At 66.1% G+C, this 450,216-nt stretch carries 413 protein-coding genes and 5 pseudogenes (1 of these 418 only partly in view); 199 read left to right on the top strand and 219 right to left on the bottom strand.

The features are described from left to right. Window positions 1-33: 33 nt before the first annotated feature. Both AC3FKG_RS03340 and AC3FKG_RS03345 read right to left on the bottom strand, forming a co-directional pair. A protein-coding gene (locus AC3FKG_RS03340; protein WP_488742417.1) for an IS3 family transposase occupies window positions 34-1,583 on the bottom strand; the annotation gives its coding sequence in 2 pieces (ribosomal slippage) (window positions 34-1,097 and window positions 1,097-1,583; 1,551 coding nt in all). A 96-nt stretch (window positions 1,584-1,679) separates the two neighbouring features. Continuing rightward, entirely contained in the window at window positions 1,680-2,147 is a 468-nt protein-coding gene (locus tag AC3FKG_RS03345) for a hypothetical protein (protein WP_488742418.1), read from the bottom strand. Here AC3FKG_RS03345 and AC3FKG_RS03350 point away from each other — a divergent pair. Further along, window positions 2,138-2,452 (top strand): H-NS histone family protein, encoded by a 315-nt coding sequence (locus AC3FKG_RS03350; protein WP_483713255.1) that lies wholly within the window; start codon window positions 2,138-2,140, stop codon window positions 2,450-2,452. The genes AC3FKG_RS03345 and AC3FKG_RS03350 overlap by 10 nt on opposite strands. Before the next feature lie 45 nt (window positions 2,453-2,497). On the opposite strand, the gene AC3FKG_RS03355 is transcribed toward AC3FKG_RS03350, so the two are convergent. After that, window positions 2,498-3,070 (bottom strand): hypothetical protein, encoded by a 573-nt coding sequence (locus tag AC3FKG_RS03355; protein WP_483713254.1) that lies wholly within the window; start codon window positions 3,068-3,070, stop codon window positions 2,498-2,500. 247 nt (window positions 3,071-3,317) lie between these two features. After that, complete coding sequence (locus AC3FKG_RS03360) at window positions 3,318-4,232, bottom strand: LysR family transcriptional regulator (protein ID WP_483714448.1); 915 nt, start codon at window positions 4,230-4,232, stop codon at window positions 3,318-3,320. 114 nt (window positions 4,233-4,346) lie between these two features. Here AC3FKG_RS03360 and AC3FKG_RS03365 point away from each other — a divergent pair, with 114 nt between their 5' ends. After that, on the top strand, window positions 4,347-5,558 hold the full coding sequence (locus AC3FKG_RS03365) for an MFS transporter (RefSeq protein ID WP_488742419.1): 1,212 nt from the start codon (window positions 4,347-4,349) through the stop codon (window positions 5,556-5,558). Between the two features lie 107 nt (window positions 5,559-5,665). On the opposite strand, the gene AC3FKG_RS03370 is transcribed toward AC3FKG_RS03365, so the two are convergent. Continuing rightward, entirely contained in the window at window positions 5,666-6,880 is a 1,215-nt protein-coding gene (locus AC3FKG_RS03370) for an NnrS family protein (protein WP_488742420.1), read from the bottom strand. A gap of 224 nt (window positions 6,881-7,104) precedes the next feature. Between AC3FKG_RS03370 and AC3FKG_RS03375 the strand changes: the two genes are divergently transcribed. From AC3FKG_RS03375 to cobA, 20 genes and pseudogenes are all read left to right on the top strand, one after another. Further along, a complete protein-coding gene (locus AC3FKG_RS03375; RefSeq protein ID WP_488742421.1) occupies window positions 7,105-8,394 on the top strand; it encodes an MFS transporter in 1,290 nt (429 codons plus the stop codon). 39 nt (window positions 8,395-8,433) lie between these two features. Beyond that, on the top strand, window positions 8,434-9,819 hold the full coding sequence (locus AC3FKG_RS03380) for a NarK family nitrate/nitrite MFS transporter (RefSeq protein WP_483713250.1): 1,386 nt from the start codon (window positions 8,434-8,436) through the stop codon (window positions 9,817-9,819). A 174-nt stretch (window positions 9,820-9,993) separates the two neighbouring features. After that, entirely contained in the window at window positions 9,994-13,728 is a 3,735-nt protein-coding gene (locus AC3FKG_RS03385) for a nitrate reductase subunit alpha (protein WP_488742422.1), read from the top strand. 2 nt (window positions 13,729-13,730) lie between these two features. Beyond that, window positions 13,731-15,278, top strand: coding sequence for a nitrate reductase subunit beta (gene narH, locus AC3FKG_RS03390; protein ID WP_488742423.1), 1,548 nt, complete (start codon window positions 13,731-13,733; stop codon window positions 15,276-15,278). A 27-nt stretch (window positions 15,279-15,305) separates the two neighbouring features. Beyond that, the gene (narJ, locus tag AC3FKG_RS03395) at window positions 15,306-15,980 is read left to right on the top strand and encodes a nitrate reductase molybdenum cofactor assembly chaperone (RefSeq protein WP_488742424.1); all 675 of its coding nucleotides are present in this window, start codon (window positions 15,306-15,308) and stop codon (window positions 15,978-15,980) included. Between the two features lie 19 nt (window positions 15,981-15,999). After that, complete coding sequence (narI, locus tag AC3FKG_RS03400; protein ID WP_483713246.1) at window positions 16,000-16,683, top strand: respiratory nitrate reductase subunit gamma; 684 nt, start codon at window positions 16,000-16,002, stop codon at window positions 16,681-16,683. Window positions 16,684-16,711: 28 nt separating this feature from the next. Next, the gene (locus AC3FKG_RS03405; protein ID WP_488742425.1) at window positions 16,712-17,464 is read left to right on the top strand and encodes a peptidylprolyl isomerase; all 753 of its coding nucleotides are present in this window, start codon (window positions 16,712-16,714) and stop codon (window positions 17,462-17,464) included. A 37-nt stretch (window positions 17,465-17,501) separates the two neighbouring features. Beyond that, window positions 17,502-18,194: a carbonic anhydrase gene (locus AC3FKG_RS03410; protein ID WP_488742426.1), complete on the top strand. Its 693-nt coding sequence runs from the start codon at window positions 17,502-17,504 to the stop codon at window positions 18,192-18,194. Window positions 18,195-18,199: 5 nt separating this feature from the next. Further along, window positions 18,200-18,751: a molybdopterin-guanine dinucleotide biosynthesis protein B gene (mobB, locus tag AC3FKG_RS03415; RefSeq protein ID WP_483713241.1), complete on the top strand. Its 552-nt coding sequence runs from the start codon at window positions 18,200-18,202 to the stop codon at window positions 18,749-18,751. Window positions 18,752-18,775: 24 nt separating this feature from the next. Beyond that, window positions 18,776-19,160, top strand: a pseudogene (locus tag AC3FKG_RS03420) (putative zinc-binding protein). Between the two features lie 211 nt (window positions 19,161-19,371). Continuing rightward, complete coding sequence (locus AC3FKG_RS03425) at window positions 19,372-21,039, top strand: cytochrome D1 domain-containing protein (protein ID WP_483713239.1); 1,668 nt, start codon at window positions 19,372-19,374, stop codon at window positions 21,037-21,039. 55 nt (window positions 21,040-21,094) lie between these two features. Continuing rightward, the gene (locus AC3FKG_RS03430; RefSeq protein ID WP_488742427.1) at window positions 21,095-21,400 is read left to right on the top strand and encodes a c-type cytochrome; all 306 of its coding nucleotides are present in this window, start codon (window positions 21,095-21,097) and stop codon (window positions 21,398-21,400) included. A 29-nt stretch (window positions 21,401-21,429) separates the two neighbouring features. Beyond that, the gene (locus AC3FKG_RS03435; protein WP_483714447.1) at window positions 21,430-21,735 is read left to right on the top strand and encodes a c-type cytochrome; all 306 of its coding nucleotides are present in this window, start codon (window positions 21,430-21,432) and stop codon (window positions 21,733-21,735) included. Next, complete coding sequence (locus tag AC3FKG_RS03440; RefSeq protein ID WP_488742428.1) at window positions 21,681-22,922, top strand: cytochrome D1 domain-containing protein; 1,242 nt, start codon at window positions 21,681-21,683, stop codon at window positions 22,920-22,922. Before AC3FKG_RS03435 ends, AC3FKG_RS03440 begins: the two co-directional genes overlap by 55 nt. A gap of 17 nt (window positions 22,923-22,939) precedes the next feature. Continuing rightward, the gene (ahbB, locus tag AC3FKG_RS03445) at window positions 22,940-23,923 is read left to right on the top strand and encodes a siroheme decarboxylase subunit beta (RefSeq protein ID WP_488742429.1); all 984 of its coding nucleotides are present in this window, start codon (window positions 22,940-22,942) and stop codon (window positions 23,921-23,923) included. Then, window positions 23,920-24,375, top strand: a complete 456-nt coding sequence (locus tag AC3FKG_RS03450; RefSeq protein WP_483713234.1) for an Lrp/AsnC family transcriptional regulator — start codon at window positions 23,920-23,922, stop codon at window positions 24,373-24,375. The genes ahbB (AC3FKG_RS03445) and AC3FKG_RS03450 overlap by 4 nt, the downstream gene beginning before the upstream one ends. 6 nt (window positions 24,376-24,381) lie before the next feature. Beyond that, the gene (gene ahbB, locus AC3FKG_RS03455) at window positions 24,382-24,885 is read left to right on the top strand and encodes a siroheme decarboxylase subunit beta (protein WP_483713233.1); all 504 of its coding nucleotides are present in this window, start codon (window positions 24,382-24,384) and stop codon (window positions 24,883-24,885) included. Between the two features lie 9 nt (window positions 24,886-24,894). Further along, window positions 24,895-26,058: a heme d1 biosynthesis radical SAM protein NirJ gene (nirJ, locus tag AC3FKG_RS03460; protein WP_488742430.1), complete on the top strand. Its 1,164-nt coding sequence runs from the start codon at window positions 24,895-24,897 to the stop codon at window positions 26,056-26,058. Further along, window positions 26,055-27,563, top strand: coding sequence for a cytochrome D1 domain-containing protein (locus AC3FKG_RS03465; RefSeq protein ID WP_488742431.1), 1,509 nt, complete (start codon window positions 26,055-26,057; stop codon window positions 27,561-27,563). The genes nirJ and AC3FKG_RS03465 overlap by 4 nt, the downstream gene beginning before the upstream one ends. 32 nt (window positions 27,564-27,595) lie before the next feature. Further along, on the top strand, window positions 27,596-28,372 hold the full coding sequence (gene cobA, locus AC3FKG_RS03470) for a uroporphyrinogen-III C-methyltransferase (RefSeq protein WP_488742432.1): 777 nt from the start codon (window positions 27,596-27,598) through the stop codon (window positions 28,370-28,372). Here the strand turns inward: cobA and pobA are convergent. Beyond that, window positions 28,351-29,520: a 4-hydroxybenzoate 3-monooxygenase gene (gene pobA / locus AC3FKG_RS03475; RefSeq protein WP_483713228.1), complete on the bottom strand. Its 1,170-nt coding sequence runs from the start codon at window positions 29,518-29,520 to the stop codon at window positions 28,351-28,353. The two genes, cobA and pobA, sit on opposite strands and share 22 nt — an antisense overlap. A gap of 124 nt (window positions 29,521-29,644) precedes the next feature. Between pobA and AC3FKG_RS03480 the strand changes: the two genes are divergently transcribed. Then, window positions 29,645-30,532 (top strand): helix-turn-helix domain-containing protein, encoded by an 888-nt coding sequence (locus AC3FKG_RS03480; RefSeq protein WP_488742433.1) that lies wholly within the window; start codon window positions 29,645-29,647, stop codon window positions 30,530-30,532. Window position 30,533: 1 nt separating this feature from the next. On the opposite strand, the gene pcaDC is transcribed toward AC3FKG_RS03480, so the two are convergent. The 4 genes from pcaDC to pcaH are packed head-to-tail and all read right to left on the bottom strand — an operon-like array spanning window position 30,534 to window position 34,483. After that, complete coding sequence (gene pcaDC / locus AC3FKG_RS03485) at window positions 30,534-31,724, bottom strand: bifunctional 3-oxoadipate enol-lactonase/4-carboxymuconolactone decarboxylase PcaDC (protein ID WP_483713226.1); 1,191 nt, start codon at window positions 31,722-31,724, stop codon at window positions 30,534-30,536. A gap of 36 nt (window positions 31,725-31,760) precedes the next feature. Further along, a complete protein-coding gene (locus tag AC3FKG_RS03490) occupies window positions 31,761-33,149 on the bottom strand; it encodes a 3-carboxy-cis,cis-muconate cycloisomerase (RefSeq protein WP_488742434.1) in 1,389 nt (462 codons plus the stop codon). 58 nt (window positions 33,150-33,207) lie between these two features. Further along, window positions 33,208-33,777, bottom strand: a complete 570-nt coding sequence (pcaG, locus tag AC3FKG_RS03495; RefSeq protein WP_483713224.1) for a protocatechuate 3,4-dioxygenase subunit alpha — start codon at window positions 33,775-33,777, stop codon at window positions 33,208-33,210. Between the two features lie 4 nt (window positions 33,778-33,781). Next, entirely contained in the window at window positions 33,782-34,483 is a 702-nt protein-coding gene (pcaH, locus tag AC3FKG_RS03500) for a protocatechuate 3,4-dioxygenase subunit beta (RefSeq protein ID WP_483713223.1), read from the bottom strand. 93 nt (window positions 34,484-34,576) lie between these two features. Between pcaH and AC3FKG_RS03505 the strand changes: the two genes are divergently transcribed. Beyond that, the gene (locus tag AC3FKG_RS03505) at window positions 34,577-35,548 is read left to right on the top strand and encodes a LysR substrate-binding domain-containing protein (RefSeq protein WP_483713222.1); all 972 of its coding nucleotides are present in this window, start codon (window positions 34,577-34,579) and stop codon (window positions 35,546-35,548) included. On the opposite strand, the gene AC3FKG_RS03510 is transcribed toward AC3FKG_RS03505, so the two are convergent. The 6 genes from AC3FKG_RS03510 to AC3FKG_RS03535 all read right to left on the bottom strand — a co-directional run bounded on the left by AC3FKG_RS03510 (window position 35,542) and on the right by AC3FKG_RS03535 (window position 44,672). Beyond that, a complete protein-coding gene (locus AC3FKG_RS03510) occupies window positions 35,542-36,915 on the bottom strand; it encodes an MFS transporter (protein WP_483713221.1) in 1,374 nt (457 codons plus the stop codon). The genes AC3FKG_RS03505 and AC3FKG_RS03510 overlap by 7 nt on opposite strands. A gap of 1,245 nt (window positions 36,916-38,160) precedes the next feature. Next, window positions 38,161-39,723: an AMP-binding protein gene (locus AC3FKG_RS03515; RefSeq protein ID WP_488742435.1), complete on the bottom strand. Its 1,563-nt coding sequence runs from the start codon at window positions 39,721-39,723 to the stop codon at window positions 38,161-38,163. 379 nt (window positions 39,724-40,102) lie between these two features. Next, window positions 40,103-40,990, bottom strand: coding sequence for an alpha/beta fold hydrolase (locus AC3FKG_RS03520; protein ID WP_488742436.1), 888 nt, complete (start codon window positions 40,988-40,990; stop codon window positions 40,103-40,105). A 180-nt stretch (window positions 40,991-41,170) separates the two neighbouring features. Continuing rightward, entirely contained in the window at window positions 41,171-42,778 is a 1,608-nt protein-coding gene (locus AC3FKG_RS03525) for a rhodanese-related sulfurtransferase (RefSeq protein WP_488742437.1), read from the bottom strand. Continuing rightward, complete coding sequence (locus AC3FKG_RS03530; protein WP_488742438.1) at window positions 42,775-43,398, bottom strand: cysteine dioxygenase family protein; 624 nt, start codon at window positions 43,396-43,398, stop codon at window positions 42,775-42,777. The genes AC3FKG_RS03525 and AC3FKG_RS03530 overlap by 4 nt, the downstream gene beginning before the upstream one ends. 65 nt (window positions 43,399-43,463) lie before the next feature. Continuing rightward, window positions 43,464-44,672 carry an acyl-CoA dehydrogenase family protein gene (locus tag AC3FKG_RS03535; RefSeq protein WP_488742439.1) on the bottom strand — a complete coding sequence of 403 codons (1,209 nt, stop codon included), beginning with the start codon at window positions 44,670-44,672 and terminating at the stop codon, window positions 43,464-43,466. Window positions 44,673-44,931: 259 nt separating this feature from the next. Here AC3FKG_RS03535 and AC3FKG_RS03540 point away from each other — a divergent pair, with 259 nt between their 5' ends. Genes AC3FKG_RS03540 through AC3FKG_RS03560 form a run of 5 tightly spaced genes read left to right on the top strand, consistent with a single transcriptional unit; the run spans window position 44,932 to window position 50,171 of the window. Continuing rightward, the gene (locus AC3FKG_RS03540) at window positions 44,932-46,029 is read left to right on the top strand and encodes an LLM class flavin-dependent oxidoreductase (RefSeq protein ID WP_488742440.1); all 1,098 of its coding nucleotides are present in this window, start codon (window positions 44,932-44,934) and stop codon (window positions 46,027-46,029) included. 31 nt (window positions 46,030-46,060) lie between these two features. Next, complete coding sequence (locus tag AC3FKG_RS03545; RefSeq protein WP_483713213.1) at window positions 46,061-47,098, top strand: ABC transporter substrate-binding protein; 1,038 nt, start codon at window positions 46,061-46,063, stop codon at window positions 47,096-47,098. Between the two features lie 4 nt (window positions 47,099-47,102). Then, entirely contained in the window at window positions 47,103-48,146 is a 1,044-nt protein-coding gene (locus tag AC3FKG_RS03550; RefSeq protein ID WP_483713211.1) for an ABC transporter permease, read from the top strand. Continuing rightward, complete coding sequence (locus AC3FKG_RS03555) at window positions 48,140-48,952, top strand: ABC transporter ATP-binding protein (protein ID WP_488742441.1); 813 nt, start codon at window positions 48,140-48,142, stop codon at window positions 48,950-48,952. The genes AC3FKG_RS03550 and AC3FKG_RS03555 overlap by 7 nt, the downstream gene beginning before the upstream one ends. A gap of 31 nt (window positions 48,953-48,983) precedes the next feature. Continuing rightward, window positions 48,984-50,171 (top strand): c-type cytochrome, encoded by a 1,188-nt coding sequence (locus AC3FKG_RS03560; RefSeq protein ID WP_488742442.1) that lies wholly within the window; start codon window positions 48,984-48,986, stop codon window positions 50,169-50,171. 63 nt (window positions 50,172-50,234) lie between these two features. Here AC3FKG_RS03560 and AC3FKG_RS03565 read toward each other — a convergent pair whose 3' ends face one another. From AC3FKG_RS03565 to AC3FKG_RS03580, 4 genes are read right to left on the bottom strand one after another with little or no spacing between them, the layout of a single operon-like run. Next, the gene (locus tag AC3FKG_RS03565; RefSeq protein ID WP_483713206.1) at window positions 50,235-50,981 is read right to left on the bottom strand and encodes an SDR family NAD(P)-dependent oxidoreductase; all 747 of its coding nucleotides are present in this window, start codon (window positions 50,979-50,981) and stop codon (window positions 50,235-50,237) included. A gap of 15 nt (window positions 50,982-50,996) precedes the next feature. Next, window positions 50,997-52,085, bottom strand: coding sequence for an AraC family transcriptional regulator (locus AC3FKG_RS03570; protein WP_483714444.1), 1,089 nt, complete (start codon window positions 52,083-52,085; stop codon window positions 50,997-50,999). Window positions 52,086-52,116: 31 nt separating this feature from the next. Continuing rightward, window positions 52,117-53,052: a 3,5-dioxohexanoate:acetyl-CoA acetone transferase gene (gene kce, locus AC3FKG_RS03575; protein WP_483713204.1), complete on the bottom strand. Its 936-nt coding sequence runs from the start codon at window positions 53,050-53,052 to the stop codon at window positions 52,117-52,119. A 45-nt stretch (window positions 53,053-53,097) separates the two neighbouring features. Then, on the bottom strand, window positions 53,098-54,090 hold the full coding sequence (locus AC3FKG_RS03580; protein WP_483713202.1) for a Bug family tripartite tricarboxylate transporter substrate binding protein: 993 nt from the start codon (window positions 54,088-54,090) through the stop codon (window positions 53,098-53,100). Between the two features lie 391 nt (window positions 54,091-54,481). Between AC3FKG_RS03580 and AC3FKG_RS03585 the strand changes: the two genes are divergently transcribed. The 4 genes from AC3FKG_RS03585 (at window position 54,482) to AC3FKG_RS03600 (ending at window position 58,795) form a co-directional block, all read left to right on the top strand. Then, complete coding sequence (locus AC3FKG_RS03585) at window positions 54,482-55,540, top strand: beta-keto acid cleavage family enzyme (protein ID WP_483713200.1); 1,059 nt, start codon at window positions 54,482-54,484, stop codon at window positions 55,538-55,540. Window positions 55,541-55,803: 263 nt separating this feature from the next. After that, window positions 55,804-56,805, top strand: coding sequence for an AraC family transcriptional regulator (locus AC3FKG_RS03590; RefSeq protein WP_483713199.1), 1,002 nt, complete (start codon window positions 55,804-55,806; stop codon window positions 56,803-56,805). A gap of 161 nt (window positions 56,806-56,966) precedes the next feature. Beyond that, window positions 56,967-57,941, top strand: a complete 975-nt coding sequence (locus AC3FKG_RS03595; protein ID WP_483713197.1) for a quinone oxidoreductase family protein — start codon at window positions 56,967-56,969, stop codon at window positions 57,939-57,941. A gap of 11 nt (window positions 57,942-57,952) precedes the next feature. Continuing rightward, complete coding sequence (locus AC3FKG_RS03600; RefSeq protein ID WP_483713195.1) at window positions 57,953-58,795, top strand: TauD/TfdA dioxygenase family protein; 843 nt, start codon at window positions 57,953-57,955, stop codon at window positions 58,793-58,795. An 84-nt stretch (window positions 58,796-58,879) separates the two neighbouring features. Here AC3FKG_RS03600 and AC3FKG_RS03605 read toward each other — a convergent pair whose 3' ends face one another. After that, complete coding sequence (locus AC3FKG_RS03605) at window positions 58,880-61,165, bottom strand: nitric-oxide reductase large subunit (RefSeq protein WP_488742443.1); 2,286 nt, start codon at window positions 61,163-61,165, stop codon at window positions 58,880-58,882. Window positions 61,166-61,203: 38 nt separating this feature from the next. Then, window positions 61,204-61,881 carry an iron-sulfur cluster repair protein YtfE gene (gene ytfE / locus AC3FKG_RS03610; protein WP_488742444.1) on the bottom strand — a complete coding sequence of 226 codons (678 nt, stop codon included), beginning with the start codon at window positions 61,879-61,881 and terminating at the stop codon, window positions 61,204-61,206. A 143-nt stretch (window positions 61,882-62,024) separates the two neighbouring features. On the opposite strand from ytfE, the gene norR reads away from it, so the two are divergent. Next, on the top strand, window positions 62,025-63,590 hold the full coding sequence (gene norR / locus AC3FKG_RS03615) for a nitric oxide reductase transcriptional regulator NorR (RefSeq protein WP_483713190.1): 1,566 nt from the start codon (window positions 62,025-62,027) through the stop codon (window positions 63,588-63,590). Between the two features lie 38 nt (window positions 63,591-63,628). Here norR and ubiT read toward each other — a convergent pair whose 3' ends face one another. The 3 genes from ubiT to ubiU are packed head-to-tail and all read right to left on the bottom strand — an operon-like array spanning window position 63,629 to window position 66,062. After that, a complete protein-coding gene (gene ubiT, locus AC3FKG_RS03620) occupies window positions 63,629-64,093 on the bottom strand; it encodes a ubiquinone anaerobic biosynthesis accessory factor UbiT (protein WP_488742445.1) in 465 nt (154 codons plus the stop codon). Beyond that, window positions 64,090-65,004 carry a U32 family peptidase gene (locus AC3FKG_RS03625; RefSeq protein WP_488742446.1) on the bottom strand — a complete coding sequence of 305 codons (915 nt, stop codon included), beginning with the start codon at window positions 65,002-65,004 and terminating at the stop codon, window positions 64,090-64,092. Before AC3FKG_RS03625 ends, ubiT begins: the two co-directional genes overlap by 4 nt. 29 nt (window positions 65,005-65,033) lie before the next feature. Next, complete coding sequence (gene ubiU / locus AC3FKG_RS03630; RefSeq protein WP_483713184.1) at window positions 65,034-66,062, bottom strand: ubiquinone anaerobic biosynthesis protein UbiU; 1,029 nt, start codon at window positions 66,060-66,062, stop codon at window positions 65,034-65,036. 255 nt (window positions 66,063-66,317) lie between these two features. Here ubiU and AC3FKG_RS03635 point away from each other — a divergent pair, with 255 nt between their 5' ends. Next, entirely contained in the window at window positions 66,318-67,499 is a 1,182-nt protein-coding gene (locus AC3FKG_RS03635) for an NAD(P)H-dependent flavin oxidoreductase (protein WP_483713183.1), read from the top strand. Here the strand turns inward: AC3FKG_RS03635 and AC3FKG_RS03640 are convergent. Genes AC3FKG_RS03640 through AC3FKG_RS03650 form a run of 3 tightly spaced genes read right to left on the bottom strand, consistent with a single transcriptional unit; the run spans window position 67,430 to window position 69,958 of the window. Beyond that, entirely contained in the window at window positions 67,430-68,200 is a 771-nt protein-coding gene (locus tag AC3FKG_RS03640; protein ID WP_488742447.1) for a Crp/Fnr family transcriptional regulator, read from the bottom strand. The genes AC3FKG_RS03635 and AC3FKG_RS03640 overlap by 70 nt on opposite strands. Beyond that, window positions 68,193-69,515, bottom strand: a complete 1,323-nt coding sequence (locus tag AC3FKG_RS03645) for a hypothetical protein (protein ID WP_488742448.1) — start codon at window positions 69,513-69,515, stop codon at window positions 68,193-68,195. Before AC3FKG_RS03645 ends, AC3FKG_RS03640 begins: the two co-directional genes overlap by 8 nt. Window positions 69,516-69,538: 23 nt before the next feature. Next, complete coding sequence (locus tag AC3FKG_RS03650; protein ID WP_488742449.1) at window positions 69,539-69,958, bottom strand: hemerythrin domain-containing protein; 420 nt, start codon at window positions 69,956-69,958, stop codon at window positions 69,539-69,541. A gap of 345 nt (window positions 69,959-70,303) precedes the next feature. Between AC3FKG_RS03650 and AC3FKG_RS03655 the strand changes: the two genes are divergently transcribed. From AC3FKG_RS03655 to AC3FKG_RS03670, 4 genes are all read left to right on the top strand, one after another. Then, window positions 70,304-72,355, top strand: a complete 2,052-nt coding sequence (locus AC3FKG_RS03655) for a type IV pili methyl-accepting chemotaxis transducer N-terminal domain-containing protein (RefSeq protein WP_488742450.1) — start codon at window positions 70,304-70,306, stop codon at window positions 72,353-72,355. Further along, on the top strand, window positions 72,352-73,005 hold the full coding sequence (locus AC3FKG_RS03660) for a response regulator (RefSeq protein WP_483713175.1): 654 nt from the start codon (window positions 72,352-72,354) through the stop codon (window positions 73,003-73,005). Before AC3FKG_RS03655 ends, AC3FKG_RS03660 begins: the two co-directional genes overlap by 4 nt. A gap of 195 nt (window positions 73,006-73,200) precedes the next feature. Beyond that, window positions 73,201-73,359 carry a DUF3309 family protein gene (locus tag AC3FKG_RS03665; RefSeq protein ID WP_483713174.1) on the top strand — a complete coding sequence of 53 codons (159 nt, stop codon included), beginning with the start codon at window positions 73,201-73,203 and terminating at the stop codon, window positions 73,357-73,359. A gap of 83 nt (window positions 73,360-73,442) precedes the next feature. After that, the gene (locus tag AC3FKG_RS03670) at window positions 73,443-73,631 is read left to right on the top strand and encodes a DUF3008 family protein (protein WP_488742451.1); all 189 of its coding nucleotides are present in this window, start codon (window positions 73,443-73,445) and stop codon (window positions 73,629-73,631) included. Window positions 73,632-73,704: 73 nt separating this feature from the next. On the opposite strand, the gene AC3FKG_RS03675 is transcribed toward AC3FKG_RS03670, so the two are convergent. The 3 genes from AC3FKG_RS03675 to AC3FKG_RS03685 are packed head-to-tail and all read right to left on the bottom strand — an operon-like array spanning window position 73,705 to window position 76,178. Continuing rightward, window positions 73,705-74,535, bottom strand: a complete 831-nt coding sequence (locus AC3FKG_RS03675; RefSeq protein WP_488742452.1) for an alpha/beta hydrolase family protein — start codon at window positions 74,533-74,535, stop codon at window positions 73,705-73,707. Next, the gene (locus AC3FKG_RS03680) at window positions 74,522-75,664 is read right to left on the bottom strand and encodes a DUF3182 family protein (RefSeq protein ID WP_488742453.1); all 1,143 of its coding nucleotides are present in this window, start codon (window positions 75,662-75,664) and stop codon (window positions 74,522-74,524) included. Before AC3FKG_RS03680 ends, AC3FKG_RS03675 begins: the two co-directional genes overlap by 14 nt. A gap of 1 nt (window position 75,665) precedes the next feature. Next, window positions 75,666-76,178, bottom strand: a complete 513-nt coding sequence (locus tag AC3FKG_RS03685; RefSeq protein ID WP_483714443.1) for a low affinity iron permease family protein — start codon at window positions 76,176-76,178, stop codon at window positions 75,666-75,668. A gap of 263 nt (window positions 76,179-76,441) precedes the next feature. Between AC3FKG_RS03685 and AC3FKG_RS03690 the strand changes: the two genes are divergently transcribed. Further along, entirely contained in the window at window positions 76,442-76,753 is a 312-nt protein-coding gene (locus tag AC3FKG_RS03690) for a BON domain-containing protein (RefSeq protein ID WP_488742454.1), read from the top strand. A gap of 99 nt (window positions 76,754-76,852) precedes the next feature. On the opposite strand, the gene AC3FKG_RS03695 is transcribed toward AC3FKG_RS03690, so the two are convergent. The 5 genes from AC3FKG_RS03695 to AC3FKG_RS03715 all read right to left on the bottom strand — a co-directional run bounded on the left by AC3FKG_RS03695 (window position 76,853) and on the right by AC3FKG_RS03715 (window position 80,940). Further along, window positions 76,853-77,317, bottom strand: coding sequence for a PRC-barrel domain-containing protein (locus tag AC3FKG_RS03695; RefSeq protein ID WP_483713167.1), 465 nt, complete (start codon window positions 77,315-77,317; stop codon window positions 76,853-76,855). A 64-nt stretch (window positions 77,318-77,381) separates the two neighbouring features. Continuing rightward, window positions 77,382-77,975 carry a hypothetical protein gene (locus AC3FKG_RS03700; protein WP_483713165.1) on the bottom strand — a complete coding sequence of 198 codons (594 nt, stop codon included), beginning with the start codon at window positions 77,973-77,975 and terminating at the stop codon, window positions 77,382-77,384. Window positions 77,976-78,059: 84 nt separating this feature from the next. Then, a complete protein-coding gene (locus AC3FKG_RS03705) occupies window positions 78,060-78,461 on the bottom strand; it encodes a hypothetical protein (RefSeq protein WP_488742455.1) in 402 nt (133 codons plus the stop codon). Window positions 78,462-78,623: 162 nt separating this feature from the next. Then, window positions 78,624-79,442 carry a sensor histidine kinase gene (locus AC3FKG_RS03710; protein WP_483713162.1) on the bottom strand — a complete coding sequence of 273 codons (819 nt, stop codon included), beginning with the start codon at window positions 79,440-79,442 and terminating at the stop codon, window positions 78,624-78,626. Window positions 79,443-79,536: 94 nt separating this feature from the next. Next, window positions 79,537-80,940 carry a sigma-54-dependent transcriptional regulator gene (locus AC3FKG_RS03715; RefSeq protein WP_488742456.1) on the bottom strand — a complete coding sequence of 468 codons (1,404 nt, stop codon included), beginning with the start codon at window positions 80,938-80,940 and terminating at the stop codon, window positions 79,537-79,539. Between the two features lie 291 nt (window positions 80,941-81,231). On the opposite strand from AC3FKG_RS03715, the gene AC3FKG_RS03720 reads away from it, so the two are divergent. Further along, window positions 81,232-82,251 (top strand): sigma-54 interaction domain-containing protein, encoded by a 1,020-nt coding sequence (locus AC3FKG_RS03720; RefSeq protein WP_483713160.1) that lies wholly within the window; start codon window positions 81,232-81,234, stop codon window positions 82,249-82,251. A 31-nt stretch (window positions 82,252-82,282) separates the two neighbouring features. Here AC3FKG_RS03720 and AC3FKG_RS03725 read toward each other — a convergent pair whose 3' ends face one another. Further along, entirely contained in the window at window positions 82,283-83,296 is a 1,014-nt protein-coding gene (locus AC3FKG_RS03725; protein ID WP_483713158.1) for an SDR family oxidoreductase, read from the bottom strand. Window positions 83,297-83,612: 316 nt separating this feature from the next. Here AC3FKG_RS03725 and ligD point away from each other — a divergent pair, with 316 nt between their 5' ends. The 4 genes from ligD to ku all read left to right on the top strand — a co-directional run bounded on the left by ligD (window position 83,613) and on the right by ku (window position 90,129). After that, window positions 83,613-86,309 (top strand): DNA ligase D, encoded by a 2,697-nt coding sequence (gene ligD, locus AC3FKG_RS03730; RefSeq protein WP_488742457.1) that lies wholly within the window; start codon window positions 83,613-83,615, stop codon window positions 86,307-86,309. 2 nt (window positions 86,310-86,311) lie between these two features. Then, the gene (locus AC3FKG_RS03735; protein WP_483713156.1) at window positions 86,312-86,701 is read left to right on the top strand and encodes a hypothetical protein; all 390 of its coding nucleotides are present in this window, start codon (window positions 86,312-86,314) and stop codon (window positions 86,699-86,701) included. Window positions 86,702-86,912: 211 nt separating this feature from the next. Next, on the top strand, window positions 86,913-88,889 hold the full coding sequence (locus AC3FKG_RS03740) for a response regulator (protein ID WP_483713155.1): 1,977 nt from the start codon (window positions 86,913-86,915) through the stop codon (window positions 88,887-88,889). A 232-nt stretch (window positions 88,890-89,121) separates the two neighbouring features. After that, the gene (ku, locus tag AC3FKG_RS03745; RefSeq protein ID WP_488742458.1) at window positions 89,122-90,129 is read left to right on the top strand and encodes a non-homologous end joining protein Ku; all 1,008 of its coding nucleotides are present in this window, start codon (window positions 89,122-89,124) and stop codon (window positions 90,127-90,129) included. Between the two features lie 120 nt (window positions 90,130-90,249). On the opposite strand, the gene AC3FKG_RS03750 is transcribed toward ku, so the two are convergent. Then, window positions 90,250-90,708, bottom strand: coding sequence for a BON domain-containing protein (locus AC3FKG_RS03750; protein ID WP_483713151.1), 459 nt, complete (start codon window positions 90,706-90,708; stop codon window positions 90,250-90,252). Between the two features lie 304 nt (window positions 90,709-91,012). On the opposite strand from AC3FKG_RS03750, the gene AC3FKG_RS03755 reads away from it, so the two are divergent. Both AC3FKG_RS03755 and AC3FKG_RS03760 read left to right on the top strand, forming a co-directional pair. After that, window positions 91,013-91,291 (top strand): hypothetical protein, encoded by a 279-nt coding sequence (locus AC3FKG_RS03755; protein ID WP_483713150.1) that lies wholly within the window; start codon window positions 91,013-91,015, stop codon window positions 91,289-91,291. A 162-nt stretch (window positions 91,292-91,453) separates the two neighbouring features. After that, the gene (locus AC3FKG_RS03760; protein ID WP_483713149.1) at window positions 91,454-92,386 is read left to right on the top strand and encodes an oxygenase MpaB family protein; all 933 of its coding nucleotides are present in this window, start codon (window positions 91,454-91,456) and stop codon (window positions 92,384-92,386) included. Between the two features lie 12 nt (window positions 92,387-92,398). Here the strand turns inward: AC3FKG_RS03760 and AC3FKG_RS03765 are convergent, their stop codons facing one another. Continuing rightward, entirely contained in the window at window positions 92,399-93,883 is a 1,485-nt protein-coding gene (locus AC3FKG_RS03765; RefSeq protein ID WP_483713148.1) for an MDR family MFS transporter, read from the bottom strand. 271 nt (window positions 93,884-94,154) lie between these two features. Then, window positions 94,155-96,038 (bottom strand): methyl-accepting chemotaxis protein, encoded by a 1,884-nt coding sequence (locus tag AC3FKG_RS03770; protein WP_483713147.1) that lies wholly within the window; start codon window positions 96,036-96,038, stop codon window positions 94,155-94,157. Between the two features lie 856 nt (window positions 96,039-96,894). Here AC3FKG_RS03770 and AC3FKG_RS03775 point away from each other — a divergent pair. The 9 genes from AC3FKG_RS03775 to AC3FKG_RS03815 all read left to right on the top strand — a co-directional run bounded on the left by AC3FKG_RS03775 (window position 96,895) and on the right by AC3FKG_RS03815 (window position 103,968). Continuing rightward, the gene (locus tag AC3FKG_RS03775) at window positions 96,895-97,215 is read left to right on the top strand and encodes an RNA chaperone Hfq (RefSeq protein WP_483713146.1); all 321 of its coding nucleotides are present in this window, start codon (window positions 96,895-96,897) and stop codon (window positions 97,213-97,215) included. 247 nt (window positions 97,216-97,462) lie between these two features. Continuing rightward, window positions 97,463-98,701, top strand: coding sequence for a FliC/FljB family flagellin (locus tag AC3FKG_RS03780; RefSeq protein WP_483713145.1), 1,239 nt, complete (start codon window positions 97,463-97,465; stop codon window positions 98,699-98,701). Between the two features lie 114 nt (window positions 98,702-98,815). Continuing rightward, window positions 98,816-99,181 (top strand): flagellar protein FlaG, encoded by a 366-nt coding sequence (locus AC3FKG_RS03785; RefSeq protein ID WP_483713144.1) that lies wholly within the window; start codon window positions 98,816-98,818, stop codon window positions 99,179-99,181. 47 nt (window positions 99,182-99,228) lie between these two features. Beyond that, window positions 99,229-100,707: a flagellar filament capping protein FliD gene (gene fliD / locus AC3FKG_RS03790; protein ID WP_483713143.1), complete on the top strand. Its 1,479-nt coding sequence runs from the start codon at window positions 99,229-99,231 to the stop codon at window positions 100,705-100,707. Between the two features lie 30 nt (window positions 100,708-100,737). Beyond that, a complete protein-coding gene (fliS, locus tag AC3FKG_RS03795) occupies window positions 100,738-101,178 on the top strand; it encodes a flagellar export chaperone FliS (protein ID WP_483713141.1) in 441 nt (146 codons plus the stop codon). A 1-nt stretch (window position 101,179) separates the two neighbouring features. After that, window positions 101,180-101,527, top strand: coding sequence for a flagellar protein FliT (locus AC3FKG_RS03800; protein WP_483713139.1), 348 nt, complete (start codon window positions 101,180-101,182; stop codon window positions 101,525-101,527). A 130-nt stretch (window positions 101,528-101,657) separates the two neighbouring features. After that, window positions 101,658-102,983 (top strand): flagellar hook-length control protein FliK, encoded by a 1,326-nt coding sequence (gene fliK, locus AC3FKG_RS03805; RefSeq protein WP_483713138.1) that lies wholly within the window; start codon window positions 101,658-101,660, stop codon window positions 102,981-102,983. Next, window positions 102,980-103,276, top strand: a complete 297-nt coding sequence (locus tag AC3FKG_RS03810) for an EscU/YscU/HrcU family type III secretion system export apparatus switch protein (RefSeq protein ID WP_483713137.1) — start codon at window positions 102,980-102,982, stop codon at window positions 103,274-103,276. The genes fliK and AC3FKG_RS03810 overlap by 4 nt, the downstream gene beginning before the upstream one ends. Before the next feature lie 38 nt (window positions 103,277-103,314). Continuing rightward, the gene (locus AC3FKG_RS03815; protein ID WP_483713136.1) at window positions 103,315-103,968 is read left to right on the top strand and encodes a methyltransferase domain-containing protein; all 654 of its coding nucleotides are present in this window, start codon (window positions 103,315-103,317) and stop codon (window positions 103,966-103,968) included. 39 nt (window positions 103,969-104,007) lie between these two features. On the opposite strand, the gene AC3FKG_RS03820 is transcribed toward AC3FKG_RS03815, so the two are convergent. The 7 genes from AC3FKG_RS03820 to AC3FKG_RS03850 are packed head-to-tail and all read right to left on the bottom strand — an operon-like array spanning window position 104,008 to window position 111,821. Beyond that, window positions 104,008-105,168, bottom strand: coding sequence for a DegT/DnrJ/EryC1/StrS family aminotransferase (locus tag AC3FKG_RS03820; protein ID WP_483713134.1), 1,161 nt, complete (start codon window positions 105,166-105,168; stop codon window positions 104,008-104,010). Window positions 105,169-105,215: 47 nt separating this feature from the next. Continuing rightward, entirely contained in the window at window positions 105,216-105,980 is a 765-nt protein-coding gene (locus tag AC3FKG_RS03825) for a WbqC family protein (RefSeq protein WP_488742459.1), read from the bottom strand. After that, the gene (locus AC3FKG_RS03830) at window positions 105,967-107,205 is read right to left on the bottom strand and encodes a class I SAM-dependent methyltransferase (RefSeq protein WP_488742460.1); all 1,239 of its coding nucleotides are present in this window, start codon (window positions 107,203-107,205) and stop codon (window positions 105,967-105,969) included. The genes AC3FKG_RS03825 and AC3FKG_RS03830 overlap by 14 nt, the downstream gene beginning before the upstream one ends. Next, window positions 107,202-107,753 carry a dTDP-4-dehydrorhamnose 3,5-epimerase family protein gene (locus AC3FKG_RS03835; protein WP_483713130.1) on the bottom strand — a complete coding sequence of 184 codons (552 nt, stop codon included), beginning with the start codon at window positions 107,751-107,753 and terminating at the stop codon, window positions 107,202-107,204. Before AC3FKG_RS03835 ends, AC3FKG_RS03830 begins: the two co-directional genes overlap by 4 nt. After that, complete coding sequence (rfbG, locus tag AC3FKG_RS03840; RefSeq protein ID WP_488742461.1) at window positions 107,750-108,841, bottom strand: CDP-glucose 4,6-dehydratase; 1,092 nt, start codon at window positions 108,839-108,841, stop codon at window positions 107,750-107,752. The genes AC3FKG_RS03835 and rfbG overlap by 4 nt, the downstream gene beginning before the upstream one ends. Further along, on the bottom strand, window positions 108,823-109,593 hold the full coding sequence (gene rfbF / locus AC3FKG_RS03845) for a glucose-1-phosphate cytidylyltransferase (RefSeq protein ID WP_483713127.1): 771 nt from the start codon (window positions 109,591-109,593) through the stop codon (window positions 108,823-108,825). The genes rfbG and rfbF overlap by 19 nt, the downstream gene beginning before the upstream one ends. Then, window positions 109,590-111,821 carry an O-linked N-acetylglucosamine transferase, SPINDLY family protein gene (locus AC3FKG_RS03850; protein WP_488742462.1) on the bottom strand — a complete coding sequence of 744 codons (2,232 nt, stop codon included), beginning with the start codon at window positions 111,819-111,821 and terminating at the stop codon, window positions 109,590-109,592. The genes rfbF and AC3FKG_RS03850 overlap by 4 nt, the downstream gene beginning before the upstream one ends. A 232-nt stretch (window positions 111,822-112,053) precedes the next feature. Here AC3FKG_RS03850 and AC3FKG_RS03855 point away from each other — a divergent pair, with 232 nt between their 5' ends. Continuing rightward, the gene (locus AC3FKG_RS03855) at window positions 112,054-112,701 is read left to right on the top strand and encodes an LbetaH domain-containing protein (RefSeq protein ID WP_483713124.1); all 648 of its coding nucleotides are present in this window, start codon (window positions 112,054-112,056) and stop codon (window positions 112,699-112,701) included. A 70-nt stretch (window positions 112,702-112,771) separates the two neighbouring features. On the opposite strand, the gene fliE is transcribed toward AC3FKG_RS03855, so the two are convergent. Next, window positions 112,772-113,095 (bottom strand): flagellar hook-basal body complex protein FliE, encoded by a 324-nt coding sequence (gene fliE / locus AC3FKG_RS03860; RefSeq protein ID WP_483713122.1) that lies wholly within the window; start codon window positions 113,093-113,095, stop codon window positions 112,772-112,774. A 444-nt stretch (window positions 113,096-113,539) separates the two neighbouring features. Between fliE and fliF the strand changes: the two genes are divergently transcribed. The 6 genes from fliF to AC3FKG_RS03890 are packed head-to-tail and all read left to right on the top strand — an operon-like array spanning window position 113,540 to window position 120,340. After that, window positions 113,540-115,243: a flagellar basal-body MS-ring/collar protein FliF gene (gene fliF, locus AC3FKG_RS03865; RefSeq protein ID WP_483713121.1), complete on the top strand. Its 1,704-nt coding sequence runs from the start codon at window positions 113,540-113,542 to the stop codon at window positions 115,241-115,243. Then, window positions 115,230-116,243, top strand: coding sequence for a flagellar motor switch protein FliG (gene fliG / locus AC3FKG_RS03870; protein WP_483713119.1), 1,014 nt, complete (start codon window positions 115,230-115,232; stop codon window positions 116,241-116,243). The genes fliF and fliG overlap by 14 nt, the downstream gene beginning before the upstream one ends. Beyond that, the gene (gene fliH, locus AC3FKG_RS03875) at window positions 116,230-117,006 is read left to right on the top strand and encodes a flagellar assembly protein FliH (protein ID WP_483713118.1); all 777 of its coding nucleotides are present in this window, start codon (window positions 116,230-116,232) and stop codon (window positions 117,004-117,006) included. The genes fliG and fliH overlap by 14 nt, the downstream gene beginning before the upstream one ends. Continuing rightward, entirely contained in the window at window positions 116,999-118,450 is a 1,452-nt protein-coding gene (fliI, locus tag AC3FKG_RS03880; RefSeq protein WP_483713117.1) for a flagellar protein export ATPase FliI, read from the top strand. The genes fliH and fliI overlap by 8 nt, the downstream gene beginning before the upstream one ends. Further along, complete coding sequence (fliJ, locus tag AC3FKG_RS03885; protein ID WP_483713116.1) at window positions 118,443-118,895, top strand: flagellar export protein FliJ; 453 nt, start codon at window positions 118,443-118,445, stop codon at window positions 118,893-118,895. The genes fliI and fliJ overlap by 8 nt, the downstream gene beginning before the upstream one ends. A 23-nt stretch (window positions 118,896-118,918) precedes the next feature. Next, window positions 118,919-120,340, top strand: coding sequence for a flagellar hook-length control protein FliK (locus tag AC3FKG_RS03890; protein WP_488742463.1), 1,422 nt, complete (start codon window positions 118,919-118,921; stop codon window positions 120,338-120,340). A gap of 88 nt (window positions 120,341-120,428) precedes the next feature. Here AC3FKG_RS03890 and AC3FKG_RS03895 read toward each other — a convergent pair whose 3' ends face one another. Beyond that, on the bottom strand, window positions 120,429-120,563 hold the full coding sequence (locus tag AC3FKG_RS03895; RefSeq protein WP_483713112.1) for a hypothetical protein: 135 nt from the start codon (window positions 120,561-120,563) through the stop codon (window positions 120,429-120,431). A gap of 207 nt (window positions 120,564-120,770) precedes the next feature. Here AC3FKG_RS03895 and alkB point away from each other — a divergent pair, with 207 nt between their 5' ends. Both alkB and AC3FKG_RS03905 read left to right on the top strand, forming a co-directional pair. Beyond that, the gene (gene alkB, locus AC3FKG_RS03900; protein WP_483713111.1) at window positions 120,771-121,442 is read left to right on the top strand and encodes a DNA oxidative demethylase AlkB; all 672 of its coding nucleotides are present in this window, start codon (window positions 120,771-120,773) and stop codon (window positions 121,440-121,442) included. A gap of 97 nt (window positions 121,443-121,539) precedes the next feature. After that, entirely contained in the window at window positions 121,540-122,028 is a 489-nt protein-coding gene (locus AC3FKG_RS03905; protein WP_483713109.1) for a GFA family protein, read from the top strand. Window positions 122,029-122,290: 262 nt separating this feature from the next. Here the strand turns inward: AC3FKG_RS03905 and AC3FKG_RS03910 are convergent, their stop codons facing one another. From AC3FKG_RS03910 to andAc, 7 genes are all read right to left on the bottom strand, one after another. Further along, window positions 122,291-124,009, bottom strand: a complete 1,719-nt coding sequence (locus AC3FKG_RS03910; protein ID WP_488742464.1) for an amidohydrolase — start codon at window positions 124,007-124,009, stop codon at window positions 122,291-122,293. Between the two features lie 148 nt (window positions 124,010-124,157). Beyond that, entirely contained in the window at window positions 124,158-125,075 is a 918-nt protein-coding gene (locus AC3FKG_RS03915) for a dioxygenase family protein (RefSeq protein WP_488742465.1), read from the bottom strand. A gap of 14 nt (window positions 125,076-125,089) precedes the next feature. Then, window positions 125,090-126,475 (bottom strand): MFS transporter, encoded by a 1,386-nt coding sequence (locus AC3FKG_RS03920; RefSeq protein ID WP_488742466.1) that lies wholly within the window; start codon window positions 126,473-126,475, stop codon window positions 125,090-125,092. A 76-nt stretch (window positions 126,476-126,551) separates the two neighbouring features. Next, complete coding sequence (locus AC3FKG_RS03925; RefSeq protein WP_488742467.1) at window positions 126,552-127,775, bottom strand: NAD(P)/FAD-dependent oxidoreductase; 1,224 nt, start codon at window positions 127,773-127,775, stop codon at window positions 126,552-126,554. A gap of 15 nt (window positions 127,776-127,790) precedes the next feature. Continuing rightward, window positions 127,791-128,123 carry an anthranilate 1,2-dioxygenase ferredoxin subunit AndAb gene (andAb, locus tag AC3FKG_RS03930; protein WP_483713102.1) on the bottom strand — a complete coding sequence of 111 codons (333 nt, stop codon included), beginning with the start codon at window positions 128,121-128,123 and terminating at the stop codon, window positions 127,791-127,793. An 11-nt stretch (window positions 128,124-128,134) separates the two neighbouring features. After that, on the bottom strand, window positions 128,135-128,611 hold the full coding sequence (gene andAd / locus AC3FKG_RS03935; protein ID WP_483713101.1) for an anthranilate 1,2-dioxygenase small subunit AndAd: 477 nt from the start codon (window positions 128,609-128,611) through the stop codon (window positions 128,135-128,137). Window position 128,612: 1 nt separating this feature from the next. Further along, window positions 128,613-129,890, bottom strand: coding sequence for an anthranilate 1,2-dioxygenase large subunit AndAc (gene andAc, locus AC3FKG_RS03940; RefSeq protein WP_483713100.1), 1,278 nt, complete (start codon window positions 129,888-129,890; stop codon window positions 128,613-128,615). Window positions 129,891-130,238: 348 nt separating this feature from the next. On the opposite strand from andAc, the gene AC3FKG_RS03945 reads away from it, so the two are divergent. After that, the gene (locus tag AC3FKG_RS03945) at window positions 130,239-131,243 is read left to right on the top strand and encodes an AraC family transcriptional regulator (protein WP_483713099.1); all 1,005 of its coding nucleotides are present in this window, start codon (window positions 130,239-130,241) and stop codon (window positions 131,241-131,243) included. A gap of 113 nt (window positions 131,244-131,356) precedes the next feature. Here the strand turns inward: AC3FKG_RS03945 and AC3FKG_RS03950 are convergent, their stop codons facing one another. From AC3FKG_RS03950 to AC3FKG_RS03970, 5 genes are all read right to left on the bottom strand, one after another. Further along, window positions 131,357-133,648 (bottom strand): heavy metal translocating P-type ATPase, encoded by a 2,292-nt coding sequence (locus AC3FKG_RS03950; protein WP_483713097.1) that lies wholly within the window; start codon window positions 133,646-133,648, stop codon window positions 131,357-131,359. A gap of 9 nt (window positions 133,649-133,657) precedes the next feature. Further along, window positions 133,658-134,182, bottom strand: a complete 525-nt coding sequence (locus AC3FKG_RS03955; protein WP_483713096.1) for a cytochrome b — start codon at window positions 134,180-134,182, stop codon at window positions 133,658-133,660. A 107-nt stretch (window positions 134,183-134,289) separates the two neighbouring features. Beyond that, window positions 134,290-135,552 carry a TolC family protein gene (locus AC3FKG_RS03960; RefSeq protein ID WP_488742468.1) on the bottom strand — a complete coding sequence of 421 codons (1,263 nt, stop codon included), beginning with the start codon at window positions 135,550-135,552 and terminating at the stop codon, window positions 134,290-134,292. Beyond that, window positions 135,549-138,662: an efflux RND transporter permease subunit gene (locus AC3FKG_RS03965; RefSeq protein WP_488742469.1), complete on the bottom strand. Its 3,114-nt coding sequence runs from the start codon at window positions 138,660-138,662 to the stop codon at window positions 135,549-135,551. The genes AC3FKG_RS03960 and AC3FKG_RS03965 overlap by 4 nt, the downstream gene beginning before the upstream one ends. Continuing rightward, entirely contained in the window at window positions 138,662-139,747 is a 1,086-nt protein-coding gene (locus tag AC3FKG_RS03970) for an efflux RND transporter periplasmic adaptor subunit (RefSeq protein ID WP_488742470.1), read from the bottom strand. The genes AC3FKG_RS03965 and AC3FKG_RS03970 overlap by 1 nt, the downstream gene beginning before the upstream one ends. A 954-nt stretch (window positions 139,748-140,701) precedes the next feature. On the opposite strand from AC3FKG_RS03970, the gene AC3FKG_RS03975 reads away from it, so the two are divergent. Beyond that, window positions 140,702-140,998 (top strand): hypothetical protein, encoded by a 297-nt coding sequence (locus AC3FKG_RS03975; RefSeq protein ID WP_488742471.1) that lies wholly within the window; start codon window positions 140,702-140,704, stop codon window positions 140,996-140,998. Window positions 140,999-141,213: 215 nt separating this feature from the next. On the opposite strand, the gene AC3FKG_RS03980 is transcribed toward AC3FKG_RS03975, so the two are convergent. Together AC3FKG_RS03980 and AC3FKG_RS03985 are read right to left on the bottom strand one after the other, a co-directional pair. After that, entirely contained in the window at window positions 141,214-141,711 is a 498-nt protein-coding gene (locus tag AC3FKG_RS03980) for an aspartate carbamoyltransferase (RefSeq protein WP_488742472.1), read from the bottom strand. Window positions 141,712-141,756: 45 nt separating this feature from the next. Further along, window positions 141,757-141,915: pseudogene (locus tag AC3FKG_RS03985) on the bottom strand (MBL fold metallo-hydrolase); the annotation flags it as partial. Between the two features lie 392 nt (window positions 141,916-142,307). Between AC3FKG_RS03985 and AC3FKG_RS03990 the strand changes: the two are divergent. Further along, window positions 142,308-142,511 (top strand): YgaP family membrane protein, encoded by a 204-nt coding sequence (locus tag AC3FKG_RS03990; protein ID WP_483713087.1) that lies wholly within the window; start codon window positions 142,308-142,310, stop codon window positions 142,509-142,511. Window positions 142,512-142,859: 348 nt separating this feature from the next. On the opposite strand, the gene AC3FKG_RS03995 is transcribed toward AC3FKG_RS03990, so the two are convergent. Further along, window positions 142,860-143,357, bottom strand: coding sequence for a carboxypeptidase regulatory-like domain-containing protein (locus AC3FKG_RS03995; protein ID WP_483713086.1), 498 nt, complete (start codon window positions 143,355-143,357; stop codon window positions 142,860-142,862). A gap of 444 nt (window positions 143,358-143,801) precedes the next feature. Here AC3FKG_RS03995 and AC3FKG_RS04000 point away from each other — a divergent pair, with 444 nt between their 5' ends. Both AC3FKG_RS04000 and AC3FKG_RS04005 read left to right on the top strand, forming a co-directional pair. Next, a complete protein-coding gene (locus AC3FKG_RS04000; protein WP_483713085.1) occupies window positions 143,802-144,266 on the top strand; it encodes a lecithin retinol acyltransferase family protein in 465 nt (154 codons plus the stop codon). A 66-nt stretch (window positions 144,267-144,332) separates the two neighbouring features. Further along, window positions 144,333-145,847, top strand: a complete 1,515-nt coding sequence (locus AC3FKG_RS04005; protein WP_488742473.1) for a bifunctional aminoglycoside phosphotransferase/ATP-binding protein — start codon at window positions 144,333-144,335, stop codon at window positions 145,845-145,847. Window positions 145,848-145,900: 53 nt separating this feature from the next. On the opposite strand, the gene AC3FKG_RS04010 is transcribed toward AC3FKG_RS04005, so the two are convergent. Continuing rightward, entirely contained in the window at window positions 145,901-146,440 is a 540-nt protein-coding gene (locus AC3FKG_RS04010; protein ID WP_488742474.1) for a hypothetical protein, read from the bottom strand. Window positions 146,441-146,714: 274 nt separating this feature from the next. On the opposite strand from AC3FKG_RS04010, the gene AC3FKG_RS04015 reads away from it, so the two are divergent. The 3 genes from AC3FKG_RS04015 to AC3FKG_RS04025 all read left to right on the top strand — a co-directional run bounded on the left by AC3FKG_RS04015 (window position 146,715) and on the right by AC3FKG_RS04025 (window position 148,089). Further along, window positions 146,715-147,383 (top strand): SagB/ThcOx family dehydrogenase, encoded by a 669-nt coding sequence (locus AC3FKG_RS04015; RefSeq protein ID WP_483713082.1) that lies wholly within the window; start codon window positions 146,715-146,717, stop codon window positions 147,381-147,383. Window positions 147,384-147,423: 40 nt separating this feature from the next. Then, complete coding sequence (locus AC3FKG_RS04020) at window positions 147,424-147,666, top strand: hypothetical protein (RefSeq protein WP_488742475.1); 243 nt, start codon at window positions 147,424-147,426, stop codon at window positions 147,664-147,666. 198 nt (window positions 147,667-147,864) lie between these two features. Then, window positions 147,865-148,089, top strand: a complete 225-nt coding sequence (locus AC3FKG_RS04025) for a hypothetical protein (protein ID WP_488742476.1) — start codon at window positions 147,865-147,867, stop codon at window positions 148,087-148,089. Between the two features lie 71 nt (window positions 148,090-148,160). Here AC3FKG_RS04025 and AC3FKG_RS04030 read toward each other — a convergent pair whose 3' ends face one another. Beyond that, window positions 148,161-148,835, bottom strand: coding sequence for a dienelactone hydrolase family protein (locus AC3FKG_RS04030; RefSeq protein WP_483713079.1), 675 nt, complete (start codon window positions 148,833-148,835; stop codon window positions 148,161-148,163). Between the two features lie 329 nt (window positions 148,836-149,164). Between AC3FKG_RS04030 and groL the strand changes: the two genes are divergently transcribed. Further along, window positions 149,165-150,799, top strand: a complete 1,635-nt coding sequence (gene groL / locus AC3FKG_RS04035; protein ID WP_488742477.1) for a chaperonin GroEL — start codon at window positions 149,165-149,167, stop codon at window positions 150,797-150,799. A 33-nt stretch (window positions 150,800-150,832) separates the two neighbouring features. On the opposite strand, the gene AC3FKG_RS04040 is transcribed toward groL, so the two are convergent. From AC3FKG_RS04040 to AC3FKG_RS04080, 9 genes are all read right to left on the bottom strand, one after another. Further along, window positions 150,833-151,486, bottom strand: a complete 654-nt coding sequence (locus AC3FKG_RS04040) for a BON domain-containing protein (RefSeq protein WP_488742478.1) — start codon at window positions 151,484-151,486, stop codon at window positions 150,833-150,835. Window positions 151,487-151,603: 117 nt separating this feature from the next. Further along, complete coding sequence (locus tag AC3FKG_RS04045) at window positions 151,604-153,046, bottom strand: efflux transporter outer membrane subunit (protein ID WP_488742479.1); 1,443 nt, start codon at window positions 153,044-153,046, stop codon at window positions 151,604-151,606. A 14-nt stretch (window positions 153,047-153,060) separates the two neighbouring features. Next, complete coding sequence (locus AC3FKG_RS04050) at window positions 153,061-154,152, bottom strand: HlyD family secretion protein (RefSeq protein ID WP_483713074.1); 1,092 nt, start codon at window positions 154,150-154,152, stop codon at window positions 153,061-153,063. Continuing rightward, window positions 154,149-154,847 carry an ABC transporter ATP-binding protein gene (locus AC3FKG_RS04055; protein ID WP_488742480.1) on the bottom strand — a complete coding sequence of 233 codons (699 nt, stop codon included), beginning with the start codon at window positions 154,845-154,847 and terminating at the stop codon, window positions 154,149-154,151. Before AC3FKG_RS04055 ends, AC3FKG_RS04050 begins: the two co-directional genes overlap by 4 nt. Window positions 154,848-154,849: 2 nt before the next feature. Further along, window positions 154,850-155,986, bottom strand: a complete 1,137-nt coding sequence (locus AC3FKG_RS04060) for an ABC transporter permease (RefSeq protein WP_483714442.1) — start codon at window positions 155,984-155,986, stop codon at window positions 154,850-154,852. A gap of 214 nt (window positions 155,987-156,200) precedes the next feature. After that, window positions 156,201-156,413, bottom strand: a complete 213-nt coding sequence (locus AC3FKG_RS04065; protein WP_488742481.1) for a DUF2188 domain-containing protein — start codon at window positions 156,411-156,413, stop codon at window positions 156,201-156,203. A gap of 56 nt (window positions 156,414-156,469) precedes the next feature. Continuing rightward, window positions 156,470-157,114 carry a BON domain-containing protein gene (locus AC3FKG_RS04070; RefSeq protein WP_488742482.1) on the bottom strand — a complete coding sequence of 215 codons (645 nt, stop codon included), beginning with the start codon at window positions 157,112-157,114 and terminating at the stop codon, window positions 156,470-156,472. Between the two features lie 80 nt (window positions 157,115-157,194). Then, a complete protein-coding gene (locus AC3FKG_RS04075; protein WP_488742483.1) occupies window positions 157,195-157,659 on the bottom strand; it encodes a CBS domain-containing protein in 465 nt (154 codons plus the stop codon). 27 nt (window positions 157,660-157,686) lie between these two features. After that, on the bottom strand, window positions 157,687-158,109 hold the full coding sequence (locus AC3FKG_RS04080; RefSeq protein WP_483714441.1) for an Hsp20/alpha crystallin family protein: 423 nt from the start codon (window positions 158,107-158,109) through the stop codon (window positions 157,687-157,689). Window positions 158,110-158,358: 249 nt separating this feature from the next. Here AC3FKG_RS04080 and AC3FKG_RS04085 point away from each other — a divergent pair, with 249 nt between their 5' ends. The 3 genes from AC3FKG_RS04085 to AC3FKG_RS04095 all read left to right on the top strand — a co-directional run bounded on the left by AC3FKG_RS04085 (window position 158,359) and on the right by AC3FKG_RS04095 (window position 161,189). After that, complete coding sequence (locus AC3FKG_RS04085; protein WP_488742484.1) at window positions 158,359-158,763, top strand: response regulator; 405 nt, start codon at window positions 158,359-158,361, stop codon at window positions 158,761-158,763. A gap of 62 nt (window positions 158,764-158,825) precedes the next feature. Next, window positions 158,826-159,611, top strand: a complete 786-nt coding sequence (locus AC3FKG_RS04090) for a helix-turn-helix domain-containing protein (RefSeq protein ID WP_488742485.1) — start codon at window positions 158,826-158,828, stop codon at window positions 159,609-159,611. A 39-nt stretch (window positions 159,612-159,650) separates the two neighbouring features. Then, window positions 159,651-161,189: a thymidine phosphorylase family protein gene (locus tag AC3FKG_RS04095; protein ID WP_483713065.1), complete on the top strand. Its 1,539-nt coding sequence runs from the start codon at window positions 159,651-159,653 to the stop codon at window positions 161,187-161,189. 32 nt (window positions 161,190-161,221) lie between these two features. Here the strand turns inward: AC3FKG_RS04095 and AC3FKG_RS04100 are convergent, their stop codons facing one another. The 5 genes from AC3FKG_RS04100 to AC3FKG_RS04120 form a co-directional block, all read right to left on the bottom strand. Beyond that, window positions 161,222-161,869 (bottom strand): response regulator, encoded by a 648-nt coding sequence (locus AC3FKG_RS04100; RefSeq protein ID WP_483713064.1) that lies wholly within the window; start codon window positions 161,867-161,869, stop codon window positions 161,222-161,224. After that, window positions 161,866-163,419: a PAS domain-containing sensor histidine kinase gene (locus AC3FKG_RS04105; protein WP_483713063.1), complete on the bottom strand. Its 1,554-nt coding sequence runs from the start codon at window positions 163,417-163,419 to the stop codon at window positions 161,866-161,868. The genes AC3FKG_RS04100 and AC3FKG_RS04105 overlap by 4 nt, the downstream gene beginning before the upstream one ends. A 123-nt stretch (window positions 163,420-163,542) precedes the next feature. Then, complete coding sequence (gene mgtA, locus AC3FKG_RS04110) at window positions 163,543-166,203, bottom strand: magnesium-translocating P-type ATPase (RefSeq protein ID WP_488742486.1); 2,661 nt, start codon at window positions 166,201-166,203, stop codon at window positions 163,543-163,545. A 53-nt stretch (window positions 166,204-166,256) separates the two neighbouring features. After that, window positions 166,257-166,712 (bottom strand): universal stress protein, encoded by a 456-nt coding sequence (locus AC3FKG_RS04115; protein WP_483713061.1) that lies wholly within the window; start codon window positions 166,710-166,712, stop codon window positions 166,257-166,259. A 42-nt stretch (window positions 166,713-166,754) separates the two neighbouring features. Further along, window positions 166,755-167,294: a flavodoxin family protein gene (locus AC3FKG_RS04120; protein ID WP_483713060.1), complete on the bottom strand. Its 540-nt coding sequence runs from the start codon at window positions 167,292-167,294 to the stop codon at window positions 166,755-166,757. A gap of 220 nt (window positions 167,295-167,514) precedes the next feature. Between AC3FKG_RS04120 and AC3FKG_RS04125 the strand changes: the two genes are divergently transcribed. The 3 genes and pseudogenes from AC3FKG_RS04125 to AC3FKG_RS04135 all read left to right on the top strand — a co-directional run bounded on the left by AC3FKG_RS04125 (window position 167,515) and on the right by AC3FKG_RS04135 (window position 170,045). Continuing rightward, window positions 167,515-167,991: a hypothetical protein gene (locus tag AC3FKG_RS04125; RefSeq protein WP_483713059.1), complete on the top strand. Its 477-nt coding sequence runs from the start codon at window positions 167,515-167,517 to the stop codon at window positions 167,989-167,991. Window positions 167,992-168,087: 96 nt separating this feature from the next. Beyond that, window positions 168,088-168,273: pseudogene (locus AC3FKG_RS04130) on the top strand (SDR family oxidoreductase); the annotation flags it as partial. Continuing rightward, entirely contained in the window at window positions 168,270-170,045 is a 1,776-nt protein-coding gene (locus AC3FKG_RS04135) for a PHA/PHB synthase family protein (RefSeq protein ID WP_488742649.1), read from the top strand. The pseudogene AC3FKG_RS04130 and the gene AC3FKG_RS04135, both read left to right, overlap by 4 nt. Window positions 170,046-170,093: 48 nt before the next feature. Here AC3FKG_RS04135 and AC3FKG_RS04140 read toward each other — a convergent pair whose 3' ends face one another. From AC3FKG_RS04140 to AC3FKG_RS04150, 3 genes are all read right to left on the bottom strand, one after another. After that, complete coding sequence (locus AC3FKG_RS04140) at window positions 170,094-171,452, bottom strand: MBL fold metallo-hydrolase RNA specificity domain-containing protein (RefSeq protein WP_483713058.1); 1,359 nt, start codon at window positions 171,450-171,452, stop codon at window positions 170,094-170,096. 13 nt (window positions 171,453-171,465) lie between these two features. Beyond that, the gene (locus tag AC3FKG_RS04145; protein ID WP_488742487.1) at window positions 171,466-172,296 is read right to left on the bottom strand and encodes a universal stress protein; all 831 of its coding nucleotides are present in this window, start codon (window positions 172,294-172,296) and stop codon (window positions 171,466-171,468) included. 262 nt (window positions 172,297-172,558) lie between these two features. Next, entirely contained in the window at window positions 172,559-173,398 is an 840-nt protein-coding gene (locus AC3FKG_RS04150; protein ID WP_488742488.1) for a universal stress protein, read from the bottom strand. A 242-nt stretch (window positions 173,399-173,640) separates the two neighbouring features. Here AC3FKG_RS04150 and AC3FKG_RS04155 point away from each other — a divergent pair, with 242 nt between their 5' ends. The 5 genes from AC3FKG_RS04155 (at window position 173,641) to AC3FKG_RS04175 (ending at window position 178,577) form a co-directional block, all read left to right on the top strand. After that, a complete protein-coding gene (locus tag AC3FKG_RS04155; RefSeq protein ID WP_211957960.1) occupies window positions 173,641-173,919 on the top strand; it encodes a DUF1488 family protein in 279 nt (92 codons plus the stop codon). 25 nt (window positions 173,920-173,944) lie between these two features. Next, on the top strand, window positions 173,945-174,733 hold the full coding sequence (locus AC3FKG_RS04160; protein WP_488742489.1) for a hypothetical protein: 789 nt from the start codon (window positions 173,945-173,947) through the stop codon (window positions 174,731-174,733). Window positions 174,734-174,911: 178 nt separating this feature from the next. Beyond that, window positions 174,912-175,256, top strand: coding sequence for a hypothetical protein (locus AC3FKG_RS04165; RefSeq protein WP_483713054.1), 345 nt, complete (start codon window positions 174,912-174,914; stop codon window positions 175,254-175,256). A 45-nt stretch (window positions 175,257-175,301) separates the two neighbouring features. Next, window positions 175,302-177,065: a SulP family inorganic anion transporter gene (locus tag AC3FKG_RS04170; protein ID WP_488742490.1), complete on the top strand. Its 1,764-nt coding sequence runs from the start codon at window positions 175,302-175,304 to the stop codon at window positions 177,063-177,065. Between the two features lie 87 nt (window positions 177,066-177,152). Then, entirely contained in the window at window positions 177,153-178,577 is a 1,425-nt protein-coding gene (locus AC3FKG_RS04175) for a DUF2252 domain-containing protein (protein WP_483713052.1), read from the top strand. Between the two features lie 79 nt (window positions 178,578-178,656). Here the strand turns inward: AC3FKG_RS04175 and AC3FKG_RS04180 are convergent, their stop codons facing one another. The 9 genes from AC3FKG_RS04180 to AC3FKG_RS04220 form a co-directional block, all read right to left on the bottom strand. Continuing rightward, on the bottom strand, window positions 178,657-179,130 hold the full coding sequence (locus tag AC3FKG_RS04180) for a universal stress protein (RefSeq protein WP_483713051.1): 474 nt from the start codon (window positions 179,128-179,130) through the stop codon (window positions 178,657-178,659). Between the two features lie 78 nt (window positions 179,131-179,208). Then, on the bottom strand, window positions 179,209-179,559 hold the full coding sequence (locus AC3FKG_RS04185; protein ID WP_488742491.1) for a hypothetical protein: 351 nt from the start codon (window positions 179,557-179,559) through the stop codon (window positions 179,209-179,211). A gap of 303 nt (window positions 179,560-179,862) precedes the next feature. Beyond that, window positions 179,863-180,219, bottom strand: a complete 357-nt coding sequence (locus AC3FKG_RS04190) for a hypothetical protein (RefSeq protein WP_483713049.1) — start codon at window positions 180,217-180,219, stop codon at window positions 179,863-179,865. A gap of 139 nt (window positions 180,220-180,358) precedes the next feature. Next, entirely contained in the window at window positions 180,359-181,195 is an 837-nt protein-coding gene (locus AC3FKG_RS04195) for a bestrophin-like domain (RefSeq protein ID WP_483713048.1), read from the bottom strand. 60 nt (window positions 181,196-181,255) lie between these two features. Further along, window positions 181,256-182,395: a hypothetical protein gene (locus AC3FKG_RS04200; RefSeq protein WP_483713047.1), complete on the bottom strand. Its 1,140-nt coding sequence runs from the start codon at window positions 182,393-182,395 to the stop codon at window positions 181,256-181,258. Between the two features lie 98 nt (window positions 182,396-182,493). Then, window positions 182,494-183,045, bottom strand: a complete 552-nt coding sequence (locus AC3FKG_RS04205) for a hypothetical protein (RefSeq protein WP_488742492.1) — start codon at window positions 183,043-183,045, stop codon at window positions 182,494-182,496. Window positions 183,046-183,137: 92 nt separating this feature from the next. Further along, a complete protein-coding gene (locus tag AC3FKG_RS04210) occupies window positions 183,138-183,803 on the bottom strand; it encodes a hypothetical protein (RefSeq protein WP_488742650.1) in 666 nt (221 codons plus the stop codon). Window positions 183,804-183,930: 127 nt separating this feature from the next. Beyond that, window positions 183,931-184,374: a universal stress protein gene (locus AC3FKG_RS04215; RefSeq protein WP_483713045.1), complete on the bottom strand. Its 444-nt coding sequence runs from the start codon at window positions 184,372-184,374 to the stop codon at window positions 183,931-183,933. A 91-nt stretch (window positions 184,375-184,465) separates the two neighbouring features. After that, window positions 184,466-185,302, bottom strand: coding sequence for a universal stress protein (locus AC3FKG_RS04220; protein WP_488742493.1), 837 nt, complete (start codon window positions 185,300-185,302; stop codon window positions 184,466-184,468). A gap of 576 nt (window positions 185,303-185,878) precedes the next feature. Here AC3FKG_RS04220 and ftsH point away from each other — a divergent pair. The 7 genes from ftsH (at window position 185,879) to AC3FKG_RS04255 (ending at window position 196,329) form a co-directional block, all read left to right on the top strand. Beyond that, window positions 185,879-187,762 carry an ATP-dependent zinc metalloprotease FtsH gene (gene ftsH, locus AC3FKG_RS04225; RefSeq protein WP_488742494.1) on the top strand — a complete coding sequence of 628 codons (1,884 nt, stop codon included), beginning with the start codon at window positions 185,879-185,881 and terminating at the stop codon, window positions 187,760-187,762. 496 nt (window positions 187,763-188,258) lie between these two features. Further along, window positions 188,259-188,678 (top strand): DoxX family protein, encoded by a 420-nt coding sequence (locus tag AC3FKG_RS04230; protein ID WP_483713042.1) that lies wholly within the window; start codon window positions 188,259-188,261, stop codon window positions 188,676-188,678. Between the two features lie 12 nt (window positions 188,679-188,690). Then, the gene (locus tag AC3FKG_RS04235; protein WP_488742495.1) at window positions 188,691-189,932 is read left to right on the top strand and encodes a hypothetical protein; all 1,242 of its coding nucleotides are present in this window, start codon (window positions 188,691-188,693) and stop codon (window positions 189,930-189,932) included. Between the two features lie 22 nt (window positions 189,933-189,954). Continuing rightward, window positions 189,955-190,950, top strand: a complete 996-nt coding sequence (locus tag AC3FKG_RS04240) for a zinc-dependent alcohol dehydrogenase family protein (protein WP_488742496.1) — start codon at window positions 189,955-189,957, stop codon at window positions 190,948-190,950. A 103-nt stretch (window positions 190,951-191,053) separates the two neighbouring features. After that, on the top strand, window positions 191,054-192,856 hold the full coding sequence (locus AC3FKG_RS04245) for a sulfatase family protein (RefSeq protein WP_488742497.1): 1,803 nt from the start codon (window positions 191,054-191,056) through the stop codon (window positions 192,854-192,856). Window positions 192,857-193,114: 258 nt separating this feature from the next. Continuing rightward, entirely contained in the window at window positions 193,115-195,835 is a 2,721-nt protein-coding gene (locus tag AC3FKG_RS04250; protein WP_488742498.1) for a bifunctional acetate--CoA ligase family protein/GNAT family N-acetyltransferase, read from the top strand. Between the two features lie 38 nt (window positions 195,836-195,873). Further along, window positions 195,874-196,329 carry a universal stress protein gene (locus tag AC3FKG_RS04255; protein ID WP_483713035.1) on the top strand — a complete coding sequence of 152 codons (456 nt, stop codon included), beginning with the start codon at window positions 195,874-195,876 and terminating at the stop codon, window positions 196,327-196,329. Between the two features lie 169 nt (window positions 196,330-196,498). Here the strand turns inward: AC3FKG_RS04255 and AC3FKG_RS04260 are convergent, their stop codons facing one another. The 5 genes from AC3FKG_RS04260 to AC3FKG_RS04280 all read right to left on the bottom strand — a co-directional run bounded on the left by AC3FKG_RS04260 (window position 196,499) and on the right by AC3FKG_RS04280 (window position 201,973). Next, the gene (locus AC3FKG_RS04260) at window positions 196,499-197,323 is read right to left on the bottom strand and encodes a universal stress protein (RefSeq protein WP_483713034.1); all 825 of its coding nucleotides are present in this window, start codon (window positions 197,321-197,323) and stop codon (window positions 196,499-196,501) included. Between the two features lie 281 nt (window positions 197,324-197,604). Then, window positions 197,605-198,213 carry a DUF938 domain-containing protein gene (locus AC3FKG_RS04265; RefSeq protein ID WP_488742499.1) on the bottom strand — a complete coding sequence of 203 codons (609 nt, stop codon included), beginning with the start codon at window positions 198,211-198,213 and terminating at the stop codon, window positions 197,605-197,607. A gap of 68 nt (window positions 198,214-198,281) precedes the next feature. Next, window positions 198,282-198,599, bottom strand: coding sequence for a high-potential iron-sulfur protein (locus tag AC3FKG_RS04270; protein WP_483713032.1), 318 nt, complete (start codon window positions 198,597-198,599; stop codon window positions 198,282-198,284). A 113-nt stretch (window positions 198,600-198,712) separates the two neighbouring features. Further along, the gene (locus tag AC3FKG_RS04275; RefSeq protein ID WP_483713031.1) at window positions 198,713-199,810 is read right to left on the bottom strand and encodes a methyl-accepting chemotaxis protein; all 1,098 of its coding nucleotides are present in this window, start codon (window positions 199,808-199,810) and stop codon (window positions 198,713-198,715) included. 177 nt (window positions 199,811-199,987) lie between these two features. Then, on the bottom strand, window positions 199,988-201,973 hold the full coding sequence (locus AC3FKG_RS04280) for a PhoX family protein (protein WP_488742500.1): 1,986 nt from the start codon (window positions 201,971-201,973) through the stop codon (window positions 199,988-199,990). Between the two features lie 219 nt (window positions 201,974-202,192). On the opposite strand from AC3FKG_RS04280, the gene AC3FKG_RS04285 reads away from it, so the two are divergent. Both AC3FKG_RS04285 and AC3FKG_RS04290 read left to right on the top strand, forming a co-directional pair. After that, complete coding sequence (locus AC3FKG_RS04285; protein WP_483713027.1) at window positions 202,193-202,807, top strand: IMPACT family protein; 615 nt, start codon at window positions 202,193-202,195, stop codon at window positions 202,805-202,807. Continuing rightward, on the top strand, window positions 202,788-203,114 hold the full coding sequence (locus AC3FKG_RS04290) for a 2Fe-2S iron-sulfur cluster-binding protein (RefSeq protein ID WP_483713026.1): 327 nt from the start codon (window positions 202,788-202,790) through the stop codon (window positions 203,112-203,114). The genes AC3FKG_RS04285 and AC3FKG_RS04290 overlap by 20 nt, the downstream gene beginning before the upstream one ends. Before the next feature lie 30 nt (window positions 203,115-203,144). Here AC3FKG_RS04290 and AC3FKG_RS04295 read toward each other — a convergent pair whose 3' ends face one another. The 8 genes from AC3FKG_RS04295 to dkgB all read right to left on the bottom strand — a co-directional run bounded on the left by AC3FKG_RS04295 (window position 203,145) and on the right by dkgB (window position 210,161). Continuing rightward, window positions 203,145-204,257, bottom strand: coding sequence for an extracellular catalytic domain type 1 short-chain-length polyhydroxyalkanoate depolymerase (locus AC3FKG_RS04295; RefSeq protein WP_488742501.1), 1,113 nt, complete (start codon window positions 204,255-204,257; stop codon window positions 203,145-203,147). 81 nt (window positions 204,258-204,338) lie between these two features. Beyond that, complete coding sequence (locus AC3FKG_RS04300; protein WP_488742502.1) at window positions 204,339-205,091, bottom strand: sulfite exporter TauE/SafE family protein; 753 nt, start codon at window positions 205,089-205,091, stop codon at window positions 204,339-204,341. 13 nt (window positions 205,092-205,104) lie between these two features. Continuing rightward, on the bottom strand, window positions 205,105-205,461 hold the full coding sequence (locus AC3FKG_RS04305) for an antibiotic biosynthesis monooxygenase family protein (RefSeq protein ID WP_483713022.1): 357 nt from the start codon (window positions 205,459-205,461) through the stop codon (window positions 205,105-205,107). Between the two features lie 74 nt (window positions 205,462-205,535). Next, on the bottom strand, window positions 205,536-206,666 hold the full coding sequence (locus tag AC3FKG_RS04310) for a cytochrome P450 (RefSeq protein ID WP_488742503.1): 1,131 nt from the start codon (window positions 206,664-206,666) through the stop codon (window positions 205,536-205,538). A gap of 165 nt (window positions 206,667-206,831) precedes the next feature. Further along, entirely contained in the window at window positions 206,832-207,833 is a 1,002-nt protein-coding gene (locus AC3FKG_RS04315; protein ID WP_488742504.1) for an aldo/keto reductase, read from the bottom strand. A gap of 30 nt (window positions 207,834-207,863) precedes the next feature. After that, a complete protein-coding gene (locus tag AC3FKG_RS04320; protein WP_488742505.1) occupies window positions 207,864-208,208 on the bottom strand; it encodes a MoaF-related domain-containing protein in 345 nt (114 codons plus the stop codon). 1 nt (window position 208,209) lies between these two features. Further along, the gene (locus AC3FKG_RS04325; protein ID WP_488742506.1) at window positions 208,210-209,346 is read right to left on the bottom strand and encodes an alkene reductase; all 1,137 of its coding nucleotides are present in this window, start codon (window positions 209,344-209,346) and stop codon (window positions 208,210-208,212) included. A gap of 11 nt (window positions 209,347-209,357) precedes the next feature. After that, window positions 209,358-210,161, bottom strand: a complete 804-nt coding sequence (gene dkgB / locus AC3FKG_RS04330) for a 2,5-didehydrogluconate reductase DkgB (RefSeq protein ID WP_483713015.1) — start codon at window positions 210,159-210,161, stop codon at window positions 209,358-209,360. A gap of 114 nt (window positions 210,162-210,275) precedes the next feature. On the opposite strand from dkgB, the gene AC3FKG_RS04335 reads away from it, so the two are divergent. Beyond that, window positions 210,276-211,178, top strand: a complete 903-nt coding sequence (locus tag AC3FKG_RS04335) for a LysR substrate-binding domain-containing protein (RefSeq protein WP_483713014.1) — start codon at window positions 210,276-210,278, stop codon at window positions 211,176-211,178. 63 nt (window positions 211,179-211,241) lie between these two features. On the opposite strand, the gene AC3FKG_RS04340 is transcribed toward AC3FKG_RS04335, so the two are convergent. Further along, window positions 211,242-212,135 carry a LysR family transcriptional regulator gene (locus AC3FKG_RS04340; protein ID WP_488742507.1) on the bottom strand — a complete coding sequence of 298 codons (894 nt, stop codon included), beginning with the start codon at window positions 212,133-212,135 and terminating at the stop codon, window positions 211,242-211,244. A 100-nt stretch (window positions 212,136-212,235) separates the two neighbouring features. On the opposite strand from AC3FKG_RS04340, the gene AC3FKG_RS04345 reads away from it, so the two are divergent. Further along, the gene (locus tag AC3FKG_RS04345; protein WP_488742508.1) at window positions 212,236-213,246 is read left to right on the top strand and encodes an NAD-dependent epimerase/dehydratase family protein; all 1,011 of its coding nucleotides are present in this window, start codon (window positions 212,236-212,238) and stop codon (window positions 213,244-213,246) included. Window positions 213,247-213,325: 79 nt separating this feature from the next. On the opposite strand, the gene AC3FKG_RS04350 is transcribed toward AC3FKG_RS04345, so the two are convergent. From AC3FKG_RS04350 to AC3FKG_RS04360, 3 genes are all read right to left on the bottom strand, one after another. Further along, window positions 213,326-213,742: an organic hydroperoxide resistance protein gene (locus tag AC3FKG_RS04350; protein WP_488742509.1), complete on the bottom strand. Its 417-nt coding sequence runs from the start codon at window positions 213,740-213,742 to the stop codon at window positions 213,326-213,328. 80 nt (window positions 213,743-213,822) lie between these two features. Next, the gene (locus tag AC3FKG_RS04355; protein WP_488742510.1) at window positions 213,823-214,167 is read right to left on the bottom strand and encodes a hypothetical protein; all 345 of its coding nucleotides are present in this window, start codon (window positions 214,165-214,167) and stop codon (window positions 213,823-213,825) included. Window positions 214,168-214,335: 168 nt separating this feature from the next. Then, window positions 214,336-214,668, bottom strand: a complete 333-nt coding sequence (locus tag AC3FKG_RS04360) for a hydroxyquinol 1,2-dioxygenase (RefSeq protein WP_488742511.1) — start codon at window positions 214,666-214,668, stop codon at window positions 214,336-214,338. Window positions 214,669-214,976: 308 nt separating this feature from the next. On the opposite strand from AC3FKG_RS04360, the gene AC3FKG_RS04365 reads away from it, so the two are divergent. Together AC3FKG_RS04365 and AC3FKG_RS04370 are read left to right on the top strand one after the other, a co-directional pair. Continuing rightward, window positions 214,977-215,864, top strand: coding sequence for a LysR family transcriptional regulator (locus AC3FKG_RS04365; protein WP_488742512.1), 888 nt, complete (start codon window positions 214,977-214,979; stop codon window positions 215,862-215,864). A 64-nt stretch (window positions 215,865-215,928) separates the two neighbouring features. Further along, window positions 215,929-217,047, top strand: a complete 1,119-nt coding sequence (locus AC3FKG_RS04370) for an NAD(P)H-dependent flavin oxidoreductase (RefSeq protein ID WP_488742513.1) — start codon at window positions 215,929-215,931, stop codon at window positions 217,045-217,047. A gap of 105 nt (window positions 217,048-217,152) precedes the next feature. Here the strand turns inward: AC3FKG_RS04370 and AC3FKG_RS04375 are convergent, their stop codons facing one another. Beyond that, window positions 217,153-217,680, bottom strand: coding sequence for an N-acetyltransferase family protein (locus AC3FKG_RS04375; protein WP_483713000.1), 528 nt, complete (start codon window positions 217,678-217,680; stop codon window positions 217,153-217,155). 106 nt (window positions 217,681-217,786) lie between these two features. On the opposite strand from AC3FKG_RS04375, the gene AC3FKG_RS04380 reads away from it, so the two are divergent. Further along, on the top strand, window positions 217,787-218,359 hold the full coding sequence (locus AC3FKG_RS04380; protein WP_488742514.1) for a helix-turn-helix domain-containing protein: 573 nt from the start codon (window positions 217,787-217,789) through the stop codon (window positions 218,357-218,359). Between the two features lie 105 nt (window positions 218,360-218,464). Beyond that, a complete protein-coding gene (locus tag AC3FKG_RS04385) occupies window positions 218,465-218,752 on the top strand; it encodes a hypothetical protein (RefSeq protein WP_488742515.1) in 288 nt (95 codons plus the stop codon). A 51-nt stretch (window positions 218,753-218,803) separates the two neighbouring features. Here AC3FKG_RS04385 and AC3FKG_RS04390 read toward each other — a convergent pair whose 3' ends face one another. Further along, complete coding sequence (locus AC3FKG_RS04390) at window positions 218,804-219,037, bottom strand: DUF2188 domain-containing protein (RefSeq protein WP_488742516.1); 234 nt, start codon at window positions 219,035-219,037, stop codon at window positions 218,804-218,806. Window positions 219,038-219,369: 332 nt separating this feature from the next. On the opposite strand from AC3FKG_RS04390, the gene AC3FKG_RS04395 reads away from it, so the two are divergent. Together AC3FKG_RS04395 and AC3FKG_RS04400 are read left to right on the top strand one after the other, a co-directional pair. Continuing rightward, window positions 219,370-219,675, top strand: a complete 306-nt coding sequence (locus tag AC3FKG_RS04395; RefSeq protein ID WP_488742517.1) for a hypothetical protein — start codon at window positions 219,370-219,372, stop codon at window positions 219,673-219,675. Between the two features lie 73 nt (window positions 219,676-219,748). Continuing rightward, window positions 219,749-220,177, top strand: a complete 429-nt coding sequence (locus tag AC3FKG_RS04400) for a GNAT family N-acetyltransferase (RefSeq protein WP_488742518.1) — start codon at window positions 219,749-219,751, stop codon at window positions 220,175-220,177. Between the two features lie 53 nt (window positions 220,178-220,230). On the opposite strand, the gene AC3FKG_RS04405 is transcribed toward AC3FKG_RS04400, so the two are convergent. Continuing rightward, window positions 220,231-220,377 carry a hypothetical protein gene (locus AC3FKG_RS04405; RefSeq protein WP_483712991.1) on the bottom strand — a complete coding sequence of 49 codons (147 nt, stop codon included), beginning with the start codon at window positions 220,375-220,377 and terminating at the stop codon, window positions 220,231-220,233. Between the two features lie 278 nt (window positions 220,378-220,655). Between AC3FKG_RS04405 and AC3FKG_RS04410 the strand changes: the two genes are divergently transcribed. The 4 genes from AC3FKG_RS04410 to AC3FKG_RS04425 all read left to right on the top strand — a co-directional run bounded on the left by AC3FKG_RS04410 (window position 220,656) and on the right by AC3FKG_RS04425 (window position 223,731). After that, complete coding sequence (locus AC3FKG_RS04410) at window positions 220,656-221,345, top strand: ArsR/SmtB family transcription factor (RefSeq protein WP_488742519.1); 690 nt, start codon at window positions 220,656-220,658, stop codon at window positions 221,343-221,345. 29 nt (window positions 221,346-221,374) lie between these two features. Beyond that, complete coding sequence (locus AC3FKG_RS04415; RefSeq protein ID WP_483712988.1) at window positions 221,375-221,881, top strand: DUF6630 family protein; 507 nt, start codon at window positions 221,375-221,377, stop codon at window positions 221,879-221,881. Window positions 221,882-222,198: 317 nt separating this feature from the next. After that, window positions 222,199-222,594: an EF-hand domain-containing protein gene (locus AC3FKG_RS04420; protein WP_483712987.1), complete on the top strand. Its 396-nt coding sequence runs from the start codon at window positions 222,199-222,201 to the stop codon at window positions 222,592-222,594. 198 nt (window positions 222,595-222,792) lie between these two features. Further along, window positions 222,793-223,731: a LysR family transcriptional regulator gene (locus tag AC3FKG_RS04425; RefSeq protein ID WP_483712986.1), complete on the top strand. Its 939-nt coding sequence runs from the start codon at window positions 222,793-222,795 to the stop codon at window positions 223,729-223,731. Between the two features lie 23 nt (window positions 223,732-223,754). Here AC3FKG_RS04425 and AC3FKG_RS04430 read toward each other — a convergent pair whose 3' ends face one another. Together AC3FKG_RS04430 and AC3FKG_RS04435 are read right to left on the bottom strand one after the other, a co-directional pair. Further along, a complete protein-coding gene (locus AC3FKG_RS04430) occupies window positions 223,755-224,840 on the bottom strand; it encodes a Zn-dependent alcohol dehydrogenase (RefSeq protein WP_488742520.1) in 1,086 nt (361 codons plus the stop codon). Window positions 224,841-224,979: 139 nt separating this feature from the next. Continuing rightward, entirely contained in the window at window positions 224,980-226,659 is a 1,680-nt protein-coding gene (locus AC3FKG_RS04435) for a phospholipase D family protein (RefSeq protein WP_488742521.1), read from the bottom strand. Between the two features lie 320 nt (window positions 226,660-226,979). Here AC3FKG_RS04435 and AC3FKG_RS04440 point away from each other — a divergent pair, with 320 nt between their 5' ends. The 4 genes from AC3FKG_RS04440 to trhA all read left to right on the top strand — a co-directional run bounded on the left by AC3FKG_RS04440 (window position 226,980) and on the right by trhA (window position 231,040). Further along, window positions 226,980-229,145 carry a TonB-dependent siderophore receptor gene (locus AC3FKG_RS04440; protein WP_488742522.1) on the top strand — a complete coding sequence of 722 codons (2,166 nt, stop codon included), beginning with the start codon at window positions 226,980-226,982 and terminating at the stop codon, window positions 229,143-229,145. Between the two features lie 272 nt (window positions 229,146-229,417). Then, window positions 229,418-229,843 (top strand): cupin domain-containing protein, encoded by a 426-nt coding sequence (locus AC3FKG_RS04445; RefSeq protein ID WP_488742523.1) that lies wholly within the window; start codon window positions 229,418-229,420, stop codon window positions 229,841-229,843. 11 nt (window positions 229,844-229,854) lie between these two features. After that, the gene (locus AC3FKG_RS04450; RefSeq protein ID WP_483712978.1) at window positions 229,855-230,184 is read left to right on the top strand and encodes a hypothetical protein; all 330 of its coding nucleotides are present in this window, start codon (window positions 229,855-229,857) and stop codon (window positions 230,182-230,184) included. Window positions 230,185-230,422: 238 nt separating this feature from the next. Continuing rightward, on the top strand, window positions 230,423-231,040 hold the full coding sequence (trhA, locus tag AC3FKG_RS04455) for a PAQR family membrane homeostasis protein TrhA (RefSeq protein WP_483712976.1): 618 nt from the start codon (window positions 230,423-230,425) through the stop codon (window positions 231,038-231,040). 9 nt (window positions 231,041-231,049) lie between these two features. On the opposite strand, the gene AC3FKG_RS04460 is transcribed toward trhA, so the two are convergent. The 6 genes from AC3FKG_RS04460 to AC3FKG_RS04485 all read right to left on the bottom strand — a co-directional run bounded on the left by AC3FKG_RS04460 (window position 231,050) and on the right by AC3FKG_RS04485 (window position 236,622). After that, window positions 231,050-232,582 (bottom strand): sulfite reductase subunit alpha, encoded by a 1,533-nt coding sequence (locus tag AC3FKG_RS04460; protein ID WP_488742651.1) that lies wholly within the window; start codon window positions 232,580-232,582, stop codon window positions 231,050-231,052. 50 nt (window positions 232,583-232,632) lie between these two features. Then, the gene (locus AC3FKG_RS04465) at window positions 232,633-233,640 is read right to left on the bottom strand and encodes an FAD:protein FMN transferase (protein WP_488742524.1); all 1,008 of its coding nucleotides are present in this window, start codon (window positions 233,638-233,640) and stop codon (window positions 232,633-232,635) included. Window positions 233,641-233,662: 22 nt separating this feature from the next. Beyond that, window positions 233,663-234,487, bottom strand: coding sequence for a DUF4198 domain-containing protein (locus AC3FKG_RS04470; RefSeq protein WP_488742525.1), 825 nt, complete (start codon window positions 234,485-234,487; stop codon window positions 233,663-233,665). A 35-nt stretch (window positions 234,488-234,522) separates the two neighbouring features. Next, complete coding sequence (locus AC3FKG_RS04475; protein ID WP_483712973.1) at window positions 234,523-235,041, bottom strand: DUF2271 domain-containing protein; 519 nt, start codon at window positions 235,039-235,041, stop codon at window positions 234,523-234,525. A gap of 58 nt (window positions 235,042-235,099) precedes the next feature. Then, window positions 235,100-235,756: a PepSY-associated TM helix domain-containing protein gene (locus AC3FKG_RS04480; protein ID WP_483714436.1), complete on the bottom strand. Its 657-nt coding sequence runs from the start codon at window positions 235,754-235,756 to the stop codon at window positions 235,100-235,102. Between the two features lie 200 nt (window positions 235,757-235,956). Then, window positions 235,957-236,622 (bottom strand): alpha/beta hydrolase, encoded by a 666-nt coding sequence (locus AC3FKG_RS04485; protein WP_488742526.1) that lies wholly within the window; start codon window positions 236,620-236,622, stop codon window positions 235,957-235,959. Between the two features lie 213 nt (window positions 236,623-236,835). Here AC3FKG_RS04485 and AC3FKG_RS04490 point away from each other — a divergent pair, with 213 nt between their 5' ends. Next, window positions 236,836-237,726 (top strand): LysR substrate-binding domain-containing protein, encoded by an 891-nt coding sequence (locus AC3FKG_RS04490; RefSeq protein WP_483712970.1) that lies wholly within the window; start codon window positions 236,836-236,838, stop codon window positions 237,724-237,726. A 13-nt stretch (window positions 237,727-237,739) separates the two neighbouring features. On the opposite strand, the gene mhpD is transcribed toward AC3FKG_RS04490, so the two are convergent. The 9 genes from mhpD to chrA form a co-directional block, all read right to left on the bottom strand. Further along, a complete protein-coding gene (gene mhpD / locus AC3FKG_RS04495; RefSeq protein WP_488742527.1) occupies window positions 237,740-238,534 on the bottom strand; it encodes a 2-keto-4-pentenoate hydratase in 795 nt (264 codons plus the stop codon). Window positions 238,535-238,542: 8 nt separating this feature from the next. Continuing rightward, window positions 238,543-238,836, bottom strand: a complete 294-nt coding sequence (locus AC3FKG_RS04500; RefSeq protein WP_483712968.1) for a YciI family protein — start codon at window positions 238,834-238,836, stop codon at window positions 238,543-238,545. Window positions 238,837-238,843: 7 nt separating this feature from the next. Further along, window positions 238,844-240,736: a TRAP transporter large permease gene (locus AC3FKG_RS04505; protein ID WP_488742652.1), complete on the bottom strand. Its 1,893-nt coding sequence runs from the start codon at window positions 240,734-240,736 to the stop codon at window positions 238,844-238,846. Window positions 240,737-240,760: 24 nt separating this feature from the next. Next, entirely contained in the window at window positions 240,761-241,282 is a 522-nt protein-coding gene (locus AC3FKG_RS04510) for a PPC domain-containing DNA-binding protein (protein WP_488742528.1), read from the bottom strand. A gap of 90 nt (window positions 241,283-241,372) precedes the next feature. Continuing rightward, window positions 241,373-242,410: a TRAP transporter substrate-binding protein gene (locus AC3FKG_RS04515; protein WP_483712964.1), complete on the bottom strand. Its 1,038-nt coding sequence runs from the start codon at window positions 242,408-242,410 to the stop codon at window positions 241,373-241,375. Between the two features lie 92 nt (window positions 242,411-242,502). Further along, window positions 242,503-242,835 (bottom strand): hypothetical protein, encoded by a 333-nt coding sequence (locus AC3FKG_RS04520; RefSeq protein ID WP_483712962.1) that lies wholly within the window; start codon window positions 242,833-242,835, stop codon window positions 242,503-242,505. Between the two features lie 26 nt (window positions 242,836-242,861). Beyond that, window positions 242,862-243,179: a hypothetical protein gene (locus tag AC3FKG_RS04525; RefSeq protein ID WP_224080921.1), complete on the bottom strand. Its 318-nt coding sequence runs from the start codon at window positions 243,177-243,179 to the stop codon at window positions 242,862-242,864. A 238-nt stretch (window positions 243,180-243,417) separates the two neighbouring features. Further along, window positions 243,418-243,609, bottom strand: a complete 192-nt coding sequence (locus AC3FKG_RS04530) for a hypothetical protein (RefSeq protein ID WP_483712960.1) — start codon at window positions 243,607-243,609, stop codon at window positions 243,418-243,420. Between the two features lie 146 nt (window positions 243,610-243,755). Then, entirely contained in the window at window positions 243,756-245,009 is a 1,254-nt protein-coding gene (chrA, locus tag AC3FKG_RS04535) for a chromate efflux transporter (RefSeq protein ID WP_488742529.1), read from the bottom strand. A gap of 229 nt (window positions 245,010-245,238) precedes the next feature. Here chrA and AC3FKG_RS04540 point away from each other — a divergent pair, with 229 nt between their 5' ends. Together AC3FKG_RS04540 and AC3FKG_RS04545 are read left to right on the top strand one after the other, a co-directional pair. Next, window positions 245,239-246,795: a methyl-accepting chemotaxis protein gene (locus AC3FKG_RS04540; RefSeq protein ID WP_488742530.1), complete on the top strand. Its 1,557-nt coding sequence runs from the start codon at window positions 245,239-245,241 to the stop codon at window positions 246,793-246,795. A gap of 156 nt (window positions 246,796-246,951) precedes the next feature. Next, window positions 246,952-247,203 carry a GlsB/YeaQ/YmgE family stress response membrane protein gene (locus AC3FKG_RS04545; RefSeq protein WP_483712954.1) on the top strand — a complete coding sequence of 84 codons (252 nt, stop codon included), beginning with the start codon at window positions 246,952-246,954 and terminating at the stop codon, window positions 247,201-247,203. Here the strand turns inward: AC3FKG_RS04545 and AC3FKG_RS04550 are convergent. Together AC3FKG_RS04550 and AC3FKG_RS04555 are read right to left on the bottom strand one after the other, a co-directional pair. Further along, a complete protein-coding gene (locus AC3FKG_RS04550) occupies window positions 247,176-250,331 on the bottom strand; it encodes a transglycosylase domain-containing protein (RefSeq protein WP_488742531.1) in 3,156 nt (1,051 codons plus the stop codon). The two genes, AC3FKG_RS04545 and AC3FKG_RS04550, sit on opposite strands and share 28 nt — an antisense overlap. Before the next feature lie 214 nt (window positions 250,332-250,545). Further along, on the bottom strand, window positions 250,546-251,595 hold the full coding sequence (locus AC3FKG_RS04555) for an aldo/keto reductase (RefSeq protein ID WP_488742532.1): 1,050 nt from the start codon (window positions 251,593-251,595) through the stop codon (window positions 250,546-250,548). A 561-nt stretch (window positions 251,596-252,156) separates the two neighbouring features. Here AC3FKG_RS04555 and AC3FKG_RS04560 point away from each other — a divergent pair. The 4 genes from AC3FKG_RS04560 to AC3FKG_RS04575 all read left to right on the top strand — a co-directional run bounded on the left by AC3FKG_RS04560 (window position 252,157) and on the right by AC3FKG_RS04575 (window position 258,499). After that, on the top strand, window positions 252,157-253,509 hold the full coding sequence (locus tag AC3FKG_RS04560; RefSeq protein ID WP_483712948.1) for an HlyD family secretion protein: 1,353 nt from the start codon (window positions 252,157-252,159) through the stop codon (window positions 253,507-253,509). Window positions 253,510-253,643: 134 nt separating this feature from the next. After that, complete coding sequence (locus tag AC3FKG_RS04565; protein WP_483714433.1) at window positions 253,644-254,936, top strand: hypothetical protein; 1,293 nt, start codon at window positions 253,644-253,646, stop codon at window positions 254,934-254,936. Window positions 254,937-254,938: 2 nt separating this feature from the next. Continuing rightward, complete coding sequence (locus AC3FKG_RS04570) at window positions 254,939-256,918, top strand: glycosyltransferase (RefSeq protein WP_483712946.1); 1,980 nt, start codon at window positions 254,939-254,941, stop codon at window positions 256,916-256,918. Between the two features lie 15 nt (window positions 256,919-256,933). Next, entirely contained in the window at window positions 256,934-258,499 is a 1,566-nt protein-coding gene (locus AC3FKG_RS04575; protein ID WP_483712944.1) for an efflux transporter outer membrane subunit, read from the top strand. Between the two features lie 95 nt (window positions 258,500-258,594). Here the strand turns inward: AC3FKG_RS04575 and AC3FKG_RS04580 are convergent, their stop codons facing one another. Next, window positions 258,595-258,834 carry a hypothetical protein gene (locus AC3FKG_RS04580; RefSeq protein ID WP_483712942.1) on the bottom strand — a complete coding sequence of 80 codons (240 nt, stop codon included), beginning with the start codon at window positions 258,832-258,834 and terminating at the stop codon, window positions 258,595-258,597. Between the two features lie 386 nt (window positions 258,835-259,220). On the opposite strand from AC3FKG_RS04580, the gene AC3FKG_RS04585 reads away from it, so the two are divergent. After that, on the top strand, window positions 259,221-259,604 hold the full coding sequence (locus AC3FKG_RS04585) for a YybH family protein (RefSeq protein ID WP_488742653.1): 384 nt from the start codon (window positions 259,221-259,223) through the stop codon (window positions 259,602-259,604). A 150-nt stretch (window positions 259,605-259,754) separates the two neighbouring features. Here AC3FKG_RS04585 and AC3FKG_RS04590 read toward each other — a convergent pair whose 3' ends face one another. Next, on the bottom strand, window positions 259,755-260,447 hold the full coding sequence (locus AC3FKG_RS04590) for an intradiol ring-cleavage dioxygenase (protein ID WP_488742533.1): 693 nt from the start codon (window positions 260,445-260,447) through the stop codon (window positions 259,755-259,757). A 246-nt stretch (window positions 260,448-260,693) separates the two neighbouring features. On the opposite strand from AC3FKG_RS04590, the gene AC3FKG_RS04595 reads away from it, so the two are divergent. Further along, the gene (locus AC3FKG_RS04595) at window positions 260,694-261,146 is read left to right on the top strand and encodes a PA2169 family four-helix-bundle protein (protein WP_483712938.1); all 453 of its coding nucleotides are present in this window, start codon (window positions 260,694-260,696) and stop codon (window positions 261,144-261,146) included. Between the two features lie 12 nt (window positions 261,147-261,158). On the opposite strand, the gene AC3FKG_RS04600 is transcribed toward AC3FKG_RS04595, so the two are convergent. Then, on the bottom strand, window positions 261,159-262,823 hold the full coding sequence (locus tag AC3FKG_RS04600; RefSeq protein WP_483712936.1) for an ABC-F family ATP-binding cassette domain-containing protein: 1,665 nt from the start codon (window positions 262,821-262,823) through the stop codon (window positions 261,159-261,161). A gap of 218 nt (window positions 262,824-263,041) precedes the next feature. After that, the gene (gene argG / locus AC3FKG_RS04605; RefSeq protein ID WP_483712934.1) at window positions 263,042-264,367 is read right to left on the bottom strand and encodes an argininosuccinate synthase; all 1,326 of its coding nucleotides are present in this window, start codon (window positions 264,365-264,367) and stop codon (window positions 263,042-263,044) included. A 282-nt stretch (window positions 264,368-264,649) separates the two neighbouring features. Here argG and AC3FKG_RS04610 point away from each other — a divergent pair, with 282 nt between their 5' ends. From AC3FKG_RS04610 to AC3FKG_RS04620, 3 genes are read left to right on the top strand one after another with little or no spacing between them, the layout of a single operon-like run. Next, window positions 264,650-265,807 carry a CaiB/BaiF CoA transferase family protein gene (locus AC3FKG_RS04610; protein WP_483712932.1) on the top strand — a complete coding sequence of 386 codons (1,158 nt, stop codon included), beginning with the start codon at window positions 264,650-264,652 and terminating at the stop codon, window positions 265,805-265,807. Window positions 265,808-265,855: 48 nt separating this feature from the next. Beyond that, a complete protein-coding gene (locus AC3FKG_RS04615; RefSeq protein WP_483712930.1) occupies window positions 265,856-266,824 on the top strand; it encodes a Bug family tripartite tricarboxylate transporter substrate binding protein in 969 nt (322 codons plus the stop codon). A gap of 13 nt (window positions 266,825-266,837) precedes the next feature. Beyond that, entirely contained in the window at window positions 266,838-267,632 is a 795-nt protein-coding gene (locus tag AC3FKG_RS04620) for an enoyl-CoA hydratase (protein WP_483712928.1), read from the top strand. Window positions 267,633-267,644: 12 nt separating this feature from the next. Here AC3FKG_RS04620 and AC3FKG_RS04625 read toward each other — a convergent pair whose 3' ends face one another. Further along, complete coding sequence (locus tag AC3FKG_RS04625; RefSeq protein ID WP_483712926.1) at window positions 267,645-268,580, bottom strand: LysR family transcriptional regulator; 936 nt, start codon at window positions 268,578-268,580, stop codon at window positions 267,645-267,647. 266 nt (window positions 268,581-268,846) lie between these two features. Between AC3FKG_RS04625 and AC3FKG_RS04630 the strand changes: the two genes are divergently transcribed. From AC3FKG_RS04630 to AC3FKG_RS04640, 3 genes are all read left to right on the top strand, one after another. Then, entirely contained in the window at window positions 268,847-269,284 is a 438-nt protein-coding gene (locus AC3FKG_RS04630) for a VOC family protein (RefSeq protein ID WP_483712924.1), read from the top strand. A gap of 103 nt (window positions 269,285-269,387) precedes the next feature. Beyond that, window positions 269,388-269,591 carry a SlyX family protein gene (locus tag AC3FKG_RS04635; RefSeq protein WP_483712922.1) on the top strand — a complete coding sequence of 68 codons (204 nt, stop codon included), beginning with the start codon at window positions 269,388-269,390 and terminating at the stop codon, window positions 269,589-269,591. Window positions 269,592-269,705: 114 nt separating this feature from the next. Then, on the top strand, window positions 269,706-270,275 hold the full coding sequence (locus tag AC3FKG_RS04640; protein ID WP_483712920.1) for a DUF1439 domain-containing protein: 570 nt from the start codon (window positions 269,706-269,708) through the stop codon (window positions 270,273-270,275). Window positions 270,276-270,277: 2 nt separating this feature from the next. On the opposite strand, the gene AC3FKG_RS04645 is transcribed toward AC3FKG_RS04640, so the two are convergent. Then, complete coding sequence (locus AC3FKG_RS04645; protein WP_483712918.1) at window positions 270,278-271,219, bottom strand: LysR family transcriptional regulator; 942 nt, start codon at window positions 271,217-271,219, stop codon at window positions 270,278-270,280. Window positions 271,220-271,373: 154 nt separating this feature from the next. Here AC3FKG_RS04645 and AC3FKG_RS04650 point away from each other — a divergent pair, with 154 nt between their 5' ends. After that, on the top strand, window positions 271,374-272,387 hold the full coding sequence (locus AC3FKG_RS04650) for a Bug family tripartite tricarboxylate transporter substrate binding protein (RefSeq protein WP_483712916.1): 1,014 nt from the start codon (window positions 271,374-271,376) through the stop codon (window positions 272,385-272,387). A gap of 46 nt (window positions 272,388-272,433) precedes the next feature. Then, window positions 272,434-274,143: an N-acyl-D-amino-acid deacylase family protein gene (locus AC3FKG_RS04655; RefSeq protein ID WP_483712914.1), complete on the top strand. Its 1,710-nt coding sequence runs from the start codon at window positions 272,434-272,436 to the stop codon at window positions 274,141-274,143. A 10-nt stretch (window positions 274,144-274,153) separates the two neighbouring features. Here AC3FKG_RS04655 and AC3FKG_RS04660 read toward each other — a convergent pair whose 3' ends face one another. From AC3FKG_RS04660 to AC3FKG_RS04680, 5 genes are all read right to left on the bottom strand, one after another. Beyond that, complete coding sequence (locus AC3FKG_RS04660; RefSeq protein ID WP_483712912.1) at window positions 274,154-275,053, bottom strand: DMT family transporter; 900 nt, start codon at window positions 275,051-275,053, stop codon at window positions 274,154-274,156. 342 nt (window positions 275,054-275,395) lie between these two features. Continuing rightward, a complete protein-coding gene (locus tag AC3FKG_RS04665) occupies window positions 275,396-276,217 on the bottom strand; it encodes an NAD-dependent protein deacetylase (RefSeq protein ID WP_483712910.1) in 822 nt (273 codons plus the stop codon). Next, window positions 276,214-276,402, bottom strand: a complete 189-nt coding sequence (locus tag AC3FKG_RS04670; protein WP_483712908.1) for an oxidoreductase-like domain-containing protein — start codon at window positions 276,400-276,402, stop codon at window positions 276,214-276,216. Before AC3FKG_RS04670 ends, AC3FKG_RS04665 begins: the two co-directional genes overlap by 4 nt. A gap of 100 nt (window positions 276,403-276,502) precedes the next feature. Beyond that, the gene (locus AC3FKG_RS04675) at window positions 276,503-276,829 is read right to left on the bottom strand and encodes a hypothetical protein (RefSeq protein WP_483712906.1); all 327 of its coding nucleotides are present in this window, start codon (window positions 276,827-276,829) and stop codon (window positions 276,503-276,505) included. Between the two features lie 41 nt (window positions 276,830-276,870). Continuing rightward, window positions 276,871-277,107 carry a hypothetical protein gene (locus AC3FKG_RS04680; protein WP_483712904.1) on the bottom strand — a complete coding sequence of 79 codons (237 nt, stop codon included), beginning with the start codon at window positions 277,105-277,107 and terminating at the stop codon, window positions 276,871-276,873. 242 nt (window positions 277,108-277,349) lie between these two features. Between AC3FKG_RS04680 and AC3FKG_RS04685 the strand changes: the two genes are divergently transcribed. Continuing rightward, window positions 277,350-279,644, top strand: coding sequence for a patatin-like phospholipase family protein (locus AC3FKG_RS04685; RefSeq protein WP_483712901.1), 2,295 nt, complete (start codon window positions 277,350-277,352; stop codon window positions 279,642-279,644). Between the two features lie 190 nt (window positions 279,645-279,834). Here AC3FKG_RS04685 and AC3FKG_RS04690 read toward each other — a convergent pair whose 3' ends face one another. From AC3FKG_RS04690 to AC3FKG_RS04735, 10 genes are all read right to left on the bottom strand, one after another. Continuing rightward, complete coding sequence (locus AC3FKG_RS04690; protein ID WP_483712899.1) at window positions 279,835-280,896, bottom strand: phosphotransferase; 1,062 nt, start codon at window positions 280,894-280,896, stop codon at window positions 279,835-279,837. Next, window positions 280,889-282,085, bottom strand: a complete 1,197-nt coding sequence (locus tag AC3FKG_RS04695; RefSeq protein ID WP_483712897.1) for an acyl-CoA dehydrogenase family protein — start codon at window positions 282,083-282,085, stop codon at window positions 280,889-280,891. Before AC3FKG_RS04695 ends, AC3FKG_RS04690 begins: the two co-directional genes overlap by 8 nt. Window positions 282,086-282,107: 22 nt before the next feature. Next, window positions 282,108-282,899 (bottom strand): SDR family NAD(P)-dependent oxidoreductase, encoded by a 792-nt coding sequence (locus AC3FKG_RS04700; RefSeq protein WP_483712895.1) that lies wholly within the window; start codon window positions 282,897-282,899, stop codon window positions 282,108-282,110. Window positions 282,900-282,968: 69 nt separating this feature from the next. After that, window positions 282,969-284,429 carry an NAD(P)(+) transhydrogenase (Re/Si-specific) subunit beta gene (locus AC3FKG_RS04705; protein WP_488742534.1) on the bottom strand — a complete coding sequence of 487 codons (1,461 nt, stop codon included), beginning with the start codon at window positions 284,427-284,429 and terminating at the stop codon, window positions 282,969-282,971. After that, window positions 284,426-284,785 (bottom strand): NAD(P) transhydrogenase subunit alpha part 2, encoded by a 360-nt coding sequence (locus AC3FKG_RS04710; protein ID WP_011295852.1) that lies wholly within the window; start codon window positions 284,783-284,785, stop codon window positions 284,426-284,428. Before AC3FKG_RS04710 ends, AC3FKG_RS04705 begins: the two co-directional genes overlap by 4 nt. 10 nt (window positions 284,786-284,795) lie before the next feature. Further along, the gene (locus AC3FKG_RS04715) at window positions 284,796-285,914 is read right to left on the bottom strand and encodes a Re/Si-specific NAD(P)(+) transhydrogenase subunit alpha (protein ID WP_488742535.1); all 1,119 of its coding nucleotides are present in this window, start codon (window positions 285,912-285,914) and stop codon (window positions 284,796-284,798) included. Window positions 285,915-286,013: 99 nt separating this feature from the next. Then, window positions 286,014-286,808 carry a TauD/TfdA dioxygenase family protein gene (locus tag AC3FKG_RS04720; RefSeq protein WP_483714431.1) on the bottom strand — a complete coding sequence of 265 codons (795 nt, stop codon included), beginning with the start codon at window positions 286,806-286,808 and terminating at the stop codon, window positions 286,014-286,016. Window positions 286,809-286,832: 24 nt separating this feature from the next. Further along, on the bottom strand, window positions 286,833-287,804 hold the full coding sequence (locus AC3FKG_RS04725) for a zinc-binding dehydrogenase (RefSeq protein ID WP_488742536.1): 972 nt from the start codon (window positions 287,802-287,804) through the stop codon (window positions 286,833-286,835). Between the two features lie 64 nt (window positions 287,805-287,868). After that, window positions 287,869-288,234 (bottom strand): hypothetical protein, encoded by a 366-nt coding sequence (locus tag AC3FKG_RS04730; RefSeq protein ID WP_483712887.1) that lies wholly within the window; start codon window positions 288,232-288,234, stop codon window positions 287,869-287,871. Next, window positions 288,224-288,685, bottom strand: a complete 462-nt coding sequence (locus AC3FKG_RS04735) for a hypothetical protein (RefSeq protein WP_483712885.1) — start codon at window positions 288,683-288,685, stop codon at window positions 288,224-288,226. Before AC3FKG_RS04735 ends, AC3FKG_RS04730 begins: the two co-directional genes overlap by 11 nt. A gap of 207 nt (window positions 288,686-288,892) precedes the next feature. On the opposite strand from AC3FKG_RS04735, the gene AC3FKG_RS04740 reads away from it, so the two are divergent. From AC3FKG_RS04740 to AC3FKG_RS04775, 8 genes are all read left to right on the top strand, one after another. Next, window positions 288,893-289,183 (top strand): UxaA family hydrolase, encoded by a 291-nt coding sequence (locus AC3FKG_RS04740; protein ID WP_483712884.1) that lies wholly within the window; start codon window positions 288,893-288,895, stop codon window positions 289,181-289,183. Between the two features lie 5 nt (window positions 289,184-289,188). Next, window positions 289,189-290,343: a UxaA family hydrolase gene (locus tag AC3FKG_RS04745; protein WP_483712883.1), complete on the top strand. Its 1,155-nt coding sequence runs from the start codon at window positions 289,189-289,191 to the stop codon at window positions 290,341-290,343. 6 nt (window positions 290,344-290,349) lie between these two features. Beyond that, window positions 290,350-291,054, top strand: a complete 705-nt coding sequence (locus AC3FKG_RS04750; protein ID WP_483712881.1) for a GntR family transcriptional regulator — start codon at window positions 290,350-290,352, stop codon at window positions 291,052-291,054. Continuing rightward, on the top strand, window positions 291,051-292,085 hold the full coding sequence (locus AC3FKG_RS04755; RefSeq protein WP_483712879.1) for an Ldh family oxidoreductase: 1,035 nt from the start codon (window positions 291,051-291,053) through the stop codon (window positions 292,083-292,085). The genes AC3FKG_RS04750 and AC3FKG_RS04755 overlap by 4 nt, the downstream gene beginning before the upstream one ends. Before the next feature lie 87 nt (window positions 292,086-292,172). Beyond that, window positions 292,173-295,742: an indolepyruvate ferredoxin oxidoreductase family protein gene (locus tag AC3FKG_RS04760; protein ID WP_483712878.1), complete on the top strand. Its 3,570-nt coding sequence runs from the start codon at window positions 292,173-292,175 to the stop codon at window positions 295,740-295,742. Between the two features lie 74 nt (window positions 295,743-295,816). Further along, window positions 295,817-296,788 carry a tripartite tricarboxylate transporter substrate binding protein gene (locus tag AC3FKG_RS04765; RefSeq protein ID WP_483712877.1) on the top strand — a complete coding sequence of 324 codons (972 nt, stop codon included), beginning with the start codon at window positions 295,817-295,819 and terminating at the stop codon, window positions 296,786-296,788. A 55-nt stretch (window positions 296,789-296,843) separates the two neighbouring features. After that, a complete protein-coding gene (locus tag AC3FKG_RS04770; protein WP_483712875.1) occupies window positions 296,844-297,824 on the top strand; it encodes a Bug family tripartite tricarboxylate transporter substrate binding protein in 981 nt (326 codons plus the stop codon). Between the two features lie 121 nt (window positions 297,825-297,945). Continuing rightward, entirely contained in the window at window positions 297,946-299,274 is a 1,329-nt protein-coding gene (locus AC3FKG_RS04775) for an MFS transporter (protein WP_483712873.1), read from the top strand. Window positions 299,275-299,299: 25 nt separating this feature from the next. On the opposite strand, the pseudogene AC3FKG_RS04780 reads toward AC3FKG_RS04775, so the two are convergent. After that, window positions 299,300-299,401: pseudogene (locus AC3FKG_RS04780) on the bottom strand (type II toxin-antitoxin system ChpB family toxin); the annotation flags it as partial. Between the two features lie 173 nt (window positions 299,402-299,574). Between AC3FKG_RS04780 and hpnJ the strand changes: the two are divergent. Beyond that, window positions 299,575-300,996 (top strand): hopanoid biosynthesis associated radical SAM protein HpnJ, encoded by a 1,422-nt coding sequence (gene hpnJ / locus AC3FKG_RS04785; RefSeq protein WP_488742537.1) that lies wholly within the window; start codon window positions 299,575-299,577, stop codon window positions 300,994-300,996. 255 nt (window positions 300,997-301,251) lie between these two features. Continuing rightward, the gene (locus tag AC3FKG_RS04790; RefSeq protein ID WP_488742538.1) at window positions 301,252-301,719 is read left to right on the top strand and encodes a hypothetical protein; all 468 of its coding nucleotides are present in this window, start codon (window positions 301,252-301,254) and stop codon (window positions 301,717-301,719) included. A 35-nt stretch (window positions 301,720-301,754) separates the two neighbouring features. On the opposite strand, the gene AC3FKG_RS04795 is transcribed toward AC3FKG_RS04790, so the two are convergent. From AC3FKG_RS04795 to AC3FKG_RS04820, 6 genes are all read right to left on the bottom strand, one after another. Then, a complete protein-coding gene (locus tag AC3FKG_RS04795; protein WP_488742539.1) occupies window positions 301,755-301,973 on the bottom strand; it encodes a hypothetical protein in 219 nt (72 codons plus the stop codon). Window positions 301,974-302,139: 166 nt separating this feature from the next. Then, on the bottom strand, window positions 302,140-303,564 hold the full coding sequence (locus AC3FKG_RS04800) for a multidrug effflux MFS transporter (protein WP_488742540.1): 1,425 nt from the start codon (window positions 303,562-303,564) through the stop codon (window positions 302,140-302,142). 11 nt (window positions 303,565-303,575) lie between these two features. After that, on the bottom strand, window positions 303,576-304,673 hold the full coding sequence (locus tag AC3FKG_RS04805) for a CaiB/BaiF CoA transferase family protein (RefSeq protein WP_488742541.1): 1,098 nt from the start codon (window positions 304,671-304,673) through the stop codon (window positions 303,576-303,578). Window positions 304,674-304,689: 16 nt separating this feature from the next. Continuing rightward, window positions 304,690-305,685, bottom strand: a complete 996-nt coding sequence (locus tag AC3FKG_RS04810) for a tripartite tricarboxylate transporter substrate binding protein (RefSeq protein WP_483712862.1) — start codon at window positions 305,683-305,685, stop codon at window positions 304,690-304,692. An 80-nt stretch (window positions 305,686-305,765) separates the two neighbouring features. Next, a complete protein-coding gene (locus AC3FKG_RS04815; protein ID WP_488742542.1) occupies window positions 305,766-306,947 on the bottom strand; it encodes an acyl-CoA dehydrogenase family protein in 1,182 nt (393 codons plus the stop codon). A 13-nt stretch (window positions 306,948-306,960) separates the two neighbouring features. Further along, entirely contained in the window at window positions 306,961-308,514 is a 1,554-nt protein-coding gene (locus tag AC3FKG_RS04820) for an AMP-binding protein (RefSeq protein ID WP_488742543.1), read from the bottom strand. 113 nt (window positions 308,515-308,627) lie between these two features. Between AC3FKG_RS04820 and AC3FKG_RS04825 the strand changes: the two genes are divergently transcribed. Together AC3FKG_RS04825 and AC3FKG_RS04830 are read left to right on the top strand one after the other, a co-directional pair. Beyond that, window positions 308,628-309,518, top strand: a complete 891-nt coding sequence (locus AC3FKG_RS04825; protein WP_483712859.1) for a LysR family transcriptional regulator — start codon at window positions 308,628-308,630, stop codon at window positions 309,516-309,518. An 83-nt stretch (window positions 309,519-309,601) separates the two neighbouring features. Continuing rightward, complete coding sequence (locus tag AC3FKG_RS04830; RefSeq protein WP_483712857.1) at window positions 309,602-310,450, top strand: IclR family transcriptional regulator domain-containing protein; 849 nt, start codon at window positions 309,602-309,604, stop codon at window positions 310,448-310,450. Between the two features lie 77 nt (window positions 310,451-310,527). Here the strand turns inward: AC3FKG_RS04830 and AC3FKG_RS04835 are convergent, their stop codons facing one another. The 4 genes from AC3FKG_RS04835 to AC3FKG_RS04850 form a co-directional block, all read right to left on the bottom strand. Then, on the bottom strand, window positions 310,528-311,307 hold the full coding sequence (locus AC3FKG_RS04835) for a flagellar brake protein (RefSeq protein ID WP_483712856.1): 780 nt from the start codon (window positions 311,305-311,307) through the stop codon (window positions 310,528-310,530). Window positions 311,308-311,520: 213 nt separating this feature from the next. After that, window positions 311,521-312,102 (bottom strand): RNA 2',3'-cyclic phosphodiesterase, encoded by a 582-nt coding sequence (thpR, locus tag AC3FKG_RS04840; protein ID WP_488742544.1) that lies wholly within the window; start codon window positions 312,100-312,102, stop codon window positions 311,521-311,523. A 19-nt stretch (window positions 312,103-312,121) separates the two neighbouring features. Then, window positions 312,122-312,655 carry a methylated-DNA--[protein]-cysteine S-methyltransferase gene (locus AC3FKG_RS04845; RefSeq protein WP_488742545.1) on the bottom strand — a complete coding sequence of 178 codons (534 nt, stop codon included), beginning with the start codon at window positions 312,653-312,655 and terminating at the stop codon, window positions 312,122-312,124. Continuing rightward, a complete protein-coding gene (locus tag AC3FKG_RS04850) occupies window positions 312,652-314,181 on the bottom strand; it encodes a DNA-3-methyladenine glycosylase 2 family protein (RefSeq protein ID WP_488742546.1) in 1,530 nt (509 codons plus the stop codon). The genes AC3FKG_RS04845 and AC3FKG_RS04850 overlap by 4 nt, the downstream gene beginning before the upstream one ends. A 142-nt stretch (window positions 314,182-314,323) precedes the next feature. Here AC3FKG_RS04850 and AC3FKG_RS04855 point away from each other — a divergent pair, with 142 nt between their 5' ends. Together AC3FKG_RS04855 and AC3FKG_RS04860 are read left to right on the top strand one after the other, a co-directional pair. Next, a complete protein-coding gene (locus AC3FKG_RS04855; RefSeq protein WP_488742547.1) occupies window positions 314,324-317,155 on the top strand; it encodes a M16 family metallopeptidase in 2,832 nt (943 codons plus the stop codon). A gap of 144 nt (window positions 317,156-317,299) precedes the next feature. Then, complete coding sequence (locus AC3FKG_RS04860) at window positions 317,300-317,677, top strand: PHA-granule associated protein 4 (protein WP_483712850.1); 378 nt, start codon at window positions 317,300-317,302, stop codon at window positions 317,675-317,677. 115 nt (window positions 317,678-317,792) lie between these two features. Here AC3FKG_RS04860 and AC3FKG_RS04865 read toward each other — a convergent pair whose 3' ends face one another. The 3 genes from AC3FKG_RS04865 to AC3FKG_RS04875 all read right to left on the bottom strand — a co-directional run bounded on the left by AC3FKG_RS04865 (window position 317,793) and on the right by AC3FKG_RS04875 (window position 321,390). After that, on the bottom strand, window positions 317,793-318,341 hold the full coding sequence (locus AC3FKG_RS04865; RefSeq protein WP_483712848.1) for a hypothetical protein: 549 nt from the start codon (window positions 318,339-318,341) through the stop codon (window positions 317,793-317,795). Beyond that, on the bottom strand, window positions 318,341-319,498 hold the full coding sequence (locus tag AC3FKG_RS04870; RefSeq protein ID WP_483712847.1) for an acyl-CoA dehydrogenase family protein: 1,158 nt from the start codon (window positions 319,496-319,498) through the stop codon (window positions 318,341-318,343). The genes AC3FKG_RS04865 and AC3FKG_RS04870 overlap by 1 nt, the downstream gene beginning before the upstream one ends. A 110-nt stretch (window positions 319,499-319,608) precedes the next feature. Beyond that, window positions 319,609-321,390: an OPT/YSL family transporter gene (locus tag AC3FKG_RS04875; protein ID WP_488742548.1), complete on the bottom strand. Its 1,782-nt coding sequence runs from the start codon at window positions 321,388-321,390 to the stop codon at window positions 319,609-319,611. A gap of 138 nt (window positions 321,391-321,528) precedes the next feature. Here AC3FKG_RS04875 and AC3FKG_RS04880 point away from each other — a divergent pair, with 138 nt between their 5' ends. Genes AC3FKG_RS04880 through AC3FKG_RS04890 form a run of 3 tightly spaced genes read left to right on the top strand, consistent with a single transcriptional unit; the run spans window position 321,529 to window position 323,864 of the window. Then, window positions 321,529-323,193 carry an FAD-dependent oxidoreductase gene (locus tag AC3FKG_RS04880; protein ID WP_488742549.1) on the top strand — a complete coding sequence of 555 codons (1,665 nt, stop codon included), beginning with the start codon at window positions 321,529-321,531 and terminating at the stop codon, window positions 323,191-323,193. 11 nt (window positions 323,194-323,204) lie between these two features. Further along, on the top strand, window positions 323,205-323,378 hold the full coding sequence (locus AC3FKG_RS04885; protein WP_483712845.1) for a hypothetical protein: 174 nt from the start codon (window positions 323,205-323,207) through the stop codon (window positions 323,376-323,378). Window positions 323,379-323,405: 27 nt separating this feature from the next. Beyond that, complete coding sequence (locus AC3FKG_RS04890) at window positions 323,406-323,864, top strand: MarR family winged helix-turn-helix transcriptional regulator (RefSeq protein ID WP_483712844.1); 459 nt, start codon at window positions 323,406-323,408, stop codon at window positions 323,862-323,864. Here AC3FKG_RS04890 and AC3FKG_RS04895 read toward each other — a convergent pair. Next, window positions 323,861-324,316 carry a YccF domain-containing protein gene (locus AC3FKG_RS04895; RefSeq protein WP_483712843.1) on the bottom strand — a complete coding sequence of 152 codons (456 nt, stop codon included), beginning with the start codon at window positions 324,314-324,316 and terminating at the stop codon, window positions 323,861-323,863. The genes AC3FKG_RS04890 and AC3FKG_RS04895 overlap by 4 nt on opposite strands. 350 nt (window positions 324,317-324,666) lie before the next feature. Between AC3FKG_RS04895 and AC3FKG_RS04900 the strand changes: the two genes are divergently transcribed. After that, window positions 324,667-325,599: a 2-hydroxyacid dehydrogenase gene (locus AC3FKG_RS04900; protein WP_488742550.1), complete on the top strand. Its 933-nt coding sequence runs from the start codon at window positions 324,667-324,669 to the stop codon at window positions 325,597-325,599. 13 nt (window positions 325,600-325,612) lie between these two features. Here AC3FKG_RS04900 and AC3FKG_RS04905 read toward each other — a convergent pair whose 3' ends face one another. The 5 genes from AC3FKG_RS04905 to zwf are packed head-to-tail and all read right to left on the bottom strand — an operon-like array spanning window position 325,613 to window position 330,819. After that, window positions 325,613-326,944: a sensor histidine kinase gene (locus tag AC3FKG_RS04905; RefSeq protein ID WP_483712841.1), complete on the bottom strand. Its 1,332-nt coding sequence runs from the start codon at window positions 326,942-326,944 to the stop codon at window positions 325,613-325,615. Next, window positions 326,944-327,642: a response regulator gene (locus AC3FKG_RS04910; protein ID WP_488742551.1), complete on the bottom strand. Its 699-nt coding sequence runs from the start codon at window positions 327,640-327,642 to the stop codon at window positions 326,944-326,946. The genes AC3FKG_RS04905 and AC3FKG_RS04910 overlap by 1 nt, the downstream gene beginning before the upstream one ends. Window positions 327,643-327,645: 3 nt before the next feature. After that, window positions 327,646-328,665 carry a glucokinase gene (locus tag AC3FKG_RS04915; RefSeq protein ID WP_483712839.1) on the bottom strand — a complete coding sequence of 340 codons (1,020 nt, stop codon included), beginning with the start codon at window positions 328,663-328,665 and terminating at the stop codon, window positions 327,646-327,648. A gap of 8 nt (window positions 328,666-328,673) precedes the next feature. Next, window positions 328,674-329,354, bottom strand: coding sequence for a 6-phosphogluconolactonase (pgl, locus tag AC3FKG_RS04920; RefSeq protein WP_488742552.1), 681 nt, complete (start codon window positions 329,352-329,354; stop codon window positions 328,674-328,676). A 16-nt stretch (window positions 329,355-329,370) separates the two neighbouring features. Then, window positions 329,371-330,819, bottom strand: a complete 1,449-nt coding sequence (zwf, locus tag AC3FKG_RS04925) for a glucose-6-phosphate dehydrogenase (protein WP_483714429.1) — start codon at window positions 330,817-330,819, stop codon at window positions 329,371-329,373. 257 nt (window positions 330,820-331,076) lie between these two features. Between zwf and edd the strand changes: the two genes are divergently transcribed. Continuing rightward, a complete protein-coding gene (edd, locus tag AC3FKG_RS04930; protein WP_488742553.1) occupies window positions 331,077-332,912 on the top strand; it encodes a phosphogluconate dehydratase in 1,836 nt (611 codons plus the stop codon). Here the strand turns inward: edd and AC3FKG_RS04935 are convergent. Together AC3FKG_RS04935 and AC3FKG_RS04940 are read right to left on the bottom strand one after the other, a co-directional pair. Further along, a complete protein-coding gene (locus AC3FKG_RS04935; RefSeq protein WP_483712836.1) occupies window positions 332,909-333,817 on the bottom strand; it encodes a mechanosensitive ion channel family protein in 909 nt (302 codons plus the stop codon). The genes edd and AC3FKG_RS04935 overlap by 4 nt on opposite strands. Window positions 333,818-334,061: 244 nt before the next feature. Further along, a complete protein-coding gene (locus AC3FKG_RS04940) occupies window positions 334,062-335,321 on the bottom strand; it encodes an MFS transporter (RefSeq protein WP_488742554.1) in 1,260 nt (419 codons plus the stop codon). A gap of 366 nt (window positions 335,322-335,687) precedes the next feature. Between AC3FKG_RS04940 and AC3FKG_RS04945 the strand changes: the two genes are divergently transcribed. Continuing rightward, window positions 335,688-335,858, top strand: a complete 171-nt coding sequence (locus tag AC3FKG_RS04945) for a hypothetical protein (RefSeq protein ID WP_483714523.1) — start codon at window positions 335,688-335,690, stop codon at window positions 335,856-335,858. A 71-nt stretch (window positions 335,859-335,929) separates the two neighbouring features. Here the strand turns inward: AC3FKG_RS04945 and AC3FKG_RS04950 are convergent, their stop codons facing one another. Together AC3FKG_RS04950 and AC3FKG_RS04955 are read right to left on the bottom strand one after the other, a co-directional pair. After that, on the bottom strand, window positions 335,930-337,531 hold the full coding sequence (locus AC3FKG_RS04950; protein WP_488742555.1) for a peptide chain release factor 3: 1,602 nt from the start codon (window positions 337,529-337,531) through the stop codon (window positions 335,930-335,932). A gap of 120 nt (window positions 337,532-337,651) precedes the next feature. Next, the gene (locus AC3FKG_RS04955; RefSeq protein ID WP_483712833.1) at window positions 337,652-338,647 is read right to left on the bottom strand and encodes a YihY/virulence factor BrkB family protein; all 996 of its coding nucleotides are present in this window, start codon (window positions 338,645-338,647) and stop codon (window positions 337,652-337,654) included. Window positions 338,648-339,697: 1,050 nt separating this feature from the next. On the opposite strand from AC3FKG_RS04955, the gene AC3FKG_RS04960 reads away from it, so the two are divergent. Beyond that, window positions 339,698-340,093 (top strand): hypothetical protein, encoded by a 396-nt coding sequence (locus AC3FKG_RS04960; protein ID WP_483712831.1) that lies wholly within the window; start codon window positions 339,698-339,700, stop codon window positions 340,091-340,093. A gap of 115 nt (window positions 340,094-340,208) precedes the next feature. Here the strand turns inward: AC3FKG_RS04960 and AC3FKG_RS04965 are convergent, their stop codons facing one another. The 3 genes from AC3FKG_RS04965 to AC3FKG_RS04975 all read right to left on the bottom strand — a co-directional run bounded on the left by AC3FKG_RS04965 (window position 340,209) and on the right by AC3FKG_RS04975 (window position 344,033). Next, window positions 340,209-341,579 carry a sigma 54-interacting transcriptional regulator gene (locus AC3FKG_RS04965; protein ID WP_488742556.1) on the bottom strand — a complete coding sequence of 457 codons (1,371 nt, stop codon included), beginning with the start codon at window positions 341,577-341,579 and terminating at the stop codon, window positions 340,209-340,211. A gap of 101 nt (window positions 341,580-341,680) precedes the next feature. After that, entirely contained in the window at window positions 341,681-341,992 is a 312-nt protein-coding gene (locus AC3FKG_RS04970; protein WP_483712829.1) for a hypothetical protein, read from the bottom strand. 682 nt (window positions 341,993-342,674) lie between these two features. Then, the gene (locus tag AC3FKG_RS04975) at window positions 342,675-344,033 is read right to left on the bottom strand and encodes an NCS2 family permease (protein ID WP_488742557.1); all 1,359 of its coding nucleotides are present in this window, start codon (window positions 344,031-344,033) and stop codon (window positions 342,675-342,677) included. 415 nt (window positions 344,034-344,448) lie between these two features. Here AC3FKG_RS04975 and AC3FKG_RS04980 point away from each other — a divergent pair, with 415 nt between their 5' ends. Beyond that, window positions 344,449-344,652, top strand: coding sequence for a cold-shock protein (locus AC3FKG_RS04980; RefSeq protein ID WP_006159057.1), 204 nt, complete (start codon window positions 344,449-344,451; stop codon window positions 344,650-344,652). 1,525 nt (window positions 344,653-346,177) lie between these two features. Beyond that, a complete protein-coding gene (locus AC3FKG_RS04985; RefSeq protein ID WP_483712826.1) occupies window positions 346,178-347,272 on the top strand; it encodes a replication protein RepA in 1,095 nt (364 codons plus the stop codon). A gap of 92 nt (window positions 347,273-347,364) precedes the next feature. On the opposite strand, the gene AC3FKG_RS04990 is transcribed toward AC3FKG_RS04985, so the two are convergent. After that, the gene (locus tag AC3FKG_RS04990) at window positions 347,365-347,568 is read right to left on the bottom strand and encodes a cold-shock protein (protein ID WP_042880443.1); all 204 of its coding nucleotides are present in this window, start codon (window positions 347,566-347,568) and stop codon (window positions 347,365-347,367) included. A 381-nt stretch (window positions 347,569-347,949) separates the two neighbouring features. Between AC3FKG_RS04990 and AC3FKG_RS04995 the strand changes: the two genes are divergently transcribed. Both AC3FKG_RS04995 and AC3FKG_RS05000 read left to right on the top strand, forming a co-directional pair. Continuing rightward, window positions 347,950-348,609, top strand: coding sequence for an AAA family ATPase (locus AC3FKG_RS04995; RefSeq protein WP_483712825.1), 660 nt, complete (start codon window positions 347,950-347,952; stop codon window positions 348,607-348,609). 3 nt (window positions 348,610-348,612) lie between these two features. Continuing rightward, entirely contained in the window at window positions 348,613-349,623 is a 1,011-nt protein-coding gene (locus AC3FKG_RS05000; RefSeq protein WP_488742558.1) for a ParB/RepB/Spo0J family partition protein, read from the top strand. Window positions 349,624-349,682: 59 nt separating this feature from the next. On the opposite strand, the gene AC3FKG_RS05005 is transcribed toward AC3FKG_RS05000, so the two are convergent. Further along, window positions 349,683-351,248, bottom strand: a complete 1,566-nt coding sequence (locus tag AC3FKG_RS05005; protein WP_488742559.1) for a phage integrase family protein — start codon at window positions 351,246-351,248, stop codon at window positions 349,683-349,685. Window positions 351,249-352,056: 808 nt separating this feature from the next. On the opposite strand from AC3FKG_RS05005, the gene AC3FKG_RS05010 reads away from it, so the two are divergent. The 18 genes from AC3FKG_RS05010 (at window position 352,057) to AC3FKG_RS05095 (ending at window position 375,467) form a co-directional block, all read left to right on the top strand. Beyond that, window positions 352,057-352,350 (top strand): hypothetical protein, encoded by a 294-nt coding sequence (locus AC3FKG_RS05010; protein WP_488742560.1) that lies wholly within the window; start codon window positions 352,057-352,059, stop codon window positions 352,348-352,350. A gap of 13 nt (window positions 352,351-352,363) precedes the next feature. Beyond that, on the top strand, window positions 352,364-353,632 hold the full coding sequence (locus tag AC3FKG_RS05015; RefSeq protein ID WP_488742561.1) for a flippase: 1,269 nt from the start codon (window positions 352,364-352,366) through the stop codon (window positions 353,630-353,632). Continuing rightward, a complete protein-coding gene (locus AC3FKG_RS05020) occupies window positions 353,625-354,857 on the top strand; it encodes an O-antigen polymerase (protein WP_488742562.1) in 1,233 nt (410 codons plus the stop codon). Before AC3FKG_RS05015 ends, AC3FKG_RS05020 begins: the two co-directional genes overlap by 8 nt. Continuing rightward, window positions 354,850-355,794: a glycosyltransferase family 2 protein gene (locus tag AC3FKG_RS05025; RefSeq protein WP_488742563.1), complete on the top strand. Its 945-nt coding sequence runs from the start codon at window positions 354,850-354,852 to the stop codon at window positions 355,792-355,794. Before AC3FKG_RS05020 ends, AC3FKG_RS05025 begins: the two co-directional genes overlap by 8 nt. 271 nt (window positions 355,795-356,065) lie before the next feature. After that, complete coding sequence (locus AC3FKG_RS05030) at window positions 356,066-357,346, top strand: hypothetical protein (protein ID WP_488742564.1); 1,281 nt, start codon at window positions 356,066-356,068, stop codon at window positions 357,344-357,346. A 160-nt stretch (window positions 357,347-357,506) separates the two neighbouring features. Next, the gene (locus AC3FKG_RS05035; RefSeq protein WP_488742565.1) at window positions 357,507-358,613 is read left to right on the top strand and encodes a ligase-associated DNA damage response exonuclease; all 1,107 of its coding nucleotides are present in this window, start codon (window positions 357,507-357,509) and stop codon (window positions 358,611-358,613) included. Then, window positions 358,610-360,310: an ATP-dependent DNA ligase gene (locus AC3FKG_RS05040; protein WP_488742566.1), complete on the top strand. Its 1,701-nt coding sequence runs from the start codon at window positions 358,610-358,612 to the stop codon at window positions 360,308-360,310. The genes AC3FKG_RS05035 and AC3FKG_RS05040 overlap by 4 nt, the downstream gene beginning before the upstream one ends. 728 nt (window positions 360,311-361,038) lie before the next feature. Then, complete coding sequence (locus AC3FKG_RS05045; RefSeq protein WP_483712819.1) at window positions 361,039-361,896, top strand: response regulator transcription factor; 858 nt, start codon at window positions 361,039-361,041, stop codon at window positions 361,894-361,896. A gap of 198 nt (window positions 361,897-362,094) precedes the next feature. Beyond that, on the top strand, window positions 362,095-362,565 hold the full coding sequence (locus tag AC3FKG_RS05050; RefSeq protein WP_483712818.1) for a DNA-binding response regulator: 471 nt from the start codon (window positions 362,095-362,097) through the stop codon (window positions 362,563-362,565). 96 nt (window positions 362,566-362,661) lie between these two features. Further along, window positions 362,662-362,940: a hypothetical protein gene (locus AC3FKG_RS05055; protein WP_483714426.1), complete on the top strand. Its 279-nt coding sequence runs from the start codon at window positions 362,662-362,664 to the stop codon at window positions 362,938-362,940. Window positions 362,941-363,531: 591 nt separating this feature from the next. Beyond that, window positions 363,532-364,515: a DUF1839 family protein gene (locus AC3FKG_RS05060; RefSeq protein ID WP_483712817.1), complete on the top strand. Its 984-nt coding sequence runs from the start codon at window positions 363,532-363,534 to the stop codon at window positions 364,513-364,515. Continuing rightward, window positions 364,512-366,629, top strand: a complete 2,118-nt coding sequence (locus AC3FKG_RS05065; RefSeq protein WP_488742567.1) for a glycoside hydrolase family 2 protein — start codon at window positions 364,512-364,514, stop codon at window positions 366,627-366,629. The genes AC3FKG_RS05060 and AC3FKG_RS05065 overlap by 4 nt, the downstream gene beginning before the upstream one ends. A gap of 290 nt (window positions 366,630-366,919) precedes the next feature. Then, window positions 366,920-367,642 (top strand): Crp/Fnr family transcriptional regulator, encoded by a 723-nt coding sequence (locus AC3FKG_RS05070; RefSeq protein WP_483712814.1) that lies wholly within the window; start codon window positions 366,920-366,922, stop codon window positions 367,640-367,642. Window positions 367,643-367,735: 93 nt separating this feature from the next. Continuing rightward, window positions 367,736-370,147: a polysaccharide biosynthesis tyrosine autokinase gene (locus AC3FKG_RS05075; protein ID WP_488742568.1), complete on the top strand. Its 2,412-nt coding sequence runs from the start codon at window positions 367,736-367,738 to the stop codon at window positions 370,145-370,147. 278 nt (window positions 370,148-370,425) lie between these two features. Further along, window positions 370,426-370,677, top strand: coding sequence for an acyl carrier protein (locus tag AC3FKG_RS05080; protein ID WP_483712812.1), 252 nt, complete (start codon window positions 370,426-370,428; stop codon window positions 370,675-370,677). Then, window positions 370,674-371,873, top strand: coding sequence for an acyl-CoA dehydrogenase family protein (locus tag AC3FKG_RS05085; RefSeq protein ID WP_488742569.1), 1,200 nt, complete (start codon window positions 370,674-370,676; stop codon window positions 371,871-371,873). Before AC3FKG_RS05080 ends, AC3FKG_RS05085 begins: the two co-directional genes overlap by 4 nt. 10 nt (window positions 371,874-371,883) lie before the next feature. Beyond that, complete coding sequence (locus AC3FKG_RS05090; RefSeq protein WP_488742570.1) at window positions 371,884-372,888, top strand: amino acid--[acyl-carrier-protein] ligase; 1,005 nt, start codon at window positions 371,884-371,886, stop codon at window positions 372,886-372,888. A 20-nt stretch (window positions 372,889-372,908) separates the two neighbouring features. Continuing rightward, complete coding sequence (locus tag AC3FKG_RS05095; protein WP_488742571.1) at window positions 372,909-375,467, top strand: beta-mannosidase; 2,559 nt, start codon at window positions 372,909-372,911, stop codon at window positions 375,465-375,467. Between the two features lie 72 nt (window positions 375,468-375,539). Here the strand turns inward: AC3FKG_RS05095 and AC3FKG_RS05100 are convergent, their stop codons facing one another. Next, window positions 375,540-376,574: a DUF1839 family protein gene (locus tag AC3FKG_RS05100; RefSeq protein ID WP_488742572.1), complete on the bottom strand. Its 1,035-nt coding sequence runs from the start codon at window positions 376,572-376,574 to the stop codon at window positions 375,540-375,542. A gap of 257 nt (window positions 376,575-376,831) precedes the next feature. Here AC3FKG_RS05100 and AC3FKG_RS05105 point away from each other — a divergent pair, with 257 nt between their 5' ends. From AC3FKG_RS05105 to AC3FKG_RS05115, 3 genes are all read left to right on the top strand, one after another. Then, window positions 376,832-377,950, top strand: coding sequence for an acyltransferase family protein (locus tag AC3FKG_RS05105; RefSeq protein ID WP_488742573.1), 1,119 nt, complete (start codon window positions 376,832-376,834; stop codon window positions 377,948-377,950). Window positions 377,951-378,180: 230 nt separating this feature from the next. Then, the gene (locus AC3FKG_RS05110; protein WP_488742574.1) at window positions 378,181-378,798 is read left to right on the top strand and encodes a sugar transferase; all 618 of its coding nucleotides are present in this window, start codon (window positions 378,181-378,183) and stop codon (window positions 378,796-378,798) included. Window positions 378,799-378,861: 63 nt separating this feature from the next. Then, window positions 378,862-379,530, top strand: coding sequence for a hypothetical protein (locus AC3FKG_RS05115; RefSeq protein WP_488742575.1), 669 nt, complete (start codon window positions 378,862-378,864; stop codon window positions 379,528-379,530). Window positions 379,531-379,580: 50 nt separating this feature from the next. Here AC3FKG_RS05115 and AC3FKG_RS05120 read toward each other — a convergent pair whose 3' ends face one another. From AC3FKG_RS05120 to AC3FKG_RS05135, 4 genes are all read right to left on the bottom strand, one after another. Beyond that, window positions 379,581-380,249, bottom strand: a complete 669-nt coding sequence (locus AC3FKG_RS05120; RefSeq protein WP_488742576.1) for an acetyltransferase — start codon at window positions 380,247-380,249, stop codon at window positions 379,581-379,583. Between the two features lie 106 nt (window positions 380,250-380,355). Next, a complete protein-coding gene (locus AC3FKG_RS05125; RefSeq protein WP_488742577.1) occupies window positions 380,356-382,599 on the bottom strand; it encodes a polysaccharide biosynthesis tyrosine autokinase in 2,244 nt (747 codons plus the stop codon). Continuing rightward, window positions 382,596-383,063 (bottom strand): low molecular weight protein-tyrosine-phosphatase, encoded by a 468-nt coding sequence (locus tag AC3FKG_RS05130; protein WP_488742578.1) that lies wholly within the window; start codon window positions 383,061-383,063, stop codon window positions 382,596-382,598. The genes AC3FKG_RS05125 and AC3FKG_RS05130 overlap by 4 nt, the downstream gene beginning before the upstream one ends. Before the next feature lie 13 nt (window positions 383,064-383,076). Next, complete coding sequence (locus tag AC3FKG_RS05135; RefSeq protein ID WP_488742654.1) at window positions 383,077-384,156, bottom strand: polysaccharide biosynthesis/export family protein; 1,080 nt, start codon at window positions 384,154-384,156, stop codon at window positions 383,077-383,079. 427 nt (window positions 384,157-384,583) lie between these two features. On the opposite strand from AC3FKG_RS05135, the gene AC3FKG_RS05140 reads away from it, so the two are divergent. Continuing rightward, on the top strand, window positions 384,584-385,732 hold the full coding sequence (locus AC3FKG_RS05140) for a glycosyltransferase family 4 protein (protein WP_488742579.1): 1,149 nt from the start codon (window positions 384,584-384,586) through the stop codon (window positions 385,730-385,732). 153 nt (window positions 385,733-385,885) lie between these two features. Here the strand turns inward: AC3FKG_RS05140 and AC3FKG_RS05145 are convergent, their stop codons facing one another. The 5 genes from AC3FKG_RS05145 to AC3FKG_RS05165 all read right to left on the bottom strand — a co-directional run bounded on the left by AC3FKG_RS05145 (window position 385,886) and on the right by AC3FKG_RS05165 (window position 393,694). Then, window positions 385,886-387,004: a glycosyltransferase family 4 protein gene (locus tag AC3FKG_RS05145; RefSeq protein WP_488742580.1), complete on the bottom strand. Its 1,119-nt coding sequence runs from the start codon at window positions 387,002-387,004 to the stop codon at window positions 385,886-385,888. Beyond that, window positions 386,992-389,022, bottom strand: coding sequence for an asparagine synthase (glutamine-hydrolyzing) (gene asnB / locus AC3FKG_RS05150; RefSeq protein ID WP_488742581.1), 2,031 nt, complete (start codon window positions 389,020-389,022; stop codon window positions 386,992-386,994). Before asnB ends, AC3FKG_RS05145 begins: the two co-directional genes overlap by 13 nt. 30 nt (window positions 389,023-389,052) lie before the next feature. Continuing rightward, window positions 389,053-390,141: an NAD-dependent epimerase/dehydratase family protein gene (locus tag AC3FKG_RS05155; RefSeq protein ID WP_488742582.1), complete on the bottom strand. Its 1,089-nt coding sequence runs from the start codon at window positions 390,139-390,141 to the stop codon at window positions 389,053-389,055. Window positions 390,142-390,166: 25 nt separating this feature from the next. Beyond that, window positions 390,167-391,444 (bottom strand): Vi polysaccharide biosynthesis UDP-N-acetylglucosamine C-6 dehydrogenase TviB, encoded by a 1,278-nt coding sequence (tviB, locus tag AC3FKG_RS05160; RefSeq protein WP_488742583.1) that lies wholly within the window; start codon window positions 391,442-391,444, stop codon window positions 390,167-390,169. Window positions 391,445-391,699: 255 nt separating this feature from the next. Then, on the bottom strand, window positions 391,700-393,694 hold the full coding sequence (locus tag AC3FKG_RS05165; RefSeq protein ID WP_488742584.1) for a polysaccharide biosynthesis protein: 1,995 nt from the start codon (window positions 393,692-393,694) through the stop codon (window positions 391,700-391,702). A gap of 478 nt (window positions 393,695-394,172) precedes the next feature. Here AC3FKG_RS05165 and AC3FKG_RS05170 point away from each other — a divergent pair, with 478 nt between their 5' ends. After that, window positions 394,173-395,369, top strand: a complete 1,197-nt coding sequence (locus AC3FKG_RS05170; protein ID WP_488742585.1) for a DegT/DnrJ/EryC1/StrS family aminotransferase — start codon at window positions 394,173-394,175, stop codon at window positions 395,367-395,369. 204 nt (window positions 395,370-395,573) lie between these two features. Beyond that, the gene (locus tag AC3FKG_RS05175; RefSeq protein ID WP_488742586.1) at window positions 395,574-396,662 is read left to right on the top strand and encodes a GNAT family N-acetyltransferase; all 1,089 of its coding nucleotides are present in this window, start codon (window positions 395,574-395,576) and stop codon (window positions 396,660-396,662) included. An 8-nt stretch (window positions 396,663-396,670) separates the two neighbouring features. Here the strand turns inward: AC3FKG_RS05175 and AC3FKG_RS05180 are convergent, their stop codons facing one another. The 6 genes from AC3FKG_RS05180 to AC3FKG_RS05205 form a co-directional block, all read right to left on the bottom strand. Then, on the bottom strand, window positions 396,671-397,600 hold the full coding sequence (locus AC3FKG_RS05180) for a glycosyltransferase (RefSeq protein WP_488742587.1): 930 nt from the start codon (window positions 397,598-397,600) through the stop codon (window positions 396,671-396,673). A gap of 81 nt (window positions 397,601-397,681) precedes the next feature. After that, window positions 397,682-398,629, bottom strand: coding sequence for a response regulator transcription factor (locus tag AC3FKG_RS05185; RefSeq protein WP_483712779.1), 948 nt, complete (start codon window positions 398,627-398,629; stop codon window positions 397,682-397,684). A gap of 718 nt (window positions 398,630-399,347) precedes the next feature. Next, complete coding sequence (locus AC3FKG_RS05190) at window positions 399,348-399,659, bottom strand: hypothetical protein (RefSeq protein ID WP_483712778.1); 312 nt, start codon at window positions 399,657-399,659, stop codon at window positions 399,348-399,350. Between the two features lie 43 nt (window positions 399,660-399,702). Continuing rightward, window positions 399,703-399,828: a hypothetical protein gene (locus AC3FKG_RS05195; RefSeq protein ID WP_041680323.1), complete on the bottom strand. Its 126-nt coding sequence runs from the start codon at window positions 399,826-399,828 to the stop codon at window positions 399,703-399,705. 447 nt (window positions 399,829-400,275) lie between these two features. Next, entirely contained in the window at window positions 400,276-401,496 is a 1,221-nt protein-coding gene (locus AC3FKG_RS05200; protein ID WP_488742588.1) for a cyanate transporter, read from the bottom strand. A 4-nt stretch (window positions 401,497-401,500) separates the two neighbouring features. Beyond that, window positions 401,501-401,959, bottom strand: coding sequence for a nucleoside deaminase (locus AC3FKG_RS05205; RefSeq protein WP_488742589.1), 459 nt, complete (start codon window positions 401,957-401,959; stop codon window positions 401,501-401,503). 160 nt (window positions 401,960-402,119) lie between these two features. Between AC3FKG_RS05205 and AC3FKG_RS05210 the strand changes: the two genes are divergently transcribed. Next, window positions 402,120-403,004: a LysR family transcriptional regulator gene (locus AC3FKG_RS05210; protein ID WP_488742590.1), complete on the top strand. Its 885-nt coding sequence runs from the start codon at window positions 402,120-402,122 to the stop codon at window positions 403,002-403,004. Here AC3FKG_RS05210 and AC3FKG_RS05215 read toward each other — a convergent pair. After that, on the bottom strand, window positions 402,997-403,161 hold the full coding sequence (locus tag AC3FKG_RS05215) for a hypothetical protein (RefSeq protein ID WP_483712774.1): 165 nt from the start codon (window positions 403,159-403,161) through the stop codon (window positions 402,997-402,999). The two genes, AC3FKG_RS05210 and AC3FKG_RS05215, sit on opposite strands and share 8 nt — an antisense overlap. A gap of 270 nt (window positions 403,162-403,431) precedes the next feature. Here AC3FKG_RS05215 and AC3FKG_RS05220 point away from each other — a divergent pair, with 270 nt between their 5' ends. After that, window positions 403,432-404,145, top strand: coding sequence for a phosphoribosyltransferase (locus tag AC3FKG_RS05220; RefSeq protein ID WP_483712773.1), 714 nt, complete (start codon window positions 403,432-403,434; stop codon window positions 404,143-404,145). 15 nt (window positions 404,146-404,160) lie between these two features. On the opposite strand, the gene AC3FKG_RS05225 is transcribed toward AC3FKG_RS05220, so the two are convergent. From AC3FKG_RS05225 to AC3FKG_RS05240, 4 genes are all read right to left on the bottom strand, one after another. Continuing rightward, on the bottom strand, window positions 404,161-404,667 hold the full coding sequence (locus AC3FKG_RS05225) for a LeuD/DmdB family oxidoreductase small subunit (RefSeq protein WP_483712771.1): 507 nt from the start codon (window positions 404,665-404,667) through the stop codon (window positions 404,161-404,163). Window positions 404,668-404,680: 13 nt separating this feature from the next. Then, a complete protein-coding gene (locus AC3FKG_RS05230; protein WP_488742591.1) occupies window positions 404,681-405,985 on the bottom strand; it encodes a 3-isopropylmalate dehydratase large subunit in 1,305 nt (434 codons plus the stop codon). Continuing rightward, window positions 405,982-406,995, bottom strand: coding sequence for a tripartite tricarboxylate transporter substrate binding protein (locus tag AC3FKG_RS05235; protein ID WP_488742592.1), 1,014 nt, complete (start codon window positions 406,993-406,995; stop codon window positions 405,982-405,984). Before AC3FKG_RS05235 ends, AC3FKG_RS05230 begins: the two co-directional genes overlap by 4 nt. A gap of 131 nt (window positions 406,996-407,126) precedes the next feature. Then, window positions 407,127-407,909, bottom strand: a complete 783-nt coding sequence (locus AC3FKG_RS05240; RefSeq protein WP_483712766.1) for a GntR family transcriptional regulator — start codon at window positions 407,907-407,909, stop codon at window positions 407,127-407,129. A 673-nt stretch (window positions 407,910-408,582) separates the two neighbouring features. Between AC3FKG_RS05240 and AC3FKG_RS05245 the strand changes: the two genes are divergently transcribed. The 7 genes from AC3FKG_RS05245 to AC3FKG_RS05275 all read left to right on the top strand — a co-directional run bounded on the left by AC3FKG_RS05245 (window position 408,583) and on the right by AC3FKG_RS05275 (window position 415,926). Further along, entirely contained in the window at window positions 408,583-410,052 is a 1,470-nt protein-coding gene (locus AC3FKG_RS05245; protein ID WP_483712764.1) for a hypothetical protein, read from the top strand. A gap of 201 nt (window positions 410,053-410,253) precedes the next feature. Continuing rightward, window positions 410,254-410,697, top strand: a complete 444-nt coding sequence (locus AC3FKG_RS05250; protein WP_488742593.1) for a hypothetical protein — start codon at window positions 410,254-410,256, stop codon at window positions 410,695-410,697. Further along, window positions 410,697-411,398, top strand: coding sequence for a C39 family peptidase (locus AC3FKG_RS05255; protein WP_483712760.1), 702 nt, complete (start codon window positions 410,697-410,699; stop codon window positions 411,396-411,398). Before AC3FKG_RS05250 ends, AC3FKG_RS05255 begins: the two co-directional genes overlap by 1 nt. Before the next feature lie 10 nt (window positions 411,399-411,408). After that, window positions 411,409-412,314, top strand: coding sequence for a flagellin (locus AC3FKG_RS05260; RefSeq protein ID WP_483712759.1), 906 nt, complete (start codon window positions 411,409-411,411; stop codon window positions 412,312-412,314). Between the two features lie 77 nt (window positions 412,315-412,391). Then, window positions 412,392-413,843: an acetate kinase gene (locus tag AC3FKG_RS05265; protein WP_483712757.1), complete on the top strand. Its 1,452-nt coding sequence runs from the start codon at window positions 412,392-412,394 to the stop codon at window positions 413,841-413,843. A 166-nt stretch (window positions 413,844-414,009) separates the two neighbouring features. Then, a complete protein-coding gene (locus AC3FKG_RS05270; protein ID WP_488742594.1) occupies window positions 414,010-414,522 on the top strand; it encodes a DUF1269 domain-containing protein in 513 nt (170 codons plus the stop codon). A gap of 267 nt (window positions 414,523-414,789) precedes the next feature. Continuing rightward, a complete protein-coding gene (locus tag AC3FKG_RS05275; protein WP_483712754.1) occupies window positions 414,790-415,926 on the top strand; it encodes an ABC transporter substrate-binding protein in 1,137 nt (378 codons plus the stop codon). A 119-nt stretch (window positions 415,927-416,045) separates the two neighbouring features. Here the strand turns inward: AC3FKG_RS05275 and AC3FKG_RS05280 are convergent, their stop codons facing one another. Next, on the bottom strand, window positions 416,046-416,939 hold the full coding sequence (locus AC3FKG_RS05280) for a LysR family transcriptional regulator (RefSeq protein ID WP_483712753.1): 894 nt from the start codon (window positions 416,937-416,939) through the stop codon (window positions 416,046-416,048). A gap of 116 nt (window positions 416,940-417,055) precedes the next feature. Between AC3FKG_RS05280 and AC3FKG_RS05285 the strand changes: the two genes are divergently transcribed. The 5 genes and pseudogenes from AC3FKG_RS05285 to AC3FKG_RS05305 form a co-directional block, all read left to right on the top strand. Then, entirely contained in the window at window positions 417,056-418,417 is a 1,362-nt protein-coding gene (locus AC3FKG_RS05285; RefSeq protein ID WP_483712751.1) for an acyclic terpene utilization AtuA family protein, read from the top strand. A gap of 13 nt (window positions 418,418-418,430) precedes the next feature. Continuing rightward, window positions 418,431-418,772: an AtuA-related protein gene (locus tag AC3FKG_RS05290; RefSeq protein WP_483712750.1), complete on the top strand. Its 342-nt coding sequence runs from the start codon at window positions 418,431-418,433 to the stop codon at window positions 418,770-418,772. Between the two features lie 53 nt (window positions 418,773-418,825). Continuing rightward, entirely contained in the window at window positions 418,826-419,794 is a 969-nt protein-coding gene (locus AC3FKG_RS05295; RefSeq protein WP_488742595.1) for a Bug family tripartite tricarboxylate transporter substrate binding protein, read from the top strand. Window positions 419,795-420,010: 216 nt separating this feature from the next. After that, window positions 420,011-421,039: an MBL fold metallo-hydrolase gene (locus AC3FKG_RS05300; RefSeq protein WP_488742596.1), complete on the top strand. Its 1,029-nt coding sequence runs from the start codon at window positions 420,011-420,013 to the stop codon at window positions 421,037-421,039. A gap of 351 nt (window positions 421,040-421,390) precedes the next feature. After that, window positions 421,391-421,819 (top strand): annotated as a pseudogene (locus tag AC3FKG_RS05305) (sigma-54-dependent Fis family transcriptional regulator); the annotation flags it as partial. 15 nt (window positions 421,820-421,834) lie between these two features. Here the strand turns inward: AC3FKG_RS05305 and AC3FKG_RS05310 are convergent. After that, window positions 421,835-422,368 carry a c-type cytochrome gene (locus tag AC3FKG_RS05310; RefSeq protein ID WP_483714423.1) on the bottom strand — a complete coding sequence of 178 codons (534 nt, stop codon included), beginning with the start codon at window positions 422,366-422,368 and terminating at the stop codon, window positions 421,835-421,837. Window positions 422,369-422,465: 97 nt separating this feature from the next. Continuing rightward, window positions 422,466-424,145 carry an outer membrane protein assembly factor BamB family protein gene (locus tag AC3FKG_RS05315; RefSeq protein WP_483714421.1) on the bottom strand — a complete coding sequence of 560 codons (1,680 nt, stop codon included), beginning with the start codon at window positions 424,143-424,145 and terminating at the stop codon, window positions 422,466-422,468. Window positions 424,146-424,492: 347 nt separating this feature from the next. On the opposite strand from AC3FKG_RS05315, the gene AC3FKG_RS05320 reads away from it, so the two are divergent. Further along, the gene (locus tag AC3FKG_RS05320) at window positions 424,493-425,158 is read left to right on the top strand and encodes an ankyrin repeat domain-containing protein (RefSeq protein ID WP_483712745.1); all 666 of its coding nucleotides are present in this window, start codon (window positions 424,493-424,495) and stop codon (window positions 425,156-425,158) included. A gap of 8 nt (window positions 425,159-425,166) precedes the next feature. Here the strand turns inward: AC3FKG_RS05320 and AC3FKG_RS05325 are convergent, their stop codons facing one another. Beyond that, entirely contained in the window at window positions 425,167-426,240 is a 1,074-nt protein-coding gene (locus AC3FKG_RS05325) for a beta-propeller fold lactonase family protein (RefSeq protein WP_488742597.1), read from the bottom strand. A gap of 49 nt (window positions 426,241-426,289) precedes the next feature. Beyond that, entirely contained in the window at window positions 426,290-428,533 is a 2,244-nt protein-coding gene (locus AC3FKG_RS05330) for a TonB-dependent receptor (RefSeq protein WP_488742598.1), read from the bottom strand. A 299-nt stretch (window positions 428,534-428,832) separates the two neighbouring features. Between AC3FKG_RS05330 and AC3FKG_RS05335 the strand changes: the two genes are divergently transcribed. Next, window positions 428,833-429,579, top strand: coding sequence for an NADPH-dependent F420 reductase (locus AC3FKG_RS05335; protein WP_488742599.1), 747 nt, complete (start codon window positions 428,833-428,835; stop codon window positions 429,577-429,579). Between the two features lie 27 nt (window positions 429,580-429,606). Here the strand turns inward: AC3FKG_RS05335 and AC3FKG_RS05340 are convergent, their stop codons facing one another. Beyond that, on the bottom strand, window positions 429,607-429,996 hold the full coding sequence (locus AC3FKG_RS05340; protein WP_483712739.1) for a GNAT family N-acetyltransferase: 390 nt from the start codon (window positions 429,994-429,996) through the stop codon (window positions 429,607-429,609). 184 nt (window positions 429,997-430,180) lie between these two features. On the opposite strand from AC3FKG_RS05340, the gene AC3FKG_RS05345 reads away from it, so the two are divergent. Beyond that, complete coding sequence (locus AC3FKG_RS05345) at window positions 430,181-431,668, top strand: AMP nucleosidase (protein WP_483714420.1); 1,488 nt, start codon at window positions 430,181-430,183, stop codon at window positions 431,666-431,668. Between the two features lie 74 nt (window positions 431,669-431,742). On the opposite strand, the gene AC3FKG_RS05350 is transcribed toward AC3FKG_RS05345, so the two are convergent. Further along, entirely contained in the window at window positions 431,743-432,393 is a 651-nt protein-coding gene (locus tag AC3FKG_RS05350; RefSeq protein WP_483712738.1) for an OmpW/AlkL family protein, read from the bottom strand. Between the two features lie 628 nt (window positions 432,394-433,021). Here AC3FKG_RS05350 and AC3FKG_RS05355 point away from each other — a divergent pair. After that, window positions 433,022-434,362 (top strand): hypothetical protein, encoded by a 1,341-nt coding sequence (locus tag AC3FKG_RS05355; RefSeq protein ID WP_488742600.1) that lies wholly within the window; start codon window positions 433,022-433,024, stop codon window positions 434,360-434,362. Between the two features lie 402 nt (window positions 434,363-434,764). On the opposite strand, the gene AC3FKG_RS05360 is transcribed toward AC3FKG_RS05355, so the two are convergent. The 4 genes from AC3FKG_RS05360 to AC3FKG_RS05375 form a co-directional block, all read right to left on the bottom strand. After that, window positions 434,765-435,079 carry a DUF6587 family protein gene (locus tag AC3FKG_RS05360; protein ID WP_483712735.1) on the bottom strand — a complete coding sequence of 105 codons (315 nt, stop codon included), beginning with the start codon at window positions 435,077-435,079 and terminating at the stop codon, window positions 434,765-434,767. Between the two features lie 4 nt (window positions 435,080-435,083). Beyond that, complete coding sequence (gene feoB, locus AC3FKG_RS05365) at window positions 435,084-436,949, bottom strand: ferrous iron transport protein B (RefSeq protein ID WP_488742601.1); 1,866 nt, start codon at window positions 436,947-436,949, stop codon at window positions 435,084-435,086. Window positions 436,950-436,962: 13 nt separating this feature from the next. Beyond that, on the bottom strand, window positions 436,963-437,277 hold the full coding sequence (locus AC3FKG_RS05370) for a FeoA family protein (protein ID WP_488676802.1): 315 nt from the start codon (window positions 437,275-437,277) through the stop codon (window positions 436,963-436,965). 422 nt (window positions 437,278-437,699) lie between these two features. Next, complete coding sequence (locus tag AC3FKG_RS05375; RefSeq protein ID WP_488742602.1) at window positions 437,700-438,593, bottom strand: LysR family transcriptional regulator; 894 nt, start codon at window positions 438,591-438,593, stop codon at window positions 437,700-437,702. 142 nt (window positions 438,594-438,735) lie between these two features. On the opposite strand from AC3FKG_RS05375, the gene AC3FKG_RS05380 reads away from it, so the two are divergent. The 3 genes from AC3FKG_RS05380 (at window position 438,736) to AC3FKG_RS05390 (ending at window position 442,776) form a co-directional block, all read left to right on the top strand. Further along, on the top strand, window positions 438,736-440,532 hold the full coding sequence (locus tag AC3FKG_RS05380) for an acyl-CoA dehydrogenase family protein (RefSeq protein WP_488742603.1): 1,797 nt from the start codon (window positions 438,736-438,738) through the stop codon (window positions 440,530-440,532). 118 nt (window positions 440,533-440,650) lie between these two features. Continuing rightward, window positions 440,651-441,631 carry a Bug family tripartite tricarboxylate transporter substrate binding protein gene (locus AC3FKG_RS05385; protein WP_483712728.1) on the top strand — a complete coding sequence of 327 codons (981 nt, stop codon included), beginning with the start codon at window positions 440,651-440,653 and terminating at the stop codon, window positions 441,629-441,631. 14 nt (window positions 441,632-441,645) lie between these two features. Then, window positions 441,646-442,776: a CaiB/BaiF CoA transferase family protein gene (locus AC3FKG_RS05390; RefSeq protein ID WP_488742604.1), complete on the top strand. Its 1,131-nt coding sequence runs from the start codon at window positions 441,646-441,648 to the stop codon at window positions 442,774-442,776. A 69-nt stretch (window positions 442,777-442,845) separates the two neighbouring features. Here AC3FKG_RS05390 and AC3FKG_RS05395 read toward each other — a convergent pair whose 3' ends face one another. The 3 genes from AC3FKG_RS05395 to AC3FKG_RS05405 are packed head-to-tail and all read right to left on the bottom strand — an operon-like array spanning window position 442,846 to window position 445,440. Next, on the bottom strand, window positions 442,846-443,826 hold the full coding sequence (locus tag AC3FKG_RS05395; protein ID WP_488742605.1) for a Bug family tripartite tricarboxylate transporter substrate binding protein: 981 nt from the start codon (window positions 443,824-443,826) through the stop codon (window positions 442,846-442,848). 52 nt (window positions 443,827-443,878) lie between these two features. Next, window positions 443,879-444,883 carry a uroporphyrinogen decarboxylase family protein gene (locus tag AC3FKG_RS05400; protein ID WP_483712724.1) on the bottom strand — a complete coding sequence of 335 codons (1,005 nt, stop codon included), beginning with the start codon at window positions 444,881-444,883 and terminating at the stop codon, window positions 443,879-443,881. Between the two features lie 11 nt (window positions 444,884-444,894). Further along, window positions 444,895-445,440: a cysteine dioxygenase family protein gene (locus tag AC3FKG_RS05405; protein ID WP_483712723.1), complete on the bottom strand. Its 546-nt coding sequence runs from the start codon at window positions 445,438-445,440 to the stop codon at window positions 444,895-444,897. Between the two features lie 126 nt (window positions 445,441-445,566). Here AC3FKG_RS05405 and AC3FKG_RS05410 point away from each other — a divergent pair, with 126 nt between their 5' ends. Next, window positions 445,567-446,469 carry a LysR family transcriptional regulator gene (locus AC3FKG_RS05410; protein WP_488742606.1) on the top strand — a complete coding sequence of 301 codons (903 nt, stop codon included), beginning with the start codon at window positions 445,567-445,569 and terminating at the stop codon, window positions 446,467-446,469. Window positions 446,470-446,518: 49 nt separating this feature from the next. On the opposite strand, the gene AC3FKG_RS05415 is transcribed toward AC3FKG_RS05410, so the two are convergent. From AC3FKG_RS05415 to AC3FKG_RS05425, 3 genes are all read right to left on the bottom strand, one after another. Further along, window positions 446,519-447,289 carry an SDR family NAD(P)-dependent oxidoreductase gene (locus AC3FKG_RS05415; RefSeq protein WP_488742607.1) on the bottom strand — a complete coding sequence of 257 codons (771 nt, stop codon included), beginning with the start codon at window positions 447,287-447,289 and terminating at the stop codon, window positions 446,519-446,521. A 126-nt stretch (window positions 447,290-447,415) separates the two neighbouring features. After that, window positions 447,416-449,125 (bottom strand): lactate permease LctP family transporter, encoded by a 1,710-nt coding sequence (locus tag AC3FKG_RS05420; protein WP_488742608.1) that lies wholly within the window; start codon window positions 449,123-449,125, stop codon window positions 447,416-447,418. Between the two features lie 242 nt (window positions 449,126-449,367). Continuing rightward, window positions 449,368-450,216 carry the 3' portion of a LutB/LldF family L-lactate oxidation iron-sulfur protein gene (locus tag AC3FKG_RS05425; RefSeq protein ID WP_488742609.1) on the bottom strand. 597 nt of this gene lie beyond the right edge of the window, so only the last 849 of its 1,446 coding nucleotides appear in the window; its start codon lies beyond the right edge, outside the window; the stop codon is at window positions 449,368-449,370.

Here is a 450,216-nt window from a genome sequence, read left to right on the forward strand (position 1 = left end):
CGGCGTGTGTCAAGGTAGTTGTCGCGTCCGCCGCTATGCTGCTTTCCGGTACTCCTTAGGCTCCAGCTCAGCCCGCTCGGGGTTCAGGTAGACCACTGGATCCAGCTTCCAATTCCGGATTCCCCGCGACCAGCGCTGCGGGTGCCGGGCGCGCGCAGCCTGATACACCACCATTCGTCGCGCCAGCAGGGGTATCGCTTCCCCGCGGTGCCGCTGGTTCGGCGTGACATACTTCAGCCCGCTGTGACGGTGCTCCTCGTTGTACCAACGCACGAACCGATGCACCCATTCACGCGCCTGTTCCAGCGTATCGAATGGCCTCTCGGGCCACAGCGGGCAGTACTTGGCCGTACGGAACAACGCTTCGGCATAGGCGTTGTCGTTGCTCACGCGTGGGCGGCTGTATGACGGCACCACGCCCAGATCCTGCATCGCAGCGCGCATGCTCAGCCCCTTCATGACGCTGCCATTATCAGAGTGCAGCACCAGCGGCCGCCCAGCCGTTTGCTCGCGCAGACAGCCCAGTTCGAGCAGCCGGCGGGCATGCTCCACCGACTCGCTCTCGTGCACTTCATTGACCACCAGCTTGCGGCTGTAGATGTCCTGCATCATGTACCAGTAGAAGAAGCGACCCTTCACCGTAGTGGGCATCCACGTGATGTCCCAGCACCACACCTGATTGGCACCGTCTGCACGATGCGTGGTCGGCGCGCGGGGCTTGGCATTGTGACTGCGTCCACGTCGCCGGCTCTGCCCTGCAGCCCGAAGCACACGGTAGAACGTCGATTCCGACGCCAGGTAGCGGCCCTCGTCGGCCAACTTCGGCACGATCTGGTGCGGCGTCAGGCTCTCGTAGCCAGGCTGGTTGGCCGCTGCCAGCACGGCCTGCCGTTCTGCCTCGCTGAGCTTGTTCGCCGGCACCGGGCGCTGCGCTCCCGGGCGGCCATCCTCTGGCGCATGGCGCCAGCGCTGCAAGGTGCGCTCACTCAAGTCCAGTTCCTCGCAGGCCCTGGACTGGCGTGCACCGCTCTTTACCGCTTCATCGATCAACGCAATGGCATCGCGGCGATCCGAGACGTTGATCAGTCTTCCTCGTCCCTTCCCCAGATCGCCTCGGCTTTTTTTCTCAGCACCAGCAGCGCTGCTGTCTCAGCCAGCGCCGCATCCTTGCGCTTGAGTTCGCGCTCAAGATCCCGGATCCGCTTCTGAGCCGCCTGTTCCTCGCGGCGCTGCGCCAGGTCAGGCTTGTCTGGTGTCTTGGCATTGGCCTGCTCGCACGCGGCCCGCCACGCCCGGATCTGTTCCGGCTGAATACCCTTCCTGCGGCAGTATTCGGACAGCTCCGCCTCACTCAGGGGCGCCGTCTCCAGCACCACTCGGAACTTGTCCGCACTGGACCACTTATCACTTTGTTTGCCGTTGCCTGGCACAACCTTTCCTTGCTCTCGGGCCGCGTTGCGCCAGTTGCGCAGGCACACCGTTGTAATGCCTGTCTCCCTGGCCAACTCCGCCACCGACCGGTTCAAGGGCGGCTTCATCTGCTCGACCACCCATTCTTTGTACTCCGCCGGATAAGGCTTCATCTTCCAACCGTTACCGCCCCCCATTGTCCTTCATCGAAAGGCAGCGAGGCGACAACTATCCTGACATGGAGGGCTCGGACAAAAGTAGGTCGCCGGCTACGCCGGCGAAACAGCCACGCATGCCAAGAACGACGTCCCCGCAATCAGCGAAGAACCCTTCTTTATTGCACACTGCCCATACGCGCATCGTACCGCTGCAGCCGCCAATATCCATTGAATTCCGTCGCCCGCCGCGGGCGCATAGCGAATTTCCAATCCCCGATTGAAAAGCGGGAATGAAATCGCGCGTGTGCGACCTGCCCACCCATTCCGCATTGCTTTGACCGCAATCCATTCACTGCCATTGGCCAATGCCAAAATCCCGTGAACAAGGCAATGACAGGGACGCGCCAGCGCCGCCATTTCCGGCAACGCGCACCACTCTGTAACAATAGCTCGTGCATTCTGCGTTATATTTTGTAGAATATTTTCGTATCCGCCGCCGCACGACAATGCCATATCGGCAGGAAGTTCCAGTACCATGCAGCGGTCAATTGCAGAAAAGGGGAATATAAATGGCGACATACAAGCAACTGCTCGCAGAAAAAGAAGCACTCGAAGCCAAGCTCAATGAAGTCAGGCAAACCGAAGTCGCCGGCGTGATCGACCAGATCCGTTCGCTGATGGCCGAATACGGCCTGACCCCGGACGATATCGCCCCGCGCCGTGGCCGCGGCCGGCCGGCAGGTTCGGGCGCCCCCAAGAAGGCGGAGCACGCTCCGCTGCCCGCCAAGTACATGGACCCGAAGACCGGCAAGACCTGGTCGGGTCGCGGCCGTGCACCGGCATGGCTGGGCAAGCGCCCGGAACGTTTCCTGATCGAGTCGTAAGCCGCTGCGGCCGCCCCCGCCTGGGCCTGGCCCGTCCAGGCGTCGTCAGGACGCCTGGCAGACGTATTCTTTTTTCAGCGCGCGAAAGCCCTGCTGCGTCGGCTCTGCCATGGGCCGCGCGGCGCCTGACGAGAGCGGTTGCAAGCGCAAGACCTGGGCCGAGCACTGGCTCGCGGTCTCGTCCCGCTTATAGCGGATTTCATATTGCGCCCCCGCCGCCGGCACGAACGACACGCCCGCCGCGCAGCGCAGTTCCGGCAGCGGCGGTGCGGCTGTCGATATCACGCCCACGTAGATCCGCCGACCCGCCTCCACATGCCGCTCGCGCGTGCGTGCCGGCGACTCCGGCGAACTTCCGGCCATCTCCAGCCCGCGCTCCCGCCCGATCGCCGACAACTGCTTGCCCATTCCGGCCAGGACCAGCGGACGAGCCGGCTCCGGGCACTTGGCGGGATCGACCACCGTGAACGTGGTGTTGTCATCGGTATCCGTCATCAAGCGCACACTGGCCACGGCAGCGCCGGACGGCACGCGGTACTGCGCCACGCAGCCGGCCGCCATGACGGCGCCGGCCAGCATGGCCAGGATCGGTACTGCCGTCGGCCCGTGGTGTCGCATGGTGTCTCGAAGAAAGGGGGATGGCATGCCGGGGCGCCGAACGGCAAGCGGCAGGCCGGGGCGGATCGCTCAGCATACCCGCTGGCCGGGAGGCACGTCGATGGTAGAAACCCATGTTGAAATCCGGCGAGGATATCCACAGAATCTGTGGATATCCTCGCGCGTCTCCCCCGAAACGCCCAGTCTGTGCGCCAACGCACCGGACCGCCCAATTTTTAGGCATTCGGTTGCACCGTAGCGCAACCCGTCATGCCGGGCGCTCCCACGGCGGGTTTTCGCCGAAGTGTTCGGCCAGGAAATCCACAAACGCCCGCACCCTTGGCGGCACCAGCCGGCGCTGCGGCATGACTGCGTAGATCCCGGATTCCGCCACCGGATAGTCGGCCAGCACCGGCACCAGCTGTCCGGTGCGCAGGGCGGCGCTGACATGCCAAGTCGAATGCAAGGCAATGCCGAGCCCGGCCAGCGCGGCATCTGACAGTAATTCGCCGGAGTTGGCGTCGATTGGCCCGCGTACCCGCACGGCAATCTCCCCGCCCGCCCCGTCACCGAGGCGCCAGACATCCTGCCGACCCTGGCTGCCCACGAGCAGCAGGCAATCATGGCTGGCCAGGTCCTGCGGCGTGCGCGGCGTGCCGCGGCGGCGCAGGTATTCCGGCGATGCGCACAGCAGCCGCCGGTTGGTCGCCAGCTTGCGCGCGACCATCGCCGAATCGTCGAGCGCGCCGATACGGATCGCCAGGTCGAAGCCGGCGCTGACCAGGTCCAGCACGTTGTCCGTCATGGTGAAGCTGAGCTTCAAGCCGGGATGCCGCGCCATGAATTCCGGCAGCAGCGGCGAGATATAGAGGCGACCGAACGACGAGGAAGCGGTCACGCGCAGCGTTCCCGAAATACCGGTGCCCGCCTGCCGCAGAGAACTGCCCAGCGCATCGAGATCGTCGACCAGCGCACGTCCTTGCTCGGCAAGGATCACGCCCTCAGGCGTCGCATGCAGGCGTCGCGTAGTGCGATGCAACAGACGAACGCCGAGTTCGCGTTCCAGCCGCTGCAGGCGCTGGCTGGCCACCGCCACCGACAAATCCAGGCTGCGCGCGCCGGCACTGATCGAGCCCAGGTCCAGCACGCGCAGAAACAAGCCGATATCGCCAATGCGGTCCATGATTTTCAATATTTTCTTGAAACTGATTATGAATAATGCCCATTTATGAAGAAGATGAAAACACCGACACTTCAGCCTTCCTGCCGTCCCTCCCGCCATCCGCAAGCGCTCACCATGTCGAACCCAGCCTCACGTACCGGCCGCATGCCGGCTGCCCTCTACGCGCTGACCGCCGGCTCCTTCGGCATTGGCTGCGCCGAATTCGTCATCATGGGCCTGCTGCTGCAAGTGGCCACTGACTTGCATGTCAGCATTGCCGCCGCCGGCATGCTGGTTTCCGGCTATGCGCTCGGCGTGTTCGCCGGCGCGCCGGTGCTGACGCTGCTGACCCGGCGCATGCCGCGCAAGGCCGTACTGCTCGCGCTGATGGGGATCTACACCGTCGGCAACGCGGCCTGCGCGCTGGCGCCCGACTACACCACGCTGATGATCGCGCGCGTCCTCACCTCGCTGACGCACGGCACTTTCTTTGGCGTGGGCGCCGTGGTGGCGACCGGCCTGGTGCCGGCCGAGCGCCGTGCCTCGGCGATTTCGGTCATGTTCTCGGGCCTGACGCTGGCCACGCTGCTCGGCATGCCCGCCGGCGCCTGGCTGGGCCTGCACCTTGGCTGGCGCTCGACGTTCTGGGCCATGGCGCTGATCGGCCTGGTCTCGATCGTCGTGATTGCCGCGCTGGTGCAAAAGAGCCGCGACGACAGCGCGCCGGTCGCGCTGCGCGAGGAACTCGCCACCATCGTGCGGCCGCAGGTGCTGCTCGGCCTGCTGATGACCGTGCTGCAGTCTGCCGGCACCTTCGCGGTGATCACCTATGTACAGCCGCTGCTGACGCGCGTGACCGGCTTCAGCGAGGGGGCGGTGTCGCCGATCCTGCTGCTGTTCGGCGGCGGCATGATCGTCGGCAACATCCTGGGCGGCCGCTTCGCCGACCGCCAGCCCACGGCCGCGCTGCTGGGCTCGCTGAGCGCGCTCATCGCCGTGCTCGCGGCCATGACCTTGGCCGTCCACAGCCAGATCGCCATGGCCGGGTTCGTCGGCATCCTGGGCGTCGCCGCGTTCGCGACCGTGTCGCCACTGCAGCTGCGCGTGCTGCACCACGCCAGCGGCTCGGGCCAGAACCTGGCATCGAGCTTCAACATCGCCGCGTTCAATCTCGGCAACGGCATCGGCGCGTGGCTGGGCGGCATGGTGGTCGCCCATGGCCCGGGCCTGGATGCCCTGCCCTGGGTGGCCGCCCTGGCGCCATTGGCCGCACTGCTTGTGGCATGGGCCAGTGTGCGGAAGGAGCGCGGCAACGATCGCTTGGCCGTGGTGGCCGGGATGGGCTGATACAGGGCCTGCGCCAGCCGCCGGCAGGGCGGAATTCCCAACGCCGTTTAGTGAATTGGCCCGGCTCGGGTCCGAAGGGCGCGAGCCAGAGGGGCCTTGGGCAGGCCTCAGCCAGCCTTTCCGTCGATCCGGGGCCGCGCCAGCCGCGGCGCGTAGACCACCGCGTAGACCGCGAATGCTGCTACCCAGCAAGCGGCGGCGCCGTAGACCCAATGCAGGTATCCCGCCGGCCAAAGCAACGGCCCGATGACACGCAGCACCGCGGCCGCCGCCACCAGCCAGTAGGCAGCGGTCTCCGCGCGCCCGGCAGCCAGCGTCCGGCCCGTGTGCCCGAGCGCCGTGCGCGTGACCATGGCGATGATGGCGCCACCGAGCACGCCAACCGTGAACGCATGCGTGGCAATGCCCGGCATCACCAGCCCGAGCACCGCGGCGGCCTGCAGCAGCAAGGCCAGCGGCAGCCACCCATAGGCCAGGTGCAGCGACCACAGCAGCGGGCGGTTGCCCACCGCATAGCCGCGCCAGCCGACCACGCGGATGCCGAGCACCACGGCCGCCAGCAGCGACAACAGGGCCGCCAGCCACCCGGGCAGCGGAACCAGCCCGGCCAGCAGGCCCAGGACTGCCGCAGGCACGGCCACGCGGTCGACCTTCGGATACTGGCGCAGGCGAAAACCTGGAACGGCATTGGTCGTGAACATCGGAATCACGCGTCCGCCGATCACGATGACGAACAGCGTGATCAGCGCCACGCCGGCCTGGCAGGCGCGCAGCGCCGCATCGGCGTAGCCACCGGCATGCAGCGCAAGGCCAGACACATTGGCCAGGGCCAGCAGCCAGAGCGCAAACGCCAGCGGATAGTTGCGGCGACTGCCGCCTTTGACCAACGTGCGCGTGAACGCCAGCGCGGCCAGCGGCAGGAACGCGCCGTCGATCCACGCGGCCGGCACGCCAGGGCCGAACCACATGGCGCCACGCCCGGCCAGCCACAGCACGAACAGGCAAGCAAGCGGCGCGCCGGTCGGCGTGGGTTGCCCGGTCCACGCGCGCCCGGCCGTAAACAGGAAGCCGACCACGATCGCGGCGGCAAAGCCGAACACCATCTCATGGGCGTGCCACAGCATCGGCGGCATTGCAGGCGCCATGCCCCCCGCACCGCCGAACACAGCCGCCCATGCGGCCACGGCGATCGCTGCAAAGAGCGCGCCGCCCAGGTAGAAAGGGCGGAAGCCGAGCGCGAACAGCGCAAAGCCACGGGGCGGCGGACCCGCCTCCGGCGACTTGCGCGGACCGCGTGCAGGCAGGATTGGGATGGTTTCCATGATGGGCGCGTGCGAGAAATTTGATCCGTGTCACGGGTTGATACCGTGTCCAGACGGGGTGCAACCACGATAGCACCCTGATGCCGCCGTCGTCCTCCGCCGATGGAACTAGCTCCACCAGCAGGTTCCGGGACGTGGCGGCTTGTGCTCCCGGCGAATGGTCAGCCGTAACCCGCGTGCCTACTCTGGCGTCATCCCGTCATAGTTGACACAGGAGTATGGCCATGGCCACCCCAACACACGCGGCGCGAATGCCGGAGCCCGTCCCTTCCGGGGCATGGACGACGCTGGCATCCAGCACCTTTGCCTTCACCATCTGCTTCGCCGTCTGGATGCTGTTCGCCGTCCTCGGCATCCCGCTCAAGAAGGAACTCGGGCTCAATGAGACCGAGTTCGGCCTGCTGGCCGCCACGCCGGTGCTGAGCGGCTCGCTGATCCGAGTGCCGCTCGGCATCTGGACCGACCGCTACGGCGGCCGCGTCGTGTTCTTCGTGCTGATGCTGGCCACGGTCATCCCGATCTGGCTGATCTCGTATGCGCATACGCTGTGGCAACTGCTCGTGCTGGGCCTGTTCGTCGGCCTGGCCGGCGGCTCGTTCTCGGTCGGCACCCCGTACGTCGCGCGCTGGTTCCCGCGTGCGCGCCAGGGGCTGGCCATGGGTATCTTCGGCGCCGGCAACTCGGGCGCCGCGCTGACCAAGTTTGTCGCGCCGGCGCTCATCCTGGCCGCTGGCACCTGGGAAGTCGTGCCCCGGGTGTACTCGGTCGCGATGCTGGTGACGGCCGTCGTGTTCTGGCTCGGCTCGCGCAGCAACCCCGCGCACCGGGTGACGTCCAGCACCGGCTTTCGCGAGCAGCTGGCCATGTTGCGCGACCCGCGCGTGTGGCGCTACTCGCAGTACTACTCGGTGGTGTTCGGCGGCTACGTCGGCCTGTCGCTGTGGATGACCAAGTACTACATCGGCGAATACGGCTTCGACATGAAGGTGGCCGCGTTCCTCGCCGCATGCTTCTCGCTGCCGGGCGGCGTGCTGCGCGCGATCGGCGGCTGGATCTCCGACCGCTACGGCGCGCAGCGCACCACGTGGTGGGTGATGTGGGTGAGCTGGGTCGGCTTCTTCCTGCTGAGCTACCCGCAGACCGACTTCGTGATCCACACCACCACGGGTCCGCAGAGCTTCCGCATTGCGCTGACGCCGGCGGTATTCACGTTCCTGCTGTTCGTGGTCGGCATCGCCTTCGCCATCGGCAAGGCCTCGGTCTTCAAGTTCATCTCGAACGATTTCACGCACAACATCGGCGCCGTTTCCGGCGTGGTGGGCCTGGCGGGGGGCCTCGGCGGCTTTGTGCTGCCGATCCTGTTCGGCGCACTGGCCGACCTGACCGGCGTGCGCAGCAGCTGCTTCATGCTGATGTACGGCACCGTGTGCGTGAGCCTGGTCTGGATGCACTACAGCCACCGCGCCGAACGCCGGCGCAAGGAACAGGCCGTCGGCCTCACCCAGACGGCGTGACGCCGCCCCTGATCCCTCTTTCCACTCAAGCACACTGTCATGTCCACCTCTGTACTAACGCGCTGGGAGCCCGAGAACGCGGCGTTCTGGCAAAACACGGGCGAACGCATCGCCTACCGCAACCTGTGGATCTCGATTCCCGCGCTGATGCTGGCCTTCGTGATCTGGATGCTGTGGAGCGTGGTTGCCGTCAACCTCGACCGCGCCGGCTTCCAGTTCACCAAGAACCAGCTGTTCTGGCTGACCGCGCTGCCCGCGCTGTCCGGCGCCACGCTGCGCATCTTCTATTCGTTCCTGGTGCCGGTGTTCGGCGGGCGCCGCTTCACCGCCATCTCCACCGCGCTGCTGCTGATCCCGGCGCTCGGCATGGGCTTCGCGCTGCGCGACCCGACCACCAGCTACCCGACGCTGCTGGCGCTCGCGCTGCTGTGCGGCTTCGGCGGCGCCAACTTCAGCTCGTCGATGGCCAACATCAGCTTCTTCTTCCCGAAGGCGAAGAAGGGCCTGGCCACCGGACTGAACGCCGGCATCGGCAACCTCGGCGTGTCGGTGGTGCAGTTCGTCACCCCGCTGGTGGTATCGCTGGCGGTGTTCGGCACGCTCGGCGGCGATGCCCAGCAATACCAGGCCGGCGACGTCACCAGGAGCCTGTGGCTGCAGAACGCGGGCTTTATCTGGGTACCGTTCATCGTGGTGTCGTCGCTGGCGGCGTGGTTCGGCATGCATGACATCGCCGACGCCAAGGCTTCGTTCGCCGACCAGGCCATCATCTTCAAGCGCAAGCACAACTGGCTGATGTGCTGGCTGTACGTGGGCACGTTCGGTTCGTTCATCGGCTTCTCCGCCGGCCTGGCGCTGCTGACCAAGTCGCAGTTCCCGGGCGTGAATCCCACAGCTTATGCCTTCCTGGGGCCGCTGGTCGGCGCACTCACGCGTCCTGTGGGCGGCTGGATCTCCGACAAGCTAGGCGGCGCGCGCGTGACGCTGTGGACCTTCATCGGCATGATCATCGCCGTGTTCGGCGTGCTGGCCGCGTTGCCGCATGACGGCGCTGCGGGCAGCTTCCCGGCCTTCCTGGCAGCCTTCGTCGCGCTGTTCGCGCTGACCGGCATCGGCAACGGCTCGACCTTCCGCATGATTCCGGTCATCTTCCTCACGGAGCGCCAGCGCGCCGCTGCCGGCAAGGGCGACGTCGCGCAACGCCAGGCGCTGCAGGAAGCCGGCAAGGAATCGGCTGCCGTGCTCGGCTTCTCCGGCGCGATCGGCGCCTATGGCGGCTTCTTCATCCCCAAGAGCTTCGGCACCTCGCTGGAGCTGACCGGCTCGGCCGACGCCGCACTGTATTGCTTCATCGCCTTCTACGTGAGCTGCGTGCTCGTGACGTGGTGGTGCTACGCGCGCCGCAACGCCGACATGCCCTGCTGAGGCTGCCGGCCGGCCTAGTTCGACAGAACTAGGGCGGCCCCTGCCGACTAGCCCGAACGCACCGCGCGGCCTGTTCCACCAGCGAATTGGCGCGCACATTCCCTCCCCATAAGCTACGAGTGTCCCTGCAACGGCCGCGTGCCGCCAGCAGCTAGCATTCGCGGAGAACAAGAGATGAGTCACTTTCTGGATCGACTGAAGTTCATGTCGCGCGTCAAGTCCACCTATGCGGACGGGCACGGCGCGGTGGTGAACGAAGACCGCAAGTGGGAAGACGGCTACCGCAGCCGCTGGCAGCACGACAAGATCGTGCGCTCCACACACGGCGTGAACTGCACGGGCTCCTGCTCGTGGAAGGTGTATGTGAAGAACGGCCTGATCACCTGGGAAACCCAGCAGACCGATTACCCGCGCACCCGTCCCGACCTGCCCAACCATGAGCCGCGCGGCTGCCCTCGCGGCGCCTCCTACAGCTGGTACGTCTATTCCGCCCAGCGCGTGAAGTACCCGATGATCCGTGGCCGCCTGATGGAGATGTGGCGGGAGGCCCGCAAGACCATGGACCCGATCTCCGCGTGGGAATCGATCAGCCAGAACCCCGACAAGGCCGCGCGCTACAAGAGCGTGCGTGGCCTGGGCGGCTTCGTACGCGCCGACTGGAACACCGCGACCGAGATCATCGCGGCCGCCAATGCCTTCACCGTCAAGAAGTTCGGCCCCGACCGCGTGGTCGGCTTCTCGCCGATTCCCGCCATGTCGATGGTGTCCTACGCCGCGGGCGCGCGCTACCTGAGCCTGATCGGGGGCGCCTGCCTGTCGTTCTACGACTGGTACTGCGACCTGCCGCCGGCCAGCCCGCAGATCTGGGGCGAGCAGACCGACGTGCCCGAGTCCGCCGACTGGTACAACTCCACCTACCTGATGGTCTGGGGTTCCAACGTGCCGCAGACGCGCACGCCGGACGCCCACTTCTACACCGAGGTGCGCTACAAGGGCACCAAGACCGTGGCCGTGTCCTCGGACTTCGGCGAGATGGTCAAGTTCGGCGACATCTGGCTGGCCCCGAAGCAAGGCACCGATGCCGCGCTGGCCATGGCGATGGGCCACGTCGTGCTCAAGGAATTCCACGTCAGCCGCAAGTCGGCGTACTTCCGCGACTACATCAAGCAGTACACCGACATGCCGATGCTGGTGCTGCTGCGCGACAACGACGGCACGCTGGTCCCCGACCACTTCCTGCGCGCCTCGCACCTGGCCGACAACCTCGGCGAAGCCAACCATCCGGACTGGAAGACCCTGGTGGTCGACGACATGACCGGCGACATCGTCGCGCCCAACGGCTCCATCGGCTTCCGCTGGGGCGAGGGCGCGCACAACGGCGGCGAGAAGGTCGGCCGCTGGAACCTGGAAATGAAGGACGGCGGCAGCAGCCGCAATATCGATCCGCGCCTGTCGCAGCTGGGCAGCCACGATGAAGTGGCCGAAGTCGGCTTCGCGTATTTCGGTGGCGAGCATGACGCGCTGCTGCGCCGCCGCGTGCCGGCCCGCCGCGTGACGCTGGCCGACGGCACCACCGCGCTGGTCGCCACCGTGTATGACCTGCAGCTTGCCAACTATGGCGTCGACCAGGGCCTGGGCGGACCGAACGTGGCCACGTCCTATGACGACGACGTGCCCTACACCCCGGCCTGGCAGGAGAAGCACACCTCGGTGCCGCCGAAGCTCGTGATCCAGGTGGCGCGCGAGTTCGCCGACAACGCGGACCGCACCCAGGGCAAGAGCATGGTCATCGTCGGCGCGGCGCTGAACCACTGGTACCACAACGACATGATCTATCGCGGCATCATCAACCTGCTGATGATGTGCGGCTGTATCGGCAAGAGCGGCGGCGGCTGGGCCCACTACGTCGGCCAGGAAAAGCTGCGCCCGCAGTTCGGCTGGGCGCCGCTGGCCTTCGGCCTGGACTGGTCGCGCCCGCCGCGCCAGATGAACGGCACCTCGTTCTTCTACAACCACACCAGCCAGTGGCGCCATGAAAAGCTTGGCGTCGACGAGATCCTGTCGCCGACCGCCGACAAGAACAAGTACGGCAAGATGACGCTGCTGGACCTGAACGCCAAGTCCGAGCGCATGGGCTGGCTGCCCTCCGCACCGCAACTCGGCTCCAACCCGCTCGACGTCGTCGACGCGGCCGAGCGCGCCGGCAAGGATCCAGTCGCCTACACCGTCGAGCAACTGAAGTCGGGCAACCTGGAGTTCGCCTGCGACGACCCTGACAACCCCGCCAACTTCCCGCGCAATATGTTCGTCTGGCGATCGAACATCCTGGGCAGCTCGGGCAAGGGACATGAGTACTTCCTGAAGTACCTGCTCGGCACGCAGAACGCCGTGTTCGGCGACGAGGACGACGCGATCAAACCAAGCGAGGTCAAGGTGCGCCCGGCCGCCGAAGGCAAGCTCGACCTGCTGACCGTGCTCGATTTCCGCATGAGCACCACCTGCCTGTACGGCGACATCGTGCTGCCCACGGCCACGTGGTACGAGAAGGACGACCTCAACACGTCCGACATGCACCCGTTCATCCACCCGCTGTCCGAAGCCGTGCAGCCGCTGTGGGAAAGCAAGACCGACTGGGAAATCTACAAGGCCATCGCGAAGACATTCAGCGAGATCGCCGGCCCGTATCTGGGCACCCGAAAGGATCTCGTCTGCACGCCGCTGCTGCATGACACCCCGGGAGAACTCGGCCAGCCCTTCGAGCCGAAGGACTGGAAGCATGGCGAGTGCGACCTGATCCCGGGCAAGACCGCGCCGTCGATGGTCGTGGTCGAGCGCAGCTACGCCGACATCTACAAGAAGTTCACTTCGATCGGCCCGCTGCTCGACAAGATGGGCAACGGCGGCAAGGGCATCAACTGGGATACGAAGCACGAGGTCAAGGAGATTGGCGAACTCAGCAAGACCGTGGCCGACCATGGCGTGAGCCACGGCCGCCCGAAGCTGGAAAGCGCGATCGACGCGGCCGAGATGATCCTGACCTTCGCGCCCGAGACCAACGGCCATGTTGCCGTGAAGGCCTGGGACGCGCTGTCAAAGATCACCGGGCGCGACCACACCCACCTGGCCGAAGGCCGCGAGCACGACAAGATCCGTTTCCGGGATGTGCAAGCACAGCCGCGCAAGATCATCTCCGCGCCCACGTGGTCGGGGCTGGAGTCCGAGGAAGTCAGCTACAACGCCGGCTACACCAACGTGCATGAACTGATTCCCTGGCGCACGCTGACCGGCCGCCAGCAGTTCTGGCAGGACCACCGCTGGATGCTCGACTTTGGCGAAGGCTCGGCCGTGTACAAGCCGGCCATCGACACCAAGACGGTCGGCCCGATGCTCGGCAAGAAGCCGAACGGCAACCCCGAACTGGTGCTGAACTGGATCACGCCGCACCAGAAGTGGGGCATCCACTCCACCTACTCGGACAACCTGCGCATGCTGACGCTGTCGCGCGGCGGCCCGCACGTGTGGATCTCGGAAGCCGAGGCCAAGGCCAACGGCATCCGCGACAACGACTGGGTCGAAGTGTTCAACGTCAACGGCACGCTGACCGCGCGCGTGGTGGTGTCGCAGCGCGTGCCGCAAGGCATGTGTTTGATGTACCACGCCCAGGAAAAGATCGTGAACGTGCCGGGTGCCGAAACCAGCCGCATGCGCGGCGGCATCCATAACTCGGTGACGCGTGCGGTTACCAAGCCCACGCACATGATCGGCGGCTACGCGCAGCTCGCCTACGGCTTCAACTACTACGGCACCGTGGGCAGCAACCGCGACGAGTTCGTGATCCTGCGCAAGATGAAGAAGGTCGACTGGCTGGAAGGGCCGCTCGTGGAAAAGAACGTGAAGGAAGGAGCCTGAGAATGAAGATCCGTGCCCAGGTAGCCATGGTACTGAACCTCGACAAGTGCATCGGCTGCCATACCTGCTCCGTCACCTGCAAGAACGTGTGGACCAGCCGTGACGGCATCGAGTACGCGTGGTTCAACAATGTCGAAACCAAGCCCGGCATCGGCTACCCGAAAGAATGGGAGAACCAGGACAAATGGCAAGGCGGCTGGAAGCGCAATGCCAACGGCAACCTGGAGCCGCGCCAGGGCGGCAAGCTCAAGATCCTGGCGAACCTGTTCGCCAACCCGAACCTGCCGCAGATCGACGACTACTACGAGCCGTTCACCTACGACTACGAGCACCTGCAGAAAGCACCGCTCGTGCAGACCCCGCCGACCGCGCGCCCGGTGTCCGTGCTGACCGGCCGCAAGATGGAAAAGATCGAATGGGGTCCGAACTGGGAAGACGACCTCGGCGGCGAATTCGCCTCGCGTGGCCGCGACAAGCTGTTCGACGACGTGCAGAAGGAGATGTACTCGACCTTCGAGAACACCTTCATGATGTACCTGCCGCGCCTGTGCGAGCACTGCCTGAACCCGACCTGCGTGGCGTCTTGCCCGTCGGGCTCGATCTACAAGCGCGAGGACGACGGCATCGTGCTGGTCGACCAGGACAAGTGCCGCGGCTGGCGCATGTGCATCTCGGGCTGCCCGTACAAGAAGATCTACTTCAACTGGCAGAGCGGCAAGGCCGAGAAGTGCCTGTTCTGCTATCCGCGCATCGAGGCCGGCCAGCCCACGGTGTGCTCGGAAACCTGCGTCGGCCGCATCCGCTATCTGGGCGTGATGCTCTATGACGCGGACCGTATCGAACAAGCGGCGTCGGTCGCGGACGATCGCGACCTGTACCAGTCGCAGCTAGACGTGTTCCTGGACCCGCACGACCCGACCGTGCAGGCCGAGGCGCGCCGCCAGGGCATTCCGCAGAGCTGGCTCGATGCCGCGCGCAAGTCGCCGGTCTACAAGATGGCGTGCGAATGGAAGGTCGCCTTCCCGCTGCACCCCGAGTACCGCACGCTGCCGATGGTCTGGTACATCCCGCCGCTGTCGCCGATCCAGTCCGCCGCCGAGGCGGGCCACATGGGCATGAACGGCGTGATCCCGGACGTGAAGAGCCTGCGCATCCCGGTGAAGTACCTGGCCAACCTGCTGACCGCGGGCGACGTCATGCCGGTGCTGTCCGCACTCGACCGCATGCTGGCGATGCGCGCCTACAAGCGCTCGCAGGTCGTCGACGGCGAACAGGACCTGGCCGTGCTGGAGCAGGTCGGACTGACGCCGGCGCAGGTCGAGGACATGTACCAGACCATGGCCATCGCGAACTATGAAGACCGCTTCGTCATCCCGTCGTCGCACAAGGAAATGGTCGAGGACAGCTTCAGCGACAAGGCCAGCTGCGGCTTTACCTTCGGCAACGGCTGCTCCGGCGGCACCTCGGAAGGCACGCTGTTCGGCAAGAAGCCGAAGCCGGCCATCGCCTACGCCGCCCTGCCGCGTTCGCGCAAGGCCTTCGCCGGCTGAACCGGCAGAACAGACAGGAGAACCCACATGCCCCTCTACCCGATCCTTAGCGCACTGCTCTGCTACCCGGAGGAGGCCTTGCTCGAAAGCCTGCCCGAGATCGACCAGGCCCTGGCGGAATGGCCGCAGGCGCACGAGATGCTTGCGCCGCTGATGCACATGCTGCGCGGCGAAACACTGATCGCGCTGCAGGAAAACTATGTCGCCACGTTCGACCGCAATCCGGCGCATTCGCTGCACCTGTTCGAGCACGTCCACGGCGAAAGCCGCGACCGCGGCCAGGCCATGGTCGACCTGATCGCGGAATACCGGCGCGACGGCTTCGAGCCGACCGCGTCGGAACTGCCGGACTACGTGCCGCTGTTCCTCGAGTACCTGGGCGCGCTCGTCGCGGACAACAAGGAAGCACGCGCCGAGCAACTGCTTGGCGATGCCATCCATGTGCTGGCCGCCGTGGGCGACCGGCTCGCACGCAACGAAAGCCCGTATGGCGGCGTCTTCACCGTGCTGCGCACGCTGACCGACGTGCAGCCCGAGCCGCAGCAGGAGCCGCCTGTGCGCGACATGGATGAAGCGCTCGAAACCTTCGGCCCCGGCGCTGACGGCGTCGAGCCGCTGCTCGGGCCCGCTACCGGCGCGCACGCCGTGAAGTTCTACCCGCGTGGCACCGCGCAGCGCGCGCCGGTGGCATCCGTCTGCTGAGAACGCCAAGGTGACCACCATGAACCTGATCCATCAATTCCTTTTCGGCATCTACCCCTACATCGCGCTGGCCATCTTCCTGTTCGGCAGCCTGGCGCGCTTCGAGCGCGAGCAGTACACCTGGAAGACCGACAGCTCCCAGGTGCTCTACCGCGGCAACCTGCGCACGGGCAACATCCTGTTCCACGTCGGCATCCTGGGGCTGTTCTTCGGCCACCTGGTCGGGCTGCTCACGCCGGTCGCGGTGTGGGACACGCTGGGCGTCTCGCACGGCCTCAAGCAGGCCGTGGCCATGACCGCCGGCGGCGTGATGGGCACCATGTGCCTGGCCGGCCTGCTGATCCTGCTGCATCGCCGCCTGACCAATGCCCGCGTCTCGGCCGTGACCCGCGCCGGCGACAAGGTGCTGCTGCTGTGGCTGCTGGTCACGCTGCTGCTGGGCCTGTCCACCATCTTCGAATCCGCCAGCCATATGGACGGGCACATGATGGTGCTGCTGATGACCTGGGCCCAGCACATCGTCACGCTGCGCGGCGATGCCGCGAGCTTCGTGGCCGATGCTCCGCTGCTGTTCAAGGTGCACCTGTTCATGGGGATGTCGCTGTTCGTGATCTTCCCGTTCACGCGGCTGGTTCACGTCTGGAGCGGCTTCGCCTCGGTGGGCTATCTCGGCCGCGCCTGGCAACTCGTGCGCAGCCGCTGAGCCGCGCGCATCGAAACCGGAGAACACCATGCCAGTCACCGTCAACGGCGTAGAACTGACCGACGCCGACATCGAACGCGAATTGGACCACCACCACGACGCGGGCAATCCGGCGCACATGGCAACGGTATCCGCCATCCTGCGCCGCCTGATGCGCACCGAGGCCGAACGCCTCGGTATCGCCCGCGGCGACATGGACGACGACGCCGTGGCGCAAGCCCTTCTCATGCAGGAGGCACCCGTTCCCGATCCTGAGGAGAGCAGCTGCCGCCGCCATTACGACAGCCGTCCCGACCGCTTCCGCGAAGGCGAGTGGGTCGAGCTCGAGCACATCCTGTTCCAGGTCACGCCGCGCGTGCCGCTCGACGCGCTGCGCGAGATCGCGCAGCAGACGCTCGCGCTGATCAAGGGCGACCCGTCGACCTTTGCCAGCCACGCCAGCGCCTTGTCCAACTGCCCGAGCGGCGCCGGCGGCGGCCGCCTCGGCCGTGTGTTCCGCGGCGAGACGGCACCGGAGTTCGAACGCGCGGTCTTCGCCGCGCAGGCGCAGGGCTTGATGCCGCAGCTCGTCGAATCGCGGTTCGGCCTGCACATCGTTCGCGTGCTGGACCGCTGCGACGGCACGCGCCTGCCCTTCGACATGGTGCGCGCGGACATCGCCCGCGCGCTGTCGGATGCCGCCCGCGACCGCGCCTGGAAGCAGTACGCCAGCCTGCTGATCGGCCGCGCCAGCATCACCGGCATCGAACTCGACGGCGCCGACAGTCCGTTGGTCCAATAGCGCCATCTGGCGCCATCATTTCCGGGAGCCCGCTGGCATGCACGAGATTGAACGTCTGCTGAAAGGCTTCGAACGCTTCCAGCAGCATTACTTCGAGGACAAGCCCGAGCTGTTCGACACGCTGCGCGACGGGCAACGTCCGCCGACACTGCTGATCGGCTGCAGCGATTCACGCGTCGACCCGGCCCTGCTGCTGGGATGCGACCCCGGCGAACTGTTCACCGTGCGCAATATCGGCAACCTGGTGCCACCGTGCACCGGTAGCCAGGAAGGCAGCCTTCACGGGGTATCCGCCGCGATCCAGTTTGCTGTCGAGCAACTGCGCGTTGCCCGCATCATCGTGATGGGCCATGCCGGCTGCGGCGGTATCCGCGCCTTGCTGGCGCAGCCGGCCGATGCCGGCCACGATGAGGCACCAGCCGGCAAGGACTTCATCGGCCCGTGGGTGCGAATTGCCAGCCCCGCGCGCCGGCACGTCGATGAGACCCTCGCCAGCGCCAGCGCCGCGCAACGCCAGCGCACCTGCGAGCAGGCCGCCATCCTGGTGTCGCTGCGCAACCTTGAAACCTTTCCATTCGTGCGGCGCGAGCTGGAACGCGGCCAGCTCACGCTGCATGGCTGGTACTTCGACCTGGAAGCTGGCGCGCTGCTCGCGTACTCGCAGCGCGCCGACGGCTTCCTGCCACTCGTCTGCCCGCTCGGGCGCGAAAACTCACCTGCGAAGAATTAAGGATCATGCAAGGATTCGTTATCGGCATTGCCGGCTCATCGGGCAGCGGCAAGACCACGCTCATCACCGCCATGCTGCCCTGGTTCCGTTCTCACGGCCTGAGCGTCAACGTGGTCAAGCACAGCCACCATCCGCTCGAACTGGAGCCGCCCACCAAGGACAGCGCGCGCTTTCGCGCGGCGGGTGCGAACGAGGTCATGGTGGCCTCGCCCTATCGCTACGCCATCGTGCGCGAACTGCATGGAGAACAAGAGCCCACGCTGGCGGAACAGCTCGCGCGGCTGTCGCCAGCCGACCTGACGCTGGTCGAGGGCTTCCGCGGCGACGCCATACCACGCATCGAAGTCTTCCGTCCCGCCCACGGGCGCGAACCTTACTACCCGCGCGACCCGTCCATCATCGCGCTGGCCACCGATGCACCCACCGATGCCACGCTGCCCTGCCTGCCGCTGAATGATCCGACGGCGGTAGTGCTGTACATCCTCGCGCTGCGCGCAAGCCGCGGCGTCCGTCGCGAACCGCGCCAGACAGCTCAGCTTGTCAGCGTCGCAGCGTGACTGCGTAAACCGTCCTGCCCCACCATGTCCCACTCCACACCGGCCAGCCTGCCGCTGGTCTATGCCTGCTCGGGCTGCTCCAGCGTCGCGCAGCTCGCCAATGCCTTCGCCATCCGCCTGGACCGCAGTGGCCGCGCGGAGATGTCCTGCATCAGCGGCGTGGGCGGCGGTGTCGCTGCACTGACGCGGGTGGCGCGCTCCGGCCGACCGATCCTCGCATTGGACGGCTGCCCCCCTCGCATGCGTGAAGGCTTGCCTTGCCAGCGTCGATGTCGTGCCCGCAAGGCATCTCGTACTGAACCGGCTCGGTGCCACCAAGCGGCAGCATGGCGAATGCACCGCAGCCGAAGAGAGCGCCACGTGGGAGGTTGTCGAGCAAGCGCTCGCAGAAATTTCTGCCGCCATTTAGCGAATGCATGGCTGCATGAAGCGTCGATAGCGACGACGCGCACGACAGCAACCCCAAGGACAGTATGGCTATAGGCCGCAGCGCTCTTCCTCGTTGACGACAGTCAACCCGGTACTGCGCAATCTTCACGATGATCTCCCTGACAGCCGGTGCAGCAAGCCTCACAACAAGCCGGCATAACAGCTTTCCCCAACCGCTGAAGAGCAGCACTATGAAAGCGAAATCCTGGAGGTTCACCGCGCTCGCGGCCTTGCCGTTATCCCTCTGGCTGAGCCAGGCCAGCGCGGATACAACGGCAGCGGCGCCTGCCACGCCGCCGACCGCGTCGGCACCCAACCTGACTCCTGCCGAATTCGACCATGCCCGGCAGATCTACTTCGAACGCTGCGCGGGCTGCCACGGCGTGCTGCGCAAGGGCGCTACCGGCAAGCCGCTCACACCGGACATCACACGCGCACGTGGCAGCGAATACCTGAAGACCTTCATCAAGTACGGCAGCCCTGCCGGCATGCCGAACTGGGGCACGTCGGGCGACCTGTCCGATACCGAGGTCGACCTGATGGCCCGCTACATCCAGCTTGATCCCCCGACGCCGCCGGAGTTCTCGCTGGCGGACATGGAGAAAAGCCGCAAGGACATCATGCCCGTGGCCAAGCGTCCGACGCGCAAGATGAACCAGTACAACCTGGACAACCTGTTCTCGGTGACGCTGCGCGATGCCGGCGAGGTGGCGCTGATCGATGGCGACAGCAAGAAGATCATCAACATCGTGAAGACGGGCTATGCGGTGCACATCTCGCGCATGTCCGCTTCGGGCCGCTACCTGTACGTGATAGGCCGCGATGCACGCCTGGACCTGATCGACCTGTGGCTGCCCAAGCCCGACATCGTCGCCGAGGTCAAGATCGGCCTGGAAGCCCGTTCGGTGGAGACGTCGAAGTACAAGGGCTACGAGGACAAGTACGCCGTGGCGGGCTCCTACTGGCCGCCGCAGTACGTGATCATGGAAGGCGACACGCTCAAGCCGCTCAAGGTCGTGTCGACGCGCGGCATGACGGTGGACAACGAGTACCACCCCGAGCCGCGCGTGGCGTCGATCGTCGCCAGCCACTTCCATCCCGAGTTCGTTGTCAGCGCCAAGGAGACCGGCAAGATCCTGATGGTCAACTACGCCGACCTGAACAACCTGAAGACCACCACCATCGACTCCGCCAAGTTCCTGCATGACGGCGGCTTCGATGCCACGGGCCGGTACTTCATGGTGGCGGCCAACGCGTCGAACAAGATCGCGGTGGTCGACACCAGGGACGACAAGCTCGCCGCGCTGATCGACGTGGGCAAGACACCTCACCCGGGCCGCGGTGCCAACTTCGTGCATCCGAAGTTCGGGCCGGTCTGGGCCACGAGCCATCTCGGCGACGAGACCATCAGCCTGATCGGTACCGACCCCGTCGCCCACAAGGCGCAGGCGTGGAAGGTGGTGCAGACGGTCAAGGGCCAGGGCGGGGGTTCGCTCTTCATCAAGACGCATCCGAAGTCGTCCAACCTGTGGGTCGATACGCCGCTGAACCCCGATGCCAAGCTCAACCAGTCGGTGGCCGTGTTCGACACGCGCAATCTCGACGCGGGCTTCCAGGTGCTGCCGGTGGCCGAGTGGGCCAACCTGAAGGGCGAAGGCGCCAAGCGCGTGGTGCAAGCCGAGTACAACAAGGCCGGCGATGAGGTGTGGTTCTCCATCTGGGGCACCAAGGACGGCGAGTCCGCACTCGTGGTGGTCGACGACAAGACGCGCAAGCTGAAGACCGTCATCAAGGACCCGCGCCTGGTCACGCCGACCGGCAAGTTCAACGCGTACAACACCCAGCACGACATCTACTGATCGTGCGTGCGGCGCGCAAGGCAAAGCCCTTGCGCGCGGCCTCCGGAGCCAGACAATGCAATCCATCCGAATCCTCATCGCGGCGGCCGCGTGCGTGCTGGTGCCCGCGGTGGCCCACGCCAGCGCCGAACTTGCCGCCAGCAAAGCCTGCATGGCGTGCCACAGCGTAGACAAGAAGCTCGTCGGTCCGGCCTTCAAGGACGTGGCGGCAAAGTACAAGGGCGGCAAGGACGCTGCCGCGCAGCTTGCCGGCTCGATCCTCAAAGGCAGCAGCGGCAAATGGGGACCAGTGCCCATGCCCGCCAATCAGGTGACCGACGCCGAAGCAGACAAGCTCGCCAAATGGGCGCTGACGCTTTAGCCGCCCTCGCGCGCAGCGTCGCACTCGGCATGCTGGTGGCCGCCACGGTGGCCGTCGCAGCGGAGCCGGCGCCTGCGCGGCGCGCTGAACTCGCGCGGCTGCTGCGCGACGACTGCGGCGCCTGCCATGGCATGACGCTGCAAGGCGGGCTCGGCTCGCCGCTGACCGCCGATGCGCTCGCAGGCAAGCCGCGCGACGGCCTGGTGGCCACCGTACTGCAGGGCCGGCCCGGCACCGCCATGCCGCCCTGGCAACCCTTCATGACGCAAGACGAAGCCTTATGGCTGATCGAACGATTGCAGGCCGGACAAGCGCCGGCCGTTTCAGGCAGGTAGCCCGCACTGCCAGGCAGGCACTGAAGCGCCTGTTGCCAGGTTTCCTGGCTGTCGTGCTCGTCGCGGGCTGCGCGACGCCGCTGCGCGGCACCGGCGATCTCGGCGTCATCATCGAACGCGCCGCCGGCCGCATGCAGGTCGTGGAGACCACTGGCATGACGCAACTCGCCACTGTGGGTGGCCTGGGCGACCTGTCGCACGCCAGCGTGGCGTTCTCGCGCGACGGCCGTTTCGCCTATGTCTTCGGGCGCGATGGCGGGTTGTCGCGCGTGGACCTGCTGCAGGCACGCGTGACAAGCCGCGTCATGCAGGCGGGCAACAGCATCGGCGGCGCCATCACGCAGGACGGCCGCGTTGTCGCCGCCCAGAACTATGCGCCGGGCGGCATCCGCCTGTTCGACGCGGCAACCCTGGAGCCGCTTGCGGACATTCCTGCCATTGGCGAAGACGGCAAGCGCTCCAAGGTCGTGGGCCTGGCCGACCTGCCGGGGCGACGGCTGGCAGCCAGCCTGTTCGAATCGGGCGAGATCTGGATCATCGACGTCAACGACCCGCGCCAGCCGCAGGTCACGCGCCTGCGCGCGGGCCGCGAGCCGTACGACGGCCTGGTCACGCCGGATGGCCGCTGGTACCTGGCTGGCCTGTTCGGAGAAGACGGGCTGTCCCTGGTGGACCTGTGGCAGTCCCCGCCCACGGCACAGCGCATTCTCTCCGGCTATGGACGCGGCACCGCGCCGCTGCCGGTCTACAAGATGCCGCACCTGCGCGGCTGGGCCATGGCGCAAGGCATGGCATGGCTGCCGGCGATAGGACGGCACGAGGTCCTGGTCGCCGACCCGGCACGCGGCTGGAGCGAAGCGGCGCGGGTCGCGCTGGCCGGCCAGCCGGTCTTTGTCATGGCGCGGCCCGATGGCCGCCAGGTCTGGGTCAACTTTGCGTTCCCGAACAACGACACCGTGCAGATCATCGACACGGCGACGCGGCAGGTTGTGCGCACCATGCGCCCGTGCCGCGGCGTGCTGCACATGGAATTCACGCCCAAGGGAGAAGCCGTGTGGCTGTCTTGCCGCGACGACAACCGCGTGGAGGTCTACGACACCACCACCTTCGCGCGCCTGGCCACGCTGCCTGCCGACAACCCGAGCGGCATCTTCTTTACCGTGCGCGCCCAGCGCTTCGGCATGTAACCCGCAGCAGGATCGCCATGTACGACGAAGCCCTGCTCTATGACCGGCTCCAGCGCGACCTGCCGCTGCACCCGCGCCCGTACCGCAAGCTGGCTGGTGAACTCGGATTGTGCGAACACGACCTGCTGAGCCTGCTCGCGCGGGACCTCGGCGCCGGGCGCATCAGCCGCATCGGCGCGGTGTTCGCGCCCAACGTCATCGGCGTCAGCACGCTTGGCGCGCTGGCGGTGGAACCGGCGCAGCTCGACCGCGTCGCTGCATGCGTCAGCACCTGCAGCGCGGTCAGCCACAACTATGCGCGAAGAGGACATCGCCACAACCTGTGGTTCGTGGCGGGCGCGCGAGACCGCTATGCGCTCGATGGCGTGCTGGCGGACATCGCCAAGAAAACCAGCCTGACGCCGCTCGATCTGCCGATGGAGCGCGAGTACCACATCGACCTCGGCTTTTCGCTGCGAGAAGGCCGGGTCCGCCGTCCGCGCCGCGCCGTGAAGGCGCCTGCGCCGGTCCAGCCGGATGCCGACGACTGGCGCCTGATCGCTGAACTAGAAGCCGGGCTGCCGCTCGCGCCGCAGCCGTTCCACACGCTGGCCCTGCGTTCGCGCATTCCGCTCGACCGCATCCTCGAACGCCTGGCGCAGTGGAGCGAAAGCGGCGTGATCCGCAGGCTCGGCGTGGTCCTGCATCATGGGCGCTTCGGCTACCGGCACAACGCCATGTGCGTCTGGGACGTGCCGGAAAGCCGTGCCGATGCGCTCGGTATCAGGCTGGCGCGCATGCCCGGCGTAACGCTGTGCTACCGCCGCGCACGCAGCCTGCCGGAGTGGCCCTACAACCTGTTCGCCATGATCCACGCACGCGACGCGCAGACCATGCGGGCCACGCTCGGGCATGTCGAAGAGCAGGTCGGCCTGGCGCAGATGCGCAGCGCGGTACTGGTCGGCACGCACTGCTACAAGCAGCGCAACACGCGCTATGCGCTGCAGCAGGAGTCCTCATGAGCTTCGTCCCGGATGCGCTCGACCGCCGCATCATCAACAGGCTGCAGCGCGGCCTTGCCTTGACGCCCCGGCCTTATGCCGATGCGGCGCTGGCGCTGGACATCGACGAGACCACCCTGCTCGCACGCCTGCGGGCCCTGCTGGACGCCGGCATCCTGACGCGCTTCGGCCCGCTGTTCCAGATCGAACGTGCCGGCGGCCGCTTCGTGCTATGCGCGTGCCACGCACCGGAAGACCGGCTCGAAGCCGTGATCGCCGCCATCAACGCCCATCCGGAGGTCGCGCACAACTACGCGCGCACGCATCACCTGAACCTGTGGTTCGTGCTGGCGGTGCCGCGCCCGGAAGACGTGGGGCCCGCGCTGCAACGCATCAGCCACGATGCGGACGTGGAGATCCTGCCGTTCCCGAAAGAGCGCGAGTACTTCGTCAACCTCTACCTGCCGGCCTGAACCGCCATGACGCTGCCTGCCCACGATGCCATCGATCGCGCGCTGATCCGCGCCACGCAGGACGGCCTGCCACTCGTCAACGCGCCCTATGCCGCTGTAGCTGGCCAACTTGGCATCACTGAGGACGAAGTCATTGCGCGCCTTGGCGCCATGCATGCGAGCGGCGCGCTGCGCCGCATCGCTGCCGTGCCCAACCACTATGCGCTGGGCTGGCGTGCCAACGGCATGACGGTCTGGGACGTGGATGACGCATGCATCGACGTGCTCGGCGAACGGATCGGCACGCTGCCTTTCGTCAGCCATTGCTACCGCCGCCCGCGTCGGCTGCCGCTATGGCCATACAACTTGTTCGCCATGGTGCATGCCCACACGCGCGAGGAAGCCATGCCGCTGGTGGCCCGGATTGGCGCCGTGCTCGGCACATCCTGCCGCGCCCACGACGTGCTGTGGTCCACGCGCATTCTCAAGAAAACCGGCCTGCGGCTGCCGCCGGCCAATACAGAGTCATAGGGAGTCAGCATGTTCCGCCTGTCCCGATTCATGGAAGCGCTGCGCGATGGCGGCCCCGTGCCCGCGCCGCGCAAGCCGGCCGGCCCGGTCGTCATCTGGAACCTGATCCGGCGCTGCAACCTCAACTGCAAGCACTGCTATTCGACCTCGGCAGACACCGACTTCAAGGGCGAACTGAGCACGGCCGAAGCGCTGGATGTACTGGATCAACTCAAGGCCGCACGCGTGCCGTCCCTGATCCTGTCCGGCGGCGAGCCACTGCTGCGCGCGGATCTGTACACCATCGCGGCGCGGGCGCGCGAGCTGGGCTTCCACCTGTCCCTGTCATCCAACGGAACGCTGCTCGATGCTGGCCACGCCGCGCGGCTGGCCGCCTGCGGCTTCGACTATGTCGGCGTCAGCCTCGACGGCCTGCCGGCCACGCATGACCGCTTCCGCCGCAGCGACGATGCCTTCCAGCAGGCGCTCGGCGGCCTGCGCACGGCGCGCAATGCAGGGCTGCGCGTGGGCGTGCGCATGACGCTGACGGAGCAGAATGCGAGCGAATTGCCAGCCCTGGTGGCGCTGGCCGAGAGCGAGGGCATCGACAAGTTCTACCTGTCCCACTTCAACTACGCGGGGCGCGGCCGCAGCCACCGCGCCGACGATGCGCGGCACGCCGCCACGCGTACCGCGCTCGACTGGCTCTTCGACCACGTGTGGGAGCGCGCGCGGCAAGGCCACGCGGGTGACTTCGTCACTGGCAACAACGATGCCGACGGCGTCTACCTGCTGCACTGGATCGCGCGCCGCGAGCCGCGCCGGCTGGCCGACATGCGTGCGCGCCTGCTTAACTGGGGCGGCAATGCGACGGGCGTCGGCGTTGCCAACATCGACAATCTCGGCAACGTCCATCCCGACACGATGTGGTGGCACATCACGCTTGGCAATGTGCGCGAGCGCGCGTTCGGCGACATCTGGGCCGATCGCAGTGACCCGCTCATGGCGGGCCTGGCCGCGTCGCCGCGACCGCTGGAGGGACGCTGCGCGGCCTGCGCGCAGGTCGGGATCTGCAACGGCAATACGCGCGTGCGTGCGGCGGCGATCACCGGCAACCCGTGGGCAGCGGACCCGGGTTGCTACCTGACGGACGAGGAGCTTGCCTGTCCGCTTGGCGCGGAGGCGGCCGCATGAACCAGCTATTGCGATGGCTTGCGGCGGCCTTGCTGGCTGTCCCGTTCCAGACACCGGCTTTCGGGGCCGAGGACGTGGCCGGCCCGGCCGCGCTGTATCGGCAGCATTGCGCCGCCTGCCATGGCGCTGACCGCCTTGGCGCGATGGGGCCCGCGCTGTTGCCCGAGAGCCTTGAACGGCTGCGTCCGGCCGAGCTGGCCGCCGTGCTGCGCGAAGGCCGGCCGGCAACGCAGATGCAAGGCTTCGCAGGCGAACTCGACGACGTCCAGCTGGCTGGCCTGGCGGACTGGCTGCGCACCGCTCCGGCAACCTTGCCGAGGTGGACCGACGCGGAGATTGGCGGCAGCCATATCGTGACTCACGCATCGGGCAGTCTCCCCGCCAGGCCCGTGTTTCGCGCCGATCCCGCCAACCTGTTCCTGGTCGTCGAGGCAGGCAGCCACCATATCAGCGTGCTCGACGGCGACCGCCTGGGGCCGATCCACCGCTTCCGCACGCGCTTTGCGCTGCATGGCGGCCCCAAGTTCAGCCAGGATGGCCGCTATGTCTTCATGGCCAGCCGCGACGGCTGGGTCAGCAAGTACGACCTCTGGAACCTGACGTTCACGGCGGAGATCCGCGTCGGCCTGAACACGCGCAACGTGGCAGTGAGCGACGACGGCAAGTGGGTGCTGGCCGGCAACACCCTGCCGCGGACGCTGGTGCTGCTGCGCGCCGATGACCTGTCGCTGGCAAAGGTGATCGACGTGCGGGGGCGCGACGGCCAGGGCTCGCGCGTATCCGCCGTCTACGATGCGGCACCGCGGCACAGCTTCATCGTGGCGCTCAAGGACATTCCGGAAGTCTGGGAGATCCCGTATGCCGGCACGGCAAACAGCACGACTCCGGAGGCCAGGAGGATCGCGCTGGAAGATGTGCTCGACGATTTCTACTTCGACCAGTCATACCAGCACATCCTGGGCGCATCGCGCGATGGCGGCGGACAGGTGGTCGATCTCACGCTCGGCCGCAAGGTCGCGGACCTGGCCTTGTCCGGCATGCCGCATCTGGGCAGCGGCATCACGTGGATGCGCGACGGCCATGAGGTCATGGCGTCGCCCAACCTCAAGCAGGGCCGCATCAGCGTGATCGACATGCGCAGCTGGCAGACCATCGCCACGGTGCCGACCAACGGCCCGGGCTTCTTCCTGCGCAGCCACGAGAACACGCCCTACGCGTGGGCCGATGCGATGATGAGCCCGAAGCGCGACACGCTGCAGCTGATCGACAAGCAGACGCTGGCCGTGGTGGGCAGCGTCACGCCGAGCCCCGGCCGCACGGCCGCCCATGTGGAGTTCACGCGCGATGGCCGCTATGCGCTCGTCAGCCTGATGGAGCGCGATGGCGCCATCGTGGTGTACGACGCGCGCACGCTGCGCGAGGTCAAGCGCCTGCCCATGGACAAGCCCATCGGCAAGTACAACGTATTCAACAAGACCACGCGCTCGTCCGGCACCAGCCATTGAGGCGGTAGCCCTGCGCAAAGAAAGGACTCGTAATGAACCCCCTCAAGCCCGGCAGGGTATGGCTGGTCGGCGTCGGCCCCGGCAACCCGGACCTGATTACCGTGCGCGCGGCGCGCGTGCTCGCGCAGGCGCAGGTCTGGCTGGTCGATGACCTGGTGTCGCCGGAAATGGCGTGCCACGCCAGTCCCGGCACGCATGTCGAATGGGTCGGCAAGCGCGGCGGGCGCTGCTCGGTCAGCCAGGATCGCATCCAGCAGCTCACGCTGATGCACGCGCTGGCAGGCAAGGAAGTCGCGCGCATCAAGGGCGGCGATCCGCTGATGTTCGGGCGCGGCGGCGAGGAATCGGCATTCCTGCGCGCGCATGGCGTGCCGGTCGAGGTCGTGAACGGTATCAGCAGCGGACAGGCGGCTGCACAGGCACTGGGCGTGGCGCTGACGCATCGCGCGCATTGCCACGGCGTGAGCTTCGTCACCGCGCATACCAGCGACCACGGCAGCCCTGACTGGCGCGCCCTGGCGGGCAGCGGCACCACGCTGGTGATCTACATGGGCATGAGCCGGCTGGCGGCGATCCGCGACGCGCTGCTTGCTGCGGACATGCACCCTGACATGCCCGCCGCTGTCGTGATGCATGCCGGCGGCAGCGGGCAACAGTGCTGGACCGGCACGCTTGCCACGCTCGGCCAGGCGCTCGATGCGGGGTTGGCCAGCCCCGCGGTGATCATGATCGGCGCGGTGCTGGCCGATGCGCCGGGCCTCGCGCCCCTACGCGGCGCGCCAGCGCCTCAGTACGGCAATCCGACGTAGTTCTCGGCCAGCGCCTTGCGCGCTGCTTCGGAACTGATCAGGAAATCGAGTTCGGCCTGCTGGATGCGCGACGAGAACGCGTCGGCATCCGGAAAGCGGTGCAGCAGCGACGTCATCCACCACGAGAAGCGCTCCGCCTTCCAGATGCGGCGCAGGCACTTCTCCGAATAGCCGTCGAGCTCACGCGGGTCGTCCCGCTGATAGCGCGCGGCCAGCGCATCGGCCAGGTACAGCACATCGCTCGCGGCAAGGTTCAGGCCCTTGGCGCCGGTCGGCGGCACGATATGCGCGGCGTCGCCGGCCAGGAACAGCCGGCCAAAGCGCAGCGGCTCGCACACAAAGCTGCGCAGCGGCGCAATGCTCTTCTCGATCGAAGGGCCGGTCACCAGCGACTCGGCGGCTTGCGGGTCCAGCCGGCAGCGCAGTTCATCCCAGAAGCGCGCGTCGGACCAGGCTTCGGCCCGCTCTGTCGACGGCACCTGCACGTAGTAGCGGCTGCGCGCCTTCGAACGCATGCTGCACAGCGCAAAGCCACGCTCGTGGCTGGCGTAGATCAGTTCGTCGGCGACCGGCGGCGTGTCCGACAGGATGCCGAGCCAGCCAAACGGATAGACCCGCTCGAACAGCTTCGTCGACGCGGCCGGCACGCTCTGCCGGCTGACGCCGTGGAAGCCGTCGCAGCCCGCGATGTAGTCGCACTCGATCTCGTGCGTAGCGCCGTCCTTGCGATAGCGCACCAGCGGCCGCGACCCATCGAAGCCGTGCAGGCTCACGTCGGATGCCTCATAGATCGTCGTCGTGCCCTCTGCCTGCCGCGCGGCCATGAGGTCGCGCGTGACTTCGGTCTGGCCGTACACCGTGACCCTGCGTCCGGTCAGCGCGTGCAGGTCGATGCGATGGCGCTCGCCGTTGAACGACAGCTCGATGCCGTCGTGCGGCAACCCTTCTTCATGCAGCCGCGCCGCCACGCCCGCGCGCTCCAGTGCATCGACCGTCACGCTTTCCAGGATGCCGGCGCGGATGCGACCCAGCACGTAGGCCGGACTGCGCTGCTCCACGATGACGTTGTCGATGCCCGAGCGCGCAAGCAACTGCCCGAGTAAAAGACCGGCGGGGCCGGCGCCGATGATGGCAACCTGGGTGCGCATGGCTTGTCTCCGTATGCGTTGTTCTGATGGGAGGAAAGATAGCGGCCGGGCAGGCATTCCGGAATGGACAGATCGAACCAAGAACAGGACAATCCGAACATTGCTGGTAAACACGGATCCCGTCGTGAAGCCCGTTCCCTCCTATTCGCTGTACGGCACCAGTTCGTCGGAGCCGCTGCTGGACCAGCTGCATTTCGAGTCGATTGCGCAGCGCAGCAAGCTGCACGGCTGGGAGATCCAACCGCACCGGCATGAGCGCTTCCTGCAAATTCTGTACATCCATGCCGGTGGCGGGGAAGCCTTGCTGGAGGAGCGGCGTGAGGCGCTGCGCAGCGGCTCGCTGGTCATGGTGCCGCCGCAGCACATTCACGGCTTCGTGTTCCGGCCCGATACCGATGGCATCGTCGTGACCATGACGGACAGCCACCTGCGCACGCTGCTGGCCGGCGTGCCCGATACCCTGGCGCTGTTCGAGCGGCCGCTCCATGAACCGGTGCGGCGCGACGGCGCACTGGCCGATGCGCTGGGGCTGTTCCGGGGCGAGATGGAAAGCGTGTCCGCGTGGCGTGGGGCCGCACTGTCAGCGCTGCTGACCGTGGTGCTGATCGGCATTGCGCGGCTGGCCGATGCCTCGGCGCCGGCCGCCGCGCGCAGCAACAGCCGGCCGGCGCGGCATTTCCAGCAGTTCCAGCAATTGCTGGAGTCCGGCTATCGCGAACAAAGGGAGATTGGCGACTACGCTGACGACATCGGCATTACGGCCACGCAGCTCAACCGCATCTGCAGGCAGATGGCGGGCCAGTCGGCGCTGCAGATGATCCACGCCCGGGTGCTGGCGCAGGCGCAGCGCGACCTGCTGTTCAGCGACCTGGAGGTCAAGCACATTGCGTTGTCGCTGGGCTTTGCCGATGCGGCTTACTTCTCGCGCTTCTTCGCGAAACAGGTCGGGCAGACGCCGACCGGGTTCCGGCAGTCGGGGCGCGCCCGGCTGCCGGCGTTCGCCACGCGATAGCTCAGGCCTGCGGCCTGCGGTTGGCCTCGTCGATCGCGGCGAAGACTTCCTCGGCCATGTGGAATGCCGAGTTGGCGGCCGGCACGCCGCAGTAAATCGCGGCCTGCAGCAGCACTTCCTTGATCTCGTCTCGCGTCACGCCGTTATTGGCCGCGGCGCGCAGGTGCAGCTTGAGTTCTTCCGAGCGGTTCAGCGCCACCATCATCGCGATGGTCAGCAGGCTGCGCGTGTGCCTCGGCAGGCCTTCGCGGGTCCAGATCTCGCCCCACGCGTAGCGCGTGATCAAGTTCTGGAACTCCTCGTTCACCGGCGTCAGGCGCGCGAGCGAGCGGTCGACGTGGACGCTGCCCAGCACGTCGCGCCGCACCGAAAGACCGGCTTCGTAGCGGGCGTGATCGTCGGTGACCGGCAGACGGCCAACGATGAAATCGAGCAATGCGGCGGTGAAGCGGCCCGGCTGTTCGAAGTTGGAGATATGCGCGGCCGGCAGTGCAACGAAGTGCGCATCGGGAATCGCGGCGGTCAGGTCGCGGCCCTCCTGCACCGTGGTGGAAGGGTCATGGCTGCCCGCGATCACCAGCACCGGCACGCTGATCGTGCGCACGGCCTCGCGGAAATCGGCATCGCGCACCGCGGCGCAGTTGGCCGCATAGCCACGTGGATCGAGTGCGGCCAGCACGGCACGCAGCGGGTCCAGTGCGCGACTGGCGGCCGCGGCAAACTCCGGGGTGAACCAGCGCTCGATCGACGGCTCCACCATGATGCCCATGCCGTCGCGCAGCACGCTGTCGATGCGCGTGTTCCAGCCCTCGGCATTGCCGATCTTCGCGGCAGTGTTGGCCAGCACGATCTTTGGAAAGCGTTCGGGCGCATGCACGCCCAGCCACATGCCGGTCAGGCCGCCCATCGACACACCGCAGAACGCAGCCTGCGCGATACCGAGGGCATCCAGAATGGCAAGCACATCGCCGCCAAGCTGATCCATGGTGAAGGCATCGCCGGGCGCGGTTGAGCGTCCGTGGCCGCGCGTGTCATAGCGCACGACGCGGAAGCGTCCGGCCAGCGCCTCGGCCTGCGGCTGCCACATGGTGTGGTCCGTGCCGAGCGAGTTCGAGAAGACGATGGCCGGCGCATTGTCGGGGCCATCCACCGTGTAGAAAAGCCGGGCGCCGGCGTGGTCGAGATAGGGCAATGCGATCTCCTGGAATCCTGTGTGAGATTGTGCCGGTCAACTGGCGCGGCGCCTGGCAAGCGCCGCATGCCAGGCCTGCACGGCGGCATCGGCAAAGGCCGCCGACTGGCCGGCGTAGTTGGCCGGGTCGGCGAGGCGGTCGAGGGTAGCCTCATCGAGCAGGCCCGCATGGGCGGGATGTTCGCTGAGCGTCCGTGCCAGTGCTTCGCGCAGCGTGGTGCCTTGCGCCACCGCGAGACGCGACGCCTGCTCCACCACATGGTGCGCTTCGAGCCGGCCGATTCGACCGCCGAGTTCGAGCATAGCCGCTTCGCCGAGGATCAGGCCATGCGTCATGTCGAGATTGGCGCGCATGCGCGCAGTATCCACCTGCAGGCCTGACACCACCTCCCCCATCTGGCGCAGCGCGCCGGCTGCAAGCGTGACGATCTGCGGCAGCGTATCCCACTCGGCCTGCCAGCCTCCCAGTGCGCGCTCGTGTTCCTGCACCATGCCCGACAGCATGGTAGCCACCAGCGGCGGCACGCGCACGGCCGCGGTGAGCACGGCGGCACAGCCAACCGGGTTGCGCTTGTGCGGCATGGTGCTGGAGCCGCCACGGCCCGGGCCGGCTGGCTCGGCCACTTCGGCGACCTCGGTCTGCATCAGCAGCGAGATATCCCGCGCCATCTTGCCGAGCGTGCCGGTCAGCAAGCCGAGCGCGGTAGCCACCTCGACCAGGCGGTCACGGTGCGCGTGCCATGGCAGCGAGGGCACTTCGAGCTTCAGTTCGCCGGCGAGCGCACGGGCGACGGCCGGCGCGGATTGGCCAAGGCTCGCGAGCGTGCCGGCCGCGCCGCCAAATTGCAGCGCGCTGGCATGGACTCGGGCGGCATCGACACGGCGCAGGTCGCGACGCAGCGCATCGAGCCAGCCCGCGGCCTTCAGGCCAAACGTCGCGGGCAAGGCGTGCTGCAGCCAGGTGCGGCCGACCATGGGCGTGTCGCGATGCGACGCGGCCAGCGCCGCGCAGCCATTGCCCAGTGCCAGCAGGTCCGCCCGCAGGTGCGGCATCGCTTCGCCAAGCTGAAGCACGAGTGCGGTATCGATGATGTCCTGGCTGGTGGCGCCCCAGTGGACGAAACGCGCGGCCTCGGCATCGCGCGCGGCGACAGCGGCAGTAAGTTGCCTGACGAAGGGAATGGCGAGGTTGCCGGCGGCAACGGCCGCTTGCGCAAGTGCATCGAAGTCGATGACCGAGACGTCGGTGCAGACTTCGGAGATGACCGTCGCGGCGGAAACGGGAATGACATTGCAGCGCGACTCGGCGCGGGCCAGCGCGGCTTCAACGGCAAGCATGCCGCGCACGGTGCCGGTATCGGAGAATATCTCCAGCACGGCCGGGCTGCCGAACATGGGATCGGTAAGGCGGGACGAGCTTGGCATGGGGGCGTAGTGGATGTGCCGTCACGACGTTGGCGACGGCACGATTATGCGCGAAGCGTCAGATGTCGAAAAACACCGTCTCGCCCGGCCCCTGCAGCACCACATCCCAACGCAGCGCGCCATTGCCCTGCGCAGCGGCAATCAGCGTGCCGCGCCGCTCGGCCGGCACCATTGCCAGCACGCCGTCGGCAGCATTGGCGGCAGCCTCATCCGGAAAGTAGACCCGTGTGGCCACGTGCTTGACCAGGCCGCGCATGAACACCGACACCATGATGTGCGGCGCCTGCGGCTTGCCGTCGGCGCCGGGCACCACGCCCGGCTTCACGGTGACGAAGCGGAACGAGCCATCCTCGGCGGTCGGCACGCGGCCGAAGCCGGTGAAGCCCGCGACCAGCGGCAGTTCGCGCGTGTCTTCGGCATGGCGGTAGCGGCCGGCCGGGTTGGCCTGCCAGATCTCGACCATGCCGTCGGGCACGGGCGCGCCGGTGCCGTCGATGACGCGGCCTTCGATGACGATGCGCTGGCCGGCCAGTTCCGGCGCGTCGGCGGTGAGGTCGGCGCAATTCAGGCCGGTCAGGCCGATATGCAGATAAGGGCCGACAGTCTGCGAAGCGGTGGCGTACAGCATGCTTTTACTCCATCGGCGTGGCATCGCGGCCACGCAGCACGATATCGAAACGGTAGCCCAGCGCGTACTCGGGCTGCGTGGTCTCCCAGTCAAAGGTGGCGATCAGGCGTTCGCGCGCCTTCTCGTCGGGCACGCAGTTGTAGATCGGGTCGTACGGCAGCAGTGGGTCGCCGGGGAAGTACATCTGCGTGACCAGCCGCGTCGCGTAGGCGTTGCCGAACAGGGAGAAGTGGATATGCTGCGGCCGCCAGGCGTTGTGGTGGTTGCGCCATGGGTAGGCACCGGGCTTGATGGTCTTGAACTGGTAGCGGCCGTTGGCGTCGGTCACCATGCGGCCTTCGCCGGAGAAGTGCGGATCGAGCGGGGCATCGTGCTGGTCGCGCTTGTGCGTGTAGCGGCCCGCAGCGTTGGCTTGCCAGACCTCGATCAGCGCGTTCGGCACCGGGCGGCCGTTCTCGTCCAGCACGCGGCCAGTGACCAGAATGCGCTCGCCGAGGGGCTCGCCGCCATTGCCGATGGTCAGGTCGTTGTCGCCGGCACGCACGAACTCTGCGCCGAAGGTGGGACCCGTGACTTCCGAGAGAGACTGCGGAATCCGCACCAACGGCTGCGTGGGTGAGCGCAGCACGGTCGATGCATAAGGGTCAAAACGGTATTCAGGCTGGGTGTCCCAATAGGGGCGACGGTACTGGGCGAGGCGGGGCATGCTTCGTCTCCGTGTTTTAGCGGTGGAATGACTTTAGGTGACACACAAAGTCATGTAAATTGAGTTATTACCGGATTAGGATGAATTTTCGATATGGAACGACAGGAGCAGGCCGCGCAGGATGTCTTCCGCAACCGCGTGCGGCTGCGGCATCTCTATTGCTTCGTGGCGGTATCGCAAACCCAGCACCTCGGGCGCGCGGCGGACCGGCTTGGCCTGACCCAGCCGGCCGTTTCCAAGACGCTGAGCGAGCTGGAGGAACTGGCCGGCACGCGGCTGCTGGTGCGGCAGCGCGCGGGCACCGAACTGACCGCGGCGGGCACGCGCTTCCTGCAGCATGCACTGCGCATCCTGGCCGATATCGATGCCGCCGCCGGCAGCGTCACGGGGGAAACCGCGCTGACGCATGAACGGATACGGCTCGGTGCACTGCCGAGCGTGGTGCCGGCGGTATTGACCGATGCCTTGCTGCGCTTTCGCGCCACGTATCCCGAGGTTGGCCTGGACGTGCGGACCGGCATGAACCGCAACCTGATCGACCAGCTCAAGGCCGACGTGCTCGACCTGGTGATCGGCCGCATGGATGATCCGGTCGCGATGGAAAGCTTGTGGTTCGAGTCGCTGGGGCCCGATTCCCTGGTGCTGGCGGTGCGTCCCGGGCATGCGCTGGCCAGGACCACGCGCCCCACATTGCTCGATTGCCTGGCGTGGCCGCTGGTGATTGCCGCCACGGGCTCGATTCCGCGGCACAACACCGAAAGCCTGCTGGCGCGCCACGGCCTGCGGCTGCCGGATGGCTGCGTGGAGACTTCCGACGCCTATCTGGGGCGCCTCCTGGCCGAACAGAGCGATTGCGTCTGGGCGGCTCCGATGTCGGCCACGCGCCGCGCCATGGACGCGGGCGGGCTGGTGGCACTGCCCATCGATACCCTGGGCACCGAGGAGCCGGTCGGCCTGCTGCGGCACAAGGACCGCACCCTGACGCCGATGGCCGAGGCACTGGCCGACTGCATCCGGGCGGCGGCGCATCCCGATGCTCCCCGGCGCGGCCAGCCGGCTCAGTGAGCGGCCATGGGCCGGCCGCCCTGCTCGCCTGCCGGCGCGGGGCTGCCACCGAAGTGCTTCACCATCAGCGCCACGGCGGCCAGGAAGGCCGGCACGGCCAGCAGCGTGAAGATCGTGTCGAAGCCAAGCTGCAGGCGCAGCAGTTCGGCGCCGAGCAGCGCGCCTGTAATGCCGCCGAAGCGGCCGATGCCGAGCATCCATGCCACGCCGGTGGCACGGCCCTGCGTCGGGTAGAAGGCCGCCGCCAGCGACGGCATTGACGACTGCGCGCCGTTCATCGCGGTACCCGCCAGGAAGATCAGCACGCCCAGCAGCACCTGGCTGCCGGTGCCCTGCCCGACGGCGTAGATCAGCGCGCCGGTGATGGCATAGGTCAGCGCAATCACCTTGTTCGGGTTGAAGCGATCCATGAACCAGCCCGCGGCGATGGTGCCGATGCCGCCGCCCAGCGGGAACAGCGCGGTCAGGAACGAGGCGCGCTGGATCGAGAAGCCCGCGTCCTTCATCAGCGTGGGCATCCAGCTGGTCAGCAGGTAGAAGATCACCAGGCCCATGAAGTACGTGGCCCACATCATGGCCGAGCCCAGGCGGTAGCCCGGCGACAGCACCGTGCCAATGGCCGAGCGCGTCGCGGGCGCCTGCTCGCCGATGACATAGCTTGCGGCCGCCGCGCCGGCACCGGTCACGCGCTGCAACACCTTGCCGATCTGTCCGGCCGGGTAGTTGCGCAGCACCATGTAGCGCACCGATTCCGGCAGCAGCAGCACCAGCAGCACGGCCAGCACGACCGGCAGCACGCCGCCCAGCACAAGCACGCTGTGCCAGCCATAGTTCGGGATCATGGCCGCCGCGACGAAGCCGCCCACCGCCGAGCCGAGCGGAAAGCCGCAGAACATGGTGTTCACCAGTACGGCACGGCGGCGCTGCGGCGCGAACTCGGACGTCAGCGTCACCGCGTTGGGCATGGCGGCGCCCAGGCCCAGGCCGGTCAGGAAACGCAGCGTGGTCAGCCAGCCCAGGCTTGGCGCAAAGGCCGTGGCCAGGCTACACACGCCGAAAAAGAAGACGGACAGCACCAGCACGCGCTTGCGGCCGACGCGATCGGCCAGCGGGCCGGCAAAGATGGCGCCAAAGGCCAGGCCGAACAGCGCCGCGCTCATGACAGGGCCCAGCTCGGATTTCTGGATGCCCCAGTCCTGCACCAGTGCCGGGGCGATATAGCCGATGGCCGCTGTATCAAAGCCGTCGACGGCAACGATCAGGAAGCACAGGATCAGGATCAGCCATTGGTAGCCGGTGAATGGCCGCTCGTCGATCAGGGCCTGGACGTCGATGACGCCGCCCTTCGCAGGGTTGGACTGGGGCACGGGTTGTCTCCGTTTGACTTTGGAAATCGGCAAGGGGTGCTGATCTGGCAAATCGGCAAACCCGCCATTTGTTCTGATAGCGAACCATGGTTCTCTATTGGAACCGATCTTAGGCGCCGGGGATCAGCGACAAGTATCCGGGTTAACCCGTCGCGACAGGTCATCGGGAACGGCATCGGACGAGGCGAATTACGCCAGGGGACAGACTATCCTGGCGGTAAACTTGCGCCATTGACACGAGAGTCAGTTGCCGGCGGAGAAGATCGGCGTAATGACGCAATCTTTCGCTGCCGGCTACCGGAAGCGACTTGGATACATGCCTGAATTTCATGGAAATAACACGAGATGTCATTTTCCATGCCGTGACGTATTGCTTAGGATGCGCTAAGCACCGATCAATGTGATCGCCGTCCGGAAAGAGCCGCGTAAGGCTAAATCATCGCTTTGGCGCAGGCACGGACCAGGCCCGAGCGCCCGCAGTGAGGCTTTTCACCTCGGCTGCCCGACACCGATTCCAGCTCCGACAGGTTTTCCCGAAACCATAGTCCTCCTGCTGCCAATGCGGTCTGAAGCCACGCTGGTGAAAATACCCATAACGCTCGTTTTGCCGCCCGGACAGCACCATGTCATACGACATTTAAGTAATTCATTACAAATGATATTTCACGCGATTATATTTAATATAAAAAAACTGTATAAGACCGCCATTTCAAGCTGCAGCGCACAAACCTATAGTGAATGTAATTTTTTCCGGGGAGGAACCCGTAACCACCGACAAGGAGGTGGAAGAATGCTAAAAACAGCTTTGTTGCTTGCGGCGGCAAGTGCAGCGTTGGGCGCGGGTGCTGCGTATGCCGGCACCGGGACTCGGGACGTTTACACGGATGGCTCGAGCGTAATGGGGTCGCGGGACCCATTCACGGATGGAGGTAGAGCAATCACTGACAGGAGGGATGTGTTCACCGACGGTGCCAAAGTCACGGACAGACGGGATATGTTCACGGATGGTTCGTAATTCGCCAACCCGAGATCAAGGTCGCGCCTCTCCAAGCCCCCCTCTGCGGGGGCTTGGTTTTTATTGGGGGCAAGCCAGTATTCAGGCGCGATACTCAGGCGCCACAACCGCGCAATATTCGATTGGCGATGCCAGCGGGCATCGTGATTTCCTTATGCGACCCCCAACGCGGAAAAAAGTAGCCCCCACTTGTATTCTGCCTCGCGGCTGCGACGGCCATGCTTTCGGCGCTACGCCTGCATCAGCATCGCTCGCAGTTGCGCCTTGGCGACTTTCTCAAGCGTGGCACGCGGCAGGCTATCCACCAGCCTCACCTCGTGCGGCCGTTTGAAGTCGGCAAGCTGTGCCGTGCACGCGGCCAGGATACGCGACGGCAGGTCTGCGCCGGCTCCCCGGGCTGGAATGACGAAGGCCACCGGCACTTGATCGAGCATCGGGTGCTTCTTTGCCACCACGGCAACTTCGGCCACGCCGGGCACCAGGGCGATCACGCGCTCGATCTCCGACGCCGCTACGTTCTCGCCACCGACCTTCAGCATGTCCTTGGCGCGGTCGGCGAAGTAAAGCGCGCCGTCCTCGCCGAGCCGGACGCGGTCGCCGGTGATAAACAGGCCATCGGCGCGAAACCCCGCTGCCGTGGCGGCGGGATCATTGAAGTACTCGAGGAACAGCGATACGCCGCGCTGGCCGCGCACGTAGAGGTCTCCGGTTTCGCCCGGCGCGACCGGCTGGCCGTGCTCATCGAGCACATGAATCTCATAGCCCGGCGACGGCCGTCCCATCGACATCGGCGTATTGGCGCGATGCGGCGAGCCGACGGTGCCGTGCGAGATGGTTTCGGTCATGCCCCACCAGCCGATGGTCTTTACGCCGAAGTGGGCGTCGGTGGGCGGCTCGCACACGCCGCTGCCCCAGTGGCGGTAGCTGTGCCGCTTGGGCCGGGGCTGGCCCATCAGCGCGCGGACGCAGAACGGGACCATCGAAGTCCAGGTGCAGCCATGCCGCAGCGACACCGGCCAGAAGCGCGATACCGAGAACTTCGGCAGCAGCACCACGGTGGCGCCCACCCACAGCGACGCTGCCACCGAATACACTTGCGCGTTCGTATGGAACAGCGGCAGGTGCACGAGATGGACATCGTCCGCGCGCAGATCTTCATGCCGCGCGCACAGCTGCGCGCCCCACAGCGCGTTGGCATGGCTCCACAGCACGGCTTTCGGTCGCGACGTGGTGCCCGAGGTGTACTGGATGCCGAACGGCGCCATCGGATCATGCGGGCGCTGGGCCAGCGTATCGGGATCGGCGTCGATGGTGGTGAATGGCATGAAGCCGGCCACATTGGCTTCCGGCGCCGCGCCGTTGTCGGTCGCGGTGACCGCCACCCACGCCAATGCAGGGGCCGCCTGGCGAACCATTGCCGCAAACCGCGGTTGGGTGATGCCGGCCACGGCGCCGCTGTGGCTGGCGAAGAAGGCCAGCTCGTCCGCGCTGGAACGCGTGTTGGTGGTCACGGGCACGGCGCCGGCATACGCGCAGCCGAGCCAGGCGATGACCGATTCCGGGCAATTGTCCAAGTGCACCAGCACGCGCGCGCCGGGTTGCACGCCGCGCGCCTGCAAGCCGGCGGCGAAGCGCCGGACCGTGTTGCCGAACCGCGCATAGGACCACGTCGCGCCTTCGCCATCGAAGGGCTCCCACACCAGGAACGGGTGATTGCCGCGCCGGACGGCCTGTTCATCGATCAGGGTGCGGATATCGGTGGCTTCGAATGGCGTCAGGGCGGCAGGCGTCATGGGGCATCGGAACAGGAGCAAAGGGTGCCGACGAGTATCGCGAAGCGGTTCAGGCGGGTGATTCGTCTAAAGCGACGAATCTGCGGCGCTCATTTCGGTAGGACGCTTACGGCGGCGCTGCAGTAAAAACCGAAAGGAGGAAGCAGCGGCGCCCGCGCCGTTGACGCCGCTGACTACCCGATTTGAGCGACGCGTAGAAGCCGAAGGCGATGATGCGATAGCGCTGGCAGTGTCGGGCCACGGAGATATCCGCCCGTTAGGGCAAGCGACGCGTTTCTTTGCTTACCTTCTTGTCGCTCGGACAAGAACGTGAGTCGCCGGCTACGCCGGAAAAACAGCAGCGTCAGCCAAGCACGAGAACCGATTCAAATCCCCAAAATCATCCCTGCAAAAACGCCAACACACGCTCCAACAGCAACTCCGGCGCCTCCTCAGCAATGTAATGCCCGCACGGCAAGCCATGTCCATTGACGCGCCGCGCCACCTTGCGCCATTCCTCAAGCGGGCGGAAGCATTGGCCCACGGCGCCCTGCTCCCCCCACAACGCCAGCATTTCGCACTCCACCACGCGTCCAGCGGCCAAGTCGGCACGATCATGCTCCAGATCGATACCCGCACTCGCACGATAGTCCTCGCACAGCCCATGCGCGGCACCGGGCATTTGCAGGCAGCGCAGGTACTCGGCCATCGCAGCGTCAGTAAAAGGCGCCAACCCAGCACTGCGCGCCCCCATGGTGCTGCGCAGGTAGAGCGCCGGGTCCGCCTCGATCAGCGTTTCCGGAAACGGCGCAGGCCGGATCAGGAAGAACCAGTGCCAGTACGCCGTGGCAAAGGCCAGGCTGGTCTGCTCGTACATCGCCAGCGTGGGCGCAATATCGAGCGTGACAAGACGTTCGACGCGTTCGCCGTGATCCAGCGCCATGCGGTGCGCCACGCGCGCGCCGCGATCATGCGCCATGACGCGAAAACGCCCGAAGCCGAGTGCGGACATCAGTTCGACCTGATCGCGCGCCATCGCGCGCTTGCTGTAGTTCACGTGGTCGGGCAGACCGGCAGGCTTGTCGCTGTCCCCGTAGCCACGCAGGTCCGCCGCCACCACCGTGAAATGGCGCGCCAGCGACGCCGCGACCTTATGCCAGATCACATAGGTCTGCGGATGGCCATGCAATAGCAGCAGCGCCGGGCCCTGCCCGCCAACGACGGCATGGATGCCAACGTCCCCGCATTGCACGTGGCGATGTTCGAACCCCTTGAATCCTTCCTGCACGGCCTGCCTCCTTTCCTGTTCAAGGACCTGCGCGGTCCATTGAGAGCCAAGGCAGTGTAATCAGGAAATCAGGCGCCAGCATTTCCGACCAAGACCTTCATTAGTTCCTGCTGCTCACGAATGGGGACTCCCATCCATGGATCCAGCGCGGCGGCACCGGCCCAGCGCCGCCGCCCCGCTTCAGGCGACGTTGAAAAAGTGCGTGCCGTCACGGTCCAACTGGGCGATCAGGCCGTACTCCCAGTCGAGGTAGGCCTGCATCGCGGTGGCCGCATTGTCGGTGCCCTCATACGGACGACGATAGCGGTCCGTGCGCGGCACGGCCAGATGGGTTTCGCCGCTTTCCACCGGCAAGCCGGCAGCCAGCCAGGCGAGCGTGCCGCCTTCGAGCACATAGACCTCGGCCTCGGTCAGCGCGCGCAGGTCCTCGGCGGCGAAGCGCGCCAGCTGGCTGGTGCCGCAGGTCAGCACGTAGCGGCGTGCCACGGGAATGCCCGTCAACGCCAGGGCAAGCTGTGCGCGAATGACGAACCATGCACCGGGGATGTGGCGCTTCACATAGTTGGCACTGCTGGTGAAGTCCAGCACGACCGTCTGTCCATCCTGCGCTTGCAGCCACGCGCCCAGCGTTGCCGGCGACACGGCTTCGACCGGCGCGGCGTCGGGCGCGGGCAGGCGCGGCACGCCGGTCTCGCTGCGCAGCGCCGCGTCGACAGGCTCCACCACCGATACGTCCCAGCCCATCTGCGCGAGCCATGACGCGCTCATGTCCGCGCGCACGCCGTCATCGTCGGCCAGCACGATGCGCGCGCCGCGTACCGGCGCGCTGTGGTCGGTCTCCTGCACGAGCTGCCCGCCTGGTGCGTTGATAAAGCCGGGCAGGTGGCCACCGGCGTATTCCTCGGGTGTCCTCACATCGAACCGGTAGAGCGTGCGTCCCGGCGCCTCCAGCGATGCCAGTGCCGCGTGGGCGACGCGCCGCACCCCGGCGCGCGCTGCGATATCGCGTGCGCCCTGGCGAGCCTTCTCGCGATTGGCCTCGCCGATGTCCAGCGGCGCACGCCGGCTGGCACCGTGGTCAAGCGTTTGACCGGCAAGCGTCCAGCCGATGGTGCCGTTGCGCAGCGCTGCCACCGGGTTCGGCAGGCCGGCATTGATCAGGGACTGCGTGCCGATGATGCTGCGCGTGCGGCCCGCGCAGTTGACGATGACTTGCGTCGACGGGTTCGGCGCCAGTTCGCGCACGCGCAACACCAGTTCGGCACCCGGCACGCTCGTGGCCGTGGGGATGCTCATGGTCTGGTACTCGTCGAAGCGGCGTGCGTCGACCACGACCACGTCGGCGCCGCTGTCGATCAGTGCCTTGACCTCCGGCGCGCCCAGCGACGGCGTGTGGCGCCTGGCCTCGACCACTTCCCCGAACGACTTGCTCGGCACGTTGACGTCGCGGAACACTTCGCCGCCGGCGGCAATCCACGCATCGAGACCGCCGTCGAGCAGGTTCACGTCCGTGTAGCCGAGCTTGCGCAGCACGCTTGCGGCGCGCGGCGCGAGGTCGGTGCCATCGTGCTCGCCATAGACCACGATGTGCGTGTCGCGCCGCGGAATGCGCGGCCATGCTTCCAGTTCCAGCTTCGATAGCGGGAAATTTGCGGCCCACAGCGGATGCGACTGGGCAAACGGGTCTTCCTCGCGCACATCGAGCAGCGCGATTTCCTTGCGGTCGAGCAGCGCCTGGCGCACGGCCTGCGGAGTGATCAGCGGAAATTGTTCAGCGGAAGCGGTCATGATGCGGCGGAATCCTTCGAGCGGTCCCACGGATTGGGCAGGCAGGGGTTGGAGTAGCCGGAGATGAACGGCTTGCGCTCACCGGCCTCGGGATAAACGCTGCGACGCACGCCGCCGATGTTGGCACCGTACACGTGGATGCTGATCGAGACGCGGTCGTCATAGGCGTTGTGCACGCGATGGATATCACCCACTGTCGGCGATACCGCTTCCACCTGTCCCGGCTCCAGCCGCGTCGGCTCGCCATGCGCCACGGGTCGCCCGGCGGCATCGATCACGAACGGCTGCGAATATTCGGCGCCGCGCAGCATGCCGATCAGGCCCCACACCGTGTGGTCGTGGATCGGCGTGCGCTGGCCCGGTCCCCAGACAAAGCTGACGATGGAAAAGCGCTCGGCCGAATCGCAGTGCAGCAGCATCTGCTGGTAGTACTCGGGGTGCGGCTGCGCGAAGGCATCGGGCAGCCAGTCGTCGCGCGCGACCAGCGCGGCCAGCAACGCGCCGCCTTCACGCAGGATGCGCGGCTCGTCGGGCTGCTGGTCCAGCAGTGCCGCCAGGCCGGTGATGAACTCGCGCAGCGGCGCGAGCGAAGCGCGGCTGGCGGTGGGGGATTCGCTCACAACTGTCTCCTGTATCTGAGAACGCCTTCAAGGTTGCCTGACGGGCTCCTTTACCATTTTGCTTTTCATTGCATCAGCGCCACGCGCCCCGCTGCCACCAGGATCGAGTCGTTCTGCGGCGTATGGATGCGGCTGCACAGCACGTCGCGGTAATGGCGTTCCAGCGGGTTGTTGCGGCTCAGGCCGTGGTTGCCTGAAAGCTGCAGCGCCAGTTCCACCGCGCGGATCGCCTGGCTCGTGACCGTGAACTTTATCAGCCCGCTGTCGGTCGGTGTCGACGGCGTGCCGGCGTCGGTGCGCGCGGCGGCATCGTCGAGCAGCGCCTGGTTGGCGTGCAGCAGCGCCGCGATCTCGCCGATTGCCTCCCGCACGCGTGGCAGCGTCGCCAACGGTGCGCCAAGGCTGCCGGGTGCGCGCTCCCGCACAAAGCCGCGAACCCAGTCGAAGCCCGCGCGCGCCACGGCGTCATAGAGGCTGCCGAGCAGCACCACCATCCAGGCTTGCTGGTCGGCGTTGGCGTCCACGTCGGCCTGGCTGGCACCCGCAGGCGCCCACGCGGATGGCTCACGGATATCGACGGCGTTCTCCGGCGGAATCCAGACATTATCGAGTACGGTCTCGTGGCTGCCCGACGCGCGCAAGCCCATGTGGTTCCAGTTTTCCACGACACGGATACCCGCAGCGCCGGCCACGGGTCGCGGCACCAGGAACACGCCCACGCGCGGCCGCGGCTCGTCGGTGCGCGCCCAGACCGAGAGCCAGCGCAAGGCGGGAATGCCGGTGCTGTAGAGCTTGCGTCCGCTCAGTCGCCAGCCATTGGCCACGCGCGTGGCGACCGTCGCGGGCAAGCCGCCGCGTGCGGGCGAACCCAGGTCCGGCTCCACGCGCAGCGAATTGATCAGTGCACCGTCCTCGACGGCACTCGCAAACACCTGCTTGCGCAGCGGCTCGGACCAGTGCGCCTCTGCGCGGCCGATGGCGCGGTGCTGCAGGTAAGTCATGGTCAGCACAAGCGCCGTCGCGGGATCGCCGCCGGCGACCGCAGCGATGATGCGGCGCGCTTCGGCCAGGCCGGCACCGCCGCCACCGTGACTGCGCGGCACGACCTGTGCGATCAGGCCGTACTGGTGCAGCAGCGCGAAGTTCTCGTGCGGGAAGCTCGCATCGGCATCGTGCTGCGCTGCGGTGGCCGCAAGGCGCGGCGTCAGCTGGGCGAGCACATCGGCGAGTAGCGGTTCGCGGCTCGGCAGCCGGCGCAGGGAAGACAGGGACATGGTGGATTCCTGGCAAGGCGCGGCGCGCGAACGCACGCCGCTGGCGAATGCCGCATAGCGTACCGGCGCCTGGCGGCGGCGAGAACGACGCATCCTGCATATGGTCCGTCGTTTTTATTCGTTCGGTCTCGCGGGGATCGGGCGTACCTTGTGGCTCAGTTCCTTTGCCATTTCTCGTTTCCCGCTTCCTCTTCCGCATCTCGCCTTGCGTCTTCCGCGCAAGCGCACCGTTGCGCCCTTCCAGTCAGGAGAACCACGCATGAGCGTCGATATCATCGGCATGATCCAGAGCCAGAAACAGTCGGAGATCCACCGCCCCACGGGACCGGTGATCGATCGCGACTACGTCCGCGCCTTTGCGCAGGCCCACGAGCAGGCCGGCTTCGACCGCATCCTGGTGCCGCACCACTCCACCGGTCCTTCCGCCACGCTGACGATCTCCTATGCGGCCACGGTGACCGAGCGCATCCACTTCATGCTGGCCCACCGCCCCGGCTTCACCGCGCCGACGCTGGCTGCGCGCCAGATCGCCACGCTCGACCAGTTCAGCGGCGGCCGGCTCGGCGTGCATTTCATCTCGGGCGGCTCCGACGACGAGCAGAAGCGCGATGGCGATTACCTGAACCACGACGACCGCTACGCGCGCACCGACGAGTACCTGGACATCCTGCGACGCATCTGGACCGGGGACAAGCCGTTCGACCACGAAGGCAAGTACTACCGCTTCAGCAATGGTTTCTCCGAAGTCAAGCCGGCGCAGAAGCCGCATGTGCCGATCTACTTCGGCGGTGCGTCCGAAGCCGCGCTGCAGGTCGCGGGCAAGCACGCCGACGTGTACGCGCTGTGGGGTGAATCGCTCGACCAGGTGCGCGATCTGACCCAGCGCGTGCGCGCCGAGGCCGCGCAGCATGGCCGCGAGGTGCGCTTCTCGGTGTCGTTCCGCCCGGTGCTTGCCGAGACCGAGGAGAAGGCATGGGCCCGCGCCGACAGCATCCTGGAACGCACCCGCGCGTTGCGCGTGCAGCAGGGCTACAGCCGCGGCGGCCCGCAGCAGAGCGAAGGCGCGCGCCGCCTGCTCGCCGCAGCCGGACAGGGCGACCGTGTCGACCAGCGCCTGTGGACCGCGATTGCGCGCGAGACCGGCGGCCGCTCCAACTCCACGGGCCTTGTCGGTACGCCGGGACAGGTGGCCGATGCACTGCTGCAGTACTACGACCTGGGCGTGACCACCTTCCTGCTGCGCGGCTTCGATCCGCTCGAAGACGTGGCCGACTACGGTCGCGAACTGATTCCGCGTGTGCGCGAACTGGTTGCGCAGCGCGATGCGGCACAACAGGCGACGCGCAAGGCCGCCTGACATCCGATCTCAACAGGAACGGGGAGAACCCATGAGCCATACTGAACCGGCCGACGCGCTTGCCAGCGCGACCGATCACAACGCGCGCCGGCGTAGCGTGCTGCGCGCAGCAGGCGCCGCCGCTATCGCCGCGCCGGCATTGATCCTTGGCCGTCAGGCCTGGTCCGCGCCGCGCAAGCTGACCTTTGCCTGGAACCAGAACTCGTTCTGCCTGACGCCGGTCGTGGTGGCGCAGGAGCGCGGCTTCTTCGAGAAGAACGGGCTGCAGGTGGAGCTGGTGAACTACAGCGGCTCCACCGACCAGCTGCTCGAATCGATTGCGACAGGCAAGGCCGATGCCGCGATCGGCATGATCCATCGCTGGCTCAAGCCGCTGGAAGCCGGCTTCGACGTCAAGATCATCGGCAGTTCGCACGGCGGCTGCGTGCGGCTGGTCGGATCGAAGGCGGCGGGCGTGAACAGCCTGCAGCAACTCAAGGGCAAGACCGTCGGCGTGAGCGACCTGGCCGCGCCGGGCAAGCACTTCTTCACCATCCTGCTGGCCAAGCACGGCATTGACCCGGACAAGGACATCACCTGGCGCCAGTACCCCGCCGACCTGCTCGGCGTGGCGGTGGACAAGGGCGAGATCCAGGCCATTGCCGACGGCGATCCGAACCTCTACCTGCTGGAGAAGCGCACCAACGGCGCCTACGTCGAGCTGGCCACCAACCTGACCGGCGAGTACGCGCGCAAGGTCTGCTGCGTGGTCGGCGCGCGCGGCGAGCTGGTGCGCAATGATCGCCCCGCGGCGGCGTCGCTGGCGCGCGCGATGGTGCAGGCAACCGAGTTCGTCAACGAGAACCCGAACGAGGCCGCCAGGGTCTTTGCGAAGTATTCGCCGAAGATCAACCTTGATGACCTGCGCAAGCTCTACGCCACGCTGACCTATACGCACCATCCGACTGGCGTGGACCTGCAGGAAGAGATCGCCTTCTACGCCGACGATTTCCGCCGCATCGGCGTACTCAAGAAGAACACCGATGCCAGACGCCTGGCGCAGCATGTCTACGCCAATGTCCTGGGGTAATGCGATGACCACAAGCCAATCCGCACTCGATCCGGCACTGGCGCGCGGCGCCGGCACCCACGCGACACCGGCACCGGATGCCTGGCGCCCCTGGCCGGCAGGCGTCGCCGCAGCCGCTGCGTGGGCGGCGTTCGGCGCCATCACATGGCGCTGGCCCAACAAGGTGGCGGGCTTCTCCGACTGGGCCTATACCGAGGAACTGGGCATCGCCGGCATCGCGGCGGCAACCGTGCTGGCCGCGTTCGCGCTCGCCGGCACGCGCGCACCGCTGCCACGCGGCACGTTGGGCAAACTGCACGCTGGCGGACCGTGGCTGGTCGCACTGGCCCTGGTGCTGTCCGCGTGGGAGATCCTGACGGCGAAGACCGCGACCCTGCCGACGCCGTTTTTCGCGCCGCCGCAGGCGCTGATCGAAGTCTTTGCCGATGACTGGCCCCGGCTTGGCGACAGCGCGTTCAACACGCTCAGGCTGCTCGGTCTCGGCGTGGCCTATGGCGGCATCGCCGGATTCCTGGTCGGCGTGTCGATCGGCTGGTCGCGGCGCATCGGCTACTGGGTACATCCGGTGCTGCGCGTGCTGGGCCCGCTGCCCTCCACCGCCCTGCTGCCGCTGACGTTCTACTTCTTCCCGTCGAGCTATTCCGCCGCGGTGTTCCTGATCGCCCTGGCCACGGCTTTTCCGGTCGCTGTGCTGACCTGGTCGGGCGTGGCCAGCGTCAACAAGAGCTACTATGACGTCGCGCGCACGATGGGGGCGTCGGGCTGGTTCCTGGTGCTGCGCGTGGCGATTCCGGCGGCGTTGCCGCAGGTGTTCGTCGGCCTGTTCATGGGCCTGGGGGCTTCGTTCTCCGTGCTCGTGACCGCCGAGATGATGGGCGTGAAATCGGGCCTCGGCTGGTACCTGACCTGGGCACAGGGCTGGGCCTCGTACGTCAACATGTATGCGGCGCTGATCGTGATGGCGCTACTCTTCTCCGGCGTCATCACGCTGCTGTTCACCGTGCGCGATCGCGCGCTGTCGTGGCAGAAAGGAACCGTCAAATGGTAGCCATCGCGGAACGTCCTCCCTCCGCAAGGGGGCACTCCCAAGCTTCAGCCGCTGGCGCACACATCGATATCCGCCAGGTCAGCCACTGGTTCGGCAGCGGCGACAGCCGCCTGCAAGTGCTGGATGGCGTCGACCTGACTGTCGCCCCCGGGGAGTTCGTCGCGCTGCTTGGCCCCAGCGGTTGCGGCAAGTCCACGCTGCTGCGCCTGGTCGCCGGACTGGACACGCCGGTCTCCGGCGAACTGCTCCAGGACGGCGCGCCGATCACCGAGCCCGACCCGTCGCGCATCGTCGTGTTCCAGGATCCGACCCTGTACCCGTGGCGGCGCGTGTGGGACAACGTCGCACTGGGGCTGCAGGCGCGCGGCATCGTCCGGCAGGAGCGGCATCGCGTCGATGCGGCGCTAAAGCGCGTGGGCCTGGAATCGTTCGAGCGCGCTTTTCCGCACCAGCTTTCGGGCGGCATGGCGCAGCGCGTGGCGCTGGCGCGCGCGCTGGTCAACGACCCGCGTCTGCTCGTGCTGGACGAACCGCTTGGCAAGCTCGACTCGCTCACGCGCCTGGCCATGCAGAGCGATCTCGTCGAGCTGTGGCAACGCTCGGGCTTTTCGGCGCTGCTAGTCACGCACGACGTGGAGGAGGCCTTGTTCCTGGCGCAGCGGGTGATCATCTTCAGTGACCGGCCAGCGAAGATCCGCGCCGAACTGACCGTGGACCTGCCCTATCCGCGGCGTCGCGGGGATCCGCGCCTGACAGAGCTGCGTCACGAAGCGTTGCGCCACCTTGGACTGGATGCGAGCTGGTGAGAATGTCCCGGGTTGATGGGGCGATGCGCCCATGAACGGCCTGCCTGTGCAGGCGTGGCTCAATACCCTGCTTGTCCTGTTCCAGGATGCCCAGCTTGCGCTGCTACGACTCTGGCATGCGCTCGGCCTGACCGGTGATGCCCACGGCCAGCCCGCCTGGCCGTGGGCGCGGCGCATTGCCGGGGAAACGCTGCTGATCGACCTTGGCCTGGCACGGCATCTCGCCTGGTCGGTCGGTGCGGTGGTGGTGGCACTGGTGTTGGTCGCCATGGCCATGGCGTGGCGCCGTTGCCGCGGTGTCTTGCTTGCTATCGCCGGCCTGGCGCTCGTCCTTGCGCCCTGGCCTTCGCCGTCGCTGCTGTTCAGGGCTGCGGTGCCGACGAGTTTCCACGCCAGCCCCACAGGGTTCTCCGTCGATGCCGTCGCACGCGGTGCGAAGGTTTATGCGCAGCACTGCGCGTCCTGCCATGGCGAGGATGGCCGCGGGGAAGGACCGCTGGCGGCTTCACTGCAGCGCTGGCCGCCTACGCTGGTCAGCCCGCTGCTCGCGCGACGTGCGGATGGCGAGTTGTTCTGGCATGTCGTGGATGGCATGCGCAATGCGCAGGGCGAGATCACCATGCCCGCGTTTGGCCATGCGCTGAACGATGCAGACACATGGGCGGTACTGGACTACATGAAGGCGCTGGCCGCAGGCAGCGGCGTCGTCGCCAACGGCAGTTGGCCGATCGCCCTGCGATTGCCGGATACGCCCGTGCGATGCGGTGATGACTTGTCGCCACGTTCGCTTGCGCAGTGGTCTGTTAGGCAGCGCGTGCGTGTGGTCGCGTTTGATGGAGATATCGGTTCGCTGCCGATGCTGGATCCACGGTTCCAGACCTTGCTGCTGACGCGCGATGGCACCTTGCCTGCCGGCGTCCCGCGCTTTCGGGCCAACTGCGTCGCGGCATCTGCGCATGCGTGGGAGGTGTTTGCGCGGATTGCCGGCGTGCCGGTCGATGGGCTGGGTGGGACGGAGTTGCTGGCCGACCGCGATGGGTGGCTGCGGGCGCGTGGTGCGCCGGGGGTAAGAGGGTGGTCGGATGCGGATATGGTTTGCCGGACCGGGCGCTCCATCGAGGCTCCCCGTGGCGCGCCGGCCGCCAACGGTCTCACGGGGTTGGTACTGCGAATGGATGAGGAACCAGTCAGGTTCGTAAAGGGCGGATTTGTTCATTGAGGACGAGGGGTGCGTCCTGCCAGAGAACGACAACCCCAATCATCCTCCCAGAGCCCCTTTTTTCTACATAGCCGTCTTCCCGCCATTCACCGCCAGGATCTGTCCCGAGATGTAGCGGGAGCGGTCCGATGCCAAAAACACGATCGCGTCAGCCACTTCCTCGGGCGTGCCAATACGTCCCGCCGGAATGCCCGCCGCGACTGCCGCGACCTTCGCTGCGCCGCCTGCAATGCGATCCAGCATGCCGGTGTCGATCGGCCCCGGTGCGACGGCATTCACGCGAACATTGGCTCGCGCCGCGTCAAGCGCTGCCGACTTGGTGAGGCCTTCGATCGCGTGCTTACTCGCTACATAGATCGGATTCTGCGGATTGCCGCGGCTTCCCATCGTGGACGAGAGATTGACGATGACGCCATGTTCCTGCGCGAGCATGACGCGCAGTTCGTGCTTCATGCTCAGGAACGTTCCCAGCACGTTCGCATCGAACGTCGCGGAATAGGATTCAACGGTCTGGTGGACGATCGATCCTGGCGTCCCCTCCGTACCCGCGCTGTTCACCGCCACATCGAGCCGCCCGAAACGGGCCACCGTTTGGTCGACAAGATGGCGGACCTGGTCTTCGCTGCTGACCTCGGCACGCACGAACTCGGCCTCCGCGCCCAGTTCGCGCAATTCGGCAACCAGACGGGCGCCAGCAGCCTCGTTGCGGCCGGAACAGACCAGTCGCGCCCCCTCGCGGCCGAATGCAAGTGCTGCGGCATAGCCGATTCCGGACGTGGCACCGGTCACCAGCACGACGGCATTTTTCATGTCTCTCTCCAAGGATCAATCCAATGTGGAATAGTCCGCAGGCATCGCGGTCACTGCGTGTACCGGCACGGGTCCGGCGGAAACTGGCCCGATGGCAGGCGCGTGCTGCCTGCGCCAGTCGGTCGCGCTGCAGCCAAAGGCAGCGCGAAACCAGTGGCTGAAACTGCTTAGCGTCGAGAAGCCCAGCAAGCCGGCCACTTCGCCGATCGGCTGGTCGCTTTCCTGCAGGTGGCGTACCACCAGTTCCAGGCGCACCTGCTCGAGCAGGGTCGAGAACGTCAGCCCTTCGGCGCTGAGATAGCGATGCAGCGTGCGGCGGTCGACGCGCAGACGATGGGCGAGCTGCTCGGCCGTGCAGCGGCCGGCGGGCAGCAGCACCAGCATCAGCGCGCGGCACGATTCGCGCACACCCTCATCGCGACGCCGCAGCGCCGCTTCCAGATAGTCCCGCGCAAAGCGCGCGGCGCCGGGGTCGCCCGGCGTGCGCGGTATCTGCAGGTCGGCCGCCATGCAGACCATGCCGTTGAAGGACTGGTTGAACTTCGGCAGGCAACCAAAGAAGGTGCGGTGCGCGGTCGCATCGGCCGGCGCCCGGTGCGTGAAGCAGACTTCGACCGGCTGCCAGCGCGGACCGATCAGTTCGCGCAGAATGCGAAACTTCACGCCCACGGCAAGCTCCATCGCCTGGCGCGTGGACAAGCCTGGGCTCGGCAGCAGGTCTTCGCGAACGACGACGGCGTGCCCGTTGTCCTCGATGTGCGTGACCAGCGTGGCGCTGAGCAGCTTCAGGTAGCGGCACAAGGTATCGAGCGCCTGCCGCGGCGTCGGCTCTTCCTTGAGGACCAGGCTGATGGGCCCCAGGTTCGAGAACGTCCGCTGTCCGGCCAGCTGCAGCGCAAAGTCTTCCATGCCGGTAGCCTGCGCGGTCAGTTCGAGCAGTTCGCGCACGGCATGGCTGGGAATCAGTTGCTCGGGGTTCTCCAGCAGCGCGGCCGACAACCCGACCGCGCGCAGATACGCGTGCGGGTCGCGTCCCAGCGACGTCACCAGCGCGATATAGCCGTTCAGGCTCGCACTGCGGATCAGCTTGCCGACGGACTGCATGGCATTCCCGCTGTGCGACGGGTCGCCTGCGTCAGAACCCGACGGCATGCTTGCCCTTCAGCTGCAGCATGTCCCGTGTTTCGGCCGGGGTGGCGACTTCCAGGTTCAGCGACTTCAGGATCGACACCATGCGCTGCACCTGCCCGGCGTTGCTCTTCGCGAGTTGGCCCGGGCCGTCCCACAGCGAGTCTTCCAGCCCGACGCGAACGTTGCCGCCCATCGACGCGCCCATGGTGGCCAGCGGGAACTGGCTGCGGCCCGCGCCGAGCACGGACCAGTAGTAGTCCTTGCCGAACAGCCGCTCCGCCGTCCTGCGCATGTGCATCACGTCTTCGGGATGCGAGCCGATGCCGCCCAGCAGGCCGAACACCGACTGGATGAAGAACGGCGCCTTGAGAATGCCCCGGTCCACGAAATGCGCCGCCGTGTAGAGATGGCTGGTGTCGTAGCATTCGATCTCGAAGCGCGTGCCGTTGTCCGCGCACGATTCAAGGATGTAGCGGATCTCCTTGAAGGTATTGCGGAACACGCGGTCCTCGGAGCCCTCCAGGTAGGGACGCTCCCAGTCATGCTTGAATTCCTTGTGCCGCTCGAGCATCGGGTAGAGGCCAAAGTTCATCGAGCCCATGTTCAGCGACGCCACTTCCGGCTTGAGCTGCAAGGCAGGCTGCAGGCGCTCCTCCACGAGCATGTTCGGCGCGCCGCCCGTGGTCAGGTTGATCACGACATCCGAGCGCTCGGCGATGACTGGCAGGAACTCGCGGAACAGCGCCGGGTCCTGCGACGGCTGGCCGTTGTCGGGCTTGCGTGCGTGCAGGTGGACAATCGAAGCACCGGCTTCGGCCGCCGCGATGGCTTCACTGGCGATCTCGGCCGGCGTAATCGGCAGATAAGGCGACATGGTCGGCGTGTGGATGCCGCCGGTCACGGCGCAGGTCACGATGACCTTGCTTTGGGGGGCTGCCATGGAAGGTGTCTCCGTTCGTTTTCTTGCAGACGCTGAAATGAACCGTCAATCCGGGGTGAAGTTGATCGAGCGCAGCAGCTTGCCCTGGCGTTCGTACGATTCACGCGCGTCCCTGGAAAGCTCTTCGCTGGTCGCCGCCGAGCCGATCTCCATGCCGAGGTCTTCGATCTTCTTCTGGACATCGCGCGATTGCATGACCTTGAGCGTCGCTTCCCGCATCCTGGCAATCACGTCGGGCGGCACGCCCGGCGCGGACCACAGGCCCATCCAGCTCACTTCCTTCAGGTCCGGGAAACCGAGCTCGGCAAACGTGGGAACGTCCGGGAGTGCCGGGATCCGCTTCGGGTAGGCAATGGCGAATGCCTTCAGTTGCCCCGACTTGATGAACGGCAGCGAAGTGGCCGGGCCGTCGAACATGAGCGGGACATGCCCGCCCATCACGTCCTGCAGCGCGGGGGGCGACCCCTTGTAGCTCACGGTGCCCGTGTTCAGGCCGGCCAGCCGGTTGAACTGCACGCCGATGGTCTGGCCGCGCATGCCGGCACCGAAGTTCGCGTAATCGATCTTGCCCGGGTTCGCCTTGATGTAGGTAATCAGCTCCGCAAGGTTCTTCGCGGGCAGGCCGGGCTTGCCGACCAGCACAAGCCCCTGCCGGGTCAGCTGCGTCACGGGCACGAGGTCCTTGAACGGATCGAAAGTGACCTTCATGACGTGGGGCACTTCCGCGACGATACCCTTCTGGATCAGCAGGAAGGTATAGCCGTCCCGCGGTGCCGAGAGCATGCCATGCACGCCGATGGTTCCCGCCGCGCCGGCCTTGTTGTCGACGATCACCGGCTGTCCGAGCGGGCGCTGCAATTCATGCGCAAACAAGCGCGCCAGGATATCGGCGGTTCCGCCCGGCGGCGCCCCCACGATGATCCGCACGGGCTTGGCTGGCCATTCGGCCGCATTCGCGGTTTGCGCCACTGGCGCCAGGGCAATCGAGGCAATCATCGGCGCCAGCGCCTGGCGTGCAAACTTCGGGAAGGACTTCATCGCGGTTCCTTAGGGGGTCTCTTGGTCCGGGTCCATGCCATCCCTGGATGCCTTGGCCCGGCTTTGATATGGCCGTCAGGAGCATTCTGTGGGCGCGTGCGGCCGGCCGCTTTGCATCGCGCGACAGAAATGTGCAGATCGTGACAGCAGGCGCTCCAACCGTGCCGATGCCACATGGGGCGACTCCAACGCCGCGCCGGTTGCGCAGATCCGCGACACCTGCCCCAGACCTGCCCCAACTCGACAAACGGATGTCCCGGATAAACAAGCGTGCGCGGCGGGCGAGAAAGATACTCGTTGAACCGGATCCAAGCCGGAAACACGGAGACCAGAACACCCGCCCGACACGGCTGTCTCCTGAACCGAATACAGCATCCCCTGGAGACACACCATGAACTTTCTCGACGGCCACCTGTTCCCTGAAAACCAGCAACCGCTGATCATCACCGCCGCCCCGTACGCGCCGGGCTGGCTGCCCTCGGACTTCCCCGAAGACATCCCCGTGACCATGGCGGAGCAGATCCAGAAGGCCGTGGATTGCTACAACGCCGGCGCCACGGTGCTGCACCTGCATGTGCGCGAGCTGGACGGCAAGGGCAGCAAGCGGCTGTCGATGTTCAATGAACTGATCGCCGGCGTGCGCAAAGCGGTGCCCGAGATGATCATCCAGGTGGGCGGTTCGATCTCGTTCGCGCCCGAGGACGAGGGCCAGGCCGCCAAATGGCTGTCGGACGACACGCGCCACATGCTGGCCGATCTTGAACCTACGCCCGACCAGGTCACGGTGACGGTCAACACGTCGCAGATGAACGTGACCGACCACGCGGAAGACGCCGATTTCCGCGGCACCTCGCGCGAGAACCCGGCCATCTTCGCGGCCTACAAGGAAATGACGGTGCCCGCGCAACCGGGCTGGGTCGAGGAACACGTGCGCCGCCTGACGGCCAAGGGCATCCAGAGCGCCTTCCAGTGCTACAACACCAACAGCTTCGAGTCGGTGGAACGCCTGATGCGCCGCGGCTTCTACAAGGGCCCGCTGGTGATGAACTGGGTGGCCATCGGCGGCGGCATGGACACGCCGAACATCTACAGCCTGGGCAACTTCATGCGCGGCGTGCCCGACGGCGCGGTGGTGACGGTGGAGAGCAATGTGCGCAATGTGCTGCCGGTCAACATGATGGGCATCGCCATGGGGCTGCATGTGCGTTGCGGCATCGAGGACGGCATCTGGAACCAGAAGCGCACGGCGAAGCAGAGCACGGTAAAGCAGATCGAGCAGCTGGTGCGCATCTCGCACGAGTTCGGCCGCGAGATCGCGACGGCGAAGGAAGCGCGCGAGATCAGCAAGATCGGCGTGTTCTACGACACCGTGGAGGAGTCGCTGCAGGCGAACGGCTTCGCGCCCAACCGCAACGGCGGCACGCAGGGCTTCCTGCGCAAGACGCAGTGACGGGACCGCGCTGACGCCACGGTCCGGTCACACAGGGGTCCTTGCGCTGGTGTGCCAGCGCAGGGTTCATTCGTAGCCGGGGGAGCACACGTTTCCACCAGGCGTGTGCGGCGGCAAAGACTCGGCGGCTTCTCCCCGCTAGGTGTTTACGAGAGATCCTATGTAGGAGTCTTGACACGGCACGGGTGGGTGCATACCTTCAGGGCCGGTGACATGGCGCCAGAGCGCGGCACCGGAAGTCCACGGATTCGCCCCCAATCCCTATGAGTACCCTGATTCGCAGCGCCCTTCTGGTCAAGTATTCCGAGATCGCCCGGACCATTGGCGTCGATCCGGAGCGCATGATCCACCACGTGGGTGCCGATCGCTCGTGCATCGTTTCCCCCGACCTCCATGTGCCGGAGCCCTGGCTCGCAAAGGTGCTGGATTCCACCGAACAATCGTCCAGCTGCGCCGCGGTGGGCCTGTTGATGGCCGAATCCTGGCGGCTGTCGGACTTCGGCCCGATCAGCCTGGTATTGCAGCACCAGCCGACGCTGCGCCATGCGCTGGGCCAGCTTGATACCTATCGCCACCTGCTGAGCGAGTCCGTATTCGTGCATGTCGAGGAAGCGGGCGACACCGCCATTGTCCGGCAGCAACTGATCACGGAGAGGTCGATTCCCGGACGGCAGCCTGTCGAGCTTTCCGTGGGCGCACTGCTCAGCCTGATGAAGTCCATGCTTGGCGGCAGCTGGAAGCCGCGCAGCGTGCATTTCTCGCATGCCGCGCCGGCAAGCCTCCACGTCCATCACCGGCTGTTCGGGACACGCGTCGAGTTTGGCTGCGACTTTGACGGCATCGTCATGGACCGGCGCGACCTGGACCGGCCCAATCCGCTGGGCGACGTCAACCTCGCGCGCTACGCCCGCGAGTTCCTTGACCAGCATCCTCACGGCCGCCAGGTTTCCACGGCTTCCAATGTCCGGCGCGCGGTCCACATGCTTCTGCCCCGCGGACAGGGCAGCATCGATCAGGTCGGCCAGCAGCTCGGCATGAGCGCGCGAACGCTGCAGCGCCGGCTCGAACAGGAGGGCCTGGAGTTTTCATCGCTGGTGAATGAGGTCCGACGCGGGCTGGCCACCCGTTATCTCGGGGATATCCGCTACCCCGTGTCCCAGGTGGCCTTGCTGGTCGGATTCGCCGAGGTCAGTACGTTCTCGCGCTGGTTCAGCGCGCAGTTCGGCACGCCCCCCACGCGCTGGCGCGCTGAAATGAACCGTTGAGACCAGCTGCGCCCTGAGCGCCGGCGTGTCGATAGGCCTCGCGATCCCGGCCCCGGTGCCGGCTACTGGCGCAATCCGTCAAGTTGTGGCGCCGCCCGACAAGCACCGCCCCCTGGAAATGCCGAGAATCGCTGCCATCCAGTGATAGGAAAGGAGGCAGCATGAAAGCGGCACAAGTCATTGCCGGCGTCGACGGCGGTCGCATCGAGGTACGGGATATTCCCGTTCCGCGGCCGGGCCCCGAAGAGGTCCTGGTCCGGGTTCGTGCGTCGGGCCTGAACTACGGCGAACTCAAGTACATGCGGGAACATCGGGCCGGCAACCCGATGACCGCCGGCGTCGAATTCGCCGGCGAAGTCGTCAGCGTCGGCGAGAAGGTCAGGGACTGGCGCGAGGGCGACCGCGTCATGGGCCACGGCCGTGGCTGTCACGCGCAGTTCGTGATTGCGGCGCCGCTGGCACTGATGCCGGTGCCCGATGATGTCTCTTGGGTCGATGCGGCGGCCTTCCCCAACGTGTTCATTACCGCCCACGACGCTCTGGTGAGCAACGGTGAACTGAAGTCCGGCGAATCGGTGTTCATCAACGGTGCGTCGGGCGGCGTGGGCATGGCGGCGATCATGATTGCGTCGGCCCTCGGTGCCCGGCCGGTGATCGCGTCATCGCGGTCGGCGCAGAAGCTCGAACGCCTCGGGAAATTCGGCGTGGACGTCGGCGTCAATGCGTCGCGCGATTCGCAGGTGGAGGCGATCATGGCGGCCACCGACAAGCGTGGCGTGGACGTCATCATCGACACCGTCGGCGGGACGGTCTTCGAGGACCATATCAAGAGCCTCGCGGTGAAGGGCCGCCTCGTCAATATCGCCCGGCTGGGCGGCGGCGCCACTGCACAGGTCGATATCAACCTGCTATGGCTGAATCGCCTGAAGATCATCGGCGTCACGTTCCGCACGCGCACGGAGCAGGAGCGCATCGCGTGCATCCAGGCATGCGCGCGCGACCTGTTGCCGTCGTTCCGCGGCGGCAAGCTGCGCCTGCCGATCGACAAGACCTTCCCCCTGGATGCGATCGGCGATGCCTACGCGTATATCGCGGACAGCCAGCACCTGGGCAAGATCGTCCTCACCGCTGACTGACGAAGGGCACCATGAAAATCAATCAACTTACCTGCTCGATCGGCGCCGAACTGACTGGCGTGAGCCTGGCCGATGTCGCGCGCGACGATACGCTGTCCGCGGAAATCAAGGCGTTGCTGCTCAGGCACCGGGTGCTGTTCTTCCGCGACCAGGACATCACGCGCGAAGACCATGTCGCGTTTGCCCGGCGTTTCGGCGATCTGGAAGACCATCCTGTCAACAACACGGTGCCCGGCTATCCTGGCCTGATCGAGATCTACAAGAGCGAAAAGCGCGACCACTTCGAGAACACCTACCACAGCGATGCCTCGTGGCGCCCGAGCCCGCCCAAGGGGGCGGTGCTGCGCTGCCTTTCGTGTCCGGAGGTCGGTGGCGACACCATCTGGGTGAACATGGTGGAGGCTTACAAGAACCTGCCTGAAGAGATCAAGCAGAAAATTTCGCCGCTGCGCGCGAAGCACGGCATCGAGCATTCGTTTGGCGCGATCATGTCGACGGAGGAACGAGAGGAACTGGTGCGCAAGCATCCGCTCGTCGATCATCCGGTGGTCAGGACGCATCCGGAGACGGGGGAGAAGATCCTGTATGTCACGCCTTTCTCGACCCACTTCATCAACTACCATACGCCGGAGAACGTGCGCTTCGGGCAGGACAAGACGCCGGGTGCCAGCCTGCTGCTGAACTACCTGCTCAGCCAGGCCGCGATTCCGGAGTACCAGGTGCGCTTCCGCTGGCGGCCCAACAGCGTGGCGATCTGGGACAACGCCGCCACGCAGCACTATGCGGTCAGTGATTACTGGCCCGCGCCGCGACGCATGGAGCGCGCTACGATCATGGGGGATAAGCCGTTCTGATTTTTTTGGGGGTATGACTCGCCGACAGAACAAAGCGGGCCCGCACTTCAGCGGGCCCGGCAACTACATCAACCAATCAGCAACTCAGCGCCGTGCGGGCTCCATCCCCACCGGTTGCGGATCCGCGGAGACCGTCCGATTGGCCAGACCCAGCACCACTTGCAGCGCGAACGACACGGCACCGACGATAAACACCACGTCACCGAACGTCCGCACCCAGCGCAGCGTCTGCAGGATCGGTTGCTGCATGAACGCCTCGCTGCGCGAATACCAGGTTCCGTATTCAACGCTGGCCAGGAACTGGATGATGCCGATCGGCAGCAGGCTGGTGCTGATCATCAGCACGAGGCCGACATTCAAACCCCAAAACGCGGTCTTCATCAGCGCCGGGCTCAGGCGGTAGGCCGGACGCACGTAGCGCAGCACCAGCAGCGTGAAGCCGAGCGCAAGGAAGCCATAGACCCCGAACAGCGCGGCATGCGCATGCACCGGCGTGGTGTTCTGGCCCTGGATGTAGTACAGCGAGATCGGCGGGTTGATCATGAAACCGAAGACACCCGCGCCAAGCATGTTCCAGAACGCCACCGCGACGAAGCACATCAGCGGCCACTTCAGGTCGGCCATCCATGGCGCGCGGTCCTTCAGGCGCCAGTTGTCCCACGCTTCATGACCCAGCACGATCAGCGGCACCACTTCCAGCGCGCTGAACGCCGCACCGACCGCCATCACCGGCGTGGTGGTGCCCGCAAAGTACAGGTGGTGGAACGTGCCCGGAATACCACCAAGCATGAACAGCGATGCCGAGGCCAGGCTCGCTGCCGTCGCCATCGGGCGCGACACTAGGCCAAGCGTGCAGAACACAAAGGCGAGCGCCGTGGTGGCGAACACTTCGAAGAAGCCCTCCACCCACAGGTGGACCACCCACCAGCGCCAGTACTCCATCACCGTCAGGCTGGTGCGCTCGCCGTAGGCCAGGCCCGCGCCATAGAACAGGCCGATCGCGACGACCGACGAGGTCAGCAGTGCGAGCAGGTTCTTGTCGCCGCCGCGCGAACGCAGCGCCGGCCAGATGCCACGCATCATCAGCACGAGCCAGATCACGATGCCAGCGAACTTGCCGATCTGCCACAGGCGGCCCAGGTCCACATACTCATAGCCCTGGTGGCCCAGCCAGAAATTCAGGTTAGCCGGCAGGATCTGCGCGATGGCCAGGTAGTTGCCCGTGAACGAGCCAACCACCACGATCACCAGCGCCCAGAACAGCACGTCCACGCCCAGGCGCTGGAACTTCGGGTCCTTGCCGCCATTGATCAGTGGCGCGAGGAACAGGCCAGCGGCCAGGAAGCCCGTGGCGATCCAGAACAGCGCGCTCTGGATGTGCCAGGTGCGCACCAGCGAATACGGGAACCACTGCGAGACATCGATGCCGTAGAACTTCTGTCCTTCCACGGTGTAGTGCGCGGTAAAGCCGCCCAGGAACACCTGGAACACGAACAGCGCGACCACGAGGAACAGGTACTTGCCCAGCGCGCGCTGCGACGGCGTGAGCGCCACGGCCAGCAGCGGATCGCGCGTCGGCGCATGCGGCAGGTTCTCTTCCTTGCCGCGCAGGAACGCCCAGGCCCACACCAGCAGCCCCACGCCCGCCAGCAGCACCACCACGCTGACGACCGACCAGACCACGTTTTCGCTGGTCGGCTGGTTGCCGATCAGCGGCTCATGCGGCCAGTTGTTGGTGTAGGTGGCTTCGTGTCCCGGACGCGCGGTCGAGGCGGCCCAAGCCGTCCAGAAGAAGAAATGCGTGAGTTCCGCGCGGCGCTCGGCGCTCGGCAGGGTGTTCTCCTTCATCGCGAAGTGCTCGCGGCTCGTGTGCAGGTCTGGCGAGTCGGAGAACAGGCGGTCGTAGTAGTCCGCGGTCTGTGCAATGGCCTGCGCGCGGCGCGGCGACACGGTCAGCACGGTCGTCTGCGGATCGGCGCTGTTGCCGCGGTATTCGGCACGCAACTGTTCGCGCAGCGCGGCTTGCGCCGGGCCGTCGAGCTTCGCGTACGGCCGGCTGTACTGCTGCTGCGCGGCCAGGTCCAGCCAGGCGGTCAGCTCGCGGTGCAGCCAGTCGGCGGTCCAGTCCGGCGCCTGGTAGGCACCGTGGCCCCAGATGGAACCAAGCTGCATGCCGCCGACCGATTGCCACGCGGTCTGACCGTCGAGGATGTCCTCGCCGGTGAACAGCGTGCGGCCATCACTGACCACCACCTTGGCCGGCATGGGCGGCGCTTGCCGATAGACCTCGACACCGTAGTAGCCGAGCAGGGAGAACGTGACCACCAGCACGGCGATCAGCAGGAACCAGAGTCTGCGATAGGGACCCATGATAAGGCTCGCTTTATTGGGGATATGTTGGCGTTGGCTCAGTCGTTGGCGGCTTGCGTGGCAGCCGGCTCGAACAGGATGTTGTTTTCCAGGTGGATGTGTTCCATCAGGTCTTCACGCAAGGTGCGCAGGCCCAGGTACAGCGCGCGCCAGGTATTGCAGGCCGCGCGCGGCAGCGTGATGTCGTTGGTCAGCGCGGCCAGGCGCTGCAGCGCTTCGCCGTGGTCGCCATGCTCCATGCGCATCACCGAGATCGGTGCGGCTGCGGCGGCCTGCATCCCTCGCGCCAGGATCGGGAACAGCACCAGCTCTTCCTTCTGCATATGCCCTTCCAGTTCGTCGCGCATGACTACCAGGTGGTCGGCCAGGCCCAGCGGACAATCCGGCCGGTCGCCGTGCACGTGCTCCACCCGGCGGGCCAGGCGGATCAGTTCCGGCAGCTGCTCGCGATGGCGCTCATGGAATCGCGTGAGGATGTGGGCGATCAGGGAGGCCGGCGGAACGGTGCCCCAGTCGGTCTGCACCGGTTCGCTGTCGCGCTGCAGGGTCTCCAGGCGGGTTTCGATGGCTTCGGCATCCAGTCCCTTGGCGGCCGCGGCATCGCGCAGCGTCTGCTTGCCCCCGCAGCAGAAGTCGAGGTCATAGTCGTGGAAGATGCCCGTGGCACCCGGAATACGGCGGGCCAGCTGGCCCAGAGGCTGGTCTTGCAAGCGCATGATGTGCTCCTTCTCGAATGGATCGCACATCACTACGCTAGTACCGTGCCAGCTTTTTACTCCATATAAATCATTGACTTACCAAAGTAACGGTATAATTAACCCGTTTTGAATCGCGGTTTTTTTTACCGTTTAAGGTGTTTATGACCCTGAATCGGCGGGATATTTATACCGAGCTGCTGGCCGATGTACTGGCGGAACTTCCGCATGCCGTGCGCCTGCAGCGGCTGGTCAGCGCACTGCGCGCGTATTTCGGCTGCGGCGCCGTGGCCTTGCTGCGGCTCGAAGAAGAACACCTGCGACCGGTGGCCGTGGACGGGCTGGTGCGCGACGCGCTCGGACGCCGCTTTGCGGTCGGTCTGCATCCGCGCCTCGGCGCCATCCTGGCGCGGCGCGGCGTCACGTGTTTCCATCACGACAGCGTGCTGCCCGACCCTTATGACGGCCTCATCGACGAGCACGTGGGCGAGCCCCTGCCGGTGCATGACTGCATGGGCATCCGGCTGGAACTCGATAGCCGCGCATGGGGCGTGCTCACGCTCGACGCGCTGCAGGTCGGCACCTTCGACGATGCCGCGCAGGCCGAGCTGGACGGGCTGACGCTGCTGGTCGAGACCGCCATCCGCACCACGCGGCTGGAGGCCGATATCCGCGCGCTGCAACTGTCGCGCGGCAAGACGCCCGACAACGAGCTACCGGCCGACGACAGCGAGATCGTCGGGCAGAGCGAGGCCATCACGGGGCTGCTGCACGAGCTGGACGTGGTGGCGGATTCAGAGTTGCCGGTGCTGCTGCTCGGCGAAACCGGCGTCGGCAAGGAGCTGTTCGCGCACCGGCTGCACCGCCTGTCGCGCCGAAGCGAACGTCCGCTGGTCCATGTGAATTGCGCCGCGCTACCGGAATCGCTCGCGGAAAGCGAACTGTTCGGCCATGTCAAGGGCGCGTTCTCGGGCGCCACGGGCGAACGGCCCGGCCGCTTCGAAGCGGCCGATGGCGGCACGTTGTTCCTGGATGAAGTCGGCGAGCTGCCGCTGGCCATCCAGGCCAAGCTGCTGCGCACGCTGCAGAACGGCGAGATCCAGCGCCTGGGCTCCGACAAGCCGCGCCGCGTCGATGTGCGCGTGATCGCCGCCACCAACCGCAACCTGCGCGACCATGTGCGCGACGGCTCGTTCCGCGCGGACCTGTACCACCGGCTGTCGGTCTATCCGATCCCGATTCCGCCGCTGCGCGAGCGCGGCAACGACGTGCTGCTGCTGGCCGGGCGCTTCCTGGAACTGAACCGCGCGCGGCTCGGCATGCGCAGCCTGCGGCTGTCGCCGGCCGCGCAGGATGCGCTGCGCCGCTACCGCTGGCCCGGCAATGTGCGGGAACTGGAGCATGTGGTCAGCCGCGCGGCGCTGCGCTCCGTGAGCCGCGGGGCCAACCGCAATGACATCGTGACGCTGGAGCCCGACCTGCTCGACCTGGACAGCCTGGCGCCCCCGCCGGATGCGTCCACGCCGGTTGCTCATGGCACGGAAGCCGTACGCCCCCACGTGGCGCTGGCCGCCGGCGCCACGCTGCGCGACGCCGTCGAGCAGACCCAGCGCGACTGCATCGAACAGGCGCTGCACGCGCAGCAGGGCAACTGGGCCCAGGCCGCGCGCCAGCTCGGCATCGACGCCAGCAATCTGCACAAGCTGGCGAAGCGGCTGGGGTGCAAATAGGCGGCTCGGCCATGACGGTGCGCAAGCCGCCTGCGCGCTCAGCGATGTCCCGCCTCCGGCGCCGCCACGCCCAGCCCCGCGGCGAGCCGCGACACCAGCGGTTCCAGCCAGGGCGGCCGCGGTGCCGCGTCCAGCCAGTACTTCACTTCGAGCCCGAGCGCGGTATCGCCGCTGATCACCAGCTTGCGCTGGAAAAACAGCGTATCGGTATCGCACTGTCCCGCCAGCAGGCGCAGGTAGTCGGGCACGCGGGCGCGCAACGTCAGTTCGGGCTCCTCGGCGCCGCGGCCAGCCGAGCGGAAGCGTCCCTGTTCGCAGTGGAAAGGCACATCCAGGCCGAGATCCTCGACCGTCAGCAGGAAGGTGTGCCCGTTCAGCGCGGCGGGCGGCTCCAGCCATCCGGCGCGGCGCGCGAGTTCCAGCGCCGAGACCAGCGGCAAGGCGCGCGCCCTGGCCGGCATGCGGCGATGCACGCGGGCAAGCAGGCTTTGCAGTACGCTCACGGCCGGTCCTCCCACATGATGCCAGGGCGTCCATGCCAATAGCCGTTGCACGGTTGCGCGCCGGCCGGCATGACGCCGCTCGGCGCGGGCGCACGTTCTCCGGCGCGAATCGCCGCCAGCGCGGCCACCGCTTCCAGCGTCCCGCTCGAATGCGGGCTCACGCGCAGCATGTCGACACCCATATGGGCCATGGCCTGCGCCTGGTCACAAAGGTCCAGGCACGTCGCCGACTGGGTCTGGATGCCATTGAGCGTGAAGAAGTCCTGGCCCTCGCCCGTCGCGGCAACCAGGCCGTCCGGATAGTCGAGACAGCGGAACTCGCAGGCGTCCTTGCGCAGCCGGTGATGGCGCGCGGTGAAGCAGCGCGCCGAGAAGGCCAGCGGCATGCGGCCCCAGGCCAGCACTTCGAGCGCCACGCCCGCGCAACGCCCCGCCGACAGCGCGGCCAGCGTGGCGCCGTTCATCTCGACCGGCACTACGCAGCCGCGGGCGCCAAGGCTGGCAAGCCAGGCGAGCGTATCGGCGTGATAGACGTTCAGGTGCGGGCCGCCGATAAACGGGCGCCCGCCCATGCAGCGCACCGCGCCGACGTCGTTGGCCTCGACCAGGTAGTCGTCCTGTTCGCAGACGCGGCGCATGCAGGCGATATCGGTGTCGGACTCGATCAGCACCGGCGTGGACAGCACCACCTCCTTGCCGGCTTCGCGCAGCATCTGCGCGATTTCCAGCCAGTGCGCATGGCGCAGCTCGTGGCGGCGCGTGCAGACGGTCTCGCCCAGGTAGACCCGATCGACGGCCGAATCGGCGACGTCGGCATAGAACTGCATCACCGTCGCGCGCGGCCAGTAGTACAGCAGCGGTCCCAGCGCAATGCCGAACCGGGCCGCGCCGGGTGTGGATGAATCCCGCATCAATGACTCCGTGGTTGGATTTGCCGCGCTCATCGCCACGGCCGGTCGTAGGCGCCCTGCGTCACCTGGTCGCCTTCGGCATGGCGGCCCAGCGTGCCCTGCCATTCCTGGCGCGGCGCGAAGCGCTTCGGCTCGGCACAGGCGGCGTCGATGGCGGCGCGCAGCACGCCGACGACATCGGCCACGTAGCGCGGGCTGCGCTGGCGGCCTTCGATCTTGATCGCGGCGATGCCGATGTCGAGCAGCGCCGGCAGCAGTGACAGCGCGTTGAGGCTGGTGGGCTCTTCCAGCACGTAGCCGCGCTCGCCCTCGACCTCGAATCGCCCTTTGCACAGCGTGGGATATCCGGCCGGCTCGCCGGGCGCGTAGCTGTCGATCAGGATGCCGGACAGGCGCGCGTGCATGGTGCCGTCCTGTTCGGTCCAGCGCACCGCGTGCGCGGGCGAGCAAACGCCCTTGTTGTTGGGAGAATCCCCGGTGGCATACGAGGACAGCAGGCAGCGGCCCTCGGCCATCACGCACAGGCTGCCGAAGCCGAACACCTCCAGCTCGACGCTGGTCTGCCGCGCCAGCTTGCCGATCTGTGCGAGCGACAGCACGCGTGGCAGCACCACGCGCTTGATGTTGAAGCGCTCGCGCATCAGTTCGATGGCGTCGGCGTGGGTGGCGGAGCCCTGCACCGACAGGTGCAGCCGCAGTTGCGGATGGCGCTGGCTCGCATAAGCCATCAGCCCCGCGTCGGCCATGATGACCGCGTCGGCGCCCAGGTCCGCGGCCGCGTCGACGGCGCGGTGCCACCTGGCCACTTCGCCCATCTGCGGGAACGTGTTGATGGCGAACAGGACCTCGCGGCGACGCGCATGCGCCTCGGCCACGCCGGTGCGGATATCCGCCTCGGTGAAATTGAGCCCGCCGAAATTGCGGGCGTTGGTGGCGTCGCGCAGGCCCAGGTAGACGGCATCGGCGCCGTGCTCCAGCGCCGCGCGCAACGCGGTCAGCGAGCCCGCCGGCGCGACCAGCTGCGGAACGCGCGCCCGCACGGAAGATGAGGTTGTCATGTCGGAAGCGCCGCTTGCGGCGCGGGAATTCGGCCAGCGCAGATGCTAGCGACGCACTTCGCGTGTGGACTTGACCACGCGCAAACCGCACCGCAACGCCTTGCGGCATAGACCGGTCGGCCTACGCCATTGGTGCAGGGGCGGCCGTCGATTGACCTTGGGCAAACGCGCGCGCCGGTCGCTGTGCCACCCTTGGCCGTTCGTGCGCGGTCCCATATCGCGGTCCGCACGCAGTTCCAAACAAGCGAGACCAACATGACAGAACACTGGCTGAAGCTGGCTGGGCGCCGGCTGCTGCCGATCGTCCAGGGCGGCATGGGCATCGGCATTTCCGCGCACCGCCTGGCGGGTACCGTGGCCGCGCACAACGGCGTGGGCACCATTGCCAGCATCGACTTGCGCCACCACCACCCCGACCTGCTCGCGCAAACCCGCGGCACGCGCGACAAGGCGCGCATCGAGGCTGCGAACCTCGTCGCGCTGGACCGCGAGATCCAGGCCGCACGCGAACTGTCGGGCGGGCGTGGCCTGGTTGCCGTCAACGTGATGAAAGCGGTGGGCTCGCACGCGCAACTGGTGCGCCAGGCCTGCGAAAGCGGCGCCGATGCCATCGTCATGGGCGCGGGCCTGCCGCTGGACCTGCCGGAGATGACCGCCAACTACCCGAAGATGGCGTTGATCCCGATCCTGTCGGAAGCGCGCGGCATCGGCCTGGTGCTGCGCAAGTGGATGAAGAAGGGACGGCTGCCCGATGCCATCGTGGTCGAACACCCGGCCCATGCCGGCGGCCATCTTGGCGCGTCGACCATCCAGGATCTCGGCGAAGACCGGTTTTCGTTCGCGCGTGTGCTGGCGGAATGCCGCGAGTTGTTCCATACGCTCGGGCTCGCGTGGGACAGTGTCCCGCTGATCCTGGCGGGCGGCATCAACAGCCATGCGAAGGTGCGCCACTGGCTCGGCGAAGGCGCCGCCGCAGTGCAGTTGGGCACCGCCTTTGCCGTGACCGAGGAAGGCGACGCCCACCCGGCCTTCAAGCAGGTCCTGGCCACCGCCGGCCCCGAAGACCTGCGCGAGTTCACCAGCGTGGCGGGCCTGCCGGCGCGCGCGGTGCTCACGCCGTGGCTGTCGCGCTACCTGTCGGGCGAAAGCCGCCTGCAGCGCCGCGCCAAGGCCCGCGACTGCCTGGAAGGCTTTGACTGCCTGCAGGCCTGTGGCTTGCGCGATGGCGTATCGCGCATCGGCCAGTTCTGCATCGACCTGAAGCTGGCACAGGCCGTGCGCGGCGACGTGGAGCGCGGGCTGTTCTTCCGCGGCAAGGGCACGCTGCCGTTCGGCGAAGCGATCCGCCCGGTGGCGGACCTGCTCCACTACCTGCTGACCGGCGAGAAGCCCACTGCCATCGCCGAACCGGCGACGCAAGCCACCGTCGCGGCATGAGCGACGTCCGGGACGTGCGCGCGTGACCCGTCGTCCGCCAGGCGTCCCAGCCCTTCGGCATCGAGCAGGAAGATCTTGCCGCGCTCGAGCCGCACCAGGTTTTCCGCACAGAAGCGGCTGACCACGCGTGACAGGGTTTCGGGCGTGATGGCCAGCTTTGAGGCCATCACGCGCTGCGTACACGCCAGCCACGTGCGGCGCCCCGCGCGCGCTTCATCCCGCAGGAATCCGGCCACGCGCTGCAAGGCGTTGTGCAGGCTGGTGGCCTCGATATCGCGCATCAGCGCATGCAGCCGGCCCGACAGGTTGCGCAGCAGGCGCGCGGACAGCAGCGGATCCCGGGCCATCGCCTGCCGTAGTGCGGCACTGTCGATGCAAAGCACCGTGGTACGCGCCATCGACTGACAGTCGGCTGGCTGCGGGGCATCCACGAACACCACGTCTTCCCCAAACACGGCACCAGGGCCAAAGGCCTCGATCGCGCGTTCCGCGCCTTTTGCGCTGCCGGCGGCGGCGGGCAGCGAGAGCTTCACCAGCCCGTCCATCACGACAAACAGCCCGCGGCAGGGCTCGCCGCGGCGGAACAGGAATTCGCCTTTCTGCAGGCGCCGCTGCGTGGCCGCGGCAACGATTGCGTCGAGCACGCGGCCATCGACGCCACGGAACAGCGGCAACCGGTCGAGCATCACGATCTCAGCCATGGTGAACTCCTTGCGCAAGTGGCTTGCGCGGCGGCAACCCGCCCCGCGCGCGCATGGCGCGCATGCATCGCATTGCCTTAAGCAACTGCAACCCGAGCCAGGCATTGGCCAGCGCGAACGCCAGGCCGCCGGCGCGCGCCAGCCACGCGGGCGCGAGCGGCAGCGCCAGCAGCAGCGCGAAAGCCGCCAGCAACAACCACGCCTGGCGCCGTTGCGTGGCGGGCGTGATGATGGCCTGCATGGCCGGCACGCGCGCGCGCGGCGGCAACAGCCGGCGCAGGTGCAGCCAAACCAGGAACGGAACGATCTTGCCGAGCATGGCGGTCACCGGCAACACGCCACCGCCGACCAGCGCCAGCGTGCCGACCCACCACGACAGCGTCGCCTGCCAGGGCTCGGGCACCACGGGCAGCACCGCCGCCAACAGCGCGGCGGCCAGCAGGCTGGTGGCCGCGACCGGCCAAAGCAGCCAGACGGGATCGTGGCGGCGCCGCGCCCCCAGCGTGGCCGCCAGCGCGAAGCCGGCCACCAGCGCCGCAAACAGCAGCCAGGGCAACAGGGCCCAGCGCGCAAGCGCACCATCGGGCCGGGATATCACTACAGCGCTGAATCCCAGCAGCGGCAACCAGTGCCCGAACGGCAGGCAGCGCTCCAGCCAGCGCGGCAGGCGTGGCGCCTGCCAGAACATCGGCAGCACCGTTGTGGCGATGCCCGTCACCAGCGCGGCAAGCCAGCCGCCCAGGCCCCAGGCCATGTGCAGTGCCAGCCATTGCGACGGCGGCACTGTCCACAACCCGCCGAACATGCCTGCCAGGGCCGCGCCGAGCAGGCCGGTCAACACCAGCGGTGAGCCGATGCCGGCGAGCGTGCGCGTGGTGGCATCCACCGCGGCGACGCGTCGCCCGGCCAGCAGCAGCAAGCTCCCCGCAAGCGGCAACAAGAGGCCGCCCGCCACGGCGGCAAGGCGAAAGGGTGCGCTGCCGCCCCCGAGAAAGCCCGCGGCCAGTGCGCCGGCTGTGGTGCCGGCGGCCAGTGCCACCAGCGGCGCGAGCGCACCCGAGCCCGGCACCGCCACGCCCGCCACCACGGGCATCATCTGGAACAGGGCGCCAAGCATGACGGGCAGCAGCATGCCAAGCGCCAGCACGTGCACGGCGGCAAGCGCCAGCGGTGCGAACCTGTCCGGCAGACCGGCCGCCGGGCCGAGCGCGAGCAGCAGGCCCGCGGCGGCGCCGAGCCAGGGCGCCGGCATCAGGCAGCCGAACACCACGCCGGGACGCGGCGCGCGTTCATAGTCGAGGCTGGCGACTTTCAAGGCGGATATCCTTTCGCTTGCGATCAGCCGGCGTTCGCCAGCAAGGCGTCAAGGCCGGGCACGCGACACATCGGGAACAGCACGTTTTCTTCCTTGAGGTTGTGTTGCTGCAGCAGCACGACCAGCGTGTCGACTTCAGCGGCCAGTGCGTTGGCGTCGCGCAGCTCCAGCCATTCGCGTGCGTTGTCGAGCAAGCCGCGGACTTCGTCGTGTTCGTGCCGCATCATGGCCGTGGGGCCGCAGGCGGAGCCAGCCACCTGCTCGAACGCGGGAAACAGCCGGTCCTCCTCGGCCGAGAAATTGCCCTGCAGCGCGGCGTCGAGGCGCGCGAACGCACCAGCGGCCGCTTCCCAGTCGGTATTACGCAGGCAGGCTTCAAGATCCTCAAGCGCTTGGTCGCAATCGCGGTGCTGGCGCACCAGGGTTTCAATGCCGCTGGACATGGTGGTTCTCCGGGTTCATTCCGGATGGATGCTAGGACCCGTCTCGCGGGCCGGACTTGATCGCGAATAAGTCGGCGCGAGATTCGCGGACAAGACCCGGACACCCGCATGGTCTATGTGGCGCCGGCAGATAAAGCCGTCGTTTTTATATCACGCCGTGATATTTAAAAGCGCAGAACCGCAGACCGAAGCGAGGCCCGGCGTCTGCGCAACAAGCGCAGAACACCGCACAAAACTGTATCACGGAATGACGTTTTCTTGATCTGGCGCATGCTGAGCCAACGCGTCGGCGCGGACAATCGCCCGTAAGGTTGACCGCCCCCAGTCCCCAGACCTTGTTCCCCCATGCCTGATCCTGACACCCAAGCCGTCCCCCGTGCGGACACCGACACTGCGCCGTTCGCGGACGGCAGCCCGCTTCCCGATGCCGCTGGCCTGACGCCGCCCCGTCACCGCCTGTCCACGCGCATCATCCTGCTGTCGCTGGCGTCGCTGCTGGTGGTGCTCACCATGATCGCCGGTACGCTGTGGCTGTCGTGGAAGCTCGAGGGCGCGGGCGCGGCCATCAATGACGCGGGCAGCCTGCGCATGCGCGCCAACCGCGTGGCGATCGAACTGGGGCTCGCCGCCACCGGCCACCCCAGCGCGCGCAATGACCAGATCCAGGCACTGGACGACACGCTGGCCCAGTTGCGCAAGGGCAATCCGGTACGGCCCCTGTTCCTGCCCGACGAACCCGCCATCCATGCACAGCTCGACCGCGTCCTGCATGATTGGCAACAGCGCCTGCGGCCGCTGGCGCAGGCGGGCAACGGTCCCGCCTACGTGCGCGCGCTGCCGGATTTCGTCGCCGAGGCCGACCGGCTGGTCGTATTGATCGAGCACGACAGCGCGCGCAAGACCGACCTGCTGCGGCTGTCGCAAGCCGGGCTGGCAGCCATTGCGTGCGTGGGCACGGTGGCGGTCATCTACCTGCTCTACCTGTGGATCATCCTGCCGGTGCTGCGCCTGCAGGACGGCCTGCGCCGCATGGCCGCGCGCGAATTCACGCTGCGCCTGCCGGTGGAGACGCGCGATGAGTTCGGCACCCTGAACGCGGGCTTCAACCGCATGGCGGACGAGCTGCAGGACCTGTACCAGGACCTGGCTTCACGCGTGGCCAGCAAGACCGCCGAACTGGAGCGCCAGAACCGCGACCTCGAAACGCTCTACGACATGGCGGCCTTCTTCAACCGGGCGCGCGATGCCGAAGCCATGTCGCGCGGCTTCCTGCAGCGCGTGATGCGGCTGTTCGATGCCGATGGCGGCTCCGTGCGCGTCATGGATGCCCAGCACGGCAAACTGCATCTGCTCGCGTCGTCGGGGCTGCCCGCGGCGCTGGCGCAAGCGGACCACTGCATGGCCGTGGACGCCTGCCACTGCGGCGACGCCACGCACGAAGGCGTGGTCGCCATTGCCGACTTGCGCAAGACGGCGCGCCGGCCGCTGCTGGCGCAGCCTTCGCCCTGCACGCGCGAAGGTTTCTCGGCCATGGCGGCCTTCCGCATCGAAAGCCAGCGCGGCGCCATCGGCACGTTCGCGCTGCACTTCCGCGCCCCGCGCGAGCTGCCCGCGTCGGACCGCCAGTTGCTCGAAACGCTGGCGCAGCACCTCGGCATTGCCCTGGAACACCTGCGCCTGTCGGCCAGCGCGCGCCAGCTGGCGGTGGTCGAAGAGCGCAACCTGGTCGCACAGGGCCTGCACGACAGCATTGCGCAGGGCCTGAATTTCCTGAACCTGCAGGTGCAGCTTCTCAGCGACGCGGTGGACCGCGACGACCTGGCGGAAACCCGGGAACTGGTGCCGATGCTGCGCCACGGCGTCGAAGAGAGCTACCAGGACGTGCGCGAACTGCTGAACAACTTCCGCTCGCGCCTGAAGCCCGGCGAGCTGCGGCCCGCCGTCGAGGAGACCGTCGAGCGCTTCCGCCGCCAGTGCCGCACCGAAGCCGAGCTGGTCATCGATGACCGTGGCAACAACCTGCCGTTGCAGCCCGAGCAGCAGCTGCAGGTGCTGTTCATCCTGCAGGAAGCGCTGTCCAACGTGCGCAAGCATGCCATGGCCGCGCACGTCACTGTCTCGCTGAGCCACGGGCACGATTTCCGGCTCGTGGTCGAAGACGATGGCGAGGGCTTTGATCCGGCCGACCTCGGGCATGGCAACGAGGTGCACGTCGGCCTGAACATCATGCGCGAGCGCGCCGCCCGCCTCGGCGCGTTGCTGGCCATCGAGGCCCGCCCGTCGCATGGCACGCGCATCGAGCTGGTGCTGCCGCGCGGGGGCGGGGCCGCGCGCGCCGAATCCCATTCCACCGCGGGGCAAGCGTTGCCGCGCCCAACCCAGGAGTCCCTGTCATGACCATCCGCATCCTGTTGATCGACGACCACACGCTGTTTCGCTCGGGCATCCGTGCACTGCTGCAGCGGCAGTCCGACTTCGAGATCGTCGATGAAGCGCCCGACGGCGTGGAAGGCATCAAGCGCGCCAAGCAGCACCGTCCGGACGTCATCCTGCTGGACCTGAACATGCCAGGCCTGTCGGGGCTCGAAGCGCTGCAGTTGCTGGTCGAGGACCTGCCCGACTCCGCGGTCATCGTGCTCACCGTTTCCGAAGAGGCCGAGGAGCTGGCCACCGCACTGCGCAGTGGAGCGCGCGGCTACCTGCTGAAGAACATCGAGACCGAGGCCCTGACCAGTGCCATTCGCCGTGCCGCCGCCGGCGAGCCGGTGATCTCCGACGCCATGACCGCCAAGCTCGTGCAGCAGTTCCGCGCCCCGGCACCGGCCCCCGCGCGCCTGGACGACACCGCGCGACTGACCGCACGCGAGCGCGAGATCGTGCAGGGGCTGGCGCGTGGCGAAAGCAACAAGGAAATCGCCCGCGACCTGGGCGTCGCCGAAAGCACAGTGAAGATCCACGTGCAGAACATCCTCAAGAAGCTCAACCTCGCCAGCCGCGTGCAGGTTGCGGTCTATGCGGTGGAACATGGCCTGACCGAGGCAGGCTAGGCGCCACCTGCGCGCGGGCGTCGTCCGATTCCTACACCGTTTTCAGTCGCGTTCCGGAAGGACCGGGCTGGCCGCTCGGCTACGCTGAAATTACGTGGCGAAGCCTGTCCACGGACCCGCTGCAGCAATGGGGCCCGGACAGCGACAAGCCCAGATGACAAGCGTGGCCTATCGGCCCAAAACCTGGAGCACGCTATGGGAATCGGCACCATTCTTCTGATCCTCCTCGTCCTGTTGCTGATCGGCGCCTTGCCGGCCTGGCCCTACAGCACCGGATGGGGCTACTGGCCAAGCGGCGGACTGGGACTGATCCTCCTGATCGTCGTGCTGTTGGTGGTTCTGGGCCGCATATAGAGGCGCGGCACCAGGAACGCACTGCCCTGCGGGCACCGTCCGGTGACCGTGGGGCAGCGCTTCAGTTCAAGAAGGAGACAGTCATGCCAGCAAAATCGAAGGCGCAGCAACAGGCCGCAGGTGCGGCGCTCTCCGCCAAGCGCGGCGAGAAGAAAGCCAGTTCGCTCAAGGGCGCGTCCAGGTCGATGGCCAAATCCATGAGCAAGCAGGAACTCAAGGAGATGGCGTCGACCAAGACCAAGGGCAAACCCAAGCACGTATCCGATCGCTGAGCACCAGCGCATCGGGATACCTCGTGGAACGCCCGTCCCGCCATGCGGGACGGGCGTTCCGGCCGTCTGGGGGTCACGGGGACGTGCCGGAACCCTCCAGCGGCTGCCGCTCGCTGTTCGCGGTGGGCGCATTCGCCGCCGCGGGCCGTTGCGCCGCAACCGGTCCGGCGCGCGCGCCGGTGACCATCTCGCGCAGCCAGTTCACCAGCAGGCTGGAATAGGAACGCTGGTGCTCCTCGTCAGTCAGGCCGTGATCGGCGCCCTTGATCACGCGGTAGGTCAGGGAGCTGACATGCGTGCAGGCGTCCACGTAGCTCGTAACCACGGCATGGGGAACGATCTGGTCGTTCTCCGATTCGATGATGAGCACATCGCCCTCGAAGCCGGCGCAGGCACGTAGCGCGCGATTCGAATCGGGCGCCACCACCGAGCGCCGGTAGGTGGCCAGGTCCTGGTCGCGGTGGAGCTGGCGCTTGGGCAGCTCCCAACCTTCGTCCATGTAGAGCGCCGGTGCGCGCAGCGCAATCCAGCGCACCGGACGCAACGTCGTCAGCACCGCCGCCAGGTAGCCGCCATAGCTGCTGCCGACCACGGCAATGGCCTTGCGGTCGACTTCCGGATGCCGCGCGAGCACATCGTAGGCCGCCACCAGGTCGGCCAGGTTGCGCATGCGGCTGACCGTCTCGTACTGCGTGCGCGTGCCGGCGTGGCCGGTCAGGTCGAAAGTCAGGCACACGCAGCCGAGGCCCGCTATCTTGCGCGCGCGGGCAAGGTACTGCTCCTGGCTGCCACCCCAGCCATGCACGAACAGCACGCCGGAAAGCTTGGTGGCCGGTGCGATCAACGTGCCGGCAATGCTGCCGCCTTCGGTCTGGATCGCGATCGTATCTTCATGGGTTGCCATCGTTTTCCCGCTCCAGCCATGCGTACTTGGTCAGCGGGCCGACGTCGCGGTCCTCGCCCTGGAAATACACTTCGGCGCCGGCCGGGACCGGCGCGCCCGCACCGTAGACTTCACGCGTCGCGGCCACCACGCGGTGGCGCTGCGGGTCGGCTTGCAGCGCCTGCAGCGCGGCCAGTTCGGCACCGGTCGCACCGCCGACGCGCCAGGACTGTTCGAGCACGCCGCCCAGCGGCTGGCCGCTGGCGTCGCCCGATGGCGCGCCGAACGCCACGTCGTAGTTGCAGCGCGACAGCACCATCTCCGGATAGCAGTCGAGCGCGGCGTCGTGATAGACCGTTGCCGCCCGCACCGCCGCCAGCTTGCATGGCGCGAGCGGCTGCGCCAGCAGCGCGTCGAAGCCGCCGCGCACGACCGTCAGTGTCGAGCCGCCATAGACCTGTTTCCCGCTGTTGTTTTCGGTGAGATCCTGGGTACCGCAATAGCTGGCCAGCAGGCCATCCAGCAGCACCTGCCCGACGCTGTAGGTGCGCGGCGATGCCAGATCGCGTTCGAGCACGAGACCATTGGCTTCGATATCCGCCGCCGCCATGGCGGCCAGCGCCGCGTCGAGGGCTGCTTCGCTGTCGACGGTCTGCTGGCCGAGTCCGCCGATGCCGCACGGGTCCTTCAGGCGCACGACGCCTGCTGCCAGCAAGCGCGCGCCCGCACTGCGGGCATCTTCCAGCGAAAACGCGGTATAGCCCGGCAGCACCGCCGCACGGGCGCGCCGCACGAAGTCCGGATCCCAGCCTTGCGGGGCCGCCGCATCGGGCGCGACCAGTCCGTGCGTGATCGCCTTGGTGGCAACGAAGGCAAACGGCACCACGCCGCCAAACAGGTCGTCGACCCCATGAACGCCGAGCGCACGCGCGTGCGCGACCCCGACCAGCGTGTCCAGCGGCACCAGGTACAAGGCCTCCGCCGGTGCGCTGCCGCGACGCTCGTAGGCGCCGCGGAAGCCGTAGCCCGCGAGCTGGGCGACCTTCCTGCCGATGCGCTCCAGCGTCATGGCCTGGTGGCTGTCCTGCTGCCCATACTCGGCGCAGCCATACACCATCACCTGCCTTGCCTTGTCGACGTCCGGCGGCATGTCACGCCTCCTGTCGAAGTACGGCGGGTTCCTGCGACCCGGCCGGGCCTGCATCGGCAGCCTTCAGACCCAGGCGCCTGCTGGTGCGGGCCTCGTGCTTGGCGGCCTGGTTCAGGCAGGCCTCATCCAGCGAATGGCTGGCCTTGAGACCGCCCTCCTTGTCGGCCAGCTCCGCGAGATGGCGATAGAACGCAGCAAGCTGGTGCAGTTCTTCTTCGTCGAGGTCTTCGATCGAGACCAGCATATTGCTGGCCTCGCGATGCGAAGCCAGCAATTCGTTGAGCTTGAGGTGTACGGCCACGGCGTCCTTGTTCTGGCTTTGCTGAATCAGGAACACCATGAGAAAGGTCACGATGGTGGTGCCGGTGTTGATCACCAGTTGCCAGGTTTCCGAGTAGTCGAACATGGGACCTGTAATCGCCCATGCGATCACCACGGCTACGGCCAGGACAAACGCCGCCGGCGAGCCCGCGCGGCGCGTGGCCGCCCCGGCGAAGCGGTCGAACCGATGCATCAGCCATGACCGCGGCCGCGCGCCGATGGCCGATGCCGCGCCCCGTGCATCGCTCAAGTCCGGGCCCTTTCTGCTCATCGCTGTTCTCCTGTTCGCGGCGCACAGTCGCCGCCGACACGCTGCTTCCATTGTATGGAGCGCGCCGCCAATGTTCAGCGGGCGCCGTCCTACAACGCGCACGGCACTTTGCGATACAGCCCGCTGTCCGCGGGAACATTTCTTGCGCCGCGGTGGAGTCCCCCACGCACCAGCCGGAGATCTCCATGCCGCAATCCAGCGAACTCGCCGACCAGGTCCGCGCCCGCATTGCCGAGGCGTTCGCAGGCAACCTGCCCGAAGGGCTTGTCATCGAAGTCGAGGACAGCCGCGTCGTGCTGACCGGCTGTGTCGACAGTCCTGCCGTAGCGCAGGAAATCGAAAAGGCCGCGGCCATCAGTCCCGGCGTGCTCGGCGTGCAAAACGCGCTGCGCACGCGGCATGACGATCCGCCGTCCCCGCCCGGCCAGCCGGTTGCGAGCGACATGAACGCCGAGCCAGTGGCCCCGCCTTACGGCCAGATCAACCACAAGGTCTGACGCAACGTGGTCGTGGCGGCACGCAAGAAGCAAGGGCCGGCGCAAACTGCCGCCGGCCCTCGCCCCTCTCTCCCACCCTGAATCCGGTCCCTGCGAAAATCAGCGCCACGGGTCGTAGCGGTCCGACTCCCAGTACGGCGAAATGCCGTAGTACTCGTGAATGCTGGTGGCCCACTGCGAATCCGCCATGCCAGGCCAGTGGTCCTTGTCAAAGCCTGGCGCGGCCTTCAGGCGGTCCTTCTCCACGCCCAGCACGAAGCATTTGCGGCGCGTGTCCAGCGTGAGCGCCGACCACGGCAACGCAAACAACTTTTCGCCGATGCCCAGGAAGCCGCCGACGGCCAGCACGGCGTAGGCGACGCGTCCGCCTGGCACGTCGATCATGATGTGGTCGATGGTGCCGAGATCATCGCCGGCAGGGTCGACCACCTTGTTGCCTTCCAGCGTATCGGCCGCCATCACGAACGGGCCCGGGCCCGGTGAATCGCGATCGATGCTGCCGACGATCGCCGCACCGCGCGGCTGCGATTCCTGTTCACGAGTCGGGGGTTGGTCTGGTCTCATGGACACCTCCTGAATTGATGCAAGCGGATGGACGAGGGAAGTCGCCCGTTATTTCGATGGCCCCTCACGCGCGGCGCGGCTCGCCTTCGCGCCCGGCCGGCACCGGCGGTGCCAGCGGATCGAAATCGGCCCAGCGGCCCTCGCGCCAGCGGCCCTGCGCACGCTCGATGTCGCGGGCGCCGCCCTTGCGCAACAGGTCGCAGACCAGGCCCGCGTTGGCCGGTTCGACATGCGCGGCCAGCAACACCCCGGCATTGCGCACCGGAGCACGGCCCCAGCGGCCTTCGGCGCGCCCTTCACGCGTGAGCGACAGCGCGCCCACCAGCGATCCGACATAGGCGCACAGCCCCGTGGCGAACACCAGGACGAACAGAGAAACCGGCGGCGACAAGCCCATCAAGGTAATGACCGCCGCGCCCAGCGCGGCACCCGCGGTAGCGCCCAACAGTACGCCCGTCATGGCGCCCATGCCTGAGCGCCGCGCGCCCGGATCGGCCGCGGTATCGCCGCCGATGGGGTAGGTGGCGTGCTGGCCTGGCGGGTTCACGTAGAAGACGCTCACGTCGTCCTCCGCGACGCCTTGGGCGCGCAGGCGGCTGGCGGTGGTTTCCGCCTTGGCGAAGCTGTCGAAACGACCGGCGATGATGGCATCAGACATGGTGGCTCTCCTCTGTGTCATGCGCTGGCATCGTGCGCTTGCAATGGGGCGGTCACGGGTCTGGGCAATGGCTGGCCGTGACCGTTACCCGCGGCCCGTGGCGCCTTTGCGATGTCCGGCGGGCTTGGCGCCGGCAGGCTGGTGTTCACTGCCGCGCTTGAGCTTCCAGTCGACATCGTCGCGATGGGTCTGGGTCTTCCTTTCGGCGTGCATCGCCGCGCTCGGCGAAATGGGATCGCTCGCGGGGAACGTCATTTCCAGGGAATCGTCAACCGCACCCTGATAGGTCTTGCGTTTGTCTTCAGTGGCCTTGCGCTTGTCCGCAGCGGACGTCTTGCGCTTGTCGTCCGCTGACGCGGAGGACCTGGCATCGGGCTTGGCGGCCGTGCCCTTTTTGGCAGCAACCTTTCGGGCGCCGGCCGTCTTCTTGGCGGCGGCGGGCTTGCGGGCCGGGCTGGCCTTGGCGGGAGCGTGGGCTTTTTGCATGGCTGGGCCTCCGTAAGGAACATCCCTTCCCATGCAATCGCCGGGCCAGCCACGGTGGGGGCGCATTTGTGCGCATGGCGCCGCAACTGGTTACCCTCTGGCGCCAGCGCACTGACGTGCGACGGCTTGAGACCGGCACTTTGTGCCGATGCGATGTAAAAGCTACAGTCCCGAGGCGCGCTGCGGATGGCGCGGAAACTTCACCGCGATGCAGACCGACACCTTGTCGGGATCGCAGGTCTCGCTCTCGGTACTGAGCATGGCACCGTGCAGTTCGACCATGCGGCGCGTCAGCAGCAAGGCGCTGGACTGCCGGGAGGACTGACCCGCCTGCGGCGGTCGGCGCCCGAAGAAATCGGACAGCACCGACAAGCGCGTGGCGCTGCGCGTCTGGTCCAAAGGCGGGCTTTCCGTGATGCGCAGCTTGACGTGGTCGGGTTCCGCGTACAGGTGGACCGCCACGGAACCGCCCGCCTGGGCGCGCCAGATGCAATGCACCAGCAGATGACGCAACACGGGCCCGAGCCGCACCGGATCCGCGTCGATCATCCACGCCGAGGCGTCGCCGTCGGCCTGCACCGGTTTCAGTTCGACGCCGCGTGCCGTCGCGGCCGGGCGGCGGTCCGTCACGGCCTGCATGGTGGCGGCGAGCACGTCGGTCTGGCGCCATTGCGGCGGGCTTTCGTCGGCAAGCAGCCGCACGGCCTCTTCCATTTCCTCGACCAGCGCGATCTGCTGCTGGATGCCGGCGCGTACGCCGTCGAGCGCGCGCCGGGCGGGCGCCGCGGCCTGGTCGATGGCCCGTTCGAGGACATAGGCCCAGCTCTGGATGGCGTTGAGCGAGGAACGCAGGTCGTGCGCGGTCTGGTCGATCAGGGCCCCCACCTCGGTGACGGTCCGCACGTCCTGTTCCACCTGGGGCGATGGCACGCCTTCACTGTCGCGATGTTCCGGCTCACTGGCCGGCGATTGCTGCGTCATGTTCGTGTTGACCCGGTTTTCCAGGCAGTTGCCATGCAAGAAGCATGCAACCTCAGACTGGGCCAGCCGAACTGCCTTGGCACGCCCGTGAGGATCATCCGGCTGCGGAGACCCCGACCTGACTGCTGCGCGACGCCCGCAGCCATTCCGGCAACTCGCCGCGCGCGGCATAGTCTTCCAGCCGGTTGTACAGCGTCTTCAGGCTGATGCCAAGGATTTCCGCTGCGTGCTTCTTCACGCCCGCGCACTGTTCCAGGGTCGCGAAAATCAGTTGCCGATCGGCGTCGGCCAGCGACATCCCCACCGGCACCGACACCATCGCCGCCGCTGGCGCCTGCGCGGCCGCCACTTGCAGCGGCACCTGCACCTCGGTGATGAGATCGTCGTCGGCCATGATGTAGGCGCGCTGCACGAAATTGCGCAGCTCGCGCACGTTGCCCGGCCAGGCATGCAGGCGCAGGCTGTCGAGCACGCCAGGCGCGAAGCGCCGCGCCGTGCCCTGTTCGGCGTTGAGCTGCTCCAGCATCGTGTTGGCGATCTGGATCACGTCGTCGCCGCGCGCGCGCAGTGGCGGCAGCTCGACCGGAAACACATTGAGCCGGTGGAAGAGGTCCGCGCGCAGCTTGCCTTCCGCCACGGCGTCTTCAGGATTCCGGTTGGTCGCCGCCAGCACGCGCACATCGGCATGCTGCTCGCGGTTGGTACCCACGCGCATGAAGGTGCCGGTTTCGAGCACGCGCAGCAGCTTGACCTGCAGCTCGGCCGGCATCTCGGTGATCTCGTCGAGGAACAGCGTGCCGCCATCGGCACGCTCGAAGTAGCCCTTGTGCTGGCGATCGGCGCCCGTGAAGCTGCCGCGCTCGTGGCCGAACATCTCGGTCTCGATCAGCGTCGGCGAGATCGCGCCGCAGTTGACGGCCAGGAAAGGCTGGCGCCGCCGCGCCGACAGTTCATGGACCGTCTGCATCGCCAGTTCCTTGCCGGTTCCGCTTTCGCCGATCAGCAGGACAGTGGCCTCGGTCGGGGCCACGCGCGCAAGCTGGTCATAGACGGCCTGCATGACATCGGAACTGCCCAGGAGCCGCCCGAAGCGGCCGTAGCGCCGCAGTTCCCCGCGCAGCGAATGGATCTCGGCGCGCAATGCGCCGGTATTGGCGAGCCGCTTCAGCACGGTTTGCAGACGCGCCACGTTGATCGGCTTGACCAGGTAATCGGTCGCGCCCGAGCGCAAGGCTTCCACCGCGCTGTCGACGCTGGCATAGCCCGTGGTGAGGATGACCTCCACCCCGGACGAGCCCACTTCGGCAAACAGTTCCATGCCGCTGCCATCGGGCAGGCGCAGGTCGGTCAGGATCACGTCGGGCATGCGCCAGCCGGTCTGCAGCCTGGCTTCACGCAGCGTGCCCGCGATGGCGGCAGTGAACCCTTCCAGTGCCACGATCTCGGCCAGCGCGGCGCAGGCGTTTTCGTCGTCGTCGACAATCAGGATGTGAGGCATGGATCGCGCGGCCCGAAGGCCGGAAGTTTGCCCGGGATCGGCGGCGGGCGCCGACAGGCAAAAACGGCATTCCCGCCTGCTGCGACGCAACACAACGCATCGTGTCGGAGCGCGGACATGCGGGGACAACGCAAGGTGCGTATCCGAAGTCTACCCATCCCGGCGCCCGAATGTTGCCAGTGTCTCTCTGACACGGCTGTCGGATGTTTCCGCGCGCCGCGCCTGACGTCTGGTAGCGCCCCGCCGCACGGGCTAGCATAGGAACGTCCCGCGCCCCAGAACCAAGCCAACGTGTCGACCACCGCCAGTCCATCCCGACGCGGCGCGCCCCCCCCGCAACCGGAGGGCTTGCGAAGCCGCGCCATTCCGTCGCAGGTCTCCCTGTTATGGGAGAGCACCGCGCCCGCGATGCGCCGCCTGCTGGCGCAGGTCGAGCGCGTCGCGGCCACGGATGTGACCATGCTGGCCGTGGGGGAAAGCGGCACGGGCAAGGAAGTCGTGGCGCGCGCCGTGCATGCGCGCAGCAGCCGGTCCGACGGGCCCTTCGTGGCCGTCAATTGCGGCGCGATCCAGCCCACGCTGATCGAGTCGGAACTGTTCGGCCACGAAAAGGGCGGCTTCACCGGCGCCATCGACCAGAAGGCCGGCTACTTCGAGCAGGCGCAGGGCGGGACCCTGTTCCTGGACGAAGTCACCGAAATGCCGCTGGCCATGCAGGTGAAACTGTTGCGCGTGCTGGAAAGCCGCACCTTCCACCGCGTCGGCGGCGATACGCTGATCGCCAGCGACGTGCGCATCCTCGCCGCCACCAACCGCGATCCGCTCGACGCCGTGCGGGCCGGCCAGTTGCGTGAAGACCTGCTGTACCGGCTGGCCGTGTTCCCATTGCATATTCCGCCGCTGCGCGAGCGCGTGGAGGACATCATCCCGCTGGCCCGCCACTTCCTGGACGAGTACAACGCGATGGAGCGCACCGACAAGATGTTTTCCGCCGGCACGCTGGAGCGGCTGACGCGCTACGACTGGCCCGGCAATGTGCGCGAACTGAAGAACGCGGTCTACCGCGCCTTTATCCTGGCCGATACGGTAGTGGAGATCGGCAACCCGAACCTGGGTACGCAACCGCAGCGCCCGAGCACGGTCGACGGCGTGGTCAGCGTGCGCGTGGGCACCACGCTGGCCGATACCCAGCGCGAGATCATCATGGCCACGCTCGCGCATTACAACGGCGACAAGCGCCTGGCCGCGCGCGCGCTCGGCATCAGCCTCAAGACCCTTTACAACCGCCTGGAAGCGTACCGGGCCGGCTGAGGGCCGGCCCGTTCCACCCGCCGGGCGCCAGCTAGGCATCGCGGCCGCGCCGGGCCCGCATCACGGCGGCAACCGCCGCCGAAGCGCCGACCACCAGCGCCGTGGTCAGCACCGGATGGCGCGCGCTGGTGGTGTAGGGGCACGACTGCAGCGCGGCGCGGTTGCCGGTGCGCTCCTGCAGGCCGTTGCCGCCGCCGTACAGGGTGTTGTCCTCCAGCGGACCGGCCGGGTCGCGGCTCTGCTGCGCACGGCCCATGAAGCGGCGCATGAAGTGGTCGAAGGTGCGCGGCGCATAGTAGGCCGCCGCGGAGAACGCCTTGGCGGCACCGCCGACAAACAGGTCGCGGCGCGGATGCTCGGCGGCAAAGAGAATGGCATCGGCCGCCAGCGACGGGTCATACAGCGGCGGCGGCAACCGCGGCTCCACGCCGAGGAAGTTCTTGGCATGCGTGGCCAGCGGGGTTTCGAGCCCGGCCGGCTTGATCAGCGTGACGCTGATCGGCGCCATCTCCTGCTCCAGTTCCAGCCGCAGCGAATCCGTGAAGCCCTTGATCGCGTGCTGCGATGCCGCATAGGCGCTTTGCAGCGGCAATGGACCGTCCGACGCTTCGCTGCCGATATTGATGATGGTGCCGCCATGCTCGCGCAGGTGCGCGGCCGCCGCGAGCGAGCCATGCACCGTGCCCCAGTAGTTGGTGTCGAACAGGCGCCGCTGGTCTTCCAGCGGCACATCGGCATGGCGGCCAAAGATGGTCACGCCGGCATTGTTGACCCACGTGTCGAACCCGCCGAAGCGTTCGATAGCGGTATGCGCCACGCGCGCCACGTCCTCGTGCCGGCCGACGTCGGCCGTGACGGTGATCGCTTCGGCACCCTTCTCCCGCAGTTCCTCGGCCAGCTTGTGCAGCGACTCTTCGCTGCGGGCCACCAGCACCAGGCGGGCGCCCTTGCCTGCCGCCTTGCGCGCGGTGACCAGGCCGACGCCACTGGTGGCGCCGGTCAGCACGATGACCTGCGATCCGATCGTCTTCTGAGAGAGTTTCATCTGCTTGTTTCCTGATGCCCCGGGCACGAGACGACGATCGCCGGCGTCCGGGACGCACCGCAGGCGACACTTGACCGTATGCAGGGGCAAACTCCGCAAGGAGTGTTCCCGCGCCGCCGTCACCGCGCACCGCTGGCATGCCGGCCGGCAGGCCGCATCGGACCGCGCGGATTTACAACGTCCGGTAAGAAGCACACGCGCGCGACGTTGGCCGACCCGAGTGTAGGACTGCCGCCGATTTCGGTCGCAGTGGACGGTGCCTAAGCTGAAGCCACCGAGGTTTCGCCTCGCCCTTTCCTCGTGATGCCAGTCCACCATGGCCAAGACCACGCGCCAGGCCCCTGGCGATGCGCGTACTGCCGGCAAAGGTCCGGCCGCGCGCAAGCATGTCGAAGACGCTTTGGGCAAGTACCGCCAGATGCGGGACTTTGCCGCTACGCCCGAACCGGGCGGCGTCCGTTCGCGCGCCGATGCATCGAAGCGCAGCACGGCCCGTGCCGCGGCCCGGACCGGTGCGTTGTCCTTCGTGATCCAGAAGCATGCCGCGCGCCGCCTGCACTATGACTTCAGGCTCGAGCTGGACGGCACGCTGAAGAGCTGGGCCGTGCCCAAGGGTCCAAGCCTGGACCCCGCGGACAAGCGCATGGCCGTGCATGTGGAGGACCACCCGCTCGACTACGCAGGCTTCGAAGGGGTGATCCCGCCCGGCCACTACGGCGCGGGCACGGTGATCGTCTGGGATCGCGGGGTGTGGGTGCCCGATGGCGATGCCGATGCCGCGTATCGCGCCGGCAAGCTGAAATTCGAACTGCGCGGCGAGAAGCTGCACGGCCACTGGACCCTGGTACGCATGCATGGCAGCCGCCAGAAGGATCAGGATGCGTGGCTGCTGATCAAGGAGCGCGATGACGCGGCGGTGCCGGCCTCGGAACTCGACGTGACCGAGGCCATGCCGGACAGCGTGCTGGCCGGCACTTCGCCGGCACGCGCGCCGCGCAAAGCCGGCAAGGCCGCGAAGTCAAAAGCGTCTACAAAGGAGAAGGACAAGGACAGCGATACAGCGAAGGCGCCGGCCTTGCCGCGCCGCGCCGTCGCCGCCGCGCTGCCCCTGGCGCTGTCGCCGCAGCTCGCCACGCTGGTCGAGCGCCCGCCGGCCGATGCCGAGGCCTGGCGCTACGAAATCAAGTTCGATGGCTATCGCGTGCTGGCCCGCATCGACGGCGACGACGTGCGCCTGTTCACGCGCCAGGGTCACGACTGGACCTCGCGCCTGAAGACGCTGGCGCGCGAAGTGCGCGCGCTGGGCTTGCCGGACGGCTGGCTCGACGGCGAGATCGTGGTGCTCGGCAAGCACGGGGAAACCGACTTCCAGGCCTTGCAGAACGCGTTCGAGACGGCACACGTCGAGTCGATCGAATACTACGTGTTCGACCTGCCCTTCTATGCCGGCCACGACCTGCGCAAGGTGCCGCTGTCCGAACGGCGGGCGCTGCTGCGGCGTTTGTTCGAAGCCAGCACCGCGACGCGCGTGCGCTTCAGCGAAGACTTCGAAGCCGCCCCGGACGAGATGCTGGATGCGGCCTGCCGCATGAAGCTGGAGGGCGTGATCGGCAAGCGCGTGGACGCGCCCTATGTCAGCACGCGCAGCAATACCTGGATCAAGCTCAAGTGCACGCAGCGGCAGGAGTTCGTGATCGGCGGCTATACCGAACCGAAAGGCAGCCGCGAAGGGCTTGGCGCGCTGATGCTCGGCGTGCACGACAGCGCGGGCCGACTGCGCTATGCCGGCAATGTGGGCACGGGTTTCGACACCCGCACCCTCGCGAAGCTGCGCGAGCAGCTCGATGCGCTGCGTGCGGACGAGACGCCGTTCGATGCGCTGCCCCGATCGGTCAAGGGCTTGTGGGTACGGCCGCGGCTGGTGGCGGAGGTGTCGTTCGGCTCCTGGACGCGCGAAGGGCGCGTGCGGCACGCCGTGTTCCATGGCCTGCGCAGCGACAAGCCGGCCAATGCGGTGTCGGTGGAGCAGCCGGCAGCGCCGGCCAGCGGCAAGCCCGTGACCGGGGCCGCGTCGGGCACGACGGCCGCCGCCGCGCGCAAGGGCAAACCCACCGCGGCGAAGGGCAAGGTGGCCATCAGCCACGCCACGCGCGTCATCGACGCCGCGAGCGGACTGACCAAGTGCGACCTGGTGCGCTACTACGAACGCGTGGCGCCGCTGATGCTGCCGCACCTGCAGGGCCGCCCGATCGCCATGGTGCGCGCGCCCGACGGCGTGGCCGGCCAGCTGTTTTTCCAGCGGCATGGCGACACGCTCAGGGTGGACGGCATCAACGTGCTGGACCCCGATCTCTGGCCTGGCCATCCGGCGCTGCTGGAAATCGTCTCCGCGCATGCGCTGGTGGCGGCGGCCCAGCTCAATGTCGTGGAGTTCCACACCTGGAACGCCAGCAAGCGCAGCCTCGACCGGCCCAACCGCATCATCTTCGACCTGGACCCCGGCGAAGGCGTGCCCTGGCCCCCCATGCGCGAAGCCGCCGCGCTGATGAAGGCATGGCTCGATGAACTGGGGCTCGACAGCTTTGTGAAAACCAGCGGCGGCAAGGGCCTGCACGTGGTGGTGCCGCTGACGCCGCGCGCGGACTGGGACGCGGTCAAGGCGTTCGCCCATGGCGTAGTGCTTCACATGGCCCGCACGCTCCCGGACCGATTCGTCGCGAAGAGCGGCGCACGCAACCGCGTTGGCAAGATTTTCATCGACTACCTGCGCAACGGAGTAGGCGCCACAACGGTGGCGGCATTCTCGGCGCGCGCGCGCAGCGGCCTGGGGGTGTCGATCCCGCTCGCCTGGGACGAGCTTGACAGCGTCACGGGCGCCGACCAGTGGACCGTGGCCAATGTGGCGCCACGACTCGACGAGATCGCGCGCCACGACCCGTGGGCGGCCTATGCGGGCACCCGCCAAACCATTACGCGCGCGGCCGCCCGGCTGGCGCGCGCAGGAAGGAGCTAGCCATGACCCGGTCCTTTATCCACTATATCCGCCACGTTCGCCAGCGCGCGCCGCGTCCTCCGCGGCGCGCGCTGCTCGCGGCGATGCTGATGGCGATGGCCCTGCCGGCGAGCGCGCGCCTGCCGGCCCCCACGCTGGAGCAGCAACAAGCCGCCGACGCGCGCAAGGCCAAGGAAGCCGAAGAGGCCAAGCACCAGGCCGAGCTGCTGGCGCAGGTGCAAGACCGCCTGGCCGCGCAGTTCGGCAGGAAGGGCGCCGCCGGCGCGGCCGCGGCGACCACGGAGCCGGGCAACGTGTCGCAGAAGGCCGCGGAAGCCCCGCAGTCCGCGGGCCCGCACGGCGGCACCTCGCCCAGTGCCGAGGCGCATAGCGGGGAAGCTGAGCGGCGCTAGCACGGAGCGCGCTTCCGGCACGCCTTTTGCGCGTGTTCTCCTGCGGTCCCATTCATAAGGGACCGGCCATCTGCGCAAGACGCAGCCACGCAAGGGGGAACGACGCCGTGAGCATCCATCGCCATGTAATCGCTACAAAAAGCCTGCAACCGTACAAGGTAAGTTTTACAACGCCATGCGCCGCGGTGCCGCGATGCGAGGGGTTCAGGCCATGAACGCGAGCGCTGCCCGACAAGGCCGCCTGATCCTGAATGTGGAAGACGGCGAAGGCCCGCGCTATGTGAAAAGCAGCATCCTGCAGCGCGCCGGCTTCTCGGTGATCGAGGCGTCGACCGGCCAGGCGGCCCTCTCGCTGGCGCGCCAGCATGCGCCCGCGCTGGTGTTGCTGGCGCTCCAGCTGCCCGATATCAGCGGACTCGACGTCTGCCGCCTGCTGAAGGCCGATCCCAACCTGGCTCATATGCCGATCCTGCTGACCTCCCCCGCGCTCGCCTCTTCGTCGCAACGCGTGCAGGCGCTCGAATGTGGCGCGGACAGCTTTATCGCCGAGCCGGCCGAGCCCGAGGAGCTGGTGGCCAGCATCGACTCGCTGCTGCGCCTGCGCCGGGCCGAAGATGCCTTCCATCGCACCAGGCAGGCGCTGCACGACAACGAGGACATGTTCCGCCAGGTCGCCGAATCACTGGTCGACGTGGTCTGGCTGCTCGACGCGCGCGACCGGCGCCTGCTGTTCATCAGCCCGCGTTTTGCGGACCTGTGTGGCCAGCCGACCGAGAAGATACTCGAAGATCCGCAGTGTTGCCTGACGCGCGTGGCGCCGGCCGATCGGGCCCGCGTGGCGCAGGCGTTCGCCAGCATGCTGGAGGACGGCCAGCTCGATATCGAATTCCAGCTCGTGCGCACCGACGGCAGCATCCGCGAGATCCGCGCCCGCGCCTTGCCGATGCGCGGCAGCGACGCCACCGTCCTGCGCGTGGCCGGCACCTGCCAGGACGTGACCACGCAGAACCGTGCGCGCCGGGCGCTGCGCGGCGAAGAGCGTCGCAAGGAACAGTTCCTGGCCATGCTCGCCCACGAGCTGCGCAACCCGCTCGCGCCGATGCGCAGCGCCGTGGACTTGCTGCAGCAGCCCACGCCCACCCCTGCGGACACGTTCCGCGCACGCGACGTGATCGGGCGCCAGCTCAGGCACCTGTCGCAACTGGTGGACGATCTGCTCGACATCTCCCGCTTCAACCGCGGAACGATCACATTGCGACAGGACCTCGTGGAACTGCGCGGAGCGCTCAACACCGCGGTCGAAGCCGTGAGGCCGCTCTTGGAAGCGCAGCAGCACACGCTGCGGCTGGCCCTGCCGGAACAGCCGCTGCCGGTGCGCGGCGACATGGTCCGGCTCACCCAGATCTTCAGCAACCTACTGCATAACGCGGCCGCCTATACGCCGGCCGGCGGCCAGATCCGCATCGACGCCACGACGATGGACGGACGCGTCGCCGTCCGCGTCCACGACAACGGCATGGGCCTGACCCAGACTTTGCAGCGCTTGCTGTTCGACCCGCTGGCGCCGGGGGAACCCGGAACCGTGGCCAGCGATACCGATCCATTCGACGGCGAACCCGATGCCGACGGCGCGCAGCTTGCCGTGCCCGAAGGTCCGGGTATCGGCCTGACGCTGGTACAGCAGCTCGTGCGGCTGCATGGCGGGCGCGTTCGCGCCGAGAGCCCGGGGCCGGGCGAAGGCAGCACCTTTATCGTCGAGCTTCCGATCGAGCCGTGGCAGAACTGGCATCCGGCCGACACCGTGGCACAGCGGCCATCCGGACCGCCGCGCGTGATCATGGTGGTCGATGACAACACCGATGCGCTCGAAGCCATGAGCATGACCCTGCGGGCGCTGGGACACACCGTGGTCACCGCGACCGATGGCGAGAGCGCGGTCGCGCAGGCGCCCGAAGTCAAGCCCGAGGTGGTGCTGCTTGACCTGGGCATGCCGACCATGGACGGCTTTGAAACCGCTCGCCGGCTGCGTGCGCTGCCCGAGATGCGCGGCGCCACGCTGGTGGCGCTGACCGGCTACGGCCGGCCGGAGGACCGCCACCGCGCGCTGGAAGCGGGCTTCGACCGCCATCTGGTCAAGCCGGCCAGCCTGGAGTCCCTGACCCGGCTGTTCGAAGAGCCTGGCGACTGACGCGGGCTCAACGGGTGCGACGCGACCCGGCGCGACCCGACGCGCTTCACCCATTTACCGGAGTTCCGAACCATGCATACCACCCCCGACCCCGACACCCCCTCGCACAAGCCGGAAGTCCCGCCACCGGAACCGCCGCCGGGCGCGCCCGAGCCGGTCGTCGATCCGCCGCCGGGCGACCAGCCGCCTCCGCCGCCGCAGCGGGCCAGCCCATGACGCAAGGAGACGCATCGTGTCACGCATCATCTGGAAGGGCGCCATCACCTTCGGCCTGGTCAATATCCCGGTCGTGCTGCGGCCCGCATCGCGCAGCCAGTCGCTCGACCTGGACCTGCTGGACGTGCGCGACATGGCACCGGTGGGCTACCAGCGCATCAACAAGAGCACGGGCAAGCCGGTCGACAAGGAACACATCGTCAAGGGCTATCAGTACGAGAAGGACGAATACGTATTGCTGAGCGACGAGGACTTCCGGCAAGCCAATGTCGAAGCCACGCAGACCGTGGATATCGTCAGCTTTGTGCAGGCCGACGAGATTCCGCCTTACTACTTCGACACGCCTTATTACCTGGAGCCCGACAAGCGCGGAGAACGCGGCTATGCGCTGCTGCTGGAAACCATGCGGCGCACCGGGCGCGCCGCGCTCGCGCTGGTGGTGCTGCGCAACCGGCAGCACCTGGCCGCCATGCTGGTCCAGGAGGGCGCGCTGGTGCTCAACACCATGCGCTTCGCCGACGAGGTGCTGCCGATCTCGGATCTCAAGCTCCCCAAAACCTCCGGCGCAAAGGGAAGCGGTGCCCACGCGCGCGAGATCGAGATGGCCGTCAAGCTGGTCGAGGACATGAGCGAGGCGTGGTCGCCGCAGCAATATCGCGACACCTATCGCGACGATCTCATGGCCCGCATCGACGAGAAAATCGAATCAGGCAAGACCCATCAGCTCACGCCCGCCGCCGAAGAAGAGGAAGCCCCACGCCAGGGTGCCAAGGTCATCGACATGGTGGCGCTGCTCAAGAAAAGCCTGGATCACCACGGCAAGCGCGGCGCTGACAAGAGCGAGTTGGAAGAAGACGAGGCGCCGCGCAAGACCAAGGGCAAAAGCAGCCGTGCGCCCGCAAAGAAACATGCAGCGCCCGCCAAGCGGGCAGCCGGCAGCCGGGCATCGGCCAAGCGGTCCGCTCATGCCGCTGCGGGCAAAACGTCATCCGCCCGGAGCACGGCGCGACGCAAGCAAGCGTAGCCGCCCTGCTGCCCGTGCGGCGGCAAGACCCGATAGCGCCTGGCGTCAGCTGGCGTGGAAGAACCCGGGCCCTGCGTCATGCGTCAGGGCCCGGCAGTCATGCACCGGGGCACGAGCCATTCAGCGCGACGACACCTTCAGGGTGTCGTTGACGGACATCACGCCATCCACCCCGCGGATGGTCTGCAACGCCATGTCGTGCTGTTCCTGGCTCGGTACCGTGCCGCTCACGTTGACCGTGCCATCCTTGGTCTTCACGTGAATGCCGGTCGACTTCAGGTCCTTGGTCGACAGCAGCTTGGTCTTGATCTTGGTGGTGATGGTGCTGTCGGAGACGGCCTGCTTGGCCGTGGCGGCGCCCGCGTCATGGCTCGGCGGGGGTGCCGTATCGCGGTTGATCTCGGCGCGGCCCGGCATGCCAGGCGCGGAATTGGCGGGCGCAGTCGTCGTGCCCGTGTCGACGGCCGTGCGCATGAAGCCGCCGGCATCCAGCGCGAAAACGCTGCCTGCGGCGGCGGCCAGTGCTGCCGCCAGACAAGCCTTGCGCAGGATCGAAGCAGTAGGTCGGCTGGGTCGCATGGTTTCCTCCTTGGCGGGTTATGGGGCCCGAATCCTTGCCGTGCGCGCACGGCAGCGTTCGGTCTTCGATCTGGTTCCCCGCAATCCCCGTACCCGGCGGGGCCGGAGGGCCGGCCGGGGCATTGTGCGGTGTTCGCGGCGCAACCGGCCCGCGGCTGTGTAAATCGCGACAACGCTTTGTAAATCCGAAGCGAAACCGTCACCGTCGACCACCGGAATCCCGCCATGGGGCGTGCGGGGCGGCCCTGGCACATGGCTTGCGACAAGGACCACGCGGCAGTTCGCCGCGTCCATGGAGAGAGTGATGGGACAGCAACAGCAGCCGGGGCAATCCCAACAGGGCCAACAAGGCCAGGGCCAGCGACAGCAAGAACAGTCGCAAGGCGGCCAGCACAGTGGCCAGCAGGGTTCCAACCAGAGCGGCCAGCGCTCGGGCGGCGGACAGTCTGGCGGCGGACAAATGGGAAACCAGGACCGGGGTATGGGCCAGCAGCAACAGGAAAGCGGCAAGGGCTCGCAGCAAGGTCATCAGCAGGGACAAGGCGGATCGGGTAGTGGATCGTCGGGTGGTCGCCAGCAATGACGGCTGACCGGCGCCATTGATGCGCCGAAACAGCGGGGCCGGAATTCTTCGGAATTCCGGCCCCTTTTTGTTGCCATGCCTAAGGCCGTGGCGCCGCCAGGGCCGGCATCTGCGCACCTTCCCGTGTATCCTGACCGGGACTCGCCACGTATTCATCCACCTTTGCCAGCTTCCACCGATCCGGCGGCCGCTCGCCGCCAGGGCCAGTTTCTCGACCGCATTGCCAGCCGCGTACGCACCACGGCCGGCGCGCAGGTGCGCGCGCTCACGCGCAGCAACTCGGGCCTGACACTGGACTACGACAATCCACCCGGCGACCCGGGGCTGTTTGGCCCGGACGCGGTCTGCTGGCGCGTGCATGCCGATTTCCCGGCCATGCTGGCCGGCGGCGTCAGTGCCTTGCTGTTGCAGACGCTGCACCCGCTCGCACTGGCCGGCGTCTGGGACCATTCGACGTTTCGCGCCGATATGCAGGGCCGGCTGGGGCGTACCGCGCAGTTCATCGCGGGCACCACCTACGGTAGCCGCGCGGACGCCATGTCGCTGATCGACCGCGTGCGGCGCATCCACGCGCACATCCGCGGCAGCGCGCCGGACGGACGGCCCTATGCCGCTGACGACCCGGCCCTGCTGACATGGGTGCACGTGGCGGAAGTGTCCAGCTTCCTGGCCGCGTACCTGCGCTACGTGGGGCCGCTCGGTGAAGCCGAACAGGACCGCTACTACGACGAAGTCGCACAGGTCGCCGAGTTGCTGGGCGCCACGGGCGTCCCGCGCTCGCGCGCGGCGGTGGCCGCCTATCTGGAAGCCATGCGCCCGCAACTCGAAGCCGGCGCGCGCACGCGCGAAGTGGCACGGCTGGTGATGAAGCTGCCCGTGGCCAACCCGATTCTGGTCCCGGCGGTGCGCGTGATGGCCCATGCGGGCATTGCGCTGTTGCCGGACTGGGCCCGCCAGATGCTGGAACTCGATGGCCCGTCGATCCGCCGTCCCGTGTCGCTGGCCGGAATGCGCGTGCTGGCGCCGACGCTGCGCTGGGCGCTCGGGGCCGGACTGGCAGCCCGAGCGCGGCGGCGCGTGGCGCGCGCCGCCTGATCCGGCCTCAGGCTATTCGGCCGCGGCCGGGGCCGCGGCAGGACTGCCGCGCAGCGTGGCTTCGCGCAGGCGCGCGACCAGGAACGGCGACAGCAGCGACACCGCCGCACTCATCAGGAACAGCAGGCGGAACGCGCGCTCGGCGGCTGCGCGCACGGCCGCCGCGTCGGCCGCCGGCGTATCGGGCGCCAGCGCCCGGTGGAACATGCTCATCAGCACGTCTTCGCCGCCCGACAGGTCGCTCACCGCCATGCCGCCGTGGCGCAGCAGCGCGATCAGCACCGTGGTCAGCACCGCCACGCCGACGGCGCCACCGAGCATGCGCGAAAACGACGTCAGTGCCGTGGCAATCCCCACCTGCTGCGGCGGCACGGCGTTCTGCGTGGCAACCAGGCCGCTCGGCAACTGCAGGCCGATCGCGAACCCCAGGACCACCATCACCGGCACGCACAGCCACACCGAGGCCGGATCGACAAAGGCCAGGGCCACGATGGCCAGCGGCGCCACCGAGGCGCCCGCCATCTGCAGCGGCTTGTAGCGGCCGGTCCACGACATGACCCGCCCTGCCGCGTAGGCGCCGAACGGGATCGCCAGCGTCAGCGGTACCAGCCGCAGGGCCGCGGCGTCGGCCTGCGCGCCGCCCACGACCTGAAAGCGCAACGGCAGCAGCACCGACATGGCGATCAGCTGGAAGAAGCAGAAGAACAGCGTGGCGCAGCAGATGGCCACGGTCGGCACGCGCAGCATGGCAAGCGGGATCACCGGATCGGCCGCGCGGCGCTCCTGCCAGATGAACAGTGCCAGCGCGACCACGCCCGCGACCAGCAGCGCCAGCGAGTCGGCACGCAGCGGCGAATGGCCCTGCCCGAGCCGCGTCAGGAACACCAGCACGCCACTGAGCCCGCCGCCGAACAGCAGCGCGCCGAGGTAATCGATGCGGTGTCGCCGGCCGCTGACCGGCAGGAAGCGCAACGCGCGCCGCACCACGACCAGAGCCAGCAAGGCCAGCGGCAGGTTGATCCAGAAGATCCAGCGCCAGGACAGGTAGTGTGCGAGGTAGCCGCCGATCACCGGCCCGGCCATGCTGGCCACCGCCCACACGCCGCTCACATAGCCCTGGTAGCGGCCGCGATCGCGCAGCGGCACCACGTCGGCAATGGCGGCCTGCGATACCGAGATCAGCCCGCCCCCGCCCAGGCCTTGAAGGATTCGCGCCACGATCAGCTGCGGCATGGTCTGCGCCAGCGCGCAGACGACCGAGGCCAGCAGGAACAGCACGATCGAGAAGGACAGGACCGAGCGCCGGCCCAGCACGTCGGACAGCTTGCCGTAGATCGGCGTGGCCACTGTCGAGGCCACCAGATAGGCCGAAATGACCCACGCCATGTCTTCGAAGCCGCGCAGCTGCAGGGCGATCTCGGGCAGCACCACGGCGACGATCGACTGTTCGAGCGCGCCAAGCAGGATGGCGAGCATCAGGCCGAACAGGATCTGCATGACCGGCGGCTGCGGCGCGGCGGCCGAAGACGACGAAGGGGAGGAAGAGGATGCATCTGCCGCGTGGGGCGGCTGGGAGGGAACGGCGGTCATCGGCACCAGCGGCGGCAGGCATGGCGGCCGCGCGGGGCGCCGCATGCGCCAGGTGGACCCGCCTGCTCTTGCTTCGAGGATCAGGAAGAGCGGCTATTGTAGGCGCTTTGAGACATCCGCGCCGACGCCGGCCCGCAAGGGACGGGCGCCGGCGCGGCGTGTGGTGCGGTGCTGCGGATCAGAAGGTTTCCCAGTCGCCGCTCTCCGCCATCGCCGGCTGGCTGGCCGCCGTGATCCGGCGCGCGCCGGACTTGAGCACCGGTTCCTGGCGTTGCCGCCTGACGGGCGGACGCCCGGTCGCCGGCGGCGAAGCCGGGCGCCTGGCCAGCACCGGCTGGGGCTGCGCCTTGCGCTGCACCGGCGGACGCGTCGCGGCCGGCACGGCCGGAGCGCGGGGGCGTGCCGATTCGACGCGCACGACCGGCGCCGGCTGCGGCGGCACCGGTGCGGGCTCCATCGGGCGAGCCGGAACCGCCACGGCCGGCCTGCGTACTGCCACCGAGCCTTGGGCCACCTCGAAGCGGCCCACCTCTGTCACCAGCCCGCCGGCCTGCTGCATCAGGCTCTCCGCGGCGGCGGCGGCTTGCTCGACCAGCGCGGCGTTCTGCTGCGTCATGCTTTCCATTTGCGTCACGGCCAGGCTGACTTGCTCGATGCCCGACGTCTGCTCCGAGCTGGCCGCGGAAATCTCGCCCATGATGTCGGTCACGCGCCGCACGGCGCCGACGATGTCGTCCATCGTCCTGCCGGCCTGTTCGGCCTGGCGCGCGCCATCCTGCACCTGCCGCACCGAGCCGCCGATCAGCCCGGCGATCTCCTTGGCCGCAGCCGACGAGCGCTGCGCAAGGTTGCGGACCTCGGTGGCCACGACCGCGAACCCCCGGCCCTGCTCACCCGCGCGCGCGGCCTCCACTGCGGCATTGAGCGCCAGGATATTGGTCTGGAAGGCGATGCTTTCGATGACGCCGGTAATCTCAGCCACCTGCGTGGACGATTTGGAGATGCTGTCCATGGTCTGCACCACGTCGCGCACGACGCGGCCGCCTTCGCTAGCCACCTCGGAGGCGCTGACCGCAAGCTGGTTGGCTTGCCGGGCGTTATCGGCGTTCTGGCGCACGGTGGAGGTGAGCTGTTCCATCGACGCGGCGGTCTGTTCCAGCGAAGCGGCCTGCTGCTCCGTACGCTGGGACAGGTCGGTGTTGCCGCGCGCGATCTCGCGCGTGGCCCCGTCAATCGAGCCGGAGGCCTGCTGGATGCCATGCACCAGTGCCGCCAAGTGCCGGAACGCACGCTCCAGCGCCGTCAGCATGCGGCCCATTTCGTCGCTGCTGCGCACGGTGAACGCATGGCGCAGGTTGCCCGTGGCCAGGGCCTCGGCGGCTTCCAGCGCGTCTCGCGCGGGGCCGGTGATCGAGCGTGTGATCGCCGTCCCCATCACCACCGCCAGCAGCACCGCCAGTGCGGTCAGGCCGAGCAGCACATTGCGGGTCCAGGCAAAGCCTTCGTCGGCCTGCTTGACGGCGGCCAGGGCGAGGTTGCGCCCGCCGGCCATGATCTCATCGAGCTTCTCGAAATACGGCGCTTGCGCGGCAGGAAGGGTCGCTACCAGCGCCGAGCGCGCGCCGGCGAATTCGCCCGAGCCCAGCTGGCGCAGGACCATGTTGAGCTGGCCGTTATATGCGTCGCGCGCGGTATTGAGATCGGAGAAGGTTTTCTGCAGGTCGGGTCGGCCGGAAGCCGCGATCAGCTTGCCCAGCGCGTCAAGCGTGCCGCCCATGTCCTTGCGCATGCCTTCGATACGCTGCGTATTGCGCTGGACCAGCGCAGCATCTTCGGTGAGAGCGGCATCACGCACCATCACGCCGATTTCCAGCGCGTTCTCCTTGACGTGGCCAAGGTCGATGACCTTCAGCAGGCGTCCCTCCACGGTCATGTGCATGGAGGCATTCATGCCCGCCAGCGATGTCACGCCATAGACAGCGACGCCGATCAGGAGCACCACCACCAGCGTAAAGGCCAGGGACAGGCGGGTCCCTATGCCGAGATTTCGCAACCAGGCCATCTCACTCCCTCCGGACATTCCTAGATCAATGTTCTTGTCGAGCGCGCACGGGATCGTTGCCGCTGGCAACCGGCGCACGGCTGCCTATCGGCGATGACCGAACACTTCTTGAAGGGAATTTGGAATTGGCAGGAAAAGTCCCCGCATTTCTTCCGATGGCGAGGCCGGCGTGTGCCTTTTAATCCTGCCAGGCATCCCGATGGCCACATGGCTGCGGTGCGCCGAGAGGCGCAGCCAGTTCGACGCGGGCCAAAAAAAGAAGCCCACGCGCGGGGTGCTCGTAGGCTTTCCAGGACTGCTCAGAGCCAGTTAGCTCTGGCATGAATATAAACGTGCTTACATGAGGTGTAAATCCTGCTTCTATCAGTGAAGCCGGGGCTGGATGAGCCTGATGCTGCGCTTTACCCGCGCCGCATTGCGTGCATCCGCCAGACCACAGGATTGACATGTCAGCATTCACTTATTCCTGCCTTCCGAGCCCATCAGCATTTCTGGAATGCCAGGGCGGCCTGTCGACCTGTGGTCGACAGGCCCCTACCCAAAGATCGGCGCACCGACAACTTACTGTTTAGAGTAAAACCTCTAACTTCTCGACAACGCCCGTTTCGTCGGTCTTTGTAAAAATTTGTTACCCTCATCCCTGAAGTATTCCCCTTCTCACCTGGCTGCACCGGCGCAGGCAAGCGCGCGGAAGACAACGATCTCTTGCCGGATCCTGTCTACGCGGCCCGTCCCCGCACCGGTATCGAGATCGAATGTTTCGCCCATCTCGCTGACCGGACCATACTTCTCGAGGGTACCGGTCGGCGGACCGCCATCAGCCGCCAGAACCCATGCGGGCTCTTCCGGAGTCGTCGTGAAGAAGGAAACCAGGCCCCCGCGAAACGGCCAGAAACTGCAGGACCAGCAACTGTCGCTCCATGCCGTCAGCCGGGCGCCGCTTGTCGTGCACCTGTGCAACGGGACCCGGCTGCAAGGCATCGCAATCGCCGTGGACGAATATGTGCTGGTGCTGGGCAAGGACCTGGACGACCGCAAGCCGATCGCGGTGTACAAGCATGCGATTGCCATGGTCGCGCCTGCCAGCGCTGGCGGCGAAGCCCTGCCTGCGCCGCAACCGGATCCGTCACCGGATTTCGTGCCTATCTATATGCCGCGCAAGCGGCGGCGGCGTTGAGGCCACAGCGGTACGAAAGCTCTCTTTCCCGTATCTCACGCAGAGGTGGCCGCCGGCAACGCCTTGCCGATAGCGGCTCATGGCACCGCCCCTTCCCCGCGCAGAGTGGCTGCAAAGATCACTCTAAACCTTTCCAAAGCCCGGTCGATAACCTTTGCAACGGAGGCACTACAGCACTGCAACGCAGTCGGCCAACGTTACGGCACCCGCCGGACTGTGTAAATCACTGCAAATAGGAGTCGCAACCATGGCGTCCATCATCAATACGAACTCGTTGTCTCTGATGACTCAGAACAACCTGAACGCTTCGCAATCGTCGCTGAACACCGCGATCCAGCGCCTGTCGTCGGGCCTGCGCATCAACAGCGCCAAGGACGATGCCGCTGGCCTGGCCATTGCCAACCGTTTCACCTCGAACATCAACGGCCTGACGCAAGCCCAGCGCAACGCCAACGACGGTATCTCGCTGGCTCAGACGACTGAAGGCGCCCTGACCGAAGTGACCAACAACCTGCAACGTATCCGTACGCTGTCGGTGCAGGCCGCCAACGGCTCGAACTCGGCTTCCGACCTGAAGTCGATCCAGGACGAAATCGGCCAGCGTATGTCGGAAATCGACCGCCTGTCGGCACAGACCGACTTCAACGGCGTGAAGGTGCTGTCGTCGACCGCCAAGGCCGTGAACATCCAGGTCGGCGCCAACGATGGCCAGACCATCTCGGTGAATCTGCAGGAAATCAGCACCAAGACCCTCGGCCTGCAGAGCTTCAACGTGAATGGCCCGCAAGCCAATGGTGCTGCCACGTTCGACGGCACCACCAACATGGTCGGCGTGGCTGACGCCGCCGCTGCCGACTTCCAGGCCGCCTACGGCGCAACGACCAACGTCTCGGCCAGCACCGTTTCGGAAAAGACCGCCGGCACCCTGGCTACCACGCTGGGTATCGCTTCGGGCAGCGTCGCCATCGGCGCCAACGCAGTGGTCGACAAGAACGGCAATATGTTCGCCCAGGTCGCCATCACCCCGGCAAGCAATGCAGAAGCCCAGGCGCTGAAGAACCAAGGCATGACGAGCGCGACCAACGGCACGACGATGTACACCTACGTTGCCCTGGACCCGGCTTCCGCCGACACCACCACCACCTCGGGCACCGCAGCCTTCAGCCTCGACACCAGCAAGCTGACTGCCGCCAACCTGACGGCAGGCGCTTCGGCCAACCCGTTGGCCACGGTGGACGCCGCCCTGCAGAAGGTGGACAACCTGAAGAGCTCGCTGGGTTCGATCCAGAACCGCCTGGATTCCAGCATCGCCAACCTGGGCACGACGATCACCAACCTGTCGTCGTCGCGTTCGCGCATCCAGGATGCCGACTACGCAACGGAAGTGTCGAACATGACCCGCGCCAACATCCTGCAGCAAGCTGGTACCTCGGTCCTGGCCCAGGCCAACCAGACCACGCAAGGCGTGCTGTCGCTGCTGCGTTAATCGACTGACGCGCAACACCGGTGCCGGGCCTCGTGCCCGGCGCTGTCGTGGAATGTTTCCCCAGGGCTTCGGTCCTGGGAAAGTATTTCAAGCAACCACTGAGTCGAGACGATCATGGCAACTGCCGCTACCACTTCGTCCGCGCAAGCTCCTGCGCTGGCCGCCAAAATGACCGAGTGGCCGGAACGTCGCGTGACCAGTCCCGACACAGCCGCGCCGGGCATGCCCGGCGATGCCAAGCCAGACAGCAAGCCGCCATCGCCTTCGCTCGATGCCGCGCTCGAGCGCCTGACCGACGCACTGCGTACCGCCTCGGTCAGCGTGCAGTTTGAAATCGACAGCACCAGCCACCGCGTCATAACCAAGGTCATGGACAAGCGCAGCGGCGAAGTGATCCGGCAGATTCCCACTGAAGAGTTGGTGCGCATCTCCGACGCGATGATGCAGCTGCAGGGACTGTTCGTGCGCCAGACGGCATGAGCCGCCCGGCAGGTCAGGAATTGAAGTAGCACACTGGAGTAGTAGACATGGCAACAATCTCTAATCTCGGCGTTGGCTCGGGACTCGACCTGGGCTCGCTGCTGGATCAGCTCACTACCGCCGAGCAGGCGCCGCTGACGGTCATCCAGCAGAAGCAGACCAGCTACCAGACCAAGCTGTCGGCCTATGGCCAACTGCAGAGCATGCTCGCCGCATTCCAGGGGACGGCCAACCAGCTGTCCAAGCCTAGCTTCTTCAACACCTCGACCGCCACCTCCAGCAACACCGGCGTGCTCGGCGCCACGGGCAGCACCACCGCCGCCTCCGGCAGCTATGCCATCAACGTTACCGCCCTGGCTCAGGCCCAGTCGCTGGTGGGCGCGGGGCAGGCCAAGCAGGATGCCGCCATCGGCACGGGCACGATCCATATCGACTTCGGCGCCATCACCGGCGGCACGCTCGACACCAATACGGCCAGCGCCACCTACGGCAAGTACAGCGGAGCCAGCTTCACGGCCAACACAGGCTCGACCGGCTTCGACATCAAGATCGACAGCAGCAACAACACCCTGCAAGGGATCCGCGATGCCATCAACAAGGCCAACGCGGGCGTCACCGCCAGCATCATCAACGACGGCTCCGGCATGCCTTATCGCCTGGTCCTGAACTCAAACAACACCGGCGCCACCAACAGCATGCGCATCTCGGTGGCATCGAGCGACGGTACCAGCGCGCTGTCCGACCTGGTCGCCAACGACCCGGCCGGCACGCAGAACCTGCAGCAGACCGTGACCGCCCAGAACGCGGCGCTGACCGTCAATAACATCGCGATCCAGAGTCCCAGCAACCAGGTCACCGACGCCGTGCAGGGCGTGACGCTGTCGCTCGCGCAGACCGGCACCAGCAACGTCACGGTCCAGCGCGACACCGCATCGATCCAGAATGGCGTGCAGGCTTTCGTCACGGCCTACAACAACCTGCAAAAGGCGGCTACCAGCCTGTCAGCCTACGATCCAACCACCAAGACGGGCTCGCCGCTCACGGGCGACGGCGTGCTGCGCACCATCCAGACCCAGATCCGCAGCGTGCTCAACACGCAGCAGCCTGGCAGCGGCTCGAACGCCATCACGGCACTGGCACAGGTTGGCGTGACGTTCCAGATCGACGGCACGATGGCGCTCGACACCACCAAGCTGACCAAAGCCTTGAACGACAATCCGACGGGCGTTGCCGCGCTGTTCGGCAATACCGACGGCACCAGTGGCTACGGCAACCAGCTGAGTACGACCATCACCGCGCTGACCAGCAGCAAGGGGGCCCTGACCGCAGCCACCGACGGCATCAACCGGAGCATGAAGGACCTGCAAGATCAGTACAGCTCGACTCAGGACCGCGTCAATGCCACCATTGCCAACTACCGCGCGCAGTTCACCCAGCTGGACGTGATCATGTCCCAGATGAAGAACACCAGCAGCTACCTGACGCAGCAATTCAATGCCTTGAACAACTCGTCGAGCAGCAAGTAATCCAGCAAGCCATCACGGGAGCCGAACGCCATGTACGCGCGTAACGCCATCAACGCCTATTCCCAGGTCGGCGTCCAGACCGGGGCCATGAACGCCAGCCCTCACCGGCTGATCGTCATGCTGTTTGACGGCGCGCGCGCCGCCATCGCCAGCGCGCGCTTCCACCTGGAAGCCGGCGATATCCCGGCCAAGGGCAATGCCATTTCGAAGGCGATCGACATCATCGTCAATGGCCTGAATGCCGCGCTCGACCACGAGGCGGGCGGCGAGATCGCAGCGGATCTCGAAGCGTTGTATGACTACATGTCGCGCCGCCTGCTGCAGGCCAACCTGCGCAACGACGCCACGCTGCTGACCGAGGTCGACGGCCTGCTCGCCAACCTCGCGTCCGCGTGGGCGCAGATCGGCGAGCAACCGCCCGCCGCCGCGCTGGCACAGGCACCAACGCCCTCGCTGGCCGTGGAGAACTGAGATGCGCCCGCTTGAACATGAAGCCTCAAGCCCGGTCACCCGCGGCTACAAAGAACTGCTGCTGCTTTCCGAGCAGATGCTGGACGCGGCCCGCGCCGGCAACTGGGATGCGATGAGCGAGCTGCAACAGGTCTATGTCGCCGAAGTCGACCAGCTGCGTACGCTCGGCCCCCAACCGGCGCCATCGGCAGAGGAGCGCACCCGCCGCTATCGCCTGCTCGAAGGCATTCTTGCGCACGACGCCGCCATCCGCCAGATCGTCATGCCGCAGCTGTCGCAGCTCGAGGCACTGCTGGGCAATTCCCGCCGCAAGCAGGAACTCGGCCAAGCCTACGGCTTGGCCATCTGATCCTGCGGGCGGCCGCGAAGCCTGCCCGCATGCCACGCCCCTGCGTCAGCATCCTACCGCCCCGGTCCCCGGTCCCTGACAGCCGACCACGCCACCGCAACCGCGGCCCTACGTCCTACTGGCTTGCACCATGACCGGCCTGCTCCTGCCCCCCGACGCCTCACTGACTTCGCGTCCCGATACGCAGACGCCGCGGCCGACCCTGTCGGTCAACAAGCTTGCCGCGCTGCTGCCGACGCCCGACGTCACCCAGACCCATTCACGCAATGCGGGCCAGGCTGGCAATACGGCGATCCAGGCCGGCCAGGCGCAGGATGCCAGCGGTGCGGTTCAAGGCGGCGGCATAACGGCCACCACCTCGACGCGTGAAACCCTGAGCTTTGCCGCACGCACGATCCTCGACCTTCTCGGCAACGCCGCGGCGAGCGCCCCACGCGCAACCGCCATGCTGATGCCCTCGCCGCCATCGTCGACAACGGCCGCCGCGCTGCCCGCCGCGCTCGCCAATCTCGTGGAACATAGCGGCCTGTTCTATGAGTCGCACCTGGCGGCATGGGTCAATGGAACCCGCACCGAGACGGCAATCCGGCAGGAGCCACAAGCCTCGCTGGGCATGCCCGCGCAGGAAGGGGAGCCGGATCAGGCGCCGGCACGACCGATCGCACTGCTTCCCGCCCCCACTGCCAGGCCAGACGCTGCGGCAAGGTCCGCCGCAGGCGATGCCGCCGCCAGCCCGGCCGACACGCTTGCGCAAGCGCTTGCCGGCCGAATGGCACCGCGCGATGCACTGGGCGATCCGGCATCCGGCCGCGTGCCGGGCAGCCGCGTCACGTCACCACTGACGGATGCGGAGCAGGCCGACCATGCCTTGCCGGTATCACGTAGCCTGGTGCCGGGCCCACATACCGGCACCGGCCCTGCGGCCACGCCGCAGCAGGGCGCCTTGCTTTACGAAGCCATGGCCCGCGCGGGCGACGCGCCCCAACTGGCCGCCCGCGCCCCGCAGCACGCGTATGACAGCGTGAACATTCCGCAGGCCGGCGCGACACCTGCCAGCCCCGCCGTGCATCCCGGTGCCGAGGGCCTGGTTCGTCAGCAACTCGAGCTTCTCGCCACTCAACAGTTCCGTTGGACTGGCGAGGCGTGGCCAGGCACCCGCATGGCATGGGAGATCGCCCGCGACCACGTTGAAACGGACGACGACGCCGCCCGCGCAATACAAGGGGTTCAGTCCTGGTCGACCCGGCTGTTGCTGGAATTACCCGAACTGGGGACGGTCGAGGCCCGGCTTTCCCTCTCGCCCGGCGGGCTCGGGGCCAAGCTGGTTGCCGGCACATCCGAGGTGGCCAGCCGCTTTGAAGACACCCGCAACGAACTGCGGCAACGTCTCGCGGCCAATGGCATCGAGTTGTTGCAGTTCACCGCTCGCACCGGTACGCCAAAGAGGTCGCCATGAGTCGAACCGGGCATTCCCGTGGCGCCGCGGTGGCGCTGACCTATGACAAGAAGGACAGCGCACCGCGTGTGGTCGCCAAGGGCTACGGGGTCGTCGCGGATTCCATCATCGCGCGAGCGAACGAATCGGGCATCTATGTGCACGGCTCCCCGGCTCTGGTCAACCTGCTGATGCAGGTTGATATGGATGATCATATTCCACCGCAGCTGTATGTTGCGGTGGCAGAATTGCTGGCTTGGCTCTACCAGCTGGAGCAGGAAAAGGCCGGCGACCCGCATTTCGGCCCGGCGTAATTCACTGGCGACCGCCGGTGCACAGACAGCGCATCCACATGACTACCATCCCTGCCGCGACACGAAAGAAGTCCCTGCTCGAAGCCCTGACCTGGAAAGTCTTCGACTTCGAGGACTATCTGTTCGAGAGGCGTCATGGACTCGATCTGGGCGGCATCATTGCCGCCAACGATCTGATGGATAGCGATTGCCTTCCTGTCGCGCATGCATCGGCCTATCACGCGGTCTGGTGCCGGAATCTGCGCGAGTTGCTTGCCGAGGCCGGGCGCACGGGCGAGACCTTCGACAATTTCATCGATCTCGGCTCTGGAAAGGGCAAGGCCTGCTTCTACGCCCACACCCGCCGGCCGTTCAGGAAGATTGTCGGCGTGGAGCTGTCCGACAAATTGAACGCCATCGCCAATGGCAACCTTGAAAAGTTCCGCTCGGGAAGCGTTACCAATATCTCGTTCACCAACGCCGACGCCACTGAGTTCGAAGTGCCCGATGCAGGTAACCTGATCTTCATGTTCAACCCGTTCGATGATGTGGTCCTGCGCAAGTTCATCTCGCGCAACCTGGAGCACTTCAGGAAAGGCAGGTCCATGATCGCCTATGCGAATGACGTGCACCGGACCACCCTGGAAGAGTTCGGCTTTACCGCCGTGTTCCGGAACGCGCAGCGCAAGCTCTCGCTCCATCGCTGCCAGTAACGTGGGCGGTCCGTCCGTCAAGCCGGCGGACCGCACCCCTCACACCAGCCTGGCTTGAGGGGGCACGGCCGCCGGTACACGTTTGCCCAGCATCTCCCGCACGGCAGCGCCTACGCGCGCGACGTCTGCGCGTTGCAGGTTCAGGCCCGAAGGCAGATTCACCCCATGCGCGCCCACAGCGTAGGAAACGGTGTTTCGCGCACGCGCCGCGCACGCCATCGGGGACGCGCAATACGCATCGAGACTGCTAAGCGGACTGAAGAATGGCCGGGAATCGATTCCCTGCTCGCTTAGTGCCTGGATCACTGCGGCCTTGCCTCCCAGCCATTCGGGCAGGATAGCCGTGACCATCCAATAGGAGCTGTGCACAGCGTGGGCTTCATGGTTCAGAACGATGCCTTCGCAGCGACCAAACTCTTCCCGATACCATCCAAAGATCTCGCGCTTGCGCTCGACGAGTTCGTCGATACGTTCAATCTGAGCCAGCCCGAGTGCGGCCTGTAGACTGCTCATCTTGTACTTGTAGCCCACCTCGGCATTCTGGAACATGGTGTCGCCCGGGCGTCGACCGTGGTCTCGCAGGACCATCACACGGCGGTAGATCGCATCATCATCGGTAATCAGCATGCCGCCTTCGCCCGTGGTCAGCGTCTTGGACCCGTGGAAACTGAACGTGCCGGTGATGCCGAAAGTCCCGGCAGCGCGACCGCCATAGCGCGACCCGGCAGCTTCGGCCGCGTCCTCGATGATGGCGATTCCGTGCCTGCCGGCGATCTCGGCCAGCGCCGCGTAGTCGGGCATGTTGCCGTACAGGTCGACGGCAATCACGGCCCTGGTGCGAGGCGTGATGCAGGCGGCAAGGGACTGCGGCGATAGGCACCAGTTGTCGGGATCGATGTCGGCAAAGACCGGCGTGGCGCCCACGTAGCTGACTGGCGCCGCGCTGGCGATCCAGGTGCAGTCGGGAACGATCACCTCATCGCCCGGACCGATGCCCAGCGCAAGCAACGACAGGTGCAGCGCCGAAGTGCACGACGGTAGCGATACTGCGTGGCGTACGCCATGGTACTCAGCGAACGCCCGCTCGAAGCGGTCGTTATAGACGTTAGCGTTGGCGTACCAGGCATTGGTCACGGCGTCCGTGACATAGGCAATCTCCTTCTCCGTGATCGAAGGACCAGAGACCGGAATGCGCTTCATGATGTAACTTTCCGAGAATGCCCGGCCCGGATGGCCGGCAGGTTGGGTCAGGCCGCCTCACCGCTTGCGCATACGCTGCGCCACGATACGGTGCCGGAGCAGATATGGAGCACGCCGTCGCGGCCGCAGTTGGCCACCAGGTCAAGCCCGGTGACATAGGGAGTAAATTCGCCGTGGCGCTGTGAATAGGGGCTCAGTCGGTAGTCCATGTATTCCACCGCGACGCCGGCTCGCTCGAACAGCTCGTGATCCAGATATTGCTTCGCGCCATGCCCGGTCACGTAGCGTGTGGCCCCCAGCCGCTGGCATAGCGCCAAGACGCGTTGGCTGCTGTGCCCGGCCACGCCCAGCGCAGACGAATCCAGGAAGGTCCTGCCGGCATCGAGCCCGAAGTAACGCGCCAGCGTCATGGTGGATGCGCGCGAGAGTTCCGACAGGTATCGCGCCGGCGCGGAGAACACTTCATCAACCAGCGCCAGCATGTCCTGCACATACGGCGCACCCGCATAGGCATGGCGCAACAGGTCGCGGCCTTTGCCTCGCCAGTCGGTGCGATCGTCCAGCTCCAGCCCGCCGATCAGGCTGCCCAGGTGCCGCCCGCGCAACGGCACCGTCAACCAGCGTATGCCGTCGCGGGTCTTGACCTGCACACGGCTGACACGGTTCGCCGGCCCGGTCGAGAACTGGACGTCATCGTAGAAGACGTAGGTATCGCTCAGCCGGATCTGCTCCAGCATGCCGACCCACGGGAAGAGCATGGGTTGGGAGATAACCAGCCTATGGTCCGCCTTGGGCGCGTCAGGCAACCGCATGTTCCAGCATCCTGATCTCCGGCACGGCCACCGCGAAGCGCCCGCCCCACTCGTACACATAGCCGTGCTGGTCCCGCACCTCATCAGCGATATTCCATGGCAGGATCAGCACGATGTCCGGGCGCGAGGCGCGCAGCTGCGCCGGTGCGACCACCGGAATGCGGCTGCCCGGAAGATAGCGGCCCTGCTTGGACGGCGCCGCATCGCAGACGAACGGCAGCAGGTCTGGGCGCACGCCAGCATAGTTGAGCAGCGTATTGCCCTTGGCTGCCGCGCCGTAGGCCGCCACGCGGCGCCCTGCGCGCTTCTGCGCGATCAGGAACGTGAGAAGCGCATCCTTGAGGGCATCCGCGCGTGCCTGGAAGTCCAGGTAGGTCGACATCCGGCGCAAGCCGAATTCCTCCTCGGCCCGAAGCAGGGCCTTCACCGCGGCGCTCGGCGCGCGCGCGTCATCGGCGTGGCCGCCATAGACGCGCAGGCTGCCCCCGTGGGTCGGCAGCGTCTCGACATCCAGCACCCTCAGGCCGGCGGCAGCAAAGATCCGTTGAACGGTATGGAGCGACAGGTACGAGAAATGCTCGTGGTAAACGGTGTCGAACTGGGTCTGCGCGATCAGCTGCATCAGGTGCGGGAATTCCAGCGTGATCGTCCCGCCCGGCTTCAAGGCAGCCTTGAGCCCACGCGTGAAGTCATTGATGTCCGGCACATGCGCAAAGACGTTGTTGCCGGCGATAAGATCCGCCTGCCGGCCTTCTGACGCCAGCCGTTCGCCCAGCGCCTGCCCGAAAAACTCGCGCAGCGTCTGCACACCGATGGCTTCCGCCGCCTGCGCAGTACTGGCCGTCGGCTCGATTCCCAGGCACGGAATGCGCGCGGCGACGAAGTTCCTCAGAAGGTAGCCGTCGTTGGAGGCGACCTCGATGACGAAGCTCTTCGCCCCCAGATCCAGGCGGCGCGTGATCTGGCTCGCGTAGGCGGCCGTATGCGCGAGCCACGTCTGCGACGTCGAAGAGAAATACGCATAGTCGCGACTGAACAGGGCGTCGGCGCGTGCATAGTCTTCGGTCTGCACCAGCCAGCAGTGCGGGCATACATGCAACCTGAGCGGGAAGCAGGCTTCCGGCGCCCGGAGGTCGGATTCGGTCAGATAGGCATTGGAAGGCGGCGCGGACCCGAGGTCGAGGAAGACGTGGTCGAGCGCTTCATTGCAGTGGCGGCAATTCATGGCTGGAGACCGGCAAAGCCGGCGCTAAGAAGCGGATGGGAACGGTCGCGTGCCGAAATATCGGTCACAGGCAGCGGCCAGCGAATACCGAGCATCGGATCGTCGTGGCGTACCCCGCCCTCGGCCTGTGGCGTATAGGGTGCGGTATGCAGGTACAGCAGTTCGCTGTCGGCCTCGAGCACCTGGAATCCGTGCGCGCAGCCCTCCGGAATCACAACCATGCGGGCCTTGCCGGGGCTCAGTTCTTCGGCATGCCACTGCAGGAATGTCGGCGATCCTGCGCGCAGATCCACCATCACGTCCCAGACGTGGCCGCGCAGGCAACGTACCAGTTTCATCTCGGCATGCGGCGCATGCTGGAAGTGCAGCCCGCGAACCGCTCCGGCTTTACGCGTGCGCGAATGGTTGGCCTGCATCACGCGGCGCGGGCCCAGCACCTCGGCAAGTGCATCCACGCAGAAGAGCCGCGCAAAGGCTCCGCGATGGTCTGCAAAGAGCTCTCCCTGGGCCAGCGCCGCACCCGGGATGGCAAGCGGAGTCAGCTTCATGTGGCCGCCCACTTCACGCCGGCCGCGGCTGCGTCCGCGATGTATGCATCCAGCTGCCTGCGCGTCGGCGCGCCACCGTCAGCCTGTTCGCGATACCACGCCGCCGTCGCGGCGAGCGCCTGCTCGAGGTTCCAGGCCGGTTGCCAGTCGAGCCTTGACCTGGCCAGCGAGCTGTCGAGATACAGCAGGTTGGATTCGTGTGGTTGCGGCGCGCCGGACACACGCCATGCCAACGCGGGCCAGTGCCTTTGCATCAGGGCGAGCACAGACTCGACGCTGCGGTTGTCCTGCGCGTCCGGACCGAAGTTCCAGGAGGTAGCGCTGCCGCGGTCACCTTCCAGCAGCCGCTGGCCCAGCAACAGGTAGCCGGCCAGGCAATCGAGCACGTGCTGCCACGGCCGCGTGGCATGGGGCGAGCGGATTTCCAGCGTCTCGCCGCCGCTGGTAGCGCGAACCAGGTCCGGGATCAGGCGGTCTTCCGACCAGTCGCCGCCGCCGATCACGTTGCCGGCGCGGGCGGTCGCCAGCAGTGGCGCATCGTGCTGCGAGAAAAAGCCGTGGCGATAGCTGGCCGTGACCAACTCCGCGGCGGCCTTGGACGCACTGTAGGGATCGTGCCCGCCCAGGCGGTCGTTCTCGCGATAGCCCCAGGCCCACTCCTGGTTCGCATAGACCTTGTCGGTGGTGACCACCACCACGGCGCGCACGCAGCGATGCCGCCGGCAAGCTTCCAGGACGTTGGCCGTGCCCATGACGTTGGTCGACCAGCTTTCCAGCGGATCGCGGTACGAGCGGCGCACCAGCGGCTGCGCCGCAAGGTGGAAGACGATCTCGGGCTGGCTCCGGGCCAGCGCGGCATCCAACGCGGGCAGGTCGCGCACATCGCCACGCACGTCGGTGGCCGGCAGGTCCAGCAGTTGCCAGTGGCTGGGGCTCGTGGCCGGTGCCAGGGCAAAGCCCGTCAGCGTCGCGCCGAGTTGCGCCAGCCACTGAGCCATCCAGCTGCCCTTGAAGCCGGTATGGCCGGTCAGCAGGACGCGCCGGCCATGGTAGATATTGCCGAACTGCCTCACGCCCAGACTTTCCACGGCGGATTGCCACCAGCCCAAAGTTGCTCCAGGTGGTTCTTGTCGCGCAGGGTATCCATTGCCTGCCAGAATCCGTTGTGCATGAAAGCCTGCAGGCTGCCCTGCGAGGCGAGCCGGCTCATCGGCTCGTCCTCCCAGATGGTCGTGTCGTCGCTCACCAGATCGATCACGGATGGCTCCAGCACGAAGAATCCGGCATTGATCCAGTTGCCGTCCCCGGCCGGCTTTTCCTGGAAGCGATCGACCGAGGTGCCCTCGATTTTTAGCGACCCATAGCGCCCCGGCGGCTGGATCGCGGTCACCGTGGCCTGCTTGCCATGCGACAGGTGGAAGTCGAGCAGGGCGCGGATATTGATGTCCGATACGCCGTCGCCATACGTGAAGCAGAACGGCTCGTTGTCCAGGTACTCGCGCACGCGCTTCATGCGGCCGCCCGTCATGGTGTGTTCGCCGGTATCGACCAGCGTGACCCGCCAGGGCTCGGCGTGGCGCTGGTGGACTTCCATCCGGTTGTGCTTCAGGTCGAAGGTCACATCCGACATGTGCAGGAAGTAGTTGGCGAAGTACTCCTTGACGACATAGCCCTTGTAGCCCAGGCAGATCACGAAGTCATTGATCCCGTAGTGGGAGTAGGTCTTCATGATGTGCCACAGGACCGGCTTGCCGCCGATCTCGATCATGGGCTTGGGCCGCAGGTGGGACTCCTCCGAGATGCGCGTTCCGAGCCCACCGGCCAGGATCACCGCCTTCATGCCGCCACCTCTTCCCGCTGCATCCGGATGCCGGCGATTTCATGGATCGACGGCACCGGCTGTGCTTCCAGGTAGGCAAGATCCAACCCGAATGCCTCATGCAGGAAGTTGCCGAGCACAGCCTTGTCGTGGCCGCATTCGTCGAGCCGGGCCAGCAGCAGCCTGTACAGCGGCAGCGAATACTTGCGCAACGTTGCGCTCTCGATCAGCAGTTCGAGTGCGCCGGACTGGTCGCCCTGGCGATAGAGCAATTCAGAGAGCGCATAGGCCACCAGCCAATGTCTGCTCCATTTTGCAGAGATGTTTTCCAGTATGTTTTCCAGGGCGGAATGGTCACCGCATTCGAGCGCGGCAACCACCCCATGGACGATCTCCTGCAGACTGTGCCAGCGACCGCCGAAGAAGACGCCCTCTCCCGCTGGCAGGTCGATCTGGCCGGGCTGGCGATAGGTACCCACCCACCGCGCCATCTGCTCCTCCAGCCAGCGGCAGTACCCGGCTGCATTGAACAGCGGGCTGGATTCGAACATCGGCCGGATCGACTGGCGTAGCGCATCGAGTTCGCCGATGTCGGAGGCCAGCGCAACCGCGGTGTCGACGTACTGCGCTTCGGTCTCGCACGCGAGCCCGTGCAGGCCCACGGCGCGCACGAAAGCCGTCGCCACGCGCTCGTGGCAGGCGTTCCCCGTCAGCGTGACGATGGGCGTCCCCATCCACAGCGCGTCACAGGCGTTGGCGCCCCCGGTCAGCGGCGCGGTATCGAGCACGACATCGATGTCGTGGTACAGCACGTACTGGTTGGCGGCGCGGCGAGGTACGCAGATGACGCGGTCACCGTCGATGCCGGCCGCAGCCATTCGCTCGAGCAGCGGCATCCGCACGGCATCGTTGTCCAGTCCCGCGCATTCCAGGAGCAGGCGGCTGCCCGGGCAACGGGCAAGCACCGCAGCCCACAGGCGCAGCGTGCGCGAACTGATCTTGCCCAGGTTGATGCAGCAGCCGAACGTGATGTATCCATTGGCCAGCGCCGGCGTGGCACGGGGCCGATAAGCCGGCGCATAGGCATCCAGCGGCCGTCCCACCAGCGGGTGGTAAGCCACGCTGATCACCGGTGCGCGCAACAGTTGCTCGCTATAGTTGGCTTCGTAGCCATCGGGATCGAGGATGGGGTCGGTGATGCGATAGTCGATCTGCGGCATGCCGGTCGATCCCGGATACCCGATCCAGGTCACTTGGTTCACCGCGAGCCGATGCACCATGTAGTACAGCGGCGTGTTGCGCGTATAGCCACCCAGGTCGAAGAGCACGTCGAGCCCGGCCGCGCGGACGGTGTCGACCACCTGCTCGGGGGACCGGCCCGCGAGCTCGATGAAGTGGTCCGCGTGATGGCGGATCTTTGCCGTGATGTTGTCCTGGTGGCCGTTGAGACTGAATACAAACAGCTCGAAGCGGCTGTGGTCGATATTCGCCACGAACGGCACGATAAAGTAGGCGCATGCATGGGCATGCAGGTCGTTGGACAGCAAGCCCACGCGAATACGGCTGTTGTCGGCCGGCCGCGGCACCGGCCGGTCGCCCACGCCAGGGGGCGTCATCAGCGCGGCGCACTGCCGGGCCTCGGCCAGCAGCCCCGATGCCGTGGTCGATTCATCGAACAGCATCGTGAACATCAGGTTGAAGCGAACCAGTTCGGAGCGCGGTGCCTGGGCCACCGCCTGGCGCAGCGCGGCCACTGCGCCAGGCACATCGCCAGTCTCCTTGAGCGCGTTAGCATAGTTCGACAGGACGCGCGCATCGCCCGGCTTCAGCTCGAACGCCCTGAGCGCAGCTCGCTTTGCGGCATGGTAGTCCTGCAGGCTGTACAGGATTGCGGAATAGTTGGACCATGCCGCCCATTGCGAGGGATCACGCTCGAGCACAGGTTCGATGATCGCCTTTGCCCGCCCGAAATCTCCAAGGTCCAGCAAGATCTCGGCGGCAAGGATGCGCGAGCGGGCATCGTCCGGGAATCTCGCCATTGCCGCTTCCGCGGTCTCGCGAGCCGCGGCGGCATCGCCCAGGCTCAACTCGCCCAGTGCGAGCCAATGCCACGCTTCGGGATTCATGCCATCGATTTCCCGCGCGCGCGCGGCCTGGCGAATACAGTCACCGAAGCGCTGCGCGGCAAAGCTCTCCCCAGCCTGGGTCAGATAGCGCGACGCCCGGGACGCGTGTTTGTTCTTCTGCATTGCGTAGCAGCGATATGTTTGGCCGCAAGGGCGCGGTGCCCCCTGCACCGCCGCACTCCCCGCGATTGATGCCGTCAGACTAAAGGCATGCCGGGGGACGTCATCAGCCAAGCTTGACCGAAAATCCGGCTCTGTTCCCTGAATGGCGGGCGGCCGCGAGCGCCGATCATCGTGCCATGCCGGCAATGCGGCAGCCCGCCGCACGAGCGCAACCAATGGAGCCCCGAACGCCGTGGAGTTGATCAACCACACGCGCGCAAGCCTGATCGAGTACGTTTGCGCGCAGATCGCCACCTTCTTCCCCGACCGGGCCGACACCAGGCCCGCGATCACGCGCAATTTCGCCGAAACGATGGGCAGGGTCCAGCGGTGCTTTGACGCCAACCGCATTTGGCCGCAGGGGAAATTCAACTATCTGCATTCGGCCCAGTACTGCCTGTTCCTGTACTACCTGGCCAATACAATCTGGCGCAACGAAGAGGATGCTGGCACGGCCACGCGCCTCTTCCTCCTGAACAAGGCGCTCAACGGCATCGACATGTTCTACGAGATCCAGATGCCGGACATCTTCGTGCTCGGGCATTCGAGCGGAATCGTGCTCGCCAAGGCCACCTATGGCAACTACCTGGTGCTTCACCAGCACTGCACGGTCGGGCGCAACCATGACGTAGCGCCGGTACTGGGCGAAGGCGTGGTCATGTACCCCGGCAGCAGCGTGATCGGGCGCAGCCACGTGGGAGACCGTTCCGTGATCTCGATCGGGACGCAAGTGGTCAACTGCGACACCCCCGGACATTGCATCGTCTTCGCGGGCGAGGGCGGCAACCTGACGTTCAGGCCGCCGACCGTCAACCTGATCGAAGACGTGTTTCGCGTCTGAGGCAAAGCACGCCGCCGGAAGCAACGGAGCGTGCGGCGGCTTTGTCGGCTTCGAAATGGGGCGTGCCGCCCTACACCGGCATATTCATCATTTCCTGATACGCCTGCACCAGCCGATTCCTGACCTGCACCCCCGTCTGGAACGACACATTGGCCTTCTGCAATTCAATCATCACGTCATTGAGCGCCACCCCTGGCTTGCCCAGTTCAAACGCCTCGGACAGTCCGTAGGCGCGTTCTTGCGATGCATTGATGCGGCTCAGGCTGCGTTGCAGCTCGCCGGCAAAGCCGCCGGCCGCCGCGGGCGCGGCGGTTTGCGCGCTGTTGCCGGTGGCGGTCTGGGCCAGGCCGCGCAGTTGCTGCAGCATGCCCTCGATGGGAGATAGCGTGGTCATGAGACGGGTTTCCTGCCGGCCAGGCTGGCGCGCCGGTACCGGTTCCTGTTGTTTGACGATAAGCCCGGCGCGCGAATATCGCCGAAACATGCCGCAGGATTCACATTGCGGCCAGCTCGCGTGCATTCGTCGCCCAATTTCAGCGGGGCCAAGCGTACCTGCCGCCGCCAGAGCTCCATCAACCGAAATCGGGAGGAAAACCCGGCCTATTCACCGGATTGTGGCTGCCCGCGTTGCCCGATCATCGCTACCGTGCCGGAAAGGCGCGGGCTTCGCCTTGCGTCTCCCGTCCGGTGCGATGTTCCAGACAACCATCCCGGGAGTACGCGTGTTTTCTCAGCAGCCTGAAATGAGCCGTGCGGAAGTGAGGCGTGCCGACGTCCATGGCGATCTCCATCGCCAGAGCGATCGGGGCCACGGCCCGGCCCTGACCGGAGCGCGCGCATGACCGCGGCGGTGTCCTTGCCCGGCCGCTCGGGTGAAATGATCGAGCGCCTCAAGGCCAATCCGAAGCTGCCAATGATGCTGGCTGGCGCGGCGCTGGCCGCAGCCATCGCCGTCGGGGTGCTGTGGTCGCGCGCGCCGGACTACAAGGTCCTGTACAGCAACCTGTCGGAGCGCGACGGCGGCGCGGTGCTGCAGTCGCTGCAGCAGATGAACGTGCCGTACAAGTTCGCCGAAGGCGGCGGCGCGGTGATGGTGCCGGCCGAGCGGGTCCACGAGACGCGCCTGCGCCTGGCCTCGCAAGGCCTGCCCAAGAGCGGCAACACGGGTCTGGAACTGATGGACAACCAGAAGTTCGGCATCAGCCAGTTCGCCGAACAGGTCAACTACCAGCGCGGGCTCGAAGGCGAGCTGGCGCGGTCGATCGAATCGATCGCGGCCGTGCAGTCGGCCCGCGTGCACCTGGCCATTCCAAAGCCGACGCTGTTCGTGCGCGAGCGCCAGAAGCCCACGGCGTCGATCGTGCTGCAGCTCTACCCGGGCCGCGCCATCGATGAAGGCCAGGTCGCGGCGATCAGCCACCTGGTGTCGTCCAGCGTGCCCGAACTGACGCCCAAGGCGATCTCCATCGTCGACCAGCACGGCAACCTGCTGTCGAACAGCGGCAACGAGCGCATGCTCGACGCCACCCAGCTCAAGTACGTCCAGGCGCTGGAGCAGAACTACCTGAAGCGCATCGAATCGATCCTGACGCCGATCGTCGGCAAGGACAATGTGCGCGCCCAGGTGACGGCCGACGTGGATTTCTCCATCGTCGAGCACACCGACGAGAGCTACAAGCCGAACCAGGACCCGACCCACGCGGCCATCCGCAGCCAGCAGACCAGCGAGTCGAACCAACAGGGCGCCACGCCCCCGGGCGGCGTGCCGGGCGCGCTGTCCAACCAGCCGCCGGCACCCGCCGCGGCACCGATCACCACCGCGCAGACGCCGCGTGCCGGCCAGGCACCGGGCCAGGCCGGCGCACCCGCCCAGCCGCAAGGTGCGCAAGGCGCCCAGGCACAGGGCGCCACGAGCACCGCATCGGGCCCGAGCAGCAGCCGCAAAGATTCCACCGTCAACTACGAACTGGACCGCACCGTGCGCCACGTGCAGCAGGCGCCGGGCGGCGTGCGCCGGCTGTCGGTGGCGGTGGTGGTCAACTACCGGCCGCAGCCGGACGCCAAGGGCAAGATGGTCGCCCAGCCGCTGCCGCCCGCACTGCTGGCCCAGATCCAGAACCTCACCAAGGAAGCCATGGGCTTCTCGACCGAGCGCGGCGACTCGATCAACGTGGTGAATAGCCCTTTCACCGTCGACCGTGAAGTGACGCCTGAAGTGCCGTTGTGGAAGCAACCTGAAATGATCGACCTGGCCAAGACCGGCGCGGGCTACCTGCTGCTGGCACTGCTGGCACTGTTCGCGTGGTTCAAGGTGGCGCGCCCGCTGCTGCGCCGCTACACCGCCCCGCCGCTGCCGGCGCCCGTGGCGGCAGAAGAAGCCGCCGCCGAACTGCTGCCGCCCGAAGAGCCGTCCAATCCGGAAGTCCTGCGGCTGGCCGCGAAGTATGAAAGTGACCTGGCACTGGTGCGCGATGCCGCGCAACGCGACCCGCGCCTGGTTGCCAGCGTAATCAAGAACTGGATTGGCAATGACCTCCGCTAAAGCCGCCTCCCCCGCCACCGGCCTGCAGAAGAGCGCCATCCTGATGATGGCGATCGGCGAGGACGCCGCCGCCGAAGTATTCCGGCACCTGTCCCAGCGCGAAGTGCAGGAGCTGGGCTCCGCCATGGCCGAGCTCCGCTCGGTGACGCGCGAGGAAATGGCCGGCGTGCTCAGCGAGTTCCGCGGCGAGACCGAGCAGTACCTGGCGCTGAACGTCGATTCGAGCTCGTTCATCCGCAGCGTGCTGAACAAGGCGCTCGGCGAAGAGCGCGCCCAGTCCGTGATCGAGGACATCCTGGAATCGCGCGATCCGGGCAGCGGCATCGACTCGCTGAACTGGATGGATTCGACCTCCGTGGCTGAACTGATTCGCGAGGAACATCCGCAGATCATCGCCACCATCCTGATTCACCTGGACCGCCAGAAGGCGTCCGAGGTGCTGGGCATGTTCACCGACCGCCTGCGCAACGACGTGATCCTGCGTATCGCCACGTTCGGCGGCGTGCAGCCGGGCGCGCTGCAGGAGTTGACGGACGTGTTGTCCAAGCTGCTGTCGGGCCAGAGCCTGAAGCGCAGCCGCATGGGCGGCGTGCGCACCGCGGCGGAAATCATCAACCTGATGAGCACCGCGCACGAAGAGGCCGTCATCGACGGCGTGCGCCTGCACGACGGCGACCTGGCGCAGAAGATCATCGACGAGATGTTCCTGTTCGAGAACCTGCTGGAAGTCGACGACCGCGGCATCCAGCGCGTGCTCAAGGAAATCGCCACCGAATCGCTCATCGTCGCGCTCAAGGGCGCGCCGCAGGAGTTGCGCGACAAGTTCATCCGCAACATGTCCACCCGCGCCGGCGAAATGCTGCGCGAGGACCTGGATGCGCTGGGCCCGGTGCGCGTGTCGCAGGTCGAGGCCGAGCAGAAGGCCATCCTGCAGGTGGTAAGACGCCTGGCCGATGCCGGCGAAGTGCAGATTGGCGGAGGAGACGATGCCTATGTCTGAGCGCGGCCTGGCCGCACGTATCGCGCAGCGCAGCGAGAACCCGGCCGGCGGCGACGCCGGCGGCTTTACCCCGTTCGAAGCGCCGCGCCGCTCGCGCGGCACCGGCTGGCAGCGCTGGCAGATGGATTCGCTGGACCCGCGCACCGCGCTGCAGGCGATCGTGCAAGAAGCACCGGCCGAGCCGGCACCGCCGCCGATCGATTTCGAGGCGCTCGAAGCCATGCGCGAAGGCGCCCGCAAGGAAGGCTACGCACAGGGCTATACCCAGGGCCAGACCCAGGGCTACGGCGACGGCCACCGCGAAGGCTATGCGCGCGGGCTGGAAGGCGCGCGCAACGAAGCCACGCGCCTGCATGGGCTGGCCGAGAACTTCCGCCAGGCGCTGGCCGGCGTTGACCAGGAAGTTTCCGGTGCGCTGCTCTCGCTGGCGCTCGACGTCGCGCGCCAGCTGGTCCGCAGCCGCGTGGAAGACGATCCCGAAGTCCTGCTGCCGGCCGTGCGCGAATTGCTCACTAGCGAACCGGCGCTGTCCGGCTCGCCATGCCTGCTGCTCCACCCGGAAGACGTGGGCCTGATCGAAGCCCATATGCAGGGCGAACTCGAAGCCGCCGGCTGGACCCTGCGCGCGGATCCGTCCGTCGCACGGGGCGGCTGCATCGCCAGCGCGGCCAGCGGCGAGCGCGACGCCAGGCTGGAAACGCGCTGGACCCGCGTGGTCAAGGCCATGGGCCGCGACGACCCGTGGGAGCCTCCGCATGACTGACGCCGTCACCGACCGGGATGCTGCACACATACCCCATGCGCAGCACTGGCGCCATGCGCTGAGCACTGCGCAGGCGGATATCTCCGGGCTCGACAGCAAACGTAGTTGCGGCCGGCTCACGCGCGCGGCCGGCCTGGTGCTGGAAGCCGTGGGCCTGCGCCTGCCCGTGGGCAGCGATTGCCTGATCGAACTGCCCGCCGGGCAGTTCCACGCCGGGTCCGGCGGCCCGCGCACGGCCGAAGCCGAAGTGGTCGGCTTCGGTGCGGACCGCCTGTTCCTGATGCCGCAATCCGACGTGGTCGGCCTGCTGCCCGGCGCACGCGTCTATCCGCTCGAACCATCGCCGCAGCCCCAGGGCGCCAGCGCTCCGCGCGAGCCCGGCTCCAAGCGCCTGCCCGTGGGCGAAGGCATGCTCGGCCGCGTGGTCGATGCCGCCGGCCGGCCGCTCGACGGGCTAGGCCCGATTCGCGCCGCGCAGGAAGTGCCGCTGTCGGCCGAGCAGATCAACCCGTTGATGCGCGCGCCGATCGAAACCGTGCTCGACACCGGCGTACGCGCCATCAACGGCATGCTGACCGTGGGGCGCGGCCAGCGCATGGGCCTGTTCGCGGGTTCCGGCGTGGGCAAGAGCGTGCTGCTCGGCATGATGGCGCGCTACACCAGCGCGGACGTGATCGTGGTCGGCCTGATCGGCGAGCGCGGCCGCGAGGTGAAAGAGTTCATCGAGAATATCCTCGGCCCCGAAGGCCGCGCGCGTTCCGTCGTGGTGGCGGCCCCGGCCGACTGCTCGCCGCTGCTGCGCATGCAGGGCGCCGCGTACTCCACACGGCTGGCCGAGTATTTCCGCGACCAGGGCAAGCATGTGCTGCTGATCATGGATTCGCTCACGCGCTATGCCATGGCCCAGCGCGAGATCGCCCTGGCGATCGGCGAGCCACCGGCAACCAAGGGCTATCCGCCGTCGGTCTTCGCCAAGCTGCCCACGCTGGTGGAACGCACCGGCAACGGACCGGAAGGCGGCGGCTCCATCACGGCGTTCTATACCGTGCTGACCGAAGGCGACGACCAGCAGGACCCGATTGCCGATTCGGCCCGTGCCATCCTGGACGGCCACATCGTGCTCTCGCGCAGCCTGGCGGAGGCCGGCCACTATCCGGCCATTGACGTGGAAGCCTCGATCAGCCGCGCGATGACCGCGCTGATCCCGCCCGTGCAGTTTGCTTCGGTGCGCCGCTTCAAGCAGCTGATGTCGCGCTACCAGCGCAACCGCGACCTGATCAGCGTGGGCGCCTACGTGCCCGGCAACGATCCCGAACTGGATCTGGCGATCCGGTTCCACCCCCGGATGGAAGCCTTCCTGCAGCAGGACATCCACGAGCGCGCCGGCTACGACGATGCGATCGGGCAGCTGCATGGCCTCTTCGACAGGAACGAACATGGCTAAACCGAATCCGCTGCAGACGTTGTCCGAACTGGCCCAGAACGACACCGATGCCGCCGCGCGCGAACTCGGTCGTCTGCAGGGGCTGCGGACCCAGGCCGCACAGCAGCTCAACCAGCTCACGCAGTACCGGCAGGAATACCGCGAGCGCATGCAGGTGGTGGCGGCGGAAGGCATGACCACCAGCCGCTGGCATGATTTTTCCCGTTTCCTCGATTCGCTGGACCACGCCATCCGCCAGCAAACCGCCGCGCTGGACAAGGCCGAAGCCGACTTGCTGATGGGCCGCAGCAACTGGCAGAAGCAGAAGCGCCGCCTGAACTCCTTCGACACCCTGATCGCGCGCGCAGATGCGCGCGAGGAACAAGTGGTCGCGCGCCGCGAGCAGCGCGCCAACGACGAATACGCCGCACGGCTGGCGCGCGACGCCGGCAGCCGACTCAACTGAGCCCAGAGGGCAAGCCTTCATCCATGATCGATATCAGTCAGCTCGTCAGCAACGCCACCCCCAAGGCAGACCCCGCCAGCCGCATGACGGCAGACGCCGGGAACGCTGCCTTCAGCGGCGCGTTGTCGCGCGCGCAGGACAACGCGCGCCCCGAGCCGCGCCAGGATTCGGGCAGCAATGCGCAGAACAATGCGCAGCCTGCCGGCGGTTCCCCGTCGAAAGACAGCCAGGCCGCCGACGCGGCCCGCGCGGCCGCGGGCAAGCCGGTGCCGACGGGCCGCCGCAAGGACCATGACGACCAGGACCACAAGGACGACGGCAGCAGCCAGGCGGCTGGCGCTGCCGCCGCGGCGCTGGCCGCCCTGCTGCCGCCCGCCCCGGCCGCTGCTGCATCGGGTAGCGGCGCCGCGGATGTCGCCGCGGCCGGTGCCGCCGGCGCCAACGGCCTCGCCATGCTGCAAGCCCCCGCTGCCGTGCCGGCCGATGCGGCCAACGCGGCACTTGCCGATGTGAATGCCGACGCCGCCGGCAAGCTTGCGATCCAGGCATCGGCCAAGGACGCCACCGCTACGACTGCCACGCCAACCGCCGCCGACACGCTGGCCAACATCCTGTCGCAGCGCGCCGCGCTGCCGGGCGCCTCGGGGCAAGCGGCGGCGACCGACAGCACCCAGGCCGCCACGACGGCCAGCACGGCGCTGCATGCGATGGGCGATGCACGCCAGGGCCACGCCGGCCAGTTCGGCGATGGCCAGCCACAGGCCGGCACGGGCCACCCGCACCATGCCGCGCTGGCGCAGGCGGACGGCATCGGGCAGGACAGCAAACCCGCCGCCACCCCGTTCACGCCGGTGCAGGTCGCCGCCAGGACCGGCGGTGCCGCAACGGTCACGCAGAGCGATGGCGCCGCGACGGCCATTGCCGCCGCGCTGGCAAACCAGACGCCATCGGCCGCACCGGCCGCTGTGGCAGCCGCCGCGCGCCCGGTCGTGGCGCCGCCGCTGGACGATACGCAATGGCCGCAGGCGCTGGGCCAGCAGATGATCCGGCTGACCACGCAAGGCAGCCAGAGCGCGGAACTGCAGCTCAATCCGCCCGATCTCGGGCCGCTCAAGGTGGTACTGAACGTGGTCAACGACCAGGCCCAGGCGCAGTTCGTTTCGCCGCACCAGGCTGTGCGCGCCGCCGTCGAAGCCGCGCTGCCGCACCTGCGCACCGCGCTGTCGGAAAGCGGCATCCAGCTCGGCCACACGTCGGTGGGCGCCGACAGCTTTGCCGGCCAGCCCGGCAATGGCCAGCCGCAACAGCAGCAGGCCGGCAACGGCCGTGGCCAGCCGGGCTTCGGCGTGAACCTGGCTGCTAGCGATTCCCGGGCCGCACCCATCGCCGCACCGGCCCGTCCGGCACGCGTGCCGGCACAGGGAGAGGTCGATACGTTTGCCTGACTGCCAGGCGCTTCACGCGCCACTGCCATGACAAAGGCCGCCTCTCGGGCGGCCTTTGTCATGATGCGAAGTGCTGCCGGGTCCCGGCTCAGGGCTGGAAGATATCCAGGCCCGCCAGGGCGACCACGCCGCTCAGTGCAATCATCGCAACCGAGTCGCGTCCAAGGATCAGCAAGGCAGCAGAGAGCCACGCGACAAGGCTGAAGGCGAGAAATCGTTTCATGATGCGGCCGTGGAACCTTGACGCGGATTGGCGCGATGCGGCGAGAATTTGGGAAAAGTGAGCTAAGTATAAACCCTGATTTCACCGATTCGAGGGAGGAAAATCGCGCTGGCTGCCAATGTGCGCGACACGGCGCCACACTGCCGAGAGCGCCGCGCAGGCGCCGGGGCGATAATGCCCGCGTAGCGCCCTGCCCTGTCCCATGCCATGACGTTCGACCTCTTCGACAACCTGGATGCCCCCGGCGAAGGCCGTGACGCGGCTGGCGTGACCGAGCCGCTGGCGGCCGGCGCCGCCGTGCTGCGCGGCTTTGCGCGCGCGCTGGCTCCGCAGCTGCTCCGGGACGTAGCGAACGTCGTCGGGCAAGCCCCTTGGCGCCATATGGTGACACCGGGCGGGCTGCAGATGTCGGTGGCCATGACCAACTGCGGGCAGGCCGGCTGGGTCTCGGACCGGACCGGCTACCGCTACGACCGGCTCGATCCGCTCAGCGGCGCGCCGTGGCCCGCCATGCCAGCGACTTTCCTCGACCTGGCCGCACGCGCCGCCGCCGAAGCGGGCTTTGCGGGCTTTGCGCCGGACGCTTGCCTGGTCAACCGCTATGTGCCCGGCACACGCCTGTCCCTGCACCAGGACCGCGACGAGCGCGACCTGCGCGCGCCAATCGTGTCGGTCTCGCTCGGCCTGCCGGCGGTGTTCCTGTTCGGCGGGCTGCGCCGCGCCGAGCGCCCCATCCGTACACGGCTGGCGCATGGCGACGTGGTCGTTTGGGGCGGCCCCGCGCGGCTGGCCTTCCATGGCGTGGCGCCGCTGGCCGACGGCGACCATCCGCTGCTCGGGCACGAACGGATCAACCTGACCTTCCGCCGGGCGCTGTAGGCCGCGCAGCCACCGCGAGCGCATATCGCCCGGTTTGCGGCGGGCGTGATGTCCTACAGTCAATGGCATCCCGCGACGCTCGACTGGAGGCCATACCATGCATCTCGAAGGCTCGTGCCATTGCGGCGCCGTGCACTTCTCGCTGGAGTCCGATTCGCCGTATCCGTTCATGCACTGCCACTGTTCGATCTGCCGCAAGACGGCGGGCAGCGGCGGCTATGCCATCAACCTCGGCGGCGATGCCACGACGCTGCGCGTGCGCGGCAAGAAGTACCTGGGCATCTACAACGCGGTGATGCGCGAGCCCGGCAAGCGCGCCACGCGCTCGCCGGCGCAGCGGCATTTCTGCGTCAGGTGCGGCAGCGCGCTGTGGCTGTTCGATCCGCGCTGGCCTCATCTGGTCCATCCGCACGCGTCGGCCATCGACACCCCGCTGCCCAAACCGCCCGACGTGGTGGAAGCCGGGCTCGACTTCGTTCCGGCGTGGGTGGACGTGCCACGCGGCAAGGGCCACGTGCACTGCGGCACCTGGCCGGCCGAGTCGCTGCAGGCATGGCATCGGCGGCACGGCCTGCTGTCGACCTGAGGTCATCCGTCACCTTGGGGCTCCGGACTGGCGGTGCTGCTCGGCGCGGCGGTCTTCCGGCGCGGACTTGGGCAGCAACACGGATTTCGAAACGCTGGAATGGTCCCATGACCACTACCACCGCCTGCGCGAACGCGACGTGCGAGGGGATCCTGCCCAATCGCCGACCGGATCCCCAGCGGGCATGTTGAACTGCCGCTGAACCGCGGCAAGGCCTCGGCGATGGCTAGCGATATGGCGCACCGAAGCCGGATCACCGCCCCTAAAAGGCCGGAACCGAAGTGCTCGCGTCGCGGTACACCTGGCGGCCGCCCACATAGGTGGCAACGGCATGGAGATTCTGGATGTCAACTTCGGGCACCGTCAGATAGTCTCCCGACAACACCACGAAGTCGGCCAGCTTGCCCTTTTCGATCGAGCCCTTGCTATCGGCCTCACCGTTCAGGTCGGCATAGTTGATGGTGAACATGCGCAGCACGTCGGCGCGGCCCACGCGCTCGTCCGGACCATAGACGCCGTCGGTGATCGTGTCGCGGGTGATGAAGTGATACATCCCCCAGAACGGATTGACCGGCATATTTGCGGAATCGGTGCCGCCGACGAGCTGGAAGCCAGCATCCATGAAGGTCTTCACGGGGGTCACGTGTTCTGCCCGATCGTGCCCCCAGTACTTCGACAGCACCGGTGCGGCAACGTACAGGTGGGCCTGCACGGACAGCCTCGCGCCCAAGGCGCGTACTCGGTCGAGCTGCTCCTTGCGAACCACGAATGCATGCTCGATTGTCCAACCTCTGACGGCGCCTGGGCTTGCCTTGTCGAGGCCTTCCCACGCTGCCAGAACTTGGTCCAGCGCCGCATCGCCAACCACATGCACAGCCACGCGGTACTTGTTGCGGGCCAGTTCACCCACCACATCCTGATACGCCTGCCCCGAAACCAGCGGCAGCCCGAAGAACGTTCCGCCCTTGCCATAAGGCTCGCTGTAAGGCTGGCTCATATAGCCGCCTTCAAACCCGCCATCGACCGAGGTCTTCGCGCCCCAGATGCGCACCCATTCGTCGCCAGAGCCCGGCGGCAGCTGGGCCGAGGCAATGATCGACTTGACCTGCGCGGCGGAGTTCACCGGCGCCATGGCGTTGAGCAGCAGCTGGAAGCGCAGGCTCAGCTTGCCTGCACCCTGCAGTTGGCGGATGACAGCGTAGGCCGAGGGCACATCGGTGCCCGTGAACATGCCCGGCACGCGCACGCTGGTCAGGCCCAGCGCATTGAGCTTGCGCTGCATTTCTTCCAGGGCCGCGGCGTCGAATTTTGGCGGCACGGGCAGCGTCATCAGCGAGCGCGCGTTGTTGATCAGGACGCCGGTCAACTGGCCGTTGCTGTCTTTCTGGATGATGCCGCCGTCGGGCGACACCGTGCTCTCGGTGATATTCCACTTGGCCAGCGCCGCGCTGTTGAGCATGGCCGTCAGGCCGCCGCGGTGCAGCACCAGCGGGTTGTTCGGCGCCACCGCGTCGAGCTCGGCGCGGGTGGGCAGGCGAACCTCTTTCAACTGGGCCTCGTGCCAGTCGGAGTTGCTTTGCAGCAGATCGCCGGGCGCATGGCTGGCAACGGCATCGCGAATCGCAGCCAGCACATCGTCAATCCTGCGCGTGCGCGACAGGTCGATGCCCGGGCCGCCGCCCGCGCCATGCAGGTGGCCATCGCTGAGGCCAGGGACGATGGTGCGTCCGCCCATATCGACCACACGCGTAGCGGGACCGATATGCTTGCCTAATTCATCTGGCGATCCGACCGCCAGGAATTTTCCGTCCTTGACGGCGAATCCCTGTTCTACGGTATTGGCGGCGTCCACTGTCAGGACTTTCGCGTTGGTGTAGACCGTATCGGCGACAGGCTCGGAGCCCCCGCACCCCACAAGTGGCAGCACGATGGCCGCAATGCCTAGCCAGCCTGGCACTTTCCTGCTCCCGCTGATTTTCATTCTTGCTCCCCCTATTTTTTTCTTGTTGGCATATGCCCGGCACGAAGGGCCATCCCGTTGGATGGCCCTTCGTGGTTTAATTTAGATTACGATTATTTATATTTCAACTATATTCACGAAGGGATCGACCGAACCGTGGCGCTGGCCTTCAGGCCGGCCCGGTGGCGTAGCGGCTGGCGGCGATCGCCTCGGCCTCGTTCCGCGCATCCTGGAGCACGAAGTCGAAGCGCACACGGGTGAACGGGCCTGTCACGCCAAGCGAGGCGTACTCGGTCGAGTGCTCCACCTTCTCGAGCGACACGACCAGGCCATCGCGCGTGGCGAAGGCGAAATCGTCGTCGAGGAAGGTATCGCCGGGGATGTTGACTTGGGTGGTCAGCGCACGCTTGCCGCCGCCCGCCACCAGGAAGTGGATATGGGCCGGGCGATTGCCATGACGGCCCAGCAGCGCGAACAGTTCCGACACCGGGCTGTTGGGCGGAATCGCGTAGCCCGGCGGCAGGAAGCTGCGGAAGCGGTAGTTGCCTTCGGCATCGGTCTCGATGCGGCGGCGCAGGTTGTAGGCGGGCTGCGCCGGGTCGAAGTGCGAGTAGCGGCCCAGTTCGTTGCAATGCCAGACGTCGACGCTCGCGTGCGGCACCGGCTTGCCTTCCAGGTCCAGCACGCGGCCTTCCATCACCAGGACTTCGCCCTTGCCCTCGTTGCCTTCATCCAGGCGCACTTCGCGCTGGGCCACCGGCGCGCCGGGGACGTAGAGCGGGCCTTCAATGGCGCGCGGCGTGCCCTGGGCGCGCGCGGCGGCCTGGTCGGCTTCATCTTCGAGGATATCGAGCAGGCGGTCGAAGCCAAGGCCGGCGGTGATCAGGCCGACCATATCGGCCTGGCCCAGGCGCGTCAGCCATTGCATGGCCGACCAGAATTCTGTCGGCGTCACCTGGAACGACTCGATCGTGCGGAACAGGTCGGCGACGATACGCGCGGTGATGGCGCGCACGCGCTCATCGCCTGCGCCGACCTGGCTGCTGTTGACCAGCGCCAGGAGTTCGGAAGGGGTGTATTCAGCCATGATGAGTGCTCTCCTTAAATGTGGGAATTTGCGCGACGTTGCGGAATATCGATGCTCTCGGCGTCGGCCGTGGCCTTGCCCGGTTCGGCCGCGACCGACGCCGAGCGCGCGTGCCGGATCATCAGCACGGCCAGCGCCGCCGCCATCCCGGGCACCGCGATGGCCATGAAGTTCTGCTCGAGCCGCAGCCCCATGCCGACCAGCACCCCGATCACGATCGGTGCCAGGATGGCGCCGCCACGGCCCATGCCCAGGGTCCAGCCGATACCTGCGGCGCGGATGCCGATGGGATAAAACTGTCCGGCATAGGCGCAGCCGACGATCTGCGTGCCGATGGTGGATGCGCCCGCAAGGCCAACCATCAGGTACAGCCAGCCGGTCGGCATGGGGTGGCCCAGCAGGGTGATCGACACCGCGGCCATCAGGTACATGCCGATCAGCACGTATTTGATATGGAGCTTGTCCGCCAGCCAGCCGCCGCCGATGGCCCCGACCATGCCGCCGAGGTTGAGCACCAGCACGAAGGTCAGCGCTGAGCCCAGGCTGTAGCCGGCGCTGGCCATCAGCTTGGCCAGCCAGGAGCTGAGCGCGTAGACCATGAACAGGCACATGAAGCACGACAGCCAGAACATCAGCGTGCTCGGGCCCCGGCCTTGCTGGAATAGCTGGCGGAACGGCGCGCTGGCGGATACGTCGGCACCGGCGATGACAAAGCGATCGTCGGCGCCAGGCCGGTAGGCCGGATCGATGCTGCGCGCCAGGCGCTTGAGCTCATCCGTGCGGCCGCGCCGGATCAGGAACGGCACGGATTCCGGCATCGACTTCAGGACCAGCGGGATCAGCAGCAACGGCAGGCCCGCGGCGATAAACACGGATTGCCAGCCATAGCTTTCGATCAGGCCCTTGCCCAGCACCGCCGCGAGCATGCCGCCAACCGAGTAGCCGCTGAACATCAGCGTCACCATCGTGCTGCGCACGCGCTGCGGCGCGTATTCGGTCATCTGCGCGATGACGTTCGGCATCACGCCGCCGATGCCGATCCCGGCCAGGAAGCGCGCCGCGCCGAACAGTACAGGGTCCTTGCATAACCCCGCGGCGGCGGTAAAGACGCTGAACAGCGCGATGCAGATTGCGATGGCCCAGCGGCGGCCGATCTTGTCGGCAATGGTGCCCAGCAGGATGTTGCCGAACATCATGCCGAACAGAGCGGTGCTGACCAGGAAGCCAGCCTGGGTCGGCCCGACCCCCATCTCCTTGATGATCGATGGCAGCGCAATGCCGGCCACGGCCAGGTCATAGCCGTCGAAGATGATGATCAGCGCGCACCAGATCAGCACGCGGTAGTGAAAAGCATTGAGCCTGGCCTCGCCGGCCATTCTCTGTATGTCGATTTGTCGCATGGTCTCCTCCGTTTCCTTATGTTCTGACTGCTTGCTCGTGTCTGCTTGCAGGCCTTGGCTGCGGGGGCGGCAGCCGTCAAAGCCTGGCCAGCGATACGGCGGGGTCGGCCAGGTCTTGCTGCCTGACCGGCTTGCGTTGCTCGATCAGGCGGCGCGCGAAGCGCAGGTCGCGCGCCGCGTTGCCGCCGAGCGCGGCCGTCACGCAGTGGCCATCGAGGTAGAAAAAGACAAAACTGCCGCTGGCCGGATCGCCGCGCACCACCACCTGGTGGGATGGCTGCGGCACGCCGTAGATCTGCAGGTTGGTGTCGTGCTGGTCGGACCAGAACCAGGGCAGCGGGTCGTAGTGCACCGCGTGCCCGAGCGCGGCCTTTGCCGCGGCAATGCCCTGCTCCTGCGCGTTCTGCCACGACTCGAGCCGCATGCTGCGCCCGGCCCAGCCGTTGCGTGCAACGGCCACGTCGCCGGCTGCGAAGATGTCGGGATCGGACGTGCGGCACTGCGCGTCGACCAGCACGCCGCCTTCGCAAGCCAGCCCTGCCGCACGCGCCAGCTCGTCGTTCGGTACCAGGCCGATGCCGACTACCGCTGCGTCGCAGTCGATCTCGCGGCCATTGGCCAGCGCCACGCGGAGTCCGCCGGACGCGATCGCCGAAATGCCTGCCACGCCGGTATCGAGCAGCACCTCGGTACCGCGCGCGGCATGCAGCGCCAGCAGGTGCTCGGACAGTGCCGCCGGTACGCTGCGCTCGCACAGCCTGCGCATGGCCTCGATTACCGTGACCTCGGCGCCGCGCTTGCGCGCGGTGGCAGCCACTTCCAGGCCGATCCAGCCGCCGCCCACCACCGCCACGCGCGCACCGGGCCGCAGTGCCGGACCCAGGCGCAGCGCATCGTCGATGGTGCGCAAGGTGTGCACGCCGGGCAGGTCGGCCCCCGGCACGTCCAGCATGCGCGCGCGCCCGCCGGTGCAGAGGATCAGCTTGTCGTAGGCGATGGTGCTGCCATCGGCAAGCTGGATCTGCCTGGCCGCGCGGCCGAGCCGCGCCACGCGCGCATTCGCCAGCCATTCGATCGACAGGGACGCGAGCGTCGCGGCATCGAGCAGATGCACGCTTTCAGGCATGGCCTCGCCGGCCAGCACGGCCTTGGAGAGCGGCGGGCGTTCATACGGCGGGTGCCCTTCGTCGCCGATCAGAACCACCCTGCCGCCGAAGCCTTCGCTGCGCAGCGTGCGTGCGGCCCAGCCGCCGGCCTGGCCGGCGCCGACAATGACAATCGTCCTCGGATCCGTGCTCATGACTGCTCCCCGCCTTCAGGACACCACGACCGGTTGCGGCAGCACCTGGATCCGCACACGGCCGTCCGCCACCTGCACCGGATAGGTCTGGACCGGCGTCACGCACGGCGCCTTGCGCGGCGCACCGGTGCGAAGGTCGAACAGGCCCTGGTGCAGCGGGCACTCGACGCAGCCGTCCTCGACAAAGCCTTCGGACAGCGGCACGCGCTCATGCGTGCACAGGTCATGCAGCGCGAACAGCTCCTCGCCCACGCGGAAGACCGCGATCGATACCCCGGCCGCCTCGACGGCGCGCGGTTCGTCTTCGATGAATTCGTCGGCCGCGCCGACGTCATGCCATGTACTCATTGCATGCACTCCTAGATCGGCGTGGCCAGAAGGGTCTGGACCCGCGAGGTGTCGTAGACGACCCGCTTTTCCTTGTAGCGCCAGGCGCCGTCCTGCCTGACGACCGTGTCGCGGTACACGCCGGCCTGGTACACCAAGGAGTCGCCCGCGGCGCCGGTATTGACCACGATATAGCTCGACACCGTGCGCACTTCCTCGTCAGTCGCCGCCTCGATCACCAGCCCGCCCAGCGCGTGGCGATAGCCGTGCGCTTCATAGATGTTGGCGTGGCGCAGCGCGACGATGCGGTCGCGCATCATCTTCTGGTTGCGGCAGTGGATGATCGGCGCGGGCAAGCCACGGTCGGCGTTCTCGCGCGAGATGATGGTGTAGGTGCCGTCCTCGGTGAAGAAGGCCGGCCAGCTTTCCAGCAGGTTGTTGTCGATGGCATGGACGTAGCGGTGTTGCAGGGCGCTCAGTTCCATCCAGAGCTGCAGGTCATTCTTCATCTCAGTACCCCATCGCGTGCTGATATCCGGCCCAGAAGCGGCGAATCAGGTTTTCGGTGATATTGCTGTTGGTCTGCTCCGGCGCATCCAGGCCCATGCCCATGTAGGACGTCTTGTCGCCGTCGCGCACGGTGCCGCGCTGCACCAGCTCGGTGGCCTCGGTGTCTTCCATCGAGATATAGCCGGCCGGCCCCACCAGGTTGGCCTGCAGCAGGCGCAGCTCGCGCAGCTCCGGGGTGTCGTCCTCGTAGCCGAAGAAGTGGAACACCAGCTCGAAGTTGTTCGGCCCCTTCGGCAGCAACTGGCGCGCCACCAGCGTGTTGTGGATCTGCTGGATGACCAGTTGCGGGAAGATGGGCTGGATGTGGTTGGTGCAGTCCTCCTCGAACTCGGAGATCTGTCCCAGGACGTATGGATCCTCCAGCGCAAAACCGTCCTGCATCGAACGGATCTTCTGGTCCGTATAGGCCACCGCGGTGTTGGTGTCCTGCTTCGGCTTGGTCACCGTGATCAGGCTGTGCAGGCCGTGCGTGGCGTCCGGGATGGAGCGCGCGCTCATGCCGACGCGGAAGATGTTGAAGGTGGTATGGAACAGGTGCAGCAGGCTCGCGTGATAGGGATCCTTCACGTTCTCGAAGTAGAGCTTCCAGTTCGACTTCGAGTACTGGCGGGTGCAGCCCAGATAGACGACCGGCTTGTGGAAGACGCGGTCCACCCAGGGGCGCATCTCGGGGCCGATGTAGTCGGCCAGCGGCGGCGCCTGGTCGCTGAAGGTGGCAAACAGCAGGCCCTTGTATTCCTGCACACGCAGCTTCTGCAGCCCGTGCTGCGACGGATCGAAGGCCTTGGCCATCCCGGTCAGGGTGATGGTGCCCTGCTTTTGCCCGCGCCGGAACGGCACGCCCTGCAGGTCGCCCTCGCAGGAGTAATTCCACTGGTGGTACACGCAGGTGTGCGACTCGGCGTTGCCATGCTTCTCGCGGCACACCACCGCGCCGCGATGCGCGCAGCGGTTGACCCAGCACGCAAAGCCGTTCGCCGTGCGCGTTACCACCACCGGCGTATCGCCAACGAAGGTGCTCTTGAAATCGTTGAGGTTGGGAATCTCGCAGGCCAGGGCCACAAAGCTCCAGTACGGCCCGCGATAGATGCGCTCCTGCTCCCGGTCATAGACCTCTTGCGAGCTGAACACGCTGTAGGGGACGCATGAGCCGTCGGGCTGGGGAAAAATCACTTTCCGGTCGCCGGTGCTGCCGGCCATCCGTGGGAAGTCTGACATCGCTGTCTCCGCGAAATCGTTGCGCATTGGGGATGGACGGAGTGTAGGAATCCGTTACCCCATGGCACTATCCGGAATCGGTGGACTTTCACGGCGTTCCGATCCGCTTCCGGCGAAATCGCGCGGCCTATCCAGAAATGGCAGCCGAGCCATTGCCCGGCTATCCGATATCGGAAGGAACCGCATGCGCGCCTGCCGCGTGTGCTATCCATGCGGTCGTTGCTATGGCAATATGAAACGCACCAAAGGGGCAGCCGACCCCTGCAGATTGGATCGGGGCTACACGGCGGTATCAGCGCGGTGCGCGAATGACGGAAGCCTCAGCAAGGCCCGACCAGGGAGACAAATATGCCCCTTTCACCACGGACTTCCGTACTTGCCCCGCTCTATAGCAATCCGCTGTTCCGGTCGGATGTGCGAGTGGAGGCGCACGACCATGTCGCCCGCGAACTTACCGACCATGTGCTGCGATGGAAATCCGGCGCTCCCGATGCCGCCATGTTCAAGGGCGAACTGGGCCGAGTGAAGATCTACTCGCTGCGCTACGGCCCCGAAGTCGAAGTCTCGGCGCGGCCGTTCGAAAATTTCTCACTGGTCCATACCTCGCTCGGCGCTGGCGCGGAGATTGAATGCGATGGCCAACGGCTCTGGGTCGCCGAAGGCCGCACCGCCGTGCTCTCTCCTAAGCAACGCATACGCCTGCGGTGGAGCCCAGGCAATCAGCAGCTGATCGTCAGGGTACCCAATAGCCTCCTTCTCGAGGCTGACGGCGCTGCGACGGGTGGGCCCCCACTCGCATCCGGATTCCTCCTTCCACGCGCGCTGGAAGCGCAGTGGGAACTGATCGCCCATTCGCTGCTGAACTTGCTCGCCTGCCCGGATTCCACCGTTCATGCCGATTGGGCGAGCCATCTGGAGCGAAGCCTCGCCCTGTTCCTGCTCTTGCACCGACCCGACAGCACTACGCCACTGCCACTGCCGATGCAGGCTGCACTGGACATCGCGTCCCTGCCGGAACGTGCCGCCCGGGGCACGAGGCAGATCGATGCGGTCATCGCATACATTGAGTCGCACCTGAGCGCGCCGGTCTCGCTTGAGGACCTGGCCCGCGCCGCCTGCGTCAGCGGCCGCTCGCTGAATGCGCTTTGCCGCCGCCATTTCGGCATCCCGCCAATGGAACTGCTGCGGAATGCACGCCTTGACGCGGTGCGCGCGCGACTGCTGCTCGATCCGTCCGCCAGCGTCACTGAAACAGCGCTGGCGTTCGGCTTCGGACACCTGGGCCGCTTCGCTGCCTATTACTCTGCCCGCTTCAACGAGTTGCCGAGCGACACGCAAAAAAAGCGGATCTAGGGAACCTCTGATCAATGAGGTCGCCGAGCAGCGATGCCGGGACGCGCGGTGCGGTGTTCTTGAGGCCCTTGTCGCCGAGAACCGCATCGACCTGAATAATGACCTTCGCTTCGTCACCCCCCCTTTCCCAGTACATGAAACAGTTCATCTTCCTGCGCACAATGCAATCGCAGGATGGCGTCCAGGCCATACAGCAAACGCTGCAATTCCTGCGTCGTGCGCCAATCCGGGCCCTCTGACGGCAGCTGGGCAATGGTTCTGTCCAGGACGGTCGCGATGCGGAAGATTTCGCGATGCATCCCGCTCATGGCCGCCATGGGATCGTCCCCGCCGAGCAAGCGGGCCACGTCCGGATAAAGATGCATATCCTCGCTGCGCTCGTGCGGCACTAGGACCTCGGTTAGCGAGCGGTTCAACGCCTCCAGTTCAGCCTGTGCCGCATGCCCTTGCATCTTGGGCAGCATGTCCGCCACGGCGCGTATCCGGCTCATGATGGGCTCCAGCGCAGCATGCTCGGCTTTGAGGCGGGCCACGTCCCCTTCATCCAGGTGGCCCTCCCGCGCCCGGGGATCCGCCCGCAAAGCCCGCAACGCATTGGCAATTGCGAGGACGTCGATTCCTTCCTGCAGGATCGCGCCCGCCAGCGGAGGCAGGAAGCCCAATGCGGCCGCGAACATTGCTGCGACCGACAGCATCATCCCTATCTCCACGCTGAGCATCGCGATGCGGCGGGTGCGGCGCGCTATGCGCACGGCATCGACGAGGCGATCGAGCCGGTCTACAAGCAGGACCACATCCGCCGCCTCCGAGGAGGCAGCCGCGCCGCGTGCCCCCATTGCAACGCCGATATCCGCCGCAGCCAGCGCAGGCGCGTCATTGACGCCATCCCCCACCATGATCACTGTGCCTTTCCGGCGCGCGGAATGTATCGTTGCCAGCTTGTCGCTGGGAGACTGCTCCGAATGGATTTCGGCGACACCGAGCATCGTACCGACCGCCTCCGCGATATCCGCACGATCTCCCGTGAGCATCGCCTGGCGCGTGACGCCCTCCTCGCGAAGCAGGCGAAGGGTGCGTGGAGTTTCCAGGCGAATGCTGTCGGCGAGTTCAATCACGCCTGCAAGTTGACCGTCGATGCTAACGAACACGGTCGATATCCCTCCGATCCGGACACGCCGCAGGACGTCCTGCGCCCACTCTGTCACGTCACCGTTCTCCACGGCATACGTAAGCGAGCCGAGCCTGACGACTTGCCCGCCGACCACCCCCTGCACGCCTGCACCAGCGCTTTCCCGGACCTCCGAAGGCGCAAGCAGGTCCATGCCGCGCTCGCGTGCAGTCATCGCCACGGCATCGGAAATGACATGATTCGATGCCTGGGCTAGGGAAGCGGCAAGCGCAAGCACCGCCTCCGGCAAATACCCATGCGTGCATTCGATGCCAAGTAGTCTCGCAACGCCTCCCGTGAGCGTGCCGGTCTTGTCGAAGAACAGCGTATCGGCCTTGGCGAGCCCTTCCAGCGCGCCACCGCCCTTGACGAGCACGCCGCGCTTTGCGCAGCGCGACATTCCCGAAACAATTGCCACGGGCACGGCGAGGATGAGTGGACATGGTGTCGCAACTACGAGGATCGCAAGAATTCGCATCGGCTCACCGCTCCAGAGCCAGCTTGCACCGGCAAGCAGCAGGGTGAATCCCATGAACTGCAAGGCATATTTGTCGGCAAGTCGCGCCGAGGGGCTTCGCTCCGCCTGCGCAGCGGCGACCATGCGCACGATGCCGGCAAACGTGCTTTCCGCCTCTGTGGCGCCCGCCACCATTTCCAGTGCGGAGCCCGCATTCAGCGCGCCGCTCTGGATCGACTCGCCTGCGACACGCTGCCGGATGGCTGACTCGCCAGTCAGCGCCGACTCATCCAGTTCCGCTGGCATCATCAGAGCGCCGTCAACGGGCACCACCTCGGCGTGCCGGACCATCAGCCGATCGCCAGGACGGACGTCGGCAAGATCGACCTGCTGCCATTGGCCAGCCTGCAGCCGGTTGGCACGCCTGGGAGCATGACTCAGCAGAGCAGTCATTTCCCGCCGGGCGCGGGATTGAGCGTAGCCCTCAAGTGCACGTCCGCTAGCCAACATCAGCGATACCACAGCAGCCACGAGAAATTCACCGAAGAACAGCGCCACTACCATCGATAGCAGCGCCAGCGCATCGATGCCGGATTGCCGTCGGATCGCGGCGCTTGCACTGGATACCGCCAATGCAATCGCATTAGGCAATGTTCCGGCCATCCAAAGCCATTGGGCCAGCGTCTCGTCTTGCACCTGGCGCGCAACGAGGCCTCCTGCCAGTGTCACGGCAGAGACCGCAAGGAGAACGCTGTTGAGCCGGGCATCGGGCAGACGCATTCCAGTCTCCTACAACATGCGACGCAGAACGCCATCCCTGGTGACGAACTCATGCCACAGGGCAGCAGCCGCATGCAGCCCGACAAAGATGTACACGAGCGTTGCGCCGGATTCGTGGATGTCCCTGGCCAGGTGAGCGAATCCGTCCTGCTTGCCGAGGAATAGCGGCAACCTCATGCCAAATGCGTCAATGGGCTCTCCCCCCCAAGCCAGGGCCAACACGCCCAAGACCGGCATGGCGAACATTAGCAAATAGAGCATGCCGTGCGTCAGCCCCGCGATGCGCCGGAGCAGCTTCGATCCCGGAACCGGCTCCGGGACAGGCGTCGCGATGCGGGCCAGCAGCCGCAGCAACATCAATGCGAAGACGCAGAGGCCGGCCGATTGGTGAATCGAGAATAAGGTGGTCCGCGCAAGACTGCCCTTCGGGAAGAAGTCATGAACCTCAATTGCCACCACGGCGATCAATGCGGCGAGGAACACCAGCCAGTGGAGGGTTCTCATCGCGAGGTTGTACCTGGGTTCTGCGTTCATCGTGGCAACTCCGCCCGATCAACATGTGTCATGTTCTGGAGCGTCAGCGTTTCCTGGTATCGCATGGTCTGGTTCCGGGTTGTAGAGTCATACATTCGTAATCTGGCTCAGTCGTCAAGATCCCACATCCGGTGAAGGTCAAGACGGAGTCGGCTGTCGGCTTCCAGTGCATCGACCCGCGCAAGCCGTTCGGCAAGTAAGGCCTCGGCAAGGCTGCGGCGTACCGCGAGCAGTTCGGCCAGGCCAGACTCGCCTGCGCGATAAGCACGCGTCGCCCGATCCGACGCGGTGCGTTGCAGGCTCGCTGCCTCGGCCTGAGCCTGCGCCGATGAGCGCCTGCCAAGCAGATTCCGATACTGCACGTCGAATTCCGTGCCGAGCCTGCGCTCGGCCGCCATGCGGCTGCGCGCGGCGGCCTCGGCGTCCGCAGCCGCTGCCGTGGCGGCCGCCTGGCGATGCTCCCCGCCCAGCGGCATGGCCACGCTGACGCCAAGTATGCGCTCTGCTCCGCCCCGCTCGATCGTTACGAACATGCCGACCGTCGGATCCGGTTTGCGCTCCAGATCCGCCCGGGCCGCATGCCGCAGCGCCTGCGCTTCCTGCGCCATCGCCAGCCGGTACTCATGGCTGCCCCGGACGTAGTCCATACGCAGCGCCTCGGGCGGCTCAAGGGGCACCGGGGGCACCGGGGGCAGCGCTGTATCCGACAGAGAGCCGGGCTCCCCCAGCCCGGGAAACCGCCCATGCAATTCGGCCAGTGCAGCCTGCTCGGCCGCCGCAGCAGTCGCGAGCACGGCCCGCGTGCGCGCGTGATCCGACGCCGCCAGTTCCCCGTCGAGCCGCGCGGCGTCGCCCACCTGGATGCGGCGGGCCGTCATGGCGACCAGCTCACCGGCCGCCCGGGCGTTATCTTGCGCGGCCAGGCGAGCCTGTCCCGCACGCATCACGGCGAACCACTGAGTCAGGATCTGGCGCGACGACTCGTGCCGGGCGTCCATCACGGCAAGGTCGCCGGCTTCGGCGGTCGCGTCGGCCAGACGCGCATCGGCGTCGGCCTTGCCCCAAAGCCGCAATGGCCGTTCCACCGCGATCTGCCCTTCAGGGAAGCGCTGGGATGGCTCGCGGACGCTGCGGCCCTGGCCGACCGCCCGCACCACGGTTTCAGCCGTGCCCGCACGGATCCCGACTGCGCGCGCGCGCGTGGCATCCCGCCGTGCCTCGGCGGCCATCACATCGGGCGAACGGGCAATTGCTTCACTCACGGCCGCTTCGTCGGGCAGATAACCGTGCGAGCCGGCTTGCGCAGCAGCGCTCCAGGCCGCAATCACGCCGACCGCTGCCGCGAGGGTGATATACAGGTTGCGCCTCATTGCAGGGCTCCCTTTCGAATGGCCGGCTGCTGTCCCGGCACGCCGAAACGCTCGAACAACAGTGGCAAAAGGAGCAGCGTCAGCGCCGTCGACGAGACGAGGCCACCCGAGACAACGATAGCCAGTGGCCGCTGAATCTCGGATCCGGGCCCGCTTGCCAGCAACAGCGGTATCATTCCCAGCGCCGTGATGCAGGCGGTCATCAGAACGGGGCGCAAGCGGTCCCGGACACCCGTCCGAACCGTCTGTGCAATATCGAGTCCGGACTCCAGCAGCGTGTTGAAGTGCGACACCAGCACGACCCCGTTCAGCACCGCAATACCGAGCAGCGCGATGAAGCCGACCGAGGCGGGAACCGACAGGTATTCCCCCGACAGCCGCAATGCCGCGATGCCGCCCACCAATGCAAACGGGATGTTGGCGAGCACCAGCACGGCCTGACGCACGGACCGGAATGTCAGCATCAGCAGGAAGAAGATCGCCGCCAACGCCATCGGCACGACCAGAGCCAGGCGTGCTGCGGCTCGACGCTGGTTCTCGAATTGCCCCCCCCAGACGATACGCAGGCCTTTGGGTAACGTCTTGAGATTGGCGACTGCCGACTGTGCCTCCTGAACGAAACCGGCCAGGTCGCGGCCTTCCACGTTTGCCTGGATCACCGCAAACCTTGCACCGTTTTCATGATTGATCCGCACCGGACCGTCCACGCGCTCGAGGCTCGCCAATGACGTCAGTGGCCAGGTCCGGCCGTCCGGCGCCGTGACCAGCAGGCTGGCGAATGCCTCGGGCGCCTGGCGCAATGCTGCTCCGCCACGCAGGATCAGCGGCGTGCGGATGATCCCTTCCGGCACCACGCCGACGCGGTCGCCCTCCACCAGTGCACGCAATTGCGCCTGCAGGCCGTCTCCGGTAAAGCCAGCCTGGCCGGCGGCGGCACGGTCAAGGGACACTTTCAGGTATTGCACGCCCTTGTTGTTGGGTGCAATCACGTCAGTCGCCCCTTTGATGCCGCGCACGGTCGTCGCGATGACCTGCGCTGCTGAGTCGATGGCCGCGAGGTCACTACCAAAGAGCTTGATGGCAACGTCGCCGCGCGTGCCGGTCAGCATTTCCGAGACACGCATCTCAATGGGTTGCGTGAATCCGTAGATCACACCGGGAAAGCGTTCCATCACGCGCCGAATCGCCTCGGCAATATCGTCCTTGCTGCCGCGCCACTGATCCTTGGGCTTAAGCACCAGGAAGGTGTCGGTCTCGTTCAGGCCCATCGGATCCAGGCCCAGGTCGTCGGAGCCGGATCGCGCCACGATCGATTGGATTTCCGGGACATCCTTCAACAAGGCCTGCTGCACGCGCTGGTCCAGGTCGAGCGACGCCGCAAGCGACACGGACGGCGCCTTCTGAAGCTGCACGATCAGATCCCCCTCGTCCATGGTTGGCATGAATGTCTTTCCCACCGACAGGTACAGTACGGCGGCACCGGCCAGCGCCATGCCCGCGGCCCCGAAGACGGTGCGGCGGTGCGTCGTGCTCCAGTCCTGCATCCTGGCAAAGCCGGCCGACACCTTGCGCATGAGCCAGGGAGGCTCGTCGGCGTGAGAAAGCAACAGCCAGGATGCCAGCGCCGGGACGACCGTGAATGCAATCACCACCGAGGACGCCAGCGCCAGCACGATGGTGAGTGCCACCGGCGCGAACAGCTTGCCCTCGAGCCCCTCCAGCGACAACAGCGGCAGGAAGACGATGGCGATGATGGACACGCCGGCCAGCATCGGCGGGGCAACGGCCGCCACCGCGTGCCGAATCGCCGCGCCGCGCAGCGCCTCATCGGTCTTGTGCGCTTCGGCGCGCGCCAGGGCTGTCTCGATGTTCTCCACGACCACCACGGCGGCATCCACCAGCATGCCAAGCGCGATGGCCAGGCCACCAAGGCTCATCAGGTTCGCGGTGAGTCCCGCGTAGCGCATCAACAGGAAGGTGGCGAGCATCGACAGTGGCAACGTTGTCGCCACGACCAGCGCCGCGCGCACGCCACCGAGAAACAGGTACAGGGTAACGACCACCAGCACGCCGGCCTCGGCCAGCGCGCGGACCACGGTGTTCGCCGCGCGTGTCACCAGTTCCCCGCGGTTGTAGAAGATCCTCGTCGACATGCCCTTCGGCAGGCCAGGCGCCAGCTCGTCCAGGCGCGCCTGCACCGCATGCACGAGTTTCCGCGCATCGGTACCGCGCAGGCCAAGCACGAGCCCCTCCACCGCCTCGCCCTGCCCGTCCTTGCTGACCGCGCCGTTGCGTGTGGCCTCGCCAAGGCGCACGGTGGCCACATCGCCTACTGTTACGGCTGGCGTACTGGAAAGGCCCTGTGCCGCCTCCAAGACGATGGCGCGCAAGTCATCGAGCCCTCGTATGCCACCTTCGACGCGTACCACCCAGTGCTCGTCGCCCCGGTCGAGGCGGCCAGCGCCATCGTTGCGGTTGTTCTTGTCCAAAGCCTGACGCAACTGCTCAAGTGTCACGCCACGCGCACGCAGGCGGGACGGATCGGGAATGACCTCGTAGCTTCGCACCTCGCCACCGAGCGCGTTGACATCTGCTACGCCCGGCACGGTACGCAGGGCCGGGCGGATAACCCAATCGAGTACGCGGCGCCGTTCCGCCAGTGAGTAGCCGTCGCCCTCGATGGTGAACATGAACATTTCACCCAGCGGGGTGGTAATCGGCGCCAGGCCGCCCTCGGTGGTCGCAGGCAGATCCCGTGCGAGGCCGGCGAGCCGCTCCGAGACCTGTTGGCGCGCCCAGTAGACGTCCACGCCGTCCTCGAAATCCATCGTCACGTCGCTGATGCCATATTTGGACACCGAGCGCACGATCGTCTTGTGCGGGATACCAAGCATTTCCTGTTCGACCGGCGTCGAAACCCGCTGCTCGACCTCCTCCGGCGTCATGCCAGGCACCTTCAGCACGACCTTGACCTGAGTCGGTGAGATATCGGGAAAGGCGTCGATCGGCACGTTCAGATACGCCCACGCACCCGCGGCGGCCAGCGCGCAGGCCGCAATCAGGACCAGCACGCGCTGGCGGAGGGAAAACTCTATCAGCCGGGCAAGCATCACTGGTCTCCCGCCAACAGGCCCTTCAGCGCGCCGATCCCCGCGACTGCCACGCGCGCCCCTGCCGGCAGGTTTGCGCGGACCACGGCATTGGCTTCGTCCGCGCCCTCCAGCGTAACGGGCTGGAACCGGAAGCCCTTGTCGGTGGCGACGAACACCCCCGGCGCACCCTGCCAGTACACTACTGCGGCCGCCGGCACGCGCACGCGTCCCGGGGTGCCCTTCGCTTCCCGGCTTCGCAGCTTCAGCGTGACGTTGACGCTCTCGCCCGCGCGCAGGTCGCCACGGCGGTCCAGTGAAGCGCGCACACGCATCCCGGCCGTGCCATCGCCGGCCGGCGCGACGCCGACCACCGTGCCGGCCGCGTTGCGCTGCGCGACCTCCACCCGCTCACCGGGGGACGGCATCGGTATATCCCGGCCAAGCAGCAGATCCAGTTCCAGCGCATCGGGATCGATGATTCGGAACAGCGGAGAAGCGCCTTCCACGCGCGCGCCCGGAACCGCGTTGACCTCGGACACGATGCCTTGATGGCTCGCCACGAGCTTGGCCTCCTCGCCGGCCCCGGCGAAGACAACGCCAGCTGCCGCCATTTCCGCACGGCGCGCCCTGGCCATGGCGGCAGCCTCGGTCGCCCGGGCCTGCGTTGCCTGCCAGCGGCTCGCAGCGATGATGCCGTCCTCATACAACGACTGGTCGCGCACCAGCGCCTGCTGCGCCAGGCGGGCCTGCGAATTCGCTTCTGCCAGGGCGCGCCTTGCGTCGAAGAGTTGCGGACTCAGGAAGCTGGCCAGCGGCTGGCCCGGCCGGACAGTCTGCCCAATCGCTACCAGCACTCGCGGCACGATGCCCGGGTAGGGCGCCGCCACGACGTACTGACCATCAGGCTTGAATACGACCCTGGCATGCGTGCCCACGTCCAGGGTTTCGACTGCGGAGAGCGCACTGGTGCGCACCCCAAGGGCACGCGCGTGCTCGGCGGATAATTGCACCTGTGCCGACACCTGCGCGGCAGCGACGTGCGAGAACGATAAGCAGGCCAGTGCGATCCACGCACGGACCCTGTAGAGGTGTCTGAACGACATACCTGACTCCAACATACAGGATAGAGCCCACCCTCCATCGACCGAAGCGCGAGCACGAACTCCGGCAATACGCCGGATAACGGGAATCAGGAGAACCGAGGAGGTGCCTGGGCCGGGGGGGGCTGACTGAAGCAGCAACGCCAGCGGGGAGCGGGAGCGGGATGGAAAGGCGACCGTCGCGTGGAAGCGCTTGCAAGTGCCGCCAGCAATAGGAACGTCAGGATCGACAAAGCGGGAAGTACCCCTGGCTGGACCAGCCCGGCCAGCACGATCCCGGATTCGACATCCACTTCGAACGAATCCGCGCTCGCCACGGACAAATCGGCATGAGCATGATTCTCAAGCGCGTCTGCTGCGGTTGTGCCCCCGAAAGACGCCGCCCCACGGAAATAGGAATCAGTTTCGGCAGTTAGTCCAGCGTGCATGTGCAGGCCAGTCTGTTTCGGAGTTCCGAAATGGCCGTGCAGGAGAGGGGTAAGCAGTTGCGTCAGTACGAACAGTACCAACACCGCGCCCCGGAGTAAGGCACTCGGGATTGCACGTGACATGTGCTCATTGTAATTCAACATGTAAGGCCGCGCCCGTTTGCTTTTCCGACGGTACCCCAGAAACGGCAACCTCCTTCATGCCGGGAAGCATCTGGCGATCTCGCAAATACAACGCGCGAGGCTATCTGCACCCGGCTCCAACGGATCGCTCCGCCCGCTCAAATTTTACTGTCATGGTTGCCGCCGCTGCCGGATAGGGAGCAGTACGACACGCGTAGATCTCTGGCTCTGCGCCAGATCAAACTGAAGGTTGGACCGCGGCCTAGAGTTGTAAACGAGCAGCCCGTGGCGGGTTTTAACTTATAGGGTGGTTATTAGAAGACCTTATGTAGACGCGCGCCGGCGAGCAAGCGTCGGGGGGCTCGAATCAGCAGGTAGCTGGGCGCGAAGGAACAGGGGGCAATAGATGTTGGCGACCATAATCTCGTTGGCCTTTGCCGTCTCTGTCTTTGTCACAGCGGTTTCGCTCGATTCGTCTGAGCACAGTGCAGACAAGGTGCCGCATCTGACTGCTGCGCAACGCTACGCCCTTTACGAGAAGTGCCAGGAGAAATTGGATCCAGATGCTTTTGCGGGCTTCGCGTATGGCCTGGTGACTAACGAGTTAGATGCTGCGGTCGAGCCATTCATCGTGGATTACAAGAACGGGCGAGATTGCGACCCCTTCTTGGCACTCGAAAATAAAAAGATCAAGCAGCCATAACGACACGAAGAACCGGATTCATCGCCCAGAACGTCGGGCCGGGACGCCATCACGGCTAATGCGATAGAAAAGCAACTGAACGTCGAGATGATCGAGATCAGTGCGCTAATGCGCTGACGATTGTGTTGAGGATAAGCCTTCGCCCAGATGTTTTCGGTCCGGAGGGATTGCAGTTTAGATTGACACCTCATCGGCCGTGGTGTCGCGGTGGGGCGCTATTGGTCATGTCCTCCCATCGCATGAGCTCCATGGTCCGACAGCTGAGCGTCGAACCAGTCGTGCAGTGCGGACACGACTTTCTTGTCCGCAGAGTGATAGCTTAGTTCCGCACCCGCAGGGACATCCTTATACTGAATGTCGACCTGCCCGGGCTTCGCGGCCTTGAGAATAGCCAGGCCCGGCATGCTGGCCCCATGGATATGCGTAGGGCCGGAAAAATCGCCATTCGCGAACTGCCGCCGGATGGTACGCAGATGCTCGCGTACCAGCATGACCTGCTGCGTATCGGCGGGATTGTTGACGATGACGCGTTGGATACCTCCGCCTTCCGTTTTGGTGAAGCTGTGGGTCGTCCCCGCCAGGTTGAACGGCATAACGTCAGCGCCACGCCTTTCCACTTCCGCCTGACGCTGGTTATCTGCGCCATATACGGCGCCCGCAACGGCAAAAACGGTTAGAGCGGTCATAGCCGGAACATGCTTGAGGTACTTCATCAAAATTCTCCTGCTTTGAGCAATGCGAGCGTTGTCCCGATCCACGGAAAGGTGCTCGGCATGCGCATGCGTTTCGAGAATCCATTCGACGCGCACACCGTGCTCACGTACGAATGCATTTTCCGTCGACGTCCGACCTGACTTGGGGCCATAGTCCAGCACTGAGTCGATGATGACGCATTCGAAGCACCCCGCCTGATAGACCGCCTAGCAGGTGGCCGGCTCGAAGAACCGATTGAATGGCCGGTTGCATGCATCCCATCCTCGGATACAAGCAGCTGCGTTCGTGAACGCACAACATGCCACTTGGTCAAGGTGGAACGCTGTCAGCGCAGGACGCCGTTGATGTCGCGGCCTACTTTACAAAATAGCCGAGGCCCGATTATGCCGCCAAGGCCAAAGACTGGCCAAAGGGTGACAGGCCGAAGGACGCACGCTAGTCCCAAAACCGTCGCGATCATTTCGCAAGGGATTGCGCCGCATCAGGACCAAACCTTCAGATAGAAGCCATAGTACAAGAGGACACCAAGGGTAGTGTTGAATCCAACCGCACCCACGGTCCGTTCGCACAACTTCTTTATTACCAAGGAGCCGCCATGCAGACAAATGTTGGAACCGTTGACCGAGTCCTCCGGGTTGTGATTGGACTGGTCTTGATTGGCCTGGCCGCGACCGGACGCATTGGTGCCTGGGGCTGGATTGGCATTCTCCCACTTCTGACAGGTATCGTCCGTATCTGCCCTGCCTACAGCATTTTCGGTGTAAAGACATGCGCGACATCGAAGTCTAACGCGAAGTAGCTCAATTCAACCGGCCTAGCAACCTCAGGGCTGCGCACGTCGAATGGTGTCACGCGCGCAGCTCAATTCCTGCACAAAGGAGCTTTCGAGCGTGGCATGCCCGAATTCAAGACCATTGTCAAAGATGTGTCGGCGCAAATGCACTGCCCGCGCGAGGCGGGGCGTTGCCGCATACGTCGACACCGCATGCAAGGAAGGCGCATGGTGCACACGGTTGGCGATGGCCTGTTCTGTCGACGGTCGAAAAATTGACCGGAGGGTATCCAATCTGCCCCAAGGCGTTTAGCGTTCGATTCGTTTAGCGTTCATTGGGCAGCCCGGCGCCTGTCTTGATTCCGAGTCAGTAGCTCACCGCGATATCGCCGGAGGTTGCACTTGGACCGGCCGGGCTATCAGGGCGTCGCTGCCGGCCGGCATGGCCGGGAAGCGCAACAGAAGATCGACGGCCGCACTGTTCGCTGTCACCGCAATGCTCCGGCTGAAGATAGAGCCGCCGTACCGGATTACCGCCCGATAGGCGCCTTGCGGCAAGTTCAGATACAAGTAGGGTCCCTCGCTCAGCACGAGCAGCACGATCTCGCGCCGCGCATTGAACAGCGTGACCGTGACATCTGACAAGGCACTGTTGTCATTGCTGTCGACAAAGTGCATGCGGACATTGAACTGCCGGGCCATGCCCCGGATGGTGGCAGCTTCATCAAGGCCGACGCCGCCCGAGATGTAGGAAATACCGTTCAATTGCCTGAGCTTCAGTGTGCCTGCCTGCGAAGGGACCGCTGCATCATTGGCAGCAGCCAGCGCCGCGGTGGACAGGATCAGGAAGCAGATTGCCATGAAAGCCCGCATCGGACACTCCTCGCTTTACGTCATCGCATAAGCCGGCGCAGTGGCGCGGATAGTCGACCGCCTGTGCCATGCATTGCAGCCTAGTCCGCCTGGGTTCTCGCCTCTTGTCGTGGATCAACGCCACCGGTGTCCTGTCATTGAACGCTGGCGCGTAGAGGCCGGACACGGTGCGCGCGAAGCCGCAATGTCGCAGTTCCGGCGCACCACTGTCAGATATCGCTGACAAGCGGTCACTATCGTCCGACAAGCGGCGTTGTCCGAGCCGTACAAGAAGAACCGCTTCAGCCGTACAGCACTCTCGTCCGAGGCTGATATCGGGTAAGCGCCGCGCCAACCATACTCAAGGCATCCACACAGGCAAGCCGCTGCCTCGGATGTCCCGCCACAGTGAAACCCACGCCAGTGGCCTGCCGGGAGAACCAGGAACACAAAAAGGGGCGTGCGATGAACAACGACGCGCAATACATCGAATCCGCAGCCGCTCCGGCGGCACTGGTGGGAACGCTTGTGCCTGGCGCGCATCTCGTGACGCGGCGCCAAGGCTACATTCATCACGGCATCTATGCCGGCAACGGCGAGGTCATACACTATGTCGGATTCAAGGGACTCCTGCGCTGCGGCCCGGTCGAAAAGACCAGCTTGTCGGACTTCGCCAACGGCTATGGCCTCAGCGTCGAAACGAACACGGCGGCGCAATATATCGGCGTGGAGATTGTCCGGCGAGCGACGTCACGGCTCGGTGAAAACGACTACCACCTCCTTACCAACAACTGCGAACACTTTTGCACATGGTGTGTGTCTGGTCAGGGCCGCAGCCAACAAGTGGAGGCACTAATGACCAGGCCATGGCGTGCGGTCCAGGCGCTCATCGGCATCCTGTTCGGAACGCCCGTCCGCGCGGCAGCATAGCTGGCGCCAGCAGACCGCCAGCCGCTACACTGACAGCATCGTCGGGCAACGGCAGCGAGGAATCCCGTGGAAGACGCGGCATTAACGGCGGCATTGGCGAAGCCGGACGCCTACCCTCATTCGGTCGATAGTGTGCGGGTCATCGAGACCCACATTTCGCGCGTGTTTCTTGCCGGTGACTTCGCCTACAAGGTCCGAAAGCCGGTGCGATTCGACTTCCTGGATTTCTCGACGGCACAAGCGCGCAGTGATGATTGCCAGACCGAGCTTCGGCTGAACCGGCGCGTGGCGCCCGGACTCTATCTCGATGTGGTCCCCATCGTTGCCGGGGACACGGCCGGATCCGTCAAGGTGGAGGGCGCGGGCGTCCCCCTCGAGTACGCCGTCAAGATGCGGCGCTTTGCGCAGCAGGACCTGTTCAGCGAGATGCTGACGGCGAACCGGTTGCAGGTCTCGCATATCGATGCCCTCGCGGTACGGCTGGCCCGGTTCCATCGTGATCAGCCTTGCGCTCGCCTGGAGCAGGGATATGGGACGCCGGCCCGCGTCCGTGCGACCCTCGACGAATGCCTCGGCGGTATCGAGCATCTCGACGACCGTTCCGGGCTATCGACGGAGGTTTCCAGACTGGTTCGCGCTCGCGCGGCCGCCCTTGGCGAGGCGATACAGTCGCGCCTGCAGAGCGGCCATGTGCGCGAATGCCATGGCGACCTGCACCTGGGCAACATCGTATGGCTGGACGGCGAGCCAACGCCATTCGATTGCCTGGAGTTCGATCCGGGCCTGCGCTGGATCGACACCATCAGTGACATGGCCTTTCCTTTCATGGACTTGCTGCATCAGGGGCGGCAGGATCTCGCATACCGCCTGCTCAACGCCTACCTGCAACATTCCGGCGACTACGCGGGGCTGAAGCTCTTGCCGCTCTATGTCGCCATGCGCGCGCTGGTCCGGGCGCGCGTCATGCTTGAACGGGACCATCAGCAAAGCAACAAATTGGACGCATCGATGTCGGCCACGCGCGTGGAATGCCGCAAACTATTGGCCCTGTCATGGCGGGTCCTGGTCCGCCGCGCTGCCACGCTAGTGGTGATGCATGGCTTGTCGGGCAGCGGCAAGTCGACCGTCGCGGCGGGAATCTCGGAAACGGTGGCGATGGTGCGCGTGCGCTCGGACGTCGAGCGCCAGCGGCTGCGCCATGGCGCGCGGGCGACGGATGGTCGATATGACACGAGGGAAACGGATCGCACCTATGAACGCCTGCGGGCCATTTGCCGCATTGGCTGCAGTGCGGGATTCGCGATGATTGCCGACGCCACGTTCCTGTCTTGCCGGCAGCGGGACCGCTTCATGGCGCTGGCGCGCCGTCTCGGCGTGCCGTTCTTCATTGTCCAGTGCGAAGCGCCCGTGGATACGCTGCGAACGCGTATCCTGGCACGGGCCCAGTCAGGCCAGGATGCATCCGAGGCCGACTGCGCCACGCTGGCGTGGCAACTGCGCGTACAGGAGCCCCTGACCGAGGCCCAGCTTGCCTGTGCCGTTCCGGCAAGCCGGTTCATCCCGCCTTTCCTGCCGGCATGACGCGCCGCAGCCTTCCCGCTTGCCTGCGGCCGTCATGCGCCGTGCGGGTCGATCTACTGTGCCATCATTCCGCGGTGCATTCCGGGGCCCGGACCGGCCCCGTTCGGCATACCCGCGCCGTGGCCATCCGGCATCGCCAGCATCATTTCCTGCATGAGCGCGACGTGCTGCTGCGTCGCGTCATAGCACATGCCTGGACCGGCCCCGGGCTTTCCGGCCAGGCCCGCGGTACGCGCTCGAGCGGACCCGTGCATCGTCGCCATGGCATCGCGCATCACGGTGTCCCGTTCGGCCAGCAGCATGCGCCGCTCCTCATCGGAACTGGCGCGCGACAGCCGTTCGCGGATGGCGCGCAGATGCGCGATCTGCGCGTCGAGCTGCGCGGAGGCTTGGGATGCGGCCGCCGGTTCGTCCGGACGCTCCGGCGCGTGACTGCCTTTGTACGTGGCGCGGTCGGTTGCCGGCGCTGCGAACACGCCGGGTGTCCCGGCGGCGGCAACGGCGAGCGCGATGAATAATGAAATGCAATGACGGCTTGCCATGGTGGTTCCTCCTGCTGACCCGAAACGGACTTGTCGCCCTCTGATCAACATAGGCCACTGCGTCCCTGGCAAATTGACCTGCCTCAATCAAGCCCGCGACAAGGTCCCGGGGCGTCGAGGTGGACGTTGTTACTCCAGCGCGTTGCGCCAGCCCCGTAGGGCGGGATAGACGCGGCTTCGCCACACGGCCTGAACCACCGCTGCTTCATCCGCCCCGGTCTTGACCGAGCGCAAGCCGCGGACTGCCGTGCCGTCTAGATTTTGAGGCAGGCGGCGCCGTCCAGATCCGCACGGCCCATTCCACACTCACCGATGCGAGTCTTCCATGAACGACCTGAAGCGACTACCGTACGAGCCCGTCAAAGGCCTGTTGCCACGCCCGGCCGTGGGCGTCAGCGAGCGCGTCATCACGCTGCCCGAGCCGGACCGGACATCGGGCATGCCTCTGATGGGAACCCTCTGGCTGCGCAAGAGCACGCGTGAATTCGACCAGCAACCTGTGCCGCTGAAGCAACTCAGCGAACTGCTGTGGGCGGCCGCGGGCGTCAACCGCTCGCTCGGTGGTGGCCGTACCGCGCCATCGCCCTATGGTGAAACCGTGATTGACGTCTACGTCGCACTGCCCGCAGGTCTCTATCGCTATGACCCGGTGCACCATTGCCTGGAACTGAAGCGCGCTGCCGACTTGCGCAGCATGACGGGCTACCAGGATTTTGTCGGCATGGCGCCGCTTGACCTGGTCTTTGTGGCCAACCATGGCCGCATGCAGGACATGCCGCCGAAACTGCGCGAGACGTTCTCCGCGGCGGCAGCCGGGGCCATGGCGGAGAACGCCTATCTGTACTGCGCATCGGCAGGTCTTGGCGCTGTCGTACGTGGCTGGCTGAACCGGCGGCTGCTCGCCGAGCATATGTCGCTGAACGAGGATGAGGAGCCGATCCTGTCTCAGACCATCGGGCGTGCTGCCTCGCATGTCATTACTAGTCAGGCATGACGCCCGGGATAACCGACCCTTCTTTCAAGGAGAGACTGAAATGATCAAGAACAAGGGAAGCGCGGAGCAAATCCGCAATGAAATCCTGCGTCGCCTGACGGAAAATGCCGACCTTGGCGACGCTTGCCGCAATTCGGAGATTCCGCTGCCGCTGCGTGTCGACCCCGCCACGAACAGCGGGTGCAACTGGCGCATCGAAGAATTCTCTGGCGTCAGGCCGGCATGCCAGGCGGCTGTCAGGGCCATTACCGCGGAAATGATGCGGGAGTACGATCTTCCCTGAACGCCTTCGGTGTCATGTCCCGCGGCCCGGGGGCGCGTACAGAGAGGTGCGCGCCCCTTGTTCTGTGTTGTTTGCGATATGCGAATCCAAGGCGAATCCAGGCGCCGTATCCCGGGCCGCGTCGGGCCCTACCCCTCATCGGAGCACCAAATGCCAGGACATGAACGATCGTATAAGGGATTCCGGATTGTTATTGTCATGCCTGATGCCATGGTACCGGGGGTGTCAAGCTCACACGGCCGCGTCCAGATCAGTGGGCCCGGCCAGGACATCTGTGTGCGCACGGAGGTGCGCTTCACGCCGGACTGGAGTCATTCGCCAGCAACGCCGCAGGAAGCGGAGAACTGGTTATTCGCCTATGCGGCCGGCGCCATCGACTGCGAACTGGCCGGCGGCTTCGGCATGGATCTCAGCCACGAATGAGCCTCAGCCACGAATGAGCATACCTGGCAGGGTCCTCGCTGCGACTTGCGCTTCCGCCTTTCGCAAGGATCCTACGTGCTCCTTCGCTTTTCTGCCGCGGCGAAATAACGAACAAACCATTCGGCCGCAAGCCGCCCTACCTGTTCGAGTGCACCTGGCTCTTCAAACAGGTGGGTCGCCCCGCGAACCACTTCCAGCCGCTTCTCGCAGGATATCCACGCCGTCGCGCGCGCATTGAGGTTGACGATGACCGGATCGGCCTCCCCGACGATCATCAGCAGCGGAGACGCGAGGCGGCAGAGTGCGTCATGGCCTGCCAGGTCGACACGTCCGCCCCTGGACACCACGGCTTCGATGCGCCTATGCGACGGCGTCGTTGCGGCGGCACGCACGGCAGCGGCCGCGCCGGTGCTCGCCCCGAAGTAACCAAGTCGAAGATGACGTTGCCCGGTCAAGCGTTCAATCGATTCTGTCGCGGCGCTGAGCCTGTCGCTCAGCAGCGCAATATCGAAACGCCGCGTCAGGCCAATATCCTCTTCCGGCGTCAGCAGGTCGAACAGCAAGGTACCGATGTCTGCATCATGCAGCTTCGACGCGACCAGGCGGTTGCGCGGGCTATGGCGCGAGCTGCCGGTGCCGTGAGCGAACAGGACAATCTCGCGGGGTGCGTCAGGCAAGGCCAGCTCCCCCGGAAGGACCACGTCATCCGCGTGGATCATTACCTGCTGCGCAGTGACGAGTTTCATTCGCGCCCCTTCTTATTCGGGTGCTCCGGTCAATTCCGGTGCCAGTTCACATGCAGTTCGTCGCGCCCGGGTGCACGCCGGCGTACGGCACCTTGTTTCGCGTTGGCAGCGGCCGCTGGCCGCATAGGAATAAGCTAGGCGCCCGGCCAGGCCGCGACTTAAGCTGGATCAAAGGAAATGCACAAGCGCCCCCGCGAACACAGCGGAGGCCTCCTGCGGCGTTCGTGACGTCGTCGCGCATCGCCGCACTTGCGTTACATCAACGCGCGCGCCGCCATGGCACCTACGGTAGAGCCGTTGCCTGCCTGGATCACGATGCGGGATAAGCCATGCCTGACAAAACACTTATCTTCTACCAGAGCGCGCGGCGCGAGATGCTCCACGGTGTGGAATTGCTGGCCCGGGCCGTCAAGGTCACGCTGGGACCGGGCGGGCGCAATGTCATCGTGGAACGCCGCGACATGGTGCCCCTGGTCGCCAATTCCGGGGTGGTGGTAGCCAAGTCGATCTCGCTGCCCAACTCGTTCGCCGATATGGGCGCCCGACTGCTCTGTGAAGCAGCGGTCCGAACCGGCGAGATCGCCGGCGACGGCACCACGACTGCGACGACCCTTGCCCACGCCATCGTGGCGGAAGGGGTGAAGTACGTCGAGGCCGGACACGACCCGATGCAACTCAAACGAGGCATCGAAGCGGCCGGCAAGCTGGTCTCGGAACATTTGCTGGCCAGTGCAAAGCCGTGCGGCGGTACTGACGAAATGAGGCAAATTGCGACCATCTCGGCCAGCGGCGACCATTCTGTCGGAACGCTGGTCGCCCAGGCCGTGGAACACGTGGGCAAGGACGGCGCCATCAGCGTCGAGGACGGCTCCAAGCTCGACGACGAACTGGTTATTGCCGAAGGCGCACTGGTCGACCGTGGCTACCTGTCTCCACTGTTCGCGACCACGGAGAGCCGCGCTGTCGTGCTCGAGTCTCCGCTGGTGCTCCTTTGCGACGCAAGTATCTCGTCGATCGCACAGTTGCTGCCGATCCTGGAAACGGTGACACGGGCGGGCCGGTCGTTGCTGGTCATCGCCAATGATGTGGAAGGCGAAGCGCTGGCAACGCTGGTCGTCAACAACCTGCGCGGCGCACTGAAGAGTTGCGCGGTAAAGTCCCCGGGCTTTGGCGAATCGCGCACCGAGCAACTGGGGGATCTCGCCGCGCTTACCGGTGCGACCGTGGTGTCGCCGCAGACTGGCACATCCCTCGAGCATGTCGGACTGGAGCAACTGGGCGAGGCACGGCGCGTGGAAATCAACAGGGACGCGACGACGCTGGTGGGCTCCGGCGCCGATGCCTCTCGCGTGGCGGCTCGCATCGCCGTACTGCGCAGCCGGGTTCCCGACGCCCGCTCGGACTACGATCGCGAAGGGCTGCAGCGCCGGATCGCCCGCCTGGCGGGCGGCGTCGCCGTCATCAAGGTCGGCGCGGCAACGGAGAGCGCATTGCAGGAGCGCAAGAGCCGGTTCCAGGACGCCCTGCATGCTACGCGCGCCGCGGTGGACGAGGGCATTGTCGCCGGCGGCGGTGTGGCGTTGCTGCGTGCCCGCACCGTGCTGCAGGACTGGCAAGCGCCAAACGCGGAACAGGCTGCCGGCGCACGTATCGTCCACGCGGCGCTGGCGGCGCCAATGCGGCAGATCGTCGCGAATGCCGGCGCGGACGCCGATGCGGTCGTTCACCGGGTATGCGAGGCGTCGGGCACGCTCGGCTACGATGCCGGGGGCGAGCGCTTTGGCGACATGATCGAGCTCGGCGTGATCGACCCGGTCAAGGTCGTGCGTACCGCGCTGCAGAACGCCGTCTCCATCGCGTCATTGCTGCTCACGACCGACTGCATGATCGCGATCGAGCGCAACCCCCACGGCTCCGCGGAGAACGCTGCCGCGGGGGCCCGCATGTTCGGTGAAGAGTTCTGAGGAAGGCGGCGCGCTGCGGACAGGTTTCTTGCGTCAGAGATTGACCTGGATGTTGTTCTCGACGGAAACGACGCCAGGCGCGGCCCACGCAGCGTTGTACGCGGCTTCACGTTCGGCCCAGGTACGCAGGCTTCCGCCCAGCTTGACGTCGCCTTGGGAGACCGCCACGGTCACGTGGCTGGCGTCGAGTTCGGCCTGGCGCTGGATGGCATCCTTGATGCGCTGGCCCAGTTCCGCCTGGTTGACTAACGGCCGCACGGCGATTGCGTTGTTGACTCCGACCACTCCGAAGAGTCCCGCAACCGCATGCTCGGCCACGGCGCGCTGGTAGTTCCAGTCGACATCACCGGTCAGCGTGACCACGCCATGCTCGACCATGATGCGGACCCGGCCACTCGGCACCATCGCTTGCCAGCCCAGGACATTGGCGGCAGCACGCGCAATGTCGCTGTCGGTGCGCCGCGCTTCGTCCGGCAAGCGCACGTCTAGTTCGACGGCCAGTGCCTTGACGCCGGGAATCCGCTTGACCGCGGCTTCGGCGGCGTACTTTTCGGAGAAGCTGCGCAAGTGGCCGGTAAGCGTGACGATGCTGTCCTGCACTTCCACCCCGATACCGCTCGCATTGACCGCCGGATCCCAGTTCAGCTCTTCGATCACGTCCTGCTTCAGTTGGATATCGCCTTTCATGAGTCCCTCGCCTCGTCGATGATCAGCGAGCGCCCCCGGCATCTGAGGTAGCGTTGCTCGCGTTGGCCTTCCCCTGATTCAGCGTATGCGGTAACTCCTGTCATCTGTTGATATGCGTCAATGGCTCGGCGACACGGTTTCCCAGCCTCCCCCTAAGGCAAGAAACAATGCCGCGGTGTCCTGCAGCCGCTGGGTGTGAGCCTGGATATAGCCGATCGTCGCCTGCTGGTACTGGGCATTGGCAACGAGAAGCTGCAGGTATCCCGCCGTGCCGGCCCGGTAGTTGGCCTGCACCTCGGCCATCAATTCGCCGGCGGCCTGCCGCGCGCGGTCCTGAGCCTCGGCCGTGAGCGCGTCATGTTCCAGGGCACGCAGTGCATCGGCCACCTGGGCAAAGGCCTCCAGCACGACTTGCCGGTAGTTGGCCTGTGCCGACTCGAACTGCGCCTGTGCAGCCTGGCGCCTGAAGTACAGCGTGCCGCCCTGGAACACCGGCGCAAAGGCGGCCGCCGCGATGCCCCAGACGCCGCCGCCGGCGCCCAGCAAGCTCCCGGGCTGTACGCCTTCGCGGCCGTAACTGGCACTCAGGACAATGTTCGGGAGCATCGCGGCCGTTGCCACGCCAACTTGAGCCGCGGCTACGTGCAGTTCTGCCTGCGCGGCGAGCACGTCTGGCCTGTGCCGGACGAGATCGGAAGGCAGCATGCGCGGCAGGTCGGACGGCAACACCAGCGAATTGAGCGAAAGGACCAGTGGCTCCGCCTCGGACGGGAAGCGCCCGGCCAGCGTCGCGCCAAGGTGATCCGCCTGATCGACGCGTTGCGCCAGCGGAGGAAGTGTTGCCTCCAGCGCCCCAAGCTGGCTCAGCAGACTCAGTTCGCTGGCGTGGGTCGCCATGCCGGCGCTGACCTGCGCGCGCGTGACGTCGACTTGCTCGCGTACGATTTTCACCAGCGTATCCGTGGCAGCGATCTGGGCGGCATAGCCGGCGCGCGCGATCGCGGTACTGACCAGTGTGCCGGTCAGCGTAAGCCAGGCCGCACCAACGGCGTAGCGCTGCACTTGCGCTTGCGCCGCCAGGGCTTCCACCGCCCGGCGGTTGCCGCCAAACGGGTCCAGCGCATAGCTGACGGTGGCGCCGAGCGTGAAGACATTGAATATGCCGGAAGGGGCACTGCTTCCCAACCGGGCGGGCGTCGTCGTCTGTCGCGACGCCTGCGCCTGTGCCGCAACCTGCGGATAGAACACGCCGGCGCCGGAACGCACCGCCGCGTCGGCGTGCCGCAGGTTCGCTTCGGCGATCTGCAGGCTGGGATTCGCGGCCAACGCGCCATTCACGGCCCGGTCCAGCTCCGCACTGCCAAACATGCGCCACCAGTCGGCTGGCACCGTCGCGCCGGCAACAAAGTGCTGGGCCCGGCCGTCACCGGCAGGCGTGCTGCTGGCGTCCCCACCGCGGACATACTGTGAAATGGCAGGCTCCTCAGGCGGTACAAAGTCGGGCCCCACCGCGCAGCCGCAAAGCGCCACGGCCAGCACGGCCATCGGAGGAATCCGCATGGGCCAATGCCGGTTCACGGTGTCCCGCCCAGATACACATCGACCAATTGCCCCGGGTAGATGGGCGGCTGCGCAGGAGGCCTGAAGCGGAAAATCACCGGCAGTACGCGTACGTCGACTCGTTCCGCCCTCTGGTCCGAGAGCTGGATCTTCGGCGTCAGGTATGGCTGCACCCGGACAAATTCCAGCGCGATGCTGGTGTCCGTGCCGCGCACGAACATGCGGGCCTGCATGCCGCGGCCAGGTTTCAGCCGGTGCACGAGGATCTCGTCGACATAGACGCGAACCCCGAGCCAGTCCTGCTGGCTGCTCAGCACAGCAACAGGCTGGCTTCCCTGCGTATACGTGTTGTACGTCCCTTGAGGCGATACATAGGCACCGACGGCCGAATTGATCGAAAGCACCACGCCATCCATCGGCGCGCGCACAACATACTTGCGCAGCAAGGCGTCCGCCGCGTCGGCCGCCTTTCGCAGCGCATCGCGCTGCTTCTCCTGGTTGCGTATGTCGAACGTCCAGGCGCCGGCGCGCGTCAGCGCGAGCTGCCGACTGGCTACCACCAGGCCGCTGCGCGCGACATGCACGGCGTTGGCGGCATTGTCCATGGCGTCCTGGCTGACCGACCTGGTGTCGAAGTCCCGCGACTTGCGCAGCTTGTCGTACTGGTCTTCCACGGTCTTGAGGCTTGCCGCCGCGGCATCAGCCTGCGCCTTGGCGACTTCAAGCGTCTCCTTTCGCGGCTGAGCCAGCAATTGCGCGAGTTGTGCCTCGGCGGCGTCTGCCTGCGCACTCTGTTGCGCCGCCAGCGCGCGCTGCACCGAGTCCTCAATGGCCAGCAATTCATCGCCGCGCCTGACGGCCTGGCCTTCATGCACGACGATACGCAGTACCGTTCCCGCTACCTCGGGGTAGACGTTGACGTTGGCACCGCTGTCCTGCTGGCTTTCCACGATGCCGTTTGCATAAATGCCACTGCGATAGGGATTGGCGGCCGGTTGAAACACCGGCGGAAGTGGCGGCTTCTGCTGGGCATAAATGATCGCGGCGGACACGCCGACCAGTGCGCCCAACGCCGATATCAGAAAAAGCCAGCGGTTCTTCTTCACTGTGCGGCCCCTATTTCTATCGCCTTCAGCCGACCATCCTCCATGTCGAGGATGCGCGAGGCCATATCGAGAATGCGCGCATCGTGCGTGACGATGACAATGCAGCGACGCTCGCTCAGGATTTCCTTGCGGATGAAGCTCATGATTGTGCGACCGGTCTCGCCATCCAGCGACGCGGTGGGTTCGTCGAGAATCAGGATGTCGGGCTGGCTGACGATGGCGCGAGCGATCGCGACACGTTGCTGTTCGCCGCCGCTGAGCTTGACGGGGTGCAACTGCGCCCGGTTCTCCAGGCCGACAATCCGCAGATACTTGCGCGCCTCTGACAGGGCCTCATGCCAGCGGTACCGGCGCAAGACCAGCGGAATGGCGACGTTCTCCAGCGTCGTAAGGCGCGGAAAGAGGTGATAGTCCTGGAACACGAACCCGACCTTGGCGAGGCGGAAGGCGGCCAGTTCGTCATCGTCCAGATTCCACACATCGACGCCGTCCATCAGCACGCGCCCGCCGTCCGGCCGCAGGATGCCCGAGATGACGCTGAGCAGCGTCGTCTTGCCGCTGCCGGAGGGACCGACAATGAACAGCATCTCGCCGAAGTAGGCGTCGAAGCTCACGGCCCGCAACGCGTGGGTACGGGCCTCTCCCTCGCCGAACCATTTTTCGATGCGCTGCGCCGAGATGGCGACGTGTGCCATGATCACGCCCGGAAAATATCGAACGGCTCGATGTGCAGCACCTTCCGTACGCCGATATAGCCCGAGATGCCGGCGATCACGATCACCATGGCCAGCGCAAGCCCGAGGTTGTAGAAGGTGATCACCGCCGCGTAGTTGGGGATTCGCAACCGCACCAGGGCTATCAGGACCGTACACAGGCCGATGCCAAGTCCATAGCCCGTCAGGGACACGAAGGTCGCCTGGAACAGGATCATCGCCACCAGCTCGTGCCCCTTTGCACCGATGGCTTTGAGGGCACCGAACTTCTCCAGGTTCTCGACGATGAAGGTGTAGAAGGTCTGCCCCGAAATCGACAGTCCGACGATAAAGCTGATGACCGTCATCAGCAGGATATTGGTGCCCAGGCCGGTCTGGTACTTGTAGAAATCGGCGATGCGGTCGACGAACTGCGCCTTCGTCAGCGCAATATAGCCCAGTCGGCTGACAGCTTGCTGGATCCGCAACGTGTCTTCCGGCGCCTTTGGCTCCACCAGGATGTACGAGATGGTGTAGCGGGCCGTTGGCAGGTACTGGATCGCGCGCCGGTACGTGGTGTAGAGGGTGGGGACGCCAAACAGCCCGCTGGTCGATACCTCGGCCAGTCCGACAATCACGCCACGATGGTCATTGATCTCGAAAGCCGTGCCGACATCGGGATTCTCGAGCTTGCGAAACTCGGCGTCCTTCACCACAAGAAAGGCATTCTCGGCAAAGATGTCTTCGATGCTGCCGCGTATGACGCGCGGACGGCCGAATAGGCTGGTGTCGTCGATGCCGAGCACCGTCACGGGCTGATAGCTTCCGCTCGAAAGACGTACTAGCGCACCGCCCGAATACAGTGGCACCGCAAAGCGTACGCCGTCGATGCTTCGCACGGCGTCCAGCACATAGTCCGGCATCCCGATGGTGTTTGCCACCGTGTTGACGGCCGGATCCATGACCCAGATGCTGGCGCCGATGTTGAAGACGGTCGATGACGACCGGTTCAGAACCCCGGCAAAGAGCGAGGTCATCTCGATCATCAGGAACACCGAGAATGTGATGCCGACCAGCAGACCGGTGAACTTGGCACGGTCGTTGACCAGCAGCTTGTAAGCCAGCAGCAGGATGCCCGGAATCGCAGCGCGTTGCGGCGGGTCCGGGGAATGGTGAGAAGGATCGACGTCATCGGCCGGCATGTTCACGTCTCAGCGCGCGTTCAGGCGGACAATGACCTGAGCCCTGTCGATGCATTGCATGTTGCTTTCCTTGTATGGCGCGACGGCCCTTGGCGTCGCGGGGAAACAGGTGGCGCTGTCCGCGGTGTTCGCTGTACAGCGCGCTGTTTCGGCTTCATGGCCAGTGGCGTGGCGGTGTACGCTTGGCGGTGTCTGCAACGGCATGGCTCGCGGCCCCGCGATACGCCTGCGCGATGGCAATGCGAATCGCCATGCCTTCACTGTAACCCTGTTCCAGCAGCGCATTGGCGATCGCGATCGACTTCGCCCTGACCTGTGGTGGAAGGTTCTTCATCGAGTTCGGGAAGTAACCGGAATTCCAAGGCATCGCGCATCCTGCTTGGTCGGGAAGATGCGCGCCAGCGCCGCATCTTTCCCTTGCGCTCAGGACAATTCCAGATCGTCCACCACGGCGCCAACTCCGGGCGCAGACCAGGCCGCACCGACTGCCGCCAGTCGCTCCGCGCGAGAACCCACGCGGCCGCTCAGCGTCACCGTCCCATCTCTCATCGATACACTGATGTGCTTCGCTTCACGTTCGGCATGTCGACGCAATGCGGCTTCGATTCGTTCGACCACATCGTCGGGGGCGGGGCGCACCCGCATCTTGATCTGGTTTGTGACACCCGTCACGCCGCGCAGTTGCGACACGGTACGCTCGGCAAGCTTGCGCTGGTAACCCCACTCCACCTCGCCGGATAACGTTACCCGGCCGCTCTCGACGCGCAGCTTGATCGCGTCGTCAGGCACATGAACGTGCCATTGCAGTGCGTCCCGTGCGGCAATAGCAATCGCTTCATCGCTGAACTCGCCAGTGGGCTTGATATCGAGGTTCACCACCACTGCACGCACGCCCGACACCTTTTCGGCGGCGTGCTCGGCGGCAAGCTTCTCGGCATAGCTGGGCAGGTGGCCGCTGAGCGTTACCAAGCCTTCGCGTACCTCGACGCCGATGGCGGCCGCGTCGATGGCGGGATCCCAGTCCAGCTCTTCCGTGACTTCCTTCTTGAGTTGAAGATCAGTTTTCATGGAAAAATCTCACAACATGGTGTTGCGGAACGGCGTTCGATGCGCCTGTGCGGCAAGGGATCGTACCGTTCCGGCAGAGTTCAGACATGAAGCGCCGATCGTGTATGACCGGTGCGCTCACGTTCCTGCTCATTGCGGATAATCGTGGAGAGCATGCCCCACTCTGCCGCCATGGCGCCAACAATATCGTCCAGCGAGACCACACCGACGAGCGCCTCACCATCGAGCACGCCGAGCCGGCGCACGCCGTGGGCAAGCATCAACTGCATCGCATCGGCGACGCTGTTGTTTCGGCCCACGGTGTGCAGACCGCTTGTCATGAAGTCGCCAACGGGATTGCGACAAGGGTCTGCCCCCGCGGCCGTGCTGCCCAGCACAATATCCCGATCGGTCAGGACGCCGGCGACGCGAGTTCCTGATGGTGTTGCTTCCGTCACAATCAATGACCCCACATGCTGGTCGCGCATCTGCACTGCCGCCTCCTGCAAGGTGCAGGAAAGCGGGATATGGACTGGTTCACGTGTACAGACCTCGTCGATTCTCATTGCCGCACTCCTTTGCCAATCACCGGTTCACTTCACGGTAATCCGCTGTTGGGGGGATGTTTCTTTCTTGGGCAGGACCACGCGCAGCACACCATTGTCGTAGGTCGCATCGACCTTGCTCTCGTCGATGCTCGCGTCGAGCGTAAAGGCACGCTGCATCGAGCCACTGTAGCGCTCGCGCCGGATCACGCGCTCGCCGTCTTTTTGCTCGGAGGACTTTTCCACCTTTGCGCTGATCATCACCGTGCCACGGTCCACGGATACGTCGATGTCCTCCTTTTTCACGCCGGGCAACTCCGCAGCCAGGGTGTAGGCGCCGTCCGATTCCGACACATCGACCTTGAATGCCAGTCCGTTATCGGCAGTCCCGCGGAACGAGCGCAGCATGCCCTGCAGCATGTCGCTGATAGGTTCGACAGAAAACGGTTCATAGTGCCTGAGGTTGGTCATGGTGATCTCCTTGAAGACTCGAACAGAACCGGAAAGGCCGGCTGCTTCCAGATTGGCAGTTGAGCGCCGCGCTCGTTTGTTCTGCATCAAGATCGCCGCATCGAATTCGATGCGGCGCTGGAGCGGCTTTGCGAAGTCGGAATCCGCCGCGACGCTGTCAGGTAAATCTGACAAGGCCGGCTTCAAGCCTGACACCAGTCTCAGCCCCGCCTGATTTCGAAAGGCGCGGCCGGCGACGATACTGCTGACATGAGCAACCGCACCCGACTCCACGCCCTGACTGTCTACATTCTCGAGCACGCGGGCCCCATCAGGACACGGCAACTGCGTTTGCTCAAGGCTGTCGCCGGCATGCAAGTTGTCGGAGCGGGTACGGATGCCGAAGCCGACTTGCCGGCACTCGAGGCGCTTCGCCCCGATGTCGTGCTGGTCGGACTGCGCACCGGACAAACCCTGCGGCACGTCCGGTTGCTGACAGTAAGACTGCCGGAAAGCACCTTGATCGTGCTGTCCAACAGCGGGTCTGCGCTGATGCGCAAGGCCTGCCTGCGGGCCGGTGGAAGCTACTGCTTCGACAAGACGCTGGAAGTCGACAAACTGCGCACCGCTCTGCTGGACATTTCCGGCGCAGCACAAAGAAGCAGCAAACCATAGAAGTACCGGGCTTCCGGGGCAGGCAGACGTGCCCCTGACAGCACCGCCATCTGGAGACAACGATGTTCGGAACCAGCGATTCACCTTCGGCCGACCTCGAACACAACGCGATCAGCGCCCCCGTTGACCGCCATGCAAGGCTGTCGACTGAAAACGCAATCAAGCCGGGTGCCCAGTGTTCCACCTGCATGCTGCGGCACATCTGCATGGCATCCAACCTCGACGAGACGGACGTAGTGCGCCTGAACAGCGTGGTGAGCAACTGGAAGATGGTCAGGCAAGGGCAAGCGCTCTACCGCGCTGGAGATCCGTTCCAGAGCATCTACGCGCTGCGTTCGGGCTCGATCAAGACCGTGCTCTCTCACCCGAGCGGGCGCGAATACGTGTCCGGCTTCTTCCTTCCCGGCGAAACGCTTGGCCTTGACGGCATTTCGACAGAGGTCCACACCTGCGACGCCATCGCCCTGGAAGACAGCGCCGTCTGCGTGATCCCGTTCCACCTGCTGGAAGCCCTCTGCCGCGAAGTCAAATCGCTGCAGCAACAGGTCCACAAGATGATGAGCGCCGAAATCGTCCGCGAGACCGGACAGATGATGCTGCTCGGCAACCTCACGGCGGAACAACGCGTGGCAGCATTCCTGCTCAACATCTCGCGTCGCCTGCAGCGCAGAGGCTATTCGCCGACTTGCTTCACGTTGCGCATGACGCGCGAGGACATCGGCAGCTATCTGGGCATGACCCTGGAGACCGCAAGCCGCACGCTGTCGCGCTTCCAGCAGGAAGGACTGATTCGGGTACAGGGCAAGCAGATCGAACTGCTGAATCTCGAGGCGCTCGATCTGCGATAAGCCGATGACTCTACCCTTGCCCGTCGGCGGGATAGCGCGATGCTGGCCAACGAGTTGAAACTTGCTGCCGGGGAAGGCCAGGGTTCCGAGCCCCTGGCCTACAAGCCGCTCGGCATCGATACCTGGCAGGAGTATGTCATCTACCTCCACCCCGACTGCCCCGTGTGCCGGGCCGAAGGCTTCGCCGCGCAGGCACGGGTGCAGGTGCGGATCGGCGACGCCAGCATCCTTGCGACGCTGAACCTGGTTGGCGCGCCATTGCTTGATACCGCAGAGGCCAGTCTTTCCGCCAGCGCGGCGCAGGCGCTGGCAGCGCGCGCCGGCGATATGGTGACGGTCAGTCACGCACCAGCCCTGGAATCCGTACGCGCCTTGCGCGCGAAGATCTACGGCCGCCGGCTTGACGGCGCACAGATCGAGTCGATCGTCAGCGATATTTCGGCGGGACGGTACCCGGATGTGTATATCTCCGCATTCCTGGCCGCGTGTGCAGATGGGCGCATGAACCGTCGGGAAACCGTGGACCTGACGCGGGCCATGGTCCATTCGGGCGAGCGCCTGGCATGGGGTGGGGCCATTGTTGCCGACAAGCACTGCGTCGGCGGCTTGCCCGGCAACCGCACCACGCCGATTGTCGTGGCAATCGCGGCGGCAGGAGGCCTGGTCTTGCCGAAGACATCTTCCCGGGCGATCACCTCTCCAGCCGGCACGGCAGACACGATGGAGACATTGACCCGTGTGGCGCTCAGTGCAGCGGAACTGCGCCACGTCGTGGAGCGAGTCGGGGCGTCGCTGGTCTGGGGCGGCGCGCTGAACCTGAGTCCGGCCGACGATATCCTGATCCGCGTGGAACGCGCCCTCGATATCGACAGCGACGCGCAGCTGGTTGCCTCCATCCTGTCCAAGAAGGTTGCGGCTGGCTCGACGCACGTCCTGATCGACGTGCCCGTGGGCCCCACTGCCAAGGTGCGCGAGGACAGGGACCTGGAGCGACTCGAAGCCGCGATGCGGCATGTGGCGGAGGCGTTCGGCCTGCACATCCTGATGGTCAGGACCGACGGAACCCAGCCGGTCGGAAAGGGCATCGGCCCCGCGCTGGAGGCGCGCGACGTCCTGGCGGTACTCCAGCGCACGGTGGCGGCGCCGCCCGACCTGCGCGAGCGCTCGGTCATGCTCGCGGGCGCGCTGCTGGAGTTCTGCGGAGCAGCCCCAAAGGGCACGGGCGAAAAAGCCGCCGGCCAGCTACTCGACAGCGGCGCGGCCTGGCGCAAGTTCCAGGCAATCTGCGAAGCGCAGGGCGGCTTGCGCGTCCCGGGCGAAGCCATCTTTCGCCGCGACATCGTCGCTCCCCACCGCGGCCGGGTGATCGACATCGACAACCGCCACATCGCCCGCACCGCAAAGCTGGCAGGCGCTCCGATGCGGCAGGTGGCTGGCATCGAGATGCGGGTACGGGTCAACGACGAAGTCCGCGCCGGACAGCCGCTGTTCACGGTCCATGCCCAGGCTTCGGGCGAACTCGATTACTCGTGCAGCTATGCGCTGGCACACCCTGCGGTCTCCATCGAACCGCACTGAGAAGAGCGCGCATGCATGGGGGCGTGCGTGCCTCAGATGTCCTCTTCCTCGTCGAACAGATGGTTGCGCATGGCATAGCGCAGCAGCGCCGCCTCACTGGGCACATGCATCTTTTCCATCAGCCGCATCTTGTAGGTACTGACCGTCTTGACGCTCACGCACAGCGCGGTCGCGATCGCGGTCAGCGGCTCGCCCAGCACCAGCCGCCGATAGACTTCGAGTTCCCGGTCCGACAGACGCAGGTGCGGTGCTTCGTCCTGATGTTCCTGCAGGCTGGTCGCCAGCTTGCCAGCAATCGCCTGGCTGACGTAGGTGCCGCCGGCGGCGACCTGGTTGATCGCGGAAACCAGCTCGGTAGCGGCGCTTTCCTTGGTCAGATAGCCCGCCGCGCCGGCCTGGAACGCGCGCACGATGTATTGCTGTTCCGCATGCATGGTCAGTACCAGGATGCGCAGCGCCGGTTGTTCGTCCCGCAACAGGCGGATCAATTCAAGTCCACTGCGGCCAGGCATCGAGAGGTCGAGCAGCAGCACCTGCGGCGCGCAGTCGCGCACCAGCTTCATGACCTGGGTGCCGTCGGCGGCTTCGCCTACCACATCGAATTTTCCGGCGCGCTCCAGAATGTGCTTGAGACCGTCGCGCACGACTGCATGGTCATCGGCAATGAGCACGCGCGTCATTTCATATCCCTTTTTTCCAGCGGAATCTTTACGGTCAGGCGGAAGCCCTTGCCCGGTTCACTGTCGACCACGATCGCGCCGCCCAGCAACCGTGCACGCTCCCGGATTCCTAGCAGCCCCAGCGATTTGCGTGCCTCTTTTCCAGCGGGCTTCTTGTCCCAGCCGCCACCATTGTCCTCGACCCGCAACTCGATCTGCCCGTCCGTCTGAGCAAGTGAAACATCGACGGCCGTTGCGTCAGCGTGTCGGACGACATTGCTAAGCGCCTCCTGCACAATGCGAAACATGGCGATAGCGGTCTGCTCCGGAACGTCCGCGTCCACGCCATCCACACTCACCGGCAGCCCATACCGGCTGGAAAAATCATTGGCCAGCCACTCGATGGCGGTCAGCATGCCGAGCTCGTCAAGCAGAGCTGGCCGCAGATCGCTGGCAATGCGGCGAACCGACGCGACCGTGTCGTCAATGACGGCGTTCATGCCGGTGATGTCGGCGAGGATTCCGTCGGTGTCTCTGCCCTCGCCGACATCGGCGGCAAGCATGGTCATGTCCATCTTCAGCGCGCTCAGCCGCTGGCCCAGGTCATCATGGAGTTCGCGCGCGATGCGGCGCTTCTCTTCTTCCCGCGTGGCGAGGATGCTGTCCGAAAGCTGCTGCAGTTCCTCTCGCGATCGGCGCAGCGCCTGCTCGGCACCTACGCGTTCCGTGATATCGCGCAGCATCACCGTATAGAGGCTGACACCGCCGTCCGAGATCTGTGAAATCGATGCCTCGATGGGAAACTCGCTGCCATCGCGGCGCAGCGCATAGAGTGCGCGCTGGCGTCCCATCTGGCGATCCGATACCCCCGTCGCGCCGAACCGGCGCACATGCGCGTCGTGCGCAGCGCGAAAGCGCTCGGGAATGAAATCGCCAAGCGGCCGGCCCATCGCCTGTTCGGCCGACCAGCCGAACAAGGTTTCCGCCATGGGATTGAAGAGGATGACGTGCTGGGCACTGTCCACCGTGATGATGGCCTCCATCGAGGACCGGATGATGCCGGCCAGCCGCGCTTCGCTTTCCCTGATCCGTTGGAGGCTGGCACGCATGACCTCCTCGGCGCGGGCCCTTTCCGTGATGTCGCGCAGCATGACCGTAAAGAGCCGCGAGCCGCGGTGCGTCGTTTGCGAAATCGATGCCTCGATCGGAAATTCGGTGCCATCGCGGCGCAGCGCGAAGAGCGCGCGCTGGCGTCCCATCTGGCGATCCGACACGCCTGTGATGCCAAACCGGCGCACATGCGCCTCATGCGCCGCACGGAAGCGCTCCGGAATGAAGTCTGTCAGCGGCCGTCCGATCGCCTGTTCGGCTGGCCGTCCGAACAACCTTTCGGCCATGGGATTAAACAATACTACGCGCTGGTCGGCGTCGACGGAAATGATGGCCTCCATGGACGAGCGAATGATCCCGGCCAGCTGGGCCTGGCTGTTCTGCGGCCGGCGCAATGCGCCGCCTGCGCGACGTCGGCCCCCGCGCATCCGGATCGAATAGGTACTTCGCCCCTTGGACATACCTGGCGCCCTGACCGCACATTGCTGAACAATCCTGAACAGAATATAGGAGTGCCGACGCCAAGTGCAACCGGCCAGTGGCCGGCTTGCCGATGAAGAGGTGCCGTGGCAGGGATCCCGCCTTCAGTCCAGGTCGAGGTATCTCGAAAGCATCCTTCGAACCGCAAAGGTAACCAAGAGATACATGGTCAGGATCGGCACCAGAATCGTCCATATGTATGAAGAGGGCTCCTGCAAATGGAGTACAGCCGCCAACGGAGAATATGGAAGCCAGATGCCGAGCACGCATATGGCGCCCGTGGCCGCCTGCAGGGCATGGCTCGCACGGCTTTCGACGAACGGGATCCTGCTAGTGCGGATGATATGCACAACCAGGGTCTGGGAGAGCAGCGACTCCAGGAACCAGCCAGTCTGAAACACAGGTGCATCGACGGGGCTGTTGGCGCCGATCCACCAGTAGAGCGCCGCGAAGGTCAGATAGTCGAAGACTGAACTGATCGGGCCCAGGCACAGGATATAGCGGCGAACCCTGGCGACCTCCCAGCGGCACGGCCTGCCAAGTGCGCTGTCATCCACGTTGTCCGTCGGCAAGGCGGTTTGCGAGATGTCATACAGCAGGTTGTTGGTCAGCAACTGAATGGGTGCCATGGGAAGGAAAGGCAGCCATGCGCTTGCGCCCAGTACGCTGAAGATATTCCCGAAGTTGGAACTGGCACCCATGCGCAGGTACTTGAGCAGGTTGGCGAACACGCGCCGGCCCTCCACGACGCCGTCGTACAGCACCGTCAGGCTTTTTTCCAGCAGGATGACGCCGGCCGACTCCTTGGCGATGTCCACCGCGTTATCGACCGAGATGCCAACATCGGCCGCCTTGAGTGCCGGGCCGTCATTGATTCCGTCCCCAAGCACGCCCACCACCCGGCCCTGTGCACGCAGCGCCCGCACCAGTGCCTCCTTGTGTGCGGGGTTGAGCCTTGCAAACAGGATATTGTCCCTTGCCGCCTCGGCCAGTTCCGCCGGCGTGAGCCGGTCCAGATCCCTGCCGAGGACAACACGCCCGGCGGGCAGGCCGACCATGCGGCAAACCTTGCTGGTGATCGTGGGGCTGTCTCCGGTCAGTATCTTGACCTCGATGCCGCTCTTGCGCAGCGCGGCTAACGCAGCGGCAGCGCTGTCCTTCGGCGGGTCGATGAATGCGATATAGCCGACCAGTTCCATGCCGGCCTCATCCGCAATACCGTAGGCATGCGACGGATCTGCGGTCGGCAGGCGTTTGCTGGCGATAGCTATGACCCGGTAGCCGTCCTCGTTCAGCAGCTCGCTTTGCCGCATCAGGCCGGCCCGGTGGGCGACATCCAGCGCGACCACCGTATCGCCGATCCTCGCCGTGGCGCTGGCATCGAACACTTCCTCCACGGCGCCCTTGCAGATCAGCAGACGCCTTTCATCTCCCGGCTGGCTGCTCTCCACCACGACCGACATGCGCCGCCGGGTGAAATCAAACGGGATCTCGTCGACCAGACGCCATTGTTCATGGATGCCGATGCGTTTGCCAACCTCCTCGTGCTGGAGCACCGCCACATCGAGCAGATTGCGCAAGCCGGACTGAAAGAAGCTGTTGAGATAAGCAAGCTCCAGCACCTGCTCGCTTTCCTTGCCGCTCAGGTTGAGATGATGCTTCAGGATGACGCGGTCCTGCGTCAGCGTTCCGGTCTTGTCGGTGCACAGCACATCCATCGCGCCGAGGTTCTGGATTGCGCTCAGGCGCTTGACGATGACCTTGCGCCTGGACATCACCAGCGCGCCCTTGGCCAGGTTCACCGTGACCAGCATAGGCAGCATCTCGGGCGTCAGGCCGACACCGACAGCGACGGCAAAGAGCAGGGCTTCGAACCAATCCCCTTTGGTCAGGCCGTTGATGACGAATACCAGTGGCGCCATCACGACGATGATGCCCAGCATCAAGCGGCTGATTTGCCCCAGCCCCTCGTCAAACGCAGTCGGCGGCTCGCGCGCAGCGATGGAGCCGGCAACGTGGCCGAACACCGCATGGCGGCCCGTCAGCACGACCAGTGCCGTTGCGGTGCCGCTCACGACCGCAGTGCCCATCAGTGCCAGGTTCGCAATGTCGCCGGCCGTCTCGCCGCTCGCACCATTCACGGCAAACTTCTCCACCGGCATCGATTCACCGGTGAGCGCAGCCTGGTTCACAAACAGATCCTTGGCGGTCAGCAGGCGTACATCGGCCGGGACGAGGTCTCCCGCAGCAAGGTGGATGACATCGCCCGGCACCAGCTCGGCGATAGGGATGTCGCCGGTTTGCCCCTGCGCTCCGGCCGCTGGCCGGCGCCGCACGGCAATGATGGTGTGCACCATCGCCCGCAGTGCGGCGGCCGCCTTGCCTGAGCGGCTCTCCTGCCACGTCGCCAGCCCCACGCTCAGCGCCACCATGCATATGATGACCAATGCGGCCTGCCAGTCATGGATGAGACCGGACAAGGCAGCGAGGCTGAGCAGCATCAGGTTCAACGGATTGCGCAGCCGGCCGAGAAGATCGGGCACGAAGCGATGCTGTTGCTCCGTGGCGATCTGGTTGGCGCCATGTTCGCGCCTGCGCGCCGGCACTTCCCCGTCAATCAGCCCTTGCTCGTCTGAGGAGAGCGCAGCGAGCGCTTGTAGGCCACTGCCTGCTGCGACCTGGGCCAGCAACGGCGGAACATCACTGGAGGGCGTGCGGATGGCGTGACGGCCTGCAGCGGTTGCCGTGCCGGCCGATTCGCTCAAGGCTGCGCCAGAGGTGGCCCCCGCGACCTTCATTGGCATGGAGGACCGTAAGCTCAGGCCGCGTCCTCAGCCCTGACAAGCAATACCGGCACCGGACACTGACGCACGAGACTTTCGGCCACACTTCCGAGCAGCAACCGGCTCACCCCGTGACGGCCATGCGTGCCGAGCACCACGAGTTCGGCGGCACTGCTCTCGACAAGCTGGCGGATCTGGTGGGCGATGTCGCCCAGCGCGAGAATCTCGTCTTTCATGACGGTCTGGCAGCGTACATGCCTGGCCTTCGCTTTTTCCTGCGCCTCGGCTAGCAGCGCTTCGCCGCCCTTGATCAGTCCGGCACGCAGATCGGTCAGGTCAACGTATCCCATGTCATATTTCAGGTAGCCGTTGTCAATCACGTGGACGGCCTGCAGTTCGGCGTCGCAGACGGCGGCCAGTCCGATCGCATGGTCCAGGGCCAGGTCGCTGCAGTGGCTGCCATCGACAGCCACCAGTATCTTTTTGTACATTGGGTCTCTCCTTCATGGTGGCCACAGGGCAATGGCCGGAAACTAGGCCTCCCTGGGCGATATCCACGCTGGCCTTACGATGGCTTCGGGCGTTGTCTGGCGCGTGCGCAGTGCCGCGGCGAATGCAGCCAGCGGTTCAGTGGCTGCACCGCTCTGCACATCGCGCTGCTTCAGCACCAGGGCTGGCGCCGGTGTCTTGCCGGTCAGGAAGGCAATGTCGTCCTCCGCGCGGAAGCCGCCACGCGACGCCATGACGCAGACCGCGGACAGGGAACTGGAGAACGGCGCCTGGTCCAGCAGGAACTTGCGCATGGGCGCCGCCAGCCGCCCGAGCCATACCGGTGCGACGACAACCACATGAGCGCAGTCGCCGGGCAGCGGCCCTTCGTAGCGGTATGCCGGCCTGCGATGCAGCAGCATGTCGAGCACGCAGCGCAAATCTCCGTACAAGCCGGCCCTCGGCTTCTCGTCCCGAACTTCTGCTCGCTCCCAGCCGGTGTAGGCCGACAAGGCCTCCGCGACTTGCCTGGCTGTGCCGGTCCGTGAGTAATACACGATCAGGCTTTCCGATTTTTCCGACATGAGAGACTCCTCGCCCGACGCCGGTCGCTCCGGCCCATGCATGGAATGCTAGGAAGCTGCCGCGAAGCCCAGTTGATGCATGTCAATCTATCGGGATTGGCCAGCGCCTGCCTTTTTCGGGATTCGGCCGTACCTTCAATTTGACATGCATCAATCCGCAATGGGTGGCCTGCTCTAGGATTTCCAACAGCATTTTTCCTGTCACCCAAAGGAGTCAAGGATGTCCGCGACCAACGACCCGACTTTTGAAATGATTCGCAGCGGCCATGAAGCGGCGCTGCGTGCCCTGATCCTGATGGAGGAGACCCGGCAGGCAATGCTGAAACTCCAAGTCAAGGCCCTGGAAGACGACATCAAGGGTGGCCAGCGCATGCTCACGGCCATGTCCGCTGCGCCCGACTGGAACGCCTTTCACGGCTTACCGACCAAGATGCTTGCAGAGCAAATCGAACGCAATGCGGAATTCGCCCGCGCGGCGGGCAAGCTTTCCGTCGAAGCGGCATCCGGCTTTCTTGAACACCTTCGCGCCGGCACGGAACATTGGGCCGCGTCCCAGCGCAACGCACTTGGCGCAGGTAGCGGTTTGACCCCGCCACTGACCGACCTCAAGGGCATCTTCGACAACGTCAGCCAGATCATGACGTGGCCGGTCGGGCAAGCAAGCCGCGAGCCCGCAGCCACTGCAGCGGGGAGCTGAACCCGTGCCCGTACAAAGGGTCGCCCTGGTGACCGGGGGAATGGGCGGGCTCGGGGAAGCCATTGCAATCCGCCTGCTGGCCGACGGCATGCGGGTGCGACTCGAATGGTGACCAGCATGCCCGCCGACATTCTAGAAAAGCATGTACTTCCCCAGATTCCGATGGGCCGGCTCGGCCAGCCTGAAGAAGTGGCGGCGCTGATTTCTTACCTGTGCTCACCGGAGAGCGCCTTTGTCACGGGCGCAAACTTCCCGATCAACGGCGGACAGCACCTTCAATGAAACCCAAGGAAGCGTTCCTGACAACTATCCCCGGGGGAACAGCGGCGGAATGCCCAACGGCTTCGGATGAGCCGGCATACCGGGACTTCGACCGACAGGTCCGCGCAGCACTGGCACGCGTCACCGGCGGCGTATCGCTGATTTCGCTTGGCCTGGCGGGTACGGACTGGCTGCTCCAGTCGGCGATTGCGCCGGGCAAGGTCACCCATGCGGTGGTCGAGGCAGGACGTCAGTGCCTGGCGGATGCCGTTAGCTGGCTGCCGTTCGCCGATTCGCCGCCCGCCATGACACCGACCGATTCGCGCTTCGCGGACAACGGCTGGGAGGCCTGGCCCTTCCGCGGCTGGCGCGACAGCTTCCTCCGTAATGAAGCATTCTGGCAGTCGCTGACCAGCGGCGTGAACGGCTTGTCTCGCCACCACGAGCGTCTGGCGGCGTTCTGCGCGCGGCAGTGGATCGACATGTGCTCGCCGGGCAATGTCTGGTGGATGAACCCCGCCGTCATTCGCGAGGCGCAACGCACCCGGGGCACGAATTTCATACAAGGTCTTCGGCACTGGGCCGAAGATTTCGCCGATGTGGTCGGCAACCTGCCAGGTACCGCTGCCCGGCCGCCCGCGTTGGCCTACCTGCCGGGCAAGGATGTCGCGGTCACCCCTGGCAAGGTTGTGTTCCGCAATGCGCTGCTCGAGCTGATCCAGTACGCCCCCACCAGCGCGCAGGTGTGGCGGGAGCCCGTGTTGATCGTGCCATCATGGATCATGAAATACTACATCCTGGACTTGCAGCCGCAAGACTCGCTGGTCCGCTACCTTGTCAGCCGCGGGCACACGGTCTTCATGATTTCGTGGAAGAACCCCGGGGAGGACGCTCGCGACCAAGGCTTGCAGGACTATCTGCATGACGGCATTCTTGCCGCCCTCTACGTTGCGCAGGCTCGCTGCGACGGCGCCAGCGTCCACATGGCGGGGTACTGCCTGGGCGGGACCCTGCTGGCGATCTGCGCGGCAAAGCTCGCGCGCGATGCTGACGGCGAACCGCTCGCGACGATCACGCTATTCGCCACCGAGACCGACTTCACCGAACCCGGCGAACTGGGCTTGTTCATCGACAAGAGCGCCGTGGACACGCTGGACGCCCTGATGTGGAGCCAGGGCTATCTCGATGGGCCCCAGATGACCTCGGCATTTCAGATGCTCAACTCCCGTGATTTGGTCTGGTCGCGCATGATGAGCGAATACCTGCTGGGAAAGCGCCTGCGCGCCAATGACCTCATTTCGTGGAACCGGGATACCACCCGCCTGCCCCACCGCCTGCATTCGGATTGCCTGCACAAGCTGTTCCTGTCAAATGAGCTGGCCGAAGGAAAGCTGTGTGTCGGCGGCCGCCCTGTCGCGCTGTCGGACCTGAACCGGCCAATCTTCATGGTCGGGACCGAGCACGACCACGTATCGCCGTGGCGCTCGGTCTATAAGCTCCACTTGTTCGCACGGACGGCCCTGACGTTCGTGCTCACGTCAGGCGGGCACAACGCGGGCATCGTCTCCGAACCAGACCATCCGCGGCGACGGTTCCGCATCTCGACGCGTGTGCCCGGCGCTCCGTACCTCAGCCCGGAACGGTTCCTTGCCGAGGCAGGGCACCACGCTGGCTCATGGTGGTCCGCATGGAGCGACTGGCTTGCCAGTGCGTCGTCCGAGCAGTGCCGCGCACGCGATCCGGCTCCGCATGCCCTGTGCGATGCACCAGGCAAGTACGTGCATGAGCGGTGATCGCCAGTGCCGGTGCCTGAACTGGCATCGGCCGGCCCTTGGCCTGTTTTAGTCCAGACGATAAGTCTTTCTATACTCCGGCATCGTCACCTGCCATCCCAGCCCGCGCTCCACGCGCTGGCGCATGGCATCACTGGCTTCCGGTTCGCCATGCACGATGAATATGCGCCTGGGCTGCGTCTGGAACCCATTGAGCCACGTCATCAGTTCGTTAGCATCGGCATGGGCCGACAAGCCATGGATCTGTTCGACCGCAGCGCGAATCGCCACGTCCTTCCCATGGATGCGCAGCTCGCGTAGCCCGCCCGCAAGCGCCGCCCCGCGCGTACCCGGTGCCTGGAAACCGGATAGCAGAATAGTGCAACGCGGATCCGTGCCGAAGCTGGCAAGGTGATGCACCACACGTCCGCCCGTAGCCATGCCGCTGCCTGCAAGAATGATCTTCGGCGCGTGATCCCGGTTAAGCCAGACCGATTGCTCCATGCTCTGCACCGGAATCGGCAGTCCGCACGCGGCTGCGCATGCGGCCCGGTCGATCCGCAGTTCATCGGGATGCAGGGCAAAGATCTGTGTCGCGTCGATGGCCATCGGACTGTTGAGGTAGATCGGGATATCGGGCATACGCCGCTCTTCGAGCAAGCGATGCAGGCAATACAGCAATGCCTGCGTGCGTCCGACCGCAAAGGCCGGAATGATCAAGCTGCCGCCACGGCCGAGCGTGCTGCCGACAACCTCAGCGACTGCATCGAGCGGATCTTCGTCCGGGTGAATGCGGTTGCCATAGGTGGACTCGACCAGCAGGCAATCGGCCTGGCGGATAAATTCGGGCGGCCGCATGAGAATATCGTTCTGCCGCCCGAGGTCGCCCGAGAACACGATGCGCTGGCCCCCGGCAAGCAACGTCACCGCCGCGGCGCCGATGATGTGCCCGGCGTGGTGAAACTCGGCTTCGATGTCGGGCGTCAGCGAGAACCGCGTGCCGAAAGGCTTCGGTTCCAGGCGGCGCAGCGCACGTCCCGCGTCAGCGCTGGTATAGAGCGGCAAAGCGGGGCGGTGGCGCGAGAAGCGTTTACGATTCGCATACTCAGCGTCCTCCTCCGCCAGCGCCGCGCTGTCCGGCAACAAAATGCCGCAAAGCTGCGCGGTGCCCATGGTGCAGAATACGGTCCCGCGGAAGCCGTTGCGCACCAGCAGCGGCAGATAGCCGCTGTGGTCGATATGCGCATGGGTCAGGATGACGGCATCCAGGGTGGCCGGGTCAACCGGCAATGGATCCCAGTTCCGCAATCGCAATGACTTGAAGCCTTGAAACAGACCGCAGTCGACCATGACACGGCTGTGGCCGGTGTCGAGCATGTATTTCGAGCCGGTGACTGAATCCGTGGCCCCCAGGAATTGCAGTTCCATGCATGGCTCCTGATCAATGAGACAACAGCAGCGGGACCGGGCACGCGTGCATCAGAGTCCTGGTCGTGCCGCCAAGTATCAGTTCGCGCACACGCGAGTGCCCATAGCCGCCGGCGACAAGCATGCCGGCACCCAGCACGGACACGCTTTCAAGCACCACGGTTGCGACATCTCCGGAAGTCTGCTCCGTACGCACGGCGGCAATGACGCCATGTCGCCTCAGGTACTGGCGCAAGCCCGCCACCGGTTCACTGTTGGCGTCGGGGCTTCCCTTCTCGTCCCAGACCGCAAGAATCGTTACCTTGGTCGCACAAAGCAGCAACGGCATGGCGTCCGCCACGGCTCGGGCCGCTTCACGGCTTCCATCCCATGCGATGACTACGTGAACACCATGCAACGGCACGGCATGGGGCGGCACCAGCAGAACCGGCCGGCCCGCGTTCAGCAGTACATACTCCGCGGTGCGCTGACTCGTGCCATCTCCGGCAGGCAGCAAGCCGCCCAGGACAATGATGTCGGCAACGCGCCCTTCCTGCGCCAGCACCCAGCCCAGCTCGTCTTCGACTACATGGTGAGTAAATGGCGTGCCATATGCCGTCTGGCTGACGGTGTCACCGAGCAGCTCGCCAGATTCCGCCGTTTGCAGCAGGCGCCTGCGGCGTGCATCTTCCGCGAAACGTGCAGCGTCGTCTCCGGCGCGAAAGAGCGGGTCCATGCGTATGCCGGTGGCACTGACACCGACCACGTGTCCGCCAAACCGCGCCGCGAGTTCCGCTGCCATCCGCACCCGCGCTTCGCATCCGGCCTCCGTGCCGAGCGCGACCAGCACTGTTCTGTAGTCCATGAACCCCTCCCAGGCAACCCTCTATCCAACGAACCTCGCGCGCAACACGCAGGACCTCCAGTGCTCAGTGTCCCCGCACGCACGCATGGCCTGCACCGCTGTCGATACCGACGCACGTGGCGTTGGCGGCCGCAAGAAATTCGGTATCGACGTGCAGGCACAACAGGACAACACGGCGCTCCACATCATCAGATGCCGGGCAGCCCCCTGCAATCGCAGGAATGAATGAGTAGTCAGGGCCATGTTCATCCCCATCAAGCCATCAATGCGAAAGCAGCACCGGCACGGTCATCGACTCGAGGAGCGTCCGTGTTACGCCGCCGAGCACCAGTTCGCGCATCCGGCCATGTCCGTAGGCCCCCATGACAATCAGGTCCGCCCCTTGATCCGCGGCGAACGACAACAGCATCTGACCTATATCGTCACCGCTTGCAACAGTGAGGTCGTGAAGCTTGGCCTGCACTTGATGCCGGGCCAGCCATTCGATCGCATAGCGCGGCGGCGAAAGCCATGGGTTGAGCGCCGTGTCCGGCTGGTTCCATGAGACCACGTCGACAGTCTTCGCACGCCGCAGGAATGGCAGCGCATCGTAAATGGCTCGCGCGGCCTCGCGGCTCCCATTCCATGCGACAAGGACATTCTTCCCCGGATGCGGAAACACCCCTGCATAGGGCACGACCAGCACCGGGCGGCCGCATTGCAGCACCACGGATTCGACGAAGTGATGTCCAGCGAAGGCATCCTTGTCATCAGGATTGTGCTGCCCTAGTACAAGCAGGTCGCCCCTGTGGGCCTGCGCGACCACGCTGTCCGCCGCAGCGCCCTCCGGCGCATGCCATTCGGTCGGGATCAGCAGTTCGTCCGTCGCGCCAAAGAATGCATGGCGTGCCACTTCGCCGATGTGCTTGTGCCATTCACGATAGGAATCAAGGTAGCGGTCCCCATCGACCAGATAGCGAATGGAACTGGGATCGGCATGGCCGATCGCAAGCAATCCGACCAGCGTTGCATGAAAGTCCTGCGCCAGCCTGATGGCGACGTGCAGCCGCTGGTGCATGCGGCGGCTGGCATCCAGGTGAACCAGGATGGTGGCATAGTCCATGAGCAACCTCCGTTGCGCGGTGTGATACGTCAGCATCTGCAATGTAGGTCGCAGCGCATCCGCGCAGTTGTCGCACGTCAAGACTCGCGATGGTGGCCGCCACCGAACCGTGATGCCCGTCCGGCTTGATACGCGTCAAGTCCTGCTCTGCCGCGGCATCTAGCCTTCAGATATCCGCTTCCATCCGCTTGCGCAACACACTGAGCGCCCAGGATCCATCGCCCTTGAGCAGGATTGCCCCCATGAGCCAGATTCTCTTTCCCGAGTCCGTACCGGCGTATTGCCCGGCCGGCCCAAGCCTGCAGTGCCCGGCGCAGATCGATGGCGCGGCCGCGACATTCGAAGTGACGGCGGAAGCATTGGAGGACCATTTCGGTGCTCGATCGTATCTTTATGAAGACCTGGCATCCGCATTTTCGGCGCATCGCGGTGCCATCGAGAACGTCGCGCGGGGCGTGTTCGAGATGACTGGCGCCCATAACATCGTCCTGCATAGCGGCCATTTCAGGTTCTCCGCTTAGGGCCAATGCTGGCTCACCGATCGCCATGCCCATCGAACCGCATTGGTCACCACGTGCGCACGTCGGATTCCCCGACAAATCGCGGGTGGTCCCTGACATTCCTGCCGAACAGGATCTGACGCATTCCGCTGCCCCCGCCGTCCCCACTTGCCGGCAAGGCACCTTGGAACGAGCGTGCACTGTGCTGGCCCGCGGTTCGACACTGATCCTCCTGTGTCTGGCAATTTGCCGTGCGGCATACGGTGCAGGACCTTCGGCCGCCTCGATCCCATTGCCGGCAAGATATGCGCAACAGGTGGCACGGATCGGGCATGAGGGCAGTATGGATGGTGCGGGCCGCGGCGCGCGTCAAGCGCAGATGCCCGTTGGCGTCGGCGCCTGCGCCGCGCTCAAGCGGCAGAATGCGGGGCGTCAGTCGGCGCCGGCACCGGGCGATTCCGATTCTGCAAACCGCCATGCATATGCGCCGCCAACAAATGGCAACGGCGTCGCTTACTTCAGTGGGAGCGCGGATCCGGCGCAGTCCATCGACATGCGCGACGTCGCCGGCCTCTACAACCTCTGCCTGGCTTTTGCCGGCAAGCAGCGGGCATGGATCGCCGGAGTGAAAGCGAATATCTACAGCGCCAATGGCACGCTCGTATTCCAGGCGTATGCCGACGGTCCGTTCCTCTTGCTCCGGCTAACGCCCGGTCGCTATCGCCTGGTCGCCGAATATGATGGCAAAGTGGTCGACACGGTCCTTCGAGTGCCCCGGCATGGCGCCGCTGCGCGCATGCTGTGGTGGCCCGACCTGGCCAGCCTTGTCGTTTGAATGACTTCATTGCGAAGCGATGTCCCGGCGCGGAGTGCCACTCGTCATCATGGATTTTACAAGGCCGCTCCAAACGTCCGATCCCATGCTTCCCTGACCGGAGGAAACCACGATGCCCATCACTAGGAAGACGCTACGGTCAAAACCTGTGTCAACGGCGCCAGGACTTGTCGGTCTGTTGTACCACCTAGTCCATGCGACATCGCAAGGGCTGCTGGAACCTGAGCTGGCCCGAGATCTGGGGCGACTCATCTACAGCGAGATCGAGATGCTTCAGTCAGCCTCCACGCCAAGCCGCGTCGACCTGGACCTCCTGCGTGAAGCCGCCTCGAGATTCGAAGATACCGTCATGCAGGCGCGCAGCTCCCTGCTGATCGACGCGAAAAGCCGGATCCTCGATCCGGTTCCTGCCCGGATCCATGCAGATCTGGTTCAACCCATGGGCGACTACTCGCCTCGACTTGCCGCCAGTGGAAAGGGATCCCTCGTGGCACAGGAAGCATCGGCTGTGAAAGAGTCGTGACAGGTCCGAATTTTGAGAACACATCGCATTGCTGGAGGTACCGCCATGGAAGATTCGCCCTTGCCCGACACGCAGCGCGGCGCCGCTGCACGCAGTTGGCAGGCCTGGTTCCCGCCCGCGCAGTGGCTGCTTCATTACCGGAGCGAATGGCTGCGACATGACGCCGTCGCCGGGGTCACATTGGCGGCCTATGGCATTCCGGTATCGCTGGCGTATGCGTCGCTGGCAGGGGTGCCCCCGCAGTACGGGATCTACTGCTATCTGGCCGGAGGGTTGGCCTACGCCTTGTTCGGCTCATCGCGGCAGCTCGCAATCGGCCCCACCTCGGCCATCTCGATGCTGGTCGGCGTCACCATCGCTGGCATGGCACAGGGGGATCCCGCCCGCTGGGCTTCGATTGCCGCGCTGACGGCACTGCTGATTGCTGCCATGTGCGTCCTTGCATGGCTCTTCCGGCTGAGTTCGCTGGTCAACTTCATCAGTGAAACAATCCTGCTCGGGTTCAAGGCCGGCGCGGCACTGACGATCGCCCTGACCCAGTTGCCGAAGCTGTTCGGCGTCAAGGGCGGCGGAGAGTTCTTCTTCGAGCGCATTGCCATCCTTGCGCAGCAACTACCGCTGACCAACCTCTCGGTGTTCGGCTTTGGCGTAGCGGCGATTGCCGTGCTGCTGCTTGGCGAGAAGTTCCTGCCGGGGCGTCCGGTCGCGCTGCTCGTTGTCGTGGCTTCGATCATGCTGCTGACGCTGACGCCGCTCGGAGGGCTGGGCTTCAAAGTCGTTGGCGCGCTGCCGCAAGGCCTGCCCGAACTGCGCTGGCCAGGCCTGCGGCCAAGCGATGTGGACGGGGTCATTCCCCTTGCCTTCGCCTGCCTGCTGCTCTCGTACGTCGAGAGCGTGTCGGCTGCGCGCGCGCTTGCGCAGGCGCATGGGGATGAGGTCGATGCGCGGCAGGAACTGCTCGGTCTTGGCGCGGCGAATCTGGCGGCCGGCCTGTTCCAGGGTTATCCCGTTGCGGGTGGATTGTCGCAGTCTTCGGTCAACGACAAGGCCGGGGCAAGGACACCGCTGGCGCTGTTATTCGCGTCGGCAACGATTGCACTTTGCCTGATGTTCCTTACCGGCCTGCTTGCCAATCTGCCCAACGTGGTGCTGGCCGCCATCGTGCTGGTCGCGGTCAAAGGCCTGGTGGATATCCGCGAGCTTCGCCATGTATGGCGCGTGAGCCGCTTCGAGTTCATCGTCTCGATGGTTGCGTTCGTGGCTGTCCTGCTGCTCGGCATCCTGAAAGGCGTCATTGTGGCCGTGCTCGTGTCGATGCTGATGATTATCCGGCGAGCGGCACACCCGCATGTCGCGCTACTTGGGCGGATTCCGGGAACGCGCAGTTTTTCCGACATGGAGCGCAACCCGGACAATGAAGCCATTCCGCAGGTGCTGATATTCCGTGCGGAATCGTCGCTGCTGTACTTCAACGTCGAACATGTCCGCTCGGTCGTGTGGCAGGCGATTCGCAGCGCCGCGCTGCCGCTGCGGCTGGTGGTCTGGGACCTCTCGGTTTGTCCCGTGGTCGACCTGGCAGGCGCCCGCATGCTGGCGACCCTGCAAAAGGAACTGCAAGCGGCCGGCATTGGGTTGCGGCTGGTCGCAGCGCACGCTGTAGTGAGAGACATGCTGCGCGCGGAGGGATTGGAAGAGCGTGTGGGGTACTTCGGACGTCGCATCTCGGTTGCGGAAGTGATCGATGAGTTCCGCGCATCCACCGCGCAAGAAACTCCCGTCGCAAGGGCTACAGCGTTGGCAGGAACGTAGCGCGCATCGTTGCGGGCCGCGCGTGCGCGCGCGGGAGAGTCCGCGGGCCCCGCATGGCGGGCGCCGGCGTTAAAGAAGGAAAGCGTCATGAATAAACCAGAAAGACTCCAGCACCTGGCCGCCGCGCGTCGGGAACCCACGCACTACCTGACTGCCGACGAGCGCGCAGCAAAGGGACGAGCGCTACGCGATACTGTCCCTCGCGGTTCGCAATCCGGCTGGCAAGCACCGGAAGATCGACCCGATCCGATCAAACTGCTGAATGAATCCAACGCCGGGCGGATCCTGGACCTGGTTCCAATCCGATACGGCCGAATGGCGGCATCCCCGTTTGCGTTCTACCGCGGATCGGCTTCGCTCATGGCGGCCGATCTTGCTACCGCGCCGTCCAGCGGCATCCGCGTGCAGGCATGCGGAGACGCCCACCTGATGAACTTCGGCGGATTTGCAACGCCCGAACGAAACATCATCTTCGACATCAACGACCTCGACGAAACCTTGCCGGCCCCATTCGAGTGGGACCTCAAGAGACTGGCGGCCAGTCTGGCGATTGCGGCCGAGCATCTCGCGCTGCCCAAGAGCGATGCCGCGCGCGTAGTCACCGATGTCGTGCGCGAGTACCGCGAACGCATGTTCAACTACGGATGGATGCGCGCTCTCGACGTATGGTACGACCGAATCGATCTGCAGAAGTATGAAGACCGCAGCGGCGATCCCGAGATCGTCGCCGCGGCGCGCAAGCGCCTGGCGCAGCGAATCGAAGCGGAACGACGCAAGACGGTTCCCGACTATCTTTATCCCAAACTGGTGTCGGAAGAAGGACAGCAGCCGAGGATCAAGGATGAGGCTCCCTTGATCTTTCATCCAACCGAAGAACTGGCGCCCGGCATGGGCTCGGATTACGCACAAGCCATTGCTTCTTATCGCAGCAGCCTCGCTGAGCATGTCCGTGTGCTGTTCGATCGTTTCCACTTCTTCGACATGGCCATCAAGGTCGTTGGTGTCGGCAGCGTCGGCACCATGTGCGGCGTGGGATTGTTCATGGCCGCGGACAACGACCCTTTGTTCCTGCAGGTGAAGGAAGCGCGCGCTTCCGTGCTGGAGCCCTACGCGGGCAAGAGCCTGCATGCCAACCATGGCGAGCGCGTGATCGCCGGCCAGCGTCTCATGCAGGCGGCGAGCGACGTATTCTTGGGCTGGACACGCGGGGAAAACGGACGCGACTTCTATGTGCGCCAGTTGCGCGACATGAAGCTCTCCGCAGTGATCGAAGACTGGGATACGGGTATGCTCAGACAATATGGCCGCATGTGCGCGCACGCGCTTGCGCGCGCCCACGCGCGCTCTGGGGACGCCGCCATGATGGCTGGCTACATGGGCTCGGGCCAGGCCTTCGATGATGCGATCTGCGAGTTCGCCACGGAATACTGTTCGCAGAACCGAAGCGATTTCCGCGCCTTCGTCGCTGCGATTCGCGAAGGGCGTATCGAGGCGAAGCTGGAGGCAGATTGACGACCAAGCCGGACGGAGAAGGCCGCCGACAACAGGTCAGGTGCACCGCCGCAACCCCATGGCGCGGCGGCGCGTCGTCTCACGTCGGCGCCCGGCCGCCGTCGGCTGGTGCTCGTGCAAGCAAAAGTGGCTGGGTGGTCCGCGCCCTGACCTTGCGGGCGATCTCCCCCATGCGCGGATGAGAAACACCGTGGTGTCCATTGTTTCCCATCGCGATCAGGTCAGCCGCCCACGCATCGGCTTCCGCCGTTATCGCTTCGGCGACGTCCTGCTGAATGCCGGACTTACCTGACAGGAAGGTGGTCGTGAACCTGACTCCGGCCCGATCCAAGCGGGTGGCGGCTGCCGCTAGCACGCCTTCTCCCGCCGTGGACAGGTTCTCCGCCATTCGAACTGGATCCGCATTGGTCACATCCAGGAACGGGCCGTTGTTGTCGAGCACATAGATGACTTCGACGTCGGCGTTCGAGGCTCGCGCAATCAGGATGGCCTGCTCCAGGGCTGCCTCGGACGCAGCGCCGCCATCGAGGGCTACCAAAATGCGACGGTACATTGGTGACCTTTCTGCTGTAGTCAAATTGGCGATTGAGAGCCGGCCAACAGGCAGCAAGACCGGCCCCGCTTCGGTGACTTAGCGCCCTTTCTCCGCGGCTGCCTTCTTCGCGCCATCGGTATAGGGATCAAACTTGCCGGATTTCGCGCCTTCGCTGTAGGGGTCGAACTTGCCGGATCTGGCGCTGCTGGTGTTGGCGTCCGGCATTGCTCCATTGCCCGCCAGGCCGGCCTTGGTGGACTGCTTCACCCCTTCGGTGTTGGAATCTAACTTGCCGGACTTCGCCTGGTCTTCGCTTTTCGGCTTCGGAGCGTGGCTTCCGCCATACAGGTCACCACCGTCGGTGTAGTTCTTTTGCGCAAGGACGCTTTGCGCGCCAAGAGCGCTCAACGACGCTGCAGCCAGGATGGGGATAATCTTTCGGATCATGGTTATGGCCTCTATGCTGGGTTGGGTTGGGTTGGGTCGGGGCGTGGGTTAACGGTCAGGTCCAAGTCGGCGAATCGTGTCGGCCTTCCGTCGAGGCCGACTCTTCTTCAGCGCTCCCCACCGAGCCAGCGTTAGCAGCAACACGCCTGTTTCAACAGTAGTCCGGGCCACGCACCCGAGCTTGGGCTGGATCAAGTTGGACGCATGTCGTGCCGTGCGGTGGCCATGAAAGCGACGCACGATCGAAAACCATAGTAAAACGGCCCGCAAGATGCGGACCGTTTTACTTTTTCCTGATCCGGCTTACTGAGCCTTGTCACCAGAGGTCTTCGCGCCATCCGTATAAGGATCAAATTTCCCCGTCTTTGCCCCATCGGTGTATGGATCGTATTTGCCGGCTTTGGCGCCTTCGGAATACGGATCGAAACGCTTCTCGGAAGCGTTCAGGCTGGAGCCCGTCGACTGCTTTGCTCCATCGGTGTACGGGTCGAACTTGCCGGACTTCGCCGCGCCCGAATTTGGGGATACCTTCTTCGCCGCGTGGCTGCCCCCGTACAGATCGCCGCCGTCCGTGTAGTTCTTCTGCGCATTGGCTGCTTGCGTCACACCGAATGCTGCCAGCCCGGCAATGATCAGGGTCGGAATGGTTTTGTTAAGCATGATGGCCTCTCGAATCGAGGTCGCGCGGCGCCTGCGCACGCCCTTGCGAATGGTGGACGAATACTCTGGCTGATTGACCGAGTCGGCGCTTCCGTTAATAACGTGAACCCGCTTCTCCGGAATTCAAGTCTCAAAGCGGCTATTTGTTCAGTGAACCGCCCCAGCCCTCCGCGCCACGCATTTCAGCGGGAGCAATGCCGCTTGCGGACCCCGCATGGACTGACGTCGCCAGACGCATGAGGTTGTACGGCTCCACGCGGATCAGGCCGCCGCGTGGGCTGTCGATATCGGCAATCAGCGCGAAAGACACGCCAACCACCATGGGCAAGACCAGCAGCAGGTAGCCCGCCGAATCCGCCTTGCGCAGGCCGTATCCAACCAGAGCGTTGCTGCACACCGCCACGACAAGCATCAGCATCCAGGCGGAGCTGGGGATCCGGTTCCACCACGATGACTGGGTATAGCCCTCCGCGTTCAGCACCTCATTCATCCCCGCCACCGCCAGCCCCACGATGACGTTCGGATTGGCTGCGGCATTGCGTTCTACAACCGCCCAAAGCCTGGTTTGCAAGGCTGCTGTCGCAGCGTCGTTCTTCTTCAGACTGGCGGCATCATGGTTCGTATAGAAGTCCAGCCGACACCGAAGGTACTCGCGAAGCAGCGCTCGCACGGGCTCCGCATCGGCCACCGGCAACAGTCCCGCGCGGACATATTCCGTACCGATGGCATTGGCCTCTGCTTCTTCGTAGAGTTTGCGCTGGTCGTAGCGGCTGACCGCCATGGCAAAGCAGAAGCCGATCAGTAGCCCGAGCAGCGTGAGAACGGCGGCCTGAATCACGCCTACGTCCTGCCGTGCATCCGCGGAGGGACTCCTGGGTCCGCGAATCGCCTTGGCGCCGATCCTTTCGGCGAGCCATAGCACGGTGAACGTGACGACGAAAACCAGCACGGGGTAGTCTTTGATGGTGGTATCCATGATTTGCTCACCGTAAAATTGCTTCCTGCAACCGTCCGCAAATGCATCTCGCGCAAGGCTCTACTGGGCGGGAATCGTGATCAGCGGCATGGCTTCTTTGCTGCCCGTATCCACCAGCGTGAAGAACAGCATGACGGCATTGAGCGCGCGCTTGGTACGCAGGTCGCCTTGATCGATCCAGAACCAGTAGTCGCGATAGCGCACCGCCACATAGGCATCCTCGGGCCTGGCCTTGCCGCAACGAATCCGAACGGTTTCGTCCTCGGCCGCCGCTGACGTCCGCGCAACGCCTGGCAACGCGCTCCGCTCGGCCAGATGCTCGTCCGGCACGTCCATGTAGCTGGACAACGCAAGCATGATCTGCAACATGGACCGGCTGTTGACCGACAGCTCGTCCTCCGCGCCACGAGCCGGCGAGTACCTGAGCACGAAACGTTGCCGGTCGGCGGGCAGCTTAAGCAGCCGGCGAATCTCGTCCACCTTCTCGATCACGCCAGCAGGCATGTCTTCCCTGCGGAAGAAGAGGACAGCCATGGATCCCCGAGTCTTGTCTTCTTCGACACGCATCGCGAAGGCGCCGGCGGCCTGTACCTCGCGCATCAACGAGATGGCGCGCACAAATTCGGGATCGGCCTCCCGCATCATGCCGGTGGCGGTGGAACGATTACGCACGCCATTGAGCGACTCAACTGTCATGCCAAGCAGGAAATCGGCGGCATAGCCGCTTTGCAGCATGAAGAAGATGTTGCGCGGATCAATCGGCTCCATCAGTCCGCGCACAAAGCGCTGCCCCGTTGCCGGCGTGTAAGTGATCGTCGGACGGTCCGTATAGACACCCTGCACGCCCGCCGCGATGAAATCCCCCTGAACCGCGCGTGCGGAAGACAGCGTACCGTTGACCGACACCCCCGCCTGAAGCGAATAGCCGCTGACTACGGAGGCAACATCCACGAACACGGGGAGATCCATGTAGCGTAGCTTGACGATGTTGAGCAGCGTCTGCTGCTTCCATGAATCGGCAATGGCCGCGCTGTAGTCAAAACGGTCGGCGACGATGGTGGTGGGTCCCAACGATGTACACCCCGAGAGCACCCAGACTGATGCTATCGCCACGGCATGCACGAGCGCCGCGAAGCGGACTTCCGTCCGGCTGGTTGCCTGTTTCAGGCAGCTTGCATTGCGGAACGCCGGTGCACGCATGGCGAGAAGGACATCCCCCTCCGGATGAAATGGGTCTTGAGATAGCGTAGGAGAGCGCAGAGGGCGTCCATTGACGCAGCGCAAGCCGGAAAAGCGCGCTAGAAGCGGAACCCGAGCGAGAGCATCACGACCTGAGCCTCGGCACCGGGATTGAACCAGTAGACGCCCGCGGTACAGTTCCGCACCGTGAACTGGAGGAGGCCTCCGGGCCGGATGTCCCTGTCCCCACCATAGACCCGCGTACGCTGCATGACGACGCCGAGCCGTACCCACTCGACAGGTCGATAGCCCAGCTCACTCCAGGCATAGAGGTAGCCGGCCCGGCCGGCGCGGGCAGGCAGGTACTCCGCTTCCAGGTAATAGTCGAGCCTGCCCGCGCCTACGCTCGCCTCGAGGCCGGCGATAGGGCCGTGCGCCTCCCCGGCGACCGCGCCGATAATGGGCGTGGCGCTGACACGAATTTTTTCGCCTCCCGAGAACGTCCAGCCGATGAATGCCGACTGCGAATGCATGGCTTCATAGTTGGCTCTCGCCTCGAGGTGAAGCTGGCCGTGGTCTGCGCTGAAAATGCCGCTGGCGTAGCTCGCGCCCTGGCGGGGCAAGTTCCAGTAGGCCGCTGCCGAGAAGCTCCACGGGTCAGGTGTGTCCAAACCGGTAGCCGGCCCGGCAGGCGGGCCTGGGGTCTGGGCCTGTGCCGCTCCCGCGGCAAACATGGCTGCCAGCAGCGGGCGGATCCGCACAGTCAACCGCCCAGCGCGATGACCGCCATGGTCAGGGCCACACCCAGAGCCGTCATGCCCAATCCGGCCGGCATGGCCCCGAACCCCGCGTAGTGACCAAGCGCCGCGCCGCCGAGAAACAGCATGCCAAGCGTCAACACACGCGAGACCAGCAACGCACCCGGCACATCGCTCATCAGCACGAAAGGCAGTGCCACGGGAAACGTGCTCAAGACCACGATGCAGAAGATGTGCACGGCACCACGCAGATCGGCCCAATGCAGGCGCGGGCGCGCCGGCAAGCCCGCAGCGGCAAGTCTCGCGCGAATGGCCTCCAGCTCCGCGTCTGTGGCCAGTGTCTTCATGCCGGGCGGAAGCGCGTCGCGAATAAGGCGGATGGCGGTCGGCCGGTCGTGCGCATGCTTGATGGCCATGGCGAGCGTGAGCCGCTGCCCTCTTCCGGCGATGGTACGGACGAGATACATGACCGCATCCACGAGCCCCCACGCCAGGTTGCAGCCCAGCGCGGCATGCAGCATGGTCCTGCTCGCGCCCACGCCGGCACTCGCCGACGAGACCGCGCCGACAAATGTCAGGGCCATGAACAAGCCAAAGCACATCTCGGAGACACGGTCCACCACATCCAGCGCCGCGCCCCGGTCTTCGTCCCTTGCCGGTAGCACACCCATCGCATCGGCCGTACTGGTTGCGCTGGCCCGGGGCGGCGCCATGGATGCTTTCGTCGTAGCCGCCTGCATGCGCGGCGCAACGCGTCCGCGGCGCCGGTCGTGGGCGCCCGAGGCGCCCGAACCGGAATCAGGACGCCGCACCGCCATGCCCGCCTGCCTTGACCAGCAATACGGGCAAGCTGCCGTGGCGCAGGAGGCTTTCCGCGACGCTTCCCATCAATGCACGACCGATACCCGAGCGGCCATGCGTACCGGCTACCACGATCTGGGCGCCACGCTCTTCCGCAATCTGCTGGACCTGTTTGCCGAGATCGCCAAGCGCGAGGATCTGGTCGGCCAGGATTGCCTGGCTGCGCACTTGCTTCGACGCCGCCTTCGCCTGCGCCTCGGCCAGAAGCCGGTGCCCTGCACGGACCAGCCCCGCACGCACGTCCGGCTCTTCGTATCCGCCGTCGACGATATGCACGATGTCAAGCTCCGCACCGCTCGCCGCGGCCAGACCAATGGCTTCGTCCAGGCCGAGATCGCTGCAGCGACTCCCGTCTATCGCCACCAGAATCCTTGTGTACATTTGCCTTCTCCTTCTGCATGACTGAACCGAAGGGCGCCGTCACCGGGACATCCGCGATCCACGTTTCGGCACCGCCGTGCCGATCCGAATCTCAATGCGAGAACAATACGGGCACCGTCATGGACGACAGCAATGTGCGCGTGACGCCGCCAAGCACAAGCTCCCGCATGCGCCCATGGCCGTAGGCACCCATCACGATCAGGTCGGCATCGAAGTCGGCGGCACGGGACAACAGCAATTCACCGATAGTCAGGTCCGAACCGCCCGGCCCGTGCTCGACCTCCACCGTCACGCCGTGTCGCTCCAGGACCCGCACCGCATGGGCGACCGGCGTGGCGTCCGTACGTGCTTCCTTGGCAGCAGTCGGGGCACACAGTATGCGTGCCGCCGCTCCGCCAATGAGCGGCAGCGCGTCATGCAGGGCCCGTGCCGCTTCACGGCTGCCATTCCATGCCACCATCACCCGCGCTCCTGTTGTCTCGAACTGCCCGTCACACGGCACCACGATTACCGGCCGCCCGCTTTCCAGCAGCAACGCCTCAAGAACCTGGGCCGCAAGCGGGCCTTCTTCGCCATTGGCGTCATACTGGCCAGCGACAATCAGGCCGGCCTCGCGCGACTCGCGCAGCACCGTGGAAAGCACATCGTGCTCGGCTGCCCGCCATTCCACGCCTGCGCCAAGAGACTTTGTCGTTTCCTGGAACTGGTGCCGGATACGTTCCCCGACCAGCTTGCGACCCTGCCTGTCCCTTTCTATATAGTCGGCGGCGTTGTCCATCAGGTAGAACCATGCGGGATCGGGAATGAAGCTGCCCAGGAGGCCGATCAACGGACAATCATGGGAGCTCGCCAGTTGGGTCGCCAGCGCCAGCCGGGTCGTCGTATGCCTGCTGCGATCCAGATGGACCAGAATGCTGCTGTAGTTCATGCTCGCTCCTTATCCTGAGCTTGAAACGGATCGGTGCTTCTGCCGGGCTCGTTCACCACCAGCAGAAGAAGCAGGTGCCGGTCGGTCAGTGGAAGTCGGGACGTTTCGTGCATGCGGAGATCCTTTTTTGGATCGGAGCCATGCGCCCGGCCAGAACGTTCGCTCACGGTAAATTTAGGCATCCTCGAGGAGGTGGGGTTGACAAGCGTCAACCTGCTACCAGTTCCGCAGCGGGATCGCGCGCAGTCGAAGCGCGCTTGCCGGGCCGCGGCCGGCAAATCAGGATTCTCGTATCAACTCGGCTCCGCTTTCCACTACATGTGTGCAGCCGAGCACGTAAGCGGGCTCGCGCAGGTCCACCAGGCACCTCGGCTTGCGCGGACTCGCGGGGCCGAAACTTCGCCCGTCGTCATCGCAAATTCCGCGCGGCCGGTATCCCGGGCTTCCCAACGCATGGCCATGGCGTGTTCCGCCCTTTCCGCGGCCGTTGACGCCGATCAACCCTGGCCCGGTGGCCGGCACTATGTTTGACGAAGCAGCAACCTGTCGAGGTCAGTCCCTACCGCCAATCGAACCATGGAACGCCAGCAAACCGAGTTCTCGCTTTGGTACCTGATTCTCACAACCGTAGCGATACTGATTCTGCAGTTCTACATCGGTGCCGCCAGTATCCAGACGCTGGCTTACAGCGACTTCAAGGCGCTGCTCAAAGCCGAAAAGGTCCGCACCGCCAGCGTTGGAGAAACCGAAATCAGCGGCACTGTCGTCGCAGCCGGGCTGGAAGCCATTCTGCCCCGCGACCAAGCCGCGGCGCTGCAGAAGTCAGGACGCGCCGAGCACGCGTTCACTACCGTACGCATCAATGACCCCAACCTTTTGTCAGATCTGGACGCCGCACATGTCCGGTACGCGGGTGAAGCCGACAGCAAGTGGATTGGCGCAGTCCTTTCGTGGATCGTACCGGCGCTGGTCTTCCTCGGAATCTGGACCCTGGTGATCAAGCGCATGGGCGGGGGCAGGGGCGGCTTGCTCGAAATTGGCAAGAGCAAGGCGAAGATCTATCTGCAGCAGCAGACCGGCGTCACATTCGCTGACGTCGCCGGCATCGACGAGGCCAAGGCAGAGTTGATGGAAGTGGTCGACTTCCTCAAGTCGCCCCAACGCTATCGACGACTAGGCGGCAAGATACCCAAAGGGGTGCTGCTGCTTGGTGCCCCCGGCACCGGCAAGACGTTGCTGGCGCGCGCGGTTGCAGGCGAAGCCGGTGTGCCGTTCTTCAGCATGAGCGGGTCCGAGTTTGTCGAGCTGTTTGTCGGTGTTGGCGCTGCTCGTGTCAGGGACCTGTTTGCGCAGGCCGAACAGAAGGCGCCCTGCATCATTTTCATCGACGAGCTGGATGCGCTTGGAAAGACCCGCACCCTCAACGTGGCAGGCGGCCAGGACGAGCGAGAACAGACGCTCAACCAGTTGCTCGTGCAAATGGACGGCTTCGACACCAACAAAGGGGTCATCATCATGGCCGCCACCAACCGTCCGGAGATCCTTGACGCAGCGCTCCTGCGGCCGGGCCGGTTCGATCGCCACATCGTGCTTGACCGCCCGGACCTTGCGGGGCGCGAGCAGATCCTGCACGTCCATGCTCGCAATGTCACGCTCGCCCCTGAAGTCGCTCTGCATGACCTGGCCGCGCGCACACCCGGCTTCGCCGGTGCGGACCTCGCGAACCTTGTCAACGAGGCGGCCTTGCTTGCCACGCGCAAGAACAAGGCCGCCGTGGAAATGGCCGATTTCGACGAGGCGCTCGACCGCATCATCGGCGGCCTCGAAAAGCGCAATCGCGTCATGATCGCGCTGGAAAAGCAGACCATTGCCTACCACGAGGCAGGCCACGCACTGCTCGCGGAAAGCCGCGCGCATGCCGACCGGGTATCGCGCATCTCCATCATCCCGCGTGGCGTAGGCGCGCTCGGCTATACACAGCAGACTCCGGCGGAGGACCGCTACCTGCTCCGGCGCAGCGAACTGCTTGACAGGCTTGATGTGTTGCTGGGCGGGCGTATGGCCGAAGAGATTGTCTTCGACGATGTCTCCACCGGCGCCCAGAATGACCTGGAGCGTGCCACCGACATGGCCCGCCAGATGGTGACGCAGTACGGCATGAGCAATTCGCTTGGACTGCCTTGCTATGAACGCGCCGGCAGCAGCCTGATGCCGATCGGCCCCGCGCTGCCCCGGGCTGACCGGGAGTACAGCGAGCGCACGGCACAAATCATTGACGAAGAAGTTCGCCTGATTCTGGCCGAGGCCGCCGAACGGACCCGCAAGACCTTGTTCGCCCAGCGTCCGATGCTTGACGCCCTGGCGCAATTGCTGCTTGACAAGGAGGTAGTCGATCGGCCAACGCTGGATACGCTGCTCGAGCGCATGCCAGCGCACGAAACGCGCGCCGAGGCCGCCTGACAGCAAGCCTCTTATGGAGCCCCTATGCCCTCTGCGCTCAGGAGAAACAGTCCGTCTGCTCGGTGAGGCCACTCCCGGCACCGCCGACTTCTACCGAATCGTGGACAGATCACGCAAGCGCTGATAGCGGATGTAGGGTTCGATGCTGTTGCCATTGAAGGGGACTGGTTGGACGCGTGGCCGGCGCTGCCGACTTCCAGGGTCCGATGCGACCATCGCCGGTCGGTTCCACGCCCTGCAGCCGATGTCTATCAGGACGTCGGCCACTCGGCATCTTCGTCTCCGGCAAAGTCGCGCAAAAGGTACAAGATGCTATTTCGTCAAGTGGACGCCGGAAGAAGTTGCTCTCCATGAAGCAATCCACGCCGCACCATCCGTCCACGGCTCGTTGATCTATGACAACCGGGCCTGGAACCGAAGTCATAGGCTGAATGCACAAGGAAAGCGTTGCGCAGGCATCGCGCCTTCTTGCCCTATCGACTCCCGGAGCACTGCCATGACCACGGCCACCATCTCTGTTACGCCAACGACAGTTGCACGCATGTATTCCGTCGGCCGCGCACTGCTTGGCTCCCTTTTTCTGATTTCCGGGCTAATGAAGATGAGCAGTTTCGCCGGATACTCCGCATGGATTGCCAGTGCTGAACTGCCGATGCCAAGTCTCTTGCTGGTGTTGGCCATGGCGATCGAGATCGTGGGCGGCATCAGCCTGATTTCCGGTTGGAACGCGAAATGGGGAGCGCTGCTTCTTGCGGTGTTTCTGGTCCCAACCACCCTGATCTTCCACGGCTTCTGGCGTGCCGATCTTGCTGATTCCTGGAATCAGTTCAACCACATTCTGAAGAACGTCGCGATCCTGGGCGGGATGCTTGTCGTCTTCGCGATCGAGTCATCACGCGGGCATGAGCCCAAGTAACGGGAGAACGCGATGAGCATCAGCCGAAGTCTTGGACCCGAGCGAACGCAAGCCTCATCCGGTTCCAGTGACGATATTCTGCGAAATCGGGAGAACTTCTCCCTGGTCCTCGGTGGGCCACTTTATCAATTGATGCGTCGCGCCCATTTGTCCGATGATGCATTGCTTCTCGTGCGGCAACGCATTCTCTGCATCTCGCTCTTCGCCTGGTTGCCGTTGCTGATGTTGTCTGCCTTCGAGGGAAACTTATTCAGCAAGGCCACGACGGTACCGTTCCTGATGGATATGGAGGTCCATCTCCGGTTTCTCGTGGCAGTGCCCTTGCTGGTTGCGGCAGAACTTGTCGTACACCGGCGCTTGCGTGGCATCGGCCATGCATTCATCGAACGGAATCTGGTCCCCGACGCCGCGATGAGCAAATTCGACGAGGCGCTCGGCTCTGCATTCCGGCTCCGCAACTCGGTAGTCGGCGAATTGCTGTTGATCGCTGTCGTCTATGGAATCGGCATCGTGATCGTCTGGCGTCATTACACCGGCCTCCAGACGGCCACGTGGTATTCAACACCCACCGACAGCGGTTCAAAGCTCTCTCTTGCTGGCATCTGGTATGGCTATGTCAGCCTGCCACTGTTCCAGTTCCTGCTGGTGCGCTGGTATTTCCGGCTATTCATCTGGATGCGTTTTCTCTGGCAGGTTTCGCGCATCAAGCTGAGCCTGATCCCAACGCATCCGGATCGCGTCGGCGGTCTCGGCTTTCTTTCCAATACCGTCTACGCTTTCGCGCTGCTGCTGGCCGCGCATGGGGTCATGCTTGCGTCAAATCTCGCCAACCGCATCTTTTTCCTCCAGGCGGTGCTACCGGATTACAAAATGGAAATTGGCGCAATGATGATATTTCTGCTGGGCATAGTAGTCGGCCCGTTGCTGGTATTCGCACCGCAGCTTGCCCAGGCGAAGCGGACGGGACTGAACGAGTATGGAGCGCTGGCGGAACGCTATGTTCGCGAGTTTGACAACAAATGGCTGCGTGGGTGCAGACCAGTCGACGAACCGTTGGTGGGCAGCGGCGACATCCAATCACTTGCCGATCTCGGTAACAGTTTCGAGGTGGTACGCGGCATGCGGATTGCGCCCGTCACCAGGGATGCCATCGTGCAGCTTGCGGCGGCTGTACTGATTCCGATCGTGCCGCTGGCGCTCACCATGATGCCTCTCGAGGAATTGCTCAAGCACCTGTTCGGGCTCCTGTTCTAGAAAAGCTGACGAAGGAGGCGCCATGAACGGCACAATGCGCGCAATGGTTTTCGACGGCGGAAGCCCAATCCTTGCTGACCGCCTGGTGCAAGTGCCAGTCCCGGGAGCGGGTGAAGTGCGACTGCATGTGGCGGCGTGCGGCGTGTGCCGTACCGACCTGCATGTCGTGGATGGAGACCTCTCCTCGCCCAAGCCCGCGCTGATCCCGGGCCATGAGATCGTTGGGCGCGTCGATGCGCTCGGCCCCGGTGTCGTTGGACTGTCAATCGGCGAGCGGGTCGGCGTGCCGTGGCTGGGACACACCTGCGGCAAGTGCCGCTTCTGCCTGAGCGGGCGGGAGAACCTCTGCGACGCTCCCCAGTTTCACGGCTATACGCGTGACGGTGGATACGCCGAATACGTAGTCGCCGATGCCGGCTATTGTTTTCGCATTCCCGAAGCGTACGACGACGAGCATGCCGCGCCGCTTCTCTGCGCCGGGCTGATCGGCTTTCGGACACTGCGCTCGGCCGGGGATGCGCAACATATCGGCATCTACGGATTTGGCGCCGCCGCGCATATCGTGGCTCAGATCGCGGTGGCGCAGGGCCGGACTGTCTACGCCTTCACGCGCCCCGGGGACCAAGCCGCCCAGACCCTGGCCAGGGATGTCGGCGCCGCCTGGGCCGGCAGCAGCCAGGACCAGGCACCCGCCACGTTGGACGCAGCCTTGATCTTTGCCCCCGACGGCGCCCTTGTGCCTGCCGCGCTGGCGGCTGTTGACAAGGGTGGAACCGTGGTCTGCGGAGGCATTCACATGAGCGACATTCCGTCCTTCCCGTATCGCCAGTTGTGGGAAGAGCGGCGGATCGTCTCTGTAGCAAACCTGACGCGTGCCGATGGCCATGGCCTGATGGAAGCCGCAGCCATGTGGCCATTGCAAATTCGTACCACGCTCTATACTCTTTCCAGTGCCAATGCCGCGCTGGATGACCTGCGCGCCGGCCGTCTGGCCGGGGCGGCCGTGCTCCGCATATGATGGCCTCTTTGATATTGCCAGGCTCCATTGGCGTACTTGGGCGAAGCGTAGGTCGTAATCCGGAAGTCCCACCAAGCGGGATGCTATCGATGGGGAAATCGAGATGGACAACGACAAGAGTCTCGACTCGGCGCTGACTCGGCGCGACTTTCTGCGCGCTGCCGGCTTGGGCGCCGCGGCGCTGGGCCTTGGCGGGGCCAGCAACGCCCAGGCTGCGGCACCCGGTACGGATAGCGCCGTGCCGTCTACGTCGAGCCATGCGGCAGGCCCGTACAACATTCTTCTTATCGTTGTCGATCAGGAGCGCTATTTCCGGCCTGGAGAACTGCCGGTGGGCTACAGCCTGCCGGCACATGAACGCCTGATGAAGCGTGGCACAACCTTCCTGAACCACCAGATCAACTCGTGCGTCTGCACGCCTTCGCGGTCCGTACTCTATACGGGCCAGCATATCCAGCAAACGCGGATGTTCGACAACACCAATTTTCCGTGGATCACCAGCATGTCAACCGACATACCGACGCTTGGTGACATGCTGCGCGCTGCAGGCTACTACACCGCGTACAAAGGCAAATGGCACCTCACCAAGGAGTTCGAGACAGTCAACAAGCTAGGCACGCCAACGAAGATATTTACCGCGGAAATGGAAGCCTATGGCTTCTCGGACTACCTCGGGATCGGCGATATCATCGCCCACACGAGCGGCGGCTACCTGCACGACGGGGTGATTGCCGCCATGGGGACGAGCTGGCTGCGTGGGAAAGGTCGCGATCTTTCGGCCCAGGGCAAGCCATGGTTTCTGGCGATGAACCTCGTCAACCCGCATGATGTGATGTTCTACGACACCGACGCGCCCGGAACCAAAGTTCAGGCAACTCGCGGCCTTGCGCATGTCGCCCGCGATCCAGCCGACCCACTATACGCGAAGCAGTGGAGCTTCACGCTTCCGGCCAGCCACGCACAGCCGCTCGACGCACCAGGGCGTCCGGCTGCCCACCGCGATTTCCTGCGCTCACACGACGCCATGGTAGGGGCCATTCCGAACGAGGAGGAGCGTTGGCGGCGGCGCCACAACTATTACCTGAACTGCATGCGCGACGTTGATCGCAATATCGCGTCCGTACTGGCCGAACTCGACGCCGCCGGCCTGACCGAAAAGACGATCGTGATCCTGACGTCCGACCACGGCGACATGGACGGAGCGCACCAGCTCCACGCCAAGGGAGCCGTCTCGTATCGCGAGCAGAACAACGTCCCGCTGATCATCTCCCATCCAGCCTATCCGGGCGGCAAGCAATGCCGCGCCGTCACCTCGCATCTGGACATCGCGCCAACCCTGGTTGCGATGACTGGGGTGGATGCCAACAAGCGCGCGACGCTGGTGAAGGGCCTTGCAGGCAGGGATTTCTCGGGCCTGCTAAACGCACCGGAAAAGGCCGACGCCAATGCGATTCGCGACGGCGCGCTGTTCTGCTACAACATGCTGGCCTACCTCGACGGCGACTTCCTCTACAAGGCCGTGAACTACCTGCAAAAGGGCGGCAAGCCAGACCAGTTAAAAAGCACGGGCGTGCGGCCCGACCTGATGAAGCGCGGCGCCGTCCGGTCGGTGTTCGACGGGCGCTACATGTTCGCCCGCTACTTCTCGCCAAAGCAGCATAACCAACCCAGGACATTGGAGGAACTCAACCAGTTCAATGACGTGGAGTTGTATGACCTGCAGACCGACCCGTTCGAAATGCACAATCTGGCGGCCGACAGCCGAAACCGCGAGGTTGTCGTCGCCATGAACGAGAAGCTGAATCGCCTGATCGATGCGGAGGTCGGTGAAGACCGCGGCCAGATGCTTCCTGGCGGTATCGATGCAGGCTGGGAAGTCACGCCGGAAACCATGGCCGGAGCGTGATGTGTGAGGCGACCACCGGCGGTGGTGGTGGCCTCAGGCAGGGAGACGCTGCTCGGCGCCGACATCCACGCCCGTGCACTGGGCGACCCGATCAATCGTGCAGGGACCCGATGCCAACCAGGCAAAGACGAGCCGCGGTAGTGGCGTCGGACTGCGGCCAGGTTTAGGCATCGCGTTACCTCATTGAGCCATATCAACCCGAAGCCCAAAAGCCTGCCTACGCTGGAGTCGGAATGGCCTCACCCGATAGAGATCCCCATGAGCACGCGGAATCTGCAATCCCTTCTGTCTCCTCGTTCGGTCGTCATCGTCGGCGCCAGCCAGCGCCCAGGAAGCGTTGGATCAGCCGTATTGAAGAATGTACGGGAGGCCGGCTTTGGCGGACCCTCTTATGCTGTGAACCCGAAACACAAGACCTTGCTGGGGGAACCTTGCTACCCGACCATTGGCAGCCTTCCCGAGGTGCCTGAGCTCGCGGTGATCTGTACTCCGCCGCCTACGCTTCCTGGCCTGCTTGAGCAACTTGCCGCGGCCGGCGCGCGAGCCGCGGTCGTGCTTACCGCCGGTCTCGGCAAGCGTGATGGCCACCTGTGCCAAGAGATGCTGGACGCCACGCGCCCAGCGATGCTGCGGATACTTGGACCCAATTGCCTCGGCGTCATTTCGCCGCACATTGCGCTGAATGCCAGCTTTGCGGCGAGCGCTGCGCGACCGGGGTCACTGGCCTTCGTCTCCCAGTCTGGCGCGCTGGCGAGCGCCATGCTGGATTGGGCGCGCTCCCGCAATCTTGGCTTTTCGCATTTTGTCTCACTAGGCGACAGCTTGGATGTCGACGTTGCCGATGTACTGGATTTCCTAGCCGGCGATGCCAGGACGCATGCCATTCTGTTATACGTCGAAGCCATCCAGAACGGACGCAAGTTCATGTCGGCTGCACGTGCCGCCGCCCGGCTCAAGCCAGTGCTAATCGTCAAGGCCGGTCGCTCGCCCGAAGCCGCACGGGCCGCCGCCACGCATACCGGCGCACTTGCCGGGCGCGATGATGTCTATGACGCAGCCATCCGGCGCGCCGGCATGCTTAGGGTCGATACCACTGACGCCTTGTTCGACGCTGTTGAAACCCTCACGCGTGCCCAGCGCGTCGGTGGCAATAGGGTTGCAATTCTGACCAATGGCGGCGGTGCGGGCGTCATGGCGACCGACGCGCTGATCGCCGGCGGAGGTAAGCTGGCTGCCCTGTCGGGCGATACACTTTCGGCCCTGGATCGCGTGCTGCCACCGTCCTGGTCGCGCGGCAATCCCGTGGATATGCTTGGCGATGCCTCTATCAGTCGGTATATGGACGCGGCCCGGATCCTAGCCGGTGCTAGCGAAGCAGATGCCGTGCTGTTGCTGCATGCGCCGACCGCGATCGTCCGGAACGGGGATATCGCCACCGTAGTGGTTTCAGGCCGCAAACCACAGGACTTGCCGCTCTTCTCCGCGTGGCTAGGAGCAGAGGCCGTGGTGAACGACCGGAACATCTTTCGCGCGGCGGGCATTCCCACCTACGATACTCCCGAGCAAGCTGTCCGCGGAATCCTGCAAGTGGTGGAGTACCGTCGCAACCTCGAGTTGCTGAGCCAGACACCGCCCGCGATGGCCAACGACCTTCAACTACATCTTGAGAAGGCGCGCGCCGTAGTCGGAGCGGCACGCACAACGGCACGGACTATGCTGTCCGAGCATGAAAGCAAAGAGTTGCTGGCCGACTATGGAATTGGGGTCGCAGCCACGATTTGCGTGGATACTGCCGAACGTGCCGCCGAGAAGGCGGCGGCGCTTGGCTTTCCCGTGGTTCTCAAGATCGTGTCGCCGGACATCACTCACAAGTCCGCCGTGGGAGGCGTAGCGCTGGACCTGCACACGCCAGATACCGTTCGCATTGCGGCTCGGGCGATGGTGGCCCGGGTAACCGGGCTAAGCGCGGGGGCCAGAATCGAAGGCTTTACCGTACAACGTATGGTACGTCCAGCGGACGGCATCGAGCTCATCCTTGGTGTCTTCACAGACCCGGTCTTTGGCCCAATCATTCTATTCGGGCATGGCGGCACGGCTGTGTCACAGATCAACGACTACGCTCTCGCGCTTCCGCCCTTGAATCATGTTCTTGCTGAGGATTTAGTGAAGCGCACCCGTGTAGCTCTCCTCCTGGAGCGCTGTGGCCCCGCAGCTCGCGACGGTGTCATCTCCACGTTGATGCGTCTGTCCAGCATGGTTTGCGACATGGCAGACATTGTGGAGCTAGACATCAACCCTCTGATGGCCTCCGCAGAAGGCGTCATCGCGTTGGATGCACGCATCGCATTGACGCCCACTGGCGGCGAAGCACGGGCTCCGCTTGCTATCGTGCCATATCCCCGCGAGCTCGAGTCGCACGTGCGGTGGCGCGATGCACCACTGCTCGTGCGTCCCATCCGCCCTGAAGACGAAGGGGCACTCAAAGCGTTCTTCATGCACCTGTCCGCAGAAGACATTCACGCACGCTATTTCGCCACATTCAAGGATCCTGGCCACTCTCAGCTTGCACGGCTGACACAGATCGACTATGCGCGCGAGATGGCCTTTGTAGCCATTGCGGAGGACCCCCACGGGGCCTCTTATATCGTTGGTGAGGTACGAGTCGTCACGGATCCCGACAACATCGATGCGCAGTTCGGCGTAGTCGTGCGTTCGGATTGCAAAGGCCGTGGCTTGGGAACGATGCTGGTCAGCAAGTTGGTGAGCTACCTTCGCACACGCGGAACTGCGGTCCTCTCAGGCGATGTACTTTCCGGCAATCTAGCCATGCTGAATATAGCAAGGCGCGCGGGATTCATGATCACGCGACAGGCATCGGGAGATGTGATTGAACTTCGGTTGCCACTTGCCGCTGATACAACGTGCCTGCCTTGCGGGGCAGTAACGAATGATGTCCAGGATCATTACAGCGCATCTTAGCCCGGGAGTCCCGGCCAATTTCAATTAGGAGGCATCTTGTGTATAAGCGCATCTTACTTGCGGTGGACGGCAGCCGCTCCTCGGACCTAGCGCTGAGCCAAGCCATCACCGTTGCCCGAGCCACCAGCGCCGAAGTCAGGGTGCTGTACGTGGTCGACGACAGCGATATCTACTTCGAGACGGGCTATTTCGACCCGAGGGAGTTGCTCAACAAGATGGTTTCGCATGGCCGCAGGGCATTGGAGGAAGCGACCGCCCGTCTCGGGGCGGCCGGTATCCGATGCAAAGCGAAATTAGATGAAAAGCCACTCTCCCCGGACTGGATCTCCTCGAGAATCGTCAGCGAAGCCAACACCTGGAATGCGGACTTGATCGTTCTGGGAACTCACGGGCGGCGTGGCATGAGGCGTTTGCTGATGGGCAGCGTGTCAGAAGGCGTCCTCGCGCAGACCACCAAGCCGGTGCTGCTAGTCCGCAGCGAAGTCGAAGGCTGACCGTAGCTGAACGCTGATGAAGACCATACCACCCCGCAAACGATGGAGCACGTTCTCCCTAGACCGGCGCCACATTGATCAGAGCCCCGCTATCGGACCCATGTTCTATCAACGCCGGCCCCGGTAAATGATTAGTCCGTGGCCTCATTCATTGCTCGCGGCCGCTTTGCTAATGCGACATGAGCAATGGTACCGGCGTATTTCGTATCAAAGTACGCGTGGTGCCACCCATGAGCATCTCGCCGATGCGGGAATGACCATAGCCCCCGGTGACAAGAAGGCTTGCCTCCTCCAAGAGAACCGCTTTAAGCAAGCATTCGGCAATAGATGACGACTCGTCGAGCTGGAGTGTGGCTTGCACGCCGTGACTGGCCAGCCATCGAATTAGCGCGCTGCCTCCATGTTCCGAGGCGCTACCCCGGCCGACGACTACTTGCACTACGACGCGAGCCGCGCGTCTGAGCATCGGCATTGCGTCGGCTACAGCACGGGCTGCTTCGCGCCTGCCGTTCCAGGCAACGACTACGGTGCCTGCAAACGCGATAGTCGCCGCCGGCGGCACAACGAGGATCGGCTTTCCGGAATTGACCATGGCGTACTCGGCCGCAGACGCCAGCAAGGGAGACAATGCGGCCGAAGCGCCCGGTAAAGCAGGCAGGATGATGTCACTGGTCAAGCCATCGTTCGCCAGCGCCCATCCGGCTTCCTGCTCAATCACCCTGTGCGAGGTATCGATCTTCGATCCGAATCGGCTCACCGCATGGACTAGCGCCTCGGTCCCGGCGGCATCGAGCTGCCGAATCAAATCTGCACGCATGGCCTGATAGCGCAGCGTCTCTTCACCTGCGCTGCGATAGGGGTCCAGCAGCGGGCCCGTGGCCGTTACCGCCACCACGCGTCCGTCGAACCAGCTTGCCAGCGTCAGCGCCGCATTAAGCCGGTTCTCGCGCGCTTCATCTTCGGTCAGGTCCACCAATACCGTCTTGAACTCCATCCCACATTCTCCACGCCAGTTGAAAACCTGAGCCTTTAACGCAACTCTAGTTGAATGGCCTGTGCTGAAGTTGTGTCAGGTCAAAGCCCAACGCACAATCGTACGACCATTCTGCTCATGCTGACGCGCACCCAGACAACCTTGACTTCAACCCGACGCTGGGGGGCTTGCCATTCCCATCGGTCCGAAGCCGAGGCAGTTGCTTATGCACAACTTGTCGGCGTGCCCGTCTTCAGCATGAAGAAACCGCGGTGATGCTGGTATGCGGCTGAAGCGCCGGCCTACCGACGGAACACCAGCATGAAATTGTTGGCCGGCATGGCCACCGGCGCGTCGCAGCGCATGCACTGCGCTTCACCCAGCGCGATCACGTCCTCCATGTCGCGCACGCCCCAGTCGGGGTTAGTGGCCCGCAGCTGCGCGTCGAACGCGGCATTGCTCGGCGCGGTATGCGCACCGCCACGCTGGTAGGGGCCGTACAGGACCAGCACGCCACCGGGTGCGAGCAGCCTCCCGGCACCGGCAAACAGCGCCTGCGCCGCCGCCCACGGGGAGATGTGGATCATGTTGATGCAGACCACGGCATCGGCCGCGTCAATGCCCCACGGTGACGCGCAGACATCGAGCGCCAGCGGGGCACGCACATTGGCCACGCCGGTGTGCGCGATCCAGCCGGCGATCGACGCGCGCGCCGCGGCGTCGGGGTCGCTCGGCTGCCAGGTCAGCCGCGGCAGCGCCGCGGCGAAGTGGACCGCGTGCTGGCCGGTGCCGCTGGCAATCTCCAGCACCGTGCCGTTGGCCGGCAGGACCTTGCGCAGCACGGCGAGGATCGGCTCGCGATTGCGTTCCGTGGCTGGCGCCATGCGGCGGGAATCGGGGTCGTGGGTCATGGGTCTTCCTGCGCGATCATCGCGGCGATTGGATGGACGATGCGGACTATGCAGCTGGGCGCGGGCAATCAGCCCTGCGACCAGGCGCTGCACCAGCCGGCCGCCGCCACTTCCTTGTCGCCGAACAGGACGCAGCCGCCGGCGGTGCTGCCCGTGTCGCCCTGGTAGAGCTGGCAGTTGGCGCAGGTCTGGCTGGTCTTGTGTCCGGGATACAGCTTCGTATCGACCTTGGCAGTGTCGGTCTTGTAGCCGAGCTTCTGTGCCTGTGGATCCCGCTCGCCCAGCAAGGCCGCGCGGGCAGGCCGGCTGCCGAGCAGTCCGGTGACGGCCACGCCGCCGGACAAGGCGAGCGGCAGGTATCCAAGAAACCGGCGTCGGCACGGCATGGCAGTCTCCTCTGAGGTGGGGGCAAGCGGCAGCATGTGCCTGCCGCATGGCGCAGAGGTTACTGCGGATAGCAAGGCCGGTGCAATGCCCGGCGCGATCCGGTCTGGCGTGCCTACAGCTTGAACTCGCCTACCACGCCCTGGAGCTGATGGGCCTGGTCCGCCAGCGATGCCGACGCGGCGGCGGCCTGCTCCACCAGCGCTGCGTTCTGCTGCGTGACGGTATCCATCTGCGCCACGGCCTGGTTGACCTGCTCGATGCTGCTGCTCTGGTCGCGCGAGGCCACCGAGATCTCGCCCAGGATGCCCGCGACGCTGCGCACGGCCTGCTGGATCTCTTCCATGGTCTGGCCGGCCTTGTCCACCAGCACCGCGCCGCCTTCGACCTGCCTGGCGGAATCACCGATCAGCACGCGGATTTCCTTGGCGGCGGTGGCGCTGCGCTGGGCCAGCGTGCGCACCTCGCCAGCCACCACGGCGAAGCCGCGGCCCTGCTCGCCCGCACGCGCCGCTTCCACGGCGGCATTGAGAGCCAGGATGTTGGTCTGGAAGGCAATGCCTTCGATGACCTGGATAATCTCGACCACCTTGTTCGAGCTGGCGCTGATGGCCTGCATGGTCTGCACCACGTCACTGACCACCACCCCGCCACGCTCGGCGATCTCCGAGGCATTGGCGGCGATGTCGTTGGCGGCGTGCGCGCGCTCGGCATTGCGGCGGACCATATCGGTCAGGCTGCCCATGCTGGACGCCGTCTCCTGCAGCGTGGCCGCCTGTTCCTCGGTGCGCTGGGAAAGATCCGTGTTGCCGTCCGCGATCTGGCGCGAAGACTCGGCAATCGAGTCCGTGGAGCTTTTGATCCGGCCCACCAGGTCCGTCAGGATGTCCTCCATCTTGCCCATGCCGCCGAGCAGCCGGCCGAAGGCGCCGCCCTGGTCGGTATCGAAGTCCTGGCTGAGGTCACCGGCGGCCACGGTTTCGGCGATGTAGACGGCGTCGGCCAGCGGGCGCTCGATCCCGGCGGCCAGCCAGAAAGCACCGGCCACGGCCGCGGCCAGCGCGGCCAGGCCCAGGCCCAGCATGGTGTAGCGCGCCGCGTCGCTGCCCCCCAGCTGCGCCACGCCCGTGCCAATGGCGGCACCCGCCAACAGCACAACCAGCCCGAACGTTGCGCCCAGGCGGGCCCGGATGGTCAGATTTGCCTGCGACATTGCTGTTCTCCCCCGTGTTGGAATGTCTTTTATTGATGGTCTGCCGTTGGAGTATCGGCAGTCATGCGCGCAGGTTTAGGATGAAAAGGATTGGGGAAATCCCGATGGTGCTTCTGTAGCGCGTCAAAAGAAAAGAGGCGGGCCGCAGCCCGCCTCCTCTTCCTATCGCACTGGCAATCAGGCCTTGGCCAGCTTGATGCTCGACAGGTCAGCGGTCAGGTAGCCAACCGCCGCGCCGGCGCGATCCTTGTAGTTGGCGCGCACCAGCGGATCCAGCGTTGCCTGGACCTTGGCGTGCAGGCTGCCCCAGTCGCCGGCGTGCTGGAAGTTGCTCATGATGTAGGTCCAGCCGTTGATCTCGTCCACCGCGTGCAGGCCCGTGGATTCGCCACCGGCGGGCACCGACATCAGGCGCGACAGCTTCTTCGTGTCGATGTTGTAGGCCCACAGGAAGTTGTTCACGTGCTGGCCGCTGTCTTCGCCGATGAACAGCGTGCGCAGCTTTTCCGAGAACTTGAGGTTGTCCGGATTGGCGATCATTTCCGGATCGGCCAGGTTGCCCAGCGCATCGCCGGCGATGTCGGTGCCCACGATCAGCGCCTTGGTGTGCACCGGCACCCATTCGCTGCTGATGGCGTCGCCGTCCAGGTCCTTGCGGCCACCGTCGAGCTTGTGCTGCATCACCGCGCCGGCGCTGAGCGCCTTGTCGACCGAGATGCCGCTCTGCGCATTCCAGCCCTTGCTGTTGTTCAGCACCATCGAGTCGACCACGTTCTGCAGCGCGGAGTAGGCGACCTTGTCCTTGATGTTGACCGTGGTGCCTTCCATCTTGGTGAAGCCCATGCTGCCGCCCTTCAGGTAGGCATAGCGGTGGGTTTCCAGGAAGGCCGCGGCTTTCTCCATGCCAGGCTTGAGGCGAACCCAGTTGGCCTTGCCGCCGAGGAAGATCTTGGTGTAGCTGTTGTCGAGCGGATCGGCGGTCACCACATCCATGATGTCGGTCGGCGCGGTCGCCTTGGCCAGCGCCTCGATCTCGGCGCTGGTGGCGTGACCCAGCTTTACCCACGTCAGGTCGGCCCCGGCCGCGGACGGGTCGATCGAGAAGCCCGAGCCCACCTTGGCCACGTACAGCGTGCCCGCCGACAGATCCTTCTCCTTGTCGGCCACGAACATGAACAGGCCGCTGTTGGTGGCATCGTCGCCCATCAGCACGGTGCGATTGTCCGGCATGACCTGCACCAACTCATGCGAGATGCGGCCCAGGCAGTAGTGCTTGCGGATGGAGCCCGTGCCGTCGGCGTTGACCGTCACCTCCGGCAGATGGCCGTAAAGGTAGGGATTGGCCGCGGTCTCGCTGCCATAGAGGCTCTTGCTATAGGCCTTGAACTGGCTGTTGCCGGCGATTGTGAACGCGTCCGGCTCGTACTCCTCGCTCGACAGGTGCGTGTTCCACGGCGACAGGCTGGCCCCGCACGTGATCCACAGGCCGTGCGCCGGCGAGGTATCGACGTTGTGGTACTTGACCAGCGTGAGCTTGCCGGTGGCCGGGTCCTGGTCCAGCGTCAGCACGGCGATCGGCGACGGCAGGCGGCCGTAGGTGTCGGCGCCCGACTGGTCGCGCGTGGTGTACTCGAACTGCACCACGGCGAACACCGGATTGCCCTTCACGCCGGCGACGCGCGCGCCTTCGATCTTGAGCAGCGAGGTGCCGTCGGGCGAGTCGGAGAAGAACTGGCGCTCCTTGCCGGCCACCGAGGTGTCGCGGATCGGCTGGTTGTTGATGTCGTAGTAGCCGCCGGCCAGGATAGTGCCGCCATTGCCGTCCGGCACCAAGTCGCCGGTCACGAAGAACGGCTGGTAGGCCAGCTTGAAGGTGCGGCTGCTGCCATCGCTGAAATTGACCTTCAGGCCCGACCCGACGGTGGTGGTCGCCATGGCGGCCGGATCCGCCAGCGTCGGCGCGCTCATGCCGGTGAACTCGGCCGTGGTGAACGTGGCGCTGGGGCCAGGTGCGGGCGTGATCTCGGCCGGCGCGGCAATGGCGTCGTCACTACCGCCACAACCCACCAGCAGGCCGGCCGAAGCCAGGCCCAGCGGCAGCATCGGCGCGCCAGCAAGGAATTTCAGCGCTTTGCGGCGCGAGGCATCAGGTTTGTCGAACATGGTGTTGTCTTTTCCGGAGAAGGAGGCGGTGGCGCATCCAGTGACACCATCCGCTTGTCATAGAAATAAGACATGGCGCGACAGCCGCGCCCTAGTCGCTGCGCATCCTATGGCTTCTATGTGACAGGAAGTTGACGATGAACCACAGGGCCGTCGCGGCCCAGGCCCCATGGCGGGCTGCGGTAAACTTCCGGACTTTACGTTCCACGCAGATTCCGCTTGCCCACCTATACCCTCGCCGCCCAGGTCGAAGCCGAACTCGAGATCCGCAAGAGCCGCTTCCTTGCCCTGGCGATTCCCGTCCCGGACCGCGACGCCGCCATGGCCGTGCTGCAGTCGCTGCGCGCGCAGCATCCGACCGCCACGCATGTGTGCTGGGCGCTGCTGGCCGGCGGGCAATCGGGCATGTCGGATGACGGCGAACCCTCCGGCACGGCAGGACGGCCGATCCTGGAGGTGTTGCGCCACCATGACCTGGACGGCGTGCTGGCGGCCGTGGTGCGCTACTACGGCGGCGTCAAGCTCGGTGCCGGCGGGCTGGTGCGCGCCTACACCGATGCGATTGCCGCGGCGCTGAAGTCCGCGGAACGGATCGAGCGCATTCCCTACGCCGAACTGACGGTGGAAGTCGACTACGCCGACGAGCCGCGCGTGCGCCGCTGGCTGGACGCGCAGGACGGCTGCACGTTGGCCGACACCGCCTACGGCGCGCTCGCGCGGCTGGTGATACGCCTGCCCGCCACGCAGCGCGATGCGGCGCTGACGGCCTTGCGTGACGCCACGCACGGGCGGGCACAATTTCCGCAGACCGACGATGACAGCGACCCGGGCTGAAGCCGGCAACGTCCCGGTGGACGAGCAGGCCGAGTTCACCGCGCGCGTGCTGCCCGCCGGGGTCACCTTTGCCGCGCCAGCCGGCCTGAGCCTGCTCGAGGCCGCGCTGCTCGACGGCCTGGCGCTGCCCAACTCCTGCCGCAACGGCACGTGTCGCGCGTGCGCCAGCCGGCTGCATGCGGGCGCCATCCGCTATCGCATCGAATGGCCGGGGCTGAGCCCGGATGAAAAGGATGACGGCTGGATCCTGCCTTGCGTCGCCTGCCCGGTCAGCGATGTCGTGATCGAGCCCGGCAAGCTGGAGTAAGCGATTGCCGGCGTGGCCGCACCAGCACGGTCATCGGTCAGCGAAGAAGCGCAATGCGATCTTCAGCGCATCGGGCCCGCGCGGGTCCGAGAACGCCTGTGCCGCCGGCCCGCCGCTCCATGCATGCCCGAGGCCCTCGATCCTGACGAGCCGCACGCAGGTCTCGCCTTCGACGATCCAGTCGGACACCTCGGCCGGCAGCCGCTGCCCGCGCTGCACGCGGCGCGCGGGCGGCACGGCCAGTTGCCCCGACGGTTCAGGCAACAGGTCCAGCCACAAGCGCGCGGCGGTCATGGCATTGTCGAAAGTCACCACTGCATCCGCATCGCCATGCAACAGCAACAAGGGCGGCAGGCGTCGGCCGGCCAGCCACAGGCGCATGGCCTGGCGCGCCGCGGCGTCGGGCACGCGGCTGCCGCGCATGGCCGCGGCAGCCTGGGCCGCGTTGCCGGCACTGTAGGGGACCGCCCCCGAATGCGAGCCGATGGCGGTAAACCGCTGCGGGTAGCGCAGGCCCAGCATCATCGCCATGGCGCCGCCGGCGGACAGGCCCATCATGCTGACGCGCTCCGGGCGCACCGGATAGCGCTCGCAGACCTGGTCGATCATGGCCATCAGCAGCGCTGCCTCGGCGGCGCCGCGCGTGCCGGGACGGAACCAGTTCCAGCAGCGTTGCGCGTTGGCCTGCGGCGACTGCTCGGGCAACAGCACCACGCAGCCCGCCTCGCGGGCCGCCACGGCCGCTCGCGTGACCGCGGCAAAGCTGGCTGCGTCCTGGCCGCAGCCGTGCAGCAGCACCAGCATGGGCGCGCGTCGCCGCGCCGACAGGCCTGCGGGAATGAAGATCCGGTAGTGGCGCTGCGCGAGCGGGCCCACGCCAGCGGTGCCGGCCTCCCAGCGCCCGCTGCCACGGCTCTGCGGTTCCGGCACGGGCGATGCCACGCCCGACAACGCGCGCTGCGTGGCCTTGGCGACGGCCGAAGACTGCTTCACGGCGTTGCGCACGATGGCATCGGTCATCGGCTGCGTCACCGTCTTGTTCAGCGCCCGGGTCATCTCGCGCCCCATGCGCCGCGCCTGGCGCCTGGCGGTCTTGCCCAGCGACTTCCATAGCGTTGCCGTGCTGCGGCCGCGGCGTCCCATGTGACTGGCCTCCCGTCCGGATTCCGTTGACGGGTCGATTGTGTCAGGCTTTGATGTCACCCGCGAACACGGGCCGGGACTTCACAGGCCGCGCAACGCCAGCTCGCCGCCGAGCCCCAGCAGGCCGCAGAAGAACAGGCGGCGGAAGCGCTCGGCGCTGATGCGATTGCGCAGCCACTGGCCGATGAACATGCCGCCGAGCGCCGGCACCAGCGCCAGCACTGAAGCGCCCAGCACGGGCAGGTGGAGCAACGAACCGCCCATGGCAAGACTGATCGCCAGCGCGAGGGTGGAAACGGTGAACGACAGGCCCAGCGCCTGCACCATGCTCTCCTTGTCGAGCCCCAGGCCTTGCAGATATGGCACGGCCGGGATCACGAACACGCCCGTCACCGCGGTGATGGCCCCCGTGACAAACCCGGCCAGCGGCCCGAGCCACCGCTGCGCGCGCGGCGGCACATGGAGCCTTGCCGAGGCCAGCCCGACCAGCGCATACAGCACCAGCGCCACGCCCAGCGCCGCAGTGGCATGCGTCATCATGTGCGCCGGCACCAGCGCGGCGCACAACCAGGTCCCGGCGCAGATCGCCACCAGCATCGGCCACAGCCGGCGCAGCAACTGCCCGAAGCGCGGGCCGCTGAACAGCTGCACCACGTTGGTCACCATCGACGGCGCCACCAGCAGCGCCGCGGCCTGCACCGGCGGCATCACCAGGCCCAGCAGGCCCACGGCCACGGTCGGCAGGCCCAGGCCGACCACGCCTTTCACGAAGCCGGCCAACAGGAAGGTGAGGCCGATAAAGGCCATCTCGGCAACAGGCAGGGACATCGACATACGCGCTCCCCGGTCAGCGTGCAGCGTGGTCATGGACCGCGCGGCTGTCGGCCGGCGCCTGCTCGCGCTCGTCGAGCCCGTAGTCGCGCAGCACCTGCGCCACGCGCAGCCGGTAGCCCGAAAACACCCCGCCGCGCCCCGCCGCCTGGGCCTGGCGGTGCTCCTCGGTATTGCGCCATGCCATGACCGCCGCCTCATCGCGGAAGAACGACAGCGACAGGATCTTGCCCGGCGTGGTCAGGCTCTGGAAGCGCTCGACCGAGATAAAGCCGTCGATGGCCTCCAGCGTGGGCCGCAGCTTCGCGGCGATGTCGAGATAGGTGTCCTTGCGGCCCGGTGCCGGCTCGACTTCGAAAATGACGGCGATCATGGCGGAGGTCTCTCTGTGGAAGGGCTCGGGGGATCGGGGATCGGCGAATCAGGGGATCGGGAACATCCCCGGCTTCAATCGAAATGCGGAATGCGCGCGTTGTGCGAAGGCCGGTAGCGGAACGCCCGCGCCAGCGCGGCCGGTTGCGCGCCCCGCGCGAGCAGGACGTCGACCGTCGCCGCCGCAAGCGCCCGTGCCAGCGTGTCGCCGGGGCAGGCGTGGCGGCCCCAGCCGAACGTCCACGCTCGGCCACCGGCATCGCCAGGCGTTGTGCAAGCGGCCGCAGCAAGCAGCACGAGCACGGCATCGGCCGCCTTGACCGGCACGCCGCACAGTTGCGCGTCAGCCGCCAGGAAGCGGCGTGTATTTTGCACCGGAGGATCGTCTCGTGCCACGCGCGCAGCCAGTTCAGGCAGGTTGCCCACGTCCGTGCCGATGCGGCCCAGGCGAAGCAGCATGTTGCCCGCCAGCCCGGCCGTGGCCTCGCACGCCTGGACCATCAGGCCGATGGCATTGGCAGCTACAGCTTCTGGGGCGATGCCTTCGCCTTGGGCGGCCTGTCGCAACGCCGGCAGCAAGCCCGGCGTATCGGTTCGCGATGGCGCATCCATGGCGGCCTGCAGCCATTGCCCGAGCCAGCGTGCCGCGCCGGCACCGACCGCGACATCATCAGCCGTGGCTAGCGGCGACTGCGCTGCGGCGTAGGCGGCCACGCGCGATGCCACGGCCATGGCATCGGTGCCTGCGCGCACCGGCAAGCCGAGCAGGTCGGCCACGGTGACGACGGGCAGCGTGAACATCCAGCGGTTGACGGCGGCGCCGGTCTCGGGCGCCATGGCGGGCACCGCATCGAGCGCGACGGCCAGCGTGGCCGCACGCGCCATGGCGGCATCGGTGTCGATGGCCGCCATCTGTTGCAGCAAGATGGCCTTGAGCGGCGCATGGGCCGCGCCATCGTTCATGCGGATCAGGCGCCCGAACAGCTCGCCGGCCGCGGTGCCGGCCAGTGCGGCCGGCACGGGCTGCGCCGCCGGACGCACGCGGCAATCGGCATGCGCCAGCACGGCGGCGACTTCAGCCGGCCCTGCGGCAACCCATAGCCCCAGCCGTTCATCGAAGCCGAACGGCCGCTGCGCCGCCAGCGCGCGGTAGTAGGGATAGGGATCGGGATGGGTGACAGCTTGCAGCGGGTCGGCGGGCATCATGGCGGAGCGGATTCGGCGGTTGTCGGAACAGCCACCCGCGCCGACAGGGCGTGGGCAGCGACAACGCATGACGAATCTTTGCACCGTCCCGCGCGAAGAAGCTTCGCGGCAAGATGAAATGTCGAATGCAAAAGCCCCGGCGTGACAGCCCGGGCTTGGGTACCGCTATGCCAGGCCAGGCAACGGCGCGGCGGCGGCGACCAGGTTCTGTTCACGCAGTGCCTGCCAGAACGCGGGCGGGATGTCCGCTTGCGCCAGCGCCAGGTTGCCGGCGATGCGCTCGGGCCGGCTTGCGCCGGGGATGGCCGCCGCCACGGCGGGATGCGCCAGCGAGAACTGCAGCGCGGCGGCGCGGATATCGACGCCAAACTGCGCGCACAGCCGGCGCAGCGCCTCGACCCGCGCCAGGATCTCCGGCGTCGCCTTCTGGTATTCGTAGTGCTCGCCGCCGGCGAGGATGCCGGAGTTATACGGGCCGCCCACCACGATGCCCGCCCCTCGGTCCACGCAAGCAGGCATCAGTTCGCGCAGCGCGTCGGCGTGGTCGAGCAGCGTATAGCGGCCGGCGATCAGGAAGCCATCCGGGTCGGCCTGTTGCAGCGCCATTTCGCAGGGCTCCACGCGATTGACGCCAAGGCCCCAGGCCTTGATCACGCCCTCTTCGCGCAAGCGGGTCAGCGCTGCGGCGGCACCGGTCATTGCTGTCTGGAACACGTCGCGCCAGGCATCGCCGTGAAAGTCCTTGGCCGGGTCGTGGATCCAGGCGATATCGAGCCGGTCGGTCTTCAGCCGCTTCAGGCTGGCTTCGATCGCGCGCAGCGTGCCATCGGCGCTGTAGTCGTAGACGATCTTGTTGGGCAGGCCGTGTTCGAACAGGCCGCCCTTCTCGCCCAGGTCGCGGCTGGCGGTGTCCTCGGTCTCGTCGAGTACCAGCCGGCCGACCTTGGTGCTGAGCACGTAGGCGTCGCGAGGGCGCTGCTGCAAGGCGTTGCCAAGCCGGATCTCGGCCAGTCCCGCGCCATAGAGCGGCGCGGCGTCGAAGTAGCGGATGCCTTGCTGCCAGGCGGCGTCGACGGTGTCGAGCGCCTCCTGCTCGGGGATGTCGCGGTACATATTGCCGAGCGGCGCTGTACCGAAGCCGATTTTCGTCGGTGTGGAAATTCGCATGGTTGCCTTGAATGGATCGTGGAGCGCGGCTCAGGCGTCGGTGCCCGCCAGTGCCGTCAAAGGTCCCTGCATCCGGTAGAACGTCTGGTCGGACGCCGTGAAGAACGCCATGGACCTACCGTGAATGAAGTCGTCGACATGGACCACGGTCGCGCCGTCGGCTTCCTGCCACGAGATCGCATAGACGCCTTCGGCGATCTCGCGCCATTCGCAGCGCGATTCACCACTGGCGCCCGCATACGGGCCGGAGACGATCGCATAGCGGATCGACTGGCCATCATCGGCATAGGTGTTGTGCGCGGACAGTCCGTCGTAGTCGACGCGGAAGCTGCGGCCGGCGAACGGCGCCTTGCCGGGTTGAATCTGGCTGGTCATCTCAGGCTGCCTTGGCGCTCAAGCGCGGATAGTCGGTCAGGCCGCGCGCATCGCCGCCAAACAGCGTGTCGCGGTCATGCGGGGTCAGCGTGGCGCCGGTGCGCAGGCGCTCCGGCAGGTCCGGGTTGGCGACGAACGGACGGCCGAACGCAATCAGGTCGGCCCAGCCCTCGTCCAGCGCGGCCTGCGCGCGTTCCGCGGTGTACTGGCCCGCGTAGATCAGCGTGCCCGGATAGACCTGGCGCAGCCGCTGCTTGAAGGCGACGGGCATGTACGGCGCGTCGTCCCAGTCGGCTTCGGCGATATGGATATAGCCCACGCCGATCTCGCCGAGCACCCTCGCGGCAGCGGTATAGGTGGTCTCCGGATCGGCGTCGACGCAGCCGTTGAGCGTGGTCAGCGGCGCCAGGCGGATGCCCACGCGCTCCTTGCTGCCGGTGCCTTCGATCAGCGCCTGCGCCACTTCACGCAGGAAGCGCAGGCGGTTTTCGAGCGGGCCACCATATTCATCGGTGCGGTCGTTGGCCCCCGAATCAATGAACTGGTTGACCAGGTAGCCGTTGGCCGCATGCAGTTCGACACCGTCGAACCCCGCGGCCATCGCGTTGCGCGCGGCCTGGCGGAATTCATCGACGATGCCGTGGATGTCTTCGACCGTCAGCGCACGCGGCTGGGATGCCTGCACGAACCCGGGCGTGCCGTCCTGCCCGGACACGAACACATTGACGCCATTCGCCTGGATCGCCGACGAGGACACCGGCGCTTGTCCGTCAAGCAGGCTGACATGCCTTAGCCGTCCCACGTGCCAGAGCTGCGCGAAGATGCGTCCGCCCGCCGCATGCACGGCGCTGGTCACCTTGCGCCAGCCTTCGACCTGCGCCGGCGTATGGATGCCCGGCGTCCATGCATAGCCCTTGCCGAGCGGCGAAACCCAGGTGCCCTCGCTGACGATCAGGCCGGCCCCGGCACGCTGTGCGTAATACTCGGCCATCAGCGCATTGGGCACGTCGCCGGGCTGGCTGGCGCGCGAGCGCGTCATCGGCGGCATCACAATGCGGTTCGGCAGCGTCAGGTTGCCGAGCGAATGGGGCTCGAACAGAGGGTGGCGCGCATTGGAGTTCATGGGGATCGTGGACATCATCGCCTCCCTCAGTCCCACACCGGGGCCAGGCCCTCGGGGCTGACCTCGCGGCCGTTGCGTTCGAGCGCGGCGATCTGCGCCATGTCATTGGCATCGAGCTTCAGGTCGCGCGCCAGCAGGTTGCCGGCCAGGTTCTCGCGCTTCGTCGAAGAAGGAATCACCGCGTAGCCAAGCTGCAGCGCCCAGGCCAGCGCCACTTGCGCCGCGGTGGCTCCGTGCTTCGCCGCAATGCCTGCGAGGACCGGATCCTTCAGCACCTTGCCGTAGGCCAGCGTCATGTACGAGGTCACGGCGATGCCCTGTTCCTGCAGGAACGCGGCGAGCTTGCGGCTCTGCAGGTACGGGCTCAGCTCGATCTGGTTGGTCGCGATCTCGCCCTTGCCGACCACGTCGATGGCCTGCCGGGTCAGGTCGATATTGAAGTTCGAGATGCCGATCTGGCGCGTCAGGCCCAGCGACTTCGCCGCAGCCAGCGCTTCCATGGTCTCGCGCAGCGGCACGCCGTTGCCCGGGGCCGGCCAGTGGATCAGCGTCAGGTCGACATGGTCGGTGCGCAGCTTGTCCAGGCTCTCGCGCAGGCTCGGCACCAGCTTGTCGGCGGCGTAGTGGGCGGTCCAGATCTTGGTGGTGAGGAACAGCGCGTCGCGCTGCACGCCGCTGTCGGCAATGGCCTGGCCAACATCGGCCTCGTTGCCGTAGATCTGCGCGGTATCGACGGCACGGTAGCCCACGTCCAGTGCGTTGCGCACGGAATCGACAGCGGCCTGGCCGGTCAGGCGGAACGTACCGACACCGAACGAAGGAATGCTCATGGGATAACTCCTGGTACAGGGGCAAGAGAAAACTTGCAATGGAGGCAGTTTGCCGGCTTTACATTTGCAAATTAAGCCGTGTATAAGTCAAATTCATTTGATTTGAAATCAACAATGAAAACGACCATCGACGAACTGCTGGCCTTTGCGGCCGTCGTGGATACGGGCTCGATCACGGCGGCGGCCGAACAGCTGGACCTGACGGTGTCGGCGACCAGCCGCACGCTGAGCCGCCTCGAAGAAAAGCTGCAGACCACGCTGCTGCGCCGAACCACGCGGCGCCTGGAGTTGACCGAGGAAGGCGCTTCGTTCCTGGCCCATGCGCGCGCCATCCTCGCCATGGTCGACGAAGCGGAAGAGCAGATGGCGGCACGCCGCATGCGGCCCGTGGGCCGCCTGCGCGTCGATGCGGCGACGCCGTTCATGCTCCATGTGCTGGTGCCGCTGGTGGATGGATTCCGCGAACGCTTCCCCGAGGTGGAACTGGAACTGCACTCGACCGAAGGCATCATCGACCTGATCGAGAGACGGACCGACGTCGCCTTCCGCATCGGCTCGCTCAAGGACTCGACGCTGCATGCGCGGCCGATCGGCACCAGCCGCGTGCGTGTGCTGGCCAGCCCCGAATACCTGAAGCGCCACGGCACGCCGACCCGGGCGGCCCAGCTCGCGCAACATGCGCTGCTCGGTTTCAGCCAGCCCGATTCCCTCAATGACTGGCCGCTGCGCGACGATGACGGCAGCATCGTGCACATCAAGCCCGCCATCGGCTCATCCAGCGGCGAAACGCTCAGGAGCCTGGCGCTGGCCGGGCTGGGTATCGTGTGCCTGTCGGACTTCATGACGCGCGACGATCGCCAGAGCGGCCGGCTGGTGCCGCTGTTTGGCAGGCAGACGCTGGATGTGCGGCAGCCGATCAACGCGGTCTACTACCGCAACACGGCGCTGGCGTCGCGCATCACATGCTTTGTCGATCATGTGGTCAGCGTGCTGGGCAAGCAGCCGTTCGACGAATAGGGAATAGCCGTTGGCCAATTCATTCAACCGCAAGCAGCGGAGTGCCGGCCGCGGCAGGCGCACCTAACGCGCGGCGATGTAAGCGCCGAGGCCTTCGACCAGTGCATCGAATACCGTGCGGCACGCAATGCTGTGGCGCAGGTTCTCGTGCATGGTGATCCAGGTCTCGAGCTGCATCGAGAATTTCCGTGGCAGGATCCTGCGCAGCGCTGGCTGTCTGGCCGCCACGCGGGCCTGGCACATGCCGATGCCCGCGCCGGCGCGGATCAGCGACAGTTGCGCGACATCGCTGTCGGCACGCAGTGCGAACGCGGCGCGCTCCGGCCATGGCAGCGCACGCACCGCCTCGCGAATGAACGGCGTGGTCTGGTCGTAGCCGATCAATGCATGGCTGCGCAGCGCGTCCGCGTCGCGCGGCACACCGTGGCGCGCCAGGTAGTCCTCATGCGCAAACAGGCCCACTTCGATGGCGCCGACGCGGCGCGCCACGAGCTGCTCCTGTACCGGGCGCTGCATGCGCACCGCGACGTCGGCTTCGCGGCGCAACAGGTCATGGATGCGGCTGCTCAGCACGAGCTCGATCACGAGCTCCGGATGCCGCGCGCGCAGCGATGCCAGCACCGGTGGCAGCACCTCGATGCCGACCACCTCGCTGGCCGAAATGCGCACGGTTCCGGCTACCTCGCCGCCCGCTCCCGTGACGGCGCGTTCAATGGCCGCGGCCGTGCTCTCCATGGCCTCGGCATGGTCGCGCAGTACCAGCGCGGCTTCGGTCGGCAGCAGGCCCGACTGCGAGCGTGTGAACAGGGTGACGCCCAGTTCCTGCTCGAGCGAATCGATATGCCGGCCGACGGTGGGCTGCGACAGCCCCAGCTCCCGAGCCGCGCCGGAAAGCGAGCCCGTGCGCAGCACGCCCAGCAGGCTCCGGTAGAGTTCCCAGCTGATCTTCGATGTCATACGTAAATGTATAGCGTCTCAACGGTCTTATCCAATTCCATTTATCCGTAGCAGCTTTCACAATGCCTCCATGCAAAGGTGAATGTGTGGAGTGACGATCATGGCAAACGGAAAACGCGCGCTGGTTCTCGGCGCAACTGGCGGCATCGGCTCGGAAGTCGCGCGCCAGCTGGTCGCGGCGGGATGGCGGGTGCGCGCGCTGCGGCGGGGCGGGGCGCCGGCCGGCGCGCCGCCAGGCGCGATTGAATGGGTGGCGGGAGACGCCATGCAGCGGCAGGACGTACTGTCCGCCGCGCAGGGCTGCGGCGTGATCGTCCACGCGGTGAACCCGCCCGGGTACAGGCGCTGGGCCGAGCTCGTGCTGCCGATGCTCGACCACACCATTGCCGCCGCCAGCGCGACGGGCGCCACGGTTGTGCTGCCTGGCACGGTCTACAACTTCGGCCCGGACGCCCTGCCCGAGCCGGTGGAAGATGCGCCCCAGCATCCCGCCACGCGCAAGGGCGCCATCCGCGTGGAGATGGAGCAACGCCTGCGCGAAGCGGCCAAGCGCGGCATGCACGTCATCATCGTGCGCGCGGGCGACTTCTTCGGCCCCCGGGCCGGCAATAACTGGTTCTCCCAGGCGCTGGTGCGGCCGGGCCAGGCGGTGAAAACCATCCGCTATCCCGGCGCGCCAGGCGTGGGACACCAGTGGGCCTACCTGCCCGACGTGGCAAGCGCGATGGTCGGGCTGCTGGAGCAGGCGGCGTCACTGCCGCCCTTCGCCGTGTACCACCTCGCCGGACACTGGGACGCGGACGGCACGGAGATGATCGGGGCGATCCAGCGCGCGGTGGCGCGCCGCGGCGGCCAGTTGCCGACGGTTCGGCCGTTTCCGTGGTGGCTGCTGTGGGCCGCCGCGCCCTTCGTCGCCACGTTCCGCGAAATGCAGGAGATGCGCTACCTGTGGCGCGTGCCGGTGCGCATGCGCGGTGGCCGCATGCCCGGTGGCGAACCGCATACGCCGCTGGAGCAGGCCGTGGAAGCCACGCTGGCAGGCCTCGGTTGCCTTGAAAGCGGAACGGCCGTGCCTTGCACGCCGTCCCCGCGCGAAGTAACTCCGCGGTAAGACGCTGTTTGTGGCGAGCCGGCAGCCCGGAGGCGGTCCACGGTGGCCACCAGGCGCGCCTGTCCGCGCCCCTTGCGGTTCAGGCGACGTTGATCACGACATCGATGTTGCCGCGTGTCGCCTTGGAGTATGGGCAGGTCTGGTGCGCCTTCTCCACCAGTGCTTGGGCAGTGTCCGCGGGAATCCCCGGCAGGCTGACATGGAGCCGCGCCTGCAGGAAGTAGGCGTCGCCGGTCATGCCAAGATCCACTTCGGCATCGACGGCCACGTCGGACGGAAGCCTGACCTTCAGCGCGCTTGCTGCCTTTCCCATTGCGCCGATAAAGCAGGCGGACCAGCCCGCGGCGAACAGCTGCTCGGGGTTCGTGCCGCTGCCGGTACTGCCAGGAGGCGATAGCCGGATATCCAGGCGCCCGTCGCTGCTGCGCGACGCGCCGTCGCGTCCGCCCGTGGTGTGGGTCCTGCCGGCGTACAGGACGTTTTCGATCTTGGTCATGATGGAATCCTCAGCGCTTGTCATGTGTGTGTCGAGTTCGTGTGTTGCGATGTTTCAGGTCTTGCCGTCGTGTCGCGCGCTCACGCGACATAGCCGTCTCGATTGCTGATGCGGGCCAGGGCCGCGCCGGAGCCGGCCAGCGCGATTGACGCGTCAGCAACGTAGCCATCGCGGTTGCTGATGCGCGCCAGCATGGCGCCATCAGCCTGCCGCGCGCCGTCGAGGAACGGTTGGGGCGCGGCAGCGCGGCTCCCGCTGGTGAACGGATCGCGGTTCGCGCGGACTGCTGCGGTCATTGCAGCGGCATCGGCCGCCTGGAAGTCGAGCGTTGCGGCGTGCACCGCCTGCATGCCGCTTGCGGCGCCGACCATGGCGGCAATCGAAATGACGTGGCGGGCAATGTTGCGGGCGTGGATGAGGGACATGCTGTTCTCCTGGTATCGGACAGACTGAGGCAGGGGCCACAGTGCAACGCTGGCGGGAGGTAACAGTTCATCCGTTGCACGCGGTTGACGCGGGTTGCTTCCGGCAAGCGGCAATCCGTCGCGCTAGATCGCCGCGTGCCGTGATCGCCCGCCGGACCCGGGCCACGATCAGGCGTAGGCGCCATCCAGGTACGGGTCGGCCTGGCGGGCCGGCGGCGCGGAGACTCCGCTGCGGTCCATGCCGGCGAGCGTGCGCGCCCCGTCGGTATAGGGTTCGCGCTGGTCCTGCACGGTGCGGGCCCCCTCGCCGTAAGGGTCGCGCGGGGACAGCACGTCGCGCGCGCCATCGGTGTAGGGGCTCGGTGCCGATTGCACCGACCGGGATCCCGACGTGTACGGGTCGGCGGCGCCCTGGTAGGACAGTCCGGCGGCCCGGGCGCCGGCTGCGGCGGCGACGAGCGTGGCGGCGAGAGCAAGACGCTGGATAAGTTGGGTACGCATGATCGGCTTCCTTAGGAGATTGCTTCGATAGTCGGGCCGCTGCGAAACCGCTTGTTGTCGTTCGCTGCCTGCCACGGAACGTATTTAAGGTGACCGGCGTATCTCGCCTGTAGCGTGCGGGGTGTCCTTCTGTCAGAAGCTGTATCACGCCACCGCGCTGATACAGGCGCATACAAGAAAGGCAGCCGAGGCGGATTGCCGGTGCGCGTTACTGTTTCGTGCTTGACATATAGTTCTCAATTCACAATACTAAAAATACTTTCATTCTGATTTTGAGAACGACACGATAAAGCGTGCCGTCGGAGAACGTGGAACTCGCAGAACTGGAAATCTTTCGGGCCGTCGCGCGCGAACAGAGCATCACCAGGGCGGCCCGGACGCTTGAGCGCGTCCAGTCGAATGTCACCACCCGCGTCAAGCAGCTGGAGGAGAGCCTTGGCGTCACCCTGTTCCAGCGCGACAGCCGGAAGATGCTCCTGACGCCGGAAGGACACCGCCTGCTCGGCTATGCGGAGCAGATGCTGGCGCTGGCCGAGGAAGCACGGCAATCCATGCGCCTGAGCGCGCCGAGCGGCACGCTGCGTGTCGGCGCCATGGAGAGTTCCGCGGCGACCTTCCTGCCCGCGCCGCTGGGCCGTTTCCATGCCGCGTGGCCGGACGTGGAGCTGAACCTGGCCACGGGTACCACGGGCTACCTGGTCGATGCCGTGCTGAGCCACCGCCTGGACTGCGCGGCCGTCTCCCACCCGGGTACCGGCGCGCCGTCCTACGTCGACATGGCGGAGCTTGGCGAAGGGCTGGAAGGCATCTTCCTGCGGACCGAAGAGCTAGTCCTGGTCCTGCCCGGCACCCACCCGAAGGCACGCGGCCCGCAGGACGTGACACTGCGTCATCTTGCGGCGTTCTCGAAGGGCTGCACCTATCGCCGCTGCGCCGAAGACTGGCTCGAGCAAGGCGGCGAAGATTTGCGCCGCAGGCTGTCGGTAGTGGAACTGCCGTCGTATCACGCGATCCTGGCCTACGTCAGCGCGGGATCGGCCGTGGCGATCGTGCCGCGTTCGCTGCTGGCGATGTACCCCCATGCCCACGAACTCCAGACCGTACCCGTCCGCTACGCGCACACCTTCCTGGTCAAGCGCGCCGGCTTCACGACCTCGGCCTACGAAGCGTTCGTGCGCGAGTTGCGCCATACCTGAGCCGGCAACGACCGGCGCGCAGGCTCTGCACCCATCACCCGACCTACAACAGGGAATCACCGTCATGGACACCACAACACGTTCCGGCAATGGCCGCAGGCTGCTTGCGCTGCTCGGTATCGCCACGCCGATCATCCAGGCGCCGATGGCCGGCGTCAGCACCCCGGCCATGGCGGCTGCCGTGTCGGAGGCGGGCGGGCTCGGCTCGCTCGGCGTCGGCGCCATGGACGCCGACGGCGCGCGCAAAGTCATTCGCGAGACCCGCGCGCTAACCGGCAAGCCATTCAACATCAACGTGTTCTGCCACGTCCCCGCGGTAGCCAATGCCGCGCGCGAGCGGGCGTGGCTCGACTACCTGGCACCGCGCTTCGCCGAGTACGGCGCGACGCCTCCGGCAAGCCTGCGCGAAATCTACAAGACCTTTGTCGGCGACGACGCCATGTTCCGGATGTTGCTCGAAGAGAAGCCGGCGGTGGTGAGCTTCCACTTCGGCCTGCCCGCGCAGCAGACGATCGATGCGCTGCATGCGGCGGGCATCGTGCTGCTGGCCAGCGCCACGTCGTTGCAGGAGGCGCGGCGGATCGAAGCCGCGGGCATCGACGCGATCGTCGCGCAGGGCATCGAGGCCGGCGGCCACCGCGGAGTCTTTGATCCGGCCGGCTACGACGAAGGTCTCGGCACATTGGCGCTCGTGCGCGTCCTGGCCCGGCACACGCGCCTGCCCGTGATCGCCGCCGGCGGCATCATGGACGGTGCGGGCATTGCAGCGGTGCTGGCACTCGGCGCCCAGGCCGCGCAAATGGGCACGGCGTTTGTCGCCTGCACGGAATCCGCGGCCGACGCGGCCTACCGCGCCGCCTTCTCGGCACAACCCGCTCGCCCGACCACGCTGACCCGCGCCATTTCGGGCCGCGCGGCACGCGGCTTCAGCAACCGCCTCACCGAACTCGGCGCGGCCCCGGACGCCCCGGCCATCCCCGACTATCCGACCACCTACGACGCCGGCAAGGCTTTGCATGCGGCGGCCAAGGCGAAAGGCAACAGCGACTACGCCGCGCAATGGGCGGGCCACGCGGCTGCGCTGGCGCGGCAACTGCCCGCTGCCGAACTGGTCAGCCAGTTGAAGGCCGAATTGAAGCAGGCGATCGCCGGGTTGAATGCCATGCAAGACGCGCTGGCCTAGCCCGCCTGTCGGTATCAGACCCGCCGTCATTCACGCGCATGCGGGAATCCAGCGTCTTGCCCTAGCGAGCGACAGGAGAGCGCCATGGCACGCGCCGCGGCGTCCTTACGCCTTGCCGACCCCATCGGGATCCGACCGCTGATCCAGCACGATCTGCAGAAAGGCAAGATCCAGCCATTTGCCGAACTTGGTCCCCACCTCGGGCAGCAACCCGACCTGCGTGAAGCCAAGCTTCTCATGCAGGCGAATGGAGCTGGCGTTCTGCGCCTCGATAGCGGCCACCATGACATGCTTGCCGAGATCGCGAGCGCGCTCGATCAGCGCCGCCATGAGCGCTTCGGCGATGCCCTTGCGCCGCTGGTCCGAGCGGACATAAACGGAATGCTCCACGGTGTGCCGGTAACCGTCGAACGCGCGCCAGTCGCCGAAGGACGCATAGCCGACCACGCCGGCATCGTCATCGACCGCGACCAGCACGGGATAGCCCGACTTCCGGCGTGCGGCAAGCCATTCGACGCGATTCGCCGTATCGACCGGAGTCTCGTTCCAGATGGCCGTCGTATTGGCCACGGCATCGTTGTAGATGACCGTGACCGCGGGCATGTCTTCAGGGCTTGCGTCGCGAATCTTCATTGCGCCTCTCCGAATCGGTTTCTCGTATGATAGCCTGCCGTCCACTATAGTGGATATTGAAAACACGCTACGATCGCGCATCCCCGCGGTCGTGCCATCACACCATATGCTTGTGAACCCAGCGCCACCGGACCCCACCTTTGCGATCTCCACGCGTGTGCGCATCGAGCGCGAATCGCGCGAGTGGTCGTTATCGGAACTTGCGGAACGCTCCGGCGTGTCGAAGGCCATGATCAGCAAGATCGAGCGCGGCGAAGCGAGTCCCACCGCGACCGTGCTGGGAAAACTATCCGGCGCGTTCGGCCTGCCGCTTTCCATGCTGCTCGCGCTGGCCGAGCAGGGCGGGGAGCGCCTGAGCCGCGCCGCGGACCAGCCGGTCTGGACCGATCCCGAGACCGGCTACACCCGGCGTGCGGTCTCGCCGCGCAGCGGCAGCCTGCTTGAACTGGTAGAGGTCACTTTGCCCCCGAACGCGCGCATTTCGTATCCGTCATCCGCGTTCACGTTCATGCATCAGCAAATCTGGGTGCGCCATGGCGCGCTGGTGTTCGAGGAAGGCGCGATCACGCACGAACTTCAAGCGGGCGACTGCCTGCAACTCGGGCCGCCCGCGCCATGCACCTTCTTCAACCCGGGAAAAAAACCCTGCAGCTACGTCGTGGCACTGGTCCGGCGCTAGGCACTGGCCGCCCCATGTCGCCTCGGGTACATCGAGCTGTCCCTGATCCCTTTTGAGGGTTGGCGAGCACTATCATTGGGAGGAGGGCTGTCGCGGAGAGTCGCCATGTTCGATATTGGACACGGAGTCCGGGAACTCGAAATGGCGGATCGGCATGTCAGGGATGGACGCGAGCGCGTTCGGCACCAGATCGCGCTGATCAGGGCGTTGCAGGACAACGGGCATGACACCGAGCTGGCACGCAAGCTCCTCGCGGTGCTCCGCAGCTCGGTCGCGGTGACGCGACAACACCGGGCGCTGATGCTGGAAATCCTGGCCGATCACAACCACCGGCGCCCGGACGGCATGGCGAACGCCGCCCGGGCGCCGCAGCAACCGCGCACGGAGCCCTGACCGACGCGAGCGCCGCACGCGCGGCACGGCCGCCCACGCGGCGTTGTGCCGCTATCGGGTCTTGTCTGACAGACGGCGGACGCCAAGGGCTACTGGAGTTCGCTGCACCGCTCCGTCCGCGCCATGAATGACCAGCTCGACCTTGTCCTGCCGGGCCTTGACCGAGCCCGCGGCGATCGCCTCTTCTTGTGACGGGTAATGCGAGGTCGCGCCGTCGGTGCCCTCCACCGCGACAGCCCATCCGTTATTCCGGGTCGGGACGATGTGAACGTTGTGCGTTTCCATGCTATCTCCTGCTGTTCGCGGCGGTCGGGGCGAGGCCCCGGCGTGCACCGGTCCATCCTTTTTTCGCCGGCATGTAGGTCGTACAGACCTGATATTCAAGACGATGCACGCCTGCGCATCGGCACCGGCGCCAACGCTTCGCCCCTCGTCCAACATCCTGCCGGGGTGAGCCTTTGCCGCGGAAGCGGCCCGGGGGCTTCCCTTGCGTCATGGCGATCACTCGCTTGAGGGACGTATGTGGGACGCTTGTGCAAAGAGCATGCCGCGACGCCCGGCTTGCGGCTCGGAACGGTTGATGCGGTGCCTGGTGTATCCGCCTATCGGAGAACGACATGCGAGAGACACGCGCCACCGCGGGTAACGAGGGCGCATCCAGTCGAAGCCAGCATGAGACATCGGAGTTCGAATGGCTCGATCGCGAGATCGGGAAACTGCGCGCCGACATCCGGTGGCAAATCGGCCATATCCGCGATGTTCAAGGAAAGGGATACTCGTCCCATCTGCAGGAGTTGGTGTTGCGCTTGCTGTGCCGCACGCTGGGAGAGGAGCGACGGTACAGGAAAATGCTGGTCGATCTGGCTGCGGCACGTGACCGCTTCAGAGATGCCAGGATCGGCAAGGCTAGCAAATCTACCTAAGAGCAATCCCTACAGGCGAAACAGGCCCGACAAACGTAGCATTAAAGGGCGCATTTGTCGGAAGGGGTGCATCATGCGTCCATACTATGCGACTGAAGCGGACTGGCCGGATATCGAAGCCCTCTTGCGTGCCTCCAGCCTGTCCGCCGAGGGACGCCACGACCACATCACACAGTACATGATTGCTCGCGACAAGTCGGGACTGCTCGGCTGCGTGGGCATGGAGCGATACGAAACGACCGGCGTGCTTCGCGCGCTCGCTGTTGCGCAACGCGCAAGATCGGCTGGGCTGGGGGAACTCCTTCTTTCCGCTATCGTTGCCGATGCCCGGCAGCAAGGTATCGAGACGATGGTGCTACAGACCACGACTGCGTCGGGCTATTTTGCGCGTCTGGGCTTTGCGCCGATTGGCATGGCTGACCTTCCGTCTTCGATCGGCCCCGCGAACGAAATGGGCCACGGCTCGGACGAGATTGGCACGCTGATGCAAACGGCTTTATAAAAAGCCGGCGTCTGTGAAGGTGAAGGCTCGCCCCCTGGAGAAGCTTAAAGACCTCAGGTCTTTGCAGCCAACACGGAGTCCGGTTCGCGGCGAAAACTGATGGCAAGCCGGTTATAAGCGTTCATCAGCGTGATCGCCACTGTGAGGTCACGCCGACAGCGATTGAACACCAGGTTCCGGCCGCCTGCGATCACTTGCAACAGCTGATCCGCAAGTTTTCGTAGCGCAGCCGACGCGTTCGTTTGAAACGGGCAAGTCCCGTAAAGCCGCCTCGGATAATTGAAGCCAAGAAGGCACCAGGTGGCGCGCCGGACAAAAGAGGAAAGGCGACCCCTACATTGGAGAAACCCACTTATGTAGGGAAGAGTTTTTAATGTTCAGAACAGCTTTTTGATGTGCAAACGGGCTTTTAAAGTCCGCGTTCAGCTACCTCAACCAGCGCCTATACTTCATCCCACCCTTCACCCCCTGCCAAACCATGGAATACACCCCAGGCATCAGCCAGCTGGCCAGCCTTTTGGCCGACCCCGGCCGCGCGGCCATGCTGTGGGCGCTGATGGATGGCAGCGCGCGGCCCGCCGGCGAACTGGCGCTGATCGCGGGACTGTCCGCGTCATCGGCCAGCGGGCACCTGGCCCGGCTCAGCGAAGGCGGACTGCTCGCCGTGGAGACGCGCGGGCGCAACCGCTACTACCGGCTGGCTGCGCCCGAGATCGGTGTCGCCATCGAGGCGCTGGCCTCGGCCTCGCTGGCGAGCCGGCCGCCGCGGCTGCGCGACGTGCCGGTGTCGCGTACCGCGCCGCCTGCGCTCAGGCAGGCGCGCACCTGCTACGATCACCTCGCCGGCGAACTCGCGGTAGGGCTGTTCGACCGCATGACGCGCGCGGGCTGGCTCGTGCTCGACGGCAATGCCGTGGACCTGAGCGGCGATGGCACGCAGGCGATGTCGCGGCTGGGGATCGACGTGGGCGCCGCGCGCCGCAAACGGCGCCAGTTCGCGTGTACCTGCCCCGACTGGAGCGAGCGCAAGCCGCATCTTGGCGGCGCGCTGGGCGCGGCACTGCTTGGCACCCTGCTGCAGCGCGGCTGGGTCGAGGCCACGCCGACATCGCGCGCGCTGCGGGTCACGCCGCGCGGCCAGCGCGAGATCGGCGGCATCGCGGGCTGAATAGCAAGAACCAAACAAGGAAACAGAACATGGTCACACCACTGGACGACGATAAACAGGACGCCATCCACCGCTTCTTCGCGCTGATCAACCTTGGCGACATCGCCCAGACCGAGGCGCAGGTGGCGCTGTTCTCCGACGCGCTGCTGGACGCCGAGGACGACGACACCGAGGGCCAGGAACTGCTGTGGGTGATCCGCGAGGTGATCGACTGGCAGTCGGGCTTCTACGTCGACTGGAAGGACTGCGAGTCCTTTATCGGCTGCATGAACCAGCTGTGCGAGCGCATGGACCTGGAGGTCGACTGGGGTACCGACGATCCCGAGGACGAGAGCTTCCTGGAAAACACCAGCGTGGCCGAACTGATGGAACTGGCCCACCAGCAACTGCGCGTGGCCGGCTATACGCTGTGGAACTGGGACACGGACGGCGACGCCTACGGCGGCTGGATCACGCGTAGCGAGGATGACGAAGACATGACGGATATCGCCGAAACGCTCGGTCTCGCCATCCGACCCGGCGACCAGCCTTACTGAAGGGCTAGATCGGGTCAACGCCTTGATACCGATGGTTCTTATCCTCTGATTTGCTTTACCGGGTCACGAAGATAATCGCACGGGAAAATGCAGGCACGGAAAGCGACGGCTTTGAATAACCGGGGCCTTTTGATGCGCGAATCATTTGTCCATCGTTTAAGAGCGACCTAGACTAAACGGCGGGTCGCTCCTTCGGGGGTAGGGAGTCGAAGGCAGGTACAGCCCATGGAAGCGACTACTGTGAAGTCCGCTCATGCACTGCCCATTACCAGCGCCCCCGGGGCGCAATACAGATGAAAATGAAAAAGGAGAAGAATATGATCCGGTTCAACGTCCTTGCCAGTGCCCTGGTCATCGCCGCGGGCCTGGCCAGCGCGAGCGTCGGGGCACAACAGCCCACGCCACCGCAGGCACCGGCGGCCGCTCCGGCGTCGCCACCGACCGCGGACGTCAACGAAGTTCCCCAACCGCCTGCGGGAATGACGCCGGGCGACCGGAAGAAGTGGTTTTCCGACCGTTTCAAGCAAGCCGACACCAACCATGACGGCAAGCTGACCCGCGACGAAGCCCAGGCCGGCATGCCCGAGGTCTACAAGCGCTTTGACAAGATCGACACCCGCAAGCGCGGTTACGTGACGGAGCGCCAGGTCGGCGCGGCCTGGTCGAAGATGATCAAGGACGATATGCAGAAGAAGAACCCGATCGTCAACTAGCCATCGGTGATCGGTACAGGCCGGAAATCGCTCCCCAAGGCGATTCCCGGCCCGCGAGATTTCATGTTCGCATCGGGCGCGGTTTTCTCGCTGCGCCATTGTCCACACTGTGGGACAATCGGGCCGCAAACGCCCCCGCCACCTCAGCCAGAGGATGACCGCAATCTTCAGGGGCGCCGCTGACGCCGGAGCCCCCGCATGAAGACAATCGAATGGAAGGACTGGGAGATTTTCTGCCGCGTGGTGGAAGGCGGCGGCTTCACGCAGGGGGCTGAACTGGCCGAGGTGCCCAAGTCATCGGCCAGTGCCGCGGTGGCGCGGCTGGAGAGCCAGCTTGGCGTACGCCTGTTCGAGCGCACCACGCGGCGCGTGCGCGTGACTGAACGCGGCCAGCGGCTCTATGAGCGCGTGGCGCCGCTGTTCGCCGAGCTGCATGAGATCAGCGCCGAAGCGGCGTCCGTCAGCAGCGAAGTCAGCGGCGTGCTGCGCATCTCCACGCCCTACGAAGTCGGGTCGCAGCACCTGTCCGAGGGGCTGAGCCACCTGATGCGGCTGCATCCACGCCTGCGCATCCATGTGGATGTCAGCTGGGACCAGCCCGACCTGATCCGCCACGGCTACGACCTGGCCTTCGTCATGACCAACACGCGGCTGCAGGACACCTCGTTCGCCAGCAAGCGCGTCGTGCTGATCGAGCGCGGCTTTTATGCCGCCCCTTCCCTGATCCGCGACCGCGGCCTGCCGCGCACGCCGCAGGACCTGGCCGGCTGGCCGACGCTCGGCAACGCCGACGACCATATCTGGGAATTCCTGCGCGACGATATCGAAACCGCGCGCCTGGATGTCGAGCCGCGCATCTGCACGCATAACGCCGAACTGCGCCTGAAGGCCGCCATCGATGGCCTGGGCGTCGCGCGGCTGTCGCCACGCTTCGTGCAGGAGCAGATCCGGCAGGGGCAGCTGGTGCGCGTGCTGCCCGCCTATGCGTCTTCACCGCTGAAAGTCTATGTGCTGATGCCCGCGCGCAAGCTGATGCCGGCAAGCGTGCGCGTGTTCCTGGATGTGCTGGAACAAACGCTAGGCGTGCCCGAGACGCGGCGGCCGGCGGCCAGGAAACGGGAGACGGTACAGGCCTGACACCGGCCTGCCCCAAAGCCTGCTCAATCCCCGAACACCACCACCGAGCGCGCCAGTTCGCCCCGGCGCAGTTCATCGAACGCGCCGTTGATCTCTGCCAGCGGCAGGCGCCGCGAAATCAGCTCGTCGAGCTTCAGGCGCCCCGCCATGTAGAAATCGACCATGCGCGGCATGTCCACCGGAAAACGGTTGGACCCCATCAGCGAGCCCTGGATCTTCTTCTCGGAGAGGAAGTCGCTGCCCTTGAGCTCGATCTTCACGCCTGGCGCGATCATGCCGATCACCGTGGCGGTGCCGCCGCGGCGCAGCATCGCGAAGGCCTGCTCGGTGGTCTGCTTGAGGCCGATGGCCTCGAACGCATGATGCACGCCGCCGCCGGTCAGCGCGCGTACGGCATCCACCGTATCGTCGCCGGCCTCCACGACGTCGGTGGCCCCGAACTGCCGTGCCAGCGCCAGCTTGCCCGGCACGCGGTCGATGGCGATGATGCGCCCCGCCCCGGCAATGGCCGCGCCGTTGATGGTGGCCAGCCCGATGCCCCCGCAGCCGATCACCGCCACGGTTTCGCCCGGCTGCACGCGCGCGGTATGCACCACCGCGCCAAAACCCGTCGTGACGGCGCAGCCGATCAGCGCGGCGCGGTCCAGCGGCATGTCGCGGCGGATGGCCACCAGCGTGTGCTCATGCACGAGCATCTGCTCGGCAAAGGCGGAAAGATTGAGGAACTGGTTCATCAAGCCGCCATGGCGGGCCGTCAGGCGCGGGGCCTCGTTCTCGCCGCGGCGCGTATCGGGCTCGGTGCACAGCGACAGGTGGCCGGTCAGGCAGTGCTCGCAATGGCCGCAATAGGCCGACAGGCAGCTGATCACGTGATCGCCGGGGCGGACCGTGCGCACCAGCTCGCCGACCTGCTCCACGACGCCGGCGGCCTCGTGGCCGAGCACCGCGGGCATGGGATAGGGATAGGAACCGTCGACGAAGTGCAGGTCGGAATGGCACACGCCAACAGCTGCGGTGCGCACCAGCACCTCATGCGGGCCGGGCTTGCCGATGGCAACGTCTTCGATCACCAGGGGGGACTTCGGTTGATGCAGGACAGCGGCTTTCATGGATCTCCTTGCGTGCGGGCCGCGCGCGATGCTGCCGGAAAGCAGTACGGACGGCCGTCAGTGGGTTCCGGGGCGCAGCGGCCGACATTACCGCCGATCGGAGATTCATGTAAGACGCTGTGCAGCATCCGCCTCCCGCTCAGAGCTCTTCCTTGATGGGGAGCACGCGCAGGACGCCGATCCCGAAATGTTGGAGCGGACCCATTCCCGGTTCGCTGTCGTAGGTCTTCAACTGGCCCTGCTCGCGCGTGACCCAGACCAGGTGGCGTGAACTGCCGTCCGGGTTCTGGCGCAGTTCGAGCCGATATGCGATATCGAGCAGGCCATCGTTCATGCCCTTCAGGATGCGCTCGGCCAGCGCCGCGCTGTCCAGCACCACGCCCATTTCGGTATTGAGCTTGGCCGAGCGGGGATCCATGTTGAGCGAGCCGATAAACACCAGGTGCCGGTCGACGATGTAGTTCTTGGCATGCAGGCTGGCGCGGCTCGAAGCCAGCCACGTGCGCGAACGCGAGGCGGAGACGGAGCCGGAGCCGGCGCCCTTGCCGCGCTGCGCGAGTTCGGCATTGGCGCTCGGCTTGAGTTCGTACAGTTCGATGCCGGCCGCCACCAGCGCCTCGCGATGCGGTGCGTAGCCCGCATGCACGGCGCTCACATCGTTGGCCGCGAAGGAGTTGGTCAGGATGCGCACGTGGATGCCCCGCTTCGCCATGGCACTGAGCCACGCCTCGCCGTCATCGTCCGGCACGAAATACGGCGACACCAGCACCACCTCGTTCTTCGCGGCGCTGATCAGGCGTTCGAGGCGAACCGTGGCATAGCCCTCGCCCTCGGTCTGCGCGCTGATCTTGTCCGCCTGGTCGGATATGACGGTGGCCTTGCCGGTATAGGCCGGCATGTGGCCGCTTTCGATACCCTTTGCCAGGCCCGAGTCGAGCAGCTCCTGCACATAGGCACTGGCCTTGGCCTGGTCGCCCCGCGCCTCGAGCCGCTTGCGCAGGGCGCGCATTTCCTCCGGCGCTTCCTTGCCTTCCGGGACCAGCGCCGCCACGGGATACGACGACCGGTCATTCCAGTACTGGTCAAACACCGCCGACACTTGCGGCACCGCCGGCCCCGCAATGAGCACATCGAGGTCGCTGAAATCCATGTCGGCGCGCGCGGAGAAATAGGCGTCCCCGATGTTGCGGCCGCCCACCACCGACATCTGGTTGTCCACCGTCATCGACTTGTTGTGCATGCGGCGGTCCAGCCGGCTGAAGCTCCACAACATCTCCAGCCAGCGCGCACCGCGATTGGCGAACGGGTTGAACAGCCTGACCTCGATATTGGGATGCGAGTCGACCGCGGCCAGCACCTTGTCCAGGCCGGCGGTATGCAGGTCGTCCAGCAGCAGGCGCACGTGAACGCCACGGTCGGCGGCGTCGATGATGTCGCCGAGCATGGCGGCGCCGGTGCCGGTGGGCTCGAAGATATAGGTCTGCACGTCCAGGCTGCGCTGCGCCCCTCGCGCCATGGCCAGCCGCGCGGCAAGCGCGTCGGGGCCCGTCGACAGCGGGTAGAACAGGGAATCGCCAGGATGCTGCGCCAGGCGCGGCGCCAGCGCCTTGCCCAGCGGCGTGTCCGCGGTCGCGGCCGCGGCCGGGGCGGTCGAAGGCGTGCGCTCCGCCGAGGCCGGCAAGCTGGCACAGCCGGCCAGAACACCCGCGCACGCGACGGCGGTGGCAGCGGTGGCCAGGCGCCGCCAACAGGCTTGCCAGGCGCGTGCCCGCCCCGGCATGGGTGTCTGCAGGCGCGACGCATCGCAGTTCAGGCGCATTGGGTTATCTCCGCGGCACGGCACAGGCGCCGGCTCGCCGCAACGGCGTTCGTGTCCGATATCTCTCAAGATACACCGCCGCGGACGGGCAGAGGTAGCCACCGGGCCACATTGCGGCGCAACATGCCCACGGCGTGCGCGCCAGGTCCGTGCACGATGTGCACAGTCTGGGCCGCTTGCCGCGGCCCGTGACAACACACCCACGGTGGTTTCATCAAGTTTGTGTTCCTTCCCGCTTGACGCGGACCCCTGCAACTGGGCATCATTCGCATCTTATTAAATGCGAATCACTCGCATTTGTATTGTGATTTATTATCCGAATGCTCCGTCAGTCCAGCCGTGCCGCCAAACGCCCGACGTCCTTGCCCCGTCGCCACCAGCTTGCCGCCCTGGCCCAGCTTGCTGTCCTGACCGGCTTCCCGGCCGGCACTGCGCTGGCACGGGAGACAGCGCCGGCCAATGCCCCGTCGCTGCCGACCGTGACGGTCAGCGCCGCCGCGGTCGACGATGCCGGGCTGCAGCTCGACAGGAAAACGAGCACGGGCGCGCTGGGCTCGCGCACGCAGCTCGATACGCCGTACTCCACCACCATCGTCACCGGCGAGGACCTGGCCGACCGCCAGGTCAGCAAGCTCGGTGATGTCTTCGCAATGGACGCGTCCGTCACCGACAACAGCAACGGCTACAACAGCTGGTCCAGCTACGTGTCGGTGCGCGGCCTGCAGATCGACTGGCAGAACGGCTACAAGATCAACGGGCTGCCGTTCATCGCCTATGGCATCACGCTGCCGTACGAGCACCTGGAACAGGTGGAACTGCTCAAGGGCTTGCCGGGCTTCATGTACGGCTTTGCCACGCCGGGTGGCATCGTCAACTACGTCACGAAGAAGCCGACCGAGACCTTCACCGCCGCATTCGAGCTCGGCTATCGCGCCGCCAATGTCTGGAGCGAGCACGTGGACGTCGGGGGCCGCGCGGGCCCGGACAATATGTTCGGCTACCGGCTCAACTACACGCACGAAGAAGGCGCGCCCTACAACGCGCGCGACATCAACCGCGACACCGTCTCGCTGGGCCTGGATGCGCGCCTGACCAAGGACCTGACCTGGACCTTCGACTCGATCTACCAGGACCGCCGCTCGACCGGCCAGATGCCTTCGTTCAGCTTGTGGTCCTACGGCGACACCGCGCTGCCCGCCAACGTGTCCGGGCGCATCGGCAATTTCGCCGGCACCGACCAGCACCTGAACACCAACCTTCAGCTCTACACCACGGGGCTGCGCTACCAGATCAATCCGGACTGGGCGGTCAGCACAAACTACAGCTTCAACAAGGTCAACCGCAACCGCAACGAGAGCACCTACAACCTGCTGAACCAGGCCGGCGACTACACCGACCAGCGCTACGACACCGCGCAGAACCAACAGGTGGGCCAGTGGCATGCGATGCTCGAAGGCAAGTTCCGCACCGGCCAGTTCGGCCACCAGGTAGTCGCGGGACTGTCGTGGCAAAAGCAGATCGACCGCTATGACAACAACGGCTTCGGCGGCCAGATCGGCACGGGCAATATCTACGCGCCGAACACCAGCACCTACTTCAGCTCGACGGCCTTCAACAAGGTGCGCAACAGCGACATCACGCAGAAGTCGGTCTTCGCCAGCGACACCGTGCAGCTCACCGAGCGCTGGTCGGTGCTGGCAGGCCTGCGCGTGACCAACTTCGAGCAGAACGGGTATGTACCGGTGGCGTCCAGCTACACGAAGAACGGCGTGATCACGCCGACCCTGGCGCTGATGTTCAAGCCGGTGGCGGCCGCCACTGTCTACGCCAGCTACGTCGAAGCCCTGGAGCCTGGCTCGATCGTGCCGGATGGCTTTACCAACGCGCGCCAGCTGCTCAGCCCGATCCGCAGCAAGCAGTATGAGCTTGGCGTCAAGGCCGACCACGACAGGTGGAGCGCCACCGCCGCGCTGTTCCGCATCGAGCGCGGCGCGGAGTACGACAGCGTCAGCGGCGGCGTGCCGACGCGCCAGCAGGACGGCACTTCGATCTACCAGGGCGTGGAGCTGGCCGGCGTGTACCGCCTGGGCCCTCAGTGGGAATTCGGCGGCAGCGCGATGTTCCTCGACACCTACTATGACAAGGGCAACCCGAACGCCGACAACCGCGTGGCCGGGGCGCCCAATATGGTGCTGGCCGGCCGCATGAGCTACCGCGTGCCGTTCGTGCCGGGGCTGCGGGTTGGCATCGATGGCAAGTACACTGGCAACATCAAGGCCAACGCCACCAATACGCTGCAGGCGGGCGGCTATACGGTGTTCAATCTCGGGGCTACCTACAGCACCCGCGTGGCTGGCAAGGACGTGACGCTGCGTGCGGCGCTGAACAACGTGACCAACAGGCAGTACTGGGGTTTCCAGTATGAGAACTACCTGCAGCCGGCGGATCCGCGCAGTGTCAGCCTGATGGCGCGCGTGGCGTTTTGAGTGTTGCGAAGGTTGGGGGCGGGGTGTGCATGGCGTGACCCGCGATTTCGCCTGGGTTAAAGAGGTTCTTCGGCGAATTGTGAGGAGGTGGTTCCTGGCAGGGCGACTGTTTCGCCGGCGTAGCCGGCGAGTCACTTTTGTGCGAGCGACAAAAAGTAACCAAAAAAAAGTGACCCGCGTGCAGAACGGCAAAACATTGCGCCCGTATCACGCTCGCGAACTAGACTGGTTAGCGTAGCGACGGGGGCTGTCGCCCCCTGCCGGAGACACCCATGTCTGACCCCGCAAACCGCGCAATCCCCGCTTCCCACCATTCCACGCTCGCGTTCGGCCGCCTGTACGCCGATGCATCCGGTGAATCGCATTTCGGCGCGTTGTCGATGGAAATGTCCGAGCGCAATTTTGCGCCGCCTGCCCCATCGTTCTGGGTTTCACCGATGCCGCCTGCCGTCCGCCAGGGCTTCCTGGTTGTGCCTGCCGGCTGGGCAGGAGACCTGCATCCGACGCCGTTGCGGATGTGGATGTTCATGCTGGACGGAGAAATGGAGTTCGAAGCCTCCGACGGCGAATGCCGTTCGCTGGTCCCCGGCAGCGCGCTGCTGCTGGAGGATACGACTGGCAAGGGCCATCGCAGCCGCGTGTTGGGCGGCCTGGTTGCAACGGTGGCCGTGGTGGAACTGCCCTCGGCGCAACCATAAGGCCACCAGACATGGCCCCGCCGGATATCCCGCCGCAGATGGTGCCCGCAGGCTATCGCCAGGGCATCATCACGGCCATCACCGTGCTGCTGGGCTTTTCGCTCGCCTTCTGGCGCTTCTGGGGCTTCGAGAGTCCGGGGCACTGGAACGCGCGCGCGCTGTTTGCCGCGCTTTCACTGGTCGGGGCGGTCGTCTTGCAAATCGTGGCACTGTTCCGCGCCTTGCGCATTGAGGACGATGCCGTCAGCGAGTATCGGCAGACCGTGCGCTGGTTCATCGCGTCGGCGGCGGCGCTGCTGCTCGGGCTTGCAATGGCCATGCTGGACGCCGCGCGCGGTTAGCCGGCGGACCGAACGCGCCGCCGTCAAGCGAAGGCAGCATCGCGCCATGAATGGCGGGGTCTCTCGGAGCAAATCTGATGAATATGTCGCAACGCCGTCGCGGCGGGGCAACGAAGTCATGACTCGCGTCAGGGCCTTGCGGGGGTCGGCCGCCGCACCCGTGCGAAAATACGGCTTCGCGCATCCGCAGTTGCAACCGCGAATTGCGCACCGACTGAGTTTTCCCGGAGGACGGCGCATGTATCGCGGCGAACGATTCAACGGTTACAGCCACCTTGCCGGTGCCATCCTGGCAGCCGCCGGCATGGCGGTGCTGGTGACATCCTCGGCCCTCTACCACGACGCGTGGAAGGTCGTCAGTTCCGTGGTCTACGGCACCACGCTGGTTTTGCTCTACACCATCTCCACGCTGTACCACAGCCTGCGCGGCCCGGCCAAGGACATATTCCAGCGGCTCGACCATTGCGCGATCTATTTGCTGATTGCAGGCAGCTATACGCCCTTTGCGCTGGTCACGCTGCGCGGGCCGTGGGGCTGGGCGTTGTTCGGCATCAACTGGGGACTCGCGGTGATCGGCATCGTGCAGGAACTCTGGATCGGCCGGCGCACGCGCGTGTTTTCATTGTCGATCTACGTGGTGATGGGATGGCTGGTGCTGATCGCGTTCCAGCCGCTCGCGGCCGCGTTGCCGGCAGCGGGCTTGTGGTGGCTGGTGGCGGGCGGCGCGCTCTATACGGCCGGCATCGGGTTCTTTCTGTTCGACGAGAAGGTCCGGCACTTCCACGGCATCTGGCACCTGTTCGTGCTGGCGGGCAGCACATGCCAGTTTGTCAGCATCCTCTGGTACGTGGGCTGACGCGGCCGGCTAGTAGACGTCGCGCCGGTAGCGGCCCTGCTCCGAGAGCCGGCGCAACGCCTCCGCGCCGAGCAGATCGGCCAGCGCATCATTGACGCCGCCTGCCATGCCCTGCAGGCTGCCGCACACATAGATGGCCGCCCCGGCTTCGACCCATTCGCGCAGCAACCGCGTACGCGCGCGCAGCGCATCCTGCACGTAGCGCACGGCGCTGCCATCGCGCGAATAGACAAGATCCAGCCGCTCCAGCACGCCGTCGGCCTGCCACGCAGCCAGTTCATCGGCAAAGAAATTGTCGTGACGCGCCGAACGCTCGCCGAAGATCAGCCAGTTGCGATGCCGTCCGGCCAGCGCACGCGCCTTCAGATGTCCGCGCAGGCCGGCCAGCCCCGTCCCGTTGCCAATCCATATCAGCGGGCAATCCTCGGCCGGAGGATGGAAGCTGCGATTGGTGCGGATGCGCAGCGCAATGCGCGCGCCCACGGGCGCATGGCTGGTCAGCCACCCTGACGCCAGCCCGAGCCGCCCATCGGCATGCCGAGCCTGCCGCACCAGCAATTCAAGCTGCCCGTCCTGCGGCAGCGAGGCAATCGAATACTCGCGATGCGGCAGCGGCGACAGCGCATCGACAAGCTTTTGCGGCGGCACGGCGCGCATCGTCGACAGGTGCGCTTCCGGCAGCAGCAAGCGCGTGGCGAGCGCTTCCGACAGCGACATCGCCTGGCCATCGCAGCGGACGGGCGTGGCACCGTCCATCGCCAGCTTGTCGAGCAGCTTGCCGATCTCGGCGGGATCATGGCGGGGGCCGATCTCGGCGATGTCGCCGGGCTGCCAGTCCGGCACGGCGCCCTCGGGCCCGAGCACGAGGTGAAACGCCGGCGCGCCCTGGCTGCCGGGATTCAGGTGATGGCGCGCCGAAAGCTGCCACTGGCCGTAGCGGGGGCGCTCCCAGTCGGCGATCTCCGCGCCGCCGCTGAGCGCCGACAAGTGGTTCTGCCAGTGGCGCAGCGCGCCGGCATCGCCATTGTCGACCTCGATCAGGTCGAACAACGGACGCGCATGATGGCGCTGCAGCCAGTCGGACAGCACGTGGCCAAACGCGCAGAAGCGCGCGTAGCTGCTGTCGCCAAGGGCCAGCACGCCATAGCGAAGCTGCCGCAATGCATCCGGTCCTGCGCCGGCGAGCAAGCGGCGCGCAAAACCCGAGGCACTGTCCGGCGCATCGCCTTCCCCGGTGGTGCTGACCACGAACAGCGCCTGCCGGAAACTGGCGAGGCGGCGCGCATCCAGGTCCGCGAACGAAAGCAGGTGCACCGGCATGCCGGCCCCCTGCAGCGCCGTGGCGGTCTGCATGGCCAACTGCTCGGCAAAGCCGGTCTGGCTGGCATAGGCCACCAGCGTGGCATCGTTCCGGTCCGTGTCCGGGGCAAGCGACGAGACGCGTGCGCGGCGACGGCGGTGATGATCGAAAACCGCACCGCAGAAGCCCGCATAGGCGAGCAACACGCCTGCCGCCATGCCGATGCGCGAAGCGCTCAGCATGGCCAGGCAGAGGCCGGACACGGCGGCCAGCCAGCATGTGATAGAGCAATTCAAGCCAGCATCGCGGCGAAGGCCGGGGAAAGATGTTCATCAAAGCCGCCTGGCGTGCGCACCAGGAATCGTGCGGCAATGCCATGCCGGCGAGCGTGCTCCATGCCGGCCTGCGGGCCAAGCACGGTCAGGGCGGTCGAAAGCGCATCGGCCATCATGCATTCGGCATGCAACACCGTGACCGAGGCCAGGGCATGGCTGGCGGGATAGCCGGTACGCGGGTCGATGGTGTGCGCATAGCGGCGGCCTTCGCTGTCGAAGAAGCGCCGGTAGTCGCCCGAGGTGGCAACCGACAGGCCGTGCAGCGCCACCAGCGTCTGTTCCTGCGTGGCGGCGCCACCGCCAGGCGGCGTTTCCAGCGCCACCCACCACGGCATGCCGTCCGGCTTGACGCCGTGGCCGCGCAGTTCGCCGCCGATTTCGGTCAGGTGGTGTGCCACGCCGTGGGCTTGCAGGTACTGCGCGACGGCGTCCACCGCGAAGCCCTTGGCAATCGCGCAGAAGTCGAGCGATACGCCGCCGGGCTGCAGCGCGCGACCACCGTCGGCATCGAGCTGGACACGGCCCCAGCCGCATTGCCGTCTGGCCTGCACAACCTGGTCGTGTGCCGGCGGCACGCTGCGCCGCGGCGCGGGGCCGAAACCCCACAGGTCGACCAACGGCCCGGCACTCGGATCGTAGGCGCCACCGCTGTCGCGAGCCATCTGCAGCGCGCAGGCGAGCACGCGCAGGCAGTCAGCCGGCAGCGCGACCCACGTACCGGCGGCAGCGCGGTTGAAGCGGCTCACGTCCGAGTCCGGCGCCCAATTGCTCATCTGCGCGATCACGCCATCGAGCACGGCGCGGATGCCCCGCTCCATCGCGTCGGCATCGGCCTGGGCCGGCAGCATGGCCACCACCGACCACGTCGTGCCCATGGTCTCGCCGGCCCAGCGCTGCGCGCGCGCCTGTACGCCGGGTGGCACCGGCGGCGCGGACAGCGATAGCGGGATCAGGACGCGGTTCAAGCTGGCAAACCCTTCCGGCCGCTTATTGCGGGAGCACTTCGACCGTCACCGCGTAGGTAGCGCGGCGGGTCTTGGCGGCCTTGACCGAGGTCTTCTCGTCGCGGACCTCGGCTTCCATCCAGTACATGCCCGGGGCCGGCCACTTGACGCTGAACTTGCCGTCGGCGTCGGTGGTGGCGCTGAACTCCTGCAGCTGGTCGCGATAGCGGATGCCGCCCGGCACCACGGCCACCTTCAGGTTGGACGCCGGCTTGCCGTCCAGCAGCAGGCGAAAGCTCGCCGTGTCGCCGGCCACGAGGTCGTTCGGATGCGTGATCGGGACCAGTTCCAGGCCGCGGCCGCTGGCGGCCAGGCCCTTGCTGCTCGGCTTGCCGTTGGTGACGAAGGATTCGACACGGCCTTCGGCCTGCGTCACCTGAAGGTCCGTGGCGTTAGCGGGCACTTCCTTCGCGAACGCCTCGGCCGTGCCGCGCCAGCGCTTGGTCTGGCCGTTTTCCTTGTAGCTCGCGAACAGGCCCTGGTTGAGCACCGCCACGCGGTAGGTGCCTGGCTGGGCCAGGTGCACGTCGAAGGTGCTGCGGTAGCGGCCGGTGGAAGCGTTCTCGGCCTTCACGGCGCCGCCGTCCGGGCCGGTCACGACCAGGTTGTCCAGGCGCAGCGGCACGTGCTCGAAGTAGAACAGGTCATTGGAGACCGCGGCATCCACGGTCACCCAGGTGTCGTTGCCGGACAGCACGGTAGCCGAGGGCAGCAGCCACTGGCGGTGCGCATGGGCGGCCAGCGGGGCCAGGGTCGCCAGGGCCAGCACGGCCAGGCGGGTGGACAGGCGCGATCGGAAGGTCTTCATCGTCGGTCTCCGGTTGGAATCAGTGCATCCCTGCATCAAGGCTTCAGGTCGACGCTCACGCCGCCCAGTTCATGCTCTCCCTTGGCGCGGGCGGTCCGGGCCGATTGCGGCGGCCAGGTGAACGGCACGCGCACAAGTTCGCGGCCGCCCACTTCGCGCGCGGCTTCGACCACGAGCTGGTAGTCACCGGCCGGCAGCTTGCCAAGCGGCGCCTTGCTGTCCGTAAAAGTGAGCGTGTGCTCGCCAGGTGCGCGCGTGGCGCCGGAAATGCCATCGGCGGGCATTTGCGTGTCGCGACCGGCCTTGCGCCACCACTGGCGCATGTCCTTGAGCCACTTGGTGCCTTCCTTGTTCTTGACGTCGTACCAGACCGCCAACGTCGATACCGGGCTCTGGTCGGCGCGCTCCACCCAGACCGAGACATAGGGGCGGTGATACTCCGCCACGTTCAGGCGCGGGATTTCCACCTTCACATTCATGTCGGCCGCGAAGGCGGGGCCGGCCAGCGGCACGGCGGCCATGCCGGTGAGGGTGACAGAGAGCAATCGGCGCATATCGGAAAACCTCGTCAGGAAGATGCAGGAAAGATGGATACGGAGCCGGTCGATCGGGTCAGTGGATGAACAGGATGGCCAGCAGCAGCGGCACCACCAGCCCCAGTCCCACCAGCGGCCACGTGGCCACGCGGCCGGCGGCATGCAGCTTGAGCAGGAACAGGCCGGTCACGCAGAAGACCACGCAGGCCAGCGCGAACACATCCAGGAACAGGCTCCACGCGCGGCCGGTGTTGCGGCCCTTGTGCAGGTCGTTCAGGTACGAGATGGCGCCACGCGTGGTGGTCTCGTATTGGGTCTCGCCTGTATCCAGCGCCAGGCTGACCCAGGCGTCGCCACCCGGACGGGGCAGCGAGACGTAGACCTCGTCGGCGGACCATTCCGCCTCGCGCCCGCTGGCATCGATATCGAGCTCGCGCGACAGCCAGTCGCCCAGCACAGGCGGCACGACACTCTTGGCATCGCGCCCGCTGCCCGAGGCCGCCGGCATGGCAGATTTCAGCGCCGAAAGCAGGCTCGCCGGCGCGGTGGACTGGCGCGTCACCACGCTGGGCGACGCCTCGATCTGGGCCGCATGGTTCAGCGTGAAGCCGGTCGCGGCGAACAGCAGCATCCCGACCAGGCAGATCGCGGAACTGATCCAGTGCCACTGATGGAGATGCTTGAGCCAGAAGGCACGTCGTTGCTGGCCGGACGCCGGCTCGGTTTCGGTCATTGCGGTGGACGGGCGGCGCAGGCCGCGTAGAGACTGTGACACAGGAGTCACAAATTAATCGCGAGCAAAAAGGATAATCGTTCTCATTTAAAATCGCAACGAGACGATGCCGGCGACTGTTTACAGCCCGTTACAGCAAGTGATCGTTGGTTGGTGGTAGTTGGTGGGCGGCCTGCGCCGCCATGGTGTGAGGCAAACGCTCAGGCGTTCGCGTCCGGCGCGGGAAGATGGTCGAGATAGCCACCGACCACACGCTCCAGCGCGCCGAGCTTTCCGGTAAAGAAGTGATTGGCGCCCGGCACCACCACGACGGGCATTTCTTGCGGCCGGGCCCAGTCCAGCACTGCGCCGAGGGTCACCCGCTCGTCCTTCTCGCCATGCACAACCAGCGCGGTAGATGGGACCGTCGGCGTCTCATAGCTCCGGTGCCCGGGAATGGTCCCCCACGGCATGCCGGCGAGGATCAGGTGCGGGCACTGCAGCCCCTCGCCGCGCAGCGCTTCCACCGTGCGCGCCATAACGTACGCGCCGAATGAAAATCCTGCGAGGACCAGAGGCAGTCCCGGGTATGCCTGTCGAAGGTGATGGATGACGCCAACCGTGTCGGTGGTCTCGCCCTCTCCGTTGTCATGCTCGCCCTCGGTATCGCCCACGCCGCGGAAATTAGGCCGCACGGCGACATAGCCTCTTGCGGCCAGGGCCTTCGCGAGCACGTGCGGAACCTTGTGCGTGGCCGTGCCGCCCTGCAGCGGATGCGGGTGCCCGATGACGGCGATCCCATGTGCCTCCGTGCGGGGCGTATCGACGATCAGCTCGATCCTGCCCTTCTCGCCCGCCACGAACATCTTTCCTGCCTGCAATGCCATGCCCTTCCCCACGAATCGCTAAGTCTGATGGTTGCTGCCGCGCCAGGCGGACCAGACGCGATGGTACAGGCTGGCGCCCTTCGCTGCTTTCGCGCCACGCTCGGGAAAGCGCCGGGAAGTGGCGTTGCGAGACGAGCCATTTCGCTACAATCGTCGCCACCGCGCGGCCCTCCAGCGGCTCCACGGACACGACCCCACAGACGCAATCAGGCGATGGACATCAAGCACCTGCAACTGTTATCCGACATCGTCGAAGCCGGCAGCCTGAGCAAGGTCTGCGCGTCGCGCGGCATTGCGCAGTCCGCGCTCAGCAAGCACATTGCGGGAATGGAGAGCGAGTTCGGCGCGAAGCTGTTCTATCGCACCGGGCGCGGCGTGGTGCTGACGGAGTTCGGGCAGTCGATCATGCCGCGCGTGAAGACCTTGCTGGGCGAATTCGAACTGCTCAGGAACGATATCCGCGACCGGGCCGAAGTCCCGAGCGGGCCCGTCAGGCTGGCCTTGCAGGCGTCGATCACGCAGCAGATCGTCGGCCCGCTGTTCCAGATCGTGCGCGCGGATTTCCCTAAGATCGAGCTGCGCCTGATGGAGGGGTTCGCGGGCAATATCGAAGAGGCGCTGGCCAGCGGCCGCACCGACGTGGGCGTGTTCTCGCGCTATGGCGAACGCATCCACAAGACCGACGAAAAGCTCGCCACCGACGAGCTGTACCTGATCGCGCGGGCCGGCGACCCGAATGTCGCCAAGCCAGGCTGCCGGTTTGCCGATGCCGCGGCGCTGCCGCTCGTGCTGCCCGGCGCGCCCGACGGCTTCCACATGATGCTGCTGGAAGAGGCGAAGAAGGCGGGCGTCCACCTGAACACCCAGATCGAGGTCGATTCGCTGACCGCCATGCGCGAGATCGTCGCGAATGGCGCCGCGTACACGATCCTGACGCGGCAGGCCGTGGCCGTCGAGATGCAGCTCGGACGCATTGCCGTGAGCCGCATCATCGATCCGGTCCTGACGCGCACGCTGGTGCTGGCCACCAGCACGCAACGTCCGCTGACCTACGCCAGCCGGACCGTGATCGACCTGATCCGGAAGCTGACGCGCAAGGACTGAGCCCGAATCCCGTTCAGTTCAAGGCAAAGGCCGTGCGGACGACGCCCAGGCCCGCGATGGTGGTGTCGATAATATCGCCCGGCGCAACGGTCACCATCGGGCCGAGCGCGCCGGTCATGATGACGTCGCCCGCGTGCAGCGGCCGGCCCACTTCGGCCATCTTGCGGGCCAGCCACAGCGCAGCGTTGAGCGGATGGCCCAGGCAGGCCGCGCCCACGCCGAGCGAAACCACCTCGCCCTTGCGCTCCATCAGCATGCCGCACGTGCGCAGGTCCACTTCCGAGAGCTTCTTGGGCTGCGTGCCGAGCGCGTACAGACCCGATGACGCGTTGTCCGCCACCGTGTCGAGCAGGCGGATATCCCAGTCACGGATGCGGCTGCCCACGATCTCTACGGCCGGCAGCACATAGGCAATGGCCGACATCAGTTGCGACAGCGTGACCTGTTCATGCTTCAGGTCACGCTCCAGCACCACTGCGACTTCGGCTTCCACCTTCGGCTGCAGCACGCGCCCGAGTGCCACCTCTTCGTCGGGCGCGAGTTCCATGTCCGCGAACAGCATGCCGAAATCGGGTGCGTCGACGCCAAGCTGCTGTTGTACGGATTTCGATGTCAGGCCGATCTTGCGGCCCGTCAGCCGCCGCCCGGTATCAAGGTAGTAGGCCGTATTGATGTCCTGAACCGCATAGGCGCCCTCCACGCCCATATCGGCCAGTGCTTCACGCACCGGCGCGATCGGCTGGCGCTCCTGTGCCGCATCGCGCAGCGACGTGGCCAGTCTTTGCAGGATGGTGTTATCCGTGCTCATGTCCGATCTCACAATGCAGGGGTCAGGTTGTCGGTGCTCGCGAACACGAGCTTCCAGGGCTTCATGACGATGCCCCTGAACAGCGACGCTTTCGCGAACGGATCATTGGCCGCTAGCTTGCTGGCCTCGTTTTCATTGGCGGCCTCGTACACGAACAGGGCGCCGCTGCCGTCGGCGAACGGGCCTGCAATGACCAGCCGTCCGCGTTGCAACAGGTCCTGCAGATAAGCGCGATGGGCGGGCCGGAACTGCGCGATGCGCTCGGGCTCGTTGGCGTACTCGACGAAGGCTGCGAATTTCATGGGGCGATCAGTGATGGAGGAAACCGGTGGAGATCCAGGGCACGGCCGCGACCACGACGGTGCCGATGAACAGGAAAGTCATGTAGCGCCAGATATGGCGCACACCCTCGCTCGGCTTGGTGCGGCTGATGGCGCAGGCGGCGTAGTAGCCAACCCCGAACGGCGGCGCGAACAGGCCGATGCCCATGGCCAGCACGACGACCATCGAGTAATGGACGTCATGGATGCCAAGCTGGCGCGCGATCGGGAACAGCAACGGCCCGAACAGCACGATGGCGGGAATGCCTTCCAGCACGCTGCCCAGCAGCACGAACGCGATGATGGAGACCGCCAGGAATGCCGGCGCCCCACCTGGCAGCTGCGCCATGGCCGCAGCCAGATCGCCGGAGAAGCCGGACTGCGTGAGCGACCACGCCATGCCGGTGGCAGTGCCGATGATCAGCAGGATCGCGCCCGACAGCGCGGCCGTATCCACCAGCGCCGGCCAGAGCTGCCGCAGGTCCAGCTTGCGGTACACCAGCAGGCCGACGATCAGCGCGTAGACGATGCCGATGGTCGAGACCTCGGTCGCCGTTGCCACGCCTTCCACCACCGCGGCACGCACGACGAAGGGTAGCGCCAGCGCGGGCAGTGCCACCACCAGGCTCTTGCCGATCATGGCGCGCGTGGCTTTCGCACTGCACGCGGCGCCCGACTTGCGCGCCTTCCACCAGACCACGAGACCCAGCACCAGTGCCAGCACGATGCCCGGCATCAGGCCCGCCGTGAACAGGTCGGCAATCGAGATGCCCGTGACGGACCCGATGGTGATCAGCACCAGGCTCGGCGGCACCGTCTCGGTCTGCGCGCCCGTTGCGGCGAGCAGCGCCACCATGTCGCCATCATCGGCGCCGCGCTTCTTCATCTCGGGAAACAGCGCAGGCGCCACAGCCGCCATATCCGCCGCCTTGGAGCCCGAGATACCGGAGACGAGATACATCGCCCCGATCAGCACATACGACAGGCCGCCGCGGATGTGGCCGAGCAGGTTGGCCAGGAACTGCACCATGGCGCGCGCCATCGACGTCATCTCGATCAGCACGCCGAGGAACACGAACATCGGCACCGCGAGCAGGATCAGGTGCGACATGCCTTCATCCATGCGGCCGATCACGACGATGGTCGGCGTCGACGTGGTCAGCGACAGGTAGCCAAACGTGGCCAGGCCGAACGAGAACGCGATCGGCACGCCGGTGAAGACCAGCAAGCCCACGATGCCGACGAAGAAGACCAGCAGGTTGGCATTGCCGAGCCCCTGGAACACGGGCTGCAGCATGACCAGGACACCGACCACCGCGCCGCACGCAAGCAGCGACAGCAGCGCCATCCGCAAGCTCGACGTGGACAACAGACGCACCACGCTCATCAGCAGGATCAGCGCGATGCCGAGCGGCAGCGCGGCGGCACGCCAGGCGTTGGAGATATCCAGCGCCGGCATGGTCACCGCCGCTTCCTCGCTCGCGAATTCCCACGCCGGATGCGCGACCAGCGCGAGCCAGGTCAGCGCGGCCACGGTCGCCACGAGTTCGAACACGGGCCGCCACTTCGGTGCCGCCGCGTCGACGAGCGCGGTCATGCGCATGTGGCTGCCGCGCCGGAACGCGACTGCGGCACCGAGCATGATGAGCCAGATAAACAGCAGCGAAGCCAGTTCATCGACCCACACCAGCGGCGTGTGCAGGACATAGCGGCTGAGCACGCCGCTGAACAGCACGCCGACCTCGGCCACCACCAGCAGCGCGGCAGGCACTTCGGTCATCACACCCAGCGCCTTGTCGGCAAGCCGCAGTATGCGTGCGGCGGTGCCGCCCGGTAGCGCCCCCGCATCGGGCTCCATGCGCGGGGCGTTGATATCGACCATATGCGTGGACATGTCCCGCCTCCGTCATTGCTGCGGCAAGCCAAGTACGTTGGCCTGTATTTCAGGATCGACGAAGCGCTCCAGCCGTTGCGGATAGACCGTGACCGTGATCTCGCACGAGCCAGTGCCGACGGTCAGCCCGAGCAGGTGGCCGCCGGCGCCATGGAAGGTGCCGTCCGTCACCGTGCCGTGCGCGTGGATCGAAGGCTTGCCTTCCTTCCACGCGATGGAGCCGGTCATATTGGCCATCTCGACATTGCGGTACGTCTTCGGGTCGAACTGCTTGCGGCCGAAGTCGTAGAAGCCGAACGTCGCCTCCTGCATGAAGCCGATACCGACGAAGCTGGCGCTGGGGATCTTCTCTTCCCGCGCCAGTTGCTCGAGGTTCTGCAGCACGTTGTCGCCGTGCCGCAGCACCATCAGGTAGCCGGTCGGCGTCTTCATGTACTTGCCCTTGGCCTCCTGTGCCGCGGCACTTTGCGTGCCCATGCAGGAAAGGGTGAAGCCCAGCGTGATGAGCGATGCCACGCGCGCGATGAATGCCATGATGTCTCCAGATTTTTGAGTGTGAGCGCCGGCATGGCGGTGGCGGAGCGCCACCGGCCGGCGGATACCGACAGGGGAACGTTGCCGTGGCTAGACCAGCTTGCCGGCGTACCTTTCGAGCATGGCCCAGGTCTCGGCCGGGAATTTCTTCTGCCAGTCGCGGTAGAAGCCGGCCTGGCTCAGGTAGTCGCGGAAAGCCTTCACGTCCGGCTGGTTGAAGACCATGCCGCGCCCCTTCAACTCTTCGCGCAGGCGGGTATTGAGCGCATCCACGGCCTGGCGTTGCTTGACCGCGTAGGTATCGAACGTGGTGGCGGCGAGCTGGCGCAGGTCATCGGGCAGCGCGTTCCATGTGCGCAGGTTCGCAACGAGCCAGAAACCGTCCCAGACGTGCGACGTCAGAGAGCAGTACTTCTGCACTTCATAGAGACGCTGTGTGCCGAGGATGGTCAGCGGGTTCTCCTGCCCGTCCACGATCTTCGTCTGCAGCGCGGTGTACGTCTCCGCCATATTGATGCCGGCAGGCGCGGCACCGAAGGCCTTGAACATCGACGTGAGCGCCGGGCTCAGCGGCACGCGGATCTTGAAGCCGCTCAGGTCCTGCGGCGTGTTGATCTGCCGGTTGCTGCTGGTGACCTGGCGGAAGCCGTGGTCCCAGATCTTCGGCAACGGCATCAGGTTGACCTTCGTGAACGCGCCGCGGATGTGCGCGCCGAGTTCGCCGTCCATGGCCTTCCAGACGTGCTCGTAGCTCGGGAACGCAAAGCCGATGCCGCTCACGGAAGCGGCCGGCACCAGCGTGCCCCAGATCAGGCCCGCCGTGCTGACAAGGTCGATGGCGCCCGAGCGCACCTGCGACACCATGTCGGTGTCGCTGCCGAGCTGGCTGTTGGGAAATACGCGGATGTTCAGGCGGCCGTTGGAGAGGCGCGCAATCTCGGCGGCGGCAGCGGTCAGGTTGACCGTGGTCGGGTGCGTCGCGTCCAGCGCGATCCCCAGCTTGTAGTTGTAGGTCTGCCCCGCCGCACGCGCGGGGGCGTGGAGCATCAGGCCGGAGGCGGCAGAGCCCGCCGCCAGGGCAATACCCTGCTTGAGCGCCAGCCGGCGCCCGCTGTTGATACCGCTCATTCTTTGTCTCCTGCGGTCGGTCTTGTAGTGTCCTGCGCTGTCGCGCGGTGGCGGCCGCCGGGGCCGCCTGCGGCAGGGTGTGCCTGCCGTGCCTAGGCCGCCTTCAGCGGCCGGCCGCTCAGGTATTTCGAGAAGCTGCGCGCGCCATCCCAGTCCTGGATCAGCGTCAGGCGGCGCTTCAGGAACAGCCCGTCGGCCACGCGTTCTGCGAAGGCCTCGAAGGTCTCGGTCGGATCGTCGATCTCGAACACGAAATAGACCTTCGCCTCTTCATTGGACAGCCACGGGCCCGCGAGCAGCTTCAGGTCGCCGGGCAAGTTATGCGGGCGCACGCCCTGTCGCAGGTTTCCGAGGAAGTCCACGACCCCTTGCATGGTCTTGGGCGACATATCGCGCAGCCACACTTCATTGAAAAACTTCGGCATGTTCGTTCTCCTTGTTTCGATGTGGATCAGGCGCTGGCGACGCGGTCGGTATAGGCCTTCATCTGGTCCCAGCCGGACAGCAGCGTCAGCTTGCGCCGCGCGAACAGGCCGCTGACCACGCGCTCGGCGTAGGCATCGAACATCGTCGACGGGTCGTCGATCTCGAAGATGAACATCACCTTGGCCTCCTCGGCCGAGAGCCAGGGGCCGGCGATCATGCGCAAATCGGGCGGGAGGTTGTCGGGCTTGGTGCCGACGCTCAGGTTGCCGAAGAAGGTCACGGCCTCTTCGATCAGTTCGGGCTTGATATCGCCAAGCCAGACTTCGTTCAGGAACAAGGGCATTGATGTCTCCAGTCATCGTTCTCGCCGCGTTTGGAAGGGTGCAGCGCGATGACCGAAGCATATGAAAACGCGAGACCGCGTCCTATGCGAAAAGCGAGATATCAGATTTTCCGGAGTAGCGGGATGGGCAAGCCGCAGGCCGGGCGGCATGTGCTAATGCCCGCGGCCTGTCCGGTGGAGGGGGAAGGGTATGTTGTGTGGAACGGCACCCGGCAGCATGCGCCGGGTGCCACATGGGCTACGCAAAGTCTGCGTAGCGGTCCGGATCATCGGGCATCGTCCACTTCGTGAACTCCGCCGCCTGCGGTGCATCGGGCGCATGTTGCGCGCCGTCCTGCGCCAGCTGCGCAACCTGCGCGGCCAGCGTGGACTGGGGAACGTCGATGACTTCTTCGCCATCTTCCGACCAGCACCTGAGTTTGACCGACATGGCAACCTCCTTCAGGTGATTCCAGGCATGCTCGGGCTCAGGGAAACCTGTACGCCAGGTTTTGACCCTAGGTCAGGTTGTTGACAATTCGTTGACAGGGATGGTTCCGACGAAATCGGCGGCGGCGCCGGCGCCCTATCCGGCACTCAAAGGCCGCTGGCCCAGCCCACAGCAGCGGCCACCGCCACCACGAGCCATGGCGGGAGGCGCCAGAATACGAGCGCCACCAACGCCACCATGGCCAGCCCGAAATCAAGCGGCGCATGGACCGCGCTGGTCCACACCGGCTGGTACAGCGCGGCCAGCAGCAGGCCTACCACGCCGGCGTTCACGCCACCAAGCGCAGCCTGCGCGCGCCGGCTGCGGCGCAGGCTTTCCCAGAACGGCAGCACGCCGACCACAAGCAGCACTCCCGGCAGGAAGATGGCCACCAGGCACAGCAGCCCGCCGGCCCAGCCGGACGGCTCGATCTGCATGGCCGCGCCCAGGAAGGCGGCAAACGTGAACAGCGGGCCGGGCATGGCCTGCACCACGCCATAGCCGGCCAGGAACGCATCTCGTCCGACCCAGCCGGTTGGCACCACCGCCGCATCGAGCAGTGGCAGCACGACATGGCCGCCGCCGAAGACCAGCGCGCCGGCGCGGAAAAACGCATCGAACATCTGCAGGCCGCCCGCGCCCGCTTGCCGCGCAAGCAGGGGCAACCCGGCCATCAGCACGGCAAACAGCAGCAGCGCGGCAACGCCCGCGCGGTGGCTGACGGGCATTGGCAAGGGGTCATGCGCCAAGTCCGCTTGCGGGCGCATCAGCACGAGGCCGGCGATTGCCGTGGCGGCAATGACGGCCACCTGTATCCACGGGCCCGGCAACGCCACGGCCAGGCACGCCGCAATCGCCATGATGGTGACACGTAGCGTGTCCGGGCACAGGCTGCGCGCCATGCCCCAGAACGCCTGCGCCACCACCGCCACGGCCACCAGCTTGAGGCCGTGCAGCAATCCCGCCGGAACGGCCGCTCCCCACGCCGACAGCCCTTGCGCGAACAGGATCATGGCCACCGCCGACGGCAGCGTGAAACCGGTCCATGCCGCCAGCGCGCCGGCATAACCAGCACGCGACAACCCGAGCGCCACGCCCACCTGGCTGCTGGCCGGGCCGGGCAGGAACTGGCACAGGCCGACGAGGTCGGCGTAGGCGCGCTCGCTCATCCAGCGTCTGCGCGTCACGAACTCGGCGCGGAAGTACGCCAGGTGCGCCACCGGTCCGCCGAACGAGGTCAGCCCCAGCCGCAGGAACACCAGGAACACCGACAGCGCACCGTGATGGTGCGTGTCGTCGTTGTGCTCGCTGCTGTCGACTGCATCGGGTTGCGTCATCGGGTTGCGTGGCGGCGCTGCCATGCTTTCTCCTTGCCGGAACGTTGGGGATCCGCCACTTGCGGACCGACGCCGATTGTAGGCGACGCCAGCAGCCTTCGCCGTGACGACGTCCGCACTTTTTGCCGTGGCAATAGACACTACCCCTTCCATGGGTGGTTTTACCCCAATCAAGTTAGTAGGACGGCCGCCGATATGGCGGTGACGGACGGCAAAAAGTCCGACACACCGAGCGTATGGAGGAAGCAAGGCAATGCTGCAAAACATGAGTCTGAGGAAAAAGCTACTGCTGCCACTGGTGCTGAGCTGGGTCTGCCTGCTCGGCATCACGCTGTGGAATGCGTGGGAGATGCGCGCGCTGCGCCTTGAGGAGCGCCGCCTGGACCTGGCCCACGTGACGGACACCGCGGTGTCGGTCGCGGCCGAATATGAAGCGCTGGCCCGGGCCGGCAAGTTGCCGGAGGAAGAGGCAAAGCAGCAGGCGGTGGCGCGCGTGCGCGCCATGCGCTTTGGCGCCGATGGCTACTTCACGCTGATGCGCTCCGACACGCAGGTGCTGATGCATCCGTTCAAGACCGAGATGAACGGCAAGAAGATGGAGGACACCAAAGACGCCAACGGCACCTACCTGTTCCGCGACATGGCCGCCATTGGCAAAGGCGCGGGCAAGGGCTTCGTCGAGTATCTCTGGCCCAAGCCCGGCGCCGCGGAGCCGCAGGCCAAGCTCAGCTATGTGGCGAACTTCCGCCCATGGGACTGGATCTTCGTCGCCGGCTTCTACCTCGACGACATCCAGGCCGAGTTTCGCGTCGCGCTGTACAAGGCGCTGGGCCTGCTGCTCGGCGTGGGCGCGCTGATGACCGTGGTCATGCTGCGCGTGGCGGGCAGCCTGCAGAAGCAGCTCGGCGGCGAGCCCGCGCTCACGTCGCAGATTGCCGCGCGCATCGCCGAAGGCAACCTGGCTACCCGCGTCGACGTGCGTCAGGGCGACGAACACAGCGTGCTGTTCGCCATGCAGCAGATGCAGTCTCGCCTGACCGGCGCGATCGGCAGCATTCGCGGCTCGGCGGACGCCATTGCCGGGGCGGCCAAGCAGATTGCCACCGGCAACTCCGACCTGTCGCGCCGCAGCGAGGAACAGGCGGCCTCGCTGCAGGAAACCGCGGCCAGCATGGAACAGCTCACCAGCACCGTGCGCCAGAGCGCCGACAATGCGCGCCAGGCCAGCCGGCTGGCCGAGGGCGCGTCCGAGATCGCGGTGCGCGGCGGCGGCATCGTCAGCCAGGTGGTGACGACCATGGGCGACATCAAGGACGCGTCGGGCAAGGTGGTCGACATCATCGCCGTGATCGAGGGCATCGCGTTCCAGACCAACATCCTGGCGCTGAACGCCGCGGTGGAAGCCGCGCGCGCCGGCGAACAGGGCCGCGGCTTCGCCGTGGTGGCCGGCGAGGTGCGCACGCTGGCGCAGCGCAGCGGCACGGCCGCCAAGGAAATCAAGGCGCTGATCGGCAACTCGGCGCAACGTGTGGCAGACGGCGCCGTACTGGTGGAAGGCGCCGGCAAGGCCATGGACGAGATCGTCGAGGCGGTCAAGCGCGTCACCGACCTGATGGGCGAAATGCGGGCCGCGACCGAGGAGCAGACCGGCGGCATCGAACAAGTCAACCAGGCGGTGTCGCAGATGGACCAGATGGCGCAGCAGAATGCCGCGCTGGTCGAAGAAGCGGCGGCGGCGGCAGCGTCGCTGGAAGACCAGGCCGCCGCCCTGCACCACGCGGTGAGCCAGTTCAGGCTGGCGGGCGGCTGAACGGCCGAGGCCCCGCAACAGCGCGGACATGCTGCCTGCCTTGGCCGCGTCTATTATGGATCGCAGCGGGGGCCGCTAACGGACCCGGTTCGGACCCGGTCCGGACCCGGCCCGGATCAGCGCCGCCGCGATCCCTTCCACAAGCCGGAGCAGATCATGATGGCATTCCTTGGCACCGTGTTCGTTGGCCTGATCGTGGGACTGATTGCACGGGCCATCAAGCCAGGCGACGACAAGATGGGCTGGATCATGACGATCCTGCTGGGCATCCTGGGTTCGGTGGTGGCCGGCTTCATCGGCCGCTCGCTGGGCTGGTACCAGCCGGGCCAGCCCGCGGGCTGGATCGCGTCGGTGATCGGCGCGATCATCCTGCTGGTGCTTTATGGCATGGTGCGCCGCAGAGGCTGATCGACCTTAACGAGGTCCGCCGAAGCGGTGGCGCCTTCGGGCGCCGGCGCCTGGGCCTCGGTCCGCGGCAGGCGCATCTCCTGCGACCAGTCACGGCAGCGCAGCAGAGCCTGTTCACCGCCTGGCGCCGCCATGGACGCCACTTGCGGCGCCAGGTAGCGCAGCACCCGCACCGCCAGCGCGCTGGTGAAGCTGTAGCGCGCGGCATAAGGCTCCTTCACGTTCAGGGTCACGGTGCCGAAGAAGCGCTCGCCGAGCGTGAAGACGAAGGTGGCCGAACGATTGACCGAACGCGACGAGATCAGCCGCCCGCCCGGGCCATAGGTCTGGAAGCGCTGGTCGCCGGTACCGGTCTTGCCGGCGATCGGAATCGGCGCGCCACCCTTGCCCGGCGCCACGAAGGCGCCGGCAATCGACTTGGCCGTGCCGCGTTCGACCACGTCCAGCATCGAACGCCGCACCAGCGCCGTAATCTCCGGTGACAGCAGGCGCTTGCCCGGCTCGGGCTGCAGCACGTAGCGGCTCTCGTAGGGGGTATTGGCGGCGAAGTCCAGGCTACGCACGGTCGCCGTCTGCGTGGCCATGCCACCGCTCAGGATGATGCCGGCCAGTTCCGCGAGCGCGGCCGGGCGGTCGCCGGATGCGCCGATCGCGGTGGCGTAGGAAGGCGTGAGCGCGTCGAACGGATAGCCCAGCCGCTGCCAGCGCCTGGCGATGCGCTGGAAGGCCTCTTGCTCCAGCAGCGTGCGGATGCGGTTGTCCTGCCCGTACTTGCTGTGCGAGCGGAACAGCCAGCGGTACACGTACTGGCGCTGGTCCTTGCTGGCGTCCAGGATCTGCGACAGCGTGGCGTCCGGGTTCTTGTCCATGTACTCGACCATCCACAGTTCGAGCGGATGGACGCGCGACAGGTAGCCGCGGTCATTGAGGTTGAACTTGTCGTGGCCGTACTTGCTGTACAGCGCCGCCAGGTCTTCGCCGGCGAGCTGCTTGGCCGTCATGTGCGCGCGCATGATGCGCTCGAAGTTTTCCTCGTCGAGATCCGGACGCGCGCTGAGCAGCGTCACGGACATGCGCACCGCCGTATAGTGCGGCGTACTGACGCGCACGCGGCTCAGCAACGTGGCCAGGCGCTGGTCGGCGTCCTTGCCGCGGTAGCGCTGGTAGAAGTTCGTCATGTAGGCGCTGCCTTCCTGGTCGGCGAAGCGCTCCAGGTAGACGCGCCGCTCTGGCGAGTTGCGGTCTTCGAAGATGTCGCTCATGTCCACCTTGCCGTGGAACAGCTCATAGCGCACGATGTCGCGCATCATGCGGATGAACACCAGGTTGACCGAGTGCTGGAAGCCCACGCGCACGGTCATGATGCGCTCGCCTTCCCAGCGCTCGAAGTTGGTGAAGCTCTGCAAGCCGCCGCCGGTGTAGAAGCCCTCGCCGGCGCTGCCCGAATACTTGCGCTCCATGGCGGCGTCCAGCATGGCCGCCAGCGTGCGGTCCTGCGGCGCGCGCGCCTTGGACAGGTAGTCGATCGCCCAGCGGCTGAGCGCGTCCGGCTTCGCCACTTTCACGCCGGCCAGCTCTTCCTTGCTCATGCCAACATAGCGCGCATGCAGCTCGCTCAGTATCTCGAGGTAGGTCACCAGCGTGCGCAGCTTGGCCGTGGAACCCAGGTTGAGCCGGGCGCCGCTGTTGATGTCGAACGGCTGGTCGATATTGTCGGCCTGCACACGCACCACGCTGGCGTTGCCGACCCGTTCGAACAACGTGAAGCTCGCCATCAGCTTGGACGGATCGTCCTGGTCGCGCAGCAGGTTGTGGCCGTACAGCCCCATAGCGCGTGCGACGTTCTTGTCGCTCATGCGCAGCAGCGTATCCGTGACGACACGCTGCGCCTCGCGGTTGATGGTGCTGTCCGCGGTCAGGTCCAGGCGGTCCATGTCGTAGCGGCTGTCCACGCCGGTCAGGCGCCCGATGTCGGCGCGCACGCGGTTGACCGCCTTGCGCGTGACAAATGGCTCGCGCTCCGGCCTGGCCGGTGGCGCCGCCTTGTCCAGCGGCTGCCGCAACGCCGCATCGCGCAGTTCGGGCGTGATGATGCCGTTGGCCGCCAGCAGCCGCAGGTAGCTGCCGGTGAGCGCGTCGAGGTTGGTATCGTCGCGCCGCAGGTGATAGGACGGCCGGCGCTGCGAGATGATCAGCGACAGCGCGCGCTTGTACGCCTGCGCCTGGCGGTCGGTCGGCGCGCGCGAATCCATCTGCTTCATCAGGCGGTTGGCTTCGCCGAAGTCCTCTCCGTACCAGACCCACAGCGCATCGCCGATCCCGTTGACTTCACCGAACCCGACCCGCGCCGACAGCGGCACGGTATTGAGGTAGTCCATCACGATGCGTTCGCGCGCACGCTGCGTGTCGGGGCCATCCATGTAGGCGCGCAGCGACGCGGAGGCCATCTGCCGGAATTTCTCCGGGATCGACTGGGTCCGGCCTTCGGGCGAATGCCGGTACTTTTCGATCTGCGTGGCGAGCGTACTGCCGCCCGGCGAATCGTGCGAATGGTCGGCCAGCCGGATCGCGCGGTCGATCACCGCGCGCGACAGCCGCTTCCAGTCCAGCGCCGGATTCATGCTCGGGTATTCGGGATTGAGCAGGCCCTGGTTCTCGACGAACAGCAGCGAACTGACCAGCACGGGAGGCACGGCCGCGAAATCGTCGTACTGGCGCTGCGGATAGCGCTCGAACGCCAGCGTCATGCCGTTGCAGTCGCGCAGCACCAGGCCGGCCTGGTTCTTTTCACGGTAAGGGGGAAAGATGCCCTGGTCCATCAGCCGGACCATTTCGGGCGACATGCGCGCCTGTTCGGCCGGCACGTAGCCGCGCGCGCCCAGGCGCTTGGCAAACAGCGGCAGCCGGCCATAGCCCATGCGGTCGTCGTACGGTCCGGAATGCGGGAAGCGGATGCTGTCGCTGGCCCCGGGCTGGACGTCGAAGGTCAGTTCGCTGGCAAAGCGGCCAAGGTAGCGCGCCTGCCATTGCGAATTGCGCACTTCATTCGAAACAAGGCTGAACACGACATACCCGCCCCCACAGAGGGCGACTGCCAAGCCAGCGAAGATCCAGCCACGTCGTGCCACGTTTTGGCCATCCCGTTCTTCTACCGGCACTCTCGGCGCGGTCTTCACGCCGGTCCCGAGTGCAAGGGCAGCGGGTTTCCTATCGGGGAACCCGCTCTAACTGAATATTAGTAGGAACGGGCGCGCAGTGCTGTAGGAGCAAGACGCTTTGCGCGACTGTTGCCACAGAACATCGCCAGCCCCGGGCCACGCATCGTCCACTTGATCGCTGGTGTCAGGCGGATGGCGCTTCGGCGACGCTTACCGGCCGGCCCGCGAACGGGTAGTTCGGATCGTTGTAGCCATGCGTCGAGGCATGTCCCCGCGGAACGAGACCATCGACCAGGCTCTCTTCTTCCGGCGAAATGGTCACGTTCAGCGCGCCGAAATAATCTTCGAACTGCGCAAGCGTGCGCGGTCCCGCGATCACGGACGAAATAATGGGGTTGGCCAGCACCCACGCCGTGGCAAACTGTCCCGCCGTGAGGCCGCGCGCCTCGGCATGCTTCTTGAGCAGTTGCGCGATCAGCAGCGATTCCTCGCGGAACTCGGTCTCCATCATGCGGCGGTCGGCGCGGCCCGCGCGCGTGCCGGTGGCGGGCGCCTGGCCCGGTAGGTACTTGCCGGTCAGCACGCCGCGCGCAATCGGGCTGTACGGCACCACACCCAGGCCGAAATGTTCGCACGCCGGCAGGATTTCCACTTCCGGCATGCGGTTGAGAAGGTTGTAGTACGGCTGGCAGGCCACGGGGCGCGGCACGCCGAACTGGTCGCACAGCCGAGCGATCTCCGCAATGCGCCAGCCGCGGAAGTTCGACACGGCCCAGTAGCGGATCTTCCCCGCGCGCACGAGGTCACCCATGGCGCGCACGGCTTCCTCCAGGTTTTCTTGCGCGTAGTCGCGATGCAGGTACAGGATGTCGAGATAGTCAGTGGCCAGGCGGCGCAGGCTCTCCTCGACTTCGCGCAGGATCCACACGCGCGAATAGTGCGAATGGTTGGGACCCGGCTGCATGGGGTTGCCGAGCTTGGAAGCTAGCACCCAGTCGTGCCGGCTGTCTGTCAGCAAGCGTCCTACCATCTGCTCGGACGCGCCCTTGCTGTAGACGTCGGCGGTGTCGATGAAATTCACGCCGTGCTCGCGCGCGCTGCCGACGATGCGCGCGGCTTCGGCTTCATCGGTCTGGTCGGCGAACATCATGGTGCCCAGGCACAGTGCGGAGACCTTGAGGTTGCTGGCGCCAAGGCGGCGGTAGGGCATGTCGGGCGTGGCAATGGCAGGCATGGAGAGTTCCCTGTGGGGTGGATCGATGTCCGGATTGGTTAGATTCGCGGCAGTGTGCCGGCCTTGCATTTTGCCGTGATTGCGTGAATCGCGCAGGCGGGCGATATGAAATCCCCATCGCCTCCGCGCAGCCGATGTTCACCATGAATCGAGCCGGCGATTTGCGCCGAGATAAGTGGTGTGACATGCAGCCCTTACACATTCTTACAGCAGTGATGCGGCAACTTGCATAGCCTTGAAACGCTCCGGGCAGCAACGTCGCGCTGCAACATTCCCGGGGATCAATGGCGTTCGCGCCTCGCTCTTCCTGCTCGCACGACTCACTGCGGTGCGCATTGTGGTGATGACGCGGGCAACTCCAGGACCGGCTGGCCCGGTCCGATACGCAGGTCCGTTCCGTGCCGAGACAGGCTCCGGGACGCGGTGCATAAAAAAATGTGTTGGGGGATGACGACTGCGCTTGCGCGCCAGCCTGCGGGCCACGCGCGCCGACAGCGCTCGCCCATGCTGCCCGGTGCCTGCCGAGGTGGCGCGGACCAGCTTTATTTGCCAGAGGAAACCATGGACAAGAAGCCCGAGAAGCCGGACCCGAAAAATACCAGGCACTTGTTGCCGACGAAGACGCCGCAGTCGCGCCTGTCTCGGCAGGAAGAAGCGCTGGTGCGCCGACGAAGCCGCGAGATCGGCCTGCGTCCGCTGTGGCAGATCGCCCCGCGCCTGGCCAGCTACGGGATGGTCGCCTTCATCATCTGGATCATCCTGTCGGTGATGTTTCCACCGGTGTTCAACCGGTCTTCGGAACGCGCCGTCGTCAACAGCCCCGTGAATCTTGTGACCACGCCCGTCGAAGGCGTCATCACGCGCCAGACGGTCGCGGTGGGCGGCACGTTTGCAGCCGGGCAGCCGCTCATGACGCTGCAGAACTCCAACCTCGACCGCGCGCTGCTGACGGAGCTGACCGGCAAGCAGCTCGACAACCAGACGCGCCTGGAAGCCGCCAGGGCCAAGCTCGCTTCGGACCAGGCCCGTCTCGCATCGACGGGCCAGGACATCCAGCGCTATCAGTCGGCGGCGCAGCGCGAACACGCGGCGCGCGTCAAGGGCATCGAAGCGAAGCTGGCCGTCGCGCGCCAGCAGATCGACCAGCAGGAAGACGTGGTCAACCGCAACCAGGCCATGCAATGGGCGGGCGCGGTCAGCGAGGCCTACACCAATGCGTCGCGCAACCAGCTGACCGTGCTGTCGGGTCAGCGTGATGCCATCCAGGCCGAACTGGACAGCGCGCGCGGCAGCAGCGAAGCCGCGCGCAGCAAGGTCTACATGAGCAGCGCGGACGGTGCCGTCGGCGCGCTGGTGCAGCGCCAGGACGAACTGCGCGCCAGCATCGCGCAGCTGCAGTCCGAGATCACGCAGCTGCAGGAGTACGGCGCGTCCGTCGACAAGATGGTCAGCACCGAACAGGAACGGCTGGAGCGCGTGTCCAACCTGGAGATCAAGGCCTATACCGGCGGCGTGGTCGAAGACGTGCTGGCGCCCCCGGGCACGCGTGTCGCCGCGGGCGCCACGCTCATGCGCACCACCACCTGCAGCCAGCCGCGCGTGGTTGCGGTGTTCCCGCGCAGCCTGAGCAAGGACCTGCTGCCGGGCGCCCGCGTCACGGTGAAGGTGGATGGCGTCGCCAGGCCCGTACCGGGCTCGGTGGCCGAGGTCCTGCCGCGCGCCCCCGACGGCGACCAGGCGCGCTATTTCGTGCCGTTCCCGCCGATCGAGAAGAACGAGGTGTACCTGATCGCCCGCCTCGACAAGCCGCTGCCGGACCTGCCCGCGACCGGCACGCACCAGACCGACCGGTGCGCACTGGGGCACTGGGCCAAGGTCAGCCTGGACCGCTCCTGGCTGCGCAGCCTGATCTGATCCGATCAACCCAGGGTGGAACGAGCGCCCGCAGGATGGAGTTCACCGTGCAGCGTTATCCGATTCCACGCTTGCCCGCCCGCAGTCCGCCGCATCGTGGCCCGCGCCACGTGCGGCGGCTGGCAGCGGCGCTGATGGTTTGCTCCGCATTGAGCACGGCCATGGCGGCGCCTCCGAATGCTTCCGATCCGTCATCGCGCGAGCAGCTGCTGCGCGACGGCTGCAAGGCGCTGAGCGCGCGCGTGGCCGCCATACCCGGCAAGGGTCCGGTGATGATCGGCAGCTATGAACCCGCACCGGGCGGCGAGCCGCTGCCACCGCCGCTGCAGCAATCCGCCTTCGTCTACGACAACGCGCTCGCAGGCGTGGCGCTGATTGCGTGCGGCCAGCCTGACGCCGCGCGCCGCATCGCCGATGGCGTGGCGGCGGGCGTCACGCGCGACCGGCATTACCACGACGGCCGTGTGCGCAATGCCTATCGCGCCGGCGCCGTGCCGGATGGGCCCGTGCCGATGCCGGGCTGGTGGGACGCGCCCAGCAAGCGCTGGTTCGAGGATGCCTACCAGGTCGGCACCGCTACCGGCAACGTCGCGTGGGCGGCGCTGCTGCTGCTGGCCACCTACGAATCCACGCATGAGCGCCGCTACCTCGACACTGCGGCGACGCTGATGGCCTGGATCGACAAGCAGACCTTCGGCAGCGAAAACCCGGCCGGCTATATCGGCGGCTTCTTCGGCCACGAGCCGACGCCACGGCGCCAGGGCTGGAAATCGACCGAACACAATGTCGACGCCTATGCCGCGTTCCGCTGGCTCGCGCTGCGCACCAGCGACCCGCGCTGGGACGCCGCCGCGCAGCGCGCGCGCCGCTTCGTCGAGGCGATGTGGCAGCCCGGCGAAGGCCGCTTCGTGATCGGCACGCGCGACGACGGGCGCGCGCTCAACAGCGAGCCGTCGGCACTCGATGCCTCGCTGTGGCCGCTGATCGCGGTGCCCGAGTCGGCGGCGTCATGGCGGCGCGCGCTGGACTGGGCCCGCGCGCACCACACGGTGGGCGGCGGCTATGGCTTCAAGGCGCGGCCCGACGGTGTCTGGACCGAAGGCACAGGCCAGGCCGCCCTGGTGCTGCGCGCCAGCGGCCGCGATGACGAGACCCGTCCGCTGTGGCCGCTGCTGCTGGCGCAGCGCGCGCCGTCCGGCATGCTGTTCGCCACGCCGCAAGCCCGCATCAGCACGGGTCTGTCGATCGGTCCGGATTCGACCACCGAAGACTTCTACTACTTCCACCTGCCACACCTGGGCGCGACGGCCTGGGCTGTGCTGGCTGCCGCGGGCTGGAATCCGTTCCAGCCTGGTGGCGCCTGCCCGGCCTGCAAGACCGGCACGGCACGGGCGCAGGCTTCACCCGACGACATCCGCAGGGAGTGACGATGTTCGCCTACTTTCTTGAAAACCGCATGCTGGTGGAGATCAACGCCGGCGCCTTCCTGATCGCGGTGCTGTGCCTGCGCGGCGACCGCCACCGCGCCGCCGACCGGTGGCTGTTCGGCGCGGCAGCGGCGGTCCTGCTGATCGTCTACTACATCTGGCGCTTCTCGCAGACGCTGCCCGATTGGCGCATGGATTTCCCGAGCCTGTGGGCCTATGTGTTCTTCGGCTTCGAAACCATGACGATCGCCTATACGCTGATCTCCATCGTCACGCTGACCCGCACCTCGGACCACAGCGCCGACGCCGATGCCGGCGAGGCCGCGCTGCGGCGCAACCGGCGCGCGCCGGCGGTGGACATTTTCATCGCCACCTACAACGAAGGCCTGGACGTGCTGGAGAAGACCATCGTCTCGGCGCAGGCGATCGACTACCCGAACTTCCGCGTCTGGGTGCTCGACGATACGCGCCGCGACTGGCTGAAGGACTACTGCGAGCGCGTCGGCGTCAACTACGTGACGCGGCCCGACAACGCCCACGCCAAGGCCGGCAATCTCAACAACGGCCTGCAGCACAGCTCGGCGCAGCCGGACGGCGGCGCGCCGTTCATCATGGTGCTGGACGCGGACTTCGCGCCCAACCGCAATATCCTGCTGCGCACCGTGGGCCTGTTCAAGGACGCTGAGGTCGGCGTCGTGCAGACCCCGCAGTTCTACTACAACGCCGACCCGATCCAGTACAACCTGCGCTCGACCGAATGCTGGGTCGACGAGCAGCGTGCCTTCTTCGACATCATGCAGCCCGCCAAGGACGCGTGGGGCACGGCGTTCTGCATCGGCACCTCGTTCGTGGTGCGGCGTGAAGCGCTGGAGGCCATCGGCGGTTTCCCGACCGGCACCGTCACGGAAGACATCCACCTGACATACCGGCTCATGCCGCACGGCTACGTCACGCGCTGGCTCAACGAGCGGCTGAGCGTGGGCCTGTCCGCCGAAGGCCTGCCCGAGTACATCAGCCAGCGCAGCCGCTGGGGCCTGGGCACGATCCAGGTGGCGCTGACGGCCGACGGGCCGCTGCGCGGTCGCGGCTACACGGGCTTGCAGCGCCTGCATTACATCCACGGGCTGCTGCACTGGCTCAGCCGGCCGTTCACGCTGATGCTGCTGGCCGGGCCGCTGCTGTACTGGTACCTGAATATCCCCACGCTCTACGGCGATCCGCTGCAGTTCCTGGCCTACGGCGTGCCGGCCCTGTTGATGTACTGGGCTTACAGCATCTGGGTCACCGGTTCGCGCGCGATGCCGATCTTCACGGAAGTCACGCAGATCGTCGCCGCGGCTGCGGTCACCGCGACCCTGGCCAGTGCGGTGATCAAACCCTTCGGGCGGCCCTTCAAGGTCACCAACAAGGGGCTCGACCGCTCGAAAGTGGTCGTGCACGGCAAGTTCGCAGTGCTGTATGGCGCGCTGTTCGTGCTGGCCGGCATGGGGCTGGCACGCGCCGTGGCGGCCGATGTCGACGCACAGGGCGTAGCGTTCAACATTACGTGGACCATCGTATCGATGGTGCTCTACCTAGCGTCGTTGCTGGTCTGCTTCGAGCTGCCGCGGCCGCGCAAGGAAGAGCGCTTTCCGTACCAGGCGCGTGCCCTGCTTCGGCTGCACGGCACCGATGGCACGGCACGCGAGTTCGTCGGCGTCACGCGGGATCTTTCCTGCAACGGCGCGGCGCTGCTGTGCCCGCACGCGGCCGCCGCGACGGACGGCGCCGAGGGCGCCTTCTGGCTGGCGCCATTGGGCTGGGTGCCCTGCCGCGTCGCCCGCACGCGCAAGGGGCTGATCGGCATAGCGCTGCGGCCCGACATGGCCGCACGGCACCGGCTGATCCGCCTGCTGTTCAGCGAGCCCGCCCACAACATCGCCTACCAGGGCAGCCCGCGCGTCGCCATCGCGCAGCTGCTGCGCCGCGCCTTTGCCGGCTGACCACGGATGAACTCTATGAAATCACGACAGATGCGGACCTTCTTTCCCTTGCGGCGCATTGCGGCGGCCGCGGTGCCCCTTGCCCTGGCGGCCTGCACGCTGGAGCCGACCTATCAGCGGCCCGACCAGCCGGTGCCCAATGCCTGGCCGACGGGTCCGGCCTACGTCCAGGGCACGGGCGCGCCAGGCCGGCAGGCGTCAGACAAGACCCTCGCCGAAACGCAGACGCCCGCGGCCAGCCTCGGCTGGGAAGATTTCTTCACCGATCCGCGCCTGCGCCGGCTGATCGAACTGTCGCTGGCAAATAATCGCGACCTCCGCATGGCGACACTGGCCATCGACCAGGCGCGCGCGCAGTACCGCATCCAGCGCGCGGCGCAGTTCCCGTCGATCAATGCCGGTGCCAACATGGTCGCCACGCGCGTGCCCGGCGCGTTGGTTGGGGGCGGGCAGTCATCGGTCATCCACGCCTACACCGCGGGCGTTGGCTTCAATGCCTTCGAACTGGATGTATTCGGCCGCGTGCGCAGCCTCAAGCACGAGGCGCTCGAGCAGTACCTGGCGGTGCAGGAAGTGCGCCGCAGCGCGCAGATCAGCCTGGTGGCGGAAGTCGCCAGTGCCTACCTGACGCTGCAGGCCGACAAGGAACTGCTGAAGATCTCGCAGGAGACGCTGGACGTGCAGCAGTCCGCCGTGCAGATGGTCGAGCGCAGCAAGCGTGCCGGCGGCATGGCGCAGATCGACATGCATCGCGCGCAGACGCAGCTGGAAACGGCGCGCGTGGGCGTGGAGCAGTACACACGCCAGGTCGCGCAGGACGAGAATGCACTGGCGGTGTTGATCGGTACGCAGCTGCCGCAGGACCTGCCGCCGCCGCAGCCGTTCGAGAACACCTCGTTCGTCGCCGAACTGCCGGCCGGTTTGCCGTCGGCGCTGCTCGAGCAACGGCCCGACATCATGGCTGCCGAGCACCGGCTGAGAGCGGCCAATGCCGATATCGGCGCGGCCCGTGCGGCCTTCTTCCCGAGCATTTCGCTGACAGCGGCGATCGGCGTGGCCAGCACCGCGCTGGCGGGGCTGTTCTCGAGCGGCATGGCGTGGGCGTTCGCACCGGCCATCACCATGCCGATCTTCAACGGCGGCGCCAACCAGGCCAGGCTCGATGCGTCGAAGGTGCAGAAGGACATCAACGTCGCCGCCTACGAGAAGACGATCCAGCAGGCTTTCCGCGAGGTCGCGGACGGACTCGCTGCGCGCGGGACTTACGATCGCGAAGCCGCCGCGCAGGAAACGCTCGCACGAGAGATCGGCGAGACGCGGCGCCTGTCGGAAATGCGGTTTCGCAATGGCGTGGATGACTACTTCCCGGTGTTCGATGCGCAGCGCCAGCTTTATTCGGCGCAGCAGTCGTTGGTCACCATCCGGCTGGCGCGGCTGACCAGTCGTGTTGATCTCTACAAGGCGCTTGGCGGCGGCTGGTCGCAGCGCACGGCAACGGCGCAAGCCGCGCCTGCGCAATCGGCAAGGCCAGCGTCCGCGCCCGCTGGCACGACGGCCAGTGCGGGCACGGCTTCGCGGTAGCCGGCATATTCAGGCAGGACAATGCAAAACGGGCACCGGCGACAGTCGCCGGTGCCCGCCGTTGCAAATGAGCGGTCTCGCTATCTGACGCGATCTCAATAGCGCGGAGCCGTTGACGATGTGCCGCCCGAGGTAGCGCCACTCGATGTAGCCCCGCCCGATGTGGAACGCGGGGCGGTGCCGTACCCTGAGCGACCGGTATCCGAGACGGAGCCCGAACCTGTCACGGTGCCCGTACCGGCACCGGAACCTGAAGCCGTGCCGGTTGCGCTGCAGCCCGCCAGCGCGCCAAGGGTGGTCGCCACCATCATGCAGATCAGTATCTTCTTGCTCATGCTTTCCTCCATCTGAGCCGTTGCCAATCGGCACCGCAGGCCAGCCTTCAGCCGGGCCTGTTCTCCAAGCCGGTCCTGCTTGGCACAGGCAACTGCCATACCAACGCAGGAAGACCGGCCTATGTGCACTGTCTTGCCTTTTCGGTGTCAGGTTATGCTCGGGCACGCAACGTAATTACTGCTTTCAATGTAGAAAATGCATCATCTGGCGACACCCCTCACTGTAAAAGCGCAGAGAGGCGATCTTCCGTACCGCGAGTTCGTTATGTCCGTTGCATCGTGATCAAGACCGCTTCGGCGGCGATGCGGCATGAGCAACGCGACGAGGCCGCCGGATGCACTACTATGCCCAACTGAATCGGGTAGGAAAGAACCAGCGAGGCAACATGAATTCCGCAGACGACGAACGCGCCATCCGTGAACTGGTGCAGAACTGGTTCTCCGCCAGCCAGCGCGGCGATACCAACACGGTGTTGAGCCTGATGACCGACGACGTCGTCTTCATGGTTCCCGGACAGGAGCCCTTCGGCAAGGCCGCTTTTGCGCAAGCGGCCGCGGGGATGAAGTCGGTGCAGATGCAGGGCCGCTATGACATTCGGGAAGTGCAGGTGATGGGGGATTGGGCTTACCTGCGGAATTTCATCGAACTGACGGTGACGCCGCCCGGTGGTCAGGCCGTGCACCGCTCGGGCTATACACTCACGGTGCTGCGCAGGGATGCAGATGGCAACTGGCGGCTTTGCCGGGATGCCAATTTGCTTGCGGGGTGAGATTTGGTGGGGGCGCTGGTAATGAATCTGCAGGCTCTCCGACAATGATTGAACCAGCCCCGAAACTGTCCGTGGCCCGATACTGCGAGCGCTGTCGCACCAGCGCCTTCGGCTGCTGCGCGGCTCAGTAGCGGGCATGCGGGGCATGCACTAACGGCGCTGGCCCGGTGTACGTGCAACCCCCACAACAAACTCCCCGTCCAGCCCTTCCGCCGCATTGCGTACCCGCACCAGCGGCGGCGCGCTGCCCGCAATCGGATCCTGCGCGTTCACCCGCGTCGGCACCCCGCGCGCGCGGTACGCCGGATGGTTGCCCAGCACTTCGCGATTGAGCGCATCGCTGAAGTAGAGCTGGCTGGTCAGCACTTCGGCATTTCCCATCAGCACCTTGAAATGGATGTGCACGGCGCGTGGCCGGTACCAGCCGGGATAGATTGTGACGAAGTTGGCTGCGCCATCGGCGCCGGTCCGTTGCACCCCGCGCAAGAAACGCGTGGCATCGCGCGGTCCCTCTTCTCCGCTGTAACTGCCCTGAGCATCGCAATGCCAGATGCTGACCAGCGCGCCCGGGACTGCGGCACAGCCACGGTCCGCGTCGACAAGGAGCAGCCGCAGGCGCAGCGGCTGGCCAGGACGGCCGTCGCGGATGTCACTGCGCACCTGCGCATCGCCGAGATAAAACGGTCCTTCAGTCGCAGCAGTAGTCAGCAGGCACGCAGCCGGCGCGCTCTGCGCCGCGCCCGCTGCGGGTGTCACGCTTGCCATGGCGGCCAGGCCTCCAAGCTCGCGAAGGAAATGGCGGCGGGTGGTCGTGACGGGACGGTCGGGAGGCGATGTGCTCATGTGAAGCTCCCCTCGGACATTCTCACACCAGTCTATGCGCCCGAAGATTCAGACTGAAGCCCCCGTGGGGCACGGATACAGGGCCTTGAAAGTCTGCCGCTCTCCTCTGAGCGCTGGCCGGCCCCACTTCTATACTGAGCTTACGAGCGTGCGAAACGCCCCGCGTGAGCCGGCATCACCACACGCCCGGCGACGATGTACGCGTCGACTCACATTTTTCCCCGGGATTCCGGCAAGGAGAATGTCATGGACAACCATCAAGGACAACTCGTCTCTACGCTGAACCACCTCATCGAAGTCGGCAAGGATGGCGAACTCAGTTGCATGACCGGTGCCAAGGAAGTGGACAACGCCGAGATGCGCGGCATCCTGGCGGGCACCGCCGAAACCTGCCGCCACTCCGTGACCGAATTGCAGGCCCTGGTAAGTGCCCTGGGCGCCGTGCCGCGCGACCGCGGCACCATGACGGGCACGATGCATCGCGCCTGGATGGGCGTGATGCACATCATCGCCCCGCACAACGATGACGCGGTGCTGCAGTTGTGCGAACGCGAGGAAGAAGCCGCCACGCGCGAGTACCGCTCGGCGCTGATGAAGGACATGCCCGAGGAAATCCGCTCGGTGGTCCTGCGCCAGTACGAGGGCATGCAGAAGCATCACGAACGCATCCACGCCATGCGTGGCATGCAGATTCACTGACGCGCGCAGCTGCTACGCCGCGGCCGCCTCTTCGCGCAGGCGGCGGGCTTCGTCGCGCAGGAACTGCTGGTAGTCGTCCAGGTCGCCGTCGAAGGGCTCGACGCCGCCCTTGGTGACCAGCCAGAACTCGTCGCACACCGCGCGCAGCAGCGCGCGGTCGTGGCTGACCAGCATCACGGTGCCTTCGAATTCGTTGAGCGCCATGCCCAGCGCTTCGCGGGTCGACAGGTCAAGGTGGTTGGTCGGCTCGTCGAGCAGCAGCAGGTTGGGGCGCTGCCACACGATCATGCACAACACCAGCCGCGCCTTTTCGCCGCCGCTCATCGTGCCGACCGCCTGGTGGACCATGTCGCCCGTGAAGTTGAAGGTGCCGAGGAAGGTGCGAAGGGATTGCTCGGTGCCACTCTGGCCGGGCGCGCGCAAATGCGGCGGCGTGTCCTTGGCCAGGCGGATCATGTGTTCCATCGGCGTGTCGAGCGGGCGCAGCACGTCGAGTTCCTGCTGGGCGAAATAGCCGATATTCAGGCCCTTGCCTTCGCTGATCTCGCCGGCAATCGGCGCCAGCGCGTGCGCCACCGTCTTCACCAGCGTGGACTTGCCCTGGCCGTTGGCGCCCAGGATGCCGATGCGCTGCCCCGCCATCACGGAACGGTTGATGCCCCGCACGATGACCGTAGGCGGCGTGCCCGGCAGTGCGCCGGCCGGCGCGGGGTAGCCAAAGGTTGCGTCCAGCATCGACAACAGCGGGTTCGGGACGTTGAGCGGCTCCTTGAACTCGAAGTTGAACTCTGCGTCGGCAAGCACCGGTGCAATTTTCTCCATGCGTTCAAGCGCCTTGACCCGGCTCTGCGCCTGCTTCGCCTTCGAGGCCTTGGCCTTGAAACGGTCGATGAATTTCTGCAGGTGCGCGATCTTGTCCGCCTGCTTTGCCATCGCGGCCTGCTGCAGGACGAGCTGCTCGGCGCGCATGTCTTCGAACTTGCTGTAGTTGCCGCCATAACGCACGAGCTTGGCGTTGTCGACGTGCACCGTCACCTGCGTCACCGCGTCGAGGAATTCGCGGTCGTGGCTGATCACGACCATGGTTCCCTGGTAGCGCTTGAGCCACGCCTCCAGCCAGACCAGCGCGTCGAGGTCCAGGTGATTGGTCGGTTCGTCCAGCAGCAGCAGGTCGGACGGGCACATGAGCGCGCGTGCCAGTTGCAGCCGCATGCGCCAGCCGCCGGAGAAGCTGTTGACCGGCTGGTCAAGCTGCGCGGCACTGAAGCCAAGGCCCAGGATCAGCGCCTGGGCACGTGCGGGGGCATCGTGTGCGCCGGCATCGTGCAGGGCCATGTAGGCGTGCGCCATGCGCATGCCGTCGTCGCTGGCCTCGGCGGCGGCGACTTCGGCCTGTGCGGCCAGCAGCACGGTGTCGCCTTCGACGACGAAGTCGGTCGCGCTCTGTTCGGTCTCCGGCATGTCCTGCGCGACCTGGCCCATCCTCCATGCCGCGGGAATCGAGAACTCGCCGCTGTCTTCGTGCAGCGTGCCGTTGAGCAGGCCGAAGAAAGACGACTTGCCGGCGCCATTGCGGCCGACCAGACCGATCTTTTCGCCGGGGTTGAAGGTGGCCGACGCGCGGTCGAGCACGACATTGACGCCACGGCGCAGCGTGACATTACGGACGGAAATCATAGGGAACGGCTTCAGGGAGGATTGGCATGATAGCCGAGCGGGAGTGCCGCGCCGTCTCTTTCCGGCGCAGCGGGCTTTGACCCGGCCGCGCGCCGTTTTCAACGGGGCGGCGACGTCGCAGTGAATGCGCGATGGTCAACCGAAAAAAAACCGGCACCCGAGAGTGCCGGCCTTTTCATGACGCTGCGCGATCGCGCAGCACCATCTCAGCGGTCCGATCAGTCTTCCAGCTTCGGCAGCGAAGCGCTGACCGACGACGACAGCAGCCCCGTCTTCGCATACGTCTGCAGCTTCTCGCGGGTATCCACGATATCCAGCGTGCGCATGGTCAGCTGGCCGATGCGATCCAGCGGGGTGAACATCGACTCGCCCTTTTCCATGGTCAGACGTTCCGGCTTGTAGGTCAGGTTCGGCGAGGTGGTGTTGACGATCGAGTAGTCGTTGCCGCGGCGCAGTTCGATGGTGACTTCGCCGGTGACGGCGCCCGCCACCCAGCGCTGCGCGGTTTCGCGCAGCATGATGGCCTGCGGGTCGAACCAGCGGCCCTGGTACAGCAGGCGGCCCAGGCGGCGGCCGTTGTCGCGGTACTGCTCGATGGTGTCTTCGTTGTGGATGCCGGTGATCAGGCGCTCGTAGGCGATGAACAGCAGCGCCAGGCCCGGGGCTTCGTAGATGCCGCGGCTCTTGGCTTCGATGATGCGGTTTTCGATCTGGTCGCTCATGCCCAGGCCATGGCGGCCGCCGATGCGGTTGGCTTCCATGAACAGGTCGACGGCGTTGGCGAAGGTCTTGCCGTTCAGCGCGACCGGCTGGCCTTCTTCGAAGCGCACGGTGACTTCCTCGCGCTTGACTTCGACGTCATCGCGCCAGAACTGCACGCCCATGATCGGCTGGACGATGCGGATGCCCGAATCCAGGTGCTCCAGGTCCTTGGCCTCGTGGGTCGCTCCCAGCATGTTCGAATCGGTGGAGTACGCCTTCTCGGCCGACATCTTGTAGTCGAAGCCGTTCTGGCGCATGAATTCCGACATCTCGGCACGGCCGCCCAGTTCGTCGATGAACTGCTGGTCCAGCCACGGCTTGTAGATCTGCAAGCCGGGGTTGGTCAGCAGGCCGTAGCGGTAGAAACGCTCGATGTCGTTGCCCTTGAACGTGCTGCCATCGCCCCAGATATTGACGCCATCTTCCTTCATCGCGGCAACCAGCATGGTGCCGGTGACGGCACGGCCGATCGGGGTCGTGTTGAAGTAGGTGATGCCGGCGGTCGAAATGTGGAAGGCACCGCACTGCAGCGCGGCAATCCCTTCGGCGACCAGCTGGGTGCGGCAGTCGACCAGGCGGGCTTCCTCGGCGCCGTAGGCCTTGGCGCGGCGCGGGATGTCGTCGTAGTCCGGCTCGTCCGGCTGGCCCAGGTTGGCGGTGTAGGCGTACGGGACGGCGCCCTTCTGGCGCATCCAGAGAAGCGCCGCGCTGGTGTCCAGGCCGCCAGAGAACGCAATGCCGACGCGCTGGCCGGAGGGAATGTGCTGAAGGATGGTAGTCATCGCCAGTAAATCTATGTGAATTTGTCGGCTCTTGGAGCGGCTTTCGGCCGGGGCCGGAAGCACGGGGACTGCGGCCGAGCCGAGTCGCGTGCCGAGTCAGGTGCCGCTCGGGTCCAAAGGCGAATTGTGACACGGCAGCGGGCTGACGCCAAACCCGGCGTCGGCAAAGGCCATGCCGGAGCGTTCAAAACTGGCGAACGCCCCATTAAAAACTCTCGACTGGATTGGCCTCGGAGCCCCTCCCTATACTGCGCCGCATTGTCTGGCGAATGCGGAGTTGTCATGCTTGAACGCGCCCTTGAAGGCGTCCGGGTCCTCGACCTGTCGCGCATCCTGGCCGGTCCCTGGTGCACCCAGAACCTGGCCGACCTTGGCGCCGAGGTGACCAAGGTCGAACACCCGGAGCGCGGCGACGATACGCGCGGCTGGGGCCCGCCCTACCTGCACGCGGCCGACGGCAGCGACGCGCGGCTGTCCGCCTACTTCATCAGCTGCAACCGCGGCAAGCGCTCGGTAGCGATCGACTACAGCACGCCCGAGGGGGCCGCGCACGTGCGCGAACTGGCCCGCCAGGCCGACGTGCTGGTGGAGAACTACAAGGTCGGCACGTTGCGGCGCTACGGGCTGGACTACGACAGCCTCAAGGCGATCAACCCGCGGCTGGTCTACCTGTCGATCACCGGCTTCGGCCAGGACGGCCCGATGGCCGACAAGCCCGGCTACGACTACGTGTTCCAGGGCATGGGCGGGCTCATGAGCTATACCGGCCAGCCCGACGGCAGCCCGGGCGCCGGCCCGCTGCGCACGGGCGTGGCGGTAGTGGACCTGAGCACCGGCATGTACGCGACCTCCGCCGTGCTGGCGGCGCTGTACCAGCGCCAGGCCAGCGGCGCCGGCCAGCACCTGGACATCGCGCTGCTCGACGTGGCGGTGGCGCTCAACGCCAACCAGGGCGCCAACTACCTGGTGTCCGGCCAGAACCCGCAGCGCAGCGGCAATGCGCATCCCAATTGCGCGCCGTATGAAGTGTTCCGCTGCGCCGATGGCTACCTGATCCTCGCCATCGGCAACGATGGCCAGTTCGCCCGCTTCTGCACGGTGGCCGGCATGCCGGAGCTGGCACAGGATGCGCGCTACACCACCAATTCCGCTCGCATCGAGCACCTGCCGCAACTGCGCGCATTGCTGACGGAGATCTTCCCGACGCGCACGCGCAGCGCATGGACCGATGCATTCGACGCCGCCGGCGTGCCGTGGGGGCCAATCCACACGATGGAAGAGGTGTTCGCGCATCCGCAGGTGCGCCACCGCGGGCTGCAGCAAATGGCCGAGCACCCGGTGATGGGCACCGTGCCGATGGTGCGCAACCCGATGCTGGCCGGCCAGAGCGGACCGCTGCAGCCGCCGCCCTTGCAGGGCGAGCACACCGCGGCGGCATGACGCCATCGCGCCCATATAGAACCGATACCTCTGACACGGAGACATCCCATGAAACCCACCCTTACCGCTGCGGCCCTGCTGGCCGCTCTTGGCCTGGCCAGCACCGCGCAGGCCGCCTGGCCAGAACGCCCGATCAAGCTGATCGTGCCTTACGCGGCCGGCGGCACCACCGACATCATCGCCCGCATCGTCGGCACGCGGCTGGGCCCGGTGATCGGCCAGCCCGTGGTCGTGGAAAACCGCCCGGGCGCCGGCGGCGCGGTGGGCAGTGCCTACGCGGCCAAGCAATCGCCCGATGGCTATACGCTCGTGATGGAGGTGGAGAGCTCGCACGCGGTGAACCCCAACGTGTACCTGAAGACCGCCTATGACCCGGTGAAGGACTTCGATCCGATCAGCAACCTGGCCGACGTGCCCAACGTGCTGGTCGTGTACCCCGCCTTCCCGGCCGCCGACCTGGCGGCGTTCATCAAGCTGCTGAAGGCCAACCCGGGCAAGTATTCTTTCGGGTCGTCCGGCAACGGCGGCCTGAGCCACATGAACGGCGAACTGTTCATGAACGAGACCGGCACGCGCATGCTGCATGTGCCGTACAAGGGCCTGGGCCCGGCGCTCAATGACGCGGTGGCGGGCCAGATCCAGGTCGTGTTCGACAATATCCCCTCCTCGTCCGGACTGATCCAGGGCGGCAAGCTCAAGCCGCTGGCCGTGGCGGCGAAGCATCGGCTGAAGGTGCTGCCGAACGTGCCGACCTATGCCGAAGCCGGCCTGGGCACCATGAACAACCCGTCGTGGTTTGGCCTCGGCGCGCCCGCGGGCACCCCGGCCCCGATCCTCGACAAGCTCAACGATGCCGTGCGCCAGGTGCTGGCCGAGCCGGAAGTGATCAGCGCCATCGAGAAGCAGGGCGCGATGCCGGCATGGACCTCGCGCAAGGCCTTCGCCGACCTGATCCGCGCGCAGAACGCGCACTGGAAGAAGGTGGTCGAGGACATCCACTTCACCAAGCTGCAATAAGGAACGCATCATCATGAGCGCACACGCATCCCACGCCACCCCCGCATCGCTTGCGCACGCCGGCGTCGAGATCGACGAACGCGGCGTTGCCACGCTGACCATCCGCGAAGCGGGCTCGCTGAATATCCTCGGCACGCCGGTGATCGCGGACCTGACCCGCGCGATCGGCGCGCTGGCCGCCAACGACGCCGTGCGCGTGCTGGTGGTGCGCGGCGCGGGCGAGAAGGGCTTTATCGGCGGCGCCGACATCAAGGAGATGGCGGCGCTGACGCGCGCAAGCGCCGAGGTCTTCATCAGCGGCCTGCGCGGCCTGTGCGACGCGCTGCGGCATTTCCCGGCACCGGTGATCGCGCGCATGCCGGGCTGGTGCCTGGGCGGCGGACTGGAACTGGCGCTGGCCTGCGACCTGCGCATTGCGGCGGATAACGCTCAACTGGGCATGCCCGAGGTCAAGGTCGGCATTCCGTCCGTGATCCACGCCGCGCTGATGCCGCGGCTGGTCGGCAACGCCCGCGCCAACTGGATGCTGCTGACTGGAGAACTGTGCGGCGCGGAACAAGCGCTGTCGTGGGGCCTGGTGAATCGCGTGGTGCCGCTGGCCGAACTCGACGCGGAAGTCGAGCGCGTCGCGGCGCTGTTCGCCGGCTTTGGCCCGCAGGTGGTGCGCCAGCAGAAGCGCCTGCTGCGCGAATGGGAGGAAGCCCCGCTCGATGTCTCGATCGACAACAGCGTGACGGAGTTCGGCCGCGCGTTCGATACCGGCGAGCCGCAGCATCACATGGCGACGTTCCTCAACCGCAAGCGGTGATCCTCGCGATCGTTACGGTGCGGTCACCGCGACCGCACCGCCTTCGCGCGTGGCCGCCACGCGCGGGTCGTTGAGCAGGAACTGCACGAATGCGGCGGCAAACCCGGGCAGCTTGCCATCGGCGCGCACGATCAGGTTGAGTTCGCGCAGCGCCCAGGGCTCGGCCAGCCGCACGCCCACCACACGCGCGTCGCGCAGCGCCGCCGCCGCGACGCTGCGCGGCACCAGCGCCACCCCGACACCCGCCTCCGCCAGCGACAGCACCGCGTCGAAACTGTGCGCATGCAGGCGCACGTTGGGGCTCTTGCCCGCGCGCTGCGCCATGTCGCGCAGGAACAGGAAGTTGCTGCTGGTGCGGCTCATGCACACGAAGTCGAACGCCAGCGACGCGCCGAAGCGCACCTCCGCCTCGCGCGCGAGCGGATGGTCCGCGGCTACGGCCAGGATCAGCTCGTCGACGGCATAGCGGACCGAGCGCACGCCAGTCGTGTCGAAGTCGCCGGCAAGAATGCCCACGTCCGCTTCGTGCGCGGCCACCGCCGTCAGGATGGACTGGCTCGCGCGTTCCTCCAGGTCGATATTCACGTCCCGGTTCGCCGCCAGGAAGCGGCTCACGCTGGGGATGATGAAACCATTGAGCGAACTGCTGTTGGCCAGCAGGCGGATGTGGCCCTTGAGGCCGGCGGAAAATCGCCCGACCTCGCCATGCATGCGCTCCACGCCCAGCAGCAGTTCACGCACGTGCACCAGCAGCGTCTCGCCAGCCGGGGTCAGCTCCATGCCGCGCGCATAGCGCACGAACAACGGCGTCCCCATCGCATGTTCCAGGTTCTTCAGCCGGTAACTCGCGGCCGAGGCCGTGATGTGCGTGGCCGACGCACCGCCGGACAGGCTTTGTGCATCGGCAATCGCCTGGAACAGGCGCAGGTCGGTGAGTTCGTAACGCAATGCAACCCCATTTGTCGGTTGGTGGCCGCCGTGCCAGATTGGAATGCGAGAGCGGCGGCGCGGCCATTCTATGTCATGGCACCGACGGCGGCGCACGGCCTCGGCAAGGCGACGTGGACGTCGTCCACTTTCTTTGCTAAGGTATTGTGGACGGCGTACACAAACGCAGTGTCGCCGCTCCCGACCGGTGCCGCGGGCCCGGTTCCAGACTGTTCCAGACTGATTTCCAAGGCTGTCCGCCAGGACCGCCACACCAGGAGATGTCCATGCTAGTCCAGCCTTATCTGTTCTTCGAAGGCCGTTGCGAGGAAGCACTGGAGTTCTACAAAAAGACGATCGGCGCCCAGCCCGGCATGCTGATGCGATTCAAGGACAACCCCGAAAAAGACAAGGCCGGCGCCGGCGAAGGCTGCGGCCCCACGGCCGCCATGGATGACAAGGTCATGCACGCCGAGTTCACCATCGGCGACAGCCGCATCATGGTGTCCGACGGCCGCTGCAGCGGGAAGCCGAATTTCGAGGGCGTGGCCCTGTCGATCACCTACGACGATGCATCCGCCCTGGAAAAGGCGTTCAACGGCCTGAACGACGGCGGCCAGGTCATGATGCCGCTCACCCAGACCTTCTTCGCCGAGAAATTCGGCATGGTGACCGACCGCTTCGGCGTGCTCTGGATGCTGATCAAGCCTGCAGCCCATCACTAAGGCGCCAGCCGGTGGGTAGATCCGGAAGGACCCCGGCGCCTGGCCTCGCTTACAATGCGCGGCTCGGCGCCCTTGCCGGAGATGAAGCCGGAGACACACGCCCATGGATGACCACCTCATAGAACTGGAAATCAAGCTCGCCTTCCAGGAAGACCTGCTCGAAACGCTGAACCTGACCGTCGCGCGCCAACAGCAGCAGCTGGACCTGCTCCAGGAGCAGTTCCGCGCGCTCTACCAGCAGGTGCACAGCGCCGCGTCGACAGCGGCCGAGTCCAACCCGCAGCACGAAATCCCCCCGCACTACTGAACCCGAAGCCGTGACACGGCAACAGCGTTGCCCGTGCGCCGGAACGTTGCCGTGCCGATCCGTGTCTGACAGGCACCTGCAGACAATGTTGCGCCAATGCGCGCCCATCGCCACATGCGCCTTCATCGACGCTTTCTTCCTCGCCACCTGATACTCGCTGCGGCGGCCCTTGCCGTGGCCACCGCCGCCCACGCCGGCTACAACATCTGGACCGGCGATTACACCTTTACCAGGCAGGAGCTGCAGCAGGCCGTGGACAAGCGCTTTCCGGCCACGCTGCGCTATGCGCAGGTGGTCAGCGTGCAGCTCACCAACCCGCGCCTGGTGATGGACGACGCCAATAACCGCATCACCACGCAGATGGATGCCCAGCTCACCAATGGGCTGGCCGCGTCGCCGCCGGTCAACGGCACGCTCTCGCTGAACAGTGGCCTGCGCTACGACAGGACCCAACGCGCCGTGCTGCTGGACAACCCCACGGTGCAGGACGTGCAGGTGCAAGGCATGGCGCTGTACAGGGAGCAGCTCAATGCCATTGGCGCCGTGGTCGCCCAGCAGTTGCTGAAGGATTACCCGATCTACACGTTCAGGCCGGACGAATTGCGCTTCGGCGGCAAGGAAGTCGAGCCCGGCGCGATCAAGGTGGAACCCGACGGCATCCGCGTCGAGGTGAAGGACCGATAAGATCAGCCGCCGCCTGGCGGCGACTCCCGCGGCGCGACGGACCAGCCGGCATGTTCCTCCAGCAGCCCGGCCATCAACTGTGCGGCGCCTGACAGGTTGCGTCCGCCCGGATACACCAGCGTCAGCGGCAAGGGCGCCGGGGCCAGGTAATCCAGCGCCAGCGGCATCAGCGTTCCTGCGTCGAGTTCCCTGCGCACGGCCTCATGGGTGGCGAACAGCACCGTGTCCGAAGCGCTGGCCACTTCGCACAGCACCTGCACGTTGTCGCACTCGAGCCGCACGGCCAGATTCTCCGCATCGGCGAGGCCGAACAGCGTGGCGAGTTCTTCGCGCGCACGCGGCGGCAACCGCGTCGTTGCCAGGCCAAAACCTGCCATCTGTCCACGCAAGGCCTGGTGGTCCAGCCGGGCCAACGGATGGCCCGGGCGGACGAAAAACCCCATGCGCTGCGCCGGCAACTGCCGCACCTGGAAATCCGCCGGCGGCGGCAGGCTGTGGGTAACGGCGACGACGAAATCCAGCTCGTCGCGCTGCAGCTTTTCGAGCAGTCGACGCCAGCTCTCCGTTTCCACCCGCACCACGAGTCCCGGGTAATCGCGCGCCACGCGCGTCATGACCGAGCCCAGGAATGCCGCGGCCGGGAAAGAGCCGACGCCAAAGTTCACCGTACCGGTCTCGAAGCCGCGCAGCCGCCCGGCTTCGCGCTGCAGCGCGCGCACGTCTCCGAGCATGCGGCGCGAGCGCTCCAGCACCATGCCCCCCGCCTCGGTCAGCACCAGCCCGCTGGCGGCGCGGTCTACCAGCTGCAGGCCAAGCGTTTCCTCCAGCGTCTGGATGCTGCGCGTCAGCGCCGGCTGGGTCAGATTCAAGCGGCGCGCCGCGCGCGAAAAGCTGCGTTCCTCGGACAACACCGCGAAATGCTCCAGTCGGCGCAAGCTGAGCATATAGATTTATTTCATGGGATGAGCCACAAATATGCATTGGATTTCACTGCGCGGCAATCCCATACTCGACTCGCAGACCTGCCAGAGAGCATCCGGCGTCCCACCCACGCCAAGGCTGCGACCTTCCGACTTTCATTACGGAACAGGAGACAAGATGGATCGCCTTGCCCCGCAAGCGCGCGTAAGCACGCGCCTGAGCCTTGCGTTCGCCGTCACCGTGGCCGCATTCGCCGGCAATTCCGCCAGCGCGGCCTCGCCCAATGACTGGCCGCAGGCCGGCAGGCCGGTGCGCGTGGTGGTGCCCTTCAGTGCCGGGTCGGGCAGTGACGGCCTGCTGCGCGTGATCGCCAAGCGCGTGTCGGACCAGACCGGCGCCAACGTGATCATCGACAACAAGCCGGGCGCCGGCACCTTCATCGGCGCGGCGGACGTGGCCCATGCGCCCGCCGACGGCCATACGCTGCTCTACACCATCGTCGTCACCCACACGCAGAACCCGCATCTCTACAACAAGCTGCCCTACGACGCGTTCAAGGACTTCACGCCAGTCGTGCAGCTGGTGCGCTCGGCCACCGTGCTGGTGGCCAATCGCAACGCGCCGTTCAGCAACGTGCGCGAGATGGTCGGCTATGCCAGGCAGCATCCGGGCGCACTCAACTTCGCGTCGTACAGCCTCGGTTCGACCTCGCACCTGAATGGCGAGATCCTGCAACAGCGCGCCGGCATCGAGATGGTCCACGTGCCATACAAAGGCACGGCCGACGCCACGCGCGCACTGCTGGCCGGCGATGTGCAGATCTATTTCGATGGCACCGCGACCGCCGTGGAAAACGCACGCGCGGGCAAGGTCAAGCTGCTCGGCGTGGCGGCCGACAAGCGCCTGGCGGTGCTGCCCGACCTGCCGACCATGGCCGAGCAAGGCGTGCCCGGCCTCGACATCGTCGGCTGGCAGGGCTTGTTCGGCCCCGGCAAGCTGCCGCCGGCCACCGCCCAGAAGATCGCCAACGCGTTCCGCACCGCCGTGGAGTCGCCCGATATCGCCGAGCTGATCCGTGCGCAAGGCAACGAGATCAGCGGCGCCGGCCCCGAGGCATTCAAGCAGATCGTGGCCAATGACTATGAGCGCTGGGGCGCGGTAATCAAGCGCATCGGGCTCAAGCTCGACTGATATCCCCAGCGCACAAACCTGACCAGACACCGCAAAGGAACAAACAATGCACGACTTAGTCATCCGTGGCGGCACCATCGTCGACGGCACCGGCGCACCGGCCTATCAGGGCGACCTTGCGATCGATGGCGGTCGCGTCAGCCAGGCCGGTGGCAAGGCCGGCGCCGCGCGGCGCGAGATCGATGCCGATGGCGCGCTGGTCGTGCCCGGCTGGATCGACATCCATACCCACTACGACGGTCAGGCCACCTGGGACCCGTACCTGTCGCCATCGACCTGGCATGGCGTGACCACCGCGGTGATGGGCAACTGCGGCGTGGGCTTCGCGCCAGTACGCCCCGCCGACCGCTCGTGGCTGATCAAGGTGATGGAAGGCGTGGAAGACATCCCGGGCTCGGTGCTGTCCGAAGGCATCGAGTGGGACTGGGAGACCTTCCCGGAATACCTGGACGCACTCGACCGCCGGCCCAAGGCGCTCGACATCGGTGCGCAGATTCCGCACGCCGCGCTGCGCGCCTATGTGATGGGCGAGCGCGGCATCCACCACGACGAAGCCACGCCGCACGACCTCGACCAGATGTGCCAGCTGATGCGCGAAGGCATGGCGGCCGGCGCGCTGGGCTTTTCGACGTCGCGCACCTTCCTGCACAAGTACGACGAGCGCAAGTACCCGCCCGGTACCTTCGCCAGCGGCGACGAGATCACGAGCCTCGGCCGCGTGCTCGGCGAAGTGGGACACGGCGTGTTCCAGATGACGGCCAACCATGTGTCGATGAGCAACGAGTTGCCGTGGCTCGAACGGCTGGCGCGCCATAACAAGCTCCCGGTACTGTTCAACCTGCAGCAGACCGATCCCGCACCCGACCTCTGGCGCGACCTGCTGACGGCGCTCGACGCCGCGCACGCGGGCGGCGTGCCGCTGTATGGCGGCATCAGTGGCCGGCCGCTGGGGCTGCTGTTCTCGTGGCAGAGTTCGCTGCATCCGTTTATCGCCTGCCCCGCGTTCCTGGAGCTGGCCGGACTGAGCTTCGAAGCGCGCGTGGCAAAGCTGCGCGACCCCGCCGTGCGGCAACGGATCCTGACCGAGCCGCGTGCGCGCATGGATCGCGGGCTCGAGGCGATGTTCGGCCACTTCGAGCGCATCTTCCCGCTCGGCGACACGCCCGACTACGAGCCGCCACCCGAGACAAGCGTCGCAGCCATCGCGGCACGCTGCGGTCAGACCCCGCTCGCGGCGATCTACGACCTGATGCTCGAGCAGGATGGCAAGGCCATCCTCTACTACCCGAGCTTCAACTACTCGTACGGGTCTCTCACGCACCTGCACGAGATGTTGCAGCATCCCTCCACCGTCAACAGCCTGTCCGACGGCGGCGCGCACTGCGGCTATATCTGCGATGTCAGCATGCCGACCTTCATGCTGACCCACTGGGCGCGCGAGCGCACACGCGGCCCGCGTCTGCCCATGGAAGCGCTAGTCAGGCGCCAGACCGCGGATACGGCGCGGCTCTACGGGCTCACCGACCGCGGCACGCTGCAGGCGGGCATGAAAGCGGACGTCAACGCGATCGACTACGACGGCTTGCGGCTGCATGCGCCCCGCATGGCGTTCGACCTGCCCGCAGGCGGACGGCGCCTGGTGCAGGAGGCCGATGGCTACCTGGCCACGCTCGTGGCCGGCGTGCCGATCTTCGAGCACAAGGAAGCCACCGGCGCCCTGCCCGGCAAGCTGCTGCGGGGCAAGGCGGCGGGCTGAGCCGCGGCGTTCAGTGTTCCGGCCTGCGCCGGAACACCAGCGCCAGTCCCGCCAGGATAGCCCCCATCCCGGCAATCGCCATCGGCGCGAGCCGGTTGCCGAGCAGCAGATAGTCGAACACGGCCGTGCCCGCCGGCACGAGGTAGAACAGGCTCGTCACGTTGACCAGGTTGCCGGCGCGGATCAGCCGGTAGAACAGCAGCGTCGCGGCGACGGAGATCACCAGCGCCAGCCACAGCAGCGGCACGAAGAACGCCAGCGTGGCATCGAAGGCGAACGGCTGGAACGGCAGGCATAGCAGGCATGCCAGCGTGCTTGCGCCGTACTGCAGCGGCAGCACCTGCGTCGGGGTGCCGGCGAGCCGCTTCTGCACGATCGCGCCCACGGTCACGCTCATCAGCGAGGCCAGCGCGAACAGCACGCCGGCCGGCGACAGCCGCGCCATCAGCAAGCTGTCCGCCACCACCATCGCCAGTCCCGCAAGCGCAAGGGCGAGTCCGGCCATGCGCGCCGCGCCAAAGCGCCGTTCGGTCAGCAGCAGCGTGAGCACCGGTTGCGCACCGAGGATGGTGGCCAGCACCCCCGGCGTCAGGCCGCGCTCCAGCGCCAGGAAATAGCCGATGGAATACCCGGCAATCATCAGCAAACCCGCTAGCGCGGCCAGCCCACGCTCACCGCGCGGCGGCAGCACCGGCCCGCGTGCGAGCGCAATGGCGACGAGCACGGCAAGCGCCAGTGCAAAGCGCAGCGTCAGCAGCGCAAACGGCGTGGCATGGTCGAGCGCCCAGCGGGCAAAGATGGCGCCGCTGCTCCACAGCAGCACGAAAAGGGGCGTGGCGCCCAGCGAGGCCAGCGTGCGCTGGCCGGAAGCGGCACGGGTCCGTGCCGCCAGATTGTTGTCGATACGCATGGTGTTGCACCTGTCGAATGCATGGCAGGCTCCGGCACGCGCGCGTGTCATCGGCGCAATCGCGCGCCAACACTGGCTGATACCGGAGACGTCAGGAGGTGCCGCGGGAAGAACCCGTCAGCCGAGCAATGCCGGCGGCGGAGGCGCGCCGGCGGTCGCCGGGGGTGGCGACGCGACAGGGAGAGGGGGAGCGACCGAGACCATCGCAGCCAGGCCGCGTGCGCGCGCGCCGGCCGCAAGGGCAGACAGGGCGTGGCGATGGCGGGCTGCGTTCATGGGACTCGAAGTCTGGAAGACAAGAAACAATGCGACGATGCTATCGCCCGGAGACGCGTCGGTCAATCACCTGGCCGCAGCGAGCTGCGCCGTCAGTTCCGACAACGCCTGCGCGCACGGCGCTTCGACTTTAAGCGCGAGCATCGGATCGGCACGCGTCACGCCAAGATTGACCACGGCCACCGGCTTGCCCATCTGGGCAGCCCAGACGCAGAAGCGATAGCCCGAATACACGACCAGCGACGAACCGACCACGAGCACCGCGTCGGACTCGGCCAATGCCGCGCGCGCATCCTCGACGCGATCGCGCGGCACGGACTCGCCGAAGAAGACCACATCGGGCTTGAGCAGGCCATCGCAGCGTTCGCACGACGGCACGCGGAACTGCGCGAACAGCGGCGATTCGAAATGGGCATCGCCATCGGCGGCGGGCTCGGCGATCACATCGCGCATCTCGCCGTTCTGTTCGGCCAGCCAGCGCTGCACGCCGGCGCGGTCATGGCGCGCGCCGCATGACAGGCAGATCGCGCTGCCGATGCTGCCGTGCAGCTCGATCACGTCTTCACTGCCTGCACGCTGGTGCAGGCCGTCCACGTTCTGCGTGACCAGCCGCGTCACGTGCCCTTGCCCGGCCAGCGCCACCAGCGCGTGATGGCCGGCGTTGGGCTGTGCGCCAGCCGCCACGGGCCAGCCGATCATGCTGCGCGCCCAGTAGCGCTGGCGCGCCGCGTGAGAACCGAGAAAGGCCTGCAGCGTGATCGGCTGCGAACGCTGCCACTGGCCATTCGCGTCGCGGTAGCCCGGGATGCCGGAATCGGTGCTGATGCCGGCACCCGTCAGCACGAACAGGCGCGGATGCTGACGCACGAAGTCGCCGAGCGCGCTCACGTGGGCGAGTCCTCGGCGGCGGCGTGGCGCGCCTCCCAGGCTTTCAGCGCGTCGCGGTAGCGCTCCAGTTCCTGGTAGTAGTAATCAAAGATGCAGGGGTCGCAGCCGGAGCCGCAGCATTCGTTGTCGCCGGGCCGCTCGGGCGGCAGGGGACGGGGGTCGTCTTGATGGGAATGATCGGACACGGAACAGCTCGAAGTCGCAAAGCCGGCAACGCCGGTGTTGGCGACAGTATATGCCCGGGGCGGAAAGCAAGCCGGGGGTGCCTTGGCGAGCACTGCCGCGCTAGTGATTCAGCAACCCCTCCCCCACCGGGATCACCAGCCTGTCCGCGCCCAGGCAAGCGATATCATCGCCCGCCAGCCAGCGCGACACGACATCCGCCAGCTTGCAGCCGATGCGCGCAAGCTCGGCCGCATCGGCCACGTAGACCGCGTCGATCACTTCCTGGTCGAACTCCAGTGCCGCGCCGTGATGCGGGCGGCCACCCGTGCCCGGCGGCTCCGCCTGCCAGACCACCTGCACCTGGCTGCCGCTGCCACGGCTGTATTGCGCCGACATCGGAAAGAGCCGACAAGTGTGCTCACGCGCCCAATCGACCAGTGCAGTCATGGCGGATCCCTCCATAGGGCGCCGGCATGCCGGCGGGCCGCTCAGCGGCTCAACACATGGTAGAGCCAGTCGTGCGCGCGCCTGGGAATCCCTAGGCCCCGGGCGTCCAGTGGCTGCCCGCGCACCCGCAAATCACCCTCGTGAAGGGCATCCACCGCAGCCTGGGCATCCGGATAGCGTCCGACGACGCCGTTGCCCAACATCAGCATCCAGTCCTTTTCCCGAGGAATCAGGGTCAGTTGCCCCGCGGCGGTCTGGCAAAAAAAATAACCGTGCATGCGGTCCCCAGATCCTTGCCTGTCCCTTGATAGTAGCCGTTCCGCTCGCCCCGCGCCTGGCATGTTGTGGTGCAGTGCGGCGATCTGAACGCTTCCGAGAGCCATGATGAATTGTTTCGACGGCGGGCTCGGTGCCTCCGGCTTTGCGCCAAGATACCTTCAAGCATCGCCGGCCCGTCAGCGTCACCCATCCCCGGCCGGGCGACCCGAGCCATAACTCCCGGCGCCTGCGGACCTGTCCCATGAACGTTGCGACGCGATCCCTGTTGGCTGCGCTGCCCGCTGCCGCACTGCTGCTGGGGCTGGGCAATGCCTGCGCGGCCGAGGCCGCGGGCGAGCCCACGCCGGCGCCAGGCCCCGTGCCCACCGTCACGCCGCCGTCGCCGCCGGGGGTGCCGGCCCCGGGCCTGGGCCGCCCGCGCATCTGCCTGGTGCTGTCGGGCGGCGGAGCGCGCGGCGCGGCGCATATCGGCGTGCTCAAGGTCCTGGAAGCGATGCGCGTGCCGGTCGATTGCATCGCCGGCACCAGCATGGGCTCGCTGGTCGGCGGCGCCTATGCCAGTGGCATGTCGCCGGCCGACATGGAAAAGCTCGTGGGCGGCCTGACGACCGCGAAGATCTTCAAGGAACGCCCGCCGCGCCAGGACCTGACGGTGCGCCGCAAGCTCGACGACTACACCAACCTGTTCACGCCCGAGATCGGCCTCAAGGACGGGAAGATCCAGTTGCCCAAGGGCGCGGTCTCGGGCGTGCAGCTGGAAACGGTGCTGCGCCAGCTGGCCCAGGTGCCTGGCTACCGCGACTTCGACAAGTTGCCGATTCCCTACCGGGCCGTGGCCACCGACCTGGTCGCGGGAACGCCGGTCGTGTTCAGCAACGGCGAACTTGCGCAAGTCATGCGCGCCAGCATGTCCGTGCCGGGCGCGGTCGCGCCGGCCGAGTACGAGGGGCGCCTGCTGGTCGACGGCGGACTGACGGACAACCTGCCGGTGGACGTGGCGCGGACAATGGGCGCCGACATCGTGATCGCCGTGAACCTGGGCACGCCGCTGATGCGGCGCGATGAGCTCAACTCGATCCTCGGCGTGACGGGGCAGATGCTCAACATCCTGACCGAGCAGAATGTGCGCAGCTCGCTGGCCTTGCTCAAGCCCACCGATGTGCTGATCCTGCCGGAGCTGGGCGATTTCTCGGCCAGCGATTTCGACCACCTGACCGACACCATCCCCATCGGCGAAGCCGCCGCGCGCAAGGTGGCGGACCGCCTCGCGCCGCTGGCGCTGCCGCCGGAGCAGTACGCGGCACTGCGCACGCGCCAGCAGAACCTGGCGCCGCCGGACCTGCGGCCCGTCGATGAAATCCGCTTTGCGCCGATGGAACGGGTCAATCCCGCCTTTGCCGCAGCGGCGATGGAAACCAAGCCGGGGCAGCCGATCGACCAGGCGCAGCTCGACCTCGACATGCGGCACCTGTTCGGGACCGGCGACTTTGAACATGTGAACTATGGCTTCCTGGAAGAGCCGGGCCGGCACATCATGACCGTCGATGCCGTCGAGAAGTCCTACGGGCCGAACTACCTGCGCTTCGGCCTGGGCCTGAACACGGACTTCCGCGGCGATGCGTACTTCAACCTCGTCGCCAGCCACCGGCGCACGTGGATCAACTCGCTGGGCGCCGAATGGCGCAATGACGTGCAGGTCGGCCAGACCTCCGCGCTGCACAGCGAGTTCTACCAGCCGCTGAATATCCGCCAGTTCTTTTTCGTGGCGCCGCGCATCGATCTCGAACGCAGGCCCGTCAACATCTTCCAGGGCACCACGCGGATCGCCCAGTACGACGTGCGCAGCTACACCGCGTCGCTGGACTTCGGCAGCCAGTTCACCAAATACGGCGAAGCCCGCATCGGCGTGCAGGCCGGTGCGGCCGATGCCTCGCTCAGCACCGGCCCGGCCCAACTCGCACCGGGGCCCGGCCATATCCGGATCGGCGCCATTACCGGCCGCGTCTTCCTGGATCAGCTCGACAGCACGTCCTTCCCGCGCAGCGGTTACGCGGGCTGGCTCAAGGTCTTCGCTTCCCAGCCCGGGCTGGGCGCCGACCAGGCCTATGTCAAGGGCACCATCGACGGCATCTATGCGATTTCGTTCGGCAACAACACCTTCAACCTGGGCTTCCGGGCTGGCAGCAAGATCGGCAGCAACCCGCTGCCGCGCTACGACCTGTTCCAATGGGGCGGCTTCCTGCAGCAATCGGGCTACAGCACGGGCCAGCTGCTTGGCGAGAACCTGCAGTTCGCGCGCATCGTCTACTACAACAAGCTGGTCAAGCAAACCCTGCTCGAAGGCGTCTATGCCGGCATGTCGCTGGAAGCCGGGCACGTGGGCGGTCCGCTCGTGCCCGGCAGCCCTACGGGCATCCTGAAGTCAGGCTCGATCTTCCTTGCGCTCGACAGCCCGATCGGTCCGCTTTACCTGGCCTACGGCCGGGCGACGGCAGGCGTCTACAGCTTCTACCTGTTCCTCGGCAAACCCTATTGAAGCGACGGTTGCGTTGCTTTTTAATTGTTGCCCAACGAACCCCCTCTAAAGTTGTATGTAATGTCTTAATACATAACCTATAATGGTCTTGTCGTTGAGACCCCCATCTTGACTGACAACCCCCTTCCCCATCGCCGCCGCAAGCGGCGATTTTTCTTGGCGAAACGGCTTTTTTGACCGCCGGCAGAGATCAGCCCACGCGTTGGGCCTGAGCCCACGCCAGGTCCGCCACGCGCGCGAAGCGCTCGCCCATGGCATGCGCCTGCGCACTGGACGCCGTGCCGCGTGCGGCCCGGCCCTTGACGCCATGCAGGATCGCCGCGAAGCGGAACATGTTGAAGGCGATATAGAAGTCGAGATCGGCAATGCCGTCGCGTCCCGTGCGACCGCAATAGGCCTCAACGTAGGCCGCCTCATCGGGCAAGCCCGCCGCAGCAAGGTCACGCCCCGCGATGCCGCCCAGGATATCGGGCGGCATGCGGAACATCATGGCGTGGTAGGCGAAGTCGGCAAGCGGGTCGCCCAGGGTCGACAGCTCCCAATCCAGCACTGCCAGCACGCGCGGCTCGGTCGGGTGGAAGATCAGGTTGTCGGCACGGAAATCGCCATGGGTGATGGCGACATCGTCGGCAGCGGGCAGATGCCGAGGCAGCCATTCGACCAGCTTATCCATCGCCGGATGCCGGCCAGCGAGTTCGTCGTTCAGGTACTGCGCGGACCAGCGCGCCACCTGGCGCGCCACATAGCCGCCAGCCTTGCCGTAGTCGCCGAGCCCGATGGCCTGCGGGTCGATCGTATGCAGCCTGGCCAGCGTCGCATTCATGGCATCCATGTACGCGGCACGGTCGACCCGTGGCACATCGGCAAAGCCGGCATCCCAGAAAATGCGTCCCTCGACCATGTCCATCACGAAGAACCAGCTGCCGATCACGGAATCATCGGTGCAGAGTCCGTGGATGCGCGGCACCGGAAAGCCCGCCTGCCCCAGCGCCGCCATCACGCGGGCTTCGCGTTCCACCGCATGGGCGCCCTTGAGCAGTTCGCCGGGCGGCTTGCGCCGCAGCACATAGCTGTGGCCCGGCGTGCGAAGGCGGTAGGTCGGGTTGGATTGGCCGCCCTTGAACTGGTCGATCGTCAGCGGCCCGGCATAGCCCTCGACGTACTGCGCCATCCAGCGCTCCAGGGCGGCCTGGTCGAAACGGTGCTGCTCGCGGACCGGCACGGTGCCGCCGAAATCGTTTGCCTCAGCCATGGCGCGCCTCGCCGGTCAGGGCCGTGCGCTTGATCATCTTCGCCAGCGACCACTTGTGGACTTCGGTCGGGCCGTCGTAGATGCGGAAGGCGCGCACTTCGCGGAACACCTGCTCGACGATCGAATCGCGCGAGACGCCCATGCCGCCCATGACCTGCACGCAGCGGTCCGCGACGCGGTACACGGCCTCCGACACCGCGACCTTGGCCATCGAGCTTTCCGTGGTGCCGAGCACGCCGCCATCGAGCACGCCGGCGCACCAGTCGATCATCAGCGCCGCCTGCTGCAGGTCGATCAGGTTCTCGGCCAGCATGAAGCCCACCCCCTCATGGTCGATCAGCAGCTTGCCGAAGGCCTTGCGCCGCGTCGCGTAGTCCGTGGCGATCTCGTGCGCGCGCGTGGCGCAACCATGCCAGCGCATGCAGTGCGACAGCCGCGCCGGGGACAGCCGCACCTGCGCATAGCGGAAGCCTTCATTGACCTCGCCCAGCACCTGGCTGGCCGGCACGCGCAGGTTGTCGATGACGATCAGCGCATGGCCGCCCGGCATCGAGTTGTCGATGGTGTCGAGCACGCGTTCGACGCGGATTGCGGGATCCGGCAGGTCCACGAGGAACATCGTCGAGCGGACCTTGTCGTCGCCACCCGTGCGCGCCATCACGATGCCGACCGAGGCGCCTTGCGCGCCGGTGATGAACATCTTGCGGCCACTGATGACCCAGTGGTCGCCCTGCTGCACGGCAATGGTCTGCAGCATCGACGGATCGGAACCCGCGCCGCCATCCTCGGCCGGCTCGGTCATGAAGAAGGCCGAGCGCGCCTCGCCGCTCACGAGCTTGTCGAGGAACCGCCGCTTCTGCTCCGGCGTGCCGACCTTGCCGAGCAGGTACATATTGCCTTCGTCCGGCGCCATCGTGTTAACGGCCACGGGACCCAGCGGCGACAGCGCGGAGCGCTTGAGCACCGCAGCCGTCTCCAGCTGCGTCAGGTGATCGCCATCGGGCAGGATGTGCGGCGTCATGACGCCGGCTTCGCGCGCCTTGGCACGCAGTTCGCGGACCAGGTCCTCGGTGGGACCGTGGCCGGCATTGCGCGGATCGCGCTCGTAAGGCACGACGACCTTGCGCACGAAGGCCTCGACGCGCTCGGCGATGGCCTGGCTGCGCTCGGTGGGGCAGGGAGTGAACATGGGAGCTTGCCTCGAAGCGAAATTAGAGCGAATTGATGGAATGGCCGCCGTCGACGGGCAGCACCGTGCCGGTCATGAAGTCGGAGGCATCGGAGGCCAGTAGCAGCAGCGCGCCGTCGAGCTGGCGCGGCTGCCCGAGCCGGCGCTGCGGAATGCGCCGGATCAGTGCCTGTCCGCTGTCGGTCTCGAAGAAACTGCGGTTGATCTCGGTCTCGAAATAGCCCGGCGCCAGCGCATTGACGCGGATGCCATGGCGCGCCCACTCCAGCGCCAGCGAACGCGTCAGGTGGATCAGCCCGGCCTTGGCGGCGGTGTACGCGGGCACCTGCTGGGCCACGCGCAGGCCAAGGATCGAGGCGATGTTGATGATGCTGCCGCCCGTCTCGTGAGCGCGCATCATGCGCGCGGCGCGCTGGGCCACGCGCCAGGCGCCGTTCAGGTTGGTGTCGATGACGCTTTGCCACTGCGCCTCGTCCACCTCCATGGCCGCGCCCGTGGTCGCGATGCCCGCGCTGTTGACGACGATCTGCACCGGCCCAAGCTCGCGCTGTGCGCCCTCGAACGCCGCGTCGACCCAGGTCGGGTCTCTTACGTCGAGCGCGACCACGCAGCCTTCTGCGCCCTGCTTGCGCAGTTCGGCCAGCAGTGCTTCGCCCTCGCCCACGCGCCGGCCGGCCAATGCCACCTTGCAGCCCGCGCGCGCCAGGGTCTTCGCGAAATGCAGACCCAGTCCACCGAAGGCCCCGGTGACCAGCGCCACCTTGCCCTCCAGGTCAGCGAACGGGTTCAGGCTGCGTCCGTCCTCGTGGTTCATTGCCATGTCTCCTCCGATATCCGTATGACGTCGTCTTTACGTCGTCTTTACGTCGTCTTGACGTCGTCTTTACGCCGCCTTGACCATGTCTTCGACCACCTTCTTCGCGTCGCCGAACACCATCATGGTCTTGTCCATGTAGAACAGTTCGTTGTCCAGCCCGGCGTAGCCCGCGGCCATCGAGCGCTTGTTGACGATGATGGTCTTGGCCTTGTAGGCCTCCAGGATCGGCATGCCCGCGATCGGCGACTTCGGGTCGGTCTTCGCCGACGGATTCACCACATCGTTGGCGCCGAGCACCAGCACCACGTCGGCCTGGCCGAACTCGCTGTTGATGTCTTCCATCTCGAAGACCTGGTCGTACGGCACCTCGGCCTCGGCCAGCAGTACGTTCATGTGGCCCGGCATGCGTCCCGCCACCGGGTGGATCGCGTACTTCACGGTCACACCCTTCTCGGTCAGCTTCTCGGTCAGTTCCTTCAGTGCGTGCTGGGCGCGCGCCACGGCCAGGCCGTAGCCCGGCACGATGATCACGGTCTCGGCATTGCCCATCAGGAACGAGGCGTCATCGGCCGAACCCGACTTCACGTTACGCTGGGCCTGCGCGCCGCCCGCGCTGGCCGCCGTCGCATCGCTGCCGAAGCCACCCAGGATCACGTTGAAGAACGAGCGGTTCATCGCCTTGCACATGATGTACGAGAGGATCGCACCGCTGGAACCCACCAGCGAACCGGCGATGATCAGCATGGGGTTGTTCAGCGAGAAGCCGATGCCCGCCGCCGCCCAGCCCGAATACGAGTTCAGCATCGACACCACCACCGGCATGTCGGCGCCGCCGATCGGAATGATGATCAGCACGCCGAGCACGAAGGCGATGGCCAGCATCAACAGGAACGGCAGCCAGTCCTGCGTCATGAAGAACGCGATGCCGAAGCCGACCATCGCAACCGCCAGCGCCAGGTTCAGCATGTGCTGGCCCGGGAACACCACCGGTGCGCCCTGGAACAGGCGGAACTTGTAGCGCCCGGCCAGCTTGCCGAACGCGATCACCGAACCGGAGAACGTGATGGCGCCGACAAAGCAGCCGATGAACAGCTCGATACGATTACCCATCGGGATCTCGTGCGAGCCCGCCGCCGCGATGCCAAATGCGGCAGGCTCCGCGACCGCTGCCACGGCAATGCACACCGCCGCCATGCCGATTAGCGAGTGCATGGCGGCCACCAGTTCGGGCATCTTGGTCATCTCGACCTTCTTCGCCACATAGGCGCCAATGCCGCCACCGACCACCAGCCCCGCGAGAATCAGCGCCAGGCCCGCACCCGTGCCAGCGCCAGCCGCGAGGAACTCGCTCTTGAGCTTGGCGATTAGCGCCACCGTGGTGAGCGCCGCCACCGCCATGCCGATCATGCCGAAGGCGTTGCCCTTGCGGGCGGAAGCCGGATGCGACAGGCCCTTCAAGGCCTGGATGAAGCAGACCGACGCCCCCAGGTAGAACAGCGTCACCATATTCATGGACAGGGCATTCATCGCGGCATCTCCACCAGTTCGCCGCCCGCATGCGGGGCCTTCGCGTTGCCTTCGGCCTTCACCTTGGGCGCCTTCTTGCGGAACATCTCCAGCATGCGCTGCGTGACCAGGAAGCCGCCGAACACATTGACCGCGGCCAGTGCCACCGCCAGCGTGCCCATGGTGCGGCCCACGCCGCCTTCGGTCAGGCCGGCCGCCAGCATGGCGCCGACAATAATGATGGCCGAGATCGCATTGGTTACGGCCATCAGCGGCGTATGCAGCGCGGGCGTGACGGTCCAGACCACGTGGTAGCCCACGTAGATCGCCAGCACGAAGATGATCAGGTTGATCACCGTGTGGTTCACCATTTCCATCGAACTCTCCTTAACAGGCCAATGCCTCTTCTTCCCGCCGTGTCATCAGGCAGGCGGCGACGATGTCGTCGTCCGGGTTGAGCGTGAACCGGCCTTCCTTGTCGATGACCAGCTTGAGGAAGTCCAGCACGTTGCGCGCATAGAGCGCCGAGGCATCGGCAGCAACCATGCTGGCGAGGTTGGTGTGACCGACGAAGGTCACACCATGGCGCTCGACCACTTCGTCTGCCACGGTCAGCGGGCAATTGCCGCCTTGCGCGGCGGCCAGGTCGACCACGACCGAGCCCGGCTTCATCTGCTGCACAGTCGTTTCGTGCAGCAGCACAGGTGCCTGGCGGCCGGGAATCAGCGCGGTGGTGATGATGATGTCGGCCTGCTTGGCGCGCTCATGCACCAGTTCGGCCTGGCGGCGCATCCAGTCCGGCGGCATCGGCCGGGCATAGCCGCCCACGCCTTGCGCGATCTCGCGCTCTTCGTCGGTGATGAACGGCACGTCCAGGAACTTGCCGCCGAGCGATTCGATCTGCTCCTTCACGGCCGGGCGCACATCGGACGCCTCGATCACCGCGCCCAGGCGCTTGGCCGTGGCGATGGCCTGCAGGCCCGCCACGCCGGCGCCGAGGATCAGCACGCGCGCCGCCTTGACGGTGCCGGCGGCGGTCATCAGCATCGGCATGAAGCGCTGGTAGTGGTGCGCGGCCACCAGCACGGCCTTGTAGCCGGCGATATTGGCCTGCGACGACAGCACGTCCATGCTCTGCGCGCGCGTGGTGCGCGGCGCGGCTTCGAGCGCGAATGCCGTGATGCCGGCGGCGGCCATGCGCGCCTTGTTTTCGGTATCGAACGGATTGAGCATGCCCACCAGCACTGCACCCGGTTTCATGTGCGCCAGCTCGGTGATCTCCGGCGCGCGCACCTTCAGCACCAGTTGGGCGCCGAGCGCCTCGGCAGCGCTGCCGATGCGGGCGCCCGCGGCCTCATAGGCGGCATCCGGCTGGCTGGCCCGTACGCCGGCACCCGCCTGCACCACGACCTGATGGCCTTGTGCGACATATTTCTTGACCGTCTCCGGCGTTGCGGCGACGCGCGCCTCCCCCGCCCGAGTCTCAGTCGGGATTCCTATCTGCATGCTTCACTCCTGTGGTCCGCGCCGTCCTACGTGAGGCAGTGCGCCGGGCCACGCCACCGGCCAACAGCGGCCGGGGCGGTGCCGGTATGGTGGTGCCGCTTAGCGGGGCACGTCGCCTTCGAGCGTCACGCGGTTGAGCACGCGCTCGGCATTGCCGTAGTCATGCACGGCGTAGTGCATGGTGTTGCGGTTGTCCCACATCACCACATCGCCTTCCTGCCACATGTGGCGGTAGACGTTGTCCGGCGTGGTGGAGTGCTCGTAGAGGAAGTCGAGCAGCGGGCGGCTTTCCGCCTCGGTCATGCCTTCGATGCACAGCGCGGTATCCGGGTGGCCGACGTACAGCGCCTTGCGGCCGGTTTCCGGATGCGTGCGCACGATCGGGTGAACCGCGGTCGGCACCTTGTCCGAGCCGGTCATCTTCGCCAGGCGGCCGCCGCTGAACGTGCAGCGCAGCCCTTCGATCATGCGCTTCAAGGTCGGCGACAGACGGTCGTACGACAGGTACTGGTTGCACCACATGGTGTCCCCGCCCACCGGGATGGTGACGGCAGACAGGATGGAGATCTTCGGCGGCACGGCGGTGTAGATGGAATCCGAGTGCCAGGCTTCGGTGGAGGCCGTCTCCTTCGGAATCTTGGTGACCTGGAACAGTTCCGGGAATTCCGCCAGGCCCTTGAGCAGCGGGTTGCCCTGCACCGGCGTGCCCCACAGGCGCGCGAAGGCCACCTGTGCCGCGGGCTGCAGGAACTGGCCGCGGAAGACCAGCATGCCGTGCTCCAGGAAGGCCTGGTGCAGGACCTGGAAGGTGGCGTCGTTGATCGGGTCGTTCAGGTTCACCCCGGTGATCGCCGCGCCCACGGAGCCGGTCAGCGGCTTGATTTCAATGGTCATCATGTCTCCTCGTTTGTCGATGGCTCAGTCGACCAGCAGCACGATCTTGCCGACGTGCTGGTCTTGCTTCATGTATGCGTGGGCCGCGCCGATATCGCTCAGGGCAAAGGTGCGGTCGATCGGCAGCTTGACGCGGCCGGCGCGCAGGAACGGCAGCATGTCGCGCGCGCAGGCCTGGATGCATTCCAGCCGCTCCTGCTCGGTGCGCGTGCGGAACGTCACGCCGATCAGGTGCAGGCGCTTGAGCCACAGCGTCGACAGGTCGATCTGCGCCGTGGCCGAACCGAGCCGCGCGATGTTCACCAGGCGGCCCTTGACGGCCAGGCTCTTCATATTGGCCTCGAACACGGGGCCGCCGACGGTGTCGATGATGATGTCGACGCCCTTGTTGTCGGTCGCCTTCATGACCATGTCGACCTGATCGTCCTTCGACGAATCGATGCCGACATCCACGCCGTACTGGCTGAGCTTGTCCAGCTTGGCGGCCGAACGCGAAGTGGCGATGACGGGCTTCGCGCCCATCAGCGAAGCGATCTGGATCGCGGCCAGCGCGACCCCGCCCGATGCGCCGTTGATCAGCACCGACTCGCCGGCCTTGAGCTGCCCGTTGACCACCAGCGCATCGTGCGCGGTGATGAAGACATTGGGAAACGCCGCCGCGTCGATCCACGACATGCCATCCGGCACGGCGATCAGCGCCATCGGATCGGCCACCACATACTCGGCCTGGCAGCCTTTGCCGTGCCCCATGACCCGGTCGCCCTTGCGCCAGCCGTGCACGCCTTCACCGACTTCGGCCACCTCGCCCGCGAACTCGACGCCGGTGGTGATGGTGTTGCCGGTGCGAAGCTCCCTGGCCTGGTTGATTTCGCCGCGGTTCAGGCCCGAGGCCCGGACCCGCACCAGCACCTGGCCCGCCGCCGCCACGGGCACGGGAATATCCTGTACTTCGACCTTGCCGCCCTCCGGGCCCGGTACTACGCGGACTGCCTTCACTGTTCGCTCCTTGTCTGACTCTGTGGTTGTCTGTTGATCTGTGCGCGGCTCACGCGTTGCCGCATCACGTCGCGCCAAGCGCCGACGCGCGGATCCGCGCAAGCAGCTTCAATGCCCGTTCGGCCGCGGCCTCGCCGCCGGCATGATTGCCCCGCACGAACGGCGCACGGCAGTCTTCGATCGCGGCAAGCGCCGCGAGCGGCTTTTCCGCGGCCACCGTGAGCCGCCGGAATTCATTGACGGTCAGCAGGTAGCTGTGGAACACGTCCTGCGTCGACGGCGTGGCGCCGCACTTGTGCAGCAGCACGTTCAGCCAGTGCGTGCCGGCGAGCATGGCCGCTTCAATGGTCATCTCGTAATCCGTGGCCTCGCACTTCTGCATCGACGCCTCAATGCGGCGCGCAATCGCCATGTGCGCTTCAATGTCCATGTGCGGCTCCTTCCATGCGGCGGTTCAGCACGCCCAGGCATCGTTGCAGTGCGGCGTCGCAGTTCCGCACAATCGCTTGCGTGGGCGCCAGGCCTTCACGCAAGCACGGATCACGGTAGTGCTCGATGCGCTCCATGTCTTCCATCATCGCCGCGATATCGGCGGGCACTGGCGCTTCGACCTTCGGACGGCCGACATGCAGCACGTCGCCCAGCGGGCGGAAGGCCGCCTTCAGGTTGCCGTCCGGCTGCGGCACCAGATAGACCCCGGGCTGCGTCGCGAACATCTCGTCGTCGAGCGTGATGCCGGCGTGGTGCAGTGCTGCATTGACCGCATGCGTGCCCGCGGTCATGCCTGCCCAGAACCACAGTTCGAAATCCTCGAGCGGATCCAGGCGTTCACGCAGTGCGTGGAGCTTCGCAATTTTCACGAGGTGTGATGCCACCTTCATGCCTGTCCTCTTATGTTGGGAGCGGATGCCGCATCCGGGCGGCTCCGTTGTTATGACGATAGACATGCGCATGGACGATGTCAACAACTTCTATATAGGACTTCTACGTAGGAGTAGTGGTTTTCTCGGGGATATCCTTGTTTCTTCTTGACTAAGGCCACGTCGATTCTCTACATTGCATCTCAACACCTATACAGGAGTTAATCAATGCCCCGAGCCATCGTACTGAACCCGGCCGACAACGTGGCCACCCTGCTGGACGCCGGCCATGCCGGCGACGCCTGTGCCCTGGAAGGGGAACGAACCGGAAAGCTGGTCCTGCTGCAGGACGTTCCGTTCGGCCACAAGGTCTGCGTCACCGAGACCACGGCAGGCCAGGACATCCTGAAGTACGGCCAGATCATCGGCCGCGCCAGCCACGCGATCCGTGCCGGCGAACACATGCACGTTCACAACATCGAGTCGGCGCGGGCGCGCGGCGACCTGCACAAGGGCTAACACAGATGGCAACCACCTTTCTCGGTTACCCGCGCGAAAACGGCGCGGTCGGCGTGCGCAACTGGGTCGCCGTCGTCTCGGTCATGGACAACTGCAACCCCGTGACGCGCACCATTGCGCGCACCGTGGGCGGCTGCATCCCGGTCACCACGCTGTTCGTGCGCGGCCAGTTCGGCGCCGACCTGGATTTCGCCTTCGAATCGCTGGCGGGCCTTGGCCGCAACCCGAACATCGCCTCGGTGCTGCTGGTGGGCCTGGAGCCGTCTTCCACCGAGGAAGTCGCGCGCCGCATCAAAGCCAGCGGCAAGCCCGTGGAACAAGTGCACCTGCAACCCAACGGCACCGTCGATTGCATTGCCGAAGGCACGCGCAAGGCCACGCGACTTTCCTTGCAGGCATCGCGCGCACGCCGCGTGCCGTGCCCGGTATCGTCGCTGGTGCTCGGCGTCGAATGCGGCGGATCGGATACCACCTCGGGCCTGAGCTGCAACCCGGTAATCGGCCGCATGGCCGACCTGGTGATCGCGGAAGGCGGCACGGTCATCATCTCCGAAACCTCCGAGTTCATCGGCGCCGATCACCTGTTTGCCGACCGGGCCACCGACGGGCGCGTGCGCGAGGCCTTCGTCACGGCCGTGCGCAATATGGAAAACCTGGCGATTTCGCGCGGCGTCGACATGCGCGAGGACCAGCCTTCGCCCGACAACAAACGCGGCGGCCTGACCACGGTCGAGGAAAAAGCGCTCGGCGCCCTGGCGAAGGCCGGGACTACGCCGCTGGTGGGCGTACTGCGCTATGGCGAGGCGCCGCAGAAGAAGGGGCTGCATTTCATGGACGCCCCGGCCGCGGCAGTGGAAAATCTGACTGCGCTTGCTGCCGGCGGGTGCCAGCTCACGTTCTTCGGCACCGGAGTGGGCAACCCGATCGGCAGCATGGTGGCACCGACCGTCAAGGTGTGCGGCAACGTCAATACGCTGCAGACCATGGCCGACAACATAGATTTCGACGTCAGCGGGATCCTTCAGCACGGAGAAAAAATCTCCGATCTCGGCGATCAGCTCTATGCCTATGCGATGGACGTCGCATCCGGCACGCAGCTGACCAGCGAGGTGCTCGATATCCGGGAGACCGCGATCAGTCGATTCGCACTGAGCCTCTGAGCAACCATGACCAAACTCAACAGCGTCTCCGACGCGATCATCCGCTCCATCGAATCCGGCGACCTGCGCGAGGGCGACCGCCTGCCTTCGGAAGGCGAGCTGGCCGCGATACATGGCGTGAGCGTCGGAACGATCCAGAAGGCGCTGATCCGTTTGACGCACTCCGGACTGATCACACGCGAGCAGGGACGCGGCACCTTCGTTTCCGGCACGCGCGTGGCGCCCGCGGATGTCCGCTACCTGCGCTTTCGCGATGAAGAGGGCAACGAGCTGCCGTCCTACGTCCATGCGCGCTCGGTCAAGCGCATCAAGCGCAAGGGCCCGTGGGCGGACTTCCTCGAAGGCGATGGCTACGTGCGCATCGAGCGCGTGATCAATGTCGGCGGCCGCTTCGACCTGTACAGCGAATTCTGGCTGCGCGAGGAAGACTTTGCCCAACTGGGTGGCCTGGACCGCGAGGCGCTGGAGAAGAACCTGCGCGAGCTGATCGGCCAGCGCCTGTCGCTGCCGACGCTGCGCGTGGACCAGTGGATCCGCTTCGGCCCGCCGCCGGCAACGGCCGCGCGCGAGCTGGGGCTCGACGCCGAAGCACCTGCCTTCATCATGGAAATGCGCGGCTACACGCTGCGCGACCAGCCGCTCTATTACCAGTCGGTCTATGCCGCCCCGTTCACCGAGCGGCTGATGATCGTACGGGAGAAATCTTCATGACCACACGCCGGACCGCCCAAAGCCTGGAGCGCTGGACGTCTGCCGTATTCGAAGCGTGCGGCGTGGCGCCCAAGCATGCCGCCGAGGCCGCCACCGCGCTCGTGCGCAGCGAACTGCGCGGCTACAAGACGCATGGCATGACGCGCGTGCCGTCCTATGTCGATCGTCTGCGCGCCGGTGACTTCAACCCGCGCGCCAGCATGTCGCACCGCACGTTCCCCGGCGGCATCGTGCTGGACGCCGATGGCGCCATGGGCCAGGTCGCCGGCCCGCACGCCGTGCAACTGGGCCTCGAAGCGCTGGAATCGAGTGCCAGCGTACTGGTTGCCGTGCAGTCGTGCGGCCACCTGGGCGCACTGGGCATCCACGCGCTGCTCGCGGCCGAAGCCGGCGCGTTCTGCATCGTCGGACAGCGCACGCCGCCCGTGCTCGGCATGGAAGGCTTTGCCCGTCCCGCCATCGGGCACAACCCCATTGCCTTCGGCTGCCCCCTGCCGGGCCAGGCACCGATCGTGTTCGACGTGGCCTGCAGCGTCGCCGCGCGCGGCCACATCCTGCTTGCCGCGCGGGAAGGCAAACCCATTCCGGAGGGCTGGGCGCTCGATGCCGACGGCGAACCGACCACCGATGCGCAGCGCGCGCTGGCCGGCTCGCTGCTGCCGACCGGCGGCCACAAGGGCATCGGCATCGCGATGATGGTCGAATGCCTGGCCGGCGCGCTGTCGGCTACCGCAGGCTCGCTTGACCCCGCGCGCAACAGCGTCGGCAGCGGCGGCGCGGTCGGACGCCAGGGCGGCTTTGTGTGGCTGGTGCGGCCCGAGGCATTTTCCGGCCAGGAGCTTTTCGCCGATTACATGGCGCAGTGGACCGGCAACTACCTCGCCGCCGGCGGCCCCGAGGCCAGGCTTCCCGGCCAGCGCGGCGACACACTCGAACGCGAGGGCCGCGAGCGCGGCATTGCCCTGCCCGAAGCCATCGCCCGCGAGCTGGGCGAACTTGGCCGGACCTTGGCCATCCCGTTTCCGGCCTAGCCGGGTTTTCGACCGACATCAACGATATCCGGGCTACCGGCAGACGCTGGCCGTCCCTACCCCACAAATACACAGGCTGAATTCGCCATGAACGCTCCAATTCTCCCCGACGAAGCCCGGAAGGCCATGGAGGCCGTGTCGATCGACGACAAGTACGCGCTCGAATCCGGCCGCGCCTTCATGAGCGGCGTGCAAGCCCTGGTGCGCCTGCCGCTGCTGCAGCGCCGGCGCGATGCGCTGGCCGGCCACAACACTGCGGCATTCATTTCCGGCTACCGCGGTTCGCCGCTCGGCACCTATGACCAGGCAATGTGGCAAGCCAAGAAGTACCTGGCCGACAACCACGTGGTGTTCAAGCCCGGCGTCAACGAGGAACTCGGCGTAACCGCCGTGTGGGGTTCGCAGCAGCTCGACTTCGACGCGGAAAGCAAGAAGTACGACGGCGTGTTCGGCATCTGGTATGGCAAGGGCCCCGGCGTCGACCGCAGCGGCGATGCGCTCAAGCACGCCAACCTGGCCGGCACCTCGCGCCTGGGCGGCGTGATCGCGCTGGCCGGCGACGACCACGTGTCCAAGAGCAGCACGCTGGCGCACCAGAGCGATCACACCCTGATCGCCTGCGGCCTGCCGGTGTTCTTCCCGTCGAACGTGCAGGACATCCTGGACCTGGGCGTGCATGCGTTTGCCATGAGCCGCTTCAGTGGCCTGTGGGCCGGCATGAAGACCGTGCAGGAAGTTGTGGAATCGGGCGCGTCGGTGATCACGGACTCGGACCGCGCGCGCATCCTCCTGCCGGAAGACTTCGCCATGCCCGAGGGCGGCCTGCATATCCGCTGGCCCGATGATCCCCTGGCCGCCGAAGCGCGCATGATGGAATTCAAGTGGCCGGCGGCGCTCGCCTACGTGCGCGCCAACCGCCTGAACCGCAACGTGGTCGAAGGCCCGAGCGACCGCCTTGGCATCATCGCCAGCGGCAAGGCCTATAGCGACACGCGCCAGGCCCTGCTCGACCTGGGGCTCGATGACGCGACCTGCCGCGCGATGGGCGTGCGGGTCCACAAGGTCAGCGTGGTATGGCCGCTGGAGCCGGACAGCGTGCGCGATTTTGCACGCGGACTGCGCGAAGTGCTGGTAGTCGAGGAGAAGCGCCCGCTGATCGAACAGCAGCTCAAGGACGAGCTTTACCACTATCCCGCCGATGCACGCCCGGCCGTGTTCGGCAAGTACCACCACACCGACGGCGCCGGCGGCGAATGGAGCCACCGCAAGCCGGCCGAGGACTGGCTGCTGCGCGCCAAGGCCGACCTGTCGCCGGCCCTGGTCGCCAAGGCCATCGCGCAGCGCCTCAAGGCACTGGGCGTGCCCGCCGACGTGGCCGCGCGCATGGATGTGCGCCTGCAGGAAATCGAGGCCAAGGAGCGCGCCACCGCGCAGGGCGATTCGCGCGCCGCCGACCGTCTGCCGTGGTTCTGCCCCGGCTGCCCGCACAACACCAGCACCAAGGTTCCGGAAGGCTCCGTCGCCACGGCCGGCATCGGCTGCCATGGCATGGTGGTCTGGATGGACCGCTCCACCACCTCGTGGTCGCAGATGGGCGGCGAAGGCGTGCACTGGATGGGCCAGTCGCCGTTCAGCAAGCGCAAGCACATGTTCGCCAACCTGGGCGACGGCACGTACAACCACTCCGGCTTGCTGGCGATACGCCAGTCGATCCACGCCGGCGTGAACCTGACCTACAAGATCCTGTTCAACAGCGCCGTGGCGATGACCGGTGGCCAGCCGGTGGACGGCGGCGAGCTCGATGTCCCCGCGATGTCGCGCGAGCTGCACGCCGAAGGCGTCCGCCAGATCGTGGTGGTCACGGACGAGCCGGAAAAGTACAAGGGGGTCGCCAACCTGGCGGCGGGCGTCACGGTGCGCCATCGCGATGAACTCGACGCCGTGCAGCGCGAACTGCGCGAAGTGAGCGGCGTGACCGCCATCATCTACGACCAGACCTGCGCCACCAAGAAGCGCCGCGAGCGCAAGCGCGGCACCATGCCTGATCCGGCCAGGCGTGTCGTCATCAACGAACTGGTGTGCGAAGGTTGCGGCGACTGCTCCGTGGAAAGCAACTGCCTGGCCGTGCAGCCGGTGGAAACCGAGTTCGGCCGCAAGCGCAAGGTCAACCAGGACACCTGCAACAAGGACTTCTCCTGCACCAAGGGCTTCTGCCCAAGCTTCGTGACCGTCGAAGGCGGCCAGCTGAAGAAGCCGTCGGCAGGCGGCAAGAAGCAGCCGGTCCCGACCGACATCCCGATGCCCCTGCTGCCCGATGCCGCCACGCCCCGGCGCATCGTCGTGGCCGGCATCGGCGGTACCGGCATCGTGACGATCGGCGGCGTGCTGGGCATGGCCGCGCACCTGGAAGGCAAGGGCGTGATCACGCAGGACGCCACCGGCATGGCGCAGATGGGCGGCTCGACCTGGAGCCACATCCAGATCGCCGCGAGCCCCGATGCCCTGCACGCCAGCCGCGTCGACATGGCGATGGCCGACCTGGTGATCGCCTGCGACACGGTGGTGGCCGCCAGCAAGGCATCGCTCGCCGCCATGTCGCCGCAGCGGACCTACGTGGTGCTCAACAGCCACGTCACGCCGACCGCCGCGTTCGTGCGCAATCCGGACTGGGACCCGCAAACCGCGGAAGCCGTTGGACGCATTGCGCAGGCCGCCGGCAGCGACAACGTGGGCAGCTTCGATGCCGAGCAGGTCGCGAAGCAGGTCATGGGGCAGTCGATCTACGCCAACCTGATGATGCTGGGCTATGCGTGGCAGAAGGGCCGCGTGCCGCTGTCGCATGCCGCGCTGATGCGTGCCATCGAACTCAACGGCGTGCAGGTCGACAGCAACAAGGCCGCATTCGAATGGGGCCGGATGTGTGCGCATGACATGTCGCGCGTGCCGCTGAAGGCTGCCAACGCGCAGGTGATCCAGTTCGTGCGCAAGCCGACGCTGGACGATCTGCTCGCCAGGCACGTCGAGTTCCTCACCGCCTACCAGAACCGCGCCTACGCCGCGCAGTACGAGTCCCTGGTCGACCGCGTCAGGAAGGCCGAGACCGTCACGGGCGGCACCCGCCTCACCGAAGCCGTGGCGCGTTCGCTGTTCAAGCTAATGGCCTACAAGGACGAGTACGAAGTGGCGCGCCTGCACACCGACGCCGCGTTCCGCAAGCAGATCGAGTCGATGTTCGAAGGCGACTTCCGCCTGGTGCACCACCTGGCGCCGCCGCTGTTCGCGAAGAAGAACAAGGATGGTGAGCCGCTCAAGGCTGCCTATGGTCCCTGGGTGCGCAAGGCCTTCACGTTGCTGGCCCGCTTCAAGGGCCTGCGCGGCACCGCGCTCGACCCGTTCGGCTACACCGCAGAGCGCCGTGAAGAGCGCGCGCTGATCGCGGAGTACCGCGACTGCATCGCGGCGCTGCTGCCGAAGCTCACCGCGCAGAACGTTGAACTGGCGCTGGAGATCGCACGGCTGCCAATGGACATTCGCGGCTATGGCCACGTCAAGGCACGCAACCTCGCTGCCGCCGGTGCCCGCTGGGAACGGCTGAAGGCGCAGTGGGACGGCAGCGAGGTCCGCGAAGAAGAAATCAAGCCGACCGTGGCGGCCTGAACCAGACTGGTGTAGCGAGGCCCCGCGCTGCAAGGACGGCGTGGGGACCATCCAACGATAAGAGGAGACAAGCCATGAAATCCGTACTGCACCGTGCCCTTGGCGCCATTGCGCTTGCCGCCTGTGCCGCCAGCGCCCTGGCCCAGGGTGGCTACCCGAACCGCCCGGTCAAGATCATCGTGCCCTGGCCGGCAGGCGGCGGCGTCGATACCGTCACGCGCACCGTGGCCGAGAAGCTGAGCGCCAGCCTGGGCCAGCAGTTCGTGGTCGACAACCGTCCCGGCGCGACCGGCAATATCGGCGCGGGTGCCGCGGCCAAGGCCGCGCCCGACGGCTACACGCTGCTGGTCGCCAGCGCACCGATGGCTATCAACGCGAGCCTGCAGAAGAACCTGCCGTTCGACCTGGGCAGGGACTTCGCGCCGCTCGGCCTGATGGCGAGCTCGCCTTACATGCTCGTGGTCAATCCGTCCGTCGCGGGCTCGGTCAAGGATCTCGTCGCCCGGGCGAAGGCGGAGCCGGGCAAGCTCAGCTACGCATCGGTAGGCCCGGGCACGCAGCAGAACGTGGTCAGCGAACTCTTCAAGGACATGGCTCGCGTCGATATCGTCCACGCGCCGTACAAGGGCGGCCCGCAGGCGCTCACCGACATGGTGGGCGGCCATATCCACATGATGTTCCACGGCGTGCCGGCGGTGATGCCGTTCGTGAAGGGCGGCCAGCTCAAGGGCATTGCGGTGGCAAGCAAGCAGCGCCTGCCGTTGTTCCCGGAGATCCCGACCATGGCCGAGGCCGGCTACCCCGGCATCGAGGCAAGCGAATGGTACGGGCTGGTCGCCCCGGCCGGCACGCCGAAGGACATCGTGGTCCTGCTGGGCAAGGAAATCGAGAAGGCGCTCAATGCGCCCGGCGTGCGCCAGCAGTTGGCGAGCAAGGGGTATGAGCCGGCTGCCCCTGGTTCGCCCGACCAGTTCGGGACCTTCATGGCCGCCGAGCAGAAGAAATGGGCACTGGCCATCAAGCAGACGGGATTCCGGCTGGAATAACGCACAGGTGTCCCGTCGCAGCGGGGGGACACTGGCAAGAAGCGAGGAGACGGTTATGACATTCCAGACGCGATGCACGCGAACGGTACTCGGCGCGATCGGACTTACGGCCATGATGATGACCTGCGCCTGGGCGCAGGGCACTTATCCGAATCACGTGGTCCGCGTCATCGTGCCGTGGCCCGCGGGCGGCAGCGTGGACATGGCCACGCGCGTGGTCGCCGAGCAGCTTTCCGGCGGCCTCGGCCAGCCGGTGGTGATCGAGAACCGTCCGGGCGCGGCCGGCAACATCGGCGCGGCCGCTGCGGCGAAAGCGGCCCCGGACGGGTACACCCTGCTGGTGGCGACCACGCCGATGATCATCAACCGCAGCCTGCAAGGCAGCACGGCGGTGGACCTGTCGCGCGAATTCGTGCCGGTCGGGCAGCTGGTCAGCCTGAACTACGTCATGGTGGTCAACCCCGCGGTGGCCGGCACGGTACAGGAGCTGGTGACGAAGGCCAAGGCCAGCCCCGGTCGCCTGAGCTATGCCTCTTCGGGGCCGGGCACGCAGCTCCACCTGATCGGCGAATCGTTCAAGCGAGAGGCGGGCGTGGACATCGTGCACGCGCCGTACAAGGGCGCGCCCCCGGCGCTGGCCGACCTCGTCGGCGGCCATGTGCAGCTGATGTTCCCGGGCCTTCCGGTGGCGGAGCCGCTGCTTCGTGCAAAGCAACTCAAGGCGCTTGCCGTAGTCAGCACCCACCGGCTGCCGCAGTTGCCTGACGTGCCGACGCTGGCCGAGGCGGGTATCTCCGGCATCGACTCAAGCGAGTGGTATGGCCTGGTGGCGCCTGCCGGCACGCCGCCGCAGGTGGTGGCCAGGCTGAGCGGAGAACTGGCCAAGGCCATGCGCAACCCAGCCGTCCGGCAGCGCCTGACGAGCCAGGGCTTCGAGCCGGTTGGCGGCACCCCGCAGGCATTCGCCAGCCTGATCGAGGCGGATCAGAGGAAATGGCCCCTCGCCGTGCGTCGCGCCGGGCTTCAGCCCGAGTAGCGTAGCGGGAAACAAGATTAAGTCGACGGCGCCCCGAAAGGGCCGTCATCGGTCAGATTCAGATTGAGACAACGCGGCAGCCGGACAAGACCTGCCGGCCCGCCGCGCCAGGAGAATTGCAATGCCTCTCGACCCCACCACCATGGCCGCACCGGCGCACCCGCCGGTATCCAGCCACGACACGGACCAGAAGAAACCCATGTCGAAGGCGTCGGCCATTACGGCCATCACCATCGGCGGCGCGCTGGAACTGTATGACTCCGGCGTCTACAACTTCTTCGCCACGCTGATCATTCCGCTCTACTTTCCCGTCGGCAATCCGTTTGGCCAGCTGCTGCTGTCCTTCGGCACGTTCGGCGCGGGCTACCTGATGCGCCCGCTCGGCGGGCTGGTGATCGGCGCCTATGCCGACCGCCGCGGCCGCAAGCCGGCGGTGCTGCTGTCGATGTGGCTGATGGCGTTCAGCGCGCTGATCCTGGTGGTGACACCACCGTATGCCCAGATCGGTGTCATGGCCCCGATCCTGATGATCGTGGCGCGGCTGGTGCAGGGCTTTGCGATCGGCGGCGAGATGGGCTCGGCCACCGCCATGCTGATGGAGTATGCCGACGAACGTTCGCGCGGCTTCTACACCAGCTGGCAGACCGCCAGCCAGGGCATTGCCGCCGTCTTCGCCGCACTGGTGGCGCTTGGGCTCACCCATTCCCTGAGCCCGGCAGCGCTGGAACACTGGGGCTGGCGCGCGGCATTCCTGATCGGCATTCTCGTGATTCCGGTCGGGCAGGTGATTCGCCGCCGCCTGGAAGAGACGCTGGAGCCGCCCGCGCGCAAGAAGGCGGCCGCCGGTGGCTGGAAGCTGATGCGCCAGCACTGGCGTGAACTGGTGGCCAGCGTGCTGCTGATGACGGGCCTGGCAGCCGCGGTGCACCTGATCGCCTACTACCTGCCCAACTATGCCAGCTTCCAGCTCAACATCCCGCGCGGTGACGCCGTCTGGGCGGGCTTTGTTGCCGCGGGCATGATGGTTATCTTCGGCCCCATCGCCGGCTGGATGAGCGACCGCTACGGGCGCCGCACCATCGTCTGGTGGTCGCGCGTGGCGCTGCTGGTGATGGCGTACCCGGCCTTCGAGCTGATCAACGCCTTCCCGACGCTGACGTGCCTGCTGGTGGTGGTCGGCTGCCTGGCGATCCCGATGGCGATGACCTCGCCCGCCACGCTGGTGCTGGTCAGCGAGGTGCTCCCACAGCGCATGCGCGCCACCGGCATGGCGGTGACCTACTACGTGGCCATCGCGGTGTTCGGCGGCTTCGCGCAGTTGTTCTCTACCGTGCTGATCCATATGACCGGGAGCCCTAATGCGCCGGCGTTCTACCTGATCGGCTGCGGACTGGTCTCGCTGCTGGGGCTGGCGATGGTACCCGAGACGCTGGGGAGGAAGCTTTCCTGACGGGGCGGCGAGCGCATACTGACGGTTATTCGAGAATCGTTTGAAGACGCGCCAGCGCGTCTTCCACAACCTCCGCCGGTGCTTGTTCGACTTTTCTGGCACCGCGCGCCTCAAGATCTCGGTTTCTGCATTGTAGATACCGAAAAGTGACAACGTGCCGATGGTCAATTTCTCGCCATACCGAGTTCACAAGGCGTAATATTCCTGAGCCGCATCCTGCCACTCTGTGATTGACGCTGCTCCGCGAGTTCATACCAGTGACGATCGCAGTCAAGCCGACGACTTTCTCCGAGGACAGTTATGAAAACGCTGTTTCTGCAGGCACCTTCATATGACGGCTTCGATGGGGGAGCGGGCTCGCGATTCCAGACCAAGCGCGAGATCCGGTCTTTCTGGTATCCGACGTGGCTCGCCCAGCCCGCCGCGCTGATCCCGGACAGTCGCCTGGTGGATGCGCCCGCAGACGGCCTGTCACTGGAAGCGACCCTGGACATTGCCGAGCCGTATGAGCTGGTCATCATCCATACCAGTTCTCCGTCGTTCCCGAGCGACATCCAGTTCGCGGAACACCTGAAGCGGCGCAATCCGGCGATCCTGATCGGCATGGTTGGCGCCAAAGTGGCCGTGGATCCCCACGGCTCGCTGACGGCAAGCGATGCACTCGACTTCGTGTGCCGCGAGGAATTCGACTTCACCTGCCGGGATATCGCGCAAGGCCTGCCGTTCGAATCCATTCTCGGGCTCAGTTATCGCCTGCCCGACGGTGGCATCACGCACAACGAGGCGCGCCCGATCCTGGAAGACATGGACCAGCTTCCGTTCGTCGCGCCGGTCTACAAGCGCGACCTCACGACCCGCAATTACTTCAGCGGCTACCTCAAGCATCCTTATGTCTCCCTCTATACGGGGCGCGGCTGCAAATCGCGGTGCACGTTCTGCCTGTGGCCGCACACGGTCGGGGGACATCGTTACCGCACCCGTTCGGTCGACAACGTCCTGGAAGAGGTGAAGTGGATCCGGGACAACATGCCCGAGATCAAGGAGATCATGTTCGACGATGACACCTTCACCGACCTCAGGCCGAGAGCAGAAGAGATCGCCCGCGGCCTGGGCAAGCTCGGGGTGACGTGGTCGTGCAATGCCAAGGCGAATGTGCCCTACTCCACGCTTAAGGTAATGAAGGACAACGGGCTGCGGCTGCTGCTGGTGGGCTACGAATCCGGCGACGACCAGATCCTCGTCAATGTCAAAAAGGGCCTGCGTACCGATATGGCGCGCCGCTTCAGCGACGACTCCCGAAAACTCGGCATCAAGATCCACGGCACGTTCATTCTCGGGCTTCCGGGCGAGACGCACGAGACCATCAAGAAGACGATCGAATACGCGAAGGAGATCAACCCTCACACCATCCAGGTGTCGCTCGCTGCGCCCTATCCGGGGACGGTCCTTCACAAGCAGGCGGTCGAGAATGGATGGCTCAACGACAGCAAGGTCATCACCCTGCTTAATGACTCCGGCACCCAGGCTTCGACCATCGGCTACCCGCACCTGTCGCGCGAAGAGATCTACCTTGGCGTGGAGGAGTTCTATAAGCGGTTTTATTTCCGGCCATCGAAGATCTGGGAAATCGTGCGCGAGATGCTGATGAGCTGGGACATGATGAAGCGGCGCTTGCAGGAAGGCGTGGAGTTCTTCAGGTTTCTCAGGGCGCGCAAGGCATAACGTCCAGGGGCGCTAAGCGCCCGTTCTCTCTCAAGCATTCGACACCGATGGTGCGCAGCACGCCAACCTGGCCGCGGCCTATGCGAAAAACGCTGGCCTGATGCTAAATCGCTGGCGACTGCCAACAGCCTGGCGCTGGGCTTGCGGCACAAGTTCTGATCAGCTGGGCGGGCAGCACCGGCGACTGATCGGGTCGCCGGTAGAATCGCTGCTTTGATGGCCGGGCAGCGCGCCCGGCATGCGCCGGAACCGCACGTGCCCTTTATCCTGCTCGGACTTGCCCTCATCGGTGCCCTGATCTACGGGTACGTTCGTCTTTACCACGCCGTCGCCGCCGCGTTCGGCACCGTGGCAGGTGCCGGCGCCGTCGCGCTCGCCGTTGCCCTGCTGGCGGCGTTGGTCGCCGGCGGCGTGCGGCGCTGGCGCGCCATTCATGGCGTGCGCATCCAGGGCGAGCGCATCCTGTCGCTCGACGGCACGTGGGGCAGCCTGCGCGTCGATGCGGAACGCAAGCTTGGCACGGTGACACTCGGCGACGCGCAATCGCGCTTTATCTTCGCCGACATCGCCAGCGCGGAGCCGGTATCCGATGCAGGTGCCTGGGCGCTCGCCCTGCGGCTCGAGCACAATACCCGGCCGCTATGGCACATTCCCATGCCAACGCGCACGCATGCGCGGCGCTGGGCGAAGATCTTCTCGCTGGCCGCGCTGCAGAAGCTCTGAGGCTGGAGGCGTGCGATAGAGGCCGCCAGCCTCGGCTACCGCCACGCAGGCTCGCTCCGCTGCTCGAAATGCTCGTACGCGGCCACCAGGCCGCTCAGCACTTCGGCTGACGTTTCGAACAAGGCCTGGGCTTTTGGATCCGTGACCTTTCCGACATCCGAACGCATATGCTGCAGCGCCGCTTCCAACATTGACTTGATCTTGAGCGCGTGATGTCGCGGGTCGGTGTCCGGGTACTGTTTCTGGTCCGCCATCTCGATTCTCCTGAGGTGCCAACGGGCATGGGGAACGTCCATGATTTCGTTCTATACCAAGCCACTGGTCATCGATGTAGGGCGGTCACTGACAACCGCCGCGCTGCGCACCGTTGAACGGGGATCGCAAGCTACTCGAATGTGACCGTGCGGCGACCGCGTTGGATTACGGAGAAACTGCTACCGTCCGACGTTGCGAAGTCAGGAACATGACCAGGCCGAACAGCTGCAACCCTGCCATGCAGATCGCCATCTTGACCGGGGAGTCCAGTAGCGGGACCAGCAGCGCCGACAACAGCAGATTGCCGAACTGCTGGGTCGTGACATAACCACTGGACGCCAGCCCGCGCCGCGCGGGAAAGCAATCGAGCGCCAGCAGTTGCAGACTGGGTTGCGTGATGGTCATCCCGGCCGCAAAGACCGGCAGCGCAACCAGTGCCCAGGGCATGGCGGGGGCGTGCAGGGCGCATACGGCAATGTTGAAGGTACCGGCCAGCAGCATGATGGCATGCCCGATCCACACGCTCTGCTCCGGACGGACCCGGCCGGCGATGCGATGCGATGCCAGGGCCCCGAACAGAATTCCTGCCACGATCGGGATGAATACCCAGCCGAACGATTGCGCGCCCAGGCCGAGATACTGGGTCACAAAGCGCGGAGCGGTAAAAACGTAGACGTAGATGGCAACATTGACGCCGGCATTGGCTAGCGCCAGGGCGGCAAAGCGGCCATGCGTCAGCATGTTCCCATAGGCGCGCGCGAGCGACATGGGCTCGAGCGGATGCCGGCGCGCCCGCGGCAGCGTCTCCGGGACCCATAGCCAGCAGGCGGCAAGAAGCGATGCGGACACCAGCGCCAGGAAAACGAAGATGCTGCGCCATCCGATCCACAGCAATAGCCAGCCGCCGCAGACGGGTGCGAGGGCCGGCCCGAGTGCGAAGATCATGGCGACGAGTGCCATGACCTTCTGCGCCTTGATGCCGTGGAAAACATCCCTGACCATCGCGCGGCCCACGATCACGCCAATGCCGGCGCTGCCGCCCTGCAAAGCCCGCCCGACGTGAAGCCCCCAGATGCCGGTGGCACCCGCGCAGACCAGGGACCCCAGGGTGAACAGCGCGCAGCCGAGCAGGATCATCCGCCGCCGGCCGAGGGCGTCGGAGATGGCGCCGTGCCAGGGCATCATCAGCACGAACGGCAGCAGATAGGCGGTCAGCGACTGCTGCACCTGCGCCCCGGTGACGTGCATGTCATCGGCAATGACCGGGAAGGCAGGCAAATAGCTGGCAATGGCGAATTGCCCGAGCATCGACAATCCGGCGACGACGGCAGCCATGGCAGCGACCCCCGGCATGGGTTCCGTGTGCGGCGTTTCGCCGGATGCCGGCATGGAGGGGGTGTTCATCGGGATGTCATGAGGTTGCCCTTGGCATCCGATGTCGTGGACATTTCCGTCGTAGTCCACAGATGAACGAATCGTCGAGTTCCATCGGTCTCCGTGCCAGGCTGGCGAAAGCTCTGCCTCGATCGTACGAGCATCGGAGACCGCAAAGATCACAATAGGCGCCATTGACTTGGCAATTCGCGCCACAAGGCGAGTCGTCAGTCCCCCACCGAGCCCAGCGGGGGTACCGTGTCATCGGCATCCGGCAGGCCCAGCGAGAACTTCACCGGAAACCGCAGCGCGATCGCGTCCTCTGCCGGCAAGTGGCGAATGAGTCCGCGTGCCTGGACGTGCGGATCGTCGAACAATTCCCCCGCCTGCAGCGACGGCGAGAACGGTACATCCAGCGTCGCGAACACCTGTGCCCACGCAGCCAGCGTGCGCGTGCGGAACATGTCCTGGAGCAGGCGATGCACCTCGCGCTTGTGCTGCTGGCGGCCGGCACGCGCGGCAAAGCGCGCATCGCGCAATGCCGGGAATTCCGCGCTCATGGCTTCGCACAGATTCGTCCAGAACTTGTTCTCCAGGATGCCAAGCGCGAGGTGGCGGCCGTCGCGGGTCTCGAACAGGTCGTTGTCCGGCATCACCATCGGCGCGTCGACGGGACGGTCCGCGTAGTCGCGTGCGGCCCATGCCCCTTGCGCGGTCCACGACAGGATCGCGTCGTGGATCGACACGTCGAGATGCTGCCCATGGCCGCTGGCGCGCGCACTCATGATGGCCACGGCCAGCGACAGTGCTGCGTAGCCCGAAGCGGCATAGTCGGAGATGCGCGCGCGCGGCCGCGACACCGTGTCATGCACCTGCACCGGCACCGCCCAGTAGCCCGCCAGCGCCAGGTAGTTCAGGTCATGACCGGCATGGTCGGCGTAGGGTCCTTCCTGGCCAAAGCCGGAAATCGAGCACAGCACGATGGCGGGATTCACCTCGGCCAGCGCCGCGTAGTCGAGCCCGAGCCGACGCATCACGCCCGGGCGGAAACCTTCGACCACCGCATCGGCCTCGCGCGCCAGCGCCAGGAAAGCCTCGCGGCCCTCGGCAGTCTTCAAATCGAGCGCCACGGAACGCTTGCCGCGATTAAACTGCGCAAACACCGCCTTGCCAAGCTGGCGCGAGGTATCGCCCGTGCCTGGCTGCTCCACCTTGATCACGTCGGCACCGAGCTGCATCAGCAGGCTGGTCGCGTGCGGACCTGGCAGCAGCTGGCTGACGTCCAGGATCTTCACATCCTTGAGGCAGGACCACTCTGGCTTCATGGCAACGCTCCCGGGTTCAGCTGATATCGCCATTCATGCCGATCGAGCGCATCAGCGCCGCGTAGCGCGCTGTGTCGGCGGCGACCATGGCCTGGAACTGCGCCGGCGATGCGCTGCGGCGCACTTCGCCGGCGTTGGCCTTGACCTGCGCTGCCAGGCGCGGTCCGGACTGCAGCTCCGCCACGGCGGTGAACAGCCGTTGCGTCAGCTCGGCGGGGAAATGCGCCGGCGCGAACAAGCCACTCCAGTTGTCGATGGCAAACCCGGGCGGCAGCACCTCGGCCAGCGTCGGCACGTCGGGAAAGAACGGCGAACGCGACGACGAAGACACCGCCAGCGCACGCACCTGCCCGTTGCGCAGGTACTGCGTGGCGGTGGCGAGCACCGGCATGCCGAACTGGGTCTGGTGGCTCAGCATCGCCGAGAGGATTTCCGGCGCGCCCTTGTACGGGACATGCACGGCCTCGCAGCCGGCCTGGTGCAGCAGCGCTTCGACCGCAAGATGGGCGATGCTGCCCTTGCCGCCCGAGCCGTAGTTGAACTTGCCCGGCGCCTTCTTCATCGCCTGGATCAGTTCGGACGCGGTCTTGTAGGGCGAGTCCGCCGGCACCACCAGCGCGGTCGGGCCGCCCGAGATGGCGGAAATTGCGGTGAAGTCGTGCGCCGGATCGTACGGCGGCTGCCGGTACATATGCACGTTGATGACATGCGTATTCGCCAGCAGGCCGATGGTGTAGCCGTCGGCGGCGGCGCGCTTGAGCGCATTGGCGCCGATGATGCCGCCCGCGCCGGGCATGTTCTCGACCACCAGCGGCTGGCCGAGCCGCGCGCCGAGTTCGGCCGAAACCGTCCGCGCCGTGTTGTCGGGGGAACTGCCGGCCAGGAAAGGAACGATCAGCCGGATCGGGCGGTTGGGATAAGCGGCGGTCGCGGCGGTCGCCGCGCGCACCGGTGCCAGCACGGAACTCACGGCGGCTGCGCCTGCCGTGGCAAGCCATTGTCGGCGGTTCATGGTTGTCTCCGTGGCGGGCACCGTGTCCAGCGCCGCCTGATGTCGTGTTGAGGTGAAGCTGGCGTGCCGCGCAACGCGGCTTACGCCGCCGCCGGTGCCGGTTCGAGAATCGCCTTGGCGATGGTGTTGCGCTGGATCTCGCTGGTGCCGGTGAAGACGCGGAACATGCGCAGCTTGCGGAACGCCTGCTCGACCGGATGGCCGCGCGTCACACCCACGTTGCCGTGGATCTGCACGGCCTTGTCGGCGACCTCGAAGCAGCGCTCCGACACGAACAGCTTGCACGCGGCGGCCTTCATGCGCAGGTCCGCGCCGGCATCGGCGAGCGCGGCGGTCTGCGCGATCATGCATTCGCAGGCCCACAGCGCCGCAGCCATGTCGGCCAGCATGTGCTGGATGGCCTGGAAGCGAGCGATCGGCCCTCCGAACTGGCGCCGCCGTCCCGCGTACTCCAGCGACGACCGGTAAGCCTGCGTCGCCAGCCCCAGCATCGACGGGCAGTGCAACAGGCGGTTGACGTTGATGCGCGACATGCCGAGGCGGAAGCCGTTGCCTTCGCCGCCGAGGATGTTGGCGCGCGGCACGCGCACGTTGTCGAAGGCGATGTCGGCGTCGATATGCTGGCCCGACATCGGCACATAGGCTTGCGTCACCGTCACGCCCGGCAGGTCGAGGTCAACCAGCACGGCGCTGATGGCCGGCGGCGACACGCTCGCGTCGGTCACGCACATGACGATGGCGAAGTCGGCGAACGGCGCACCGCTGATGTAGTGCTTGCCGCCGTTGATCACCAGCTCGTCGCCGTCGGGCACTGCGGTGGTGGCGATGCTTTGCGCGTCCGAGCCCGAATGCGTTTCGGTCAGCGCGAAGCAAGTCGACTTCTCGCCGCGGATCACGGGACGGAAATAGCGTTCGAGCTGATCGGGCGTGGCGTACTTGAGCATATTGCCCACGCGCGGCGGCCCGCCGAGGTCGCCCAGCACATGGGGCGCCAGTGTGCAGCCGCTGGCCGCGAGGTCCGCCTTCAGCGCGCACTGCTCGGCGATATTGAGCCCCTTGCCACCCAGCGCTTCAGGCAGGCAAGCGGCGTAGAGACCAAGCTCGCTCGAGCGGCGCCACACGCCGCGCAGGGTCTCGACGGGCCACGGGTCTTCCGGGCCCAGGCCGAGTTCGCGCTCGAGCGGACGCAGCTCTTCGTCGATGAAGCGCCGGATGGCCGCGCGCGTTTCGCGCAGCACGGGATTGGTCAGGGTATCGAACATGGCGGTGCTTTCCTCAGTTCACGCGGCGCGAAGCGCCATGCCAGTACGGCTCGCGCACCAGCTTGCGGGCCAGCTTGCCGCTGGCGTTCTTGGGCAGTTCATCGACGAAGTCGACCGAACGCGGCGACTTGTAGTCGGCAATCCGTTCGCGGCAATGCGAGATCAATGCCTGCGCGCTGGCCTCGCGTCCCGGGCGCAGCGTGACCACGGCCTTCACGCTTTCGCCCCAGGTGTCGTCGGGCACGCTGATCACGCAGGCTTCGAGCACGTCGGGGTGCTGGTACAGCGTGGCCTCGACCTCGGTCGGGTAAACGTTGAAGCCGCCGGAAATGATCATGTCCTTCTTGCGGTCCACCAGGTAGATGTAGCCCTGCGCATCGACACGCGCCATGTCGCCGGTGCGCAGCCAGCCATCGACCAGCACCTCCTGCGTCAGTGCGGGCTCGCCCCAGTAGCCCTGGAAGACATCCTCGCCGCGGATCACGAGTTCGCCGATCTGGTCGACGCCGACCTCGCGGCCGTGGTCATCGACCACGCGCACTTCCGTCTCGCCCAATGCACGGCCGCAGGAGGCAAGCCGCTCCGGGCACGAAGCCATCGCCAGTGCATGGTCGGCGGTGGACAGGCGCGTGACGCCCGAGGTCGATTCGCTCGCGCCATAGCCTTGCGACAGCACCGGGCCAATGCGTTCCCACGCCTCGCGGATCCGCGCCGGCGCCATCGGTGCGGCGCCGTAGGCGAGCGTCTTCAGGCTGCTGAGGTCCGCGCTGGCGAGAGACGGCTCGGCCAGCAGCATGTTGATCATGGCCGGCACCATGAACACGTGCGTGATGCGCAGGCGGGCCACCTCGGCCAGGAAGTGTGCGGGCTCGTACTTCTCGAACAGCACCAGCGTGGCCCCGCAGTACAGGTAGGGCTGCATCAGCATGCCGGAGGCGTGCGTGACGGGGCCGATCAGCGCCAGGCGATCGCCGGGACGCGGCGGGCTGTCCATGCTCATCAGCATCTTGCGCAGCGCCGCCTGCCGGTTGCCGTAGCTTTGCATGGCGGCCTTGATCTTGCCGGTCGAACCCGATGAAAAATGCAGCACGGCAAGGTCATCGGCTGCCGGCACGAGCTCCGTCAATTCGGTTCCCGCCCGGGCGAGCAGGGCTTCGTAGCCGGCATAGCCCGGGGCGTCCGCGCCGATGGCGATGAAGGTCTCCACCGAGCCGAAGCCGCGCGTGGCGGACACGTAGCCGGTGTAGCCAGGCCCCGCGATCAATACGCGCGGCTTGCAGTTGTCCACCACGTCAGAGGCTTCGGCAGCCGTGAAACGCGGGTTCAGCGCGGCCTTCACCAGCCCCGCCTTGTACAGCGCGCATTCGATCTCGACCAGTTCCGGGCGGTTGCGCGACTGCACGGCCACGCGGTCGCCCTTGCGCAGCCCGAGCGCGAGCAGCGCGTTGGCGAGCCGCGTGGAGCGCTCATCCAGCTGCCGATAGGTCAACACCTGGTCGCGGTAGAGAACGGCCGGCTGGTCGCCCCAATAGCGCGCCGCGCGGCGCAGGAAATATGCAAAGCCCATGGGCGTCTCCGTGTATTCGTTTTTGCGTCTTGCCTGTGGCTAAGTCTGTAAGATGGACGACATCACCACAATGCATGAATGGCTATAAAGCCATAACTGATGGGAATGCCAGCATGGAGACACGCGACGTTGAATACATCCTTGCCGTGGAACGCAGCGGAGGGATCGGCCGGGCCGCGGACCAGCTGGGCATTAGCCAGCCCGCCCTGACCAAGGCCGTGCAGCGCGTCGAAGCCCAGGCTGGCCTGCCACTGTTCGAGCGGACGGCCAACGGCATGAGCGTCACCCATGCGGGCCGGCTCTTTATCGAACGCGCCCGCCGCATCCACCTGGAGTACGAAGACGCACTCAAGGAGATGCAGGGCATCCGCACAGGCGAACTGGGTATGCTGCGGCTGGGATATTCGCCTTCGTTGCCGAATGCCATCGTGCTGGGCGCCTGCCGCCAGCTCGTGAAGGAGCGGCCGGTGGCCCGCCTGAAGCTGCGCCGGCGCCTCGCCCGTGACCTGATGGACCTGCTCGCGGCCGGGGAGCTTGACCTGGCCGTGGCACCCCTGCCACGTCACGCAACCGAGGCCTTTGCAATCGAACCGCTGTTCGACGACCGGCTGGTCGTGGTGGCCGACGAATCCCATCCGCTGCAGCAGCGGCGCAACCTCAGCCTGGCGGACCTGGCCAGCCAGGAGTGGCTGCTGCCCGAAGGGCATATCGTGCTGCGCCAGCAGGTCGACGAGGCCTTCCGCCGGCGTGGCCTGCCGCCGCCTGCGCTGCGCGTGGAGGTCGATTTCGGTACCGCGTCGCTGTTCGCGCTGGTCCGCGGCACGCCGATGCTGAGCATTTCCAGCGCGCATGTCGAAGCCATCATGCCCGGGCTCAGGCCGCTGGACGTCGGGCTGGACGAACTGGACCTGCGGCGGCGCATCGGCGTGGTCACGCGCGCGGGTGCGTATCTTTCGCCACTGGCACAGCGCATGACGACCTTGCTGCGCGAGCAGGTCGGCTAAGACCGCTGCTGCGATAGCGAAACCGCTGGCCCGCGGCGCCGACTCCGTTTAAGATTGCGCGATTATCGAACAAGACAAGCACGATGGAGACTACCCGCCCCCTTGGCATCGGCCAGGCCCAGGCCGATACGGTCCGAGTTGCCCGCCCCCAGTCCGACCTGCTCGGCAGTTTCTCGGGCGATCCGAACTTCATGCTGTCGCTGGCGCGCGGCCTGACCGTGCTTGAAGCGTTTTCCGAACGCAAGCGCCCGCTGACGATCTCGCAGGTGGCCCAGCGCACGCAGCTGTCGCGCGCGTCGGTGCGCCGCTGCCTGTATACGCTCGAGCAGCTTGGCTACGTCAGCCAGCAGGACGGCCAGTTCGCACTGCGCCCGCGGGTGCTGCACCTGGGGCATGCGTATTTCTCGTCGACGTCGATGGTGTCGCTGTCGCAGCCGATCCTCGACAACCTGAGCGCGCGCATCCACGAGACCTGCACGCTGGCCATCCTGGACGGTACCGACATCCTGTACCTGGTGCGCTCGGAAGTGCAGCGCGTGGTCAGTTACTCGCTCGGCATGGGCAGCCGGCTGCCGGCCTACTGCACGTCCAACGGGCGCCTGCTGCTCGCGCACCAGCCCTCGTCGGTGCTCGACGGCTTTTTCGAGCATGCGGACCTGCGTCCGCGCACGCTGCAGACCAAGGTGTCGCGCCAGGAACTGGAAAGCTGCTTCGAGCGCGCCCGGGAACTGGACTACGTGATCGTCGATGAAGAGCTTGAACCGGGCCTGCGCGCAATCGCGGTGCCGGTGCGCTCGGCCGCCGGCATCGTGCTGGCGGGCATCAGCGTGAGCGTGCGCGCGGCCAAGGTGACCGAGGCGGAGATGGTGTCGCGCCTGCTGCCGCCGATGCGCGAAGCCGCCGCGGCCATCGGGCGCCTGATCACGTCCTGATCAGCGTGTGAACAGCCGGGAGAGCCGCACTGCCGAATGCCGCGATGCGAGCGGGCAATCGAGCGCCAACCCCCGCCTCAGCCGCGGTGCGCAAGCTCCAGCGAGAACACCAGCCGCTGCAGGAAGTTCTCCATGCGGCCGTCCGGGCTGACGAAGGCGCAGCCGTAGTGGTGAATGGCGCTGTCGTCGTTGCCGACCAGCCAGTGCCCCACGATCTGGAGGTCGACGTCGAGCTTGCCCAGCTCGCGGAAGTCCAGCCGGCAGCGGCTCACCATGGTGCCGACCGGCAGCTGGTCCGCGCCCACGGTCCTGGAACGCAGGCCCACGCCAGACAGCGACAGGTCGGCGATGTCCAGCGCCAGCACGCTGTTGTCCGGGTTGCGGATCTCGCAGCGGTAGCCCTTGGTCACCAGCGTGCGCGCGCGGAAATGGCGGCGGCGCTGGAAGTGGTAGAGCTTCTCGGGAAACTCCACGATAAAGGCCGGACCTTGCTCGTAGCGCGTGGCCGACGGCCGGCCCACCATGAAATTGACCGGCACGCCACGCAACAGGCCCGAAAAGGCGTTCTCGTCCGAGGTCATCAGCGCGTGGCGCTCGGCATCGGCGTTGCACCAGTCGAAGATAAAGGTGCGGTTGACCGGGTCCATGTGCAGCACCGACGTCACGAACTGATGGCCCGTGCGCGTGCGCACCGTGATCAGGCACTTCTGCCAGGACAGGTCCCGCAGCACCGTGCCGATCTGCGAGGTATGGGTCAGGCGGTAGCGCTCGTCAGGCAGGGCCCCGGCCTCCGTGTCGGTTTCGTCTTGCGGGCCGGAACCGGCTTGGGTGGACTCGGAGGAATCTTGGAAGCTCATGGAATCACGCAACATCAGAGTGGCAGCACCGCGCGTTGGCAGGAGCGCCGCGGCAGGATAGGCTTGCGGCCCGAGCGCCGCATATTAAGGGGACGCTCCACTGGACGGCAAGACTCATGGCATGGGCTTCGGCATTCTGTGGCGAAACTTGAGCACAGACTTTTGAGGGGTAGCGCTTGCGCCGCTTTCGCGCTGCGGCGGGCCGAATCCCGTTCACGCAGAAACGGGTACGCTTGCCATCGTGTGCGCGTCGCCGGGGTCGATGAGCGGCCACGCGGCGATCGGCGCGTGCGTGGCACCGTGCCGGTCGAGGCGGCTCTCGAACAGCACGAAACGCCGTGCCTGCCAGGGCGGCACGGCAAGCTCCCGATGCGCGGCTACCCAGTCGCGCAGCATCGCGTCGGGGACGGCCGGGCGGCACCGCGCGAGGGTCAGGTGGGCGCGGAAACGGCGCCGCTCGGGCGCGATGCCTGCGGCCTGCAGGCAATCGGTCACGGCCACATGGAGCGCGTCGAGCGCGGGACATGGCGCAAGGCCGGCCCACAGCACGCTGCCCTGCTGGCCGCGAAAGCGTCCGGCGCCCGTCACGCGCAGCGCGAAATCCTCGGCCGCCAGCGTGTCGAGCGCGGCGGTGATGCGTCCGGCCTGCTCCGCATCGCACTCGCCCAGGAAACGCAAGGTCAGGTGCACCTGCGCGGCTGGCGTGGGGCGGATGCCGCTTGCCGCCGGCACGATGCCCACCAGATGCGCCGCGACCGCCGGCGGTGTTTCCACGGCGATAAACAGGCGGGCCATGCTGGCTGCGCTGCCGCGCCTACGCTAACGCCAGCGCGGACTGCTGCATGATCGGCAGGCGCGCGGCCGCGGCAAAGCTTTCGAGCTTGAGCAGCGCGCGCTTGCGGTCAGTTCCGCCCGCATAGCCAGTCAGGTCCCCGTCGGCGCCCAGCACGCGGTGGCACGGCACGATCACCGACAGCGGATTACGCCCCACCGCGCCCCCGACCGCGCGGACATGGCCATGCGGCAGTTCGAGCTGCCGGGTGAGCTGGCCGTAGGACACCGTCTCGCCAAAAGGAATGGCACGCAGCGCCTCCCACACGCGCATCTGGAAGTCGGTGCCCGCCAGCCGCAGCGGCAGCGAGAACGCTTCGAGCGATCCATCGAAGTAGGCCGCAATCTGCGCCGCCACGTCGTCGAACAGGCGCGCGGTGGTTTCGGGCGCGGCGCCCGGCACCGCGCCGTGCGGATAGTACTTCTGCCCGTCGAAATAGATACCTGTCAGGAAGCTGCCCTCCGCGCGCAGCAGCATGGCGCCAAGCGGGCTGTCGATCAGGCGGTAGCTGGTCATGTCGTCACCTCGATATCGGAATTGACAGGAATCATGGCTGCCAAAGGTACCACTGCGCCGTCGCCCTGTGACTTCATCGCTTCATAGCGATGCCACAGGTGGATGGCGGCATAGGCGCGCCACGGCGCCCACTGCGCGGTGCGGGCCTGCATGGCGCGCACGGTGTTCACGCCCAGCATCTTGCGCAACGCATAGTCGGTGCCCGGGAACGCGTCGGGCCAGCCCAGCGCGCGCATGGCGACGTACTGCGCCGTCCAGTCGCCGATCCCGTCGATCTCGCGCAGCGCCGCCACGGTCTGTTCGGGCGCCGTGTGCGGGCCCAGCGGCAACGCGCCGCTGGCGACGCGCTGCGCGAGCGCGCGCAGCGTACGCGCCTTGACCTGCGACACGCCGGCGGCGGCCATTGCGGCATCGGGCAGCGCGGCCAGCGCTGCGGCGCAGGGAAAACAGTGCTGCAGCGGCATACAACCATCGATTGGCATCGCCGCGGCTGGCAAGGCATCTCCCGCCGCCTGCGCGAGCCGCGCCAGGATACGCCGGGCCTGCACCACCGAAATCACCTGGCCGATCACGGCGCGCACCGCGATCTCGAAACCATCGACGCTGCCCGGCAGCCGCATGCCAGACACATCGCTGGCCAGTTCGCCGAGATGGCGGTCGACGATATCGGGCCGGCAGCCGAGGTCGCACAAGCGCCGCACCTTGCCCAGCGCCTGCGGAATCACGCGCGCGAGCGAAGCCGACAGGGTCACGCGCAGCACTGACCGCGCAGGCACGTGGTCGAGCCGCAGCCAGCCGCGATGCATCACGCCCCCGGCTTCCACCGCAAGCGTGCGGGCATAGGCGCCATCGCGCACCTGCTCGATGCCATCGACCGCGCGCACGGCCAGGAAGCTCAGCAGCGCCTGCCACGCCAGCGGCGGGCGGTAGCCCAGCTCGAACACCAGCCGGTCGGCCACGCCGTCGGACGCGCGCTTGCGCAAGGCCATCGGCGTCAGCCCGTAGCGCGTGCGCAGCACGTCGTTGAAGCGGCGCACGCTGCCGAAGCCCGCGGCCAGCGCCACTTCGGTCACGGGCAACGCGGTATCGGTCAGCAGCCGCTTGGCCAGCAGCAGGCGCTGCGTCTGCACGTACTCCAGCACCGACACGCCGAACTGCGCCGTGAAGAGGCGGTGCAGGTGGCGTTCGGTCACCCCGATGCGCGCCGCCAGTGCGGCCACGCCGGCATCGGCCATGAAGCCTTCGTCGATCAGCGTGGCCGCAGCCTGCGCGAGGCGGCCGGACAGATCGGCCAGCCCGTGGCCGGGCGCCAGTTCGGGTCGGCAGCGCAGGCAAGGGCGGAAGCCTTGCTTCTCCGCCGCCGCGGCGCTTTCGTAGAAGGTGCAGTTCTCGCGCTTCGGGGTACGCACCGCGCACACGGGCCGGCAATAGATGCCCGTGGACGACACGCCGACAAAGAAGCGGCCGTCGAAGCGGCGGTCGTGCGAGGCCACGGCCTTGTAGCAGGTATCGGGATCGAGTTCCATGCAGGCATGCTACCGCTTCAGGCAGGCCCGCACCCGCTGGATTCGGACATTCCCCTCTGGCCAGCGACCGTGCCATGGAGCACAGTCATGGCAAACCCAGTCCGGCTAGAATCACCAGCCTGTGTTGTTTCCCGGAGATTCCATGCGCCCAGTCAAACCGCTTCCGCTGACCTGCTCGCTCGCGCTCGCGGGGCTGCTATGGCTGGAACTGCCTGGGGCTGCCGGAGCCGCGCCGGCCGCAGCCACAACGGCTGCGCCGTCAGGCCAGGCGACGGCAAGCGCGGTCGAGGTCACCTCGGTCGAGGGCATCACCGAGTACCGGCTGCCCAATGGCCTGCGCATCGTGCTCGCGCCCGATGCGGCCAAGCCGACCACCACGGTCAACATGACCTACCTGGTCGGCAGCCGCAACGAGAACTATGGCGAGACCGGCATGGCGCACCTGCTCGAACACCTGCTGTTCAAGGGCACGCCCACGCTGCCGAGCAAGACCATCCCGACCGAGTTCGCGCGGCGCGGCATGTCATCCAACGGCACCACGGCGCAGGACCGCACCAACTACTTCGAGACCTTCACCGCCAGCGACGACAACCTCGACTGGGCGCTGCGCATGGAGGCGGACCGCATGGTCAACAGCTTCGTCTCGCGCGCCGACCTCGACAGCGAGATGACGGTGGTGCGCAACGAGATGGAGATGGGCGAGAACAGCCCGGGCCGCATGCTGATCCAGCAGATGATGTCCGCCTCGTACCGCTGGCACAACTACGGCAAGGCGCCGATCGGCGCGCGCAGCGACGTGGAGCAGGTCAGCATCGACAACCTGCGCGCGTTCTACCGCCGCTACTACCAGCCCGACAATGCGGTGCTGGTGGTGGCCGGCAAGTTCGATCCGGCGTGGGCGATCGCGCGCATCGAACGCTATTTCGGCCCGATCGCGCGCCCGACGCGCGTGCTGCCACCCGAGCACACCGTCGAACCGCCGCAGGAAGGAGCGCGCGAACTCGTCGTGACGCGCCCCGGCGACAGCGGGCTGGTGGCGGCGCAGTACCACGTCAGCGCCGGCGCCCACCCCGATACCACCGCGCTGTCAATGCTGACCATCATCCTCGGCGACACGCCCGGCGGGCGCCTGTACAAGGCGCTGGTGGAGCAGAAGAAGGCCACCTCGGTCGGCACCTCGTTCAGTGCGATGAAGGACCCGGGCACGCTGCTGTTCATGGCCGAGACATCGAAGGACCAGTCGCTGGCAGCGGCGCGCGCGGGGCTGATCACGCAGGTCGAGGGCTTCGCCGAAGCGCCCGTGACGCCCGAGGAGCTGGAGCGGGCGCGCGTGCGCATGCGCAACGCCTACGAGCACTACCTGAACGATCCGGGCGCACTTGGCATTGCGCTGTCGGAAGCCATTGCCAAGGGCGACTGGCGCCTGTTTTTGATCGCGCGCGACCGCATCGAGACCGTGACGCTCGAAGACGTGCAGCGCGTCGCGCTCAACTACTTCCAGACTTCGAACCGCACGGTGGGCGTGTTCCTGCCGCAGGACAAGCCGCTGCGCGCGCAGATTCCCGCGACCCCCGACGTGGCGGCGCAGGTGCGCGGCTACCAGGGCAAGCCGGCGCTGGCGGCAGTGCCGGCGTTCGATCCGAGCCCGGCCAACATCGAGGCACACACGCGGCGCCAGACCCTGGCCAACGGCATGCAGCTGGCGTTGCTGCCCAAGCCCACGCGCGGCGGCGTGGTCAACGGCACGCTGATCCTGCGCATGGGCGATGTCGAAAGCCTGCAGGGCCTGACCACGGTGGGTGACCTGGCGGCATCGATGCTCAAGCGCGGTGCCGGCAACATGGACCGCCTGCAGCTTGCCGACCGCATCGAGGCCCTGCGCGCGCGCGTGATGGTCTCGGGTGGCTCCGAGCGCGTCACTGTCAGCTTCGAGACCCGGCGCGAACAGCTGCCGGAACTGCTGGCGCTGGTGCGCGACATCCTGCGCGCGCCCACCTTCCCGCAGGCGGAATTCGACACGCTGCGCAGCACCGCCATCGCCGATATCGAAAGCGTGCGCCGGCAGCCGGGCGTGATGGCCGCCGATGCGCTGGGCCGCCATGGCGACCCCTACCCGGCCGGCGATCCGCGCCACGCGCCCACGTTCGACGAGACCATTGCCGCGCTCAAGGCCACCACGCTGGAGCAGGTGCGCGATTTCCATGCGCGCTTCTACGGCACGGGCAATGCGCAACTGAGCCTGGTGGGCGACTTCGATGCCGACGCGGCCACCGCGCAGGCGGCCGAGCTGTTCGGCGACTGGCGCGCGCAACAGCCGTTTGCGCGCGTGGACCGGCCCTTCGTGGCGATTGCCCCGGCCGACTTCACGCTCGCCACGCCCGGCAAGGCCAACGCCGTGTACGTCGCCGCCGAACCGATCGACCTGGTCAGCGACCAACCTGACTTCGCACTGATGCTGATCGCCAACCGCGTCTTTGGCGGCGGCTCGCTGCGCAGTCGCCTGGCCGACCGCCTGCGTCAGAAGGAAGGGCTCAGCTATGGTGCGTCGAGCTGGGTGAACGTGGGTGCGCTGGACCGTGCGGGCCGCTTCGGCCTGCAGGCGCAATATGCCCCGCAGAACCTGGAGCGCCTGCAACGGGCCGTGTCCGAAGAGCTGGAGCGCTTCGTGCGCGACGGCATCAGCGCGCCCGAACTGTCGGAAGCCGTCAGCGGCATCCTGCAGCAGGGCATGGTGAGCCGCAGCAGCGACGGCGCATTGGCCGGCGCGCTCGCCAATCAGCTTTACCTCGGCCGCACCATGGCCTACACCGAAGAACTGGAAGCGCGATTGCGCGCGGCCACGCCCGAGGCGGTGAATGCGGCGATTCGCAAGTACGTGCGCCCGGACGGGCTGTCGCAAGTCTACGCGGGCGACTTCGCCACCGCCCCGGTACCCGATGGCGCCGCAGGCGAGGCGCCGGCTGCGCGCCCGTAGCCGCTGTCACGCAAGCGACAAGGAGACAGGCCAGAATGGACCGACGCTCCGGCAGCCAGCCGGGCGCCGGAGCGGGGCAGCCCCTTGCCGTGCCCTGGTGTTGACTGTATATTCGTACAGTATAAGTAGAGATAAGAGGTGTGGATGTCAAACGTGCGGGCTGGCAGCAAGGCGGAAGCGCTCCGGCTTCTCGCCGCGGAAGGCGTGCTGGGTCTGGAGCTGGACTACGAGACCGGATGGCAGGACGCCGTCGAACTCGGCAGGCTCGGGGAGAAGCGCGGCATCAAGGTGCAGTATCGCGGCCAGGAAAGTGTCGCCGTACGTTCGCGCGAAGCGCTGATCGAGGGCCTCGCCAAGGTCAAGGCAACGTTCCGGCAACGTAACCTGTACTGCCAGTTCGATCTCGGCACGCTGACGGACCACGAATTGCTCGATCTCGAAGCCCGGGCCACACGGCTTGGCGACTACATTCTTGCCGGACACCTGCTGCGGGACGTGGACTGCGTCTGGCCCGCCGAATAAGGCAGGCGCGAGCGCCGGTTCCTGCAATAAGGCGCGGGCGCCGGTTCCGAATCCTCCCAAAACGAACATGCCGCCAACCGGCGGCATGTTTGCTTCATAGCGGGCAGCGACTCACTCAGTGCCAGACGCGCGCGGCATTGGCCCAGCGCGCGGCGGCTGACTGCACCATCGCACTGCCGGCCACATCCTCGACAACGGCGGCGCAGGGGGTTGCCGCCGGCTGGATCGCGGTATGCCAGAGCACCGCCGACACCAGCGTCTGGCAGTGGCGACGCTCGCCATGGGCGAGCGCGAGCAGGCGCTCATAGCCATCGATCACAATCAGCCGGTCACCGGCCTGTGGCCGCATTTCCAGCGCATACAGGTGGTCGCATTCGCAATGCATGCGGCCCCCGCTTACCGCCACCACGATCGCGCCGGGCAGGGCGATGCCGCTGGCATGCACGTCTTCACGCAGGCGCTCCAGGTGCGCATGCGCGCGCGGATCGCGCGCCGCGGCCAGGTCGCCGGGCATGGCGCTGAGCGCCATCAGCTCGGCCGGCGACACCGCCAGCGTGTAGGCCGGAAAATCCGTCCGGTAGGTCGCCACCACGGCGCGCAGGCGACGCACGCCACGGCCATCCGGAAGGCTGCCCGGGTCGCGTCCCGCAGCCGTGACCGCCATCAGTCGCGCAGCAGGTGCTTGGCGATAATGACCTGCTGGATCTGCGTGGTGCCTTCGTAAAGGCGCAGCAGGCGCACGTCGCGGTAGAAGCGCTCGGCCGTGTACTCGGCGATGTAGCCCGCGCCGCCATGGATCTGCACGGCACGGTCGGCGATGCGGCCGACCATTTCGGTACAGAACATCTTGGTGCACGAGGCCAGCATGCTGACTTCCGGGTCGCTCTTGCCGGCGGGCTTGGCGTCATAGCGCTGCGCGCAATCGCGCATCATCGACAGGCCCGCGTACAACTCGGCCTGGCTGTCGGCCAGCATGCCCTGGATCAGCTGGAAGTCGCCGATCGGCTTGCCGAACTGCTTGCGTTCCTTGGCATAGGCCACGGCGTCGGTGATCAGGCGGTGCGCCATGCCGCAGGCCAGCGCCGACAGGTGCAGGCGGCCGCGGTCGAGCACTTTCATCGCAGTCTTGAAACCCACGCCGGGCACGCCGCCAATGATGTTGGCGGCCGGCACGCGCGCGTTTTCCAGCACCACGTCGCAGGTCTTGGTGCCGCGCTGGCCCATCTTCTTGTCCGGCTTGCCCAGCGAGATGCCCGGGGTGTCGGCCGGCACAATGAACGACGAGATGCCGGAGGCACCGGGACCGCCAGTGCGCGCCATCAGCGTGAAGGCACCGGCGCGTGGCGCGTTGGTGATGAAACGCTTGGTGCCGTTGATGACGTAATGGTCGCCGTCCAGCTCGGCCCTGGTCTGCAGCGAAGCAGCGTCGGAACCGGCGTTCGGCTCGGTCAGCGCAAACGAGATGATCAGCTCGCCGCTGGCGATCTTCGGCAGGTAGGCCTGCTTCTGCGCTTCGGTGCCATCCATCAGGATGCCTTGCGAGCCGATGCCGACATTGGTGCCGAACACCGAACGGAACGCGAACGCAGTGTGGCCCAGGTCGTAGACCACGTCGCATTCCTGCGACATCGACAAGCCGATGCCGCCATAGTTTTCCGGGATGGAGATGCCGAACAGGCCCATTTCCTTCATGTCGGCGACGATATCGGCCGGCACGTCGTCGAGCTCTTCGAGCGTGTCTTCAGCCGGCTTCAGGCGTTCGTCGATAAAGCGCTGCACCGAGGCGCGCAGCAGGGCAAAGGATTCCTGGTCAAGGGCCATGTTGGTTCTCCGATCAAGCCAATTCGACAGTATGGGCGCCAATGGTACGCGCACCGCCTGATTTGACAATCCACCCGATATTGAACAGAAGCGTCAACAAAATTTGACATTCAGTCGCGTGTGACGGCAAGCAGTCCTGCCAGGCCGATTGCCATTGCTGCGAGTGCATCGCCGGCGATCATCCCGCCGCCAACCAGCGACGTGGTGCTCATGTCGTCCGGCATGGGCTGGCTTGGCCGGCGTGGCCCGAACCGTTCGGCGAGGCCCGTCACGACCCCACCGGCCGCCATCCATGCCGCGGCGGGCAGATTAACGAAGCCGCCGAACGACGAGGCATACGGAGAGGGCAGCAAGACGGCGTCCAGCGCGAAATCCACCGTCCGGCCCGCTTTGCCCGATTGTGCGAAGCGCCGGTAGCCCGCGTGCGCCCGCAGCCCCTTGCGCAGCACTTCCGTCACCAGGCCAATCACTGCCCCCATGATGACGGCAAGGTGCTGGTAGCCCCGTGCCTCGGCCAGCCCGCGCAGCACGCCGACGATCTTGTAGGTCATGGCCGAGGTCCAGCGCGCCGGCTGCTGCGCGGCCGTGAGCACGGTCTGGTCCAGCGCCAGCACCGGATACGCCAGCATGAACAGCCGCGCCAGCGCCACGGCAAGCAGCGCGCCGACGATGATCCCGGCAACCTGGTAGCCGAACTGCACCATGCGGTTGCTGCCCAGGCGCCAGCCGGTGGAGCGGTCCTGCTGCATGTCGCAGGCCTCGGCGGTGGACACCAGCAGCACCGTCGCGGCGATCAGGCCGACATGCGGCGCGCGCAACCCGGCGGCGGCCATGAGGATCACGCACAGCACGAATGCCGACGAGATCGGGTTCTGGTCGACCATGCCGACGGAAATGCCATTGACCAGCGCGAACACCAGCACCAGCAGCACCGCCATCAGCTGGAAGCCCAGCGGCTGCCCGAACCAGGCCACGCCTGCGGCCACCACGGCCGCGCCCCAGAACAGCACCCATGCCGCCACCCAGCGCATGTCGGTCCCGCCGGCTTGCCGCGTCGCGGGCGCGGTGCCGCCACGCCACTGTCGCCACGCACGCGCCAGCAGCAGCGAGACGTCGACCACCGCCGCCCCCAAGATCATGCCGAGCGCGATCAGGAAGGTGATCTTGCGGAAGGGCTCGCCCGGGGCCAGCCAGCCGATCGAGACGAAGGTCGGGGTCATCGCCCATCCCGCCAGGCCGCCGGTCAACGCGGCAATGCCGATGCGCGCGCCGACGATCATGCCGGCGCCGAGGGTCGAGGCCGACATATCGAGCGCCGCCAGCGGCGCCAGCCTGGAGAGCCACAGGCCACTGGCCAACCCCGCCGCCATGCCGCCGGCCAGGCGCGACACCGAGCGGCGCAAGAGATGCGGATCGGTCAGCGCGCGCAGGATATTCGCCACCGCCAGCCCGGACGGAAAAGTAAGCTGCATGCGGTCCACCAGCAGCGGCGTGTACAGCATGCCGACGCCGACGCCGTACATGCCGATGCACAGCATGTATCCGATCAATTGCCATAGCGGTGGCTGGGCCAACCCGAGCCAGCTCATCGCCTGGATCACGACGGCCATGCCGCCCATGCCGGCGACCGATGCCGCCGCGGTCTGGATGTAGTTGGCGCCGTGCCGCCCCGAGGCACCGTAGCCACAGGTCACCACCGAGCCAAGGATGCCGGCCAGCACCTGGCCGCCAACGAAAAAGCCGAGCGAGAAGTTCATATAGGCCGCGGCAATGCCGCCCAGCGGCCCAAGCACCAGCATGCCCGCCGCGCCAAGCAGCAGATGGTATGGCCAGCTCCCCGGCGCAGGTAGCCAGTGCAGGTGCGGAGCGGTTTCTGATGGGACTGAGGGCATGGCAAAGGGCGGCGTGCCGGACAAGTGCTTCAGGCAAAGCATAGGCGAGAGCAGGCTCCGCCTGGGTTTACACTAGTTTCTCGCGCAACTATATTGTCGATATAGTTGCGTACACAACTACATTTGCAGAGGGTGTCCATGCCAGACCTTTCCGTGCCTGCTTGCGCGGCCATGCCCGCACCGCCTGCCACCGGGCCGCGCCCATGGCCTTTATCCGTCCCGGTGCTCATTGCTGGCGGCGGGCCAGTAGGGCTGGCGTTGAGCGCCCTGCTCGCACGGCATGGCATTGACTCGCTCGTGGTGGAGGCCGATGACGGCTACTGCGCAGGCAGTCGCGCCATCTGCATGTCGCGCCGTTCGCTGGAAATCCTCGGCTGGGTGCACGCCGACCAGGCCACCGTCGACAAGGGCCTGCCCTGGGTCGGCGGGCGCAGCTACTACCGCGATACGGAAGTGCTGCACTTCCAGATGCCAAGCGAACCCGGCGAGCGCTTTGCGCCGATGGTCAACATCCAGCAGTACTACCTGGAGGCCTTCGCCCACCAGGCCGCGCTGGCCTGCGGTCCGCACGCCGACGTGCGCTTCGGCGCGCGCGTGGCCGACGTGCGCCACGATGCGGATGGCGTCAGCGTGGACATCGGGACCGCGCAGGGCAGCCGGCAGGTCCGTGCCCAATGGCTGGTGGCGTGCGACGGCGGCCGTAGCACCGTGCGCGAAAAGCTTGGCCTGCGCATGGAAGGAACGCAGTACGAAGGCCGCTACGTGATCGTCGATATCGTGCAGAAGACGTGGCGCGAGGTGGAGCGGCTGGCGTGGTTCGATCCGCCGTCGAATCCGGGCTCGACCATCCTGATGCACCGCCAGCCCGATGACGTCTGGCGCATCGACTACCAGATCCGCGACGACGAGGATCCGGTTGAAGCCGTCAAGCCCGAAAACGTGCTGCCGCGCGTGCAGAGCCACCTCGATATGATCGGCGAGACCGAACCGTGGGAACCGCTGTGGATTTCGATCTACAACGCCAAGTGCCTCACGCTCGATGCGTACCGGCACGGCCGCGTGCTGTTCGCGGGCGACGCCGCGCACCTGGTGCCGATTTTCGGCGTGCGCGGGCTCAACTCCGGGCTGGACGATGCCGGCAACCTGGCCTGGAAGCTCGCCTCGGTCATCGCGGACCGCGCCGACGCGAGCCTGCTCGATTCCTATTCGACCGAACGTGTTCACGCCACGCGGCAGAACATCGCCTACGGCGCCAAGAGCACGGAGTTCATGGCGCCGCCCAATTTCGCCTTCAGCCTGATGCGCGAGGCCACGCTGCGCCTGGCGCTGGATCAACCCGCAGTGCGTTCGCTGATCAACCCGCGCCAGTCGGCGCCGATCGCCTATACGGGCGCGGGCTCGGCGCTGAACGGCCCATCGGACTTCGGCGACGATTGTCCCAGCGCCGCACCTGGCATGCCCGCGCCGGAAGCGCGACTCGATGGCGAACACCTGACCGCCAGCTTCGGCCGGCGCTTCACGCTGCTGTGGTTCGGCGATCGCGCGTCCGTGCCTGCTGAACTGGCGGCCTTTGCGCGGACGCATGCGGCCAACGTGCAGCTTCGCGTGGTGGTTCCCGCCGACAGCGTGCCAAAGGACGGCGCGCTGGCCGATATCGACGGCCACGCCTTCACACGCTATGCCGCGCAAGCGGGCACGCTGTACGTGATCCGTCCCGATGGCTATGTACTCGCGCGCTGGCGCGCACCGCAAGCGGCGCAGGTACGCGCCGCCCTCGCCCCTTTCCTGCAAACCCCGCGCTGACGGAGCCCGCCATGCAAGCTGAAGAACTCGACCTCGCCTACACCCGCTTGTGCGAAGCCGTGGCCGGTGTCGGCCAGGACAAGGCGTCGCTGCTGCTCGCCATGGTTTGCCTGGGCCTGATGAGCCGCCAGGAGGCACTGGACCCGGTGCTTGCCTTGATCGAGACCGCCCGGGCGCGGGTGTAAACTTCCGCTCCCCTGTACGGATCCGCTATGAAAGCCCTGCCCCGCCTGGACCAGTTCCTGACCTACCGCCTGCACCAGGTCAACAAACTCAGCGACAAGGACAGCGCCTACGCCTACCTGGAGCAATGTGGCCTGCTGCTCAGCGAAGGCCGCTGCCTGGCCGCCATTGGCGCGTTCGCGCCGCTGTCGGTCAATGCGCTGGCGCAGAAGGCCAACCTGACCAAGGGCCAGGCGAGCCGCTCGGCGCAAGCTCTGGTCGCTCGCGGCCTGGTCAGCAAGTCCGCGAGCGAGGCGGACGGGCGCGGCGTGGTGCTCGAGCTAACGCCGCAAGGCAAGCCGATGTATCGGCAGGCCATTGCGATGATCGCCCGCCGCAACGAGGAAATCTTTGGCTGCCTGAACGAGCAGGAGCAGGCGGTGCTGGGCGGGCTGCTCGACAAGCTGGTGGCCCACGCCACGCGTGACGACCAGGCCGGCGACGCTTAGCGCCTAAGCCCGTCCACGTGGTCACGCGCCGCGCCGCGTCGCGCGGCCTCGGCCACCTCATTGGGCACCACGGTCTGCCCGATCGGTGCCAGCGCGATGCCGGCCAGCTTCAGGTGCTGGATGGCGAACGGAATGCCGATGATGGTCACAAAGCACGCGATGGCCGACATCACGTGGCCGATCGCCAGCCAGATCCCGGCAAAGAGGAACCACAGCACATTGCCGACCATGCCGAGCGCGCCGGTGCCGATATCGTCGCGCTGGTTCAGCTCGCGCCGGCTGATCGCCTGCTTGCCGAACGGAAAGAAGGTGAAGCTGCCGATCACGAAGCACGCCTTGCCCCATGGAATGCCGACGATCGAGCAGAAGGCCAGCAGCCCCGCCAGCCACCAGGCCAGGCCCATGAAGACGCCGCCAAGAATGAACCAGAGGAAATTGCCAATCGCGCGCATGCATGCATTCCGGAAGTGAAGGAGTTCCCGATGATACGCGCCGGCCAAAGCGTACCCGTTTCTGCGTGCCTGCCAAACGCGCCGGGACGTCCGGGATTTCCGCAGTCAAAGCCAGCACCGGCACGCGCAAACATGCCGACTTTCCTGAAGCACGGCATACCAAAGCGTACCCAATTCTGCGTGCGTACCCGTTTCTGCGAACACCGCTCGAGGAGGCAGCCGTACCCGTTTCTGCGTGCCGACATAGAGACAGCCGTCCACGCGGCGTGGCGCTGCAGGGCTAGAATGTGCGCCTCGTCTCCCTTGCGCCCTACGCCGTGACCACGGCAGTCGCTCCCGCAGTCTCCGTCATGAAGCCCGTCCTGCTTGTCCTGAACCCGATGTCGTCACAACACCTCGCCAGCCTTGGCGAGCGATTCACGGTGCACTACGCGCCGGATGCCGCCGCGCGCGCCGATGCCGTGGCTACGCATGGCAGCACGGTACGCGCGGTACTCACGATCGGCTCGATTGGCCTGACGGCGGCGGAGATCGACGCCATGCCGCAGCTGGAGTTGGTCAGCGCGCTCGGCGCCGGCTATGAAAACATCGCGCACACGCATGCCCGCGCGCGCGGCATCGCCGTGGCCAATGGCGCCGGCACCAATGACAGTTGCGTAGCCGATCACGCCATGGCGCTGTTGCTGGCCGTGGTGCGCGCGGTCCCGCAACTGGACCTCGCCACGCGCGCCGGCCAGTGGCGTGACACGCTGCCGCTGAGCCCGAACTTCTCGGGCAAGCGGATGGGCATCGTCGGCCTGGGAACCATTGGCCGCCGCATCGCGCGGCGCGGCGAAGGCTTCGACCTGGAAATCGGCTATCACAACCGCACGGCGCGAGCCGATACGACGTACCGGTATTTCGACAGCATCCCCGCGCTGGCGCAGTGGGCCGATTACCTCATCATCGCGACGCCCGGCGGTGCCGGCACGCGCCACCTCGTGGACGCCGGCGTGCTGGCCGCACTGGGTCCGGACGGCTTCCTCGTCAACATCGCGCGCGGCAGCGTGGTGGATACCGCCGCGCTCGCGCAGGCGCTGCGCGCGGGGACCGTTCGCGGTGCCGGCCTGGATGTTTACGAAACCGAGCCGGCACCGCCAACGGTGCTGCTCGACTGCCCGAACGTGGTGTTGACCCCGCACATGGCCGGCTGGTCGCCGGAGGCGATCCAGGCATCGGTGGACCAGTTCATCGAGAATGCCCGCCGCCACTTTGCCGGCGAGCCGCTGCTGACGCCGGTCTGAACCGCGAGCCGGCTCAGGCGGCCGGGAACGTCACGCGCACGCGCAGGCCGGGCGCAGCGTCCTCCAGCGCCAGGCTGGCGCCATGCGACTGCGCGATCTCGGCGACGATGGCCAGCCCGAGTCCGCTGCCGCCGGTGGGGGCATCGGGCAAGCGGTAGAAGCGGTCGAAGACGCGCCCGCGCTCGGCGGCGGGAATGCCCGGCCCGTTATCGCTGACCACCAGCTCCACCTGGCTGCCTTGCGGCGCCCTCACCTGCACGTCGACGCGGCTGCCGCGCGGAACGTACGCCAGCGCGTTGTCGATCAGGTTGGTCAGCAGGATGCGCAGGGCATCGGCATCGCCGCGTATGCGGGCTGCCGGCAGGCTGTCGGCGTCCATGCCGAGGTCGATTTCACGGTCGAGCGCGGCCTGCGCCATATCGGCCACCACGCCGGCTGCCAGCTCGGGCAGGTCCAGCGGCTCATGCGGCAGCGTTACCGCGCCGGGCTCCTGGCGCGCCAGCGTCAGCAACTGCGCCACCAGATGGGTCAGGCGCTCCAGCCCCTGGCGCAATTTGCCGACCGCCTCGCGCCGGGCCTGCGGATCTTCGGCGCGCTCCACCAGTTGCGCCTGCAACTGCAATGCCGTCAGTGGCGTGCGCAGCGCGTGCGCGGCATCGGCCACGAACGCGCGCTGGGTATCGAGCGCGTGCGACAGCCGTCCCAGCAACTGGTCGAGTGCGGCGCTGAGCGGCGCGATCTCGTCGGGCATCGGGCGCTTGGCCAGCGGCGCGAGTGAACTGGCGTCGCGCGCCCGCACTTCGGTGGCGATCTCGCGCAAGGGCCGCAGCCCGCGGCCCACCGCCATCCATACCAGCCAGGCCAGCAACGGCAGCAGGAGCAGCAGCGGCGCCACGGTGCGCAGCGCCATGCGCGCGGCCAGCGTGCGCCGCGCGCTCATGGGCTGCGCGATCTGAACCACGGCGGGTCCCAGCTGCATGCTGTAGAGCCGCCATTCGCCTTCGCCGGTGGTGACATTGGAAAAGCCCAGTTCCGCCCGTGCCGGCAACGCCGGATGCGCGTGCGAAAGGTACAGGCTGCGGCCCGAGCCGTCCCAGATATGGATGACCACGTCCTCGTCCGCGTGCAGCAGGTCGGCGCTGGCGCCCCCTTCCATGATGAACGGCGCCGCCACCGGGTCCACAAACTGGCTCGGCAAGGCGGCGGCGACCTGCTTCATCTGGTAGTCGAACAGCGCATTGGCCTCCTGGCGGGCCTGCCCGTAGATCAGCACGGTGGCCATGGCAATGCCGGCGAGCAGGCCGGCGGCGAGCCACCATAGCAAGGTTCGCTGGATCGAGCGCATCAGTGTCCTGGTTCCTCTTCGAGCCGGGGCACGACATAGCCCACGCCCCGGATATTGCGGATCAGCGCGGCGCCGAATTTCTTGCGCAGCGCGTGGATATAGACCTCCACCGTATTGCTGCCGACTTCGTCGTCCCAGCCGTACAAGCGCTCCTGCAACTGCGCCACCGACCACACCTTGCCCGGACGCGCCATCAGCGCCGACAGCAGCGAGAATTCTCGCGCGGACAGCCGCACGGGCTCGCCGCCCAGCGTCACTTCGCGCGTCGCCGCGTTGAGCGAAATGGCACCGTAGCTGAGGATCGGCTCGGCCCGTCCTTCCGCGCGGCGTGCGAGCGCATGCATGCGCGCGGCCAGTTCCTGCAGGTCGAACGGCTTGACGAGGTAATCGTCGGCGCCCGCATTGAGCCCGGCCACGCGGTCCGCCACCGCGTCGCGCGCGGTCAGGATCAGCACCGGCGTGGATACGCCGCGCGCACGCAGCGCGCGCAGCACGTCCAGGCCCGACCGGCGCGGCAGCCCGAGGTCCAGCAGGATCAGGTCATAGCAGGCTGCGTCGCCGGGCCCACCCACGGGCGTGGCGGCGGCAAGACCGGCCTCGCCGTCCTGGACCCAGTCCACCGCAAACCCTTCCTGACGCAGCGCGAGCTTCACGCTGTCGCCGATCATGGCATCGTCTTCCACCAGCAACACACGCATGTCTTATCCGATCGTTGGCTGGCCGGGATGAAGCGTATCCGCCAGCGCGCGCGCCAGCCCGGGCAGCGCGGGATAGCTGGCGGTAATCACGTATACCGGCAGCTTGTCGAGGTAGCCCTGCATGCGTCCCTTGGCGACGAAGCGCGCGTTGAACGCGGACGCCTGCAGCGCCGGCACGAAACGCGGCAGGATGCCGCCACCCAGGTAAACGCCCCCGAGCGCGCCGAGCACCAGCGCCACATCCGCCGCGACCGAGCCGAGCAGGCCGAAGAATACCGCCATGGTGCGCTCGCAGAGCGGATCGTGGCGCTCGAACGCGCCCGTGGTGACCTGCTCCGGCGTCAGCGGCGCGTCGGCGAGCGTACCCGTTTCTGCGGACAGCGCGGCGTGGATATGCGACAGCCCCATGCCCGACAAAAGACGCTCCGCCGACACGCGTCCGAAGGTACGGTGCGCGGCTTGCCAGGCGATCCACTCGTCATCGGTCACGGGCATCAGCTCGATATGACCGCCCTCTCCCGCCAAGGCCACGGCACTGCCAGCGGGACACGGCACAAGACCCGACACGCCAAGTCCGGTGCCGGGTCCCACCAGCGCGCGCGGCGCGGTGGCCACGGCCTGGCCCGGCCGCACCTGCACGAGATCGCTCGCGCGGAGGTAAGGCAAGCCCAGTGCAAGCGAAGTGAAGTCGTTGATGGCGACCAGCCGCTCCAGCCCGACCGCCTGCCGCGTAGCCTCGACCGAGAAAGCCCAGTCGTGGTTGGTCAGCCGCACTTGGTCGCCGGTGACCGGATTGGCCAGGCCGATGGCCGCATGACGCGGCAGCGTGGCGCGCGCGGCGCGCAGGCCGTCCAGATAGTGGCGCATGGCCGCTTCGAGCGACGCGTGGTCGGCCACTTTCAGGGCGGTCACCGCGCCAATCTGCATCGGCGCCGTTTCGAGCGCAAAGCGCACGTTGGTGCCGCCCACGTCGGCAAGCAGGCGCGGGTAGGTGTCGTCGACAGACACGGCCGAAGCAGTCATGGCATGGCTCATGCGCGGAAAATATCGAAACCGTGACGCTGGTTGGCGAGCACGATGCTGACCGGCAAGGCAGGCGTCGGCCCTTGTTTGGCGCGATCGAGCACCTTGCCTTTGACCTCGCCCGCAATGGCCAGGAACGTCCGCTCGGCGGCCAGTATCGCGGCCATGTTCAGCGTCACGCGGACATGCGGCGCGTTGGCCGGGTGCGTGACCAGGTAGCCAGGCTTGGGGTCGCTCAGCGCAGTCTGCAGTTCGGGCGCGTCGGGAAACAGCGAACCGGTGTGGCCGTCCTCGCCCATGCCGAGGACGATCACGTCGGGCTGGCGGTACGCCTGGTTCAGGCGCGCCACCGCGCGCTCCGGAGCGGCCACTTCGGCGGCGTCGGCGATCAGCGGCACGAACGCTGCGCGCCCCGCGGCCTCGCGCAGCAGGTGCGCGCGCACCAGCGCGCCGTTGCTGTCAGGATCATCTGGCGGCACCGCGCGTTCGTCGACCAGCGTGACGGTCACGGCTTCCCAGCGCACGGGGCGGTAGCGCAGGCGCTCGAACATCGGGATCGGCGAGCGGCTGCCCGAGACCGCAAGCACGGCCCAGCCGTTGACGCGAATCGCCAGGTCCAGCGCATGGCCGATGGAGATCGCCAGCGCTTCGGCCTGGTCCATCACCGTTGCATGTTCGAACTCGCGCATGATTTGTGTCTCCGTGTCAGGCTTCCTCGTGCCACAGCGCGTCGTCGCGCGACATCAGCGCCGACGAGGCAGCCGGGCCCCACGTGCCCGCGGTATACGGCTTGGGCGGCACGTTGCTTTCCTGCCAGGTGTCGAGGATCGGCTCGACCCAGCGCCATGCCTGCACCTGCTCGTCACGCCGCACGAACAGGCCCAGCCGGCCGCGAATCACGTCGAGCAGCAGGCGCTCATAGGCACCGGCGCGGCGCACCTTGAACGAGTTAGCGAAATCGAGATCGAGCGACGTCGGCGTCAGCTCCAGCGTGTCGCCGGGCTGCTTGACCAGGAAGTACAGCCGGATGCTCTCTTCCGGCTGCAGCTGGATCACGAGCCGGTTCTGCGGCGACAGCGTCAGCGGGCGCGGAAAGATGGCATGCGGCACGTCGCGGAAATGAATCACGATCTCGGCCACGCGCGACTGCATGCGCTTGCCGGTGCGCAGGTAGAACGGCACGCCTTCCCAGCGCCAGTTGGCGATCTCCGCCTTGATCGCGACGAAGGTCTCGGTGCGGCTGTCGGCGGCAATGCCCTTCTCGTCGAGATAGCCCGCCACCGGCTTGCCGCCGATAGCGCCGGCCCGGTACTGGCCGCGCACGGTCTTCTCGGCCACCGCCTGTGGCGTGATCGGCTTGAGCGCCTTGAGGATCTTGATCTTCTCGTCGCGGATGGCGTCTTCGGACAGGCTGGAGGGCGGCTCCATGGCCACCATGCACAGCAGTTGCAGCAGGTGGTTCTGCACCATGTCGCGCAGTGCGCCGGTCCGGTCATAGAAATCGCCGCGCGTTTCGACGCCGAGCTCCTCGGCAATGGTGATCTGCACGTCCTGCACCCATTCGCGCCGCCACAGCGGCTCGAACAGCGCATTGCCGAAGCGGATCGCCATCAGGTTCTGCACCGACTCCTTGCCCAGGTAGTGATCGATGCGATAGATCTGGTCTTCGGCGAAGAACTTCGCCACGGCGGCGTTGATCGCTTCCGACGATTCGAGGTCGTGCCCCAGCGGTTTTTCCAGCACGATGCGCACATTGGGCGTGTTCAGCCCCGTGCGCGCGAGCTGCTCGCAGATCGGCACGAACAGGTGCGGCGCGGTGGCCAGGTAGCACACCACGACTTCAGGACGGCGCGACAGCACCTTCTCGGCGAGCGCGTCGAAGTGCGCGGGCACGCGTGCGTCGGCCTGCACGTAGCAGATGCGGGCCAAAAACGCGGCCCATGAGTCAGGCGGCGCATGGGCCAGCCCCGGGCGCACGCCCTGCTCCAGCGAATCGAGGTAATCCTGCTGGCTGAGCGGCTGGCTTCCCGTAGCCAGGATGCGCGCCTGCGGATGCAGCAGCCCGGCGTGATGGGCTTCAAACAGGGATGGCAGCAGCTTGCGCCGCGCCAGGTCGCCAGTGCCGCCAAACAACACCATGTCGAAATCAGGCATGCTCACCGTGGACTCCTTGAAGGATGGCGGTCAGAACACTGCGAGCGCTGCGAGCGCGGCCCTGCCCGATGCGGCCTCATGGATTGAGTGTCTGCCCGCGGCGCATAAGTTCCGGGCAGTTTACGTGAGTCCCCGCCGCTTGGCGAGGCGCGCGCGCCACAAGCGTACCCGTTTCTGCGTGACCGGCGCCGATCCCGTGGCGCGTGCAGCGTGCCGCGAAGTGCGCTAGGCTGGAAGCAACCTTGCAGGAGAATCCTATGCCACGTCACCCAGTGCTCGAACGGGTCACGGCCCGCATCGTCTCGCGCAGCGGCCCTTCCCGGCAGGCCTACCTCGACCGCACCCGCGCCATGGCGGGCCAGAAGGTCGAGCGCTCCCAGATATCGTGTACCAACCTCGCGCACGCCATCGCCGCCATGCCGGACGAAGCCAAGATCCGGCTCAAGGCCGACGAGCGGCCCAACCTGGCGATCGTCTCCGCGTACAACGACATGTTGTCCGCTCACCAGCCGCTGGCAGCGTTCCCGAAGTGGCTCAAGGAAGCCGCGCTGGAGGCCGGCGGCACCGCGCAGTTCGCCGGCGGCACGCCCGCCATGTGCGACGGCGTGACCCAGGGGCAGGACGGCATGGACCTGTCGCTGTTCTCGCGCGATGTGATTGCACTGGCCACGGCGGTAGCGCTGTCGCATCAGATGTTCGATGGCGCGCTGTACCTGGGCGTGTGCGACAAGATCGTGCCGGGGCTGGTGATGGGCGCCCTGTCGTTCGGCCACCTGCCAGCGGTGTTCGTGCCGGGCGGCCCGATGACCACGGGCCTTAGCAACGACGAGAAGGCGCACGTGCGCCAGCTCTATGCCGAAGGCAAGATCGGCCGCAAGGAACTGCTCGAAGCCGAGACGCGTTCCTACCACGGCCCGGGCACCTGCACGTTCTACGGCACGGCCAACTCGAACCAGATGCTGATGGAGATGATGGGCCTGCATCTGCCGGGCACGGCCTTCATCAATCCGAACACGCCGCTGCGCGAAGCGCTCACGCGCGAATCGGCGCGGCAGGCGCTGCGGCTGGTGCATGGCGGCGAACGCTATACGCCCGTTGCCGAGGTGCTGGACGAGCATGCCTTTGTCAATGGCATCGTCGGCCTGCTCGCCACGGGCGGCTCGACCAACCACACGCTGCACCTGATCGCCATGGCGCGTGTCGCCGGCATCGTGCTGACGTGGGATGACTTCGACGAACTGTCGGCGGCGGTGCCGCTGCTCGCGCGCGTCTATCCGAATGGCAAGGCCGACGTGAACCAGTTCCAGGCTGCGGGCGGGCTCTCCGTGGTGATCCGCGGGCTGCTCGAACTGGGCCTGCTTCATGACGACGTGAACACGGTCGTCGGCCGCGGGCTGGAAGCCTACACGCGCGAGCCGGTGCTGCGCGACGGCAAGCTTGAATGGATCGACGGTCCGGCTACCACGCTGGAGGACACCATCGTGCGCGGTGCCGCCCAGCCGTTTCTGCCGGACGGCGGCATCAAGCTGCTCGATGGCAGGTTGGGGCGCGCGGTAATCAAGACCTCTGCGGTGAAGCCGGAGCACCAGGTGGTGGAAGCGCCTGCGATCGTGTTCGAGCACCAGGACGACGTGATTGCCGCGTTCAAGCGAGGCGAACTGGAGCGCGACTTCGTCGCGGTGCTGCCGTGGCAAGGGCCGGCGTCATGCGGCATGCCCGAACTTCACAAGCTCACGCCGACGCTGACGGTGCTGCAGGACCGGGGCTTCCATGTCGCGCTGGTGACCGATGGGCGCATGTCGGGTGCATCGGGCAAGGTGCCCGCGGCCATCCACGTCTGTCCGGAAGCGCTGAACGGCGGCGGCATCGGGCGCGTGCGCACGGGCGACATGGTGCGTGTCGATGCGCCCGCCGGTGTGCTGACCGTGCTCCTGGACGATGCCGAGTGGAATGCGCGGGAGTCCGTACGGCCGGACCTGAGCGCCAACCGTCACGGCGTGGGTCGCGACCTGTTCGCGACCTTCCGCCGCAACGTCAGCGACGCCGAAGCGGGTGCCTGCACGCTCTTCGCCGATGAAGACGCGCGCGCCTAGCCCGCGCGGCGCAACGGGTTGGCGCGCGGATCCGGCGTGGCTGCCGCCGGCGTGGTGACCGGCGTTGCGCCCGGGTCCGGCATACGGACTTCCTGGATCGGCACCGCGATCTTGCAGCCAGCGTCCTCCAGCACGTGCTTGATGCGCTCATAGAACGCGTATCGCACGGCCCAGTAGTGTTCGTTGGAGGTCCAGCAGCGCAGGTTCAGCGTAATGCCCTGCTGCGTGTAGTTGACCACCATCGCCTCGGGCTTCGGCTCGGGCAGCAGGCGCGGTTCGTCGGACAGCAGCTTGCGCAGCGCGTCTAGCCCCTTGTGCATATCGCTGCCGAATGCCACGGTGGTCTCGATGTCCATGCGGCGCGAGGGGTTCTCGCTGTAGTTCGTGATCGCGCTGCCCCACAGCTTGCCATTCGGCACGCGCAGGCAGACCCCGTCGGCCGTGGTCAGTTCAGTCATGAACAGCCCGGTCTCGCGCACCGTACCGGCCACGCCCTGCGCATCGATATATTGCCCCACGCGGAACGGCCGCAGCAGCACCAGCATGATGCCCGCGGCAATGTTCTGCAGCGTGCCCTGCAGCGCGAGCCCGATCGCAAGGCCGGCAGCACCGAGCATGGCGATGATGCTTGCGGTCTGCACCCCGAACTGCGACAGCACCAGCACGATGGTCAGCACGCGAACCATCCACTGAATCGCGCTGGCGAGTAGCGGCCGTATGGTCTCGTCGACGTGGGTGCGATCGAGTGCGCGGTGGATGGCCGCGGCCGCGCAGCCGGACAGCCACCAGCCGGCGATCAGGATCAGCAGGGCTGCAATGGCGTTCAGGCCCTGGTGCAGGGAGAACTGCACGAGGAAATTCCAGGCAGTCTCGATTTTGGCGGCGTCGATGCTCCAGTTATTCAAAAGCGGCTCCTGTCTTTGGGGGCGTACCCGTTTCTGCGCGCGCAAATCTGCATGGCGCGACGGTCCGAAGCCGCCGCAAAGCCATATATACGCCCCTTGATCGCGTAAAAATGTCGGACATTCACCGACAAAGGGCGCGATTGCGCAATTGATCCTGCTTCTAAGAGGACCGGTACAAGGGGAATTGGTTTCCCGCCCCAGGGATCGCAATCACGCAGAAACAGGTACGCTCACCACCCCGCGCTCAGCGCGGATGGTCGTGCAGGCGGTCGCGGTGGGTCAGTGCCGGGAACACGCGCATCCACAGCGCCACCACCAGCAGCGTGCCCACGCCGCCCATGACCACCGCGCCGATCGGGCCCAGCAGCGCCGCGGTCACGCCGGACTCGAACTCGCCCAATTGATTGGACGCGCCAATGAAGACCGAGTTGACGGCGCCGACGCGCCCGCGCATGTCGTCGGGCGTATCGAGCTGGACCAGCGTCGAGCGCACCACCACGCTGATCATGTCCGACGCGCCCAGCACGACGAGCGCAGCCATCGACAAGGGCAGCCAGTGCGACACGCCGAACACCAGCGTGGCCGTGCCGAATACCGCCACGGCGCCGAACATCACCTTGCCCGCGCGGCGATTGAGCGGATGACCGGCCAGCCACAGCGCCGTGACCAGCGCGCCGATGGCCGGCGACGAGCGCAGCAGTCCCAGGCCCCACGGGCCGGTGTGCAGGATGTCGCGCGCATAGATCGGCAGCAGCGCGGTCGCCCCGCCGAGCAGCACCGCGAACAGGTCCAGCGAGATCGCGCCGAGCAGCACCGGGCGGCTGCGGATATAGGCAAACCCCGCAAACAGGGTCTTCACGCTGACCGGTGCGGTCAGCCGCTGCATGGGCTGGCGCAGCGTCAGGCCGCTGACGAGGACCGCGGCGACCGCGAACAGCGTCGCGCTCAGCGCATACACCACCCCCGGACCCGCCACATAGGCAAAGCCCCCGATGGCCGGGCCGATGATGATGGCGGCCTGCGCCGCCGAACTGGCCAGCGCCACGGCGCGCGGCAACTGGCGCGGTGTCACCACGCTGGGCAGCAGCGCCTGCAGCGTCGGCGTCTCGAACGCGCGCGCGGCACCGATCAGCGCGACGAACACGAAGATGTGCCCGGGGTTGATCCGGCCGGAAAGGCTCGCCACTGCCATCGCCACGGCGATAAGCGCTTCAAGCGCCTGGCAGGTACGGACGATGCGGCGGCGGTCGAAGCGGTCCGCCGCGTGACCGGATATCAGGATCAGCACAACAGACGGCAGAAACTGCACCAGCCCCACCAGGCCGAGCATGAACGCGTTGCGCGTCAGGTCGTACATCTGCCATCCGACCGCCACGGTGAAGATCTGGTAACCGATGGTGGTGCACAGGCGCGCGAACCAGAAGCGACGGAACGAGGTATCGCCGAAGATGCGCTCGGACGCATCGGTGGCAGCAGGGGCGGCAGGGGTGGCAGGGGAAGACATGGGCGGGGATCGCTGGCGGGCAGGGCAGGACAACAAAGATGCGCCGCTTCGGGCACTAAGTACGCCAGCGTGACGGCAAAAGCGCCATTTTAAGACGCGCCACCATTCTGCGTGCATGCAACTGCCGACATTCGCGCACGACGTGTTTCCCACGTGTCGCCAATGTATCGAACATGATGCATGGAGACGACAGAAGTACGACAAGATTCGCATTTATAATCGCGTCCTGACGCAGCGCACGCTCCACTTTCCGCTGCGCGTTTTTCAGGACCTTTCCGCGCGCGATTCCGCAGGCCTTCGCGGCCCAGGCATCGGTCGAGAGCGACATCTATTCGCACGGCGGCAGCGTGAAGACCACGCCGCTATATGCTGACGAACATCCGCGCCGGCTATGACTTCGGCAAGAATGCCAAGATCGCGGTCGGCATCAAGAACCTGTTCGACCGCCGCTATTTCACGCGCTCCAACGACCAGAACTTCGGCAAGTACGTCGGCATGCCGCGCACGTTCTACGTGCAGGCCACGCTGTCGTACTGATCCGGCAATTCCGGTAAAGCAAAACGGCCCGGAGCAATGCGGGCCGTTTTGCCATCTGTGCAAGGTTGGCGTCAGACGATCTCGCGCGTTTCCATGAACTGCACGTTCGGGAACTTCTCCTGCGTAAGCCGCAGGTTGACCATGCTCGGTGCCAGGTAGACGTGATCGCCCGCACCATCGAGCGCGACGTTGTGGCCCGCCTTGGCAATCAGTTTCTCGATCTCGCCCGGCTCGCCCCGCAGCCAGCGCGCAGTCGCGCATTCATGCGATTCGAAGATCGCGTCGACACCGTATTCATGCTCGAGCCGGTGCGCCACCACGTCGAACTGCAGGATACCCACCGCGCCCAGCACCAGGTCGTTGGACACCAGCGGGCGGAACATCTGCGTAGCGCCCTCTTCGGCCAGCTGCTGCAAACCCTTCTGCAACTGCTTGACCTTGAGCGGGTTGTTCAACCGCGCGCGGCGGAAGAATTCCGGCGCGAACGACGGGATGCCCGTGAACTTGAGCGGCTCGCCTTCTGTGAAGACATCGCCCAGGCGGATGGTGCCGTGGTTCGGCACGCCGATGATGTCGCCGGCGTAGGCTTCTTCCGTGGTGTTGCGGTCCTGCGCCATGAAGGTGATGGCGTTGTTGATCGCCACGGTCTTGCCCTGCGCCACGTGCAGCAGCTTCATGCCGCGCTCGAAGCGGCCCGAGCACACACGCACGAACGCAATGCGGTCGCGGTGGCGCGGGTCCATATTGGCCTGGATCTTGAACACGAAGCCCGTGAACTTGGCTTCCTGCGGCTCCACCACCCGCGTTTCGGTGTGGCGCGCGAGCGGCGGCGGTGACAGCTGGCACAGCGCGTCGAGCAGCGACTGCACGCCGAAGTTGTTGATCGCCGAACCGAAGTACACAGGCGTCTGCTTGCCGGCCAAAAAGGCGTCCTTGTCGAAGGTGTGCGAAGCGCCGCGCACCAGTTCGATCTCGAGTCGCAACTCATCCGCCTGGCTGCCCAGGATGCGGTCCAGCTCCGGGTTGTCGAGCCCGTCGAGAATCGCCGCCGTGCCCTTGTCGCCGCGCGGATCGAACAGCTGCACCTTGTCGTCGATCAGGTGGTACACGCCGCGGAACGCCTTGCCCATGCCGATCGGCCACGTCATGGGCGCGCACTGGATCTGCAGCACGTCCTCGATCTCGTCGAGCAGCTCGATCGGCGAGCGGCCTTCGCGGTCAAGCTTGTTGATGAAGGTGAGGATGGGTGTCGCGCGCAGACGGCAGACGTTGAGCAGCTTGATGGTCTGCGCTTCCACGCCGTTGACCGAGTCGATCACCATCACGGCCGAGTCGACCGCGGTCAGCGTGCGGTAGGTGTCCTCGGAGAAGTCCTCGTGGCCCGGCGTGTCGAGCAGGTTGACGATGTTCTCCTCGGCCTTGCCATCGGCAGCTTCGCGACGGTACGGGAACTGCATCACCGAAGACGTCACGGAAATGCCGCGCTGCTTCTCCAGCTCCATCCAGTCCGACGTGGCGTGGCGGTCTGCTTTGCGCGCGCGCACTTCGCCGGCCACCTGGATCGCGCCGCCGAACCACAGCAGCTTCTCGGTCAGCGTGGTTTTACCCGCGTCAGGGTGGGAAATAATGGCAAAGGTGCGTCGACGCGCAATTTCGGAAACGAGCGAGCTCACGGCGGATAGGAATCGGGAGGATTGCAGGGCCCGGCATGCGGGGGCCGGCCGGGCAACAGCGAGGACCGCACGCGGGCGGTCGGGCCGGCACTGCGGGCACGCACGAAAGGGAATGGGGCGCTATTTTACCGGTTCGCCGCCCGCCCCGGGAATCGCATCCACCTGCTGGCCGCGCAAGCTGCCAAACTGCAGCGCGTACTGGCGCGTGAGTTCGGCACCGAAAAAGAAGATCTGTGCCGAGTAATACACCCATAGCATCAGCGCCACGACCGAGCCCGCCGCCCCGTAGGAAGACGCCACCGCGCTGTTGCCGAGATAGAGGCCAATCCCGCGCTTGCCGACGGAGAACAGCAGCGCGGTGATGATCGCGCCCATGGTGACGTCACGCCAGGCGATGCGTGCATTGGGCAGCATCTTGAAGATCACTGCGAACAGCAGCGTCACGACTGAGAACGAGAACAGCGTGGACAACACGTCCGCCACCGGCGCGAACCAGGACTGCGTCCACAGCTGGCCCCAGAAGCGTTCCACCACGGCCAGCGCGGCATTGACGATCAGCGACACCAGCAACATGAACGCCAGCACCAGCACCAGGCTGAACGACAGCAGGCGCGAGCGCAGCAGCTGCTGCCAGCCCGCAGTGGCCGGCACGGGCACGTGCCAGATATCGTCCAGGCTGCTCTTGAGCTCGGCAAAGGCGCTGGTCGCGCCGACAAACAGGATGCCCGTGGCGATCATGGCGGCCGGGCCGCTGCCGCCGGCACGGTGCGTGGCGGCCAGGATACCCTGGATCGCGCTGGCGCCCTGCTCGCCGACCAGACCCTGCAGCTGCTCGAAGATCTCGCCACGCGCCGCTTCGGCGCCAAAGAACAGCCCCGCGATGGAAATCACGAGTACCAGGATCGGGGCCAGCGAGAACAGCATGTAGAACGACAGCGCCGCGCCCTTGCTGGCGGCGCGGTGGGCAAACCATGACTGCACGGCGGCCGTCACCACGCGGACGGTGCGCTGCCCGGTATGGCGATCAGGCAGGTAACGCCGCGCGCCCGGGGGCGGACGCGACGCGCCGGAGTGGCGATGTCGGTCATCTGGCAGGTTATGTTCTTCGGCGGCCATGCTCGGGAGGTCCTTCGCAGCATTAGGGACAGCACGCAGCGGACGCGGCACCTGCGTTCATGATACTGCGCATTGGTGCGCTTCACCGAGCCGGGGGCGCCATGCCCGGCAGTGCGGAACCAACCTGCTACAGTAAGACAAGGCACGCTTGCCAGCGCCTGTGACGCGACCTGCGCCGCAAGGACTGCGAAAGGAGGCAATGTGACCCTAATCACCCCGGGGCGGATCCTGACCGCCCTCCTTCTGCTCGGATTGAGCCTCGTCACCGGGGGCTGCGAGCGTAGCCAGCCCGGCCCCAAGCCAATTTCGGGCGCCACCGCGAGCGGTGCCAGCGAGTCGGCGGCTGCGGCGCAACCCACCTCACCACTGCGTTGAAGCGTACCCGTTTCTGCGTCCTGCCGTGCCAGCGTGCAAGGGATACGGACGTGGCGCCTGTATCAGCGCTGTAACCGCACCCGATTCGTCAGGCTTTGCGCCTGCCGAGGTGTCATGCCGCGCGGGGCGCGGGATCGCGGCATGTGAGTCTTAAGCCCGCTGGCCGTCGCGGTGCAAGATTGGGAATGTCGGCGTTGCAGCAACGTAACCGATTCGTCAGCGGCCGCGGCGCAAGCCCACCATGAGCCCCTTGCACTTCCCCGAAAGCCGCATAAAACAAGCGTTTGCGGCCATTGGCATACTTGTCGCTCTCTGTCTGAACGGGAGTCGTCAAGAGACATAGCAAAATGACCTGCAGCATGCAGGAGGAGCCCCAGCCATGCGTCATCCGCCAGCACGCATGACGGCACGTCGGCGCTCGCACCGGTTGGCAGGACCGCCACCGTCCGTGATCGATCTGTTGTCGGCGCCGTTGCTGCCGTATCCGCGTTTGCCCGAGCGGCCCGTATCGCCTTGCGCGCTGTGGAGCCGGGCGCTTGCGATTTCGGCATACCGGCGCAGGACGGGACACTAGACCTGGACCACGGCGCGCCACAGGAGAGCGCCGCAAACCAGCAGGAATTTGTGCTCCGTCCCCCGGCGGGCACTTTTTTCCACCAAGGGAGGGAGCGACCCATGAAAGCCGGATGCCTTGCCGCCGCCCTGGCTCTGTTCTCGACCAGCGCCGCAGCGGCCAGCTATGCCTGGTTCGACCGGCCCGACAATGCCAGCGCCAACTCGCATGCTGCCGTGAGCAACGATATCTATGTGCGCGGTTTTGGCTGGGCATGGGGCGAATTGCAGTTCAAGCAGGACCCGGGCGCCGCGACGCCGAGTGAGCGGCAGGCACGCGATGGCCTGGACCGCCGCGACACGGCGCCCGGCCGCCACAGTGAAGGCGGCTATGCGCAGCCGCGCCATACGCGCGGCAAGATCAGCATGAACCTGGCGACCACGCCGGCCGCCGGGACGCAAGACACCGCCGGGACGGCGCGCAAGCCATCCGTGCCGGCCAACACCGTTGTGCGCTGACGTGCCGCAAGGCATGGGGAAAGGGGAACCGGAGAGCGGACGTCGCCAGTTCCCCTTTCCCTGGAGCGCCTGAGGTGCGCTACAGCCGCGCGACCTGGAGCGTGACGGGCCGGTGCTACTCGCCTGCGGCAGGCTGCGTTTCCACGCGAATGTTGTGCTTGTGCATGAGCCGGTACAGCGTCACGCGCGACACGTTCAGTTCGCGCGCGGCGGGCACGACATGAAAGCCGTGGCTGGCCATGACGCTGCGGATCGCCTCGCGCTCGGCTTCTTCGCGAATGGCATCGAGCGTCTTGCGCGGCAGCTCCGTTCCCCCATGCAGCTGCAGGTCCTCCGCCGTGATCTTGCGGTTGTCGGTCATGACGATGGCGCGCCGCACCCGGTTGATCAGCTCGCGCACATTGCCCGGCCACGCGTACTGCATCATCGCCTGCGTGGCGCAGGGGGAGAATCCGCGGATGCGCCGGTGGGCTTCGTGGCCATGCTCGGCCAGCACGACATTGGCCAGCAGCAGGATGTCCTCGCCACGCTCGCGCAACGCCGGAATCGTCAGCGTCAGCACGCACAGCCGGTGGAACAAGTCCGAGCGAAAGCGGCCATCGGCCTGCGCCGCCACCAGGTCCACGTGCGTGGCCGAGATAATGCGAAGATCCAGCGGAATGGACTGGTGTCCGCCCAGCCGTGTGATGGTGCCTTGCTGCAGGAAGCGCAACAGCGCCACCTGGCTTTCGAGCGGCAGGTCGCCGATTTCATCGAGGAACAAGGTGCCGCCCTGCGCCTGCTCGATCCAGCCGATCTTGCGCTGGTTCGCACCGGTGAAGGCGCCCTTCTCGTAGCCGAACAGTTCCGACTGCACCAGGTGCGATGGAATGGCACCGCAGTTGATCGCGACAAATGGCCCCTTGCGCCGGCTCGAGGCTTCGTGGATCGCCTGGGCGGCAAGCTCCTTGCCCGTGCCCGACTCGCCCGAAATGAATACCGGCGCTTCATTGTGCGCGACTTTCGCCAACGAACGGAACATGCTGCGCATGGGCGCGCATTCGCCGATCATCGCGCCGTGCGACGCCATCTCGGTGGCGCGGCCATGATGCAGGCAGGCCATGCCATGCGCGTGCTTGAGGGTGTACAACAACTCGTCGTGCGAGAAGGGCGTACGCACGTAGTCGACGCAGTAATCGCGGATCAGGATGCGCACGCGCTGGTCCGCCAGTTGGGCGTCGGTGGTGATCGCCACCCACGTCACGTGCTGGTGTTGCAGGCTCTGCTCCAGTTGCGCGAATTCTGCATCACTGTATTCGGCTTGCAGGTCGATCACGCCCGCCATGGGCGCGCTCCCGCGGACGACCCGCTCGAGGTCGCGCACCTGCTGGATGCGGCGCACGTCCCAGCCCGGCCCGAACTGGGCAGGGGTAAAACCAAAATCCTCATGACGCGACACGACCACGACCTGCGCAGCGCGTGCCGGCGCCTTGCACAGTCGGTCCATAACGATCTCCCGGACGTTGGGCTTATTGTTCACCCCGGTTTCCCGGCGCATTGGCACCGACCCTCCCGGCCGGTGCGCACGCCGCGGACTCGACGTCGGTATCACGAACTGGACTGACTATGCGCCGGATCGCCCATGGCGGCGAGCGGATCGCTGCCCAGGTGCAGTTCCTCTTGGAGACGGCGGCGGACAATATCGCGCTCGCGCATCAACTCGACGCGCGGCGACTCGGGCGTCTGCCCGGAATACTGGTAGTACAGCGCCTTGTAGGTCTGCTGGCTCAGGATCCATTCCTGCAGCAGTTCGCGCTGGCGGACCAGCTCGGCTTCAAGCAGCCGATGCCGCCGCAGCAGATTCTCAACGGCCTGGCGCGTGGTCGAGGACAAATCGCCTTCCTCGAGCAGAGTGGTCACGTCGGACACCGCTGCGCCGTCATGGCGGATCTTGCGGGTCGCTGAATCTCCTGTGGCGTCTCCCAACACTGCCCAGGTTCGATGCATGGAACGATTGGCGGACTCGCTGATGGGCCCGATGGCGGGTCGCCGGATTTCTCCTGCGTTCATATCTGATCCCCGTTGTACAACACCCCCGGCACTACACGTTCGCGTTTACCACTCTTCTGTCTTGAAATTCTTGTCTGTTTGGCGCACGTGTGTCCGCACGCTCTGTCTTCGTGGTGGCGATGCCGTATTGAAATACGGTCTGATCGGATGCGTCCCACGACGGGCGGACTTGCCGAAGATATATCACGGCGCTCGCTGGCGCCTTGCCGGGATGAACCGGAGTCGAGAAGGGGCGCGTCACGCGCCCCTCCGTTTGCCACGTCTCTAGTTCAGTGCATTTGCAGCGGTTTGTCCAGCCCCGAGTGGGGGATGTCCGACCAATCTCATGCCGGACTCATCCTTTGGGATGAAGCGCACATGAAGCATCGCATTCGCTGCATTTTTCCCAAATAGGCGCTTCCATGGCAATGGGCCAGGGTGTGACCGCCCCGCAGAAACGGGTACGCCTTGTTGCGCCATACCACGCAGAAACGGGTACGCGGCAGTCGCCGCAGCATGCATTTCGGACAGGCGATGCTACGGCTTCCCAGTGTCAGTGACCGGGCAGATAGTAGAACTTGAAGATAAACACGGCCGCGATGATCCACACCATCGCCGGCACCTGCCGGGCCCGTCCGGTCAGCAGCTTGAGCACCGCGTAGGTGATGAAACCGAACGCCACGCCATTGGCCACAGAATAGGTAAACGGCATGCCGAGCGCCGTCAGAACGGCCGGAACAACTTCAGTCACGTCATTCCAGTCGATATCGAGCAGCTCGCGCAGCATCAGGCAGGACACATAGAGCAGTGCCGGCGCGGTGGCATAGGCCGGAACCGTGCCGGCCAGCGGCGCGATGAACAGGCAGGCCAGGAACAGGACCGCAACAGTCACCGCAGTAAGGCCGGTGCGTCCCCCCGCCTGCACGCCCGAAGCGCTTTCGATATAGGCCGTGGTCGACGACGTGCCGAGGAACGAGCCGGCCATGATGGCCGTGCTGTCAGCCATCAGCGCCTTGTTGAGGCGGTCCATGCGGCCGGCCTTGAGAAGGCCGGCGCGGTTGGCCACGCCCATCAGCGTGCCGGTCGCATCGAACAGTTCGACCAGGAAGAAGACCAGCACCACGTTGATGATGCCGATCGACAACGCCGCGGACACATCGAGCTTGAACAGCGTGGGGCTGATCGACGGCGGCGAGGAGAACACGCCGTGGAACGTATTGCCAGCGAAGAGGAAGCTCAGCACCGTGGTCAGCAGGATGCCGATCAGGATGGCGCCTTTCACCTTCAGTTGGTCCAGCGAAACGATAACGAAGAAGCCGACGATCGCGAGCACGGCGGACGGCTGGTGCAGGTCGCCGATAGTGACGAGCGTGGCCGGGCTGGCGGTAACGATGCCCGCGTTCTTGAGCGCGACGATCGCCAGGAACAGGCCGATGCCCGCCGTGATCGCCACGCGGATCGAGTGCGGAATGCCGTTGACGATCATTTCGCGCACGCGGAACAGCGTCACCAGCAGGAACAGGCAGCCCGAGATGAACACGGCGCCCAGCGCGGCTTGCCAAGCAAAACCCATGCCCTTCACCACGGTATACGCGAAGTAGGCATTCAGGCCCATGCCCGGCGCCATGGCAATCGGATAATTGGCGTACAGGCCCATGATCAGCGTGCCGATCGCGGCCGCCACGCAGGTTGCCACGAAGACCGCATCCTTGGGCATGCCGGCATCCCCGAGGATCGACGGGTTCACGAAGATGATGTACGCCATCGTAAGGAAGGTGGTCATCCCCGCCAGGACTTCGGTACGCACATCGGTCTGGTGTTCGGATAGCCTGAAGATCCGCTCGAGCAGGGAGGGCGTGGGCTGGCCTGCGGCGGGGCCGGCCGCCTTGGAAGCGGGTTCCGGTATCGACATCAAAGGTCTCCTGAAAGTCTGTCGTTATGGCATCGGGCTGCCGCATGGACAACAGCCGCCACGGCAGGTGTAGCGGCGGCCATGACTTGAGCACGCATGGCGCACAGGGCTGCGGCCAGCGTACTCTGGCGCAGAATGGCCGCGCAGGTGCCCGCGCCGACGCATGAACAACATGTAAAGCGCGTGATGATCCCACAGCGCAGGAATGTGATGCCAGCCCCCGCTACGGGCCATCCCGAGCTTGACGGTAGCATCGATCCCCCGTATAAATCGCACTAGATTCAAGCGACGAGGCAACAGTTCATTCGTTAGCCACCGTCTGGTACTTCGGTTGTCCATGGTGTCCTTTCCTTGAGTTCCGTGTAGAGTGGCGCATTCGTCATTCGTTTATTTTATTTTTTCTGGAAAGCAAATCATGCAAACCGGTATCGTCAAATGGTTCAACGACGCCAAGGGCTTCGGCTTCATCAAGCCGGACGCAGGTGGCGACGACCTCTTCGCTCACTTCTCGGAAATCCGCTCGGACGGTTTCAAGTCGCTGCAGGAAAACCAACGTGTGTCGTTCGAAGTCAAGAACGGCCCGAAGGGTCTGCAAGCCGCGAACATCACCCCGCTGTAAGCTGGCACGCGGCGCGCCCTGCGCGCCACGACAAGAAACCCGCCCCCGAGGCGGGTTTTTTTGTGCCCGGCGCCACCAGCGTACGCCAGTCGGCGCCGTTTTCATCCCCTTCCTCCTGGCCCACTGCGGTGCAGTCCCCGAACTGCTACAGCACATTCTTCCGCGGCTAGCTCTCGTTCGCAGAAACGGGTACGCCCGCGCTCGAATCCCATTCGTTTGAAGTAACGCATTGCGGCGCACCACGCAGAAATGGGTACGCTGCCGCCGCCTCTTGTCCGCAGAAACAGGTACGCAGCGGGCCGCGCGCAACCCCCCGCCGGAAACTGGCCCGCAGAAATGGGTACGCAGAAGCCTGGATACGCGCGAAGGGCCTCGCCGGCGTTGCGTAAACACACTCCACCAGGTGCGTCGGTCAGCATCACTTTTCCTCGCAGAAACGGGTACGCGCCATGTTGCAGCGCGGCATGCAGCCGCCTAGAGCTCGATGTTTACGCACTCCGCAGAAATGGGTACGCCCGTTTTGGTTTTCCTGACGACAACGAAGCGCAGAAATAGGTACGCGGGGTAGCAACTCCATGTCGGGCCGACATCGATTGGCCGCGTCCGGCAGCGCGCGCATCGCAGAAACGGGTACGGGCGAGATACCCCCATGCGACCACGTATACGTTGAAAGTAAGCACTGGCTTTTAGCCAAGGCCCGGTGTATAATAGAATGTGCGATGAAGGTTCTGATGCCGCCCGGGAAGTATCCGCAGAAACGGGTACGCTAGGCTCAACAGGAGTCGTCTCGATGGACGCAGAAATGGGTACGGTCACGCTGCGCTCCCACCTTGAGCCGAGATCGCAGAAATAGGTACGCCGCAGAATTGGGTACGCCCGCGAGGTCCCAGCGCTGCACCGGGCCTTAGCGCAGAATCAGGTACGCTTTGCCCTGGTGTGGCGCAGAAACGGGTACGCTTTGCGGCGGAAGGGCGATGGGTATATGCCAGCACGAACCTATTTCTGCGGGGATAACTCCGTAAACCCGCCGCCCAGGCGCACTCAAACACCCGAAACCGCGCTTTCATCGCAGAAACAGGTACGCTAACGAGCTGTCTTGCTGTGGAAAAGCCTGTGGGAACAACAGGTTATCCACGCAGAATCCGGTTCGGGGTTTCCGCTGAAACAGGTTCGGTCTTGCGCAGATTCAGGTTCGGGCCTTCGCAGAATTGAGTACGGTTCTCCGCAGAATCTGGTTCGCGGGCGGTTCAATTCTTCTTTGAAATCAATGCCCTGACCTCTCCGTATACGGTTTACAAGTAGTTAACCCGTATCTGTATCGTTTACTTGTAGCCAAGGTCTGGCCATCCGTGGACAACCCCTGCGGGTTGCCCACCGACAACCAGCCTGCCGTCAACGAGGTAAACACGGCACCTCAACCCAATCGGCATTCAGGGAAGCACCGTAGAAACGTATACGTACCCGTTTCTGCGTGACAAGGTTTACGGGTTCGCGTAAAAAGGCGGGTAATCCGAAGCACGCCACTATGCCCATCAAACGCTCCCCGGTCGCCGCGGGGGATCGCACCGTCCTGGATATGGACGGCGAGCCATCCCGCATCATTGTTCCTGGCAACGAGAACAGCCTGGTTCCGTCCGAGAAATTTCAACGTCTGTTCGACGAGGCGCAAGCCATGGAGCGCGAGGACGCCTGGCAAAGCGGCGAAGTCGGGTTCCTGAGTCGTGCCAGCGTCCAGGTCACGTTGCCGTATCGCGCGCCCAAAGGCGCGCCTCCCGTGTGGACGCGTACCAGCGGCAACATTTCGCTGATGATCCAGCCTGGCTACTTCACGCAGCAGCGCTCTGAGCGCGCCAGCAACGGCCGGCAGAAGCTGGTCTCCGAAACGGTTTCGCTGGGCTATCCCTATGGGTCGTATCCGCGCCTGATGCTTGCCTGGATCGGCAAGGAAATCATGGCCAAGAAGAAGCGGGGGGAATTCACCGGCACGGTGGAAGACCGACGCATCTCGCTGGGCAATTCCTTGTCGGAGTTCATGTACAACCTCGGCATTCCGATGGCGACGGGTGGCAAGCGCGGCACGATGACGCTGGTCCGACAGCAGATGATCCGCCTGTTCTCGGCGACCATCGCGATCGTCCAGAACAAGTCCACGCCAAGCCAGAACCAGAACAGCAGCCACGAGCCGTTGTCCATCGACCGTGTCGGCTACTTGCTGGCCGATCAGCTGTCGACGTGGTGGGATCCCATGCAGCCGGGCCAGGGCTCCATGTTCGAGAGCTTTGTGGTGCTCTCAGAGCCCTTTTTCAACGAGTTGGTTAACCGTCCCGTACCGGTCGACATGCGCGCGCTGAAGGCGCTCAAGCAGTCGCCGTTTGCGTTGGACGTTTACTCGTGGCTAACGTACCGATTCTTTACAATCCAGCGACGCACCGAGATCCCGTGGGAGGCCCTGCAGATGCAGTTCGGCACGGAAACCGAAAGCGAGCGCAAATTTCGCGCATTGTTTCGCAAGGCACTCAAGGACGTGCTGGTGGTCTACCCCGGCGCCAAGGTCGATGCGGACTCCTCGAAGGCCCTCATCCTGCAGCCGTCCCGAACCAGCGTCCGCAAGCTGGGCTGACGAAGGCGCGGACGACAAAAAAGGCAAGCTGGAGGCTTGCCTTTTTTGTTTTCGGGCGATGGCCACGCAGCAAGCTGCGTGGCGCACGCTCATCAGGCGGGCTTGATGGCCGATGCCTGCAGACCCTTCGGGCCTTGCTTGACCTCAAAGGTCACGCGTTGACCGTCCTTCAGGGTCTTGAAGCCAGCGCCCTGGATCTCGGAGAAGTGCGCAAACAGATCCGCACCGCCGTCGTCCGGGGTAATGAAGCCAAAGCCCTTGGTCTCGTTGAACCACTTGACCGTACCGGTTGCCATAGGAATTTCCTTTCGAAGCAAGTTCTCTTGTACACCACGCAAACAACCGTTCAAGCACGTTGATTCTCGTAGATACCGAACGGAAGCCGACGAGGTTGACACGACTTGACTCGACTGTAGGGCGCATCATAACCAGATTTGTCCTGGTCTGTCATGTGCGCCGTAAAGCGCACTACAAATACTTTAGGCGGATTGACTGCCGCATTTCAAGCGGAAATATCAAACATTGGCAGTTTCACCCCATCGCGGTGAGTGATCGCACTCGCTTGTCTAACTACAAATGTTATAAAAATTTAGAATACGGTTGATGCGCCACCTGGATTTGGCTAAAGTGGCGCCTAAAGTTAACCGCGCACTTTCAGCGCTGAAAGAGAGGTCCTTGTGGCAGCAAAAATCATCACAGTCTTCAACCAGAAGGGCGGGTGTGGCAAGACGACGGTGAGCATGCATCTGGCCGGAACGCTGGGCCTGCGGGGCGCGCGCTCGATGCTTGTCGATATGGACGAACAAGGCACGGCGACAAGATGGGCGGCTCAGGCCAGCGACGAGCGTCCTTTCCCCGCCTCGGTAATTGGTTTGGCGCCGTCCGGCGGCGCAATGCACCGGGAAGTCCGCAAATTCGTCAATGACTACGACTACATTGTTGTCGACTGCCCGCCGGCCGTGCACTCGGCTGCGCCGTCCAGCGCCCTGCTGATTTCCGATCTGGCCATCATCCCCGTGGTTCCGTCACCGCCCGACCTGTGGGCTGCGGTGGCGGCAAAAACCCTCGCACAACACGCGCAAGTCCAGAATGAAACGCTGTTGATTCGCGTGATGGCGAACATGGTGCAAAGGCGTGTTTCCATCGCGCGTCAGGCAATCGAGATCCTTGGTGACGACGGCGAAGTTCCTCTGCTGAATTCGATGATCGGTTCGCGTTCGGCGTTCCGGGAGTGCCAGGCGATCGGTTGCACCGTCCACGGTGTCGCTGGCGCGCGCGAAGCCGTGCAGGAGGTCGACATGATGGTCGATGAAGTGTTGTCTTTGATTGAGCATTAAGGCATGGCTACAAAACTGAAGAGCCTGAAAGCAGGCATGCTGGCCGGCATGGCAGCGGAAAAGACCCGTAACGATTCCATGGACCGTTTTGCGCGCGCGGAGGCCGCAATTTCGCAGCATCCGAACGGGCTGCTACAGGGTCGCCCGCCAGAACCGGCGCTGTCTTTCAGCGCTGAAAGTGCCGAAACGGAGAGCTCCCGCCCTCTGGTCCGCATTCTCCTGACCCACCTGCACGACAATCCGCTCAACGCCCGCCGGATCTACGACCCTGCCGTCGTGCAGGAGCGTGCCGCGTCGATCGCCACGCACGGACAGAAGACGCCCGGCCTTGCCGCTCCGGACCCATCCCGTCCGGGCCACTACATCCTGATCGATGGCCACTATCGCAAGCGTGCCCTGGCATCCGCCGGCAAGCTGGAGATGGAATGCTTTGTCGAAAATGATCTCAGTGATCTGGATTTCTACCGCCTATCCTTCATGCTCAACGAGCAGCGGTCGGACCAGTCCGCGCTCGACAATGCGATCGCCTGGCGCCAGTTGCTGGACGAGGGCAAGGTACAGAAGGAGGAGGACATCTGCGAACTGACCGGCATCTCCGCCGGCACGGTGAACAAGACGCTCGCCTTGCTGCGATTGCCGGAATCGGTGCTCGGTGTCATGCGCGAACGGCCGAACGCTATCGGCATTGCGGCGGGGTACGAGCTGACGCTCTATTTCAAGCTCGCCGGCGAGGACCGCACGCGCGACCTGGCAGCACGCATCATGACCGACGGCTTGTCGAGCCGCGAAGTGGAATCCATCCGCAAGCAGGCCCAGGAAGGCAAATCGCGCAAGGTGAAGGAAATCAGTCGCCAGTACAAGATCCGTACCGAAGGCGGCCAGTTGCTAGGCACCATCAAGGAATGGGATTCCGGGCGGGTCATGCTCGATGTGCAACTCACCGACCGCGGCGCGCGCGAGGCGCTGGTCGAAGCGCTCAAGACGCGTTTTGGCCTGGACAAGACGTTGCTCTAGGACGTACCGGCTCCGATCCCGCGTTGGGGGAGGGCCCCTTGATGGCGTTCCCTGCGCCTTCACACTGCCGCGGAACGAATCTGTCTAGGTGTGAACGCGGGCAATGTCTTCGCCTGCGTGCTCGCGTAGGTCTTCCACGCGGCCCGCAACAACTGATCGAGACCGCTGGCTCCATAGCCGGCCGCGGACCCCGCCAGGCGCTTCGCGGCGCCTCGGCGAGTCGGCGGATAATCGGTCGGCCCCAGAAGCGCCGCGCCACGGGGCGGGGACTCCGTCAGGCCGCGCCGTACCCAATGCTTCCGCAACGCGGCAAGCGTATCCGGGGCCAAGGCGCGAGATCGTGCCTTCGCGTCATGCCAACGCAGGCAAGCTTCAGAACCTTCCGTTTGCAGCGCGTCGCAGGGAATGCTGGCAAGCTCGCCGAGCCTGAATCCGTCCCGGACCAGCAAGGCGGCAGCGAACGCTGCCTGCCACTTTGACTCACCTTGCGTGCCCAGCCAGTCCAGGAATTCGTCGATGTCACTGCGCGCGAGCGCACTACGTCCATGTGGCTCGACGGCGACACTAGCGCTGATAGCTGGCGTGTCGACGAGATCGATGCTGCCCCCGAACGCCTTTGCCATCGACAGCGACTTCAACATGGCACGAATCACCCTCAGTGCCGCCGTCTGCGAACTGGCGCGCAGTGGTCCCTCGAAAGGCCGCCAATGGACGCGATCCCGTGGGCTGGCCGGCCCACACCAGAACGCGGCCGGCTCGGGTGCCCGCAGAAAGGCTACATATCTTTGCAACGATTCCACTGTGAGATCTGCCAGCTGCAGACGCTCTCTCGCCAGCCAGAGCAGTAGCCGTTCGGCTTCCTTTCGGTAACTGCTTCGCGTATGGGGTGACCTCGGCTTGGCGTCGAGCCATTGCCGGACGCGCTCCAGGTCCGATCCCGCCGCGTCCGGGGCAGGCTGGCCCAACGGCGGCTCCTGCATATGTTCAAGCGGTACCGGGTACGCCATGTGTGGACCCAATGGAAGCGGCACGATGGCGGGGCGCTGGAAGACCTCGGAAGGCGGCACGATATGTGCCCCAATAAGTGCCGTATTGTTATCTTTTTCCGCTTTGCGTTGCTCGATCAACCATCGTGTAATGACCTCCGCCGACTTCGGGCCAATTCGTGGCACCGCGCGCCACCAACTACTGCCGCGGGCATTGGCGAGGCTGGCGAGATCGGAAATCTTGTGAATGCCAGCGGCGGCGAGACGGCGTGCCAGGCTTGGGCCGAACCACAGTCCGACTTCGTGCCCCGAGGCCGGCCGACCCTGCCCTAATCCTTCCAGCGACGAGAGTGCATCGACCCGGCGCGTCATGCCCACGTCGGACCGCCCGCGCAGCGCCTCGAACATCTCCGCGATGTCCGGGCGGTCATGCTGCAAGGCAAACTGGACGAGGCGGTCCCGCAGCGCGAGGATCCGCGCGATGGCCTGGCTCTCGGTCAGCGCGTCGTCATCGTCCGGATCGGACAGGTAGCGGTTGGCGATGTCGACCGGCCGCATGCCTTGCGCATAGGCGCGCACAACGGCGAATTCCGTCCGGGTCAGCTTGGTGGCGGCCGATGCGCCGTGATCTTCGCTCATCCTCGGTTCTTACCTAAGTGACTGAACTATAACAACTTTATTCAAAGTGGATTCCGAGCAGGCCACTTTTGCGGCATCAAAGTTAATGTAAATTATTTTTGTGCGAGCCACCACACTTTATTGGCTCGAACCTGTGATTTCGGACTGTGCGGCAGGCCCCCTTCGCTAGCTTGCCAGCCGGCTACGGGGCTTGCGCCAGTTCCGGGCGAAGGTCGCGAGAGCGAAAGCGTACCCATTTCTGCGTGTGCATTCCGGATCGCAGAAATCGAACGCCGGGGCGAAATGCTCGATATTCGCCGCACGGACGGGCCGGCAATGGACGACTACGCCTCACTGACGTCCATGCTGAACGCGCGGGATCACGACTTGCTCGACGAGCTAGCGGGGGCGCAATTGTCAGCGCTCCTGCATCGCCATGAACGGTTGTTGACGTCGCCATGAAAGGCGAGCCAGGCGCTGCCGCCAAGCAGACGTCTAGCGACGTCGATGCGGCTCCGGCGAAACACATATATGGGTTGCCGCACATAGATACGCCCTGACGCTGCCAGCGCCGCCGATAATTCTTGAAACCGGGTAAGACGCCAAACCATCCGTCTGTCCGGATCGCTCACACGTTCAAGCATCGTGTCTGATGCTGAGGATTGTCATTGCCGCGGAGATTTGCGAGCGCTCTGCATTCTGCAATGCGCTCTGATCAGGGCGTCATTCAAGGCGGGCACTCCGGCCACTTTCAACGAAGCATGGCCGGCGCCGTTGCTTCCTAGTTGGCGGCTTGGCTGAAAGACGTTACCTCTATCCCGACACATCAATGAACCACGACCTTGCCTTCGCGCCGCCGGCACGGCCACTGGACGCTGCGATCGATTTCGAGCGTCTCTCCGGCGCCCTGGTTGCGCAGCGCCCGCTGATCGCCACCTTGGCGTTGGGGCGCGGCCGTGAAATCCCGCTCTTGCGCCTAGCGGTCGGGAGCGCGGCCGATGATCTTCAACGCTATGTCGAAACCGAGCCGAAATATTCCGCACTGGTAGGTCGATGGCTGGTGGGCAGGATGAAGCCGCGTTCAGACCCTGGCCGGACATTGCCAGGCTCGACCTCAGATTGAGATCGTGTAGATCATGCGGCTATCCCATATTTCCTGGAATCTGGCTGGATTGGCGCTCCCATTACTCGTCGCCGCTGTCACGGTCCCACAACTCATACAGAAGCTCGGAAACGAACGGTTTGGGTTGCTAGCGCTGGCATGGGGATTGATCGGCTATGCGGGCGCGCTGGATCTCGGGATCGGCCGTGCACTGACGCAGTTGGTATCCAGTTTGCGGGGCGCAAACAATCTGGCAGATATACCGCACGTGCTGGCGACAGCCCGTCGCATTACTCTCCTGGCTGGGCTGGTTGGTGGCATTTTGGTTGCGGCGACCGCGTTGCTGGGTGGATACGCCTGGATCGATGCGCATGGTACGCCCCCGCTTGAGATCCGCTCGGCCATGATATTGCTAGCGATCGCGCTACCGGCCCAGGCGATGAGTGCCACCTATCGCGGGATGAACGAAGCCTTCCTGAACTTCAAAGGTATTAGCTTATTGCGCGCGGGACTCGGCGTCATCAATTTTGGCGGACCGTACCTGGTGACACTCTATACCAATCAGCTTCCGTGGCTGATTGCAACGCTAGTAGTCAGCAGGGTTCTTGCTTTGTTCGCATTTGACTACCTGGCTGCCCGATGCATGCGGAATGGTGGAGTCGCATATAAGGGAGTCTATTCTCCGAAAATCGCCCGGTCGTTGTTCGCTTTCGGCGGATGGGTCACCGTCAGTAGCATAGTAAGCCCGATCCTGGTCCAGGCAGATCGCTTTGTTATTGCCTCGGTCATCTCTGCTGCGGCAGTGACGGTCTATGTTTTGCCTTATGAGATGGTGACGCAGAGCCTGATATTGGTAAGCTCGGTATCGTCGGTAATGTTCCCGACTCTGAGCCGATTGATGCATGAGCATCCTGGCGAGTGGCGCCCCTATTTTCGTCGCTGGTTGTTCATCATGGTCGGATTAATGGCGGTGGTGAGCATATTAATGGCCTTGCTGCTGCCTGAGGTGCTCTTGTGGTGGATAAAGGGTCATCTGAAACCCGAATCGATTGCAATCGGTCAAGTCCTGTGTCTCGGAGTCTTTGCCAATGCGATTGGCTCCATGTTTTACGCGCTGATTCAGGCCGGTGGGCGAGCCAATCTGACTGCGACATTGCATGTCATCGAACTGCCGATTTTCGTTGTCGCGCTATATTTTCTCCTCGATAGATACGGTATTCATGGTGCCGCTTGGGCGTGGGTGGGGCGTATGATCTTCGACGCCAGCGCGTTAGCATACTATTCTAGGGTGCGGAATGTTTGAGGTATTGCTGCTCGTTACGTTGGCGGGGTTGCTGGCAGCGAGTCGGCGACAATTGGGGTTTGGGAATCCATTCCAGATCTACTTCTTCCTTTGGTTCTCCCTGCTCCTTGGATATTATCTGTCGCGGGATAGCTTCATCCCGGTATCAACGGAATTTGTCCTTCTTATCCTGACGGCAAAGCTTCTTGCATTGCTTATTATGTTCTGGTGCCATCTGCGACTCCGGAGGGAGAGCGCAAGAGTCTGGCGGCACGGGGTCATTGCGAAAAAAAACAGATTTATTGACATCGCGCAACTAGTGGCGATCATTGCCCTCCCGCTCGTCTACGGGCGAGCTACGGAAATTGCGGATGGGGAGAGCGTTTTTACTGTCGTGGGTTATATAACGCTCCGTGCGGGGATGACTGAGGACGGACAAGGCTACGGGATATTGGCATACCTGTGGGTACTTTCCTTTGCAACTACTTCCGTATCAATATTTCTCTACCGCCAGTCAAATTTGGGAGCTGGTCGCCTGTGCCTTTCCTTTGCGGTGAGCCTATGTTACTGCTACCTCAGCACCGGCCGGACCTATATCTTGTTCTTTTTGTGTCTGGCTCTGGTTCCGTTGATGACCGTCGGCGCAATTCGTATGCGGGGATTATTAATCGCGTTAGTAGTATTCACTACGCTATTGATATTCGTGACGACGATGACTGCCAAAGGAATTTCCGCGGATGACGGCGTCGCGGAAAACGCGACGTCTTTTCTCGAAAGTTTGCGGGGCTACACAATTGGTCCGCTTCTTGCGTTTTCCCGCCTTGTGGAGTGGAGTCCGGATCTAAGCTGGGGCGAAAATACGTTTCGCCTGTTTATCTCCATTCAATATGCGTTGGGCCTTTCAGATATGGCCCCCGTATCCTTGATGAAAGGGTATGCGTTCGTCCCGGATCCAACCAATGTGTATACGGTGTACGAGGTTTACTTCCGCGACTTTTCGTACCTTGGCGTGCTAATTCCACCGGTGTTCCTGATTTTGCACTTCTGGTTGTATAGGAAAGCGCGCTCGAGTGGTGGAGTCTGGATCTTTTATTACTCTGCGTCGGTGTACCCGTTGGTGATGCAGTTCTTCCAAGACCAGTATTTTTCATTGCTGTCAACCTGGATTCAGGTCTGGTTCTGGTATTGGCTCTTTATGACGCCGAACCGATTCAGGTGGAACAAGGGAGGGCTCGGTCATGCTTGATATTGTTCTGGTGAACTGGAATAGCCGAGGGCAACTTTCGGATGCCATCGCAAGTATTGTGCAGCATCACGGCGGACTGGTCAGGTCGGTAATTGTTGTCGACAACGCGTCAAGTGACGATTCGCTTTCGCTGGCGGAAGCGGCGGCATCCAATTCGCCTTTTGATGTAAAGGTAATAGTTAACACCAGAAATCGCGGCTTTGGTGCGGCCTGTAATCAAGGCGCGGCGCTTGCCGAGGCAGAGTTTGTGCTCTTCTTGAATCCGGATGCGAGATTATTTGCCGGTTCTTTGCATGTACCGTTGACTTACCTTAAGGAACCCGGGGCGGCGGACGTGGGGATTGTCGGTGTTTCACTCGTGGACGAGAACAATCAAGTGGCGCGCAGTTGCTCGCGTTTTCCGACGGTGGCATCTTTCTTTGCCAACGCCACCGGTCTCAATCGCCTTCCGGGCCTCCGGCGATGGACGCAGGCCATGGTGGAATGGCCGCACGATTCGAACAGGCAGGTAGACCAGGTGATAGGTGCATTCTTCTTGATGCGTCGTGACCTGTTCGTGGCACTGGGCGGATTTGACGAACGGTTCTTTGTTTACTTCGAGGAAGTTGATTTATCGCTACGCGCCCTTCAAGCCGGATTCCGGAGCATGTATATAGCCGACGTCCAGGCGTTTCACGCCGGTGGCGGCACCTCGCAACAGGTAAAGGGACATCGCTTGTTTTACTCCCTGCGTAGCCGCTTGCTTTACGGGTTCAAGCATTTCAGGCGGATGCCCGCGTGGACGTTGGTTTTTGTGACGCTTTGCCTGGAACCGTTAAGTCGCATAGGCTTTCTGCTAATCGCCGGAAAAATTGATGATGCGCGCAATACATTGATGGGCTATCGCATGCTGATTGGAGATCTCGGCGATATATTGATGCGGGCGAACCGGCCATGAAAATACTTGTGCTCTCCCGCCTGCGCTTCAAGCAAAAGAGCCGCGCTGGGGCGATGGCAAATGAGTATGGAGTTGCCACGATATGAGTCAAAGGCGGAGGATTCTTCTCGGAGGGCTTGCAACGGGCATCGGTGCTTCGCTGCTCCGGTGGCAAACAGGTCTCGCAGGCACTGAGGATCGCTCTGCCTCGCATCGTCCGGGAGACGAACCGACGAGCGTAAGGCGGTTCGGTGCGCGGGGAGATGGTGTTGCCGATGACACCGCTGCCGTCGTGGCTGCCGTGGCGGGGGTCAGGGATGGCGGTACGTTGGTGTTTCCGGCCGGCGGTCGCTACAGGCTGACGGAGGTGGACCTTTCCGGAAAGGCGGTCACGGTCATCGCGTACGGGGCCGAAATCATATGTGCCATGGAAGGCAAAGGAGCCATACGGAAAAGCGATCACGGAAAGAAGCTGACGATCTGCGGTGGCAATTTCACCGGGCGGGGTATCGGCATCAGGTGGGTGACCGGCACCAGCACGACTCAATACGATGATTTCTTGCTGGTCGGCGTCAATTTCATGAATGCCGACTACGGCGTGTATCTCGATGGGGTGCGCGAGGGGACGCTAGTTGGGTGTTCCTTCGACGGTGCGTTTGGCAACAAGGGGGTTTACCGTGTCAGGACAGTCAACACGCAGCTTATAGGCTGTAATTGGAAGAATACGGCGTATATGGTCAATGATGACGGTGACTACAGCCCTTATTCTGCTGGTCTGATCATCAATGGCGGTGCCGCCATCGGCTGTGCGATCGGCGTCTATTCCCAGGGAACTGATCTGGTAACGATCACCGGGGGGGCGGTCATTGATTATTGTGATGCCCCCGTATTGCTGCGTGGGGTTGATGGCGTCGAGATCAACGGTGGGTGCTACCTGTCAAGTCGCCAGCTTCGCGGGGGGAAATCCAATCCCGCGTTGGACGTCAGCCTGGCTGGCAACGGCGACCCCACGAGAAACCTCAAGATTGGCTTTATTTCAGCACTGAACCATTCGAACGATGCCGGCGCTGATTGCATCAGGCTGCGAGGCGTGGCATCTGGATTCCTGGTGCACTGTACGATTTCATTCTTTAGACGTTTTGGGATCGATTTCGCTGGCTGCACGCGCTTCCAGGTTAACGAGAACACGCTGGCTCGAGGGGCGGGCTCGCCTGCCACGACGGCAATCATTGAGTCGGCGGACGGTGAAAGCAGCAACAGCGTAAGCCGAAATGATACCGGGGGGATGCGGATATCTACCTTGTTCGCCAGGGTTGAAGGCAACCTGGGGTTCGCTACCGAAGGAAGTGGCGAGGCAATGGCCGCTGCAGATTCATCTTCGGTGATGGTGAAGCATGGCTTGAGCTATACACCGGCCAAGAGCGAAATTGCATTGACGGCCACCAACCGGGAGGCAGCGAACGCCAGGCCGTATATCGCGGCCGTATCATCCACGACATTCACGATCGGTTTCGCATCTGCCACAACGTCGAGTGCTAGCGTGGCTTGGCATGTAAAGAAAAAAACGTTCTGACCTGGCGCCGGGCACGGCCGAACCATTTGTCGGCGCCCACCGACACAATAATCATCCTCAGCCGCCTTCATTCCCTTCGGTCCCTCGACGTATGATGCCCTGGTCCCCCGCTGCGGGGTATCGCGACCGCCTGCCGGCCGCAGCGCATCAGGAGGCACGCTTGGACCCACCCCGACCGCTTCCCACCGACACGCCACGCGGCGGCGATCTCATCGTCGCCCGCCCGGAAGGCCTCTACTGCCCGCCCGGCGATTTCTATATCGATCCCTGGCGTCCGGTGGACCGCGCGGTCATCACCCACGCCCATTCCGACCATGCTCGCCCGGGGCACGCGCACTACCTGTGTGCCGAGCCCGGGTGCGGCGTGCTGCTGGCACGGCTGCCCAACATCCCGCTCGACACCTTGCCCTACGGCCAGCGCATCATCCACCACGGCGTCACGCTGAGCCTGCATCCGGCCGGGCATGTGCTAGGTTCCGCGCAGGTGCGGCTCGAATATGCCGGCCAGGTGTGGGTGGCCTCGGGCGACTACAAGCTCGAGGCGGATGGCACGTGCGACCCGTTCGAGCCCGTGCCTTGCGACACCTTCATTACCGAAAGCACCTTCGGCCTGCCGGTCTACCGCTGGCCCCCGCAGGCGGCGCTGATGGCGGAGATCTTCCACTGGTGGCAGGCCAACGCGCAGGCGGGGCGCGCCAGCATCGTCTACGCCTACACCTTCGGCAAGGCGCAGCGCATCCTGCACGGCTTGCTGCGCCACGCCGGCGCGGACAGCCTGCCCGGGCCGGTGATCGTCCATGGCGCGCTGGCCATGCTCAACGCCGCCTATGCCGAAGCGGGCGTGGCGCTGCCGCCGATGTCGGTGGCCACCGACCTGCCGCCGCGCAGCCCGCTGCTGCGGCAGGCCCTGGTGGTGGCACCGCCCTCGGCGCAGCGCTCGCCGTGGCTGCGCCGCTTTGGCGATGCCTCCGATGCCTTCGCCAGTGGCTGGATGCAACTGCGCGGCACGCGCCGCCGCCGTGGCGTGGACCGCGGCTTCGCGCTGTCCGACCATGCCGACTGGCCCGGGCTGCTGCAGGCAATCGATGCCACCGGCGCGAAGCGCATCATCGTGACCCACGGCAACGTGCCGGTGATGGTGCGCTACCTGAGCGAGCGCGGCTGGCAGGCGCAGGCCTTCGAGACTGAATTCGGCGATGACGACGATTCCGTGCGCACCGAGGCCCAAGCGGAGTCGGTCGCCGACGGCGAGCCAGCGTTGCCATGAAGGCCTTCGCCGAGCTCTACGCCGCGCTCGACGGCACCACCTCGACGAAGGCGCGGCTGGCTGCGCTGGTGGACTACCTGCGCGCGGCGCCGCCGCAGGACGCCGCCTGGGCGGTCTACTTCCTGGCCGGTGGCAAGCCGCGGCAGATCGTGCCGGTGTCGATGCTGCGCGAGCTGGCGCGCCAGGCCGCCGACCTGCCGGACTGGCTGTTCGAGGAAAGCTACCAGGCCGTCGGCGACCTGGCCGAGACCATCGCGCTGCTGCTGCCGGACCCGACGGATGCCGACCGCGCCGGCCTGGCCGAATGGGTCGAGCAGCGCCTGCTGCCGCTGCGCGGGTTGCCGCCTGAAGCCTTGATACCGCGTCTGGACGCACTGTGGCGGCCGCTCGACGCGCACGGCAGGCTGGTGCTGTTCAAGCTGATCACCGGTGCGTTCCGCGTGGGCGTATCGCGGCTGCTGGTGACGCGCGCATTGGGCGAGGTGGCGGGCATCGATCCCAAGCGCGTGGCCGAGCGCATGGTCGGCTACACGGACTTGTCGGCGCGGCCCGACCCGGCACGATTCCAGGCGTTGATCGCATCGGAAGGCGAAGACGATCGCGCGCTGCGGGCCGGTGGCCAGCCCTACCCGTTCTTCCTCGCGCATCCGCTGCAGGCGCCGCTGGAGCAGTTCGACGCTGTGCTGGGCGCGCCCGAAGACTGGTTGGTCGAATGGAAGTGGGATGGCATCCGTGCGCAGCTCGTTTGCCGTGGCAGCCAGACCTGGCTGTGGTCGCGCGGCGAGGAACTGATTACGGAGCGTTTCCCCGAGATCGTCGACGCGGCTGCGGCGCTGCCCGACGGCACCGTGCTGGATGGCGAGATCGTGATCTGGCAGCAGGGCCGCGTGCAGCCCTTTGCGCTGCTGCAGCAGCGCATCGGCCGCAAGACGCTGAATGCAAAGCTGCTGCGCGAAGCGCCCGCCATCCTGATGGCCTATGACGTGCTCGAATGGCAGGGCGAGGACTGGCGTTCGCGGCCGCAGGCCCAACGCCGTGCGCAGCTGGACCAGGTCATCGCCCGGCATGTGCATCCGTCGCTGGAACTGAGCCCGCTGGTCCAGGCCGATGACTGGCCGCACTTCGCCAGGCTGCGCGAGGCCTCGCGCGATCTCGGCGTGGAGGGCTTTATGCTCAAGGCTGCCAGCGCGGCCTATGGCGCGGGACGTACCAAGGATGTGGGCGTCTGGTGGAAGTGGAAGATCGACCCGTACTCGGTCGACGCCGTGCTGGTCTACGCGCAGCGGGGGCACGGCCGGCGCGCCAGCCTTTATACCGATTTCACCTTTGCGGTCTGGAGCGCGCCGCCCGGCACGCCGGGCCGCACGCTGGTGCCGTTCGCCAAGGCGTATTCCGGCCTGACCGATGAAGAGATGCGCGCGGTCGACGCCATCGTGCGACGGACCACGGTGGAGCAGTTCGGCCCCGTCCGCAGCGTGGAGCCGACGCAGGTATTCGAGCTGGGCTTTGAGGGCATCGCCCGAAGCGGGCGGCACAAGAGCGGTATTGCGGTGCGCTTTCCGCGCATGCTGCGCTGGCGCACCGACAAGCCGATCGAGGAAGCCGATACGCTGGCCACGCTGGAAGCCATGCTGCCCGGCGCCGGCAAGGTTGATCAGGTGGGAAGTCCCGTTTCATCGAGTACAGAATCGAGCTGAGCCTTCAGCAGGCCGAGCAGGCAAAACACGCTGAAGCTGGCCTCGGATCGTTCGCATTGCAGTTCGGACAAGCGTCGCGTGTTGCGGATCGTGAATCGATAAGACGGATCGCATTTGTCTCGGGACCGTCACCAAGCCTCTGGGCTGTGGTGATGACTTGCTGGTCGTGCTTGGTACGCGGCGAGGCGATCATCTAAGTAGCCTGAGCGCGACATTTCATGCTCATCCACACCCCCCTCTTCAGCGGGGAGCCGCCCTCAAACTCATGCCACCGCACCCCCCGATCGGGGGTCGTCATACTCGCGAACCCGTCATTGATATAACGCATTCTGCACAGCACGTCTCTCAACGAGACGATGACACCACATATCCTTCCCCGCGCGCATCATGAAAATTGACCATGGGGAAAACCCGCTCCGTCCGGAGCAGTCTTGCTTTCCTCCAACCCCTTTCATATGCTGGTTACCAGAGTTACGAAATTTTACATCTGAGTTCAATGGCGTCGAAGAACGCCATCGGGTTTGATAAGCGTCGGATAGACGCAAACGGGGCGATTCAACATCTCCAAGCGAAGGGACCATCAGCAGGCCGGACGGGTACGCTGAAGGGGCTGGAGCGCTGTCGGATCGTAGGGAAAATGCATCCCGCAGGATAGCGAGGCATTTTCCGACCGCAAGTGCGGGTTGTCGCAGGGTTCGCGCTTGCCGCTACAAGAAAAGAGAGCGGCCATGGCCACCATCCTCTTGATCGAGCCTCATCCACTGTTGCGCCTGGGGCTGCGCCATCTGCTGGCGCAAGCACACATCCCCGGGGACCTGATCGATATCGATCCGCTGGCGCCCATTGAATCTGACCTCTGGCTGCATGGCGCAGACCTGCTGGTGTTCGGACTGCCGTCCGACCCCGGCAGCGGCTGCCATCAGCTGGCCCAACTGTGCGAGTGCCTGCAGCCGCAGCGCGTGCTGGTGCTGGCCGAATCCCCGGCCGCTGCGCTGGCCACCACCGGCTTGCCCGAGTCCGTGCGTGGCTGCATGCACAAGCACAGCAGTGCCGAGGCGCTGGACGCAGCGGTGCGCCTGGTGCTGGCCGGTGGCGAGTGTTTCCCGTCCCGCATCCAGATGGAAAGCGCCGCAGCCATGACCGATGTGCCGATGACTCACGGCATGCTGTCCGACGCGGCGGCCGGCGAGGCCCGCAACGTCGTGGCCCTGCAACGCGGCCATGGTTTGCCGGCGACAGGCACCCACGTGGAATCGGCACAGCCCGCACCGCGCACCGTGTCGCTGTCGCATGTAGGCGGCTACGAAACACCGTCCGCCGGCGCGCACCTGCTCAACATCACCGAGCGGCAGTACGAGGTGCTCGCACTGCTTGCGCGCGGCTATCCGATCAAGACCGTCAGCCGGATCCTCAACATCTCGGTCGCCACCGCCAAGACGCATGCGTGCACGCTGTACCAGCGGCTGCACGTGCGCAACAAGGGGGAAGCGGTCTACGTCGCACTCCAGCGCGGTGCCACGCTCAACTGGGCCGGTCCGCCAACGGCCGGCCAGCCGCAGATGTCCGCGGGCATGGCGGCGGCATAGTCGCTGCCGGGCGGTCTCATCCTTCTGTAGAGCCGGGCTCATCCAAAAGCATGAGGCAGGCGTTGCGGCGGGTTGCTACGTTTCGAGTGAAGGCCCTGGCGCGCCCCGCTTGCCGCGCCGGGCAGGCGCGTACAACGTGCTCCCATTCTCCAACGGTGGTATTGCTTCCGCGGCCAGGGCTGCCGCTCCATACCGTCAATGTCGACCTATCTGATTGCCAGCAATGAAGTGATGTGCCGGGTCCTGGCCCGCCGGCTGCAGGCGCTCAGCCTGCCCAGCCCGATCCGCTGGCGCGCGCCGCAATGGCTCGACGAAGCCGATGACTGCATTCCTGCCGAACAAGCCGAAGACCCCGCCGACATGGCGCTGCTCGATTGCAGCGGGGTCGAAGGCGATCAACGCGCGCTGCTCGACCGCCTGCACGCCAGGCTGGCGCCGCGGCGCTGGCTTGTTATCTCCGACCGGCTCGATGCTTCGCTGATGCTGCATGCCGCGTTGCTCGGCGCGAGCGGTTGCCTGGCGGCGCCGGTATCGGCGGAGCTCGTGTGCGCCGCCACGGCGCTGATCTGGGCGGGTGGCCAGTGTTTCCCGCGCACCGCGCTCACGCTGGGCGATGGCACGCCGCTGTCCTCCCTCGTTTGCCCGGTGGGGACTACGGCGACCGGATGAGGGCGAATCGCGCGCAACGCGGCTATGCTTGATTTGCCCGCGACAGAAGCTGGTCCCGCTTCAGAGGCCGCCGCCGCGGGAGTGCAAGGGGGTCGTATGGAGTGCGGTCTGGAATTCCTCGTCGTGCGCGGCTTTGCCGTTCGCGAAGGGCGGGGCAAGTGGGCATGTTGCTTCGAAATCCGGCTGGCCACGCAAAGCGATGAACCGCTGCTGTACCGCGGCGAGCTGCATGGCCGGCAATTCGACTGCGAATTCGCGGCCGCCGAGGCGGCCCGCGAGGCAGGCGAGCGCGAGGCGCGACTGCGCGTGGACAGCCTCAAGGCTCTCATCATTGCCCAGCACCGCCACCGCGTCCCGGAATCATTTGTTCCGTAAGCTGAGGTCACAGCGCGAGCTTTGCGAAAGAGAGGATGGGCGTTAGCGACGTCGATCCGCTCAAGCTTGCCGGCCAGTGCGTCGCACAGCAGCCGAAGGCAATGATGCAATACCGGTCGCAAAGGCCGCAGCAGGTCGCCACCACCCATCCCCCGGCAGAGAACCAAAAAAGAAGCCCGCCGACCGGGGGACCATGCGGGCTTTGAACCGTGCAAGCCGTGTAAAGCGCTTGCACGTCCCATCGACGATAGGCAATCGCCGTCCTGCCCTCCATCCGCCAGAAGCACCATGCGTGCGGGGTCGCGCACCAGGCATTCATTCCTACTTCAACCCTGCCGCGGCCATGCGATGACCCCTTCGCGACCCGCCGCGCGCAGGCCCGCGGGACTCTGTGCGCCGTCCAACAGACTGCCGTGAACACGCCGCGCAATGATCGCCAGCACGACCGGTCATAGCAGCAGCGGATACGGTGGGGGAGGCGCGCAGGACAGGAGTAGATGCACGGGCATTCGACTGCAGGCGCGCTGGCGCGTGCAGCCCTGGCCGTGCGCGCCCGTGAACGCAACGTCTTGGCACGCGCGGAGGCCAATGGTGTACGGCGACACAAAGATGCGTGGGCGTGGCGGTCCGGGATTGCGCGGTGGAAATCCGGTCTGGTCGCACGTCAACAGCCATGTCGATCTGTGGATCGAACTGCTGCATGGCCTGGACCTGCCACCGATCGCGGCGCTGCCTTGCACCGTGAGGCAGGCGTTTGAAGCGGATCATTTTACGCAGTGCCGGATACCCGAAGCCGATCTCGAGCGGCTGTTCGGCCTGAGCATCCATGCGCTGACCTTGTATGACTCGCTCGAGAGCCACGTGGCCGCGCAGACCAGCCGCGGCAATATCGTGGTGATGGAAGTCGACAGCAGCCAGCTCCCGCCTGCGCCGGGCGCTGCTTACCATCGACAGCGCACGCTTTCATGCATCGGCATCGACGTGATGATTCCCGATGCGCTGGCCGTGGGGTATTTCCATTCGGACGGCTATCACACGGCCAGCGGCGAAGACTACACCGCGCTGTTCGGGCGGGTGGCCGGCACCCGCAACCCGGAAGTCCAGATCTTCACCCACGCCGACGTGGTGCGCCGCAATCCCTGCACCCACAGTGAGGCGTCGTTGCTGAAGGCCTCTCTGGAACTCTTTCGCTTTCACCTGGCGAACCGCCCGTCCGACAATCCGGTCAGCACCTTCCGAGCAGCGTTCCCCGAGCATCTCGATCGCCTGATGGCGCGCGGCGAGCCGGGCTTTCATCACTATGCGGCCGGCGTGCTGCGCCAGCTCGGCGCCAACTTCGAACTGCTTGCGCGTTATCTGCGCTGGCTGGTCGCGCAGGGCGAGCCGGTGCCCGACAAGACCGCCGAGGCCTGCTACACGATGGCATCGGAGGCCATGGTCATGCAGTTCCGGCTGATGCGCGCGGTGATCAGCCGCAAGCCCGACACCTGCGAAGATTGCCTGGACCAGCTCGAAGCCTCCTACCAGGCCTGCGTACCGGTACTGGCGCGGCATTTCGCGGGGAGCAAGACGTGACGACAGTGCCCGCCATCGCTGCGCGCGGGCGCCGCGATGCGCGGCTGCCCGGAGTGCTGCGCGTGCCGGGCGACTGGTCGTGGCTCGAAACACTGCCTGGCGCCGCGGACAGCCCGGCTTGCCTCGACGAGCGCGCGGCGTGGCTGCCGGCGCCGGTGCCGGGCACCGTGGCCGACGCCTTGCGCGTGGCAGGCCGCTGGCGCGAGACCACGTCAGCGGTGCATCGGCACGATTACTGGTATCGCCTGCGCTTTGCCGGCACCGGGCGCCGGCTGCTGCGCCTGCGCGGCCTGGCCGGCGCGGCGCAGGCCTGGGTGAACGGGCGCCCGATCGCCGCACCGCAGGCTCTGTGCGACGCCTGTGATGCCGAAGTGGAGCTTGCTGGCATCAACACCCTGCACTTGTGCTTCCGGGCCAGCGTGCCGCGCCTGCATGCGGCGCGCGGCACGCTGTGCTGGCGCACGGCACCGGCCTTCCAGTCGGCCCGCGTCATCGGATATGCCGCGGCCGAGGACATGCCGCTGCACGCGGTGGGCCTGTTGCAACCCGTCGAGATGCTAGAGCTGGGCGGCAGCGACGCGCTTGCCGATGCCGCGGTGGATCTCCGCGCCGGACTTCAGGATGGCGCGGGCCGTGTGGCGCTGCGCCTGCATCTGCATCGTGAAGCACCGGCGCAGGCGAGCCTGAGCCTTTGCAACGCGGATGGCGCCGTGCATGCGCCGCTCTTGCGCGAGAACGCCTTTACGCTGGAAGCCGATGTGCGCGTGGACGCCCCGCGCTTCTGGTGGCCCCATACGCATGGCCAGCCGGCGCAGTATCGCGTGCTGGCCGAAGCGGGCGGACACGTGCTCGATTGCGGGCGGCTCGCCTTGCGCAGCGTGCGCGTCGACCGGCAGGGAAGCGATCCCTTGCCTCGCATCAACGATGTGCCGGTGTTCTGCCGGGGCGCACGCCTGGACGCCGCCGAGCTGGCTGCGCTCGTTTCGTCGCCGCTGGCCGCGCGCCACCGGTTGCGCCTTGCGCGCGGAGCTGGCCTGAACGCGCTGGTTCTCGATCGCGACTGCGCGCCGCCCGCCGATTTGCGCAGCGCCTGCGATGCGCTCGGCATCCTGCTCTGGCGCGAAGGCATGCCAGCGCCCGACACCGCATGGTTTCCCGAGATCGCAGCTGTGCCGTGCGCGCGCACGCTCGACGCGCTTGGCCTGTCGCAAGCGCTTGGCGATCCGCGCTGGAAGGCCGGCGTATTGCACCGGAGCGGCACGCTGTGCGATGCCGAGGATGCACGCGACCGGCACTTGCTCGCGCTGTACGGCGTGGATCCGCCGCAGCTGCGCCGCACGGATCCGCAGCGCTATCTGCGCCTGTCGCGTGCGCTGGCCGCGGAACTGGCGAATGACTTCATCGCCGGTTGCCGCCGCGCTGGCGGCCAGTCCGGACTGGCGTTGGTGCCGGCGCTGCGCGATGTGGCGCTGGCCAATGGTGCCGGTGTGATCGATGTGCTGGGACGGCCCAAGTCGGCCTGGCATGCGATACGGGCCGCAAGCCGCCCGCTGCAGGTCCTGCTCGGGACCGATGCCGCGGGCTGCCTCCGCGTGGACCTGCTGAACGAGACCGCGAGCGCGCGAGACATCCGCCTCAGGGTTTGCTGGGTCCGGAACGGCATGCACGTACACGCCGAGTCAATGCAAATGCTGCAGCTGGCGCCGCGTCAGTCGCTCGTGCTGACGCCGCGGCCGCAGCACGGCGGTTCCCCCGAAATGGGCGATATCGTGCTGGCCACGCTGACCGACGCCCGCAGCGGCGCGCCGCTCAGCCAGGCGGCGCACGTGCCCGATCGCCGCGCGCAAGCGCTGCCGCAGGCGGGCCTGCAAGCCGAAGTGCGGCAGGACGCGGGGCACTGGTGGCTGGAGATATCGGCTACGCATTTCGCGCGCTGGGTGCATATCGAGGACGATGTGCTGCGGCCGTCGCAGGACTGGTTCCATCTCGCGCCCGGTGCGCGAACGCGCATCCGACTTTTGCATGAAGGCGGCCATACGTCTCAACCCGGAGTCATGCCCGCCGGCAAGGTCTGGGCCCTGAACCAGGATCACCCCGCCTGCTACGCCGCCTAGCGGCCCCCCTTCCGCCTTCGCCTGCGCGCGGGGAGGCGCCGCGAGCACGCAGCCCTGCATGTCCGCTTTCCGGCCGACCTACCAATGGATGACGGCGCACCAGCCGTCTGCCTACTGTCCCATTGGCAATCCATGGCGCTAAATACAGACACCGGGTCAGGTGCATTGCCGCAGGGTGCGGGTCCGCGGCAGGCCTGTCCGGGAGGGAACACCAATGCAAAGCGCCGGCACGGCGGGACAAGCCGCCGACAGGTAGATTCTTGCCCGGATACGGGATGGGGGGTACGGAAATGATCACGCATCGCTCGGATCTGAATGCCAACTATCTGCTCAATGCCTTGCCGCGCAGCGAATGGGAATCGCTGGCGCAGCACATCGAGCTGGTGCGCCTGCGTGCCGGCGAGTTGCTGACGGATTCGGGGCAGCGCATCGTCCATGTGTACTTTCCCACCACGTCGGTGGTGTCGCTGCTGTCCTTGCTGGAAGACGGCGCCACCGTGGAAATCGCCGCGGTCGGCAATGAAGGCCTGGTCGGCGTGCCGGTGGTGACCGGCGGCGACACCATGCCCTGCCGCGTGGAAGTGCGCAGCCCGGGCCTGGCCTACCGTGTCCCCGCGCGGCTGCTGCGCAGCGAGTTGCCGCGCACTCCCACGCTGCAACGGATCACGCTGCTCTACGTGCAGGCGATGCTCACGCAGATCGCGCAGACGGCCGCCTGCAACCGGCACCATTCGCTGAACAAGCAACTGTGCCGCTGGCTGCTGCTGGCGGTGGACCGGCTCAGCTCGAACGAGCTGGTGATCACGCAGCAGGTCATCGCCAACATGCTCGGCGTGCGCCGCGAGGGCGTGACCGAAGCCGCCGGCAAGCTCGAAGACCTTGGCCTGATCCATCACAGCCGCGGCCACATCACGGTGCTGGATCGCTGCGGCCTGGAGAAGCATTCCTGCGAGTGCTACAAGCTGGTCAAGCGCGAATACGACCGCCTGCTCCCAGCGCTGGCGCATGCCTGAGGCGGGAACGCCGCACCAGAACCGCTATGGCCGGTGCCGCAGCACACGCTGCGTGTCCGGCCTTCATCGCTTTGAGGATGAGGAGTCGTGTCCGTGAGCAGACTGTCCTATGCCGGTGCACCGGCCGACCGGGAGATGCCCCGGCATGAAGCCCCGGTGGCGCGGGCCTTGCGGGCTCGCGTCCTGCTGGACCATCTGGGATGGATCGTCGCCGCCGGAGCGCTCGGCGCGGCCATCGGCGGCATGGTGGCGCTGTCGTCCCCGCTGGAATACCGTGCCCAGGCGCTGGTGCAGGTGGAAGGCAAGGAGGGCGCCGCGCGCAATGCCGGGCAGACGCAGCCGGGCGCGCAGCTCGACGCCGGCCTGCTGCGCAGCCGTGCCATCGTGGCGCCGGTGGTCGAGGCATTGCACCTGGACATCACCGCGCGGCCGGTGCGCGCGCCGCTGCTCGGCGCGCTGTTCGAGCGATGGTCCACGCCAGGCCAGCCGCGTGGCACGTGGCTTGGCTATGCATGGGGCGGCGAGCGGCTCTTGCTGGACCGCCTGGCCGTGCCGGAGCGGCTGGTGGACCAGCCCATGATGTTCGAAGTGCTACGGGATGGCAGCTACCGCATCAGCTACCAGGACACCGCGCTGGTCGAAGGCGTGGTCGGCGAGAATGCCGCCGGCAACGGCGTGGAGCTGCGCGTGGCGCGCATCGAGGCCGCGCCCGGCACGCGCTTCCTGCTGACGCGCCATGACCCGGCCCGCATCGCCGATGCGATCCGGCAGGGCCTGGTCGTCGACAGCGAAAGCGGCGAGTCCGGTGGCAGCACGGTCCGCGTCGCCTGGCAATCTCCGGAGCCGGGTGCCGCCGCCGCGCTCGTCAATGGCGTGACGGCCGCCTACATCAGCGGACAGACCGCCCAGCGCCGCGGCGACGTCGCCGACTCGCTGGCCTTCCTGACCGGCGAGTTGCCGCGCGTGCAGGCCGAACTCGCGCGCGCCGAAGAGGCGCAGAGCCGCTATCGCGCCCGCACCGGCTCGATGCAACCCAGCCGCGACGCGCAATCGTTCCTGAACAACAGCATGGAGTACCAGCGCCAGATCACCGCGCTCAGGATGGAACGGACCAAGCTGCTGCAGCGCTTCACCACGGATGCGAACGAGGTCAAGACCGTCGACAGCCAGATCCAGCAGATGACGCGCGATCGCGCCGAGATCGATGCCCGCATGCAGAGCCTGTCGGCCTCCGAACGCGAGGCGGTGGCGCTGGCGCGCGACGTCAAGGTGGCCGAGGACATGTACATGACGCTGCGCACGAAAGTCGAGCAGTTGTCGCTGCAGCGTTCGGACAACTCCAGCCAGATGCGGCTGGTCGACAAGGCCATCGTCCCGGCGCGCTCGGTCGGCCCCGGGGCCTGGCCGTACGTCTCCGGCGGGCTGCTGCTGGGCCTGTGCCTTGGCGTGGCAGGCGTCGGCGTGCGCCAGCGCCTGAAGCCATCGCTGGCCACGGCCAACGATGCCGAGCAGCGGCTTGGCATTGCCATGCTGGGGGATGTCGCCTTCAGCGACGAACAGGCGGAGCTCGAACGCGAGATCGACGCCAAGCGGCGCCTGGGCATTGCCGCGGGTTTTGCCTTGCACGCGAACAGCCGCCTCGAGGCCCCGCGCGCGGGCACGGCGCTCGTCGATGCATCCGCCATCGACGAGTCCGACAGCGATTGCGCGGAAAGCGAACGGCTGCTCAGGCAGGGACTGCATGACCATTTCCTGCTGGCCCGGCGCGCGCCGCACTCGCTCGCCGTGGAAGGGCTGCGCAGCTTGCGCGCGGCGCTGCATTTCTCGCTGCGTGGTGCGCCCGATGGCGTGGTGGCCGTGACCAGCCCCGCGGTGGGCGCGGGCAAGACGTTCTCGGCGGTCAATCTCGCGGTGCTGTTCGCCGAAGCCGGCCAGCGCGTGCTGCTGGTCGATGCGGACCTGCGCCGCGGAAAGATCGCCGACTGGTTCGACCAGCCGCCAGAAGGCGGGCTTGCCGAAGTCCTGGCCGGCCGCCTGCAGATTGCCGAGGCCGTCCGGCCGACCGTGGTCAGCGGGCTATTCATCCTCACGCACGGCAAGACGCCAACCAACCCGTCCGAGCTGCTGATGCTGCCAACGCTGGCGGACAACCTGCGCCGCTGCGCGGGCCGCTTCGACCTGGTCATCGTCGACACGCCGCCCGTGATGGCGGTGGCGGACGCGACGCTGGTCGCCAGCCTGGCGGGATCGACGCTGCTGGTCATTCGCGCCGACGTCACGCCGGCGGAGCAGGTCAACGAAACCCTCAAGCGCCTGGCGCGCGCCGATGCGCGGCTGATGGGCGGCATCCTGAATGGCGTGGTGCAACGGCGCAGCAACCGCGCGGATTTCAACAGCATCAATCCGTACCTCGGGATGCCCTTGCCGCGTGCCGCGATCAAGCATCCGGCGTTGACCAACCATGCCGACAAGGCGGCGGACGCATCGGGTACGAAGGCCGCATGAGGTAGCCCGGCGGCAGCCGGGCGTACCCGTTTCTGCGTGGCCCCATCCACGTCCATTCGGCTTTCTTTCGGCGTCCATTCCGAGTCCGATAGCGATCGGCGCGCGGGTCCATACCACGATCAGGTGTTCTTCGCCCGCGACGATGCACGGCTGCAACATCCGGGGCGATCCGGTGATTCGAAGATGCAACGTTCGTGTGGCACCGCACCGATTTCTTCACCCGCCTTAGGCCAAATGGGTGAAACACGGGCCAGCAGGCTCGCCTCGGGAGCGCAAGCATGAAAGCAGCCATACGTACCATCCTTTCGGAAGTCGCCCGGCTCGATGTACCGGTGGAGTCGTTGGACGACCAGGCCGACCTGTATGCGGCGGGACTTTCCTCGCTCGCTACCGTGCATGTCATGCTGGCGATGGAGAACGAATTCGGCATCGAGATCCCGGACCGGCTGTTGACCCGCCAGTTGTTCCGCAGCATCAACTCGCTGGCCGCCGCGGCGGAGCTGATCAAGCAAGAACAGGAGGCCGCATGAAACCCGTCCTTGCCAGCGTGGAGCTGGCGCATCCGCGGCCCGATGTCATGGATGCCGGCGACTGGCTGGCCGCAGCGCACCGCGCGGTGCCCGAGGCGGCCCGCTTTGCGGACCAGGTTGACGGCGAAGCGCGTTTTCCGCACGAAGCCTTCGCGGTGCTGCGCGAGCAGAAGCTGCTTGGCGCCATGGTGCCCGTGGCCTTCGGTGGCGGCGGCGCGTCCCTGGACACCATCGCAGGCGTCTGCCGCATCCTCGGAAGCGCCTGTGCCTCGACCGGGATGATCTACGCCATGCACCAGATCCAGGTGGCGTGCCTGGTCAACCATGCGAGCGACAGCGCATGGCATGCGCAGCTGTTGCGGCGCCTGGCCGGCGAACAGTTGCTGCTGGCCTCGGCCACGTCGGAAGAAGCCATCGGCGGCGCCTTGCGCAACAGCGGCTGCGCCATCAATGTCGACGGCGCCAGCCTGCACCTGCTCAAGATGGCGCCGACCATATCCTATGGCGCGCACGCGGATGGCATTCTCGTGACCGCGCGGCGCAGTCCCGATGCTTCGCCATCGGATCAGGTCATGGTCAGCGTGCTCAAGCCCGACTATGCGCTGGAAAGCCTGTCCACGTGGGACACGCTGGGCATGCGCGGCACCTGCAGCAATGGCTACCGGCTGGAGGCCCGTGGCCATACAGACCAGGTTCTCCCGGTGCCGTTCGGTGAAATCGCCGACGCCACCATGACGCCCGTGTCGCACATCCTGTGGTCCGCGCTGTGGACCGGCATTGCGGCCGATGCGGTGCAGCGTGCCAAGTCGCTGTTCCAGGGCCAGGCCCGCGCCCGCCCCGGAACGCTGCCGCCATCGGCCACGCGCGTGGCGGAAGCCGTGGCCATCATTCAGATGCTGGAAGGCAGGCTCGCACTCGCGTTGACGCACCAGCGCGAGCGTGACGCGGGCCAGAGCATGTCGGCGACTTTCAACCTGGCGGCGGAAATGAATGGCCTGAAGACCAGCGTGTCGGCCATGGCGCTGGAAGCGGTGCATATCGCGATGCTGGTCTGCGGCATGGCCGGCTACAAGCACGGCACGCCCTTCAGCCTGGGCCGCCACCTGCGCGACCTGTGGTCCGCGCCGCTCATGATCAACAACGATCGCATCCTGACCAACACCGCCAACCTGTTGCTGGCGGACCGGTCCGCGTAAGGAACCGACCATGGAAAATGCCAGCAGCGCTTATGCGCCGGACGACGAATCGCCGGCCGCTTCCGGCCGCAGCTATACCTCGCCAAAGCCCGCACCCGACCCCGACGCGGGGCGTCGCGCTTACCGGCAGGCGCTGATCGATGCGCGCGTGCTTTATCCGAGCGCGGTCGACGGCATTTACGGCCGGAGCGGCTTGTTCGAGAGCATTGCCGATGGCCTGAACGCCGCCGTGACCCAGCTTGGCGCCGATCAGCACGCGGAAGTGATGCGCTTTCCCCCGGCCATGCCGCGCCAGGATTTCGAGGCCAGCGAGTACCTGAAGAGCTTTCCGCAGCTGGCGGGTACGGTGCATTGCTTCTGCGGCAGCGATCGCGACCACCACCGCCTGCTGGCGCGGCTCGAACAAGGCGAGGAATGGGCCGACCAGCAGCGCCCGACCGATGTCGTGCTGGCGCCCGCGGCGTGCTATCCGGTGTATCCGCTGATTGCGTCGCGCGGACCCATGCCCGTCGAAGGGATGGTGGTCGACGTGCTCACATACTGCTTCCGCCATGAGCCGTCGATCGATCCCGCACGCATGCAGATGTTCCGGCAGCGCGAATACGTGCGGCTCGGTACGGCCGAGCAGATCGTCGCGTTCCGTCAGGTGTGGATCGAGCGCGGCAAGCAGCTTGCCGGCATGCTGGAGCTGCCCCATGAGGTCGATCTGGCGAACGATCCGTTCTTTGGCCGCGGCGGCAAGATCGTCGCCGACAGCCAGCGCGAACTGAAGCTGAAGTTCGAACTGCTGGTGCCGATCAACGATGGCGCGCCGCCCACGGCCTGCATGAGCTTCAACTACCACATGGACCATTTTGCCCATGCGTGGCCCTTGCGCACGGCGGACGGCGAGCTGGCCCACACCGGTTGCGTCGGCTTCGGCATCGAGCGCCTGACGCTGGCATTGCTGCGCCATCACGGCTTCGAGCTGGCGAAGTGGCCGCGGCGCGTGCGCGAGGCGCTCGGGGGCCTCTGACACGCCGCGACGAGTGCCTCATGACGCAGCACAACTGCCTGGACACCAGCCGTGTGCCGATCTGGGGCGCGGTGCCGGCCGGCCGGCCAGGGATCGGCATCGTCAGTGCCGCGCTCGACGGGGCATGGACCTGGGCGCAAATGGCCGCCGGCGCCGCGCAAAGTCCCGCGGCCTTGCCGGCCGGCATGGCGTGGTTGCCAGCCCCGGTTCCGGGCACCGTGGCCGGCGCGCTGCGCGCCGCAGGGCGCTGGGACGACGCGGCACCGCCGCCCTTGCACGCGTACGACCATTGGTATCGCACGGCGTTCAGCGGCCAGGGCCGCAAGACGCTGCGCTTCAACGGCCTCGCCACGGTCGCCGAAGTCTGGCTAAACGGCACGCTGGTACTGAGCACGCGGCACATGTTTGTCGCGCACGAGGTCGAGGTCGACCTCGCCGGCGACAACGTGCTGCATATTTGCTTTCGCGCGCTCGAACCCTGGCTGCGCAAGCAGCGCGGTCCAGTGCGCTGGAAGCCAAGGATGATCGTGCCGGCGCAGTTGCGCGCGGTGCGCACGACGCTGCTGGGCCACATGCCGGGCTGGTGCCCGCCGGTCCATGCGGTCGGGCCGTGGCGGCCCGTGGAACTGCTTGACCCGGCCAGCGGCGATATCCTGCACGGCCTGCGCGCCGACTTGCGTGCGCGCATGCAGGAACACGGTGGAGTGGTCTCGGTGCGCCTGCATTTTCCGGCAACGGCGCCCGCATCGGGATCGTTCGAGGTCAGCGACCAATCGGGAAGCCGCCATTGGGGCGCGTTGACGCGAACCGATGGCCACACGCTGGAAGGTGCCATCCATATCGATCGCCCGCGGCTATGGTGGCCGCATACGCATGGCGAGCCGCATCTCTACGGCGTCGAAGCGAGCATCGAAGGGCGCAGGGTCCACTGCGGCCGCGTGGGCTTTCGCAGTGTCTCGCTCGGTCCGTCCGAGGCATCGGGCGCATTCGCGCTGCACATCAATGGCGAGCCCATATTCTGCCGCGGCGCCTGCATTTCCAGCGTGGACCTGCCCGGCCTGGCCGACACCGAAGAAGCGTCCCGGCGCTGGCTGGCACTGGCGCGCGCGGGCGGCATGAACATGGTCCGCGTGAGCGGCGTGACGTGCTATCCGGGCGACGCCTTCTATCGGGTTTGCGATGAACTGGGACTACTGGTCTGGCAAGATTTCATGTTTGCCAACTTCGACTACGGCAGCATCGGACCCGGCGTTGGCCTGATGGAAGATGCGGCGCGCGAAGTGGCCGAATGGCTGACTTCGACGCGCACGCATCCGTCGATCGCGGTGGTCTGCGGTGCCAGCGAAGCGGAACAGCAGGCCGCCATGCTCGGGGCCGCGCGCAGTGACTGGAAGCAACCGCTGTTCGATGCCCTGATGCCGGACCTGGTTGCCACGCATCGGCCCGATGTCGTGTACGTCGGCAACTCGCCCAGTGGCGGTGCCTTGCCGTTCCAGCCCGATACCGGCGTCAGCCACTATTACGGCGTCGGGGCCTACCAGCGGCCGCTGGCCGACGCGCGGCTGGCGCAGGTACGGTTCGCCTCCGAATGCCTGGCCTTTGCCAATGTCCCGTGCGACCGCACGCTCGCTGAGAACGGTTCGCCCCCGCTGCATTCGCCGCGCTGGAAAGCGAGGGTGCCTCGCGATGCCGGCGCCTCGTGGGACTTCGAGGATGTGCGCGAACACTACCTGCGCACCTTGTATGACGTCGATCCCGCGCGCCTGCGCTATGAACAGCCCCAGCGCTACCTGATGCTGTCGCGCGCGGTGGTGGCCGAGGTGATGAGCGATGTCTTCGCCGAATGGCGGCGCGTTGGCTCCAGTTGCGCGGGCGGGCTGGTCTGGCAGTTCCAGGATCTGCTGCCGGGTGCCGGCTGGGGCATTGTCGATGCGTGCGGCAGGCCCAAATCGGCCTGGCACGCGTTGAGGCAGGCCTGGCAGCCGCTTCAGGTACTGATCACCGATGAAGGCCTCAACGGCCTGCACCTGCACGTGCTCAACGAAACGGCGCAGGCGCGTGCGTTGTGGCTGGAGCTGCGTTGCCTGCGCGATGGCGAGGTCGTCGTGGCTCAGGCGCGACAGCTGCTCCAGCTGCCTGCCCACGGCGCGGCCTGCGTAGAGGCGGCCGCGCTGCTCGACCGGTTCTTCGATTTCACCTATGCCTACCGCTTCGGCCCGCCCACGCACGACGTGGTGCAGGCAACGCTGCGCGCGGAAGAGGGTGGCGAGACGCTGAGCCAGGCCGTGTACCTGCCTGATCGTCGCGCCGCCGCACTCAAGGCGCCGGATCTGCAGGCCCGGCTCGAACGCGTGGATGACGACTGGTGGCTCACCGTCACGGCCCGGCGCTTTGCGCGCTGGGTGCATATCGAAGACCGCAGCTACGACGCCAGCGAGAACTGGTTTCATCTCGCGCCGGGCGACAGCCGGCGGCTTCGGCTCGTGTTCGATGGCAAGTCCGGCGGCGATGCCGCGCCGGCGCCCTCCGGCGAAATCTACGCGCTCAACGCCGAGCACCCGCTTGGCTACGACGGATAGCGGCGCACGACATGCCCGCTGTGGTGCGCGCGATTCCCGTCGCCGGCGAGGCGACGGGAATCGTCGAAGGCTTCAGGCGGCCGCCGCGACCGAGGGGCCGAAGGCCGCAACCAGGTTGTCGATGGTCTTCTCGTAGCCGGATTCCAATGCCTCCAGGCTCTGCGTGCAAGGATCGGCGCGGCGACGCGCGACGGCACGGGCCAGGCGGAACTGCAGCACCTTTGCTTCCGTCGCGATGGCGCTTGCCGTCTCGGCGGCCTCGGCCGTCAACGGTGTACCGCGGCCCTGCTCGTCGAGCCACCGCAGCCAGTGATGCAGCATCTCGAAGTTCGCCCCGAGCTGACGGGGCAGGTTGAAGGTGTAGAGGTGGAAGTAGGCTTCGTCGCGCGCCAGCAGCGTGTCCATATGCGCGTCGAATTCCTGCCGCCAGTGGCTGACGGGATTGATGACGGGCAGCCGCACCAGGTGCCGGCGCATCAGCGCGACCGAGGCATCGGCCATGGCCGGCATGGCCAGCGCGGGCCGTACGCGCTTGGCGCATTCGGCATAGGGAAAGAGGATGTTGCCGTTGCCGCTCAGTTCCGGCGACAGCCGCAACAGGCCGCGATAGTCCTCGTCCTGCGCGCTGTGATAGCCCAGGCTGTGGAAATACGAGAGCCGTTGTGCCTGGGGATTGATGTAGTCGATCGCCACCGTGGTCTTGACGTGTTCGCGCCGGTACGCCGTGGCGTGCGTATCGGGCAGATAGAAGCTGTCGACCTCGACCAGCACCGTATGGCCGCGCTCGACCTGCGCGACGACGTGCGCGAGCAGCGTGTCATAGACCGCCATTTCCTGGACCACCGTGCCGTACAGCGTCTCCAGGTCGGCTTGCGGATACTTGAAGAAGGTGAAGTGGTCGCCTTCGAAGTCCTGCGCCACCGTGAACGGCAGCGCGGCGCGCGGATCGAGACCCCAGGCGTGCAGCAGTTCGACCCACAGGTCGATATAGCAGTTGGTTTCCTGCCAGATCGCATCGGGACCGTGCAACGGGTGGGGGGGAAGCGCGGCGGGCGTGGTGGCGTCGAGCCCGCCACCGCCTTCGCTGGGTACGGTCGTAGATTTCATGTGGATCCTCTGCACCGGTCAACGCCGGGCGCGCGGCAAGCCCGATCGTCGAGGCTGACTGTACCGATGCACCCGGGTGGCATCGGTGCGCTCTCCAACAGATGCCCGGCGCTTCGCAGGCATGGGCATACCGGAACACCACCGCATGTGTGGGACGGGCAACAGTGCTGCCGTTTGCCGAGCGCCAGAATGTCAGGACAAAGCCCCCGTTCGGGGCATACATAGCCGTCCAGGCCACCATCGGGAGCGCACGAACCATGTCCAAGCCAATGCTGTCTTCCGTCCAGTGCCTGCGTGCCATCGCAGCGATGGCGGTCGTTGCCTACCATTGCGCTGCCACCATACAGATCCACGGCTGGAAACCGGGGATCGTGAGCCATGCGTCCGCGTGGGGATGGGCGGGTGTCGACATCTTCTTCTTTATCTCCGGCTTCGTCATGGTGATGACGACTGCGGGGCGAGACCGGGGCATGGTGGCGGCAAGGGAATTCATGGCCGCCCGGATCGCGCGGATCGCCCCGATGTACTGGCTGCTCACAAGCGTGATGCTGGCGATCGTGTGGTGCGTGCCGAGCCTGAAGACGACGGAGTTCACGCTGACGCAAGCGGTGACCTCGTATCTCTTCATCCCCTACGAGGCGCGGGAAAGCGGCAGCTATTACCCGATCCTCTATGTTGGCTGGACGCTGACCTACGAGATGTTCTTCTATGCGGTGTTTGCCGTGTCGATCTGCTTTGCGGAATCACGCAGCCGGCTGGTCCTCATCGCTATTTTTGCAGGGCTTTCCGTCCTGTCATTGACGCGGCCGTCGGCGTACATCTTCAGGTTCCTGACCGATCCGTTGTTGCTGGAGTTCATATTCGGCTGCGTCTTCGCCTGGTCTTATCGAGCCGGCTTCAGAGTCTCCGCGCGCACGTCGGCCATCATCATTGCCGCCGGTGTGCTGGGGTTCTGCGTCGGGACGCCTGCCTCCGACATGGCGCACAGGGTCGTATGTGCGGGGATTCCGGCAGCGCTGCTGGTCTCGGGGGTGATCCTCAGGGAAGCCGCGGGTGGCTGGAAAGGAAGTGACCTCCTGCAGCAGGTCGGGGACGCATCATATTCCCTGTACCTGCTGCAGGCGTTCACGATTCCGGCGTTTGCACGGGTGCTTGCCGGAGCCGACAGACATCGCTTCCTGCCAGGGGACCTGATCTGTCTATCGCTCGTGTTTGCGTCGGTGCTTGTAGCGGCCTTTGTCTATCGCACCGTTGAACGTCCTGTCGATATCAGGGTACGCGCGTGGATCAGGGGCTATCGGCAGGTGCATGCCGCTGATCATGCCGCGCTGGCGAAACAGGCGGCCAGGGTCACGCAGCGCGACCACGGGATGTAAGGGTGAAGTGCACACTGTGCCCGCCGCCACATATCGATCATCGGGAGCGTTTGTGCTCGATTATATTTATCGAATGGTGCAGATCGGCCAGGGTCTGTCTTTGCGCAGAAGGCCGGCGCACGATATCAGGCGGGTGACGAGCCTCGTCCTGCGGTGTTCCGCATCCAGGTTGCGAACGTTGTGGCTTGCCTCGCCAAAAGGCCGAAATTCAATGATTGGCAGGAAGCATCATGAAGCGCATCTTTGACATCGTCCTCTCCGTGGTGGGCCTGCTGCTGCTCGCCATTCCTCTTCTTGTCTTGATCTGCGCCGTCCGCCGGAAGCTGGGCACGCCGGTTTTCTTCCGGCAAGTGCGGCCAGGACTGCATGGCCAGCCCTTTCATATCGTCAAGTTCCGCACCATGACCGATGCGCGCGGGCCGGATGGCGAGTTGCTGCCCGACCCGGACCGGCTCACGAAGTTCGGTGCGTTCCTTCGCGCTACCAGTCTCGACGAGCTGCCCGAGCTCTGGAACGTCCTGAAAGGCGATATGAGCCTGGTGGGCCCGCGCCCGCTGCTGATGGAGTACCTGCCGCTTTACTCGGCGGAACAGGCGCGTCGCCATGATGTTCGTCCCGGCATCACCGGGCTGGCGCAGATCAGCGGGCGCAACGCGATCAGCTGGGAGGAGAAATTCAGGCTGGATGTGTGGTACGTGGACCATGTGTCCGTCTGGCTGGATATCGTGGTGCTGTGGCGGACGGTCAACAAGGTGCTGGCGCGGGACGGGATCAGTGCGGCGGGAGAGTTTTCGGCGCCGCGGTTCAGGGGGAGCCCACGGCATGCGGCGGATGCCGATGGTGTGTAAGGCCCTCGGCATCATCATTCCGCATTTCGCCAAGCCGGATGCAGACGGCGACCTGGAGCGAGCGTGCATATTCCCTGGTTCCTAGTTGCGCGGTTTGGCGATGCGTCTTTCCTGTTTCCACTCGCGGCCTTTGTTGCGATGCGTCTCGCATACCAGGGGTTCTGGAAGCAGGCCTACTATTGGCTCTTCACACTTTGCGCGGGCGCGTCCGCGATCGTCGCGGGAAAGCTGGCTTTCGAGTTCGGTGGCTGGTCCATCCCCTCTGCCAACCTGTACAGCATCAGCGGACACGCCATGCTGACCGCTGCCGTCTATCCGATGTCGTTGACCGTGCTGGGGTCGATCTGGGGCGAAAAGGCGGCCCGCATGGGAACGAGGGCCGGCATCGGCGTGGCGTTGCTCGCGGCGGTCGCGCTGATCGCAGGCCGCTATCACACGATGGCGGAGACCGTGATCGGCATGGGCATCGGGTTCATCGTGACGTGGGCGAATCTGCGTCCTTCCCGCAGGAAGATTCCGGCTGTCCGGGCGCCCGCCCTGAATTGCCTGGTGCTGGCCCTGGTCCTGGTCGTGCTGGTTCCTGTATCGCTGTATCCGATCCGCGTGCAGCTGTGGTCGAAAGGGTTGGACTGCCTTGGCGTTACCGAGCGATATTCGCGCAGGATAGCGATTGACCCGATCTCCGGCGGAACCGTCGTGACGATCTTCGTCCAGTGGCGTCTACGTTCCTAGCGGGGCCGCCGCAGACGGGGCGTATGGTGGCCGCGCAGGCCACGCCCAACCTATTCGTCACGAACGCGGCGTGAAGCAATCTGGTACGCCCCGGAAGTGACGAACTGCCGGTCCTTGACATTGGATGACACGCCTGTGTGAGAGTCCACCATGCATTCCGCGCCGACGCTGACGCCGGGATACACCGTGGCGCGGGTACCCAGGAAGCAGCCGGGTCCGACGGAAGAATTGCCATTCAGTACGACATGCGGGGAAAGCACCGAGCAGTGGCCGACGGAAGCCCCATGGCCGATGCCGCAGAACGCATTGGCAACCACGCCGTCCTCCACCGATGCATCGCGGCTCACGACGGTAAACGGGAAGATCAACGCGGCCATGCCCAGGCGGGACGACGTTGAAACCAGTGCCGTGGCATGGACATACGAGGGCATCATGGCGCCTTGTTGCGATAGCCAGGTGAGTACCTCGCGACGTGCTCCGGGCGAGCCAATGGCAACCATCACCCCCTGATGGGGCGCGGCAACGAACTGCCGGATCGGACCGAGGTTGGGCCGGTTCACGCCATCCGGTACCTTGCCGGGCGTGTCGTCAATGAAGCCGACCACCGGCGGTCCCCCATCCAGGGCTTCCCTGTCAAGGTAATCAAAGAGCTCCAGCCCCAGGCCGCCGGCCCCGGCGATCACGATGGAGACCACTGAGGATGCAGTGATGAGTGGCATGGCGACCTCGCCTACGTCAGTCACCGGGGCCTGGCAGACGGCTCCGGAGCGGGACTTGCAAAAAGGCCTGGCCTATCTTGCGAATTCCAGGCACAAGACGACCGTATCACGCGCGCTTCGAATTCACGTTGCCATATTCGCCAGAGTAACGATATTTGCCAAAGTAGTAGTGTGCCCGGTACCAGCGTCCTTCGACGTTCAGTCCGTTGAAGATTACGCCCCTGACCTCTCCGCCGGCCTGCTGGATCTCCCTTCGCGATGCGACCAGTTCGCTGATTGTGGTGCTTTCCGCACGGACGACCATGAACACCGCACCTGCCTTGCTGGCCAGGATACCGGCGTCGGAGGCCGCCAGTACGGGCGGCGTATCGATCAGGACCAGGTCATAGCGCGACTTGAGTTCGTCCAGCAAGGCGTCCATACCCGGACCCGACAGCAGGTCGGCAGCATGCGGTGGCTCGCTACCCGTAGGGATGAAGTCCAGTCCAGGTGCCACCTGGCGCCGTATCACGCGATCCAGCGGCGCACCCATCAGCAGTTCGGTCAGCCCGGGGCTGCGCTTGTCGTTGAAGCGGCGATGCAGTTCGCCGCGGCGCAGGTCTCCGTCAATGAGCACCACACGATGCCCGGCGGCCGCAATGGCGGCGAAGTTCGAGCAGACGAACGACTTGCCCACCCCGGGGGCCGGCCCGACAAAGACGACCACTTTGTTGTTCCTGCCAGTGATGGCGAACTGCAGTGCGGTCCGGAAGCTGCGCAGGCATTCCGTGATCGGGTCATCGGGGTGCTCGGTCGCCAGCAGTCCCACGGGATTGCTGCCGGCCGGATCGAGTTGCGACTGCTGTCCGCTGAACGGGATCGTCGAGTACACGATCATCCCGGTCTTCTCCTCGATTTCTTCCGCATCGGCCACGCCCCCGTTTAGCAGCTGGCGCACGACGACCAGCGAGAGTCCGGCCATCAGCCCGGCCAGGACCGCAAGCATGCCGATCATCTTGCGATTGGGCCGTACAGGCTTCACCGGAACCTCCGCGGGGTCGACCAGGCGAGCCGTCCCCACCTTGCTGGCCCGCATCAGCCGCAGCTGCTGAACATCGTTGAGCGTGGATTGCAGCATTTCCGAATTGACCTTGACGTCACGCATCAGGCGCAGCACTTTCTGTTCATCGTCCGGAAGCTTCTGGATACGCCCGGAAAGACTATTGAGTTCGCCGGTCAGGCCGGCTATCTGGCTGTCGATCAGGCCAATGGCAGGGTGGCCCGGCGTAAAACGCGATGCCAGGTCCTGCCGTCGTTGCCTGAGCTCCTGCAGTTTCGTGTGGATCTGCACCTGTTGCGCCAGCAGCAGCTTGGATTCTTCATTCAGGTCCACGGTCCCGCGCTGGTTGCGCATGGCGTTGTACCGGGTCTCCGCGGCCTCTACCTGTTGGCGGAGTTCCGGCAACTGCTGTTCCAGGAATGCCAGCGATTTCTCGGCTTCCGCTGCCTTGCGTCGCACGTTCTGATCCACGTAGGCGTCGCCAATTTCATTGAGTATCTGGGCGATCGTATCCGGGGATTCGCCTTCCAGCGAGACGCCGATGACCCCGCTTTGCTTTCCTCGTTCGGCAATGGTCAGCCGCACCTGCAATTGCGCAATCGCATCGCCGCGCGAAAGCCGCCGCAGCGTGAAGGCCGTACCCGCCTTGCTGTCCAGTTCGCTCACAAGAAGCGTCACGGGGCCCGCGGCAGTGGCAATCGACAGTGGCACGCCCACCATGCCCGTGGCGGTTGCGTTGTCGCTGGAAAATCCGACGCGGTACTGGCGGTCTCCCAGGGCGGTCAGCAAGATCTTGCGGCCTTCCATGTGTGCCGGCACGTCGAGTTGCCGGACGGTGATCGATTCATGCCCCCAGGCGAAGCCACCCCAGCCGAACAGGCCAGGCGTCGACAGTTCGCGATTGAAGCTGGCGATGACCTTGCCGATCAACGGGAAGTAGCGAGGCTTAGCCTCGATGTAAAGCTGCATGTTGTCGACCGCTTTGCCCACCACCATACGGGAACGCAACAGCTCGACTTCGGCACTGGCCGTGGGCTTCACGTCCAGCATCGGAAAAATCCCGGCATTGAGCTTGCCGTTATTGGCGTTGGTGTTGCTGTTGGGCTCTTCCACCTGAATCAGCACGTCGCTGCGGTAGATCGGGCGTGCAAGGACCGCGTAGAGGACGCCGATCCCGATGACGAGGGCCGCCGTAATCAGGAACGTCCAGCGATAGCGCACCAGGACGTCAAGATAGGCCGTCACGTCGATCGACTTGCCATCGATGTCCCGGCCGCCGGACGTGTCATCGTGCATATCGACCGTTCTCATGGCGAATCTCCATCAGTTTTAGCGGCGGCTGGCGCCGCCTCGAGTTGCGTGAGCCATGTTTCGATGCCGTGCTTCATCAAGTCAAGCACGATACCGAACATGCTGGCGGAACAGCCGTAAGGATCCGGTACGTCCGCGTACACAAACTCGCAGATTCGATATGTTTTGCCCTGGGCATGCGGGAAAAGATCCTCCAGCTGCCTGCGCTGTTCGCCGTCCATCACAAGAATCAGCTCGGCAGTCGCCACCATGGCCGCGTCGACCGCGCGCGCGCGGTGGGCGGCAAGGTCGCACCCCTCGCTCGCGAGAAGCCTGACGGCACGCGGATCTGCCTTGGCGCCGATCGGTGGGGCAAGACCCGCGGATGCAACTTCGCAGTCGGGCAGGGCACGCCTGAACAGGCATGCAGCCATGGGACTGCGACAGACATTGCCGGTGCAGATGATAAGGATTGACCGGATCATGGCATGGCACCGACTATTTGACGACGCTGGCGGTGCCGAGCACCGGTTGCGTGACGGGCAGCAGCAGGTTGATCACGCGGCTCCAGCGCACCAGGTCGCGCGCATCGACATAGACGACATCCTTGGGCTCAAGCTCGAAGCCCTCGGCGATGGCAAGCGCAACCGGTGAGTTGCCATCCAGGTGGTACACCTTCGGTTCGCCATCCGACATCTTGCGAATCACAAAGATCTGCTCCGCGTTGGCGGAGCCAGGGTTGACACCGCCGGCGTCCCCCAACGCCTCGTTCAGGGTCATGCGGCCATTTCGCATCAGCAGCGAGGTGGGACGCACCACTTCCCCCGTGACGAAGATCTTGTTGTCTTCCCGCTGCTCGACGCGAACAATATCGCCAGATTTGAGGAGAATCTGCGCGGGATCCACCCCCTTGGCCAGTAGTGCAGGGATGTTGACATACCAGCTTTGCTCCCCGCGGGTAACGCGCACGCGGCTGTTGTCACCGGTTTGGTTCAGTACGCCCCCGGCGCGATTGAGTGCCTCGACCAGCGTCATGGGCGCGTCGTCAATGGCCTGCATGCCCGGGACCTTGACTTCACCGTCTACGTACACACGCTGGCTGCGAAAGCCCAGTACCCGTACGGTCATCTGGGGATCCCTCACCACGCGCGAGAGGATGCGAGCCATGCGGTCCCTGACTTGACCTGCCGTCATGCCTGCCACATGCATCACGCCAGCGTAGGGAAACTGGATGTCACCTTGCGCGCTGACAACGTACCCCGGCACATTGGACCCACCGCTGGACTGCGGAACCTCGAACGCCGCGCCGATGCTGTACGTTTGCGTAGGAAAGACCAGTTCGGGGTGGTCCCACACCACCACCGAAAGAATGTCGCCGGCGCCGATCCGATAGGGCTCTGGCTTTGCGAACAATTGTTCCACGCGTTCGTTATCCACCCTTGGCTTGCTCTTCAGTTCGCGCACGAGGTCCAGCGTGATCGGCGTCACGTTCGGCACGGCGTCGGGCCCGATCGCCGAAACCTTCGCCTTCGAATCGAAGTACATGCCGGGTGACGCCGCGCATGCACCCAGCAACATCGCCGCGACGATCGCGGTCAAAATCGACGCGGTGGCATGGCAGCGCCCTTCCGGGCCCAGCCAACCTGATTCCTTTCCTTCAGGGATCGCTCTCATAGCAGTCTCCTTCCTGGGTACGGCCGGACATCGCGCCCGTGCATGCCCGCCTTTGCATCGTAGGAAGGCGTCGACCATGCTTCGGTGCGCTCTCGCACACTGCAGGACCGCGACCAAGCCTGTGGCAGGACGCTCGCGCGGTACCAGGGGCGTTGCGCCCAACAGCGTCCGGCCATCCGCTTTCGCCAGGGCGAAGGACCGATTCGTTCGGCAACCCACCCACCGGTATTGAAGGACGGCGGCCTCGAACGGTAATCTGCGGACAACGAAAGCCTCAGGTAGAACTGCAGGCCGAGCCATAGGACTCATGCCACGCATTCATGCTCAGTCAATGAAATACAGCACGCTTGCAGCCAATCTCGGCAATCAGGACCTCTCGGCTCATTTGGAACTGGAAGCCGGCACGGTACGCGTTCTGGTGCTGTCGAAGTACGGGCGGCTTGGTGCATCCTCGCGTCTGCGCGGCCTGCAGTTTCGCCCCTGGCTGGAGCAAGCCGGCTTGTCACTGACCGTGCAGCCACTGCTGTCCGATGCGTTGCTGGGCCAGCGCTACACCGGCGGCGGCTACGGGTTGGCGCCACTTCTCCATGCTTATGCGCGGCGCATTCTTGCGCTGGCCGGGCGGCGGAACTTCGATCTCGTCTGGATCGAGAAGGAAGCGCTCCCCTGGTTGCCAGCCTGGCTTGAGCGCGGACTGCTGAAGGGCGTGCCTTACATTCTCGATTACGACGACGCGCAGTTCCACGTCTACGATCTTCATCACTCCGCGCTGGTTCGATTCTGGTACGGTCGCCGCCTCGATGCATTGATGGCTGGAGCGCGGTTGGTCACGGCCGGAAACGCCTATCTCGCAGAGCGCGCAAGGCGCGCAGGAGCGAGCTGGGTCGAGACGGTTCCGACTGTCGTTGACCTGAACCGCTACGGCATCCAGCGTCGGTTGAGCGAGGATCCGGCTGCACCATTGCGGCTCGTCTGGATCGGATCTCCGTCTACGGTCGGGTATTTGTCTACGCTGAGGGCGGCGTTGGCTTCGCTGAGCCCTCGTCGCGAATTCGTGCTTCGCGTGATAGGGGGCAGCGTCACGATCCCGGGCGTGAACGTGGAATGCTTGCCGTGGACGGAAGATACAGAGGCGCAATGTATCGCGGATTGCGATGTCGGGCTCATGCCCCTGCTCGATTCTCCGTGGGAGCGGGGAAAGTGCGGTTACAAGCTGATTCAGTACATGGCATGCGGCCTTCCGGTGATTGCATCGCCGGTCGGCGTCAACAACGAGATCGTGCGCGATGGCTTCAATGGATTCCTTGCGCGGGACGAAGCGGAATGGATCTCCCGGCTGTCACAGTTGCTGGATGACGGGCACCTGCGGCGCACCATGGGGACAGCGGGACGCGGACTCGTCGAAAGCCTCTACTGCGTGCAGACGGTGATCCCGAGAATTGCGAACATGTTCTCGCAAGCCGCAACCTCGAGACTGTGAACGTTCCACGCCTCGCCGATATTCGAGCAGGAAACAGGGTGAAGCGGACCGCAGGGTTTCCGTTGCGCATTCAACGGCCGCGACGCCGTCATTCGGGATGACCCGCGTACAGACGGGCCCTGCCACACGGTCGCCTCGCGATGCCGGCGGCGCTCAGCCGAATCCCATCTCGCGCAGCATCACCGCGTTGATCTTGTGAACGTCGTACTTGTGCTCGGCGATCTGGCGCGAGCGCTGGCCCATGCGCTCGACCTGTTGCCAGTCCTCGATGAGGCGCATCATCGCGTGCTCCAGTTCGCCGGCGGACTTGACCGGCACCAGCAGCCCATTGTCGCCATCGACAACCGTCTCGCGGCAACCCGGTGCGTCGGTCGTGATAATGGGACGCCCCATCGCCATGGCTTCGAGCACGGCGCGCGGCGTCCCTTCGCCATAGGATGGCAGCACGAACACGTTGCAGTCGGCAATCGCGGGACGTACATCGGACAGGCGCCCAAGAAAATCGACGGTTCCGTCCGCCACCCACGCGTCCAGTTCATGCTGGGCGATCGCATCGGGGCTGGTATCGATCCAGCCAACCAGGCCGAAGCGAGCACCGGAGCGGCGTGCCCGGATGCGCCGGGCCGCTTCCGCATATTCCCGCACGCCCTTGTCGCCCAGCAGGCGCGCGACCAGCAGGAAGCGAGGACCATCGTCGGGCAAGGGGGTCACCTGGAAGCTGGCGATATCGACGCCGGACCCATTGACGATACAGGACCGCTTGTGTCGAGCCAGTATTCCCGAGCGCCGGAACAATGCCTCGTCGTCAGGATTCTGGAAGAACGTGATATGGGCTTGCCTGAGCGCCAGCGTGTACAGCCGCAGGACCACGGCGCGCAGGCTGTTCCTGCCCTCTTCATCGCGGAACGTGTAACCCAGCCCGGTAATCAGCGCGAAGCGGCGCGGCACGCGCGCAAGCCATCCGGCCAGGATGCCGTAGATCACGGGCTTGATCGTATAGCTCAGCATGCAGTCCGGCCGGATGCTGCGCATCAGCCGATAAAGCGCGAACAGCGTGCGAAAGTCGGCGAGCGGGTTCTTTCCGGTTCGGTCGAGGGGAAAATGGTGCACGACTACGCCGCGTGCCTCCAGCGCGACGCGCACCGGATCTCCTTCCAGCAAGCCGGGCGCCGCGACATGCATTTCCAGTCCGCTATCCTGCAATGCTTCCATCAGTGGCCCGCGAAACGCGATCAGCGACTCTGCGTAGCTCGCGATCATCAGAAAGCGCATGCCAGCCTCCTATCGGATGTCGGAATATCGGTGAGCGGCGAAGCGGTCCGCTCGACTGCCTCGTGCCCTAGCCAGGCCTGGAACATGAGCACGCACCAAAGCGGATGCTGCCAGTTGCGCCGCCCGGACAGATGCTCGTTCCAACGCTGGCGTATCGGATGCGGATTCAGGTAGCCCTCGCGCCGCAGGCGCTGCTCGCTCAGGAGATCCTCGGCCCAGTCGCGCAGCGGGCCGCGCAGCCATGCGTCGATCGGAACGCCGAATCCCATCTTCGGCCGCTCGATCAGCTCACGCGGCACATAGCGGTCAAGCACGCGCCTGAGTACCCATTTGGTCGTGTACCCGGCGTCCTCCTGCCGGATCTTGTAGGCCAGCGGCAGCCGCCAGGCAAACTCCACGACGCGGTGATCGAGGAACGGGATGCGCGTTTCAAGGCTTCGCGCCATGGCCGCGCGGTCGACCTTGGCGAGAATGTCGTCGGGCAGGTAGGTCAGCATGTCGGCCGCCATCATGCGTTCCACGTCGCCGAGCATCGCCAGTTCCCTTGCAGCAGGCGCAAGCAAGGTTGCCGGCTCCGTCCCGCCGATGACGATCGCATCCGGGCATTGCCACTGGGAGACCATGCCGCGATAGAGTTCATCCACGGAGCGCGCGGCCATGACGCCCGCGCCCTTGTGGACCTTCTCTCCCACATGGGACCAGCGCGATGCCATCGGCAGCAGCGTCGCGACGCGATTGATCTGACGCGGAGAGAGACGGGTCAGGCCCCATGCCGCCGCGGCACGCAACGGGCCGGGGATGCGGGAAAGCCGGCCCCACAGCTCTGCCGTGATCTGGTAGCGGTTATACCCGCCGAACAACTCGTCTCCCGCGTCGCCCGATAGGGACACCTTCACGTGCTGCCTGGCGAGTTCGCTGACCAGCAGCGTTGGAATCTGCGAGGAGTCGGAGAATGGCTCGTCATAGATTTCCGGCAATCGCGGAATCACTGCCATGGCATGCTCGGCCGAAACATACAGTTCGGTGTGGCTGGTGCCCAGGTGGCGGGCGACTGCCTTGGCGTGTGCGGCCTCGTTATAGCCGGCGTCGTGGAAGCCGATCGAGAACGTTCGGATCGGCTGCGTCGACTGGGACTGCATCAGTGCGACCACGGTCGACGAATCGATGCCCCCGGAAAGGAATGCGCCCAATGGCACGTCAGCCATCATCTGGCGCCCGACAGACTCTCGCAGCAGCGCATCGAGGCTGTCGACGGCTTCCTCGGGACTGCCCGTAAACGGGTCTTGCTTGCCTCGCAGTGCTGCGGCGCAGCCGGACCAGTAGGCGCGCACGAAGGGCTCGGGCGCCAGCATCGACACGGTCAGCAAGTGTGCAGGTGGAAGCTTGGCGATGCCCTGGTAGATCGAATGCCCGCCGCTGACATTGTTGTAGCGCATGTACAAGCTGAGGGCGTTGCGGTCGATGCTGCCATCGAATGCCGGGTGAGGGCGCAGTGCCTTGAGTTCGGATCCGAAGAGAAAGGTACGCGCCTGGCCCGAGCGCTGCCAGCCGTAGTAGAGCGGTTTCTCGCCCAGCCGGTCGCGCGCCAGCGTCAGCGAATGCGTCTGGCGGTCCCACACGGCAAAGGCAAACATGCCGACGGCGCGCCGGACGGTGGCATCGGCGCCCCACGCGTCGATGCCGGCAAGCAGTGTCTCCGTGTCGGAGTGCCCTCGCCATCGTGGGGCAGCCCCTGCGCTTTCGAGTTCGGCGCGTATTTCGGGATGGTTATAGATTTCGCCATTGAACGCAATGACGTAGCGGCCGCTCGCCGAAATCATCGGCTGTTGTCCGGCGGGGGACAGATCGACAATCGCGAGGCGCCGGTGCGCAAAGCCGAATAGGGCGGCAGGATCGCACCATAGGTCGCCATGGTCCGGCCCCCGGTGAAGGATCCGCTCTCCCATGCGGGTCAGCAAGATCGCACGATCCTCCAGGGAACTCGGGATACCGCCAAGAAATCCAGCAAATCCGCACATCGCGCTCGTCCGTTTTGTCTTCTGTGCCGCTCAGGCATCCTGCGTGCGGTGCAACCGCACATACCAGTGCATGGCCTCGGCCAGTCCATCACCGATGCGGTGGGTGGGCTGGTAGCCGAGCAACCGCTGTGCCTTGCCGATGTCCGCCTGGCTGTGGCGCACGTCGCCTGCGCGGAAGGCCCGGTAAGTGGGTTCCGTGTCCGCGGGAATGCCGTAGGGGCGGAGCCCGTCGCGCAGAAGCTGGAACAGCGTACTCAGCGTGGTGCGGTCGCCGACGGCGACGTTGTAGACCTGGCTTTCCGCGTCCCCGCCGCAGCTGAGCGCGGCGAGCAGGTTGGCCTGCACGGCGTTCGCCACGTAGCAGAAATCGCGGCTCGTTTCGCCGTCGCCATTGATGTAGACGGTCTCGCGCCGCAGCAACGCGGAAATCCACCGCGGAATCACGGCAGCGTAGGCGCCGTTCGGATCCTGGCGCGGACCAAACACATTGAAGTAGCGCAGTCCGATAGCACGCAAGCCGTAGCAGCGCCTGAACACGTCGGCGTACAACTCGTTCGCGTATTTCGTGACCGCGTAGGGGCTTAATGGCTTGCCGATACGGTCTTCGACCTTGGGCAGGCCAGGGTGGTCGCCGTAGGTGCTGCTGCTTGCGGCATAGACGAAGGCACGCACCCCGGCGTCACGCGCCGCGACCAGCATGTTAAGGAAGCCACTGATGTTGACGCTGTGGGTCGAGATGGGGTCTTCCAGGCTGCGCGGCACGGAACCCAGAGCAGCCTGGTGCAGCACAAAGTCGACCGGATAGCCGATCGCGCCGGGCGTTCCTTGACGCTCCCCCGAACGAAAGCCCATGGCGCTCCGGCAATGCCCGAGGTCCCGGATGTCGCCTTCGATGAACTGGAAGTTCTCCCACTGCGCGGAAGATACCAGCGCCTGTACTTCAAGCAGGTTGCGGCGGTGGCCGGTCGAAAAGTTGTCCAGTCCAACCACGCGCTGGTTCAGGCGCAGCAAGGCTTCCAGCAAGTTGCTGCCGATGAATCCGGCCACTCCCGTCACCAGCCACGTGCACGGATTGGCAACCAGGCCGGTCCTGAAATTCGCATACGTGGTGGATTCCATGCGAGCTCTTGTAGAAGGTGCGCTGCTAGAGGCGGGCGTCGACATCGTTGCGCGGCAGAATGCCCTTTACGTCGAACAGCACGGCGTGCGATTTGCCAAAGGCCCTGATCGCCCGCACCCCCATCGTGACAAACTGATGATGTGGCACCGCCAGTACGATGGCATCGTATTGATCATGGCGCGGAAGTTCGCGCAGGCAAGCCAGGCCATACTCGGCTTCGGCTTCTTCGACATCGATCCAGGGGTCGTAGACGTCGATCGCGGCGTTGTAGCCGCGCAGCGTGGTCACGATGTCGACCGCCTTCGTATTGCGCACGTCGGGGCAGTTTTCCTTGAAGGTGAGACCGAGCATGAGGATGCGGCTGCCCAGCACGGAGATGCCCCGGCGCAGCATCAGTTTCACCAGCTCGTCCGCGACATGGATAGCCATCCGGTCGTTGATACGCCGGCCTGCCAGGATGACCTGCGGGTGATAGCCCACTTCCTGCGCCTTATGGGTGAGATAGTAGGGATCTACGCCTATGCAATGCCCTCCCACCAGTCCCGGGCGGAAAGGCAGGAAATTCCATTTTGTGCCCGCTGCCTTCAACACCTCCAGCGTGTCGATGCCCAGCTTGTGGAAAAGCAGGCTGAGTTCGTTCATCAGCGCGATATTCACGTCGCGCTGGGTGTTCTCTATAACCTTTGCGGCCTCCGCCACGCGAATGCTGCTGGCCCGATGCGTCCCGGCCACAATGATCTTGCGGTAAAGCTCGTCGATGGCCTCGCTCACCTCGGGCGTGCTGCCACTGGTGACCTTGCGGATGTCCGGGAGCCTATGTTCCTTGTCCCCAGGATTGATCCGCTCCGGACTGTAGCCGCAATAGAAATCCACATTGAATTTCAAGCCACTGTGTTGTTCGAGCAGCGGTACGCAGACTTCTTCGGTAGCGCCGGGATAGACCGTCGATTCATAGATCACTACAGCGTCCTGCCCCATGACGCGGCCCACCGTCTCGCTGGCGCGAACCAGCGGCGTGAGGTCGGGTCGCTTCGCCCTGTCCACAGGGGTTGGCACCGTGACGATAAAGACCTGGCAGTCTTTCAGATCCGCAGGATCGCAGGAGTACTGCAGGCAGCGTGCGCTGCGCAGGTCGTCGTGGCTGACCTCAAGTGTCGAGTCCTGTCCGCCACGCAACTCGTCAATGCGTACAGCATTGATATCGAAGCCTACGACCGGGCGTTGTTTGCCGAACTCCACTGCAAGCGGCAGGCCGACATAGCCCAGGCCGATGATGGCAATCTTTGCGTTGCTGAGGTCCATGACCGAAATCTCCGTGGTGAGTGGGCCTGGCGGCATGGATGTGGACTTTTAAAGAATTATCGCGGGCAGGGGGCCCCCCGTGCGCAGGGCTTCGTGTCTTGGCGTACAAACGCAGGCGGTTTAGGACGATTGAGGGCGATCGGGCTCGCGCGGGTCCGGTGCGCGCGCTACAGGTCCGGCCGCTGCGCGCGGAACCGGGCGTTCCGGGTCGCGGGTGCGCACCCGCGGCCAGGCGGACTGATGCGCGTGACGTCGTCAGGAGCTTCCAGAGATTCCGGAGATCCCGGCTTGCGCGGGCTTCAGGTTGAGCACGGGCAATGGTGTCGATTGCCGGGCCTCGTCCGCAACCGCGCCACTGTCGCGCGGTGTGTCCAGCGAACTGTAGGGAGCGTATTCCGGAACCAGGCTTTGCACGGCCAGCTGGATGGCGAGTTCGTCACGGGATTCACAGGCAGCCAGCAGTTTCCCCAGCTTCTCGCGATACTCCGCTTCGTCCATGAATGGCTCGTGCGAACACATGATGCGTTCGTGCTCGCTTGGCGTAACGTCGCCCCCGATCAGCAACTCCTCGTAGAGCTTCTCGCCCGGGCGCAAGCCGACAAACTTGATTTCGATATCGCCCGCGGGATTCTTGCGCGTCTTCTCGACAAGTCCGGACATCTCGATCATGGTGCGGGCAAGGTCAGTGATCCTGACGGGCTTTCCCATGTCGAGGACAAAGACCTCTCCGCCCTTGGCCATGGCACCGGCCTGGATGACCAGCTGGGCCGCTTCGGGAATCAGCATGAAGAAGCGGATGACGTCGGGGTGCGTGATGGTCACGGGGCCGCCGCTGCGGATCTGTTTGCGGAACAATGGCACGACCGAGCCGGACGACCCCAGGACATTGCCGAAGCGAACCATCGAAAAGGTGGTGCCGGTATTCGGCCGTGCAGCAGCGGCCTGGAATGCCAGCTCGGCAATGCGCTTGCTGGCGCCCATGATGTTGGTTGGACGTACGGCCTTGTCCGTTGAGATCAGGACACACGTCTTTACGCCAAAATGATCGGCCATGTTGGCGATCGTTGCGGTCCCGAGGACGTTGTTGCGAATGCCCTCCGACATGTTCGACTCAACCATCGGAACGTGCTTGTAGGCCGCGGCGTGGTAGACCGAGTCGATGCGCTGGCCGCGCATGGCGGCCGCCACGGCCTCGGTGTCGCAGACCGAGCCGATGCGCGCGACGATCCGCAATTCGGGAAACGCGCGCCGCAGTTCCTGCTCTATGACGTAGAGTGCGAACTCGGAATGATCGAAGAGGATGAGCTTGCTGGGTTCCCTGCTGGCGATTTGCCGGCATAGTTCGCTGCCGATGGAGCCACCCGCGCCGGTCACCATCACGACTTTCCGGTGGGTGCACCTGGCAAACAGTTCTTCGCGCGGCGGCACGATGTCCCTTCCCAGGAGATCTTCGATCTTGATGTCGCGGACCGACTGCATGGTGATCTTGCGGTCGACGAGTTCCAGCAAGGTTGGCAGTGTCCGCACACTGACCGCGTACTTGTGCAACTTGTCTACGATCTGCTTGCGACGCTTGATGGAGAGCGAAGGCACCGCGAGCACGACTTCGTTGATGCCCAACTGGTTGATATGCTCCTTCATGTGGTCGCTGAAATACACAGGCAGATCAGAGAAGATTTTCCTGTCGAGCGTAAGGTCGTCGTCGAAGAAGCAGACGAGGCGGTGGCCGGAACTGGCGCGCATGGCGGCGGCCAGTTGCGCCCCCGCTTCACCGGCACCGAAGATGGCGACCCGCAGGACATTGCGGTCGCCAGTCTGTTTGCGCTGTTGGGCGCGTGTGATCACGGCCCGCGCCAGGAAGCGGGAGATGACGACGTATGAGAACGCGATGAACCAATAGATCAGGAGGCCGGTCCTGGGAAGGTGGCCGATCGCCACCAGGTAAGACAGCGCGTAAGTGAGGACGACCAGGCAGGCCAGGCTTGCCCCGGAAACCCACAGGACCCTGAGGTCAAAGTATCGAACCACCATTCGATACAGTCCGCTGAGCGAGAAGACAGGAATTGTGCAGGCCGCGATGATCAGCGAAGGTAAGAACCCATACTGCTGCAGGAGTTCGGTATTGCCGGCACGCAGGAAGAGTGCAAGGGAGAAGCACACGGGGAGGGCAATCAGGTCCGCGCAGATCATCAGCGCGATCTTTTGCCGGCGAGGAAGGGACGTTAGCCAGACGGGAGGGTAGATCCTCATTTTCGAGAGCTCTTTTTCTACCGGACCTTGAGCAGGGGCTCCAGTGGAACCGCCCGCTTTCAGGTTCCGACCTGCCCCAAAGTCCAGGCGCCGTCTTGCAGAGCGCGACAGCTGACTCTCGGTGGCGTCAAGGCGAGTACAGGAACGTTGCGGAAGCAGTCCGCCTGGATCTGCCTTCCCTAGCGACATTATTCATGCGTTGCCGGTCGCCGGAAGCGGCGCTGTGTTCGCTGCCGAACGCAGCGTGCCACCGATGAGGCGCAGAATCGGAATCGTTCGAAGGCATTGCAACGCGCTGGCGTCAGCCGGGTGGCTCTCATTCACTTGGCTAGTTTCATCGGGCCGTGCATCTCTGGTTAGATGAGAAGCGAAGAGCTGTGGCTACCGAAATCCCTGTCTCAGACTGGGAAGCCTCACTTGAGTAAAGGCGCCACAGCGTCGCAGACGCTCCCGTTGAGCGGAACGAGAGAGAGGATCTATGCTCGACACGCAATTTTCACCTTGGCCGAGTTTCACTCCGGAAGAAGCTGAAGCGGTTGGCCAGGTTCTCTTGTCCAATCGCGTCAATTACTGGACCGGATCGGAGTGTCGTCAGTTCGAATCCGAGTTTGGCGCGTGGGCGGGCGCCAGGTATGCAATTGCCCTGGCCAACGGCACGTTGGCGCTGGACCTAGCGCTCAAAGCCCTCGACATCGGGGCGGGCGACGAGGTGATCGTGACACCCCGAACCTTTATCGCGAGCATATCGTGCGTTGTCAACGCTGGCGCCACCCCTGTGTTTGTCGATGTGGACGAAGATAGCGGGAACATCTGCGCATCAACGATTGCGCCGGCATTGACCGCCCGTACCAAAGCCATCCTCTGCGTGCACCTGGCAGGCTTGTCCTGCGAGATGGACGAAATCATGGCACTGGCCCGGTCGCATGGGCTGAAGGTGATCGAGGATTGCGCACAAGCTCACGGCGCCCGGTACAAGGGTCGATCGGTCGGCACGATCGGTGACGTCGGCGCATGGTCCTTCTGCCAGGACAAGATCATGACCACGGGCGGGGAAGGCGGCATGGTCACGACCAATGACCGGGAACTGTGGTCGCGCATGTGGTCATTCAAGGATCATGGCAAGAGCTGGGAGGCGGTCTACGAGCGCGAGCACCCGGCGGGGTTTCGCTGGGTACACGACTCGTTCGGCACGAACTGGCGCATGATGGAAGTGCAGGCCGCGATCGGCCGCATCCAGCTGCGGCGGATGCCGCAATGGCACGCACAGCGAACGTCCAACGCCGCCATGCTCACGGAGGCCCTGGGCGCTTGTGCCGCATTGAGGCTCCCTGTGTATCCCGCCCATATGCAGCACGGCTGGTACAAGTTCTACGCCTTCGTGCGTCAAGAGGCATTGCGTGAAGGGTGGAACAGGGATCGGATGATTGCGGAGATCAATGGACAGGGCGTGCCGTGTTATGCCGGGAGCTGTTCCGAGGTCTATCTTGAAAAGGCGTTCGACGGCACCGGGTTGAGGCCTCGGCACAGACTGCCGGTTGCCCGGGAGCTCGGCGAGGCCAGCCTGATGTTCCTGGTGCACCCCACTCTGACGGACGCGCAGATGCAGAAAACCGCCGAAGTCGCCGTGCGGGTAGCCTCGCGCGCAGTGTCCTGCGAGGCGTCGGTGGACGGATGAGGTGACAGGCGCTGCGTTGCAGCGAATCCGTGATGCTTCGCTGCAATGCTGGCGTGGTGGCGGGGCGCGACGGCAACTGCGGATTGCCGTCCTGCACGAGGCCTCGGTTCGCACATTCATGTCTGTATTAAGAAGCAGGTGAAGCCATGGTCAGAGCCCGTTCACTTTGACAGCGCGCCCTGATACGTCTTCGAAGGGGGAGCGATGATTCGAGTCAAGTTCCTTGGGACCGCCTCTTCTGAATGGGCCGCTGCGCTGCAGCGATGTCCGCACGATTGCTACCAGCTCCCTGGCTGGATGCGGGCGGCTGAATTTGCCGATGGTGGCAAGGCACGCGCCATCTACGCGACCGACGGAGAGCGCGAATTGCTCGTACCCGTCATTCGAAGAAACGTCGATGCCGACTGCTGGGACGCGGTTTCGCCTTACGGGTATGGCGGCCCCGTCTACACGGATGACTGTTCCCGTGACTTCATCGATGCAGCCTTGCGTGCGATCGTCAATCGCCTGCATGAGACGGGTTGCGTTTCCTGGTTCATTCGCTTGCATCCCTTGCTGAATGCTGACTGGGAGAGCTCGGTCGGCGCGCTCGTCGAGCAAGGCATGACGGTGTCCATCGACCTGAACAAGAGCGATGAAGAACACTGGCGGGAGATGCGCACCGATCATCGGCGAAATATCGCCAAGGCGCTCAAGGCCGGCGTGACGGCCCATGTCGACCGGGATTTTGATGCGCTGCCGACGTTTATCCGCCTCTACAATGAGACCATGCGTCGTTTGGGCGCTGCGCCAGGCTACTTTTTTGACGAACGCTTCTACTACGCGCTGGTTGAGGAGGCAGGCGCCAACCTGAGACTCTTTGTGGCGGAAGAGGCCGGGGAAATCATTGGCGCCGCCCTGTTTTCGGTGGTGTGGGATGCTGGAATCATCCAGTACTATCTCGTCGGGACCGACCCGCGATACCAGCACCGGTACCCCACCAAAGTCATGACGCACGCTGCACGCAATTGGGGGCGGGAACGCGGTCTCAAGCGCCTTCACCTGGGTGGCGGGGTCGGCGGTTCCTCCCTGGACTCGCTGTTCAGGTTCAAGCGGGGATTCTCTGCCGATACCCACGTTTTCAAGACGCAGCGAGTGGTTGTCCATCCGGAGCGATATGTGCGGCTATGCGGTGGCGATGCGTCAGTCCTGTCGGATCTGGAGGGATATTTCCCCGCGTATCGACGCGACACCGCAGACGCTGTGGATAGCGGCGTCGAAGAAGCCCTTGCTGCGAGCGGGGTTTGCTCGTGACAGGCCCTTCAGGCTGCAGTGCCTGGAAGCCGTGCCCGGTCGTCGAGTTCCGGGTAATCGTGGCCACATTCGCGCAGCAGTCTCCGGAATTGGCCAATCGTCCGCCAAGCGGTGGCTGTGCCTTGCAAGCCCTCTGCCCTGACACACCTCCCAAAAATGTCGCTCCATGCCAGCAGAACGAACGCCAACGCCGTGAAGGGTCGATGCTGGAGATGCTTGTAGCCCGAAAACATCGCATAAAGCCGCGAAGCATCGCTGAGCAGCGCTTCGTCGGCAGACGCCGCACCGATGAGACTCCGGTTCACCGCACTAGGCACCAATTCAATCCGATGCCCCCGCGCATGGACAGCATGATCGACCAGCTCCACCGTGTCATAGCCACACGAGAGCTGTTCATTGAAGCGCCCCGGCTCGAACAGCCGTCGCGGGAACACCGCGCAATGCAGCAGCACCGACCGCGGCCGTTCGCCACATCGGTATTCGGGCGACGGATAGCCGAGGAATGAAGCCTTGCACGGCCTGCAGCAGCGACCGTCCCGCATCTCCATGCCGGTCAGGATCAACGGCGCTACCGCTTCTCCGACCTGCGCGCGGTGGATATAGTCATCGGCGATCCGCTCCGCCATCTGCTGCAGGAAGGTCTCGCCCAGCAGCGTCGTGTCGTCGATGAACAGCACGTGCGAGCCGGTCGCGACGCGCACGAGCCGGTTGCGGTTTGCCGCAGGCGTGCGCCTTGGCCCTTCGAGATACGGGATCGCGGGATACTCCTCGCGCATCATCTGCCGCGTGTCGTAGTTGCTGCTGTCGTCAGACACCAGGATCTCGTGCGGCGGCATGGTCGATGCCAGGACCGAGCGCAAGGTCTGGCGCAGGCCGTCGGGATTGTCGCGCGTGCAGATGCACACGGAAAACGTGGGCAGGAAAGTGCTGGCAGGCATGGCTGACCCCTTCAATCCCCGGCTTGGCCCGGGGCAGCGCCGGCCCGCTTGTCTCGCGGGTCTCGGCGTCGGTGCTGGCGTTCAGAGCGTCGGGCTTGCGGCCTCGTAGACGGCCGCTTCGCTGTGGCGCGCGATCACGGGGCGCATGCTGCTGTCCCGCGTCACGCGCTCGTCGCCGCTCACCCATTCGAGCGTGGCGCCACGCTGCAAGGCGGCGTAGACCGCTTCGCCCTTGTTGCGCACCTTGAGGCGCTGGTAGAGCGTGCAGGCATGGCTCTTCACCGTGGCCACGGAGATGTTCAGCATGCGGCTGACGGTCTTGATCGGATAGCCGCGCGCCAGCAGCACCAGCACCTCGTACTGGCGCGGCGTGATCTTGAGCATCTCGGCTTCGTCGTAGCTCGGCTCGGCCTCGGCCAGCGGTTCTTCGACCGGGCGCGCGCTGCCCGACAACGGCAGGCCGGGCTTGAGTCCCGTGAGGTCGCGCACGGCAACGCTGCTGCGCATGCCGCTGCGCGGCGCGCTGGCGCACGTGGCCAGGGAAAGCTGTTCGGGCAACGCCGTGGCCGGCAGCGGTGTGGCGGACGCCAGCGATTGCGCGACCGGCAGGGCCGGGCGCGATGCCGATGGCAAGGTGCCGGTCTCGGCGCTGAACAGCAGGCCTTGCACCGCGGAAACCGCGAGCCGGATGGCGGCCTCGATGACCGCCAGCGATGCCGATTTGGGCAGGCATCCGCAGACACCGCGCGCGCTTTCGGCGTCGGGCATGTGCAGCGGCAACTGATCGGCGAGGATCAGGATGCGCTGGGGCGAAAGGAGTTCGCGAGCGACTTGCAGTTGCGCCCATCCGCTGCGGATGTCGGTGGGCATGCCGAAGACCAGCAGGTCTGCGTTGTGCGGGACATTGTCGTGTCGTCCGAGCTCGTCAGGCGCGAGCGCCGCAACGTGACCGGAATCCTGGATGTTCTCGAGCATCTGCAGCAGCCCGAGACGGAGCAAGGGATGCTCCTCGATCAGCAAGGCGTTCATTTGTTTCACTCCCCGTTACTCGGGAGGGAATGCGGGCGCTTTGCGTGTGGGGAGACATGACACGGCAGGCGGGCGCGCGCTGCGGTCCGCTCACTGCCTTGACCCCCGTGCTTCCATGTCCGGCCTGTTCCCTTTTCTGCTCTGAACTTGTCGGCGGCTGGAAGATGACCCGAACCCAAACCCGAAAATTACTCACTCCTAAATCGGCTTAAAACCATCTTATGGGGTGGTGGTATGGATTGCAAGCGGCGCTAATGGGCGGGGGGTGAAGTGGGAATGAAGCGGGCTTCATAATACCTGCCGAAAATCCCTCCAAAAGGTGGGGGCATGTTGTGGAGGCGCCATGCCGGCGCGCGCGCGCAACCGTATCAGATCTGAGACATCGCTTTGCCGGATGGTTACAGGCCTGCAACGGATTTGATTATTCGAAGGCCTCCCGTGCCTGATATATAACCCCTTCGGGTGGATAAAAGAAAATCAAGGAATATTTAGTGACGCAATTATGAAACGGCTCGAATTACCCGTGTTAACCCATAGCCGCGTCGTTTGGTGCCCATGCCTGCGCACGCGATCTAGTGCTTCTGGATGAGAGGGGACTGCCACCTCGGGATGAGGCCGGAGCAGCGTGCGTCGCAGCCGCTCCGTGGCCTTGCCACCAACCTGTCGTGCCGGGTCGGGGGGCCAGGCCGGCGCCGCACGGCGCGCCCTCGACGCATCCTCAACGCGACCAGTAGCCGGGGCGCATGACCCAGCCGTGCGGGCCTTGCACCCAGCGGTCCGGCACGTAGCGTTGGCCGGGTCGTTGCGCCTGCCAGTAGCCGCCGCGCCAGTCGTAGTGTCCGCCGCGGGACACCCAGTGGCCGGGCACCCAGGCCTGGCCGGGGCGTGCCGGAGGGCGGGCTTCGTAGCGCGGCGCGGGCGGCGGATGGCCATAGGCGCGGAAGCCGTCATGGGCTTGCGCGGGGCTGAGCAGGCCGAAGGTGCCTCCGGCGGCGAGGACGGCTGCGGCGAGAAGGATCTGGCGTTTCATTTTGGTTCTCCTGGTGTCGGGTGGTCGGACCGGGCGGCAGGGATCAGTAGCGGTCGTGGTAGTAGTGGTAGCGGGGCGGCGGGCCGCCGCGCGGCGGTACCACGATGCAGGCGGAAAGCAGGGCTGCGGTGGTGGACAGCAGCACGGCCAGGCAGAGGGCGCGTTTCATGTGGGGCTCCGGATCGTTCGCGTTGAACACGGCTTCAATGTAGCGACGCGGCCCCGCGCTGCGTGCTTGCACTTGTAAGTCTGTCTCACATGACGCATGCGTGGCGCGGCGGCCAGGGCTGCTCGGTGGTATCGCCTGCAAAGCCTTGTGGCACAAGGCTCCGGAGGAGGCCTGCAGGATCCGCCCGCGTGCTTGCGGGAACCGGGCAAGGGGTAATGTGGCGTTACATCGGAAATAAATCTTGCAAAGGATTCGGCGTGCGCGGCCTCGTGGCGTGGCCGGCGTGCTGTCGTGGCGGCAGTGCAGCCTTACGCAGAATCGGGTACGCCCGCGCGTTTGCGCTGCCATCCGGCACCGGGCCCGATCCGGCCGATGTCAGCGCGGTCATCGAGCGGGCGATGGCGCGCCGAGCGGAAAGCTGAGGCGCGCGATCGGATTTGGGGCCGGCTACGCCGGTTGGGGAGCGGCGCCGGCCATGGACCGGGCGTAGCGCGCCGGGTCCAGGCGCATGGTGAGTGCCGCCACGAACGCCACGCAGCCAAGGTGGTACCACCACCCGGTCACGAAATCGCCGGTGTGCGAATGCAGGGCCGCGGTGATCCACGGCGCCAGCGAGGCCAGCAGGAAGCCGCCGCCCTGCATCAGCGCGCTCAGCGCGCCCGCGCCGTCGGGGTCGGGCAGGTGGTCAAGGGCGACCACCAGGTACAGGGCGAAGCAACCGCCCAATCCCGCTCCGCCGATGGCAGCCCAGGCGTAGGGCGACCATTCGGGCCACAGCGCCAGGCCGGCAAACCCCACGGCCTGCATGGCCAGGGCCGCGGCCATCCACAAGCGGCGGTCCTGCCGGCTGGCGGCGAGCGTCGGCAGCAGTAGCGCGGCGGCGGCCTGGGCCACCGCCATCACGGCCACCAGGCTGCCGCTGCGCGCCACGCTCCAGCCATGCTGCTGGTAGAACGGCGCCAGCCACGCCACGAGCGAGGCATAGCCTCCGTTCATCGCGCCGAAGCAGGCCATCAGCATCCATGTGCGGCGGCGGCGCAGCAGCTGGCTGGGCGGCCGGTGCGCGGCACGGGCCGCGGATGCGGCTGCCCCTGGGGCCGGCAGGGCGCGCCAGGCCAGGACAAATGCCGCCGCGGTGGGCAGCGCCCACCAGGCCAGGCCTTGCTGCCAAGCGCCGGACAGATCCGAGATCAGCGGGGCCAGCTGCGCGCCCAGCGCGCCGCCGCCCATCAGCGCGGCCGAATACAAACCCATGACCGGGGCCACGCGCCGGGGGAATTCCTGCTTGATGATGCCCGGGAAGGCCGCCTGCGCCACGGCCACGCCAAGCCCGCACAGGGCCGCCGTGGCCACCAGGATCGCGCCATCGGTCGCCAGCGCGCGCAGCGCCGATCCCAGGCACAGCGTGGCCAGCGCGGCCAGCACCGCGCGGCGTGCGCCAAGCCGCTGGCGGATGGCCGGGGCGGCAAACGCCCCGGCACCCATCAGCAGCATGGGCAGCAGCGTCAGCCACGCCATGCCTTCGTAGTCCAGCCCGGTGCCGGCGCGAATGGTGGTGGCCAGAGGCCCGACGGCGGTCAGGAACGGCCGCAGGTTCAGGCCGATCGCCACGACCGTGGCGAGGATCAGCCAGCGCGGCGGTGCGCGGTGCGAGACGTCGAACGACATGTCTTCACGCGCGCGGCGCACGCGAGCCGTAAAGCTGCACGGCGGCGATGTCCACCGGCACCCGCTGCAACGGCAGCGGCGGCGGCACCAGGGGCAGGCGCAGCGCCTGGTAGGCGGCGTCGCTGGACAGGCCGTAGGGCGCGGCGTCGTTGTTGTCGAAGGCGTAGTAGACCGCCTGCACGCCGGCCATGGTCATCGCGGCCAGGCACATCGGACACGGATGGCCGCTGGCATAGACCACGCTGCCGCGCAGGTCTGGGCGGCCGAGCTTGCGGGCGGCGGCGCGCAGCGCTTCCATTTCGGCATGCGTGGTCGGGTCGTGGCTGTGGACGATGTCGTTGACGCCGGTCGCCACGACTTCGCCGTCGATCGCCAGCAGCGCGCCGAACGGGCGGCCGCCGCGGTTCCGGTTGATCAGCGCGAGGTCGACGGCCTCGCGCATGAGTTGTTCGTGGGTTGCCATAGCGTAGCGAAAGTAAGCGCACGCTGACCGCAGAGTTCCGTCAAGGCGGCCTGCGGGGAGGGCGCGAATGGAGGAGAGCCGCCAATCTACGCCGTGGCTTGGCAATTGGGAAATTAAATGATGAAATCCCCGGCAGTGGAAAATCCAATACCTGACTGCCGTGCATGACGCCCGCCTCGATCCCGCGCTGTTGCAGAGCTTTGTCGCCGTGGCCGAGAGCGGAAGCTTCACGCGCGCGGCGCAGCGCGTTCACCTGACCCAGTCGACCGTCAGCCAGCAGGTGCGCAGGCTGGAGGAGCAGCTGGGCTGCCAGCTGCTGGACCGGGGTGGCCGCTATGTCACGACCACGCCCGAAGGCGAGCGCCTGCTGGGCTACGCGCGACGCCTGCAGCAATTGATGGCCGAAGCCGTGGAGCAGGTGCGACAGACGTCAGGCCAGGGCGAGATCCGGCTGGGGGTGCCGGAGGATTTCGCGGCGCAGCCGCTGACGGCGATGCTGGCGGGGTTTGCGGATACCTGGCCGGGGATCCGGCTGGAGGTCACCAGCGGTCTCAGCCACGATCTCTGGCAGGGCTTCCAGGACGGCGAACTGGACCTGGCACTGGTCAAGCAGCGCGTGGGCCATGCCGCCGGCATGGCTTGCTGGCCGGAGCCGCTGGCGTGGATCGACAGCCGCACGCGACCAGCCGTGGCGCGCGACCCGGTGCCGCTGGTGGCATTCCCGAGCGGCGGCCTCTACCGGGGCGAGATGACGCACGCGCTCGACGCCAGCGGGCGGCGCTGGCGCATCGGCTTCGTCAGCGCCAGCCTGGCCAGCATCAGCGCTGCCGTGGCCGACGGGTTGGGCATCAGCCTGCTGCCGCGCCGGCTCGCAGCGGCGCCGCATCGGCTGCTCGACGATCAGCCGTGGCTAGGCGCCGTGCCGGCCATCGAACTGACGCTGCACGCCCAGCCGGAGCCCTCCGCCGCCGCGCGCGACATGATGGAGCGGCTGGTCGCGCTGTGCGACCAGGCCATGGGCGCGAGCGCGGCGCCGCTCAGCTGAAGAATTCGCGGAAGTACCCGGCGCAGGTGCCGGTCTGGCGGAAGGTGTAAGGCAGTTCGACCATGGCGGCGGCGTCGAGCGAACCGAACGGGATGTCCGGCTCGTTGTCCGGGCGGGCGATGTCTTGCTCCTTGCTGTCAGGGTGCGGCGAAGTCATGTCAGGCTCACTGGTGGCGATGAGTTTGGCGGGGTTGCCGCCTGACCCACATCCTAGCGGGCTTGCCCCCGGCGATCAGCCTGCCGCAGTGCAACACACTGTTTCCGTGTTGCGTCCAATGCGCGGCACGCATGGCAGCGGGGCGCGACGCCGGGGACAGACTATAGTGACTTAGGGGGTGCGGTCCTGCCCCATGTGTCGAATTTGCCGACCACGCCGACACGCCGTCACGCCTATACGCCGACAGCCGGCAACCTGCAGGAGCGCGCCATGCCATTGCCGCCGTGCTTTGCCGACCGACGTGAGGCCGGCCTGTACCTTGGGCGCCGCCTGGCCGAACTCGGTGTGGGCCAGCCGCGCGACGGCGTGCCCGCGCTGGTGCTGGCGCTGCCGCGCGGCGGCGTGCCGGTGGCGTTCGAGGCCGCGCGCGCCATCGGCGCGCGGCTGGACGTGCTGCTGGTGCGCAAGATCGGCGCGCCGGGCTATCCTGAACTCGCGCTCGGCGCCGTCGTGGAAGGCGATGCCGGACGGGATCCGCATACCGTCGTCAATGACGATCCGTGGGTGCGGCGCACGGTCGAAAGCGGGACCTTCGCTGCCGAACGGGGGCGACAGATCGACGAGATCGTGCGGCGGCAGCAGCGCTACCGTAACGGCGCGCCGCTGCCGCGCCTGGCGGGGCGCACGTTGATCGTGGTCGACGATGGCGTGGCGACCGGCGCGACCATGCGCGCCGCGCTCGAGGGCCTGCGCATGGCGGGCGCCGCGCAAGTGATCGCCGCCGTACCGGTAGGGGCCGCGGAAGGGCTGGCCAGCCTGGAAGCCGCCGCCGACCAGGTGATCTGCCTGAACACGCCGGCCAACTTCGGTTCGGTGGGCGCGTTCTACCTCGACTTCACCCAGACCAGCGACGAAGAAGCCCTGGCGCTGCTGAGAGAGGCAGCCAACTGGCCGCCGCAGGGCCCGGCGCAGGGCCCGACATAGGCGCCGGGCCGGTCGTCAGGCGCGCGCCAGCCTGGCCTGCAGATGCGGGATCAGCCCGCCCGCGCTCAGGATCTCGCGCAGGAATGCCGGTACCGGTTCGCAGGCGACGGTGGTGCCGTCGTCCAGCTGCAGCACCGCGTTCTCCAGGTCGACCCGGGCCGGCGCGCCATCCGCCAGCCGGCTGGTGTCCGGGCAGACCAGCACCGGCAGGCCGAGATTGATGGCATTGCGGTAGAACAGGCCGCCAAACGATGGCGCCACCACGGCTTGCACGCCCAGCTGGCGCAGCGCCTGCGGCGCCTGCTCGCGCGACGAGCCGATGCCGAAGTTGGCGCCCGCTACCACCACGTCACCGGCGCGTACCTGGCCGGGGAACTCCGCACGCAGGCTTTCGAGGCAATGCGAGGCGAGGACCTCCGGCGCGGCCTTCATCCATACCGCCGGGGCCATGGCGTCGGTATCGATGTCGTCGCCAAAGCGCCAGATGCGGCCGGCGCGCGCGGGGAGGGAAGGCTCGGTCATGCGGAAAACGGGTTCAGAGCAGGGTGCGGGGATCGGTGATGCGCCCGGTCACGGCGCTGGCCGCCACCGTCAGCGGCGAGGCCAGCCAGACGGCGCTGCCGCCATCGCCCATGCGCCCGGGAAAATTGCGCGCGGTCGAGGCAATGGCGCGGCTGCCGGCGGGAAAGCGCGCGGCGCCATAGCCGGCACAGGCACCGCAGGCATTGGGCAGCAGTTCGGCACCCGCTTCGGCCAGGATGGCGAGGATGCCCTCGCGTTCCGCCTGCTGCTGGTCGCGCACCGAGGCGGGCGCCACTTGCAGGCTGACGCCGGGCGGGACGCGCCGGCCCCGCAGCACCTGCGCCGCCATGCGCAGGTCGTCCAGCTTGGCGCCGGTGCAGGCGCCAAGGTAGGCAATCTGCACGGCTTCGCCGGCCGCCTGCTCCACTGGCGCGCTGTTGGCCGGCGAATGGGGCGCGGCCACCTGCGGCACCAGAGCGCCGGCATCGAAGACATGGGTGGCCAGCAGCGGCGCGCCGGCATCGGTGCGCCACCAGGCCAGGTCGATGCCGGCCAGCGTCGACGCCGGCACGCCCGCCGCCGAGAGCCAGTCCAGCGTGGTGGCGTCGGGCGCGACCAGGCCGGTCTGGGCGCCAAGCTCGGCGCTCATATTGGCCAGCGTCATGCGTTCCTGCATGGACAGGGCCGCCACCGCGCTGCCGGCGTACTCGACGGCTTCATAGCGGCCGCCGCCCAGGCCCAGGCGCGCGCACAGGAACAGCATCATGTCCTTGGCGCAGACGCCGGGCGCCAGCGCGCCGTCCCATTGCAGCCGGATGGTCTGCGGCACGCGCAGCCAGATTTCGCCCGTGGCCAGCACGCCGGCCATCTCGGTGGCGCCGACGCCGAACATGTAGGCGCCGAACGCGCCGCCGGTCGGGCTGTGGCTGTCGCCGCCGACGATCAGCCGGCCCGGCAGCACATGGCCGTGCCCGGGCAGCACCACGTGGCAGATGCCCTCGCCGTCGATCAGGTGCGCGCCGCTGCGGCGTGTCCAGTCGCGGGTGAAGTGCAGGATCGCTTCGGCCGAGGGATCTGCGGCGGGCACGAAGTGGTCGGTCACGACCACGTAGCGCGAGGGGTCCCACACGGTGGCGCCCAGCGTCTCCAGCAGCGGCGCGACACGGCGCGGCCCGCTGGAATCATGCGACATCGCCAGGTCGACCCGGCACATTGCCAGCGCACCCGGCTCGACATGTGCCTGCCCCGCGGCGCGCGCCACCAGCTTCTGGGCCAGCGTTGCCGGACGGGCGGGCGCCGAGGCCGCGGCCACGTTCATTCCGAGGTGGCCCCCGAGTACTTCACCACGGCGGCCCAGCGCTTCACGTCCTGCTTCACGAACGCGGCGAAGGATTCCGGCGTGGTGCCGAGCGGCTGCGCACCGTCCGCTTCCAGGCGCTTGCGTACCGCCGGCGCCTCCAGGCCCTGGTGGGCCGCCTGGTAAAGGGCCCGGGTCACGTCTGCTGGCAACCCGGCCGGTCCGAACAGGCCGAACCAGGCGCTGGATTCGAAGCCCTTGACGGTGGCGCCGATCGGGGCGGCGCCCGGGAACTGCGGCAGCGGCGCGGGGCTGGTCACGCCCAGTACCTTGAGCTTGCCCGCGCGCACGTGCGGCAGGACATTGAGCGTGCTCGCGAACATCAGGTCGCACTGCCCGGCAAGCAGGTCCGTGATGGCGGGCGCGGTGCCCTTGTACGGAATGTTCACGATGTATGTGTGGGTCATCATCTTGAACATGTCGCCGGCCAGGTGCACCGACGAACCGACCGAGCCGATGGCGAAGTTCAGCTTGCCGGGCTGCGCACGCGCCAGCCGGATCAGTTCGGGGACGTTGTTGGCGGACAGCTTTGGATTGGCCACCAGCACGCTGGGCACCGTCGCCACCAGCGTGATCGGCGTGAAGTCCTGCAGCGGATCGAACGGCAGCTTCTTGTAGAGCGTTGCGTTGATGGTATGGCTGGTGAAGCTCATCAGCAGCGTGGACCCGTCGGGCGCGCTCTTGGCGACCAGGTCGGCGGCGATGTTGCCGCCCGCGCCGGGGCGGTTCTCGACCACCACCGGCTGGCCCAGCTGCTGCGACATTTCCTGGGCTATGCTGCGCGCCAGCGTGTCCGTGGTGCCGCCGGCCGGGGCCCCGACCAGGATGCGGATGGCCTTGCCGCCGGCGATCTGCGCATCCGCCGCCATCGGGAACGCGCACAGCGCCAGCACGCAGGCGCCTGCGGCGGCACGAAGTCGGGTGGCGAGTGAACGTCTGTGGGTAGACGTGCGCGGACGGAACGACGGCATGACGGCTGCTCCCTGCGAAAAGTGAAAAAGTGATCACGAATGCGCATTATCGCCCGGGACCGCGCTCGCGTGGGGCGGTCCCGATGGCGTGGCAGGGCGTTGAGGCGCCTGCCGTGGCCTGGCGCGCGGTGTCAGTCGCGCAGGCCCGGGCGGGTTTCGTTTTCCACCCAGACGTTGGTGCTGTCCTCACCGGCCGGCGACAGTTCCATGCGGTACTCGTAGCGATCCGGCCGGTACTGGCCCAGCAGGAACTGGACCGGACGGCCATCGGCGTCCTTGACCACGCGGCGGACCGCCAGCAGGGCGCCGCCCACCGGCACCTCGAGCAGCGGGGCGACCACCACGTCGGCGAGCCGCGCCGACAGGACCTGGCTGGCGCGGCCAAGCCGCACGCCGCTGCTTTCGAGCAGGCGCAGCACCGGCTGCTCCTCGAGCGCCTTGCGCGTGAGCGGTCGGCCCAGTTCGGCGGGCAGGTAGACCGTGATATGCGAGAGCGGCCGGTTGCGGTAGTGCCGCACGCGGATGATCTTCACCACCGGATCGCCCGGCGAGAGGTCGAGCGCCTCGGCCACTTCCGGCGTGGCGTGGACCTCGTCGATCGAGATCACCTTCACCGCCGTCTTCTGGCCCATGTCGATGATGTTGTCGAGCAGGCTGGCGCTGCGCTCTTCGGTCGTCGAGACCGGCCTGACCGGATGCGGGTTGACGAAAGTGCCCAGCCCGCGATGCCGGCGCACCAGTCCTTCCTGGACCAGCCGGTCGAACACCCGCCGCATGGTCACGCGCGACGCGTGGAACTGTTTGGCCAGGTCAATTTCGCCCGGCAGCGGTCCCTGGCCGAAGCGGCCTTCGACAATCTGCTGGCGCAGTACCACGTAAATCTGGTGATACAAGGGGACGACGGCTTCGCTCATGGTTTCGCTTGCGGAGACATGACAAGTCTGTAATGCCTCTAATGTACTGTAGATCAGACATAAGTCCTAGATGGACTGTGCAATGAGTGCGTTTCGGCACCGTTGCGGCGGTGAATCTGTTGCAACGGTGCACCTGAGGCCCGAACGCCGCATTCCGGCTGCGTGCGGACGCACGCAATGTCTTGCCCGAGCCGCTGCCACGGGGCTTTGCGGCATGCGATCCCAAGGCGATTTCTGCAGATTGCCACGCCCCCGAACGCCTGCCGGTCTGTGCATCGCCGGGCACCCTGTTTCAGTGCCGATACGCACCCATGCGCATCGGCCATTCCCGAGTGGGTCGGGTAAGCCACTGAAAACAATAAGCTTCTGTCCCGGGTCGAAAAACCGCCCAGCAGGCACGCGGGAGTCGGTGTCACATCGGTGTGACATGTCGCTTGCGATGCACTGCGGCGAAGGTGGGAGAGGATTGCCAATGGCCCCGGAAAGTTCCCCGCATCGGGTTGGCAAGCCCTTGTCCTGCAAGGGATTGTCCATTCGCGTCTAGAAGCTGGCACCGATTATGCGCAAGGGGAGTCTGGTTTGGCACTGTGCCGGACCGAACCTCCAGCCATCACTCGGGATGGGTGTTGCGCGGAGGCTGAGCCGCTGTGTGAAATTCTCCTGGGAGCTTCATATGAAAAAGACTTTACTGGCGTCGGCGATTGCCTTGGCATTCGGTTTTGGCAGTCAAGCGATGGCGAACCCGACAACGAATGCGGGCGATAGTGGCACGAGCAATACGCAGACCGCGACTGCCAACTCGACTCAGGGCGGCGGCGGTGCACAGGCGAATGAAAATTCACGTTCCCTGAACGTGACCGGCAATACCTCCACCTCCACTTCCAACAGGACATCGAACCGGACGTCGAACCGGACCCTCACCCGCGCGGATCAGGATATGAGCGGTTATGGCAATGCGGCCGCCGCCAACGGAAGCACGGCCCAGGCCAATTTCTCGAATTCATTCAACCATAGCAAGGCGCTGGCCATCAGCAAGCTGAATGGATACGTTTCCAATAACTCGTTCGCCGGCGTGGGTAACCAGGCCTGGAACACCGGCACTACCAGTGCTGGCGCGGGCGGAGCCGGCGGTGCTGGCACGGGCGGAGCCGCTACGGGCGGGACCGGTGGACACGGTACTGGCGGAAACGGCGGAAACGGTGGTAATGGCGGCAATGGCGGTAGCGGCGGCCTGAATGGCAGTGCGAGCGCCGGACAGGTGACGAATGGCAGCGCTACTGCGGGCGTCGGTGGTACCGGCGGCGGTGCGGGCGGTGCGGGCGGTGGCGGTGGCAGTGCTACGTCGACTGGCGGTAGCACGCTCAGTGCATCCGGCAGCGCCGGCGGCGATGGCGCAAGCGGCACCAGCCGTGGCGGCGGTGCGCTCAGCGCATCGATCGGTGCCGGTGGCCGTGGCGGTAGCGCCCTGGGCGCGAGCGGCGGCTTTGGTGGTTCGGCAGGTGCGGCGGGCGGCGGCACGTCTGCGACCAGTGGCGCGGGTACTGGCAGTTCCGCTGGCGCGGGTGCGGGCGGCGGAGCTGGCTCGCCCACGGCTAACGGTTCTGGCGGTACCGCAAGTGGCAGTGGCGGCGCTGGTGGTGCCGGTACTTCGTCGGCCAGCGCAACAGGCGGCGGAGCCGGTGCAACCGGTGGTGCCGGCGGTGCAGGCGGCGCGGCAACGGCTAGCGGCACGGGCGGCGCTTCCACCAGCAATGCTGGCGCTGGCGGCGCGCAAGCGAGCATTGCCGGCAATGGTGGCGCAGGCGGTACGGCTACCAATGGCAGCGCTTCGAGCACGGCCTCCAACGGCAGCGGCGGCGCCGGTGCTGCTGGCGCTGCTGGCGCTGTTGGCGCGACCGGCGGTGTCGGCAATGGCGGCGCTGGTGCTGGCGGCACGGGCGGTACCGGCAACGGTGCGGTCGGTGGCGTCGGCGGCGCGGGCGGCTATATCTCCGTCAGTGCCGGTTCGTTCCAGATGCAAAACGTCATGACCAGCGTTGGCCAGACCGCTGCCGGCATCATGATCGCCGCGCAGAACAATGGCGCCGGATCGATGATTCAACATAGCGTCAACGTGCAGGCGAACATGAACGTCGGCAAGTGAGGCCTCGCACGGCGCGGTCCGGCCAGTAGCAGTCATGGCCGGCCGGACGGTGCCGTCGCAAAGCTTCACGCGGCCGGGAGCGGCATCTCGGGGGCGCGGTTCGTCCCGGCGTGATGCCGTTCTCCTGGCCTGTCAGCCTGTGAGTATCGCCATGGGCCACCGGATGGGGGCGGAACGTGGCGAGCAACAAGGAGACGCACCATGCGACCGGTTCGCACCGCAGTCACCCTTCTGGGGACGGCATTCCTGGCTTGGCCCTTCGTGCAAGCCAAGGCGGATCCCATGGCGGACCCTGCGTCCGCGGCAGCGCAGGTCAGCGCGGCCAGCGTAATTGGCATCGGCACGCAAGCCGCTGCAAAGACCGACCTGGATACGGGGGCCCAGCGCAATCCGTTTGGCCCGAAGATCGTGGCCGTGGCAAGCGACAAGCTTGATGGCGTGCGTGGCGGTGCGGAACTGGTCGTCAACGACATGCGGCTGCACGGCACGGTGGCGGACAATACGACCAACAACTCGGTGTCCGGCAACAATATCGTGACCGACGGCGCGTTCGCCAATGCGGCGGGCATACCGACGGCAATCCAGAACACCGGCAACAGCGTGCTGATCCAGAACGCGACCATCATCAACGTTCAGTTCAAGTGATGAAGATGCTTCGACGGGGGTGGCTGGGGGTTCTGTCGTTCGCGCTGGCTTTGGGACACACCGCGCCGGCGCTCGCGGACCGGGTGGCAATCTACGGACCCGTCGGCGAGTACTACAGCGTGCCGGTGACGAGCCTGCGCGAAGCCCGCTTCAAGACCACGGTCCGGCAGCAATACGACTTCAGCTGCGGCTCGGCCGCCGTGGCGACCCTGCTGACCTTCCAGTACGGCGAGCCCGTGACCGAGGAACTGGCCTTCGCCAACATGTACGTCAACGGCGACCAGGCAAAGATCCGCCATGAAGGATTTTCCCTGCTGGACATGAAGCGCTTCCTGGAGTCGCGCGGCTATCAGGCCGACGGCTATGAATTGCCCCTGTCCAAGCTGGAGGAGACGCAGATCCCCGCGATCGTGCTGATCTCCGAAGGGGGCTACCACCACTTCGTGGTGGTCAAGGGGGTCAGGGGAGACCGCGTGCTGATCGGCGATCCCGCGCGCGGCACGCGCTCCATTTCGCGCGAGCATTTCGAGAGCGTCTGGGAAGGCCAGCTGCTCTTCGTGATCCATAACCGTACCGATCGTGCGCGGTTCAATCTTGCGGCCGACTGGCGCGTTGCGCCAATGGGCCCCTATTGGATGGGAGTCAACCGGGACAGCTTGTTCTTCACCGTCATGCCTTCGCATGGCGCCAGCGATTTCTGAGGAACACATCATGCTCGAGACGTCCGCTTCATTTCCTGGCCTGGCCGGCAGCCGATGCGGCACGGCGGGGCAGGCCACCGTCCTGTTGCTGCTCGGGGCGGGCATGGCCTATGCTGGTTCCGTGCGCGCGGCCGATGCATCGCCGCCGGACCCGCTCGATGCCGGGGCGGTCCCGGCGCAGGCGGCGCTGGCGCGCGGCGACCGCGCCGATGACATGCCGCCGGACAGCCATGTTGCCGCCGCGCGTAGCGACATGACCGGCTGGAAGCCGGTCGCGCAGGAACGGCTCGAAGACGCGCGGGGCGGGTTCGATGCGGGCGGACTGCAGGTTTCGTTCGGTATCGAACGCGCGGTGTACATCAACGGTGCGCTGGTCGTGGCAACCACCCTTAATATCCCGGATGTGGGGAGGATCACGACGGAACAGGCTTCTCGCCTGGCCTCGACCCTGGGACCGTCGATCGTCAGTGCGACCCAGGGAGCTGCCCTCGGTCCGGCGACCGGTGTGTCGGTCGCGGCCGGCAGCAATGGCGGTGCAGGCGGCGCGGCCGGTGCGAGTGCGGCGGGCGGTGCCGGCGCGGCAGGCGCCAGCACCGCCTCGGCCGCCGGGGCAACCTCGGTCGCGACCGCGGCGGCCGGCGCGGGTGGCATGCCGGTGACGACGGTCAACACCGGCGCCGCCCAGGTTGTCACCAATGGCGCCCTGACCGTCATCCAGAATGGCCCGGGCAATCTTGCGAACGTCGGCGCGCTCGCGGGCTCGCCGGCAACGGTGATCCAGAACTCGCTGAACAACCAGAGCATCCAGAGCGTCATGACAATCGACGCCGGCGTGAATACATTGCAGGCATTCCGATCACAGCTGGCCAACACAGCGCTGAACAGCGCGCTGATGCGGGCCGCGAGCATGAGGTAGTCGTAGCGAAGGCATCGCGCAGTGCAGGCAGCGGACTCCTGTCTAATCAGTCCGCCGTCCGGGGGAGGATAGACGTCATGAAGAAGCGGTCGATGCAGGGCATCCGCAACGCGGGATGCTCGACGTTGCTATTGGTCGGAGGGCTGGCACAGGCCCAGACCTTGCCGGATGCCGGCGCACCGCCCGCACCGGGCATCGAAGCCTTGCAACACCAGTTGACCGAGCAACAGAGTCAGCTGGAGGCCATGAAGCGCGCGCTGGCCGAGCAGGAAGCGGTCATCAGGGAGCTTCGCAGTGTGATCGGCAACGATGTCCTCGCCAGGAAACGCGGGGGCGCGGGGCCGGGCGTGGCACCGGCGGACTATGCGACCAATGCCGCGGCCGCGGCCGCCGCCGCGAGTGCCACGCAGGGTGTGGCGCCCAATGTCGTCAACGCGCCCCAGCAGGTCACGGGCCAGCAGCAGGCCGTTGCGCCACCGCAGCAAGGCCAGCCCCAGCAGGGCGAATCGGCGGACCCGCAGACCGTGGCCGGCGTCGAGGAGCCGGTGGGCCAGCCGCCCGAGCGCAATACGCGGCCGCCTGAAATTGCTCCCATCACGGACCAGCCCGGCGTGCTGACCGGCGAAGGGAAACTGGTAGTCGAGCCCGGGCTCCAGTATGGCTACTCATCCAACAATCGCGTGGCCCTGGTCGGCTACACGGTCATTCCCGCCATCCTGATCGGCCTGGTCGACGTGCGCGAGGTCAAGACCACCACGTACCTCGCCTCGGTTGCATTACGCTACGGCATCACCAAGCGCCTGGAAATCGAAGCGAAGGTGCCCTATGTCCACGCCTCCGGGTCTACCGTCAGCCGCGAGATTTTCACGGGCACCGCGGTCGACAACGTCTTCAATTCCAGTGGCACCGGCCTTGGCGACGTGGAAGCGACCCTGCGCTACCAGCTCAACTACGGCAATGAAAAGATGCCGTACTTCATCGGCTGGCTGCGCTACAAGTCGGCCACCGGCAAGGACCCGTTCGAGGTCGTCACCGATTGCATCACGCGCTGCGTGGGCAACGCGACCGGCACGGGCCTGCCGCTCGGCCTGCCAACCGGCACGGGCTTCCAGGCGCTTCAGCCTGGCATCACCTGGCTGCTGCCGACCGATCCGGCGGTGTTCTTCGGTACCTTCAGCTACCTGCATAACTTCGCGCGCGACAACGTCAGCCGCACCGTGCTGAATGGCCAGAAGGAAGACCTCGGCAAGATCGCCCCGGGCGACATCTTCGAATTCAGCTTCGGCATGGGCCTCGCGCTCAACGAGAAAGCGTCGTTCTCGATCGGCTACGACCAGGCCATCATCTGGCCGACCAAGCAGAACGGGCAGACGGTGCCGGGTTCCGTGCGCGTGACGCAGGGCACGCTGCTGGTGGGCTACTCCTATCGCTTCAACAACCGCTACACGATCAACCTGTCGGTGGGCGCCGGCCTGACGCGCGACACGCCCGACCTGCAGGTTAATGTGCGTCTGCCGATCACATTCTGAAGCGCGTTTCCGGCGTTTGTGACGCGCGCGGCCGATGCGCGCGTCACATCGCCAGGCCACCGGATTGCTTGCCTTGCACTCGCTGCATGAAGGGCGTACAAAGAAACAACCCCCGTCCCACAGACGGTATCCCCACTCCCGGGACGGCCTGATTAAGGAGACAGACATGCGCAAACGCATCTTCTGGTTATTGCCCGATCTGGTCAGCGCCCGACGTACCATGGACGACCTCCTGCTGGCCCGCGTCGAAAACAGCCACATCCACTTCGTGGCGCGCGACGGGGCCGACATGACGGGCCTGCATGAAGCCAACCTGTTCCAGACTTCCGACATCATCCACGCCGCCGAGATGGGGCTGATGGTCGGCGGCGGCGTGGGCCTGGTGGCGGGCGTGGTGGTGGCCATGTTCCCGATCGCCAGCGATACCCCGCAGTGGGGGCTGGTCGGCGTGCTGGCGGTGCTGGGCGCGGTGTTCGGTGCCTGGGCCTCGAGCATGATCGGCAGCTCGGCGCCCAACAGCCGCTTGCGCGCGTTCGAGAAGGACATCGAGGCGGGCAAGATCCTGCTGATGGTCGACGTGCCGCGCGGCCGTGTCGAGGAAATCGAGATGCTGCTGCAGCAGGCGCATCCGGAAGCCGCTTTCGCCGGCCTGGATCCGGCCGTGCCGGCATTTCCCTGAGCCACGCGATTGCCATCCTGAACCCGGTAGTTCGATCCCTCCGGGCGCGCCCGTGCGGCGCGCCCTGATGCGCGGTTGCGCCTTCATTCCTGCCGCACGCCCGCACCGGCGGTCGGTGCCGGTGTGAGGCCGCAGCAACACTCCCCCGTTCCCCGTTTGCTCCGATACCCTGCTTGGGGTAATTTGCGAAGCGTCGCTCGCGCCTCCACGCCAGCGACAGTCACGCTACAACTACAGACACGCCAACCAGGCGGAGGGGTCGAGACGATGAAGGCAACATGGATGGCGTGCGGCATGATGGCCGCCGCGCTGGGGTTCGCCGCGCCTGCGGCAATGGCGGAGCCGGGGGTCAGCAAGGCGGCGATCCGCATCGGGCAATCGGCCGGCGTGACCGGGCCGGTGGCGGGTTCGGTCAGGGAACAGATCGAAGGCGCGCAGGTATACCTGCGCGCGGTCAATGCGAACGGCGGTGTCGCGGGGCGCCGCATCGAACTGGTGACGCTGGACGACGGCTTTGACGCCAAGCGCACGCCGGACAACGTGCGCAAGCTGTTGCAGGACGAGAAGGTCTTCGCGCTCTTCATGGTGCGCGGCACGCCGCAGAACGAAAGCATCCTGCCGATCATCGCGACCGAAAAGGTGCCGCTGGTGGCGCCGCTGACCGGCGCGATCACGCTGCATCGCCCGGTCAACCGCTACGTCTTCAACGTGCGCGCCAAGTACCAGGATGAAGTCGCGCGCGCGATCAACCATCTCGCGACTTCGGGCATGACGCGCATCGCCATCGTCTATGCCAGCGACGGCTTCGGCAAGGACGTATACGAGGGCTTCAACATCGCGCTGCAGGCGCGCGGCGTGCAACCGGCTGCATCCGCCAGCTTTGCGCGGCCGATGGGCGACATCACGCAGCAGGTGGCGACGGTGAACAAGGCCGATCCGCAGGCGGTGCTGGTGATCGGCTCGGGTTCGGAGGCCGCGCGCGTGATTCGCGATATGCGCAAGGCCGGCAGCCAGGCGCAGTTCGTCACGCTGTCGAACAACGCGGCCGATTCCTTTATCAAGGAACTGGGGCCGGATGCCCGCGGGCTCATCATCACGCAGGTCGTGCCGGGTATGAACTCGAGCCAGATGTCACTGGCCAGCGAATACCGCAGCCTGGCGCGCCAGCAGAACGTGGACCCGACCAATGCCGGCATGGAGGGCTTTATGTCCGCGAAGGTGCTGGTGGAAGGCCTGCGCCGCGCGGGCCCCGACCTGACCCGCGAACGCCTGGTCGCGGCGCTGGAGAACCTGCGCGACTATGACCTTGGCGGCATTCTCATCAGCTACAGTCCGGCCCGCCACACGGGCTCGTCCTTTGTCGAGATGTCGATTGTCTCGTCGACGGGCAAGCTGATCCGCTGAGTCATCGAAGGCAGGGCGTACCCGTTTCTGCGTGGTGCTTCGCCCTGCCTTGCAAGGCCCGCCGCACACACCCTGCCGGGCGGCAAACATCCCCAAAGCGTACCCAATTCTGCGTGCCTTCAACCCCGGCGGCGACGGTAGTGTTCGCGCAGGCAATCGACCATTGCCGCCGCCGCGGCGGAGTCGCCACGCTCGCGCAGCCGCACCAGGCAGATATCCCTGACCAGCGACGGCATCTGCAGCGGTCGTATCGCCAGCCCTTCGCGCTGGAACTGGAACAGCGCCAGCGACGGCACCACGCTCACGCCCAGCCCCGCCTGCACCAGCGCGGCAACCGTGGCCAGGTGCTCCACTTCCATCACGCTGCTGAGCTTGAGCGGATGCAGCGCGGCATCCAGGTGCTGGCGCACGCTGCTGGTCCGCGACAGGTGGATGAACGGCTGGCCCGCCAGCATCTGCGGCGTGATGCGGCGCTTGCGCGCCAGCGCATGCGTCGCGGGACAGACCAGGTGGAAGGTGTCGTGCACCAGTGGCTCGACGCTCAGGTCATCGTCCTGGGCGGGCGCCGGGGCCAGCGCAAAGTCGGCGCGTCCGCGCCGTACCATATCGATGCAGCCGTCGGCCAGCTGGTCGAACAGCTCCAGCGCAATGCCCGGGTAGCGCCGGCGAAAGGCTGCCAGCAACGGCGGCAGGTCGCCACCGGCAATCGACGGCAGCGCCGCGATGCTGACGCGGCCCTTGCGGCGCTCGGCGTGGTCGCGCAGGTCCGCGAACGCGGTTTCGAAATCGGCCAGCAGGCGCCGCGCGGTTTCCTCGAAGCGCACGCCGTCGGCGCTCAGTTCGACATGCCGCGTGGTGCGCTCGAACAGGCGGCTCCCGGCCTGCTCTTCCAGGGTCTGGACCAGCGCGCTGAATGCCGATTGCGACAGGTGGCACGCACGCGCGGCGCGCGTGAAGTTGCGATGGGTGGCCAGCGCCACGAAGGCGCGCAGGTGCTTGACGGAGAGGTTCATGGCGGTCCCGCCGGATTCATCCGGTGAGTCGATAGATTAATCCAAATAATCTGTTTTTTGGTTGATTGAAGCCGGCCTAGAATGGGCCGTAACACGATGCAACCGTCCCAGACACCATGACCGCTCCCCTGCTGATCGGCTCCGGCGCCGGCTTCTCCGGCGACCGCACCGATGCCGCCCTGCCAGTCGTGCGCACGCTGATCGCCGCGGGCGCACCGGCCGCGCTGATCTTCGAGACGCTGGCCGAGCGCACGCTGGCGCTGGCGCAGCTGGCCCGCCGCAACGATCCCGCGGCCGGCTACGAGCCGCTGCTCGATGCATTGCTGACGCCCGTGCTCGGCCTCTGCCTGGCCCACGGCATTCCCATCATCGGCAACTTCGGCGCGGCCAATCCGCGCGGTGCGGCGGCGCGCGTGCGCGAGCTGGCGCACGCGCTTGGGCTGCCGGCGCCCCGCGTGGCGGTGGTGGAGGGCGATGACCTGTCGCACGATGCCGGTCGCGCGCTGCTGCGCGATATCGTCGGGCCGGCGTTTGCCGAGGCGCGCTTTGTCTGCGCCAACGCGTATATCGGCGCGCGCGGCATTGCCGACGCGCTGCGGGCCGGCGCGCAAGTGGTGGTCTGCGGCCGCGTGGCGGACCCGGCGCTGGCGGTGGGCCCGGCCATGGCGCACTTCGGCTGGTCGTGGCAGGACTGGGACCGCCTCGCGGCGGCAACCATGGCCGGGCACCTGCTCGAGTGCGGCGCGCAAGTCACCGGCGGCTACTTCGCCGACCCCGGCAGGAAGGACGTGCCGGACGTCCACGCCGTGGGCTTCCCGATCGCGCAACTCGACGAAGCCGGTGGCATCGAGATCTTCAAGGCCGCCTGCACCGGCGGCTGCGTGGACCTGCGCACGGTCAAGGAGCAGTTGCTGTACGAGGTGCACGATCCGGCTGCGTACCTGACGCCCGACGTGGTCGCGGATATCAGCGCGGTCACCGTCGCGCAGATCGGTCCGGATCGCGTCGCCGTGCGCGATGTGCGCGGCCATGCGCGGCCGGAGCAACTGAAGGCGAACCTGTTTTTCCACGGCGGCTGGATGGCGGAAGGCGAGATTTCCTACGCCGGCCCGAATGCCGCCGCGCGCGCGCGGCTGGCCGCCGATATCGTGCGCCGGCGCATGGCGCTGCTCGGACACGATGTGCCCATCCGCTTCGACCTGATCGGCGTGCTCAGCGTACTCGCCGACGATGCCGGCCGAATGCTGGCGCAACCGGGGCCGCACGAAGCGGCCGCCGAGGACGTGCGCCTGCGCGCCGCGCTGGCGCACGAGGACATCGCGGTGGCGCAAGCCCTGCTGCGCGAGGTCAACGCGCTGTACACGTGCGGACCCGCGGGCGGCGGTGGCGTGCGCACCGCGCAGCGCGCGCGGCTCAACGCCATGTCCTGCCTGGTCCCGCGCGATGCGGTGACGCCCGGCCATACCTTCATCGATTGAGCGGAGCCCCGACATGACCGCCACTGCAACGCTCTACCAGTTCGCCCACGGCCGCACCGGCGACAAGGGCAACCGTTCCAACATCAGCGTGATTGCCTACGACGCGCGCGATTTCGATCACCTGGTCGAACACGTGACCGAGGACGCCGTGCGCGCGCTGTTCCGCGATCGCCAGCCCACCGCCGTCACGCGCTATCTGGTGCCGTCGCTGCAGGCGATGAACTTCGTGATCGACGGCGCGCTGGACGGCGGCGTCAACGATGCATTGAATCTCGACGCGCACGGCAAGGCGCTGTCGTTCCGCGTGCTGCAGTTGCAGATCCCGTTGCCGCCGCGGCTGGCCGCAGGCAGCTGAGCAAACGCTTGTCCGCTTATACATCGAATAACACCCCTCAACAGGAGACATCCATGCCAGGTATCCACAGGATCCTTACCGCTGCTGTACTCGCACTGTCCGCGCTGCCTGCTGCACAGGCGTTCGCCGAGTACCCGGACAAGCCGATCCGCTTCGTCGTGCCGTTCGCGGCCGGCAGCGCCACCGACCAGCTTGCGCGCGCGATCGGGCAGGCCGTGACGGTGGACAGCAAGGTCACCGTGGTGGTCGACAACAAGCCTGGCGCCAACGGCTTCATTGCCGCGAGCGATGTCGCCAAGGCCAGTCCCGACGGGTATACCGTCCTCATCACGACCAACACCACGCACGCCGCCAACGAGCACCTGTTCCGCAAGCTGCCGTATGACCCGGTCAAGGACTACGCGCCCATCACGGCGCTGGGCCGCGGCGGCCAGATCATGGTGGTGAACCCGCAGCTTCCGGTTAAGACCGTGGGCGAGTTCATCGCGCTGGCCAGGAAGCAGCCGGGCAAGCTCAGCTTCGGCAGCGGCAGTTCGTCGTCGCGCATCGCCGGCGAGCTGTTCCAGCAGATGGCGCATGTCGAGCTGCTGCACGTGCCCTACAAGAGCAACCCGCTGGCCGTGACCGACCTGCTCGGCAACCAGATCCAGATGATGATCACCGATACCGCCACCGGCCTGCCGCAAGTCAAGAGCGGCAAGCTGCGCGCGCTCGGCGTCTCGGGCAAGACGCGTTCGCCGCTGGCGCCCGATGTCCCGACCATCGACGAAGCGGGCGTCAAGGGTTATGAGATGAGCTACTGGTTCGCGGCGTACGCGCCGGCCGGCACGCCGCCGGCGGTGGTCAACAAGCTCAACGCGATGCTGGTGAAGGCCGCGCGCAGCGACACCGCCGCGAGCTTCTACCACGGCACCGGCACGGAAGTGTTCACGAGCACGCCGGCGGAACTCGCCCGCTTCCAGCAGCAGGAGTCGGCCAAATGGGGCCGAATCATCAAGGCCGCGAATATCCAGCCTGAATAAGGGGAACGCGATTTTCGCCTGCAACGGGGCCGCTGGCCCCGTTTGCCTTACCTTTGTTTTACGCAGAAGTAGGTACGGTCTTGCATGGGAGCTAACCGCTAGCCCTTGTCGCGCCTTAAGATACGCGTTCAGCTGTCTGCACCGGAGAAATTTCCGCGCGCCCCCGGCTCATCCAGCCGCCGGCGTCCAGAACGCAAATCAAACAAGGAACGTGACATGAAGCTGCCGAATGCCTTGCCCCATCGACTTGCCCGGTCCCTTGTAGTGGGAGCGGCCCTGGTCGGCACGGCGTTGCCGCTGGCCCTGCCCGTTGCGCATGCCGCGCCGCCCGCGCAGGCCAGGACGCAGGCGCCGGGCTACTACCGCATGATGGTGGGTCAGTTCGAGGTGACGGCACTCTACGACGGCTACGTCGACCTGGACCCGAAGCTGTTCAGGTACACCAGCGCGCGCGAAGTGCAGCGCCTGCTGGCGCGCGGCTTCGTCAGCGCGACGCCCGGCATGCAGACGGCCGTCAATGCGTATGTGGTGAATACGGGCAGTCATCTCGTGCTGGTCGATACCGGCGCCGCGCGCTGCTTCGGGCCGACGCTGGGCCAGATCCTCACTAACCTGCGCGCGGCGGGCTACGAGCCGGCGCAGGTCGACACCGTGCTTCTCACACACCTGCACGGCGACCATGCCTGCGGTCTCGTTTCCGGCGGGCAGGCAGTGTTTGCCAACGCCACGGTATACGTGGACAAGGCCGATGCCGACTACTGGCTGGGCGATGCCAACGCGGCCGCGGCCGGCAAGGACGGCCAGGCCTTGTTCGGCATGGCGCGCGATGCCGTGGCGCCATACCAGGCCGCCAACCGCTTGCGCACGTTTGATGCGGCCGCGGGTACGGCGCCGGTGCCGGGCGTGCGCACCGTGGCTGCCTACGGCCATACGCCGGGGCATACGGGCTACCTGTTCATGTCGGGCAAGGAAAGCCTGCTGCTGTGGGGCGACATCGTCCACAACCACGCCGTGCAGTTCCGGCGGCCGTCCGTATCGCTCGAATTCGATGTCGACAGCCACGCCGCGGCCGTCACGCGCAGCCGGATCCTGGCCGATGCGGCCAAGGGCAGGTTGTGGGTCGGCGGCGCGCACTTGCCGTTCCCCGGCCTTGGCCATGTGCGCCGGGACACGGTCGGCTATGCGTGGGTGCCGGTGGAATTCGGCCCGATCCGCGCGGACACGCTTGCGGCGCCGCGCAACTAGACGAAACTAAGCGCAACTAAGCGCAACAGCTCGGATGCGCTGTTGACCACGGCCCTCGGCAGCCCGCCCACCCAGCTCGGGCTCAGCGGGGCATCGGCCAGCATGACGCTCGCGCAGCTGATCGACCCCGGGGTGCTGGCACCTGCGGCATCGTCGGCGGCAGAGGTCGGGATGAGCGTGGCGAACCTGCTGCTGGCCGGGGCGCAACTCGCCAATGGCAATTCCGCGCTGACGGTGCCCGTCACAGGTACGCTGCCGGCGGGTCTTGGCGGCCTGAGCGTAAAGCTGCGCGTGATCCAGCCGCCGGTGATGGCCGTCGGTCCAGCGCGCAAAGTCGGCGACAGCCCGATGGCCGCGCAGAAGGACTTGCGCGATGCCGTGCGGCAGGGCCGGTTTCGCGCCGACCTGTTTTTCCGCCTGGCGGTGATCGAGATGCGTATCCCCAGCCTGGAGGAGCGCGGCATGGCCGACAAGGTGGCGCTGCTGACGTCTTTCCTGCGCCACATGATGGGGACTGCCGCCTTCGACGCCTTGCCGCCGATGCCGGACTGGCTCAAGGGCGCAGTGGGCACCGCGTTCTTCGCCGGCAACGTGCGCGAGCTGCGCAACCTGGCCGAGCGCGTGGGCATTGCCGTGCGCCAGGCGGGCGACTGGGACCCGGACCGCATCCGCCCGTTCTTCACCATGCTGCACCCCGCCAGCCTGGGCATCAGCCGCAAGGTGCTGTGGGAAAAGATGCGCAAATACCAGATTGCCGACAGCGAGGCCGAGCCGGCCTGAGCGCGTGGCGATGCCCTAGTTCAGGTTGGTGACGTAGCTGGCCAGGTTGCGGATATCGTCGTCGCTGAGATTGCGCGCGACGCTGGTCATGTTGCCAGCATCATTGGTGCGCCGCCTGGCACGGAAGTCTTCGAGTTGCTTCACGATGTAGGCGTAGTGTTGCCCCGCCACGCGCGGAATCTCGTTCTGGCCCGAGAACCCGCCAAGATGGCACATCGTGCACAGCACCTCCTGGGACTTCTTGCGGCCGGCTTCGACGCGTGCGGCCTCGACCTTGAACGTGGACGGCAGCGGCTTCTGCGCAGCGAAATAGTCGGCCAGGTCCTGCATGTCCTCGCGTGAGAGCGGCGCGACCACGTCCGCCATCTTGGGGTCGGTGCGGCGGCCTTCCTTTATGTCGCGCAATTGCAAGTAGATGTAGCGGGCGCTCTGCCCGGCCAGCACAGGGTGGCTAGGGTCGGTCGAGTTGCCTTGCGGACCGTGGCACTCCATGCACACCTTCGCCTTGGCCTGTCCGGTGGCCGCGTCCGCGCGGGCCATGCCGCTCATGCCGAAGGTGCACAGCAGCAGGCCCAGCGCCGGCAGCCACCTTGATGGACGGTTGTGTCGCGCTGGGATCAGGCCAGTCACATTGCCAGGGTTGGGCTTACTGCACGGCAAAGACAAAGATGCTGTTCCCCCGCTTGAAATCGAGCTGCGTATTGCCGCCCGCGGCTACGGCGATGTACTGCTTGCCGCCGACCATATAGGACACCGCCGGCGCGTTGACTCCGGCGCCACACTGGAACTCCCACAGCTTCTTGCCGGTCGCCGCGTCAAAGGCGCGGAACAGGCCATTGCCTTCGCCGTTGAACACCAGGCCGCCCGCGGTGGCCAGCACGCCACCGATCAGCGGCTGCTCGGTCTTGAAGTCCCACTTCACCTTGCCCGTGTCGATATTGACTGCCGACAGCTTGCCCCACTGCTGCTCGCTCGGGATCGTCTTGAAGGCGCCGCCCAGCCAGAGCTTGCCGCCCGGGTACGGCGCGTCTTCCACCTGGTACGTCATCGGCTGGTGCAGGTTGGCCGCATAGGCCAGGCGCAGTTTCGGGTTGAAGGCCATCGGCGACCATTCGACGCCGCCGTTGGCGCCCGGCAGCATGCGCGCGCCGGCAGCCGTCGGCAGCGTCCACATGTTTTCCTGCGGCACCATGGCGTCGGAGAAGCGGATCAGGCGTCCGTCGCGGCGGTCATGCACATAGACGTGCCCGGTCTTTCCGCCATGGATCACGCCGGGAATCATGGCGCCCTTCTCGTCGCGCACGTCGACCAGGATCGGCGGGCTGACCGCGTCGAGGTCCCAGACGTCATGGGCGATATATTGCGAGTGCCACTTGTAGGCGCCGGTGTTGAGGTCGACAGCGACGAGCGAATCGGTGTATAGGTTGTCGCCGGGGCGGATCGCGCCGTACAAGTCGGGCGACGGGTTGCCCACCACGAAGATCACGAGCTTGTTGGCGCGGTCGACCGCGGGCGCCATCCACACGCCGCCGCCGAGGGTCTTGTAGAAGTCGCCGCCCTTGTCGGCCAGCATCTTCTTCTCGGCGTCGATATTGCGCTTCATGTCGCGGCCGGTGGCATCCTTGGTGGCCCAGACGCCTTCATGGCCCTTGTCGGGAATCGTGTAGAACGTCCACAGCAGCTTGCCGTCGTTGGCGCCGAACGCCTTGACGAAGCCGCGGATGCCGTACTCGCCGCCATTCGTGCCGATCAGGATCTTGTCGTCGACCACCACCGGCGCCATGGTTTCCGAGTAGCCCAGTTCAGGATCGGCGATCTGCGTTTCCCACAGCAGCTTGCCGGTCTTCGCGTCCAGCGCCACCAGCTTGGAGTCGAGCGTGCCCATGTAGAGGCGGTCGCCGCTGATTGCCACGCCGCGGTTGTTGGGGCCGCAGCAGAACGTCGTGACCGGTCCCATCTTGTGCTTGTAGTGCCAGAACTCCTTGCCGGTCACCGCGTCGACGGCGTAGACGTGGTTATACGAAGTGGTCAGGAACATCACGCCGTTGACGACGATGGGCGCGGTTTCCATCGACTCCATCACGGCCGTCTGGAACACGAACGCGGGCCGCAGCTTGGCGACATTCTTGGTGTTGATCTGGCTGCCGGCGTAGTAGCGCGTCTGGCCATACGAGCCGTTCGAGTGCAGCCAGTCGTTGCCGTTGGTCAGCGCGCCATCGAGCTGTGCCTGGGTGACCGGACGCAGCGCGGCGGACATTGGCGCCCCCGCGGTGGTCGCGCCGCCTTGTATCTCGTCGGCGCCATAGGCGGCGCAGGCAACGGTCATGAACAGCAGGGGAATGGCATGCCGGGAGAGGCGACGGACAGAGAGCATGGGACGCTCCTTTTTCGATTCTTGTAGCCCCGGCGCGCCTGTTTCGTGCGCCGGTTCACGGCGCGATCAAGGACATCGGCGCGGCAGACAGGCTCGCCCGCGCAACGACGTGGTCCGAGGTGAGGGCAGTATAGGCAAGAATGTGCACAAGACAACCAATGCGCGTGGAGTTATGCGCTGCGACGCAAAATCGCGCAATGATCTGTGCAATGCAGCATTCATCGCTTCGCTTGAATTTGTGCTTTGCGCACACCAAACTTAGCGGCAGCCGCATCGGGCTGAACCGGAAGGAGTCGCAGATGGACCGAGCAGTGCAGAGAGTTTTCATGATGGGGCTGTGCTTGCTGGGGGCACTCTGTCTGCAGGGACCCGCGCAGGCTCAGGATGATGTGAGCCTGAACGCCCGCTTGCTGGCATCGGCCCGCGCCGGTGACGAGGCTGGCGTGCGCAGCGCGCTGCAGCAAGGCGCCGCGGTCGATTCGCGCAACCGAATCGGCGACACCGCGCTGATCACCGCGGCCAAGCGCGGGATGACCGGCATGGCGCGCACGCTGGTCGATCACGGCGCCAATGTCAGCCAGCCCAACCTGCAGGGTGTCACGCCGCTGATGGCGGCAGCCTTCGGCGGCTACCAGGACATCACCGCCATGCTGCTGGAACGCCATGCCGACCTTAACGCGGCGGACCGCATCAGCAAGACCGCGATGGTCTACGCCGCCGCGCAGGGCCAGGCTGGCGTGGTGAAGCAGTTGCTCGACGCCGGCGTGGATGTCAACGCGCGCTACCAGCATGGACTCACGGCGCTGATGTGGGCGGCCGGCTATGACAAGGGCGACGTCGTGCAGCTGCTGCTGTCGCGCGGTGCCGATGCGAGCTTGCAAGACGACCGCGGCCTGACCGCGCGCGCGATTGCCGAGCAGGCCGGCGCGAAGGCCGCGGCGGCCGTCATGGCCGCGCGGCAGTAGCCTCCCCGTCAGGGAGCGTCAATCGAGCCGATGCTCTTCGGATACGTCACGACCCCCCACGCGAGCGGCAGGCCGTCGATTTGCTGCACCGGCTGGTAGGTGCGCGCGTCGAACACCTGCACGGCATTGGAGCGCCCGCACGCGACCAGCAGGCGGGCGTCGTCGGGCGTGAAGCTGAAATGCCAGCAGCGCTTGCCTACGGCAATATCGGCCAGCGGCGCATAGCTTTGTCCATCGAACACCTGCAGGGTGTCCGCGCGCGAGGCCGCCACGAACACGCGGGCGCCGCTGCGATCGAATGTGACGCCATAGGGCCCGGTGCGCGTTGGCACTGTGCGCAGCACGCGGTAGTCGTCGGCGGCCAGCACTACGAACGCGTTGGCCGATTCCAGCGTCACCACATAGCGGCTGCCATCCGGGCTCGCACGGATGCCGCGCGGACGCGAGCCGGCGGGCATGGAGAGGCGTTGCTGCTGCCGGCCACTCGCCTTGTCATAGACAGTGACCGTATCGTCGCCTTCATTGGTGACCAGCATCAGCCGCCCGTCGCGCGAGAACTCGATGCCCTCGGTTTCCAGGCCGCTGCGGATAGTGCGCGCCACGCGCCAGGTGCGCAGGTCGACCACGGCGATTTCGGCTGGCAGCGGCGAGTCGTCGTCCTTCTTGCCCGCTTGTGCGGGTGGCGTCGGTGCGCCAGGCTTTCCCGGTGGCCCTGCGCGCTCGCCGGGCTCGAAGGTGACGAAGGCCTGGTCGCCGGCCACGCGCACGAACTCCGGGTTCTGGCCGATTGGCACACGCCTCACCTCCTTGCCGGCCGCCACGTCGATCACGGACATATCGCCGGTTTCCTTGTTGGCCGTCAGCAGGTACTTGCCGTCCGGGGTCAGTCCCAGCCCGCGCGGCCCCTTGCCCGCGATGGCCGGGCCCGGCAGCCGCTCCATGCGGTCGAGGTCGATCACGGCGATGCCGGCTCCTTCGGTCGAGACAAAGGCCAGCGCCGCGCGGGCCTGGCCCGTACCCGCCAGCGCGGCGGCAAGCCCCAGCAGCGCGGCGGCACACCGGAATGTCGAAGGTGAGGTCATGGTGGCTCCTTGGTGGGAAATGGGTGATATCGGGGCGTGACGGCGCGGTTCATCGTCCGTCCCACTCGTAGCGCACGCCGACCAGGAACAGCCGCGGCGCACCGGGCGCGACAAAGCGCTCCAGCGGCACCGTGGCGCCCGGCTGCAGTAGCGCTCCGCCCGGGAACAGGTTGTAGCCGGCCTGGCCATAGGTGGCGTAGCGCCGGTCGAACACATTGTCGATACGGCCATAGACCTGCCAGCGCGGCAGGAACTGCCAGCTCGCGCGCAGGTTCAGCAGCAGGTAGCCGCCGGTATCGGACAGGCCCGGGTGCTGCGCGCTCAGCGCGCCATCTTCGTTGCCGGCCACCGGCCGCGACGACGACACCAGCAGGTCGCCGCCCACGCTGAGTGCCGCGGTGGCGCGCCAGTCGGCGCCGAGCTTGAAACTATGCAGCGGGATGCCCGCCATGCGCGTGCCGGGCCGCACCGCCACGGGCGCCGCAAATGGCGTCTGCAGCGTTCCTTGCGCCTGATAGGTGGCCTGCGTATAGCTGTAGCCCGCGCGCAGCGTCAGGCGGCCGAGGCGCTGGCGCACGCCCACTTCCACGCCCTGGTTGCGCGTCTTCGGAAAGTTGGAGAAGTAGCCCAGCGGGCTGACCGGGGAACGCTGGAACACGATGTCGTCGCGATTGTCGCTGCGGTACAGCGCCAGCGTGATCTCGCTGGCATCGGCAGGCTGCCAGCGCCCGCCGAACTCCAGCGTGCGCGTGACCACCTGGCGCAGGAACGGGTCGGCCTGCAGCCCCGTGGGCAGCTGGCAGGCGTTGGCGGGATCGGCGCAACCGAGCTCGATGGCCGTAGGCATGCGCGTGCCCTGCGAGGCCGAGCCGAACAGCACCAGCCGGTCGAGCAGGCGGTGCGTCAGGCCCAGGGAAGGGTTGAGCCGCGAATAGGTGAAACGCTCGTCGGACTGCGTGGGGAGGCTGAGCAGCGTATGGCGGCGGCCCTGGTTCCAGCGCGCGGCCAGCGTCAGGAAGGTGCCTTCCAGCAAGCGCATGGTGTCGGTGGCAAACAGGCCCACGGTGCTGTCGCGTCCGTCCAGCGCGGCCTGCGTCAGTACCGGCGCGCCGGCATCGGCAACCGTATTGCGGGCATCGTCGAAGCTGCCCTGCTGCGTGGTCTGCGTATAGCGCGAACGGTTCAGGTCGAGCGCGGCGCCGAGCGCGAAGCGGTGGGTCTCGCCGTCATGCGACCATTGCATCGACGCGCCGTAGCCGGTCTCGCGCACCGTGGCGCTGTTGAGCACGGCATTGGCCGGCGCATCATCGGCCTCGCATTCAGCGCTCCCGGCCTGGCCCTGGCAGCCGAGCGCGGTGTCGAGGTAATCGTCGCTGATGTCGCCGCTGTTGGCGCGGGTGCGGGTCTGCCGCAGGTAGAGCGTCAGCTGCAGCTGGTCCTGCGCGTCGAACTGGTGGGCGCCGTTGAGGGTCACCTGTAGCGAACGCGAGCGCGTCACGTCGGGCGCGGTGTAGATCGCGCGGCGGTCGGCGGCATAGAGGCTGTCCGGCGTCAGGCCATTGCCGCGCAGCCGGCTGTCGCTGCCCAGCACGCTCACGTTCCACTGCGTGCCGCTGGTGGAGCGGCCCAGCTTGAGGAACACGTTGCCCAGGTCGCTGTCCGAGCGGTCGCGCCAGCCGTCCTCGCGCCAGCCCGTGCCGGCAACGTAGGCGTGCCAGCCATCGCCGAGCCGCTGGCCCGCGCTGACATCGAGGCGCGCACGGCCGTAGCTGCCCACGCTCAGGTCGGCCTCCACGCCCGGGTGGGTCTCGCCGGACTTGGTCTGCAGGGCCAGCGCGCCGCCAAGCGTATTGAGCCCGTAGAGCGGATTGCTGCCCGGCACCAGCGTAATGGTGCCGAGCGCGGCTTCCGGGATCGCGGCCCAGTGGATGACATCGCCCAGCGCCGCGTTCTGGCGCACGCCGTCCAGGTACAGCGACAGCCCCTGCGCGGACCCGAGCGTGGGGGACAGCCGGTAGCCGCGATAGAGGATGTCCTGCGCGAACGGATTGCCCTGCCCGTCGTTGACCACTACGCCGGTCATGGTTTCGGCCAGGAAGGCCGACAGGTTCGGGGCCTTGACGCGTTCCAGGTCGCCGTCGGTCGCGGTCTGCGCATTGCCGGCAAAGGCCTGCCGCTCGATCGTGAAGCCGGGCAGCGGGGTCGGCGCGACGACCGTGACTTCGCGCAGGTTGTGGACCTGGTCGGCCGCTGTTTCGTTCGTCGCTTGCTGCGCTGCCACAGACCATGACACGGGCAGTGCCAGGGCGCCCAGGCAGGGCACGAGCCGGAGCGGACGAGTGCGGCAACCTGTGCGGCAACGGCTGCGGGCCATGGGTTCCCTGTCGCGCTGCGTCGCGCGGGCAAATTGCTGCGGGCTGGACGTAGTGACTGCGAGTGGCGCAAATGCTACCTAATCTAGTCCAGCGGGCAGGGACTGCCAAGTTGCGCGGCTGTGGGCCCGCTGTTTTTTGCCTAGAGTTTTCAGACGGCCCCGGGGTTGCGCGTGTGCCGAGTCCTGTGTCCCGTCTCGCGAACCATGAGGAATCGCCCATGCCGATCACCGAAGCCGAAGTCGATCACGACCGCCGCCGCCTGCTTGGCGCCGGCGCCCTCGCCATGCTCGGCCTGGGCGCTTGCGCGCAACGCAGCGTTGGCAGCGGTGGCGGGCAGCCGGTCAGGATCGGCGTGATCGGTTCGGGGCGGATAGGCGGGACCGTCGGCGGCCTGTGGGTGAAATCGGGCCACCCGGTGTTGTTCTCCTCGCGCCATCCCGAGTCGCTGAAGGCGCTGGTCGATGCGCTGGGCCCGCTGGCGCGCGCAGGCACGGTCGCCGACGCCATTGCGTTCTCGGACGTGCTGTTCCTGGCGACGCCTTACAAGGCGCTGCCGGAACTCGGCCAGGAGAACCCAGGCGCCTGGCGGGGCAAGATCGTTCTGGATGCGACCAATGCCATCGTCCCCAAGGACGGCGCCATGGCCGAGGAGGCGCGGCGCAACGGCATCGGCATCACCACGAGCAAGTACCTCGCGGGTGCACGCGTGGTGCGCGCGTTCAACTTCATGGGCGCGGCCAACTTCGCCAGGGAACACCATCGCGAGGGCGAACGCATCGCCGTGCCGATTGCCGGCGATGACCCGGCCGCGCTGCGTGTGGCGGAGCAGCTCGTGCGCGATGCGGGGTTTGAACCGGTGGTGGTGGGGCCGCTGGCCAGCGCGGACAGGTTCGCGCCGGGCGGGCCGCTGTTTCGCCAGATCGGCAGCGTGGAGGAGATGCGCAGGAAGATGGGCGCGCAGTAGGCAACAGAGCCGCGTGCGGCGACAGGCTCAGGGCCGGCGGCGTTCCATCGCCACCATCGACGGCGTGAAGCCGAGCTGGCCGAAGAATGCCGCCTCGGACGAGCGCGCGGCGCGCAGGACCCAGATGATGTCGGGATCGTTGCCCATGACCTGGCGCACCAGCGCCCGGCCGATGCCCTGGCGGCGATGACTCGGTGCGACCACGACCATGGACAGGAAGCCATCGGAGACGTCATCGCAAAGCGCGCGCGCGAAGCCGACGATTTCACCCTTGTCGACGGCCACGGCCACATGCTGCGAATTGGCGACCAGGCGGGCGAAGCGTTCGGCGCTGCCGACGCGGTTGTTCCAGCCGTTGGCGATCAGTAGCTGCCTGGCGGCTTCGACTTCTCCAGGCAACAGATTACGGATTTCCATCGGCGGCTCCCCTAGCAAACGCATGTACGGCCCATCGCAGCCCCCTGCCAGGGGCGCCGCGAGTAGAGTACGGCACGGGAAGCCCGGCCGCGCAATTGGCGGAGTGTAGCGAGCGGGCGCAGACACGTCAATTTGCCACCGCACGCACGCGGTGGTCGCGCCGCTGGCGCTGCCGCGCGGTATGATGGCTGGCATGAACGCCCCCATCTTCTCTTCTGCCCACCCGGCCGATCAGCTGGCTGAGTTCTCCGACGCCGACGCGGCGCTGGCCCGGATCCGCGAGATCTACAACGCCTCGGTGAGCGCGGTGCGCGCGCGCTTCGACGCGTTCGCCAACGGCAAGCCGCTGCCTTCCGCGGCCCACGCGTGCTACCCGTACCTGGGCATCTCCGTGAACATCGAAACCATGGTGACCGACAGCCGGCCGTCATGGGGCACGGTGGCCTATCCGGGGGTCTATGGCACCACGGTGACGCGCCCGGACCTGCTCGCCGATTACTACCGCGACCAGATCGAACGGCTGATGCGCTACCACCGCGTGCCCGTGGTGGTGGGTCTGAGCCGTCGGCCGATTCCGCTGCCTTTCGTTATCGAAGCCTCTACCACCGACATCAGCTACACCCAGGCGCGCGAACTCGAAGTGTCGTTCGTGCTGCCGGAGCTGAGCCGCATCGACGATTCGATTGCCAACGGCACGTTCGAGCCGGTGCCCGGCGAAGCGTGGCCGCTGTCGCTGTTCCCGGCCGAGCGCGTGGACCTGGCCTTGCAGCGCTTGTACCACTACACCGGCACCGCGCCCCAGCATTTCCAACGCTTCGTGCTGTTCACCAACTACCAGCGCTACGTCGACGAATTCATCGCGCTCGGCCGCTCGCTGATGGCCAGCAGCGACGGCGGCGGGTACGCGCGTTTTGTCGAGCCTGGCGACGTGGTGCAGGAGCTTGGCGCCGCCGAGCCCGACGACGCCGACCGCCCGCGCGCGCTGCCGCAGATGCCGGCCTACCACTTGGTGCGCGACGACAAGCTCGGCGTGACGCTGGTCAACATCGGCGTGGGCCCGTCCAATGCCAAGACCATGACCGACCACCTGGCCGTGCTGCGTCCGCACTGCTGGATGATGGTGGGCCATTGCGGCGGCCTGCGACGCTCGCAGCAGCTTGGCGATTACGTGCTCGCCCACGCCTATGTGCGTGACGACCACGTGCTCGACCATGACCTGCCGCCGTGGGTGCCGGTGCCGCCGATCGCGGAGATCCAGGTGGCGCTGCAGGAGGCGGTGGCGCGCATTACCGGGCTGTCGGGCGGCGAGATGAAGACGCGCATGCGCACGGGCACGGTGGTGTCCACCGACGACCGCAACTGGGAGCTGAAATCGAAGGCGCTGTATGCGCGCTTCAACCAGTCGCGCGCGATCGCCATCGACATGGAAAGCGCGACCGTCGCGGCCAACGGCTTCCGCCTGCGCGTGCCCTATGGCACCTTGCTGTGCGTGTCGGACAAGCCCTTGCACGGCGAGCTCAAGCTGCGCGGCATGGCCAATGCGTTCTATCGCCAGCGGGTCAGCCAGCACATGACCATCGGCCTGGAGGCCGTCCGCATTTTGCGCGAGAACGGCGTCGAGCAGCTGCATTCGCGCAAGCTGCGGAGCTTCGACGAGCCGGCGTTCCGCTGAATCACCGGCCGGGCAACCCAACGAAAAAGGCCAGCGCCTGAAGCGCTGGCCTTTTTCATTTGGGCAAGGCCGGATCAGAACCGGTAACCCACGCCCATGCTGAACAGCCACGGATCCAGGTTGACCTTGGAGACATTGACGCCGCCGGCCTTCACGTTGCTGGCCAGCCAGACCTTCTTGACGTCGGCATTCAGGAACCAGTTCTTGGTCAGCTTGTAATCCATGCCGATCTGCAGGGCCGGCGCTACGCTCCAGTTGTCCAGCTGGAGCGTATTGTTGGCGATGTCCGTGCCCCAGATGCGCGTGAAATTCAGGCCCGCGCCCACGTACGGACGGAAGGTGCCGTCCGGCAGGAAGTGGTACTGCACCAGCAGCGTGGGCGGCAGGTGCTTGAAGGTGCCGATCTTGTTGCCATTCAGGTAGACGTCCTGCTTCTGCGGCACGGTCAGCACCAGTTCAGCGGCGATGTTGCGCGTGAAGAAGTAGGTGACGTCGAGTTCGGGGATCCATTTGTTGTTGACCGTGATCGCATCCGACGGTACGCCCAGCGCCGGAATGGCATCCGACTTGTCGGCCATGTCCAGGTAGGTGGCGCGCAGGCGAACCATCCAGTTGCCCTGGGTCTCGCCATCGGCGGCGAAGGCGGGCGTGGAAACAGCGCCAAGCATGGCAAGCGCGGCGATAGCAGTGCCGGTGACCCGGGCCCGGAGAGAGATCTTGTTCATGGCTTTTTTGCTTTGGTCTGGTAAAAAATCGAAGCCAGTTTGGCCGAGCGGGCGCGGCACGACATTGACCGAGAACAAGAGAGACCCTATCGGAAGAAGGGTCGTCGCGACGACGCCACAGCGCGGCCCGGGCATGCGGCCGCAGCGTCTAAACACATGCGGATTTATTCGTGGCACGTCCGCAAGGCACGCCTTAACCTTTGCGTCATGGCCGCAGCCGCGGCCGGAACCAGGCATGTCGTGGGCGTCCGCAAGGACGTCTTTCCGGGCGTGTCCCGTGGGGGCGGGGCACACCGGCTTTCTTTGCCTGTCCTGCGCTGGCCTCTCGCTGCCGCACATTCCTTCCGATCTATTTCCGGCCGATCGCCACGATCGACACCGCGTCGCGGAGCGTCGCAGCGGGTCGCATTCGGGAATGTCCTCTGAGCCAAAGGGATAGGCCTTTTGTCCCGCCACGTTTTCATCCATCGCGCCATGCGCGTCGGCGGCCGGCGCAGCCTCAGCCAAAGGATGAGCCCATGTCGGTTATGTACGCCGGCGCTCAATCGTCTGGCCGGTACAGCGACGCGGCCATTGCGCCTAGTCTGGTAGCGCGGGAAAAAGCGAACGACAAACGGGGGGAAGAATCATGACGGCAAGGACCTGGCTTGGCGGGCTCGTGTGCGCGGCGGCGACATGCCTCGTCGCGGCGTGCGGGGGCGGAGGCGGAAGCTCGGGCAGCGCCACCCCCACGGCGACGCCCGCTGTCAGCTATACGGCAAAACTTAACGTGACCTCGGCCGAAGTCGGCGTCGGCCGCACGCTGACCCTCAGCGCGGTGGCCGTCGACAACAGCGGCAACGACGTGACCTCGACCACCAGCTTCGCCTGGACTTCGGCCGACAACGCCGTTGCCTCGGTCGTGGGCAGCACGGCTACGATCGGCGGCGCGGTGGTGACCGGCGTCAATCCCGGTACGACAACCGTGCAGGTGGTGGCCACGGTCAAGGCCGCCGACAACTCCACCGTGCAACTGCCGGCGCAGTCGGCGACCATCACCGTGGTGCCGGCCTCGGCCACGACCTATAGCCTGTCGATCCCAAATACCTCGTTGTCGATGACCGATGGGCAGACGCTGCCGGTCAAGGTATCGCTCGTCGACAACAACGGCAACGACGTGTCGGCGAACGGAAGCGGCTGGGCGTGGACCAGCAGCGGCACCGCGGTGCAGGTCGCCCCGGCGCTGAACAGTGCAACGCTGAGGGCCAGCAACAGTTCCACCACCGCTGCCGCGACGGCCAACGTGTCGGTGTCGGTGACGGCGCCGGATGGCCGCGCGCTCGGCGGCGTGATCTTCGTCACGGTGCAGAAGAATGGCACGGCGACCTACCGCGTGGTCACTACGCAGAACGGCGACCCGGTCAATGCGCTGCAGGTGCTCAGCGGCTATCCGGCCAGCTTCAGCGCCCGCGTGCTGCGCAACGACGACCAGGATGTGACCGCGGACTTCGACGGGACCTGGACGTACGTGCCGACATCGTCGAGCCTGTCCGCCGCGGAAGCCGCGGGTACGCATGACGTGACGGTCAGCACCAGCCTGGCCAAGGGCGCCGGTCCGGTGCAGGGCACGCTCACGGTCACGGCGGTCAGTACCAAACTGGCGGCGAAGCCGACGGCCAGCCTCAACGTCGTGGAGAACCCCGAATGGGCGCTGATGCCTGACGTCCAGCAACCGCTGACGCTGACGATGATCGGCATCCCCATCCCGGTCACCGTGGGCCTGAAGAACTTCGGCAATGACCAGCCTTCGACGGCGTGCACGGGCTGGACCTGGGTGGCCAACGGACCGGTCACGCTGTCGCCGGGCATCGGTGACAACCAGCGCAGCGTGTCACCGACGGCCACCGGCGATTTCACGCTGACCGTCAGCTGCACCAACGTTGCGGACGGCAAGCTCATGACGGTGAAGCTGGTCGGTACCGTCAAGTAGCCCCCAACGCGGGCGTGTTGTCCTGCTGTCCCGAACGCCCTCCGCAGGAGGGCGTTCTGCATTCCGGCCAGGCAATCCGACGCGCAGGGTTATCGAGCGTACCCGTTTCTGCGTGCTCGCGAGGCCGTCATCGCTGCGCCGTTCCGATGGCATCGCGCGTGCGCTTTTGCGTGCTTGGGGAACGGAAGCTGGAGCGAAGTTACCCTGTGCGGCATGGCAAGCGTACCCGTTTCTGCGTGCACCGGCGCAAGGGGGCCATCGCCTCGACAGGCATGCGATATGGGCCCCATAGGGCATGTCACGAAAGGCGCGAGAGCGGTCGCGGAGGCGGCAAAAGGGCGGGAGCGTACCCGTTTCTGCGTAGCGATCCCACGGGGAGAAACGAGCGCCAGAGCGCCGGAATCAGCGCTTGCGTACCAGCTGAATGACTTGTTCGGCGGGTTTGTCCGGCAGGCCCTGGGGGCTCGCGGTATTGGAGGCGCAGGTGTTGCAGCCGCCGTCGTCGCAGCCGCTGGCGCAGCCGGCCGCGGCTTGCGGGGCCAGCCGGCGCACCAGCCGTGCGCGCCAGCCGGTGGCCGCCGGGCCGCCGAGGCGCGCGGCCAGTCCGGCCTTCAGGCGTTCGCGCGTGCGCGGCGCGTAGCGGGCCGCCACCGACACCGCGCATGCCAGCACGATCAGCGGGACCAGCAGGGATTCGACCGCGTGGTAGAGGCTCATGGCGTCAGCTGAACATCAGGGCGACGCGGTAGGTGATGAACGCGGCCAGGTAGCCCAGGCCGGCCAGGTAGGCGGCCGAGGCCGCCATCACCTTCCACGAGTTGGTCTCGCGGCGGATCACCGCCAGCGTGGAGATGCACTGCGGCGCGAACACGTACCAGGCGAGCAGGGCGAGCGCGGTAGCCAGCGACCACTGCTGCGCGATCATAGGGGCCAGCTGCGCCGTCACGGCGTCATCGCTGCCGGACAGCGCGTAGACCGTTGCCAGCGCGCCCACGGCCACCTCGCGCGCCGCCAGGCCCGGCACCAGCGCAATGCAGATTTGCCAGTTGAAGCCCACCGGCGCGAACACATGCTCCAGCGCCTTGCCGATCATGCCCGCAAAGCTGTAGTCGATCGCCGGACCGGTCGCGCCCGCCGGCGGTGCCGGGAACGTGGCCAGGAACCACAGCAGCACGGTCAGCGCCAGGATCACCTTGCCGACGCGCGCCAGGAAGATACGGGCACGCTCCCACAGCCCCAGCGCCACGTCGCGCGGGTTCGGAATGCGGTACGACGGCAGTTCCATCAGCAGCGGATGGTCGGTGCGGTCGCGGCGGAAATACTTGAGCGCGTAGGCCACTGCCAGCGCGCTGACGATGCCCGCCACGTACAGCGCGAACAGCACCAGCCCCTGCAGGTTGAACAGCCCCATCACCGTGCGTTGCGGGATGAACGCGCCGATCAGCAGCGCATAGACCGGCAAGCGCGCCGAGCACGTCATCAGCGGCGCCACCAGGATGGTGGTGAGCCGGTCGCGCGGATCCTGGATGGTCCGCGTGGCCATGATGCCCGGGATCGCGCACGCGAAGCTCGACAGCAGCGGAATGAACGAGCGGCCCGACAGCCCGGCCCCCATCATGAGCCGGTCCAGCAGGAAGGCGGCTCGCGGCAGGTAGCCGGATTCCTCCAGCGTCAGGATGAACAGGAACAGGATCAGGATCTGCGGCAGGAACACGATCACGCTGCCCAGGCCGGCGATCAGGCCGTCCACCAGCAGGCTCTTGAGCATGCCATCGGGCAACTGCGCGTCAATCATCTCGCCGATCCAGTGCACCCCGCCTTCGAGGCCGTCCATCAGCGGCGCGGCCCACGAGAACACGGCCTGGAACATCAGGAACAGCAGCACGGCCAACAGCAGCAGGCCCAGCACCGGATGCAGCACGATGCGGTCAAGCTGGTCGTCCAGCGCGGCGGTGCGCGCGGGCATCGACACCGCGGCTTGCAGCAGCCGGTTGACCTCGGCATGCACGTCGAGGTCATCGGCCGGCGGCAGCGCCGGCGGCGCGGGCGGCAGCGTGCCATCGAGCACGCCGAGCAGCGCCGCGGCGCCTTCGCGCTTGATCGCCACGGTCTCCACCACCGGTACGCCGAGCGCGGCCGCGAGCTTGTCGCGGTCGATATGGATGCCGCGACGCGCCGCCGCATCGCTCATATTGAGCACCACCACCATGGGCAGGCCCAGCCGGCGCAGCTCCAGCACGAAACGCAGGTGCAGGCGCAGGTTGGTGGCGTCGACCACCGAGACCAGCAGGTCGGGCTTCGGCTCGCCCGGGCGCTTGCCCATGCAGATGTCGCGCGTGATGGCCTCGTCGAGGCTGGCCGCGTGCAGGCTGTACGCGCCCGGCAGGTCCAGGATGCGGATCTGCCTGCCGGCCGGCGAAACGAAGAAGCCTTCCTTGCGCTCCACCGTCACGCCGGCATAGTTCGCCACCTTCTGGCGGCTGCCTGTCAGGCGATTGAACAACGCGGTCTTGCCGCAGTTGGGATTGCCCACCAGCGCTATTCGCAAGGCGGAGGGCAAGGCGGAAGAAGAGGGAGCTGCAGACATAGTCGGGAAGAACTCAGGCAGAGCGTTGAGCCGCCTTGGTATCGGGCTGGCCGGCGGCCTCGCTGGCCGGAGCAATGCGGGTAACGGTGGCGCTGACGACTTCGACGCCGATGCGTGCGGCCTCGGAACGGCGCAGCGCGAAGCGCGTGAAGCCGACCTGCGCCACGAGCGGGTCCATGCCGAAAGGGCCGAAGGCGATCACTTGCACTACTTCGCCCGGGACGAAGCCAAGTTCGCGCAGGCGGCGCGCCACCGGGTCACCGGGCGTGGCGTCGACCACCGATTGCACTACGGCGGGCGTGCGCCGTGGAAGTTCAGACAACTGCATCATGCTTCCAGTCCGAAGGCGCGGACTGCCGCCGCGCGGACGGCGCGATCCCGCCAGGGTACGTAAATGAAAATCGTTTTCATTGTATCTCAATTGGAGCATCGTGTCGGCGCAAGGCGCGACAGGCAAGGCGAGTGGATAGCACAGAATGCCGCGCCGAGGCAAAGGGTGGGGCTGAAATCGCGACACGCTGGACGGCTTCGGCGTGCAGCGAGGTCGCCGGAAAGGTGCGATCGGGAAATCACAGTGCCCTGGTCTCATGTGCCGAACGGCGGGGGCGGCTTCGATTACTACATTTGTGTTATTGGTGGGACAAAGTCCGGCATGTAAGCTGCAATCACGCTGAACACCCCGTTCCACGCGTACTTCACAGCCACCTGTCCCTGGACCGGTGGCTTTTTCTTTGGGGGCGCGCCAGCCCCTCAGGCGTGCGCGGCCGTGGCCGTGCGCACCATCGCCACGAAATGATCCCGGGCCGGATGGTCCGGCGCAGCCTTCCACGCGCAGTAGACCTCGGACGGCACCCCCGCCGCATCCGCTAGCGGCCGGAACGCCGCTCCGGCCATGCCGGATCTTGCCAGGGCGGCCGGGACGACGGCCACGCCCATCCCTTGAGACACCAGCGACACCACCGACAGCCAGTGGCGTACCTCGTGCCGGATCTGCGGATAGAAGCCGCGCGCCGCGCACATTTCGAAGATCCGGCTGTAATAATCGGGCGAAGCCTTGCGCGAGAACAGCACGAACGGTTCGGCCCGCAGGTCGGCCAGTGCCACCTCGGCCCGTGCCGCCAGCGCGTGGTCCTGCGGCAGGCAGCAGACGAACGGCTCGCGGTGGACCAGCACCGCGCTCAGCTCGTCCGGCAGGCGCCCCGTATGGACAAAGCCGGCGTCGAGTTCGTTGTGCAGGAGGGCGTCGATCTGTTCCTGCGAGTTGAGCTCGGTCAGCGCCACCTGGATGCCCGGAAAGCTCGCCTGGAAGTCGCGCAGGTACTGCGGCAGGCCCCGGTACAGCATCGACCCGACAAAGCCCACGCGCAGCCGCCCGACCGCGCCGGCCTCGATGTCGCGCGCCAGCACGCGTGCCGCCTCGGCCTGCGCCAGCAGTGCGTTGGCCGATTCGCGGAAGGCCCGCCCGGCCGCCGTCAGCCGCACGCCCCGGCTGTCGCGCTCGAACAGCTTTGCGCCGACCGAGGCCTCCAGCTGCTGGATATTGAGCGACAGCGGCGGCTGCGAGATGGACAGGCGCTTCGCGGCGCGGCCGAAGTGCAGTTCCTCGGCCAGGACCAGGAAGTAGCGCAGGTGTCGGAATTCCATGGCGATATAAAAAACATATTGATCGAGCCAATTTTAGAATTAGACGCGAATCCATGGGAATCCAATAATGGGTGCACACAGGTCCGCGCGCCGGCAAGCCAGCCGGGCGGAAGGCGGGCCAGGCCAATCCCAGGAGACCTACATGACCAGTGCCGTGCGTCATGCCGCACCCCAAGCCCAATCGGTGGCCCCGCAGGCCGAACACCCGGTGCCCGACCGCCAGGGCGGCAGTCTCTATACCGCCGACCCGGAACTGCGCGCGCTGCTGCCGCTGTACCTGCCGGCGGACCTGCTGAACGTGCTGCAGCCGCACCTGGAGCGCATGGGCGAACTGGCCGGTGGCGTGCTGGACGAGCTGGCCATGCTCGCCGACCAGAACCCGCCCACGCTGACCCACCGCACCCGCAACGGCATTGACCAGCAACTGGTGCACAAGCATCCCGCCTACGTGGAACTGGAGCGCGTGGCGTTCTCCGAGTTCGGCCTGGCCGCGGTGTCGCATCGCGCCGGTGTGTTCGGCTGGGACAAGCCGATGCCGCCGGCGGCCAAGTACGCGCTCACGTATATGCTGGTGCAAGCTGAGTTCGGACTGTGCTGCCCGCTGTCGATGACCGATTCGCTCACGCGCACGCTGCGCAAGTTCGGCGATCCGGCGCTGGTCGAGCGCTTTATGCCCAACCTGACCACGCAGGTATTTGAAGACCTGTTCCAGGGCGCGATGTTCATGACCGAGCAGGGCGCCGGCTCCGACGTGGCCGCCACCGCCACGCGCGCCGTGCGCGACCCGCAGGCGGAAGGCGGCTGGCGTCTGAGCGGCGACAAATGGTTCTGCTCCAACCCCGACGCCGGGCTGGCCATGGTGCTGGCGCGTGTCGAGGACGAGGCCGGCAACGCCGTGCCCGGCCACAAGGGCGTGTCGCTGTTCCTGCTGCCGCGCAAGCTGGCCGATGGCAGCGACAACCGCTACCGCATCATTCGCCTCAAGGACAAGCTCGGCACGCGCTCGATGGCCAGCGGCGAGATCCGCCTGGAAGGCGCCAGCGCCTGGCTGGTTGGCGAACCGGGCCGCGGCTTCGTGCAGATGGCCGACATGATCAACAACTCGCGCCTGTCCAACGGCGTGCGCGCCGCCGGCCTGATGCGCCGCGCGCTGACCGAGGGCCTGTTCATCGCCCGCGAGCGCAAGGCCTTCGGCAAGCGCCTGGAAGACATGCCGCTGATGCGCCGCCAGCTGCTCAAGCTGACGCTGCCGACCGAACAGGCGCGCACCATGGTGTTCCAGACCGCCGAAGCGCTGCGCCGCGCCGATGCGGGCGAAGCGAACGCTTACCCGCTCATGCGCATCCTGACGCCGCTGATCAAGTTCCGCGCCTGCCGTGACGCCCGCAAGGTTACCGGCGACGCCATGGAGATCCGCGGCGGCTGCGGTTACATCGAGGAATGGAGCGACCCGCGCCTGGTGCGCGACGCCCACCTCGGCTCGATCTGGGAAGGCACCAGCAATATCGTCGCGCTGGACGTCCTGCGCGCGATCCGCCGCGAAGGCTCGCTGCCGGCGCTGCGAGCGCACCTGGCCGGCCTGCTGGCCGACACCCCGCTGCATGCCACCGCCCGCGCCACCTTTGAATCCGCGATCGAGCGCGCCGCCGCGTTTGCCGCGAGCGCGGCCGAAGCCGGCGCCGAGGGCGACCTGCTGGCCCGCCAGGCGGCCTCGGGCCTGTATCACGTGACCACGGCCGTGGCGATGGCCTGGGAAGCCGGCCAGACCGGTTCGGTGCGCCGCATGCGGCTGGCGCAACTGGTGCTGCGCCACCGCGTGCTGCCGCAAGACCCGCTGTCCGCGCAGGCTGAGCCGGAATGGCTGGCCGAAACCGTCGCGCCGCCGGCCGATGGCGTCGTGCGTGCCGCCGGCGCGGTGGACCAGGTCAACGTGTTCTGACCTTTTCCTGCATCTGAAAATTTTCCAGCCCCCGACGGCACCGCAAAGCGGTGCCGTCCACCGCATCGGCCGACATCCCCCGGGGCCATGCGAGACGACTCATACCAGGAGACAAGCCATGCAACTCTGGCACCGTATCGCGGCCATCGCCGCCTGCACGCTTAGCGTCAGCGCCACCCCCGCCTTCGCGCAGAAGGACTACCCCTCCAAGCCGATCATGATGGTCGTGACCTACCCGCCGGGCGGTCCCACCGATGCCATGGCGCGCACGCTCGCCGCGGCCCTCAAGACCAGCCTGGGCCAACCCGTGGTGGTCGAAAACCGCGCGGGCGCGGGGGGCAATATCGGCGCCGAAGCCGTGGCGCGCGCCGAGCCCGACGGCTACACGCTGATGTTCGGCACCTCGGCGCCGCTCGCCATCAACGTGAGCCTCTATCGCAAGATCAACTACGACCCGGTCAAGAGCTTCGCGCCCGTGATCCAGATCGGCCAGCTGCCGAACGTGCTGGTGGTCAACCCGAGCGTGCCGGCCAAGAACGTCAGCGAGCTGATTGCCTATGGCAAGGCGCATCCGGGCAAGCTCAGCTATGCCTCGTCGGGCAACGGCGCATCGTCGCACCTGGCCGGCGTGCTGTTCAACAACCTGGCGGGCACCGACTTCCAGCACGTGCCATACAAGGGCACAGGCCCGGCGCTCAATGACCTGCTGGGCGGTCAGGTCAGCATGACCTTCACCGACGTGCTGACCGCGCTGCCGTTCATCAAGAGCGGCAAGGTGCGCGCGCTGGGCGTGACCACCAAGGCGCGCTCGCAGGCGCTGCCCGATGTGCCGACGGTCGCCGAGCAGGGCGTGGCCGGTTTCGACGTATCCGTGTTCTTCGGCGTCGTCGTTCCGGCCGGCACGCCCGCGCCGGTCATTGCCAAGCTGAACCATGCCTTCGCCGAGGCGCTGCAGAAGCCCGAGGTACGCAAGACGCTGCTGGCGCAAGGCCTGGAGTTCGCACCGTCCACCACGCCCGAGCAACTCGGCAGCTTCGTCAAGTCCGAGGTCGGCAAGTGGCACACGGTCGTGCAGAAGTCCGGCGCGCAACTCGACTGACCGGGAGCGATGTCATGACGCAATCCAAGACGGGCGCGCTGGCCGGCATCCGCGTGGTCGACCTGTCGCGCATCCTGGGCGGTCCGTACTGCGGACAGATCCTCGGTGACCACGGCGCCGATGTGCTGAAGATCGAACCGCCGCAGGGCGACGACACGCGTACCTGGGGCCCCCCGTTCAAGGACGGCGTGGCGTCGTACTACTTCGGGCTGAACCGCAACAAGCGCGTGATGAAGCTGGACCTCACGGCCGACAACGACCGCAGCGTGCTGCTTGCGCTGCTCGAAGACGCCGACGTGCTGGTCGAGAACTTCAAGACCGGCACCATGGAGAAATGGGGGCTTGGCTTTGACACGTTGTCGGCGCGCTTCCCGCGGCTCGTGCATTGCCGGGTCTCGGGCTTTGGCGCCGATGGTCCGCTCGGTGGCCTGCCCGGCTATGACGCCGCCGTGCAAGCCATGGCTGGCCTCATGAGCATCAACGGCGAGGCGGATGGCGATGCCTTGCGCGTCGGGCTGCCTGTGGTCGACATGGTGACGGGCATGAACGCCGCGCTCGGCGTGCTGCTGGCGCTGCAGGAACGCGAGCGCAGCGGGCACGGGCAGTTCGTCGAAGCCGCGCTGTATGACTCCGGCCTGTCGCTGCTTCATCCGCATGCGGCGAACTGGTTCATGAATGGCAAGACGCCGGTGCGGACCGGCAATGCCCATCCGAATATTTATCCGTACGACACGGTTGCCACGGGCACGGATCCGATCTTCCTTGCTGTTGGCAATGACCGGCAGTTCCGCATTCTGTGCGAGTTCCTTCAGGTGCCCGCATTGGCGGATGACGAGCGCTATGCCACGGCCGGGGCGCGTTCTGTGAATCGTGTCGCCCTGAAGGCCGAGCTGGAAGCGCAGATGCGCGAGAGGGGCGGCAAGGTGCTGGCCGATACCCTCGTCGCTGCAGGCGTGCCATGCGCGCCGGTGCTGTCGGTGTCCGATGCCTTGCAGCATCCGCATACCGTGCATCGCGAGATGGTGGTCGAAATGGAGGGCGGCTATCGCGGCTTGGGCGCGCCCGTGAAGCTGAGCCGGACACCCGCGACGTATCGGTTCACGCCGCTGACGGAAGGGGATCGGTTCCTGCCGAAGGAGGATTGAATCGGACTCGGGTGCCATCCACGACCGAGTGGACCTGGATGGCATCCCCGATTCAATCAAGGCGCCCGCTCACTGCATCTGGATATTGCCGCGCTTCACTACCGCGCGCCATTTGACCAGATCCGCTGTCAGTACCGTCGCCACCCGCTCAGGCGTGCCTCCGAGCGGGCTGGCTCCCATCTCCGTAAAGACCTTCACAGTCTCTGGATCGGCGACCACGTTGTTGATCGCCACATTCATCCTGCGGATGATTTCGTTCGGCGTTCCCTTCGGCGCAAGGACCGCGAACCAGGTGGACGACTGCAGCGAAGGAAAGCCAAGCTCGGCCGTGGTCGGCACGTCCGGCAGCGCTGGCGAGCGCCGGGTCGACATGATGGCCAGCGCCCTGACCTTGTTGGCCCTGACCTGGCCGACGATGCCGGGCACCAGCTGGAACATGGCCTGGATGTCATTGGCCAGCAGGTTCGTGGTGGCGGTCCCCGGCGCACTGTAGGGAACGTGCGTCATCTCGGCCCCGGTCTCGCGATCGAACAGCTCGCCGGCCAGGTGCATCGAACTGCCGTTCCCGGAGCTGCCGTAGTTCAGTTCTCCCTTGTGCGATCTGGCATAGGCGATGAAGTCCTGCAGCGACTTCACCGGCAGGCTGCTGTTCACCACCAGGATATTGGGGACATCCGCAATCAGGGCCACGGGCTCGAAGCTGGTTTGCGGGTTGAACGGAAGATTCCGGTACAAGCTGGGATTGACGGCGAGCGTGCCGGCCCACGAGAGCAGGAACGTGTATCCGTTCGGTGCCGCCGCAGCTGCCGCGCCGGCACCGATATTGCCGTTGGCGCCGCCGCGGTTGTCCACGATCACCGCCGCGTTCAGCTCCTTCTTGAGGCGCTGGGCAAGCACGCGCGCAATCGTGTCGCCGGTGCCGCTGCCACCGGGCGCGGGAACGATCAGCATGATGGGTTTGGAAGGCTCCGGCCAGGTGTCGGCGATGCCGGCCTGGCTGGCGCAGAGCACGGCCGCGACAACGCCAATCTTGATGAAGTGCGCAAGCATTTCTGTCTCCTTTGAATGATCTGGCGATACAGGCGACGATGCGTCGCGGGTCTTATGCAAGCTGCATTTCTGCAAGCTGCGCGGCGTCCAGCACCGCCTGGATCGATGCATCGGGCGTTTGCACCGGCAGCACGCAGCCCGGTCCGAGGATGAGCTTGCGGCCCCCTGTCTGGGCACAGGCATCCCGCACTTCGTGGGCAATGGCGCCGGGTCCCCCGTGCAGCAGCGTATGGTGTTCATTGAGACCGCCGACCAGCACGCCGGGGAAATGCCGCCCGGCGCGCCGCAGGTCAGGGTCCGTCAATCGGTCATGCCAGTTGAATAACTCGACGGGGTAGTCCGACAGCAGCGGGAACATGATGTCGTCGCCATGGGCATGCAGCATGTTCGCGCGGCACTGGCCGCGAATCGCATGGAGGACCTCCAGGTCGTACTTTTTCCCGAATCGCTCGTACTCGGCGGTCGTCAGCAGGCGGTGCGATGCCAGTTGGGTCGCGAAGAAGATGCCGTGCGCGCCGGCGCGCATGGCTTCGAGGCAGAAGTCGATGGTGACGTCGGTGATGACGCGCAGCGCCGCATCGACGGCTTCCGGATAGCATCGGATGTCGGTAAACAATCGTTCGGTCGCAAGCTTGCGCGCCGTGGTGAGCGGGCTGAACACGGTCTGAAGGATGGGAACAGAGCCGCCGAGATGCCGCGCTGTCTGCGCGAGTGCGAAGTTCTGTTGGCCATAAGCTCCGAGTCGCGGATCGATCCAGCGAATCCGCTCCCAGTCGTCGGTCCGCATCACGGCAGGCTCGGCCACAATGCGCGCGCCGTTCGCGGCGCCTGCATAGGCAGTCTTCGCGCCCCAGTCTTCCACGCCATACGTACCGGGCGGCATGAACTTCAGCAGGTCGAACTGCCATTTCTGTTGCCACGCCAGCGTCAGGCGTGTCAGCTTGCCCGCATCCATGTCATCCACGGGAAAATGGCGCCACAGTGAGACCGGCACCCGGTCGGCGGCTTCACCGCGCAAGGTGGCTTCAAGGCGACGCCAGGGGGTCATCGTGTTCATGTGCCGCCTCCTTATGCAGCCGCCGTCTCGACGACGGGCAGCACGTGATTGATGCCGGTGGCCATCTCCGAGGTCGCGACGCCGTAGATGTGCACGGAAATGGCGGTGCGCGCCTGGGCGTTGCCGACACGGTGGATCAGGTGCAGGCCGGCCGTACCGCTGCTGCCTTCGCCGACCTTGCGGCAGGCACTGCCGGCGGGCACTGCGGCAGCGCCCTGGGGGGCGTACTCGAAGTACTCCTCCAGCAGTTCGCCTTCCACGACGGAAAGCGCGCACCACGTGTGATGCGCATGCACCGGGCTGTGCTGCCCCTGCATCCAGACCAGCGCCACGATGGTGTAGCGGTCCGCCGCGTCGCTGTGCAGGACGTGGCGCACATAGCCGTCGCTGCCGGGCTCGCACATCGCCCGGGGCAAACAGTTTCTGTCGGGGAACGCGTCGCGGATCATCCGCTGGATGACGCGCGGATCAAAGCATGCTTCGGAAGCAAGCAGTGAGTCGATGCCGCTGGCAAGGCTGGCAATTCGCGATGTGGGCGCTTCGATGATTCTCGTCATGGATGTCTTCCCGTATTTGCATTCCTCAAAGGCTCGGACAGAATGGCGACTGCCCGAACTTTGGCGAACTTTCGCGTAATCGTGCGGTACTGACAAACGAGTTGTTCCAACAGCAGGGTTTGAGAAATGCAAAAGCTGATGCATTGCAGCATCATGGATCTGAGGCTGCTAGTCGCCGTGGCGGACGCGGGGAACATGTCGAAGGGCGGCGCGCTTTGCTTCCTGGCGCCGTCGAGCGCGAGCCTGCGCATCAAGCATCTGGAGCAAGTCGTCGGAACGCGGCTGTTCCGGCGCGAAGCGCGCGGTGTCTCGCTGACCCGGGCGGGCCAGATCATGGTCGACCACTGCCGGCGCTGCCTGACGGAAATCGAGCAGATGCAGACGAGCCTCACGCCGTTCTCGGAAGACGTGCATGCGCAGCTGGTGCTCTACGCGAACAGCAGCGCCATCGCATCGTTCCTGCCGGCCGACCTGCAGGGCTTCCTGCAGTCGCATCCGAAGGCACGCATCACGCTGGAAGAGCACCTTAGTCGCGACATACTGGTCGCGGTCGTGGAAGGGCGCGCGGATATCGGCATCCTGACCCAGGACGAGCCGCATCCCGACCTGGTCCACTACCCTTACCACGAAGACGAAATCGTCCTGCTTATGGCAGATTCCCAGCCGTGGAGGAAAAAGGCGCCGGTAGCGTTCCTCGACTGCCTGGCCTTTCCCTTTGTCAGCCAGCAGAACGGCTCCGCCATTCATTCCTTCTTGCTCAGCAAGGCGAGCGAGCAGGGCCGGCGTGTCGATGTGAGGATTCAGGTAGCCGGCTTCGCCGCGGTGGCATCGATGGTGCGGTCCGGCGTGGGCGTGGCGATCGTCCCGCGTTCAGCGCTGGCGGCGATCAATGTGGACGGCTTGCGTGTCGTGGCACTCAGCGATGCGTGGGCCAGGCGAACGCTCAGCCTGTGTGTGCGGCGGGACGTGCTGGGATCGAGAAACTACGTGACCGACCTGGTGGAAGTGCTGCGCCAAAGCGGCGAGTAGATCGCCGGCTACGCCGGCGAAACCACAGCGCTTGCAAGGCACGGAGGCATCAGAACAACGTATACCCCCCGTCAATCACAAACGTATCCCCGGTGTGGTACGCCGACGCCGCGCTCATCAGGTACACCGCGATACCCGCGAAGTCGGAGCCCTCCCCCCAGCGCCGCATCGGCACGCGCTTGCCGACCATTTCCTGGAACGTCGTATTGGCCTGCGCATTGGCGGTCATTTCCGTCTTGATCCACCCCGGCAGCACGGAGTGCGCGCGAATCCCGTGCCGCGCATATTCCACCGAAAGCCCGCGCATCATGGAAATCAGCCCGCCCTTGGTCGCCGCGTAGTGCTCGTTGCGCGCCGCGCCCTCGATGGCCGCGACGGAGGCTGTGCCGACCAGGACGCCGCCGTTCCCTTGTGCCAGCAACTGCCGCGCCGCCGCGCGCAGCGTAAAAAACGCCCCATCCAGGTTGACCCGCAACACGCGATGCCAGTCCTCCGTACCCATTTCTTCGAAGCGTGTGCCGCGCGCTGAAACACCCGCATTGGCGAAACAGCCGTCGAGCCGGCCGAGCGCGGCCAGCGTGCCATCCATGGCCGCGGCGACGGAAGATTCGTTGCTGACATCGCAGATCGCCGTATGGACCTTGCTCCCATGCTGCGCCAGCCGCTCGGCGGCGGCGGCATTCTTCTGCGCGTTGGTCCCCCAGATCGCGACATCGGCACCTGCCTGGGCCAGGCCCTCTGCCATGCCGAGGCCGATGCCGCCGTTGCCGCCGGTGACGAGCGCCACCTTGCCGGTAAGGTCAAATGGGGTGAAAGCCATGATCTGTCTCCTTTGAGGATAAAGCGCCCGCTCTTGGCGGCGGGCGGATCAGATCATGCTAAGAGGCGACGTCGCGGGCAGGCATCGTCGGATGCGACGAAACCCGCCTGTAGCCCCGCAGGAGGCTTAACCCGGGATCATCCCCGGCAGCACATAGGCCTGCACCACCGTGATGATGCCGATGATCACCGCGAACAGCAGGCTATGCTTGACCGTGAAGCGGAACAGTTCCGACTCCTTGCCCACCAGCCCGGTCGCCGCGCACGCCACCGCGATCGATTGCGGCGAGATCATCTTGGCCGTCACGCCGCCCGTGGTGTTGGCGGCTACCAGCAGCGTGTCCGACACGCCGATCTGGTGCGCCGTGGTGTTCTGCAGCGAGCAGAACAACGCGTTCGACGACGTGTCCGAGCCCGTCAGGAACACGCCGAGCCAGCCCAGGAACGGCGAGAAGAACGGGAACGCCGCGCCGGTCCCCGCGAGCAGCAGCGCCAGCGTGGACGACATGCCCGAGTAGTTGGCCACGAACGCAAATGCCAGCACCAGGCCGATCGACAGGATCGGGCGGCGCAGTTCCACCAGCGTTTCAACGAAGGTCGACACCAGGTCGCGCGGCTTCATGCGCAGCAGCACGGCCGAGATCAGTGCGGTCAGCAGGATGGCCGTGCCCACGGCCGACAGCAGGTCGAGCTTGAACACGGCTTCATACGGCTTGGGCGATGCCACGATCGGCGCGGCCTTGACGACCAGCTGGTCCAGCCCCGGCACCTTGAACTTCAGCACCGTGCCGGCCAGCGCGCCGTTGCCGGCGAACAGCGCCTTGAACGGCTGCAGGCTCCACACCGTGACGATGGCCGTCAGGATGCCGAACGGCGCCCACGCGCGGATCGTCTGCGCAGCGGTGTACGGGGACTTGCGGTTGCCGCCGTTCTGCACGCCGTTGCTGAAGCCGCCGCCACCAAACGCCGACATCGCCATGGTGCCGCCGCCGACATTGCCGCCCGCACGCTGCGAAGCGCTGCGCGGCTTCCACACCTTCAGGAACGCCGCCAGCGACACCAGGCTCACCAGCGCCGAGGTAATGTCCGGCAGCTCGGGCCCGATATGGTTCGACGTGAAGTACTGCGTCACGGCAAAGCTGGCACCGGTCACCAGCGCGGCCGGCCACGTTTCGCGCACGCCCTTGGCGCCGTCCATCATGAACACCAGCCAGAACGGCACCATCAGCGACAGCAGCGGCAGCTGGCGCCCCGCCATCGCGCCGATGTGCATCGCGTCGATGCCCGTTACCTGCCCGGCCACGATGATGGGAATGCCCATGGCACCAAAGGCCACCGGCGCGGTATTGGCGATCAGGCAGAGGCCCGCCGCGTAAAGCGGATTGAAGCCCAGGCCCACCAGTAGCGCGGCGGTGATGGCCACCGGTGCGCCGAAGCCGGCCGCGCCTTCCAGGAACGCGCCGAAGGCAAAGCCGATCAGCAGCATCTGCAGCCGCTGGTCGTCGGTGATCGACAGCACGGACGCGCGGATCACGTCGAACTGCCCCGTCTTGACCACGATCTTGTACAGGAACACCGCGGTCACGATGATCCACGCAATCGGCCACAGGCCGTAGGCAAAGCCGAAGCCAGCGGCGGCCAGCGCCTGCTGCGCCGGCATGCCATAGGCGAAGATCGCCACGCCGAGCGAAAGCAGCAGCGTCACCGCCGCGGCTACATGGCCTTTCAGGCGAAACAACGCCAGGGCCACGAAAAAGAACAGGATGGGAATGGCCGCCGCCAGGGCGGACAGCCACAGGCTGCCCAGCGGTGTATAGATTTGGGTCCAGGGTTGCATGCTCGGTCTCCTACTTCATTGGTGTTTCGGTCGATCTTTGTTGTTGTGGCAAACGCGTGCGCGCCGACGCTTCGCTGGTTTGCTCTCCTCTCCCAGTTGCGGGAGAGGGGCTGGGGGAGAGGGCAGGCCGTTGCTATGCGATAGCGCATCGCTTCGTGAACGCGCAGGCCCTCTCCCCAACCCTCTCCCGCAAGCGGGAGAGGGGGCACACAGTCGGCCTCGTTGCAGGCCTGCAGCAGTCCCTACTCCGGCTGCCCTTTCTCTTTCAGCAGATCCGACAGACTCCGCGCCGCCGGCGTCAGCGGCGTCCGATGCTGTGTCCACCCCATCTGCTTCGCCGGCGTCAGCGCACGCAAGCGCGTAGCCGCCCACCGGAACAGGCGATAAGCCTTCGGATGCGAGAACGCCCCGCTCCAGAAGCGCCAGATCAGATGCTCTGCGCGGCTGAACTTGGCGCCCTGGCCACGCAGCGGGTGCGTGACCCGTTCCTCGGGGTTGCGATTGGCTTCCGTGCGCAGGCGCACCAACAGTTGCGGAATCGGGATGCGCACCGGGCAGACCTCTCCGCATGCGCCGCACAGGCTCGATGCCGTGGGCAGGTCCGCGGTCGCTTCCAGTCCCAGCAGATGCGGCGAGATGATCTTGCCGATCGGGCCCGGATACGTCGTGCCATAGGCATGGCCGCCAATGCGCGTATAGACCGGGCAATGGTTCATGCACGCGCCGCAGCGGATGCACTGCAGCGTCGCGCGCAGCTGCTCGTCGGCATAGGCTTGCGTGCGGCCGTTGTCGAGCAGGACCAGGTGTACTTCGCGTGGGCCGTCGCGCTCCCCTTCGCGGCGCGGGCCCGAGATCAGGTTGAAGTAAGTCGTGATGGCCTGCCCCGTAGCCGAACGCGTCAGCAGGCTCGATAGCGGCACGATGTGTTCGAGCCGCGCCACCACCTTCTCCATGCCCATGATGGCGATATGCACGTCCGGCACCGTGGTCGAGAGGCGCCCGTTGCCCTCGTTTTCCACCAGCCACAGCGTGCCCGTATCCGCCGCCGCGAAGTTCACGCCAGAGAGGCCGATATCCGCCTCGACAAACGC

The organism is Cupriavidus sp. 22TCCZM04-2, from assembly GCF_057798895.1.

Excerpts from the sequence above, each read along its gene's own strand:
- AC3FKG_RS03350 (WP_483713255.1), top strand. The coding sequence starts at position 2,138 with ATGGCGACATACAAGCAACTGCTCGCAGAAAAAGAAGCACTCGAAGCC.
- AC3FKG_RS03345 (WP_488742418.1), bottom strand. The coding sequence starts at position 2,147 with ATGTCGCCATTTATATTCCCCTTTTCTGCAATTGACCGCTGCATGGTA.
- AC3FKG_RS03355 (WP_483713254.1), bottom strand. The coding sequence starts at position 3,070 with ATGCGACACCACGGGCCGACGGCAGTACCGATCCTGGCCATGCTGGCC.
- AC3FKG_RS03360 (WP_483714448.1), bottom strand. The coding sequence starts at position 4,232 with ATGGACCGCATTGGCGATATCGGCTTGTTTCTGCGCGTGCTGGACCTG.
- AC3FKG_RS03365 (WP_488742419.1), top strand. The coding sequence starts at position 4,347 with ATGTCGAACCCAGCCTCACGTACCGGCCGCATGCCGGCTGCCCTCTAC.
- AC3FKG_RS03370 (WP_488742420.1), bottom strand. The coding sequence starts at position 6,880 with ATGGAAACCATCCCAATCCTGCCTGCACGCGGTCCGCGCAAGTCGCCG.
- AC3FKG_RS03375 (WP_488742421.1), top strand. The coding sequence starts at position 7,105 with ATGGCCACCCCAACACACGCGGCGCGAATGCCGGAGCCCGTCCCTTCC.
- AC3FKG_RS03380 (WP_483713250.1), top strand. The coding sequence starts at position 8,434 with ATGTCCACCTCTGTACTAACGCGCTGGGAGCCCGAGAACGCGGCGTTC.
- AC3FKG_RS03385 (WP_488742422.1), top strand. The coding sequence starts at position 9,994 with ATGAGTCACTTTCTGGATCGACTGAAGTTCATGTCGCGCGTCAAGTCC.
- narH (WP_488742423.1), top strand. The coding sequence starts at position 13,731 with ATGAAGATCCGTGCCCAGGTAGCCATGGTACTGAACCTCGACAAGTGC.
- narJ (WP_488742424.1), top strand. The coding sequence starts at position 15,306 with ATGCCCCTCTACCCGATCCTTAGCGCACTGCTCTGCTACCCGGAGGAG.
- narI (WP_483713246.1), top strand. The coding sequence starts at position 16,000 with ATGAACCTGATCCATCAATTCCTTTTCGGCATCTACCCCTACATCGCG.
- AC3FKG_RS03405 (WP_488742425.1), top strand. The coding sequence starts at position 16,712 with ATGCCAGTCACCGTCAACGGCGTAGAACTGACCGACGCCGACATCGAA.
- AC3FKG_RS03410 (WP_488742426.1), top strand. The coding sequence starts at position 17,502 with ATGCACGAGATTGAACGTCTGCTGAAAGGCTTCGAACGCTTCCAGCAG.
- mobB (WP_483713241.1), top strand. The coding sequence starts at position 18,200 with ATGCAAGGATTCGTTATCGGCATTGCCGGCTCATCGGGCAGCGGCAAG.
- AC3FKG_RS03425 (WP_483713239.1), top strand. The coding sequence starts at position 19,372 with ATGAAAGCGAAATCCTGGAGGTTCACCGCGCTCGCGGCCTTGCCGTTA.
- AC3FKG_RS03430 (WP_488742427.1), top strand. The coding sequence starts at position 21,095 with ATGCAATCCATCCGAATCCTCATCGCGGCGGCCGCGTGCGTGCTGGTG.
- AC3FKG_RS03435 (WP_483714447.1), top strand. The coding sequence starts at position 21,430 with ATGCTGGTGGCCGCCACGGTGGCCGTCGCAGCGGAGCCGGCGCCTGCG.
- AC3FKG_RS03440 (WP_488742428.1), top strand. The coding sequence starts at position 21,681 with ATGGCTGATCGAACGATTGCAGGCCGGACAAGCGCCGGCCGTTTCAGG.
- ahbB (WP_488742429.1), top strand. The coding sequence starts at position 22,940 with ATGTACGACGAAGCCCTGCTCTATGACCGGCTCCAGCGCGACCTGCCG.
- AC3FKG_RS03450 (WP_483713234.1), top strand. The coding sequence starts at position 23,920 with ATGAGCTTCGTCCCGGATGCGCTCGACCGCCGCATCATCAACAGGCTG.
- ahbB (WP_483713233.1), top strand. The coding sequence starts at position 24,382 with ATGACGCTGCCTGCCCACGATGCCATCGATCGCGCGCTGATCCGCGCC.
- nirJ (WP_488742430.1), top strand. The coding sequence starts at position 24,895 with ATGTTCCGCCTGTCCCGATTCATGGAAGCGCTGCGCGATGGCGGCCCC.
- AC3FKG_RS03465 (WP_488742431.1), top strand. The coding sequence starts at position 26,055 with ATGAACCAGCTATTGCGATGGCTTGCGGCGGCCTTGCTGGCTGTCCCG.
- cobA (WP_488742432.1), top strand. The coding sequence starts at position 27,596 with ATGAACCCCCTCAAGCCCGGCAGGGTATGGCTGGTCGGCGTCGGCCCC.
- pobA (WP_483713228.1), bottom strand. The coding sequence starts at position 29,520 with ATGCGCACCCAGGTTGCCATCATCGGCGCCGGCCCCGCCGGTCTTTTA.
- AC3FKG_RS03490 (WP_488742434.1), bottom strand. The coding sequence starts at position 33,149 with ATGCCAAGCTCGTCCCGCCTTACCGATCCCATGTTCGGCAGCCCGGCC.
- pcaG (WP_483713224.1), bottom strand. The coding sequence starts at position 33,777 with ATGCTGTACGCCACCGCTTCGCAGACTGTCGGCCCTTATCTGCATATC.
- pcaH (WP_483713223.1), bottom strand. The coding sequence starts at position 34,483 with ATGCCCCGCCTCGCCCAGTACCGTCGCCCCTATTGGGACACCCAGCCT.
- AC3FKG_RS03505 (WP_483713222.1), top strand. The coding sequence starts at position 34,577 with ATGGAACGACAGGAGCAGGCCGCGCAGGATGTCTTCCGCAACCGCGTG.
- AC3FKG_RS03515 (WP_488742435.1), bottom strand. The coding sequence starts at position 39,723 with ATGACGCCTGCCGCCCTGACGCCATTCGAAGCCACCGATATCCGCACC.
- AC3FKG_RS03525 (WP_488742437.1), bottom strand. The coding sequence starts at position 42,778 with ATGACCGCTTCCGCTGAACAATTTCCGCTGATCACTCCGCAGGCCGTG.
- AC3FKG_RS03535 (WP_488742439.1), bottom strand. The coding sequence starts at position 44,672 with ATGTCCCTGTCTTCCCTGCGCCGGCTGCCGAGCCGCGAACCGCTACTC.
- AC3FKG_RS03540 (WP_488742440.1), top strand. The coding sequence starts at position 44,932 with ATGAGCGTCGATATCATCGGCATGATCCAGAGCCAGAAACAGTCGGAG.
- AC3FKG_RS03545 (WP_483713213.1), top strand. The coding sequence starts at position 46,061 with ATGAGCCATACTGAACCGGCCGACGCGCTTGCCAGCGCGACCGATCAC.
- AC3FKG_RS03550 (WP_483713211.1), top strand. The coding sequence starts at position 47,103 with ATGACCACAAGCCAATCCGCACTCGATCCGGCACTGGCGCGCGGCGCC.
- AC3FKG_RS03555 (WP_488742441.1), top strand. The coding sequence starts at position 48,140 with ATGGTAGCCATCGCGGAACGTCCTCCCTCCGCAAGGGGGCACTCCCAA.
- AC3FKG_RS03560 (WP_488742442.1), top strand. The coding sequence starts at position 48,984 with ATGAACGGCCTGCCTGTGCAGGCGTGGCTCAATACCCTGCTTGTCCTG.
- AC3FKG_RS03565 (WP_483713206.1), bottom strand. The coding sequence starts at position 50,981 with ATGAAAAATGCCGTCGTGCTGGTGACCGGTGCCACGTCCGGAATCGGC.
- AC3FKG_RS03570 (WP_483714444.1), bottom strand. The coding sequence starts at position 52,085 with ATGCAGTCCGTCGGCAAGCTGATCCGCAGTGCGAGCCTGAACGGCTAT.
- kce (WP_483713204.1), bottom strand. The coding sequence starts at position 53,052 with ATGGCAGCCCCCCAAAGCAAGGTCATCGTGACCTGCGCCGTGACCGGC.
- AC3FKG_RS03580 (WP_483713202.1), bottom strand. The coding sequence starts at position 54,090 with ATGAAGTCCTTCCCGAAGTTTGCACGCCAGGCGCTGGCGCCGATGATT.
- AC3FKG_RS03585 (WP_483713200.1), top strand. The coding sequence starts at position 54,482 with ATGAACTTTCTCGACGGCCACCTGTTCCCTGAAAACCAGCAACCGCTG.
- AC3FKG_RS03590 (WP_483713199.1), top strand. The coding sequence starts at position 55,804 with ATGAGTACCCTGATTCGCAGCGCCCTTCTGGTCAAGTATTCCGAGATC.
- AC3FKG_RS03595 (WP_483713197.1), top strand. The coding sequence starts at position 56,967 with ATGAAAGCGGCACAAGTCATTGCCGGCGTCGACGGCGGTCGCATCGAG.
- AC3FKG_RS03600 (WP_483713195.1), top strand. The coding sequence starts at position 57,953 with ATGAAAATCAATCAACTTACCTGCTCGATCGGCGCCGAACTGACTGGC.
- AC3FKG_RS03605 (WP_488742443.1), bottom strand. The coding sequence starts at position 61,165 with ATGGGTCCCTATCGCAGACTCTGGTTCCTGCTGATCGCCGTGCTGGTG.
- ytfE (WP_488742444.1), bottom strand. The coding sequence starts at position 61,881 with ATGCGCTTGCAAGACCAGCCTCTGGGCCAGCTGGCCCGCCGTATTCCG.
- norR (WP_483713190.1), top strand. The coding sequence starts at position 62,025 with ATGACCCTGAATCGGCGGGATATTTATACCGAGCTGCTGGCCGATGTA.
- AC3FKG_RS03625 (WP_488742446.1), bottom strand. The coding sequence starts at position 65,004 with ATGCGGGATTCATCCACACCCGGCGCGGCCCGGTTCGGCATTGCGCTG.
- ubiU (WP_483713184.1), bottom strand. The coding sequence starts at position 66,062 with ATGACAACCTCATCTTCCGTGCGGGCGCGCGTTCCGCAGCTGGTCGCG.
- AC3FKG_RS03635 (WP_483713183.1), top strand. The coding sequence starts at position 66,318 with ATGACAGAACACTGGCTGAAGCTGGCTGGGCGCCGGCTGCTGCCGATC.
- AC3FKG_RS03640 (WP_488742447.1), bottom strand. The coding sequence starts at position 68,200 with ATGGCTGAGATCGTGATGCTCGACCGGTTGCCGCTGTTCCGTGGCGTC.
- AC3FKG_RS03650 (WP_488742449.1), bottom strand. The coding sequence starts at position 69,958 with ATGTCCAGCGGCATTGAAACCCTGGTGCGCCAGCACCGCGATTGCGAC.
- AC3FKG_RS03655 (WP_488742450.1), top strand. The coding sequence starts at position 70,304 with ATGCCTGATCCTGACACCCAAGCCGTCCCCCGTGCGGACACCGACACT.
- AC3FKG_RS03660 (WP_483713175.1), top strand. The coding sequence starts at position 72,352 with ATGACCATCCGCATCCTGTTGATCGACGACCACACGCTGTTTCGCTCG.
- AC3FKG_RS03665 (WP_483713174.1), top strand. The coding sequence starts at position 73,201 with ATGGGAATCGGCACCATTCTTCTGATCCTCCTCGTCCTGTTGCTGATC.
- AC3FKG_RS03670 (WP_488742451.1), top strand. The coding sequence starts at position 73,443 with ATGCCAGCAAAATCGAAGGCGCAGCAACAGGCCGCAGGTGCGGCGCTC.
- AC3FKG_RS03675 (WP_488742452.1), bottom strand. The coding sequence starts at position 74,535 with ATGGCAACCCATGAAGATACGATCGCGATCCAGACCGAAGGCGGCAGC.
- AC3FKG_RS03680 (WP_488742453.1), bottom strand. The coding sequence starts at position 75,664 with ATGCCGCCGGACGTCGACAAGGCAAGGCAGGTGATGGTGTATGGCTGC.
- AC3FKG_RS03685 (WP_483714443.1), bottom strand. The coding sequence starts at position 76,178 with ATGCATCGGTTCGACCGCTTCGCCGGGGCGGCCACGCGCCGCGCGGGC.
- AC3FKG_RS03690 (WP_488742454.1), top strand. The coding sequence starts at position 76,442 with ATGCCGCAATCCAGCGAACTCGCCGACCAGGTCCGCGCCCGCATTGCC.
- AC3FKG_RS03695 (WP_483713167.1), bottom strand. The coding sequence starts at position 77,317 with ATGAGACCAGACCAACCCCCGACTCGTGAACAGGAATCGCAGCCGCGC.
- AC3FKG_RS03700 (WP_483713165.1), bottom strand. The coding sequence starts at position 77,975 with ATGTCTGATGCCATCATCGCCGGTCGTTTCGACAGCTTCGCCAAGGCG.
- AC3FKG_RS03705 (WP_488742455.1), bottom strand. The coding sequence starts at position 78,461 with ATGCAAAAAGCCCACGCTCCCGCCAAGGCCAGCCCGGCCCGCAAGCCC.
- AC3FKG_RS03710 (WP_483713162.1), bottom strand. The coding sequence starts at position 79,442 with ATGACGCAGCAATCGCCGGCCAGTGAGCCGGAACATCGCGACAGTGAA.
- AC3FKG_RS03715 (WP_488742456.1), bottom strand. The coding sequence starts at position 80,940 with ATGCCTCACATCCTGATTGTCGACGACGACGAAAACGCCTGCGCCGCG.
- AC3FKG_RS03725 (WP_483713158.1), bottom strand. The coding sequence starts at position 83,296 with ATGAAACTCTCTCAGAAGACGATCGGATCGCAGGTCATCGTGCTGACC.
- ligD (WP_488742457.1), top strand. The coding sequence starts at position 83,613 with ATGGCCAAGACCACGCGCCAGGCCCCTGGCGATGCGCGTACTGCCGGC.
- AC3FKG_RS03735 (WP_483713156.1), top strand. The coding sequence starts at position 86,312 with ATGACCCGGTCCTTTATCCACTATATCCGCCACGTTCGCCAGCGCGCG.
- AC3FKG_RS03740 (WP_483713155.1), top strand. The coding sequence starts at position 86,913 with ATGAACGCGAGCGCTGCCCGACAAGGCCGCCTGATCCTGAATGTGGAA.
- AC3FKG_RS03750 (WP_483713151.1), bottom strand. The coding sequence starts at position 90,708 with ATGCGACCCAGCCGACCTACTGCTTCGATCCTGCGCAAGGCTTGTCTG.
- AC3FKG_RS03755 (WP_483713150.1), top strand. The coding sequence starts at position 91,013 with ATGGGACAGCAACAGCAGCCGGGGCAATCCCAACAGGGCCAACAAGGC.
- AC3FKG_RS03765 (WP_483713148.1), bottom strand. The coding sequence starts at position 93,883 with ATGCAGATCCTGTTCGGCCTGATGCTCGCCATCCTGCTTGGCGCGCTC.
- AC3FKG_RS03770 (WP_483713147.1), bottom strand. The coding sequence starts at position 96,038 with ATGGCCTGGTTGCGAAATCTCGGCATAGGGACCCGCCTGTCCCTGGCC.
- AC3FKG_RS03780 (WP_483713145.1), top strand. The coding sequence starts at position 97,463 with ATGGCGTCCATCATCAATACGAACTCGTTGTCTCTGATGACTCAGAAC.
- AC3FKG_RS03785 (WP_483713144.1), top strand. The coding sequence starts at position 98,816 with ATGGCAACTGCCGCTACCACTTCGTCCGCGCAAGCTCCTGCGCTGGCC.
- fliD (WP_483713143.1), top strand. The coding sequence starts at position 99,229 with ATGGCAACAATCTCTAATCTCGGCGTTGGCTCGGGACTCGACCTGGGC.
- fliS (WP_483713141.1), top strand. The coding sequence starts at position 100,738 with ATGTACGCGCGTAACGCCATCAACGCCTATTCCCAGGTCGGCGTCCAG.
- AC3FKG_RS03800 (WP_483713139.1), top strand. The coding sequence starts at position 101,180 with ATGCGCCCGCTTGAACATGAAGCCTCAAGCCCGGTCACCCGCGGCTAC.
- fliK (WP_483713138.1), top strand. The coding sequence starts at position 101,658 with ATGACCGGCCTGCTCCTGCCCCCCGACGCCTCACTGACTTCGCGTCCC.
- AC3FKG_RS03810 (WP_483713137.1), top strand. The coding sequence starts at position 102,980 with ATGAGTCGAACCGGGCATTCCCGTGGCGCCGCGGTGGCGCTGACCTAT.
- AC3FKG_RS03815 (WP_483713136.1), top strand. The coding sequence starts at position 103,315 with ATGACTACCATCCCTGCCGCGACACGAAAGAAGTCCCTGCTCGAAGCC.
- AC3FKG_RS03820 (WP_483713134.1), bottom strand. The coding sequence starts at position 105,168 with ATGAAGCGCATTCCGGTCTCTGGTCCTTCGATCACGGAGAAGGAGATT.
- AC3FKG_RS03825 (WP_488742459.1), bottom strand. The coding sequence starts at position 105,980 with ATGCGGTTGCCTGACGCGCCCAAGGCGGACCATAGGCTGGTTATCTCC.
- AC3FKG_RS03830 (WP_488742460.1), bottom strand. The coding sequence starts at position 107,205 with ATGAATTGCCGCCACTGCAATGAAGCGCTCGACCACGTCTTCCTCGAC.
- AC3FKG_RS03835 (WP_483713130.1), bottom strand. The coding sequence starts at position 107,753 with ATGAAGCTGACTCCGCTTGCCATCCCGGGTGCGGCGCTGGCCCAGGGA.
- rfbF (WP_483713127.1), bottom strand. The coding sequence starts at position 109,593 with ATGAAGGCGGTGATCCTGGCCGGTGGGCTCGGAACGCGCATCTCGGAG.
- AC3FKG_RS03850 (WP_488742462.1), bottom strand. The coding sequence starts at position 111,821 with ATGCAGAAGAACAAACACGCGTCCCGGGCGTCGCGCTATCTGACCCAG.
- fliE (WP_483713122.1), bottom strand. The coding sequence starts at position 113,095 with ATGACCACGCTATCTCCCATCGAGGGCATGCTGCAGCAACTGCGCGGC.
- fliF (WP_483713121.1), top strand. The coding sequence starts at position 113,540 with ATGACCGCGGCGGTGTCCTTGCCCGGCCGCTCGGGTGAAATGATCGAG.
- fliG (WP_483713119.1), top strand. The coding sequence starts at position 115,230 with ATGACCTCCGCTAAAGCCGCCTCCCCCGCCACCGGCCTGCAGAAGAGC.
- fliH (WP_483713118.1), top strand. The coding sequence starts at position 116,230 with ATGCCTATGTCTGAGCGCGGCCTGGCCGCACGTATCGCGCAGCGCAGC.
- fliI (WP_483713117.1), top strand. The coding sequence starts at position 116,999 with ATGACTGACGCCGTCACCGACCGGGATGCTGCACACATACCCCATGCG.
- fliJ (WP_483713116.1), top strand. The coding sequence starts at position 118,443 with ATGGCTAAACCGAATCCGCTGCAGACGTTGTCCGAACTGGCCCAGAAC.
- AC3FKG_RS03890 (WP_488742463.1), top strand. The coding sequence starts at position 118,919 with ATGATCGATATCAGTCAGCTCGTCAGCAACGCCACCCCCAAGGCAGAC.
- AC3FKG_RS03895 (WP_483713112.1), bottom strand. The coding sequence starts at position 120,563 with ATGAAACGATTTCTCGCCTTCAGCCTTGTCGCGTGGCTCTCTGCTGCC.
- alkB (WP_483713111.1), top strand. The coding sequence starts at position 120,771 with ATGACGTTCGACCTCTTCGACAACCTGGATGCCCCCGGCGAAGGCCGT.
- AC3FKG_RS03905 (WP_483713109.1), top strand. The coding sequence starts at position 121,540 with ATGCATCTCGAAGGCTCGTGCCATTGCGGCGCCGTGCACTTCTCGCTG.
- AC3FKG_RS03910 (WP_488742464.1), bottom strand. The coding sequence starts at position 124,009 with ATGAAAATCAGCGGGAGCAGGAAAGTGCCAGGCTGGCTAGGCATTGCG.
- AC3FKG_RS03915 (WP_488742465.1), bottom strand. The coding sequence starts at position 125,075 with ATGGCTGAATACACCCCTTCCGAACTCCTGGCGCTGGTCAACAGCAGC.
- AC3FKG_RS03920 (WP_488742466.1), bottom strand. The coding sequence starts at position 126,475 with ATGCGACAAATCGACATACAGAGAATGGCCGGCGAGGCCAGGCTCAAT.
- AC3FKG_RS03925 (WP_488742467.1), bottom strand. The coding sequence starts at position 127,775 with ATGAGCACGGATCCGAGGACGATTGTCATTGTCGGCGCCGGCCAGGCC.
- andAb (WP_483713102.1), bottom strand. The coding sequence starts at position 128,123 with ATGAGTACATGGCATGACGTCGGCGCGGCCGACGAATTCATCGAAGAC.
- andAd (WP_483713101.1), bottom strand. The coding sequence starts at position 128,611 with ATGAAGAATGACCTGCAGCTCTGGATGGAACTGAGCGCCCTGCAACAC.
- andAc (WP_483713100.1), bottom strand. The coding sequence starts at position 129,890 with ATGTCAGACTTCCCACGGATGGCCGGCAGCACCGGCGACCGGAAAGTG.
- AC3FKG_RS03945 (WP_483713099.1), top strand. The coding sequence starts at position 130,239 with ATGCCCCTTTCACCACGGACTTCCGTACTTGCCCCGCTCTATAGCAAT.
- AC3FKG_RS03950 (WP_483713097.1), bottom strand. The coding sequence starts at position 133,648 with ATGCGTCTGCCCGATGCCCGGCTCAACAGCGTTCTCCTTGCGGTCTCT.
- AC3FKG_RS03955 (WP_483713096.1), bottom strand. The coding sequence starts at position 134,182 with ATGAACGCAGAACCCAGGTACAACCTCGCGATGAGAACCCTCCACTGG.
- AC3FKG_RS03960 (WP_488742468.1), bottom strand. The coding sequence starts at position 135,552 with ATGAGGCGCAACCTGTATATCACCCTCGCGGCAGCGGTCGGCGTGATT.
- AC3FKG_RS03965 (WP_488742469.1), bottom strand. The coding sequence starts at position 138,662 with ATGCTTGCCCGGCTGATAGAGTTTTCCCTCCGCCAGCGCGTGCTGGTC.
- AC3FKG_RS03970 (WP_488742470.1), bottom strand. The coding sequence starts at position 139,747 with ATGTCGTTCAGACACCTCTACAGGGTCCGTGCGTGGATCGCACTGGCC.
- AC3FKG_RS03975 (WP_488742471.1), top strand. The coding sequence starts at position 140,702 with ATGTTGGCGACCATAATCTCGTTGGCCTTTGCCGTCTCTGTCTTTGTC.
- AC3FKG_RS03980 (WP_488742472.1), bottom strand. The coding sequence starts at position 141,711 with ATGAAGTACCTCAAGCATGTTCCGGCTATGACCGCTCTAACCGTTTTT.
- AC3FKG_RS03990 (WP_483713087.1), top strand. The coding sequence starts at position 142,308 with ATGCAGACAAATGTTGGAACCGTTGACCGAGTCCTCCGGGTTGTGATT.
- AC3FKG_RS03995 (WP_483713086.1), bottom strand. The coding sequence starts at position 143,357 with ATGCGGGCTTTCATGGCAATCTGCTTCCTGATCCTGTCCACCGCGGCG.
- AC3FKG_RS04000 (WP_483713085.1), top strand. The coding sequence starts at position 143,802 with ATGAACAACGACGCGCAATACATCGAATCCGCAGCCGCTCCGGCGGCA.
- AC3FKG_RS04010 (WP_488742474.1), bottom strand. The coding sequence starts at position 146,440 with ATGTTGATCAGAGGGCGACAAGTCCGTTTCGGGTCAGCAGGAGGAACC.
- AC3FKG_RS04015 (WP_483713082.1), top strand. The coding sequence starts at position 146,715 with ATGAACGACCTGAAGCGACTACCGTACGAGCCCGTCAAAGGCCTGTTG.
- AC3FKG_RS04020 (WP_488742475.1), top strand. The coding sequence starts at position 147,424 with ATGATCAAGAACAAGGGAAGCGCGGAGCAAATCCGCAATGAAATCCTG.
- AC3FKG_RS04025 (WP_488742476.1), top strand. The coding sequence starts at position 147,865 with ATGCCTGATGCCATGGTACCGGGGGTGTCAAGCTCACACGGCCGCGTC.
- AC3FKG_RS04030 (WP_483713079.1), bottom strand. The coding sequence starts at position 148,835 with ATGAAACTCGTCACTGCGCAGCAGGTAATGATCCACGCGGATGACGTG.
- groL (WP_488742477.1), top strand. The coding sequence starts at position 149,165 with ATGCCTGACAAAACACTTATCTTCTACCAGAGCGCGCGGCGCGAGATG.
- AC3FKG_RS04040 (WP_488742478.1), bottom strand. The coding sequence starts at position 151,486 with ATGAAAGGCGATATCCAACTGAAGCAGGACGTGATCGAAGAGCTGAAC.
- AC3FKG_RS04045 (WP_488742479.1), bottom strand. The coding sequence starts at position 153,046 with ATGCGGATTCCTCCGATGGCCGTGCTGGCCGTGGCGCTTTGCGGCTGC.
- AC3FKG_RS04055 (WP_488742480.1), bottom strand. The coding sequence starts at position 154,847 with ATGGCACACGTCGCCATCTCGGCGCAGCGCATCGAAAAATGGTTCGGC.
- AC3FKG_RS04065 (WP_488742481.1), bottom strand. The coding sequence starts at position 156,413 with ATGCCTTGGAATTCCGGTTACTTCCCGAACTCGATGAAGAACCTTCCA.
- AC3FKG_RS04070 (WP_488742482.1), bottom strand. The coding sequence starts at position 157,114 with ATGAAAACTGATCTTCAACTCAAGAAGGAAGTCACGGAAGAGCTGGAC.
- AC3FKG_RS04075 (WP_488742483.1), bottom strand. The coding sequence starts at position 157,659 with ATGAGAATCGACGAGGTCTGTACACGTGAACCAGTCCATATCCCGCTT.
- AC3FKG_RS04080 (WP_483714441.1), bottom strand. The coding sequence starts at position 158,109 with ATGACCAACCTCAGGCACTATGAACCGTTTTCTGTCGAACCTATCAGC.
- AC3FKG_RS04085 (WP_488742484.1), top strand. The coding sequence starts at position 158,359 with ATGAGCAACCGCACCCGACTCCACGCCCTGACTGTCTACATTCTCGAG.
- AC3FKG_RS04090 (WP_488742485.1), top strand. The coding sequence starts at position 158,826 with ATGTTCGGAACCAGCGATTCACCTTCGGCCGACCTCGAACACAACGCG.
- AC3FKG_RS04095 (WP_483713065.1), top strand. The coding sequence starts at position 159,651 with ATGCTGGCCAACGAGTTGAAACTTGCTGCCGGGGAAGGCCAGGGTTCC.
- AC3FKG_RS04100 (WP_483713064.1), bottom strand. The coding sequence starts at position 161,869 with ATGACGCGCGTGCTCATTGCCGATGACCATGCAGTCGTGCGCGACGGT.
- AC3FKG_RS04105 (WP_483713063.1), bottom strand. The coding sequence starts at position 163,419 with ATGTCCAAGGGGCGAAGTACCTATTCGATCCGGATGCGCGGGGGCCGA.
- AC3FKG_RS04115 (WP_483713061.1), bottom strand. The coding sequence starts at position 166,712 with ATGTACAAAAAGATACTGGTGGCTGTCGATGGCAGCCACTGCAGCGAC.
- AC3FKG_RS04120 (WP_483713060.1), bottom strand. The coding sequence starts at position 167,294 with ATGTCGGAAAAATCGGAAAGCCTGATCGTGTATTACTCACGGACCGGC.
- AC3FKG_RS04125 (WP_483713059.1), top strand. The coding sequence starts at position 167,515 with ATGTCCGCGACCAACGACCCGACTTTTGAAATGATTCGCAGCGGCCAT.
- AC3FKG_RS04135 (WP_488742649.1), top strand. The coding sequence starts at position 168,270 with ATGAAACCCAAGGAAGCGTTCCTGACAACTATCCCCGGGGGAACAGCG.
- AC3FKG_RS04140 (WP_483713058.1), bottom strand. The coding sequence starts at position 171,452 with ATGGAACTGCAATTCCTGGGGGCCACGGATTCAGTCACCGGCTCGAAA.
- AC3FKG_RS04145 (WP_488742487.1), bottom strand. The coding sequence starts at position 172,296 with ATGGACTACAGAACAGTGCTGGTCGCGCTCGGCACGGAGGCCGGATGC.
- AC3FKG_RS04150 (WP_488742488.1), bottom strand. The coding sequence starts at position 173,398 with ATGGACTATGCCACCATCCTGGTTCACCTGGATGCCAGCCGCCGCATG.
- AC3FKG_RS04155 (WP_211957960.1), top strand. The coding sequence starts at position 173,641 with ATGAGCCAGATTCTCTTTCCCGAGTCCGTACCGGCGTATTGCCCGGCC.
- AC3FKG_RS04160 (WP_488742489.1), top strand. The coding sequence starts at position 173,945 with ATGCCCATCGAACCGCATTGGTCACCACGTGCGCACGTCGGATTCCCC.
- AC3FKG_RS04170 (WP_488742490.1), top strand. The coding sequence starts at position 175,302 with ATGGAAGATTCGCCCTTGCCCGACACGCAGCGCGGCGCCGCTGCACGC.
- AC3FKG_RS04175 (WP_483713052.1), top strand. The coding sequence starts at position 177,153 with ATGAATAAACCAGAAAGACTCCAGCACCTGGCCGCCGCGCGTCGGGAA.
- AC3FKG_RS04180 (WP_483713051.1), bottom strand. The coding sequence starts at position 179,130 with ATGTACCGTCGCATTTTGGTAGCCCTCGATGGCGGCGCTGCGTCCGAG.
- AC3FKG_RS04185 (WP_488742491.1), bottom strand. The coding sequence starts at position 179,559 with ATGATCCGAAAGATTATCCCCATCCTGGCTGCAGCGTCGTTGAGCGCT.
- AC3FKG_RS04190 (WP_483713049.1), bottom strand. The coding sequence starts at position 180,219 with ATGCTTAACAAAACCATTCCGACCCTGATCATTGCCGGGCTGGCAGCA.
- AC3FKG_RS04195 (WP_483713048.1), bottom strand. The coding sequence starts at position 181,195 with ATGGATACCACCATCAAAGACTACCCCGTGCTGGTTTTCGTCGTCACG.
- AC3FKG_RS04200 (WP_483713047.1), bottom strand. The coding sequence starts at position 182,395 with ATGCGTGCACCGGCGTTCCGCAATGCAAGCTGCCTGAAACAGGCAACC.
- AC3FKG_RS04210 (WP_488742650.1), bottom strand. The coding sequence starts at position 183,803 with ATGGGTGTGCTACCGGCAAGGGACGAAGACCGGGGCGCGGCGCTGGAT.
- AC3FKG_RS04215 (WP_483713045.1), bottom strand. The coding sequence starts at position 184,374 with ATGTACACAAGGATTCTGGTGGCGATAGACGGGAGTCGCTGCAGCGAT.
- AC3FKG_RS04220 (WP_488742493.1), bottom strand. The coding sequence starts at position 185,302 with ATGAACTACAGCAGCATTCTGGTCCATCTGGATCGCAGCAGGCATACG.
- ftsH (WP_488742494.1), top strand. The coding sequence starts at position 185,879 with ATGGAACGCCAGCAAACCGAGTTCTCGCTTTGGTACCTGATTCTCACA.
- AC3FKG_RS04230 (WP_483713042.1), top strand. The coding sequence starts at position 188,259 with ATGACCACGGCCACCATCTCTGTTACGCCAACGACAGTTGCACGCATG.
- AC3FKG_RS04235 (WP_488742495.1), top strand. The coding sequence starts at position 188,691 with ATGAGCATCAGCCGAAGTCTTGGACCCGAGCGAACGCAAGCCTCATCC.
- AC3FKG_RS04240 (WP_488742496.1), top strand. The coding sequence starts at position 189,955 with ATGAACGGCACAATGCGCGCAATGGTTTTCGACGGCGGAAGCCCAATC.
- AC3FKG_RS04245 (WP_488742497.1), top strand. The coding sequence starts at position 191,054 with ATGGACAACGACAAGAGTCTCGACTCGGCGCTGACTCGGCGCGACTTT.
- AC3FKG_RS04250 (WP_488742498.1), top strand. The coding sequence starts at position 193,115 with ATGAGCACGCGGAATCTGCAATCCCTTCTGTCTCCTCGTTCGGTCGTC.
- AC3FKG_RS04260 (WP_483713034.1), bottom strand. The coding sequence starts at position 197,323 with ATGGAGTTCAAGACGGTATTGGTGGACCTGACCGAAGATGAAGCGCGC.
- AC3FKG_RS04265 (WP_488742499.1), bottom strand. The coding sequence starts at position 198,213 with ATGACCCACGACCCCGATTCCCGCCGCATGGCGCCAGCCACGGAACGC.
- AC3FKG_RS04270 (WP_483713032.1), bottom strand. The coding sequence starts at position 198,599 with ATGCCGTGCCGACGCCGGTTTCTTGGATACCTGCCGCTCGCCTTGTCC.
- AC3FKG_RS04275 (WP_483713031.1), bottom strand. The coding sequence starts at position 199,810 with ATGTCGCAGGCAAATCTGACCATCCGGGCCCGCCTGGGCGCAACGTTC.
- AC3FKG_RS04280 (WP_488742500.1), bottom strand. The coding sequence starts at position 201,973 with ATGTTCGACAAACCTGATGCCTCGCGCCGCAAAGCGCTGAAATTCCTT.
- AC3FKG_RS04290 (WP_483713026.1), top strand. The coding sequence starts at position 202,788 with ATGACAGCGACCCGGGCTGAAGCCGGCAACGTCCCGGTGGACGAGCAG.
- AC3FKG_RS04295 (WP_488742501.1), bottom strand. The coding sequence starts at position 204,257 with ATGGGACGCCGCGGCCGCAGCACGGCAACGCTATGGAAGTCGCTGGGC.
- AC3FKG_RS04300 (WP_488742502.1), bottom strand. The coding sequence starts at position 205,091 with ATGTCGATGTCCCTGCCTGTTGCCGAGATGGCCTTTATCGGCCTCACC.
- AC3FKG_RS04305 (WP_483713022.1), bottom strand. The coding sequence starts at position 205,461 with ATGATCGCCGTCATTTTCGAAGTCGAGCCGGCACCGGGCCGCAAGGAC.
- AC3FKG_RS04310 (WP_488742503.1), bottom strand. The coding sequence starts at position 206,666 with ATGATGCCCGCCGACCCGCTGCAAGCTGTCACCCATCCCGATCCCTAT.
- AC3FKG_RS04315 (WP_488742504.1), bottom strand. The coding sequence starts at position 207,833 with ATGCGAATTTCCACACCGACGAAAATCGGCTTCGGTACAGCGCCGCTC.
- AC3FKG_RS04320 (WP_488742505.1), bottom strand. The coding sequence starts at position 208,208 with ATGACCAGCCAGATTCAACCCGGCAAGGCGCCGTTCGCCGGCCGCAGC.
- AC3FKG_RS04325 (WP_488742506.1), bottom strand. The coding sequence starts at position 209,346 with ATGTCCACGATCCCCATGAACTCCAATGCGCGCCACCCTCTGTTCGAG.
- dkgB (WP_483713015.1), bottom strand. The coding sequence starts at position 210,161 with ATGAGCATTCCTTCGTTCGGTGTCGGTACGTTCCGCCTGACCGGCCAG.
- AC3FKG_RS04335 (WP_483713014.1), top strand. The coding sequence starts at position 210,276 with ATGAAAACGACCATCGACGAACTGCTGGCCTTTGCGGCCGTCGTGGAT.
- AC3FKG_RS04340 (WP_488742507.1), bottom strand. The coding sequence starts at position 212,135 with ATGACATCGAAGATCAGCTGGGAACTCTACCGGAGCCTGCTGGGCGTG.
- AC3FKG_RS04345 (WP_488742508.1), top strand. The coding sequence starts at position 212,236 with ATGGCAAACGGAAAACGCGCGCTGGTTCTCGGCGCAACTGGCGGCATC.
- AC3FKG_RS04350 (WP_488742509.1), bottom strand. The coding sequence starts at position 213,742 with ATGACCAAGATCGAAAACGTCCTGTACGCCGGCAGGACCCACACCACG.
- AC3FKG_RS04355 (WP_488742510.1), bottom strand. The coding sequence starts at position 214,167 with ATGTCCCTCATCCACGCCCGCAACATTGCCCGCCACGTCATTTCGATT.
- AC3FKG_RS04360 (WP_488742511.1), bottom strand. The coding sequence starts at position 214,668 with ATGCGTACCCAACTTATCCAGCGTCTTGCTCTCGCCGCCACGCTCGTC.
- AC3FKG_RS04370 (WP_488742513.1), top strand. The coding sequence starts at position 215,929 with ATGGACACCACAACACGTTCCGGCAATGGCCGCAGGCTGCTTGCGCTG.
- AC3FKG_RS04375 (WP_483713000.1), bottom strand. The coding sequence starts at position 217,680 with ATGAAGATTCGCGACGCAAGCCCTGAAGACATGCCCGCGGTCACGGTC.
- AC3FKG_RS04380 (WP_488742514.1), top strand. The coding sequence starts at position 217,787 with ATGCTTGTGAACCCAGCGCCACCGGACCCCACCTTTGCGATCTCCACG.
- AC3FKG_RS04385 (WP_488742515.1), top strand. The coding sequence starts at position 218,465 with ATGTTCGATATTGGACACGGAGTCCGGGAACTCGAAATGGCGGATCGG.
- AC3FKG_RS04390 (WP_488742516.1), bottom strand. The coding sequence starts at position 219,037 with ATGGAAACGCACAACGTTCACATCGTCCCGACCCGGAATAACGGATGG.
- AC3FKG_RS04395 (WP_488742517.1), top strand. The coding sequence starts at position 219,370 with ATGCGAGAGACACGCGCCACCGCGGGTAACGAGGGCGCATCCAGTCGA.
- AC3FKG_RS04400 (WP_488742518.1), top strand. The coding sequence starts at position 219,749 with ATGCGTCCATACTATGCGACTGAAGCGGACTGGCCGGATATCGAAGCC.
- AC3FKG_RS04410 (WP_488742519.1), top strand. The coding sequence starts at position 220,656 with ATGGAATACACCCCAGGCATCAGCCAGCTGGCCAGCCTTTTGGCCGAC.
- AC3FKG_RS04415 (WP_483712988.1), top strand. The coding sequence starts at position 221,375 with ATGGTCACACCACTGGACGACGATAAACAGGACGCCATCCACCGCTTC.
- AC3FKG_RS04420 (WP_483712987.1), top strand. The coding sequence starts at position 222,199 with ATGATCCGGTTCAACGTCCTTGCCAGTGCCCTGGTCATCGCCGCGGGC.
- AC3FKG_RS04425 (WP_483712986.1), top strand. The coding sequence starts at position 222,793 with ATGAAGACAATCGAATGGAAGGACTGGGAGATTTTCTGCCGCGTGGTG.
- AC3FKG_RS04430 (WP_488742520.1), bottom strand. The coding sequence starts at position 224,840 with ATGAAAGCCGCTGTCCTGCATCAACCGAAGTCCCCCCTGGTGATCGAA.
- AC3FKG_RS04435 (WP_488742521.1), bottom strand. The coding sequence starts at position 226,659 with ATGCGCCTGAACTGCGATGCGTCGCGCCTGCAGACACCCATGCCGGGG.
- AC3FKG_RS04440 (WP_488742522.1), top strand. The coding sequence starts at position 226,980 with ATGCTCCGTCAGTCCAGCCGTGCCGCCAAACGCCCGACGTCCTTGCCC.
- AC3FKG_RS04445 (WP_488742523.1), top strand. The coding sequence starts at position 229,418 with ATGTCTGACCCCGCAAACCGCGCAATCCCCGCTTCCCACCATTCCACG.
- AC3FKG_RS04450 (WP_483712978.1), top strand. The coding sequence starts at position 229,855 with ATGGCCCCGCCGGATATCCCGCCGCAGATGGTGCCCGCAGGCTATCGC.
- trhA (WP_483712976.1), top strand. The coding sequence starts at position 230,423 with ATGTATCGCGGCGAACGATTCAACGGTTACAGCCACCTTGCCGGTGCC.
- AC3FKG_RS04460 (WP_488742651.1), bottom strand. The coding sequence starts at position 232,582 with ATGCTGAGCGCTTCGCGCATCGGCATGGCGGCAGGCGTGTTGCTCGCC.
- AC3FKG_RS04470 (WP_488742525.1), bottom strand. The coding sequence starts at position 234,487 with ATGAAGACCTTCCGATCGCGCCTGTCCACCCGCCTGGCCGTGCTGGCC.
- AC3FKG_RS04475 (WP_483712973.1), bottom strand. The coding sequence starts at position 235,041 with ATGCGCCGATTGCTCTCTGTCACCCTCACCGGCATGGCCGCCGTGCCG.
- AC3FKG_RS04480 (WP_483714436.1), bottom strand. The coding sequence starts at position 235,756 with ATGACCGAAACCGAGCCGGCGTCCGGCCAGCAACGACGTGCCTTCTGG.
- AC3FKG_RS04485 (WP_488742526.1), bottom strand. The coding sequence starts at position 236,622 with ATGGCATTGCAGGCAGGAAAGATGTTCGTGGCGGGCGAGAAGGGCAGG.
- AC3FKG_RS04490 (WP_483712970.1), top strand. The coding sequence starts at position 236,836 with ATGGACATCAAGCACCTGCAACTGTTATCCGACATCGTCGAAGCCGGC.
- mhpD (WP_488742527.1), bottom strand. The coding sequence starts at position 238,534 with ATGAGCACGGATAACACCATCCTGCAAAGACTGGCCACGTCGCTGCGC.
- AC3FKG_RS04500 (WP_483712968.1), bottom strand. The coding sequence starts at position 238,836 with ATGAAATTCGCAGCCTTCGTCGAGTACGCCAACGAGCCCGAGCGCATC.
- AC3FKG_RS04505 (WP_488742652.1), bottom strand. The coding sequence starts at position 240,736 with ATGGTCGATATCAACGCCCCGCGCATGGAGCCCGATGCGGGGGCGCTA.
- AC3FKG_RS04510 (WP_488742528.1), bottom strand. The coding sequence starts at position 241,282 with ATGGCATTCATCGCGCGCGTGGCATCGCTCATCACGCTGGGCTTCACC.
- AC3FKG_RS04515 (WP_483712964.1), bottom strand. The coding sequence starts at position 242,410 with ATGAGCGGTATCAACAGCGGGCGCCGGCTGGCGCTCAAGCAGGGTATT.
- AC3FKG_RS04520 (WP_483712962.1), bottom strand. The coding sequence starts at position 242,835 with ATGCCGAAGTTTTTCAATGAAGTGTGGCTGCGCGATATGTCGCCCAAG.
- AC3FKG_RS04525 (WP_224080921.1), bottom strand. The coding sequence starts at position 243,179 with ATGCCCTTGTTCCTGAACGAAGTCTGGCTTGGCGATATCAAGCCCGAA.
- AC3FKG_RS04530 (WP_483712960.1), bottom strand. The coding sequence starts at position 243,609 with ATGTCGGTCAAACTCAGGTGCTGGTCGGAAGATGGCGAAGAAGTCATC.
- chrA (WP_488742529.1), bottom strand. The coding sequence starts at position 245,009 with ATGGCAGCGCCGCCACGCAACCCGATGACGCAACCCGATGCAGTCGAC.
- AC3FKG_RS04540 (WP_488742530.1), top strand. The coding sequence starts at position 245,239 with ATGCTGCAAAACATGAGTCTGAGGAAAAAGCTACTGCTGCCACTGGTG.
- AC3FKG_RS04545 (WP_483712954.1), top strand. The coding sequence starts at position 246,952 with ATGATGGCATTCCTTGGCACCGTGTTCGTTGGCCTGATCGTGGGACTG.
- AC3FKG_RS04555 (WP_488742532.1), bottom strand. The coding sequence starts at position 251,595 with ATGCCTGCCATTGCCACGCCCGACATGCCCTACCGCCGCCTTGGCGCC.
- AC3FKG_RS04560 (WP_483712948.1), top strand. The coding sequence starts at position 252,157 with ATGGACAAGAAGCCCGAGAAGCCGGACCCGAAAAATACCAGGCACTTG.
- AC3FKG_RS04565 (WP_483714433.1), top strand. The coding sequence starts at position 253,644 with ATGGTTTGCTCCGCATTGAGCACGGCCATGGCGGCGCCTCCGAATGCT.
- AC3FKG_RS04570 (WP_483712946.1), top strand. The coding sequence starts at position 254,939 with ATGTTCGCCTACTTTCTTGAAAACCGCATGCTGGTGGAGATCAACGCC.
- AC3FKG_RS04575 (WP_483712944.1), top strand. The coding sequence starts at position 256,934 with ATGAAATCACGACAGATGCGGACCTTCTTTCCCTTGCGGCGCATTGCG.
- AC3FKG_RS04580 (WP_483712942.1), bottom strand. The coding sequence starts at position 258,834 with ATGAGCAAGAAGATACTGATCTGCATGATGGTGGCGACCACCCTTGGC.
- AC3FKG_RS04585 (WP_488742653.1), top strand. The coding sequence starts at position 259,221 with ATGAATTCCGCAGACGACGAACGCGCCATCCGTGAACTGGTGCAGAAC.
- AC3FKG_RS04590 (WP_488742533.1), bottom strand. The coding sequence starts at position 260,447 with ATGAGCACATCGCCTCCCGACCGTCCCGTCACGACCACCCGCCGCCAT.
- AC3FKG_RS04595 (WP_483712938.1), top strand. The coding sequence starts at position 260,694 with ATGGACAACCATCAAGGACAACTCGTCTCTACGCTGAACCACCTCATC.
- AC3FKG_RS04600 (WP_483712936.1), bottom strand. The coding sequence starts at position 262,823 with ATGATTTCCGTCCGTAATGTCACGCTGCGCCGTGGCGTCAATGTCGTG.
- argG (WP_483712934.1), bottom strand. The coding sequence starts at position 264,367 with ATGACTACCATCCTTCAGCACATTCCCTCCGGCCAGCGCGTCGGCATT.
- AC3FKG_RS04610 (WP_483712932.1), top strand. The coding sequence starts at position 264,650 with ATGCTTGAACGCGCCCTTGAAGGCGTCCGGGTCCTCGACCTGTCGCGC.
- AC3FKG_RS04615 (WP_483712930.1), top strand. The coding sequence starts at position 265,856 with ATGAAACCCACCCTTACCGCTGCGGCCCTGCTGGCCGCTCTTGGCCTG.
- AC3FKG_RS04620 (WP_483712928.1), top strand. The coding sequence starts at position 266,838 with ATGAGCGCACACGCATCCCACGCCACCCCCGCATCGCTTGCGCACGCC.
- AC3FKG_RS04630 (WP_483712924.1), top strand. The coding sequence starts at position 268,847 with ATGCTAGTCCAGCCTTATCTGTTCTTCGAAGGCCGTTGCGAGGAAGCA.
- AC3FKG_RS04635 (WP_483712922.1), top strand. The coding sequence starts at position 269,388 with ATGGATGACCACCTCATAGAACTGGAAATCAAGCTCGCCTTCCAGGAA.
- AC3FKG_RS04640 (WP_483712920.1), top strand. The coding sequence starts at position 269,706 with ATGCGCCTTCATCGACGCTTTCTTCCTCGCCACCTGATACTCGCTGCG.
- AC3FKG_RS04645 (WP_483712918.1), bottom strand. The coding sequence starts at position 271,219 with ATGCTCAGCTTGCGCCGACTGGAGCATTTCGCGGTGTTGTCCGAGGAA.
- AC3FKG_RS04650 (WP_483712916.1), top strand. The coding sequence starts at position 271,374 with ATGGATCGCCTTGCCCCGCAAGCGCGCGTAAGCACGCGCCTGAGCCTT.
- AC3FKG_RS04655 (WP_483712914.1), top strand. The coding sequence starts at position 272,434 with ATGCACGACTTAGTCATCCGTGGCGGCACCATCGTCGACGGCACCGGC.
- AC3FKG_RS04660 (WP_483712912.1), bottom strand. The coding sequence starts at position 275,053 with ATGCGTATCGACAACAATCTGGCGGCACGGACCCGTGCCGCTTCCGGC.
- AC3FKG_RS04675 (WP_483712906.1), bottom strand. The coding sequence starts at position 276,829 with ATGACTGCACTGGTCGATTGGGCGCGTGAGCACACTTGTCGGCTCTTT.
- AC3FKG_RS04680 (WP_483712904.1), bottom strand. The coding sequence starts at position 277,107 with ATGCACGGTTATTTTTTTTGCCAGACCGCCGCGGGGCAACTGACCCTG.
- AC3FKG_RS04685 (WP_483712901.1), top strand. The coding sequence starts at position 277,350 with ATGAACGTTGCGACGCGATCCCTGTTGGCTGCGCTGCCCGCTGCCGCA.
- AC3FKG_RS04690 (WP_483712899.1), bottom strand. The coding sequence starts at position 280,896 with ATGGCTGAGGCAAACGATTTCGGCGGCACCGTGCCGGTCCGCGAGCAG.
- AC3FKG_RS04695 (WP_483712897.1), bottom strand. The coding sequence starts at position 282,085 with ATGTTCACTCCCTGCCCCACCGAGCGCAGCCAGGCCATCGCCGAGCGC.
- AC3FKG_RS04700 (WP_483712895.1), bottom strand. The coding sequence starts at position 282,899 with ATGAACCACGAGGACGGACGCAGCCTGAACCCGTTCGCTGACCTGGAG.
- AC3FKG_RS04705 (WP_488742534.1), bottom strand. The coding sequence starts at position 284,429 with ATGAATGCCCTGTCCATGAATATGGTGACGCTGTTCTACCTGGGGGCG.
- AC3FKG_RS04710 (WP_011295852.1), bottom strand. The coding sequence starts at position 284,785 with ATGGAAATGGTGAACCACACGGTGATCAACCTGATCATCTTCGTGCTG.
- AC3FKG_RS04715 (WP_488742535.1), bottom strand. The coding sequence starts at position 285,914 with ATGCAGATAGGAATCCCGACTGAGACTCGGGCGGGGGAGGCGCGCGTC.
- AC3FKG_RS04720 (WP_483714431.1), bottom strand. The coding sequence starts at position 286,808 with ATGACCATTGAAATCAAGCCGCTGACCGGCTCCGTGGGCGCGGCGATC.
- AC3FKG_RS04730 (WP_483712887.1), bottom strand. The coding sequence starts at position 288,234 with ATGGACATTGAAGCGCACATGGCGATTGCGCGCCGCATTGAGGCGTCG.
- AC3FKG_RS04735 (WP_483712885.1), bottom strand. The coding sequence starts at position 288,685 with ATGAAGGTGGCATCACACCTCGTGAAAATTGCGAAGCTCCACGCACTG.
- AC3FKG_RS04740 (WP_483712884.1), top strand. The coding sequence starts at position 288,893 with ATGCCCCGAGCCATCGTACTGAACCCGGCCGACAACGTGGCCACCCTG.
- AC3FKG_RS04745 (WP_483712883.1), top strand. The coding sequence starts at position 289,189 with ATGGCAACCACCTTTCTCGGTTACCCGCGCGAAAACGGCGCGGTCGGC.
- AC3FKG_RS04750 (WP_483712881.1), top strand. The coding sequence starts at position 290,350 with ATGACCAAACTCAACAGCGTCTCCGACGCGATCATCCGCTCCATCGAA.
- AC3FKG_RS04755 (WP_483712879.1), top strand. The coding sequence starts at position 291,051 with ATGACCACACGCCGGACCGCCCAAAGCCTGGAGCGCTGGACGTCTGCC.
- AC3FKG_RS04760 (WP_483712878.1), top strand. The coding sequence starts at position 292,173 with ATGAACGCTCCAATTCTCCCCGACGAAGCCCGGAAGGCCATGGAGGCC.
- AC3FKG_RS04765 (WP_483712877.1), top strand. The coding sequence starts at position 295,817 with ATGAAATCCGTACTGCACCGTGCCCTTGGCGCCATTGCGCTTGCCGCC.
- AC3FKG_RS04770 (WP_483712875.1), top strand. The coding sequence starts at position 296,844 with ATGACATTCCAGACGCGATGCACGCGAACGGTACTCGGCGCGATCGGA.
- AC3FKG_RS04775 (WP_483712873.1), top strand. The coding sequence starts at position 297,946 with ATGCCTCTCGACCCCACCACCATGGCCGCACCGGCGCACCCGCCGGTA.
- hpnJ (WP_488742537.1), top strand. The coding sequence starts at position 299,575 with ATGAAAACGCTGTTTCTGCAGGCACCTTCATATGACGGCTTCGATGGG.
- AC3FKG_RS04795 (WP_488742539.1), bottom strand. The coding sequence starts at position 301,973 with ATGGCGGACCAGAAACAGTACCCGGACACCGACCCGCGACATCACGCG.
- AC3FKG_RS04805 (WP_488742541.1), bottom strand. The coding sequence starts at position 304,673 with ATGAAGCCAGAGTGGTCCTGCCTCAAGGATGTGAAGATCCTGGACGTC.
- AC3FKG_RS04810 (WP_483712862.1), bottom strand. The coding sequence starts at position 305,685 with ATGAACCGCCGACAATGGCTTGCCACGGCAGGCGCAGCCGCCGTGAGT.
- AC3FKG_RS04815 (WP_488742542.1), bottom strand. The coding sequence starts at position 306,947 with ATGTTCGATACCCTGACCAATCCCGTGCTGCGCGAAACGCGCGCGGCC.
- AC3FKG_RS04820 (WP_488742543.1), bottom strand. The coding sequence starts at position 308,514 with ATGGGCTTTGCATATTTCCTGCGCCGCGCGGCGCGCTATTGGGGCGAC.
- AC3FKG_RS04825 (WP_483712859.1), top strand. The coding sequence starts at position 308,628 with ATGGAGACACGCGACGTTGAATACATCCTTGCCGTGGAACGCAGCGGA.
- AC3FKG_RS04830 (WP_483712857.1), top strand. The coding sequence starts at position 309,602 with ATGGAGACTACCCGCCCCCTTGGCATCGGCCAGGCCCAGGCCGATACG.
- AC3FKG_RS04835 (WP_483712856.1), bottom strand. The coding sequence starts at position 311,307 with ATGAGCTTCCAAGATTCCTCCGAGTCCACCCAAGCCGGTTCCGGCCCG.
- thpR (WP_488742544.1), bottom strand. The coding sequence starts at position 312,102 with ATGGCCCGCCTGTTTATCGCCGTGGAAACACCGCCGGCGGTCGCGGCG.
- AC3FKG_RS04845 (WP_488742545.1), bottom strand. The coding sequence starts at position 312,655 with ATGACCAGCTACCGCCTGATCGACAGCCCGCTTGGCGCCATGCTGCTG.
- AC3FKG_RS04850 (WP_488742546.1), bottom strand. The coding sequence starts at position 314,181 with ATGGAACTCGATCCCGATACCTGCTACAAGGCCGTGGCCTCGCACGAC.
- AC3FKG_RS04855 (WP_488742547.1), top strand. The coding sequence starts at position 314,324 with ATGCGCCCAGTCAAACCGCTTCCGCTGACCTGCTCGCTCGCGCTCGCG.
- AC3FKG_RS04860 (WP_483712850.1), top strand. The coding sequence starts at position 317,300 with ATGTCAAACGTGCGGGCTGGCAGCAAGGCGGAAGCGCTCCGGCTTCTC.
- AC3FKG_RS04865 (WP_483712848.1), bottom strand. The coding sequence starts at position 318,341 with ATGGCGGTCACGGCTGCGGGACGCGACCCGGGCAGCCTTCCGGATGGC.
- AC3FKG_RS04870 (WP_483712847.1), bottom strand. The coding sequence starts at position 319,498 with ATGGCCCTTGACCAGGAATCCTTTGCCCTGCTGCGCGCCTCGGTGCAG.
- AC3FKG_RS04875 (WP_488742548.1), bottom strand. The coding sequence starts at position 321,390 with ATGCCCTCAGTCCCATCAGAAACCGCTCCGCACCTGCACTGGCTACCT.
- AC3FKG_RS04880 (WP_488742549.1), top strand. The coding sequence starts at position 321,529 with ATGCCAGACCTTTCCGTGCCTGCTTGCGCGGCCATGCCCGCACCGCCT.
- AC3FKG_RS04885 (WP_483712845.1), top strand. The coding sequence starts at position 323,205 with ATGCAAGCTGAAGAACTCGACCTCGCCTACACCCGCTTGTGCGAAGCC.
- AC3FKG_RS04890 (WP_483712844.1), top strand. The coding sequence starts at position 323,406 with ATGAAAGCCCTGCCCCGCCTGGACCAGTTCCTGACCTACCGCCTGCAC.
- AC3FKG_RS04895 (WP_483712843.1), bottom strand. The coding sequence starts at position 324,316 with ATGCGCGCGATTGGCAATTTCCTCTGGTTCATTCTTGGCGGCGTCTTC.
- AC3FKG_RS04900 (WP_488742550.1), top strand. The coding sequence starts at position 324,667 with ATGAAGCCCGTCCTGCTTGTCCTGAACCCGATGTCGTCACAACACCTC.
- AC3FKG_RS04905 (WP_483712841.1), bottom strand. The coding sequence starts at position 326,944 with ATGCGCTCGATCCAGCGAACCTTGCTATGGTGGCTCGCCGCCGGCCTG.
- AC3FKG_RS04910 (WP_488742551.1), bottom strand. The coding sequence starts at position 327,642 with ATGCGTGTGTTGCTGGTGGAAGACGATGCCATGATCGGCGACAGCGTG.
- AC3FKG_RS04915 (WP_483712839.1), bottom strand. The coding sequence starts at position 328,665 with ATGACTGCTTCGGCCGTGTCTGTCGACGACACCTACCCGCGCCTGCTT.
- pgl (WP_488742552.1), bottom strand. The coding sequence starts at position 329,354 with ATGCGCGAGTTCGAACATGCAACGGTGATGGACCAGGCCGAAGCGCTG.
- zwf (WP_483714429.1), bottom strand. The coding sequence starts at position 330,819 with ATGCCTGATTTCGACATGGTGTTGTTTGGCGGCACTGGCGACCTGGCG.
- edd (WP_488742553.1), top strand. The coding sequence starts at position 331,077 with ATGCCACGTCACCCAGTGCTCGAACGGGTCACGGCCCGCATCGTCTCG.
- AC3FKG_RS04940 (WP_488742554.1), bottom strand. The coding sequence starts at position 335,321 with ATGTCTTCCCCTGCCACCCCTGCCGCCCCTGCTGCCACCGATGCGTCC.
- AC3FKG_RS04945 (WP_483714523.1), top strand. The coding sequence starts at position 335,688 with ATGCTGACGAACATCCGCGCCGGCTATGACTTCGGCAAGAATGCCAAG.
- AC3FKG_RS04955 (WP_483712833.1), bottom strand. The coding sequence starts at position 338,647 with ATGGCCGCCGAAGAACATAACCTGCCAGATGACCGACATCGCCACTCC.
- AC3FKG_RS04960 (WP_483712831.1), top strand. The coding sequence starts at position 339,698 with ATGAAAGCCGGATGCCTTGCCGCCGCCCTGGCTCTGTTCTCGACCAGC.
- AC3FKG_RS04965 (WP_488742556.1), bottom strand. The coding sequence starts at position 341,579 with ATGGACCGACTGTGCAAGGCGCCGGCACGCGCTGCGCAGGTCGTGGTC.
- AC3FKG_RS04975 (WP_488742557.1), bottom strand. The coding sequence starts at position 344,033 with ATGTCGATACCGGAACCCGCTTCCAAGGCGGCCGGCCCCGCCGCAGGC.
- AC3FKG_RS04980 (WP_006159057.1), top strand. The coding sequence starts at position 344,449 with ATGCAAACCGGTATCGTCAAATGGTTCAACGACGCCAAGGGCTTCGGC.
- AC3FKG_RS04985 (WP_483712826.1), top strand. The coding sequence starts at position 346,178 with ATGCCCATCAAACGCTCCCCGGTCGCCGCGGGGGATCGCACCGTCCTG.
- AC3FKG_RS04990 (WP_042880443.1), bottom strand. The coding sequence starts at position 347,568 with ATGGCAACCGGTACGGTCAAGTGGTTCAACGAGACCAAGGGCTTTGGC.
- AC3FKG_RS05000 (WP_488742558.1), top strand. The coding sequence starts at position 348,613 with ATGGCTACAAAACTGAAGAGCCTGAAAGCAGGCATGCTGGCCGGCATG.
- AC3FKG_RS05005 (WP_488742559.1), bottom strand. The coding sequence starts at position 351,248 with ATGAGCGAAGATCACGGCGCATCGGCCGCCACCAAGCTGACCCGGACG.
- AC3FKG_RS05010 (WP_488742560.1), top strand. The coding sequence starts at position 352,057 with ATGAACCACGACCTTGCCTTCGCGCCGCCGGCACGGCCACTGGACGCT.
- AC3FKG_RS05015 (WP_488742561.1), top strand. The coding sequence starts at position 352,364 with ATGCGGCTATCCCATATTTCCTGGAATCTGGCTGGATTGGCGCTCCCA.
- AC3FKG_RS05020 (WP_488742562.1), top strand. The coding sequence starts at position 353,625 with ATGTTTGAGGTATTGCTGCTCGTTACGTTGGCGGGGTTGCTGGCAGCG.
- AC3FKG_RS05025 (WP_488742563.1), top strand. The coding sequence starts at position 354,850 with ATGCTTGATATTGTTCTGGTGAACTGGAATAGCCGAGGGCAACTTTCG.
- AC3FKG_RS05040 (WP_488742566.1), top strand. The coding sequence starts at position 358,610 with ATGAAGGCCTTCGCCGAGCTCTACGCCGCGCTCGACGGCACCACCTCG.
- AC3FKG_RS05045 (WP_483712819.1), top strand. The coding sequence starts at position 361,039 with ATGGCCACCATCCTCTTGATCGAGCCTCATCCACTGTTGCGCCTGGGG.
- AC3FKG_RS05050 (WP_483712818.1), top strand. The coding sequence starts at position 362,095 with ATGTCGACCTATCTGATTGCCAGCAATGAAGTGATGTGCCGGGTCCTG.
- AC3FKG_RS05055 (WP_483714426.1), top strand. The coding sequence starts at position 362,662 with ATGGAGTGCGGTCTGGAATTCCTCGTCGTGCGCGGCTTTGCCGTTCGC.
- AC3FKG_RS05070 (WP_483712814.1), top strand. The coding sequence starts at position 366,920 with ATGATCACGCATCGCTCGGATCTGAATGCCAACTATCTGCTCAATGCC.
- AC3FKG_RS05080 (WP_483712812.1), top strand. The coding sequence starts at position 370,426 with ATGAAAGCAGCCATACGTACCATCCTTTCGGAAGTCGCCCGGCTCGAT.
- AC3FKG_RS05085 (WP_488742569.1), top strand. The coding sequence starts at position 370,674 with ATGAAACCCGTCCTTGCCAGCGTGGAGCTGGCGCATCCGCGGCCCGAT.
- AC3FKG_RS05090 (WP_488742570.1), top strand. The coding sequence starts at position 371,884 with ATGGAAAATGCCAGCAGCGCTTATGCGCCGGACGACGAATCGCCGGCC.
- AC3FKG_RS05095 (WP_488742571.1), top strand. The coding sequence starts at position 372,909 with ATGACGCAGCACAACTGCCTGGACACCAGCCGTGTGCCGATCTGGGGC.
- AC3FKG_RS05100 (WP_488742572.1), bottom strand. The coding sequence starts at position 376,574 with ATGAAATCTACGACCGTACCCAGCGAAGGCGGTGGCGGGCTCGACGCC.
- AC3FKG_RS05105 (WP_488742573.1), top strand. The coding sequence starts at position 376,832 with ATGTCCAAGCCAATGCTGTCTTCCGTCCAGTGCCTGCGTGCCATCGCA.
- AC3FKG_RS05110 (WP_488742574.1), top strand. The coding sequence starts at position 378,181 with ATGAAGCGCATCTTTGACATCGTCCTCTCCGTGGTGGGCCTGCTGCTG.
- AC3FKG_RS05120 (WP_488742576.1), bottom strand. The coding sequence starts at position 380,249 with ATGCCACTCATCACTGCATCCTCAGTGGTCTCCATCGTGATCGCCGGG.
- AC3FKG_RS05125 (WP_488742577.1), bottom strand. The coding sequence starts at position 382,599 with ATGAGAACGGTCGATATGCACGATGACACGTCCGGCGGCCGGGACATC.
- AC3FKG_RS05130 (WP_488742578.1), bottom strand. The coding sequence starts at position 383,063 with ATGATCCGGTCAATCCTTATCATCTGCACCGGCAATGTCTGTCGCAGT.
- AC3FKG_RS05135 (WP_488742654.1), bottom strand. The coding sequence starts at position 384,156 with ATGTTGCTGGGTGCATGCGCGGCGTCACCCGGCATGTACTTCGATTCG.
- AC3FKG_RS05140 (WP_488742579.1), top strand. The coding sequence starts at position 384,584 with ATGAAATACAGCACGCTTGCAGCCAATCTCGGCAATCAGGACCTCTCG.
- AC3FKG_RS05145 (WP_488742580.1), bottom strand. The coding sequence starts at position 387,004 with ATGCGCTTTCTGATGATCGCGAGCTACGCAGAGTCGCTGATCGCGTTT.
- asnB (WP_488742581.1), bottom strand. The coding sequence starts at position 389,022 with ATGTGCGGATTTGCTGGATTTCTTGGCGGTATCCCGAGTTCCCTGGAG.
- AC3FKG_RS05155 (WP_488742582.1), bottom strand. The coding sequence starts at position 390,141 with ATGGAATCCACCACGTATGCGAATTTCAGGACCGGCCTGGTTGCCAAT.
- tviB (WP_488742583.1), bottom strand. The coding sequence starts at position 391,444 with ATGGACCTCAGCAACGCAAAGATTGCCATCATCGGCCTGGGCTATGTC.
- AC3FKG_RS05165 (WP_488742584.1), bottom strand. The coding sequence starts at position 393,694 with ATGAGGATCTACCCTCCCGTCTGGCTAACGTCCCTTCCTCGCCGGCAA.
- AC3FKG_RS05170 (WP_488742585.1), top strand. The coding sequence starts at position 394,173 with ATGCTCGACACGCAATTTTCACCTTGGCCGAGTTTCACTCCGGAAGAA.
- AC3FKG_RS05175 (WP_488742586.1), top strand. The coding sequence starts at position 395,574 with ATGATTCGAGTCAAGTTCCTTGGGACCGCCTCTTCTGAATGGGCCGCT.
- AC3FKG_RS05180 (WP_488742587.1), bottom strand. The coding sequence starts at position 397,600 with ATGCCTGCCAGCACTTTCCTGCCCACGTTTTCCGTGTGCATCTGCACG.
- AC3FKG_RS05185 (WP_483712779.1), bottom strand. The coding sequence starts at position 398,629 with ATGAACGCCTTGCTGATCGAGGAGCATCCCTTGCTCCGTCTCGGGCTG.
- AC3FKG_RS05190 (WP_483712778.1), bottom strand. The coding sequence starts at position 399,659 with ATGAAACGCCAGATCCTTCTCGCCGCAGCCGTCCTCGCCGCCGGAGGC.
- AC3FKG_RS05195 (WP_041680323.1), bottom strand. The coding sequence starts at position 399,828 with ATGAAACGCGCCCTCTGCCTGGCCGTGCTGCTGTCCACCACCGCAGCC.
- AC3FKG_RS05200 (WP_488742588.1), bottom strand. The coding sequence starts at position 401,496 with ATGTCGTTCGACGTCTCGCACCGCGCACCGCCGCGCTGGCTGATCCTC.
- AC3FKG_RS05205 (WP_488742589.1), bottom strand. The coding sequence starts at position 401,959 with ATGGCAACCCACGAACAACTCATGCGCGAGGCCGTCGACCTCGCGCTG.
- AC3FKG_RS05215 (WP_483712774.1), bottom strand. The coding sequence starts at position 403,161 with ATGACTTCGCCGCACCCTGACAGCAAGGAGCAAGACATCGCCCGCCCG.
- AC3FKG_RS05220 (WP_483712773.1), top strand. The coding sequence starts at position 403,432 with ATGCCATTGCCGCCGTGCTTTGCCGACCGACGTGAGGCCGGCCTGTAC.
- AC3FKG_RS05225 (WP_483712771.1), bottom strand. The coding sequence starts at position 404,667 with ATGACCGAGCCTTCCCTCCCCGCGCGCGCCGGCCGCATCTGGCGCTTT.
- AC3FKG_RS05230 (WP_488742591.1), bottom strand. The coding sequence starts at position 405,985 with ATGAACGTGGCCGCGGCCTCGGCGCCCGCCCGTCCGGCAACGCTGGCC.
- AC3FKG_RS05235 (WP_488742592.1), bottom strand. The coding sequence starts at position 406,995 with ATGCCGTCGTTCCGTCCGCGCACGTCTACCCACAGACGTTCACTCGCC.
- AC3FKG_RS05240 (WP_483712766.1), bottom strand. The coding sequence starts at position 407,909 with ATGAGCGAAGCCGTCGTCCCCTTGTATCACCAGATTTACGTGGTACTG.
- AC3FKG_RS05245 (WP_483712764.1), top strand. The coding sequence starts at position 408,583 with ATGAAAAAGACTTTACTGGCGTCGGCGATTGCCTTGGCATTCGGTTTT.
- AC3FKG_RS05250 (WP_488742593.1), top strand. The coding sequence starts at position 410,254 with ATGCGACCGGTTCGCACCGCAGTCACCCTTCTGGGGACGGCATTCCTG.
- AC3FKG_RS05255 (WP_483712760.1), top strand. The coding sequence starts at position 410,697 with ATGAAGATGCTTCGACGGGGGTGGCTGGGGGTTCTGTCGTTCGCGCTG.
- AC3FKG_RS05260 (WP_483712759.1), top strand. The coding sequence starts at position 411,409 with ATGCTCGAGACGTCCGCTTCATTTCCTGGCCTGGCCGGCAGCCGATGC.
- AC3FKG_RS05265 (WP_483712757.1), top strand. The coding sequence starts at position 412,392 with ATGAAGAAGCGGTCGATGCAGGGCATCCGCAACGCGGGATGCTCGACG.
- AC3FKG_RS05270 (WP_488742594.1), top strand. The coding sequence starts at position 414,010 with ATGCGCAAACGCATCTTCTGGTTATTGCCCGATCTGGTCAGCGCCCGA.
- AC3FKG_RS05275 (WP_483712754.1), top strand. The coding sequence starts at position 414,790 with ATGAAGGCAACATGGATGGCGTGCGGCATGATGGCCGCCGCGCTGGGG.
- AC3FKG_RS05280 (WP_483712753.1), bottom strand. The coding sequence starts at position 416,939 with ATGAACCTCTCCGTCAAGCACCTGCGCGCCTTCGTGGCGCTGGCCACC.
- AC3FKG_RS05285 (WP_483712751.1), top strand. The coding sequence starts at position 417,056 with ATGACCGCTCCCCTGCTGATCGGCTCCGGCGCCGGCTTCTCCGGCGAC.
- AC3FKG_RS05290 (WP_483712750.1), top strand. The coding sequence starts at position 418,431 with ATGACCGCCACTGCAACGCTCTACCAGTTCGCCCACGGCCGCACCGGC.
- AC3FKG_RS05295 (WP_488742595.1), top strand. The coding sequence starts at position 418,826 with ATGCCAGGTATCCACAGGATCCTTACCGCTGCTGTACTCGCACTGTCC.
- AC3FKG_RS05300 (WP_488742596.1), top strand. The coding sequence starts at position 420,011 with ATGAAGCTGCCGAATGCCTTGCCCCATCGACTTGCCCGGTCCCTTGTA.
- AC3FKG_RS05310 (WP_483714423.1), bottom strand. The coding sequence starts at position 422,368 with ATGAGCGGCATGGCCCGCGCGGACGCGGCCACCGGACAGGCCAAGGCG.
- AC3FKG_RS05315 (WP_483714421.1), bottom strand. The coding sequence starts at position 424,145 with ATGACCGTTGCCTGCGCCGCCTATGGCGCCGACGAGATACAAGGCGGC.
- AC3FKG_RS05320 (WP_483712745.1), top strand. The coding sequence starts at position 424,493 with ATGGACCGAGCAGTGCAGAGAGTTTTCATGATGGGGCTGTGCTTGCTG.
- AC3FKG_RS05325 (WP_488742597.1), bottom strand. The coding sequence starts at position 426,240 with ATGACCTCACCTTCGACATTCCGGTGTGCCGCCGCGCTGCTGGGGCTT.
- AC3FKG_RS05335 (WP_488742599.1), top strand. The coding sequence starts at position 428,833 with ATGCCGATCACCGAAGCCGAAGTCGATCACGACCGCCGCCGCCTGCTT.
- AC3FKG_RS05340 (WP_483712739.1), bottom strand. The coding sequence starts at position 429,996 with ATGGAAATCCGTAATCTGTTGCCTGGAGAAGTCGAAGCCGCCAGGCAG.
- AC3FKG_RS05345 (WP_483714420.1), top strand. The coding sequence starts at position 430,181 with ATGGCTGGCATGAACGCCCCCATCTTCTCTTCTGCCCACCCGGCCGAT.
- AC3FKG_RS05350 (WP_483712738.1), bottom strand. The coding sequence starts at position 432,393 with ATGAACAAGATCTCTCTCCGGGCCCGGGTCACCGGCACTGCTATCGCC.
- AC3FKG_RS05355 (WP_488742600.1), top strand. The coding sequence starts at position 433,022 with ATGACGGCAAGGACCTGGCTTGGCGGGCTCGTGTGCGCGGCGGCGACA.
- AC3FKG_RS05360 (WP_483712735.1), bottom strand. The coding sequence starts at position 435,079 with ATGAGCCTCTACCACGCGGTCGAATCCCTGCTGGTCCCGCTGATCGTG.
- feoB (WP_488742601.1), bottom strand. The coding sequence starts at position 436,949 with ATGTCTGCAGCTCCCTCTTCTTCCGCCTTGCCCTCCGCCTTGCGAATA.
- AC3FKG_RS05370 (WP_488676802.1), bottom strand. The coding sequence starts at position 437,277 with ATGCAGTTGTCTGAACTTCCACGGCGCACGCCCGCCGTAGTGCAATCG.
- AC3FKG_RS05375 (WP_488742602.1), bottom strand. The coding sequence starts at position 438,593 with ATGGAATTCCGACACCTGCGCTACTTCCTGGTCCTGGCCGAGGAACTG.
- AC3FKG_RS05380 (WP_488742603.1), top strand. The coding sequence starts at position 438,736 with ATGACCAGTGCCGTGCGTCATGCCGCACCCCAAGCCCAATCGGTGGCC.
- AC3FKG_RS05385 (WP_483712728.1), top strand. The coding sequence starts at position 440,651 with ATGCAACTCTGGCACCGTATCGCGGCCATCGCCGCCTGCACGCTTAGC.
- AC3FKG_RS05390 (WP_488742604.1), top strand. The coding sequence starts at position 441,646 with ATGACGCAATCCAAGACGGGCGCGCTGGCCGGCATCCGCGTGGTCGAC.
- AC3FKG_RS05395 (WP_488742605.1), bottom strand. The coding sequence starts at position 443,826 with ATGCTTGCGCACTTCATCAAGATTGGCGTTGTCGCGGCCGTGCTCTGC.
- AC3FKG_RS05400 (WP_483712724.1), bottom strand. The coding sequence starts at position 444,883 with ATGAACACGATGACCCCCTGGCGTCGCCTTGAAGCCACCTTGCGCGGT.
- AC3FKG_RS05405 (WP_483712723.1), bottom strand. The coding sequence starts at position 445,440 with ATGACGAGAATCATCGAAGCGCCCACATCGCGAATTGCCAGCCTTGCC.
- AC3FKG_RS05410 (WP_488742606.1), top strand. The coding sequence starts at position 445,567 with ATGCAAAAGCTGATGCATTGCAGCATCATGGATCTGAGGCTGCTAGTC.
- AC3FKG_RS05415 (WP_488742607.1), bottom strand. The coding sequence starts at position 447,289 with ATGGCTTTCACCCCATTTGACCTTACCGGCAAGGTGGCGCTCGTCACC.
- AC3FKG_RS05420 (WP_488742608.1), bottom strand. The coding sequence starts at position 449,125 with ATGCAACCCTGGACCCAAATCTATACACCGCTGGGCAGCCTGTGGCTG.